The following is a 414,141-nucleotide window of genomic DNA, read 5'->3' on the forward strand; positions in this document are numbered from 1 at the left end:
CAGCAGTCCCCCGCCGAGCATGGCGGGCAGATGGGCGGCGCGCTGTTCGTCCGTGCCGAAGGCGGCGAGGGCGTGGCAGGACAGGCTGTGCACGCTGACCCCGAGGGCCACCGTGAGCCGGGCGGCGGCGAGCTCCTCCAGGACCTGGAGGTAGACGCTGTACGGCTGGTCCCCGCCGCCGTACGCGGAGTCGTACGGGAGGCCGAGCAGGCCGGAGGCGGAGAGCAGCGCGAAGAGCTCGCGCGGGAAGTGCCCGGCCGCCTCCTCGTCGGCGGCGCGGGGCGCGATCTCCCGCTCGGCGATCTCCCGGACCAGGGCGATCAGCTCCCGGGCCTCCTCGGTGGGCAGCCGGCGTTCCACGTGCTGCGGGGCACGGTCGGGCATGGCGGCGCACTCCTCCCTCTCGGGCGCGTTCGTCACTGCCGATGCTGCCCCCGTACGGGGCGGGGCGCGCGGGGAGCGGCCGACGGCCGTGGCGGGAGGAGTATGCCCGCGGCGGGGCGGGTCCACCCGGTCCGGGCGCCGGGCGCGTCGCACGGGCACACCCGGGCCGCCGTATCCGTTGACTCCTGGACCTGCCGTCCCTACGCTCCGCAGCCCGAGCGACACCCGTCGTGCGGCGGAGGGAGAGCGGCGATGGGCGCCACCACCGCACCGCTCCGGGTCGTGCTGCCGCTCGTGGTCTGCGGCGGCGCCCTGGTACTCGTCCAGCTCGGCCCGCCCGCCGCCTTCGCGGCCCTCGGACTCGTCGGGCTGACCGGTGCGGGCGCGGGCCTCGCCCTGCTCGCGGCCGGACTGCTCCTGTGGCGGCTGCCGCCGACGCCCGCCCGGGCGACGCGGCTGTGCGCGGCCCTGGCGGCGCTGTCGGTCACGGCGACCTGGCTGGGCGGCTACCCGGTGGGCGTGGCCCTCGGGGCGCTGGCGGTGGCGGTCGGCCTGGGCCGGTTCACCTCAGGCCGACCCGGGTGACGAACAGGGCGAGGACGACCACCAGGGTCCAGCCGAGCAGGTGCTCCAGGACCTCGGGACCGTCTTCCTCGGGGCCGCCGGCCCCGCCGGGCCCGCTCAGGAGATGCCGACGGCCGCAAGGGCCTTGCGCTGCGCGGGAGTCGGGCGGTCAGGGAAGTAGAGGTAGCAGACCCCTCCTGTGCCGGACACCACTTTCCCGCTCGCGTTGTAGCGCTTGGTGCGGAGCCAGATGTTCTCCCACTCGCGCCGCTTGTAGACCCGGCGGACGGCCTCGTTGCTGGGTGAGGCGGGGTCGTTGGCGATCACGTCGCCGTCGGCGGTGAAGCCGATCACGGTCATGAGGTGGCCCGAGGTGCCGTAGCCGGCGCCGGTGAGCTCCTCCTTGCGGAAGGACTGGGATGTGATGGCCGGGATGCCCGCGCGGATCAGGGTCTCCAGGTCGGTGAGCGAGCGCAGCCGGGTGACGACCGCGTTCATGTCACGGTAGCTCGCGGCGTAGGCGGCGTTGAAGGGCCAGTTGCCGCAGCCCTCGTACTGGTAGTCGTAGGTGAAGCGGGCGGCGTGGCAGACCTGGGGGTCGGCGAAGGCCGGGTTCACCCAGGTCAGGTCCTCGGGCGCGGGGCGGCGCCCCCAGTACTCGACGATCATCTGCGAGGAGGTGGGGCTGCACCAGGCCTCGCCGCCGTTGTCGTACTCGGGGTACTGGCCGACGTGGACGTTCTGCGAGTAGCGCGGCACGGTCAGCTCGTGGTCGAGGCCGGGCGCGGAGGCGGGGACGGTGAAGCGGTCGGGGATGTCCGAGGCCATCGCGCCGAGCCGCCGGACGGTGGGCGTGAGGGCGGTACCGGGCTTGCGGTGCAGGGTGAGCCGCAGGCGGTACGAGACGAGGCGGAGCCCGCTCGCGGGGTCGTCCACGGAGAAGGTGTCGGTCCAGATGGAGGCCTTGCCGTCGCTCTGGCCGTCGACGGAGGTGCGCCGGATGTCGCCGTCGCCGGCCGCCCAGCGGCCCATCACGAACCAGGGCGTCTCGATGCCGTCGCCGTACGTGCCGCGCAGCTCGACCTGGATCCAGGTACCGGCCGGGGTGTCGGCGTTCCAGGAGGCGATGACCTCGGTGGCGGGCACGGTGGAGGTGTGCGTGGGCGAGGTCCAGCTCGCGTACTCCCAGGTGCTCACCTGGCCCGTGTGCGGGTCGGTGTAGTCGGTGCGGCCCGCCGGGGTGTCGACGACCAGGCCCGGGCGGTGGCCCGACACGGCCCTGGTACCGGCGGACGTGCCGCAGCGCCAGTCGGTGTACGTGGTCCAGAAGCGGTTGTCGACGAGTCCGGGCGCCGGGGCGTGGCCCCGGGCGTCGGCGCAGCCGTCGGCGCGTTCCGCGGGCCCGGCGGCCGGGGCGGCGAAGGCGGGAGGCGCGGTGGCCGCGGCCGTGCCGGCGGCGGCCGCGAGGGCCGCGGCGAGGACGGTGCGGCGTGGGGTGGAACGGGGCATGGGCGGGGACCCCCAGTCGAGATCGGTCGAGCGAACGGACGGGGCTGCGCGCCCCACTATCGCGGCTCGCGGAGGGCTTCGGCCAGCGATTCGACGCGTGCCGCCCGAGCAATATTGGTCTCGTCCACTGGCGCCCCTCGCCCCGCTGACCTGCGGGCTCGCCTACCCTGGGGCCCATGACCGACCTCGACCGCGCCGCCGCGGCGCTGCGCCGGCTGCCGCCCTCGTGCGGACCGGTGCGGCTCGTCGCGATCGACGGGCACGCCGGCTCCGGCAAGTCCACCCTCGCCGCCCGCCTCTCCGGGGCGCTGGGCTCGGCGCCCGTGCTGCGCCTCGACGACCTCGCCACCCACGCGGAGCTCTTCGAGTGGACCGGCCGGATGCTCACCGAGGTGGTCGGGCCGCTGTCCCGGGGCGAGACGGCGCGCTACCGCCCGTACGACTGGAACCTCCGCGCCTTCGGCCCGGCCCGCGCACTGGCGCCGGAGCCGGTGGTCCTCGTGGAGGGCGTGGGGGCCGGGCGGCGGGTGCTCAGGCCGCACCTCGCGCGGCTGCTGTGGATGGAGCGCGGCCCCGAGGAGTCCTGGGCGCGCGGGCGGCGTCGCGACGGTCCGGGGCAGGCCTCCTTCTGGGACGGCTGGACCGTGGCGGAGACTCGCCATTTCGCCGAGGACCCTTCCCGGCCGTTCGCCGACACCCTGGTGCGGGAGCGCGAGGAGGGTTACGAGTGGCTTGTCGGGCCCTCTGTGACAGCGAGTCCGCACCAGATCATCACCCACCGTGACGACCCCTTGGGTGCGAACTGAGTGGACGGAAGTCCACTTCCGCAAGTGCCTCAACTCCGCTTGACCCAAGGGGCGTACAGGTCTTACGTTCTGATTGTGCGGCTTTCCCAAGTCGCCGCAGACGCGAAGCCCCCGGTTGTTCCCCCGTGATCGGGGGCTTCGTTCTGCCCCATCCCTCACCCTGGGTCACCACCCGTGAGCGGCCGACGGATCACGTCGGATCGTTGTGGATCGACTCCTTCTCCCTCATCACGCACGCCCTGCGCAGGTACGATGCCCCTCGGTGCGGTCAATTCCCGTCCATGTGAAGACGGTTGTGGGGGACCCGATGGACTTCGGCACACAGGGCGCGCACGCCCCCGCCGAGCTCGCCTGGCTGCGCGGCGTCGACGCCTACACGATGGGCGCCTATCCGCAGGCCGAGGAGGAGTTCCGTACGGCGGTGCGCATCGATCCCGGCATGGCCGACGGCTGGCTCGGCCTGCACGCGCTGCGGGTCGACACCACCACCGCCCTGCTGCGCATGTACCGCAACCGCGAGCGGTTCGGCGAGCAGCGGGCCCGGCACCGCAGGACCCTCAACTCCTGGTACTGGCTGGGCTGGTGGGTGCAGCCGGTCCTGGAGAGCCCGCGCGACCTGCTGCTCGCGCACGCCTCGCACTGGCTGGACGGCCGGCACGTGCCCGAGCTCGACCGGGCGCTCGCCGGACTGCCACCGGTCGACACCGATCCGCAGGTGCGCTTCCTGCACGCCTGCCGCTCCTACCTGGTCAAGGACTGGGAGCAGCTGGTGCGGCACACCGAGACGCTCGTCGACGACCCGCTGCTCGGCATCGAGGCGGGGCTCTTCGGCGGCATGGCGCGGGTGCGGATGGAGATGTTCGGGCAGGCAGAGCCGCTGCTGTCGACGGCGCTCATGCGCTGCCGCAGCGAGCAGCCGCAGCGCAAGGAGCTGCGCTACTGGCTGGCCCGGGCGCACGAGGGCACCGGCCGGACCGCCGCCGCGCTGCCGCTGTACCGGGCGGTGCACCGGATCGACCCGGCCTTCATGGACACCGCCGCGCGGCTCACGGCCATCGCCGAGTACGACGGTTTCGAGGGCCCGGACGACCCGGTGGGGCTCGCGCCGGTCGCGCTCGGCGGCTTCGGCCAGGACACGATGGAGGCCGTGGACTCCGTACAGACGGATCCGGAGGCGCCGGGCGGCGACGGCCTGCTGCTCAAGCCGGGCTCCGTGCCCCCGCCCGCGCCGCCGGAGCCGCCGGACTTCGTCCGGCAGAAGGCGGTCGTCCCGCCGCAGCCGGTGCCGCCGCGGTTCCCCGCCAGCCCCACGGACCCGGCGCTGCTCGCCGAGGCCCTGTCGGAGCTGGAGCGCATGGTCGGGATGGAACCCGTGAAGCGCCAGGTCAAGGCCCTCTCGGCGCAGCTGGAGATGGCTCGGCTGCGCGCCGGGCAGGGTCTCCCGGTGCAGCCCCCGAAACGTCACTTCGTCTTCTCCGGCCCCTCCGGCACCGGGAAGACCACCGTCGCCCGGATCCTCGGCCGGGTCTTCTACGCCCTCGGACTACTCGGCGGCGACCACCTCGTGGAGGCCCAACGGGCCGACCTGGTCGGCGAGTTCCTCGGCCAGACCGCGGTCAAGGCCAATGAGCTGATCGACTCGGCCGTCGGCGGGGTGCTCTTCGTCGACGAGGCGTACTCGCTCTCCAACTCCGGCTACAGCAAGGGCGACGCCTACGGCGACGAGGCCCTCCAGGTCCTCCTCAAGCGCGCCGAGGACAACCGCGACCACCTGGTGGTGATCCTCGCCGGCTACCCGGAGGGCATGGACCGGCTGCTCGCCGCCAACCCCGGTCTGTCCTCGCGGTTCACCACCCGCGTCGACTTCCCCTCGTACCGCCCGCTGGAACTCACCGCCATCGGCGAGGTCCTCGCCGCCTCCAACGGTGACGGCTGGGACGACGAGGCCCTGGACGAGCTGCGCTCGATCAGCGCGCACGTCGTCGACCAGGGCTGGATCGACGAGCTCGGCAACGGGCGCTTCCTGCGCACCCTGTACGAGAAGTCCTGCGCGTACCGGGACCTGCGGCTCTCCGGCTACCCGACTACACCGACCCGCGAGGACCTGGCCACCCTGCGCCTGCCGGACCTGATGCAGGCCTACGGCGAGGTCCTGTCGGGCCGCGGTCCGGTCGACCGCGGCCCGCAGGAGCCGCCGGGGCTTTAGCCGGGGGGGGCTGGCCCGGGTTCCGGCCCGGGTTCCGAACCTGGTTCCGAACCGGGCCCTAGCCCGAGTTCCGGCCCGGACCCTAGCCCGAGCTCCGGCCCGGACCCTACCCCGGGTTCCAGCCCGGCACCGACCCGGCCAGCGCCTCGGCCGGCGCCTCGGCCACCGCCTCGGCCGGCCGTTCCGGCCGGGGCGCCGGGGCCAGCCGGTGGGCGGGGTCGCGGACCTCGCCCACCAGCATCTCCAGGACGTCCTCCAGCGCGACCAGGCCGAGCACCCGGCCGGAGGCGTCCGCCACCTGCGCCAGGTGGGTGGCGGCCCGGCGCATCACGGTGAGCGCGTCGTCCAGCGGGAGCTCGGCCCGTACGACGCCCATCGGACGCCAGATCTGCTGCGGGACGGCCCGCTCCCGGTCCTCCAGGTCGAGGACGTCCTTCACGTGCACGAAGCCCATGAAGACGCCCCGGCCCTCGGAGCACACCGGGAAGCGGGAGTAGCCGGTGCGGACCGTCAGCTCCTCGATCTCGCGCGGGGTGACCGACGGGGGGACGGTCACCAGCGCGGCCGAGGGGATGAGGACGTCCGTCACGGGGCGGGTGCCCAGTTCCAGGGCGTCCTCCAGGCGCTCCTGCTCGGCCGGGTCGAGCAGTCCGGCCTGGCCGGCGTCCTCGACGAGACGGCCGAGCTGCGCCCGGGTGAAGACGGCCTCCACCTCGTCCTTCGGCTCCACGTGGAAGGCCTTCAGGACGAGCCGGGCGCAGGCGCCGAGCGCGCGGGTCACCGGCCGGCAGAGCCGGGCGAAGCCGACCAGGCCGGGGCCGAGCCACAGCGCCGTGCGCTCGGGGTCGGCCATCGCCAGGTTCTTCGGGACCATCTCGCCGATGACGAGGTGGAGGAAGACCACCGCGGCGAGCGCGAACACGTACCCGAGGGGGTGGATCAGGCCCTGCGGCACGCCCACGGCGTGGAAGACCGGTTCGAGCAGCCGGGCCACGGTCGGTTCGGCGACCGCGCCGAGCGTCAGCGAGCAGACGGTGATGCCGAACTGGGCGGCGGCCATCATCTGCGGCAGGTTCTCCAGGCCGTACAGCACCTGGCGGGCGCGGGAGCCGCCGAGCGGCTCGATCTGGCTGCGGCGCACGGAGACGAGGGCGAACTCGGCGCCGACGAAGAAGCCGTTGGCCAGCACGAGCAGCAGGGCGAAGAGCAGCGGGAGCAGGCTCATCGGGCGGCCTCCGCGCCGACGGGCACCGGGGCGGTGCGGGTGATCCGCACCCGCTCGGCGCGGTAGCGGTCCACCTGGCGCACCGAGAGGCGCCAGCCGGGGAGTTCGGCCCGGTCGCCCGGGGCGGGGATGCGCCCGAGGAGATCGGCGACGAGCCCGGCGACCGTCTCGTACGGTCCGTCGGGCACGTCGAGTCCTATCCGGTGCAGGGTGTGCACCCGGCAGGAGCCGTCGGCGTCCCAGGCCGGCTGGCCGTCCTCCGAGGGGACGGCGGCCAGCTCGGGCCGCTCGTCGGCGGCGGTGTCGTGCTCGTCGCGCACCTCGCCGACGAGCTCCTCGACGATGTCCTCCAGGGTGACGACCCCGGCGGTGCCGCCGTACTCGTCGACGACGACCGCGATCGGCTGCTCGCGGCGCAGCCGCTCCAGGAGGGCCTGGGCGGGCAGCGACTCGGGGACGAGCAGCGGCGGGAGGGCGATGCGGCCCACGGGGACGCGGTGCCGCTCGTGCGGGACGACGGCGAGGGCGTCCTTGAGGTGGACCATGCCGACGATCTCGTCGATCCGCTCGCGGTAGACGGGGAAGCGGGACAGGCCGGTGGCCCGGGTGAGGTTGAGGACGTCGGCCGCGGTGGCGTCCGACCGCAGGGCGCTCACCTTCACCCGGGGGGTCATCACCTGCTCGGCGGTGAGCCCGCCGAGCGACAGGGTCCGTACGAAGAGGTCGGCGGTGTCCTGTTCGAGGGCGCCGGCGAGGGCGGAGTGCCGGGCGAGGGAGACCAGCTCCCCGGGGGTGCGGACCGAGTCGAGCTCGTCGGTCGGCTCCACGCCGAACAGCCGGACCAGCCGGTTGGCGACCCGGTTGAGCAGGGCGATCACGGGCCGGAACAGCGTGGAGAAGACGTGCTGCGGTCCGGCGACGAAGCGGGCCACCTGGAGCGGCCGGGAGACCGCCCAGTTCTTGGGGACGAGTTCGCCGACCACCATCTGGACGGCGGAGGCCAGCAGCATGCCGACGACCACCGCGATGCCGGAGACGGCCCCTTCGGGGAGGCCGGTGGCGGTGAGGGGCCCGTGGAGCAGCCCGGCGAGCGCGGGCTCGGCGAGCATGCCGGTGACGAGCGAGGTGATGGTGATGCCGAGCTGGGTGCCGGAGAGCTGGAAGGAGAGCTCGCGCAGCGCCCTGACGACGGTGCGGGCCCGGCGGTCGCCTTCGGCCGCGGCACGTTCGGCCTCGGCGCGTTCCACGGTGACGAGGCCGAACTCGGCCGCCACGAAGAAGCCGTTGGCGAGGATGAGCAGGAAGGCTGCGGCGAGCAGCAGAAGCGAGACGATCATGCCGCCGCCTCGGGTGGGAGGGCGGCGCGGGTACTACCGGACGATCCGTCCATTGCCGGAGGGAGTCACTCCTCGGGTCGAAGGGCTGCCCCGCGGGCCGCCGGCGGGCGGCCCTGCACACGCGAGGCGGTGGTGCCGCTCGGCACCACCGCCTCAAGAGTAGTCACGCCCCGGCCGCCGGGGGCAGGGGGTCGGCCCCGTATGGGGGACGGATCCGGGTGTCAGGCCGCCTCGCTGCCGGTGCCGTGGCTGTCGGCGAGGGCGCGCAGCGCGCGGGCGTCGCGGATGGCCGATTCCTTGGCGATGCCGGGCTGGATGCCGAGCACGGGCAGGCTGGTGCCGTCGCTCAGGTCGAGGAAGACCCAGGGGTCGCCGGGGCGCAGGTTGACCTTGAGGATCTCGGCCCACGCGAGTCGGCGCGTCCGGGTGATGTTGACGACCGTCACCCCCTGGGCGTCGGCGACGACCTTGGGGCGGCTCAGCAGGACGAGGACGCCCAGGAAGAGCGCGGCGGTGAAGACGAAGCTGGCCCGCTCCCCCGGTCCCAGCTTCTCCAGCATCATCCCGACGGCGGTGATGACGACGAACATCGCCACCCCGACGGTCAGCAGCACGACCCGGGTGCGGCCCGGCCGGAAGGTGACCGGGAGGGCGGAGGCGGAGGCGGAGGAGTCGGACATGCGGGTTCCTTGCGCGGGTTCCCGCGGGTGCCGGTCCGGGCACCCGCGGGGAGGTCGGTCAGAGGCGGCAGGCGTGGATGGCCGTGGTGAGGATGGCGCGGGCGCCCAGCTCGTACAGGTCGTCCATGACCTTCTGCGCCTCCCGGGAGGGGACCATGGCGCGGACGGCGACCCAGCCCTCGTTGTGCAGCGGGGAGACGGTGGGCGACTCCAGGCCGGGGGTGAGGGCGACGGCCTGCTCCAGGTGCTCGGCGCGGCAGTCGTAGTCCATCATCACGTACGAGCGGGCGACGAGGACGCCCTGGAGGCGGCGCAGGAACTGCTGGACCTTCGGGTCGTCGGTCGGGGCGCCGGTGCGGCGGACGACGGTGGCCTCGGAGGTGAGGATCGGCTCGCCGATGACCTCCAGGCCCGCGTTGCGCAGGCTGGTGCCGGTCTCGACGACGTCCGCGATGATCTGGGCGACGCCCAGCTGGATCGCGGTCTCGACGGCGCCGTCGAGGTGCACGACGGAGGCGTCGACGCCCTGCTCGGCGAGGTGCTTGGCGACGATGCCCTCGTAGGAGGTGGCGATCGTCATGCCCTGGAAGTCCTGGGGGCCCTCGGCGGTCCCGGGGCGGGTGGCGTAACGGAAGGTCGACCGGCCGAAGTTCAGCGGCAGGATCTCCTCGGCGTTGGCGCCGGAGTCCAGGAGCAGGTCGCGGCCGGTGATGCCGATGTCGAGCCGGCCGGACGCCACGTAGATCGCGATGTCCTTGGGGCGGAGGTAGAAGAACTCCACGTCGTTGTCGGGGTCGACGACGACGAGCTCCTTGGACTCCTTGCGCTGCCGGTAGCCCGCCTCATGGAGCATTGCCATCGCAGGTCCGGAGAGAGAACCCTTGTTGGGGACGGCGATGCGCAGCATGGGACGGGCTTCCTTTGCCTCAGGTGTAAGGGAGTGTTTCGGTGCTCACGTGCTCAGAAGTGCTCGGTGTGCCGAACGGGCTCGGTGTGCTGGGCAGGCCCGGCGTGCTGAGCGTGCTCGGCAGGCTCGGCGTGCCGTGGGTGCCCGGCACGCTCAGAGATGGGAGTAGACGTCGTCGAGCGAGATCCCGCGGGCGACCATCATCACCTGGACGTGGTACAGCAGCTGCGAGATCTCCTCGGCGGCGGCTTCCTTGCCCTCGTACTCGGCGGCCATCCAGACCTCGGCGGCCTCCTCGACGACCTTCTTGCCGATGGCATGGACGCCCTTGCCGACCAGTTCCGCGGTGCGGGAGGTCGCCGGGTCGCCGGTCTCGGCCTTGAGCTTGAGCTCGGCGAAGAGCTCTTCGAAGGTTTTGTTCGCCATGATGTCCTAAGAGTACGGGGTGGGCCGGGGCCACTCAGCGCCAGGGTTCGCTGACCGTGCGCAGCGTGGTCGCGGTGGCGACGGCGGCGGTGACGGCCTCGTGGCCCTTGTCCTCGGTGGATCCCTCGAGGCCGGCCCGGTCCAGGGCCTGCTGCTCGTTGTCGACGGTCAGGACGCCGAATCCGACGGGTACGCCGGTGTCGATCGAGACCTGGGTGAGGCCGTGGGTGACGCCCTGGCACACGTACTCGAAGTGCGGCGTTCCGCCGCGGATGACGACACCGAGCGCCACGATGGCATCGTAACCGCGACCGGCGAGTACCTTCGCCACGACCGGGAGCTCGAAGCTGCCGGGGACGCGGAGCAGGGTGGGCTCCTCGATGCCGAGCTCGCTCAGGGCCCGCAGGGCGCCGTCGACGAGGCCGTCCATGATCTTCTCGTGCCACTGGGCCGCGATGACCGCGACCCGGAGGTCGCCGCAGTTCTTCACGCTGAGGACGGGTGCGCCCTTGCCGCTCATGTTTCTCCTTGCCGGTTTCCGGTCGTACGTACGGGATTACTGGTTGTCGCAGGTGGAGGCGGCGGAGCCGTCCAGCCAGGGCAGGTCGTGGCCCATCCGGTCGCGCTTGGTGCGCAGGTAGCGGAGGTTGTGCTCGCCGGCCTGGACCGGCATGGGCTCGCGGCCCTGGACGGTGAGGCCGTGGCGGGTGAGGGCGTCGATCTTGTCGGGGTTGTTGGTCATCAGGCGCAGGCTGCGGACCCCGAGGTCGACGAGGATCTGCGCGCCGGCCGCGTAGTCGCGGGCGTCGGCGGGCAGCCCGAGTTCCAGGTTGGCGTCGAGGGTGTCGCGGCCGCGCTCCTGGAGCTCGTACGCGCGCAGCTTGGACAGCAGGCCGATGCCGCGGCCCTCGTGGCCGCGCAGGTAGACGACGACGCCGCGGCCGGCCTCGGTGACGCGGTCCATGGAGGCCTGGAGCTGGGGGCCGCAGTCGCAGCGCTGGGAGTGGAAGATGTCGCCGGTCAGGCACTCGGAGTGGACCCGGACCAGGATGTCCTCGCCGTCGCCGATCTCGCCGTGGACGAGGGCGACGTGCTCGACGCCGTCGACGATGGAGCGGTAGCCGTACGCGGTGAACTCGCCGTGCGCGGTGGGCAGCTGGACCTCGGCCTCGCGGCGGACGGTCGGTTCGGCGGAGCGGCGGTAGGCGATCAGGTCCTCGATGGAGATGATCGTCAGGCCGTGCTTGCGGGCGAAGGGGATCAGCTCGGGCAGCCGCAGCATGACGCCGTCCTCGCCGGCGATCTCGACGATCGCGCCGGCCGGGCGGAGGCCGGCGAGCCGGGCGAGGTCGACGGCGGCCTCGGTGTGCCCGTTGCGGACCAGGACGCCGCCGGGCTTGGCGCGCAGCGGGAAGACGTGGCCGGGGCGGACGAAGTCGCCGGGCTGGTGCTCGCCGCTCGCCAGCATGCGCAGGGTGGTGGCGCGGTCGGCGGCGGAGATGCCGGTGGTGACGCCGTGGGCGGCGCTCGCGTCCACGGAGACGGTGAAGGCCGTCTGCATGGACTCGGTGTTGTGGTCGACCATCTGCGGCAGCCGGAGGCGTTCCAGCTCCTCGCCCTCCATGGGGGCGCAGATCAGGCCGCGGCACTCGCTCATCATGAAGGCGACGACCTCGGGGGTGGCCTTCTCGGCGGCGATGACCAGGTCGCCCTCGTTCTCGCGGTCCGCGTCGTCGACGACGACGACGGGGCGGCCGGCGGCGATGTCGCGGACGGCCTGCTCGACGGGGTCCAGGGCGAGATCGGTGGCGTCCCAGAGTTGGGTCTGGGGGGCCGCGCGGAGTGCGTCGGGCAGGGCGGGGGTGGGCGACGGGCGGGCACTCATGCGTGGGCTCCTTCCAGAGCGGGGGCCGTACGGGACCGGAGCCACCAGTCGCGCATGCCCCAGATGACGAGGGCGAAGTAGATGACGTAGACCAGGCCGGAGAAGGCGAGGCCGCTGTTGAAGGCGAGCGGGACGCCGACCAGGTCGACCAGGAGCCAGGCGAACCAGAACTCGACCAGGCCGCGGGCCTGGGCGACCATCGCGGCGAGGGTGCCGACGAAGATGTACGCGTCGGCCCAGGGGCTCCAGGAGAGCGACGGGTAGAGAGTGAAGAGCCCGCCGACGGCGAGGGTGCCGACGGCCGCGCCGCCGAAGAGGACGCCGCGCTCCTTCCAGGTGGCGAAGCGGACGGCGATGGAGCCGTCCTGGGCCTGCTGCCGGCCGCGGCTCCACTGGCGCCAGCCCCAGACGGCCACGCCGATGACCAGGAGCTGCTTGCCGACGCCGCCGCTGAGGTGGGCGGAGGCGTAGGCGCCGACGAGGATGACGCCGGAGAGCAGCTGCGCGGGCCAGGTGAGGACGGAGCGGCGCCAGCCGAGGGCCAGGGCGATGAGGCCGATCGTGTTGCCGATCATGTCGGACCACAGGATGTGCTGGCCGAAGGCGCTGAACGCTTCGGAGTTGAGCCAGTTCACTTGACGTTCTCCTGGGCGTTCGGGCCGAGCAGGCGCTCGACGTACTTGGCGATGACGTCGACCTCGAGGTTGACCGGGTCGCCGGGCTGCTTGATGCCGAGCGTGGTCAGGGCGAGGGTGGTGGGGATGAGGCTGATGGTGAAGTGGTCGGCGGCGGCGTCGACGACGGTGAGGCTGACGCCGTCGACCGTGATCGAGCCCTTCTCGACGACGTAGCGGGAGAGGTGGGCGGGCAGGCCGACCTTCACGAGCTCCCAGTGCTCGGACGGGGTCCGCTCCAGGACGGTGCCGGTGCCGTCCACGTGGCCCTGGACGATGTGGCCGCCGAGGCGGTCGCCGACGGCCATGGGGCGCTCCAGGTTGACCCGGGAGCCGATCTCCAGGGCGCCGAGCGAGGAGCGCTTGAGCGTCTCGGCCATCACGTCGGCGGTGAACTCCCCGTCGCCGTGTTCGACGACCGTGAGACAGACCCCGTTGACGGCGATGGAGTCGCCGTGCTTGGCGTCCTCCGTGACCAGGGGGCCGCGCAGCCGGAAGCGGGAGGCGTCCGGCAGCTGCTCGACGGCTACGACCTCGCCCAGCTCTTCGACGATTCCGGTGAACACGGTCAGGCTCCCTTGATGGTGGGGACGGCGGTGATGCGGAGGTCGGATCCGATGCGCTCGGTCTCGGTGATGTCGAGCCGCAACGCTTCCGTGAGGGTGCTGATTCCGGCGTCGGCGAGGGCCGTCGGGCCCGCGCCGAGGAGGACGGGTGCGAGGTAGCCGACGACCTGGTCGACGGCGTCCGCGGCGACGAAGGAGCCCGCGAGGGTGGGGCCGCCTTCGAGGAGGACGGAGCGGACGCCCCGCGCGTACAGGTGGGTGAGCAGGTCGTGGACGCCGATCCGGCCGTCGCGCAGGGGCAGCCGGAGCAGTTCGACGCCGGGCAGGTGCCGGGTGTCGGCGTCCTCCCCGACGACGAGGAGGGTGGGTGCGGCGGCGTCGAGGACGCGGGCGGTCGGCAGGACGGTGGCGCGGGTGTCGAGGGCGACGCGCAGGGGCTGGGTGACGTCGTCGATGCCGCGGACGGCGAGGTGCGGGTCGTCGGTGCGGAGCGTGCCGCCGCCGACGACGACGGCGTCGGACTCGGCGCGCAGCCGGTGGACGTCGGCGCGGGAGTCGGCGGAGCTGATCCAGCGGGAGGTGCCGTCGGCGGCGGCGGTGCGGCCGTCGAGGGTGGCGGCGTACTTCCAGCGGACGAAGGGGCGGCCGCGGCGGACGGAGGTGAGCCAGGCGAGGTTGCCGGCCTCGGCCTCGTCCTCCAGGAGGCCCTGCGTGACCTCGACGCCGGCCGCGCGCAGGGTGTCGGCGCCGCCGGTGGCCTGCGGGTTCGGGTCGCCGACGGCGTACTCGACCCGGCTGATCCCGGCCTCGACGAGGGCCTGGGCGCAGGGGCCGGTGCGGCCGGTGTGGTTGCAGGGTTCGAGGGTGACGTACGCGGTGCCGCCGCGGGCCAGGACGCCGGCCTCGCGCAGGGCGTGGATCTCGGCGTGCGGGCCGCCGGCACGCTGGTGGTAGCCGGTGCCGACCGGGTGGCCGGAGGCGTCGGTGATGACGCAGCCGACGACGGGGTTGGGGCTGGTGGAGCCGAGTCCGCGGGCGGCGAGCGCGATGGCGCTCCGCATGGCGGTGATGTCGGCGGGCGTGGCCACCGGGTCCTCCTGCCTCTTCGGGCACGGACTCCGGGGCCTGTCGATGACGACAGAGAGCGGGTACGACGTCTCACGCAGGGTGCGCCGAGGCCGGAGGTCCCCTGGGTACGCCGGTATCGATGCCGATACGGCGTCCAGCGGACGTACGGCCGGCACACCCCTGGTAGGGGTCGCCCGCCGCGCACTGCCTCCCATCCGGACTTTCACCGTCGGTCCAGGAATCTCACCTGGTCAACCGGCCGCTGGCTTGCGGACGGGTCGCGGACTATACCGCCGGTTCGGAATTACACCGACCCCGGAGTGCGCTGCTGCTGATACAGGGCCAGTGTGCCACGGCCGGGAACCGGCCGAACGGGTGAGGCCCTGTGGGCTGGCTCACAGCCCGCGCTCACCCTCCCATGAATTCCTTCTTTGGTCCAGACCTATTGACGCACTGGTCTAGTCCTCTTAATCTCCGTGTCACCTCCGAGGAACGGCCCGCCGGTGTGCGCACTCCACGGGCCCAACACGACCCACCCCCTTGTTCGTTGTGTCTCATGAACCTCCCCAGGAGGAACCGATCGTGTTGTCCCCCACGAAGAAGAGGGCCTCGCTGCTCGCTTCCGGCGCCGCCGTCGCCGGGCTGCTGATCAGCTCCCTCGCCTCCGGTGGCGTCTCGTACGCGGCCGACAACGAGTCCTGTCGCCCCGACGGGCTCTACAAGACGCCCGGCGTCGACGTCCCGTACTGCTCGGTCTACGACACCGAGGGCCGCGAGAAGATGGGCGCGGACCACCAGCGCCGGGTCATCGGCTACTTCACCGGCTGGCGCGACGGCAAGAACGGCCAGCCCGCCTACCTGGCCAAGGACATCCCGTGGGACAAGATCACCCACATCAACTACGCCTTCGGTCACATCGGCTCGGACAACAAGCTCTCCGTCGGCGGCGACGGTCCGAACAACGCCGCCACCGGGATGACCTGGCCCGGTGTCGCGGGAGCCGAGATGGACCCGGCGTACGCCTACAAGGGCCACTTCAACCTGCTCAACAAGTTCAAGAAGCAGCACCCGAACGTGAAGACCCTGATCTCGGTCGGCGGCTGGGCCGAGACCGGCGGCTACTTCGCGGACAGCGGTGACCGGGTCAACTCCGGCGGCTTCTACTCGATGGCCACCAACGCCGACGGTTCGGTCAACCAGGCCGGGATCGACACCTTCGCCGCCTCCTCCGTCGACTTCATCCGCAAGTACGGCTTCAACGGCGTCGACATCGACTACGAGTACCCGACGACCATGAAGGACGCCGGGAACCCGCTCGACTGGCAGCTCGCCAACGCGCGCCGCGCCGGCCTCGTGCAGGGCTACGCGGCCCTCATGAAGTCCCTGCGCGAGAAGCTGGACGTGGCGGGCGCCGCCGACGGCAAGCACTACCTGCTGACCGTCGCCGCCCCCTCCTCCGGCTACCTGCTGCGGGGCATGGAGACCTTCCAGATGCAGAAGTATCTGGACTACGTCAACATCATGTCCTACGACCTGCACGGCGCCTGGAACGAGTACGTCGGACCCAACGCCTCCCTCTTCGACGACGGCAAGGACGGCGAGCTCGCCGCCGCCAACGTCTACGGCTCGGCGCAGTACGGCAACATCGGGTACCTCAACACCGACTGGGCCTACCACTACTTCCGCGGCTCGATGCCGGCCGGCCGGATCAACATCGGCCTGCCCTACTACACCCGCGGCCACAAGAACGTGCAGGGCGGCACCGACGGCCTGTGGGGCAAGGCGTCCGCGACCAGCTGCCCGGCCGGCGCCGGTCTGACCAAGTGCGGCGACGGCGCCACCGGCATCGACAACCTCTGGCACGACAAGGACACCAACGGTGTCGAGTCGCCGGCCGGTTCCAACCCGATGTGGCACGCCAAGAACCTGGAGAAGGGGATCGTCGGCGACTACGTCACCCAGTACGGCTTCCCCGCGAACACCACGCTGACCGGCACCTACGCCCGCAAGTACGACTCGACCCTGGTCGCGCCGTGGCTGTGGAACGCGCAGAAGAAGGTCTTCCTCTCCACCGAGGACGAGCAGTCGGTGGCCGCCAAGGCCGACTACGTGGTCAGCAAGGGCATCGGCGGCACGATGGTCTGGGAGATGGCCGGCGACTACGCCTGGAACGCCGCCAAGGGCCAGTACGAGATGGGCTCCACGCTCACCTCGCTGATGTACGACAAGTTCAAGGCCGCCACCCCGTACGGCGCGAAGAAGTCCAACGCGACGCTGCCCAAGCAGGCCGTGAAGGTCGACGCGCAGTTCACCGAGTTCAAGCTGGGTGACTCCAACTACCCGATCACCCCGAAGGTCAAGATCACCAACAACACGCAGACGGCCCTGCCGGGCGGCACCGAGTTCCAGTTCGACTACGGGACCTCGGCCCCGGCCAACGCCTCCGACCAGTCCGGCTTCGGCACCAAGGTGATCAGCAGCGACCACACGGGCAGCAACGTGGGCGGCCTGAAGGGCGACTTCCACCGGGTCTCCCTGAAGCTGCCGGCCTGGCAGTCGCTCGCCCCCGGCGCGACCGTGGACCTGGCATTCAACTACTACCTGCCGGTCTCCACGCCGTCGAACTGGACGGTCACCGTCAACGGCACCGCGTACGCCCTCGCCGGCGACCTGGCACGCGGCACGACCGTGGTGGAGCCGGGCGCGACCACGCCGCCCACCACCCCGCCGACCACGCCGCCCACCACCCCGCCGACGACTCCCCCGACCACCCCGCCCACCACTCCGCCGACGACGCCGCCCACGGGCTGCACCGCCCCGGCGTACGTGGCCGGCACGGTCTACAACGCGGGCAGCCTCGTCTCCCACAAGGGCCACAGCTGGAAGGCCGGGTGGTGGACGCAGAACGAGGAGCCGGGCACGACCGGCGACTGGGGCGTCTGGAAGGACCAGGGCGTCTGCTAGTCCGCGCCTTCCGCACCACCTGAGAAACCCCCGGCGGCGGACTCACGGCCCTTGCCGCCGCCGGGCCTCCCCACCGCGCCGCGCCCCCCTGTCCGGGGCGCGGCGCGGGCGCGTTCCGGGCCTGGGCGGTCACACGGCACCGGCGCGGGTCACGGGAGGAGGGCGTCCCGCGCGGTTCACGAGGAGCCCGCGCGGGTCACGGGAAGAGCGCGTCCTGCGCCGCGTCGCGGGCCGTGAGCAGCGCCCCGCGCAGGATGCCCGCGTCGCCCAGGGTGGTGGCGCGCACCTCGGTGCGCAGCGGCGAGAGGGTGGCGAGCCGGGCCTGGACGCGGGCGGCGAGGGCGGGGCCGCCGCGGTGGCCGGTCTCGCCGCCGAGGACGACGCAGCCGGGGTCGAGGACGGCGGCGACCGAGGCGGCGCCGATGGCGAGCCGGGCGGCGAGGGCGTCGAGGAAGCGCGCGTCGCCGGATTCGAGCGCGGTGGCGGGGTCGAGCCCGTACGAGACGGCGAGGGCGTCGACGGCCGCGGCGCAGGCCAGCTCGTCGAAGCCGCCTTCGCAGCCGTGGGCGGAGGGCAGTCCGGTGGTGCCCGGCACCGGCAGGAAGCCGATCTCGCCGGCTCCGCCGGAGGCCCCGCGGCGCAGCCGGCCGTCCAGGACGACGGCGGCGCCGATGCCCTGGCCGAGCCAGAGCAGCACGAAGGTGTCGTGGGCGGCGCGGGCGGCGCCCTCGCGCAGTTCGGCGACGGCGGCCAGGTTGACCTCGTTCTCGACCAGGACGGCGGCGGGCAGGCGCCGCTGGAGGACGGAGACGAGCCGCCGGTGCCAGACGGGCAGCTTCGCGGTGTCCCGCAGCTCCCGGGTGGCGGGGTCGATGAGCCCGGGGGCGCCGACGGCGACGCTGTGCAGGCGGCTGGCGCCCGCCTCCCGCGCGGTGCGTTCGAGGAGCGCGACCGCCTGGTCGACGGCGGGTTCGGGCGCGGCGCCGTCGCCGATGGGGACGGTGGCCTCGGCGAGCGTGGCGCCGAGGAGGTCGGAGACGACGACGGAGACCGAGCGGGTGCGCACGTCGAGGGCGGCGAGGTGGGCGCGGTCGGCGACGATCCCGTACAGCTTGGCGTTGGGGCCGCGGCGTTCGGCGCCGGCCTCGCCGACGACGTGGACGAGTCCGGAGCCGCTGAGCCGTTCGACGAGGTCGGCGACGGTGGGCCGGGAGAGTCCGGTGAGCGTCTTGAGCTGGGTCGCCGTCAACGGGCCCTCGTCCTGGAGCAGGCGCAGGGCGAGCCGGTCGTTGATGGCCCGGGCGGTGCTCGGGGATGCGGCCATGCGGTGATCCTCTCAGACGTTCCGGCGGCGCTTCGGCCCCCCTCACTATTTATCAGGGAGGGTTCCTGATAGTTTACGCGGCCAGCAGCACACACCGGCTCCGGGGAGGGCATCACATGGCGGACGGAACCGTCTTCACCACCCAGCGGCTACGGCGGGCCCGCTTCGCCGTCGCCGCCGTCTTCTGCGTCCACGGCGCGGTCACGGGCAGCTTCGCGACCCGGATCCCCTGGATCCAGGAGCACGCCGGGCTCAGCGCGGGCCAGCTCGGCCTCGCCCTCGCCTTCCCCGCGATCGGCGCCTCGCTCGCGATGCCGCTGGCCGGGGCCGTCAGCCACCGCTTCGGCGCCCGCACCGCGCTGCGCGGCCTGCTCGCGCTGTGGACGCTCGCGCTGACCCTGCCCTCGCTCGCGCCGAACGTGTACGGGCTGTGCGCGGTGCTCTTCGTCTACGGCGCCACCGCCGGCATGTCCGACGTGGCGATGAACGCCCTCGGCGTCGAGGTCGAGAACCGGCTCGGCCGCTCGATCATGTCCGGCCTGCACGGCATGTGGAGCGTGGGCGCCCTGCTCGGCTCCGCGGCCGGCACCCTCGCCGCCCACCTCGGCGTCGACGCCCGCGTGCACCACCTGACCGCCGCCCTGGTCCTCACCGCCCTCGGCCTGGTCTTCTGCCAGGGCGTCCTCGACCTGCGCAGCGCCGCCGAGGAGGAGCCGCCACCGCGCTTCGCGCTGCCCCCGAAGTCCGCCCTGGTGATCGGCGCGATCGGTTTCTGCGCGGTCTTCGCGGAGGGCGCGAGCCTGGACTGGTCCGCGGTCTACCTCAAGGACGAGCTGGGCACCTCGGCCGGGCTCGCGGCCGCCTCGACCACCGCCTTCGCACTGACCATGGCCGTCGCGCGGCTGGCCGGCGACCGGGTCGTGGACCGCTTCGGCGCGCAGCGCACGGTACGGGTCGGCGGGCTCGCGGCCACGGCCGGCGGGGTGCTCGTGGTGTGCGCCCCGCACGCGGCCCTGGCGATGGCCGGATTCGGACTGATCGGGCTCGGCGTGGCGGTCGTCGTCCCGCTCGCCTTCGCCGCCGCCGGGCGCAGCGGCCCGAACCCGAGCCAGGCCATCGCGGGCGTCGCCACCATCACGTACACCTCGGGGCTCATCGCCCCCTCGGCGATCGGCGGCATCGCGAACGCGACCTCCCTGGTCGTCTCGTTCGGCCTGGTCACACTGCTCTCCTTCGGCCTGGTGCTCGGCGCGGGGGTGCTGCGGAACCGGTCCCGGGCCGCCTCCGGGGCGGCCGGGCCGGGCACGGACGTCCGGGAGGGGGTCCACTGACCGGCGGCGCATTACCATGTGGCTGATCTTTTTCGGCCATGACCCGGCCATCGGAACCCGGAGAACTGGAGCGACCACATGAGCCTCGGCGTGCGCTGGAAACTGCACGGCGACGGGAGGACACCCGCCCCCGGTGCCGTCGTCCGGCCGGACGAGCGCCTCTCCTGGCCCCGTACCGTCGGGCTCGGTGCCCAGCACGTGGTCGCGATGTTCGGCGCCTCGTTCGTCGCCCCGGTGCTCATGGGCCTGGACCCGAACCTCGCGATCATGATGTCCGGTGTCGCGACCGTGATCTTCCTGCTCGCGACCCGGGGCACGGTCCCCTCGTACCTGGGCTGCTCGCTCTCCTTCGTGGGCGTCGCCGCCGCGATCCGGGCCTCCGGCGGCACCAGCGCCACCGTGACCGGCGCGGTGTTCGTGGTCGGCGGGGTGCTGTTCCTGGCCGGCCTCGCGGTGCGGAAGTTCGGCGCGCGGATCATCCACGCGGCGATGCCGCCCGTGGTCACCGGCGCCGTGGTCATGCTGATCGGCTTCAACCTGGCCCCGGTCACGGCGTCCACGTACTGGCCGCAGGACCAGTGGACGGCCCTGCTGGTGATGCTGTTCACCGGGCTCGCCGTGGTCTGCCTGCGCGGCTTCTGGTCGCGGATCGCGATCTTCCTCGGCCTGATCTTCGGCTACGGCATCTCCTGGGTCTTCGACCTGGTCTTCGGCAAGATCCACTCGATGTCCCCGAGCGGCCAGGTCACCGACCACTGGCGGCTCGACCTCTCCGCCGTCTCCCAGGCCGACTGGATCGGCCTGCCCACCTTCCACGGCCCCAGCTTCGAGTGGTCGGCGATCCTGGTGGCGCTGCCGGTGGTCATCGCGCTGATCGCGGAGAACGCCGGACACGTGAAGGCCGTCGGCGAGATGACCGGCGACTCCCTGGACGACAAGCTGGGCACCGCGATCGCCGCGGACGGCGCCGCCTCCATGCTCTCCACCGCCGTGGGCGGCCCGCCGAACACCACGTACTCCGAGAACATCGGCGTCATGGCCGCCACCCGCGTCTACTCCACCGCCGCCTACTGGGCCGCGGCCGGCTTCGCGCTGCTCTTCGGCCTCTGCCCGAAGTTCGGCGCGGTCGTGGCGGCCATCCCCGGCGGCGTGCTCGGCGGCATCACCGTGATCCTGTACGGCATGATCGGCCTGCTCGGCGCCCAGATCTGGATCAACGCCAAGGTCGACCTGCGCAACCCGCTCAACCTGGTGCCCGCCGCGGCCGGCATCATCATCGGCGTCGGCGGGGTGAAGCTCACCTTCACCGACACCTTCGAGCTCGGCGGCATCGCCCTCGGCACGATCGTGGTCATCACCGGCTACCACGTGCTGCGCGCCTTCGCCCCGGCCCATCTCAAGCAGCAGGAGCCGCTGCTGGACTCGGGCACCAGCTCGTACGAGGGCACGCCGGACGAGGAGAAGAGCGCCAAGCCGTAGGCGATTCGCCCGTTCTGGGGAAGCCGGGCGGCGGAACCCCTCCGTCCGGCCGCGGGGCTGCCACGCTGCACCCATGGCGCAGACGCAGCACTTCCCCGTCGGGCCCTTCACCGCCGTCGACCCCGTGGTGGACCGGATGCGGGCCTTCCGTGCGGCCTGGCACCCGGCCGACGGGGTCGCGGTGTTCAACCGGGTCTATCTGACGGTCACCGAGGAGATCGGCCACGCCATCGAGGCGGGCACCTTCGCCGACCGGCGGGCCGCCGCCACCCTGGACGTGCGCTTCGCCCAGCGCTACCTCGCCGTCGTCGAGGCCGTCGGCACCGGCGCCCCGGCCCCCGCCTGCTGGCGCCCGCTCTTCCACTACCGCCGGCATCCCGGCGTACGGCCGCTGCAGTTCGCGCTCGCCGGCATCAACGCGCACATCGGGCACGACCTGGCCCTCGCCGTGGTCGACACCTGCCGGACGCTCGACTGCGCGCCGGCGGAGCTGGAGGACGAGTTCGACCGGGTCGGCGACATCCTCCTCCTCCTGGAGGAGCGCATCCGGGAGGAACTGATGCCGGGCCCGGACCTCCTGGAGGTCGCGGACCCGCTGACGCACCTGCTCGGCTGCTGGAGCCTGGACCGGGCCCGCGACGGGGCCTGGCTCGCCGCCCGCTCGCTGTGGCAGCTGCGGCGGCTGCCCGACCTGGCCGAGGAGTTCACCGAACGCCTCGACCGGTCGGTGGGCCTGGTGGGGCGGATGCTGCTCACCCCGCTGGCCCGCCCGTAGACAGGGCCCGGAGGATCAGTCCTCGGGCAGCTCGACCGGGGCGATCTCGTCGTACAGGTCGCCCGGGCCCGGGTTGGTGGCGTCGGTCGCACCGCCGAAGTGGTGCATCACGCCCCAGACCGCGTTGAGCGCCGTCTGCACCGCGCCCTCGGCCCAGCCGGCCGTCCAGGAGATGTCGTCGCCGGCGAGGAAGATGCCGCGCTTGTCCTCCGGCAGGCGGTCCTGCATGAAGTGGGTGAACAGGCGCCGCTGGTAGCGGTAGTGGCCCGGCAGGTTGGCCTTGAACGCGCCCATGAAGTAGGGCTCGTTCTCCCAGGAGACGGTGACCGGGTTGCCGATGATGTGCTTGCGGATGTCGACGTTCGGGTAGATCTCGCCGAGCGACTTCAGCATGACCTCCATCCGCTCGTTGGCGGAGAGCGGCAGCCACTTGAGGCTGTCGTCGCACCACGTGTACGAGAGGCAGATGGTGGCCGGCTTGTCCGGTCCGTCGTCCAGCAGGTAGGTGCCGCGGGTCATCCGGTCGGTCAGCGTCATCGACATGACGTCACGGCCGGTGACCTCGTCCTTGTCGAGCCAGAACGGCCGGTCCACGGGCACGAAGAGCTTGGAGGACTCCATGTAGTGGGTCCGCTCCATCGCCGTCCAGTGGTCGATCGGGAAGAGCGAGTCATCGCACGCGATCTTGGACAGCAGCATCCAGGACTGGGCGGTGAAGATCGCCGCCTGGTACGTGCGGATGTCGCCGGACGCGTCGGTGACGGTGATCCGGTTGCCGGCCGCGCGGGTCAGCCGGGTCACGGCCGGACGCGGCGTGCCCTCGTGCAGGGAACTCAGCGAGGTGCCCTGGGCCCAGTGGACGATCTTCTCCGGCTCGCGCTCCCACAGGCGCAGCGGCAGCTGCTGGGAGCCGCCGACGATGCCGCGGTGGTGGTCGTCCGCCTCGGTGTAGACGACCCGGAGGATCTCCAGGATGGAGTTCGGGAAGTCGGTGTCCCAGCCGCCGGTGCCGAAGCCGACCTGGCCGAAGATCTCGCGCTTGCGGAAGGACTGGAAGGCCTCGGACTTGCAGAGGAAGCCGTAGAAGGTCTCGTCGTCCAGCTTCTCGACCAGCTTGGCCCAGATCTCGCGGATGCGCGGGACGTCGCGCTCGCGCATCGCCTGGTTCATGTCCGAGAAGTCGGCGCCCTCGTCGAGGCAGGCGTTCCAGGCGGCGGCGACGTCGCGGTAGATCTGCGGCAGGTCGTCGATGGTCTCGGCGTAGTGGGTCTCGCCCTTGAGGTCGACGACGGTCGACGGGGTGGCCTCGGCCAGCGGGTTCGGGAACGGCGTGGTCTCCAGGCCGACCAGGTCGATGTAGTGCTGGAGCGCGGTCGAGGAGGGCGGGAAGCGCATCGCGCCCATCTCGGCCGTCAGACCCTCGGTCTCCGGGCCCTCGAAGCCGACGGTGCGCAGCCGGCCGCCGATCTGGTCGGCCTCGTAGACGACGGGCTTGAGGCCCATCTTCATCAGCTCGTACGCGGCGATGATGCCGGAGAGACCGCCACCGATGACGGCGACCTCGGTGCCGTGCTCGGTCGCGGGTATCTGGCCGAGCCCGGCCGGGTGGGCCAGGAAGTCGTCGTAGGCGTACGGGAAGTCCGGACCGAACATGGTGATCGGCGGCTGCTGCTCGTCGGCGTGCTCGACGGCGTTGGGCACGGTGGACGTCATGGGGTACGGACTCCTTGCGGGAAAGAACGAAGCGGGGGAGGACGGGCGGGAGCGGCTCAGGCCCGGTCGTGGACCAGGGGGCCGTAGAGGCCCGGGCGCCGGTCGCGGAGGTAGGGGTTCTCCGCACGGGAGGCCGCGAGGAAGTCGCTGTCGACGTCACCGATGACGAGGTCCTCGCCCCGTCCGGCGCGGACCCGGGCGGTGCCGTCGGGGGCCGCGAGCGTGGACAGGCCGACGAACTCGAAGTCGCCCTCGGGGCCGGTCCGGTTGGCGTACGCGATGTACATCTGGTTCTCGAAGGCGCGCACGGGGACGACGGACTCGGGGACGACCTCGGCCGGATGCATGAGCGCGGTCGGCACGAGGAGGAGGTCGGTGCCGGCCAGCGCCTGCGCCCGTACGTTCTCGGGGAACTCGACGTCGTAGCAGATCATCAGACCGACGGTGAGGCCGGCGAGCTCCGCCTGGACGACGGCACGGTCGCCGGGCGTGAACCACTTCAGCTCGAAGTCGCCGAAGAGATGGGTCTTCCGGTAGTGCGCGAGCACGGCGCCGTCGGCGCCGAAGAGCTGCGCGGAGTTGTGGAGCACCCCGTGCGCTTCGGCGTCCCGCTCCGGGTAGCCGTAGCCGACGGCCAGGCCGTGGCGGACGGCGATCTCGGCGACGGCCCGCGCGGAGGGGCCGTCGGCGGGCTCGGCGAGGCGGGCGATGTCGGCGCCGATCGCGTAGCCCGTGAGGTACAGCTCGGGGGCGAGGAGCAGCCCGGCCCCGGCCGCCGCGGCGCGGCCCGCGGCCTCGTCGAGGATCTTCAGATTGGCGGCCACGTCACCGAGCTGTCCGGAGCTCTGGAGCAGGGCGGTGCGCAGCGCGGGCATCGGCGATCCTCGGGGGCAGAAGGTGAGGGAGGGATTCAAAGGGAAGACGTCCAAAACGGTACGGTTTCGGGCTCTGCCGGGACAAGGCGAGACCGTTGCGGACCGACCGTCGAACCGTTGCGCGATCGTCGGCCTCGACGGTGATTCGTTGCGTACGGCCGCGACCCGGGTCGTAGGACTCCCCCGCCGCGCGGCGGAGACGCGGACCCTCCCCGGGCCCGACGCCGCGGCGCGGCTGGCGCGGAAGAGTGGTGGTCGTCCGGTTGACCTGCCGAAAGGACCGCAACGACATGAACCGCCGCACGAAGATCGCCGCCGTGGCCGCCGCACTGCTGATCACCGCCGGAGCGGCCGGCTCCGCCACCGCGTCGGGCGACGGGAAGGGGGGCGGTCGGGAGGCCGCCGCGCTGACCGGCACCGCGAAGCTCTACCGGCCCGCCGGGGACGACATCACCTTCAGCTTCGACGCGCATCTGGCGGCGAAGGACCGGAACAACCCGCTGGCCGCCACCGGCACCTTCCACTACAGCCACTACAAGGGGGAGTGGGGCGGCACCGCCGAGGTGAAGGTCGACTGCCTCGCGACGGGCGGCAAGGCGGCCACGGTCACCGGCGTGGTCACCGAGACCGACGTGCCCGGTCTCCTGCACAAGCGGGTCGGCGTGTCGGTGTACGACAACGGCGGGCACGACCGGCTGGGCTACAGCTGGATGGCGTCCGACCCGACGAAGGACGAGGTCCCGCCCTGCAACAGCGCCGCCCCGTTCGAGCGGGTCAAGGCCGGCACCGGCGACTTCACGGTGCTGCCCTGGCAGTTCACGTACCCGACCGAGTAGCCATCGGACCGCCCCACGGGGGTGGGCGGGCGAGGGGCGGTGCGGGAACCACGGCCCGCGCCGCCCGGACCCGCCCGGCCCGTCAGGGCTACGCGGGCGAGCCGGAGGAGAAGCGCCGCAGCAGCGGCGAGAGCACCAGGACGGACTTGGTGCGCTCCACGAAGGGCTCGCCCGCGATGCGCTCCAGGACGCGCTCGAAGTGGCGCATGTCGGAGGCGAAGACCTGGACGACGGCGTCCGCGTCACCGGTGACGGTCGACGCGGACACCACCTCCGGATACCGCTCCAGCCCTCGCCGGATGTCCTCCGGCGAGGTGTTGTGGCGGCAGTAGATCTCGACGAACCCCTCGGTCTCCCAGCCGAGCGCCGCCGGGTCCACCCGTACGGTGAAGCCGGTGATCGCGCCCTCGGCCCGGAGCCGGTCGACCCGCCGCTTGACCGCGGGAGCGGAGAGACCGACCAGCGAGCCGATGTCGGCGTAGCTGCGGCGGGCGTCTTCCGCGAGGGCGTGGACGATGCGTTCGTCGAGGTCGTTGAGTCGCACTACGGGTGGATCACTTCTCTGCTGATGCCAGTCGGGAGCGGCGCATGCCGTACAGGAAGTAGAACACGAGTCCCGCGGCCATCCAGCAACCGAAGACGACCCAGGTGACCGAGTCGAGGCTGAACATGTTGTACGCGCAGAAGCCGAAGCCGAGCACCGGGAAGACCGGGCCGAACGCGACCTTGAACGTGCGCGGCATGTCGGGGCGCGAGTAGCGGAGCACGATGACCGCGATGTTGACCAGGCCGAAGGCGAAGAGGGTGCCGATGCTGGTCGCGTCGACCAGCTTGCCCAGCGGGATGACCGAGGCGAGGGCGGCGCAGAACAGGGAGACGATCACCGTGTTGACGCGCGGGGTGCCGGTCTTGGCACTGACCTTGCCGAAGACCTTCGGGACGAGGCCGTCGCGGGACATCGCGAACAGCACGCGGGTCTGGCCGTAGAGCACGGTCAGGACGACGCTGGCGATGGAGATGACGGCGCCGGCGGCGAGCATCGTGCCCCAGAAGGTCTGGCCCGTGACGTCGTTCATGATCGCGGCGAGGGTGGCCTCGGAGCCCGCGAAGTCCTTCCAGTGCCAGGCGCCGACGGCGACCGCCGCGACCAGCACGTACAGGACGGTCACGATGAGCAGCGAGAGCATGATCGCCCGCGGCAGGTCGCGCTTGGGGTCCTTGGCCTCCTCGCCGGCCGTGGAGGCGGCGTCGAAGCCGATGTACGAGAAGAACAGGCTGGCGCTGGCGGCGCCGACGCCCGTCATGCCGAGCGGCATGAAGTCCTTGTAGTTGCCGGACTTGAAGCCCATGAAGCCGATGGCGCAGAAGAGCACGAGCGCGGCGATCTTCACCACGACCATGATCGTGTTGACGACGGCCGACTCACGGGCGCCGCCGAGCAGGAACACCATCGCCAGCAGGACGACGATCAGGCCGGGCAGGTTGATGACGCCGCCCTCGCCCGGGGCGGAGGACACCACGTCGGGGAGGGTGACGCCGATGGTGCCGTCGAGCAGCTCGTTGAGGTACTCGCCCCAGCCGACCGCCACGGCGGCCACCGAGACGCCGTACTCCAGGACCAGACACCAGCCGCAGACCCAGGCGACGAGTTCACCCATCGTTGCGTACGCGTACGAGTAGGAAGAGCCCGCGACCGGTATGGAGCCGGCCAGCTCGGCGTACGAGAGGGCCGAGAAGAGCGCCGTGAGACCGGCGATCACGAAGGACAGGGTGACCGCGGGGCCGGCCTTGGGGACCGCGGAACCGAGCACGACGAAGATGCCGGTGCCGAGCGTCGCACCGATGCTGATCATCGTCAGCTGCCACATGCCGAGCGTGCGGCGGAGACTGCCGCCTTCTCCCTGTCCACCCTCCGCGACCAGGTTCTCCACCGGCTTGCGGCGGGTCAGGGCGGAGAGCCCGGAGGCCTTGCGGACGGTCGATTCCTCGACCGGGGGGGCTGCGCCATGGTCCAGCACTGCGGGGGCTCCTTATCGCTGCCTGACGACGGGGGCGGGGACCGCGGCGGTACGCGGGCATGACTGCACAGCCCACGGGGGAAGGGGGAACCGCCGAGCAGGCGGTCGCCGCCACTCCTGGTACGGGGCATGAGCCTAAGGGCTGGAGCTTCGCACTCGTAATGCAGGGTTGTTGCGCACTGGCAGATGATCATTGCGCGCTTGCGGCGCAGACGGGGAAACATTGCGCTCCCCTGCATGAATCGACACATCAGGGGCATGGAGCGCTCCGTGCGCGCACCTTGACTCCTCGGGGCGGGTGACCCACGCTGCACCCGCCTGAACGGAGGTCCACGTGAGCTGGCTGGAGCCCGCCCCCTTCCTGCGCGGCACGGCCTGGCTGGACGGCGACCGGCCGGTGCGCGCCGACCCCGACGACCTGGAACGGCTGCCCCGGGACATCGCCGAGCGGGCCGCGCTGCCCATCGGGGTGCGGGTGGAGTTCACGGCGGCGCCGGGCACCCGGGCCGTGGAGCTGCGGTACCGGGCGGCGCTCCCCCGGCCGGGGGACGCGCTGCGCGCGCTGCGGCACGGCTTCGCGCTGTGGCAGGGCCGGCGCTGCCTCGCCGAGGTGTTCGCGGAACCGGCGGAGGAGAACTCCGTACTGCTCGAACTCCCGCCGGACGGCGGCGAGTTCACGATCCACCTCCCGGAGGGCCAGGCGCCGGTGGTACGCGGCCTGCGGCCGATCGGCGGCGCCCTGTCCCCCGCGCCCCGGCGCCCTCGCTGGCTGGTCCACGGCGACTCCATCACCGAGGGCTGGTGGTCGACCCGCCCCGCGCACTCCTGGCCCGCGACGGCGGGCCGGACGCTCGGCCTGGACCCCGTCAACCTCGGCTTCGCGGGCGGCGCGCGCGGCGAACTCCCGCTCGCCGAACACCTCGCCCGGCTCCCCGGCGAGCTGATCACCCTCGCCTTCGGCACCAACTGCTGGGGTGCCGTGCCCTGTTCGGCCCCGCTGCTGCACGAGACCACCCGCGCCTTCGTCACCCTGATCCGCCGCGGGCACCCCGACACCCCGCTGCTGTTCCTCTCCCCCGTGCTGCGCCCGGCGGCCGAGCGGACCGGCAACGCCCTGGGCGCCACCCTGGCGGAGCTGCGGACGGCCATGGAGGAGGCCGTACGGGGCCTCGTGGCGGCCGGCGACACCCGGCTGGCCCTGCTGCCCGGCCGGCCGCTGCTCGGGCCGCAGGACCTCGCCGACGGGCTCCACCCCAACGACCGGGGCCACCGGCGGATCGCGGCGGCGGTGGCCCGGGAGCTGCGGGCGACGGGTTTCGCGGCCCCGGGAACGCCGCGGGCCCCCGGGAGGGATCTCCCGGGGGCCCGCGGTCGGCTCTAGCGCACAGGCTTCGCCACCGGCTCCAGAGGAGCCGGGGAGCGTCAGCTCCAGCTGGCGTGCAGCGGCTTGCCCTCCGCGTAACCGGCGGCGGACTGGATGCCCACGACCGACTTCTCCTCGAACTCGGCGAGGGAGGCGGCACCGGCGTACGTGCAGGAGGAGCGGACACCCGCGATGATCGAGTCGATCAGGTCCTCGACGCCCGGACGCTGCGGGTCGAGGAACATGCGCGAGGTGGAGATGCCCTCCTCGAACAGCGCCTTGCGGGCGCGGTCGTAGGAGGACTCGTCGCTCGTGCGGTTCCGGACGGCGCGGGCCGAGGCCATGCCGAAGGACTCCTTGTACGCACGGCCCTGGGCGTCGTGCTGGAGGTCGCCCGGGGACTCGTAGGTCCCGGCGAACCAGGAGCCGATCATGACGTTGGAGGCACCGGCGGCGAGCGCCATGGCGACGTCGCGCGGGTGCCGGACACCCCCGTCGGCCCAGACGTGCTTGCCGTACTTCTTCGCCTCGGCGGCGCACTCCAGGACGGCGGAGAACTGCGGGCGGCCCACACCGGTCATCATGCGGGTGGTGCACATGGCGCCGGGGCCCACACCGACCTTGATGATGTCCGCGCCGGCCTCGATGAGGTCCTTGACGCCCTCGGCGGCGACGATGTTGCCGGCCACGATCGGGACGTGCGGGTCGAGCCCCCGGACGGTCCTGATCGCGCTGATCATCGACTCCTGGTGGCCGTGCGCGGTGTCGATGACGAGCGTGTCCACGCCCGCGTCGAGCAGCTGCTTGGCCTTGCCCGCCACGTCGCCGTTGATGCCGACGGCGGCGGCGATGCGCAGGCCGCCCTTGGCGTCGACGGCCGGGCTGTACAGGGTCGCGCGGAGCGCGCCCTTGCGGGTGAGGATGCCGACGAGCCGGCCGTCCTTGTCGACGGCCGGGGCGTAGCGGCGGTTGGCGGCGTCGAGGGTGTTGAAGGCCTCGCGCGGCTCGATGTCGGCGTCGAGGAGCAGCAGGTCCTTCGACATGACCTCGGAGAGCTGGGTGAAGCGGTCCACACCGGACAGGTCGGCGTCGGTGACGACACCGATCGGACGCCGGTCCTCGTCCACGACGACACCGGCGTCGTGCGCCCGCTTGGGCAGCAGGGACAGCGCGTCGGCGACGGTCTGGTGGGGCTCCAGGACGATGGGGGTGTCCAGGACGTGGTGGCGGCTCTTGACCCAGCCGATGACGTCGGTGACGACCTCGATCGGGATGTCCTGGGGGATGACGACCAGGCCGCCGCGCCGGGCGACGGTCTCGGCCATGCGGCGGCCGGCGATGGCGGTCATGTTGGCGACGACCAGCGGGATCGTCGTACCGGTCCCGTCGGGCGAGGAGAGGTCCACGGCCTGTCGGGAACCCACGGCCGAGCGGCTCGGCACCATGAACACATCGTCGTACGTGAGGTCGTACGGCGGCTTGACGTCATTGAGGAAACGCACGTGCTGACATCCCAGTCGTTCGGATCGGCCCCTAGGCATTTCAGCCAGGGGAAAAAGCACGTAGTTCATTGTCCCACGCCTGTACGAATACCAGCCCCGGGCGAATCATCCGAGGCTCGCGGGAGGCCTTTCGTCGTTTCCTCCGAAGATCTCCCCGAGGGAGAGGAACACGGCGAGGCGCGCGGGGCGCTCCTCGACGGCCGAGGCGAAGACGTCCTGGGCGAGCCGCCACTCGCGCGGGTGGGTCCCGGCGTACTCCTGCCAGCCGGTGACGACGAGCGCGACGGGCTCGGGCAGGTCGGTCAGACAGTCGGCGAGGGCGTCCCAGTTGCGCCCGAACCAGTCGGGCAGGGCGAGCGCGGTGGCGCAGCGCTCCATGAAGGCGCCCTTGTCGGCGACCCCGTACAGGTCGAGGACGACGGGGTCGCCGAGCTCATCGAGCCTCATCCGCGACCACCTCCCGGAAACTCTCGTAGTGGTCGTCGGTGTAGTACACGTCCCCGTCCCGTCCGGTCACGATCCGCCGGGCCCCGCGGTCGCGCTCGCCGGGGGTCCGGACCGTGTACTCGTGGTAGTAGCCGCGCTTGTGCTGCGGCAGCACGCGCTCGAAGTTCGCGAACACGGTGCCGTCCTTGGCGTACGGGAAGGGGCCGCCGCTCCTGATCAGCGCGAGGGTCCGCCGGGCCTCGGCGGGCAGTGCGGCCTCGTGGACGACGGGGAGCCGCGAGAAGCGGGTCGGGGCGGCGCCCGGACTCCGTGTGCCCGGGGGCGGGGCGGCCGCCGTGGTGCGCGAGGGGCCGGCGGTGTGGGAGGGGCCCGTGGTGGTGGTGCTCGTGGTGGTGCCGGCGCCGGTGCCCGTGGCGCCGCCCGTTCCGCCGGAGCAGCCGGTCAGCAGCAGCGAGAGCCCGGCCAGCAGGGCGAGCCCGAGCCGGGCGCATCGCAGGATCATGCCCCGATGCTGCCACCGACCGCCGCCGCCGACACGAACGCCCCGCCGGGTGAGCGGCGGGGCGTGTCGAAGCGGGGGTGCCGGGTCAGATGCCGTCCGGGTCCGCGCGGTCGAGGGCCGGGCGGGGGCCCGGGCTGGACTCGGTGAGCAGGTAGTCGGCCGCCGAGCGGTCCGTCACGAGGCTGGTGACCAGACCCGAGCGGAGCACCGCGCCGATCGCCGCCGCCTTGCGCTGGCCGCCCGCGATGGCGACGACCTCGGGGATCCGGCGCAGCCGGTCCGCCTCGACGGTGATGCACCGCTCGCCCAGGTCACGACCGACCCGGCGCCCCTCCGTGTCGAAGAGGTGCGCGGACATCTCGGCGGCGACGCCGAGCGACGCGTAGTGGGCGCGCTCCTCGTCGGACAGCATGTCGTGGACGGTGGAGATGCCCGGCTCCCAGGAGCCGATGGAGACGCAGGCGACCGTCACCTTGTCGAAGTACTCGAAGGCCCGCGCGATCCCGGTCTGGCTGCGCAGCGCGGCCGCGGTGGCCGGGTCCGGCAGCAGCATCGGCGCGTAGATCGGGTGCGCCTCGCCGCCGGAGACCTGGGCGGCACGCCGTACCGCCTCGACCGAGCCGCGCTCGGCCGTGCCCGCGTCGTAGACGCCGGTGAGCTGGACGACGGTGCAGGGCGGCAGCCGGTCGAGCGCCGCCGCCATGTGGATGGTGGAACGGCCCCAGGCCAGGCCCAGGACGTCCCCTTCGGTGACCAGCTCGCCGAGCAGGTCGGCCGCGACCTCGCCGAGGTTCTCCGGGTCGGGCGACTCGTCCTCGCCCTCCGCCGGTGACTCGACGACGACGGCGTGGCGGAGCCCGTAGCGGGCGCGGAGCGCGTCCGAGCGCTCGGCGTCCAGCTCCGCCGGTACGCGGATCTCGATGCGCACGAGGTCGCGCTCCAGGGCGGTCTCCAGGACCCGGGCCACCTTGAAGCGGCTCACGCCGAACTCCTCGGCGATCTGGATCTTGGACTTGCCCTCGAGGTAGAAACGGCGGGCCATGGCCGCCGCCTGCACGAGCTCCGCGGGTCCCATCCGCAGGGCTGACCGTCCCGCCGACATACCCGCCACCGCGATCTCCTCACTGCTGTTCACGTACGGCTGCTCACGTGCTGCGTGACACTTGCTGCCACCACGTCACACTGTCGTCACACTTCTCACCGGGGCTGACGTGCCCGGTCCCGTTCACACTCCGGACTCACCGTTCATCCTGTCAGATCCGGTGGGTCCTGTTCGGTTCTGTCGGCGGCCCGACGGGCCGCGTTCATGTACCGGAGGTCCGTTGGCGGCTCAGTGGCCACACGCCCAGGCCGCCGAGGCCGTCGCGGTCTCCGCACGGGCCCGCAGGGAGCGCACGGCGGCGGCCGGGTCGGCGGCGCCGTAGACGGCGGAACCGGCCACGAAGACGTCCGCGCCGGCCTCGGCGCACCGCTCGATCGTGGACTCCGCGACACCGCCGTCGACCTGGAGCCACAGCTCCAGACCGTGCTTCGAGATCAGCTCACGGGTGCGGCGGATCTTCGGCAGCATGATGTCGAGGAAGGACTGCCCACCGAAGCCCGGCTCGACGGTCATGATCAGGAGCATGTCCAGCTCGGGCAGCAGGTCCTCGTACGGCTCGATGGGCGTGGCCGGCTTGAGCGCCATCGACGCCCTGGCCCCCTTGGCCCGGATCTCCCGCGCCAGGCGCACCGGCGCGGCGGCGGCCTCCACGTGGAAGGTGACCGACCCGGCACCGGCCTCCACGTACTGCGGCGCCCAGCGGTCCGGGTCCTCGATCATGAGGTGGCAGTCGAGCGGGGTGTCCGTCGCCCGGCTCAGCGACTCGACCACCGGCACGCCCAGCGTCAGGTTGGGCACGAAGTGGTTGTCCATCACGTCGACGTGCAGCCAGTCGGCCCCGTCGACCGCCTTCGCCTCTTCGGCGAGCCGGGCGAAATCCGCGGACAGGATGCTGGGATTGATCTGCGCCATGTGCCAAGCCTGCCATGTTCTTGAGCACTTCTTTGCCGCGAAGCGGTTCGGGTACGAAGGAGGAGGTCCCGTACTGGTACAGACCAGGTGATTCCGCCGCCCGGGTGTCAGGCGGTACGGCGGATCAGCGCCAGATACATGGCGTCCGTACCGTGCAGATGCGGCCACAGCTGTACGTCGGGCCCGTCGCCGAGCTCGGGGACACCGGGCAGCAGCGGCCGGGCGTCGATCAGTTCGGCGCCGCCCACCTTCTTCAGGACGTCGTCGACGACGACCCGGGTCTCGGCCAGGTGCGGGGAGCAGGTCGCGTACCCCACGACACCGCCGACGCGCACGGCCCGCAGCGCCTCGGTCAGCAGCCCCCGCTGCAGCGGGGCGAAGCCGTCCAGGTCGGAGGGGCGGCGGCGCCAGCGGGCCTCGGGACGGCGGCGCAGGGCGCCGAGCCCGGAGCAGGGCACGTCCATCAGGACCCGGTCGAAGACGCCCTCGCGCCACGGCGGGCGGGTGCCGTCGGCGGCGATGACCTGGTACGGGCCGGGGTTGCCGGCCAGGGCGCGCTCGACCAGCCGGGCGCGGTGCGGCTGCTTCTCCGAGGCGAGCAGGGCGGCGCCGCGCTCGGCCGCCAGGGCACCCAGCAGGGCGGCCTTGCCGCCGGGGCCCGCGCAGCCGTCGAGCCAGCGGGCGTCGGAGCCGTCGAGGGGGGCGTTGGCGAGGGCGATGGCGACGAGCTGGCTGCCCTCGTCCTGGACGCCCGCGCGGCCCTCCGCGACGGCCTGGAGGGCGCCGGGCTCGCCGCCCTCGGCCAGCTTCACCGCGTACGGCGACCAGCTCCCGGGCTCGGTCTCGGCGGCGTCCGCCAGTTCCTCGGTGGTGGAGCGGCCGGGCCGGGCGACGAGGGTGACGGCGGGCCGCTCGTTGTCGGCCTCCAGGAGCGCCTCGATGCCGGCGCGCCCGCCGCCGAGGGAGTCCCACAGCGCGGAGACGACCCAGCGGGGGTGCGAGTGGACGACGGCGAGGTGGTCCTCGGCGTCGGCGTCGTACGGCGGCGCGACCCGCTCCACCCAGGTGTCGAAGTCATCCTGCGCGATCTTGCGGAGCACCGCGTTGACGAACTTGGCCCGTCCGTCGCCCAGCACCACCCGGGCCAGCTCGACGCTGGCGGAGACGGCGGCGTGGCTCGGGATACGGGTCCCGAGCAGCTGGTGCGCGCCGAGCGCGAGCACGTCGAGCACGGGCGGGTCGACCTCGCGCAGCGGCCGGTCGATGCAGGCGGAGATGATCGCGTCGTACGTCCCCTGGCGGCGCAGCGTCCCGTAGACGAGCTCGGTCGCGAGGGCCGCGTCCCGCGCGTCGAACTTCTCGGGTCCCTCCGTCTCCCGGGCCTTCTTGAGGAGCGGCGGCAGGACCAGGTTCGCGTAGGCGTCCCGCTCGTCCACCGCCCGCAGCGCCTCGAAGGCCAGGATCCGGACGGGGTCCTTCTTGGGGCGCCGGTAGGGCTTGGGGGTACGGGGACGTGCCTGCTCGCTCAAAGGTGCTCCGCGTGAGAAATGAACCGGTGTCGGTGGAGAGGGGTGACCGAAGGAAGGGTGAACGGGGGACCGGCACGTGGCCGGGCGGGGGACGGCCGGGAGCGCCGCCCCGGCCCTCCCAGACTACGTCCCCGTGTCCGCCGCGGTGGCGTCAGGCGCCGAGCCGCTCCCCCGCCGCGATGCGGACGCCGCGCGCCCAGTCGGCCGCCTTCATCGGCTTCTTGCCCTGGGGCTGGACCCACAGCAGCTCGACCGCGTGGGAGCCGGTGCCGACGTACACGTTGTTCTTGCCGACGGCGAGCTCGCCCGGGGCGAGGTCGGTGCGGTCGGTGACGAGGGCGGCCTGGATCAGCTTGAGGCGCTCGCCGCGGAAGAGGGTCCAGGCGCCGGGGGCCGGGGTGCAGCCGCGGACGACGCGGTCGACCCGGAGGGCGGGGGCGGCGAAGTCGACGTGGGCGTCCTCGACCTGGATCTTCGGGGCGAGGGTGATGCCGTCGGCGGGCTGCGGGACGGCCTTGAGGGTGCCGTCCTCGATGCCGTCCATCGTCGCGGCGAGCAGCCCGGCGCCCGCGAAGGCGAGCCGGGTGAGCAGGTCGCCGCTGGTGTCGGTGGGGCGGACGTCCTCGGTGACCACGCCGTAGACGGGGCCGGAGTCCAGGCCCTCCTCGATCTGGAAGGTGGAGGCGCCGGTGACCTCGTCGCCGGACATCACCGCGTGCTGCACGGGCGCCGCGCCGCGCCACGCGGGCAGCAGCGAGAAGTGCAGGTTGACCCAGCCGCGCGCGGGGATGTCGAGGGCCACCCGGGGCAGCAGCGCGCCGTACGCGACGACGGGGCAGCAGTCGGGGGCGATCTCCCGCAGCCGGGCGAGGAAGGCCTCGTCGCGGGGCCGCGCCGGCTTGAGGATCTCGATCCCGGCCTCCGCCGCCCGCTCGGCGACGGGGCTCGCGACGAGCCGCCGCCCACGGCCGGCGGGCGCGTCGGGGCGGGTGACGACGGCGGCCACCTCGTGCCGCCCGGAGGCGAGCAGGGCGTCCAGGGCGGGTACGGCGACCTCGGGGGTACCAGCGAAGACGAGCTTCACGCGGGAAAACCTCGCATCTAGGGGCGAACGGGGGTACCTCCCTGCGCGAGCGAAGCCGAGAGCTCGGGGGAGGGCAGCGCACCAGTCTAGGCCGGGTCGCGGGCCGGGGCGCCCCGGTCCTTCCCCCGCCCCGGAGCGGGGGAAGGACCGGGGGCCGCGGGAAGGGGGCGTACGCGGGGACGAGCGCCCTGCGCATATGCGTGTACGCCCCCGCAGCGTGACCCAACCCCGGGTGGCGCGTTGGTCAAGAGAGATTGACCGAATCGGGTCGCCCCTCCCCCAGCGGCCCGCCCCTTTTCACGCCGGTTCGAGAGGCTTATCCATGGCCGACCACGCAACCCACGACGCCCAGGCCCGGGCGAGTCTGCACCTGCTGGTGCGGGACATCGAGCGGGTCCGGCGGCAGGTGGACGCACTGCGCACGCTGACGGCCCAACTGGGCAATGTCTACCGCCCTCGCCGCTCCGCCCCGTCCACGGGCTTCGTCGTCTACGGGCGCGCGCCCGCCCCCACCGTCCGCCTCGCCCAGGAGCTGCGGGACAGCGTCGAGACCCTGGTGACGGCGGCGGTGGACTTCGACCGCTCCCTCGGGTTCTCGTGGGACGCGGTGGGCTCCGCGCTCGGAGTCACCAAGCAGGCGGTGCACCGCCGCTACGGTTCCCGCCGCGCCCCGCAGCCGGGCGCCGCCCTGGAGCCGGAGCGCACGCCCGAGCCGGCCGCGGCCCGCACGCTGCCGGTGGTACCCCCGGCCCGCAGCATGCCGCCGCAGCCCACCTCGGGCAGCCAGACCCTCCGCGAGGAACAGCGCCCGCCGGCCTTCCCGGCCCCGCGCAACGGCTGACCTCCCCGCAGCCCGAAGGCCGCCGGTCGCGTACGGGACGCGAGGGGCGGCCTTCGCCGTGCCCGTGGGTGTCCCGCTCAGCGCTCAGCCGATGTCCGGCGGATCCACCCGCACCCGCACCGGCTCGCCCCCGCCGCGTGCGAGACGGGACGCCTGGGCCTGCTTCAGCGCCAGGGCGAGGGCGGCGCCGCTACCCGGCGGTACGCGGATCAGGGCGCGGTCCCACTGCTCGCCGGGCGGGGTGTCGCCGGGCCGGCGCGGGCCGCCGAGGCGGGTGACGGGGAGCGGGACGGGACCGAGGATCTCGGCGTCCGGGGGCAGCTCGGCACCGGCCAGGAAGGCCGCGAGGGCGTCGGGGGGCCCGGCGACGGCGGCCATCCGGGAGACCGGCGGAAAGCCCAGCTCGGCCCGCTCGGCGAGCTCCCGCTGGGCGTGGCCGACGGGGTCCCAGCGCACGAGGGCCTGCACCGGCCGCAGGGTCGGTTCGGCGACGACGACGACGGTGCCGCCGTCCTCCTGGCCGCGGACGAGTGAGGCCGCGTCGATCCAGCGCCGCAGCGCCTCCTCGCCCGCGCGCAGGTCGGGCCGGCCGAGCATGGCCCAGCCGTCGAGGAGCAGGGCCGCGGCGTAGCCGCCGTCGGCGACGGGCTCGGCGCCGGGGGTGCTCACGACGAGGGCGGGGCGGCCGGGGACCCGGTCGAGGACGTGGTCGCGTCCGGAGGTGCGTACGGGCACGGCGGGGAAGGCCCGGCCGAGCTCCTCGGCGGTGCGCCGGGCGCCGACGACCTGGGCCCGCAGCCGGTTCGAGCCGCACTCGACGCAGTGCCAGTCGTCGGCGCCGCGCCCGCACCAGCCGCAGCGCAGGGCCTGCTGCTCGGGCGCTTCGAGGGGCCCGGCGCAGTGCCGGCAGCGGGCGGGCGTGCGGCACCGCTCGCAGGCGAGGCGGGGCACGTAGCCGCGGCGCGGCACCTGGACGAGGACGGGGCCGGTCTTCAGCCCCTCCCGAACGATCTGCCAGGCGAGGGTGGGCAGCCGGGCGGCACGGGCGGCCTCGTCGCGGGCGAGGTCGGTGTCGCCGACGGTCCGTACGAGGGGGGCGGCGCTCCGTACCTGGTCACGGCCGGCGGCGAGCGGCTGGGCCCAGCCGGTCTCGACGAGCTGGGCGGCCTCGACGGTGCAGCTGGTGGAGCCGAGCAGGAAGGCGCACCGGTCGTGGGCGGCGCGCAGCAGCAGGACGTCACGGGCGTGCGGCTGGGGGGCGTGCGGTTCGCTGTGGCTGCTGTCGCCGTCGTCCCAGATGACGGCGAGCCCGAGTTCGCGGACGGGCGCGAACATCGCGGCCCGGGTGCCGACGACGGCACGGACGGCACCGCGCCGGACGGCGAGCCACTGGGCGTACCGCTTCTCGGGACCGGCCTCGGCCGTCAGGAGGGCGTGCCGCCCGTCGCCGAGGAGCTCGGTGAGCGCCTGGTCCACACGGTCGGCGGCGCGCCCGTCGGGGACGACGACGAGGGCGCCGCGCCCGGAGGCGAGGGTGGCGCCGACGGCACGGGCGATCTCCTCGGCCCAGAGCGGCCCCGGCAGCGCGTTCCAGACGGCCCGGGGCGCCCCGCCGCGCGCCAGGGCGTCCAGGAACGCGGCGCCCCGCTCGTACCGCCGCCAGCTCCCCGCCTCGGGCGCGGGCGGCGGCGGCAGCGGCGCGGGCGAGGGGCGGCCCTCGGCGCGGGCGCTGCGCGGCGGCACGGCGAGCTGGAGCACGTCGGCGAGGCTGCCGGCGTACCGGTCGGCCACCGCGCGGGCGAGCCCCAGCTGCTCGGGGCCGAGCACGGGCTCGGGCGAGACGACGTCGGCGAGCGCGGCGAGCGGGCCGGAGTAGTCCGAGTGGGCGCGCCGCTCCACGAGGAACCCGTCGATGAGCCGCCCGCCCTCCCGCCGCCCGCCCCTGACCTGATGCGCCCCGGCCCCGAACCGCACCCGCACCCGCACCCCCGGCCGCGCGACCTCGTCGAGCTCCTCGGGCACGGCGTAGTCGAAGAACTGGTCGAGGTGGAGCACCCCCTTGTTCACCACGACCCGCGCCACCGGCAGCTCCTTGGCCAGCGCGGCCCCCCGCCACGTCCGGGGCTTGGCCCGCGGCACCTTCGCCGCGCGCACGGTCTCCCGAATGAGCGCGAGCTGCTCGGGCTCCCCGTCCCCCACAGCCGCCTCGGCCTTCTCGTTCTCGCTGCTCACAGCCTCATACCTACCAGACGCCACCGACAGTGCCCCGGTGCAGGGGATCGGCCATGCGCTGGCCGAATCGGCGCTCTGTCCGCCACGCCGGTGCGAATGGAAACGTGAAACAGCTCCGACCGCCTTGTTGCCGCTTCACGAACGGACCCAGGCTGTCACGTGGAACGAGGAGGGGAGCGAAGGTGAACAGCTTGGCGAAGTTCGGCCCCGAGCTGCGCCGGAGGCGGCTGGCGGCCGGTATGACGCTGGACGGCCTCGCGGCCCGCGTGCACTACAGCAAAGGGCAGTTGAGCAAGGTGGAGACGGGCCGGCAGCAGCCGACTCCGGAGCTGGCGCGGTTGTGCGACGGCGCCGTGGGGGCGGGCGGCGAGCTCGCCGCCCTCGTGCCGTACGGGCCGGGGGTGCCGCGGCCGAGCCGGCGTCTGGTGATGGCGGCCGGTGCCGCGTCCGCGCTCGCGCTGGGCGTTCCGCTCGCGGGCGCGGCGGAGGCGGTCCCGCACGCCGGACCGACGGGGGCGGGCGGCCGCACGGACCCGACCGCGATGACGTACGCCGCGGGGACGGTGGACCCGGCCGCGATGGCGGACGCCGTCGGCGGGCCGCTGCTCGACGGCGTGCGCGCCCTCTTCGGGGAGTTCCGCCGGCTCGGCCAGACCGCCCCGGCCACGCTCGTCCTCCCCTCGCTGGCCGCCCAGGCCCGCACGCTGCCCTCCCTGGCCCGTACCTCCGGAAGCCGCACGGCACAGGGCCTGTACGTCCTTGCCTCCCGGTACGCCGAGTTCACCGGCTGGATGGCGCAGGAGAGCGGTGACGACGGGTCGGCGCTCGCGTGGACGGACGCCGCCGTGCGGCTCGCCGCGGCCGCCGGCGACCGGGACCTCGCGGCGTACGCCCTCGTGCGCCGGGGACTGATCACCCTCTACGGCGGTGACGCCAAGGCCACCGTCGAGCTCGTCCAAGGCGCGCAGGCCGGCCGATTACCGGCGCGCATCCGTGGCCTGGCCGCCCAGCGCGAAGCCCAGGGCCACGCGCTCGGCGGCGACCGCGACGCCTGCCTGCGCGCCCTCGACCGGGCCCGGACGCTGCTCGACCGCGCCGCGACCGCCGGACCGGACGGCCTGCCCGTGGTCGGCACCACCCACGTCGGCGATCCCGTCTCCATGACGACCGGCTGGTGTCTGCTCGACCTCGGACTGCCACGGCAGGCGGCGGAGGCCCTCGACCGGGAGGTCGCCCTCATCCCGGAGCACGCCCTGCGCACCCGGGTGCGCTACGGGGCGCGCCGTGCGCTCGCCCACGCCGTGGCGGGTGAGGTGGACCACGCGTGCGCGATCGCGCTGCCCCTGCTGGCCGGGGGTGAGGCGCTCGCCTCCGCGACGATCCGCGTCGATCTGCACCGGCTCTCCCGTGTCCTCGCCCGGCACCACAGGAACGCCGCCGTGCGCGCGCTCTCGCCGCAGCTCACGGCCGCACTGCACGACACCGTCCACCCCGCCGTCGTACGAGAGGCAGTCCCGCATGTCTGAGATCTTCATCAACTACCGGACCGGTGACGGGAACGAGATCGCCGCCCTGCTCGACCAGGGCCTTTCCCAGCGCTTCGGCCGGGATTCCGTGTTCTTCGCCGGGCGGTCCATCCGCCCGAGCCAGAGGTACACCCGCGAGTTGCTGACCCATGTCCGACGGAGCAGCGTCGTGCTCTCCGTCATGGGGCCGGAGTGGCCGACCCACCCGGACCTCCACCAGGAGAACGACTGGGTCCGCAGGGAGCTCCTGGAGGCGTGGCAGTGCGGCATCCCCGTGATCCCCGTCATCCGGGGCCGCCGCACGGACCGGCTGAACGCCGGGACCCTGCCGCCGGAGCTGGCCCATCTGGCGGAGTTGCAGTCGCTGCGCATCGACTCGCCCCACCACGACCGGGACGTGCGGGAGATCGGCGACGCGGTGGCCGAACTCGTGCCCCGCCTGGCCACACGCGACTCCCGGCCCGCCGGGCCCGACCCCGAGACGCCGGACACGACGCACAACTCGATCAACGGCGGCAACAGCGGCGTCAGTCTCCAGGCACGCGATGTCGGCGAACTCGGCACGATCATCACGGGCCCGACCGGCCCGGTCCACACCGGCCCGGGCGCCCAGAACAACCACACCCACCGCCCGACGCTCTCCGGCGACGGGGCCGCGTATGTGGCGGGGGACAACCACGGGGGCATCTCGCACCGCTTCGGCCGCGCGGAGAGGGACGAGGCCGACGGCCGATGAGCGGAGCGTCCTTCACGGGGGTGCAGAGCGACGGCGGGCCGGTGCACACCGGTTCCGGCACTCAGCACAACCACTTCAACTTCCACGAGCCGAGGACACCAGGGGCTCCGCCGCTCCGCCCGCTGGCCGTGGACCACCTCGCCTGGCTGCACCGACGGTTCGTCGATCCCACCGGCATGGGCAAGGCGCGGGAACGCCTGGAAGGCCAAGGCACCCTCCTGCTCGACGCGGCGCCGGGCAGTGGGCGCAGCGCCACGGCCCGGATGCTGCTGCACGGACTGAAGGGGCCGCGGCCTCCCAGGCAGCTCCTGGGGGACGAGGGCATCGCGCCGGATCTGGCGAACGAGCACCTCAGCGACGGCGACCGCCTGCTGCTCGACCTCACCGAGGCCGAGCAGCCGAAGTGGGAGCTGGTGCACGACCGGCTTCCCTCCTTCCACCAGTCGGTACGGGAACGCGGCGCCCATCTGGTGGTGCTCCTCCCCCGCCAGGCCCATCCGCTGAGCAACGAGGTGGCGGCCTGGCTGCACACCATCGTCCGCCCCGAGGGCATGCGGGTACTTCTGCGCGCCCTGCGCTGCGCGGACTCGCCGATCGTCGGAAGCCCCGACGAGCTGCCGTCCACCGTCCACACGTACGTGGCGGGTGACCCGCCACTGCGTGACATCGCCCGCCTCGCCCGGCTTCTGGACGAGGCCCGGCACGCCGAGCCGGCGAAAGGGGTGGAGCGTTGGTGCGCCGTCGCGCTCCAGAGCCTGCACCAGCTCGCCACGACGGTGAAGGGGGCGGTGGACAAACTGGACGCGGGCCCCGACCGTGCCCTGCTGCTCACCGCGGCGATGATCCCCGGCTCCCGACCCCATGTGCTCCACGCCGCCGGTGAGGAACTGCTGCGGGCTGTCCGGCATCCCGCCGACGAGCGTCCGCTCCTTGAGCGCGAGTGGCTGTCGCAGCGTCTGACGGCCATCGACGCCGCAGTGCGCCCCGACGGCTCCGTCTCCTTCAACAAGCCCGACTACGCGCCCGCTGTCCGCGCCCACGTCTGGACCCACATGCCGGCGCTCCGGCAGCCCATGCGGGCCTGGGTCGAACGCACGGTCCGGCTCCCCTCGCTCAGCTCCGACGAACGCGACGCGCTTGTCGCCGGCTACGCCGAGCAGTCCCTTCGGACGGGGGACCCCGGGGATCTCCTCTCCCTGGTGAGGAGATGGTCCCGGTGGGACGAGCCCTGGGCGGTCCAGGCCATGATCCAGGCGCTCGGTCACGGGCTCAGCGACGCGGGGACCGGGCGGACCTTTCGTCAGCAGATCTACGACTGGGCCAAGGAGGAGGACATCCCGCCGGGTCGTGCCCGGGCGCTCGTGGTCGTGTCCGCCGAGGTCATCGCCGTGAGCCACCCCCGGCAGGCGCTGGTGCGCCTCCACCACCTGGCACGCCGGACCGGCCGGGCCCCGAAAGCCGACCAGCGTCTCCTGGAGCTCGTGACCGCGGACCGGCAGCTCCACCGGCACATGCTCCACCGCCTCGCTCGGGATCTCCCCCAGCACCCGTGGCAGGCCGACGTCACCCTCTTCCGCGCCTGCGCCGCCCCACCCCACCTCATCGCACCGCGCGAAGACCGCCCGCCCCTCCTCGACCGCCACGACGTCCGCACGGCTCTCACCACCGCCTGGCGCGCCCTGTGCACCCGGCGCGCCGAGGCCGAATGGCTGCCCCAGGCAGAGGAATGGCTGAGCGCCGCCGACGCGGACCGCCGCTACGGGGACGTGCTGCTCGATGTCCTCGCCTGGGCTGCCCGGCACAGCCCCGGCGCCGTGGCACGGCTGTACGTCCTGTCGCTCCCACACCCGTGCAGCGGGCGGCTGCGCCGGAGGCTCGACGCCGCGCAAGGACTCCGGCCGGCTCGCTGATCCCCCACCCGACACCCGTCTCGGAGGCACCACCATGAGTTCAGGACACAAGACCATGACGGCTTTCCTCACGCTCATCGGCGCCCTGGTGATCGTGATCACCGGGCTCTGCACCCGATGGGCATGGTGGGCGTGGCCCGCCGCCTTCGGTGCGCTCCTGGCCGTGGCGGCGGCCGTGCTCGTCGGTGAGCGCAGACGGCGACCACTGATCCCCCGGGAGTTCGTCCTCGAACCCGACCTGCCCATCCCGCCGATCGAGCGCTGGGAGAAGGTCGTGCGCAACGTCGCGCTCCCCAGCCTCTCCCCCGATTACGACTTCCTCGTCACCGCCCTGGTCCGCTGGGTCCCGGTGGACGTGCCGCACGGCGCGCCGGAGGTCAGCAGTGCGGGGCTCGCGGTGGACGCCGTGCTGTCCCGGGCACGGGTGATCACGGTCGAGCAGCCGCCGCAGCGCGCCAGCCTGGTGCAGCACCAGCTGAGTGGCGAGCTGGCGACGATGCTGCCCGATCCGACCGGCCGGGTCCTCGCGATGGCCGAGAACCTCGTGGTGACGCTGTCCGACGCGGACCGGGAGCGGCTGGAGAAGCTGGCCTCGGTGCGGAAGGACGAGGCGGTCTGGGAGCACGAGCGCAAGTGGGAGCAGAGCAAGCGGGCCTACCTCGGCAAGGACGTGCTCACCTCCACCGGCAGCGCGGTGGTGTGGTGGCTGGCCAGGAACGACGACAAGGTCGACAAGGCCGTGGCGGACATCGGCCTGCTGGCCCAGCTCACGGCGGTCGCCAATGACGAGCCGGTACCCGAGCGGCTGCACGGCTTCCTGGGCGGTGTCGGCGAGGAGGACGGGCCGGGGGCTGATCCCGTCGACGCCGAGGGGCAGGTCGGGGACGCGGCCGGGCAGGACGGGGACGCGGCCGGGACGTTCGCCGCCGGCCTCGCACGGTTCATGGATGATTCCGGTCTCGACGAGGACGACCCCCGGAGGTTGTTCTTCGCGCGGCGGGTCGCCGACGACGCCAGGGCCACGGGAGTGCCCGGGGCCGAGGCCCTGGCGGGGATGGCCGACGAGATGGAGCGCGGCTTCCGGGAACCTCCTTCGGACGGGGAGGCGCCCGGGGGCGCCGAGGCCGGAGGGTCCCAGGAAGGCCCTGGCATGGGCCGGCGCCGGGACCACCCGTCCTCCGACGAGCGCGACCTCGGCGACGACCGCTGGTAGACCCGCCCCCGCACACACCGAAGGCCCGGCACCCCCCAAGGGGTCCCGGGCCTTCGTACGACTGCCGTGAGGCGTGGGGTCAGATGCCCGCGGCCTTCTTCAGGGCGTCCACGCGGTCGGTGCGCTCCCAGGTGAAGTCCGGCAGCTCGCGGCCGAAGTGGCCGTAGGCGGCGGTCTGGGAGTAGATCGGGCGGAGCAGGTCGAGGTCGCGGATGATCGCGGCCGGGCGGAGGTCGAAGACCTCGGCGATGGCGTGCTCGATCTTCTCGGTCTCGATGGTGTTGGTGCCGAAGGTCTCGACGAAGAGGCCGACGGGCTCCGCCTTGCCGATCGCGTACGCGACCTGGACCTCGCAGCGGGAGGCGAGGCCCGCGGCGACGACGTTCTTGGCGACCCAGCGCATGGCGTAGGCGGCCGAGCGGTCGACCTTGGACGGGTCCTTGCCGGAGAAGGCGCCGCCGCCGTGGCGGGCCATGCCGCCGTAGGTGTCGATGATGATCTTGCGACCGGTGAGGCCGGCGTCGCCCATCGGGCCGCCGATCTCGAAGCGGCCGGTCGGGTTGACCAGGAGGCGGTAGCCGTCGGTGTCCAGCTTGATGCCGTCCTCGACGAGCTGCTTCAGCACGTGCTCGACGACGAACTCGCGGATGTCGGGCGCGAGCAGCGACTCGAGGTCGATGTCGGAGGCGTGCTGCGAGGAGACGACGACCGTGTCGAGGCGGACGGCCTTGTCGCCGTCGTACTCGATGGTGACCTGGGTCTTGCCGTCGGGGCGCAGGTACGGGATGGTCCCGTTCTTGCGGACCTCGGTGAGGCGGCGGGAGAGCCGGTGGGCGAGGTGGATCGGGAGCGGCATGAGCTCCGGGGTCTCGTCCGACGCGTAGCCGAACATCAGGCCCTGGTCGCCGGCGCCCTGCTTGTCGAGCTCGTCCTCGTCACCCTCGACGCGCGACTCGTAGGCGGTGTCGACGCCCTGCGCGATGTCCGGGGACTGCGACCCGATGGAGACCGAGACGCCGCAGGAAGCGCCGTCGAAGCCCTTCTTCGAGGAGTCGTACCCGATGTCGAGGATCTTGTTGCGGACGAGGGTGGGGATGTCCGCCCAGGCCTTGGTGGTGACCTCGCCGGCCACGTGCACGAGGCCGGTGGTGATCAGGGTCTCGACGGCGACGCGGGAGGTGGGGTCCTCCTTGAGAAGCGCGTCGAGAATGGTGTCACTGATCTGGTCAGCGATCTTGTCAGGGTGACCCTCGGTGACGGACTCCGAGGTGAACAGACGACGGGACACAACGCTCCCTGGGGTTGCAGCGGCTGCTGGCTACTCGTATGCGGACCGGCAGGGGGCTGCGCCCCGCGACGTTCCGAGAACAGTCTATCGGTCACGATCGGGTATCTGGCCAGGACTCCTGGCACGTGATTCGCCGAGCGGCGTGGAAATCACCCGTCCCGAGCCGGAGATTGTCCGATATTAGTCGTTTTGGGTACGCCCTCGCGACGAAAACCGGACGGTCTGTTCTCTTGACGGAGGCTCCACCACGCCCCATCTGCCACCCACGTCACACCCGACTGTGTCAGGAAGCCGCGGCGAAGGTGCCGAAGATGGCGAAGACACGGGAAGCGAGGAGGCGTCCGGGGAGGTCAGGGCAGGTCAGGACCGCTGTGCGCGCAGCCGCGGGAGCACCAGGTCCCAGACCGTCTCCGCGAGCGCTTCTTTCGGGCCGTACGGGACGGGGGTCTCGGTGCCGTCGGCGGCGAGGACCACGGCCTCGTTCTCCTCGGAGCCGAAGGTCTTGCGCTCCCCCACCTCGTTGACGACGAGCAGGTCGCAGCCCTTGCGGCGCAGTTTGGCGCGCCCGTTGGCGAGCACGTCGTCGGTCTCGGCGGCGAAGCCGACGACGACCTGGCCGGGCAGGGCGCGCTCGGCGGCGAGCTCGGCGAGGATGTCGGGGTTGCGGACCAGCTCGATGGTGGGGGCGCCGCCGTCGTCCGTCTTCTTGATCTTGCCGGTGGCGTAGGCGGCGGGCCGGAAGTCGGCGACCGCGGCCGCCATCACCACCGCGTCGGCGTCGGCGACGGCCTTGAGGACCGCCTCGCGCAGCTGGACGGCGGTGCCGACGTGCACGACGTCGACGCCCGCCGGGTCGGGCAGGCCGGTGTTGGCCTCCACCAGGGTGACCCGGGCGCCCCGCGCGGCGGCGGCCTTGGCGAGGGCGTAGCCCTGCTTGCCGGAGGAGCGGTTGCCCAGGTAGCGGACCGGGTCCAGGGGCTCGCGGGTGCCGCCCGCGCTGACCACGACGTGCCGCCCGGCCAGATCGGGGGCGGTGACCCCGCGGGCCAGCACGCTGCGGCAGACCTCGAAGATCTCGCCGGGGTCGGGGAGGCGGCCCTTGCCCGTGTCGACACCGGTGAGGCGGCCGACGGCGGGCTCGATGACGACGGCGCCGCGGCGGCGCAGCGTCGCCACGTTCTCCTGGGTGGCGGGGTGCTCCCACATCTCGGTGTGCATGGCCGGGGCGAAGACGACCGGGCAGCGCGCGGTGAGCAGGGTGTTGGTGAGCAGGTCGTCGGCGAGGCCGTGGGCGGCCTTGGCCAGCATGTCGGCGGTGGCGGGGGCGACCACGACCAGGTCGGCGCCCTGGCCGATGCGGACGTGCGGGACCTCGTGGACGGACTCCCACACCTCGGTGGAGACCGGGTGGCCGGAGAGCGCGGACCAGGTGGCCGCACCGACGAAGTGCAGCGCGGAGTCGGTGGGCACGACACGGACGTCATGACCGGACTCGGTCAGCCGCCGGAGCAGCTCGCACGCCTTGTACGCGGCGATTCCGCCGCTCACGCCCAGGACGACCTTCGGCTTGGCCACGACTTCCCCTGCTCCCCGCGCTCGGATGCGTACGCGGATGTGTCCATCGGATGCGTACAGCGGCTGCGCACATCGGCTCGGCTGCGTACATCGGCTGCGTACTCGGATACGTACGACTCCATGAGACACCACAGGCCCGGCGGGTGTTCCGCCGGGCCTGTGGTGACAAGGATTACAACGTGGGGTGCTCTACTGCGCCGGGTCCGCGATCTTCTCGGAGGTCAGCAGGCCCGCGTTGATCTCGCGCAGCGCGATCGAGAGCGGCTTCTCGTGGACGTGGGTGTCGACGAGGGGACCGACGTACTCGAGCAGGCCCTCGCCCAGCTGCGAGTAGTACGCGTTGATCTGACGCGCACGCTTGGCCGCATAGATCACGAGGCTGTACTTGGAGTCCGTCGCCTCGAGCAACTCGTCGATCGGCGGGTTGATGATGCCCTCGGGCGCGGTGATGGAAGAGGACACGCTCTACCTTCCGAAGATGGAAAAAAGATCAGACAACGTTCATCAACGTTAGCAGCTCGCGCGCGACGTCCTCGACCGAGGTGTTGACGAGCGTGGTGTCGAACTCCGATTCGGCGGCCAGTTCGATCTTCGCGGCGGCCAGTCGGCGCTCGATCACCTCGGGCGACTCGGTCCCGCGGCCGGTGAGCCGGCGGACCAGCTCGTCCCAGCTCGGCGGGGCGAGGAAGACCAGCTGGGAGTCGTTCATGGACTCCTTGACCTGGCGGGCGCCCTGGAGGTCGATCTCCAGGAGGACCGGCTCGCCGGCCTCCAGGCGGCCGAGGACCGCACCGCGCGGGGTGCCGTAGCGGTTGCCCGCGAACTCGGCCCATTCGAGGAGCTCACCGTTGGCGATCAGCTTGTCGAACTCGTCGTCCGTCACGAAGAAGTAGTGGACGCCGTGCTTCTCGCCGGGGCGGGGCTTTCGTGTCGTGGCCGACACCGAGAGCCAGACCTCGGGGTGGACCTTGCGCATATGAGCGACGACCGTGCTCTTGCCCACCCCTGAGGGGCCGGAGAGCACGGTCAGCCGCGGACGTACCTCTGCTGCCATGCAGCGATTATTCCAGCTTTACCGGGGTGCCCGGGACCCGCGTCCCGGGCACCCCCGGGACGCGTGGCCCCGGATCAGGCGCCGGTGCTGCCGAACTCGCGCTCCAGGGAGGCGATCTGGTTGGAGCCGAGGCCGCGGACCCGGCGGCTCTCGGAGATGCCCAGGCGCTCCATGATCTGCTTGGCGCGGACCTTGCCCACGCCCGGGAGGGACTCGAGCAGGGCGGAGACCTTCATCTTGCCGATGACGTCGTTCTCCTGGCCCGACTTGATGACCTCGTGGAGGGAGGCGCCGGAGTGCTTGAGTCGATTCTTGACCTCGGCCCGCTCCCGGCGAGCCGCGGCGGCCTTCTCGAGCGCGGCTGCGCGCTGTTCAGGGGTAAGGGGCGGAAGAGCCACGCCTACGTCACCTCGGATGTCGAACTGTCGGATACGGACCGGTGGGAAGCTGTACGCCCCACACCAGTGGAGCAGCGACCGACGTGGAGTACGCCGAACGCCGACTCTGCCCCGGAGACTAGCGGCCAGGGCCGCTCCAGTCAGCGAGAACAGACGAAAAGTCCTGGTCAGCATCGACCGACCAGGACATTTCCGGCATAACGACTCGGTTTTGGGCCAACTTTTGTCAAGGAGTGAGACGGCCGGGACACGCCACCCGACCTGCGGGTTGGCGAGAACCGGCCGAAATCGACCCCGCGGGGGCTAGTGGCCTTCGACCGCCTCGCGGATCTCGTTCGCGTAACGTTCCGCCGCGGCACGCAGCGCGCCCGCGTCCGGACCCTCCTTCAGGACGCCCCGGCTGACGTTCGGGACCACGTTGCGGACCGCCGCGCCGAAGACCGCGGGGAGGTCGGCCGCGGTCGCGCCCTGCGCGCCGATGCCCGGGGCGAGCAGCGGACCGTTGATGTCCAGGTCGAACGCGGACAGGTCGCCGAGGGTGGCGCCGACGACCGCGCCGAAGGAGCCCATGGGGGTCTCCCCCGCGTTCTCCGCCGCCAGGTGGGCCAGCATGGTCGCGCCGACGGTCCGGCCGTCCTCGCGGACCGCGCGCTGCACCTCCGCGCCCTCGGGGTTCGAGGTGAGGGCCAGCACGAAGAGCCCGGCGCCGGACTCGCGGGCCAGGTCGACGGCCGGCTTCAGGGAGCCGTAGCCGAGGTACGGGGAGACCGTGAGCGCGTCGGAGAAGAGCGGGGAGTCCTTACGCAGGAAGGCTTCGGCGTAGGCGCCCATCGTGGAGCCGATGTCGCCGCGCTTGGCGTCCATGACCACGAGGCCGCCCGCGGCCCGCAGATCGGCGACGGCGCGCTCCAGGACGGCGATGCCGCGCGAGCCGAAGCGCTCGAAGAAGGCCGCCTGGGGCTTGAAGACGGCCACGGTGCCGGCCAGGGCCTCCACGACGGTGTACGTGAAGCGCTCCAGGCCCGCGATGTCGTCGGCCAGGCCCCAGGAGTCCAGCAGGGCCGCGTGCGGGTCGATGCCGACGCACAGGGGGCCGCGCTCGTCCATGGCGGTGCGCAGACGGGCGCCGAACGGCGCCAGGTTCTCCAGGGTCGCTTCGGTCACTTCTCGGCCTTTCGGTGGGCGGCGCCGACGGCCTCGGCGAGGGTGGCGTACGGGGAGGCGGCCAGGCGCGCGGCGAGGCCCTTGTGGATCGCGCGGGCGTAGAACGGGCCCTCGTAGATGAAGGCGCTGTAGCCCTGGATCAGGGTGGCGCCGGCGAGGATCCGCTGCCAGGCGTCCTCGGCGTTCTCGATGCCTCCGACGCCGATCAGGACGATCCGGTCCCCCACGCGCGCGTAGAGGCGGCTCAGGACCTCCAGGGAGCGCTCCTTGACGGGGGCGCCGGACAGTCCGCCGGTCTCCTTGACCAGCGCGGGGTCGGAGGTCAGGCCGAGGCCCTCGCGGGCGATGGTGGTGTTGGTGGCGATGATGCCGTCGAGGCCGAGCTCCAGGGCCAGGTCGGCGACGGCGTCCACGTCCTCGTCGGCGAGGTCGGGGGCGATCTTGACCAGGAGCGGGACGCGGCGGCCGGTGACGGCGCGGTCGGCGGCCTCGCGGACGGCGGTCAGGAGCGGGCGCAGCGACTCGGTGGCCTGGAGGTTGCGCAGGCCCGGGGTGTTCGGCGAGGAGACGTTGACGACCAGGTAGTCGGCGTGGCGGGCGAGCCGCTCGGTGGACTTCACGTAGTCGGCGGCGGCCTCGGCCTCGGGCACGACCTTGGTCTTGCCGATGTTGACGCCCACGACGGTCTTGAAGACCGCCGAGCGGCCCGCGAGGCGGTCGGCGACGGCGGCCGAGCCCTCGTTGTTGAAGCCCATGCGGTTGATCAGGGCGCGGTCCGGGACCAGCCGGAAGAGGCGCTTCTTGGGGTTGCCGGGCTGGGCCTCGCCGGTGACGGTGCCGATCTCGACGTGGTCGAAGCCGAGCATGGCCATGCCGTCGATGGCGACGGCGTTCTTGTCGAAGCCGGCGGCGAGGCCGAAGGGGCCGTGCATGCGCAGGCCCAGGGCCTCGGTGCGCAGCTCCTTGTACCGGGGGGCGAGGACGGCCGCGACGAAGGTCCGCAGGACCGGGGTGCGAGCGGCGAGCCGGATCCAGCGGAAGGCCAGGTAGTGGGCCTTCTCGGGGTCCATCCGCTTGAAGATCAGGTTGAAGAAGAGTTTGTACATCGTCCGAAATATCCCTCGTGCGCTCATGAAGAGGGGGACACCGCGGGTGTTGCCGGTGTCCCCCTGCTTCGTACGGGCTGCTAGTCGCGGGCCGCGGTCAGGTGTTCCGCGTGCTCCTGGAGCGAGCGGACGCCCACGTCTCCGTGGTTGAGGGCGTCGATGCCCTGGACCGCCGCCGCCAGCGCCTGGACCGTGGTCAGGCACGGGACGGAGCGGGCCACCGCCGCCGTACGGATCTCGTAGCCGTCGAGGCGGCCGCCGGTGCCGTACGGGGTGTTGACGATCAGGTCGACCTGGCCGTCGTGGATGAGCTGGACGATGGTCTTCTCACCGTTCGGCCCCTCGCCCTCGGACTGCTTGCGCACGACGGTGGCGTTGATGCCGTTGCGCTTGAGGACCTCGGCGGTGCCGGAGGTGGCCATCAGCTCGAAGCCGTGGGCGACGAGCTCACGCGCCGGGAAGATCATCGAGCGCTTGTCGCGGTTGGCGACGGAGATGAACGCGCGGCCCTTGGTGGGCAGCGGGCCGTAGGCGCCGGCCTGCGACTTGGCGTACGCCGTGCCGAAGACGTTGTCGATGCCCATGACCTCGCCGGTGGAGCGCATCTCCGGGCCGAGGACGGTGTCCACGCCGCGGCCGTGGATGTCGCGGAAGCGCGACCACGGCATCACGGCCTCCTTGACGGAGATCGGCGCGTCGAGCGGCAGGGTGCCGCCGTCGCCGGTCTTCGGCAGCAGGCCCTCGGCGCGCAGCTCGGCGATGGTGGCGCCGAGCGAGATGCGGGCGGCGGCCTTCGCGAGCGGCACCGCGGTCGCCTTCGAGGTGAAGGGGACCGTGCGGGAGGCGCGCGGGTTGGCCTCCAGGACGTACAGGATGTCGCCGGCCATCGCGAACTGGATGTTGATCAGACCGCGCACGCCGACGCCCTTGGCGATGGCCTCGGTCGAGGCGCGCAGGCGCTTGATGTCGAAGCCGCCGAGGGTGATCGGGGGCAGGGCGCAGGCCGAGTCGCCGGAGTGGATGCCGGCCTCCTCGATGTGCTCCATGACACCGCCGAGGTAGAGCTCCTCGCCGTCGTAGAGCGCGTCGACGTCGATCTCGATGGCGTCGTCGAGGAAGCGGTCGACGAGGACCGGGCGGGTCGGGGAGATCTCGGTGGACTCGGCGATGTACGACTCCAGGCGCGCCTCGTCGTAGACGATCTCCATGCCGCGGCCGCCGAGCACGTACGAGGGGCGTACGAGGACGGGGTAGCCGATCTCGTCGGCGATGGCCTTGGCACCGGCGAAGGTGGTGGCGGTGCCGTGCTTCGGCGCGGGCAGCCCGGCGTCGGCGAGCACCTGGCCGAAGGCGCCGCGGTCCTCGGCGGCGTGGATGGCCTCCGGGGAGGTGCCGACGACCGGCACGCCGTTGTCCTTGAGCGCCTGGGCGAGGCCCAGCGGGGTCTGGCCGCCGAGCTGGACGACGACACCGGCGATCGGGCCCGCGAGGGACTCGGCGTGGACGATCTCCAGCACGTCCTCGAGCGTCAGCGGCTCGAAGTACAGGCGGTCGGAGGTGTCGTAGTCCGTCGAGACGGTCTCGGGGTTGCAGTTGACCATCACGGTCTCGTAGCCGGCGTCGCTGAGCGCGAAGGAGGCGTGGACGCAGGAGTAGTCGAACTCGATGCCCTGGCCGATGCGGTTCGGGCCGGAGCCCAGGATGATCACCGCGGGCTTCTCGCGCGGCGCGACCTCGCTCTCCTCGTCGTACGAGGAGTAGAAGTACGGGGTCTTGGCGGCGAACTCGGCGGCGCAGGTGTCGACCGTCTTGTAGACCGGGCGGACACCGAGGGCGTGCCGGACCTCGCGGACGACGTCCTCGCGCAGGCCGCGGATCTCGGCGATCTGGGCGTCGGAGAAGCCGTGGCGCTTGGCCTCGGCGAGGAGCTCGGGCTCCAGCTTCTCGGCGGCGGCCAGGTCGTCGGCGATCTCCTTGATGAGGAAGAGCTGGTCGACGAACCAGGGGTCGATCTTGGTGGCCTCGAAGACCTCCTCGGGGGTGGCGCCCGCGCGGATGGCCTCCATGACGGTGTTGATCCGGCCGTCGGTGGGGCGGACCGCCTCGCGGAGCAGCTCGGCCTTGTCGCCGGTCTCGCCGGTGAAGGCGAACTGCGAGCCCTTCTTCTCCAGGGAGCGCAGGGCCTTCTGGAGCGCCTCGGTGAAGTTGCGGCCGATCGCCATGGCCTCGCCGACCGACTTCATGGTCGTGGTCAGCGTGGAGTCGGCGGCCGGGAACTTCTCGAAGGCGAAGCGCGGGGCCTTGACGACGACGTAGTCGAGGGTCGGCTCGAAGGAGGCCGGCGTCTTCTCGGTGATGTCGTTGGGGATCTCGTCCAGCGTGTAGCCGACGGCGAGCCGGGCCGCGATCTTGGCGATCGGGAAGCCGGTCGCCTTGGAGGCGAGCGCGGAGGAGCGGGAGACGCGCGGGTTCATCTCGATGACGATGATCCGGCCGTCGACCGGGTCGATCGCGAACTGGATGTTGCAGCCGCCGGTGTCGACGCCGACCTCGCGGATGATCGCGATGCCGATGTCGCGGAGCCGCTGGTACTCGCGGTCGGTGAGCGTCATCGCCGGGGCGACGGTGATCGAGTCACCGGTGTGGACGCCCATCGGGTCGAAGTTCTCGATGGAGCAGACGACCACGACGTTGTCGTTCTTGTCGCGCATCAGCTCCAGCTCGTACTCCTTCCAGCCGAGGATGGACTCCTCCAGGAGCACCTCGGTGGTCGGGGAGAGCGTGAGGCCCTGGCCGGCGATGCGGCGCAGCTCCTCCTCGTCGTGGGCGAAGCCGGAGCCGGCGCCGCCCATGGTGAAGGAGGGGCGCACGACGACGGGGTAGCCGCCGAGGGTGTCGACGCCCTTGAGGACGTCGTCCATGGAGTGGCAGATGACCGAGCGGGCGGACTCGCCGTAGCCGATCTTGGCCTTGACTGCCTCGACGACGCCCTTGAAGAGGTCGCGGTCCTCGCCCTTGTGGATGGCCTCGACGTTGGCGCCGATGAGCTCGACGCCGTACTTCTCCAGGACGCCCTGCTCGTGCATGGAGATCGCGGTGTTGAGCGCGGTCTGGCCGCCGAGGGTGGGCAGGAGGGCGTCGGGGCGCTCCTTGGCGATGATCTTCTCGACGAACTCGGGGGTGATCGGCTCGACGTACGTGGCGTCGGCGATCTCCGGGTCGGTCATGATCGTGGCCGGGTTGGAGTTCACCAGGATCACCCGCAGGCCCTCGGCCTTGAGGATGCGGCACGCCTGGGTGCCGGAGTAGTCGAACTCGGCGGCCTGGCCGATGACGATCGGGCCGGAGCCGATGACCAGGACGGACTGGATATCGGTGCGCTTAGGCACGCTCGGCCTCCAGGGCGGTGTTCATCAAAGAAGTGAAGCGGTCGAAGAGGTACGCGGCGTCGTGCGGGCCCGCGGCCGCCTCGGGGTGGTACTGGACGGAGAAGGCCGGCTGGTCGAGCAGCTGGAGGCCCTCCACGACGTTGTCGTTCAGGCAGACGTGGGAGACCTCGACCCGCCCGAAGGGGGTGTCGGAGACCTTGTCGAGGGGCGCGTCGACGGCGAAGCCGTGGTTGTGCGCGGTGACCTCGACCTTGCCGGTGGTGCGGTCCTGGACGGGCTGGTTGATGCCCCGGTGGCCGTACTTCAGCTTGTACGTGCCGAAGCCGAGCGCGCGGCCCAGGATCTGGTTGCCGAAGCAGATGCCGAAGAGCGGGGTCCTGCGGCGCAGGACCTCCTGCATGACGGCGACGGGGCCGTCGGCGGTCGCCGGGTCGCCCGGGCCGTTGGAGAAGAACACGCCGTCGGGGTTGACGGCGTAGACGTCCTCGGCGGTGGCGGTGGCGGGCAGCACGTGGACCTCGATGCCGCGCTCGGCCATCCGGTGCGGGGTCATGCCCTTGATGCCGAGGTCGACGGCGGCGACGGTGAACTTCTTCTCGCCGATCGCGGGGACGACGTACGTCTCCTTGGTGGCGACCTCGGCGGAGAGGTCCGCGCCCTTCATCTCGGGCTGCTGGCGGACCTCGGCGAGCATGGTGCCCTCGTCGGGGAGCGCGCTGCCGGAGAAGATGCCGACGCGCATGGCGCCGCTCTCGCGCAGGTGGCGGGTGAGGGCGCGGGTGTCGATGCCCTGGATGCCGACGACGCCCTGCTGCCGCAGCTCGTCGTCGAGGGAGCGCCGGGCGCGCCAGTTGGAGGAGACGCGCGCGGGGTCGCGGACGACGTAGCCGGCGACCCAGATGCGGGACGACTCGGGGTCCTCGTCGTTGACGCCGGTGTTGCCGACGTGCGGGGCGGTCATCACGACGACCTGGCGGTGGTACGACGGGTCGGTGAGGGTCTCCTGGTAGCCGGTCATGCCGGTGGAGAACACGGCCTCGCCGAAGGTCTCCCCCACGGCCCCGTAGGCGCGGCCGCGGAAGATGCGGCCGTCCTCCAGGACGAGTACGGCGGGAACCTTGGCGGCTCCCCTTGTGGAGGTCGTCATCGTGCGCCTTCCGTCGTGCTTGCGTGGTTCGTGGAGCTCATGGAGTTGATGGCCTCGACCCAGGCGGCGTGCTCGGCCGCGCGGTCGGAGCGGAAGCCGGAGTCGAGCAGCGTGTCGCCGTGGGTCCAGGTGACGACCAGGAGGCCGCCCTCGGTGAGGACCTTGCCGGCGATGCCCTTGTCCAGCCGGGCCTCGCGCAGGGCGTCGGCCGGGATGAGGAAGTCGTTCGCGCCGGGGCGGACGACCGTGATGCCCTGGTCCGTCAGGGTGAGCTCGGCCCGGCTGCGGACGCCCAGGCCGTGGGCGACGATCCGGTCGAGCCAGTGCCCCGCGGTGGTGGAGCCGTGGTAGCGGCCGGCCAGTGTCAGCTTCGCCGCACCCGGGGCCTGCGGCAGCTCGGGGAGGGCCGGAAGGCCGGACTGGAGGCTGCCGCGCCACTTCCATCCCTGGCGCATCAGCCAGTAGACGAAGGCGACGAAGAGCAGCAGTCCCGCGACCCAGCCGATGCGGCCGGCCCAGTCGGTGACCTCGGCGGACTTCTGCTCGGCCAGTTGAATGAGTGGTGTCACGCCAGCTTCCCGTCGACGAGCGTTGCCCGGCCCCGCAGGAACGTGTGGGTGACGCGCCCCGGCAGCTCGCGGCCCTCGTAGGGGGTGTTGCGGCTGCGGGAGGCGAAGTCGGCGGGGTCCACGACACCACGGTAAGCCGGATCGACCAGGGTCAGGTTGGCGGGCTCACCTGCCGAGACGGGGCGGCCGTGCTCCTTGGCCCGCCCGATCCGGGCCGGCTTGACGGACATCCGGTCGGCGACACCGGCCCAGTCGAGCAGTCCGGTCTCCACCATCGTCTGCTGGACGACGGACAGGGCGGTCTCCAGGCCGACCATGCCCATGGCGGCGGCGGCCCACTCGCAGTCCTTGTCCTCGTGCGGGTGCGGGGCGTGGTCGGTGGCGACGATGTCGATCGTGCCGTCGGCGAGGGCCTCGCGCAGCGCCATGACGTCCCGCTCGGTGCGCAGCGGCGGGTTCACCTTGTAGACCGGGTTGTACGTCCGTACGAGCTCGTCCGTCAGGAGGAGGTGGTGCGGGGTGACCTCGGCGGTCACGTCGATGCCGCGGGACTTGGCCCAGCGGACGATCTCGACGGAGCCGGCGGTGGAGAGGTGGCAGATGTGGACGCGGGAGCCGACGTGCTCGGCGAGCAGGACGTCGCGGGCGATGACCGACTCCTCGGCGACGGCCGGCCAGCCGCCCAGGCCGAGCTCGGCGGAGACGATGCCCTCGTTCATCTGGGCGCCCTCGGTGAGGCGGGGCTCCTGGGCGTGCTGGGCGACGACGCCGCCGAAGGCCTTCACGTACTCCAGGGCGCGGCGCATGATCACGGCGTCGTCGACGCACTTGCCGTCGTCGGAGAAGACGGTGACGCCGGCGGCGGAGTCGTGCATGGCGCCGAGCTCGGCCAGCTTCTTGCCCTCCAGGCCGACGGTGACGGCGCCGATGGGCTGCACGTCGCAGTAGCCGTGCTCGCGGCCGAGGCGGTAGACCTGCTCGACGACACCGGCGGTGTCGGCGACCGGGTGGGTGTTGGCCATGGCGAAGACGGCCGTGTAGCCACCGGAGGCGGCGGCGCGGGTGCCGGTGAGGACGGTCTCGGAGTCCTCACGGCCCGGCTCGCGCAGGTGGGTGTGCAGGTCGACGAGGCCCGGCAGCAGGATGTGGTCCTGGGCCTCGATCACCTGGGCGCCCTCGGCCGACAGGCCCGTTCCGACCTCGGCGATGGTCTCGCCGTCGATCAGGACGTCCTGGGCCTCGCCGCCGAGCACCTTCGCACCACGGATCAGGATCTTGCTCATGGGGTTCAGTTCTCCTCGGTGCGGGGGGTGGCGGGGGCGGCGGGCTCGTAACCGCCGAGCAGCAGGTAGAGCACGGCCATGCGGATGGAGACGCCGTTGGCGACCTGCTCGACGACCGTGCAGCGGTCGGAGTCGGCGACCTCGGCGGTGATCTCCATGCCGCGGACCATGGGCCCGGGGTGCATGACGATGGCGTGCTCGGGCATCTTGGCCATCCGCTCGCCGTTCAGCCCGTACCGGCGCGAGTACTCGCGCTCGGTCGGGAAGAAGGCGGCGTTCATCCGCTCGCGCTGCACACGCAGCATCATCACCGCGTCGGACTTCGGCAGCACGCTGTCGAGGTCGTACGAGATCTCGCAGGGCCAGGTCTCCACGCCGACGGGGACCAGGGTGGGCGGGGCCACCAGGGTGACCTCGGCGCCGAGGGTGTGCAGCAGGTCGACGTTGGAGCGGGCGACCCGGCTGTGCAGGACGTCGCCGACGAGCGTGATGCGCTTGCCGTCCAGGTCCTTGCCGAGGCCGGTGTCGCGGCCGATCAGGCGGCGGCGCATGGTGAAGGCGTCCAGCAGGGCCTGGGTGGGGTGCTGGTGGGTGCCGTCGCCCGCGTTGATGACGGGGGCGTCGATCCACCCCGAGGTGGCCAGGCGGTACGGGGCGCCGGAGGCGCTGTGCCGGATGACGACGGCGTCGACGCCCATCGCCTCCAGGGTCTGCGCGGTGTCCTTGAGGGACTCGCCCTTGGAGACGCTGGAGCCCTTGGCCGCGAAGTTGATCACATCGGCGGAGAGGCGCTTCTCGGCGGCCTCGAAGGAGATCCGGGTGCGGGTGGAGTCCTCGAAGAAGAGGTTGCAGATCGTGCGGCCGCGCAGGGTCGGCAGCTTCTTGATGGGCCGGTCGGCCACCCGGGCCATCTCCTCGGCGGTGTCGAGGATGAGGACGGCGTCGTCGCGGGTGAGGTCGGCGGCCGAGATGAGGTGACGCATCATCGGGTTTCTCTCCGGGGTGGGGAGGGTGAGGGCATGCGGGTGCGCAGGGCTGTGCCCCGGACCCGTCGGGGGCCGGTCTCGGCTAGGAGGCGGGCTTGCTGCCGAGCAGCACGGTGTCGCGACCGTCCTCCTCGGCGAGCTGGACCTTGACCGTCTCCCGCAGTGACGTGGGGAGGTTCTTGCCGACGTAGTCGGCGCGGATCGGGAGCTCGCGGTGGCCGCGGTCGACGAGGACGGCGAGCTGGACCGCGCGGGGGCGGCCGATGTCGCCGAGGGCGTCGAGGGCGGCGCGGATGGTGCGCCCGGAGAAGAGCACGTCGTCGACGAGGACGACCAGGCGGCCGTCGATGCCGTCACCCGGGATGTCGGTGCGGCCGAGGGCGCGCGCCGGCTTCATCCGCAGGTCGTCGCGGTACATCGTGATGTCGAGGGAACCGACCGGGACCTTGGCGCCGGTGATCGATTCCAGCTTCTCGGCGAGCCTGCGGGCGAGGTAGACACCGCGGGTCGGGATGCCGAGGAGGACCACGTCGTCGGCGCCCTTGGCGCGCTCGACGATCTCGTGGGCGATGCGGGTCAGGACCCGCGCGATGTCCGGGGCCTCGAGAACGGGCCGGGCATCGGTCTGCTGCTGTGCGTCCATTATGAAACGGACCTCCTTCTCCGCCTCACGGGACGGACCTTAAAGGACGTCGGAATTGCGCCATCCACCTTACCAGCGGCGGACGGGTGCCCTGCTCACCACCCTGGCGCCACTCCGGGCGCCGTCCCCCGGGAGGAGGCGGTATGGACCATTCGGCTTGACGGAAGAGCGTCACGCTGCGTAACCTCACAGTGAGTTACCAGCCGCGCGGCGCCGCCGCAATCGTCACAGCGTCCGGGAGCGTTATGTCCAGCGAATACGCAAAGCAGCTCGGGGCCAAACTCCGCGCGATCCGCACCCAGCAGGGCCTTTCCCTCCACGGTGTGGAGGAGAAGTCCCAGGGCCGCTGGAAGGCGGTCGTGGTCGGTTCTTACGAGCGTGGTGACCGCGCCGTGACCGTACAGCGTCTGGCCGAGCTGGCGGACTTCTACGGGGTCCCGGTGCAGGAGCTGCTGCCGGGCACCACGCCGGGCGGGGCCGCCGAGCCGCCGCCGAAGCTGGTCCTGGACCTGGAGCGCCTCGCCCACGTCCCCGCCGAGAAGGCCGGCCCGCTCCAGCGCTACGCCGCGACCATCCAGTCGCAGCGCGGCGACTACAACGGCAAGGTGCTGTCGATCCGCCAGGACGACCTGCGCACCCTCGCCGTCATCTACGACCAGTCCCCCTCGGTCCTCACCGAGCAGCTGATCAGCTGGGGCGTCCTGGACGCGGACGCGCGCCGCGCCGTCGCCCACGAGGAGAACTGACCCTTCGCGGGCCAGAAAGCCTCATACCAGCGCAGAAACGTGCCGCCGGGCCCCTGGGAGTCATTCCGACTCCCAGGGGCCCGGCGCTTTCGTTCCAGGCCCGTGGCGGCGCTCCTGGCGACCCGGCGGGGGCGCTGCCGGCCTGACGCTCGGCCGCCGACACGGCTGAGGCACGGCCCGCGACACGACTGACGACATGGCTGACGACATGGCGAAGGGGCCCGCAGCACCGGAGTGCTGCGGGCCCCTTCGACTGCCGTACGGACGGCTGCGGCCTGGGCCGGACGGTGCGGACTAGGCGTCCGCGTCCCGGCGCAGGCGCGGCTTCAGGTCCTTGAAGCGACCCAGCAGACCGTTGACGAAGTTCGGCGACTCGTCCGTGGAGAACTCCTTGGCGAGCTGCACCGCCTCGTCGATCGCCACCGCGTCGGGCGTGCCGTCCTCCCAGATCAGCTCGTACGCGCCGAGGCGCACGATGTTCCGGTCGGCGACGGGCATCCGGTCGAGGTCCCAGTCCACCGCGTAGGTCGCGATGAGCTCGTCGATGCGCGCCACGTGGGACGCGTACCCCTCGACCAGCTGCATGGTGAACTCGTTGACCGGCGGCTGGTGGTCGTCCGACCGGGCGAACCGGACCTGGTCGGCGAGGACTGCCTGGACCGAGGTGCCGCGCTGGTCGGCCTCGAACAGGATCTGGAAGGCCCGCCTGCGGGCCTTGCTCCGGGCAGCCACGGTTAGCTGTTCACCCGGCCGAGGTAGGCGCTGGAGCGGGTGTCGACCTTGACCTTCTCACCGGTGGTGATGAAGAGCGGGACCTGGATCTGGTGGCCGGTCTCCAGGGTGGCGGGCTTGGTGCCACCGGTGGAGCGGTCGCCCTGGACACCCGGCTCGGTCTCCTGGATGACGAGCTCGACGGCGGCCGGCAGCTCCACGTAGAGCACCTCGCCCTCGTGCTGCGCGACCGAGGCGGTGAAGCCCTCGATGAGGAAGTTGGCGGTGTCGCCGACGTTCTTCCGGTCGATGTGGAGCTGGTCGTAGGTCTCCATGTCCATGAAGACGAAGTACTCGCCGTCCATGTAGGAGAACTGCATGTCACGGCGGTCGATGGTGGCGGTGTCGACCTTCGTACCAGCGTTGAAGGTCTTGTCGACGACCTTGCCGGAAAGCACGTGCTTGAGCTTGGTGCGCACGAAGGCGGGGCCCTTGCCGGGCTTGACGTGCTGGAACTCGACGACGGACCAGAGCTGGCCCCCGTCGAGCTTGAGCACCATGCCGTTCTTGAGGTCGTTCGTGGAAGCCACGGTTGCGGAATCTCCTGGACTGACGTGGACCTGGGAGGCGTACGCGCCTTACAGCGCGAGCAGCTCCTTGGTCGTGATGGTGAGTAGCTCGGGTCCGCCGTCCGCCTCCTGGCGTACGACGAGCGTGTCATCGATCCGGACCCCGCCCCGGCCCGGGAGGTGGACCCCCGGTTCGACGGTGACCGGCACACAAGCGTCCAGTTTACCCATGGCCGCGGGTGCGAGCTGCGGGTCCTCGTCGATTTCCAGGCCCACACCGTGCCCGGTGAGGGGCGCGCTGGCGTCGCCGTGGCCCGCCGCGACGAGAATCTGCCGGGCCACGCGGTCGACGTCGCGGTACTCCGCACCGGGTGCCAGGGCCTCCCGGCCGGCCCGCTGAGCGGCGAAGACGAGGTCGTACAGCTCGATCTGCCAGTCGGCGGGAGTGGTCCCGATCACGAAGGTACGACCGATCTCACAGCGGTAGCCGCGGTAATTGGCGCCGAGGCAGACGGAAAGGAAGTCGCCCTCCTCGACCCGCCGGTCGGTGGGCCGGTGCCCGGCCCGCCCGGAGTGCGGCCCGGTGGCCACGGAGGTGCGGAAGGCGGGGCCGTCGGCGCCGTGGTCGACCAACCGCCGCTCCAGCTCCAGGGCGAGATGCCGCTCGGTCCTGCCGACCAGGATCGACTCCAGGAGTTCGCCGAGGGCCTGGTCGGCGATCTCGGCGGCGATCCGCAGACAGGCGATCTCGTCCTCGTCCTTGACGATCCGCAGCTGTTCGACACCGCTCGACAGGTCGGCGAGACGCAGCCCGGGGGCGACGGAGCCCATGGCCCGGTGCCGGGAGACGGTCAGGTGGTGCTCCTCGACGGCGAGGGCGTCCGCCCCGGCCTTGCGGGCGAAGTCGACGGCCGCGACCGCCGGATCGCCGCCGCCGGTGGGCAGCAGCACCTGGCGCAGCAGCTCGTCGAGCCGCCCGTCGGCGGGATCGGCGCCCGGGGCGGTCGGGCAGAGCAGCACGTCCTCCTCGGGACCGAGCAGCAGCACGGCCCCGGCGGGTGAACCGCCGGTGAGATAGCGGACGTTGGCGGGACGGGAGACCAGGGCCGCCGAGCTGCCCGCGGCCGCACACCGGTCGCGCAGCCGCACCCGGCGGTCCGCATACACCTCTGACATGCTCCGAGCCTACGAGGGGCCACGCGCCCTGGCCTGTTCAGCGGGTCCGACCGGGGCGGGGGCGGGGCTGCCGGAGCCGTCGGCCGACGCGCGCGCCCAGGCGGAGCCGTCGACCGGCATCCCGCCCCCTCGACCGGGCGTCAGCCGGTCTGCGGGCTCGTGATCGCGCGGGCCAGGACGTCGTCGAGGACGCGGGCGGTGGTCTCCACGTCGTACGTGGAGTTGTCGATGATCGGCAGGCCGGAGCCGTACCAGCCGGCCATCCGGCCGTGGATGGCGGCGACCTCCTCGTCCGAGAGGCGCCGGTTGCCGCTGCGCTCGGCGTTGCGCTCCAGGACGATGTCGAGGCCGGGCAGCAGGACGACGGGGAGCAGTCCGGGGCCGACGTGGCGCTTCCAGCCGCCGAGGCCGACGACGGGCCAGTCGGGGAAGACGGCGTCGTCGAGGATGCAGGAGATGCCGTTGGCGAGGTAGTTGCGGGCGGCGAAGCCGCAGGTGCGGCGGGCGAGGCGGTACTGGGCCTCGGAGTGCTCGTTCCACCCGGCCTGCGGGTCGGCGAAGCCGGAGCAGACCCATTCGCGCACGTCGTCGAGGCTGATGTGGGCGGTCGGGACGCGCCGGCGCCGCGCCCAGTGGCGGGCGACGGTGGTCTTCCCGGCGCCGGCCGGGCCGATGAGCAGCACGGCGAGGGTGGCGGTCCCGGTGCCGGTCACCGCCGGCGGCATCGCCATGTGGGCGGTGACGGGGGCGCTCGTCCAGCCGGGCGCGGGCGGCGGGCCCTGCGGCGGTCCGGGCGGCGGCGCGGCCTGCGCGGAGGGGTAGGGGTAGTGCTGCGGCGGGGCCGGCGGAACGGGAGGAGGCGCGCCCTGGGCGGCTCCGGGCGTGTGGGCCCGCGGGCCGTGCGCCCAGGCTGAGGGGTCGGCGGGCTGGTGCGGTGGCGACGGAGCCCCCATTCCGTGCTGCATCCCGGTGCCCACTCCGTCCGTACGCCTTTTGCTTCCACTGTTGCCGGAACGTTACCGCCCCCGGCTTCCCGAGGGGAAACGGCCGGGGGCGGTAGGAGGTGCCCGAAGGGGCCTCCCGGGCTGTGCTCAGGCGGTCAGTTCCTCCGCGAGCGCACGCAGGGCGAGCCGGTAGGAGCCGATCCCGAAGCCCGCGATCGTGCCGGTCGCGACGGCCGCGACGACCGAGGTGTGCCGGAACTCCTCGCGCGTGTACGGGTTGGAGATGTGCACCTCGATGAGCGGCGCGGTGCGCTGGGCGGCCGCGTCGCGCATCCCGTACGAGTAGTGCGTGAACGCGCCGGGGTTGAGCACGACCGGCAGCGAGCCGTCCGCGGCCTCGTGCAGCCAGCGGATCATCTCGCCCTCGTCGTTGGTCTCGCGGACCTCGACGTCGAAGCCCAGCTCCTCGCCGAGGGTCCGGCAGGAGTCGACGAGCCCCTTGTAGGAGGTGGCGCCGTAGATGTCGGGCTCACGGGAGCCGAGCCGCCCCAGGTTCGGGCCGTTGAGGACGAGGACCCGGCGCGGCTCGCTCACGCGGACACCTCGCCGTAGGCCGCGATCAGGACGGCCGGGTCGGGGCCCTCCAGGACGGTCGGCTTGCCGATGCCGTCGAGGACGATGAAGCGCAGCAGGTCGCCACGGGACTTCTTGTCGACCTTCATGGTCTCCAGCAGCTTGGGCCACTGGTCGCCGCGGTAGGTGAGCGGCAGTCCGACCGACTCCAGGACGGCGCGGTGCCGGTCGGCGGTCGCGTCGTCGAGGCGTCCGGCGAGCCGGCCGAGCTCGGCGGCGAAGACCATGCCGACGGAGACGGCGGCGCCGTGGCGCCACTTGTACCGCTCGTTCTTCTCGATGGCGTGGGCGAGGGTGTGCCCGTAGTTGAGGATCTCGCGGCGGCCGGCCTCCTTGAGGTCGCCGGAGACGACCTCGGCCTTGACCTGGATCGACCGCACGATGAGCTCGGCGGTGTGCGGTCCGGCGGGGGTACGGGCGCCCTCCGGGTCCCCCTCGATGAGGTCGAGGATGACCGGGTCGGCGATGAAGCCGGCCTTGATGATCTCGGCGAGGCCGCTGACGTAGTCGTGCACGGGCAGCGAGTCCAGCGCGGCGAGGTCGCAGAGCACCCCGGCGGGCGGGTGGAAGGCGCCGACGAGGTTCTTGCCCTCGGCGGTGTTGATGCCGGTCTTGCCGCCGACGGCCGCGTCGACCATGGCGAGCACGGTGGTCGGCACGGCGATCCAGCGCACGCCCCGCAGCCAGGTCGCGGCGACGAAGCCGGCCAGGTCGGTGGTGGCGCCGCCGCCGACGCCCACGATGATGTCGCTGCGGGTGAAGCCGGTCTGACCGAGCGCCTTCCAGCAGTAGGCGGCGACCTCGGCGGTCTTCGCCTCCTCGGCGTTGGGCACCTGGATGGCGACGGCCTCGTAGCCCTGGTCCGCGAGGTCGGCGCGCAGCGCCTCGCCGGTCCCGGCGAGCGCCTCGGGGTGGATCACGGCCACCCGCTTGGCGCCGGGGCCGATGAGGGCGGGGAGCTCGCCGAGGAGCTGCCGGCCGACCAGCACCTCGTACGGGTCCGTGCCCGCCGAGCCGCCGACCTGGATACGGGTCACTTCCTGGTGCGTCATGTCTCCTTCTTCAGGTCCAGAGCGTCGAGGACCGCGTCCGCGACCTCTTCGGGTGTGCGGTCGTCGGTGGCGACGACGACACGGGCGACTTCGGTGTAGAGGTGGCGGCGGGCGTCCATCAGCTCGCGCCACTGGCGGCGCGGATTGACGGCGAGCAGCGGCCGCGCGGCGCCGAGCCCGACGCGGCGGACCGCTTCCTCGACGTCCATGGAGAGGTACGCGACGGGCAGCCCGGCCAGCAGGGCGCGGGTGCCCTCGTCGAGCACGGCGCCGCCGCCGAGCGCGAGGATGCCCTCGTGTTCGGTGACGGCCGTGCGCACGGCCGCGCGCTCCAGGGCGCGGAAGTGGTCCTCGCCGTCCTCGACGAAGATGTCGGAGATCTCGCGTCCCTCGGTGGCGACGATGTCGGCGTCGGTGTCGCGGTAGGCGGCGCCGAGCCGTTCGGCGAGGAGCGCGCCCACGGTGGACTTGCCGGAGCCCATCGGGCCGACGAGGACGACCAGGGGGCCGCCGGTCACCGGATCTGGAGGTTGTCGAGGTAGGACTGCACGTTGCGGCGGGTCTCGGGGACGCTGTCGCCGCCGAACTTCTCCACGACCGCGTCGGCCAGGACCAGCGCGACCATCGCCTCGGCCACGATCCCCGCCGCCGGCACCGCGCAGACGTCGGACCGCTGGTGGTGGGCCGCGGCGACCTCGCCGGTGGCGACGTCGATGGTGGCGAGCGCGCGGGGCACGGTCGCGATGGGCTTCATCGCGGCGCGCACGCGCAGCAGTTCACCGGTGCTCAGGCCGCCCTCGGTGCCGCCGGCGCGACCGGTGGCACGGGTGATGCCGTCGGGGCCCTGGACGATCTCGTCGTGGGCCTGGGAGCCGGGCACGCGGGCGAGGTCGAAGCCGTCGCCGACCTCGACGCCCTTGATGGCCTGGATCCCCATGAGCGCGGCCGCGAGCCGGGCGTCGAGGCGCCGGTCCCAGTGCACGTGCGAACCGAGACCGACGGGCACGCCGTAGGCCAGGACCTCGACGACGCCACCGAGGGTGTCACCGTCCTTGTGGGCCTGGTCGATCTCGGCGACCATCGCCTTCGACGCGTCGGCGTCGAGGCAGCGCACCGGGTCGGCGTCCAGCTTCTCGACGTCGGCGGGGGTCGGGTAGACGCCGTACGGGGCCTTGGCGGCGGCGAGCTCGACGACGTGGGAGACGATCTCGATGCCGGCCGCCTCCTTCAGGAAGGAGCGGGCGACGGCGCCGAGGGCGACGCGGGCGGCGGTCTCACGGGCGCTGGCGCGCTCCAGGATCGGCCGGGCCTCGTCGAAGCCGTACTTCTGCATGCCGGCGAGGTCGGCGTGGCCGGGGCGGGGCCGGGTCAGGGGCGCGTTGCGGCCCGTCTCCTTGAGCTCCGCAGGGTCGACGGGGTCCGCCGACATGACGGTCTCCCACTTCGGCCACTCGGTGTTGCCGACCATGACGGCGACGGGCGAGCCGAGCGAGAGGCCGTGGCGGACACCACCGAGGAAGGTGACCTCGTCCTGCTCGAACTTCATCCGGGCACCACGCCCGTAGCCGAGACGCCGCCGCGCGAGGTGGTCGGCCACCAGCGCCGTGGTGACCGGCACGCCTGCGGGAAGTCCTTCGAGGGTTGCAACCAGCGCGGGTCCGTGGGACTCCCCCGCCGTCAGCCAACGCAGCCTGCTCAACGATGCTCCTCATGCTCGCGCCTGGGCTCTGCTCCGGCGCGACCTGGGTGCGCGGCCCTGATCCGCCTCCCCTGATCCTCCCACGTCCCGACGCCTGATCGATCGCCGGTCCACAGGTCGGAACGCATCTGTCAGGTGTCGAGTCGGGTTTCGGCCAGCCCGTCGGCGGGACTCCGCCGGGCCCGCCACCAGTCACGGCAGCGGATGCCGACGCAGTACAGGAAGAAGGCGCCGCCGAGCGCGGCGACCGGATACCTGATCCACTCCGGCAGGGATCCGAACCCGATCCGGACCACTCCGATCAGCAGGTGCACGAGATCCCAGCCCGCGTCCCACTTGGACGCGAGCAGCACGTCTCCCCCCACCGTCTCCCCCGCTCCCCCGTCGTCCCCGTATCAGCGCTCGGCGAGCGCCTTCTCGCCCGCCGCCCGCATCGCGGCCAGCGGCCCCGGGACCCGCCCGGTCATCTGCTCGACCTGGAGCACCGCCTGGTGGACCAGCAGGTCGAGGCCGCCGACCACTTTGCCGCCGCGCGCCGACCAGGCGGCCGCGATCCGGGTGGGCCACGGGTCGTACAGCACGTCGAAGAGGGTGCCGGGGGCGTCGGGCACGGCCGCCGCGAGGGCGTCGGTCGTCCCGGCCGGCGTGGTGGCGACGACCAGCGGGGCCGCGAAGGCCTCGGCGGCGTCGTCCCAGGCGGCGGTCCGCACGTCGACCCCGAGCCGCTCGCCCCAGCCGCGCATCTCCTCCGCGCGCGCCTCACTGCGTACGTACGCGGTGACGGGCCCCGAGCAGATTCTGGCCAGGGCGGCCAGCGCCGAGGAGGCGGTGGCACCCGCGCCGAGGATCGCGGCCGAGTCGACCTTCTCGACGGCCCGCTCCCGCAGGGCGGCGACGATGCCGGGGATGTCGGTGTTGTCGCCGACCCGCCGCCCGTCCTCGGTGAAGACGACCGTGTTGACCGCCTCGACGGAGGCCGCCACGTCGGTGACCTCGTCGAGCAGCGGCATGATCGCCCGCTTGAGCGGCATGGTCAGCGAGAGCCCCGCCCACGCCGCGTCGAGCTCCGCCACGAACCCGGGGAGCGCTGCCTCGTCCACCTCGAAACGGTCGTACGACCAGTCGTCGAGGCCGAGCTCCCGGTACGCGGCCCGGTGCAGCACCGGGGAGAGCGAGTGGGCGATGGGCGAGCCGAGCACGGCCGCCCGCCGTCGGAAGGTCATCTCAGTTCCCCGCGTTGAACTTCTGGACGAGCCGGTCGTGCTCGGCGAGCGTCTTGGCGAATTCGGTCTTGTTCTTGCCGTCCGTGGCGACGAAGTACATCCAGCCGTCCTTCGTCGGGTTGAGGGCGGCGGTCACCGCCTCGATGCCCGGGTTGCCGATCGGTCCGGGCGTGAGGCCCCGGTGCTTGTACGTGTTGTACGGGTCCGGGTTGGTGAGGACTTCCTTCCGGGAGATCTTGATCTCGCTCTGACCCATCAGGTAGTTGTACGACGAGTCGAACTGGAGCAGCTGGAAGGTCTCCTTGTTGTCCGGCTGGAGACGGTTGTAGATGACCTCGGCCATCTTCGTGAAGTCGTCGTGCGTCTTGCCCTCGGCCTGGACCAGGCTCGCGACCGTGAGCAGCTCCCACGGGCCCTTCAGCCCGAGCTCGCGCGACTTCGCCTCCAGGTCCAGCTTCATGTACTCCGCGTTGGACCGCGAGACCATCTTCCGCAGCACGTCCTCGGGTTTGTTGCCCTTGGCGACCGGGTAGCTGGCCGGGAAGAGGAAGCCCTCCAGCGGGTCCTTGACGTCGGCGTGGTTCTTGGCCCAGTCGGGCAGGCCGAGCGAGCCCGCCTGCTTGAAGGCGGTCTCCTTCGTGGTGCCGGGCTTGAGTTCGAGACGCTTGTCGATCTCGGCGTAGACCCAGGAGTTGCGCCGGCCCTCGGGGATGACGAAGTTGGCCTTGCTGAGCGGGCTCAGCATCAGCGAGACCGCGCTCTCGGCGGACATGCCCTTCTTCAGGGTGTAGGCGCCGGCCTGGATGGAGATGCCCTTGGGGTTCTTCTGCTGGGCCGAGACGAAGGCGTCGACGCTCGCGACGACTCCGGCCTTCTTGAGGATGTTGCCGATCTCGTAGCCGCCGGCCTCGTCCGGGATCACGATCTGGACGTCGCCGCTGCCCTCGCCGACGAAGTCGGGCGCCGCGCCGAACTGCCCCTGCCAGAACTGGTAGCCGAAGTAGCCGATGCCGCCGACGCCGCCGCCGATGACGAGCGCCACGACCAGGCAGGCCATGCCGTTCTTGGCCTTGCGGCCCTTCTTCTTGCCCTTGCCGCCGCGCCGGTCTCCCCGGCGCCCGGCGGGCTCCTCGTCGTACTCGTCGTCGTACGGCTCGTCGTCGTACGCGTCCGCCCGCGTCGCCGTGTCGCCGTCGTCCGCACGGCCACGGTCGCGACGCCCGCGGCGCCCGGTCCGCTCCTCGGTCCGCTCGTCCGGCCGGGGGTCCGGCCGGTCGTCCTCGCCGGTGAAGAACGGGTGGTCCTCCTCGGGCTCCTGCTGCGCCTCCGCCTCCCAGTCCGTCACCGGCTGGGGTGGCACCTGGCGCCGGCCCGGGGGCTGCGGCGGCGGGTAGGCCTCGGGGGTTCCGTAGAGGTCGGGCTGCTGGCCGCCGTACGGATCGGTGGGAGGGGCGTTGTACGGCATCGCCGCCTGGCCCGTCTCCCAGGTGCCGTCGTACTGCTGTGCGGGATACCCGGGCGTGTCGTACCCGCCCGGGTTCCCGTACTGCTGTTCGCCGTAAGCCTGCGGGTAGTACGGCTGCTGGGGCTGTTGCGGCTGCTGGTAGGCGCCGCCTCCGTAGGTCTGGCCGTACGGATCCTGCTGTACCTGCTGCCCCTGGTACGCCTGCTGCCCCTGGTGACCGGGATGCGCCTGGTGACCGGGATGGCCCTGCTGCTGTTCGTACTGCTGGGCCTGCTGCTCGTACTGCTGCTGCGCCTGCTGCGGGTACTGCTGCTGGCCTTCCCACCCCTGGTCCCCGTACAGGGGATCCGTGGGGTGCCACGGTTCGGAGCCCGGGCTCCGGCCATACTCAGTCATCGATCCCCAAACAGCCGCGAGGCTTCCGGACGATCCGCCTCTACGTAGTGCGGCAGCTGTTCGAACACCGCCGCATCGCGCGGAACGTTACCGTATCGCGATCAGATGACCACTTCGACGCCCTCACCGGGCGGATTACCTGATACCCGTTCGGACTCAAGAGCGGTCTGAAGGATGATCACAGCGGCGGCCTGGTCGATGACGGACCGCCCCTTCTTGGACTTCACCCCGGAGGCGCGCAGCCCCTGGGTCGCCGTCACCGTCGTCATCCGCTCGTCGACCAGCCGGACCGGCACCGGGGCGATGCCCTTGGCCATCTCGCCGGCGAAGGCCCGGACCTTGGTCGCGGCCGGACCCTCCCGCCCGCTGAGCGAGCGGGGCAGGCCCACGACGACCTCGATCGGCTCGTACTCCTCGACGATCTGGCGCAGCCGCCGGTGGGCGGCCGGGACGTCACGTCCCGGCACGGTCTCCACCGGCGTGGCGAGGACCCCGTCGGGGTCGCACGAGGCGACCCCGATCCGGGCGTCCCCGACGTCGACCGCGATCCGGCGTCCGCGACGCATCGTCACGCGGTCTCCGCCACGAGACGCTCGACGGCCTCGATGGCCTCGCCGACGGCCTGCGGGTTCTGACCGCCGCCCTGGGCGACGTCGGGCTTGCCGCCACCGCCGCCACCGAGGGTCTTGGCCGCGGTGCGGACCAGCTCGCCGGCCTTGAGGCCGCGCTCACGGGCGGTCTCGTTGGTGGCGATGACCGTCAGCGGCTTGCCGTTGACGGTGGTGAACAGGGCCACGACCACCGGACGGTCCGAGGGGATGCGGCCGCGCACGTCGAGGACCAGCCTGCGCAGGTCGTCGGCGCCGGTGCCGTCCGGGACCTGGCCGGTGACCAGGGCGACGCCACGGACGTCCTTGGCGGAGTCGACGAGACCGGCGGCGGCCTGCAGGACCTTCTCCGCGCGGAACTTCTCGATCTCCTTCTCGGCGTCCTTCAGCTTGCCGAGCATCGCGGAGACCTTCTCCGGCAGCTCCTCGGGGCGGCCCTTGACCAGCTCCTGGAGCTGGGCGACGACCGTGTGCTCACGGGCGAGGAAGTTGTACGCGTCGACGCCGACCAGGGCCTCGACACGGCGCACGCCGGAACCGATGGACGACTCGCCGAGCAGCTTCACCAGACCCAGCTGGGCGGTGTTGTGCACGTGCGTACCGCCGCACAGCTCCTTGGAGAAGTCGCCGATGGTCACGACGCGGACCTTCTCGCCGTACTTCTCGCCGAACTCGGCGATGGCGCCCTGGCGCTTCGCCTCGTCGATCGGCATGACCTCGGCGTGCACCTCCAGCTCGCGCGAGAGGACCTCGTTGATCTTCTGCTCGACGTCGGTCAGGACCGCGCCGGGCACGGCGTTCGGCGAGCCGAAGTCGAAGCGGAAGCGGCCCGGCGAGTTCTCCGAACCGGCCTGGGCGGCCGTCGGGCCGAGCGCGTCGCGCAGCGCCTGGTGGGTGAGGTGGGTGGCCGAGTGGGCGCGGGCGATGGCCCGGCGGCGGCGGACGTCGATGGCGGCGTAGGCGGTGGCGCCCACGGTCACCTCGCCGACCTGCACGGAACCCTTGTGCACGGAGACGCCGGGGACCGGCTGCTGCACGTCGCGGATCTCGATGACCGCGCCGGAGTGCAGCTTGATGCGGCCCTGGTCGGCGAGCTGGCCGCCGCCCTCGGCGTAGAAGGGGGTGCGGTCCAGGACGACCTCGACCTCGTCGCCCTCCGAGGCGGCCGGCGAGGGTACGCCGTTGACCAGCAGGCCGACGACGGTGGTCTCGCCCTCGGTGTTGGTGTAGCCGGTGAACTCGGTGGCGCCGTTGCCGTCGGCGATCTCGCGGTACGCGGTGACGTCGGCGTGGCCGGTCTTCTTGGCCAGGGCGTCGGCCTTGGCGCGGTCCCGCTGCTCCTTCATGAGGCGGCGGAAGCCCTCCTCGTCCACGGACAGCCCCTGCTCGGCGGCCATCTCGAGGGTGAGGTCGATCGGGAAGCCCCAGGTGTCGTGGAGCAAGAACGCCTTGTCGCCCGACAGCACCGTGCCGCCGGCGGACTTGGTCTCGGTGACCGCGGTGTCGAGGATGTTCGTGCCGCCCTTGAGGGCCTTGAGGAACGCGGCCTCCTCGGCGAGCGCGACGGTCTCGATGCGCTTGCGGTCGGTGATCAGCTCCGGGTACTGCTCGCCCATCGTGTCGATCACGGTGTCGACGAGCTCCTGCACGACCAGGCCGGTGGCGCCGAGCAGACGCATGTTGCGCACGGCGCGGCGCATGATGCGGCGCAGCACATAGCCACGGCCCTCGTTGCCCGGGGTGACACCGTCGCCGATGAGCATGACGGAGGTGCGCATGTGGTCGGCGACCACACGCAGCGACACGTCGCTGTCGTGGGCCTTGCCGTAGGCGACGCCGGTCAGCTGGGTGGCCTTGTCGATGACGACCTGGAGGGTGTCGGTCTCGTACATGTTCTGCACGCCCTGCAGGATCATCGCGAGGCGCTCGAGGCCGAGACCGGTGTCGATGTTCTTCGACGGCAGCTCGCCGAGGATCGGGAAGTCGTCCTTCCCGGTGCCCTCGCCGCGCTCGTACTGCATGAAGACCAGGTTCCAGATCTCCACGTACCGCTCGTCGTTGACGGCCGGGCCGCCCTCGACGCCGAACTCGGGACCGCGGTCGTAGTTGATCTCGGAGCAGGGGCCGCAGGGGCCGGGGACGCCCATGGACCAGTAGTTGTCCTTCTTGCCGAGGCGCTGGATGCGCTCGGCCGGGACGCCGACGACGTCGCGCCAGATCTGCTCGGCCTCGTCGTCCTCCTGGTAGACGGTGATCCAGAGCTTCTCCGCCTCGAGCCCGTAGCCGCCGTGCTCGACCGGGGTGGTCAGCAGCTCCCAGGCCAGCTTGATGGCGCCTTCCTTGAAGTAGTCGCCGAAGGAGAAGTTGCCGCACATCTGGAAGAACGTGCCGTGCCGGGTGGTCTTGCCGACCTCCTCGATGTCCGGCGTGCGGACACACTTCTGCACGCTGGAGGCGCGCGAGAAGGGCGGCTTGACCTCGCCCAGGAAGTAGGGCTTGAACGGCACCATGCCGGCGGGGACGAGCAGCAGAGTCGGGTCGTCCGCGATGAGCGACGCCGAAGGGACGACGGTGTGCCCGCGCTCCTCGAAGAAGCTCAGCCAGCGGCGGCGGATTTCAGCCGACTCCATCAGTGGTCCTCATTCCGGTTGTACGAAAACGAATACGGGGTGGTCGTGCCGGGGTCCGTGAGCGGCCCGAGCGCGGGCCTGCGGCGCGGCGCGGGGAGTTCACGGCCGGGGTCCTGGTCCGCCGGGGCGTCCAGGCCGAGGGCCGAGCCGAGCTCGGCCTCGCGCTGCTGCATGCCCGCCCTCACGTCGAGGGCGAAGTCCTTGAGCCGGTGGCCGGTCTCGATCGCCTTGTCCGCCGCCTGGGCGGCGAGGCTCTCGGGGGTCAGCTGCTTGAGCTTGCGGTTGACCTTGGTGGTGGCCCAGACGCCGGCGGCCGCGCCGGCGGTGAACCAGAACGTTCGGCGGAACATCGTGCTCAGCCCTTCTGCTTCCGGCGCCTCGCGGACGGCACGGTACGACCGACGATCACGGTACGCGGGTCGGGCGCGGGCGGCGCTTCCTGTCGGCCGCGGCCCAGTGCCCTGCGTACCCCGTAGCCGAAGGCCGCGACCTTGACCAGGGGGCCGCCGAAGGTGGAGGCGACGGTGGTGGACAGCGCGGAGGCGTTGGAGGTGACTTCCTGGACGTCCGAGGCGATGGCGTCGACCCGGTCGAGCTGGGTCTGCGCGGAGCGCACGGTCGCGGAGGCGTCGGCGAGCAGCGGGACGGCCTGTTCGGTCACGTCCGCCACCAGCTTGGTGGTCGCCTTGAGCGTCTGCGCCAGCCTCACCAGCACCACGGCGAGGAAGGAGACCAGGATCGCCCAGAACACGGCCACCAGGATGCCGGCCACCTCTCCACCGGTCACTCCGCACCGCTCTCTGCTGTCGCTCTTGTCTTCGGGCCTCCGACGGACGTCGGACCCTTGTTTACCAGTCCTCCGACCCTATCGCGCCGGAGCTCTTCAGCCGTACCGCATTCGCGCTCGTGGGAGGGGAGTTGCGCCGGTCCGATTGTACGGAGCGCGCGCGGATGAGTACGCTCCGTGTCCCATGCGACGGAGCAATCTCCCTGCGGAGCTCAACCGGTTCGTGGGCCGGGCCGCGGAACAGGACGAACTGGCCCGCCTCATCGAGGAGTTCCGCCTGGTCACGGTCGTCGGCGTGGGCGGGGTCGGCAAGACGCGGCTGGTCCTGCGCACCGCGGCGGACGTGCAGAAACGCTACGCCGACGGCGTCCGGCTCGCGGAGCTGTCCGCCCTGCGCGACCCGGAGCTGGTGGCCCACGCCCTGGTCGAGTCCCTCGGTCTGACCGACCACACCCTGCGCGGCCCGCGGGAGGTGCTGACCGAGCACCTGGCGGAGCGGCGGCTGCTGCTCGTGGTGGACGGCTTCGAGCACCTGGTGGAGGAGTGCGCGGAGCTGCTGCGGGAGCTGCTGCGCGGCTGCCCCCGGCTCACGGTCCTGGCGGTGGGCCGGCGGCCGCTGCGGGTGGACGGCGAGGCCGTGCTGACGCTGGCGCCGATGGACGAGGCCGACGCGGTGGCGCTGTTCACCGAGCGGGCGGCGGAGTCGGCGGGGCGGCACGCGCCGGCCGCGCCCGGGCCGGTGCGGGAGCTGTGCCGGCGTCTGGACGGGATCCCGCTCGCGCTGGAACTGGCGGCCGGACGCCTGCCGCTGCTCTCGGTGGAGCAGGTGCTGCAACGGCTCGACGACCGGTTCCGGCTGCTCGACGGCGGCCGGCGCGGGGCGCTGCCCCGGCACCGGACGCTGCGCACAGCGATCGGCTGGAGCCATGAGCTGTGCACCCCGGAGGAGCGGCTGCTCTGGGCGCGTCTGTCGGTGTTCGCGGGCCCGTTCGACCTGGAGGCCGTGGAGTACGTGTGCTCGGGGCCCGAGCTGCCGGCGGAGCGGGTGCTCGACGTCCTCGGTGAGCTGCTGGCGCAGTCGCTCGTGGCGCGGGAGGAGTCGGCGGCGGGGCCGCGCTACCGGATGCTGGACACGGTCGGGGCGTACGGGGCGGAGTGGCTGGCGGCGCTCGACGAGACGGAGCGGATGCGCCGCCGGCACCGTGACTGGTACATGGGGCTGGCGACCTGGTGCGAGCTGGAGTGGTTCAGTCCGCGGCAGGCGGAGGTGGCGGCGGCCACGGACGTGGCGCTGCCGAATCTGCGGGCGGCGCTGGAGCTGTGCCTGGAGTCGGCCGAGGACATCCCGTTCGCGCAGCATCTGGCGGGCACGCTCTGGTTCTCCTGGGCGGGGTGCGGGCGTCTGTCGGAGGGGCGGCACTGGCTCGACCGGGCGCTGGGCGCCGTCCCGGCGGGGGCGGAGCACGAGGACGCGCGGCTGAAGGCGCTGTGGGTGCTCGGGTACGTGGCGATCCTGCAGGGGGATCCGACGGCGGCGGTGGCGGCGCTGCACGAGTGCGGGGAGCGGGCCCGGGCGACGGGCAACGCGCTGGCGGAGGCGTACGCGACGCACCGGATGGGGTGTCTGGCGCTGTTGTCGGACGACATGCCGCGGGCCGAGGAGCTGATCGGGCGGGCCCTGGAGGCGTACCGGGAGCAGGGCGAGCTGAACAGCAACGTGCTGATGGGCCAGGTCGAGCTGGCGATGGCGCGGGCGTTCCAGGGCGATCTGGAGGGCGCGGTCGCGCTGTGCGCGGAGGTGCGGGAGATCTGCGAGGAGCGGGGCGAGCGGTGGACGCGGGCGTACGCGCTCTATGTGCTGGGGTACGCGGCGCTGACCGAGGGGGAGCCCGCGCGGGCGCGGGAGCTGCTGGCCGAGTGCGTCACCATCGACCACGCCTTCCACGACCTGGTGGGTCTGGTGCTGGCGATCGAGCTGCTCGCGCTGGTGCGGGCGGCCGAGGGGGACGCGCGGGAGGCGGCGGTGCTCCAGGGCGCCGCGGCGCCGATGTGGGACTCGGTGGGGCTGCCGCTGTTCGGCTCGGGCCATTTCAACGGTCCGCGGGCGCTGTGCGAGCGGCAGGCGGGTGAGGCGCTGGGCGGTGAGGGCTACGCGGCGGCGTTCCGGGAGGGGCAGGCGCTGTCGCTGGACGAGGCGGTGGACCGGGCGCTCGCCGAGCGTCGGGATCCGGCCATGCGCGGTTTCCCGGGCGGGGCGACGGCGCCGCGGCCGTTCCGTACGGCGCGGACACCGGCCCCCGGACACGCGGAAGCCCGCCGGCTCCCCCTCCGGTGAGGGCGGGGAAGCGGCGGGCTGAACACCGCGGGGGTGGTACTACGCAGGTGCTGAAATCAGCGGGCGTAGTACTCGACGACCAGCTGCTCGTCGCAGATGACCGGGATTTCCTTGCGGTTCGGGTCGCGGTCGAGGCGGAAGGCCAGGGCCTTCAGGTTGACCTGCAGGTAGCGCGGGGTCTCACCGTCGGCGGCGAAGCCACCCTCACGGGCGACCTCGAACAGCGGCTTGGTGCGGCTGCGCTCGCGGACCATCACGACGTCGTCGGGACGGACACGGAACGACGGCTTGTCGACCTTGGTGCCGTTGACCTGGATGTGGCCGTGGACGACCATCTGGCGGGCCTGGTAGATGGTGCGGGCGATGCCCGAACGCAGGACCAGGGCGTCGAGGCGACGCTCGAGCTCGACGACCAGCGCCTCGCCCGTCTTGCCCTCGGCCTTCTTCGCGCGGTCGTACGCGCGGGCCATCTGACGCTCGCTGATGTCGTACTGGGCGCGCAGACGCTGCTTCTCGAGCAGACGGACCTTGTAGTCCGAGTTCTGCTTGCGGCCACGGCCGTGCTCGCCCGGCGGGTAGGGGCGGGCCTCGAAGTACTTGACGGCCTTCGGCGTCAGCGCAATGCCGAGCGCACGGGACTTCTTGACCTTGGGACGCGACTGGTTAGGCACGTTCTCCAGACCTCCGTTGTAGGTTAGGTTAGGCTCACCTTACTCAAGGAGATCGCATGTCTCGCCCGGGGAACACCACACGCATCACGGACGGCAGCACAAAGACCGATGCACTTTCCTCCACGGAAGCCGTGGAAGGCATCGATACGACGGAGGTCCGATCAGCTCATGGTCAGCCGCGTCCAAACGGGCTTGATCTCGCACGGATGCCGTCAGCAGCCGAGCGCACACGAACTCTCGTACAGAGTACATGCTCCGCGGTGCTGCTCATTCCGGGGGCCTCCGCGCACCTCCCGGAGCAGCTCTCCCCCGAGGCCCGCGCGATCGGACCCGACGGCGAGATCTTCCTGCTCTACCCCGCGGACGCGGCGCCGGTACGGGCCGCCACCCACGCCCAGGCCGACGAGCTGCCGGTCGTGCTCGAACTCACGGACGTCGCCCCCGTCTCCGCCCCCCACCGCATCCGGGGCCGGGCCTGGATCTCCGGCTCGCTGACCTGCGTGCCCGGCATCGCCGAGCCCGGCCGGATGATGCTCCGCCTGGAGGTCGGCGCGGCGAACGTGGACGACCTGTGGGGCTGCGGCGAGGTCGACCCCGAGGAGTTCGCGGCGGCCGGGCCCGATCCGCTGCGGAGCCACGAGACCGAACTCCTCCAGCACCTGCACAGCGCCCACGGCGACCGGCTGCGCGAGCTGACCTCGCTGCTCGGCACGCACGCGGCGGGCCTGGTCCCCACCCGGGACGTGGCCCCGCTCGCCCTCGACCGCTTCGGACTGAGGGTCCGCTTCAGCGCAGGCCCCGACGCCTGCTTCGACGCGCGCTTCGACTTCCCCCAGCCGGTACGGGACGTCTCCGGGCTGCGCCGCGAGATGCACCGGCTCTTCGAGGCCGCCCGCTCCTGACACCCCACCCCGGGTCACGGGCGGGTGGCCGGCCGCGCCTCAGCCGCCCTCGCCCTTCAGGCGCTCCCGCACCTTCTCCACCACGTCCGCGTAGCGCGCCTCCGCCCCGTAGCGGGTCGGTTCGTAGTAGCGCTTGCCGTGGACCGGGTCCGGGGCGTACTGCTGCGAGGCGATGGCGCCCGGGACGTCGTGCGGGTAGACGTACCCCTGGGCGTGGCCCAGCTTGGCGGCGCCCTTGTAGTGCCCGTCGCGCAGGTGCGGCGGGACCGGGCCCGCGAGGCCGTTGCGGACGTCGGCCTGGGCCGCGAAGATCGCGTTCGTCGCCGCGTTCGACTTCGGGGCGAGGGCCAGGGCGATGGTGGCGTGGCTCAAGGTCAGCGCCGCCTCCGGGAAGCCGATCATCGCGACGGCCTGGGCGGCGGCCACGGCGAGCGGCAGCGCGTTCGGATCGGCGAGGCCGATGTCCTCGCTCGCCGAGATCATCAGCCGCCGGGCGATGAACCGCGGGTCCTCCCCCGCCTCGATCATCCGCGCCAGGTAGTGCAGGGCCGCGTCCACGTCCGAGCCGCGGATCGACTTGATGAGGGCGCTGGCCACGTCGTAGTGCTGGTCGCCGTCCCGGTCGTACTTCACGGCGGCCCGGTCGACGGTCTCCTCGACCGTCTCCAGGGTGATCTCCGCCTCCTGCTTGGCGAGGGCGGCGCCCGCCGCCGCCTCCAGGGCGGTCAGGGCGCGCCGCGCGTCGCCGCCGGCGATCCGCAGCAGGTGGGCCTCGGCGTCCTCGGCCAGGGTGACGGCCCCGCCGAGTCCGCGCTCCTCCTCCAGGGCGCGGCGCATCAGTCCGCTCAGGTCCTCGTCGGTGAGCGGCTCCAGGGTGAGCAGCAGCGAGCGGGAGAGCAGCGGGGAGATCACCGAGAAGTACGGGTTCTCGGTGGTGGCGGCGATCAGGGTCACCCAGCGGTTCTCGACGGCCGGCAGGAGGGAGTCCTGCTGGGCCTTGGAGAAGCGGTGGATCTCGTCGAGGAAGAGGACGGTCTCCTTGCCGTAGCCCCCGACGGCGCGGCGGGCGCCGTCGATGACCGCGCGGACCTCCTTGACGCCGGCGGTGATCGCGGAGAGCTCCACGAACCGCTTGTTCGTGGCCTTCGAGACCACGTACGCCAGGGTGGTCTTGCCGATGCCGGGCGGGCCCCACAGGATCACCGAGGAGGCGCCGGCGGGACCGCCGCCGTCGCCGACCAGGCGGCGCAGGGGTGAGCCCTGCTTGAGCAGGTGCCGCTGGCCCACGACCTCGTCGAGGGTGCGCGGGCGCATCCGGACGGCCAGCGGACTGCTGGCCGGGTCCTTCTCCTGGCGTTCTTCGGCGGCTGCGGTAAACAGGTCGGGCTCCACGGTCATGAAGCCTAGGTCACCGCACTGACAGCGCGGGTCGCCGTCAGCTGGTCCAGAAGTCCCACCAGCGGGTCAGGATCAGCATGCCGATGATCCCGATGTGCAGCACCGGCAGCACCCAGGTGAACTCGTCGAAGAAGGTGCGCACGCCGCCGGGGGCGCGGATCACGCCCTGGCGCACGTTGTGCGAGGTGGTGTACCAGAACATGACGATGGTGGCGACCCAGGCCAGGCAGCACCACAGGCAGAGCGAGTTGATCTCGTACAGCGACTGGTACATGAGCCAGGTGCAGAAGCCGACGCCGAAGAGCGCGCCCGCGTTCAGACCGAGCCAGTACCAGCGCCGGTAGCGGGCGCCGGCCAGCAGGCCCACGCCGATCGCGACGACCATGCCGTACGTGACGAGGCCGAGCATCGGGTTGGGGAAGCCGAAGACCGAGGCCTGCTCGCTCTTCATGATGTTGCCGCAGGAGACGATCGGGTTGAGGCTGCACCCCGGGGTGAAGTTCGGGTCCTCGAGGAGCTTGAACTTGTCGATCGTGATGATCCACGCGGCGAGCAGCCCGGCGGCGCCGGTGATCACCAGGAGCCAGGCGAAGGCGCGGCTGGCGCCGATGGTGCGGGGTTCGTCCCGCACGGCGGTCTCGTTCGCGGCCGCTGCTTTCGTCATGTCGCTCTACTCGCTCTTCTCGCGCGCTGGGCTCGTTCGGCTGACCGGGGGCACGGTCATTGTGCCGCACAGGGTGTCACGGGCCGCGTTCGCGCCCGGTAAGGGGGCCGGAAGCGCGGGAGGGCCCGGTCCGCGTGACGCGGACCGGGCCCTCTCCTGCGTACGGTGTGCGGTCAGGCCAGCTTGGCCTTCACCGCGTCGAGCAGACCGTCGAGGGCGACCGGCTGCTGCTCGCCGGACTCCATGTCCTTGAGCTGGACGACGCCCTCGGCGAGGTCCCGCTCGCCGGCGACGACCGCGAAGCGGGCGCCGGAGCGGTTGGCGTCCTTCATGGCGCCCTTGAGGCCCTTGCCGCCGAAGGAGAAGTCGGCCGCGATCCCGGCCTTGCGCAGCTCGGTGATCTTGCCGAAGAGCACCCGCCGGGCCTCCTCGCCGAGGGCCACCGCGAAGACGGTGGTGGCGGCCGGGAGGTCGAGCTCCACGCCCTCCGCCTCCAGCGCGAGGACGGTGCGGTCCACGCCGAGCGCCCAGCCCACGGAGGGCAGCGCCGGGCCGCCGATCATCTCGGAGAGCCCGTCGTAGCGCCCGCCGCCGCCGACCGCCGACTGCGAGCCGAGACCGTCGTGCACGAACTCGAAGGTGGTGCGGGTGTAGTAGTCCAGGCCGCGCACCAGCTTGGCGTCGTCCTCGAAGACCACGCCCGCCGCGGTGATCAGCGCGCGCACCTCCTCGTGGTACGCCTTGCACGCGTCGCACAGGTAGTCGCGCAGCAGCGGGGCGTCGGCCAGCTGCTTCTGCACGGCCTCCCGCTTGTCGTCGAGGACGCGCAGCGGATTGATCTCGGCGCGGCGCAGGGTCTCCTCGTCCAGGTCGAGGCCGCGCAGGAAGCCCTGCAGCGCCTCACGGTAGACGGGGCGGCACTCCTGGTCGCCGAGCGAGTTCAGCAGGATGCGGAAGTCGCGCAGGCCGAGCGAGCGGTAGGCCTGGTCGGCCAGGATGATCAGCTCGGCGTCGAGCGCCGGGTCCTCGGCACCGATGGCCTCGGCGCCGACCTGGGAGAAGTGGCGGTAGCGGCCCTTCTGCGGGCGCTCGTAGCGGTAGTACGAGCCCGAGTACCAGAGCTTGACCGGCAGGTTGCCCTGCTTGTGCAGGCTGGCCTCCAGGGCCGCGCGCAGCACGGAGGCGGTGCCTTCGGGACGCAGGGCCAGCTTGTCGCCGCCCTTGGTCTCGAAGGCGTACATCTCCTTGGTGACGATGTCGGTGGACTCGCCGACGCCGCGGGCGAAGAGGTTGACGTCCTCGAAGCCGGGGGTCTCGACGTAGCCGTAGCCGGCCGTGCGCAGGGGGCCGGAGATGGCCTCGCGGACCGCGAGGTACTTCGCCGAGTACGGCGGGATCAGGTCGTACGTGCCCTTGGGGGCCTTGAAGGTGCTCACGTGGATCTCGTCACATTCCTCGTCGGGGAGCGTCCTGGCTCCCGAAGCCGGCGGCCACCTGCCGCAGATAGGGATTGGTGGCGCGCTCCTGGCCGATGGTCGTCTGAGGACCGTGTCCCGACAGGACCACGGTCGAGTTGTCGAGCGGCAGGCACACACGGGCCAGCGATCCGAGCATCTCGTCCATGTCACCGCCGGGCAGGTCGGTGCGTCCGACGGAGCCGGCGAACAGCAGGTCCCCGGAGAAGAACACGGAGGGGATCTCCGTGGTCTCGGGGGTCCGGAAGGTCACCGACCCCTTGGTATGACCGGGCGCGTGCGCGACGGAGAGCTCCAGTCCGGCGAGCTGGAGCCGGGCGCCGTCGGTGAGCTCGCGCACGTCGTCGGGCTCGCCCACGGTCAGCTCGCCCATGAGGGGCATCCCGATGGAGCGGCCGAGGGCCTTCTCCGGGTCGCTCATCATGTACCGGTCGGAGGGGTGGATCCACGCGGGTACGTCATGGGCGCCGCAGACCGGGACGACGGAGGCGACGTGGTCGATGTGGCCATGGGTGAGGACCACGGCGACGGGCTTGAGCCGATGCTTCTTGAGCGTCTCCTCGACTCCCTGGGCGGCCTGGTGGCCCGGGTCGATGATGACGCACTCCTCGCCTGCGGCGGGGGCGACCACGTAACAGTTGGTGCCCCAGGCCCCGGCGGGGAACCCGGCAATCAGCACGATCGTCCTTATTTGTCGTCCGGCAGATGGCTGCGGCGAAACGGAATGCAGCGGGTCAGAGCCTACCGGCGCTGCGTATTCCACAGCCAACCCGTATACGGTACGGGCACATCCGGCCAGGACTGAACAGACGATCGACAAGGAGCGGACCCGGTGGTCACCAGCGATCAGCGGCGGCGGCAGCTCGCCAGGGACAAGTACCAGCGTCAGCAGCAGCGACGCTCCGACGCGCGGCGCAGGTCGCGCCGGAACAGCGTCATCGCCGCCTCTCTCGCGGTCGTGATCGCCGCGGGCGGCGCGGTGTACCTCTCGGTGGCGATGACCGGCGACGACAAGAAGTCGGACAACGCGGCGACCGAGCCGACGAACACGCCGAGCCCGGATCAGAGCACGTCCTCGCAGCCCGAGCCGGCGATGTCCATCGACAAGAAGGCCTCGTACACGATGGCCCTGAAGACCAACCAGGGCGACATCACGCTCACGATGGACGCGGCCAAGGCCCCGCACACCGTGAACTCCTTCAAGCACCTCGCGGACAAGAAGTACTTCGACGGCACCAAGTGCCACCGCCTCACCACCTCGGGCATCTTCGTGCTCCAGTGCGGCGACCCGAAGGGCGACGGCACGGGCGGCCCGGGCTACGTCATCCCGGACGAGAACCTGACCGGGCTCGGCAAGGCCGGCGCGGACGGCTCCGTCACGTACCCCAAGGGCACGGTGGCCATGGCCAACGCCGGTGCGAACACCGGCGGCAGCCAGTTCTTCCTCGTCTACAAGGACACCAAGCTGCCCCCGAACTACACCCCGTTCGGCACCTTCGACGCGGCCGGCCTCAAGGTCGTCGAGGACGTGGCGAAGGCCGGCGTCCAGGGCGGCGCGGGCGACGGTGCGCCGCAGAAGGGCGTCACCATCGAGAAGGCCGTCGTCGACAAGAAGTGACGCGACGGCGGCCCGGCGGCCGCACCGGCGCGTGACCGTTGAATTTCGGTCGTGCTGAGTGCGGACAGCCGGGCCGCCGTTCGCCTAGATTGGCGTTGTGCAGCGCCGGCCGTCGGCCGCGCTGTGGAGGGCGGGCGAGACCCGCCGGGAATCCGTGGACGATGCCAGGGGGCGGGGCCCCCATGACGGCATCATGGTGAGGAGGCGCTGTGAGCAGCGACCCGTGGGGCCGCGTCGACGAGACGGGCACCGTGTACGTGCGTACGGCCGAGGGCGAGCAGGTCGTCGGATCGTGGCAGGCCGGCACCCCTGAGGAGGCGCTGGCCTACTTCGAGCGCAAGTACGAGGGCCTGGTGGTCGAGATCGGCCTCCTCGAGAAGCGGGTGAGGACCACCGACCTCTCCGCCAAGGACGCCATGACGGCGATCGAGCACATCCGCGAGCAGGTCCGGGAGCACCACGCGGTGGGCGACCTGGCCGCGCTGTCGGCCCGGCTCGACAAGCTGACCGAGTCGGTCGAGTCCCGCCGCGAGGAGCGCAAGGTCCAGAAGGCCAAGCAGGCCGACGAGGCGCGCTCCGCCAAGGAGGCCCTGGTCACCGAGGCCGAGGAGCTGGCGCAGAGCGAGCAGTGGCGTGCCGCGGGCGAGCGGCTGCGCGCACTCGTGGACACCTGGAAGGGCCTGCCGCGTCTGGACCGCAAGTCGGACGACGAGCTGTGGCACCGCTTCTCGCACGCCCGCTCCGCCTTCTCCAAGCGCCGCAAGGCCCACTTCGCGGCGCTCGACGCGCAGCGCGAGGACGCCCGCAAGGCCAAGGAGAAGCTGGTCGCCGAGGCCGAGGCGCTCTCGAACTCCACCGACTGGGGCACCACGGCCGCCCGCTACCGCGAGCTGATGGCGGACTGGAAGGCGGCGGGCCGCGCCCAGCGCGAGCACGAGGACGAGCTGTGGAACCGCTTCCGCGGCGCCCAGGACGTCTTCTTCGCGGCCCGTGGCGGTGTCTTCGCCGAGCGTGACGCGGAGCAGACCGAGAACCTCGCGCTGAAGGAGGAGCTCGCGGCCGAGGCCGAGAAGCTGGTGCCGGTGTCGGATCTGAAGGCGGCCCGCGCGGCCTTCCGCTCCCTCAACGAGCGCTGGGAGGCCATCGGCCACGTGCCGCGCGACGCCCGCCCGAAGGTCGAGGGCCGGATGCACGCCGTGGAGCGCGCGATCCAGGAGGCCGAGGAGACCGAGTGGCGCCGCACCAACCCGGAGGCGCGCGCCCGCGCCGCGGGTCTGACCGGCCAGCTCCAGGACGCGGTCGACAAGCTGCAGAAGCAGATCGACACCGCCCGCGCCGCCGGCAACGACGCCAAGGCCGACAAGCTGGCCCGCGAGCTGGAGGGCCGCCAGGCGCTGCTCGACCAGGCCCTGAAGGGTCTGCAGGAGTTCGGCGGCTGACACCCGTCCCAGCGGTACGAGGAAGGGCCCCCGGCACCAGCCGGGGGCCCTTCCTCGTACACGTGGTCCGTGCGCGGCGCCTGGCGCCCCGTTCTCAGGGGCGCCGGGCGCTGGTGACGCGGTAGACGTCGTAGACGCCCTCGACGCCGCGGACGGCCTTCAGGACGTGGCCCAGGTGCTTCGGGTCGCCCATCTCGAAGGTGAACCGCGAGGTGGCCACCCGGTCGCGGGAGGTCTGCACGGCCGCCGACAGGATGTTGACGTGCTGGTCCGACAGGACGCGGGTGACGTCCGACAGCAGCCGGGAGCGGTCCAGCGCCTCGACCTGGATGGCGACGAGGAAGACCGAGGACTGGGTGGGGGCCCACTCGACCTCCAGGATCCGCTCGGGCTCCCGGGACAGCGAGTCGACGTTCACGCAGTCGCTGCGGTGCACCGAGACGCCGCTGCCCCGGGTGACGAAGCCGATGATCGGGTCTCCGGGCACCGGCGTACAGCACCGCGCCAGCTTGACCCAGACGTCCTCGACGCCCTTGACGACCACGCCCGGGTCGGCGTTCGACCGGCGCTTGGAGCGGCCGCGGGCCGGCGGGGCGGCCTCCTCGATGTCCTCGGTGGCGGCCTCCTCGCCGCCGAGGGCCTGGACCAGCTTCTGCACGATCGACTGGGCCGTGACATGGCCCTCGCCGATCGCCGCGTACAGCGAGGAGATGTCGCTGTAGCGCATCTCGTGCGCGAGGGTGACGAGCGAGTCGCCGGTGAGGATCCGCTGGATCGGCAGGTTCTGCTTGCGCATGGCCCGCGCGATGGCGTCCTTGCCCTGCTCGATGGCCTCGTCGCGGCGCTCCTTGGAGAACCAGGCGCGGATCTTGTTCCGGGCGCGCGGGGACTTGACGAAGCCGAGCCAGTCCCGGGAGGGTCCGGCGCCCGCGGCCTTGGAGGTGAAGACCTCGACGAGGTCGCCGTTGTCGAGGGTGGACTCCAGCGGCACGAGCCGGCCGTTGACCCGGGCCCCTATGGTGCGGTGCCCGACCTCGGTGTGGACGGCGTAGGAGAAGTCGACCGGGGTGGCGCCCGCGGGCAGCGCTATGACGTCGCCCTTGGGGGTGAAGACGAAGACCTCGTTGCGGGAGAGGTCGAAGCGCAGCGACTCCAGGAACTCCGAGGGGTCCTCGGTCTCCTTCTGCCAGTCGAGCAGCTGGCGCAGCCAGGCCATGTCGTTGAGGTGGTCGTCCTTGCCGGCCTTCTTGGGCACGTCGGCGCGGACCTTGGAGGCACCGGCGACGGCCTCCTGCTTGTACTTCCAGTGCGCGGCGATGCCGTACTCGGCGCGCCGGTGCATGTCGAAGGTGCGGATCTGGAGCTCGACGGGCTTGCCGTTGGGTCCGATGACCGTCGTGTGCAGCGACTGGTACATGTTGAACTTGGGCATCGCGATGTAGTCCTTGAACCGGCCGGGGACCGGGTTCCATCGCGCGTGGACGGTGCCGAGGGCCGCGTAGCAGTCGCGGACGGTGTCCACGAGGACGCGGATGCCGACCAGGTCGTAGATCTCCGCGAAGTCACGGCCGCGGACGATCATCTTCTGGTAGACGCTGTAGTAGTGCTTGGGCCGGCCGGTGACGGTGGCCTTGATGCGGGCGGAGCGCAGGTCGGCCTGGACCTCGTCGGTCACTATGGCCAGGTACTCGTCGCGCTTGGGGGCGCGCTCGGCGACCAGCCGGACGATCTCGTCGTACATCTTGGGGTAGAGGATCGCGAAGGCGAGGTCCTCCAACTCCCACTTGATGGTGTTCATGCCCAGCCGGTGCGCCAGCGGGGCGTAGATCTCCAGGGTCTCGCGGGCCTTCTTCTCCTGCTTCTCCCGCTTGAGGTAGCGCATCGTGCGCATGTTGTGCAGGCGGTCGGCCAGCTTGATGACCAGGACACGCGGGTCCTTGGCCATGGCGACGACCATCTTGCGGACCGTCTCGGCCTGGGCGGCCTCGCCGAACTTGACCTTGTCCAGCTTGGTGACGCCGTCGACGAGCAGGGCGACCTGGTCGCCGAAGTCGCGGCGCAGGGTGTCCAGGCCGTACTCGGTGTCCTCGACGGTGTCGTGCAGCAGGCCGGCCATCAGTGTCGCCGGGTCCATGCCCAGCTCGGCGAGGATCGTGGTGACCGCGAGCGGGTGGGTGATGTACGGGTCGCCGCTCTTGCGCTTCTGGCCCCGGTGCCAGCGCTCGGCGACCTGGTAGGCCTGCTCGATCTGGCGCAATGTCGCTGTTTCGATCTTCGGATCGTTGGAGCGCACGATCCGCAGCAGCGGTTCGAGGACCGGGTTGTACGGGGAGGAGCGCTGGACGCCGAGGCGGGCCAGCCGGGCGCGGACACGGCTGGAGGAGCCGCCGGAGCGGCTGGGCTGCGCGGCGGCGGGCCGTACGGAAGGGGCCGGGGCGGCGGGCCGGGGCCGGATCTCCGCGGGCTTGTTCTGAGGCGCGTCGGGTCCCTGCGCGGCCTGGTCGGCCTGCTGCTCGGGCTGCGCGGCGGAGAGTGGCTGGGCCTCGTCTGGCAAGAGCGCTCCTCTGGGGGTACCCCCGGACGGAGTCTGGGGGAGTCCGGGTCCCCCGGTCAGGCCCGGAAAGGCCATCGTATCGACCTGGCAGCGCCTGCGCTCACGTGGCTGCGGGCTGAGACGTCCACGCCGGCCCACGGGGGCCCGTTCCGGTGTGTGTCCGGAAAACGACGGGGGCGGCCCGGGGAATTCCCCGGGCCGCCCCTGTCCGTCGGACCTCGCGGGTCAGACGGTGATGAGCGCGGTGAGCGGAGCGCCGGCCAGGGCCGGCTCCAGGCGGGCCCGGCCGGGCAGGAAGCCCAGCTCCATCAGGACGGCCACGCCGGCGACCTCGGCCCCGGCACGCCGGATGAGCTCGAGGGAGGCCTCGGCGGTGCCGCCGGTGGCGAGGACGTCGTCGATGACCATGACCCGGTCGCCCGGGGCCAGGTCCTCGGCGTGCACCTCGATCTCGGCGGTGCCGTACTCCAGCTCGTACGCCTGCCGCAGGGTGGCTCCGGGCAGCTTCCCGGCCTTGCGGACCGGGATGAAGCCGAGGCCGGCGCGGACGGCGACCGGGGCGGCCAGGATGAAGCCGCGGGCCTCCAGGCCGGCGATCTTCGTGGCGCCCTGTGCCGCGCACAGCGCGGCGAGGGTGTCGGTCAGAGCGGTGAACGCCTCCGGGTCCGCGAGCAGCGGGGTGATGTCCTTGAACAGCACCCCGGGCTTCGGGTAGTCGGGGACGTCACGGATGCGGCTGAGCAGCAGCTCCGTGGTGCTCCGGGTCCCGGCGGTCATCCGCGGTTCTCCGAGCGGCCACGGCGGCCCTGGCCGACGACGGCGGCCTCACCCGCGAGGGCGCCCTCCGCGAGGTCGGTGTCCTCGTCGAGGGACTCGCCCTTGGCGGCCGCGGCGGCCCGCTTGGCGAGGATCCGCTTCTTCAGGGCCTTCATCGCCGGCTCGCGCTCCTTGAAGTCGGCGACGAGCGGGGTGGCGATAAAGATCGAGGAGTACGCACCGGCGGCGAGACCCACGAACAGCGACAGCGAGATGTCGTTCAGCATGCCGGCGCCGAGGACGCCGCCACCGATGAAGAGCAGGCCGGCGACCGGCAGCAGCGCGACGACGGTGGTGTTGATCGAACGGACCAGGGTGCCGTTGATCGAGCGGTTGGCGATCTCGCTGTAGGTCCAGCGGGTCTGCTTGGTGATGCCCTTCGTCTGCTCCTTGAGCGAGTCGAAGACGACGACCGTGTCGTAGAGCGAGTAACCGAGGATCGTCAGCAGACCGATGACCGTACCGACCGTGACCTCGAAGCCCACCAGCGAGTAGATGCCGACGGTGATGGTGAGGTCGTGGATGAGCGCGATGAGGGCCGCGACGGCCATCCGCCACTCGAAGGCGATGGCGAGGTAGATCACCACCAGGATCATGAAGACCGCGAGACCGGTCCAGGCCTTCGTGGCGATCTGCTCACCCCAGCTGGGGCCGACGAGCTCCGCCGCGATCTTGGACTCGGGGACGTTCAGGTCCTTGGCGAGCTCCGTGCGGACCTGGTCGGACTTCGCGGTGTCGAGACCGCCGACCTGGATGCGCAGGGAGCCGCTGCCGAGCTCCTGGACGATCGCGTCGTGGCCGGAGGCCTCTTCCGCGTACTCCTGGGCCTGGGTGACCGAGACGGCCGTCTTCGGGGTGGTGAAGACGGCGCCGCCCTGGAACTCGATGCCCATGTTGAGCCCGCGCACCGCGAGGGCGACGATCGCCGTGATCGTGATCAGGATCGAGATGCCGTACCAGATCCTGCGGTTGCCGATGAAGTCGTAGCCGACCTCACCGCGGTGGAGCCGGGCGCCGAGATCTCCGAGCTTCGACATCTCACGCCTCCTTCGGGTCTACGGGGGCGGACTGACGGCGGGAGCGCCGCAGCGGCGGCTTGGCGCCGAGGCGCTTCGGGTCGAGGCCGGACCACTTGTGGCCGTTGCCGAAGAACTTCGTACGGGCGAGGAGCGTCATCACCGGCTTGGTGAAGAGGAACACCACGACGATGTCGAGCAGGGTGGTCAGGCCGAGCGTGAACGCGAAGCCCTGGACCTTGCCGACGGTGACGATGAAGAGCACCGCGGCGGCGAGGAACGACACGAAGTCGGAGACCATGATGGTGCGCCGGGCCCGCGGCCAGGCGCGCTCGACGGCCGGGCGCATCGTGCGGCCCTCGCGGATCTCGTCACGGATGCGCTCGAAGTACACGATGAACGAGTCCGCCGTGATGCCGATGGCCACGATGGCGCCGCAGACGGCCGGCAGGTTCAGCGCGAAGCCGATGGCCGGGCCGAGCAGGGCCATGATCACGTAGGTGAGCAGGGCCGAGACGCCGAGGCTGAGGATCGCGATCAGCGACAGGCCGCGGTAGTAGACCACCAGGTAGATGATGACCAGCGCGAGACCGATGGCGCCGGCGATCAGACCGGCCTGGAGCTGCTCGCCGCCGAGGGCGGCGGTCACGGTGTCGACGCTCTGCGTGTCGAACGTGAGGGGCAGGGCGCCGTAGGACAGGATGTTGCCGAGGTCCTGGGCGGACTGCTGGTTGAAGCTGCCCGAGATCTCCGCGTTGGCGCTCAGCGTGGTGCGCACGGACGGGGCCGAGACGACCTCGCCGTCGAGCACGATCGCGAACTGGTTCTGCGGCTCCTGCTGCTGCGAGAGCTTGCTGGTGATCTTCTGGAACTTCTTGGCGCCGCCGCCCGTGAACTCCATGTTCACGATCCACATGCCGCGCTGCTGGTCGAAGACGCCCTTGGCGTCGTCGACGTCCTTGCCGTCCACCTCGGCGGGGCCGAGGATGTACTTCTCCCACTGGCCGATGGCGTTCTTGCCACAGGCGATCGCGGTGTCGGTCGCCTTGACGCCGTTACCGACGGCCGTGCGCTGCTTGGGGTCCAGGCAGTTCAGCGTGGCGAACTTCTGCTGCAGGGCGGCGGTGGCCGGGTCGGCCGGGGTGTCGGTCTTCGGCGTGCCGGTCGACTTCGGCGTCGCGGTCGACGTCGGCGTCGGGCTCGGGGCCTTCAGCGCCTCGGTGACGGCGCGGCCCTGGCTGGACGCGGTGGCCGTCGGGCTGGCGGACTTGTCCGTCTTGCCCTTGTCCGCGGTGGCGCCGGACGCCGAGGGCTTCGGCGAGGGCGAGGAGCTGGCGTTCGGCGCCGGCTGCTCGGCGGCGGCCACGGCCAGGACCGGGCGGAAGTACAGCTGAGCGGTGGTACCGACCTGCTCGCGGGCCTGCTTCTCGTTCGATCCCTTGGGGATGTTCACGATGATGTTCTCGCGGCCCTGCGTCTGGACCTCGGCCTCCGAGACACCCAGACCGTTGACACGGCGCTCGATGATGCCGACCGCGGTGTTCATGTTGGTCTCGTTGACGGCGGACTCCTGTCCGGGCTCCGCCTTCGCCTTGAGCGTGATCGACGTACCGCCGGCGAGGTCGATGCCCAGGCGCGGGGTGGTGTGCCCCGACCAGAACATGCCGCCGGTGAGCGCGACCATGGCGATCACAATGAGTGCCAGGGCGCGGCCCGGCCGGCTCTGTCCCCCCGCCGGCCTTCGGCCCTTCTTCGGTGCTGCCACCTGTCGTTTCTCCCTGTCCAAACCGCCCCGCGCCGGTTGGGCGCGCAGCGGCCACGAAGTGTGTGGTGGGGTCCTGCCCCCGCAGACGTGAAACCGTTGGCGGAGCCGCGCGCGCCGGATGGGCGGACGCGCGGCTCCGGCCGCGAACTACTTCGCTTCGGTCCCGCCGTCGGCCTTGCCGTCCTTGTCGCCCTCGGCGGCGTCCGTCTTCTTGGTGAGATCGGCCTTGACGTCCTCGGTGGACTCCTCGGCGGCCTCGGTCAGCGAGGAGGCGTCGTCGGGGACGACCTCGCCGGGCTCGTCGCCGTGGACGATCCGGTTGTACTCGGAGTCCTCCAGGACGGCGCCGATGGAGTTCTTCGCGTAGACCGCGTGGACGCCGGGCGCGACCTCGAGAAGGACGGTCTCGTCGCCGATCTCCTTGACGGTGGCGTACATCCCCCCGATCGTGCGGACGCCGGTACCGGGTGCCAGCTGGTTGCGCATCTCCGCCGCCTGCGCCTGCTTCTTCTTGGCAGAGCGGGTCATGAGGAACATGGCCCCGATGAGCACGATGAACGGGAGGAGCATGCCGATGTTATTCACGGGACGGAATTTCCTTCGCAAGGCCGCCGAGATGTCGCAGCCTGATTCGGGGGTGGGTGCGCCGACCATAAGGAGCGGCACCGGCGGAGTCTAGGCGAGTCCGCATCGATGGAACAACGCCCAGCATCGCACCCCGGTTCCCAGAGGGGCGAGTCTCCGCGCCGTCACGCCCCGAAGAGCCCCTGTTGTCCGCTTCCTGCGCCCCCCGGCCCCGCGGCCTGCGGCGGAACCATTCCGAGGTGGCTCCATGCGGCGGGAGTGGCGACCCGGCCACGGGGTGTGCGCGCGAGGAGACCCTCCCGCACGAGGAAGGGCTCGGCGACCTCCTCGACGGTCTCCCGCTCCTCCCCCACGGCGACCGCGAGGGTGGACAGGCCGACCGGGCCGCCGCCGAACAGCTTGAGCAGCGCCTGCAGCACCGCGCGGTCGAGGCGGTCGAGGCCGCGGCTGTCGACCTCGTACACGCCGAGGGCGGCGGCGGCGATCTCCCGGGTGATCACGCCGTCGGCCCTGACCTGCGCGTAGTCCCGCACCCGGCGCAGCAGCCGGTTGGCGATCCGGGGGGTGCCGCGGGAGCGGCCGGCGATCTCGGCGGCGCCGGCGGTGTCGATCTCGACGTCGAGGAGCCCGGCGGAGCGGTGCACGACCCGCTCCAGCTCGTGCGGCTCGTAGAACTCCATGTGCCCGGTGAAGCCGAAGCGGTCGCGCAGCGGCGGCGGCAGCAGGCCGGCCCGGGTGGTGGCGCCGACCAGGGTGAAGGGCGGCAGCTCCAGGGGGATGGCGGTGGCACCGGGGCCCTTGCCGACGATGACGTCGACGCGGAAGTCCTCCATCGCCATGTAGAGCATCTCCTCGGCGGGCCGGGACATCCGGTGGATCTCGTCGAGGAAGAGGATCTCGCCCTCCTGGAGGGAGGACAGGATGGCCGCGAGGTCGCCGGCGTGCTGGATGGCGGGGCCGCTGGTGATCCTGATCGGCGCGTTCATCTCCGCCGCGATGATCATCGACAGGGTGGTCTTGCCGAGGCCGGGGGCGCCGGAGAGCAGCACGTGGTCGGCGGTGGCGCCGCGCTGACGGGCGGCCCTGAGGACCAGGTCGAGCTGCTGGCGGACCTTCTCCTGGCCGACGAACTCGCTCAGGTCCTTCGGCCGCAGCGCCGCCTCGACGGCCTGGTCGTCGCCCTCGGCGGAGGCATCGACGATGCGCTCCTCGGCGGCCGGTGCCGTCTCGTCGTCCCAGTTCACGGTGGTGGGTTGCCTTCTCTTGGTACGGGAGGTCAGCGGGCGCGGTTGAGCGTCTGCAGGGCGGCGCGCAGCAGCTGCGGCACGGGCGCGGAGCCGGTCTCGGCGAGCGCGGCCTCGGCCTGCGGGGTGACCGCGGCGACGGCCTCCTCGGCCTCGCGGCTCGCGTAGCCGAGGCCGACGAGGGCGGCGGCGAGCTGCTCGGTCCAGGGGGCGGGTCCGGCCGCGACGGCGCGCTGGGCGCCGACGAGGCCGCTGCTGCCGAGCGGGCGGCCCAGCTTGTCCTTCAGTTCGAGGAGGAGCTTCTGGGCGCCCTTCTTGCCGATGCCGGGGACGGCGGTCAGCGCCTTCTCGTCGCCGGTGGAGACGGCCAGGCGCAGCGCGTCGGGCGAGTGGACGCCGAGCATCGCCTGGGCGAGCCGGGGCCCGACCCCGCTGGCGGTCTGGAGCAGCTCGAAGACCTGCCGCTCGTCGTCGTCGGCGAAGCCGTACAGGGTCAGCGAGTCCTCGCGGACGACCAGGGAGGTGGCGAGGCGGGCGTGCTCACCGACGCGGAGTCCGGCGAGGGTGTCGGGGGTGCACTGGACGGCCATGCCGATGCCTCCGACCTCGACGACGGCGGTCGTGGGGGCGAGGGCGGCCACCGGGCCGCTGACGAAGGCGATCATCGGATACGGCCTTTCGAGGCGTGCAGGGCGACGGCCTGCTGGAGTCGGTTCTGGGCGGGGGCGCGCCAGATGTGGCAGATGGCGAGGGCGAGGGCGTCGGCGGCGTCGGCCGGCTTGGGCGGGGCTGAGAGCCGGAGCAGCCGGGTGACCATGGCGCCGACCTGGGCCTTGTCGGCGCGGCCGCTGCCGGTGACGGCGGCCTTGACCTCGCTGGGCGTGTGCAGGGCGACGGGCAGGCCGCGCCGGGCGGCGCAGAGCATGGCGACGGCGCTCGCCTGGGCGGTGCCCATCACGGTGCTCACGTTGTGCTGGCTGAACACCCGCTCCACAGCGACGAGTTCGGGCTGGAAGCGCTCGATCCACTCCTCGATGCCCTGCTCGATGCCGACCAGCCGGATGCCGATGTCGGCGTCGGCGGGAGTGCGCACCACGCCGACCCCGAGCATGGTCAGCGGCCGCCCGGCGACCCCCTCGACCACCCCGACACCACATCGGGTCAGTCCGGGATCCACCCCCAGAACACGCACCGTGCCCTCCCTGTTCGCTCACCTGTTTGTGCAGGCTATCTGCTGCCACCGACAACACAGCGGGCCGACGGGGGGTGTGTCCCCGTCGGCCCGCTGCGGTGAAGGGTCGCGCTCAGGCGTCGACCTTCTCCATGACCTCGTCGCTGACGTCGAAGTTGGCGAAGACGTTCTGCACGTCGTCGCTGTCCTCCAGGGCGTCGATCAGCTTGAACATCTTGCGCGCGCCGTCCTCGTCGAGCTCGACCTGCATGGTCGGGACGAAGCTGGACTCGGCCGAGTCGTAGTCGATGCCGGCCTCCTGGAGCGCGGTACGGACCGCGACCAGGTCGGTGGACTCACTGATGACCTCGAAGCTCTCGCCGAGGTCGTTGACCTCCTCGGCGCCCGCCTCCAGGACCGCGCCGAGGACGTCGTCCTCGCTCAGCTCGCCCTTGGGGAGCACGACGACGCCCTTGCGGTTGAACAGGTACGAGACGGAGCCCGGGTCGGCCATCGAGCCGCCGTTGCGGGTCATGGCGACGCGCACGTCGGAGGCGGCACGGTTGCGGTTGTCGGTGAGGCACTCGATGAGCACCGCGACACCGTTCGGGCCGTAACCCTCGTACATGATCGTCTCGTAGTCGGCACCGCCCGCCTCGAGGCCGGCGGCGCGCTTGATCGCCGAGTCGATGTTCTTGTTCGGGACGGAAGCCTTCTTGGCCTTCTGGATGGCGTCGTAGAGCGTCGGGTTGCCCTCGGGATCGGCGCCACCGGTGCGCCCCGCGACCTCGATGTTCTTGATCAGCTTCGCGAAGAGCTTGCCGCGCTTGGCATCGATCACGGCCTTCTTGTGCTTCGTCGTAGCCCATTTAGAGTGGCCGGACATCTGCCTGTCTCCTTCGCGTAACCCATTACTGAACGAACCCCAGAGATCCTACAAGGATCGTCTCACCGCTCGGCGCGCACCATGGCCACGAACAGCTCGTGGATCCGGTGGTCGCCGGTCAGCTCGGGGTGGAACGAGGTCGCGAGGGCCCGTCCCTGCCGCACGGCGACGATGTGGCCCTCGTGCTCGGCGAGCACCTCGACCTCCGCGCCGACCGACTCGACCCAGGGGGCGCGGATGAAGACGCCCTCGACGGGAGTGTCGATCCCCGTCACGGTCACGCCCGCCTCGAAGGACTCGTTCTGCCGCCCGAAGGCGTTGCGGCGCACGATCATGTCGATGCCGCCGAAGGTCTCCTGACCCGAGCGCGGGTCGAGGATCTTGTCGGCGAGCATGATCAGACCGGCGCAGGTGCCGTACACGGGCATGCCGCCCGCGATCCGCTCACGCAGCGGCTCCATCAGGCCGAACAGCACGGCCAGCTTGGAGATGGTGGTGGACTCTCCGCCGGGAATGACGAGGCCGTCGATCTCGGCGAGCTCCTCGGGGCGCCTGACGGGCCTGGCCACGGCGTCAGCCGCGGCCAGGGCGATCAGGTGCTCCCGTACGTCGCCCTGGAGAGCCAGGACCCCGATGACAGGGCTGACGGGAGTGCTCATGGGTGCTTACCAGCCCCGGTTCGCGTAGCGCTCGGCCTCGGGCAGGGTGTCGCAGTTGATGCCGACCATGGCCTCGCCCAGGTTGCGGGAGGCGTCCGCGATGACCTTCGGGTCGTCGTAGAAGGTGGTGGCCTTCACGATGGCGGCGGCGCGCTTGGCCGGGTCGCCCGACTTGAAGATGCCGGAGCCGACGAAGACGCCCTCGGCACCGAGCTGGCGCATCAGCGCGGCGTCGGCCGGGGTGGCCACGCCACCGGCGGAGAACAGCACGACCGGGAGCTTGCCGAGCTCGGCGACCTCCTTGACGAGCTCGTACGGGGCGCGCAGCTCCTTGGCGGCGGCGTACAGCTCGTTGTTGTCGAAGCCGCGCAGCTTGGCGATCTCGTTCTTGATCTGGCGCAGGTGGCGGACGGCCTCGACGACGTTGCCGGTGCCGGCCTCGCCCTTGGAGCGGATCATGGCCGCGCCCTCGGCGATGCGGCGGAGGGCCTCGCCCAGGTTGGTGGCGCCACAGACGAAGGGGGTCGTGAAGGCCCACTTGTCGGAGTGGTTGACCTCGTCGGCCGGGGTCAGGACCTCGGACTCGTCGATGTAGTCCACGCCCAGCGACTGCAGGATCTGGGCCTCGACGAAGTGGCCGATGCGGGACTTGGCCATGACCGGGATGGAGACGGCGCCGATGATCTCTTCGATCATGTTCGGGTCGGACATGCGGGCCACGCCGCCGTCCTTGCGGATGTCCGCGGGGACCCGCTCCAGGGCCATGACGGCCACGGCGCCGGCATCCTCGGCGATCTTCGCCTGCTCGGCGTTGACCACGTCCATGATCACGCCGCCCTTGAGCTGCTCGGCCATGCCGCGCTTGACTCGGGAGGTGCCGATCGCGTCGGCGGACTGCGGGGTGGTGGAAGGCGTGGTGGACACGGGTACCTCACTCAGTGACAACGGGGGTTGTTGACGATGACGAGGAAACCGGCCAGGAGGGGGCCACAGCAAGGGCCAATGCAGAGCCGGTGGATCGTTTTCGCAGGTTACGAAGGCCACACCCGGTCAGGCGGGGCGATCCGCAAGGGCCACAGGCGGCTCGTCATCCATTTCGAAGGCGAGCGGGAACGGGGCGTGACCGGCCAGCCGGAACCAGCGCACCTTGCGGTGCCGACGCAGCGCCCGCGCGGCCCGTACGGCGTCGTTGTGGAAGCGCCGCGCCATCGGCACCCGCCGCACCGCCGCCGCCAGCTCCCCCGCGGCCTCCTCGCCACCGGGCGCCGCGCGCACCACCTCGACCTGCTCCGGCTCCCCGAACACCGCCCGCAGCGCCTGGCTGAGCTCGCTCTCGGCGACCTCCCGGTGGTCCTCCTCGGCCTGACGCGCCGCGTGCGCCGCCTCGTAGAGCACGATCGAGGCGGCGGGATCGAGCACCCCCGACGTGGCGAGCTCCTGAGCGACCGAGGCCCGCCGCAACAACTGCGCGTCGAGCGCGGCCCGCGCCGCGTCGATACGGGTGTGCAGCCGGTCGAGCCTTCCGGCGGTCCAGCTGAGGTAGACGCCGATGAGGATGAGCGCGGCGACGGTCCAGATCAGGGTTTCGGTCACGGGCGAACAGGCTACCGGGGCGGGGCAGCACGCCTTCCCAAGGACCAGCCTCCAGCCGACAACGGCGGGAGGCGACCGCCCCCGCGGAGGTACCGGTCGCCGGTGGTCCCACTCAGGGTGGTCTTGGGCGAGGTACGAGCGAGGGGGCGGAGGCGCCCGCAGGGCGTCGTCCCGTTGTGCCCACCCGTTCCGCCCCAGCGGAACGAATGCCCACAACGGGGGGCGGAGCGGGCGGCCCCGCAACCGCGGGGCGGGGGGTACCCCCTGGCAGGCCCTACAGGCCCAAGCGGGCCCGCAAGCCGCCCCCCGCTCGCTCGTCCGTGGCCACCGACGCCGCGCCGTCCGTCACCGTCTCGTAGACGGCCAGGATGTCCGCCCCCACCGTCGACCAGTCGAACCGCCGCACATGCGCGGAGCCGCGTTCGCGGAGTTGGTCGCGGCGGGCCTCGTCGCCGAGGAGGCTGATGGCCCGGTCGGCGAGGTCGTCGGCGTCCTCGTTGGTGAAGAGCTGGCCGGCCGCGCCCTGGTCGAGGACCTGGGCGAAGGCGTCGAGGTCGGCGGCGAGGACGGGCGCGCCGGCGGAGAGCGCCTCGACGAGGATGATGCCGAAGCTCTCGCCCCCGGTGTTGGGCGCGACGTACACGTCGACGCTGCGCAGCAGCCGCGCCTTGTCCTCGTCGCTGACCATGCCGAGGAACTCGACCCGGGACCGCATCTCGCGCGGCAGCGAGGCGACGGCCTCCTCCTCGTCGCCGCGCCCGGCGACGAGGAGCCGGGTGTCGGGCCGTTCGGCGAGGATCTTGGGCAGGGCCCGCATGAGCACGGGCAGGCCCTTGCGGGGTTCGTCGATGCGCCCGATGAAGCCGAGGGTGCCGCCCTGCCACTCCTTCTTGGGCTCGGCGCGGGCGAAGAAGTCGACGTCGACGCCGTTGGGGATGACGACGGCGTCGCCGCCGAGGTGCTCGACGAGGGTGCGTCGGGCGTACTCGCTGACCGCGATGCGGGCGCTGATCTTCTCCAGGGCCGGCTGGAGGATCGGGTACGCGGCGATCATGGCGCGGGAGCGCGGGTTGGAGGTGTGGAAGGTGGCCACGATGGGCCCTTGGGCGGCCCAGCAGGTGAGGAGCCCGAGCGAGGGCGAGGTGGGTTCGTGGATGTGGACGACGTCGAAGGTGCCGTCGTGCAGCCAGCGCCGCACCCGCGCCGCGGAGAGGAAGCCGAAGTTGAGCCGGGCGACGGAGCCGTTGTACGGCACGGGCACCGCGCGGCCGGCGGAGACGACGTACGGCGGCAGCGGGGTCTCGTCGTCGGCGGGGGCGAGGACGGAGACCTGGTGGCCGAGCCGGATGAGGTGCTCGGCGAGGTCGCGGATGTGGAACTGGACGCCGCCGGGCACGTCCCAGGAGTACGGGCAGACGATGCCGATCCTCACGCCGTCCGGTCCTCCTGTCGTTCTTCCAGGTCAGCGAGCCACAGTCGCTGGAGCATGTGCCAGTCCTCCGGGTGGTCCGCGATGCCCGCGGCGAAGATGTCGGCGAGGGCCTGTGTCATGGAGGACGTCTTTTCGGCCCGGGTGCCTGACTCGGGCACGTCGAGGGGCGCGTGGAGCTGTCCGCGCATGACGTCGGTGTCGTCGTACCAGAGGGTCACGGGGATCAGCAGCGCCCCGGTCTGCTGGGCGAGGATCGCGGGCCCGGCGGGCATGCGGGTCGGTTCGCCGAAGAAGGAGACCTCGACGCCCGAGGAGGACAGGTCGCGGTCGGCCACGAGGCAGACGAGCCCGCCGGCCCGCAGCCTGCGCGCGAGCGTCCCGAAGGCGGAGCCGCCGGTGTGGGGCAGCACCTCCATGCCGAGGGATTCGCGGTAGGCGACGAACCGGTCGTAGAGCGACTCGGGCTTGAGCCGTTCGGCGACGGTGGTGAAGGGCACGCCGAGGGCGCGGGTGACCCACACGCCGGCGAGGTCCCAGTTGCCCATGTGGGGCAGGGCGAGGACGACACCGCGGTCGGAGGCGAGGGCGTCCTTGAGGTAGTGGACGTCCTTGGGGGCGAAGCTGCCGGCGGCGCGCTCCTTGCTCCAGGTGGGTAGCCGGAAGGATTCCATCCAGTAGCGCATGTACGAGCGCATGCCGGCCTTGGAGAGCTCCCGGAGGCGTTCCGGGGAGGCGCCGGGGACGACGCGCGCGAGGTTGGACTCGAGGCGCAGGACGCTCTTGCCGCGCCGCTTCCAGGCGGTGTCGGCGATGCGGCGGCCGAGGGCCTTGGCGACCGGCTCGGGCAGCTTCTTCACGGTGGCCCAGCCGAGCCCGTACAGCCCGTCGGTGACGCTGTCCTTGAGCCCGGTCTTCCCGGCCTTCCCGGCCTTCCCGCCAGACGCGCTCGTCGCGCTCGCCGCGCCCTTCGCGTTGTTCCCGCTCATCCCGCCGCCTCGCTGCCCCGCGCGGCGGCGTCCGCCTCGGCGGACTCCCGGCGTACGGTCACGACGCGCTGTCCCAGGGTGACCGCCGAGCCGACGGCCACGATCCACAGGGCGATCGGCAGCAGGATCTGGATGCCGGGCACGCCGAAGTTGTGCAGTCCGGCGAGGCCCGCCGCGACCAGGGAGATCACCAGGCGTTCGGCGCGTTCGACGAGGCCGTTGACGGCAACGGGCAGGCCGATCGATTCGCCGCGGGCCTTGGTGTACGAGACGACCTGGCCGCTGGCGAGGCAGAAGATCGCGACGGCGCACAGGACGTTGTCGTCACCCTTGCCGGCGTAGTAGAGCGCGAAGCCGCCGAAGATCGCGCCGTCGGCCACCCGGTCGAGGGTGGAGTCGAGGAAGGCGCCCCAGCGGCTGGAGATGCCCGCCTGGCGGGCCATGTTGCCGTCGACGAGGTCCGAGAAGACGAACAACGTGATGACGATCGTGCCCCAGAAGAACTCCCCCCGGGGGAAGAAGACCAGCGCGCCGGCCACCACCCCGGCGGTGCCGATGAGCGTCACGGCGTCGGGGCTGACGCCCCGGCGGAGCAGAAACGCGGCGAACGGTGTGAGGACACGCGTAAAAAAGGCACGCGCGTACTTGTTCAGCATGGCCTTCCCGAGGTTCGGTGGGCCGCGCGGCCCCTACGACCACCGGCTCACCCATCGTAGCCACGCGCGCCCCCGCGGGAGCGTCGGCACCCGCCCACCGCGCCCGTGCCGTCGCATCCGGAGCGAATCCGGACCGCGCCCGGAGCGAATCCGGGGCGCATCCTGACCAGGTCCCAGCCACATCCGGACCACATTCGGACCACATTCGGACCACGTCCGAGCCACACCCGGACCACATCCGAGCCGCACCCGGACCGCGTCCCCGCCGCACCCGAGCCCGTCCCCCACCCCACCAGCCCCCGCGCGCGTAGGACGTATGGACGCACCGTGACGTCGGTGCAAAGCTCGAAGGACGACCGCGGGCACCGCCGGAGCCGCACGCGGCAGCGACACGCCGCACCACTCCCCCGCGCCCGCGTCCCCACCTCACCGTACGAGCAGTCGGGAGGAAGACATCATGGGCGACAAGGCGAACGCGCACTCCGGGGCCGCCGGCAGGGCTCCAACGGCCGACCGGCCCTCGGCCGTGCGGAACGTGGTGCTGGTCGGCCACAGCGGATCGGGCAAGACGACCCTCGTCGAGGCCCTGGCCCAGACCGCCGGGGCGGTCAACCGGGCCGGGCGCGTCGAGGACGGCGGGACGGTCTCCGACTACGACGAGATCGAACACCGCCAGCAGCGCTCCGTACAGCTCTCCCTCGTCCCCGTCGAATGGGGCGGGTGCAAGGTCAACCTCCTGGACACCCCCGGATACGCCGACTTCGTCGGGGAGCTGAGGGCCGGTCTGCGCGCGGCGGACGCGGCCCTCTTCGTCGTCTCGGCGGCGCAGGAGGCCGACGCGGTGATGGGCTCCACGCACGCGGTGTGGGAGGAGTGCGCCGCCGTCGGCATGCCGCGGGCGATCGTGGTGACCCATCTCGACACGGCGCGCACGGACTTCACCCGGCTCACCGAGATCTGCGCCGGCCTGTTCGGGGGCGACGACCCCGACGCCGTACTCCCCCTGTACCTGCCCGTGCGCGGCGAGGAGAGCGCCGACGGGCACGCTCCGGCCACCGGTCTGGTGGGGCTGCTCACGGAGCGGATCTTCGACTACTCGACGGGGGTACGGCGGGAGGACCCGCCCGACGAGACGCAGCGGCCGCTGATCGCGGAGGCCCGCGGCCGGCTGATCGAGGGGATCATCGCCGAGAGCGAGGACGAGACCCTGATGGACCGCTATCTCGGCGGCGAGGAGATCGATCTCAAGACCCTCGTCGACGACCTGGAGAAGGCGGTCGCGCGCGGCACGTTCCACCCGGTGCTCGCCGCCGCCCCCGCGGCGGACGGCGGCAAGCAGGGGCTCGGCACGGTGGAGCTCCTGGAGCTGATCACCGGCGGCTTCCCCACGCCGCTGGAGCGCGCCGCCCCGGTGGTCACGAGCCCGGAGGGCGCGCCGCGGCCGGTCCTGACCTGCGATCCGGACGGGCCGCTGGTCGCGGAGGTCGTGAAGACCTCCTCGGACCCGTACGTGGGCCGGATGTCGCTGGTCCGGGTCTTCTCGGGCACCCTGCGTCCGGACGCGACCGTGCACGTGTCGGGGCACGGGCTGACCGACCGGGACCACGAGGAGCGGGACCGGCATGACGCCGACGAGCGGGTGGGGGCGCTGACCTCGCCGTTCGGCAAGCAGCAGCGGGCCCTGGCGCAGTGCGTCGCGGGCGATCTGGCCTGTGTGGGCAAGCTGGCCCGCGCGGAGACGGGCGACACGCTGTCCGCGAAGGACGACCCGCTCCTGATGGAGCCGTGGGCGATGCCCGAGCCGCTGCTGCCGCTGGCGATCGAGGCGCACAGCAAGGCGGACGAGGACCGGCTGTCGCAGGGGCTGGCGCGGCTGGTGGCCGAGGACCCCACGATGCGGCTCGAACAGAACCAGGACACGCATCAGGTCGTCCTGTGGTGTCTGGGCGAGGCGCACGCGGAGGTGGCCCTGGAGCGGCTGCGCGGTCGCTTCGGCGTGCAGGTCGACACCGTCCCGCACCGGGTGTCGCTGCGGGAGACCTTCGGCGGGGCGGCCGCGGGGCGCGGCCGGCATGTGAAGCAGTCGGGCGGGCACGGCCAGTACGCGATCTGCGAGATCGACGTGGAGCCGCTGCCGGCGGGCAGCGGCATCGAGTTCGTCGACAAGGTGGTCGGCGGTGCCGTGCCGCGCCAGTTCATCCCCTCCGTGGAGAAGGGCATCCGGGCGCAGGCGGCCCGCGGGGTCGTGGCCGGTCATCCGCTGGTCGACATCCGGGTCACCCTGCGGGACGGCAAGGCGCACTCGGTGGACTCCTCCGACGCGGCCTTCCAGACGGCGGGCGCCCTGGCCCTGCGGGAGGCTGCGGCGGAGGTGCCGATCCGTCTCCTGGAGCCGGTGGCGGAGGTGTCGGTGCTGGTGCCGGACGGCTATGTGGGTCCGGTGATGAGCGATCTGTCGGGGCGGCGCGGCCGGGTGGTGGGCACCGAGCAGGCGGGGCCGGGGCGGACGGTGGTGCGGGCGGAGGTGCCGGAGATCGAGATCGGGCGGTACGCGGTCGAGCTGCGGTCGGTCTCGCACGGCACGGGCAGCTTCCACCGTGCGTACGCGCGGCACGAGGCGATGCCTCCGCACCTGGCGGACAAGCTGCGCGAACAGGAGGAAAAGGGATAGCGGCTGACGGATCGTCGACCGGATGCCCTCGCGTGCCGCCCGCCCAACTCCCTTTCGGCGGGCGGCATTCGGACGCCTTCGTCCGGTCCCGTGACGCATCCGGCGTCGCCCGGTTACGCTGTGGTGCCCAGCTCAGAAGGTGTGCGGGGCGCGGCAGTTGGGAACAGCCCGCACAGGGACCGTGGTGATGGGGGCGGCAGTGACGATCGGCAGTTTCGGCATCGGGGCGCAGGTTCCCCTGCAGGGCTCGGACGCGCAGACGGCGGCGACCCATGCCCTCGCCTCCGCCGCGTACCGCGACAGCCCGGTCGGGGTGATCCTGGAGGCCAACAGCGAGTGGCACAAGTCCACGGTCAAGGAGGGCAAGTGGCACAAGCTGTTCCGCCCGGACCTCGGTGAGGCCTTCTCCCGGGCCGTGCAGGTGCGGATGCTGGGCGGCGCCCGCAAGCCGCTGATCCAGTCGTTCGGCGCCGAGCCGCAGCCGGTCGTCGAGCACTGCCTGGCCGCCACCCGCATCCGCAAGCAGCGCGACGTGAAGCTGACCCTGGTGACGCTGGTCTTCGGCCTGCTGTTCCTGCCGGGTCTGCTGCTGTGGCTGGGCGTGATCCAGCTGCGCCGGATCGCCGCCGGCTCCGACAACAAGCGGACCAGCGCCATCGGCACCCTCGTGCTGGTCGCCGCCGGTATCTTCGCCTTCCTCGTGCTGCTGAAGCTGCCCTTCGACGGTGTGCTGCCCAACTATCTGCGCGCCATGGTGGTGGCCCCGGTGGCCGGCTGGTACCTGGCCCGCCGGATCTGCGAGGGCACCGCCCAGGACCTGCGCGAGCGCTGGACCGCCCTGCTCAGCGGCGGCGGCATCGGCGCCAAGATCCCCGAGGCGGTGCCGCAGGACCCGGGCGAGAAGACCGCCGAGGAGCTGCGGCAGAACCTGGAGAAGCTCTCCGCCGAGCAGCAGTCCAACGTCATCTTCTACGCGGGCCCCAAGGGAATACTGGGCATGGGCACCCGCTGGGGCAGCTGGACCCTCGCCGAGGAGCTGATCCCGAAGAACGGCAAGGAGATCCACGACTTCCGCGCCTGGGACGTGGTCCGCGAGATCCACACCCAGCTGACGCTCCTGGAGCGCGGCTCACTGAAGACCGGCTTCCCCAAGCCGACCGTCAAGCACTGGATCGTCTCGCCGGTCGGCGAGGGCGCCGACGAGGTGGGCCGCCCCTCGGGCGAGAACATCGTCGCCTTCCAGGTGAAGCCGCACGAGATACAGCGCATCTGCAACGACCAGCAGTTCGGCAGTGGGAACCGGCACTATCTGGGCGTCCAGTTCACGCTCTGGGACGGGCAGCTGGTCCTCACGATGATGGTGACGGTCACCTCGCTGCACCACACGCTGCGCGTCGAGGTCACGGGTCACGCCCTCGGCCCGGTCCACTCGCTGTTCACCAGCAAGCCGAAGGCGAAGACCAAGGAGGTCTCCAAGACCGTCAGGTTCTGGGAGACCCGCGAGATCAAGCTTCCGCTGACCGGCACCGACGACGTGGTCCGGCAGGCCGTCCGCGCGCCGCTGACCTGGTTCCCGCCGGTCCTGGACTTCCTCGGCGGCAAACTGGTCCTGCCGGAGCCCTTCGGCCTGCGCCACCCCTGGGCGAGCCCGCCCTGGAAGAACCGCTTCATGGCCGACGACGCCATCCGCACCGCGACCCCCGTCCTGCGGGCGGTGCACGCGGCGACCATCAAGGTCCTCGACGACCACGGCGTGGACACGGAGCGCTTCACCAACCGCTCGCTGGTCCTCAGCGGCGGCATCCAGGACCCGGGCCCGAAGAAGGCCGACATCTACGACGCGTAGGGCCGGGGCGGCCCTACGCGTCGGATCGGGCTCCAGGGATCGGACGGATCAAGCGGATCAGACGGCTCAGATGCCGGCCGGCCAGGCGTCGGCCAGCATCTTCCGGGTGTCGGCGAGGAGCTGCGGCAGCACCTTGGTGTGGCCGACCACCGGCATGAAGTTGGTGTCGCCGCCCCAGCGGGGCACGACGTGCTGGTGCAGATGGGCGGCGATCCCGGCCCCGGCGACCGTGCCCTGGTTCATGCCGATGTTGAAGCCGTGCGCGCCGGAGGCGGCCCGCAGCGCGACCATGGCCCGCTTGGTGAACTCGCCGAGTTCGGCGGTCTCGGCCGTGTCGAGGTCGGTGTAGTCGGCGACGTGACGGTACGGCACGCACATCAGGTGGCCGCCGTTGTACGGGTACAGGTTGAGGACCGCGTACACGCTCCGGCCCCGGGCGATCACCAGTCCGTCCTCGTCCGACATCGAGGGGATCGTGCAGAAGGGACAGCCGTCGTCGGCGCCCGGCCCGGTGGGCTTGTTCTCGCCCTGGATGTAGGCCATCCGGTGAGGCGTCCACAGGCGCTGGAACGCGTCCTGCGTCCCCACTCCGATCTGCTGCTCCGGCTCAGTCGTCATGCTGTGCAGCATATTGCTTCGCCCGTTCGGATCGTGTCGCCGGGGCGGAAGATCGGTGCAGGGGCCATGCTGAACCGATGAGAGACAGGCCCTCGGTCCCGTCCGCGCAGGAGCGCTGGGACACCGCGATGGAGACCCCGCTGACAGTGATGGCCCTGGTCTTTCTCGCCTCCTACGCGGTACGGGTCCTCGGTCACCACCTGCCGGGAGCCGTGCAGGACCTCTGCCTCGCCCTGACGTACGCCGCGTGGGCGGTCTTCCTCATGGACTATGTCGTACGGGTCCGGCTGAGCGGCATCGGCGTGCTGCGCTTCGTGCGCCACCACCTCCTCGACACGGTGGTGCTGATCCTGCCGCTGCTGCGCCCACTGCGGGTCGTGAGCGTCTACGACCGGGTCCAGCGCCGCCGCGACAAGCCCCGGCTGACCCTGTACGCCCGGGTCATGGCGTATGGGGGGATGACGGCGGGGCTGCTCGGCTTCGCGGGGGCGCTGGCCGTCTACCACTTCGAGTACGGCGCCCCCGGCGCGACGATCCGCACCTTCGGCGACTCGGTGTGGTGGGCGTGCGCGACGCTGGCGACGGTGGGCTACGGGGACGTGACCCCGGTGACCCCGATGGGGCGGCTCACGGCGGTCGGGATGATGGGGGTCGGTCTGGCGCTGCTCGGCGCGGTGACGGGTTCCTTCTCGTCCTGGCTGATCCAGGCGTTCACCCGGGAGGACGAGAAGGGGCCCCCGGGGAACTCCCCGGGGGCCTCCTGACCGTGCCTCAGGACCGTCAGACCTGGACGCGGTCCTCGACGGCCTTGGCGATCTTGGCGATGGCCTCGTCGACCGGGATGCCGTTCTCCTGCGAACCGTCGCGGTAGCGGAAGGAGACGGCACCGTTGGCCATGTCCTCGTCACCGGCGATGATCATGAACGGGACCTTCTGCTTCTGCGCGTTGCGGATCTTCTTCTGCATCCGGTCCGAGGAGGCGTCGACCTCCACCCGCAGGCCCTGCTTCTTCGCCTTGGCGGCGAACTCCTGCAGGTACGGGATGTGCGCGTCGCCGATCGGGATGCCCGTCGCCTGCACCGGGGCCAGCCACGCCGGGAAGGCGCCCGCGTAGTGCTCCAGGAGCACCGCGAAGAACCGCTCGATCGAACCGAACAGCGCACGGTGGATCATGACCGGGCGCTGCTTGGTGCCGTCCGGGGAGGTGTACTCCAGGTCGAACCGCTCCGGCAGGTTGAAGTCGAGCTGCACGGTCGACATCTGCCAGGTGCGGCCGATGGCGTCCCGCGCCTGCACCGAGATCTTCGGGCCGTAGAACGCGGCGCCGCCCGGGTCGGGGGTCAGCGGCAGGCCCTGCTTCTCGGCGACCTGCTGGAGGACCGCGGTGGCCTCCTCCCAGGCCTCGTCCGAGCCGACGTACTTCTCCGGGTCCTTGGTGGACAGCTCCAGGTAGAAGTCGGTCAGGCCGTAGTCGCGCAGCAGGTTCAGGACGAAGGTGAGCGTCTTGTCGAGCTCGTCCGCCATCTGCTCGCGGGTGCAGTAGATGTGCGCGTCGTCCTGGGTGAAGCCCCGGGCCCGGGTCAGACCGTGCACGACGCCGGACTTCTCGTACCGGTACACGGTGCCGAACTCGAACAGGCGCAGCGGCAGCTCACGGTAGGAGCGCCCGCGCGCGTCGAAGATCAGGTTGTGCATCGGGCAGTTCATGGGCTTGAGGTAGTAGTCCACGCCCTCGTCGAGCTGCATGGGGGGGTACATGCCCTCGGCGTACCAGTCGAGGTGACCGGACTTCTCGAACAGCTTGCCCTTGGTGGCGTGCGGCGAGTAGACGAACTCGTAGCCCTCCTCCTCGTGCCGCTTGCGCGAGTAGTCCTCCATGACCCGGCGGATGATGCCGCCCTTGGGGTGGAAGACGGCGAGGCCGGAGCCGATCTCGTCCGGGATGGAGAACAGGTCCAGCTCGTTGCCCAGCTTGCGGTGGTCGCGCTTCTCGGCCTCGGCGAGGAACTCGAGGTGCGCCTTCAGCTCCTCCTTCGACGGCCACGCGGTGCCGTAGATGCGCTGGAGCATCGGGTTCTTCTCGCTGCCGCGCCAGTAGGCGGCGGCGTTGCGCATCAGCTTGAACGCCGGGATGTTCCGGGTGGTGGGCAGGTGCGGACCGCGGCAGAGGTCCTTCCAGCACAGCTCGCCGGTCTTGGCGTCCAGGTTGTCGTAGATCGACAGCTCGCCGCCGCCGACCTCGACGTTGGCACCGTCGTCGGTCGAGGCCGCGCCCTTGATGCCGATGAGCTCCAGCTTGTACGGCTCGGCCGCGAGCTCCTCGCGGGCCTCCTCGTCCGTGACGACACGGCGGGAGAAGCGCTGGCCACGCTTCTGGATCTCCTGCATCTTCTTCTCGATGACCTTGAGGTCCTCGGGAGTGAAGGGCTTCTCGACGTCGAAGTCGTAGTAGAAGCCGTCCCGGACCGGCGGGCCGATGCCCAGCTTGGCCTCGGGGAACAGCTCCTGCACGGCCTGGGCCATGACGTGCGCGGTGGAGTGGCGGAGGATGTCGAGACCGTCCGGCGAGGAGATCTCCACCCCCTCGACGACATCGCCCTCGACGAGCTCGTACGCGAGGTCCTTCAGCTCGCCCGCGACCCGGGCGGCGATCACGGTGCGGTCGTCGGCGAACAGGGCGCCGGCCGTGGTGCCCGCGCTCACCGTCCTCTCCTCTGATCCCGAGGCGGACTGGACGGTCACACGGACTTCAGACACGGATACTCCATACATAGGGGCGCCGGCAGACACGAGGTGCCGGCTCCTGCGGTGCGCGGCAGAGACGAGGTGCCGCGCAGGCCTCGATCCTACCGGGGTCCGTGTCCCGCCTCTCAGTCGTTTTCGCCGCACGCCTCCTCGAAGAAGTCCGCGTTCTCGATCGTCTCCTGCATCGACTTCAGCAGACGGTCCCGGACCGCCTCGTCGACCTGCACCGGCACGACCCCGCTGGCGTCGGTGAGCCGCCGGAAGCCGCCGCGGCTCTCCAGCCTGCCGACCACCCGGATCGGCAGCCCGACCAGATGGGCGTGCCCGGCCGTCCGGTACGCGTCCTCGTCGAGGGTCACCCGGACGTGCCGCACGTCCGCCCCGGCCAGCACGCGCAGCCGTACGGTGCCCTCGCCGCGCGGGCCCGAGCGGCGCATCCGGACGACGCTGCCGGTGATCCGTACCGGTACGGAGGGCTCGTCGGCCAGGTAGCGGGCGGTCGCCTCGCGCAGCGCGGGCAGGTCGCCGGGCGAGAACTCGACGGGCTCGGGGCGGGCGGCGCAGCCCGCGGGGGTGCCGGCCGCCGGGGACCACTCCAGGGCGACGCCGGCGCCCTCGGTGCCGCGCACCAGCGCGACCAGGGCCTCGGTGAGCTCCCGGCTCACCCCGGCCTCGACGGCGGTGTCGAAGGCCTCCATGCCGCCGGTCGCCCGCTGGTAGTCGACGGCCTCGCGGGCCGCGTAGAGCGCGTGGTAGAGGCGTACGGAGACGGCCCGGCCCGGGTCGACGGGCAGGAAGGCGGTGAGCCCGCCGCCCGGCGCGCCGTCGACGACGACGTTCTCCAGGGAGGCCTGGGCCTGCCTGCGGTGCCGGGCCCCGTGGTACCCGGCGCGCCCGCGCACGGCGAGGGCGCCGGCCAGCAGCATGCCGCGGGCGGCGGACCTCAGCTGCTCCTGCACGGGCCAGGGCACGCCCCCGGACGGGCCCGGCGGCACATCGCGCCACCAGCGGATCTCGTCGCTGGGGACGGCGAGCCCGGTGAGCACCTCGCGGGCCGAGGGCGTGCCGCTGCGGGCGAGCGCGGTCAGGGCCTCGCCGATCAGGTCCTCGCAGTCCGGGAAGGCCCGGCTGTCCGGCACCAGGAGGCTGGTGCCGCGGCCGCCCGGTTCGGGCCCGGGCGGGGCCCAGCGGCTGTAGCGGCCCGCGGCGCCGCCGTGCCGCCGCCAGCCGTGCCGGGCGAGCAGCGCGCCGAGCACGCGGGGGTCGACCCCGCCGGGGTCGGGTTCGTCGATCGGCCGCATCAGGGTCTCCCTCCCACGCCGACCCGGGCCATGATCTCGCAGAGCGCCCGGTCGTCGAAGATCCGTGCCGTCGAGACGCGCACGGTGGTCCTGCGCCGTCCCGTGACCGGGTGGCCGGCCAGGTTGATCCAGTAGCAGCAGTGCCGCAGGTCGAGCCGGTCGTGGTCGGCCCGCAGCCAGTCCTCCCGGTCCCGTGGTACGAGCATCACGACCAGGATCTTGTGTACGGCCACGGGCGTCCGGGCCAGCTTCACCAGGTGCTCGTTGTCCAGGGTGAACGAGAACGCGGGGGCGGCGCCGGGGGTGCGTGGCGGCAGTTGGTAGGTGCACTTGAGCTGCACCTTGATGGTCACCTCGTCGTCGACCGTGTGCCCGGGGGCGCTGTGGCTCACGTGCCAGTCGATGCCGTTGTCCGGGAACGGCTGCGACAGCGAGCAGCCCGCCGCCGCCGCGACCGCGTGGAGGTATCCCACCTGGAGGGTCTCCATGCAGGCGGTGGTGGCGAGCGAGCCGCGCAGCGGTGCCGCCCGCTGGGGCGGCGGCCCTCCCCATTCGGGCTGGGCGATCGCCATGTCAATTCCCTTCCCCGTCAGCTCTGTTGTGACCGGTTTGCGTACGGTGCAAACAGCCCGGGTATCACCGTTTCGGGCAGGGGGATGGCCATCTGCCGCGCACGTGCGAGGAGTTCGGGGATGACGACGCACTGGTTCGATGGGCCGCTGGCCGCATTCGACACGGAGACCACGGGAGTCGACGTCGAGGAGGACCGGATCGTGTCCGCCGCCCTCGTCGTCCAGGACGCCGCGGGCATGCGCCCGCGGGTGACGCGCTGGCTGGTGAACCCCGGCATCCCGGTGCCGGCGGGAGCCACCGCCGTGCACGGCCTGACGGACGATCACCTCCAGCGCAACGGGCGCTGGCCCTCGCCGGTGGTGGAGGAGCTGGCCCGGGCGATAGCCGAACAGAGCGCGGCGGGGCGGCCCCTGGTGGTGATGAACGCGCCCTTCGACCTGACGATCCTGGACCGCGAGCTGCGCCGCCACCGCGCCTCCTCGCTCGGCACGTACATGGACGGCGTCCCGCTGTGCGTGCTCGACCCGCGGGTCCTGGACAAGCACCTGGACCGGTACCGCAAGGGCCGCCGGACGCTGACGGACCTGTGCGAGCAGTACGGCGTGGTGCTGGACGGCGCCCACGACGCGGCGGCGGACGCCTCGGCCGCGCTCGAGGTCGTACGGTCGGTGGGGCGGCGGTTCGCCTCGCGCCTGGAGCGCCTGTCACCGCCGGAACTGCACACGCTGCAGGCGGTGTGGCACGCGGCGCAGGCGCGTGGCCTGCAGGCCTGGTTCGCCCGGCAGGGCACCCCGGAGGCGGTGGACCCGGCGTGGCCGCTGCGTCCGGAGCTGCGGACGGCGGCGTAGGGGCGGCGCCCGGGCGGTGCGGAAGGCCGCGGGAAGGTGCCGGAAACGGCTGAGGCCGGTCCGTCGTCTGACGGACCGGCCTCTCCCGGTGGGCGATACTGGGATCGAACCAGTGACCCCTTCGGTGTGAACGAAGTGCTCTCCCGCTGAGCTAATCGCCCGGGAACGGGTTGAACCATACAGGGCTTCCGGGGTCTCGTTCAAACCGCCCGCGGCCGGGCCGCGAGTCCGCGCCGCCCGGAGCGCGTCATCAGGGCGTGGTCGGCGGGCTACTCAGGCACGGATCTGAGTAGCCGCACCCATCCCCTCCCCCCGTGTCCGGCGCCACACTCCGCGTATGGATTCCTCCCTGCCCCCCGCGGAAGAGCTGGTGCTCGTCGACCGCGAACTGGCCCGACTCGACGTCCACCGGGCCCAGTTGCTGGCCCGCCGGGACTGGCTGCTGCGGGTGCTGCACGCGCCGGTGGCGGCTCCCGTGCCGGTGCCGGTGCGGCCCGAGGCGACGCCGCGCAGCGCGCAGAACGTGCTGCTCAGCCTGGGCGGCGGGCTGCTGGCCGTCGCGGCCGTCGCCTTCACCCTGGTGAGCTGGGGTTCGATGGGCATCGGCGGCCGGGCGGCCGTCCTCGGCGCCGTGACCTCGGCGGCGCTCCTGGCACCGGTGGCGCTGCTGCGCAAGGGGCTGCGGTCCACGGCGGAGTCGGTGGCGGCGCTGGGCCTGATCCTCACGCTCCTCGACGCGTACGCACTGCACCGGGTGGCGCTGGCGGACACCGGCGCCCTGTCGTACACGGCGACGGCGGCCGGTGTCCTGGCCGCCGTCTGGGGCGGGTACGGCGCGGCCCTCACGCGGCTGCGGATCCCGCTGCCGGCGGCCGTGGTCGCGGCTCAACTCCCCCTTCCTCTCGGGACGCTGGCCGCCGGGGGCGGGGTGTTGTCCTTCGCGTGGGCGGCGCTGGCCACGGCCGTCCTCGACCTCGTGGTCGCCCGGCGGACCACGCCGACCCCGGTGCGGATCACGGCCTTCGTCACGGCGGGCGTCCTCGGCGGCTGGGCGCTGCTCACCGGCCTCGCCCTGTCGGCCGGGACACCCCTGCGGGCGACCCCGCTGCTGCTGGCCTGCGCGGCGGTCCTGCTGTACGGGGCGGTGCGCGTCGCTCCGACGGCGCTGCCGGCGGCGGCGCTCGCCGGTCTCGCCCTGATCGCGTCGGCCGGCGGGCTGCTGCGCTCGGCGCTCCCCGAGGTCTGGACGGTGCCCGGGTACGCGGTGTGCGCGGTGGTCCTGGCGGGTGTGGCCCTGGGGGGCCGGGAGGTCTTCGCCGTCGTGCGCCCGACGGCGGGGTCGACGGAGGGGTCGACGGCGCCGTCGGCGGCGGGGGCCGTGCGGCGCGGACTGGGGCTCGCCGGTGGCGGCGTGCTCGGGCTGGCGCTGGTGTGGGCGCTGCCGCCGGTGGCTGCGGGGCTGCTGGGGCCGCTGGCCCGCTCGGGGGCGCCGTGGTCGGGCGCGCACGCGGAGCCGCTCCTGGAGGGCTATCCCGCGACGGCGCCGCTGGTCCTGCTGCTCGCGGCCGCCACTCTGGCGACGGTCCCCCGCCTGTGGGCCCGCTGCGGCACCCTGGCCCTGACCTGGGCGCTGCTCACCGCGCTGCCGGTGTCGCTGGGGTTCCCCTACGCGGCGACGTCGACGCTGCTGCTCCTGACGGCCGCGGGGGCCCTGGGCGTGGCCGTGCGGCCCGCGCTCCTGACCCGCGGACTGCCGGACCCGGAGCCGCTCGCCGCGCCCGCGACGGGGCCCGCTCCGACGCGGGGCGCCGCGCCCGCCGAGGTGGTGGCGTGGCTCGCGTTCGCCGGGGGGCTCGCCTCCGCGCTGGGTGCGGTGGCGCTGGGGCTCGATGTGCGGGCGGCGACGTTCGCGGTGCTCGGGGTGGTGCTCGTGCTGTGTGCGGGGGTCGCGGCGCTCGGGACGGGGGCGCGGCGGCTCGTCGCGGCCTGCGGTGCGGTGCTCGCGGCGGCCGGTCTGGTCGGCGCGGGGGCCGTGGCCGCGCACGCGGGTCCCGCGGTGACCGGGCTGGCTCTCCTCGCCGTGCCGGCCGGGACCGCCGGGGTCGGGGCGTGGCTGCGGCGCCGCCCGGTGGCGGTGGCCGTGGAGGGCGCGGGTGCCGCGGTGGCGCTGTGCGCGCTCGGGCTCACCGTGGGGCGGCCGGCGATGCTCGCGCTCGCGCTGGCCCTGGCCGGGGTGCTCGCGGCGGCGACGGCGGTACGGCCGGAGCGCCGCCCGGTCGCCTCGTGGGCCGCGGCCGCGCTGTTCCTGCTGGCCACCTGGGTGCGGCTCGCGGTGTGGGAGGTGGCGACGCCGGAGGCGTACACGCTGCCGGTGACCGTCCCGGCCCTGGCGGTGGGCGTGCTGCGGCGCCGTCGGGACCCGGAGGCGTCGTCCTGGACGGCGTACGGGCCGGGTCTCGCCGTGACGCTGCTGCCGAGTCTCCTCGCGGCCTGGACGGACCCGGAGTGGGCGCGCCCGCTGCTGCTGGGGCTCGGGGCGCTCGTGGTGACGCTGCTGGGTGCCCGGTTCCGGCTGCAGGCGCTGCTGGTGCTGGGCGGCGTGGTGCTGGCCCTGGACGGGCTGCACGAGCTGGCGCCGTATGTCGTGCAGGTGGTGGGCGCGCTGCCGCGCTGGCTGCCGCCGGCCCTGGCCGGTCTGCTGCTGCTCGCGGTGGGGGCGACGTACGAGCAGCGGTTGCGTGACGCGCGCCGGCTGCGGGAGCGGCTGGGGCGGATGCGCTGAGCGGCCCCCGCGCGGGGGCCGCGTCGGGGGAACGCCGAAGGCCCGGAGACGGTGTCGTCTCCGGGCCTTCGGGCCGGGTGGTGGGCGATACTGGGTTCGAACCAGTGACCCCTTCGGTGTGAACGAAGTGCTCTCCCACTGAGCTAATCGCCCGGCGCACCGCAAACATTACCCCATGTCAGCGGGGCTGCTTGACCATGCGCGGGTCACTGGTCGATCTTCCACGGCATGACGAAGCCGAACTTCCAGAGGTAGACGGCGCAGAGCGCGGCGATGATCACCAGACCGACCGTGGTGAGGATGATGTTCCGGCGCCGGACCTTGGGATCGAGGGCCCGCTGGGCCGCCTCGGTGACCTTGCGCTTGGTCCAGCGGAGCACCAGCTGCGCCCAGACGAACTCTGTCGCCCAGATCGCCATGCCGGCGAAGATCACCAGCCAGCCGGGGCCGGGCAGCGGCAGCATCACGATGCCGGCGCCGACGACGGCGAGGCCGACGACGAAGACGCCGACCTGCCAGCTCAGGTGCAGGGTCCGGCGGGCCTTGATGAACTCGGGCGCCCGGGACCCCAGCGGCGCCTCTTCCCCGCCGCTCCCGGACTTCTCCGGGCCGTGCTCCCCGCTCACCGCGGACTCCCCCGTGCGCTCGTCACTCTCCGCATGCATGGCCCCAACCTACCGGACGGGTCGACCTTGCCAGAATGGGCGTATTACCCAAAGTTACACGCGTCCATACGAGCTACCTGAACGATCACAAAACAGACAGAGGGGTTTACAACGGCACCGTAGGTGGCATGTCGATTTCGCCGACGTGCGAATCCCCGAGCGCACACTGAGCGAAAGGCCCTGGCGCTTATGAACACCACGGTCAGCTGCGAGCTGCACCTGCGCCTCGTTGTGTCGAGCGAGTCCTCACTGCCTGTACCCGCGGGCCTGCGGTATGACACGGCCGATCCGTATGCCGTGCACGCCACCTTCCACACCGGAGCCGAGGAGACGGTCGAGTGGGTCTTCGCCCGCGACCTTCTCGCCGAGGGGCTGCACCGGCCCACCGGCACGGGCGACGTCCGGGTCTGGCCGTCCCGTAGCCATGGCCAGGGAGTCGTCTGCATCGCGCTGAGCTCTCCCGAGGGCGAAGCCCTGCTCGAGGCCCCCGCGAGGGCCCTGGAGTCGTTCCTGAAGCGGACCGACGCGGCCGTGCCACCGGGCACCGAGCACCGGCACTTCGACCTCGACACGGAGCTCTCCCACATCCTGGCCGACAGCTGAGCCAGGCCGAGAGCCGCACGGCGCCGTCCGACTCGGGGCGACGGCGCCGCGCGGGCAGTCACATACGGAGGACATCGGCGCTCCCCACCGCGCAGCCGGCGCGGTGCGGGGCGCCGATGCCCGTTTCCGGGTCGCGCTAGAGTCAGCGCAATTCGCGGGCGCCCGCCCGCAGCCGGCCAGGGAGCGAAGCGTGCTCATCCCCCACGACACCCGGATCGCCCTCGACACCGTCGTCGATCTGATGAACACCGCCCCCCAGGGCGATCGCGCCGACGAACTCGACGACCTCCCGGCGCTGAAGGCCTTCGTACGCGCCCACAAGATCAGCGACGTGGGCGAGCTCGGAGCCGGGGATCTGCGGGCCGTGCGCGAGGTGCGCGACCGGTTCACCGCCGCCTTCTCCGCCCCGGACGCCCGGATCGCGGCCACCCTGATCAACCAGCTGGTCGCCTCCGCCGGCACGACCCCGCAGCTCACCGACCACGACGGCTACGACTGGCACGTGCACTACTTCGCGCCGGGCGCCTCGGTCTCCGACCACCTGGCAGCCGACTGCGGCATGGCGCTCGCGTTCATCGTCGTGGCGGGCGAGCAGGAGCGGCTGCGGCGCTGCGAGGCACCGGACTGCGGCCGCGCCTTCGTCGACCTCTCCCGCAACCGCTCCCGTCGCTACTGCTCCAGCCGGACCTGCGGGAACCGCCTGCACGTCGCCGCCTACCGGGCGCGCCGCAAGGAAGCCGCGGGCTGAGCCCGCCCGGGTCCGGCGGCACCGCCGGTCTCACAGCAGGAACAGATCGTGGAGGGCGGCCATCAGCAGCAGGGCGCCGATCACCGCGAGGAAGATCATCAGCGGCGGCTGGGAGAGCGCGAACAGACAGCCGCGCGGCTCCTCCGGGGCGCTCGCCGTGGGCGTCGGGGCGGGGGCGGGGTCGCGCGAGGTATCCAGCATCTCGGGGGGATGATGGCGCACGGCCACCCCTGAAGATCGCGCAACACACCCCTCGACAGGGCGTGTTCACCCCATCCCGTGGACGCCGGGAACGAGAACCGCCAGAAGCGGTCAGATCACCGTCGGATCCCGGTCAAATTCCGTGCTTCTTCAGAATCGCCTCGATGTCGCTGAAGTCCTCGTCGGCCGTCTTGGCCTGCGGCTTGGGAGCGGCCCCGCGCTGTCCGGACCCGCGCTGTCCGGACCCGCGCTGTCCGGCGCCGAGCGACGGCGCGGACGCCTGGGGCGCCACCGCCTCCCGGGCCTCGCCCCGGCCGGTCTCCCCGCGCCCGGACCGGCGCCGTTCGACGGCCCGTGTGGTCGAGAGGAGCAGCCAGGCCGCGCCGAGCACGCCGAAGCCGGCCCAGGCGGTCGGACTGAAGGCGGTGTCCGCGAGCCACGCCACGGCACCGGTCATCACCAGTCCCAGCGGCACCAGCGCGTAGGCGGCCGTCCGGGCCGCCGCAAGGAACCGCTTGCGGTACGCCGTGACCGCGGCGATGCCCAGGCCCGCCACGGACACCGCGGAGCAGATGGTCTCGGCGAGCATGCGATCCTCCAGGTCCCGGGTGATACGTCCCTTCCATCCTGCACCGTCCCGGCCCCTCCCGGCCATGGCCGGGGCCCCGGATCAGGGAGATCTCCGGGTCGTCCCCCAGGGAGGACCGGATGGGAGACTCTTCCCATGAGTGAGTCCACCACCCCCGCCTCCCCCGTCGTCCTGGAGGCCTGGTTCGACCTGCAGTGCCCCGACTGCTTCCAGGCCCTCGACGACGTGCGCGCGCTGCGCGAGAAGTACGGCGAGCGCATCGACGTCCAGCTGCGCCACTTCCCGCTGGCCAAGCACAAGCACGCGTACGCCGCCGCCCAGGCCGCCGAGGAGGCCACCGACCAGGGCAGGGGCTGGGAGTACACCGAGGCGCTGCTCGCCAGGACCGAGGAGCTCGGCGAGCGCGGCGAGGCCGTCCTCCTGGAGGTGGCGGGCGAACTGGGCCTGGACGCCGAGGAGTTCGACACGGCCCTGATCGACGGCCGGCACCTGCTGACGGTCGACGCCGACGAGGCCGAGGGCAAGGCGATCAAGGTCACCGGCACCCCGACCTATGTGATCGGCGGCGAGCGGCTCGACGGCGGCCAGAGCCAGGACGGCCTGCGCGAGCGCATCGAGGAGATCACCGACCGCCTCCTGAAGGGCTGAGGCCCCAGGAACTCCCCCGCGTCGGCCTACCCCAGCGTCTTGGCGCTGTTGAGGTGGGTCGTGCGGTAGCCCAGCGACTCGTAGAGCCGGATCGCCGGGGTGTTGCCCGCGAAGACGTGCAGTCCGAGCAGGCTCTCCCCGGCCGCCAGCGACAGGCGCTCGGCCAGCAGCATCAGGCCGCGGCCGTACCCCTTGCCGCGCTGTTCCTCGGCGACCTCCACCTCGAAGACGAAGCCGCTGCGCTCCCCCGGCTCCAGTTCGAGCCCGCCGGTCCAGAGGTAGCCCACCACGTCCGTGTCCCGCAGCGCGACGACCACCGAGATGCCCGGCGTCGCGAGGCCCTGCGGAAGGAATCTGCGGCGGCTGTCCTCGGCCTTGGCGCGGGCCAGCTCCTCCGGCATCCCCCGGTCGATCCAGCTCTGCGCGAAGGCGTCCAGGGAGCGTGCCGACCACTCCGCGAACTCCGCCTCGGTGACCGGCCGGAACCCGAAGCCCTCCGGCAGCTCCGGCGCCGTGACGAGCTCCTTGACCATGTTGCGGCTGCGTTCGGTGTACCCGAGGGCCTCCGCCAGCCGCAGCCCGGGCGACGACTCGGTGGGCACCGAGATCCGCACCTCGCCGCAGCCCCAGCCGCGCAGCACCTCCTCGGAGGCGAGCGCCGCCACTGTGCCCCGCCCCCTGCCCCGGTCCGGCTCGTCGACCACCAGGTCCTCGATCACGCCCACCGCCCCGCCGAAGGCGGCGTCGGTGGTCAGGTGGACGGAACCGACCCGGCGGCTGTTCACGCAGATGTCGAAGCTGCGGGAACGGCCGCCGTCGGCGGAGTGCTGGAGCGGCTCGGACGGCCGCAGGGTGGTGGTCATCACGGGAGTTGTACCCATCGGACGGCCCCCCGTCATCCTGTTTTTCGCGCGCGGGGCGTCAGCCGAGCCGCGGATCCCGGTCCTGCGCGGCCCGCTCGTCGAAGACCCGCATGGCCTTGGCGGTGACCGGCCCCGGCGCCCCGGCGAGCTCCCGGTCGTCGACCCGGTGCACGGCCTGGACGTCCCGCAGGGTCGAGGTCAGGAAGATCTCGTCGGCGCTGCCCAGGACCTCCAGCGGGAGATCCGTCTCCACGGCCCCGGTCCACTCCACGGCCAGCGCGCGCGTGATGCCCGCGAGGCAGCCGGAGGAGACCGGCGGGGTGTGGATCCGCCCGTCGATCACCACGAAGACATTGGATCCGGTGCCCTCGCAGAGCTGCCCGACGGTGTTGCCGAAGAGCGCCTCGGACGCCCCCTGCTCGCGCGCCCTGGCCAGGGCCACGACGTTCTCCGCGTACGAGGTGGTCTTCAGGCCCGTGAGCGCGCCGCGCTCGTTGCGGGTCCACGGGACGGTGATCACCGCCGTGGAGTCGGGGCGCCGGGCCGTCGCGCCGAGGGCCACGACGAGGCTGGCGCCGGCGTCGCCGCGCTCGGAGCCCAGCGGGGAGAGACCGCCGGTGTAGGTGATCCGGAGCCGGCCGAGCTCCATCGGGTTCGCCTCCAGGACGGCGGCGCAGGCCCGGCGGACCTCGTCGAGGTCCGGGTCGGGCAGCCCGAGGCCGCGCGCGGAGCGGGTGAGCCGCTCCAGGTGGAGGGTGAGAGCAAACGTTTCACCGCGCTCGGCCCTGACCGTCTCGAAGATGCCGTCGCCCACGGTCAGACCGTGGTCCAGGACGGACACCTGCGCGGTCTCGGCATCGTGCAGTGCGCCGTTGACCCAGAGTTTCATCGAGATATGGCCTTTCCGCTCGCCTCGTACGCGCCCGACGCTATCGCGACCAGGCGCGAGGCCTTCAGCTCGGTCTCCGCCCACTCGCCCTCGGGGTCCGACCCCCAGGTGATGCCGGCGCCGGTGCCGAAGCGGAGGACGCCCTCGGCCCGGTCGACCCAGAAGGTGCGTATGCCGACGGCGAGCTCGGCGGTGCCCGCGTCCGCGTCGACCCAGCCGATGCCACCGCAGTAGGGGCCGCGCGGCACGGTCTCCAGCGCCTCGATGATCCGCAGCGCACTCGACTTGGGCGCGCCCGTGACGGACCCGGGCGGGAACGCGGCGGCCAGGAGCCCGGGCCAGCCCGCGTCCTCGCGCAGCAGACCGCTGACGGTGGAGACCAGGTGGACCAGGCCCGGGTGCTCCTCGACCGCGCACAGGGCGGGCACGGTGACGCTGCCGGTCTCGCAGACCCGTCCCAGGTCGTTGCGGACCAGGTCGACGATCATCACGTTCTCCGCGTAGTCCTTCGGGAGCAGATCGTCGGCGGTGCGGCCGGTGCCCTTGATCGGCCCGGAGGTCACCAGGGCGCCCTCGCGGCGCAGGAAGAGCTCGGGGGACGCGGTGGCGATCTCCACCCCGTGCGCCGGCAGCCGGATCGTCCCCGCGTAGGGGGCCGGGTTGCCGCGGGCGAGGAGCGCGGTGAGCGCGTCCACGTCGGCCAGCGCCGGATCGGGCAGCGGTGCGGACATCACCCGGCAGAGGTTCGCCTGGTACACCTCCCCGCGCGCGATGTGCTCGCGCACGCGGCGCACGCCCGCCGTATAGGCGGCGCGGTCGAGGGAGGACGTCCAGTCGTCGGCCGCGGGCCCGCGCCAGGCGCCCGGGACGGGCGCGGGGACCGGGTCCGGTCGTACGTCGCCGAAGCGGGCGCAGGTGAGACGGCCCTCGAAGTCCGCACAGACGGCCCAGAAACCCGAGGAGTCCAGGGCGGCGGGGTCACGGGTGACGTCCCGCAGATCGGTGGCGAGGAGGCCGCCGAAGCGGGCCATGGGAGCGAGGGGGTACACGCTTGCGAGTCTAGGCGCGCGGGGAGCGGCCCGGCGGGGGCGAGCGCGGGGCGCACGCGGGGCGGCTCCGTGCCACCTCGGGGACACGTGGAGTGAACGCCGTACGAACGCTCCCGGACGCCCCGGCGGGGGCGCAGGTCAGCACGCTGCGGAAACGCGTTTTTGTGCTGGCCCAGGAATCCGCTAGAGTTCAACACGTCGCCGGGACGCGCAAGCGAAACGGAAACGACAAGCGGACGTGGCTCAGTTGGTAGAGCATCACCTTGCCAAGGTGAGGGTCGCGAGTTCGAATCTCGTCGTCCGCTCGATGTGGGGGATCTTCCCGAACCCCTGTATTCACTCCTGGTGGAGTGGCCGAGAGGCGAGGCAACGGCCTGCAAAGCCGTCTACACGGGTTCAAATCCCGTCTCCACCTCCAAGGACGATTAGCTCAGCGGGAGAGCACTTCCCTGACACGGAAGGGGTCACTGGTTCAATCCCAGTATCGTCCACTGGATCTTCGGATCCCCCGCGCGATTAGCTCAGCGGGAGAGCACTTCCCTGACACGGAAGGGGTCACTGGTTCAATCCCAGTATCGCGCACGCAGTATCATTGGTCCTGGTTCGTCCTGTACGGTCCTGACCGTCCCGCGCGATTAGCTCAGCGGGAGAGCACTTCCCTGACACGGAAGGGGTCACTGGTTCAATCCCAGTATCGCGCACCATAGAAGAAGCCCTCGGCCGCATCTCGCGGACGGGGGCTTCTTCGTGTCGGAGCGTCGGAGCGTCCGGACGTCGGACGTCCCGGCGTCGGGGCGGGCTCCGAGCTCGGGCTCAGGGCCCGAGCTCAGGAGACCCGGCAGGATCAGGAGGAGAAGAGCATCCGGCCGAACCCGCGGTGGTGCTTGCCGTGGTGTCCGCCGTGGCCGCCGTGCTGCGGAGCGCCCCACGCCGGAGCCGCGGGCTGCGCCGGGTAGGCGGGCGGAGCGGGCGGCGCCTGCTGCGTCCACTGCGACTCCAGGCGGGTCAGGGCCTCCAGCTCGCCGTAGTCCAGGAATATGCCCCGGCAGCCGCTGCACTGCTCGATCTGGACACCGTTGCGGTTGTACGTGTGCATGGGCGCATGGCACTTGGGACACTGCATGCTCGGCTCAACTCCCTGCCGTTCGGATGGTGCTCTCACCCTACGGGGACGCCGGCGGAGCCAACTCGGTTCGGAGCGAGGCGATTCGGGCGCAGGTGTCGATCATCACGTCCTCCACCTCGTCCAGCGGACGCCCCTCGGCGGTCGACTTGGCCAGCGCGAGCGCCGCGGTCTGCACCGTCAGCGCGCGGGCCGGGACGTCGAGGCGGGCCCACGGGCCCCCGGCCCGCTCCCCCGCACCCCCGCTGCCGGTGGCCGGGCCGCCGGCCCCCTCGTACGCCCCCAGGAAACGCGACCAGACCTCCGGCGGCAGCAGCCCCGCCGCGAACCAGGCCGCGGGGCGGGCCAGGTCCCACGCCGGGTCGCCGACCCCCAGGTCGTCCACGTCGATCAGACGCCAGTGGGGGGCGCGGACCAGCTGGCCCAGGTGGAAGTCGCCGTGGCAGAGAGCGAGCGGGGCGGGGGCGGGCGAGGCCGGCGGGGTTCCCGCGTCGGGGGTGAGGGTGCGCCAGGCGCTCAGGACCGTCGCGGTCGCCGGGTGGTCCGGGGCCGCGCGGCGCATCCGGTCCACGGCCAGGGCGGCCTTCAGCGGCGCGCGCATCGGCGGCAGGCCGGGCGAGGCCGGCGTCCGGTGCAGCAGCGCCAGGAGACGGCCCGCCTCCTCCCACGGAGCCGCGCCCGGATCCTCCGGGTCGACGGGGGCACCGTACGGCCACGCGGTCACCAGGCGTCCGTCGAGCGCCGCGCGAGGGCTCGGCAGCGGCGGCAGGAGCACCCCCGCCAGCTCCGGCAGGGCCGCCACCCCCACCCGCGACCGGAGCGCCACCGGCTCGCCGCCCGGCGCGTGCGACTTCAGGACCAGACGCCCGTGCCGTACGACCGTGCCGTCGTCCCGGTCCGCCAGCACCCCGACCGCGCACGGGCACGCCGACGGCGCCCCCGGATGCGCGGCGGCGCGGGCGAGGGCGTGCAGCTGAACGAGAACGGGCTCCTCCACGAGGAGGAGCCTAGACAACCGCCCGGACGACCGGAAAAGGCCCCAGGAAAGCGCGAGGGCCGGTCAGCTCCCCAGCTGACCGGCCACACGCTGCCGTCCGCCGCACCCCCGTCCCCACGGGGTTTCCGGCCGGATGTCCCCGACCCGGGCCGCTCTCCCGGGTCCGGAGCGCCGCTCAGCGCCCCAGCATCACGCCCACGGACGACGCCTGAGTGACCACCGCGTCCCAGCCGCCGAAGACGACTACGAGCAGGGCCGCGAGAGGGAGGACCATGACGGTCGCCACCAGCGGGTGACGGCGGCTGGAAGGGCGCGGGTTCATCCGCGGTGCCGAATACGCCATGGGTCCTCTCCTGTCGAGTCTGACGCGGCGGGTGCGGTGACCTCGGGGGACGAGTGCTGCACCCGCCGCTTGACCTCAACACTAGGCAGCGGCACAGCCCCGGACGTCATGCCCGCGTACCGACTTCCGGGCCTCCGAGAGGATGACGCCCGTCCGCTCGGCGTACTCCCCAGGGTGGAGACGCCTCCCCCCGGCTCGGGGTCTTCCCGGAGGGGGTGCGTGACCTCCCTCACGTCCCCGCACCCGCTCCGGAGCGGCGAACCGGCCCCCACCCAACTGATGTGGTAGGAGCGGGTGTTGAGCAGTGGTGTGGCTGACCGGCCCTCAAGTGTCGCCCGCAGCACTGACAATCGATGCCGGCCCGAGGGCGCGGCCTGTGAGCGCACCGGGGCGGGGGTACGTAAGCTGTGCCACGGCGAACGGACGAGGGGACGGACATGGCGATGATGCGGCTCCGGCGCGAGGACCCGCGGATCGTCGGGTCGTTCCGGCTCCACCGCAGGCTCGGAGCCGGCGGAATGGGAGTCGTGTATCTCGGCTCCGACCGGCGCGGACAGCGCGTCGCGCTCAAGGTCATCCGGCCCGACCTCGCCGAGGACCAGGAATTCCGCTCCCGCTTCGCCCGCGAGGTGTCCGCCGCCCGGCGGATCCGCGGCGGCTGCACCGCCCGGCTCGTCGCCGCCGACCTGGAGGCCGAGCGCCCCTGGTTCGCCACCCAGTACGTCCCCGGCCCCTCCCTGCACGACCGGGTCGCCGAAGAGGGCTCCCTGCGAGCCGCCGACGTCGCCGCGATCGGCGCCGCCCTCTCCGAAGGGCTCGTCGCCGTCCACGAGGCCGGAGTCGTCCACCGCGACCTGAAGCCCTCCAACATCCTGCTGTCCCCCAAGGGCCCCCGCATCATCGACTTCGGCATCGCCTGGGCCACCGGAGCCAGCACCCTCACCCACGTCGGCACCGCCGTCGGCTCCCCCGGCTTCCTCGCGCCCGAACAGGTCCGGGGCGCCGCCGTCACCCCCGCCACCGACGTCTTCTCGCTCGGCGCCACACTCGCGTACGCCGCCATGGGCGACTCCCCCTTCGGGCACGGCAGCTCCGAAGTCATGCTCTACCGGGTCGTCCACGAAGAGCCCCAGCTGCACGGCGTTCCCGACGCCCTCGCCCCCCTCGTCCGCGCCTGCCTCGCCAAGGACCCGGAGGAACGTCCCAGCACCCTCCAGCTGTCCATGCGGCTCAAGGAGATCGCCGCCCGCGAGGCACAGGGGCTTCCCGCCGCCCCCCGGACACCGGGGCCGCGCGACCGGGAGCGCGATCGGGACTGGGACCGGGATCGGGCCGAGGAGCGGCATGCCGTACGGCCGGCCGCGCGGCCCACGGAGCGGTACACCGAGCGGACCACCGAGCGGCATGGTGAGCGGCACGGGGAACGGATCGTCGAGCGGCACGGCGAGCGCGCCGCCGAGCGGCACGTGGAGCGGCAGGCCGACCGGGCCACCGAGCGATCCACCGGGACGCAGGGGCGGGCCGGGAAGAACCGGCCGTCCACCTCACGTGCCGGTGCCCCGCACTCCCGGCCCGGCACACGGCCCGGGGCCCGCAGCACCTCCACCGGGCGGCGGCCCGCCAACCCCCGGCTGCTGCGTCAGCGGCTCTTCGTCTTCGTCGTGGTCACGCTGATCGTCGCCCTGGGGATCGCCGCCGCGCAGGCGCTCCAGGGCTGAGCCCTGGCCGGGTCGCGCCGGTCGGCCGGCTCGGCCCCGTGGGCCGAGCCCGGACGTCAGGACTGCGGGCGGCCGCTCGTCACCGCGTAGAAGGCGACCGCCGCCGCCGCGCCCACGTTCAGCGAGTCCACGCCGTGCGCCATCGGGATGCGGACCCACTCGTCCGCCGCGCGCAGCGCCTGCGTCGACAGGCCCTCGCCCTCCGCGCCCAGCATCAGCGCCACCCGGTCCAGCCGGTGCGGGGCCGCCTCGTCGATCGACGTCGCCCGGTCCGCCGGCGTGAGCGCGAGCAGCTTGAAGCCCGCCTCCCTGACCGCCTCCAGGCCACGCGGCCAGGTCTCCAGGCGGGCGTACGGGACCGAGAACACCGCGCCCATCGACACCTTCACCGAACGGCGGTACAGCGGGTCCGCGCAGTCCGGGGAGAGCAGCACCGCGTCCATCCCGAGGGCCGCCGCGCTGCGGAAGATCGCGCCGATGTTGGTGTGGTCGTTGACCGACTCCATCACCGCGACCCGGCGGGCCGTGCTCAGCAGCTCCGTCGCGCCCGGCAGCGGCTTGCGCTGCATCGACGCGAGCGCCCCCCGGTGCACGTGGTAGCCCGTCACGCGCTCGGCCAGGTCCGGCTGCACCGCGTACACGGGCGCCGGGACCTCGTCGATCACGTCCCGCATGACGTCGACCCACTTCGCGGAGAGCAGCATCGACCGCATCTCGTACCCCGCCTGCCTGGCGCGGCGGATGACCTTCTCGCCCTCGGCGATGAACAGGCCCTCGGCGGGCTCGCGCCTGCGGCGGAGCTCCACGTCGGTCAGTCCGGTGTAATCGCTCAGGCGGGGGTCGTCGGGGTCGTCGATCGTGATGAGTTCGGCCACGGGGTGATACTGCCTTGTCCGGGGTGCGGTGCCAATGTGCGGGGTGCACGTCGTGCGGGTGTACGCCGTGCGCGTGCGGTTGTACGTCGTGCGGGCACGTCGTGCGGGTGCGGGTGTACGTCGTGCGGGTGCTACTTCGTCAGCTTGTCCGGGGACTCCGCGACCACGTCGCCGATGACGATCACCGCGGGCGGGCGCACCTCCTGCGTCCGGACCGTCTCCGCCACCGTCCCCAGCGTGGCGTCCACGCGGCGCTGGGTCGCGGTCGTGCCCTCCTGGACGAGGGCCAGCGGCGTGTCCGGGGACTTGCCGTGCGCGATCAGCGCCTCGGCGATCTTGCCGATCTTGTCGACGCCCATCAGGATCACCAGGGTCCCGGTGAGCTTCGCCAGCGACGCCCAGTCCACGAGGGAACGCTCGTCGTCCGGGGCCACGTGACCGCTGACCACCGTGAACTCGTGCGCCACGCCCCGGTGCGTCACCGGGATGCCGGCGGCCCCCGGCACCGAGATCGAGCTGGAGATGCCCGGCACGACCGTGCACGTGATGCCCTCGGCGGCGAGCGCCTGGGCCTCCTCCATACCGCGGCCGAAGACGAACGGGTCGCCGCCCTTCAGGCGCACGACCGACTTCCCGGCCTTCGCGTGCTCGATCAGGGCATTGTTGATGGCCTCCTGGGCCATGAAACGGCCGTACGGGATCTTCGCCGCGTCGATCACCTCGACGTGCGGCGGCAGCTCGTTCAGGAGGTCACGCGGGCCGAGACGGTCCGCGATCACGACGTCGGCCTCCGCGAGCAGGCGACGGCCGCGCACCGTGATGAGGTCCGGGTCGCCGGGGCCGCCGCCGACCAGGGCCACGAAGGGGGTGCGGGCGCGGTGCGTCGGCGCCGCGATCGAGCCGTCGCGCAGGCCCTCCACGATCGCGTCCCGCACGGCCGCCGAACGGCGCGGGTCGTGGCCCGTCAGCACCGCCACGGTCACGCCCTCGCTGCGGCCGGTGGCCGGGGTCCAGGCGGTGGCGGCCTCCGCGTCGTCCGAGCGGACGCACCAGGTCCTGGTGCGCTCGGCCTCCGCCGACGCCGCCGCGTTGGCAACCGGGTCCGTGGTGGCGACCAGCACGTACCAGGTGTCCGCGAGGTCGCCCTCCTCGTAGCGGCGCCTGGTCCAGGTGATCTCGCCGGTCTCGGCCATCGCCTCGACCGAGGGGGTCGCGGAGGGGGAGATCAGCGTGACGTCCGCGCCCGCCGCGATCAGCGCCGGAAGCCTGCGCTGGGCTACCTGGCCGCCGCCCAGCACGACGACGCGGCGGCCCTTGAGGCGCAGTCCGACGGGGTAGGCGGGGTGCTCTGCGGTGGCTGCGTGGGCGGCGTTCGCGGCGTGGTCGGCCATGGGCGGGCGGCTCCTCGGAGGGGGCGGTGCGTTTGGGCACCAACGATATCGGTGACCAGGGCTTGTCACGCTGTGACGGATGTCCCGGTGGTGGGCGGCCGGCGTGGGGGACGCTCCGGGGACCGCGTTCGGGACTGCATGATGTACGGCGCGGGGCTGGTGCGGGTGAGCGACGCGTACTGGTTCCGCGCCACACATCACGCTTTACGTCCCGAACGCGGTCCCCTGCGCGTCCCCCACTCCCCTGAGTGGGCAACCGAGGCCGTCCCCCCGCTTCCTTGAGGGGGGACGGGCTGCTTCTCTTCTACTTCTCCGTTACGCCTGCGGAGTCGAACGTCGCCACCTCGTGCATCGCTCGCGCGGCGCTCTGGACCAGCGGGAGGGCCAGCAGGGCGCCCGTGCCCTCGCCGAGGCGCAGGTCCAGGTCGACCAGCGGGCGCAGGCCCAGCTTGTTCAGGGCCGCCACATGGCCCGGCTCGGCGCTGCGGTGGCCCGCGATGCACGCCGCCAGCGACTCGGGCGCGATGGCCCGCGCCACCAGGGCCGCCGCTCCGGTCGAGACGCCGTCCAGGATCACCGGGGTACGCAGCGAGGCCGCGCCGAGGATCAGGCCGACCAGCGCCGCGTGCTCCAGGCCGCCGACCGCCGCCAGGACACCGATCGGGTCCGCCGGGTCCGGCTTGTGGAGGTCGAGGGCGCGGCGGACCACATCCACCTTGCGGGCGTGCATCTCGTCGTTGATGCCCGTGCCGCGGCCGGTGACCTCGGTCGGGTCCACGCCCGTGTACACCGAGATGAGGGCCGCGGACGCCGTGGTGTTCGCGATGCCCATCTCGCCGGTCAGCAGGGCCTTGTTGCCCGCGGCCACGAGGTCGCGGGCCGTCTCGATGCCCACCTCGATCGCGGCGATGACCTCGTCGTGGGTCATCGCCTGGCCGATGGTGAAGTCGGCCGTGCCCGCGCGGACCTTACGGGGAAGGAGGCCCGGCGTGGACGGGAGTTCGCTCGCCACGCCCACGTCGATCACGCAGACCTCGGCGCCCACCTGGTTCGCGAACGCGTTGCAGACCGCGCCGCCCCCGAGGAAGTTCGCGACCATCTGGCCGGTCACCTCCTGGGGCCACGCCGTGACCCCCTGCGCGTGCACCCCGTGGTCACCGGCGAAGATCGCCACGGCGGCCGGCTCCGGGATGGGCGGCGGGCAGGTGCGGGAGAGGCCGGAGAGCTGCGCGGCGATGATCTCCAGCATGCCCAGGGCCCCGGCGGGCTTGGTCATGCGCTTCTGGCGCTCCCACGCCTCGCCGAGCGCCTTGGCGTCCAGCGGGCGGATGTTGGCCACGGTCTCCTGGAGCAGGTCGTGCGGCTCCTCGCCGGGCAGCGCGCGGCGGCCGTACGTCTCCTCGTGGACGACCCAGGACAGCGGGCGACGCTTGGACCAGCCCGCCTGCATCAGCTCCGGCTCCTCCGGGAACTCGTCGACGTAGCCGACGCAGAGGTACGCGACCACTTCGAGGTGCTCGGGCAGGCCGAGGGCGCGGACCATCTCGCGCTCGTCGAAGAAGCTGACCCAGCCGACGCCGAGGCCCTCGGCGCGGGCGGCGAGCCAGAGGTTCTCGACGGCGAGGGCCGAGGAGTACGGGGCCATCTGCGGCTGCGTGTACCGGCCGAGGGTGTGGCGGCCGCCCCGCGTCGGGTCGGCGGTCACCACGATGTTGACCGGGGTGTCGAGGATGGCCTCGATCTTCAGTTCCTTGAACTGCTTCGCCCGGCCCTTGGGGAGCGACTTCGCGTACGCCTCGCGCTGGTGCGCCGCGAGCTCGTGCATCGTGCGGCGCGTCTCGGCGCTGCGGATGACGACGAAGTCCCAGGGCTGCGAGTGGCCGACGCTGGGCGCCGTGTGGGCCGCCTCCAGGACGCGGAGCAGCACCTCGTGCGGGATCGGGTCCGAGCGGAAGCCGTTGCGGATGTCGCGGCGCTCGCGCATGACCCGGAGGACCGCCTCGCGCTCCGCCTCCTCATAGCCGGGGGCGGGAGCGGATGCGGGAGTGGGAGTGGGGACGGTTGCGTCCTCCGGGGCGTCCGAGGTCTCCTGGGCCTCCTCGGGCGCCGGAAGCTCCTCGACCTCCTGAGCCGGCTCCGTCGCGTCGGGCGTCCGCGGTTCGGCCTGCGGCTCCTGCTCGGCGGTCGGGTGCGCCCCGGGCTCCTGGGCCTGCGGCTCCTCCGGCGCGGGCGCCATGACCGGCTCGGGCTGCGGGGCCGCCTCGGGCTCCTCCGCCGGGATCTCCTCGGCCACGACCGGGATCTCCTCGGCCGTCACCTCCACGGGGCTCGCCTCCACCGGCGCCGCTTCCGCCGGCTGCTCGGCGACGGGCTCCGCCACGGGTGCCTCGGGCTCGGGCTCCGCGGCCTCCACGGGCTGCGGCTCCGGCTCGCGCGGGGCGGGGACCACGGCCACCGCCGGGGTCTCCACGGGCTCCTCGGCCACGGGCTGTACGGGAACGGGCTGCTCGGCCACCGGCTGCTCCGCGACGTGCTGCTCCGTCACGGGCGCCTGGGCGAGCGGCTGCTCGACGACGGGCTCCTGGGCGATCGGCTGCTCGGCCACGGGGGCTTCGACGACCGGCACCTCGGCAATCGGTGCCTCGGGGGCCTGCGCCTCGACGACCGGCGCCTCGACGACCGGCGCCTCGGCCACCGGCTCTTCAGCCACCGGCTCCACGACGGCGGGCGCCTCGGCAACCGGCGCCTCAGCGGGCACCGGCACCTCGGCAGCCACCGGCTGCTCCGGGGCAGGCTGCTCCACCGGGGCCTCGGCCGCCGGGGCCTCCGCGAGCGGGGGCTCCTCGGGGGTCGGCTGGGGCTCGGCCGGGGGGGTCGGGGCCAGGTGCGGGGCCGTCGGGACGGAGCCCTCGACCGGGACGAACCGGGCGACCGGAGGGACGACCGTTTCTGCGGGGGCGGCCTCGGGCTGCACGGTCCACGGCACGGCGCCCTGCGGGGCCGTCTGCTGGTCCTGCGCCACGTCCAGGTACTCCAGGCCGGCCGTCGGCGGGCCCGGGGTGCGGACCGGCGTCGGGGCGGGGGCCGTGGCGGCGACCGGGACGGGCGCGGGCTGCGGGGCGGCGGGGCCGCGGTCGGCGAGGGAGCGGACCGCGGGGCCGGTGCCCTCGGGGAGCGGCGGGCCCATGTGCAGGGGGCGGCGGGCCGGCGGCGGGGTCATCCCGGTGGCCGGCTGGGGCACCCGGACGCCGCCGAGGTCGACGGAGCCGGTGTCGCGGCCGGCGGCCTCGTGGGCGCCGGTGTCGAGGACGCCCGGCTCGTACCCGTACTCGGGCTCCAGCGGGACGCCGTGCGCCGGGGTGTGCGGGGGCAGCGGCACGCCCTGCGGCGGGGTGGCGGTCACCTGGTCCAGCGGGGCCGTCAGCGGGTCGACGGGCGGGGCGGGTACGGCGACGGGCGGTGCGGGCTGGACGCCCGGCTGATGCTCGCTCCAGGCGCCCTGGGCGCCCGGCATCAGAAGCAGTTCGTCGTCCTCGGCTGCGTGCTCGGAGGGGTCCAGGAAGGTGTAGGCGCCCGGGGCGGGGATGCCCGGCTGCTCGACCATGCCTGCGTTCTCCGGCAGCCCCTCGCCCGGGATCTGGCCGGTGTCCGTCATGCTGCGTACCCCTCGCCCATCGGTTGTGCTCCTTCAGACCTTCGCCCGCCAAGACAAGAACGAGCGTGCGCGCCGTGCGGCACGAAGGACGCGCGGACACCCATGCATTGTCCCGGCCCTCGGCCATCCTGGCAGGCGGATCCGACACGGTTCGCTGTGGACTGCGCCACGTCGCGCGGCCGTCACGGCTCCCGTACCACATCAGAGGCCCAAAGTGACCCCCGGTTCAGGGCATTGGCGAACAAAACGCCGAACATCCCGGTGCGGTACAACAATCGGCCAGCCTACCTCCCTCGCCGGTCCCCGCGATCACGGGGAGCGCTGGGTGCGGACCCCGCAGAGCAGGAACGCGACGGTCCGTTCGCGTTCGCTCCAGTCGGCCGGGTCGAGGCCCACGGTCTGCAGCAGACGGCACTCCACGGTGTAGCCGCCGTCGGCCAGGGCGGCGCCGATGGCCTCGGCCTCGTCACGGGTCGTGGCGTGCGCGACGATCCGTTCCGGCCTGCGGTCGGTGCAGGCGGTGACGACGGGGACTCCCCCGCCCCCGATGCGTACGACGTCGGGTTCGGGCAGGCGTTCCAGTACGTGCGGGGCGCGGCCGGGTACGGCCTGGAGCAGGACGCCCGCGCGGCGGGCGGCGGCCTCGGTGCGGGCGCAGGCCTCGGGGTCGGCGTCGACGGCGATGACGGCGGCGCCGAAGCGGGCGGCGTCGACGGCGAAGGCGCCGTCGGCGCAGCCGATGTCCCAGACGAGGTCGCCGACGCGGGGGCCGAGGCGGGCGAGGTGCGCGGCGCGCAGGTCGGGGTCCTGGCCGGTGCGGCCGCCGGTCTCGGCGGTGGGCAGCGCCCAGCCCCGTACGGCGGGGGTGTCGTCGCCCATGAGCCAGCCGCCGGTGCGGCCGGCGGCGGGGGTGCCGCCGATGACGATGACGACGTTGGGGTCGCGCCAGACGTGGTCGGCGGCCTTGTCGGAGGTGAGGACGCTGACCTGTTCGCGGGAGGTGCCGAGCTCCTCGCAGATGACGAAGGTGCGGTGGACACCGTCGAGGAGGAGGGCGAGCTCGGCGGGGCCCGCGCCGGGCGAGGTGAGGACGGCGACCTTGGGGTGGGCGCGGCAGACGTTGACGGCGCGGCGCAGGGTGCGCTGGTGGGCGACGACGATCCTGGCGTCGTCCCAGGGCATCCCGGAGCGGGCGAAGGCGGCGGCGACGGAGGAGACGGCGGGGACGACCTCGACCTCCAGGCCGTGCTCGGGGGCGCGCAGGGTGCGGACGACGCCGAAGAAGCCGGGGTCGCCGTCGGCGAGCACGACGGCGGTGCCGCGGTGGCCGGCGATCCTGCGGGCGGCGAGGTCGACGCTGCCGAGGCGGACGCGTTCGGCGGTGGGCGGCACTTCGGGGAGGGCGAGGTGGTGCGCGGCGCCGGCGACGAGGGTGGCGGCGGCCAGCGCGGACCGGGCGGCCGCGGTGAGGGGCGAGCCGTCCCAGCCGATCACCGTGACCCGGTCGGCCATCTGTCTCTGTCTCCCTGGAGGTATGTGCAGGTCGGAGCGGAACGAGCCTACCCGGGCACGTTCCCGGTCAGCTCCAGTCGGCGTAGCCGGAGTAGCCGGCCTCGGCGAGCTGGTCGGCACTGTCCAGGTCCTCGGGGAGGAGGCTGTACACGATGTAGTCGGTGCGCAGGTCCTCCCATTCGCCGCCTTCGGTGCGGGTGCGCGCTATGCAGGCGTTGCGCAGGACGCCCTCGCTGATGCAGCCGATCTTCTGGGCGACCTGCTGGGAGGCGGTGTTGTCGGCGGCGGTGCGCAGCTCGATGCGCTCGAAGCGCTGGTCGCCGAAGAGCCACTGGGCGGTGGCGAGCGCCGCCTCGGAGGCGTATCCCTCGCCGCGTGCCCAGGGGGCGACGATGTAGGACATCTCGGTGGAGCGGACCCGCCAGTTGGTCTTGGCGAGCTGGACGACGCCGACCAGGCGCTGGGTGAGGAACTCGGTGACGGCCAGGTCGAGTCCGCGGCCCGCGGTGCGCTCGGTGGGGGCGTACTCGTCGATCCAGCGCCGGGCGGCGTCCTCCGTGAAGGGCTGCGGGACCGAGGTCCAGGCGGCGACCATCTCGTCGTTCATCATCTCGGTGAGCGCGGGCACGTCGGCGGGTTCGAGGGTGCGCAGCACCAGGCGGTCCGTGCTGATGGAGATGGGCGGGAAGGTCGTAGTCATGCTCAGCTCCATACGTGAAGACCGTGAAGGCACAGCATGCAGCATGGGGCTGCCGCCGCGCATGCGCGGGTGAGCCGAAGGCCCCGCTCGCCGGACGGGGCGTGCGGGGCCTTCTGGTGGAGGACCGTACTACGGGGGCCTTCTGACGGGCCCTCGGGTGACGGGGTGTTACTTCGCCGCGCCGAAGGCGGGGATGACCGAGCCCTTGTAGGTGTCCTCGATGTACTTCTTCACCTCGGGCGAGTTGAGCAGCTTGGCCAGCTTCTCCACGCGGGCGTCCTTCTCGTTGCCCTGCTTGACGGCGAGGAAGTTGGCGTACGGGTTGCCCTCCGCCTTCTCCAGGGCGAGGGAGTCCTTGGCGGGCTGCAGCTTGGCCTCGATGGCGTAGTTGCCGTTGATGACGGCGGCGTCGACGTCGTTCAGGGCGCGGGGCACGGTGGCGGCCTCCAGCTCCTTGAACTCCAGGCCCTTCTTGTCGCTGATGTCGGACAGCTTGGCGTCGGTGCCGACGCCCGCCTTGAGGGTGATGAGCCCGTTGTCGGCGAGCAGGTGGAGGGCGCGGCCCTCGTTGGTGGTGTCGTTGGGGACGGCGATCGTCTGGCCGGCCTTGATGTCCTTCAGCGACTTGACGCTCTTGGAGTAGAGGCCGAGCGGCTCCAGGTGGACGTTCACCACCGGGACGATGTGGGTGTTGTTCTTCTTGTTGAAGTCGTCGAGGTACGGCTTGTGCTGGAAGAAGTTGGCGTCGACCTGGCCGGTCTCGGTGGCGGTGTTCGGCAGGACGTAGTCCGTGAACTCCTTCACCTCCAGCTTCAGGCCGGCCTTCGCGGCCAGGTTGTCCTTGACGAACTTGAGGATGTCGGCGTGCGGCGTCGGGGACGCGGCGACGACGAGCGGCTTGTCCGCGGATCCGGCGGCGTCCTTGGTGGAGGACGGGTCGGAGGAGGTGCCGCAGGCGGTGAGGCCCAGGGTGAGGGCGGCGGCGGTGGCGATGCCCGCGGTGAGCTTGAGGGTGGTACGCACGAAGAGTGCCTCTTTCCGGTGGAGCGGTGGACGCCTGGACAACAAGTCCTGGCTTTTCTTCGGGTGACGAAGTCTGGGTGGGCCCGGCCGGGTTACGCGGTGCGGCCGCGGCGGGCGAGGAGGCGGACGGCGCCGTCGCCGATGAGCTGGACGACGGTGACGATCGCGACCAGGACGACGACGGTGACCAGCATGAAGGTGGTGTCGAAGCGCTGGTATCCGTACGTGATGGCCTTGGAGCCGAGGCCCTCGCCGCCGACCGCGCCGGCCATCGCGGAGTAGCCGATGAGCACGATCACGGTGGTGGTGACGGCGGAGACCAGCGAGGGCAGGGCCTGCGGGAGCAGGACCTTGCGGACGATGGTGGGGATGCCGCCACCCATGGCCTGGACGGCCTCGACGAGTCCGTGGTCGACCTCGCGGACGGCGGTCTCGACGAGCCGGGCGAAGAAGGGGATGGCGCCGATGGCGAGCGGCACGATCATCGCGGTGGGGCCGATGAAGGTGCCGACGACGAAGGTGGTGAAGGGGATCAGGGCGATCAGCAGGATGATGAACGGCAGCGAGCGGCCCACGTTCACGATCGCGCCGACGACCTTGTTCACCGGCCGGTTCTGCAGCAGTCCGCCCTTGTCGGTGAGGACGAGGAGGATGCCGAGGGGGAGGCCGCCGAGGATGGTGACGACGGTGGCCCACAGGACCATGTAGAGGGTGTCGACGGTGCCCTGCTCCAGGAGCGGCTGCATTTCGGACCAGGTCACTTGGCACCTTCCTTCACCAGCGCGGGCGCCTGGGCGGGCACGGGCCGGTCCTGCGGTTCTGCGGTGTGCGGGGGCTCGACGGGCTCGACGGGCTCGACCTGGAGGCCCTGCTCGCGCAGGAAGCCGACCGGGACGACGTTGTCCTCGTAGCGTCCGGGCAGTTCGATCCGCATGCGGCCGATCTGCCGGCCGCCGACGGTGTCCATCGCCGCGCCGAGGATCGAGATGTCGATGTTGTACGTACGGGAGAGCTGCGAGATGACCGGCTGGGTGGCGGTCTCGCCGTGGAAGGTGACGTCCACGACGGTGCGGTCGGGGGCCGTGGCGGCGCCGCTGACCGGGAAGAGCTCGGCGGCCAGCTGGGAGCCGGGGGTCGCGAGCAGTTCGCCGACGGTGCCGGACTCGACGATCCGGCCCCTCTGCATCAGCGCGGCCGAGTCGCAGATCGTCTTGACGACGTCCATCTCGTGCGTGATGAGCAGGACGGTGAGGCCGAGCTGCCGGTTGAGGTCGCGCAGCAGCTGGAGGATGGAGCGGGTGGTCTCCGGGTCGAGGGCGCTGGTGGCCTCGTCGGAGAGGAGGACCTTGGGCTCGCCGGCCAGGGCGCGGGCGATGCCGACGCGCTGCTTCTGTCCGCCGGAGAGCTGGCCCGGGTAGGACTTCGCCTTGTCGGCGAGGCCGACGAGGTCGAGGAGTTCGAGGGCGCGGCGGGAGCGTTCGGCGCCGGAGACGCCGAGGATCTCCAGCGGGAGCTCGATGTTGTCCTTGACGGTGCGCGAGGACAGCAGGTTGAAGTGCTGGAAGACCATGCCGATGCTGCTGCGGGCGCGGCGCAGGTCCTTGCCGGCGCGGCGGCCCTTGCCGGCGAGGGCGGTGAGGTCGACGCCGTCCACGGTCACGGTGCCCGAGGTGGGGCGCTCCAGGAGGTTGACGCAGCGGATGAGGGAGGACTTGCCGGCGCCGCTCTGGCCGATCACGCCGAAGACCTCGCCCTCGCGGACGTGGAGGTCGACGCCGTCCAGGGCGGTGACCTGGCGGCCTCTCGACTCGTAGACCTTGGTCAGGCCCGAAGTGGTGATCACAGGGTTTCCGTCACTGTCGAGTGCGCGGCGCGGGGTCCGCCGTGCACGGGGCATACGTCGTTCGGACAGTCGGGCGCAGGCGGTCGCTGTCGCGGCTGGTGGCCGGGAGGCAGCGCGTGCGCGGGGCGGGCACGGTCCGGCGCCTGGTGGCGTGGCGGAACGGCTGGCCGTCGGGGCTCGCTTCGGGGCGCGAGTCTCGGTCGGGGGCCCTCAGATGGCGCACATTCGACACATACAACGAGCACCGGGCGTCGTGATCGCCTCGGTCGCAAGGGTGCGGCTGCTCGTCGTGGTCATGGCTGCAAGTAAAGCATGCAAACGTGCGAACGAAAGGGGGCTGTCCGCATACCGGACAGGCCTGAGACGGCATGCGGACAGCCCGGTGCCGGTCCCGCGGCCCGCGAGGGGCTCCGTTCCGCCCTCCGTGGCCTGCGCCGATGCAGAGGACGGGCCGGTCGCCACGAGCCCCGCGCCGAGCCCTTCCCGGGCGCGGGCTGTGGCCAAGGCCACGATTCGCGGCTGCGAGCGGGAACGGCCCCGGTACGGAGCGGCGCGGGCGGGGGGCGTCGGCGGGGGGCGCGCGCATCCGGCCATTCGGCCCGTAATACCCTCGGGCGCATGCTTGACGCCCTGACGGTCGCGGTCTCGGTGACCGCGCTCGCGCTCGCCGCCTGGTGCGGCTTCGCCTTCACCCGGAACCAGTCCACCAAGGACTGGCACTTCATCGGCATGGCCGTGGTCACCGTGCTGGCCCTGGTGCAGCTGGTGGTCGGGATCGTGCAGCTGGCCCGCGGCGAGAAGGCCGAGGAGGGCACCACGATCTTCATCGCCTACCTGCTGGGCGCGCTGTGCGCGGTACCCGCGGCGGGGCTGATGTCCCTGACCGAGCGCAGCAAGTGGGGCTCGGCGACGGTGGCGGCCGGTGCGGTCGTGCTCGCCGTGCTCGAAGTGCGTCTCTACGACATCTGGACGGTGGGCTGACCATGACCGCGACCGAGACCGAGAAGCAGGGGACCGGCCGGCTGGTCACGGGCCCCGGGATGCTGCTCGTCTGGCTGTACGGCGTGATGTCGGTGGGCGCGGTCTCCCGCTCGATCTACCAGATCGCCACCGAGTTCGACCGGGCCCCGCTGGCGTACTCCCTCTCGGCAGTCGCCGCGGTGGTCTACGCGTTCATCACGTACACGCTGGTGCGGGGCGGGGAGACGGCCCGCAGGGCGGCGCTGGTGTGCTGCGCCGCCGAGCTCGTGGGCGTGCTGACCGTGGGGACCTGGACGCTGGTCGAGCCGTCGGCCTTCCCGGACGCGACGGTCTGGTCGGACTACGGCTACGGCTACGTCTTCATCCCGGTGCTGCTGCCGCTGACCGGCATCTGGTGGCTGCGGCGGTCCCGTACGGCCGTCTGACCGCCGGGACCCCCGTCGGCGCCGTGGCGGTCCGTCAGGCCGCCTTCTCCAGGGTGACGAGCGTCAGGCTCGGGCCCACTTCGCGCGTGGACACCTGGGCGTAGCCCTTGCTGCGGTAGAGGCGCAGGTTGCCCTCGCTGCGGTGGCCGGTGAAGAGCTGGAAGCGCTTGGCGGCGGGCGCGGGCTCCTCCGCGTAGTGGCTCTCGATGGCGTCCAGGAGGCGCCCGCCGAGACCGTGGCGCTGCAGGCGCGGGTGGACGATCAGCTTGGCGATCCGCACGGTGCCGTCCTCGTCGAGCCGGCCGCGCACGGAGGCGACGACCTCGTCGCCGAGGCGGGCCACGAAGGCCTGGCCCTCGGCGAGTTCCGCACGCAGGGCGTCGAGCGACTGGGTCAGCGGCTCGATCGACCAGTCCTGGTAGATCTCGGCCTCACGCTGATAGCAGAGGTACTGCAGCTTGAGGATGTGCTCCGCGTCCTGCGCGTCTGCCGCTGAGATGGTCACGCTCATGCCCATGTGCGCATGCCTCCCGCTCACCTGGTCCGCCGATGGTCTACGGCACCCTTCCCCGTACGCCGGGGAGGGGAACCTCCGCAGCCAGCATTCTGCGCAGGCATCCCAGGCAACGGGAACGCATCGGGCCCAGACTCCCCTGTGAGATACCCAACGCTCCTGCGATTTCGCGGTAGGTGGGGTCCGCGGGGTGGAGCATCGCGGTCAGCAGCCGGGGGCACTGGCCCGGGGTGCGGCGGACCGCGGCGCGCACGGTGCGGCCGCGTTCGGAGACCAGCACGGTGCTCTCCGGGCTCTCCGGCGCCCTGTGCGACGCCTGCGCCGGCTCCTGACGGTAGGGCCGCTCCCGCGCGGAGGCCCGGCGGGCGCGGCGGGCCTCGGCGCGCACCGCGCGGCGCAGCCAGTCGGCCGGGTGCTCGGGTGGGCCGTCCTGCCGGAGCCGTTCCAGGAGGCGCAGCCAGACGGCCTGTTCGAGGTCCCCGGCCTCGACGCCGGCGGCGGGGGCCTCCGCGCGGGACTCGGCGGCGAGCAGGGGCGCGAGGGTGGCGAGCAGCGCTTCGGGGGAGGTCATGCCCGCCACGATGCGGGGCGGGCACGACCTGGTTGCGGATCCGGGCGGAATCCACCCGGTCGGGGGTACGGGGCCCTTCGGGTTCCCGTACCGGGCTCAGCGCCCCGCCGTGAACTCCGCGGCCGCGAGCAGTGCGGTGTCGGCGTTGTCGGAGAAGAGGCCGTCGATGCCGGTGCCGAAGAACCGCTTCAGCGCGCCGAACGCGTCGCCGTACGCCGTCGGGTCGGTGCCGCGCCGGTACTCGGCCGGCAGGAAGGTGTTCTCGTTGCGCTGGGTGTACGGGTGGAGGATCAGGCCCGCCGCGTGGGCGTCGCGGACCAGGGTGGTCTCGGCGCCGAGACGGCCGCTCGCGTCGCGGGGCAGGATCAGGTCGAGCGTCGGCCCGATGCCCTGCGCGTACGAGGCGATCCAGCGCAGGCCCTCGGGCTTGACCAGGTCGGCGACGGTGCGCGGGTCGCCGGACTCGACGAAGTCCCAGGGGCGGGTGCCGGCCGCGGAGAGCAGGACGACGCGCGGGCAGTCCACGAGCCGGGCGAGGCGCTGGATGCTGCCGGGCTCGAAGGACTGGAGGAAGACGGGCGCGTTCGCGCGGTGGCGGCCGTAGCGGCGCAGCAGCTTGGCGAGGCGCTCCTCCAGGCCGAGGCCGAGCGAGCGGAAGTAGGTGGGGTGCTTGGTCTCGACGTGCAGCCACACCTCGCGGCCCCGGCGGCGGCCCTCGCGCTCGGCCCAGCGCAGCACCTCCTCGAAGGTGGGTACGGCCCAGCGCCCGTCGTAGAGGGTGTTCTCCTGGCGGGTGGCGGGAATCCGCTCCTTGGCCCGCAGGGTCTTGAGCTCGGCGAGGGTGAAGTCCTCGGTGAACCAGCCGGTGATCGACACGCCGTCGACGCTCTTGGTGGTCTTCAGGGAGGCGAACTCGGGGTGGTCGGCGACGTCGGTGGTGCCGGTGATGTCGTTCTCGTGGCGGCACACCAGGTGCCCGTCCTTGGTGGGGACGAGGTCCTGCTCGATGACGTGGGCGCCCAGGTCGAGGGCGAGCTGGTAGGAGCCGAGGGTGTGCTCGGGGCGGTAGCCGCTGGCGCCGCGGTGCCCGATGACGGTGGGGACGGGCAGGGAGCGGTAGCCGCGGCCGTCGCCCCCGTGCCCGTGGCCGCGGTCCGCCCCGGCGTCCGCGGCGACGGCCGACTGGACCGCCTGCGCGGTGCCGGCGCCGAGGACGGCCGAGCCGCCCAGGACGGCCGCGCCCGCCGCGCCGAGGACGGCTCGCCGCGCCGGGGTCCTGTTCTCGCCCTGTGTCATGAACGCTCCTTCGGTGTGATGTCCCGCACCTGTCAACTGATGTCCTGACGCTAGGCAGTGCCGCCCTACGGGCGGCAGACCTCGGCGGAACATGGCGGAAACACACGTCAACACCACGTATCCACTCCGTGAACCCGATGTGCGACAGGGGGTGACCCGCGAGTATCGTCCACACCTGCACGTGCCGCTCCACCGAGCCGCGCACGCCCGCCCCGCCCGACACCGGAGGAACCGTTGTCCCGTCTCGCGCTCATGAAGGCAGCTCTTGGGCCGGTCCTGCGCCTCATGTTCCGCCCCCGCGTCGAGGGCGCGGAGAACATCCCGGGTACGGGTCCGGTCATCCTCGCGGGCAACCACCTCACCTTCATCGACTCGATGATCATGCCGATCTGCCTGGACCGTCAGGTCTTCTTCATCGGCAAGGACGAGTACGTGACGGGCAAGGGCGTCAAGGGCCGCCTGATGGCCTGGTTCTTCACCAGCGTCGGCATGATCCCGGTGGACCGCGACGGTGGCCGCGGCGGTGTCGCGGCGCTGATGACGGGCCGCCGGGTGCTGGAGGAGGGCAAGATCTTCTCCATCTACCCCGAGGGCACCCGCTCCCCCGACGGGCGCCTCTACCGCGGCCGTACCGGCATCGCGCGGCTGACCCTGATGACCGGCGCCCCGGTGGTCCCGTTCGCGATGATCGGCACCGACAAGCTGCAGCCGGGTGGCGCGGGCTTCCCGCGGCCGGGCAAGGTGACGGTCCGCTTCGGCGAGCCGATGGAGTTCTCCCGCTACGACGGCATGGACCGCGACCGGTACGTCCTGCGGGCGGTGACGGACTCGGTGATGGCGGAGGTCATGCGGCTCTCCGGCCAGGAGTACGTGGACATGTACGCCACCAAGGCGAAGGCCGCGTAAGCGCGCGTCACCAGCGCCCGATACGGCGAAGGGCGCCCCCGCTATGGGGGCGCCCTTCGTTGTGCGTGGCGTGCGTGGCGTACGTGGCGATACGTGATGCACGTGCCGGACGTGGCGTACGCGGCCTACGTGGCATGCGTGGCCTGTGGCCTACGTGGCGTGCGCGTCGTGCTGACGGGTCAGCCCGTCAGTGCTCGACGCCGTCCGCCAGCTTCTGGCCCTTCAGCAGGAACCAGGCCGCGACCGCGGTCGCGAGGAGGACCGCCGCGCCGACGCCGGACGCGATCCGCAGGCCGTCGACGAAGGCGTCCTGCGCGGCCGAGACCAGCGCGCCGGCCTGGTCCGGGGCGAGGCCCGCGGAGGCCTCGACGGCGCCGCCGAGCGAGTCGTGGGCCGCGGCGGCCGTGTCCGCAGGGATGCCGGCCGGGGCGGTGAAACCCCGGTAGACGCCGGTCACGATGGAGCCGAGGACCGCGATGCCGAGCGCCGCGCCCAGCTCGTACGCCGTCTCGGACACGGCGGACGCGGAACCGGCCTGGTCCTTCGGGACGCTGGACAGGATGACGTCGGCGGTGACGGTGAACGCGAGGCCCGCGCCGACGCCGACGACGAGCAGGCTCACGCCGAGCAGCGGGTAGTCGGTGGACCGGCTGATCGCGGTCAGGGCCGCGAGGGCCAGGCCGATGGCGGCGAGACCGCCGGCGACCACCGACCGTACGGAGAACCGGCGGGCGGCGCGGCCCGCGAGCAGACCGGCCGTCACGGCGCCGACGGCGGCGGGCAGTTCGGCGAGTCCGGCCTCCAGCGGCTGGCGGCCCTGGACCAGTTGGAAGAACTGGGACAGGAAGAACACCAGGCCGGACAGGCCCAGGATGGTCAGCAGGTCGGCGAGGACGGCACCGGAGAAACCGCGGTTGCGGAACAGGCGCATGTCCAGGAGCGGGGCCGGCAGGGTCAGCTGACGGCGCACGAACCAGGTCAGGGCGCCGATGCCGGCGACGGCGGCGACGGCCACCTCCAGGGTGACGCCGTTGGCGGCGAGCTCCTTGACGGCGTAGACGACGCCGATCATGCCGATGAGGGAGAGGCCGACGCTGGGCAGGTCCCAGGGGCCCGGGTTCGGGTTCTTCGACTCGGGGATCATCTTGACGCCGACGAGGACCAGGACGGCCATGACGGGCAGGTTGATGAGGAAGACCGAGCCCCACCAGAAGTGTTCGAGCAGGAAGCCGCCGACGACCGGGCCGACCGCGGCACCGGCCGAGGCCATGGCGCCCCAGATGCCGATGGCGAGGCTGCGCTCGCGCGGGTCGTGGAACAGGTTGCGGATCAGGGCGAGTGTGGACGGCATCAGGGTGGCACCGGCGACACCGAGCAGGGCGCGGGCCAGGATCATCATCTCGGGGCTGGTCGCGTAGGCGTTCAGCACGGAGACGGCGCCGAAGGCCACGGCGCCGGTGAGCAGCAGCTTCTTGCGGCCGATGCGGTCACCGAGGCTGCCCATGGAGACCAGCAGACCGGCGATGACGAAGGAGTAGACGTCACCGATCCACAGCAGCTGGGTGCCGGAGGGCTTCAGGTCCTCGGAGAGGAAGGGGGTGGCCAGGCCCAGCACCGTGGCGTCGACCGCCACGAGCAGGACGGCCAGGACGAGCACGGCGAGGGCGAGCCACCGGCCGGGGCGGCGGACGCCCTCGATATGGCTCTCGTGCTTGACGGTGTCGGTGATCACTTCTCCACGCTCCTGCGTGCTCCGCCGAGCAGCAGCTCGGCGATCATGTACTGAAAGTCCTTGGCGGCGACCCGCCCGTCGGCGACGGCCCAGGCACCCGAGCCGATGAGCCCGTAGAAGGCCTCGCAGAGCCAGGCGGGGGTCAGGTCGATCCGGAACACGCCCTGTTCCTGGCCGCGCCGGAAGAGTGCGGAGAGCCGGTCGTCGAGGCGGGTCCAGCCGTCGTTCTGCTGCCCGCCCTCGAAGAGCTGGTTCTCGGTGTAGAGGAAGGCGAGCAGCGGGGCGACGGCCTCCGACGCCCCGATCAGCCTGCGGACGGCCTCGTCGGCCGGCCCCTCGTCGAGGCGGGCCCCGTCGAGGGCGGCCTCGGTCTCCTCGATGCACAGCTGCTCCAGCGCCCGGACGAGCGCGTCCCGCCCGGCGAAGTGCCGGTGCAGGGTCGCCCGGCCGATGCCCGCTGCCCGCGCGACCTCGTCCATGGTGGCGGTCGCCTTGCGGGAGAGCAGGGCTGCGGCGGAGCGGAGCACCTCGGTGCGGTCGACTGACATGAGACGACGATACACCAACTGAGACATCATTGTCTCATTCAGGAGGGCAGTGACTCATTCTCGGCTGCGGAGACACGAAAGCGCCGCCGCCCTCCGGGATACGGAGGACGGCGGCGCTGCCGCGTCGACGCCTGATGACGTACGCGCTACTTCTTGGCGTCGGCCCAGGCGTGCTGGATGACCAGGTCGGCCTTGACCTCGACCAGCTGGGCGGCGACCGCCGAGGGGGCCGTGCCGCCCCGGCCGTCGCGGGAGGCGAGGGCGCCGGGGACGTTGAGGACCGTGCGGACCTCGGGGGTGAGGTGCTCGGAGATCTTGGCGAACTGCTCGTCGGTCAGCTCGTCGAGCTCCTTGCCCTCCGACTCGGCGACCTTCACGCACTCGCCGGCGACCTCGTGCGCCACCCGGAACGGCACGCCCTGCTTGACCAGCCACTCGGCGATGTCGGTGGCGAGCGAGAAGCCGGCCGGGGCCAGCTCCTCCATGCGCTCCCGGTTGACGGTGAGCGTGGCCATCATGCCGGTGAAGGCGGGCAGCAGGACCTCCAGCTGGTCACAGGAGTCGAAGACCGGCTCCTTGTCCTCCTGGAGGTCGCGGTTGTAGGCGAGCGGGAGGGCCTTGAGGGTGGCCATCAGGCCGGTCAGGTTGCCGATGAGGCGGCCGGACTTGCCCCGGGCCAGCTCGGCGATGTCCGGGTTCTTCTTCTGCGGCATGATCGACGAGCCGGTGGAGAAGGCGTCGTGGAGGGTCACGAAGGAGAACTCCTTCGTGTTCCAGATGATGATCTCCTCCGCGATGCGGGAGAGGTTCACCCCGATCATCGCCGTGATGAAGGCGAACTCCGCGACGAAGTCCCGCGAGGCCGTGCCGTCGATGGAGTTGCCCACCGAGCCCCGCTCGAAGCCGAGGTCCTTGGCGACCGCCTCCGGGTCGAGCCCGAGCGAGGAGCCTGCCAGGGCGCCGGAGCCGTACGGGGAGACGGCCGTACGGGTGTCCCACTGCCGCAGCCGCTCCGCGTCCCGGGAGAGGGACTGGACGTGGGCGAGGACGTGGTGGGCGAAGAGCACCGGCTGGGCGTGCTGGAGGTGCGTACGGCCCGGCATGGCGACGTCCGCGTGGGCCTCGGCGAGTCCGACCAGGGCGTCCTGGAGCTCGGCGATCAGGCCGCCGATGATCCGGGCGTGGTCCCGCAGGTACATCCGGAAGAGGGTCGCGACCTGGTCGTTGCGGGACCGGCCGGCGCGCAGCTTGCCGCCCAGGTCGGCGCCGAGGCGCTCCAGGAGGCCGCGCTCCAGGGCGGTGTGCACGTCCTCGTCGGCGATCGTGCCGACGAAGGAGCCGTCGGCGACGTCCGCTTCGAGCCGGTCGAGACCGTCGAGCATGCGGGTCAGCTCGTCCTCGGTCAGCAGCCCGGCCTTGTGCAGCACCCGGGCGTGGGCGCGGGAGCCGGCGATGTCGTACGGCGCGAGACGCCAGTCGAAGTGGACCGACGCGGACAGCTTCGCCAGGGCCTCGGCGGGACCGTCGGCGAACCGTCCGCCCCAGAGCCGGACGTCACCGTTGTTGCTGCTCACTGCTGATTGCTCCTCTGGCGGGTGGTTTCGAGGCCTGAACGAGTCGGGATCCGGTGAGGTCACGCTCTCCTCTGCCCCACTCATCGATACTCACTCAGCGATGGGTATAACTATGCAGACCTCCGTATGATTTTGTCAATGCGGGTTCGATGGCTGGAACACCGCTGATGGAAAACCGCAGGCGGGAGCTCGGGCGAGCGACCTAGGCTCCGCGCATGTCGACCTACCTCGCACGCCTGGAGACCTGGCGCCCGGAGACCTGGACGGACCTGGACGAGGGCGTGCGCACGGCGATCCGCCAGGGCACGCTCCGGCCGCCGGCCGACCCGCGGGACCGGGCCGCACCCGGGCGCCCCGCGGGTCTGCGCTCCCTGTTCCCCGGCGCCCTCCCGGAGCGGGAGCTCGTCCACGCGCTGTGCAGCCCGGACGGCAGGATCCGCGAGGCCGCGCTCACCCACGCGGCCGACCGGCCCGCCCTGCTCCCCCTCGTCGCGATCCGAGCCGCCGACTGGGTCGCACCGGTACGGGAGCGGGCCCGGGCCGTCCTGGCCGCCGCCCTGCCCTCCGCGGACGCGGCCACCCTCACCGCCACCGCTCCCGTGATCCTGCGGATCCGGGGGCGCCTGCGCGCCGCCGAGGGCGCGGCCCTCCTGGAGGAGTGGCTGCGCACCGCCACCAGGGACGTCCTCGCCACCCTGTTCACGCACCGGGACCGGACCACCCGGCGGCTCGCCCTGAGGATCGGTGTCGAGCGGTGCCTGTTCACACCGCGCGAGCTGGCCCAGATGGCCTCCGTCGACCCCGACCCTGCCGTCCAGGACACGGCGGCCGACGCCGCCGCGGCGGCGGACGCCCCGGAGGAGACGCTCGGCCCGCTGCTCGCCGCCCGCACCGGCCGGGTGCGCGCCGCGGGGGTCACCGCGCTGCGCCGGGCCGGGCGGCACGCCGAGGGGGAGCCGTACCTGTACGACCGGTCGGGGACCGTCCGGGCCTGCGCCCGCTGGGTGCTCCGCCAGGACGGCGTCGACCCGCTCGCGCTGTACCGCGCCGCCTGCGCGGACCCGGCGACCATGCCCGACCGCGCGCCCCTGGGGATCGCGGAGTGCGGTGAGCGGGCCGTCGACCTCCCCGTGCTGTGGGCGCTGACCGGGCATCCGCGTCCGCTGGCACGCAGTTCGGCTGTCGCGGGCCTGCGCGCGTTCGAGGTCACGGACTTCCCGCGGCTGCTGGCCCTGCTCGACGACCCCGCGCCGGGTGTCGTACGGGAGGCCGCGCGCACCCTGGCCCCATGGGCGGACCGGCTGCCGGAGCACGAACTCCTCGGTCGCACCGAGCCGGGCCGGCTCCCGCACGTCCGGATCCGCGCCCTGCGGCTGCTGCGGGACCACGGCTCGTGGGCGTACGAGGAGACGGTCCGGCGGCTCTCCGGGGACGCCGATCCCGTCGTCCGGTACCAGGCGCGCCGCGCCCTCGGCCCGCGAGGGTGACGGTGCCGGGGACGGGCCGAACTCCCCCGCCCCACCTGCGCCGATGGGGCTTCGGGGAGGATGGGCGCCATGGGGAAAACATATGAACGTATCGAGGGGCGCCTGCGCACCTTCATCGAGGCCCAGCCGGTCTTCTTCGCGGCCACCGCGCCGCTCTCCGGCGACGGACACGTCAATCTCTCGCCCAAGGGGCGGCGGGGGACCCTCGTCGTCCTCGACGAACTGACCCTCGCCTACGTGGACTTCGGCGGCAGCACCGCCGAGACCCTGGCGCACCTGCGCGAGCCGGGGAACGGGCGGATCACCCTGATGTGGACGGCGTTCTCCGGGCCGCCTACCGTCGTGCGGGTGCACGGGGACGGGGAGGTCGTGTTCCGGGACGACCCGCGCTGGAGCGAGCTGTTCGCGCGCTTCCCGGCCGAGGCGGTCGAGGGGCAGGGCAGCGCGCGGGCCATCGTCGTGGTGCACGCGCGGCGGGTCAGCGACTCCTGCGGGTTCGCGGTCCCGCGGATGGAGTACCAGGAGGACCGGCAGCTGCACGCGGAGTACTTCAACCGCAAGACCGACGAGGAGTTCAACACGTACTGCGAGGGCAAGGAGTACATCGCGACGAGCCTCGACGGGCTGCCCGCGCTGGAGCTCCCGCTGCCGCCGCTCCCCCGGTCGGCCCGCTAGCCCGGCGGGGCCGCCGGCCGCACATCGCCGTCGGCACGCGGGGCGGGCCGACGGCGATCACGCGGTACTGATCACACGGCAGTGATCACACGGCAGTGATCACACGGTGCTGATCACGCCGTACGAAGGGGTGTTCAGCTTTCCTTCTGGGCGAGGCGCAGCAGGTGGTCGGCGAGGGCCTGTCCGCCGGCCGGGTCGCGGGAGATGAGCAACAGGGTGTCGTCGCCCGCGATGGTGCCGAGGATCGCGTGGAGCTCGGCCTGGTCGATGGCCGACGCGAGGAACTGGGCGGCGCCCGGCGGGGTGCGGAGCACCACCAGGTTGGCCGAGGCCTCCGCGGAGATCAGCAGCTCGCCGGAGAGGCGGCGCATCCGCTCCTCCTTGGCGGACTCGCCGAGCGGGGCCTGCGGGGTGCGGAAACCGCCCTCGCTGGGCACGGCGTAGATCAGTTCGCCGCCGGTGTTGCGGATCTTCACGGCGCCGAGCTCGTCGAGGTCGCGGGAGAGCGTCGCCTGGGTGACGCTCAGTCCGTCGTCCGCGAGGAGCTTGGCGAGTTGGCTCTGCGACCGCACCGGCTGCCGGTTGAGGATGTCGACGATCCTGCGGTGGCGTGCGGTGCGGGTCTGCGGAACGGACGGCCCGCCGTGCTCGTTCTCCTGCGCGTCGGTCATCGTCGTCTCATTCTCCGGTTCGTCCTTCCCCGTTCACCACGTCCAGGACACCGGGCAGGGCCCGGAGGAACACGTCCACCTCGGCATCGCCGATGACGAGCGACGGCATGAGCCGTACGACATCGGGGGCGGGCGCGTTCACCAGGAGACCGGCGTCCTGAGCCGCCTGCTGCACCTGCGGCGCGACGGGCTCGGTGAGCACGATACCCAGCAGGAGGCCCGCACCACGGACGTGGGAGACCAACGGGTGGCCCAGGGCCTCGATTCCGTCGCGCAGCTTCTCGCCGAGCCGCTTGACCTCGTCGAGCGCCGCGTCGGCGGCGAGGGTGTCGATGACGGCGAGGCCGGCGGCGCAGGCGACCGGGTTCCCGCCGAAGGTGGTGCCGTGGTGGCCGGGCGTGAACAGGTCCGCGGCCGGGCCGAAGGCGACGGTCGCGCCGATGGGGAGGCCGCCGCCGAGGCCCTTGGCCAGGGTGACGATGTCGGGGTCGACGCCGTCGTGGGCCTGGTGCTCGAACCAGTTCCCGGTGCGGCCGATGCCGGTCTGCACCTCGTCGAGGACGAGCAGGGTGCCGGTGGCGCGGGTGATCTCGCGGGCGGCCCTGAGGTAGCCGGCGGGCGGGACGACGACGCCGTTCTCGCCCTGGATGGGCTCGATGATCACGAAGGCCGTCTCCTCGGTGACGGCCTCGCGCAGCGCCTCGACGTCCCCGTACGGCACGTGCGTGACGTCGCCGGGCAGCGGCAGGAACGGGGTCTGCTTGCCGGGCTGGCCGGTGAGGGCGAGGGAGCCCATGGTGCGCCCGTGGAAGGCGCCGCTGGTGGCGACCATGTGCGGGCGGCCGGTGAGCCGGCCCAGCTTGAAGGCGCCCTCGTTGGCCTCGGCCCCCGAGTTGCAGAAGAAGACCCGGCCGGGGCGGCCGAAGAGCTGGAGCAGCCGCTCGGCGAGGGCGACGGGGGGCTCGGCGACGAAGAGGTTGGAGACGTGCCCGAGGGAGGCGATCTGCCGTGACACGGCCTCGACGACCGCCGGGTGGGCGTGGCCGAGGGCGTTGACGGCGATGCCGCCGACGAAGTCGAGGTATGCGGTGCCGTCGGCGTCCCAGACGCGGGCGCCCTCGCCGCGGACGAGCGGCAGCCGGGGCGTGCCGTAGTTGTCCATCAGCGCGTCCTGCCACCGCTGGGTCAGTCCGGCGTTGCTCGCCTGCGTCATGATGTCTCCCCCGTGGTCGCGTCGGGCACGACCATCGTGCCGATTCCCTCGTCCGTGAAGATCTCCAGCAGGATCGAGTGCTGGACCCGGCCGTCGATCACGCGGGCCGTGGTGACCCCGTTGCGCACGGCGTGCAGACAGCCCTCCATCTTGGGGACCATCCCGCTGGAGAGCTCGGGCAGCAGCTTCTCCAGCTGGGTCGCGGTGAGCCGGCTGATGACCTCGTCGCTGTGGGGCCAGTCCTCGTACAGCCCCTCGACGTCGGTCAGGACCATCAGCGTCTCGGCGCCCAGCGCCGCAGCGAGTGCCGCAGCCGCCGTATCAGCATTGACGTTGTAGACATGGTGGTCGTCCTGGGAGCGGGCGATGGAGGAGACGACCGGGATGCGGCCGTCGTCCAGAAGGGCCTGGATGGCGCCGGTGTCGATGGCGGTGATCTCGCCGACCCGGCCGATGTCGATCCGCTCGCCCTCGATCACGGGCCGGTGCTGGGTGGCGGTGATCGTGTGGGCGTCCTCGCCGGTGAGGCCGACGGCGAGCGGGCCGTGCTGGTTGAGCAGCCCGACGAGCTCGCGCTGGACCTGGCCGGCGAGCACCATCCGTACGACGTCCATCGCCTCGGGGGTGGTGACCCGCAGACCGGCCTTGAACTCGCTGACGAGTCCGGCCCGGTCGAGGGCGGCGCTGATCTGCGGGCCGCCGCCGTGCACGACGACCGGCTTGAGGCCGGCGTGGCGCAGGAAGACGACGTCCTGGGCGAAGGCGGCCTTGAGCTCGTCGTCGATCATGGCGTTGCCGCCGAACTTGATGACGACGGTCTTGCCGTGGTGGCGGGTGAGCCAGGGCAGCGCCTCGATGAGGGTCTGCGCCTTGGGCAGCGCGGTGTGCTTGCGGGCCGAGTTCTTGGACTCGCTCGTGGAGTCGCTCATGAGGAGTACGCGCTGTTCTCGTGGACGTAGTCAGCGGTGAGGTCGTTGGCCCAGATGACGGCGGACTCGGACCCGGCGGCGAGGTCGGCGGTGATGACGACCTCCCGGTAGCGCATGTCGACGAGCTCGCGGTCCTCGCCGACGGAGCCGTTGCGGCAGACCCAGACGCCGTTGATGGCGACGTTCAGCTCGTCGGGCTCGAAGGCGGCGGAGGTGGTGCCGATCGCTGAGAGCACCCGGCCCCAGTTGGGGTCCTCGCCGTGGATGGCGCACTTGAGGAGGTTGTTACGGGCGATGGAGCGGCCGACCTCGACGGCGTCGTCCTCGGTGGCCGCGTTGATCACCTCGATACGGATGTCCTTGCTGGCGCCCTCGGCGTCGCCGATGAGCTGGCGGGCCAGGTCGTCGCAGACCTCCCGTACGGCCTCGGCGAACGCGTCCTGCGCGGGGGTGACCCCGGCGGCGCCGGAGGCGAGCAGGAGGACGGTGTCGTTGGTGGACATGCAGCCGTCGGAGTCGACCCGGTCGAAGGTGAGCCGGGTGGCCTGCCGCAGGGCGGCGTCCAGGCCCTTGGCGTCGACGTCGGCGTCGGTGGTGAGGACGACGAGCATGGTGGCGAGGCCGGGGGCGAGCATGCCCGCGCCCTTGGCCATGCCGCCGACGGTCCAGCCGTCCTTCGCCGCGACGGCCGTCTTGTGGACGGTGTCGGTGGTCTTGATGGCGATGGCGGCCTTCTCGCCGCCGTGCGCGGAGAGCTCGCCCGCGGCCTTCTCGACGCCCGGCAGCAGCTTGTCCATGGGGAGCAGGACGCCGATGAGTCCGGTGGAGGCGACGGCGACCTCGCCGGCGCCGATGCCGAGGACGTCGGCGGCCTTCTCGGCGGTGGCGTGGGTGTCCTGGAAGCCCTGGGGGCCGGTGCAGGCGTTGGCTCCGCCGGAGTTGAGGACGACGGCGGTCAGCTCGCCGTCGGCGAGGACCTGCTGGGACCAGAGGACGGGGGCGGCCTTGACGCGGTTGGAGGTGAAGACTCCCGCGGCGGCGCGGCGGGGCCCGGTGTTGACCACGAGGGCCAGGTCCGGGTTGCCGTTCTGCTTGATCCCGGCCGCGATGCCCGCGGCCGTGAATCCCTTCGCTGCGGTGACGCTCACGGAGCGACTCCAATCGTGGAAAGTCCGGTCTCCTCGGGGAGGCCGAGGGCGATGTTCATGCTCTGCACCGCGCCGCCGGCGGTGCCCTTGGTGAGGTTGTCGATGGCGCTGATGGCGATGATCCGGTGCGCGGCCGGGTCGTGGGCGACCTGGATCTGAACGGCGTTGGAACCGTAGACGGAGGCCGTGGCCGGCCACTGCCCCTCGGGGAGCAGGTGGACGAACGGCTCGTCCGCGAAGGCCTTCTCGTACGCGGCGCGCAGGGTCTCGCCGGTGACGCCGGGCCGGGCGGCGGCCGAGCAGGTGGCGAGGATGCCGCGGGGCATCGGCGCGAGGGTGGGCGTGAAGGAGACGGTGACCCGCTCCCCCGCCGGTCCGCTGAGGTTCTGGATCATCTCGGGGGTGTGCCGGTGGCCGCCGCCGACGCCGTACGGGGACATGTTGCCCATGACCTCGGAGCCGAGGAGGTGCGGCTTGGCGGCCTTGCCGGCGCCGGAGGTGCCGGAGGCGGCGACGACGACTGCCTCGGGCTCGGCGAGCCCGTTCGCGTAGGCGGGGAAGAGCGCGAGCGAGACGGCGGTCGGGTAGCAACCGGGGACCGCGATGCGCTTGGACCCCTCCAGCGCGGCACGGGCACCCGGCAGTTCGGGGAGGCCGTAGGGCCAGGTCCCGGCGTGCGGGGAGCCGTAGAAGGTCTCCCAGTCGGCCGGGTCCCGGAGCCGGAAGTCGGCGCCCATGTCGACCACCAGGGTGTCCGGCCCGAGCTGCTCGGCGACGGCGGCGGACTGCCCGTGCGGCAGGGCGAGGAACACCACGTCGTGCCCGGCGAGGACCTCGGCGGTCGTCTCGGCGAGCACCCGGTCGGCGAGCGGCAGCAGGTGCGGCTGGAGTCCGCCGAGGCGCTGGCCCGCGTTGGAGTGGCCGGTCAGGGCCCCGATCTCGACCTCGGGGTGCGCGAGAAGAAGGCGCAGGAGCTCACCGCCCGCATATCCGCTCGCACCGGCGACCGCTGCTCGTACCGTCATCGAAACCCTCCTCCTGGATGGCATGACTATACGCACGGCTGCAGTTTTATGCAAAACCTGCGTGGGGGTGATGTCAGCGCCCCGGCGTACGGTCTGCTCCGCCTGCTGGGTCCCGGCCCCGCGGTGGAACCCGGCATCGGCACCCCGCACCCGGGGGCGCTCATCCTGGTCGACGGCGCTCTCCCCGAGCCCTGGCGCCGTCTCCGTGAACCGGCTCCCGGTGCGGTTCCGGCCCCTTCGGCGGACCTGGAGTTGCTGGCCCCGTCGCCGAACTGCCCCACTTGCGCACCCTCACCGCGTACCCCGGCACGCTGACCGACCCCCTGCAGATCCGCGAGCCAGACAGTCCTCGAAGGGGACCTCGGCCCCCTGGCGTAGCGGGCAGGGCAAGCGATGCGTTGCGGGTGCCCGTCAGTTGCGGTGCGGCAGCGATGGTGGTGGTACGTGGGGAGCACGGCCTGACCGAGCGCGTCATTCCGAGCGGGGTTCCGCGCCTCCCGGGCCGGGTGTGGTGAAGTCGGGCGTGGTGAAGTCGGGCGTGGAATAGGTGGGTCTGGGCCCGCCTGCCGGGCCGGGGAAGCCCGGGCTGGTGTAGCCGAGATTCGGGATGCGGTTGGGTGAGCGGTGCGGAATGTGCTGGGCGGGACCGGCGCTGGGATCGGCGAGCTCGTCACGCAGGAACGGCAGGATGCCACGTTCCACCAAGGCCTGCCGCCAGGCCTCCTTGGCGCGAGACACGTCATCTTGCAGATCCTCGACCTGCTCCTCGGCCGCCAGTGACGTCGAGCCATCGCGCAGGGCGGTGATGACAAGACCGGTGACGGCGACGAGGACGGCTGCCGCAGTGATCGCCGCGAACCACCAGCCCACAGCCACCATGGTGCTCGCGAACGAGGGCGGCGGGTTGAACATGGTCAGGACATAGCCGACCAGCAGGGAGATCACCGCGACGGTGCCCGCGACCAACGGCGCCAGGACAGCGGCCACGGCGAGTGCACCGGCTCCGGTCGCTTCCTCGGCCAGTGGCTCATGCCTGGCCGGCCGCTGCTCGGACGTACGCGGTGTACGAGTCCCCGCCGCCTTCGGTACCTCTGGGCGTACGCGTAGCCCGAGCAGCCCTGCCAGCAGACGACGGCTGAAGGACATCCCGGCCCACCGCCGCGGAGCGACTCCGTCGCTGATCCGGCGGCCTCCGGGTGGTCCGCCACCCAGCAAGGCGGCCCCGAACCGATGGCCCAGACCTGCCGAGTCACGGCGGACTGTGGCCCGGTTCCCGGAGCCGGGGTGGCCGGACGCCGAGCGCGAGGACGAGGACACCGCGCCTGAGGACTCGGACGGGGTTGCCGAGTCACGGTGTTGCTTCCGGACTCGCACGTAGTACTCGTACTCGGTCGCCGCAGCCGGCACGATCCGGTTGGTGGCACCCAGCAGCATGGTGCGCAGCTGCTCGGTGTTGAGCCTCTCTCCGACCGCCTGCAACCCCGGTCGTTCGGGAGCGGTACGCAGCACCTGGTCGAGGAGCCGCTCGTACTCGCCGCGGTCTTCGCTCAGCAGGTACGGACTGCTGTTCACAGCCCCTCCTCCCCGAGCGCGGGCCCCTGCCCCCATCGTCGCGTGCCTAGACCATCGAAGCCAGGCCCCGATCCGTCGGACGGGTCCGCGGGGAGGGGACGTGGGATCCGGGCGTTGTGTTCGTTCCGCGGGGAGCTCGCCGGATGCGGGTTCCGGCGTACGGGCGTCCGCCACTGGGGCGGGCTGCCCTGGCGAACGCGTGTGACGCGCAGGGGGCTGCGGTCCTTCCGCAGGGGCGGAGGGCCGGACCGCGTGATCCGCGGAGGGCACGGACGGCGGCGCCGCTCGGGGCGGGGAGAAAACGGCGCCGGAGCCATCCGCACCGCCCATCCCCATGGCACTGCCAACCGCAGTAGCGGGCGCCTCGGCTTCCGTGGCCGCCCCGGCCGGCTGCCGTTCGCCCGTCACCGCCTCGTTCACCGTCTGGATGCGGCCCAGTTGAGTGAGCAGCATGGGCGCCGACACTCCGACGACGAGGGCGGCGTACCCACCGCTGATCTGTCCCGTGGTCCCGAACAGCACTGCGGCCCCGGCGCCCATCACGCTGTGCACGATGGCCGCGGCGGTATCGACGGCGGGGTCGAAGTAGGCCTTGAACTGGGGGGCTGCTCCCTGTGTCGTCGTTTCCGCTGCGGCTGACTGTCGGTGGGTGCGGCGGTCGGCCTGCCAGGAGACGAATCGGGTGTACAGGTCCAGTGCCCCACGCAGCAGACCACCCGCCGCCCCTAACAGAATCAACGTCGGGACGTCCACGGTCTCCCCTGGGTAACGGTGCTGACGCCTGGTTGCGAGCTTCCGGCCACGGGATGAGCGTAGAGCCGCCCGCCGGCCCTGGGGAAGGAAACGGATAGTCAGCCGGCAGGACCGTCAGGCGCCGACGTACGCCGCCAGGTGTTCGCCGGTGACGGTGGAGCGGGAGGCGACGAGGGTGGCGGGGGTGCCCTCGAAGACGATCGTGCCGCCGTCGTGGCCGGCGCCCGGGCCGAGGTCGATGATCCAGTCGGCGTGGGCCATGACCGCCTGGTGGTGTTCCACGACGATGACGGACTTGCCGGAGTCGACCAGGCGGTCGAGCAGGCCGAGGAGTTGCTCGACGTCGGCCAGGTGGAGGCCGGCGGTCGGCTCGTCGAGGACGTACACGCCGCCCTTCTCCGCCATGTGGGTCGCCAGCTTGAGCCGCTGGCGCTCGCCGCCGGAGAGCGTCGTCAGCGGCTGCCCGAGGGTCAGGTAGCCGAGGCCGACGTCGGCGAGGCGTTCGAGGATCTTGTGCGCGGCCGGGGTCCGCGCCTCGCCCGCGCCGAAGAACCGCTCCGCCTCGTTGACCGGCATCGCCAGCACCTCGCTGATGTCCCGGCCGCCGAGGCGGTATTCGAGCACCGAGGCGTCGAACCGCTTGCCCTCGCAGTCCTCGCAGGTCGTGGCGACGCCCGCCATCATCCCCAGGTCGGTGTAGATGACGCCGGCGCCGTTGCAGGTCGGACAGGCGCCCTCGGAGTTGGCGCTGAACAGCGCCGGCTTGACGTCGTTGGCCTTGGCGAAGGCCTTGCGGATCGGGTCGAGCAGCCCCGTGTACGTCGCCGGGTTGGAGCGCCGGGAGCCGCGGATGGCGCCCTGGTCGACCGAGACCACCCCGTCGGAGGCGGGGATCGACCCGTGCACGAGCGAGCTCTTGCCGGAACCCGCCACGCCCGTCACGACGGTCAGCACCCCGAGCGGGACGTCGACGTCGACGCCCTTCAGGTTGTGCGTCCGCGCGCCGCGGATCTTCAGGGCGCCGGTGGGCTCCCGTACCGCGTCCTTCAGGGAGGCCCGGTCGCCGAGGTGGCGGCCGGTGACCGTGCCGCTCTTCCGCAGCCCCGCGACCGTCCCCTCGAAGCAGACCGCGCCGCCCGCCGTACCCGCGCCGGGACCGAGGTCGACGACGTGGTCGGCGATCTCGATGACCTCGGGCTTGTGCTCGACGACCAGCACCGTGTTGCCCTTGTCGCGCAGCCGCAGCAGCAGGTCGTTCATGCGCTGGATGTCGTGCGGGTGCAGCCCCGTGGTCGGCTCGTCGAAGACGTACGTGACGTCGGTGAGCGAGGAGCCGAGGTGCCGGATCATCTTGACCCGCTGCGCCTCGCCGCCCGACAGGGTGCCCGAGGGCCGGTCGAGCGCGAGGTAGCCGAGGCCGATCTCGACGAAGGAGTCCAGCGTCTGCTGGAGCGCGGTGAGCAGCGGCGCCACCGAGGGCTCCTCGATGCCCCGTACCCACTCCGCCAGGTCGCTGATCTGCATCGCGCAGGCGTCGGCGATGCTGACCCGCTTGATCTTCGACGACCGGGCCGCCTCGCTGAGCCGCGTCCCCTCGCACTCCGGGCAGGGCGTGAACGTGACCGCCCGGTCCACGAACTCGCGGATGTGCGGCTGCATGCCCTCCTTGTCCTTGGCGAGCATCGACTTCTGGATGCGCGGGACCAGACCCTCGTAGGTCATGTTGATGCCCGCGATCTTCATCCGGACCGGCTCGTGGTGGAGGAAGTCGTGCAGCTCCTTCTTCGTGAACCTGCCGATCGGCTTGTCGGCGGGGAAGAAGCCGGACTCGCTGTACAGGCGGTAGTTCCAGCCGCCCGCCTTGTAGCCGGGGATGGTGAGCGCGCCCTCGTCGAGGGACTTGGCACCGTCGTAGAGCTGGGTGAGGTCGAGGTCGGTGACGCTGCCGCGGCCCTCGCAGCGCGTGCACATGCCGCCGGTGCGGTGGAAGGTCGCCTTCACCGTCTTCTTGTCGCCGCGCTCGACCGTGATCGCGCCGCTCGCCTTGACCGAGGGGACGTTGAAGGCGTACGCGCCGGGCGGGCCGATGTGCGGCTTGCCGAGGCGGCTGAAGAGGATGCGCAGCATCGCGTTGGCGTCGGTGGCGGTGCCGACCGTGGAGCGCGGGTCGGCGCCCATCCGCTGCTGGTCGACGGTGATCGCGGTGGTCAGCCCGTCGAGGACGTCGACCTCCGGGCGGGCGAGGGTCGGCATGAAGCCCTGCACGAAGGCGCTGTACGTCTCGTTGATCAGCCGCTGCGACTCGGCGGCGATCGTGTCGAAGACCAGCGAGCTCTTGCCCGAACCCGAGACGCCGGTGAAGACGGTGAGGCGGCGCTTCGGGATCTCGATGCTGACGTCCTTGAGGTTGTTCTCGCGCGCGCCGAGCACGCGGATCACCTCGTGGCTGTCGGCGGCGTGCGGCGCGCTGGCCTTGCTCATCGTCTCGTCTCTCCTCTGTGGGGCGGGCGGCTCTGCCGGAACGGCTCGGGTGGACCGGCTCGGGTGACCGGCTCCGGTGACCGGCTCTGTCGGGCGGGTCGCCGCCCGCGCCCCGGGTCTGGAGGCCCGGGGCGCGGGCGGTGACGGCGCCGCGTGCGGTGGAGCGGTTGCCGCTACTGCTTGCGCGGCTGGTTGAAGCGGAGCATGTTGCCGGCCGGGTCGCGGAAGGCGCAGTCCCGCACACCGTACGGCTGATCGACCGGCTCCTGAAGGACTTCGCCGCCGGCCGCCCGGATCCGCTCGAAGGTCGCGTCCACGTCGTCGGTGGAGAAGATCACGCCGCGCAGCATGCCCTTGGCGAGCAGCTCGGACACGGCCTGCCGGTCGGCCGCCGAGGCGGTGGGGTCGGCGAGCGGAGGTTCGAGGACGATCTCCACGTCCGGCTGGTCGGGCGACCCGACGGTCACCCACCGCATGCCCTCGAAACCGACGTCGTTGCGGACCTCCAGGCCGAGCACGTCACGGTAGAAGGCGAGCGCCTTGTCGTGGTCGTCGACGGCGATGAAGCACTGGGAGAGGTTGATGCTGTTCATGCCTCCGAAGCTACGAGGCCGCGGCGGATTCCGCTTCTCCGATCCTGACCGCTTGCCCGGCCGGTGCGCCGGGGGCGGCCTCGAAGGGGGCGCCGGCCCGCGTCTCGGGGTCCGTCTCCGGACTCCTGTTCCGCTGCGGCCGGGTGACCACCTTGGCGACGCACGCCGGGATCGGGGCGCCCGACTCGTGGCTGCGGGCCCGGTAGGCGCTGGGGCTCTCGCCGACGAGCTCGGTGAAACGGGAGCTGAACGACCCCAGCGACGTACAGCCGACCTCGAAGCAGACCTCGGTCACGCTCAGGTCGCCCCGGCGCAGCAGCGCCTTGGCCCGCTCGACGCGGCGGGTCATGAGGTAGGAGTACGGGGTCTCCCCGTACGCGGCGCGGAAACTGCGGGAGAAGTGCCCGGCGGACATGAGCGCGACCCTCGCGAGCGCCGGGACGTCCAGCGGCTGCGCGTAGTCGCGGTCCATGGCGTCCTTGGCGCGGCGCAGGCGGACGAGATCCTCCAGGTTCATGCCGCCCAGGATCCCACGCGGGCCCCGCGCGCGGGGGTTTCTGTCACATCCTCGCGGGCCGGGGCGTCAACGCGGTGACGGGCCGGGCCCGGCCCGTCCGGCCCCGACGAGGAGAGATGCCCCATGCACGACGAGAGCGGCTACCTGACCGCGCAGTTCGACGCCCACCACGAGCAGCTGCGGGCCGTGGCCCGGCGGATGCTCGGGACCTCCCGCGAGGCCGAGGAGGTGCTCGCGCAGGCCCGCGCGGAGCTCGACGGCGGGGCGGGGATCCGGGAGTGGCTGGTGTCCTCGGTGGGGCGGACGTGCGTACGGCGGCTCCAGGGGCGGGCCGGGGCCGAGCCGGTCGCGCCGGACGCCCCCGACGGCCTCGACCCGGTGTGGCTCGCGCTCCTCGTCGTCCTGGAGGCCCTGGGGCCGGGCGAACGGCTCGCGTACGTCCTGCACGACCTGTTCGGGCTGCCCCTCGACGACACCGCCCGGATCACGGGAGACACCCCCGAGGAGGCCGGCCGGCTCGCGAGGGCGGCGCGGCGGCGGGTGCGGGGTGCCCGGGCGGGCGGCGATCCGGCGCGGCAGCGGGCCGTGGTGGAGCGCTTCCTGACCGCTGCCCGCGCCCGCGACCCGCGCGCCCTGGCGGCCGTGCTCGACCCGGAGGTGGTCGCCTTCTCGGAGCGGGGCCCGGTGCACGGCGCCCCCGCCGTCGCCGAGGGCGCGGTCGCCTTCGCCCGCCGGGACCGGGTGACGAGACCCGCGCTGGTCGACGGGGCGATCGGCGTGGTGGCCTTCGCCGACGGCCGCCCGGTCTCGGCGGTGGCTTTCACGCTGCGCGGCGACCGCATCGTGGCGCTGGACATCACGACCGGGGAGGAGCGCGTACGGGGGCTGGATCTCACCTTTCCGGATGAGTGAGCGGGGGGGGTGTGAGGCGCCTGGCAGGCGGCTCCGGGGAAAACCGGATGCCGAGCCCCGCGCCCTCCCCCTACCCTGGGCCCATGTCCACGCCCCGAATTTCCTAGCTCCAGGACCCGCTTCCACGCCACCCGTGTGTCCTTCAGCTTGTTCGGAGCGTTCTCTCATGATCACCCTTCGTGGTGCCGACGTGCGCGTCGGCGCCCGTCTCCTCCTGTCCGGCATCTCCTTCCACATCGCGCCCGGCGACCGGATCGGCCTGGTCGGCCGTAACGGCGCGGGGAAGACGACCCTTCTCGACACCCTCGCGGGGCTGCGTGCCCCGGCCGCCGGCAGCGTGCTGCGGACCGGCGACGTGGGGTATCTGGCGCAGGACTCGCGCGCCGCCGATCCGTCCGTCTCCGTCACCGACCGGATCCTGTCCGCGCGCGGCATGGACGTTGCCGTCCGCCGGCTGCGGGCCGCCGCCGACCGGCTCGGTGAGCGTGCCGACGAGCGGGCGATGGACGCGTACGTCCGGGCCGAGGCCGCGTTCGAGGCCCGCGGCGGATACGCGGCGGAGGCCGAGGCCGCGCGGGTCGCCGCCGGGGTCGGGCTGCCCGCCGAGCTGATGGGGCGGCCGGTCGGCACGCTGTCCGGCGGGCAGAAGCGCCGGGTGGAGCTGGCCAGGATCCTCTTCGCCGGACACGGCCGCGAGGGCACCCTGCTGCTCGACGAGCCGACCAACCACCTCGACGCCGACTCGGTCGGCTGGCTGCGCGGTTTCCTCGCCGCGCACCAGGGCGGGCTCGTCGTCGTCAGCCACGACCTCGAACTGATCGCCGCCACCGTCAACCGGGTCTTCCACCTGGACCCGCGGCGGGCGACGGTCGACGTCCACAACACCGGCTGGGCCGCCTACCTGGCCCAGCGGGACGCCGACGAGCGGCGCCGGACGCGCGAGCGCGCCGGCACCGAGCGGAAGGCGGCCGCGCTGCACGCCCAGGCGGACCGGATGAAGGCCCGCTCGGCGACGGCGGTCACCGCCCGCAGCATGGCGCGGCGCGCCGACCGGATGCTCGACGGCCTGGAGGAGGTCCGGCGTACGGAGCGGGTGGCACGGATCCGGCTGCCCGAGCCCGCGCCGTGCGGGCGTATGCCGCTGGGGGCGGTCTCGCTGACCAAGGGGTACGGGGGCGGGCGCCCGGTCCTCGACGGTGTGGACCTCGCGGTGGACCGGGGTGCCCGGCTCGTGGTGCTCGGGCTGAACGGCGCGGGGAAGACGACGCTGCTGCGGCTGCTCGCGGGCGTCGAACTCCCGGACGCGGGGCGGGTCGTGCACGGGCACGGGCTGCGGCTCGGCTACTTCGCGCAGGAGCACGAGACGCTCGATCCGGCGCGTACCGTCCGCGGGAACCTGGCGGCGGCCGCCCCGCACCTCACGGACGGCGAGGTCCGGCGGGTGCTGGGCGCGTTCCTGTTCCGGGGCGACGACGCCGACAAGCCCGCCGGGGTCCTCTCGGGCGGCGAGAAGACCCGCCTGGCGCTGGCCGGTCTCGTCCACTCGGGCGCGAACGTCCTGCTGCTCGACGAGCCGACCAACAACCTCGACCCGGCCTCGCGCGACGAGGTGCTGGCCGCCGTCGGCACGTATCCGGGCGCGATCGTGATGGTCACGCACGACGAGGGCGCGATCGACGCGCTGCGTCCGGAGCGGGTGCTGCTGCTGCCGGACGCGCAGGAGGACCTGTGGAACGAGGAGCACCGGGAGCTGGTGTCCCTGGCGTAGCCGCCGTTCCCGCCGTCGGCGCGACGGCTACCGCTTCACGGCCCTCAGCACCACGAACTTGGGGTCGCCGGCGACCAGTTCGCTGTTGCCGAAGATGCGGCGCAGGGTGACGTGGTAGCCGAGGTGCCGGTTGCCGACCACCCAGAGTTCTCCGCCGGGCCGCAGCGCCCGGCGGGACTCGGCGAACATGCGGCGGGCGGTCCGGTCCGTCGTGGCCTGGTGGCTGTGGAACGGCGGGTTGTTGAGCACGAGGTCCACCGAGCCGTCGGCGACGTCCGCCAGGCCGTCGCCGACGGTGAACTCGGCCGTGCGGGCGGTCCCGGCGTGCGTGCGGAAGTTCTCCTCGGCGGAGGCGACGGCCTGGTACGACTCGTCGGTGAAGACCAGTTCGGCCTCGGGCTCGGCGAGCGCGACGGCCAGTCCGACGACGCCGTTGCCGCAGCCGAGGTCGGCCACGCGGGAGCGCCCGACGTCCTGCGGGAGGTGCCGGAGGAGGAAGCGGGTGCCGATGTCGAGGCGGTCGGCGCAGAACACCCCGGCCTGGTTGACGACCGTGCGCCCGGCGAGCCCGGCCGGGGCGTCGGCGGGCAGCGCGTACCGGAGCGGCCAGGGGTTGGCGGGCCGTCCCTGCCCGGCGGCGGGGGTGGTGTGGATGAGCCGGGCCTTCTTGACCGCGAGGGAGGTGCGGGTCGGCCCGAGGATCCGCTCGAAGAGCTTCAGCGTGGAGGTGTGGATCTCCTTCACCATGCCGGTGCCGACCACGACGGTCCCCGCGTGCACGGCGGGGGCGAGCCGGTGGAGCTGGTCCTCCAGGAGAGCGAGGCTCTTGGGCACGCGGACGAGCAGCACGTCGACCCGCTCGGGCGGCGGGTCCTGCGTGGTGAGCAGCCGGACCGCGCCGGGTGCGGCGCCGGACCGGGCGAGGTTGTCGCCGGTGGCCCGGCGGCCGAGGTACGAGTCGGAGATCTGTACGAGCTCCCCGGCCCCGGCGGCGGCGAGCGCGGTGACGAGGGCGCCCCAGCGGTCCCCGACGACGGCGACGGTGCCGGACAGGTCGGTGCCGCTCTCCGCGAGGTGCGCGAGCAGGTACTCGTCGGCGGCGTCCCAGGCGCGGAGGGGGTCGCGCGGGTCGGCAGGGAAGCGGGTGAGGGGGAGGTCGCCCCAGGACGTGTTCAGACGGTTCATCGTGCTCCCAGGCTAGCCGCCGGGAGGGGTGGAGGTGCGCGGGCCCTTGGCGGCAGGGGACGGGGAGCGGGGGTGCCGCGTCACCCCACGGCCGCCGCCAGCTGGAGGTGCCACAGTCCGGGGCGGCCCGTGAGGGTGACCGTGGAGAGCGGCCGGACGTCGACGTTCCAGTACGTGGCGGGCGGGGCCTTCAGGGCGTAGACGAGGGCCGCCCGTACGACGGCGGGCTCGGCGACGGCGACGATGGCGCCGTCGTCGGCGGGGCGGGTGTCGAGCCAGCCGCCGACCCGGGTGATGAAGGAGAGAAGCGTTTCTCCTCCGTGTGGCGCCGCCCGCGGGTCGCGGAGCCAGGCGTCGACGGCTCCCGGTTCGAGCGCGGCGACCTCGGCCAGGGTGAGCCCGCGCCAACGCCCCATGTCGCAGTCGCGCAGGGCCGGCTGGACCAGCGGCGCGTAGCCGAGGGCCGTGCCGGTGGCGCGGCTGCGGGGCGTCGGGGAGCAGTAGCGCAGCTCCGCCGCGCCGAGCGGGATCAGCCGTGGCGCGGCGAGCTGCACCTCGTACCAGCCGGCCTCGTCGAGCGGCCGGTCGTCGTCGAAGCGTTCGGCGAGCAGGGAGGAGCTGCGTGCCGCCGCGACGAGCGTGACCCGAAGACCCATGGCGGCGATCGTGAGGCCGGGGGCCCCGCAGGTCAAGGGGTCATTGAGGGAAGCGGAGAAGGGGCGCGCTCAGTGCTGTCCGAGTGCCATCCACTTGTCCGGATTCTGTAGTGGCGTGAAACCGACCTTCTCGTACACGCCGTGCGCGTCGGCCGTGGCGAGCATGATCCGGCGCAGCCCGTACCCCTCCAGGTCGTCACGGACGTGGGTGACGAGGGCGGTGCCGAGCCCGGTGCCGCGTGCCGGGCGGTCGACGTAGACGTCGCAGAGCCAGGCGAAGGTGGCGTAGTCGGTGACGACACGGGCGTAGGCGCCCATCTCGCCCGTCTCGCGGTGGTAGGCGCCGTAGTTGACCGAGGCGGCGATGGCGCGGTCCTGCTTCTCCCGAGGTCGGCCGAGGGCCCAGTACGCGTCGGTGGAGAGCCAGTGATGGACGCGCGCCGCGTCGATCCGGGCGGGGTCGGCTGAGATCTCGTACGCCCCGTGCATGACGGGGCCGGTCGTGGTCGTGGTGTCGGTCATGGGCGCAGGCTGGCATTCCCGCCGTCCCTTGTCAGGTGAATTTGCCGGGGGCGAGGGCCGGGGGCGGCGGTGTGCGCCCCGGCCCGGCCCCGGTCAGCCGAGGAGGCCGTCCACGGCGGTCCGCAGCCTCCGCACCCCCTCGGCGATCTCCGCGGGGCCCGCGACACCCGCGAAACTCAGCCGGATGTGGCCGGCGGGCGGCTCGGCGCAGAAGTACGGCCGGCCGGGCGCCACCGCGACGCCGTTGCGCAGGGCGGCGGAGACGAGCGCGGCCTCGGGAAGGGCGTCGGGGAGGCGGAGCCAGAGCTGGTAGCCGCCGGAGGGGACGTACGGCAGGGCGAGTTCGGGCAGATGGTGGGCGACGGCGCCGGCCATCGTGTCGCGGCGGCTCTTCAGCTCGGCGGCGAGGGAGCGCAGATGACGGCTCCAGGCCGGGGAGCCGACGAGTTCGAGGGCGGCCTCCTGGAGGGGGCGGGGGACGAAGAAGCTGTCGACGACCTGGATGGCGCGCAGCCGTTCCAGGACGGGGCCGCGGGCGGCCAGGGCGCCCACCCGCAGGCTCGGGGAGGTCGGCTTGGTCAGCGAGCAGACGTGCACGACGACGCCGTCGGGGTCGTCGGCGGCGAGCGTGGCGGGCAGCGGCCCGGCGTCCTCGTGGACGAGCCGGCGGGCGAAGTCGTCCTCGACGACGAAGGCGCCGGCCGCGCGGGCGATCCGGACGACGGCGGCGCTCCGCGCGGCGCCGAGGGCGGCGCCGGTGGGGTTCTGGAAGAGCGGCTGGCAGACGAAGACGCGGGCGCCGGTGGCGCGGAAGGCGGCTTCGAGGAGCTCGGGCCGTACGCCGTCGGCGTCCGTGGGGACGGGGACGGGGCGCAGTCCGGCGGCGCGGGCGATGGCGAGCATGCCCGGGTAGGTGGGCGATTCGACGAGGACGGGGGTGCCGGGCGGGGCGAGGGCGCGCAGGGCGGTGGTGAGGGCGGGCTGGCCGCCCGCGGTGATGAGGACCTCGGCGGCGGTGACGCCGCCGCCGATCTCGCGGGCGAACCACGCGCGCAGTTCGGGCAGCCCGTCGGTGGGCGGCCTGCCCCAGGCGCCGGGGCGGCGGCCGGCCCGGGCGAGGGCGCCGGAGAGGGCGCGCTCGGGCTGGAGGGAGGGGTGGAGGTAGCCGCCGTTGAACTCGATGACGCCGGGCTGGGGCGCGGAGAGGGTGACGAGCACACCGGAGGCGTCGACGGCCCGGGGGACGAGTTCGGTGGCGGTGTCGGCACTGAGGGCGAGCTGCTGCCAGGAGGTGTCCCCGGCGGCGGGGGCGGCGGCGCGCGGCTCGGCCCGGTAGGCGCCGGCGCCGGGCCGGGTGACGACCAGGCCTTCGGCGGCGAGCTGGGCGAGGGCCCGGGTGACGGTGACCGGAGAGACGCGGTAGCGCTCGACGAGGGCCCGGCTCGACGGCAGCTTCTCACCGACTGAGTAGCGGTTGAGCTCCGACTTCAGGGATTTCGCCAGTTCGGCGACACTGCTACTCTCATGCATGAGAGCAAAGAATAGCGCTACCCAGTCGATGACGATAGCGGTCACGAGCCCCCGGGCCGAGGCCGAGGCCGTACCCGCCGCCGCCCGCCGCGGGACGCTGCTCGCCGCGCTCGGCGTGGTCTCCTTCTCGCTGACCTTCCCCTCCACCGTCTGGGGCCTGGAGAGCTTCGGCCCCTGGTCGCTGGTGGCGGTGCGCTCGGTGCTGGCCGCGGTGATCGCCGGGGCCTTCCTGCTGGTGGGCCGGGTACCGCTGCCCGAGCGGCGCCACTGGGCCGGGCTCGCGGTCGTCGCGGGCGGCGTGGTGATCGGCTTCCCGCTGCTGACCACGCTGGCGCTGCGGACCTCCACCACCTCGCACGCCGCCGTGGTCGTCGGACTGCTCCCGCTCACCACCGCGACCTTCGCCGCGATCCGCACCGGCCGGCGCCCGTCCCGTACGTTCTGGGGCGCGGCCGTCGCCGGGGCCGTGGTGGTGCTGGGCTTCACGCTCCAGCAGAGCGGCGGGGCGCTCTCGCAGGGCGACCTCTATCTCTTCGGGGCGCTGCTGGTGTGCGCCGCCGGGTACACCGAGGGCGGCCGGCTCGCCCGGCTGATGCCGGGCTGGCACGTCATCGGCTGGGCGCTGGTGCTCTGCCTGCCGCTGACGGCGGTGGGCTCGGCCGTGGCACTGTCGTACGAGCCCGTGCACCTGACCGCCCACGGGATCGCGGGGCTCGTCTGGGTGGCCGCCGGGTCCACGTTCTTCGGCCTGTACGTCTGGTACCGGGGCATGGCCGCCATCGGCATCCCGCGCGCGAGCCAGCTCCAGCTCGCCCAGCCGCTGCTCACGCTGTTCTGGTCGGTGACCGTGCTCGGCGAGCGGCTGTCGCCGGCCGCCCCGGTCGCGGCCGGCGCGGTGCTGGTCTGCATCGCGGTGACCCAGCGGGCGAAGAGCTGACCCCGGCCCCCGCTGTCCGCGGCCCGCGCGGCCCCGGCCCGCACGCACCCCGCCCCTCGTGATCCCGGCCCGCACGCACCCCGCCCCTCGTGATCCCGGCCCGCGTGACGGCTGGGGTGACCGGGGTCACAATGGCAGACAGAGGCAGACAGGCAGCCATGGCCGGCCGAAGACTCTGCGGAGGGCGAGCCCGGCCGCGAGGAGGTCACCCCGATGCGTGCGAACGTGGGCGACGAGTTGCTGGTGCACGGCCGGACCGTCGGTCATCACGACCGTAAGGCCAAGGTCGTCCAGGTACTGGGGGAGAACGGCACTCCCCCGTACCGCGTCAAGTACGAGGACGACGGTCACGAGACCCTGATGTCACCGGGCCCCGACACCGTCGTACGCCATCACCCGGAGACGGGCTACACCGACCGCTGAGCCACCCGGAGTCACACCCCGCGCGGGGTGTCGTCGGCGAGGACCGCGCTGAACGCCCCGAGCGGGTCCTTGGCGACCTCCCGCGCCGCGAAGTAGCAGTGCCCGCCGACGCCGGGATGCTCCCTGGCCAGCCGCACATGACGGACGAGTTCCTGCGGGTCCTGCCAGGCGGCGGGCTGCGCGGGGTCGCCGACCTTGTAGAGCGCCTCGCCGACGTAGAGCCGCACGCCGGCGTCCCGGACCACGGCCTCCCACCAGGGCACCAGCTTGGCGTAGTCGGCGCGGTCGTAGCCGATGTGCCAGTACAGCTGCGGGATCACGTAGTCGATCCAGCGCTCCCGGACCCACTTGCGGCTGTCCGCGTGCTGGTCGTCGTAGCTGGCGCCGGCCCGGGTGTCGGAGCCGAGCGGGTCGGCGGAGGCGTTGCGCCAGACGCCGAAGGGGCTGATCCCGAAGGCGACGTGCGGCTTGAGCTGCTTGATCCGGGCGGAGGTCTCGGAGACGAGCAGGTCGACGTTGTTCCGCCGCCAGGCCGCCCGGTCCGCGAACCCGGCCCCGTACCGGCGGAAGCTCTCGTCGTCGGGGAAGCCCGCCCCGGCCACGGGGTACGGGTAGAAGTAGTCGTCCCAGTGCAGCGCGTCGACGTCGTAGCGGCGTACGGCGTCGAGCATGGCGTCCTGCACATGGCGCCGGACCTCGGGCAGGCCCGGGTCGTAGCAGAGCCCTCCCCCGTACTCGACCGCCCACTCGGGGTGGAGCCGCGCCGGGTGGTTCGGCGCCAGCTGGGTCCGGTCGGTCTGCGTGGCGACCCGGTACGGGTTGCACCAGGCGTGCAGCTCCAGACCGCGCGCGTGCGCCTCCTCCACGGCCGTGCCGAGCGGGTCCCAGCCGGGGTCGCCGCCCTGGACGCCGGTGAGGCAGCGCGCCCACGGCTCGTACGGGGAGGGCCACAGGGCGTCGGCGGTGGGCCGGACCTGGAGCAGTACGGCGGTCATCCCGCGCCGCACCGCGAGGTCGAGCCGGGCGATCAGCTCGGCGCGCTGCTCGGCGGCGGTCAGGCCGGCCCGGGAGGGGAAGTCGCGGTTGAAGACCGTCGCGATCCACATGCCCCGGAAGCCGGTGGTCGCGTGCCGTCCGCGCCGGCCTCCTCCGGCCGACGGCGCCTCGCGCGGCGCCCCGGACGCCCCGGACGCCCCTGCGGATCCGGCGGCCCCGGCTGGTCCGCCGCCCCCGGTCCCGAGGACACCCAGAGCCGCCCCCGCCACGAACCCTCTTCTGCCGATCAGCGGCATTTGTCATCCCTCGCTATCGGATACGTCACAGCCTCTCGGAGAGCATGCCCGGCCCAGAACGATCGATCATCCGCTCCGGCGGGAGTAACGTCGTGGGGTCGAGGCGGACGCTCCGGAATCACACGGGCCCGCCGCCAGTAAAGAGCGAAAGGCACGAGGTGACGGACTCCATGGCCGACATTGAGCGCGTCGGAGTGGTGGGCTGCGGCCAGATGGGCGCGGGCATCGCTGAGGTGTGTGCCCGCAGCGGTCTCGAGGTGAAGGTCGCCGAGACCACCGGCGAGGCGCTGGAGATCGGCCGCACACGGCTCTACAACTCGCTGTCCAAGGCCGCCGAACGCGGCAAGATCAGCGAGGAGGAGCGGGACGCCACCCTGGCGCGGCTCAGCTTCACCACCGACCTGGGCGAGTTCGCCGACCGCGACCTCGTGATCGAGGCGGTCGTCGAGAACGAGCAGGTCAAGACCGAGATCTTCAAGGTGCTCGACCAGGTGGTGACCCGGCCGGACGCCATCCTGGCCTCCAACACCTCCTCCATCCCGCTGGTGAAGCTGGCCGTGGCGACCTCCCGCCCCGACTCGGTCATCGGCATCCACTTCTTCAACCCGGCCCCGGTGCAGAAGCTGGTCGAGCTGATCCCCGCCCTCACCACCTCCGAGGGCACGATCAGCCGGGCGCAGCTGTTCGCCGAGAAGACCCTGGGCAAGCACGCGATCCGCGCGCAGGACCGCTCGGGCTTCGTGGTGAACGCCCTGCTCGTGCCGTACCTGCTCTCCGCGATCCGGATGTTCGAGTCGGGCATCGCGAGCCGCGAGGACATCGACAACGGCATGGAGTTCGGCTGCGCCCACCCGATGGGCCCGCTGAAGCTGTCGGACCTGATCGGCCTGGACACGATCGCCTCGATCGCCGACTCGATGTACACCGAGTACAAGGAGCCGCTGTACGCGGCGCCGCCGCTGCTCCAGCGGATGGTGGACGCGGGCCGTCTCGGCCGCAAGACGGGCTCGGGCTTCTACCCGTACTCCTGACCCTCGCTCGGCGCGCACCCCGGACGGCCCGTACACCGCACAGGTACGGGCCGTCCGGCGTCTTCCCGTACGCGGGGGCTCAGCCGAGCCGCAGATGGCGCAGCATCAGCAGCCCGGCGGCCATGTTGGCGGCCGGGACCTCGCCCCGGGCGATCAGGTCGGGGACGCGTGTGAGCGGGACCCAGGCGACCCGCGAGGACTCGAAGGCGTCCTGCGGCGGCCCGGTGCAGGTGGCCTCGTCCGCCCAGTAGAGGTGGTGGCGGGCGTCGGTGAGGCCGTTGGACGGCTCCACGGTGAGGAGCGGGCGCAGGGGCCCGGGGCGCCAGCCGGTCTCCTCCTCCATCTCGCGGGCGGCGGCGGTCTCGGTGTCCTCGCCGTCCTCGACGACGCCGGCGGCCAGCTCCCAGCCCCAGCTGTCGGTGATGAAGCGGTGGCGCCAGATCAGCAGGACCTCGTCGGCGTCGTTGACGACGGTCGCGGCGGCGACGGGGCGGAGCCGGATGAGGTAGTGGTCGAGGCGGCGGCCGTCGGGGAGTTCGACGTCCGCGAGGTTCACCCGGAACCAGCGGTTCTCATAGACGGGCTGTTCACTTAACTTCGTCCATTGCACGTTTTTGCCACCTTCCGACTGGTCGGTGATTACTTGGTGGCAATATCGCAGCAGGGTCCGGGCCACATGGCAAAGCACGCCCACCGAGACGGACCCCGGGTCGCTCACAGGGGGACGCGCAGCGCCCCGTCGATCAGCTCGGCCGCCTCCCTCGCGTCCCCACCCCCACGCGCCAGCAGATGCTCGCGCACCTCACGGAGCCGGTCCCGCAGCCGCTGCGACTCCATCCCGCGGGCCCGCTCGGTCATCTCCACCGCCGTGCGCGCCGCCCGCTCGGTCTCCCCCTGCCGCAGCTCGATCTGGCACAGCATGGCGAGCCGGTGCACCCGCCCCCGGTCGTGCGCGGGGGTCCCGACGGCCGCCGCCGCGTGCTCGTGGGCCGCCGTCAGATCACCCAGACTGAGCAAGGCCTCCGCGACCTGTACGTTGACGAGGCCCGGCTGGACGTACCCGGTCTCGGCCGGTTCGGCGGCCGGGCTGATCCGCGCCGCCTCCGTCTCCGCCCGCCGGATGCAGGCGAGCGCCGCCGACCCGTCGCCGAGGTGCGCGTACGCCTTCGCCTGCATCGCCGTCAGATCGGCGGCGAGCGCGGGCGTGATGTCCCGCCCGGCCGCCCGCAGCGCCGCCTCCGCGAAGGCGACCGCCTGCCGGTACTCCGCCATGAACAGCGACTGGTTGACCAGCAGCGCGATCACATAGGCGCCGAGCCCCCGGTCACCGCTCGCCTTCGCGAGGCGCAGCGCCTGGTGGAAGTAGCGCTGGGCGAGCCCCTGGGCGTCGGAGTCGTACGCGCAGATCCCGGCCACCGCCACCAGGCCCCCGATGGCGCGGTGCAGCCGCCGCCCGAGGGAGTCGCTGTAGGCGCCGCGCAGCAGCGGCGCGGTCTCGGCCGTGAGGAAGCCGACGACACGGGCGCGGGTCGCCATGCCGCCGGCCTTGCGGTACATCTGCTCGTAGTGCGCCCGGGCCGCGCTCAGCATCTGCACGTCGGCGGCGGAGACGCGGGTGCGCCCGTCGCGGGAGACGTCCATGTCCTCCGGCGGGTTCTCCCACTCCCAGACCGGCATCACGGCCGGGGTGCCGGTCACCGCCTCGGCGCCCAGGACGTGCGGGCGCTGCTGCTCGTCGCAGCGCCACAGGGCGGTGGCCCGCTCGACGAAGCCGGAGAGCGGACAGCCGGCCGCGGGGAGCCCGGCGCCGGGGACGCCGAGGCCGATGTCGTCGAGGGTGACGGCGCGGTGCAGCCGGTCCGCGAGCACCTCGCAGATCAGGTCCGGGACCTGGCCGCGCGGCCGCTGCCCTTTCAACCAGCGGGCCACGGCGGTGTGTTCGTAGCGCAGGGCGAGGCCGCGGCCTCGGCCTGCCTGGTTGATCCGGGTGGCGAGCCCGGCGTGGGACATCCCCGCCTCGTCCAGCAGGGAGTCCAGCAGGGTGTTGGGCTGAGGGCTCGGCTGGGGGCTCGACCGGGGCTGAGGCTGGGACTGGGACTGGGGCTGAGGCTGGGAGTGCATGGGACCGCTCCGGGGATCGGGGGCGTTTTCACACGGGGTGTGAACGAAGTGCTCGTTCTTCCGGTCCGTGCGCACTGTCACCGATACGTCCGGACCGCTTGACTGAACTCCCTCGCCGCAGGGCGAGGACCGGGCCGCCGGCTCCCCCTCGAACAGTGCGGCCGCCCGGTCCGCGCCGTCCGCGCTGCTGATCTGCCCGACACTCCGTGGCAGCGCGGACGGCGCCGGCCTCCAGGCCCGACCCACTAGTGGGGGGAGGGCGCAGGCCGGGTACGGCGCAGCCCGGGTTCGGCGGGCTGCGCCGGTACCCGCACCCGGTCGTTGCGGACGACGAGCAGGGCGACGTCGTCGGTGAGCCGGCCGCGCGTGTGGCGCAGCAGCGCCGTGTGCACCCGGCGGACGAGCTCGGCCGGCGCCTCGCCCGCCGCTCCCGCGAGGACGGTCTCCAGGGGGAAGAACCGGCCCCGGTGGTCGCGGGCCTCCTCCGCGCCGTCCGTGTGGAGGACCAGCGTCTCGCCGGGCCGCAGCCGGGTCGCGGGGTACGGCACGAGGTCGGCCGGGAGCGGGAAGGCGCCGAGCGGGGGCAGCGGTTCGCCGACGGGCACGGGCTCGACGCGGTGGCCGAGGCGGTAGGGGCCGGGGTGGCCGCAGTCCAGCACGTACACCAGTCCGTCGGCGCGGATCTCCAGGAGCAGCAGCGTCACGAACTCCTCGGCCGCCGGGTGTTCGGGCGCCCGTCCCGCCCTGGCCGGGTGCTCCTCCCGGGCCCGCTCGCACAGATGCCGTCCGAGCGCCCGGTCCAGCCGGCGCAGCACGCCCGCGAGTTCGGGCTCGTCGTGGGCGGCCTCGCGGAAACTGCCGAGGACGGCGACCACCGCCCCGAGCGCGGCGAGCCCGTGGCCCCGCACGTCCCCGATGACGACGCGCACCCCGTACGGCGTGACCACGGCCTCGTACAGGTCGCCGCCGACGACGGCTCCACGGGACGCGGACAGCTGCCCGGCGGCTACCGAGAGCCCGTCGAGGCGGGCGGGCGGTGGGCGCAGCAGCACCTGCTGCGTGGCGTCGGCGACGGCCCGCACCCGCGCCAGCTCCCGCTGGAGACCACGCCGGGCGCCGAGCACGAGGCCGGTACCGACGATGAAGAAGACGACGCCGCTCGCGACCCGCATCGGCACCCCGGGGTGCCGGGCCGGCGGACACCCGACCTTCCAGGCGACGGCGAGGAGCCCCCACACGACCGGAGCCGCCAGCGGAGCCATCCGCCGTATCCGGGAGCCTCCGGCAACCAGTGCCCTGTCACGGAACATCCACGGCCCTTCCCGAGGCCCGCCAGCGCCCGAAGACCCTGCGGCACACAGGCCCGCCCCTGTGGCCGGGTCGATTCTCGCGGGGGAAGGGGACACGCGGGAACATCCGCCGGGGATCTCACCCGAAGGAGTGAGCGCCCCCGTACGGGAGTGCGGCGGCCGGGAGAGACGGCGCCCGCCCGAGGGACACCTCGGGTACGGGGAAGGGGTCCCGCTCCGGGTGATCACCCGGGGCGGGACCCCTTCCCTTGACGGCTCACGTCACCGCGCGCGTCACGCGCCGCGCAGCACCGCTCCCGTGTGCTCCGCCGCCAGGGCGACCGCCGCGTCGCGGGCGGCCGTGGCCTCCTCGACCGTCAGGGTGCGGTCGGGGGCGCGGAACTTCAGGGCGTACGCGAGGGACTTCTTGCCCTCGTCGATCTGGTCGCCGGTGTAGACGTCGAACAGGCGGATGGACTCCAGGAGTTCACCCGCGCCGCCGGCCAGGTAGTACTCCACCATCGCCGAGGGGACGCCCTTGTCGACGACCAGGGCGACGTCCTGGGTCGCGACCGGGAACGAGGAGATGCGCGGGGCCTTCAGGGGCCCCTCGCCCGCCCGCTCCAGGAGGTCGAGGTCCAGCTCCATCGCGCAGGTGCGGGCCGGGAGGCCCAGCGCCTTGACGACGCGCGGGTGGAGCTCGCCGCCGTGGCCGACCAGGGTCTTCTCGCCGTCGATCACGACGTGGAAGGCGGCGCAGCGGCCCGGGTGCCAGGGGGCGTGCTGGTCGGCGTCGATCAGCAGGCCGACACCGGCCTCGGCGGCCACCGCGCGCGCGGCCTGGATCGCGTCCGCCCAGTCGGAGGGACGGCCCTTGCCCCACCAGCCGGCCTGCTCACGGGCGCCGGCGAGGACGACGGCGACGCGACGCGGCTGCGCGGGCAGCGCGGCGTTGACGCGGGCGATCTCCTCGTCGGTGGGACGCCCGTCGACGCCCAGGCGGACGGCGATGCCCGGCTGGCCGTCGGTGGGACGGAAGACCAGGCCGGTCTCGAAGAGGGCCAGGTCGTGGCTGCCGCGCCCGTCGTTGCGGCGCAGCGCGCCGAGCAGGCCCGGCAGCAGCGTCGTACGGAGAGCGGGCTCCTCGTCGGAGAGCGGGTTGACCAGCTTGACGACCCGGCGGCGGGCGTCGTCCGCGTCGAGGCCGAGCTGGTCGAAGACCTGCTCGCCGATGAACGGGTAGTTCAGCGCCTCGACGTAGCCGGCGCCGGCCAGCGCGCGGCCCACCCGGCGGTGGGTGCGCTGGCGCTCGGTGAGGCCGCGGCCGGCGGGCGGCTTCGGCAGCGTGGAGGGCAGGTTCTCGTAGCCCTCCAGGCGGATGACCTCTTCGGCCAGGTCGTTCGGCACGTTCAGGTCGGGGCGCCAGGTCGGGACGGTGACGACGAGCTCGTCCTGCCCGTAGACGTCGCAGCCGATCTCCTGGAGGCGGCGGACGACGGTCTCGCGGCCGTACGCCACGCCCGCCACCCGGTCCGGGTGGTCGGCCGGCATGGCGATGGTGCGGGGCGCCGACGGTGCGATGACCTCGGTGACGCCGGCCTCGGCCGTGCCGCCCGCGAGCAGCACGAGCAGGTCGACCGTGCGCTGCGCGGCCGCGGCGGCGGCCTGCGGGTCGACGCCGCGCTCGAAGCGCTTGGACGCCTCGGAGGACAGCTTGTGGCGGCGGGCCGTGCGGGCGATCGAGATCGCGTCGAAGTGCGCGGCCTCGACGACGACCTCGGTGGTGCCGGTGACGATGCCGGTCTCCGGGTCGGTCACCGGGTCGGCGATCTCCGTGTCGGCGCCGCCCATGACGCCCGCGAGGCCGATCGGCCCGCGGTTGTCGGTGATGACCAGGTCCCCGGAGTCGAGGACGCGCGCGGTGCCGTCGAGGGTGGTGATCTTCTCGCCGGCGGCGGCGCGGCGGACCCCGATGGGGCCGTCGACGCGGGTGCGGTCGTAGGCGTGCAGCGGCTGACCGAGCTCCAGCATCACGTAGTTGGTGATGTCGACGGCCAGCGAGATCGGGCGCATGCCCGCCTTCTGGAGGCGGCGCTGCAGCCAGATCGGGCTGCGGGCCTCGGGGTCGAGACCGACGACCGTACGGGCGGTGAAGCGGTCGCAGCCGATCGGGTCGGAGATCTGGACCGGGTAGCCGTACGAGTTCGGCGCGGGCACGTCGAGCAGCGCCGGGTCGCGCAGCGGCAGGCCGTACGCGATGGCGGTCTCGCGGGCGACACCGCGCATCGAGAGGCAGTAGCCGCGGTCCGGGGTGACGGCGATGTCGAGGACCTCGTCGAACAGCTCCAGGAGGACCGTGGCGTCGAGGCCGATCTCGTGCTCCGGCGGCAGCACGATGATGCCGTGCGAGCCGTCGTCGCCCATGCCGAGCTCGCCGCCCGAGCAGATCATGCCGCGGGAGACCCGGCCGTACGTCTTGCGCTCGGCGATCCGGAAGTCGCCGGGCAGCACGGCGCCGGGCAGGGCCACGACGACCTTGTCGCCCACGGCGAAGTTCCGGGCGCCGCAGATGATCTCCTGGGGCTCGCCGGTGCCGTTGGCCTGGCCGACGTCGACGGTGCAGAAGCGGATCGGCTTCTTGAACTCCGTCAGCTCCTCGATGGTGAGGACCTTGCCGACCACCAGCGGGCCGGTCAGGCCGGCGCCGAGCTGCTCGACGGTCTCGACCTCGAGGCCTGCCGAAATGAGCTTGGCCTGCACGTCACGGCCGGTCTCCGTGACCGGCAGGTCGACGTACTCCCGCAGCCAAGAAAGCGGGACCCGCATCAGATCTCCATCCCGAACGGCCGGGTGAAACGGACGTCACCCTCGACCATGTCTCGCATGTCTTCGACGTTGTGGCGGAACATCAGCATCCGCTCGATGCCGAACCCGAAGGCGAATCCGCTGTACTTCTCGGGGTCCACACCGCAGGCGACGAGCACCTTCGGGTTGACCATGCCGCAGCCGCCGAGCTCGATCCAGCCCTCGCTGCCGCAGGTGCGGCAGGGGCGGTCCGGGTTGCCGACGGACTCGCCGCGGCAGACGTAGCAGAGCATGTCCATCTCGGCGGACGGCTCGGTGAAGGGGAAGAAGTTCGGGCGGAGCCGGGTCTTCATGTCGGCCCCGAAGAGGGCCTGGACCATGTGGTCCAGGGTGCCCTTGAGGTCGGCCATGGTCAGGCCCTCGTCGACGGCCAGCAGCTCGATCTGGTGGAAGACCGGGGTGTGCGTGGCGTCGAGCTCGTCGGTGCGGTAGACGCGGCCGGGGCACACCACGTAGACCGGGGGCTCCCGGTCGATGAGGGTGCGGGCCTGGACCGGCGAGGTGTGCGTACGGAGCACGACACCGGACTCGTCACCCGTGGTGCCCTCAGGGCCCTGGACGAAGAAGGTGTCCTGCATCTGCCGCGCCGGGTGGTCCGGCACGAAGTTCAGGGCGTCGAAGTTGAACCACTCGGCCTCGACCTCGGGGCCCTCGGCGACCTCGTAGCCCATCGACACGAAGACGTCGGCGACGCGCTCCATGAGGGTGGTCAGCGGGTGGCGGGCACCGGCCGGGACACGGTCGTACGGCAGGGTGACGTCGACGGCCTCCTCGACGAGGACGCGCGCGTCGCGGTCGGCCTCCAGCTCGGTCTGGCGGGTGGCCAGCGCCTTGGAGACGACGCCGCGGGCCTGGCCCACGAGCTTGCCGGCGGCGGCCTTGGCCTGCGGGGGCAGGGCGCCGATCTCGCGGTTGGCGAGCGCCAGCGGCGAGGTGCCGCCGGTGTGCGCGGTCTTCGCGTGGGCGAGCGCGTCGAGGTCGCCTGCGGCGGCGAAGGCGGCGAGCGCCTCGTCCCGCATGCGCTCGATCTCATCCGGTTTCAAGGCCTCGACCTCGACCGGGTCGTACGACTTATTCGGTGCCGACATCTCTTCCCGTGCTTCCGTTGGCTGGCTGGGCGGCCCCGCTCGACGTCAAGGGCGCAAACGTGCCAAAGGACGAGTCTAACGGGGCGCGGGGACGCGAATGAGCCCGTGGGCGGCCCGGGCGGCTCCTGATTCCGTGCGATCTCGTCTGGTGAGACCGGACGGCGACCTCAGAGGAGGTGGGCCGGGGTGCCGACGGGCAGGATAAATCGGAACTCGGCCCCGCCCCGGGGGCCCCGTCCGACGGTGATGGTGCCGCCGTGGGCCTCGACGACGCCCTTGACGATGTAGAGGCCGAGTCCGGTGCCGCCGCGCTTGCTGCCCCGCCAGAAGCGGGTGAAGACGCGGCCCATCGACTCCTCGGGGATGCCGGGGCCTTCGTCGCTCACGGTGACCTCCGTCCCCTTCTCTCCGTCGGTGGTGCCGGTGGTGGGTGCCACCTCGATGGTGACGGTTCCCTCGCCGTGGCGCACCGCGTTTTCCAGGAGGTTGCCGAGGATCTGGTCGATCTTGTCGGGGTCGGCCCACAGGTCGGGCAGGTCGGGGCGGACCCGGACGAAGAAACGGTCCGGGGACTGGCCGCCGGTGGTGTGGGCCTGGATGTGGCGGCCGACGGCGGCGGCGATGTCGACGGGCTGGCGGCGCACCTCCAGACGGCCGGAGTCGATCCGGGAGATGTCGAGGAGCTCGGCGATCAGGCGCTTGATGCGGCCGGCGTCGGCGTCGACGGTCTCCAGCATCAGCCGCTTCTGGTCGTCGGTGAACCGCTCCCACTTGTCGAGCAGGGTGGCGGTGAAGCCCTTGACGGAGGTGAGCGGCGAGCGGAGCTCGTGGGCGACGGTCGCGATGAGCTCGGCGTGGCTGCGCTCGCTGCGCCGCCGGGCCTCGGTGCCGCGCAGGGAGACCACCACCCGGCGGACGGGCCCGGTGGGGTGGACGCGGACGTAGCGGGCGGAGACCAGGACCTCGCGGCCGCCCGGCAGCAGCAGGTTGCGCTCGGGCTGGCCTCGGCGGGTGGCGAGCCCGCCGTACGGGTCGGTGAGCGCCCACCAGCGGCGGCCCTTGAGGTCCTCGAGGGGCAGCGCCTGGTCGAGCGGGCGGCCGAGGGCCGCGCGGCCGGGCAGGGCGGTGATGCGGGCGGCGGCGGCGTTGAAGCAGACGATCCGGCCGGTCTCGTCGGCGACGACCAGGCCGTCGGGGAGGTCGTCGGGGTCGATGCCGAGCCCGGCGTCCGTGCCGGGGGCGATGCCGGGGCCCGCGTCTACCACCGGGCCCGCGTCGATGCCGGGGCCCGCGGCGGCGGGATCGGGCGGGGGCGCCTGTTCCGAGGCGTGCGGCACGCTGCTCCGTGTCTGTGCGGGACTGTCCGTGCCGACCGTCATCCCCGTCATCCCACCCCTCCGTGTCACGCAGTGGGCCCCGAGTGCGTCACCCTACTAGGCGCGACGGCTCCGGTGGACCCCTCAGGCGGTGGTTCGGGGGCGTTGGGCGCGCGCGGAGGCGTACAGGCACACCGCGGCGGCGGTCGCGAGGTTGAGGCTCTCGGCCTTGCCGTGGATCGGGACGCGGACGACGGCGTCGGCGAGCGCCCGGGTCTCCTCGGGCAGCCCCCAGGCCTCGTTGCCGAAGACCCAGGCGGTGGGGCCGCCCATGGTGCCGGCGTCCAGCTCGGCGTCGAGGTCGTCCTCGCCCGCCCCGTCGGCGGCGAGGATGCGCACGCCGACGCTCTTGAGGCCGGCGACGGCCTGCTCGACCGGGACGCCGACGGCGACCGGGAGGTGGAAGAGGGAGCCGACGGAGGCGCGGACGGACTTGGGGTTGTACAGGTCCACGGAGGCGTCGGTGAGGATCACCGCGTCGGCGCCGGCGGCGTCGGCGCAGCGGAGCACGGTGCCGGCGTTCCCGGGGTCGCGGACGTGCGCGAGGACGGCGACCAGCTTGGGCCGGGCGGCCAGGATGTCCTCGAAGGGCGAGTCGAGGAAGCGGCAGACGCCGACGATGCCCTGCGGGGTGACGGTCTGGGAGACCTCGGCGAGCACGGCGTCGGGGGCGTGGTGGACGCGGGCTCCGGCGGCGCGGGCGGCGTCGATGATCGGCGCGTAGCGCTCGGCGGCCTCGACGGTGGTGAAGAGCTCCACGAGGGTGGGCTGTCCGGTGGCGCCGCGGTGTTCGACGGCCTCGCGGACGGCCTGCGGGCCCTCGGCGATGAAGAGGCGGTCCTTGCCCCGGAAGTTGCGCTTGGCGAGTCGCCGGGCGGCGACGACGCGCGGGGAACGCGGGGAGATCAGCTCGGGGGTGGACATGTGCCTGCGGCTCTCTGACTCGTCGGGTTCGGCGGCGGAAAGGCCGGAAAGACCGGGGGGAACGGGGGGTCAACGCGCCGGACCCGCAGGCGCGAGGCCTGCGGGTCCGGCGGAAGTACTGCTGCCTGGAAGATCAGGCGGCGGCCTTCGGGGCGTTGACGTCGGCCGGGAGGGCCTTCTGCGCGACCTCGACCAGCGCGGCGAACGCGTTGATGTCGTTGACGGCCAGCTCGGCGAGGATCTTGCGGTCCACCTCGATGTTGGCGGCCTTCAGACCCTGGATGAGGCGGTTGTACGTCATGCCGTTCTGGCGGGCAGCGGCGTTGATGCGCTGGATCCACAGCTGACGGAAGTCGCCCTTGCGCTTCTTGCGGTCGTTGTAGTTGTAGACCAGCGAGTGGGTGACCTGCTCCTTGGCCTTGCGGTACAGGCGCGAACGCTGACCGCGGTAGCCGGAGGCCGCCTCGAGGATCGCCCGGCGCTTCTTGTGGGCGTTGACTGCCCGCTTGACGCGTGCCACTTCTTAACTCCTTGTAGCGGGGCCGTGGTGGTACTCACACGACCCGGAAATCGGATGGGTCCCGGTGTTGACCGGAAGCCCTCGTCGCCGAGGGCGGGAGATCAGATCAGATGCCCAGCATCTTCTTGATCTTGGCGGCGTCACCCGGGGCCATCTCGGCGTTGCCGGTGAGGCGACGCGTCAGCTTGGACGACTTGTGCTCGAGCAGGTGGCGCTTGCCGGCGCGCTCGCGCAGGATCTTGCCGGAGCCGGTGACCTTGAAGCGCTTCTTGGCACCGGAGTGCGTCTTGTTCTTCGGCATAGCGCCGTTATCTCCTCGTCAGTGGCGCTCCCCCGGTGCGGGCACCGGACAACCGGGAGCGTCAATTCTTCGTTTGAGTGGTTCCGGACGGGAACCCCTGGGGCTGCCGGAGCGGCAGCCCCCCGGGATCACGCCTCGGCGTTCTCGGCCGACGTGTCGGCCGGAGCCTGCTCGACCGGGGCCTCCTCGGCGGCGGGCGCCTCGACCTCGGCGGCCTCGACCTCGGCGGCCTCGACCTCGGCGGTCTCGACGTCGGCGGCCTCGGCCGCGTCGGGCGAGATGCCCTGGCGCTCGGCCTTACGCGCGGCCTGGGCCTCGCGGGCCTCGGCCATGGCCTCGGTCTTCTTCTTGTGCGGACCCAGAACCATGATCATGTTCCGGCCGTCCTGCTTCGGGTTGGACTCGATGAAGCCAAGCTCCTGCACGTCCTCGGCAAGGCGCTGCAGCAGTCGGTAACCGAGCTCCGGGCGGGACTGCTCACGACCACGGAACATGATCGTGATCTTGACCTTGTCGCCCTGCTTGAGGAACCGGACGACGTGACCCTTCTTGGTGTCATAGTCGTGCGGGTCGATCTTCGGCCGGAGCTTCATCTCCTTGATGACCGTGTGCGCCTGGTTCTTGCGCGCCTCACGGGCCTTCATGGCCGACTCGTACTTGAACTTCCCGTAGTCCATGAGCTTGCACACGGGCGGACGGGCGTTCGCCGCAACCTCAACCAGGTCGAGGTCGTACTCCTGCGCGAGCTCCAGGGCCTTGGCAAGCGGCACAATGCCGACCTGCTCGCCACTGGGGCCGACAAGACGCACCTCAGGAACGCGAATCCGCTCGTTGATGCGGGGCTCGGCGCTGATGGATCCTCCTCGGTAGCACCACGCGTCCGCCTGGCGGACGGACACGTTCACGGTAGAACTGTTGAGACCAACCGAGCCGGAACGTGAAAAACGCCCCGGACGGGACACAGGCGGGGCTCCATGGAAAACCGGAACACCGCCGCGGTCAACCGCGGGGCGCGCATCGGATGACTTCCATCGTCCGTACGGAACGATGGGCGCCACCTGACCGGTGACCCGCCACCCGTGAGGGTGGTCAGGTGGGAGAACGGAGCCTCCACTTGTGGGCCGGGCACATAGGTGTCCGGCCGGTCGTTACACAAGGTTAGCAGGACCCGCCGGTCGGCGCGAACCGTACGTCCGCTTATCGTGTGGGCATGAGCGAAACGCCCGACACCGAGTCTCCCGAGACCCCAGACTTCGAAGCCATGACCCGCGACATCGCCGAGGTCCCCGCGGTGGAGGTCATCGTGACCGTCGCCGTCAACCTGATGAGCGCCGCCGCGGTGAAGCTGGGGCTCACCGAGGACGGCGACGAGCACAAGGACCTCGACGAGGCCCGCAAGCTGATCCACGCCCTCGCGGGCCTGCTGGACGCCGGCGTGACGGAGATCTCCTCCTTCCACGCGGCCCCGCTGCGGGACGGTCTGAAGTCCCTTCAGCTGGCCTTCCGCGAGGCCTCGTTCGTCCCGGACGAGCCGGGCCAGGGCCCGGGCGAGAAGTACACGGGCCCCGTTTACGGCTAGCAGCCGCCAGACGTCAGTTCTTCAATTCTTTACGTAGAAGGGCTCGCCGGGAGGCGTGGCCGAGGCCGGCAGGAGTGCCAGGTCCAGGCCCCGCACCAGGCGGGCCCTCAGCGTTTCGTCGGCGGCCAGCAGGCGGGCGACGCGCTGGGCGGCCTCCGCGGGGGCCCCGTCCTCGGCGAGGACCAGGGCCAGGGTGCCGTCGGCCGTGCCGGGGCCCAGGTGGGCGCGGAGGACGGCGGGCTCGGCGGCGACGGCCGCGCGGACCGCGTCCCGTACCGCCGGGTCGTCGAGCGGGTCGGCGCTGCTGCGGCCCTCGGCGAGGGCGAGCAGGGCGGAGCCGGTCACCTGGTAGGGCACCGGTCCTGCCATGTCGAGGACGAGGGTGTCGGCCTTCTCGTGGGCGAGGGCCTGGAGCGCCTGGTGGAGGGGGACGGCGACCGGCCGGGCGGCCGGGTCCCACAGCGCCAGCGAGGCGGTCGAGGTGAAGGCGGGCAGGGCCCGCCGGTCTCCCGCGGTCAGCGTCGGGACGGCCATGTCGCTGGTCTTCTCCTGCTTGAGCCCCGTCACCGGGTCCACCTCGACCTCGCCGAGGACGGCGACGACGGGGACGAGCAGCCGGGCGTCCTTGAGGGCCGTCAGGACCGGGCCGTGCGCGGTCCGGTCCTCCGCCCAGGCGGCCAGGGCCGCGCTGAGCCGCGGGTCGGCGGTGCCGTCGTCGTCGGAGAAACCGGGGTCCGGGATGTTCTTGAGCGCCACCCCACGAGCCTAACCGCCGGGCCGTCAGCGGCTGCGGCTGCCCCGCCACAGGGCGACGGCGGCGGCGAGCAGCAGGACGCCGACGCCTCCGGCGATGGGGGCGAGCAGGCCGATGGGGCGGCTCTCCTCGGGCTCGGCCTGGGGCCCCGGGCCGAAATACTGCTTGCCGTATCCGGCGACGGCGGCCTTGGGGTCGGCGCCCTTGAGCGCGCCCCCGGCCTCGATGGCGGCGGCCGGGTCGACCGTCCCGTACCCCTTCTGGTCGGTGCGGCCGCTCTTGGGGCGGTTGCGGGCGGTGTCGACGAGGAGCCGCTTGACCTGGGCGGGGGTGAGGTCGGGGTGGGCGCCGCGGACGAGGGCGACGGCGCCGGAGACGAACGCGGCGGCGGCGCTGGTGCCCCAGCCCTCGTAGTAGCGCCGGTCCGGGTCCGCGATGACGATGTCGACGCCGGGGGCGCTGACGGTGGCGTACCAGCGGCTGGTGGAGAAGGCGGCGTGGGTGCCGTAGCGGTCGACGGCGGTCACGGCGATGACGCCCGGGTAGGCGGCCGGGTACGAGATGTGGTCGCCCTTCTCGCCGCCGTTTCCGGCGGAGGCGACGACGGAGACGCCCTTGGCGAGGGCGTACTGGACGGCGGCGTCCTCGCCCGCGTCGGGGTGGGCGGACTCGGAGTCGTCGCCGAGGGAGAGGTTGATGACGTCGGCGCCGTGGTCGGCTGCCCAGCGGATGCCTTCGGCGAGGGCGGTGCCGCGGGTCTTGCGGGCCTTGTCGCGGGCCTTGTCGGTGCCTTCGAGGATCACCCGTACGGGCAGGATCCGTACCTTCGGCGCGACGCCGAGGACGCCGTCCTGGGCGCCGGCCCCGTGGCCGTGGCCGGCGATGATGCCGGCCATCGCGGTGCCGTGGCGGGCCCAGGCGCGGTCGCCGCGGGCGGCGCCGAAGCCGACGAGGTCGGTGCCGTCGAGGACGGAGCCCGCCAGGTCGGGGTGGGTGGCGTCGACGCCGGTGTCGAGGACGGCGACGGTGACGCCCTCGCCGCGGGTGGTCTCCCAGGCGCGGGAGGTGTGCAGGGCGTCGAGGCCCCACTGGCGGGCGCGGATGGTGTCGGCGTACGCGGGCGTCGTGGCCGCGGGCAGGACGGCGAAGGCGGCGGCGAGAAGGGCGGCGGCCGCGGTACGGGGGCGGCGGGTCACCGGGCGCCTTCCTTGAGGGTGGCGGCGACGGCGGTGCGCAGGGCGCGTTCGACGCCGTCGCCGACGCCCTTCGCCTCGTGGCCGAGGCCCGCCTGGGCGACGGCGGTGGTGCGCTTGGCCGTCATCGCGCGGGTCGCGGGCTCCGCCTCGGTGACGGCGCGGCCGTCGGCGAAGCCGGAGACGGAGGTGACGACGACGGGGAGGTCGGTCAGGACGTGCCGCCACCAGCTGCCCCGCTGACGGTCGCCGAACCCGGCGGCGACGGTCGCGGGGGCGGCGAGGGCGGGCGCCGGGTCGTCCTCGGCGCGGGAGCCGAGGGTGCGCATGGTGGCGGGGTCGGCCTGGGTGAAGACGAGGGCGACGGTCGTGACGTGGGTGGAGGTGGCGTCGGTGTACGTGGCGCGCAGTACGCGTTCGCAGCCGGGCACCTTCAGGGCGGTGAGCAGGCCCTTGGGGAGGACGGCCGCGGTGCAGGGCGTGTCGGGGGCGACGACGATCCGGGTCCAGGTGCGGGCCGCGCCGCCGGGTCCCGCGGTGGGACCGGACAGGGTGCGTGGGAAGAGGGCGTCGACGGGGGCGTCGTGCCAGATGCCCTTGGCCTGGGCGTAGCCGGGCGGTTCGGCGGGCTCGCCCGCCCCGCTCTCGGCGAGGAGCGCGCCCGCGACGGCGCCGCCGACGAGCCCGAGCCCGAGCACGGCGCAGCCGGCGGCGGCCAGGACCCGCCCGGGGCGCCGGTCCTGCACGGGCCGCAGCCGGGTGGTGGTCTCGGCGGGCACCTCGTCGGGCAGGGCCCAGCGGTCGACGCCGTACGGGTGCGGGGCGACGACCGGGCGGGCGGGGGCCGGGACGGGCCCGGCGTCACGGATCGGGCGGAGCCGGGTGGTGGTCTCGACGGCGGGCAGCGGCTGCGCGGGGGCGGCCGGGGGGCGCGTCGGAGCCGGGGGCGCGGGCGGTGCGCCGGGGGCCGGGGGGCGCGGTGCGGGCGCCGACGGGCGCGGAGCCGCGACGGGCGCCGGGGACCGCGGGGCGGCGGCGGGCGGTGTGCCGGGCGCCGACGGGCGCGGTGCGGCTGCGGGCGGTGTCGTGGGCGCCGACGGGCGCGGGGCGGCGGGCGCCGAGGAGCGGGGCCGGGCCGGGGGTGCGGGGGTGGCCGGAGCGGGCGGCGTGGCGGGCCGGTCCGGGGGCAGGAGGGCGTCGGTGATGCGGGACGCGGGACGCTGTGGCTCGGTGCTCATCCCCGTCCCCCTGGTCCCCCTGCTTGTTCCTCACAGCGATGGCGGCCACTCTACGGGCTGTTCCCCCTGGTGCGGGAACTCAGGGGCTACCCACGCGTAAACCCGTCTGGCAAGCTCGGCGCATGACTCCCCGTGCGGCCGACCGCGCCCGGTTCGACCGGGCCACCGCCCTGCTCGACGCGCCCCTCGCCCTCGTCGATCTGGCGGCGTTCGACGCCAACGCCGAGGACCTCGTGCGCCGGGCCGGCGGGAAGCCGGTCCGGGTGGCGAGCAAGTCGGTGCGGTGCCGGGCGCTGCTTGAGCGGGTGCTCGCGCGGGACGGTTTCGCCGGGGTCATGTCGTTCACGCTGGCCGAGTCGCTGTGGCTGGCCAGGGCCGGGGTGGAGGACGTGCTCCTCGCCTATCCGTCGGCGGACCGGGCCGGGTTCGGGGAGCTGGCGGGCGACGCGAAGCTGGCCGCGGCCGTGACGGTGATGGTCGACGACGTGGCGCAGCTCGACCTGATCGACGCGGCGCGGGCCGGCGGCACCGAGGAGGTCCGGGTCTGTCTGGAGCTGGACACCTCGCTGCATCTGCTGGGCGGCCGGATACGGGTCGGGGCGCGCCGCTCGCCGCTGCGGCAGCCGGCCGAACTGGCCGAGCTGGCCCGCTCGGTGGCGCGCCGTCCCGGGTTCCGGCTGGTGGGCCTGATGGCGTACGAGGGGCATGTGGCGGGGGTCGGGGACGCGGTGGCCGGGCGGCCGCTGCGCTCGCGGGCGGTCCGGCTGATGCAGTCGGCGGCCCGCAAGGAGCTGGCGGCCCGCCGGGCGGCGGTGGTCCGGGCGGTGCGGGCGGTGGCGCCGGACCTGGAGTTCGTCAACGGCGGTGGCACGGGCAGTGTGCAGCACACGGCGGCCGAGGACGCGGTGACGGAGATCGCGGCGGGTTCGGGGCTGTTCCAGCCGCGCCTGTTCGACAACTACTCGTCGTTCTCGGGGCGTCCGGCGGCGCTGTTCGCGCTGCCGGTGGTGCGCCGTCCGGGCGTGGGCGCGGTGACGGTGCTCGGCGGCGGCTACCCGGCGTCGGGGGTCGCGGGCGCGGACCGGCTGCCCGTCCCGTATCTGCCGGAGGGGCTGCGGTACGACCCGCAGGAGGGTCCGGGCGAGGTGCAGACGCCGCTGCTCGGCTCGCCGGCCGACGATCTGCGGATCGGCGACAAGGTCTGGTTCCGGCACGCGAAGGCCGGCGAGCTGTGCGAGCGGTTCGACACCCTGCATCTGGTGGAGGGCGACCGGATCACGGCCGCCGTCCCGACGTACCGGGGCGAGGGCCGGACCTTCCTCTGATCAGACGGTCAGTCGGTCAGACAGTCGGTCGGTCGGTCAGTACACGCTGTCCCGTTGGTCGGGCACGACGCTGCCGTCGGTGCGGCGGACCGGTTCGGCGGTGCCGTCGGGGGCGGTGTAGCCGGTGGTGGCGCAGGGGTAGGCGCTGGTCTTGGCCTTCTTCGGTTCGATGAACATCGGGTTGACGAGCCAGCGGCCGTCGCCGTTGTCGTAGGCGCGGCACATCAGTTCGTTCTTGTTGCGGTTGAGGACGAGCCGGAGGCCGGTGGCGTCGCGCAGGAAGGAGATGTCCGTGTCGGAGTCCCCGGCGGCGAGGACCTGGCGGCGGGCGGCGGGCTGGACGCGTTCGGCGGCGGGGCCGCGGACGCCGAAGATCTCCTGGTTGATCCAGCAGCGCTTGCCGTCGATGTAGGTGATCATCCGGTCCTCTCCGTCGCGGACGCTGCCGCAGCCCTTGAGGTGGCTGGTGAGGCGGCCGTGCTCGGTGGTGTTGCGGATGCCGACGGCGTGGTCGGGTGCGATGTCGACGCCCTGGGCCCACACGTCGACGACGGGCTCGGGTGAGGCGGAGACGATCCACACGTCGAAGCCGGAGGCCTTGAGGGCGCGGATCAGGTCGCGCTGCTGGGTGTAGTAGCGGACCCAGCCGGTGACCTTCGCGGTGCCGACCTGCTGGGTGGCGCCCTGCGGGGCGGCGAGGTTCTCGGCGCGGGCGGCGGCGGCGAAGGAGCGGACCTGGCGGCTGGTCCAGCCGTGCAGGAGCTGGGCGAGCCAGGCGTACTGCGGCTCGATGCGGCGGTGGTCGTACCCGTCGAAGGCCTTCTTCCCGGCGGTGGTGGTGCCGCTGCCGTAGACGGAGAGCAGTTCGTCGGCGCAGCCCGTGTCGGTGCTGGTGGGCAGGGTGCGGGCGTCGGCGGGGCAGGCCTCGCCGAGGGCGGCGGCGGCCTCGGGGGTGAGATAGCGGCTGGTGGTGGTCCAGTCGCCGTGGCGCGGGGGCCGTATGCGGTCGTTGCGGAGCAGCCAGTAGAAGGTGGCGTCGCCGACGTCGTTCTTGATGACGGTGTTGTCCCAGTCGAAGACGGCGACCGGCTTGTCGCCCTTCTGCCGGCAGTGGTCGGCCATCAGGCGTTCGAGGCGCGCCTTGTTGTCGCCGTACCAGCCCTCGGAGACGGTGAGGCCGGCGCAGTCGCGGGCCTGGTGGGGCTCGCGGGGCGTGGCCTGGGCGGTGCCCGCGGCGGGCAGCAGGCCGGTCGCGGCGAGGGCGAGGGCGGCCGCGACGGCGGGGGTGCGGAGCTTGTTGGTCATGAACACTCTCCTGGATGTACGCACGACAGCCGGGCGCCTCGCGACGCCCGGCTGTCGGGGGGATGGATGCGGGGTGAACGCTTAGAGCGGGGTCACGTACGCGCCGGAGATGCCGCCGTCGACGAGGAAGTCGGTGGCGTTGACGAAGGAGGAGTCGTCGCTGGCGAGGAAGGCGACCGCGGCGGCGATCTCCTCGGCCTCGGCGAAGCGGCCGACCGGGATGTGCACCAGGCGGCGCGCGGCGCGCTCCGGGTCCTTGGCGAACAGCTCCTGGAGCAGCGGGGTGTTGACGGGCCCCGGGCACAGCGCGTTGACGCGGATGCCCTCGCGGGCGAACTGGACGCCGAGTTCGCGGGACATGGCGAGCACGCCGCCCTTGGAGGCGGTGTACGAGATCTGGCTGGTGGCCGCGCCCATGATGGCGACGAAGGAGGCGGTGTTGATGATGGAGCCCTTGCCCTGGCGCCGCATGTACGGGAGGGCGGCCTTGCAGCAGAGGAAGACCGAGGTCAGGTTGACGTCCTGGACGCGCTTCCAGGCCTCCAGGCCGGTCTCCAGGATGGAGTCGTCGTCGGGGGGCGAGATGCCGGCGTTGTTGAAGGCGATGTCGACGGAGCCGTAGGTGTCGAAGGCGGTCTTGAACAGCGCCTCGACCTCCTCCGGGTCGGTGACGTCGACCTTGACGAAGGTGCCGCCGACCTCCTCGGCGGCGGCCTTGCCGGCCCGCTCGTCGATGTCGCCGCAGACCACGTTCGCGCCTTCGGCGGCGAGGCGGCGGGCGGTGGCGAGGCCGATGCCGCTGCCGGCTCCGGTGATGACGGCGGTACGGCCGACGAGGCGGCGGCAGATGGCGGGGGTCTGGGGGGAACCCCCAGGAGAGGTAACAGTTTCGGTGCTCACAGTGCGGGGCCCTCCGTGCTGATGAAGACGTTCTTGGTTTCGGTGAAGGCGGTCAGGGCGTCGGGTCCCAGTTCACGGCCGAGTCCGGACTGGCGGAAGCCGCCGAACGGGGTCCAGTAGCGGACGCTGGAGTGGGAGTTGACGGAGAGGTTGCCGGCCCGGACGGCGCGGGAGGCGCGCAGGGCGCGGCCGACGTCGCGGGTCCAGATCGAGCCGGACAGGCCGTACTCGGTGGCGTTGGCGAGGCGGATCGCGTCGGCCTCGTCCTCGAAGGGCAGGACGACGGCGACGGGGCCGAAGACCTCCTCGACGGCGCAGGGCGCGTCCTCGGGGAGGCCGGTGAGGACGGTGGGCGGGAACCAGAAGCCCGGGCCCTCGGGGGCCTTGCCGCGGATGACCTCGGCGTGCCCGGCGGCCCCCGCCGCCCCTTCTACGTAGCCGCGCACCCGGTCGAGCTGGGCGCGGGAGATGAGCGGGCCCATCTGGGTGCGCTCGTCGAGGGGGTCGCCGACGACGATCTCCTCGATGGCGGGGGTGAGGAGCTCCAGGAAGCGGTCGTAGACGCCGCGCTGGACGAGGATGCGGGTGCGGGCGCAGCAGTCCTGGCCGCTGTTGTCGAGGAAGGACATCGGGGTGGCCGCCACCGCGGCCTCCAGGTCCGCGTCGGCGAAGACGATGTTGGGGCTCTTGCCGCCGAGTTCGAGGGTGAGGCGCTTCACCTGGTCCGCGCAGCGGGCCATGATGGACTTGCCGACCCGGGTGGAGCCGGTGAAGACGATCTTGGCGATGCCGGGGTGTTCGACGAGCGCGTTCCCGGCGACCGGGCCCTCGCCGGGGAGTACCTGGAAGAGCCCTTCGGGGAGGCCCGCCTCCAGGGCGAGTTCGGCGAGCCGCAGCGCGGTGAGCGGGGTGGTCTCGGCGGGCTTGAGGATGACGGCGTTGCCGGCGGCGAGGGCGGGGGCGGTGGCCCAGGCGGCGATCGGCATGGGGAAGTTCCAGGGCGCGATGACGCCGACGACCCCGAGGGGTTCGAGGATCGTGACGTCGAGGCCGCCGGGGACGGGGATCTGGCGCCCGTTCAGGCGCTCCACTCCCCCGGCCGCGTAGTCGAGCAGGTCGCGGACGTTCCCGGCCTCCCAGCGGGCGTTGCCGAGGGTGTGGCCGGCCTCGCGTACCTCCAGGAGGGCGAGTTCCTCGACGTGGGTGTCGACGGCGGAGGCGAAGCGGCGCAGGATCCGGGCCCGCTCGGCGGGGGCCGCGGCGGCCCAGGAGCGCTGGGCGGCGGTGGCGCGGGTGACGGCGGCGTCCACGTCGGCCGGGGTGGCGGCGGGGACGGTGGCGACGACCTCCTCGGTCGCCGGGTTCAGTACCTGGAGCAAGTCTTTCCTCACATGCGTTCGAAGGAGCGGCGCAGTTCCCAGTCGGTGATGGCGGCGTCGTACGCGTCGAGTTCGACGCGGGCCATGTTGCGGTAGTGGGCGACGACCTCGGGGCCGAAGGCGGCCTTGGCGATCTCGCTGTTCTCCCAGAGCTCGGCGGCCTCCCGCAGGGTGGAGGGGACGTGCGCGTAGTCGCCGGTGTACGCGTTACCCGTACAGGCGTCCGGGAGTTCCAGGCGCTGCTCGATGCCGTGCAGTCCGGCGGCGATGAGTCCGGCGACGGCGAGGTAGGGGTTGACGTCGCCGCCGGGGAGGCGGTTCTCGAAGCGGGTGGAGCGGCCGTGGCCGACGACGCGCAGCGCGCAGGTGCGGTTGTCGTGGCCCCAGGCGACGGCGGTGGGGGCGAAGGAGCCCGGCTGGAACCGCTTGTAGGAGTTGATGTGGGGGGCGTAGAGGAGGGAGAAGTCGCGCAGGGCGGCGAGCTGTCCGGCGAGGAAGTGGCGCATGACGTCGGACATGCCCTCGCCCCCCTCCCCCGCCATGACGTTGTGGCCGGGCTGGTCGACGGCCTGGAGCGAGAGGTGGATGTGGCAGGAGTTGCCCTCGCGCTCGTTGTACTTGGCCATGAAGGTGAGCGAGCAACCCTCCTGGGCGGCGATCTCCTTGGCGCCGGTCTTGTAGACGGCGTGCTGGTCGCAGGTGACCAGGGCCTCGTCGTACTTGAAGGCGATCTCGTGCTGGCCGGGGTTGCACTCGCCCTTGGCTGACTCGACGATGAGCCCGGCGCCGGCCATCTCGTTGCGGATGCGGCGCAGCAGGGGTTCGACGCGCCCGGTGCCGAGGACGGAGTAGTCGATGTTGTACTGGTTGACCGGGGTGAGGCCGCGGTAGTTCGCGTCCCAGGCCTGCTCGTAGGTGTCCTTGAAGACGATGAACTCGAGCTCGGTGCCGACGTGGGCGGTGAAGCCGTGGGCGGCGAGGCGGTCGAGCTGGCGGCGGAGGATCTGCCGGGGGGCGGCGACGACCGGGCTGCGGTCGTTCCAGGCGAGGTCGGCCATGACCATCGCGGTGCCCTCGTTCCAGGGGACGCGGCGCAGGGTGGTGAGGTCGGGGTGCATGGCGAAGTCGCCGTAGCCACGGTCCCAGGACGACATCTCGTAGCCGTCGACGGTGTTCATCTCGGTGTCGACGGCCAGAAGATAGTTGCAGCCCTCGGTGCCGTGGTCGAGGACCTCGTCCAGGAAGAACGGTGCGGCGAACCGCTTGCCCTGGAGGCGTCCCTGCATGTCGGGGAAGGCCAGGACGACGGTGTCGATCTCGCCGCTCGCGACGAGGGCACGGAGCTCGTCGACGGCGAGCGGGGGTTTGCGGTCTGCCACGGGATTACTCCTCCTTGGGCCTGCCGGGAGCCATAAGGTATTGCTCAGGACCATTGCTTGGGAAGGGGAAACGGCGAGGTGGCGCAGATGAATGAATCCGCTGACCGGTTGACGCCGGTGCTGCGGCCGGTACGCGCGGGCAACGGCTTCGAGGAGGCGCTGGAGCAGATCCTGCAGATCGTCCGGCTCGGCCTGGTGCCCGGCGGGCAGCGCCTTCCGGCCGAGCGGGAGCTCGCGGACCGGATGGGGATCAGCCGGGTCACCCTGCGCGAGGTCCTGAAGGTGCTCCAGGAACAGGGCCTGGTGGAGAGCCGGCGCGGGCGGTACGGCGGCACCTTCGTGCTCCAGCGCCCGCAGACCTCGGACGAGGCGGAGCTGCGGCGCCGGATCGCGGCCGTCGACGTGGAGGACACACTGCGCTTCCGGGAGGTCCTGGAGGTCGGCGCGGCCGGCCTCTGCGCGGTCCACGGCCTGGACGACGGGGGTGCCGAGCGGCTGCGCACGGCGCTGGCCGCCACCCACGACGCCCCGCTCGGCGACTACCGGCGGCAGGACACGCTGCTCCACCTCACGCTCGCCGAGCTGTCCGGTTCGCCGACGCTGACCGCGCAGTACGCGGCGGTGCGCGCGACCGTCAACGACCTGCTCGACTGCATCCCGCTGCTCGTGCGCAACCTGGAGCACTCGCAGCACCAGCACACCGCGCTGGTGGAGGCGGTGCTCGACGGGGACGCGGACGCGGCGCGCGAGGTGATGCGGGAGCACTGCGGGGGGACGGCGGCGCTGCTGCGGGGGTTCCTGACCTGACGGCCGGGCCCGCCGCCCCCTTCACGTAACCCGAAAGTAACGCAGAGGGCTTGCGCTGCCCCTCCGGGCGACGCAAAGGTATGGCACCAATCCATTGGGACCCTTGCGGGGAGCTGACCGCCGCCATGACGTTGGACGACACCTCAGGCACGCCAGGCACCACAGGCACTCCAGGCACCACCAGCACGACCGGCACCACAGGAAAGAACACCGCGCCCGACGACTACCTGGAGCGGCGCACCCTGCGCCGCGGCAGCGCCGGCTGGCTGCTGCTCACCGGGCTCGGCGTCGCCTACGTCGTCTCCGGCGACTTCTCCGGCTGGAACATCGGGCTGTCCAAGGGCGGCTTCGGCGGCCTCGCGATCGCGACCGTCCTGATGGGCGCGATGTACGCGTGCCTCGTCTTCTCGCTCGCCGAACTCTCCGCCATCCTGCCCACCGCGGGCGGCGGCTACGGCTTCGCCCGGCGGGCGCTCGGCACCTGGGGCGGCTTCCTCACCGGCACGGCCATCCTCATCGAGTACGTCCTGGCGCCCGCCGCCATCTCGATCTTCATCGGCGACTACGTCGAGTCCCTCGGACTCTTCGGCCTGGAGTCGGGGTGGCCGGTCTACCTCGTCTGCTTCGCGCTCTTCATCGGCATCCACCTGTGGGGCGTGGGCGAGGCGCTGCGCTTCAGCCTGATCGTCACCGCCGTCGCGGTGGCGGCACTGCTGGTCTTCGCGCTCGGCGCGCTCAGCGACTTCCACGTCGACGGCCTGAACGACATCCCCGTCGACAAGGGGGCCGTCGGCTCCTCCTCCTGGCTGCCGTTCGGACTGCTCGGGATCTGGGCCGCGTTCCCCTTCGGCATGTGGTTCTTCCTCGGCGTCGAGGGCGTGCCGCTGGCCGCCGAGGAGGCCAAGGACCCGGTGCGCTCGATGCCGAGGGCGCTCGCCCTGTCCATGGGCATCCTGGTGCTGCTCGCCGTGGTGACCTTCTTCGCGGCCACCGGCGCGCGCGGCTCCGCCGCCCTCCAGGAGGCGGGCAACCCGCTGGTGGTGGCGCTGCAGGGCGACGGGGAGCCGACCGCGCTCAGCCGCTTCGTCAACTACGCGGGACTCGCGGGCCTGGTGGCCTCCTTCTTCTCGCTGATCTACGCGGGCTCCCGCCAGCTCTTCGCCCTGTCCCGGGCCGGCTACCTGCCCCGCTTCCTCTCCCTCACCAGCCGCCGCAAGTCGCCCTACCTGGGGCTGCTCATCCCAGGCGCCCTGGGTTTCGCGCTCGCCGCGGGCACCGGGAACGGGGCCCGGATGCTGAACATCGCGGTGTTCGGCGCCACCATCTCGTACGCCTTGATGGCGCTCTCCCACATCGTGCTGCGCCGCCGCGAACCCGGGCTCGCCCGGCCGTACCGCACCCCGGGCGGGATGGTCACCTCCTCGGTGGCCTTCGTCCTGGCGCTCTCGGCGCTCGTCGCGACCTTCCTGGTCGACAAGGACGCGGCCCTCATCGCCCTCGGGGTCTACGTGATCGCCCTCGCCTACTTCGCGTTCTACAGTCGCCACCACCTGGTGGCGAAGGCGCCGGAGGAGGAGTTCGCCGCGCTCGCGGCGGCCGAGGCGGAACTCGAACGCTGAGGCGGCGGCAGCGGTCCCGGCCGTCGCCGGGGCCGCTTCCGCCGCCACCTGGAATCCGTACCGGAGGAGAAGCCCATGCCCACGCCCAAGCCGCTCATCGGTGTGACGACCTATCTGGACCAGGCCCGTTGGGGGGTGTGGGACCTGCCCGCCGCGCTGCTGCCGGCCGCGTACCCGCGGCTCGTCCAGGCGAGCGGCGGTCTCGCCGTGATGCTGCCGCCCGACGATCCGGCGGTCGCGGCGGAGGCGGTGGCCCGGCTCGACGGCCTGGTGGTCGCGGGCGGCGCCGATGTCGAGCCGGTACGGTACGGGGCCGCGCCCGACCCCCGGACCGGCCCGCCCGCCCGGGCCCGGGACGGCTGGGAACTGGCCCTGATCGAGGCCGCCCTGGCCGCCGGCACCCCGGTGCTCGGCATCTGCCGGGGCATGCAGCTCCTCAACGTGGCCCTCGGCGGCACGCTCGTCCAGCACCTGGACGGGCACACGGAGGCGGTCGGCGTCATGGGCCGCCACCCGGTCGAGCCGGTCCCCGGCACCCTGTACGCCTCCCTCGTCCCCGAGCGGGCCGAGGTGCCGACCTACCACCACCAGTGCGTCGACATCCTCGGCAAGGGCCTGACCGCCTCCGCGCACGCGCTGGACGGCACCGTCGAGGCGGTCGAACTCGCCGGCCCCACCTGGGCGCTCGGGGTGCAGTGGCACCCCGAGATGGGCGAGGACCTGCGGGTGACGCGGGCGCTGGTGGCGGCGGCTAGGGCCCGCCGGACAGGCCCTAGCCGGCGGGGGTGACGCCGACGGAGGTGACGGCCCCGGCGGGCGTCCGGCCGCGCATGAGGACGGTGTAGAGGAGCGCCGACACCACCATGCCGGCGGGCAGGGCCAGGTCCACTCCCCCGAGGGCGTGGGCGACGGGGCCGGTGTACGCGGTGTCGACGCACAGCGCCGCCGCGACGGCGCCGCCGACCACGGCCACGGCGCCCGCCGGGTTGACGCCCGCCGCGTACCAGAACGCGCTGTCCCGGCTCTCGTCCATGAGCGCGCGGCCGTCGTACCGGTTGCGGCGCAGCAGGATGTCGGCCGCGTAGACGGTCATGGCGGGGCCGAGCAGGATGACGGTGAGCTCCAGGACGTTGCTGACCGTGTCCAGGAAGTTGGAGACGAGCAGCGCGTACAGGGTGAGGGCGACCGCGACGGTGCCGTCGGCGAGCACGCTGAGCGAGCGCCGTACGCGGAGCCCGACCGCCTGCAGGGCGAGGCCCGCGCTGTAGGCGGTCATCGCGTTGATGGCGATCGTGCCGAGGACCAGCGAGAGCAGGAAGACCGGGGTGAACCAGCCCGGCAGCATCGCCTCCAGGGCGGTCTGCGGGTCGGTCATGTCGACGACGGTCGCGGCGAGAGCGCCCAGCGAACAGACCACGATGCTGGGCAGGAAGCCGCCGAGCGCGGTCCATCCGATGACCGCCCGCTTCGAGGTGGTGGCCGGCAGATAGCGGGAGAAGTCGGCGCTCGTCGTGTACGAGAGGGGGCCCGAGGCGATGAGGGTGACGCCCCCGATCACGGTGGCCCACAGGTCGACGCCGGTCAGCGGGGCGTCGGGCGTGTAGCCGAAGTCCGCGTGCCGCAGCACCGCGTAGCCGACGACACCGAAGGCGGCGGTCAGCGCGAGGGTGATCGGCAGGTAGAGCCGGATGATGAGGGCGTGCCCGTAGACGCCGATGGTGAGCGTCGCGGCGGCGATGACCAGGACCACGACGATCTTGACGCCGGTGCCCGCGTGGAGACCGGCCTTCTCGACGAGGGCGAAGGCGGCGCCGGCCGCGGCGGCCAGGTTCAGGGCGAAGTAGCAGACCGAGATCATCCAGCCGGTGACGGCGTTGTTCACGCGGTTGCCGCGCACGCCGTACATGGCCCGGGTGATGACCTCGCTGGGCGCTCCGGCGGCCGGCCCCGAGACCGCGAGCACCCCCGTGAGCAGCCAGAACAGATTGCCCACGACGATCACCGCGAGGGCCTGCCAGAGGCTGAGCCCCATGAGGACGAGGGCGCCGCCGACGACCAGGCTGAGGTAGTTCACGTTGGCCGCGGCCCAGACGGAGAAGAGCTCGCGGGGATGCCCGTGGCGCTCGTCCTCGGGGATGTGGTCGATGCCGTGGGACTCGACGCGGGTGGGCCGGTCCGTGGCCGGCCGCGCGGCGGGGGCGCTGGCGGCCGGGTCGGGGAACGTCGAAGCCATGCGGCCCTCCGGGGAACGTGTCGTGCACACCTGGTTGCTTATTGGTCGCACACTCAATAGCATCGTCCGTATGCCGTCAAGCGTTCAGCGCACACGAGTTCGCAAAACCCCCGAGGCCCGGCGGGCCGAGATCGTGGAGACCGCGGCCCGGGTCGCCCTGACCGAGGGCCTCGAATGCGTCACCCTGCGACGCATAGCCGAAGAGCTCTCCGTACGACCCGGGCTGATCAGCCACTACTTCCCCTCCGCGGAGGAACTGGTGGCCGAGGCCTTCGCCGTCGCGGCCCTCGGCGAGCTCGACTCCCTGCTGCCCGCCGACCGCCCCGACGGCACGCCCACGCGGTACCTCGCGCGCTACTTCGCCCTCTCCACGGGCGAGGCCTACGACGACATCAGCCGCCTGTGGATCAACGCCCGCCACCTCAGCCGCTACCGTCCCGTCCTCCGCGACCGGGTCGCCGAGATGGAACTCGCCTCCGACGAGCGCCTGGAGACCCTCATCCGCGAGGGCGTCGAACGCGGCGAGTTCCACACGGACGACCCGCGCGCCACGGCCATCCAGATCCTCGTCGTCCTCGACGGCCTCGGCGCCCACGCGAACACCGACCACACCGACCGCCCGGCGACGGTGACCCGCATGGCCGTCACGACGGCGGAACGGGAACTGGGGCTGGAACGGGGGGCGCTGGACGCCGAGACGAGCTGAGCCACCCGGCCACCCGGCGACCCACCCCTGCTCCCACCTCCCCAGCCGCCCCTCCCTCCTTCCTTCCCTCCTACCGCCCTCCCCCTCCCCCTCCCCCTCCCCCTCCCCCTCCCTCCCTGGAGCCCCTGTGCGCACCCGTCTCGTCCTGTCCTCCGCCCGGCTGCTCGACCCGGGTACCGGCACGTTCCTGCCGCAGACCGCGCTCGCCGTGTCGGAGAACGGACGGATCGCGGCGCTCGGCGACGACCGGGAGATCCGCGGGCTCGCGGACGCGGGGACCGAGGTGGTCGACCTGAAGGGCGCGGTGGTCACGGCCGGGCTCGTGGACGGACATCTGCACCCCGTCAGCGGGTCCGAACTGACCCACGGGCTCGACCTGTCGCACTGCGCGGACGTGGCCGACGTGCGGGAGGCGCTCGCGGCGGCGGTACGGGAACTCGGGCGCGGCGACTGGCTGTTCGGGTGGGGGCTCGACCCGAACGTCTTCGGTGACGTTCCCGCGGGCATCGCCCCGTTCGACGCCGTACTCGACGGGATCCCGGCCTTCCTGCTGCTCTTCGACGCGCATTCGGCGCTGGCGAGCCGCCGGGCGCTGGAGCTCGCGGGGGTGGACGGACCGCGCGTGTTCGACCAGGCTTCCGCGGAGGTCGTCTGCGACGAGCACGGGCGCCCCACCGGGCTGCTCCTGGAGGACGCGGCGTGCGAGCTGGTCGAGCGGGTCGCTCCGCAGCCCACGCGGGAGGAGCGGCGGGACCGGCTCGCCGCGGCGCTGCGCGCGATGGCGGCGGCCGGGCTGACCGGCGGGCACGTGATGGACGCGAACGGCGAGAGCCTCGCGTTGCTGGCCGAGCTCGACGCGGCGGGCGAGCTGCCGCTGCGGCTGCGGGTGGCGCCCTGGTGCCAGCCGGGTACGGACGCGCAGGGCGTGCGGGAGCTGATCGCCCAGCAGGGGACGGGCGGTGCGCTGTGGCGGGTGGACGGCGTGAAGCTGTTCATGGACGGCACGATCGACAACGGCACGGCGTGGCTGGAACGGCCCGACTGTCACGGGGAGTCCACGCACGCGTTCTGGCCTGATCCGGCCGCGTACACGCACATCATCGGCGAGCTGCACCGGGCCGGGGTGCCGACGGCGACGCACGCGATCGGCGACGCGGCGGTACGGCACGCGCTGGACGCGGTGGAGAAGGCGGCGGCTTCGGGCGGGCGTGCGGTACGGCACCGGGTCGAGCACATCGAGACGGTGCCGGACGACACGCTGCACCGCTTCGCGGAGCTGGGCGTGCTGGCCTCGATGCAGCCCACGCACTGCTGCGACTTCACGCGGGCGGACCACACCGACAACTGGTCGCGGCGGCTGGGCGAGGAGCGCGCGTCGCGGGCGTGGCGCTGCCGCGACCTGTGGGAGTCGGGGGCCACGGTGGTCCTGGGCTCGGACTGGCCGATCGCCCCGTTCCCGCCGCTGGGCGTGATGGCCGGCGCCCGCCACCGCCGCCCGAGCCGCGACCTGACCCAGCCGCCGCACGGCCCGGAACAGGCGCTGACGGGCCTGGAGGCGCTGCGCGCGATGACGGTGAACGCGGCCTACGCGTCGAACGAGGAACACGAGGCGGGCCGCGTCACGGTGGGCCACCGCGCCGACCTGACGGTCCTGGCCGCCGACCCCCTGACGACCCCGCCGACCGACCTGCCGGACCTGCCGGTCCTCCTGACGACGGTGAACGGCCGCGTGACGTTCCGGTCGGAGCGGACGGGCTGAGACGGGGCCGCCCTCTCCCCGCCTCCCCCTACCCCCCCGGCCGCGCCCGCGTCAGCGACAGCAGGTCGCGGGCCGGGCCCGTCGGGCGGTGGCCGGTGGGCCAGACGGCTCGGAGGTCTCGGCGGAGGAGGGCGTCGGCTACGGGGATGGCGACCAGGCGGCGGGAGGCGAGTTCTTCGGTGAGGGCCAGTTCGCTCAGGACGGCGGGGCCCGCGCCCGAGACGGCCGCCGCCTTCACCGCGGTCGTGGAGGCGAGTTCGAGGAGGGGCTGGGCCAGGCCGCCGTGGCCGGCGAGGGCCGCGTCGAGGACCTGGCGGGTGCCGGAGCCGCGTTCGCGCAGGACGAGCGGGGTCACGGCGAGCTCCGCCGGGTCGAGGGGCTTGCGGCGCCGGGCCCACGGGTGGGAGGGCGCGGTGACGACGGTGAGCCGGTCGTGGGCGATGACCGCACCGTCCAGGCCCTCCGGTATGGCCAGGCCTTCCACGAAGCCCAGGTCCGCCTCTCCCGAGAGCAGCCGGTCGGCGACGGCCGCGGAGTTGCCGGCCTGGAGGGACACGGCGGTGTCGGGCCGGTCGGCGCGCAGGGCGATGAGCCAGCCGGGCAGCAGGTACTCGGCGATGGTCATGGACGCGGCGACCCGCAGCCGCGAGTCCCGGCGCCCCCGCAGCGCCTGCACGCCCGCGTCGAAGGCCTCCGAGGCCTCGACGATGCGCCGCGCCCAGTCCGTCACGAGCGCCCCCGCGTCGGTGAGCCGCGACCCGCGCGGCGATCGGTCGACGAGGGCGACGCCCAGCTGGCGTTCCATCGAGCGGATGCGGCTGCTGGCGGCGGGCTGGGTGATGCCGACGTCCCGGGCGGCCCGGCCGAGGCTGCCGTGCCGGGCCACCGCGAGGAGCAGTTCGAGCGCGCCGAGGTCGGGGACCCGGTGGGACAGGGGGTGTGGGATGTCGCTCGGCTCGCTGCTCATAAAGCCAGCTTATGGGCTCATAGCCACGATGTCCCTGGTGGGGGGCGTGCGCCGGGGGGAAGGTCGAGACATGGCAACAATCGCTCCCTCCCGGTCGGTCCCCGCCGCCGCCACCCCCGGCGCCCGGTGGACCTCTGTCCGTCACCTCGGCCCCAACTGGTACGCCGCGGTCATGGGCACCTCCATCGTCGGCACCGCGGGAGCGACCCTCCCGGTGGACGTCCCCGGTCTGCGGACCGTCTGCACCGCGGTGTGGGCGCTGTCCCTGGTGATGCTGGTGACGCTGCTCGGCGCCCGGTCGCTGCACTGGCTCCACCACCGCGACCAGGCCCGCGCCCACCTCCTCGACCCGGCGGTGGCCCCGTTCTACGGCTGCCTGTCGATGGCGCTGCTCGCGGTCGGCGGCGGCGCGATGGTCGTGGGCCGGGACTGGATCGGGCTGTCGGCGGCCCTCGCTCTCGACAGCGTGCTGTTCAGCGTCGGCACGGTGATCGGCCTGGCGGCCGCGGCGGGGATCCCGTACCTGATGGTGGCCCGCCACCGCGTCGAGAGCGCGTCGCCCGCCTGGCTGCTGCCCGTCGTCGCCCCCATGGTCTCGGCCGCCGTCGGCCCGCTGCTCGTGCCCCATGTGGCGGCCGGGCAGGCCCAGGAGACGCTGCTGCTGCTCTGTTACGCGATGTTCGGCGTCAGCCTGCTGGCGACCCTGGTCATGCTGCCGCTGGTCTTCGGGCGGCTGGTCACCGGCGCCCCGCTGCCCCTGGCGCTGACTCCCACGCTGTTCCTGGTCCTCGGGCCCCTGGGCCAGTCGACGACCGCCGCCAACAAGTTCGCCGACGCCGCCCAGGGCGTGCTGCCCGCCTCGTACGCCCACGGCTTCACCGCCTTCGCGGTCCTGTACGGCGTGCCCGTCATGGGCTTCGCGCTGCTGTGGCTGGTGTTCGCGGGCGCTCTGGTGGCCCGGGCGCGCCGGCAGGGCATGGGGTTCGCGATGACCTTCTGGGCCTTCACCTTCCCCGTCGGCACCTGCGTGACGGGTGCCGAGGGCCTGGCCCAGCACACGGGGCTCGCCCTGTTCCGCTGGCTGGCGGTCGGGCTGTACGCGCTGCTGATCGCCGCCTGGCTGGTGGCGGCGGTCCACACGGTGCGCGGGCTGTTCAGCGGAGCGCTGCTCGCAGCACCCGGGGCGCCTCGGCCAGTGACGGCCCGTACCAGGTGAGATGACGCCCGTCGACGAGCGCGGCGACGGCCCCGGGGAACGCCTCGGGGCCGTCCTCGTGTGTGAAGCGGTACGGCTCGTCGGGCAGGACGACCAGCTCGGGCGCCAGGGCGTTGAGCTCGTCGACCGGGACGCGCGGGTAGCGCTCGGGATGCCCGGCGCAGAGGTTGACGACGCCGAGCCGGGCGAGGAGGTCGCCGGCGAAGGTGTCGCGGCCGAGCACCATCCAGGGGCGGCGCCAGACGGGTACGACGGCGGTACGGGGCGGCTCGTCCGGGGTCACGGCGGCCCAGGCGGCCTCGGCCGCGTCCAGCCAGCCGGGCCGGGTGCGTACCCCGCAGGCGGTGAGGACCCGGTCGAGCTCGGTGAAGGCCTGGTCGAGGGTGCGGATCCCGGTGACGAGGACGTCGAGCCCGGCGGCGCGCAGGGCGTCGAGGTCCTGGGCCCGGTTCTCCTCCTCGTTGGCGATCACCAGGTCGGGGCGGAGGGCGGCGACGGCGGCCGTGTCGGGGTTCTTGGTGCCGCCGATCCGCACCGCGCCGCCCAGGTCCGCGGGGTGGGTACACCAGTCGGTGACGGCGGCCAGCGTGCCGGGCGGCGTGGAGACGGCGACGGCCTCGGTGAGCGAGGGGACGAGCGAGACCACCCGCGGCCCGCTCATGCCTCCGCGGCCTCGATGTGGTCGGCGACGGAGACGAAGACCAGCCGGGTCCCGGGGAGGGTGGCCCGCCAGCGGTGGCGCACCCCGCCGGAGAGGTAGAGGGTGTCGCCGCGCCCCAGGCGGTAGGCGCGGCCTTCGGCCTCGATCTCGGCGGCGCCGTCGGCCACGTACAGCAACTCGTCGTTGCGGTGCAGGAATTCGCGGCCCGCGTCCTGCTCGCCGGTGAACTCCAGGGCCTGGAGCTGGTGTCGGCCGCGGACCAGCGGCCGGACGCCCGGCGGCATCTCCCACAGCTCCTCGTCGGAGCGGACGACGTCCACGGTGCGGGCGGCCTCGGCGGCGGCGAGGAGCTCGGCCGCGGTGGTCTCCAGGGCCGCGGCGACCAGCTGGAGCGAGCGGTCGCTGGGGCGGGCCCGCTCGTTCTCGACCTGGCTGAGGAAGGGTACGGACAGGCCGCTGCGCTGCGCGACGACGGCCAGCGTGAGCTGGAGCGCCCGGCGGCGCCTTTTGACGGCCACGCCCACGCGCAGCGATTCCTTGTCGTCCATGTCGGCCCCCTCCCTCGTGTCTCGTGCCTTACGCGTACTGGTCGGTTAACTGAACCTTACGCAGCTTTGGGCCGGGGTTTCGCGTCGTGGCGAAAAGGGGTGGTCGCCGAACACGCTCGGCGACCACCCCTTTTCGGACAGGAGTCGTTTCGGTGGGTTACTGCGGCGCGAGCCGCTCCGCGACACCCGGGTTCCGGTCGAGCCAGGTGCGCACGGCGTCCTGCTCCTTGCCCTTGCCGGTCTCCTGGATGACGGCCTCCAGGCCGGTGAGCTCCTTCTCGCTGAGCTTGAACTTCTTCAGCCAGGCGGCGACCTCGGGGTTCTCGGCGCCGAAGCCCTTGCGGGCGAGGGTGTGGACGCCGTCTCCCTTGCCCCAGGCGCCCTGGGGGTCCTTGAGCTTCTTGAGGTCGTAGGTGGAGTAGGCCCAGTGCGGCGACCAGAGGGTGACCGCGATCGGCTCCTTCTTGGCGTACGCGCGCTTGAGTTCGGCCAGCATGCCGGAGGTGGAGCCGTCGACGACCTTGTACTCGCCGTCCAGGCCGTACTGCTTGAGCACCTTGTCGTTGAGGATGCCCATCATTCCGGCGCTCGGCTCGATGCCGACGATCCGGCCCTTGAACTCCCCGCCCCGGCCCTTGAGGTCGGCGAGGGAGTTCACGTCCTTCATGTACGAGGGGACGGTGAGCTCCAGGGAGGTGGGGCCGTACCAGGAGCCGAGGTCCTCCAGCTTGTTCCGGTACTTCTCCCAGTACTGGGCGTGGGTGACGGGCAGCCAGGCGTCGGTCTGGAAGTCGATCTGGCCGCCGGCCAGGCCGGTGTAGAGCGCGCCGGCCTCCAGCTGCTTGGTGTCGACCTCGTAGCCGCGCCGCTCCAGGAGCTCCTTCCAGAGGAAGGTGGAGGCGATGCCCTCGTCCCACGGGATGTAGCCGAGGCTGATCTTCTTGCCGTGGCCGGTGTTCGCGCCGGACGCGGCGGTGGAGGAGGCGCCGCCGCTGCCGAGGAAGCCCATGCCGCCGGCGACGAGCGCGAGGACGACGACGCCGACGAGGGCGGTGACGGGCTGCGGGCGGTGGTCCCAGAGGCGCGCGCCGGCGCGGGCGGCGCTCGCCGCGCGGGCCTTGGCGAGGGCGCGGCGGCCCAGCGGGGAGACCTGGCGGCCGAGCGCGCCGGTCATCCGGTCGAGGTACATGGCCAGGATGACGATGGAGATGCCGGCCTCGAAGCCCAGACCGATGTCGACGTTGCCGATGGCGCGGTAGACGGCGCCGCCGAGCCCGCCGCCGCCGACCATGCCGGCGATGACGACCATGGACAGGCCGAGCATGATCACCTGGTTGACGCCGGCCATGATCGTGGGCAGCGCGAGCGGCAGCTGGACCCGCAGCAGGGTGTTGCGCGGGGTGGTGCCGAAGGCTTCGGCGGCCTCGACGAGCTCGCCGTCGACCTGGCGGATGCCGAGCTCGGTCATGCGGACGCCGGGCGGCAGCGCGAAGACGATGGTGGCGATGATGCCGGGGACCACGCCGACGCCGAAGAAGATGATGCCGGGGATGAGGTAGACCATCGCCGGCATGGTCTGCATGAAGTCCAGGACCGGGCGCAGCACGGCGCTGACGGTCTTGGAGCGGGCGGCCCAGATGCCGAGCGGGACGGCGATGACGAGGGTGACGAGGGTGGCGACGAGCACCAGCGAGAGGGTCGACATGGCGTCGTCCCACAGCTCGATGGAGTCGACGAGGGCGAAGCCCGCGAAGGCGAGGACGCCCGCGGTCAGCCCGCGCAGCCACCAGGCGACGATCGCGAGGATGCCCGCGAAGAGCAGCGGCTGGGGTGCCGAGAGGACGGCGTCGATGCCGTCGTAGAGACCGGTGACGACGGTGGTGATGGCGTCGAAGAGCCAGGACAGCTGGGCCTGGAGCCAGTCGACGGTGCTGTCGACCCACTCGCCGAGGGGGAGCCTAGGCACGGGCGGTCACCTCCTGACCGGTGAGGCTTCCCATGGCCGCCAGGAGACGTTCCTGCGGTACGACTCCGAGGACGGTGCCGTCGGCGTCCTCGACGGCCACGGGGTGCGGGGCCAGCGCGGAGACGGCGCACAGGTCGGCGAGGAGCGTGTCGGGCGTCACGGCGCGGCAGGAGCAGTCGGCCGGGCAGTCGCCGGGGGCGACGGCGCCGTCGGTCATGACGGCGGCGGCGGTGAGCACCCGGGTGCGGTCGACGTCCTGGATGAAGGAGGCGACGTAGTCGTCGGCGGGGCGGACCAGGATGTCCTCGGCGGTGCCGAGCTGGACGATCCGGCCGTCGCGCATGACGGCGATGCGGTCGCCGAGGCGCATGGCCTCGTTGAGGTCGTGGGTGATGAAGACGATGGTCTTCTTCAGCTTCTGCTGGAGCACCAGCAGCTGGTCCTGCATGTCGCGGCGGATCAGCGGGTCGAGCGCGCTGAACGACTCGTCCATGAGCAGCAGGTCGGCGTCGGTCGCGAGGGCGCGGGCCAGGCCGACGCGCTGCTGCATGCCGCCGGAGAGCTCGTCGGGCCAGGAGGTCTCCCAGCCGCCGAGCCCGCACAGTTCGAGGGCCTCGGCGGCGCGCTTCTCGCGCTCGGCGCGCGGGACGCCCTGGACCTCCAGGCCGTAGGCGGCGTTCTCCAGGACGCTGCGGTGCGGGAAGAGCGCGAAGTGCTGGAAGACCATGCTGATCTTCCGGGAGCGGACGGCGCGCAGTTCCCGGGGCGAGAGCGCCGTCAGGTCGGCGCCGTCGTACAGGACGCGGCCCGCGGTGGGTTCCAGCAGGCCGTTGAGCATGCGGAGGAGGGTGGACTTGCCCGAGCCCGAAAGACCCATGACCACGAAGATCTGGCCGGGTTCGACGGTGAAGGAGGCGTCGACGACGGCCGCCGTGGTGCCGGCGGCGCGCAGGGCGTCGCGGTCGGCGGCACCCTCCGCGGCGGCGAGCTTGCGGACGGCTTCATCGGGTCGCCTGCCGAAGACCTTGAACAGGTGGTCGGCTTGGAGCCTGGACACATACACCTCACGGGTAGCAACGAAAAACGGCCCGCCACCCCCGCAGCAGCCGGGCCGTGGAACGGGGCGGGTTCTGTCCGCTCGGCCCGTCGCGTACGGCATCCGACGCCCTGAGGCCTCGCATCCCGCACCGGGTCCGCTCCGGGCTCGCGCCTGCCCCGGCCCTCGGGGGGCAAACGCGAAGGTGACGGGGGTCACGTGGGGGCGGGGGAACCGGCGGCGGCGGTGGGGGTGCCTTGGTCGGTTGCGGGGGACGCCCGGCTGAAGCCGGGGCCGGTGCCGGGGGGATGTCAGCGGGGTGCGGCATGATCGGGGGGTGACGCGACGCCTGATGCTCCTCGACACCGCCAGCCTCTACTTCCGCGCGTACTTCGGCGTGCCGGACTCGGTCCGCGCGCCCGACGGGACGCCGGTCAACGCCGTGCGGGGGCTGCTCGACTTCATCACCCGGCTCGTCCAGGACCACCACCCGGACGATCTGGTGGCCTGCTGGGACGCGGACTGGCGGCCTCAGTGGCGGGTGGACCTCATCCCCTCGTACAAGGCGCACCGGGTGGCCGAGGTGACGGAGTCGGGGCCGGACGAGGAGGAGATCCCGGACACCCTGTCGCCGCAGGTGCCGGTGATCGAGGAGGTGCTCGCGGCGCTGGGCATCGCCCGGGTGGGCGCCGAGGGCTTCGAGGCCGACGACGTGATCGGCACGCTGACCGCGCGGGCCGAGGGCCCGGTGGACATCGTCACGGGCGACCGGGACCTGTTCCAGCTGGTCGACGACGGGCGCGGGGTGCGGGTGCTGTATCCGCGGAAGGGCGTCGGCGACTGCGACCTGGTGGACGACGGGCTGATCCTGACGAAGTACGGGGTGCGGGCCGGCCAGTACGCGGACTTCGCGGCGCTGCGCGGGGACGCGAGCGACGGGCTGCCCGGCGTGAAGGGCATCGGCGAGAAGACGGCGGCCCAGTTGATCACGGAGTACGGCGACCTGGCGGGCGTCCGGGCGGCGGCGGCCGACCGGACCTCGAAGCTGACCCCGGCGAAGCGGCGGGGCATCGTGGAGGCCGCGGAGTACCTGGACGTGGCGCCGACGGTGGTCCGGGTGGCGCAGGACGTCCCGCTGCCGGACTTCTCCCCCGCGCTGCCGTCCGCGCCGCGGGACCCGGCGGCGCTGGCCGCGCTGGTGGAGCGGTGGGGGCTGGGCGGGGCGGTGGGACGCCTGCTGCCCGTCCTGGAGGCGGGGCACTGAGGCAGGTCCCTGGAGCCGGTCGGACAGGGGTGCTAACTTAGGCAAACCTAAGTTTTTTTGACCGGGAACGGGGAGACCGTCGTGGCAGAACAGCCCGCGCGCAAGACACCGAAGGCTTACGAGGCCCAGGTGGTGCGCACCGAGCGGATCACTCCGCACATGGTGCGCCTGGTTCTCGGCGGCCCGGGGCTCGCCGCGTTCGAGCTCGGCGAGTACACCGACCACTACGTGAAGCTGCTCTTCGCGCCGGAGGGCGTGAGCTATCCCGAGCCGTTCGACATGGAGCGGATCCGCGCGGAGTTCCCGCGCGAGCAGTGGCCGACGACGCGGACCTACACGGTACGGGCCTGGGACCCGGTGCACAGCGAGCTGACCGTCGACTTCGTGGTCCACGGCGACGAGGGCCTGGCGGGCCCGTGGGCGGCGCGGGCGCAGGCCGGCGACACGGTGCGCTTCCTCGGCCCGGGCGGCGGCTACGCGCCGGACGAGGCCGCCGACTGGCACCTGTTCGTCGGCGACGAGAGCGCCCTCCCGGCCGTGGCGGTGGCCCTGGAGCGGCTGCCCGAGGGCTCGGTGGTGCACGCCTTCCTGGAGGTCTCGGACGCCTCGGAGGAGCAGAAGTTCACGACCGCGGCGGGCATCGAGGTCACCTGGCTGCACCGCGGCGACCGTCCCACCGGCGAGGCCCTGCTGGCGGCCGTCCGCGGCCTCGACTTCCCGGCCGGCGACGTCCACGCCTTCGTGCACGGCGAGGCCGGGTTCGTGAAGGACCTGCGCCGCCACCTCCGCATGGACCGCGCGGTCCCGCGCGAGCGTCTCTCGATCTCGGGCTACTGGCGCCTGGGCAAGACGGACGAGGCCTGGCGCGCGATCAAGCGGGACTGGAACGACCAGGTGGAGCGCGAACAGGAGAGCTGACGCGCACCGGACGACGACGCCGAAGGGGCGGGAGCCGAGAGCTCCCGCCCCTTCGGCGTACCCGGGCCCGCTCACGTGTCTGAGCCGAAGGCCCGTCCCGAGGCGTCGGTCTGGGCCATCCGGCGCAGGGCGGCGAACATCGCGTCCCCCAGCACCGTGCCGACGACCACGCTCTCGACCAGCTCCTCGCGGACCACGTTGCGCGCGACGTAGTCGATGTCGACGCGGGCCACCTGCTCCGCCGCGTCGGCGTAGGCGTCGAGGACCTCGGCGAAGGCGCCGTGCCCGACGCTCTCCAGGGCGGCGAGGGCGACGGCGAGGGCCTCGGCGGCGGGGCCTCCGGGGTAGGTGCGCCAGCCACGGCGGGCGATCAGGTCCGCGACCGCCTCGCGGGCGGCGTCCAGGTCGTCGCCGCCCTGTTCGCCCTCGTAGTGCGGCACCAGCCGCCCCGCGGCCTCGCCGAGCACCTTGTGCACGGGCCGCTCGGGGTCGTCTATCGCGGCGATGACCTCCCGGATGCCCGCGACCGACAGCCCGCCCACGTCCAGCAGCGCGCGGATCAGGCGGAGGCGCTGGACGTGCGCCTCCTCGTACGAGGCCTGGTTCGGGCTCGTGAGGCGCCCGGCGGGCAGCAGCCCTTCCCGTACGTAGTACTTGATGGTCGGCACGGACACTCCGGCCCTGCGACTCAACTCTCCTATGCGCACCGCGCGTTCACCTTTCCGATCGCACTCCGGCCTTGCACCCGGCACCACCATCATAGATAGTGGGGCTATCGGATAGTGGGAAGCGCCACTATCCATTCCGTCGCAACGGGGGAAATCCGCATGTCATCCACACCGGCACCGATACCCACCCCGACGTCAACACCGGCGTCGCTCTCGACCTCGACCTCGACCTCGACCTCGACACCGCAGCCGCGCACACTCCACCGGCCCCTGGTCTGGTTCGTCGCGTCGATGGGCGCCCTGGCGCTCGTATCCGTCGGCGGGCTCCTGTTCGACGACCGGGTTCTCCTCGGCGCCCCTATCTGGGCCAAGCCGTTCAAGTTCTCGGTCTCGTTCATCGCGTACGGGCTGACGCTCGCCTGGATGCTCTCCCTGCTGCCGGGCGCCCGAGCCCGGCGGGTCGGCTGGTGGGCGGGGACAGTCCTCACCGTCGCGAGCCTCATGGAGATGGTGCTCATCACCACGCAGGTCGTCCGCGGAAAGCAGAGCCACTTCAACAACGCGACGCCCTTCGACACCGCCCTCTTCCAGGCGATGGGCATGACGGTCGTCGTGCTCTGGCTGGCCGCGCTCGTCATCGCCGTCCTGCTGCTGCGCGCCCGGATCCTGGACCGGGCCACCGCCTGGGCGGTGCGGATCTCCTCGTTCGTCGCGCTCGCCGGCGCGGCCATCGGCTTCGTGATGGTCCGGCCGACCGCCGAGCAGCTCGCCGAGGAGAACCCGGCGACGCAGGGCGCGCACAGCGTCGGCGTCCCGGACGGCGGCCCCGGCATGCCGCTGACCGGCTGGTCCACCACCGGCGGGGACCTGCGCATAGCGCACTTCTTCGGCATGCACGCGCTGCAGCTGATCCCGCTGGTCCTGCTGGTGCTGTCCGCGCTCGCCCCGCGCTTCCTCCGGCTCGCCGACGACCGGCTCCGACTGCGCGTGGTGCTGGTGGCCTCGGTCGCGTACACGGCGACCTTCGCCCTGCTGACCTGGCAGGCGCTCCGCGGCCAGCCGCTCCTCTCCCCCGACGGCCCGACCCTCGCCGCGGCCGGCGCCATAGCGGCCTTCGCCCTGGCGGGCACCGCGCTGGCCCTCCGCACCCCGTCGTCGCCCGCCCCGCGCCAGGAGCTCGCGGCATGACCGGCTTCCTCTTCGAGCTGACCTTCGTGCTCACGGCACCGGTCTGGCTGCTCATGATCCTCGCGCCGGGCCGGCGGCTCACCGAGCGGGTGGCGGCCTCACCCCTGACCGTGCTGCCGGTACTCGCGGTCTACCTGGTCCTCGTCGCCCCCGTACTGCCCGAACTCTGGGCGGCGGTCAGCTCACCCGACCTCGACGTCTTCCGCGAGCTGACGGCGTCGGCGAACGGCGCGGGCGCGGTCTGGGCCCAGATCATCGCCTGGGACCTGCTGCTGGGCCAGTGGATGTACCGCGAGGGCCGCCGCCTGCGCCTCTCCCCCTTCCTGATGAGCCCCCTCCTCGTCCTCACGATCCTGCTCTCACCGATCGCCTTGCTCCTGTTCCTGCCGATCCGAGCCACCATGCTTCACAAGCACCCCCAGGAACGGCAGGTCTGACACCCCATGAACCCCATGCACCCCACCGACTCCGAAGGACATCGGCCTGCAGACCGAGGCGGTACTGCTCGGCGGTGACCCCTGGGACACCGCCGCCGCCTTGCACTTCCAGGTGAACGGCCGCGCCGCGGGCAACGGTTCGCTCATGCGGGCCGCCACCCCGGCCGTGCACTTCGCCTCCGCCGGACGCGCCGCCACCATGGCCGCGGCCGGCCCGATTGGCCGCCTGACGTCCTCGGCGGCGGGGCGGCCCCGGTAGGGCAGGCCCCGCAAGCCGCCGGCGCGAAGCCGCCCCGCCCCAGACTCCACCGGCCCCGGCCGGACCCCCTACCGCGCCCGCACCGTCCCCAGCACCTCCCGGTCCGGCTGCAAGGTCAGACCGGGGACGGGGTGTATCTCGCCGGGGTCGAGGTCGACGCGGAAGCGGCGGGCCAGGACGGCGAGGACGAGGACGGCCTCGACCATCGCGAAGCGGGTGCCGAGGCAGACGCGGGGGCCGCCGCCGAAGGGGTACCAGGCGTACTCGGGTATCTCCTCCGCCGCCTCGCCCTCCGCCGGGTCCAGCCAGCGCTCGGGGCGGAACTCCAGCGGGTCCCCGTACCAGCGGGCGTCGCGGTGGGTGGCCCACTGGCTGCTCCACACGCGGGTGCCGGCGGGGACGGGGGCGCCGCCCAGCACGGCGCCCTCCTTGGCGATGCCGGTGAGCAGCCAGATGGTGGGGAAGAGGCGCAACGTCTCCTTGACCACGGCCTGGGCGTAGGCGAGTTCGGCGTAGTCGTCGAAGCCGGGGTCCCGGTCGCCGAGGACGCGGTCGAGCTCGGCGGCGAGCGCCTCGGAGACCCGGGGGTTGCGGGAGAGCAGGTACCAGGCCCAGACGAGGGTGGAGCTGGTGGTCTCGTGGCCGCCGATGTAGAGCGTGACGGTCTCGTCGCGGATCTCCCGGTCGGAGAGGTGGGCGCCGGTCTCGTCCCGGGCGGCGAGCAGGCGGCTGAGGAGGTCGGGCCGCTCGGTGTCGCCGTCGCGGTGGCGGGCGACGACCCGGGAGACCTCGGCGTCGATGACGGCCGTGGCCCGCTTGATCCTGGCCCTGCCCGGGGTCGGCACCCAGTCGGGCAGGAGGGCGCCGATGCCGCTGAACTCGGCGCCGATCTCCTGCTGGGCGATGTCCATGGCGCGGCCGATGGCTTCGGCGTCGGCCGCCGTGTCGACGCCGAAGATGGTGCGGACGGCGATGAGCTGGGTGAGGGCGGCCATCTCCTTCTTGATGTCCACCCGCTGTCCGTCGCTCCACCGCCCGGCGAGGTCGACGGCGCACTCGGCCATGGTGGCGGCGTAGGACTTGACCTGGCGGGGCCGGACGGAGGGCTGTACGAGCGAGCGCTTGCGCCTCCAGTCGGCGCCCTTGGCGACCACGACCCCGTCGCCGAGCAGGGTGCGGAAGGCGATGCCGAGGTCGGGCTGGTCGAAGGTCCGCTCGACCTCGGTGAGGAGTTCGCCGATGGTCTCGGGGTGCGCGATGAACAGGGCGGGGGTGTTCCCGAAGCGCCAGCGGACGAAGTCCCCGCGCTCACGCAGCCGTTCGAAGAAGGCGAGCGGGTCCTTGCCGAACTCCGGCAGGTTCCCCAGCAGGGGCACGCCGCGCGGCCCTGGCACTGTCTTCCGCCCGTCCGCCGTCGTGGCGACGGCGGACGAACCGGCTTGCGTGGTCACGTGCGTGTCCTTCCGCAGGAGTTGGTGATGGTGTGCCCCACGTACTCGTTCTTCCGTACGAGTTCATGGAAGCGGAAGGAACACCCCTTCGCCACCCCTGTGGAAAACCCTTGTCAGTTCACCGTCAGCCCACCGAGCTGTAGGCCACGACTCCCCTCAGCAGCGAATCGACCGCCTTGCGGGCGTTCTTCGCGACCGTGCTGTTCTCCCGCGGCGCGGCGGCCGCGATCTGGCCCAGGACGTCGATGACCTGCTTGCACCAGCGGACGAAGTCGCCCGCCGGCATCTCGGCCTCGCGCAGCACCTCGTCCAGGCCCTTGTCGGAGGCCCACTGGAAGGCCGCCCAGGCGAAGCCGAGGTCCGGCTCGCGCTGGCCGACGCCCTCGGCCTGGTGCAGCTTGAACTCCTCCTCCAGCGAGTCGAGCCGCCCCCAGATCCGCACCATCTCGCCGAGCGCCGCCTTGGCCTTGCCCGCCGGCAGCTTCGGCGCGACGGCGTCGTCGGCCTGCCGGGCCTCGAAGACGAGGGCGGAGACGCACGCGGCGAGTTCGGCCGGGCTGAGGCCCTCCCAGACTCCCTCGCGCAGGCACTCGCTGGCGAGCAGGTCGAGCTCGCCGTACAGCCGGGCGAGCCGCTTCCCGTCGGCGGTGACGTCGTCGTCGCGCAGGTAGTCGAGCTCGGTGAGGAGCGCCACGATCCGGTCGAAGGTGCGGGCGATGGTGTTGGTGCGGCCCTCGATGCGCCGCTCCAGCTGCTGGGTGTCGCGCTGCAGCCGGTGGAAGCGCTCGGCCCAGCGGGCGTGATCCTCGCGCTCGTCGCAGCCGTGGCACGGGTGGGCCCGGATCTCGGTGCGCAGCCGGGCGATCTCGCGGTCGTCCGCGGCGGCCGCGCGCTTCTTCTGGTGCCGCTCCGGGTTGACGTGCCCGGCCTTGGTGCGAAGCGCCGAGGCGAGGTCGCGACGGGACTGCGGGGACCGCGGGTTGAAGGAGCGCGGGATCCGCATCCGGTCCAGCGCCTCCACCGGCACCGGGAAGTCGATCGAGGCGAGCCGCTTGACCTGCCGCTCGGCGGTGAGCACCAGCGGGCGCGGCCCGTCGTGGTTCTCGAAGCCGCGGTGCCCGTTGGTCCGCCCGGCCGGGAGGCCCGGGTCGAGGACGAGGGCGAGTCCGGCGAACTTGCCGGTCGGGACGTGGATCACGTCGCCGGGCTTGAGCCGCTCCAGGGAGGCGGCGGCCTCCGCGCGGCGCTGGTTGGCGCCCTGTCGGGCCAGGTCCGTCTCACGGTCCTTGAGGTCGCGGCGCAGCCGCGCGTACTCCTCGAAGTCGCCGAGGTGGCAGGTCATGCCCTCGCGGTAGCCCTCCAGGCCCTCCTCGTTCTTCTGGACCTGCTTGGAGATCCCGACGACCGAGCGGTCGGCCTGGAACTGCGCGAAGGAGGTCTCCAGGAGCTCGCGGGAGCGGTGCCGGCCGAACTGGTCGACCAGGTTGACCGCCATGTTGTACGAGGGCTTGAAGCTGGAGCGCAGCGGGTACGTGCGGGTGCCGGCGAGTCCGGCCAGGTGGCCCGGGTCGAGGCCGCGCTGCCACAGGACGACGGCGTGGCCCTCGACGTCGATGCCCCGGCGGCCGGCGCGGCCGGTGAGCTGGGTGTACTCGCCGGGGGTGATGTCGGCGTGCTGCTCGCCGTTCCACTTGACCAGCTTCTCCAGGACCACGGAGCGGGCCGGCATGTTGATGCCGAGGGCCAGGGTCTCGGTGGCGAAGACGGCCTTGACGAGGCCGCGGACGAAGAGCTCCTCGACGACCTCCTTGAAGGTGGGGAGCATGCCCGCGTGGTGTGCGGCGATGCCGCGCTCCAGCGCTTCCAGCCACTCGTAGTAGCCGAGGACGTGGAGGTCCTCGTTCGGGATGGAGGCGGTGCGCTCCTCGACGATCTCGCGGACGCGGCGGCGCCCGTCCTCGTCGTTGAGCCGCAGGCCCGCGTAGAGGCACTGCTGGACGGCGGCCTCGCAGCCGGCCCGGCTGAAGATGAAGGTGATGGCGGGCAGCAGGCCCTCGGCGTCGAGCCGCTCGATGACCTCGGGCCGGCCGGGGGTCCAGATCCGGGAGCGCTGGCGCCGCTCGCGCTCGCGGTCGGCCTCGCGGACCATCTTGCCGCGGCGCCGGTCGCGCGGGTTGTACGTGCGCGAGTTCTCGGTGCGGGCGAGGCGCAGCAGGTCGGGGTTGACCTCGCGGCGGGAGGCGCCGCGGCCGCCGTGGTCGGTCTCCTCCTCGAAGAGGTCGTACATCCGCCGGCCGGCCAGGACGTGCTGCCACAGCGGCACCGGGCGGCTCTCGGAGACGATCACCTGGGTGTCGCCGCGGACGGTGTCGAGCCAGTCGCCGAACTCCTCGGCGTTGGAGACGGTCGCGGAGAGCGAGACCAGGGTGACGGACTCGGGGAGGTGGATGATCACTTCCTCCCAGACGGCGCCTCGGAAGCGGTCGGAGAGGTAGTGCACCTCGTCCATGACCACGTAGCCGAGGCCGGAGAGCGCCTGGGACCCCGCGTAGAGCATGTTGCGGAGGACCTCGGTGGTCATGACGACGATCGGGGCGTCGCCGTTGACACTGTTGTCGCCGGTGAGCAGGCCCACCTTGTCGTTGCCGTACCGCTTGACGAGGTCGGCGTACTTCTGGTTCGAGAGCGCCTTGATGGGCGTCGTGTAGAAGCACTTGCGCCCCTGGAGGAGCGCGAGGTGGACGGCGAACTCGCCGACGATGGTCTTGCCCGAGCCCGTGGGAGCGGCGACGAGCACGCCCTTGCCCGCTTCGAGGGCCTTGCACGCCTCGATCTGGAAGGGGTCCAGACCGAACTCGTACATCTCGCGGAAGGGGGCCAGCGCGGTGGCCTGCTCGGCGTTGCGGGCGCGGGCGGCTGCGTACGCTTCGGCTGGTGTGAAGTCCTCTGTCATCTTGTCGTCGAGCCTACCCGCCACCTCCGACAGTGACGCGATCTTTATCGACGGGCTTGGGGCCCAGGGGCTTCGGATCGAAGGCCGTCCGGCCGCGGGGCCAGCACCTTGAGCGCGCCGGGGACGCACCGCGCGGTCAGCGGCAGCGGGCCGAGGGGCTCCCCGTCGGCGTATCCGGTGGTGTCCGGAGCGTCGAGGGTGACGGAGCGGACCCGGTGGACGGTGACCTTGGGGTGGTCGAGGTGGGTGCCCTGGTAGACCCGGGGGAAGACCTTGATCAGCTCGGCCCGGCCGCAGTCCCCGACGACGGTGACGTCGAGCAGTCCGTCGTCCATGACGGCGTCGGCGCAGATCCGCATCCCGCCCCCGTAGGAGGTGCCGTTGCCGACGGCGACCAGGGTGGCCTCGGTCTCCAGCGCCGTGCCGTCGTCGAGGACGAGCCGGTACGGGACGGGCCGGAAGGTGGCGAGTTCGGCGAGGATCGCGAGGTCGTAGGTGAAGCGTCCGGCGGGCAGCCACATCCGGTTGCCCCGGTCGTTGACCCGGGAGTCGAAGCCGGAGGCGAGGACGGTCCCGAACCAGCGCCCGTCGCCCTCCGCGCGGGTGCCGGGCGCCCCTCCGCCGACCCGGCCGAGGTCGAGCGGGCGCCCTCCGGTGGCGGTGAGCGCCTCGGCGGCGACCCGGCCGGCCGCGGCGGGGTCGCGCAGGGGCAGTCCGAGGCTTCGGGCGAAGTCGTTGCCGGTGCCCTCGGCGATCACGCCGAGCGGGGTGCCGGTGCCGGCGACGGCCTGGAGGGCGAGGGAGACCATGCCGTCGCCGCCGACGGCGACGAGGGCCCCGGTGCCGGCCTCGACGGCCTCGCGGGCGCGCCGCAGGGCGTCGTCGGCGTCGTGGCCGAGGACGGTGCGGACGGAGAAGCCGGCGTCCCGGAACGCGCGCGCGGCCGGCCGCGCGGCGTGCGCGCCCCGGCCGCGTCCCGCGGTGGGATTGACGAAGAGCGTGATCTCGCTGGTCATGGAAGGTCCCCCCGGACGGAGTCTGGGGGGACCCTACAAGCTCAGGTGATGTCGTCGTAACCGTTCATCCGCTGCGACCTGGCCCCGTCCGACTCGCCGGTGGCCTGCTCGGGCAGGGTCCGGGCGGAGTGGACGGTCTCGGGCCCGCCGACGGGCTCGGGGGTGAGGTCGAGCTCCGAGGCCTCGTCGTCGTCGAGCGCGGCGTCGGGGTTGTTGCGCACCCGGCGCTTGTCGTTGAGCAGCGAGAAGCCGACGGCCGCCAGGTACAGGATCGTGATCGGTCCGGCGAGGGCCAGCATGCCGACCGGGTCGGTGGTCGGGGTGATGACGGCGCCGAAGATGAAGACACCCATGATCACGCCGCGCCACCAGCGGGCCATCCGGCGGCCGCTGAGGACGCCGGTGAGGTTGAGCATCACCAGGACCAGCGGGAGCTCGAAGGCGAGGCCGAAGACCAGCACCATGCGCAGCGTGAAGTCGAGGACGTCGTTCAGCCCGAGGATGTTGGCGGAGCCCTCCGGCGTGAGGCTGATCAGCACCTTCACGCTCACGGGAAGGATGAGGTACGCGAGGTAGGCGCCGGCCCCGAAGAGCGGGACGGCGGCACCCACGAAGGCGTACGTGTACTTCTTCTCGTTCTTGTGCAGTCCCGGCGCGATGAAGGCCCAGAGCTGGTAGAGCCAGACGGGGCTCGCGACGACGAGACCCGCCGTGAGGGAGAGCTGGATCGTCGTGCTGAACGGCGCCATCAACGTGTTGAAGGAGACGATCGCGCAGTTTCCGCCACTACTGGTGACGCCTGTGGCGCACGTGGGCACCGACTTCGTCAGGAACTGCATCAGGTCCTCGCTGTACACGAGGGCCACGACGGTGACCGCGGCGATGGCCAGGAGGCCCTTCGCGAGGCGGTTGCGAAGTTCACGCAGGTGCTCCACGAGGGGCATCCGGCCCTCGGGATCCTTCTCCTGCTTGCGGGCAGACTTGAGCAACCCACGTCCTCATCTCGTGCGGCAGCCGTCGCTCTAGTGCGACGGCCGCGGCGGACCGGGTCAGCGCTTGGTGGTGTCCGTGGGCTCGGTCACGGGACGCGAGCTGGTCACGTCGCCGGGCGCGGCCTGGATGGTGCGGGGCGCGGGCTGCGGGTCCTGGGCGCCGGCGTGGGGAGGGTCGGCGGGGGCGCTCTGCTGGTCGTCGGACTTCATGGCCTTGGCCTCGCTCTTGAGGATGCGGGCCGACTTGCCCAGCGAACGGGCCATGTCCGGGAGCTTCTTGGCACCGAACAGCAGGATGACGACGACGAGGATGAGAATGATCTCGGTGGGGCCGAGCCTACCCATAGCTGTTTACCTTCTTCACCGAGGCGACATTGGAGTGCGTGCCCGGCGGGTCGGACATGCGTCCGGCCACCGCGCTGCAAGCGATCGTAACCCGCAGGAGTAAACGGGCGGCAATGCCTGTGCATACTCACGATTTCCTCCCGCGGACCCGGTCCGTGGAAGCTCTCCGCAGCGTACGGCACGGATTCAGCGCAGCGTCTCGCCGGTCTTCGCCAGATCGAGGGCGGCCCGTTCGAGCTCCTCGGCGGCCTGGTTGACGCGCTGTGTGGTGTGGGCCACTTGACGGCCGAGGCGCTGGGCCTCCAGGAAGACCTTGATGCCGAGGACACCGAGGACGGCGATGCCGAGGAAGCCGAGGGCGATGGCGAGCATGGGCCAGAACATGTGCCGAGCCTAGACGCCCCGCCGCCCAGGGACGTCAGCCGGTGGTGTGCAGCCGGAGGGTGTTCACGCCGCCGCCGGTGAGGAGTTCGATGATCCGCTCACCGGCCGGCTTGCGGACGGAGCTGCCGCACTCGGGGCAGGTGAAGGAGTAGAAGGTGGTGCGGCGGCTCGCGCCGATGGCGAGCCGCAGGGCGCCCGCGGAGAGTTCGAAGCGGGAACGGCACTCGGGGCAGGCCGCCTTGAAGTGGACGGGGGCGACCGACGCCGCAAGGCCGGACATCGTGGACATCGCAGACATTTCCCTCAACTCTCCCCACTGCGGTACGTGTGTGCGTCTCACTGGGAACAGCGCCCGGTCCCCCCGGAACGTCACGTCCCCCTGCTCTCAGCCCTCGTACGCGGCCAGTGCGGCGGTCGCCGCCTCCCGTGCGCTGTCCGCGAGCTCCTGCGGGGCGACGATCCGCCCGTCGCTGCCGAGCCGCAGCGCCAGCCGGCGCAGCGAGGCCGGGTCCGGCGTCCGCAGGGTGACCCGCAGACCGCCGTCGGGCAGCTCGTCCGCCCGGTCGTGCGGGTAGTACTCGGCGACCCAGCGGCCCCCGGCACCGACCTCGACCACGACCTCGGGATCCTCGGCGGACGGCTGCACGAGCCCCTCCGACAGGTCCCGCAGCTCGATCTCCGGCGGCGCCGCGTGCTCGTCGAGGATCCGGATCTCGGCGACCCGGTCGAGGCGGAAGGTGCGGCGCGCCTCGGAGAGGCGGCACCACGCCTCCATGTACGTGTGGCCGACGGCGAAGAGCCGGATCGGGTCCACCTCGCGCTCGGTGAGTTCGTCACGGGCCGGCGAGTAGTAGCGCAGCCACAGACGGCGGCGCTCGGAGATCGCCCGGTCCACCTCGGCGAAGACCCCGCCCTCGGACTCGAAGGTCACCGAGAGCCGGGAGCTGGCGCCGGCCACCTCGCCGGCGGCCGCCTCCAGCTTGGCCGTGGCGCGCAGCAGCGCCTCACGGTCGCCCTCGCGCAGACCGGGCAGGGTGGCCACGGCCCGCGCGGCGACCAGCAGGGCGGTCGCCTCGTCGGCGGCCAGCCGCAGCGGCGCCGCGACGTCGTCGGGGTTGTGCCACCAGATCCGGTCGCCGTCGGTGTCGATGTCGAGCAGGTCGCCGCCGCGGAAGCTGGTCCCGCACATCGGCAGGACGTCGAGGTCGGAGATCAGCTCGTCCTCGGTGATCCCGAAGGCGCGGGCCACGTCGGCGACGTGCGCGCCGGGCCGCTCGCGGAGATAGGTGACGAGGGAGAGCATCCGCCTCGTCTGGTCGATCGCGTTCGCCGCCATGGTTCCTTCCCCCTCAGCCCTTGGCCACGGCGCGCAGCCGCTCCACCACGTCGGCCCGCAGATCGGCGGGCTCCAGCACGACCACGTCGGGGCCGAACTCCACGAGCCAGGCGTCGAGGCCGTGCCCGTACGGGATCTCCAGCTCGTCCCAGCCGTCCGGTCCCTCCTGCACGGACTGGGCGCGGGACCGCAGCGGGTAGCCCGCCCCGGCCCGCAGCCGGATCCGGGCCGAGCGGGTGGCGGTCTCCCCCGCCCAGCTCTCGACGGTCTCCCGGACGGTGACGACATCGGGCACCGGCGCGGTGAAGGCGCCGGCCCGGGAGCGGACCTTGCCGGTGATACGGGAGAGGCGGAAGACCCGCTCGGCGCCGCGGTCGCGGTCCCAGCCGGCCAGGTACCAGTGGCCGCGCCAGCACTCCAGGGTCCACGGCTCGACGTGCCGGGTCCCGGGGCGGGCGGCGTTGGCCTTGTGATAATCGAAGACGACCGGGCGCCGGTCGCGGCAGGCCAGCATCAGCGGCTCGAAGGCGGCCTCGTGCACCGGGATGCGCGGCTCCAGGGCGCTGGCCTGGGAGTCGTACGAGTCCTCCGCCTCCGGCATGCCGGCGGCGCGCAGCTTCTGCAGGGCGCCGCTCGCGGCCCCGGCGAGGCGGGCCTGCTGCCAGACCTTGGCGGCCAGTCCGAGGGCGGCGGCCTCCTCGGCGTCGAGGGTGATCGCCGGCAGCCGGTTGGAGTCGCGGCGGGCCAGGTAGCCGGTGTCGCCGTCCAGGTTCTCGACGGTCTCGATGACCAGGCCGAGCTCGCGCAGGTCGTCCTTGTCCCGCTCGAACATGCGGTTGAAGGCGTCCTCGGCCGTGGCCTCCATGTACGCCTCGATGGAGCCCCGGAGCTCCCGCTTGCTCAGCGGGCGGCGGGTTCCGAGCAGGCACAGCGCTAGATTCATCAGCCGCTCGGCCTTGGCAATCGCCATCGACGCCCCGCACCTCTTCTGCCGGATCCACTTCTCGGACGTCCGACCGTACCGCCCCGGGGTGTCCGGACAAAAGCCGAGGGCCCCCGCCGTGGAGGCGGGGGCCCTGGGGTCGACCCGGTGTCCGGGTCAGCGCTTCGCCACGCCCACGAGGTCGCACACGAAGATCAGCGTCTCGCCGGGGCCGATCTTGCCGCCGGCGCCGCGCTCGCCGTAGGCGAGGTGCGCGGGGATGACCAGCTGGCGACGGCCGCCGACCTTCATGCCCTGGACGCCCTTGTCCCAGCCCTCGATGACCTGGCGGACACCGAGCTGGAAGTCCAGCGGCGCGCCACGGTTCCAGGAGGCGTCGAACTCCTCGCCGGAGTCGAAGGACACACCCACGTAGTGGACCTTGACGAAGTCGCCGGCCTCGGCGAGCTCACCGTCGCCCTCCCAGATGTCCTTGATCTCCAGGTCGGCCGGCGGCTCGCCGCCCGGGAAGTCGACCTCGGGCTTCTCGATGCTCACTGCAGTGCTCCTCATACAAACCGTGAACCGCGCGGACGACGGTCCGCGCGAACAGGACAGTCTTACATCTTCGCCAGGATGTCGACGGCGAACACCAGGGTGGAGTTCTTCGGGATGCCCTGCTTCTCCTGGTCGCCGAAGGCCTCGGACGGCGGGGCCACGATCAGGACCCGGCTGCCGACCTTCTTGCCCGCGATGCCGTCCTTCAGCCCCTTCAGGGTGAGGTTGGCCAGCGGGAAGTTGGCGGGCTTGCCCGTGGTGTACGTCGAGTCGAAGACCTTGCCGTCCTTCCACAGGGCGGCGACGTAGTTCACGACGACCGTGTCGGTGGCCGCGACGACCTCGCCCTTGGACTCCAGGACGTAGTTGGAGACCAGCTTGGTCGGCGGGGCGACCTTGGGAACGGTCAGCGAGGGCTGCTTGCCGTCGGTGTTGGTACCGACCTGCGGCAGGTTCTTGTCGTCCTGGGCGACCGGGGTGCCCTCGGCGGACTTCGGGATGGTGACGGCCTTCAGGATGTCGACCACGAAGACCAGGGTGGCGTTGGGCTTGATGTCGCCCTGGCCCTGCGGGCCGTAACCGAGCTCCGGCGGGATGCCGATCTCGATGCGGCTGCCGACCTTCTGGCCCTCCAGACCCTGCTCCCAGCCCTTGATGACCTGGCCGGCGCCCAGCGTCACGTCGAAGGGCTGCTTGCGGTCGAAGCTGTTGTCGAAGGGGGTGCTCTCGTCCCACTCCTGGCCCAGGTAGTTCACCTGGAGCGCGTCGCCCTTCTTCGTGACCGCGCCCTTGCCCTCGCTGATGACGTTGACCTTGAGGGCCTTCGGCGGGTCGCCCACGCCCTTGGCGAGGGTCGGCTTCTCCCCGAACTTCTCGCCCGCGGTGATGGCGGGGAGACCGTTCTTCATCGAACCGGAATCGGAGCCCTGGTCGTCACTGCCGCAGGCCGCTGTGGAGAGCAGCAGCAGCGGGACGACGAGCAGGCCGGCAAGTCGGCGCACTAGTTCCTCAGATCTCAGACGGCACAGTAGTTGTCCCGACACTCTAGGGGACCGCCCTGTGATGCCGTCGGCCCCGCACGTGAAACGTGCGGGGCCGACGGACACGTCAGGATCCTTGCTACATACCGGCGATCAGCTTTTCCACCCGGTCGTCGACCGAACGGAACGGGTCCTTGCACAACACGGTGCGCTGGGCCTGGTCGTTGAGCTTCAGGTGCACCCAGTCGACCGTGAAGTCCCGGCGCTGTTCCTGGGCGCGGCGGATGAAGTCGCCGCGCAACCGGGCCCTGGTGGTCTGCGGGGGCACCGACTTGCCCTCGAAGATCTTGACGTCGTTGCAGATCCGGGCCGCCTGGCCGTTCTTCTGGAGCAGGTAGTACAGCCCGCGGCGGCGGTGGATGTCGTGGTACGCGAGGTCTATCTGGGCGACCCGCGGGTGCGACATGGTCATGTTGTGCTTGGCCCGGTAGCGCTCGATGAGCCGGTACTTCATGACCCAGTCGATCTCGGTCTCGATGCGGTCGAGCTGCTCCTGCTCGATCGCGTCGAGCGTCCGGCCCCAGAGCTCCAGGACCTGGGCGACGACGCCGCTGCGGATGCCCCGGCGGTCGACGAAGTCGGCGGCCTTCTCGTAGTACTCCCGCTGGACCTCCAGGGCGGAGGCCTCCCGGCCGCTGGCGAGGCGCACCTTGCGCTGGCCGGTGATGTCGTGGCTGACCTCGCGGATGGCCCGGATCGGGTTCTCCAGGGTCAGGTCGCGCATCACGGTGCCCGCCTCGATCATGCGCAGCACGAGGTCGGTGGCGCCGACCTTGAGGAGCATGGTCGTCTCGGACATGTTGGAGTCGCCGACGATGACGTGGAGCCTGCGGTAGCGCTCGGCGTCCGCGTGCGGTTCGTCGCGGGTGTTGATGATGGGGCGCGAGCGGGTGGTGGCGGAGCTGACGCCCTCCCAGATGTGCTCGGCCCGCTGGGAGACGCAGTAGACGGCGCCGCGCGGAGTCTGCAGCACCTTTCCGGCGCCGCAGATCAGCTGGCGGGTGACGAGGAACGGAATGAGGATGTCCGCGAGCCGGGAGAACTCTCCGTGCCGGGCGACCAGATAGTTCTCATGGCAGCCGTACGAGTTTCCCGCAGAGTCGGTGTTGTTCTTGAAGAGATAGACGTCGCCCGCGATTCCCTCCTCGTGCAGGCGGCGTTCCGCGTCGACGAGGAGTCCTTCGAGAATGCGCTCGCCTGCCTTGTCGTGCGTGACCAGTTCGACCACGTTGTCGCATTCGGGAGTTGCGTATTCCGGATGCGAACCCACGTCCAGGTACAGGCGGGCGCCGTTCCGCAGGAAGACATTGCTGCTGCGGCCCCATGACACGACACGGCGGAAGAGGTAGCGCGCCACTTCGTCAGGAGACAGTCGGCGCTGTCCCCTGAACGTGCACGTGACGCCGTACTCGTTCTCCAGCCCGAAAATGCGGCGGTCCATGTCTGAACATTACGCCTGATGGCCTGTGCTGAAACCGGGTTCGACGACCCCGTTTCGATCATTTTCCGATGAGCGCGTGTTGTTTTCGGCCCGTACGGCGTCGGGGCCGGTGTTCCCGGCGCCCCCGCTGACGGCGTGTCGCACCCGCGGCGCGGGCGGGTCGCCGCCGAGGACGCGGCCGGTGGCGGCGAGGACCAGGAAGGCGACGAAGCCGCCGACGCCGGCCACGGCGAATCCGGCCGGGGTCCCGGCGAGTTCGACGACGGGTCCGGAGACGGCCGAGCCGAGGGCCGCGCCGACGCCGAAGGTGGTGACGAGCCAGGAGAAGGCCTCGGTGACCGTGCCGGCGGGCGCGTGGCGGTCCACCACGAGGAAGGCGCAGGCGAGGGCGGGGGCCAGGAAGACGCCGGAGAGGGCGGCCAGGGCGGTCATGGCGGGCGGGCCGGGCACCAGCATCAGCGGCAGGTAGCCGAGGGCCAGCAGCAGCACCAGGACCCGCAGCCGCCGCTCGGGGGCGCCGGCCCACTGGCGGGCGCCGTAGAACACGCCGCCGATCAGGGCGCCGAGGCCGAGGGCGGCCATGAGCCAGCCGTAGACGGCCTCGTTGCCGCGGTCGTCCGCGTAGGCGACGCCCGCGACCGTGATGGAGCCGAGGGCGAGCCCGACGAAGAAGAACGAGGCGAGGAGCGCGAGCAGCCCCCGCGAGCGCAGCGCGCCGAGCCAGTGCGCCTCGCGGGGGGCGGAGCGCCAGCTGCGGGAGGGCTCGGAGAGGACCACCGACAGGGCGCCGAGCACGCCGAGCAGGTTGATGACGACCAAGGCGGCGGCGGGCGACCAGAGGGAGACCAGGAGGGTCAGCAGCAGCGGCCCGACGGTGAACATGACCTCCTGGGCCACGGCGTCCAGGGCGTACGCCCGGTGGACCCGGTCCTCGCGGCCGAGGACGCTCGGCCACAGGGCCCGCAGGCCGCCCTCCAGGGGCGGTGTGAAGAGTCCGGCGACCAGGACGGCGGCGAAGGCCAGGAGGAGGTTGCCGATGCCGGTGACGGCCAGGGCCGCCATGCCGAGGGCGGATATCAGGGCGGCCGGGAGCTGGACGCGGGGCTGCCCCTTGAGGTCGACGGCGCGGCCGAGCAGCGGCTGGCCGACGGCGGTGGCGAGGCCGTACGCGGCGATGAGGCCGCCGGCCAGGCTGTAGCTGCCGCCCTCGGCGCGCGTGAACACGGTGATGGCGATCGGTCCGGTGCCGTTGGGGAGCCGGCCGACCAGGGTGCCGGCCAGCAGTCGGACCGCGTGCGGTGCCTTCAGGATGTCGAGATAGCCGCCGTTCGCCCCGGCCTCGGTGGCCATGTCGTCTCCCCTCCCTGGGCCGCAGCCCCAGGTTTTACGTATAACGTGTCGGGTCATACGTACCATGACCGCAGCGCGCCGGTCCACCCCGCGTGCCGGACCACCAGCCGCCGCGGAGGCACGAGTGCACAGCCCGGAACCCTTCAGCGGGAGCCGCCCCACCAGCCGCGACGTCGCCAGGGCGGCCGGGGTCTCCCAGGCCACCGTCTCCCTCGTGCTCGGCGACAAATGGCGCGGCCGGGTCTCCGAGCGCACCGCGGGCGCCGTCCGCGAGGCCGCCGCCGCGCTCGGCTACCGCCCCAACCTCGCCGCCCGCAACCTGCGCCTCGGCAGCACCAGGACGGCCCTCCTGGTCGTGCCGGCCCTCACCAACGAGTTCTTCGCCCGGGTCTACACCGGCGCGGCGACCGTCGCGGCCCGGCACGGCTTCGGCGTGGTGCTCTACCCCTCCCCCGACGGCGTCGGCCCCGCGAAGGACCCCTTCGCCTCCGCCAGGGCCGCCCTGGACGGCGTCATCGCGTCCTCCATGGCCACCGACGCCCTCAAGGCCTTCCGGGGCACCGACCTGCCGCTGGTGATGCTCGACAGCGACCCCTCCGACACCGGCGCCACGGCCCACGTGAACCTGGACGTCGCCGACGGCATGCGCCAGGTCACCGGCCACCTGCTGGCCCTCGGCCACCGCAGCTTCCTGCACCTGGCCTCGGCCGTGTCGTCCTGGACCTTCGACGTCCGCGCCGCCGCCCTCGCCGAGGCCCTGAGCGGGGTGACGGTACGGACGGTCCGCGCCCCGCTCGACGTCCAGGGCGCCCGTGAGGCCGCCCAGCGGGCCCTCTCGGGGCCGGGGCCCCGGCCCACCGCCCTCGTGTGCGACGACGACATCCTGGCGGCCGGAGCCTGCAAGGCGGCCCGGCGGCTCGGGCTGCGGGTGCCCGAGGACCTCTCCGTGACCGGTTTCGACGACCTGGCCCTGGCCACCGCCGTCGAACCCGAGCTCACCACCGTGCGGCTGCCCGCCGAGCGCATCGGCGAACGGGGCATGGCCGCGCTGCTGGCCGTCCTGGACGGCCGCGAGCCGGAACACGGCGACCTGCCCGTCAGCCTGGCCACCCGGGCCTCCTCCGGCCCCGCACCGGCCCGCTGAACCGCGCCCCCGGCACGCGGAGGGCCCCGGAACCGTAGACGGTCCCGGGGCCCTCCGCGTGTCCGGCGGAACTACTCCTCGCCGCCCTCGGCGGTGTCGGCGGCTTCGTCGACCTCGTCGGACGGGTCGTCCGTCTTCGCGACCGCCGCGTCGTCCGCGCCGAGCAGACGCACCAGCTGCCGGCCGACGATCCGCTTGAACTTGCGCTGCTGCGGGCGCGTCCGGTCCAGGACGGCGACCTCCAGGCGCTCCGCGGGGATCTCCCGCTCGGTGCCGTTGGTGTCCCGGGAGAGCGCCTGCACAGCCAGCTTGAGCGCCTCGGCGAGGGACATCCCGTCGCGGTGCCGCTGGTCCAGGAAGGAGCTGATCTGCTCCGCGTTGCCGCCGACCGCGACCGAGCCGTGCTCGTCCACGATCGATCCGTCGTGCGGCAGCCGGTAGATCTGGTCGCCCTCGGGCTCCGCGCCGACCTCGGCGACCACCAGCTCCACCTCGTAGGGCTTCTCGCCCGCGCTGGAGAAGATGGTGCCCAGGGTCTGGGCGTAGACGTTGGCCAGACCGCGGGCCGTCACGTCGTCGCGGTCGTAGGTGTAGCCGCGCAGGTCCGCGTAGCGCACACCGCCGATCCGCAGGTTCTCGTACTCGTTGTACTTGCCGGCGGCGGCGAAGCCGATCCGGTCGTAGATCTCGCTGAACTTGTGCAGCGCGCGGGACGGGTTCTCGCCGACGAAGACGATGCCGTCGGCATACTGGAGGACGACCAGGCTGCGGCCCCGGGCGATGCCCTTGCGGGCGTACTCGGCCCGGTCGGCCATGGCCTGCTGGGGTGAGACATAGAACGGCGTGGACACCGGCTATCCGTCCCTTTCTTCTGGGCTTCTACAGGGAGGCGACGCGTGGTCAGAGCAGGGCGGCACGCGGCCCGTCGGGCTGCTGGAGACGCCGCTCGGTGATCGACCGGGCCAGCTCGGAGGACTCCGCCTCGGTGAGCCTGCGGAAGCCCTCGTCGGTGATGACGGTGACGATCGGGAAGATCCTGCGGGCCAGGTCGGGCCCGCCGGTCGCCGAATCGTCGTCCGCCGCGTCGTACAGCGCCTGGACGACGAGCGTGGTGGCCTGCTGCTCGGTCAGGTCCTCCCGGTAGAGCTTCTTCATCGACCCGCGCGCGAAGATCGAGCCCGAGCCGGTGGCGGCGTACCCGTGCTCCTCGGAGCGGCCGCCGGTGACGTCGTAGGAGAAGATCCGGCCCTTCTCCTTGCCCTCGTCCCAGCCGGCGAAGAGCGGGACGACGGCGAGGCCCTGCATGGCCATGCCGAGGTTGCCGCGGATCATCGTGGACAGGCGGTTGGCCTTGCCCTCCAGGGAGAGGGTCGCGCCCTCCACCTTCTCGAAGTGCTCCAGCTCCAGCTGGAACAGCTTCACCATCTCCACCGCGAGACCCGCCGTGCCGGCGATGCCGACCGCGGAGTACTCGTCGGCCGGGAACACCTTCTCGATGTCCCGCTGCGCGATCATGTTCCCCATCGTCGCCCGCCGGTCGCCGGCGAGCACCACGCCGCCGGGGAAGGTGGCGGCGACGATGGTCGTGCCGTGGGGCGCCTCGACGATCCCCTCGGGGAGCCTGCGGTTGCCCGGGAGCAGCTCCGGCGAGTGGTCGGCGAGGAAGTCGAGGAACGAGGACGAGCCCGGCGTCAGGAAGGCCGCCGGCAGACGCCCGATACCACGAGAGTTGGCTTCCACGCGTTTCCTTCCGTGGGGACGACGGCCCGCCGTGGGACGCGCGGGCCGATCTTGCTTGCTGTGCACGGACCTTACCCGTGCCCGTGCCTGTCATCCGTCCCCGGGCCCACGGCTTTTCCGGGGCTCCGGGGACGGAGGCGACAGGCTCGCCGGAGCGGCTACTCGCCGCCCTTCTGCACGAAGGACCGCACGAAGTCCTCGGCGTTCTCCTCCAGCACGTCGTCGATTTCGTCGAGGACGGAATCCACGTCGTCGGAGAGCTTCTCCTGGCGTTCCTTGAGGTCGGAGCTCGCCTCCGTGGTGGTCTCCTCGACCTCCTCGGTGGAACGCGTCGCCTTCTGCTGTCCGCCGCCGGTGTCCTTGGTCGCCATAAACCTCACCCCGCTCGAATCGGCCCGCTCGTTCGGATCCCTACAAGATCAGACCCTACAAGCCGGGACTGACATCGGCCCCGCAGTTTCTACAACGTCCGGGCACTGCTCCCATGATTCCCAGTCCCCGGGCATTTCAGCCGCGCCCGGGGAATCCGGAAATCGCGCCGCGCTTTCTCAGCCGCCGGACAGGACGCGGACCAGTTCCTCCGCCGTGCGGCAGCGGTCCAGGAGGTCCTTCACGTGCTCCCGGGTACCCCGCAGGGGTTCCAGGGTCGGAACCCGCTGGAGCGAGTCGCGCCCGGGCAGGTCGAAGATGACCGAGTCCCAGGAGGCGGCGGCCACGTCGTCCGCGTACTGCTCCAGGCAGCGGCCGCGGAAATAGGCCCTGGTGTCCTCGGGAGGGCTCGTCTCCGCCCGTTCCACCGTGGGCTCGTCCATCAGGCGCTTCATGCGCCCACGGGCCACCAGGCGGTTGTACAGGCCCTTCTCGGGGCGCACGTCGGCGTACTGGAGGTCGACCAGGTGCAGCCGGGCGGCGTCCCAGTCCAGGCCGTCACGGCGCCGGTAGCCCTCCATGAGCTCCCGCTTGGCGATCCAGTCCAGCTCGCCGGCCAGGCTCATCGGATCGTTCTCCAGCCGGTTGAGCGTGTCCTCCCAGCGGGCCAGGACGTCCTTGGTCTGCTCGTCGGCGTCCGCCCCGTACCGCTCGTCCACGTACTTGCGCGCCAGCTCGAAGTACTCCATCTGAAGCTGGACCGCGGTGAGTGTCCGGCCGCTGCGGAGCGTGACGAGGTACTGGAGCGTCGGGTCGTGGGAGACCTGGTGGAGGGTGCGCACGGGCTGGTCGACGGCGAGGTCGACGGTGATGAAGGAGTCCTCGATCATGGAGAGGACCAGGGCCGTCGTGCCCAGCTTCAGATAGGTCGAGATCTCGGAGAGGTTGGCGTCGCCGATGATCACGTGGAGGCGGCGGTACCGCTCCGCGTCGGCGTGCGGCTCGTCGCGGGTGTTGATGATCGGGCGCTTGAGGGTGGTCTCCAGGCCGACCTCGACCTCGAAGTAGTCCGCCCGCTGGCTGATCTGGAAGCCGTGCTCCCGGCCGTCCTGGCCGATGCCGACCCGGCCGGCGCCGGTGACGACCTGGCGGGAGACGAAGAAGGGCGTCAGGTGGCGCACGATGTCCGAGAAGGGGGTCTCCCGCTTCATCAGGTAGTTCTCGTGCGTGCCGTAGGACGCGCCCTTGTTGTCGGTGTTGTTCTTGTAGAGGTGGATGGGCTGGGCACCGGGGAGCTGGGCGGCCCGCACGGCGGCCTCGGCCATGATCCGCTCGCCAGCCTTGTCCCACAGGACCGCGTCGCGGGGGTTGGTGACCTCGGGCGAGCTGTACTCGGGGTGGGCGTGGTCCACGTAGAGCCGCGCCCCGTTGGTCAGGATGACGTTGGCGAGGCCGATGTCCTCGTCGGTGAGCTGGCTGGAGTCGGCGGCCTCGCGGGCGAGGTCGAAGCCGCGGGCGTCCCGCAGCGGGTTCTCCTCCTCGAAGTCCCAGCGGGCGCGGCGCGCCCGGTGCATCGCCGCCGCGTAGGCGTTGACGATCTGGGACGAGGTGAGCATGGCATTGGCGTTGGGGTGCCCGGGGACGGAGATCCCGTACTCCGTCTCGATGCCCATTACTCGCCGTACGGTCATGCGGCCCTCCTTGCCCGGCGCCGCTCCCCGCATCATGCGTGTCGCGGCGGTACCCACGAGCCTAGAGCGGCCTCGCGTGTACGGGGAGATCAGAAGCGGATCGGTGAGTGGAAAACGACGGCTGCGGACGTCCGGTTCCGGACACCCGCAGCCGGTGCGCGTTCCTACAGGTACTGACCGGTGTTCGCCACCGTGTCGATGGATCGACCGGTGTCCGCGCCCTGCTTTCCGGTGACGAGGGTGCGGATGAAGACGATCCGCTCGCCCTTCTTTCCGGAGATCCGGGCCCAGTCGTCCGGGTTGGTGGTGTTGGGCAGGTCCTCGTTCTCCTTGAACTCGTCCACGCAGGCCTGGAGGAGGTGGGAGACGCGAATGCCCTTCTGGTCGTGGTCGAGGAATGCCTTGATGGCCATCTTCTTGGCCCGGTCGACGATGTTCTGGATCATCGCTCCGGAGTTGAAGTCCTTGAAGTACAGGACTTCCTTGTCGCCATTGGCGTACGTGACCTCGAGGAAGCGGTTCTCCTCGCTTTCCGCGTACATCTGCTCGACCACGGACTGGATCATCGCGTGGGCGGCCGCCGCCTTCGAGCCACTGTGCTCGGAGAGGTCGTCCGCGTGCAGCGGGAGGGAGGCGGTCAGGTACTTGGCGAAGATGTCCTTGGCCGCTTCCGCGTCCGGACGCTCGATCTTGATCTTCACGTCGAGCCGGCCGGGCCGCAGGATGGCGGGGTCGATCATGTCCTCGCGGTTGGAGGCGCCGATGACGATGACGTTCTCCAGGCCTTCCACGCCGTCGATCTCGGCGAGCAGCTGGGGGACGATGGTGTTCTCCACGTCCGAGCTGACACCGGATCCGCGGGTGCGGAAGAGGGATTCCATCTCGTCGAAGAAGACGATGACGGGGGTGCCCTCGCTCGCCTTCTCCCGGGCACGCTGGAAGACGAGGCGGATGTGCCGCTCGGTCTCGCCGACGTACTTGTTGAGGAGCTCGGGGCCCTTGATGTTGAGGAAGTAGGACTTCCCCGCGGGCTGGCCGGTCACCTCGGCGACCTTCTTGGCAAGGGAGTTGGCGACGGCCTTGGCGATGAGCGTCTTGCCGCAGCCGGGCGGGCCGTAGAGCAGGATGCCCTTCGGGGGCCGCAGTTCGTGTTCCTTGAAGAGGTCCGGGTAGAGGTACGGGAGCTCGACGGCGTCGCGGATCAGCTCGATCTGGTTGCCCAGGCCGCCGATCTTGTCGTAGTCGACGTCCGGGACCTCTTCGAGGACGAGCTCTTCGACCTCGCTCTTGGGGACCACCTCGTAGACGTAGCCCGACCTGGGTTCCAGGAGCAGGGCGTCGCCGGGACGGATGGTGATGTCGAGGAGCGGCTCGGCGAGCCGGACCACCCGCTCCTCGTCGGTGTGCCCGATGACCAGGGCCCGCTCGCCGTCCTCGAGGATCTCCTTGAGGGTGACGATGTCCCCGGCACGCTCGAATTCCATGGCCTCGACCACGTTGAGCGCCTCGTTGAGCATGACTTCCTGGCCCCGCCTGAGCTCGTCGAGCTCGACGCTGGGGCTGACGTTCACCCGGAGCTTGCGGCCCCCGGTGAAGATGTCGCACGTGCCGTCCTCGTTGGCCTGCAGGAAGACACCGAAGCCGGCCGGCGGCTGGGCGAGCCGGTCGACCTCCTCCTTGAGGGCCACGATCTGGTCGCGGGCCTCACGGAGCGTATGGGCGAGCCGCTCGTTCTGCGCGGACACGCCGGCCAGGTTCGTCTGCAGCTCGACGATCCGCTCCTCGAGAATCCTCGTGTGTCGCGGAGAGTCGGCGAGCTTGCGGCGCAGGACGGCGATTTCCTGCTCGAGATAGGCAACCTGGCCGGCGGGGTCCTCAGACCCCCGCCCCGGCCGGATGCCGCGGTTGATGTCGTCGTCGTGGGCTGCCACGGTCCTCACCTCCTCCAAGGGGAGCTGGACGCTTCCTGACCCTACCTGGGTGGGTGATGATTGAAACCCCTAGATCAAAAAGACTCCGGGGTGTGTCCGATCTTCACCCTTGCGCTTCCCCTCACGCCAGGGGAATACCCACCGCCGGACAATGCAAAAGCGGGCGGTTGTATCGTCGTGGGTGGTCAACACCCGTCAGGCTTGACCGGACTTACTTGCGGCTCGCCCGCGCGACGCAGAAACGGCAGGAGATATGACCGTGCAGCACGAGGCCCCGGCCACGGCCGCCGACGAGGCGCTGGAGGTCTGGATCGACCAGGACCTGTGCACCGGGGACGGGATCTGCGCGCAGTACGCTCCCGAGGTCTTCGAGCTGGACATCGACGGGCTCGCTTATGTGAAGAGCGCGGACGACGAGCTGCTCCAGGCGCCGGGGGCGACGACCCCCGTACCGCTCACTCTGCTGACCGACGTGGTGGACTCCGCGAAGGAGTGCCCGGGAGACTGCATCCACGTGCGCCGGGTCGCGGACGGCGTCGAGGTGTACGGCCCCGACGCCGAGTGACGGCTCCCTGAGGGGCCCCGCGGGCCCCTCGGGTCAGACCCCGCGCGGCTCGCTCTGGGCGGCGCGGACGAAGGCTCCGCCCTTCCAGCGCCAGGTCACCGCCTCGCTCTGGTCGGGGCAGCAGCTGGGGACGTCGGGCGACGAGTAGCCGAGCAGGGTGGCGCGTACCGCTCCGTCCCGTACGGCGAAACCGCTCACGCTCTTCAGCTCCGAGGGCTCCACGAGGGTGGCCACGACGCGCGCGGCGGAGGCGCCGGCGCCCTTGCCGTGGGTGAGTACGTAGATGCCGCTGGGCGGCGTTCCGGAGCCGGCTTCGCAGTGTACGACTGCGACGGTCTCGGGGTTTCCGTCGCCGTCCAGGTCCCCGCCGGCCCACTGGGCGATCTTGCTGGGCCCTCCCCCGCACGTCAGCGGGAAGTGGGCCGTGGCGGCGTCCGGGGCGGGTCTCGGCGCGGGGGCGGCGGTGGCTCCGGCGGCGCCGGGCTGGAGCAGGCCCGCGAGGGCGACGACTCCGGCCATCGCGGTGGCGGTGGCCAGCCAGTGCACCGGACGGGCCCGGGTGTGCGCGAGGTCCGGGACGGCGGAGGTCTGCACGCGAGAAGTCTCCTGTGAGGGTGGCGCGGAAGGAGTTGCGGGCATCGTGCCACACGTCACAGGCGCGCGGAACAGGCGGGGTCGGCCGCGGCCCGAGCACCGGCGGCGCCCGCGCGCGGGAAGCCGAACATGAAGGTGCCGCCGTCGACTTCCGCGCCCGGGGGCGGGAACTCGACGGCGGCACGCGTGCGTTGTCGGGGCGTCAGCCCTTGTTGGGACCCTCGTAGTCCTCGCCGTAGGCGCCCTTGGAGGGCCGGCGGCGGCGCATCGGGGGCTCGACGCCGTCCGCCAGGCGGCGGGCGGTGACGAGGAAGCCGGTGTGGCCGATCATGCGGTGATCGGGGCGCACGGCCAGACCCTCGACATGCCAGTTGCGGATCATGGACTCCCAGGGCTGCGGCTCGGCGTAGCAGCCGAACTCGCGGATGGACTCCACGGTGCGGGCGAGCTGCGTGGTGGTGGCCACGTAGCAGCAGAGGATGCCGCCGGGGACGAGCGCCTTGGAGACGGCCTCCAGGCACTCCCAGGGAGCGAGCATGTCGAGGATGACGCGGTCGACCTCGGTGTCGGACAGGTTGTCCTGGAGGTCGCCGACGGTCAGCTGCCACGCGGGGTGCGGGCCGCCGAAGTAGCGCTCGACGTTGCCCTTGGCGATCTCGGCGAAGTCCTCGCGGCGCTCGTAGGAGTGCAGCATGCCGCTGTCACCGATGGCGCGCAGCAGGAAGGAGCTGAGCGAGCCGGAGCCCACACCGGCCTCGACGACACGGGCGCCGGGGAAGATGTCGGCGAAGGCCAGGATCTGCCCCGCGTCCTTGGGGTAGACCACGGCGGCGCCGCGGGGCATGGACAGGACGTAGTCGGGGAGCAGGGGGCGCAGCGCGAGGTAGGCGACGTTTCCCGTGGTACGGACAACACTGCCCTCGGGAGCACCGATCAGCTCGTCGTGGGGGAAGGCACCCTTGTGGGTGTGGAAGTTCTTCCCGGCCTCGAGCGTGAACGTGTAGTGGCGTCCCTTGGGGTCGGTGAGCTGGACCTGGTCCCCGACCTTGAAGGGCCCGCGACGGCGGGCGGCACCGGTCGGTTCGGACATGCGAACAGAGTACCGGGATTACGAGGAGGGTCGTGCCATGGCCTTGACGAAGGCCCGCTCCACGTCGGCCGTGGAGAGCACGCCGTAGATCTCGCCGCCCTCCTCGACGACCAGGTACTCGGTCGCGGGACTGGCCCTCAAGTAGTCCAGGAGGGGCTGGCCGGTGAGCTCGGCGGGGACCTTCATGCCCTCGGAGAGGTCCTGGGCGAGGGCGCTGACCGCGACCCAGGGGCGGCGGTGCTGGGGGACGCTCGCGATGGCGGTCTCGCGGACGATGCCGGTCGGGCCGCCGTGGCCGTCGACGACGACCAGGGCGCGGGCGCCGGCCTCGTTGGCGCGGCGCAGGGCCTCGGAGAGCGGGGTGGCGGACTCGACGGGGACGGCGCGCCGGGTGAGGGTGCGGGCGCGCAGCTCGGGGAGGTGTTCGCGCAGCCGGGCCATGCGCAGGCTGTTGCCGGCGCCGGTCCAGATGATCGCGGCGAGGATGGCGGCGAGCAGCGCGTCGGTGACGGTGGTGAAGCCGGAGATGTCCTCGGTGGAGTTGCCGAACAAGCCGGTGCGGGTGAGCAGCGGCAGGCCGATGAGGACGGTGACGGCGAGGGCGCGGCCGATCCAGGCGGCGGCGACGGTGCCGGTCATGGCGTTGCCGGTGATCTTCCACACGACGGCGCGGAGCATCCGGCCGCCGTCGAGGGGCAGGCCGGGCAGCAGGTTGAAGACGGCGACGATCAGGTTGGAGATCATCAGGCCGCCGAGGAGGACGCCGGGGACGGTGCCGGGCTCGACGGCGTACAGGCCGAGGTAGAAGATCCCGGCGAGGACGAGGGAGAGCAGCGGGCCGACGAAGGCGAGGAGGAACTCGCGGCCGGGGGTCTCGGTCTCCTTCTCGATCTCGGAGACGCCGCCGAAGAACTGGAGCTGGATGCGCCGCACCGGCAGCTTGAAGCGGAGCGCGGCGAGGGTGTGGGCCAGTTCGTGCACGAGGACGGACGCGTAGAAGGCGATCGCGAAGAACAGCGAGACCAGGTAGCGCGCGGCGCCGAGCTCGGGCAGGACGCGTTCGATCTGGTCGCCGAAGACCCAGGTGATGAGGGCGGCGACCAGGAACCAGCTGGGCGCGACATAGACCGGCACGCCGAAGGGCCGGCCCATGAGGATGCCGCCACCCGGCTCCTCGGTCCGCTGCGGCTTGGACTCGTCCTGGTTCACGGGTTCCTTTCGTCGCCGAGCTGCATGGCCCGCGTCACTCGGTCACGGTTCGATCATGCAGTGCGACGGGGTCCTGAGTCGATGGTATTCCGCTCGCTGTCAGTGGCGGGCCGTAGGGTCTGAGTCATGAGTACGAGCGAGCATCCGCCGGCGGGGCCCCGGACGCCCACGTCGTTGTCGCCGTCGCGGGCGAGCGACTTCATGCAGTGTCCCCTGCTGTACCGGTTCCGGGTGATCGACCGGCTGCCGGAGAAGCCGAGCCCGGCGGCGACGCGCGGGACCCTGGTGCACGCGGTCCTTGAGCGTCTCTTCGACGCGCCGGCCGTGGAGCGGACCGCGCCGCGGGCGAAGGCGCTGATCCCGGGCCAGTGGGACCGGCTGCTCGGCTCGCGGCCCGAGCTGGGCGAGCTGTTCGCGGAGGACCCGGAGGGCGAGCGTCTCGCGCAGTGGCTGACGGAGGCGGAGGCGCTGGTCGAGCGGTGGTTCACGCTGGAGGACCCGACGCGTCTGGAGCCGGCCGAGCGCGAGATGTTCGTGGAGACGGAGCTGGCGTCGGGGCTGCGGCTGCGCGGGGTGATCGACCGGGTCGACGTGGCGCCGACGGGCGAGGTGCGGATCGTCGACTACAAGACCGGCAAGGCGCCGCGCCCGGAGTACAGCGAGGGCGCGCTGTTCCAGATGAAGTTCTACGCGCTGGTGATCTGGCGCCTGAAGGACGTGGTGCCGCGCCGTCTGCAGCTGGTCTACCTGGGCAGCGGGGACGTGCTGACGTACGACCCGGTGGAGGAGGACCTGCTGCGGGTGGAGCGCAAGCTGCTCGCCCTGTGGGAGGCGATCCGGCTGGCGACGGAGTCGGGTGACTGGCGGCCCCGGCCGACGAAGCTGTGCGGCTGGTGCGACCACCAGGCGGTGTGCCCGGAGTTCGGGGGCACTCCCCCGGTGTATCCGCTGCCGGTGGTGCCCGCCCGCCCGGCGGAGTCGGGGGCGTCCGACGAGGGCGGTCGGGCCGAGGAGGACGGTCAGGGCAGAATGGGTGCGGTCCAGCCCGCCCCGTGAAGGAGTTTCCCGTGGCCATCCGCGTTCTACTGGTCGACGACCAGCCCCTGCTGCGCACCGGTTTCCGGATGATCCTGGAGGCCGAGCAGGACATCGCGGTGGTGGGTGAGGCCGGTGACGGTCTCCAGGCGCTGGACCAGGTGCGGGCGCTGCAGCCCGACGTGGTGCTGATGGACATCCGGATGCCCCGGATGGACGGCGTGGAGGCGACCCGGCAGATCACCGGCCCGGGCCGGGACGGTCCGGCGAAGGTGCTGGTGCTGACCACCTTCGACCTCGACGAGTACGTGGTGGAGGCGCTGCGGGCGGGGGCCAGCGGCTTCCTCCTGAAGGACGCCCCGGCGACGGAGCTCGTGCAGGCGATCCGGGTGGTCGCGGCGGGCGAGGCGATGCTGGCCCCGTCGATCACGCGCCGGCTCCTGGACAAGTACTCGGCGCATCTGCCCTCGGGCGAGGAGCAGGTCCCGGACACGCTGAACACGCTGACCGACCGTGAGGTCGAGGTGCTGAAGCTGGTGGCGCGCGGTCTGTCGAACGCGGAGATCGCGGCGGACCTGTTCGTCAGCGAGACGACCGTGAAGACCCATGTGGGTCATGTGCTGACGAAGCTGGGCCTGCGGGACCGGGTGCAGGCGGCGGTGTACGCGTACGAGAGCGGTCTGGTGCGCCCGGGGGCGCAGTAGTCTCCCGCGGAGCACGGCGAGGGGCCCGGTACGCGTCGCGCGTGCCGGGCCCCTCGTCGTACGGGCGGTGGCGTCAGCTCTTCTTGATCTCCCAGAAGCGGAAGACGGTGGACGCGTCCAGGGTCCACTCCAGGCCGGTGACGTTGTCGCGGGCGACGGCGTACTGCTTGCCCTGCCAGAGCGGGAGCAGCGGCAGTTCGTCGGCGACGATGTCCTGCAGCTTGCCGAAGTCCTGGCTGGTGGCGGAGCGGTCCGCGGCGGCGGCGGTCTTCGGGATGAGGCCGCCGGTGATGGTGGCGTTCTGGTAGTTGTTGCCGAGGACGTTGCCCTCACCGAAAAACGGCGCGGTGAAGTTGTCGGCGTCGGGGTAGTCGGGGACCCAGCCCTTGACGTAGACGCCGTACTTGCCGGCGGCGATGTCCTTCTCGTACTGGTCGTACTCGACGGACTTCACGTCGGCGTCGAAGAGGCCGCTCTCGTTGAGCTGCCCGGCTATCGCCTTGAGCTCCTGGTCGGTGGCCGGGCCGAAGCGGCTGGGGGTGGACCAGAGGGTGAGCTTGACCTTGGCGGTGATGCCGGCCGAGCGCAGGGCCTTCTTGGCCTTCGCCGGGTCGGGGCTGCCGTAGGTGTCGAAGAAGGCCGTGTTGTGGCCCGCGATGCCCGCCGGGACGATCGAGTAGAGCGGCGTGGCGGTCGACTTGTAGACGTTCTGGACGAGCGCGTCGCGGTCGACGAGGTGGGCGATGGCCTTGCGGACGCCCAGCTTGCCGACGACCGGGTCCTTGACGTTGAAGACCAGGTGCTGGACCTCGGCGCTGCTGCCCTGGACGATCTCGATGCCCTTGTCGTCCGTGGTCTCGGAGGCTTCGAGGGCGGCGATGTCGTCGGCGGCGAGGCCTCGGTAGGCGACGTCGATCTCGTTGGCGGCGAGGGCCTTGGAGAGGGCCGCGCGGTCGCCGCGGAACAGCTTGAGGGTGACGCCCTCGTTCTTGGCCTTGGCGTTGCCGTGGTAGCCGGAGTTGACCGAGAAGACGGCCTCGGTGTCGCTGATCGAGTCCAGCTTGTACGGGCCGGAGCCGATCGCCTTGCCGTCGGTCCGCAGCGAGCCGTCGGCGTACTCGCGGTGGTCGACGATGGAGCCGGCGCCGGAGGCGATCTTGCTCGGGAAGGTGGCGTCGGGGACCTTCAGCTTGAAGACGACGGTCCGCTCGTCGGGGGTCTCGATCGAGTCGATGGTCGAGAGCAGCGGCGCGGGGCCGGAGGGGTCGTCGATCTTCAGGGAGCGCTCGAAGGAGAACTTGACGTCCTCGGAGGTGAGCGGGTTGCCGTTGGAGAACTTCAGGCCCTCGCGGAGGGTGCAGGTGTAGACCCTGCTGCCGGCCGCGAAGCCGCACTTGTCGGCGGCCTCGGGCTCGGGCTCGGAGCCGCCCTTCGGGAAGGCGAGCAGGGACTGGAAGACGTTGTTGAACAGCAGCCAGGAGCCGGGGTCGTAACCGGCGGCGGGGTCGGTCGCCAGGATCTCGTCCGACATGCCGACGCGGACCGCGTCACCGGAGCCGCCGGAGCCGCCGCCCTGCTCGGTTCCGCAGCCGCTGAGCATCGCGGCCGCGAGACCCGCCGCGAGCGGGGCCGTCAGCCACTTGTTGTGTGCCTTCACAGAACTTGCCTCTTGATCTCTTGCCAGGCCGGCCGCGCAACGGCTGCGCGGCCGGTACAACGAAGGGGTCAGGCGGTGCCGCGGCCGAGCTCCCACAGGAGGAGGTCGGAGGAGGTGTTCAGCGCCCACTCGACGCCGGTGACGTCGTCGCGCGCGGCGACGTACTGCTTGCCCTGCCACAGGGGCAGGACGGGGACGTCCTTGGCGACGATCTTCTGGATCTGCTCGAAGACGGGGGCCGCGGCGGTGCGGTCGGCCTGTCGGCGCGACTGCGGGATCAGCCGGTCACGGACGGACTGGTTGACGTAGGGGGTGTTGAGGAAGTTGTCGCTGTCGAGGAACGGCGCGATGTAGTTGTCCGGGTCCGGGTAGTCCGGGAACCAGCCGAGCCCGTAGACGGCGTAGTCGCCGCGCTTCTGGGCCGGGCGGAACTTGGACCACTCGGTGCCCTGGATCTGGGAGTCGAAGAGGCGGGTGGCGTTGAGCTGGCCGCGCAGGGCCTCGAACTCCTTGGCCGTCTCGGCGCCGTAGTGGTCGGTGGTGTAGTGCAGGGTGACCTTGACCGGCGTCTTGACGCCCGCGTCGCGCAGGATCTTGGCGGCCTTGGCGGTGTCCGGCTCGCCGTAGGTGTCGATGAACGAGGTGGAGTGGCCGGTGATGCTGGAGGGGATCAGCGAGTAGAGCGGCTGCGCGGTGGGGCCGTAGACCTCGTTGACCAGGGCGCCGCGGTCGATGACGGCGGCCATGGCCTGTCGTACGGCCTTGTCCTCGACGGAGGGGGCCTTGGTGTTGAAGGCGAGGTAGCGGATCTCCAGACCGGGGACCTCGGTGAGCTCGATGCCGTCCTTGGGCTTCTCGGTGAGGTCCTTGATCTGCGGCTGCGACATGGTGCGGGCCATCATGTCGATCTCGTCCTTCTCCAGCGCCGTGTCCATGCTGGAGGCGTCGGAGAAGGGGCGGAGTTCGACCCGGTCGTTGCGCAGGGTGATGTCGCCCTTGTAGTGGGCGTTCTTGGTGAAGACGAACTTCGTCACCTTGTCGCCGTCGCGCTCGGTCTTCATCGTGTACGGACCGGAGCCGTCGACGTCGAAGCCGGTGCGCAGCTGCTTGCCGTCGTACTTGTCCTTGCTGAGGATGCCGGCGACGGGGGTGGACAGCTTGTACGGGAAGGTCGCGTCGGGCGTCCTCAGGTGGAAGACCACCTCGCGGTCGCCCTTGGTCTCGACGGTGTCGATGTTGGACAGGAGCGCGGCGGTGCCGTTGTCCGACTTGATGGCGAGCACGCGCTCGATGGAGAACTTGACGTCCTCGGCGGTGATCGCGGTGCCGTCGGCGAAGGTGAGGCCCTCGCGCAGCTTGCAGCGGAAGCTCTCGCTCTGCTTGTCGGAGAAGCCGCAGCTCTCGGCGGCCTCGGGGACCGGCTGGCCGCTGCCGCGCGGGACGTGCATCAGGGTCTGCACGGTCTGGCGCAGGACGTTCCAGGCGCCGGTGTCGTAGGCGAACGCCGGGTCGAGCGGGGCGGGGGCGTCCTCGGTCGCGACGAACTGGTCCGTGGTGCCCACGACGATCGCTCTGCTCTTGTCCCCTCCACCACAGGCGGCGAGCAGGGGGGTGAGCAGTGCGGCCACGACTGGCAGCACCAGGGTCTTGCGGTTCATCTGGGACGTTCTCCTCATCCGGCCCCGGGTGACGGCCGGCACTGGGTACAGCGGCATCGTTCACTCCGCCGGGCCGCCCGGTCGGGGCGGGGGCGATCGGGCCGGGATGGGGTGCGATCGGTCCTGCGTGCGCGGCGACTTGGGTGAGCGCCGGGGCACGCGGAGGGTGCGGCGGAGTACTCGCGAAAGATTAGTGGGCCGAGCCGCCGCCGGAGGACGTCGGGGGGCCACGCGATCACCGCACAGTGATCATGAATGCGAGGGCATCGATAATCATGCGTCGGCATGATTCGTGCGTCATCTATCGAAACGGGACACATGGGTGCGAGGGAATCGACATGTTCCGGACACACCCTGTCCGAGGATCACCCCTGGGTCGGCACTCTGCGTGACCAAGGTCACGCAGAGCCCTTTTCGGACATTGAACCTCAAATAAAGCTCAGATCCTGTCCTCGGAACCGGCCTCCGAGGAGCCTCAGGAAGCGACCGGGGAGGAGATCAGGGTCCGGAGGAACGGCACGTCGACCTCCTCGAGGGAGCGCACCACGACCCGGCCCGCGGAGGGCGCGATCGGGGCGACCGAGGGCACCGCGACGACCCGGCAGCCGGCCGCCTCGGCCGCCGCGACACCGGTCGCCGTGTCCTCGATGACGGCGCACAGCGCCGGATCGGCACCCACGCCCGCGGCGGCGGTCAGATAGGGCTCGGGGTGCGGCTTGGTACGGCTGACCTCGTCGCCGGCGACCGTCAGCGCGAAGTGGTCGCGCCCCAGGGAGTGCAGCACCCGGTCGATGATCCTGCGGTGCGAGGCCGACACCAGAGCGGCCGGAATGTTGTGCCGGACCAGTTCGGCGAGCAGCCGCTCGGCGCCCGGCATCAGCGGCACACCACGGCCGATGCGCTGCTCGAACTTCTCGTTGAGCAGCACGGTGAGCTCTTCCAGGGTGATGTCGGCGCCGGTCGCCTCGATGAGATAGCCCGCGCTGCGGGTCATCGGGCCGCCGACGACGATCTCCTTCCAGGCGACGTCGAGCCGGTGCCCGAGGTCCGCGAAGGCCTCCACCTCCGCGTCCCACCAGAAGCCCTCGGTGTCCACCAGGGTGCCGTCCATGTCGAGGAAGACCGCCTGCAGGGCGGAGCTGCCGTGGGCACGGAACAAGGACGCGGGGACCGTACTGGTCACGGCACACCTCCATCAAGGGACGAGAAGGCCGGCCGCCCACCCCGGTACGGGGGTAGGGCGACCGGCCTCTGCACTGGACCGACCAGTGTACGTCTCACTCACACACGGCGCAGGGATTTACCCGCGTACCGGTTACCGAGCGTTGAAGTACGTCGCCTCCGGGTGGTGGATGACGATCGCGTCCGTGGACTGCTCCGGGTGGAGCTGGAACTCCTCGGACAGGTGCACGCCGATCCGCTCCGGCTCCAGGAGCTCGGCGATCTTCGCGCGGTCCTCCAGGTCCGGGCAGGCGCCGTAGCCCAGCGAGAAGCGCGCGCCGCGGTACTTGAGGGCGAACATGTCCTCGACGGCCGCCGGGTCCTCGCCGGCGAAGCCGAGCTCGGCACGCACCCGGGCGTGCCAGTACTCGGCCAGGGCTTCGGCCAGCTGCACGGAGAGGCCGTGCAGCTCCAGGTAGTCGCGGTAGGAGTCGGACGCGAACAGCTTGGCCGTGGCCTCGCCGATCTTCGAGCCGACGGTGACGACCTGGAGGCCGACGACATCGGTCTCGCCGGACTCCTCCGGGCGGAAGTAGTCCGCGAGGCACAGGCGCCGGCCGCGCCGCTGGCGCGGGAAGGTGAAGCGGGTGCGCTCGTTGCCGGCGTCGTCGAGGATGATCAGGTCCTCGCCCTTGGAGACGCAGGGGAAGTAGCCGTGCACGACGGCCGCCTCCAGCAGGTTCTCCGTGTGCAGACGGTCCAGCCAGCCGCGCAGCCGCGGACGGCCCTCGCTCTCCACCAGCTCCTCGTACGACGGGCCGTCACCGGCCCGGTTCTGCTTGAGGCCCCACTGGCCCTTGAAGAGCGCGCCCTCGTCGAGCCAGCTCGCGTACTCCTTGAGCTGGATGCCCTTGACGACCCGGGTGCCCCAGAACGGCGGGGCCGGCACCGGATTGTCGGTGGCGACGTCCGAGCGGCCGCCCGGCTCCGGCTCGTCGACCTGGAGGGTGGCGGCGCCCTTGGCGACCCGGCGCTGCTTGAGCTCGGGCAGGGTCGCGCCGGGCACACCGCGCTTGACCGCGATGAGGGCGTCCATCAGGCGCAGGCCCTCGAAGGCGTCGCGGGCGTAGCGGACCTCGCCCTGGTAGACCTCGTGCAGGTCCTGCTCGACGTACGCCCGGGTGAGGGCGGCTCCGCCGAGGATCACCGGGTACTTGGCCGCCAGCTCGCGCTGGTTCAGCTCCTGCAGGTTCTCCTTCATGATCACGGTGGACTTGACCAGGAGACCGGACATGCCGATGACGTCGGCGCGGTGTTCTTCGGCGGCTTCCAGGATGGCGGAGACCGGCTGCTTGATGCCGATGTTGACGACGTTGTAGCCGTTGTTGGAGAGGATGATGTCGACGAGGTTCTTGCCGATGTCGTGGACGTCGCCGCGGACGGTGGCGAGGACGATCGTGCCCTTGCCGTCGGCGTCCGTCTTCTCCATGTGGGGTTCGAGATACGCCACCGCGATCTTCATGACCTCGGCGGACTGGAGCACGAACGGCAGCTGCATCTGACCCGAGCCGAACAGCTCGCCGACCGTCTTCATGCCGTCCAGGAGGACGTCGTTGACGATCTCCAGGGCGGGGCGCTCCGCGAGCGCCGCGTCGAGGTCGGCCTCCAGGCCGTTCTTCTCGCCGTCGATGATCCGGCGCTTCAGCCGCTCCTCCAGCGGCAGCGCCAGCAGCTCCTCGGCCTTGCCGGCCTTCAGCGACTTGGTGGTGGCACCCTCGAACAGCGCCATCAGCTTCTGCAGCGGGTCGTAGCCCTCGGCGCGCCGGTCGTAGATCAGGTCGAGCGCGGTGGTGACCTGCTCCTCGTCGAAGCGGGCGATCGGCAGGATCTTCGACGCGTGGACGATGGCCGAGTCCAGGCCGGCCTTGACGCACTCGTCGAGGAAGACCGAGTTCAGCAGGATGCGGGCGGCCGGGTTGAGACCGAAGGAGATGTTGGAGAGGCCGAGCGTGGTCTGGACGTCCGGGTGGCGCCGCTTCAGCTCGCGGATCGCCTCGATGGTGGCGATGCCGTCCTTGCGGGACTCCTCCTGACCGGTGCAGATGGTGAAGGTCAGGGTGTCGATGAGGATGTCGGACTCGAGGATGCCCCAGTTGCCGGTGAGGTCGTCGATCAGGCGCTCGGCGATGGCGACCTTGTGCTCGACGGTGCGGGCCTGGCCCTCCTCGTCGATGGTGAGGGCGATCAGCGCGGCACCGTGCTCCTGGGCCAGCCGGGTGACCTTGGCGAAGCGGGACTCGGGCCCGTCGCCGTCCTCGTAGTTGACCGAGTTGATGACGGCACGGCCGCCCAGCTTCTCCAGGCCGGCCCGGAGGACCTCGACCTCGGTGGAGTCCAGGACGATCGGCAGGGTGGAGGCCGTGGCGAAGCGGCCGGCCAGCTCCGCCATGTCGGCGACGCCGTCGCGGCCCACGTAGTCCACGCAGAGGTCGAGCATGTGCGCGCCCTCGCGGATCTGGTCGCGGGCCATCTCCACGCAGTCGTCCCAGCGGGCCTCCAGCATGGCCTCGCGGAACTTCTTGGAGCCGTTGGCGTTGGTGCGCTCGCCGATCGCCATGTACGCGGTGTCCTGGCGGAACGGGACGGTCTGGTACAGCGAGGCGGCGCCCGGCTCGGGCTGCGGCCGGCGGACCGGCGGGGTGAGGCCGCGGACCCGCTCGACGACCTGGCGCAGGTGCTCGGGGGTGGTGCCGCAGCAGCCGCCGACCAGGCTGAGGCCGTACTCGCCGACGAAGGTCTCGTGGGCGTCGGCCAGCTCCTCGGCCGAGAGCGGGTAGTAGGCGCCGTCCTTGGTCAGGACGGGCAGACCGGCGTTGGGCATGCAGGAGAGGGCGATGCCGGAGTGCCGGGCGAGGTAGCGCAGGTGCTCGCTCATCTCGGCGGGGCCGGTGGCGCAGTTCATGCCGATCATGTCGATGCCGAGCGGCTCCAGCGCGGTGAGCGCGGCGCCGATCTCCGAGCCGAGCAGCATGGTGCCGGTGGTCTCGACGGTGACCGAGGTGATCAGCGGGACCGTGTAGCCGGCGACGTCCATCGCGCGGTGGGCGGCGACGATCGCGGCCTTGGTCTGCAGGAGGTCCTGGGTGGTCTCGACGAGCAGGGCGTCGGCGCCGCCCGCGAGGAGGCCCTCGGCGTTCTGCTGGTAGGCGTCGCGGATGGTCGCGTAGTCCACGTGGCCGAGCGTGGGCAGCTTGGTGCCGGGGCCCATGGAGCCGAGGACCCAGCGCTGCTGTCCGGTGCTCGCGGTGTACGCGTCGGCCGCCTCGCGGGCGATCCGGGCACCGGCCTCGGAGAGCTCCTCGATGCGTTGGGCGATGTCGTACTCGCCGAGCGCGGAGAAGTTGCAGTTGAAGGTGTTGGTGCCGACGCAGTCGGTGCCGACCTCGAGATAGGCGTCGTGGACCGAGCGGACGATGTCCGGGCGGGAGACGTTCAGGATCTCGTTACAGCCCTCGAGCTGCTGGAAGTCCTCGAGGGAGGGGTCCTGGGCCTGGAGCATGGTGCCCATCGCACCGTCGGAGACGACGACCCGGGAGGCGAAGGCCTCGCGGAGGGCGGCGGCCCGCTCGGTGGCGGTCGCGGCGGAAAGGGACGAGGCCATGGATGAAGCTCCCTGGGATGCGACGGCTGTCGGCTTTGCACTCCCGGTGGAGAGCGCACGGGCCCAGACTAACCGCGCGGACGCCGGGGTGGACATCGGGTTTCACAAGGTGGACTGCATCCTGTGTCCGGGGACTCCCGGTCCGGCCCGTCCGTGCACGACACTGTTCATGTGACACGAGGTCGACATCGACCGATAGTGTTCAGCATTGTCGAACAGCATGTGAGGAGAAGGGCCGGGCGATGGCGAAGAACATCCAGTCGCTTGAACGGGCGGCGGCGATGCTGCGACTGCTCGCGGGCGGCGAGCGCCGGCTCGGCCTGTCCGACATCTCCACCTCCCTCGGGCTGGCCAAGGGGACGGCGCACGGCATCCTGCGCACCCTCCAGGCCGAGGGCTTCGTGGAGCAGGACCCGGCCTCCGGCCGCTACCAGCTGGGCGCCGAGCTGCTGCGGCTCGGCAACAGCTATCTGGACGTGCACGAGCTGCGCGCGCGGGCCCTGGTCTGGACGGACGACCTGGCCCGCTCCAGCGGCGAGAGCGTCCACCTGGGCGTGCTGCACCAGCAGGGCGTGCTGATCGTCCACCACGTCTTCCGGCCCGACGACAGCCGCCAGGTCCTGGAGGTGGGGGCCATGCAGCCGCTGCACTCCACGGCCCTGGGCAAGGTGCTGTCGGCGTACGACCCGGTGGCGCACAGCGAGGCGGTGGAGGTCGCCCGGGAGCCGTTCACGCCCCGTACGGTCACCGGCCTGGAGGACTTCGAGTCGCTGCTCGACCTGACCCGGGCGCGCGGCTGGGCGGCGGACGTGGAGGAGACCTGGGAGGGCGTGGCCTCGGTGGCGGCGCCCATCCACGACCGGCGGCGGATGCCGGTGGGCGCGGTGGCCATCACGGGCGCCGTGGAGCGGGTGTGCGCCGAGGGCGAGTTGCGCTCCGAACTGGTCGCGGCGGTACGGGACTGCGCGCGGGCGGTCTCCCGGGACCTCGGGGCGGGCCGCTTCTGAGCCGGGGCCCCAGTACGAACACGACACGCACGAACACACCGTACGAACACGACTGAACCCGTCGGTAACGATCGCGTTATCGGCGGGTTTTTCGCGCCCGCAACCCTTGACGCGCTGTTAACCGTGGCGCAAAACTTCCGTTCATCGGTCGGCATTGTCGAACAGCTACCGGCAATACGCGCTAGGGTGTGACAGTGCCAAGGGCCGGCAACGCCCTCACACGAGGGTGCGGACCTCCGGAGGGACCCGGGGTTCGCCTTCCCCTGGACGAAGGACAAAGGAGTCGCGGGTGTCCAGCTCCGACATCTTCATCGGCGAGACCATCGGTACCGCCGTACTCATTCTGCTCGGCGGCGGTGTCTGCGCCGCCGTCACGCTCAAGAGCTCCAAGGCCCGCGGCGCGGGCTGGCTCGCGATCACCTTCGGGTGGGGCTTCGCCGTCATGACGGCCGTGTACATGACCGCTTCCCTTTCCGGGGCCCATCTGAACCCCGCCGTGACGGTCGGTATCGCGATCAAGGACGGGGACTGGAGCAACGTGCCGGTCTACATCGCCGGCCAGCTGCTGGGCGCGATGATCGGCGCGACGCTCGTCTGGGTGGCCTACTACGGCCAGTTCCGGGCCCACCTCACCGACCCGGAGCTCATCTCCACGCCGCACGAGGAGGGGATGGTCGACCAGAAGGCCGCCCCGGACGCCGGCCCGGTGCTCGGCGTCTTCTCCACCGGCCCCGAGATCCGCAACACCTGGCAGAACCTGGCCACCGAGATCATCGGCACCGTCGTACTGGTCCTCGCCGTGCTCACCCAGGGCCTCAACGACAGCGGCAAGGGCCTCGGCGTCATCGGCGCCCTGATCACCGCCTTCGTCGTCGTCTCCATCGGCCTCTCGCTCGGCGGCCCGACCGGCTACGCGATCAACCCGGCCCGTGACCTCGGCCCGCGCATCGTGCACGCCCTGCTCCCGCTCCCGAACAAGGGCGGCTCCGACTGGAGCTACGCCTGGATTCCCGTCGCCGGTCCGCTGATCGGTGGAGCCATCGCCGCGGGTATCTACAACATCGCGTTCGCCTGAGCCGTCCTTCTTCCAGACCTCCCTTGGAGTACACCGTGACCGACGCCCACACCTCCGGCACCTCCTCCCACGGGCACGGCCCGTTCATCGCCGCGATCGACCAGGGCACCACGTCCTCGCGCTGCATCGTCTTCGACAAGGACGGCCGGATCGTCTCCGTCGACCAGAAGGAGCACGAGCAGATCTTCCCGAAGCCGGGCTGGGTCGAGCACGACGCCACCGAGATCTGGGCCAACGTCCAGGAGGTCGTCGCCGGGGCCATCGCCAAGGCGGGCATCACCTCCGCCGACGTCAAGGCGATCGGCATCACCAACCAGCGCGAGACCACGCTGATGTGGGACAAGACCACCGGCGAGCCCGTGCACAACGCGCTCGTCTGGCAGGACACCCGCACCGACGCCCTGTGCAAGGAGCTCGGCCGCAACGTCGGCCAGGACCGCTTCCGCCGCGAGACCGGCCTGCCCCTCGCCTCGTACTTCTCCGGCCCCAAGGTCCGCTGGCTGCTCGACAACGTCGAGGGGCTGCGCGAGCGCGCCGAGCGCGGCGAGATCCTCTTCGGCACCATGGACTCCTGGGTCATCTGGAACCTGACCGGCGGTGTCGAGGGCGGCGTGCACGTCACCGACGTCACCAACGCCTCGCGCACCCTCCTGATGAACCTGCACGAGATGGCCTGGGACGAGCGCATCCTCGCCTCCATCGACATCCCCGCCGCCGTGCTCCCGGAGATCCGCTCCTCCGCCGAGGTGTACGGCACGGTCAAGGGCGGTGTCCTCGACGGAGTCGCGGTCGCCTCCGCGCTCGGCGACCAGCAGGCCGCCCTGTTCGGCCAGACCTGCTTCGCCGAGGGCGAGGCCAAGTCCACGTACGGCACCGGCACGTTCATGCTGATGAACACCGGCGACAAGATCATCAACTCCTACAGCGGCCTGCTGACCACCGTCGGCTACCAGATCGGCGACGCCAAGCCGGTCTACGCCCTGGAGGGCTCGATCGCCGTCACCGGCTCCCTGGTGCAGTGGATGCGCGACCAGATGGGCCTCATCAAGTCCGCCGCGGAGATCGAGACGCTGGCCTCCTCCGTCGAGGACAACGGCGGCGCCTACTTCGTGCCCGCCTTCTCCGGTCTCTTCGCCCCGTACTGGCGCTCCGACGCCCGCGGTGTGATCGCCGGCCTCACCCGGTACGTCACCAAGGCGCACATCGCCCGCGCCGTCCTGGAGGCCACCGCCTGGCAGACCCGCGAGATCACCGACGCCATGACCAAGGACTCCGGCGTCGAGCTGGCCGCGCTCAAGGTCGACGGCGGCATGACCTCCAACAACCTGCTGATGCAGACCCTCTCCGACTTCCTGGACGCCCCCGTCGTGCGCCCGATGGTCGCCGAGACCACCTGCCTCGGCGCCGCCTACGCCGCCGGCCTGGCCGTCGGCTTCTGGCCCGACACCGACGCGCTGCGCGCCAACTGGCGCCGGGCCGCCGAGTGGACCCCTCGTATGGACGCCGACAAGCGTGACAGCGAGTACAAGAACTGGCTCAAGGCCGTCGAGCGCTCCATGGGCTGGCTCGAAGCAGAAGAGAACTGACGAGGAGTAATTCGCGATGACCACCCTGCAGAGCCTCCCCTCCCTGGGGATGCACCCGGCCGCCGGTTCCCTTCCGACCCGCGCCGAGACCAGAGAGCAGCTGTCCAAGGCGACGTACGACCTCCTGGTGATCGGCGGCGGCATCCTGGGCATCTCCACCGCCTGGCACGCCGCGCAGTCCGGGCTGCGGGTGGCCCTGGTGGACGCCGGCGACTTCGCCGGCGCCACCTCCTCCGCCTCCTCCAAGCTGCTCCACGGCGGCCTGCGCTACCTGCAGACCGGCGCGGTGAAGCTGGTCGCGGAGAACCACTTCGAGCGGCGGGCGGTCTCCCGCCAGGTGGCCCCCCACCTCGCCAACCCGCTCACCTTCTACCTGCCCGTCTACAAGGGCGGCCCGCACGGCGCGGCCAAGCTGGGCGCCGGCGTCTTCGCCTACAGCGCCCTGTCCGCCTTCGGAGACGGCGTCGGGCACCTGCTGAGCCCCGCCAAGGCCGCCCAGGACGTGCCGGAGCTGCGCACGGACAACCTCAAGGCCGTCGCCGTCTACGGCGACGACCAGATGAACGACTCCCGCATGGCCCTGATGACGGTCCGCGCCGCGGTCGACGCCGGCGCGGTCGTCCTCAACCACGCCGAGGTCACCGGACTGCGCTTCACCCGGGGCCGGGTCACCGGCGCCGAGCTGAAGGACCGGCTCGACGGCGAGGAGTTCGGCGTCAGCGCCCGCCTGGTGCTCAACGCCACCGGCCCGTGGGTGGACCGCCTGCGCACGATGGAGGACCCCAACGCGGCCCCCTCCATCCGCCTCTCCAAGGGCGCGCACCTCGTCCTCAAGCGCACCTCCCCGTGGAAGGCCGCGCTCGCCACCCCGATCGACAAGTACCGGATCACCTTCGCCCTCCCCTGGGAGGACATGCTCCTGCTCGGCACCACCGACGAGGAGTACGAGGGCGACCCGGGCGAGGTCGCGGTCAACGACAAGGACATCGCCCAGATCCTGGACGAGGCCGCCTTCTCCATCCGCGACCAGCAGCTCGACCGCTCGCTGATCACCTACGCCTTCGCCGGCCTGCGGGTGCTGCCGGGCGGTCCCGGCGACACCTCCAAGGCCAAGCGCGAGACGGTCGTCACCGAGGGCCGCGGCGGCATGCTGTCGGTGGCCGGCGGCAAGTGGACCACCTTCCGCCACATCGGCCGCACCATCATGAAGAAGCTGGAGGCCCTCCCGGGCCACCCGCTCGGCGACTCCTACGAGCCGGTGTCGACGCTGCCGAAGCGGCTCCCGCTGCCCGGCATAGCCAACCCGAACGCGGTCGCCCACCGGCTGCTCGTGGACGGCCCGGCCCCCGGCCCGCGCATGTCCGCCGACACCGCCAAGCACCTGGCGACCCACTACGGCTCGCTCTCCTTCGACATCGCCCGCATGGCGAACGAGAACCCCGAGCTGGCCGAGCGCATCCACCCGGACGCGCCGGAGATCTGGGCCCAGGTCGCCTACGCCCGCGACCACGAGTGGGCGGAGACCGCCGACGACGTGCTGCGCCGCCGCACCACGCTGACCATCCGCGGCCTGGCCACGGACGAGATCCGCGGCAAGGTCGAGGACATGCTGGGCAAGTAGCCCCCGCCGAACGGATGTCGCAACGCATGTCGTAACGGACGTCGATAACGGGCGTCGACATCGGACACCCCAAGGGGCAGGTGTAAGGGGCGGTCTCCCGGGAGACCGCCCCTTACACCTGCCCCTGCGTCCGCCATACCGCCGCCATACCACCGCAACACTGGGCGCGCAGAGTTGAACCATGAAGTTTCAGGTGCTCTCTCTCATCGGGCATGCCCCGCACCCCCTCACCGGTGAACTCGACCCCGCCGCCTCCCGCTTGGAGCAGGTCCTGACGGTCGGCGAGGCCGCCGAGCGGCTCGGCTTCGACGCGTACGCGATCGGCGAACGGCACGCCGGCCCCTTCCTGTCCTCCAGCCCCTCCGTGCTGCTCGGCGCGCTGGCCGCCCGTACCTCCCGGATCCGGCTCCTTACCGGCGTCACCGTCGTCGCGATCCTCGACCCGGTGCGGGTCGCCGAGGACTACGCCACGCTCGACCTGCTCTCCCGGGGCCGGATCGAACTCGTCGTCGGCAAGGGCGCGGAGGCCGGCCACTTCGACCTCTTCGGCCTGGACGAGGAGCGGCAGTGGGACCTCCAACGGGAGAAGTACGAGCTGCTGCGCCGGCTGTGGACGGAGGAGGGCGTGGACTGGGAGGGCGAGTTCCGTGCCCCGCTGAAGAACGTCACCACCGTCCCCCGGCCGTACGCCGGTGCGCCGCGGATCTGGCACGGCTCGGCGACCAGCCTCAACTCCCCCGAGCTCGCGGCGAAGCACGGCGATCCGCTGTTCACCGCCAACGCCATCCAGCCGCGCGAGGCGTACGCGAAGCTGATCGCCCACTACCGCGAGAAGTTCGAGGAGTACGGCCACGACCCGAAGGACGCGCGGGTGGCGGCGGGCTCCGGCGGCCTGCTCATCGCCGACAGCCACGAACAGGCCGTCACCCGCTACAAGGAGCTCTACGAGGCGCGGACGCGGCAGAACTTCCGGCCGCACCTGGAGGGGAAGACGGGCTACAACACGCCCTTCCGCACCATCGAGGAGGCCATCGCGGGCGGGCCGCAGCTGATCGGCTCCCCGCAGCAGATCATCGACAAGATCCTCGGCTACCACGAGGTGTACCGCCACGACCTGCAGTCGGTCACGGTCGACGCGTTCGGGCAGTCCACGGGCGAGCAGATCGAGACCCTGGAGCGGTTCGCGGAGGAGATCGCCCCGGTGCTGCGGAGGGAGGCCCCGAGCACGCTCTGGGAGGAGTGAGCCGCCACGCGTGCCGACGGGAGTTCCTGGGTAGTCGATCAAGGCCGGGACGGCTTTCGGGCGGGTCCGAGGGCTGCGGGCGGGCCTCCGGAAAGCCGTAAGGTTGGTCCGTACGACAGGAACTTCGACGAAGGAGGCGCTGGGTGATCGAGCTCGAGGGGGTTCCCGAGCTGATCGACCCGGTCATGGTGGCCGCGTTCGAGGGGTGGAACGACGCCGGTGACGCCGCCTCCGCTGCGGTCGCCCATCTGGACCGGGAGTGGAAGGGCGAGGTGTTCGCGGCGCTCGACGCCGAGGACTACTACGACTTCCAGGTCAACCGCCCCACGGTGTGGCTGGATGGCGGTGTCCGGAAGATCACCTGGCCCACGACCCGGCTCTCCGTGGTGCGGATCGGCGGCGACAAGCCCCGGGACCTGGTCCTGGTGCGCGGGATCGAGCCGTCGATGCGCTGGCGTTCGTTCTGCAACGAGCTGCTGGGCTTCGCCCACGAGCTGGGCGTGGAGATGGTGGTGATCCTGGGCGCGCTGCTGGGCGACACCCCGCACACCCGTCCGGTGCCGGTCAGCGGAGTGACCTCCGACCCCGATCTGGCGCGGACGATGGACCTGGAGGAGACCCGGTACGAGGGCCCGACGGGCATCGTGGGCATCCTCCAGGAGGCGTGCACGCACGCCGGGGTGCCGGCGGTGAGCCTGTGGGCGGCGGTGCCGCACTACGTGTCGCAGCCGCCGAACCCGAAGGCGACGCTCGCTCTCCTGAACCGTCTGGAGGACCTGATCGGCCTGCGCATCCCGCTGGGCGAGCTGCCCGAGGACGCGCGGGCCTGGCAGGTGGGCGTGGACCAGTTGGCCGCCGAGGACAGCGAGGTCGCCGAGTACGTCCAGACCCTGGAGGAGGCGCGGGACACGGCCGAACTTCCGGAGGCCTCCGGCGAGGCCATCGCCCGCGAGTTCGAGCGCTATCTGCGGCGCCGGGAGCCGGGTTCCGGTCCGGGCCCGCTCGCGACGGAGGGCGGCGACGCCCCGTACCTGCGCGACGGCTCCAGCGACCGGACCCGGCCGCCGAAGCCGCAGCAGCCGGGCCCGGAGGCGGTGCCGGGCACCGAGCCGGAGCCGCCGGCCGACAGCGGCGGGAGCGGCGACGGCGGCGAGAGCGACGAGAGCCGCGACGAGACCGACGGCAAGGGCGCCCAAGGCCCCGAGGACACCGAAGGCACCCAGGGCCCCGAGGGCACTGAAGGCGCCGAGGACTGAGCGGTCCTGCGGGAGGGGTGGCGTGGCCGCCCCTCCCGCAGGCGTCTCTAGACCTGGTCGACGGCGACCGCGTCGTACTCCGTGGTCGGTGTCGGGTCCACGTCGAAGCGCGCGTTGGGCAGGTAGATCCGGTCGCCCCAGGCCGCCGCGGTGGTCGGGATGCGGAACCGCGGGTCGGTGATCCGGGCGACGGGCGTGCCCCGGGTGCCGCCCGCGTTGAGGCGGACCACGTTCACCTCGTTGGTCGCCTGCTGGACGACGTACAGGGTCCGGCCCACGAGGAGGAGCCCGTCGCCGTTGGGGATCCTCAGTCCGCCGAGGTCGACGGCGCTCGCGCGGCCGGTGGCGGGCTCGACCCGCATCAGGGTGCCGCCGTCGGCGATCGTGTTCACGACGAGGAGGGCGCGGCCGTCGGGGGTGCGCTCGATGCCGTTGGCGGTGAAGTCCGGGCCCTGGACCCAGTCGCCGCCGAGGGGCACGGTCACCGGCGGGCCGACGGGGTCGCCGGAGCGGTCGAGGGCGAGCCGGTAGAGCTGCGGCTGGTAGGAGTCGGTGAACCAGGCGGCGCCGGGGGTGAGGACGAGGTCGTTGACCATGGTGTTCTCGGCGCCGAGTCCGGTGTAGGAGCGCAGCGGGGCGCCCGAGCGGGCGTCCACGACCCGGATGGCGCGGCCCCAGCCGCCGGCGAGGAAGAGGCGCCGTTCGGTGGGGTCGATCTTGAGTCCGACGGTCGGGCTGCCGGCGCCCGGCCCGGTCGAGAGCAGCCGGCCGCGGCCGGTGGCGAGGCTGGCCCGGTAGACGTCGCCGTTGGCGAGGGAGCCGAAGTAGGCGAACGGGCTGTGTCCGATCGCGATGCCCTCGGGCTGGAAACCGGCGGGCAGCGGCAGGGCGGTGGGCCACCGTCCCGGGGCGCCGGCCGCGTGCGCGGTCCCGCCGAGCGGGCCGAGGAGAGCCGCCGCGCCGGTGGCCGCGGCGGCTCCCAGGAGACTTCTTCGTGCGAAGGAACGTTGTGCGAAGGAACGTTGCCTGGAGTGGGGCATGGAGCGTCCTTTCGTACCGGTGTTCGGCAGACGCTCCCACCCCATCACACGGTGGCCGTCAGGCGCAGTCGAACCGCGCGCCCGCCCAGTCGCCGTGGTCGCCGCTCTTGGACCCGTTGGTGTCGGTGACCTTCAGGTGCACATGGCGCGCACCGGTCAGGTCGACGGCCACGGGGACGGTCGCGGAGGCTCCCGTCACCTTGGGCGAGGTCCACAGCACCTTGCCGTCGGCCTCGACGGAGAAGGCGACCTCCCCGTAGCCGTTGATCTCGTCGTCGATGCCGACCTCGGCGGTGAGCGCGGTGCAGCGCCCGCCGAGGTAGAGCTCGATGTCGGAGTCGGCGTGCGCCCCGATGCCCTTCTCGTACGCCTTGCCGGCCAGGGTGAGGGGGCGGCCGTCGGCGGCGCCGGACTCGCCGTTGGAGCGGTCGCGTTCCGGCGGGCCCCAGCCGTTGGCGGAGCTGAGCCAGACCAGGTCGCTCGCCCAGGCGGGTGCGGTCGGCGGCGGGGGCATCACCCCGACGGCGAACCGCTGTTGCGCGGTGCGGTCGACTCCGGCGGCCCGGTGCCGGACGGTCGCGGTGAGCGTGGCCTCACCCGGTACGGCGTCCTTGGCGGGGGTCACCGACAGCTCGACGCGCCGGGTGGTGCCGGCGGGGACGCGGGCGATCGGCGCGGTCGGGGCGACCTGCCAGCCGGCCGGGACGGTGAGGCCGACGGCGACCCCGGTGGCGTCCTTGGCGCCGGCGGTGACGTCGACGGCGACGGTGCCGGGCACGCCCGCGCCCAGTTCCTGCGCGGCCGGGGCGGCGAGCACGGCGGCGGCGCCGGGGGCGGCTCCGCCGACGGCGCTGGTGCCGCTCAGGACGAGGGTGAAGCCGCGGTCGGTGCGCTGGGCGGCGGTCTTGATCCGCACCACGCCGCCGCGGTCGTCCCGGTCGTACCACCAGCCCTGGTCGGCGGCGTCGAACGCGGCCTTGGAGGCGAGCCCCTTCAGCGCGCGCCCGCCCAGGGTGACGCCGCCGGGGGCGTCGCCGGTGTGGACGGTGAAGGCGTACGGGCGGGCGGCGGCCTTGCCCGTGTAGGTGCCCTCGCTGGGGCCGACGCGCACGGTCACGTCGCCGGCGCCGCGGCGGGGTGCCCGGACGTCGGCGCGCTGGGTGGCGTACCGCCCTTCGCGGTGCTGCCGGGTGACGCCGTCGTCCTCGTACAGCGTGAAGGACGAGTCGCCCTGCGGGTAGATGTCCCAGGCCAGCGGGGAGCCCGGGGTGCGCTGGGTGTACGAGCGGATGTCGCCCGGCCACATCGGGACGGTCGCCCCGGCGCGGACGAAGAGCGGCAGGGTGTCGAGCGGGGCGCTGTAGTCGTCGAGGGTCAGCGGGCCCTCGTAGACGCGCCCGTTCCAGTAGTCGATCCAGGTGCCCTTGGGCAGGTAGATGCCGTCGCGCTCGACGGCGTCCTTGTACACGGGGGCGACGAGGAAGTCCTGGCCGCTGAGGAACTCGTACTTCGCGGCGTCCGAGGCGGCGACCGGGTCGTCGGGGTACTCCAGGGCGAGCGGACGGGCGAGGCCGACGCCGGTCCGGGTGGCCTGGTGGGCGTGCGAGTAGATGTAGGGCAGCAGGGCCTCGTGCAGCTTGAGCGAGGCCCGGTTGATCGAGGTGTACGGCTCGCCGTAGCGGAAGGGCTGCTTGTCCTGCGCGGCCCAGCCGTCCATGGTCATGGTGACGGGCAGGAACATCTTCCACTGCAGGTCACGGGTGTACGTCTTGGCGCTGCCGCCGAAGATGCCGTCGACGTCGCCGGTGGTGTAGGCGAGGCCGGACATGGAGGCGCCGGCGTAGGTGGGGATCTGCCAGCGGATGTACTCCCAGCTGCCGGACTGGTCGCCGGACCACTGGACGCCGCAGCGCTGGGCGCCGGACCAGCTCTCGGGGGCCCAGGTGTAGCCGCGGGCGTCGCTGTTGGCCTCGATGCCGGCGTAGGCGCCCTTGCAGCCGTCGAGGGCGAACTTGTAGCCGTCGCCGACCCAGGCGACGTCCAGCTTGGCGACCCGCTGGCCGGCCTTCACCTGCTCGCCCAGCTTGTCGATGCCGTCCTCGGTCCACAGGCCGAGCTGTGTGCCGCGCTGCTGCAGACCCTGGGCGGTCTCGGCGAGGTTCTCGTAGCCGCAGCCGTAGCCGTCGTTGACGAGCATCCAGCCGTTGGGCATGTCGTTCTGTACGTAGCCGTCGGAGACCTTCAGGGCGTCGAGGGTGTGCCGTTCGCCGCGGTTGGCGTTGTGGAGGTAGCAGTCGGCGTCGCCGATCTCCAGGCCGTAGACCGGCGGCAGGAACGGTTTTCCGGTGAGCCGGGTGTACTGGCCGATGACGTCCTTGAGGGCGCCGGGGCCGCTGCCCGCGAAGTAGTAGGCGTCGAAGCGCTGTTCGCGGGCGGTGGTCGTGACGGGCTCGCCGAAGACGTAGGTGTTGGGGGCGTAGGTGTTGCGGTAGACGCCGTAGCCGGCGGAGGAGAGGTAGAACGGGACGGAGTTGGGGTGGCCGCCGTCGTTCCAGTTGTAGTCGACGCCGACCTCGACGGTCTTGCCGCGGTGGGAGGTGTTGCCGCGTCCGTTCTGCATGCCGGCGCCGTAGAACTGCTCGTCGGCGCCGCGGGCCAGGGTCTGGGTGGTGCGGTCCTGGTTCCAGCTGAGGCCCTGGGTCTCGGACCACAGGGGGGTGCCGTCGGCGCGGACGGCGGCGAAGCGCAACGGTGCCTTGTAGGCGCGCAGGGTCACCCGCGCGGTGCTGAGTTCGTAGCGGTCGCCGAGGTCGGACCAGCGGATGGCGGGCGGCGGGCCCTGCGGCAGGACGATGTCCTGGCCGGTGGGGTCGGTGAAGGTGCCGTCGGGTGCCAGTTCGATGCGGAAGGTCTCGTCGGAGACGAAGCTGACCCGGGCCTCCGCGTGCCCGGCGGTCAGCCGGTAGACGGGTCCGTCGGCGGTGAATCCGGTGAGATCCCCGACGGTGGTGTCGGTGGGGCCGGTGCTGTCCGTGGGCGCGGCCGCCGCGCTTCCGCCGGGTGAGGCGAAGACGGCGAGCAGGCCGAGAAGTGCACCGGCGACTGCAGCTCTCATGCGCATTGATGATTGCATGAGGTCTATTTAGCGCAGATTCGAGCATGGCGACAGGACAAAAGGGAACCGCCCCCGGACTTCGCGAAGAAGTCCGAGGGCGGTTGCGTGCAAGGGAGTTGCGGGGCGGTGTCCGCTACAGGGCGACACCGAGGAGCGCGTCGACGGCACGGGAGACGAGCCCGGGAGCGGACTCGTCGGTGCCGCCCTCGTCCTCCTGGCGCGCGGCCCAGCGGTCCACCGCGGCGAGCGCGGCCGGGGCGTCCAGGTCGTCGGAGAGCACCTCGCGGAGCTCCTCGACGAGGGCGTCGGCGGACGGACCGTCGGGGCGCGAGACGGCGGCGCGCCAGCGGCCGAGGCGGTCGACGGCGTCCTGGAGGACCTGGTCGGTCCACTCCCAGTCGGCCCGGTAGTGGTGCGAGAGCAGCGCGAGCCGGATGGCGGCCGGGTCGACGCCCTCCCTGCGCAGCGCGGAGACGAAGACCAGGTTGCCCTTGGACTTGGACATCTTCTCGCCGTGCAGGCCGACCATGCCGGCGTGGACGTACGCCTTGGCCATGGGGAACTCGCCCGTGAGGGACTGGGCGTGCGAGGCGCCCATCTCGTGGTGCGGGAAGATCAGGTCGGAGCCGCCGCCCTGCACGTCGAAGCCCATGCCGAGGTGGTCCAGGGCGATGGCGACGCACTCGATGTGCCAGCCGGGGCGCCCGGCGCCGAGGCTGCCGCCGTCCCAGCTCGGCTCGCCGTCGCGGGCGGCCATCCACAGCATCGGGTCGAGCGGGTTCTTCTTGCCCGGGCGGTCCGGGTCGCCGCCGCGCTCGGCGGACAGGTGGCGCATCAGCTCGGTGTCGTAGTTGGACACCTGACCGAAGTGCGGATCGGCCTCGACCGAGAAGTAGATGTCGCCCTCGAGCTCGTAGGCGGCACCGGAGTCCCGCAGACGCTCGACGAGCGGGACGATGCCGGGTATCGCCTCGACGGCGCCGATGTAGTCCCGCGGGGGCAGCATGCGCAGCGCGGTCATGTCCTCGCGGAACAGGGCGGTCTCGCGCTCGGCGAGCCCGACCCAGTCGATGCCGTCGCGGATGGCCCGCTCCAGGAGCGGGTCGTCCACGTCGGTCACGTTCTGGACATAGTGAACCTGCCGCTTGGTGTCGAGCCACACGCGCTGAACGAGGTCGAACGCGTTGTAGGTCGCCGCGTGACCCATGTGGGTCGCGTCGTACGGCGTGATGCCGCACACGTAGATACGGGCGACGGGGCCGGGGGCGAGGGTGACTCGTCCGCCGGTCGCGGTGTCGTGAATCCGGAGGTCGCGGCCCTTGCCGGGCAGGGCGGGGACCTCAGAAGCGGGCCAGGCATGCATGTCCTGAGCGTAACCGGACAGGTGTTCCGGATACGAACCGCATCCGGGATCTTGACCGATTAGGCGGCCTTGCGGGACGGAGGCGTTCATGCATACCCCCAGGGGGTCTCACCTCACCGGACACCTTGGCCGGAAAGCATCGGTCGGCCGTACGGTCCTCACACCGGTGGCCAGGGGATCGCCGGCCACTGCCCGGACGGCACGGGGTGGCGCCCCGTCCTGCGCAGCACGGCCACCCGCTCCCGCAGGGCGTCCACCTCGGCCCCGGTGAGCAGCGCCGCGAGCCGTTCGGCCAATGGGGTGCCGGGCGCGAGCCGCCCGCCGAGCCGGTCGAGGACGGCGGTGGCCTCCTCGGTCAGCTCCTCCCCCGCCCAGCCCCACAGCAGGGTGCGCAGCTTGTCGTCCACGTGGAAGGAGACGCCGTGGTCGATCCCGTAGAGCCGTCCGTCCGGCACGGGCAGCAGATGCCCGCCCTTGCGGTCGCCGTTGTTGATGACGGCGTCCAGGACGGCCATGCGGCGCAGCTGCGGGGTGTCGGCGTGCACGAGCAGCGCGGTGCGGTCCTCGGCCACCTGGGCGGGGCCCACGGCCTTCCAGCCCTCGCCCGCCTCCTCGTCGTCCACGAGCGCGAGCAGGGCGGCCGAGGGATCGGCCTCGACCCAGAGCTGGACCATGCCCTCGCCGTACGGTCCCTCGCGCAGCACGGTCGGCGGCACCAGGCCCCAGCCGGTGGCCTCGGAGAGCTCGTAGGCGGCGACCTCGCGGCGGGCCAGGTTTCCGTCGGGGAAGTCCCAGAGCGGGCGCTCCCCCCTGACCGGCTTGTAGACGCAGTCCGCCTGCTCGCCCTCGTACGCGACGGAGCAGAACAGGACGGCGTTGGAGGCCTCGCGGACCTGGCCGCGGACGGTCAGCTCCCCCCGGCTGAGCAGGTCCACGACATCGGGGGTCCGGTCACCGCTCATGCGCCGCGCCGGTATCCGTTCTGGCGCGGGCAGACATGGCCCTCGGGGTCCAGCGGCAGGCTGCACAGCGGGCAGGGCGGGCGCCCGGCGTTGACGACGTCGAGGGCCCGCTTGGCGAAGGCCCTGGCCTGGGCGCCGCTGAGGCGGACGCGCAGCATCGGCGGGCCGTTCTCCTCGTCCTGGAGCATCCGCTCCTCGGCCGCGGCGAGGTCCTCCTCGGAGTCCACGTCGAGTTCGACGAGGGCCTGCGCCTCGACGATCATCCGCTGCTCCTCGCCGTCCCAGGCGAGCGCCATGGTGCCGACCCGGAACTCCTCCTCGACGGGGGTGTCCAGGGGCGCGGTGTCGGCGATCTCGGCCGGGGCGACGGCGGGGACGGGCGCGTTGCCCCCGGTGCGGCGGACGACCTCGTCGAGGAGTTCGTCGATGCGCTCGGCGAGGGCGGCCACCTGGGTCTTCTCCAGGGCGACGCTGGTGACGCGGCCGGCCGCGGACGCCTGGAGGAAGAACGTACGGCGGCCAGGCAGCCCGACCGTGCCGGCCACGAAACGCTCCGGTGGGTCGTAGAGGAACACCTGACGGGACACGTTCCTGACTCCCTTGAGTCTCGACTGTGGTGCTGTCGTGGGCTGCTGTGGTGCCGCGCGGTGGTGCTACGGCGGCGCGTCCACCCTACTGCGCGGAAGGATCACGGTGCGCCCGCACCGCCCCCCACCTCCGCCGCCCCGCTGCCGTCGGGCGTCTCGCGCGGGGCGAGGGCGGCGAGATCGCCGGTGTCGCCGAGACGGACCAGGAAGGGGCGCAGCCGGGTGTAGCGGATGACCGTGAGGGAGCAGGGGTCGACGTGGATCCGCTGGAAGAGGTCGAGGTGGAGTCCGAGGGCGTCGGCCACGATCGACTTGATGATGTCGCCGTGCGAGCACATCGCGTAGACGGCGTCCTCGCCGTGCTCCGCCTCGATCCGGGCGTTCCAGTCGCGGACGGCGTCCACGGCCCGCGCCTGCATGCCGCGCATGGACTCGCCGCCGGGGAAGGCGGCGGCCGAGGCGTGCGCCTGGACGACCTCCATCAGTGGCTCGTCGGAGAGTTCGGCCAGTTTGCGGCCCGACCAGTCGCCGTAGTCGCACTCGCTGATCCGCTCCTCGGTGTGCAGGGCGAGTCCGGGGCGGGCGTCGAGGAGCGGCTGCACGGTCTCCCGGCAGCGTTGCAGCGGGCTGGAGACGACCGCGGCGAGCGGCACGCCCGTGAGGCGCCCGGGCAGCGCGGCGGCCTGCTCCGCGCCGCGTTCGTCGAGCGCGATGCCGGGCATCCGCCCGGCGAGCACCCCGGAGGTGTTGGCGGTGGAACGTCCGTGCCGGACAAGGATCAGCGTGGCCATGTCGGCCAGCGTACGGGCGAGCGCGGGGGGACGGGTGCGCGAAGCCGGAGCTCGGGGGAGAATACGGCCCGTGATCGTGGATTCAGCCATCTACCGGGACGGGCGCAGGACGGACGGCCCCGCCGACCTGTCCGACGCGCTGGACGAGGCGCGGGCGACCGGGGACGCGTTCCTGTGGGTGGGGCTGCACGAGCCGACGGAGGCGGAGTTCGACCATGTCTCCCGGGAGTTCGCGCTGCACCCGCTGGCCGTGGAGGACGCCCTGAAGGCGCATCAGCGGCCCAAGCTGGAGGTCTACGACGACTCGCTGTTCGCGGTGCTCAAGCCCGTGGTGTACGAGCCGGAGAGCGACCGGGTCAGCACGGACGAGCTGATGGTCTTCATCGGCGACTCCTTCGTGGTGACCGTGCGGCACGGCGAGGGCGCCCCGCTGGCGGCGGTCCGCAAGCGCCTGGAGGCGGAGCCGGAGGTCCTCCGGCACGGGCCGACCGCGGTGCTGTACGCGATCAGCGACGCGGTCGTGGACCACTACCTCGACGTCGCCGGGGAGCTCCAGGTCGACCTGGAGGAGCTGGAGGCCGACGTCTTCGCGCCCGCGGGCGCGAGCCCCGCGCGGACGGCGGAGCGGATCTACACCGCCAAGCGGCAGGTCCTGGAGTTCCGCCGGGCCTCCGTGCCGCTGTCGGGTCCGATGGCCCGGCTCGCGACGGGCGCCGTGCCCTTCGTCCACGACCACGCGGTGCCGTTCTTCCGGGACGTCAACGACCATCTGCTGCGTGCCAACGAGCTCGTGGAGGGGCTCGACCGGCTGCTCTCGGACGTGCTGTCGGCGCATCTGGCGCAGATGGGCGTGCGGCAGAACGACGACATGCGGAAGATCTCCGCGTGGGCGGCGATGGCCGCGGTGCCCACCATGGTCGCGGGCATCTACGGCATGAACTTCGACCACATGCCGGAGCTGCACTGGGTGGGGTCGTACCCGGCGGTGCTCCTGCTGATGGCGGGGATCGTGGTGGGCCTGTACCGGCTGTTCAAGCGGCGCGGCTGGATGTGATCCCCGGGGGGCGACGGGGTGTGGATCGTCTCCGGCTCAGAAGGCGTGGACCGGGGCGACGGGGCCGCCGAGGGCGTCGCGGCGCTCCGGCATCCTGAGGTCGACCATCTTGTGCCAGCCGGCGGCGCGCTCGTACGCGTAGACGCCGTGGATGCCGGCGGCGAGCGTGGCGGCCTTGGCCTTCGGCCAGCGCAGGATGCGCCCCATGTGCCGCATCACGGCGAGGCTGACGTCCCGGTAGACCTGGATCTCGGCGAGCGCGGACTCGCGCAGGACGCTCTGGATGAGCCGTCCGTACCCCTCGTAGTTGAGGCGGAGCAGCTCCTCGTGGCAGTAGGCGAGGTGGTTGTCCTCGTCGTCGCAGATCATCCTGATCGCCTTGCCGAGGTCGGGGTGGTCCCCGAAGTGGCGGACGAGCAGCCGCATCTGGGCGGCCGCGCGTTCCTCGGTGACCCGGCTGTGCGCGAGGTAGACGACGATGTCCCGCTCCGTGAGGGGTTCGTCGCGGCGCAGCTTGTCGTGGGCCAGGCCGATGCCGCGGCGTTCGAGCAGCATCGTGTAGTCGGTGTCGGGCGGTACGGGGACGGGGTCGAGGCCGCGCTTCCTCATCAACGCGTGGAAGATGCGGCCGTGCTTGTCCTCGTCGGCGCCGTGCCGGGTGATCTTGGGGGCCAGATCCCGCATGCCGGGGGCGACCAGAGCCGCGATCCGCGCGTTCTCCCAGCCTCCCTGGGCCTCGCCGCTGGCGGCGATGGAGCAGAAGAGCTGGAAGGACTCGTCGTCGTCGATGATTTCCTGGAACAGGCTCTTGGCCGTGAGCATGGCTGCCACCTCCCGTGGAGTACGAGTCAAGTGGGCCGCGCGCGGTCGGGCAACAGGAGGCCGCGGACGCTGGGCCGAACGACGTACACGAGAGGTGCCGCCGGGCGCGTAACCCCGGGCGCGCCCGCGCGTTGTGCTGCGTGACGGCCGTGGCGGGGAAGACCCCCGAGCCCCCACCACGGCCGCGGACCTTCCTCCGGGAGCTACGCGAGTCCCGCCCGCTCCAGCGCCTCCACACCCGCCCGCAGGGCCGCCAGCCGCTCGTCCAGGGTGAAGCCGGCCGGGGCGAGGGTCAGGGTGGTGACCCCGGCGGCGGCGTAGGCCTTCATCCGGTCGGCGATCCGGTCGACGGAGCCGAGCAGCGTGGTCTGGTCGATCAGCTGGCGCGGGACCGCCGCGGCGGCTCCGGCCTTGTCGCCGGCCAGGTACTTGTCCTGGATCTCGGCGGCGGCCTTCTCGTAGCCCATGCGCTGGGCGAGCTGGTTGTAGAAGTTCTGCTTGCGGCTGCCCATCCCGCCGACGTACAGCGCGGTGTACGGGCGGAAGATGTCGGCCAGGGCGTCGATGTCGTCGCCGAGGGCCAGCGGCAGGGTGGGGTGGACGTCGAAGCCCTCCATGGTGAGCCCGGCCTTCTCGCGTCCCGCGCGCAGGTGGCGCAGGGCCGTCTCCTCCAGGTGCTCGGCGGCCGGGAAGATCAGCAGGGCGCCGTCGGCGATCTCGCCGGTCTGCTCCAGGTTCTTCGGGCCGATGGCCGCGATGTAGAGCGGGATGTGCGGGCGGGTCGGGTGCACCGTGAGCTTGATCGGCTTGCCCGGGCCGTCGGGCAGCGGCAGGGTCCAGTGCTCGCCCTCGTACGTGAGGCGCTCGCGGGACATGGCGCGGCGGACGATCTCCACGTACTCGCGGGTGCGGGCCAGCGGCTTGTCGAACTTGACGCCGTACCAGCCCTCGGAGACCTGCGGTCCGGAGACGCCGAGGCCGAGCCGGAAGCGGCCGCCGGAGAGCGAGTCGAGGGTGGCCGCGGTCATCGCGGTCATCGCGGGCTGGCGGGCCGGGATCTGCATGATCGCCGAGCCGACGTCGATCCGCTCCGTCTTGGCGGCGACCCAGGACAGCACGGTGGGCGCGTCGGAGCCGTACGCCTCCGCCGCCCAGCACACGTCGTAGCCGAGGCGGTCCGCCTCCTGGGCCACGGCGAGGTTGTCGCCGTCCATGCCCGCGCCCCAGTAGCCGAGGTTGATGCCGAGCCGCATGCCACGTACCCCTTACCCATCGGTAACGTCCCTGTGGTCGGGACTCTAGCGCGCACCCCCGGGATTCGTCAGGAGGCGATCGGGCACCGGTGGCGGAGCGACACGGGACCACCTGTGGACAGGTTGTCCACAGGCTCTCTCCCCGTGGTGCCCTGGCCAGTACTCTCGCGGCCATGGAGCAGAGGCATCTCGGACGTACCGGCCTGCGCGTGTCCCGGCTCGGGCTCGGCACCCTCACCTGGGGCCGCGACACCGACGAGCACGACGCCGCCGAGCAGTTGAAGGCGTTCTGGGACGCGGGCGGCACCCTCGTCGACACCGCGGACGTGTACGGGGGCGGCGAGGCGGAGTATCTGCTCGGGCAGTTCATGGAGAGCCTGGTGCCGCGCCGGGACCTGATCGTGTCGACCAAGGCCGGCAGCGTCCCCGACCCGGACCGGCGCACGGACGGCTCGCGCGGGCATCTGCTCGCCGCCCTCGACGCCTCCCTCGCCCGGCTCGGCACGGACTACGTGGACCTGTGGCAGCTGCACGCCTTCGACCCCCACACCCCCCTGGAGGAGTCGCTGCACGCCCTCGACATCGCCGTCCGCAGCGGCCGGGCCCGCTATGTCGGCGTGTCCGACTTCTGCGGCTGGCAGCTCGCCAAGGCCGGCACCTGGCAGCTGAGCGGGGACCGGACCCGGCTCGCCGGGACGCAGATGGAGTACTCGCTGCTCCAGCGGGGCGTCGAGCGGGAGGTGCTGCCCGCCGCCCTCGACCTCGGCATCGGGCTTCTGCCCTCCTCGCCGCTGGGGCGCGGGGTGCTCACCGGCAAGTACCGGCACGGCACCCCGGCGGACTCGCGCGGCGGCTCGGAGGCGCTGGCCCCGTTCGTGGAGCCGTATCTGGACGAGCCGGCGAGCCGGATCGTGGACGCGGTCACGACGGCGGCCGACGGCCTCGCGGCCACCCCGCTCCAGGTGGCCCTGGCCTGGGTCCGCGACCGCCCCGGCGTGACCGCCCCGATCATCGGCGCGCGCAACGCGCAGCAGCTCACGGCCGCGTTGTCAGTGGAGAGCCTTAGTCTTCCTGACGAGATCTTCCGGGCCCTCGACGATGTGTCGGCGCCCGTGCACCACTATCCGGATCACGACTGGAGCACCTTGTGACCGAGCCCTCCGGGGAGACCCCGCCCGAGGCCGCCACGCCCCCCGCCGACCCGCAGGGAGCGACCTCCGCGTCACCGGACGCCCCGGACACCACGCCGGATGCGGAGGGCTCAGCGGACGCGGAGGACTCGGTCGACGCCTCCGAGGGAAGCGAAGGCGCCACGGCGGAGGCCCCGGCTTCCGGTGACGACGCATCGGTGGAGGCCCCGGCCCCCGATGACGGCACCGCCACGGAGGCCCCGGCTTCCGGTGAAAGCCCCGCCCCTGGGGTCTCCGAGGCGCAGGCCGAGCTCGCCGCGCAGCGGGAGCTGCGGGCGCGGATCGAGCAGCGCAAGGCGGAGCGGGCCGCGCCCGTCGAGGCCGGCGGCAAGCTCAGTGGGACGGCGGCCGATCTGCTCGCGGCGGTACGGGCCGTGGAGAGCGGCGCGAAGCCCGTCGCGCCGCTCCGGCCCGAGGTCCCCGCGCCCGCGCGGCCCGTTCCGGCCGCGGCGCCGGAGACGACGGTGCGCCCGCCGGCGCCCGTGGCCCCGGTCGTGACCGAGGAGACCACGTCCTCGGTGCGGCAGGTGCTCGCCCGTGGCGGGGCGCCCGAGGCGCTCGCCGGGCAGGTCGCCACCGTGCTCGGCGAGGGCGCCGCCCGGGTGCTCGACGACGACCCCTGGCAGCTGCTCGCGGTGCCGGGGGTGCGCCCCGAACAGGCCGACGGCTTCGCGCGTGCCCTGCTCGGCTCCGCGTGCGGCCCCGGCGACGAGCGGCGGGCCGTGGCGCTGACCGCCTGGCTCCTGGAGCAGGCCGCGCTGAAGGGGCACACGGCCCTGGAGATCGGCAGCGTGCGGGACGGGCTCGCGAAGCTGTCGGTGCCCGAGCCCGGGAAGGCGGTCGAGCACGCGATCTCCGAGGCCGCGGTGCTGGTCTTCCAGGAGGAGGACCCCGAGGAGACCGAAGAGGCCGAGGAGGGCGCCGGGCAGGACGACGGGTCCGCCGCCGAGGAGCGGCCTCAGCAGCCCGTGCTGCTCGGCCTGGAGCGGTACGCGCTCGCGGAGGAGAGCCTCGCCGACGGGCTGGCCCGACTGATCCGCACGGTCGAGGCGGCCGACTGGGAGGGCCCCGAGCTGGTCCGCGCGGCCGGCTCGCACGGCCTCGTGCTGCACACCGGCGGCGAAGCCGCCCGCGCCGAGCCCGCCGCCCTCGCGGAGACGGCGCGGGAGCGGGGCCTGCGGGTCGCCCTCGCGGCCCACACGGCACGGGACGGCGCGGTGCCGCTGGCCGCGCTGCTCTCCGGGACGGCGGGCCCTGGCCGTGACGAGGAGGGCCTGCTCGCCCTGGACCTGCTGGTCGTGCTGGACGCGCCGCAGCTCGACGTCGAGACGGCCGCACTGCTCGTGGAGGCGCTGCCGGACGGCTGCCGGCTCGTCCTGGGCGGCGACCCCCTGGTCCTCGGCGCCGCCGGGCCGGGCAGGGTCTTCGCCGATCTGCTGGCCGCCCGCGTCGCCCCGGCGATCGCCTCCCGCGTCCCCGATCCGGGCCCGCTCGGCGAGCTGGTCTCGGGCATCGGCGTCGGCGAGCTCAACCAGGTGGAGGCGCCCGGCAAGGAGGTCGTGATCGTCCCCGTCCGGGACGCGGGCGAGGCGGTGCACCGCACGGTGCAGCTGGTCGCCGACTCCATCCCGCGCGCTCTCGGCCTGCCGGCCGAGCACACCCAGGTGATCACGGTCGGCCACGGCGGCGCCGCGGGCACCCGCGCGCTGAACGCGGCGCTCAAGCAGCGGCTCAACCCGGGCCCCGGCCGCTTCGGGGGCTACGACCCGGGCGACCGGGTCGCCCACTCCCCCGCGCCAGGCCGCACCGTGCGGGGCACGGTCGTCTCGGCCGACGCCGAGGGCCTGCACCTGGACTGCGCGGGCGAGCGGGTCGTCGTACCGAAGGAGCGGGTCGAGAGCGCGCTGCGGCACGGGTGGGCGCTGACCGCGCACCAGGCGGCCGGGGCACGCTGGCCGGCCGCGGTCGTGGTGCTGCCCGGCGACGCGGCGGCGGGCCTCAGCCGGGCCTGGGTGTACACGGCCTTCGGCCGCGCCGAGCGGCACCTCTCGGTCGTCCACGGTGTGGACCAGGCGCTGCCCCGCGCGGTGGCCGAGGGCCTCACCCCGGAGCGGACGACCCGGCTCCGCCCGCTGATCGAGGCACTGCTCCACGAGGAAGAGGCGTAAGAGCGCGCGCACGACGGGACAGGCGGCAACGCGGCCCGGCCGGCACCCCCTGTCCCGCGAACCGCGGGGTGGGGGTGCCGGCCGGCTGCGTTTCCGGGGGCTCGGGCGGGTTCTCAGGCCCCGTGGGCCTGCTCCTCCAGCTCCTCCTCGGCCTCGTCGTCGAAGACGGCGCTGACGTCGAAGCGGCAGACGATCCGCTCCGGGTCGGCGTGGTCGAAGGGGGTGTTCAGCCACTCCCCCGGTTCGGGCAGCTCCTCGGCCGCTTCGACCCAGAGGGTGGAGTCGCCCTCCTCCAGACCGAATTCCTTGTGACGGGACGCGATTTCGTCAGGTTCGTACTCCCCGAAGAGGGTGCCGAGGGCGGCATAGGTGCTGCCGGCGCCGTTCCCCTCCCGGTCGACGTCCACGATGCGCCGGGCCTGGGCGACGAGGCGCTTCGGTTCGACCACCGCGTAGTCACGGCGGATGAGCACGCTGACGGCGTGCGGTTCCTCGGGCCCCGCGTAGGGCGGCAAAGAGTCGTCGGCGCCGGGGATCTCGAAGGGGGTGACCTCGTCGTAACGGTCGTAGAGGACCTCGTCGTACACCTCCGCCGCCGCTGCGAGCGCGTTGAAGGCGTCGTAGACGGCCGGGTCGTCGTCCCCGGTGCGGCTCTCGACCGCCGCGAGGTGACGGTCCAGTGCGGTTTTGACCGCCTCGGCGGCGGCGCGTACCTCGGCAGCGGTGGGCTGCGCAGCATCAGACATAGGACAGACGCTATCCGTACCAGGCCCTTGGCCGCACAATAGATGCGATGCCGGAATACGAATTTGTCGACGTGTACGTGCCGCGCGGCGTCTCCCGCAAGGAGGCTACGCGGCTTCTGACCGACCATGCCGAGTACGGGCACTGGGAGTTGGACCGACTGAGCCTGCATCGGGACGGCAGCCGCAGAGTGCGGCTGCGCCGGCGCATCATCCGTCAGATCCGCGCCACCTGGTGAGACGCAGAAGGGGCCCCGCCCGGCGGGGCCCCTGCCGTTTTCTTGCGCCTCAGGCGGTGCGGCGCGACCGGCGGTAGATCACGGAACCGGCCAGCAGCAGGGCCGCGCCGGCCGGGATGGCCATCCCGACCGCGCCGGCGCCGGTGTGCGCGAGCTCCTCGCTGGGCGGGCTCTGGACACCCGTGTGCGTACCGGGGTTGTTCGGCCCGTGCGGGTACCCGGGCGTACCGGGGTGCCCGCCGCCCTCGGTGCCGGGATTGCCGGGCGTACCGGGCGTCCCCGGATTTCCGGGCGTACCGGGGTTCCCCGGAGTCCCCGGGTTGCCCGGCGTACCAGGGTTGCCCGGCGTACCAGGCGTGCCCGGGTTACCGGGGTTTCCGGGATTCCCCGGGTTGCCAGGGTTCCCCGGCTCCCCAGGGTGGCCGGGATTCCCGGGCTCCCCCGGGTTCCCGGGCTCACCAGGGTGCCCCGGTGTCGTCGGCTCGATGCCGTTGCCGCAGCCGTTGTCCGTGGCGGGGTTGCCGGCCCCGATGACGTCGACGCTGTTGCCGCAGACGTTGATGGGGGCGTCCACCGGCACCTGGACGACGTTGCCGGAGCCGACGCCCGGGGAGTGCGAGGCGCTGCCGTGGGCGGAGGACCCGCCGGAGCCGCCGGAGTCCCCGTAGCCGCCGGGGCTGCTCGCGTTGGCGCACTTGTTGCCCGACGCCGGGTTCATGAGGCCGACGGCGTTGACGGTGTTGCCGCAGAGGTTCACCGGCGCGTGGACCGGGACCTGGACGTTGTTGCCGGACGCGACGCCCGGTGAGTGGGAGGCCGTACCGCTCGCGTTGGCGTCGGCGTGGGCGTAACCGCCGCCGAGGGCGATCATGCCGCCCGCCGCGGCGACGGTGACGATGCTCTTCCGTGTGATGCGTGTGACCTGTCGCATTGCTGTGTTCCCGCTTCCCTGCATGCTCGGCTCGTGCGAAATGCCCACCGGCCCCGGAGTGCATGGCGCGCACTCCGGGGCCGGCCTTGGCTCAAACCCTCAGGGGGTGATGCTCAACGTCAGGCGTTGATGCAGGTGTTGCCGAAGGCGGGGTTCAGCAGACCGATCACGGAGACCGTGTTGCCGCACACGTTCACGGGGATGTGGATCGGCACCTGGACGACGTTGCCCGAGAGCACGCCGGGGGAACCGATGGCGGCACCCTGGGCACCCGCGTCGGCAACGGCCATGCCCGCACCCGCGAGAACGAGACCGCCGGTGGCAGCCGCAGCAGCGACGACCTTCTTGATCATTATTCCTCCTTGTTGGCAATGCGGTCCCAGCCGCGGACCGCACCACCTGTAACGAGGGGGAACCTAGGGGGCTACGAGCCCTTTGAGGCATTCACTCTTTCCGGTCATCCACGCACGCGCGGTCGATTTCGGGGGCGTCCGCGCAGGCGTCCTCAGGAGGCGTCGATGAAGCGGTCCAGGACCCGGACGCCGAACTTCAGGCCGTCCACCGGCACCCGCTCGTCGACGCCGTGGAACATGCCGGCGAAGTCGAGCTCCGGCGGCAGCTGGAGCGGGGCGAAGCCGAAGCAGCGGATGCCGAGGTCGTCGAAGGACTTGGCGTCGGTGCCGCCGGAGAGCATGTACGGCACGGCGCGGGCGATCGGGTCCTCGGCGCGCAGGGCCAGCTGCATGGCGTCGACCAGGGCGCCGTCGAAGCTGGTCTCCAGGGCCTTGTCGCCGTGCACGTCCTCGCGCTTGACCCGGGGGCCGAGGATCCGGTCGAGGTCGGCCAGGAACTCCTCCTCGTAACCGGGCAGGAAGCGTCCGTCGACGTGGGCGGTGGCCTGGCCGGGGATGACGTTCACCTTGTAGCCGGCGCCGAGCATCGTCGGGGCGGCGGAGTTGCGCAGGGTGGCGCCGACCATCTTGGCGATGCCGCCCAGCTTGGCGAGCGTGGCCTCCATGTCCTCGGGGTCGAGCGGGGTGCCGAGGGCGTCCGAGAGCTCGTCGAGGAAGGAGCGGACGGTCTTGGTGACCCTGACCGGCCACTGGTGGCGGCCGAGCCGGCCCACGGCCTCGCAGAGCTCCGTGATGGCGTTGTCGTTGTTGGTCATCGAGCCGTGGCCGGCGGTGCCCTCGACGGTCAGCCGCATCCAGTGCATGCCCTTCTGGGCGGTCTCGATCAGGTAGAGCCGGAGGTTCTCGTTGACGGTGAAGGAGAAGCCGCCGACCTCGCCGATCGCCTCGGTCACGCCGTCGAAGAGCCCGCGGTGCTTGTCGACCAGGTGACGGGCGCCGTAGGTGCCGCCCGCCTCCTCGTCGGCGAGGAAGGCGAGGACGATGTCGCGCGGGGGCTTGCGGCCGCTGCGCATGCGGTCGCGGACGACCGCGAGCGTCATCGCGTCCATGTCCTTCATGTCGACGGCGCCGCGGCCCCAGACACAGCCGTCGGCGACCTCGCCGGAGAAGGGGTGGTGGGTCCAGTCCTCGGCGTTGGCCGGGACGACGTCGGTGTGTCCGTGGATGAGGAGGGCCGGCCTGGACGGGTCCTCGCCCTCGATGCGGGCGACCGTGGAGGCCCGCCCCTTGTGCGACTCGATGATCTTCGGCTCGAGTCCGACCTCGGCCAGCTTCTCGGCGACGTACTCCGCCGCCGCCCGCTCGCCCGGGCCGGAGTGGTCGCCGTAGTTGCTGGTGTCGATGCGGATGAGGTCACGACAGAGGTCGACGACCTCGTCCTCGCCCGTGACGGTCCGGCCGGTGTTCGACTCGCTCACGCTGCTTCCTCCCACTACGTGCCCCATGTGCTGGCTGGTGATCTCCCCATCCTCCCGCGTGCCCCCCTCCGGACCCAAGGGCGGCCACCGGCCGACATGCGCCCGTCACACGCCGGGGGCGTGACGGGGGCGCAAGGGGTGGTGATCGGCCACCCCAGATGTTTGCTATGGTTTTCCTCGTCGGAAGGGCCCAGCGGCCAGGAAGACAAGATCACCTGTCCGGGTGGCGGAATGGCAGACGCGCTAGCTTGAGGTGCTAGTGCCCTTTAACGGGCGTGGGGGTTCAAGTCCCCCCTCGGACACCAGCGAAGGACCCCACGTCATGTGGGGTCCTTCTTGTTTAGGGCGGTAGCACCGGTGCGACGCAGAGCCAAGGCCCCCGCCTCCCCCCTCCCCCAGCGTGACGGGATCGATCCCGTGCGGGTCCGGCTGCCGGAGGATCCGGAGCGGCGCTGGGACACCGTGCGCGCGCACCTGCTCGACCGGTACGCGGCGGCCGTCGGGGCCGCGCGGGTCGAGGCGATGCTGCGTGAGGGCCGGTTCGTCGGGGTGGACGGGGCGGCGGTCGACGGGGACGAGCCGTACGCGGCGGGGCGCCGGCTCTGGTTCCACCGGGACTTCCCCGCCGAGGAGCGGGTGCCGTTCGAGATCGGGGTGGTCCACCGGGACGAGCGGATCCTGGTGGCGGACAAGCCGCACTTCCTGGCGACGATGCCGCGGGGCCGCCATGTCACGGAGACGGCGCTCGCGCGGCTGCGGCGGGAGCTGGGGCTGCCGGCCTTGCAGCCCGCGCACCGGCTGGACCGGCTGACGGCGGGGCTCGTGCTCTTCGTCGTACGGCCGGAGGACCGTGGGGCGTACCAGACGCTGTTCCGGGACCGGCGGGTGCGCAAGGAGTACGAGGCGGTCGCCGCGTACGACCCGGGGGTGCGGCTGCCGGTGACGGTGCGGAGCCGGATCGAGAAGGAGACCGGGGTGATGGCCGCCCGGGAGGTGCCGGGCGAGCCGAACAGCGAGAGCCGGATCGAGCTCGTGGAGCGGGCGGGCGGGTCCGCCCGGTACCGGCTGCTGCCGGTGACCGGGCGGACCCATCAGCTGCGGGTGCACATGAACGCGCTGGGGTTGCCGATCCGCCACGACCCCGTGTACCCGGTGGTCCGGGAGGACGGGCCGGAGGACCTGGGGCGGCCGCTGCAACTGCTGGCGCGGACGCTGGAGTTCACCGACCCGTTCTCGGGTGAGGAGCTGCGGTTCGAGAGCCGGCTGCGGCTCAGTGGCCTCGGTTGATCCACTCCTCCAGGTGCGGGGCCTCCGCGCCGATGGTGGTGCTGTCGCCGTGGCCGGTGCGGACCACCGTCTCGGGCGGCAGGGTGAGCAGCCGCTCCCGGATCGAGTCGACGATCGTCGGGAAGTCCGAGTAGGACCGTCCGGTCGCGCCGGGGCCGCCCTGGAAGAGGGTGTCGCCGGTGAAGACGGTGCCCAGGTCGGGGGCGTGGAGGCAGACCGCGCCGGGGGCGTGGCCGGGGGTGTGCAGGACGTGCAGGTCGGTCCCGGCGATGGTGAGGACCTGACCGTCGGCGAGGTCGCCGTCCGGGGTGTGGTCGGGGTGGGTGAGCTTCCACAGCGGCTGGTCGGCGGGGTGGAGCAGGATCCGGGCGCCGGTGGCGGCGGCGAGGGCCGGGGCCGCGTCGATGTGGTCGTCGTGGGCGTGGGTGCAGATGATCGCGCGCAGGGCGCGGCCGTCGAGGGCGGCGAGGATGGCCTCGGCGTCGTGGGCGGCGTCGATGACGACGGCCTCGGTGTCGTCGCCGACGATCCAGACGTTGTTGTCCACCTCCCAGGTCCCGCCGTCGAGGCTGAAGGTGCCGGAGGTGACCAGGTGGTCGATGCGGGTGGTCATCAGAGGATCACCACCGAGCGCAGGACGTCGCCCTCGTGCATGCGCCCGAAGGCCTTCTCGACGTCGCCGAGGCCGATGGTCTCGGTGACGAAGGCGCCGAGGTCGATGCGGCCCTGCTGGTGCAGGTCGATGAGCATCGGGAAGTCGCGGGAGGGCAGGCAGTCGCCGTACCAGGAGGACTTGAGGGCGCCGCCGCGGCCGAAGACGTCGAGGAGTGGCAGTTCGAGCTTCATCTCGGGGGTGGGGACGCCGACGAGGACGACGGTGCCGGCGAGGTCGCGGGCGTAGAAGGCCTGGCGGTAGGTCTCGGGGTGGCCGACGGCCTCGATGACGACGTCGGCGCCGAAGCCGCCGGTGAGCTCGCGGATCGCCTCGACGGGGTCGCCGGTGCGGGAGTCGACGGTGTGCGTGGCGCCCATCTCGCGGGCCTTGGCCAGCTTGCGGTCGTCGATGTCGACGGCGATGATCCGGGCCGCTCCGGCGAGCCGGGAGCCGACGATCGCCGCGTCGCCGACGCCGCCGCAGCCGATGACGGCGACGGTGTCGCCGCGGCCGACGTCGCCGGTGTTCAGGGCGGCGCCGATGCCGGCCATCACGCCGCAGCCGAGGAGTCCGGCGACCTCGGGGGCGACGGCCGGGTCGACCTTGGTGCACTGGCCCGCGGCGACCAGGGTCTTCTCGGCGAAGGCGCCGATGCCGAGCGCCGGGGAGAGCTCGGTGCCGTCGAGCAGGGTCATCTTCTGCCGGGCATTGTGGGTGTCGAAGCAGTACCAGGGGCGGCCGCGCAGGCAGGCCCGGCACTGGCCGCACACCGCACGCCAGTTGAGGACGACGAAGTCGCCGGGGGCGACGTCGGTGACGCCCTCGCCGACCGACTCGACGACGCCCGCCGCCTCGTGGCCGAGGAGGAAGGGGAACTCGTCGTTGATCGCGCCCTGCTTGTAGTGGAGGTCGGTGTGACAGACGCCGCAGGCCTGGATCTTCACGACGGCCTCACCGGGCCCGGGATCGGGGATCACGATCGTCTCGACCCGGACCGGCTCGTTCCTGCCGGGGGCGACGACCCCCTGGACCTGCTGCGCCATCGTGGACTTCCCTTCCACCGAAACGGTGACCCGCGTTACGGATGTGACGATATCGGCCAGGTTACGCGGAGGCCGCAACCTTCGTCCCGTCGGTCGCCGTCTCCCGGGCCAGCAGGCATGACACAGCCTCAGGGGGAATCGATGACCAGTGAACTCGAACCGTATGTGGACCCGTTGACCGTCCCGCCGGTGCTCCGCCCGGAACCGGGCGACGACACGGCCGAGATCGAGATCGCGCTGCGCCCGACGTGGGTACGGATGCACCGGCAGCTGCCGCCCACGCTGATGTGGGGGTACGAGGGGAGCGTCCCGGGCCCCACCATCGAGGTGCGGCGGGGGCAGCGGCTCCGGGTGGCGTGGAACAACCGGATCCCGCACGGCAGCGAGTACCCGGTGACCGTGGTCGAGGTGCCGCGGACCGAGGGACGGCCGGATCCGCACAACCGGCCGGGCCGGGAGGGCGTGGAGCCGGTCCAGGAGGTGGCGGCGCTGCCCGCCTGGGCGGTGACGCACCTGCACGGGGCGCAGACCGGCGGCGGCAACGACGGGTGGACGGACAACGGGGTCGGCTTCGGCGGCGCGCAGCTGTCGGAGTATCCGAACGAGCACCAGGCGGTGCACTGGTGGTACCACGACCACGCCATGAACATCACCCGGTGGAACGTGTACGCGGGGCTGATGGGCACCTATCTGGTGCGGGACGAGGAGGAGGACGCGCTGGGGCTGCCGTCCGGGGAGCGGGAGCTGCCGCTGGTCCTGGCGGACCGCAATCTGGACGCGGACGCGGACGGGGAGCTGAACGGGCGGCTGCTGCACAAGACGACGCGTCTGGTGGCCAGCCACCCGGAGACGGGGAAGCCCGTCGGGCTGCCGTTCCTCGGCCCGTACACGACGGTGAACGGCACGATCTGGCCGTATCTGGAGGTGCTGGACGGCTGGTACCGCTTCCGGCTGGTGAACGCGTCGAACGCGCGGACCTACGACCTGGTCCTCGTCGACGAGGACGACCGGCCGATACCGGGGGCGGTGCACCAGATCGGCAGTGACGGCGGGCTGCTGCCGCGCCCGGTGTCCTTCGACTTCGAGGAGGGCGACGGGGGCGCGGAGAGCGTGGCGCCGCTGACGATCGCCCCGGCCGAGCGCTTCGACCTGCTGATCGACTTCCGGGGCTGGGCGGGGCAGCGCCTGCGGCTGGTGAACAAGGCCGTGGGGCGTGAGCCGGGGGTGCCGGACGCGACGCTGAGCGTGCCGTATCCGCAGGTGATGGAGTTCCGGGTGGGTGAGGGGGCCGAGGATGGCGGCTGCGACGGTTTCGCGCTGCCGCCGGTGCTCTCGGGGTCCTTCCGGCGCTACGACCACGCGCACATCGAGCACGGGCACCGGCTGGTGGTGCTGACGCCGCCGGGGACGGTCGGCGGCGGCGGGCATCCGGAGATGTGGGAGATGGAGGAGGTCCCGGAGGGCGAGGGGGCCAAGCTGCGGCTGCCGGCGAACGGGGTGATCCAGCTCCAGTCGGCGGACGGCAAGGTGCGCACGTACCGGCGCAAGGCCCGGACGTTCAACGACGGGCTCGGGTTCACGATCGGCGAGGGCTCGTACGAGCAGTGGTCGTTCCTGAACCTGGCTCCGGGGCCGCTGATGCATCCGATGCACATCCACCTGGCGGACTTCCAGGTGATGGGGCGGGAGGCGTACACGACGGACGGCTTCGACGCGACGGTGGGGGGTTCGCGCGGGCCGCTGCGGTTCGATCCGGGGCGGCCGGTGCCGGTGCCGGCGAACGAGGCCGGCTGGAAGGACGTGTTCCGGGTGCCGGGCGGGGAGCTGGTGCGGGTGCTGGGCCGGTTCGACGGGGCGTACGGCCGGTTCATGTACCACTGCCATCTGCTGGAGCACGAGGACATGGGGATGATGCGTCCGTTCGTGGTGGTGCCTCCCGAGGTGCTGCCCTTCGACCACGGTGCGGGGCACGGCCACGGGCACGGCGGCCACTGAGGTGCCGGACCGTCGGTGAGGACGGAGAGGCCCCCGCGAGCGGTGTGCTCGCGGGGGCCTCCTCCCGTGGGGGGTCTCAGTCGCGGGCGTGGCCCGCGGTCGCGCGGACCCGGCCGCGGACCAGGAACCAGCCGCCGACCAGGGCCGCCGCGATGAGCGGCAGACAGGCGACGGTGGTGCGGCCGACGCCGCCGGCCATCCACATGAGGACGAGGACGGTGGCGAGGAAGGCGAGCGTCACGAGCTGGGTGTACGGGGCCCAGGGCAGGTTGTAGCCGGGGCGGGTGACCTTGCCCGCGCGGGCGGCGCGCCAGAAGAGCAGCGAGCAGACCATGATCATCGCCCAGGTGCCGATGATGCCGATCGAGGCGAAGTTGAGGACCAGTTCGAAGGCCTCGCCGGGCATCACGTAGTTGAGGGCGACGCCGAGGACGCCGAAGCCCGCGGTGAGCAGGATGCCGCCGTAGGGCACGCCGCCCTTGTTCATGACGCCGGTGAACTTGGGCGCGGAGCCGGCCAGCGACATGGAGCGCAGGATGCGGCCGGTGGAGTACAGGCCCGAGTTGAGGCTGGAGAGGGCGGCGGTGAGGACGACCAGGTTCATCACGCCGGCGGCGCCGGGGATGCCCAGCTTGTCGAAGACGGTGACGAAGGGGCTCTGGTCGCCGGAGTAGGCGGTGTACGGGAGGATCAGCGCGAGCAGGACGACGGAGCCGACGTAGAAGAGGCCGACGCGCCACATGATCGAGTTGATCGCCTTCGGCATGATCTTCTCGGGGTGCTCGGTCTCGCCCGCCGCGACACCGCACAGCTCGACGGAGGCGTAGGCGAAGACGACGCCCTGGATGAGCAGCAGCATCGGCATCATGCCGTGGGGGAAGACGCCGCCGTTCTCGGTGACGTTGGCCAGGCCCGGGGTGTGGCCGCCGACCTCGTGCTGGGTGACGACGAGGTAGATGCCGACGAGCATGAAGGCGACGAGTGCGGCGACCTTGACGATCGCGAACCAGAACTCCATCTCACCGAAGTACTTCACGGAGATGAGGTTGGCGGTGAGGACGACCGCGAGGGCGATCAGGGCGAGGATCCACTGCGGGACGTCGCTGAACATCGCCCAGAAGTGGGCGTAGGTGGCCGCGGCGGTGATGTCGGCGACGGCGGTGGTCGACCAGTTGAGGAAGTAGAGCCAGCCGGCCGTGTAGGCGCCCTTCTCGCCCATGAACTCCCGCGCGTAGGAGACGAAGGCGCCGGAGGAGGGGCGGTAGAGCACGAGCTCGCCGAGGGCCCGGACGACGAAGAAGGCGAAGAGGCCACAGACCGCGTACGCGATGAAGAGCGAGGGTCCGGCGCTGGCCATGCGGCCGCCGGCACCGAGGAAGAGGCCGGTGCCGATGGCGCCGCCGATGGCGATCATGTTGATGTGCCGGGACTTGAGGTCCTTGCGGTATCCGGCGTCGCCGGCGTCGATGTGGGGGGACGCCGTGGAGGCGGCGGCCGCCGGGGCGGCGGACTGCTGCCCGGCCGCGGTGACGCGGTCACTCATGGAGTTGGTCGCCTTCGTGAGGGGGAGGGTCGTGCGGTACCCGGGCGCGCCTCGTGGGGGTCTCCCCGGAACGGCCCGCGCACATCCTCACGGCAACCGGCCGCCACTGACTGTGACGGGCGTCACTGAACGCCCGGATTTGAGCTAGTTCAGAGCTTGCGGCGCTCAGGGAGCGAGGACGTCCAGCTCCTTGAGCGCGCCGACCGCGATCTCCCGGGTCAGCGCCTCGGCGCGGACCGCGTCCCGCTCCCGTACGGCCTCGGCGACCTGGACGTGGAGGGTGACGGCGGCCGGGTCGGGGTCCTCGAACATCACCTGGTGGCGGGTGCGCCCGCTGAGCACCTCGGCGACCACGTCCCCGAGCCGGGCGAACATCTCGTTGCCGGAGGCGTTGAGGACGACCCGGTGGAAGGCGATGTCGTGCACCAGGTACTCCTCCAGGCGGCGCCCGCGCGAGGTGGCGACCATGCCGAGGGCCTCCTCGGTGAGCTCGCGGCACTGCTCGGGGGTGGCGTGGAGGGCGGCTAGTCCGGCGGCGACCGGCTCGATCGCGGAGCGCAGCACGGTGAGCGAGCGGAGCTGGCGGGGGCGGTCGGTGCCGGCCAGGCGCCAGCGGATGACCTGGGGGTCGTACACGTTCCAGCGCTCGGTCGGCAGCACGATGACGCCGACCCGGCGGCGGGACTCGACGAGGTACATGGACTCCAGGACGCGGACGACCTCGCGCACGACGGTCCGGGAGACCTCGAAGCGCTCGGCGAGCTCGTCGCTGCGCAGCACGGCGCCGGGCGGGTACTCCCCCGCGGTGATCGCGAGGCCCAGGGCGTTCAGGACGTGCGGGTGGAGCCCCTGGGCCGTTGTCGTCATGGTGGCCAGCCTATGCGTGATCACACGTGTGATCACGCCGGGAAGAATAAGTACGACTTATTCGTCACAGAGTCTTGAATACGTCGTACCCAACAGGTTTCATGAGCGCGACGGATCGATGTCGAAGAAGACAGCGAGGCAACCCCCCATGAGCACCACCCCCCAGCCCGGCCCGGCCGGCCCCCCGGTCGTCGTCGTGATGGGCGTCGCCGGGACCGGCAAGACGACCATCGGGCCCCTGGTCGCCGAGGCGCTCGGCCTTCCGTACGCGGAGGGCGACGACTTCCACCCGGCGGCCAACGTGGCCAAGATGTCCGCCGGGACCCCCCTGGACGACACCGACCGGGAGCCCTGGCTCGACGCCATCGGGCGGTGGGCGCACACCCGGGCCGGACTCGGCGGTGTGGTGAGCAGCTCCGCGCTGAAGCGGATCTACCGGGACCGGCTGCGCGCCGCGGCCCCCGGCGTGGTCTTCCTCCATCTGACCGGCGACCGGGAGCTCATCGAGCGGCGGATGGCCGCCCGCAAGGGCCACTTCATGCCGACCGCGCTCCTCGACTCGCAGTTCGCCACCCTCCAGCCGCTCGGGGCGGACGAGGCGGGCGTCGCCGTCGACGTGTCCGGCACCCCCGAAGAGATCGCCCGGCGGGCCGTCGCCGCACTGCGCCGCCTCGCTCCCTGACCCCCATCCCCACTTCCTTTCGGCCTTCCTTCCCCCCTCTTTTCCGCTCCCCGTCCTGCTTCCCCTTCCCCCAAGGACCCCACCGTGACCAGTCTCAGCGTCGAGATCCTGGCAGCGGACGCCGCCGAACCCATCACCTCGGCAGGCAACGCCCAGCTCGGCATCGCCGTCCTCGCCGGCATCGCCGTCATCGTCCTGCTCATCACCAAGTTCAAGATGCACGCGTTCCTGGCGCTGACCATCGGATCGCTGGCGCTCGGCGCGTTCGCCGGCGCCCCGCTCGCCGCCACCATCAAGTCCTTCACGGCCGGACTCGGCAGCACCGTGGCCGGTGTCGGCGTGCTCATCGCGCTCGGCGCGATCCTCGGCAAGCTGCTCGCCGACTCCGGCGGCGCCGACCAGATCGTCGACACGATCCTGGCCAGGACCGGCCGGCGCGGCATGCCGTGGGCGATGGTCCTGATCGCCTCCGTGATCGGCCTGCCGCTCTTCTTCGAGGTCGGCATCGTGCTGCTGATCCCGGTGGTGCTGCTGGTCGCCAAGCGCGGCAACTACTCGCTGATGCGGATCGGCATCCCGGCCCTCGCCGGCCTGTCCGTCATGCACGGGCTCATCCCGCCGCACCCCGGCCCGCTCGTCGCGATCGACGCGGTCGGCGCCAACCTGGGCGTCACCCTCGCCCTGGGCCTGGTCGTCGCGATCCCCACCGTGATCATCGCCGGTCCGGTCTTCTCCCGGTACGCCGCCCGCTGGGTGGACATCCCGGCCCCCGAGAAGATGATCCCCACGCGCCCCTCCGAGGAGCTGGAGAAGCGCCCCGGCTTCGGCGCCACCGTGGCCACCGTGCTGCTGCCGGTCGTCCTCATGCTGGTGAAGGCGCTCGTCGACATCGTCGTCGACGACCCGGAGAACGGCCTGCAGAAGGTCACCGACGTCATCGGCTCCCCGCTGATCGCCCTGCTCGCCGCCGTCATAGTCGGCATGTTCACCCTGGGCCGGGCGGCCGGTTTCACCAAGGAGCGTCTCTCCTCCACCGTCGAGAAGTCGCTCGCCCCGATCGCGGGCGTGCTGCTGATCGTCGGCGCGGGCGGCGGTTTCAAGCAGACCCTCATCGACATCGGCGTCGGCCAGATGATCCTGGACTTCTCCGAGAACTGGTCGATTCCTGCCCTGCTGCTCGCCTGGCTGATCGCGGTCGCGATCCGGCTCGCGACCGGCTCGGCCACGGTGGCGACGATCTCGGCGGCCGGCCTGGTGGCCCCGCTGGCCGAGGGCATGTCGACGGGCGAGGTCTCGCTGCTCGTCCTCGCGATCGGTGCCGGTTCGCTCTTCTTCAGCCACGTCAACGACGCGGGTTTCTGGCTGGTGAAGGAGTACTTCGGGATGAACGTCGGCCAGACGATCAAGACCTGGTCGGTGATGGAGACCATCATCTCGGTGGTCGGCATCGTCTTCGTGCTGCTGCTGTCGCTGGTGATCTAGCGACGGGCCGGTGAGGTGGCGCCGGCCCATCTGTCGAGGCCCTGGAGTGCGGTGATCCGTACTCCAGGGCCTCGGCCGCCCCGTCAGCCGACCTCCTTCAGCCGGCGTCCGTCAGCGGGCGCCCGTCAGCCGACCGCCTGCGCCGCCGCCCGGCCCGCCGCGCGTCCGGAGAAGAGGCAGCCGCCGAGGAAGGTGCCTTCGAGGGAGCGGTATCCGTGCACCCCGCCACCGCCGAAGCCCGCCGCCTCGCCCGCCGCGTACAGGCCGGGCAGCGGCTCGCCGGTCTCGGTGAGGACGCGGGAGGAGAGGTCGGTCCGCAGGCCGCCGAGGGACTTGCGGGTGAGGATGTTCAGGCGGACGGCGATCAGCGGGCCCGCCTTCGGGTCGAGCAGGCGGTGCGGGGTGGCCGTACGGATCAGGCGGTCGCCCAGGTACCTGCGGGCCCCCCGGATCGCCGTGACCTGGAGGTCCTTGGTGAAGGGGTTGGCGATCTCCCGGTCGCGGGCGGTGATCTCGTGGCGCAGCGCCGCCTCGTCGATCAGGTCCTCGCCGGTGATCCGGTTCATGCCGCGGACCAGGGCGGCCAGGTCGCGCTCGACGACGAAGTCGGCGCCCTTGTCCATGAAGGCCTTCACCGGGGCGGGCACGTCCGCGCGGGCGCGGCCGATGACGTCGCGGACCGACTTGCCGGTGAGGTCGGGGTTCTGCTCGGAGCCCGAGAGGGCGAACTCCTTGCCGATGATCTTCTGGTCGAGCACGAACCAGGTGTGGTCGTGGCCGGTCCGCATGATGTGTTCGAGGGTGCCGAGGGTGTCGAAGCCCGGGAAGAGCGGGACGGGCAGCCGCTTGCCGGTCGCGTCGAGCCAGAGCGAGGACGGGCCGGGCAGGATCCGGATGCCGTGCCGGGCCCAGATGGGGTTCCAGTTCTCGATGCCCTCGGTGTAGTGCCACATCCGGTCGCGGTTGACGTGGTGCGCGCCGGCCTTCTCGGCGATGCCGAGCATCAGGCCGTCGACGTGGGCGGGAACCCCGGAGAGCATGCGGGCGGGAGGCGTGCCGAGCCGCTCGGGCCACTGCGCGCGGACCAGGTCGTGGTTGCCGCCGATGCCGCCGGAGGTGACGATCACGGCCTGGGCCCGCAGGGTGAACGCGCCGGTGGCCTCGCGGTCGCTCGCGGTGCCGCGCGGGGCGGCGGAGGGGGCCAGGATCTCGCCGGTGACGGTGTCGAGGCTGCCCGCCGTGCGGGCCAGCCCGGTCACCCGGTGCCGGAAGCGGAAGCGGACCAGGCCACGGGCCACGCCCTCGCGGACCCGGGCCTCGAAGGGGGCGACGAGGCCGGGGCCGGTGCCCCAGGTGATGTGGAAGCGGGGGACGGAGTTGCCGTGGCCGTTGGCGTCGTAGCCGCCGCGCTCGGCCCAGCCGACCACCGGGAAGAAGCGGACGCCGAGGCCGTGCAGCCAGGAGCGCTTCTCGCCGGCCGCGAAGTCGACGTACGCCTCGGCCCAGCGGCGTGGCCACGCGTCCTCGGGGCGGTCGAAGCCGGCGGTGCCGAGCCAGTCCTGGAGGGCCAGGGCGTGGCTGTCGCGGATCCGCATCCGGCGCTGCTCGGGCGAGTCCACGAGGAAGAGGCCGCCGAAGGACCAGTGGGCCTGGCCGCCGATCGACTGCTCGGGTTCCTGGTCGAGCAGGATCACGGACCGGCCGGCGTCGACCAGCTCGGCGGTGGCGACGAGTCCGGCGAGACCGGCTCCGATGACGATGACGTCGGCGTCGTAGGCAGGGGGCATGGACCGCATCTTGGATACACCGATGTATCCAGTCAACGGTTCGAGGCACTTTGCCCTCGACTTTCCAGGGGGCGACCACCCTCCCGTTTTCTAATGCCGGGCATTAATATGGATGTATGGCAAGGACGTCAGGGCCCGAGACCCGGGAGAAACTGATCCGTGCGGCGGAGCAGGTCTTCGCCGCCCAGGGCGTCGACGGCGCCCAGCTGCGGGACATCGTGGCACTCGCCGGACAGGGCAACCCGTCCGCCGTCCAGTACCACTTCGGCTCCCGGGCAGGACTGCTCGACTCCGTGATGGCCGGCCGCCAGCTGCGCACCGAGCAGGTGCTCGCCCCGCTGCTCGCCGCCGCCCCCGACGAGCCGCACGAGCTGGTCGCCGCGCTGGTCAGCGCCGAGTCGAGCGAGCTGCGCACCGACCGGGGCCGGCGCTGCCTGCGGATCTCCGCGCAGCTCAGCCACGAGAGCGGGGTCCGCACCCGCACCCCACACCCCACGCTCGCCGGCACCGCCTACTGGCGCCTGATCGAGCGCCTGGAGACCTGCCTGGCCGGCGCCGGGCTGCCCGAGCCGCTGCGCCTGGAACGCCTCGACCTGGCGCTGACCGTCGTCGGCGCGGCGATGGCCGACCGGGCCCGGCAGTACCTCGACGGCACCGAACCGCTCACCGGAGAGGCGCTCTTCCTCGCCGATCTGGTCGAGACCACCACGGCGCTCCTCCTGGCCGCACAGTCCCGGAGCGGCGCCCACCCCCGAAGGCCCCGAAAGGACCCCTCATGAGCGAGAACACCCCCGCGCGCCAGCCGCACGACCTGACCGGCCGGACCGTCATCGTCACCGGCGGCGCCCGTGGCCTGGGCGCCGAGGCCGCCCGGCAGGCCGTGGCCGCCGGCGCCAACGTCGTGCTCACCGACGTGCTCGACGAGGAGGGCAAGGCGACGGCCGCCGAGCTGGGCGAGCGGGCCCGCTTCCTCCACCACGACGTGACCTCGGAGGAGGAGTGGGCGGCGGCCGTCGCGTACGCCGTCGAGGAGTTCGGCGGGCTGCACGGTCTGGTGAACAACGCCGGCATATCGACCGGCGCGCTCCTGGAGACCGAGTCGGTCGAGCACTTCCGCAAGGTCCTCGACATCAACCTGACCGGCGTCTTCATCGGCATGAAGGCCGCGATCCCCGCGCTGCGGGAGGCCGGTGGCGGCTCGATCGTCAACATCTCCTCGGCCGCCGGCCTCATGGGCCTCGCGCTGACCGCCGGCTACGGCGCCTCCAAGTGGGGCGTGCGCGGGCTCACGAAGATCGGCGCGGTGGAGCTCGGCACCTCGCGGATCCGCGTCAACTCGGTCCACCCGGGCATGACGTACACCCCGATGACGGCCTCCGTCGGCATCGAGAAGGGCGAGGGCAAGTACCCCAACACCCCGATGGGCCGGGTCGGCGAGGCGCACGAGATCGCGGGCGCGGTCGTCTTCCTGCTCTCGGACGCCGCGTCGTACGTGACGGGCGCGGAGCTGGCGGTGGACGGCGGCTGGACGACCGGTCCTACGGTGAAGTACGTGATGGGCCAGTGAGCCCGGCCGCGTGATCCCCCGCACCTGACCGGTGACCGGGACCGGTGACCCGGGACCGGTGGTTTCATGGGGCGCATGAGCGCTGCCGATGAAGTCCTCGACGTCGTCGACGAGAACGACCGGGTGGTCGGACAGGCCCCGCGCGGTGAGGTGTACGCGCGGGGCCTGATCCATCGCTGCACCTTCATCCGGGTGCGGGACGGCGAGGGGCGGGTCTTCGTCCACCGCAGGACCCCGACGAAGCTGGTCTACCCGTCGCTGTACGACATGTTCGTCGGCGGGGTCGTGGGCGCGGGCGAGTCCTACGACGCCGCCGCCCTGCGGGAGGCCGAGGAGGAGCTGGGCGTGTCCGGGCTGCCCCGGCCCGTGCCGCTGTTCCGTTTCCTGTACGACTCCGGGGGCGTCGCCGGCAAGTGGTGGTCGGCCGTGTACGAGGTGCGCTGCGAGCTGCCCGTACGGCCGCAGGTGGAGGAGGTGGCCTGGCACGCCTTCCTGCCGGAGGAGGAGCTGGAGGCGCGGCTCGCCGACTGGGAGTGGGTGCCGGACGGCCTCGCCGCGTACGAGCGGCTGCGGGGGCTCCGGGCGGGGTGAGCCGGACCGGGGCGCGGGGACGCCGTCGGGCGGTGTGATCATCCGACGGATAGGGTGCCCGGGTGAGCGCATTCATACAGAGCCTGCGGCTGTGGTTCGCGCCGCAGCGCCTCCGGGAGGAGGGCGAGACCCCCGACTACCGCTTCTCCCTGGCCAACGAGCGGACCTTCCTCGCCTGGATCCGGACCGCGCTCGCGCTGATCGGCGGCGGCTTCGCCGTGGACCAGTTCCTGCCGGACCTGCGCTGGGGCGTCCGGGTCGGGCTCGCGCTCGCGCTGCTCGCGGCCGGTGTGCTGTGCGCGCTGCGCGCCGTGAACCACTGGGTGCGCTGCGAGCGGGCCATGCGGCGCGGGGAGGACCTGCCGACCTCGCGTTTCCCGGCGGTGCTGAGCCTGGCGGTGGCGGTGGTCGCGGTCGCGATGGTGGTGGTCGTCGTCTTCGGCTGGGCCGGACGGTGACCGGCGCGGGCGACGGGGGCGGGCCGGCCCTCCGGGACCCGGGGCTCCAGCCCGAGCGGACCCGGCTGGCCTGGCGGCGCACCACCCTGTCGTGCACGGTGGCGGCGGTACTCGCGGGCAAGCAGGCGATCCACGAGGGCGTGACGGCGACCGGTGTGCTCGCGGCGGGGCTCTCGGCCCTGGTGTGGATCGGCTTCCTCGCGGTGGCGCACCGCAGGATCCAGTCGCTCGGCGCGGCGCGGCCGCGGCAGCTGTCGCTGCGGAGCGCCTGGCTCGCGGCGCTGTGCACGATCGCGTTCGCCGGGTTCGGGGTGGCGGTCCTGCTGTGAGGCGGGACGCCGCCGAGCACGCGCACCCCTCTGAAGAAACGGACGTAACGGACTAGCCTGAGAGGGTCAGCCGACCCTCGCAGAGGCAAAGTCATGACCGTCACCCATCACGAGCACGCCACCCACGCCCACAGCCACGGTCCGACCTGCGGGCACACCGCCGTCCCCCACCGGGACCACACGGACTACGCGCACGACGGGCACCTGCACCGTGAGCACGCCGGGCACTGGGACGAGTGCGAGTCCTCCCTGCACGTGGCGCACACCCACCCCGACCACACCCACGGGCCGGAGTGCGGGCACACCGCCGTCCCGCACGGCGACCACGTCGACTACGCCCACGACGGGCACCGGCACGCGGAGCACGGCAACCACTGGGACGACCACTGACCCCAGCGCCGCCCGGCGCCGCCCCGGCTTCCCTCGGACCCGGCCCGACTGGCACCCTTCCCCTGTCCAGTCGGGCTCTCATCCGGGGGAACTCCTTTGCCTGCCAACGATCCTTACGTGGTCGCGCTCGCGCCGAACGTCCACGCCTTCGTCCAGCCCGACGGCGGCTGGTGCCTGAACAACGCCGGTTTCCTCGGCGACGGAGGCGAGACGCTGCTCGTCGACACGGCCGCCACCGAGCGGCGGGCCCTGCTGCTGCGCGACGCGGTCCGCGAGGCCGGGCTCGCCGCGCCGCGCACGATCGTCTCCACGCACCACCACGGCGACCACACGTACGGCAACGGGGTGTTCCAGCCGGAGGCGCGGATCATCGGGCACGAGAACTGCCGGGCCGAGCAGCTCGCCGCCGGGCACCAGCTCCATCTGCTGTGGCCGCAGACCGACTTCGGCCGGGTCGAGATCCTGCCGCCGCACCTCACGTACCGGGATTCCCTCACGCTGTACGTCGGCGAGGTGGAGGTACGGGTGATCCACCCGGGCCCGGCGCACACGACGGGCGACTCGATCGTCCATCTCCCCGGGCACGGCGTGGTCTTCACCGGCGACCTGGTCTTCCACGGCGGCACGCCCTTCCTGCCGATGGGCTCGCTCGCCGGTTCGCTGCGCGCGCTCGACCTGCTGCGCTCGCTCGACGCGCCCACGGTGGTGCCCGGGCACGGCCGGGTGACCGACCCCTCCGCGTACGACGCGACCGAGCGGTATCTGCTGTGGGTGCGGGAGCTGGCGCGGGAGGGGCACACGAAGGGGGCGACGCCGCTGGAGACGGCCCGGGGCGCGGAACTCGGCGAGTTCGCCGCGTGGCGGGAGAGCGAGCGGCTGGTCGCCAACCTGCACCGGGCGTACGCGGAGCTGGACGGCCTGCCGGAGGGGCATCCGCTGGACCCGGTGGCGGTCTTCGGGGACATGGCCGCGATGAACGGCGGGGTACCGGTCGCCTGCCACGCGTGACGGCGGCGCGCCGGTCGCCTCCACGCACGCGGCGGCCGGCGGCGGCGCGCCCGTCCCTCAGCCCGCGGCGGCCCGGCGCGGGGCCGGCGCGAGCCCGCCGCGTCCCCCGCTCCCGTAGCGCACCGCCGTCCCCTCTGGACGACATACCGACTGGTCGGTCATCATGAACCCCGACGCCGATCCCGGAGGTATCCCCGTATGAGCTCCACCCCGCCGCCCGGTTCCCCGCCGCCCGGTCTCGACCCCGAGCGGCTGCGCGGCTTCCTCGACCGCGAGCGGCCCGGGCTCGTCGGCGGCCCCCTCACGGCCCGGCTGATCGAGGGCGGCCGGTCGAACCTCACGTACCGGGTGACCGACGGGACCGGCCGATGGGTCGTGCGACGGCCGCCGCTCGGGCACGTGCTCGCCACCGCGCACGACATGAGGCGCGAGCACCGGGTCATCAGCGCCCTGCGGAGCACCGCCGTGCCCGTGCCGGAGACGGTCGTGCTCTGCGAGGACGAGTCGGTGCTCGGAGCGCCGTTCTACGTCATGGAGTTCGTGCCCGGCACGCCGTACCGCTCGGCGGCCGAGCTCGCCCCGCTCGGCGCCGCCCGCACCCGCGAGGCCGTCCTCGGGCTCGTCGACACCCTCGTCGACCTGCACGCCGTGGACCCGGCCGCCGTCGGTCTCGACGACTTCGGGCGTCCCGAGGGCTTCCTCGACCGGCAGCTGCGCCGCTGGGGCAAGCAGCTCGCCGCCTCCCGGGGCCGCGAACTGCCGGGCATCGACGAGCTGCACGCCGCTCTCGGGCGCGGCCTGCCCGCCTCGCCCGCGCCGGCCGTCGTCCACGGCGACTACCGGCTGGACAACGTCCTCATCGGCGAGGACGACCGCATCAAGGCCGTCCTCGACTGGGAGATGTCCACCCTCGGCGACCCGCTCACCGACCTCGGGCTGCTCGTCATGTACAGCGCGCCCCTGGAGCTGCCGGACTCCCCCATCTCGACCACCGCGTCCGCCGCCGGCCACCCCACGCCCGGCGAGCTGATCGAGCGCTATGCCGCCCGCTCCGGCCGGGACACCGGCGCCGTCTCCTGGTACACGGCCTTCGCCTGGTTCAAGCTGGCCGTGATCCTGGAGGGCATCCACTACCGCTACACCCTCGGGCAGACCGTCGGCGCCGGCTTCGACCGCATCGGCGAACTCGTCCCCGTCTTCATCGAGCACGGCCTCACCACCCTCCAGGAAGGCTGACCCGTCATGGACTTCGCGTACGACGCCCGCACCGAGGAACTGCGGGCGAAGCTCCTCGCCTTCATGGACGAGCACGTGTACCCCGCCGAGGCCGTCGCCCACGAGCAGCGCGCCCGGCTCGCCTCCCCGTGGGCCACGCCCGCGGTCGTCGAGGAGCTGAAGGCCGAGGCCAGGCGCCAGGGGCTGTGGAACCTCTTCCTGCCCGACGAGGAGTACGGGGCGGGGCTCAGCAACCTCCAGTACGCGCCGCTCGCCGAGATCACCGGCCGCAGCCCCCAGCTGGCCCCCACCGCCCTCAACTGCGCCGCCCCCGACACCGGGAACATGGAGGTGCTCGCCCAGTTCGGCGACGAGGCGCAGCGCAAGCAGTGGCTGGAGCCGCTGCTCGCGGGCGAGATCCGCTCGGCGTTCGCCATGACCGAGCCCGAGGTGGCCTCCTCCGACGCGACCAACATCGAGACCCGGATCCGGCGGGACGGCGACTCGTACGTCGTCGACGGGCGCAAGTGGTACATCTCCGGGGCGATGAACCCGGACTGCAAGGTCTTCATCGTCATGGGCAAGACCGACCCGGACGGCGCCGACCTCCGCCGCCAGCAGTCGATGATCCTGGTGCCCCGCGACACCCCCGGCGTCGAGGTGCGCCGCGCGATGCAGGTGTACGGCTACGAGGACCACTCCCACGGCGGCCACGCCGAGGTGGTCTTCGACGGCGCCCGGGTCCCGGCCGGGCACCTGATCGGCGAGGAGGGCGGCGGCTTCGCCATCGCCCAGGCCCGGCTCGGCCCCGGCCGGATCCACCACTGCATGCGGCTGATCGGCATGGCCGAGCGGGCGATCGAGCTGATGTGCCGGCGCGCGGTCTCCCGTACCGCGTTCGGCAAGGCCATCGCCCAGCAGGGGGTCGTGCAGAACTGGATCGCGGACGCCCGGGTGACGGTCGAACAGCTGCGGCTGCTCGTCCTCAAGACGGCCTGGCTGATGGACACCGTCGGCAACCGGGGCGCGCACACCGAGATCCAGGCGATCAAGATCGCGACCCCGCGCGCGGTGGTCGACATCATCGACAAGGCCGTCCAGGTGCACGGCGCCGGCGGGGTCTCCCAGGACTTCCCGCTGGCCGAACTGTGGGCCGGGGCGCGCACCCTGAAGCTGGCGGACGGGCCCGACGAGGTGCACCAGCGGTCGCTGGCCCGCCGGGAGCTGAAGAAGTACCTCTGAGTCCGCCGCTCCCGCCCGTCCCGCCGGGGCGGGCTACGGGCGCAGCGCCCGCAGCAGGAGGTCGGCCAGGTGGTCGGCCACCTGCTGCGGGGTGAGCGGGCCGTCGGGGCGGTACCAGGTGGACAGGTGGTGGACCGACCCGAAGTGGTAGTCGACGACCAGGTCGGCAGGGGTCGCCGCGGAGAACACCCCGGCCTGCTGGCCCTCCTCGATCAGGGCACGGAACCGCTCGTGGTAGCGGCGCCGCTCGGCCCGTACCTGCTTGTTCTTCTCCGGGCTGAGGTGGTGCATGGAACGGAAGAAGATCGCGGCGTCGTCGAGGTTCTCGATCGTGGTGACGACGACGTCGGCGGCGGCGTCCCGCAGGCGCCCCTCCACCGGGGCGTCGGCGCCCGCGAAGGCGTCGAGCCGCTCCTGCTGGAGGCGCAGCACCCGGGAGTAGACCTCCTGGAGCAGGTCCTCCTTGGAGCCGAAGTAGTGGTAGAGGGCGCCCTTGGTGACGCCCGCCGCCTCCACGATCTCCTGGACGGAGGTCCGGTCGTAGCCCTGCTCCGCGAAGAGCCGGGTGGCGGCGGCGAGGAGCCTCTGGGGGACGGGGACCCCGTTGCCGTCCGTCGTCCTGGCCATGCTCCGCCTTCTTTCGTCCATGCCGGTGCTCACTTCCGGGACCGCAGGTCCCGCCTGAGGATCTTCCCACTTGTCGTCTTGGGCAGCTCCGCCAGGATCTCGACCTCGCGCGGGTACTTGTACGCGGCGAGCCGCTGCTCACAGTAGGCGGAGAGCTCGTGGGGACCCGCATCGGCGCCGGGCCGCAGGCTCACGTACGCCTTGACCGTCTCGCCGCGGTAGGCGTCGGGCACGCCGACGACGGCGGCCTCGCGGACGGCCGGGTGGGTGTAGAGGACGTCCTCGACCTCGCGCGGCCAGACCTTGAACCCGGAGGCGTTGATCATGTCCTTCTTGCGGTCGACGACGTACAGCCAGCCGTCCGCGTCCATGAAGCCGATGTCGCCGGTGCGCAGCTCCCCGTCGGGGAAGGTCGCCGCGGTGGCCTCGGGCAGGCGCCAGTAGCCGGGGACGACCTGGGGGCCGCGGACGGCGATCTCGCCCTGCTCGCCGAAGGGCACCTCGGCGCCGTTCTCGTCGAGGATCCGCACGACGGTGTCGGGGCCGGGGACGCCCACCGAGAGGGTGCCGGAGGCGGGGTCGACGGGCGCCTCGGACTGCGGCGGCACGGAGGCGCAGGGGGCGGTGCACTCGGTGAGGCCGTAGCCGTTGCGCAGGTACGGGCCGAAGCCGGCGCGGAACTTCTCGACGAGCGCGGGCGGCACGGGCGCGCCGCCCGAGGACATCACGAGGAACGAGGAGAAGTGGCCGGGGGTGGCGTCCGGGTGGGCGGCGAGCGCCATGTAGGCGGTGGAGGGGCCGACGGTGTAGGCGGGCCGGTGCTCCAGGAAGGCGTCCAGGACGACGCCGGCCTCGAAGCGGTAGGCGAGGGCGAGGGTGCCGCCGTTGGCGAAGCAGGCGCCGAGCTCGCAGACGAGTCCGGTGATGTGGAAGAGCGGCGCGAGCGCGAAGTAGACGGCGCCCTCGGGGACGGGGTGGCCGGTGCGCTGGCGTTCGGCGTTGTGGACGATGCCCCGGTGCAGGTTGAGCGCGCCCTTGGGGGTGCCGCTGGTGCCGGAGGTGTAGCTGATCAGGGCGATGTCGTCGGTGGCCGGCTCGCGCCCCTCCGGTGCCGGGTGTCCCGCGCGGGCGACCGTGAGAAGGTCCTCCGCACCCTGGAGGGCGTCGGCCGCGACCTGGTCGAAGCCGAGGACGCGGGGGTCGTCGCGGGTCTGGAACTCGCGCTCGAAGGCGGTGAGGGCGGTCCGGACGCCGGCCTCGGCGGCGGTGTCGCGGAGGAAGGCGTCCCAGGCGCGGTCGGAGCAGACCAGCGCGGTGGCGCCGGAGTCCCGCAGGGCGTGGCCGACCTCGCCCGCCTTGTACATCGGGTTGAGCGGGACGACGGTGGCGCCCGCCTTCCAGGCGCCGAGGAGGGCGAGGACGAAGTGCGGGCTGTTCTGGAGCATCACCGCGACCCGGTCGCCGCGCCCGACGCCCCGGGCGGCCAGGTGTCCGGCGACGGAGTCGGAGAGGGCGTCCGCCTCGCGGTAGGAGACGCGGCCGTCGAAGTAGGCGAGGGCCGGGTGGTCCGGGGTGCGCGCGGCGGCGGCACGGAAGGCGTGCAGGGTGGTGGGCGGCGGGCTGATGGGCGCCCGCTGGGCCGCGCTGAGCCGCCCGAGCCAGGGCTTGGCGGCGTAGATCGATCCCGTACCGCCGACGCCGTACGACTCCGGCGCGTGCCGCTCCTGACCCTGCCCCTCGTCCTGCTCCCGCTCCCGCTCCTGGCCCTGACCCTCACCCTGCCCCTGCCCCTGCTCTCGCTCCTGCCGGCTCACGCGCCCGCCCCTTCCCACTTCCGCTGGATGTGGTTCATGGTGCCCAGCCATCGTTCGGGCTCGGTCGCCCGGGTCCGGTAGTAGTCGGCGACCTCGGGATGCGGCAGGACGAGGAAGCGGTCGGCGGCCATGGCGTCGAAGAGGGCGTCGGCGACGTCCTCGGGCTCGATGGCGGTGGGGGCGAGGACGAGTTCGCCGGCGGTTCCGGAGGCGGTGAGCATGTCCGTACGCACGCCCTGCGGGCAGATGGCGTGGACCTTGAGGCCGCGGTGGCGGTAGGTCAGGGAGAGCCATTCGGCGAAGGCGTACGCGCCGTGCTTGGAGACGCTGTACGGGGCGGCGCCGATCATCGTGAGCAGTCCGGCGGCGGAGACGGTGGAGACGAAGCGGCCGGTGCCGCGCTCCAGCCAGTCGGGCAGCAGCGCGCGGGCGGCCCGGACGTGGGCCATGACGTTGACGTCCCAGGCGGCGGCCCAGACCTCCTCGTCGGCGAAGGCGTCGCCGGGCGAGGCGAGTCCGGCGTTGGCGCACCAGACGTCCACGGTGCCGCCGAGCGCGGCGCGGGCCTCCTCGACGATCCCGGAGGCGTCCCCGGGGACGGCGAGGGCGCCGATCTCGTCGGCGACGGCCTTGGTGCGGCCGGGGTCGAGGTCGTTGACGACGACCCGGGCCCCTTCGGCGGCGAACCTGCGGGCGAGTGCGGCGCCGATGCCGCCGCCCGCGCCCGTGACGACCACTGCGGCGCCCTCGACGCCTTGCACCGTACTCATCGGCGGCCCACCTCTCCGTTGCGGTTGTGCGGGCAGACTAACCGGTCGGTATGGAGCCGGGGAAGACTCCGGCGGTACGCCTCGTTCCGCGCGGCCCGGTGGAGCGCTAGCGTGCGTGGCCATGTCAGGGAAGGCGATCAAGGAGGTTTCCGCATGAGCCTGTCCAGACGTGACCTGCTGGCCGCGGGCGGTGCGCTCGGCGCCGCGGCGGCGGCCGGTACGGGGTCGACCGCGGCGGCCCTTACGGGGTCGGCGACGGCGCACGCGGCCCCGGGCGGCGCCGCCGGGGAGGGCGCCCGGGGCCACCGGGTCCGCACCGGGTTCGAGCGGCTCGCCGCCGACGGGTACGCGCGGCTGGCCGAGCAGCGGGTCGGCGTGGTCACCAACCCGACCGGCATCACCGCCGACGCCCGGCACATCGTGGACGTGATGCACGCCGACGAACGCGTCGACCTGGTCGCCGTCTTCGGCCCCGAGCACGGCTTCCGCGGCACGGCGCAGGCCGGCGGCTCGGAGGGGCGGTACGACGACCCGGCGACCGGGCTTCCGGTCTACGACACGTACCTGAAGAGCGGTCAGCCGCTCGCCGACGTGTTCACCGCCTCGGGCGTGGACACGGTCGTCTTCGACATCCAGGACGTCGGCGCCCGCTTCTACACGTACATCTGGACGCTCTACGACTGCATGGTGGCGGCCTCGCGCGCCGGGAAGCGCTTCGTGGTCCTGGACCGGCCGAACCCGGTGACCGGCCGGGCCGCGCTCGGCCCCGTCCTGGACCGGGCGTACGCGACCTTCGTCGGGCGCGAGCCCATCGCGCAGGCGCACGGGATGACGGTGGCCGAGCTGGCCCGCCTCTTCAACGGCGAGTTCCTGGCGAGGCCGGTGGAGCTGGAGACGGTGACGGCGACCGGCTGGCGGCGCGGGGAGTTCTTCGGCGCCACGGGGCTGCCGTGGGTGCCTCCCAGCCCCAACATGCCGACGCCCGACACGGCGCTCGTCTACGCGGGCACCTGCCTCTTCGAGGGCACCAACCTCTCCGAGGGACGCGGCAGCACCCGCCCGTTCGAACTGCTCGGCGCGGAGGGGATCGACGGCCGGTGGGCGGCGGCGGCGAACGCCCTGGAGCTGCCCGGGGTGCGCTTCCGCGAGGCGTACTTCGCGCCGACCTTCTCCAAGTTCCAGGGGAAGACGGTGGGCGGGCTCCAGCTGATGGTCCACGACCCGGCGGCCTTCGACCCGGTACGCACCGGGATCGCGCTGCTCGTCACCGCGCGCCGGAGCTGGAGCGGATTCGCGTGGCGGCCGGACAACTGGATCGACAAGCTGACCGGTTCGAGCCGGGTGCGCACGCTGATCGACGCCGGCGCGACGGCGGACGAGGTGGCGGCGGCCTGGGAGACGGACCTGGCGGCGTTCCGGACGGTGCGGCGGGAGTACCTGCTCTACCACTGACGGGGGGGTGACCCCCGGACGGTCACGGGGGCGGGCCGGATGTCCCGGCCCGCCCCCGGCGGGTTGGCTGAGGTCATGAGCACTTCCTTACGACGCCGACGCCTCCGCCGACGCCCCCTGACCGTCCTGCTCGCCGCCCTGTGCGTGGGCCTGCTCGCCCCCACGACCCCGGCCCTCGCCGACGGGCCACCCAACCCCGATCCGGCGCGCGAACTCGCGGCCACCGCACGCCCGTTGACCGACACCCGGACCCTGGAACGGATCGTCGGCGACGCGAAGGTCGTCGGCGTCGGCGAGGCCACGCACAGCTCGGGCGAGTTCTTCCGCGCCAAGCACCGGATCTTCGAACAGCTCGTGGAGCGGCAGGGGTTCACCACCTTCGCCCTGGAGGCGAACTGGAGCACCGGCCTGCTCGTCGACGACTACGTGCGCTCCGGCAAGGGCGACATCCGGAAGATCATGCGGGACGAGTTCCAGAACGCGTACGGCTTCTGGAACACCGAGGAGTACCTCGACCTGTTCACCTGGATGCGACGGCACAACCAGCGCCACCCGGACCACCCGGTGCGGTTCATGGGCAACGACCTCGGCTACGCGGGCCCCGGCCTGTTCGACCGGGTCACCGACTACGTGGCCCGGACCCGGCCCGAGCTGCTCCCCCGCTTCCGGGAGCTCTACCGGGGATCCCGGCCGACCGGCACCGTCGACGCCTGGATGAACGCCTACCTGGCAAGGCCGCTGGCCGAGCGCAGGGCGATGGCGGCGGACGCCGACCGGGCCCTCGCCCTCCTGGAGCGGCAGCAGCCGGCCGGGAATGACCGCGCCGCCCGCGCGGCCCGCGAGGCGCACGCGTGGGCGGTGCAGCACGCCCGGGCGATCGCCCAGGTCGGCACGGAGTACGCGTACGACCTGACCGGCGAGAGCGGCAAGGACGAGGTCGCGCAGGCGATGCTCTACCGCGACCGGATCATGGCCGAGAACACGGTGTGGTGGCAGCGCCGCACCGGCGACCGGATGGTGCTGTCCGCGCACGACGGGCACATCGGCTACGAGACCACCCATCCCGACCAGTACCCGCGCGTCCAGGGCGCGTTCCTGCGGGACGCGCTCGGCAAGCGGTACGTGACCATCGGCGCCACCTTCGGGCGGGGCTCGTTCAACGCGCACGACACGGGGACTCCGGGCGAACCCGTACGGGAGTTCACCGTCGGCCCGCTGGGCGCCGACAGCAACGAGCGGGTCCTCGACCGGGTCTCGTCCCGCCCCTTCCTGCTGGACCTGCGGACCGCGACCCCGGCCGCCCGGGAGTGGCTGTCGGCGGCCCGGCCGACGCGGTCGATCGGCACGGCGTTCCCCTGGGAGGGCGACGTGGTACGGGTACGGCTCTCGACCGCGTACGACGCCGTCGTGCACTTCCCCGAGATCTCGGCGGCGCGGTACCTCGGCTGACGACTGCCCGTCCCTCCGCGGGGGAAGAATCCCGGTGCCGACGGCACACCTCGACGCGGAGGGACGGGGCCATGACCGGGATGAGTGTCGGGCCGTACCGCGAGATCACCTTCGACAAGGACGGCGACAGCCCGGGCGGGCCCACCGGACAGGCGGCCGGGCTCGCGGAGCTCGCCCGCCAAGGCTGCACGGATCTGCTGGTGTTCGCCCACGGCTGGAACAACACGCCTGCCGTGGCGACCCGTTTCTACTCGGCGTTCTTCGCCCCCTTCCCCGGCCTCCAAGGGCCCGGGGTGCGGCTCGGCTACGCGGGGGTGGTCTGGCCCTCGATGATGTTCTCCGACGAGCCCGTCCCCGACTTCACCTCCCTCGCGGCCACCGTGCCCGGGAAGACGGCGGTGGTGGCGCGGCTCGCGGAGCTGACCGGCACGGAACCGGCGCGGGAGTCGGCGTTCGCCGAGTTCGCCGCGCTGCTGCGGGAGCTGACGGACACGGACCGGCCGGGGTCGCTGGGCCCGGACGCCGACGTCCCGGCCTTCCTCGTCGCCGACCCGCTGACGACGTACGCGGCGTTCGCCGCCGCGGACGGCTCGGAGAGATCGGACGGGTCGGAGGGGTCAGAGGGGTCAGAGGGGTCAGAGGGGTCAGAGGGGTCGGAGGAGTCAGAGGGTTCGTACGGCGAGGGCGGCGAGGGTGGCTCGGACGGCGAGGCGCTGTTCGGTGGCGACCGGGTGAAGCGGCTGTGGAAGGGCGCGAAGGAGGCGCTGCGCCAGGCCACGTACTACACGATGAAGCGCCGCGCGGGCGTCGTCGGCGCCCGGGGCCTCGGCCCGGTGCTCGGCGAACTCGCCCGTACCGCCCCGGGTCTGCGCGTCCACCTCGCCGGGCACAGCTTCGGCGGCCGGCTGGTCGCGCACGCCCTGCTGGGACTGCCCGACGGCACCCGCACCGTGAAGTCGGTCACCCTCCTCCAGGGCGCCTTCTCGCACTACGCGTTCGCCGCCCGCCTCCCGCACGCCCCCGGCCGCGGCGGCTCCCTGCCGGACCTCCAGCGCCGGGTGGACGGCCCCCTGGTGGCCTGTCACTCCCGCCACGACACCGCGCTGCGGGTGTTCTATCCGCTGGCCTCCCGGCTGTCGCGCGACGACGACGCGCTCCTCGGACAGGACGGGCGCCGGTGGGGCGCGGTCGGCTACGACGGCATTCAGGCCGTTCCCGGGGCGTCCGCCCGCACCCTGGGTGCGGTGCTGCGGGACGGGCTGCCCGGGTCGGGGTGCGTGAGCGTGGACGCGGCGGAGGTGGTGTCGGAGCACAGCGACGTCTGCCACCCGGAGCTGGCCGGGGTGGTGGCGAGGGCGGGGCGTTTCGGCGGCTGAGCGGCGGATCGGCGGGCCCGCGCGGGGGGCCGGTTCCGGCCGTCGGAGGGCCGCCGACGGCCGCCATCCGATTTTCGATGGAACACGAAGCGGCTCCCGTTCGTCCCTCTCATATCGCCGAAGTGCCAGCGACGGAGGTGGGCAGACGATGGCTGGGTTCCGGAGTCTCGCGAGACAGGTCCGTGATCCGGGGAGCGACACGGCCTTGCGGCGGTATTCGCTGCGCAAGTGCCTTGAGCGGTTCGCGCCCTACGGTCACCGGGCGACCTGGGACCATCTGTGCCGGAGCCACGGCTTCGGTCCGGAGGACCGGGAAGCCGATCCGGGGCGACTGGTGGCCGCCCTGGACGAGTTGGAGCAGGCGCGGGCCGTGTGGCTCGCGTACGAGGCGGAGTTCGCCGAGCGCAGGCGGCGGGAGAAACACGGCGGGCTGCGCCGGCCGGGCGCGCTCGACGAGTGGCACCGCCGGATCTGGGGCGGCAACGGGGTGGCCCGCTGCGACGATCCCGCCCGCCATCCGCAGGCGCCGCTGCCCGAGGTGGTGGGGCGGCTGGTGGCCGCGCTGAAGCGGGGGCCGGGCGACGACTGCCCGGTCTGCGCTGGGCCGCGCATCGAGTGGCGGGCGGAGCTGCGGGACGAGCCGTGGTTCGGGCCGGTGTGCGAGGACTGCGGGGTGCTGATACCCCGGGCCGTCCTCACGTCCCGGGCGCTCGCCCGGACCCGTGGGGACGCGCTGCCGCGACTGGCGTCGGTGGCGTGATGCTCCAGGTCTGTCTCAACGGGGGCCACGGGCCCGGGGATTCGGCCGCGGTGCCGATGTCCCCGGTCGCGATGGCCGAGGCGGCGGCCGCCGCCGTCGCCGCGGGTGCCGACGACGTACATGTGCACCCCAAGACCCCCTGCGGCGGCGACACCCTCTCGCCGCGGGTCCTCGCCGAGACGCTGGCCGCGATCCGCGCGGCCGTGGACGTGCCGGTGGGCGTGACGACCGGGGTCCGCTCGGAGCCCGACCCGGTACGCCGGCTCGCCCGGGTCCGCGCCTGGACGGCACTGCCCGACCACGCCTGCGTCAACTGGCACGAGCCCGGGGCCGAGGCGCTCGCCGCCGCCCTGCTCGGCCGGGGCGTCGCCGTCGAGGCCTGTCTGCGTTCCGGCACGGACGGTCCGGCCCGCTTCCTGCGTTCCTCACTGGCCCCGCGGGTGCTGCGCGTCCACGCCGAGGTGACGGACCCCTCCCCCGCGACGGCCGAGTCCACGGCCCGCGCCCTGCTGGCCGCCCTGGCCCGCTCCCCGCACTCCCGCCCGGTCCTGCTGCACGGCTCCGGCGCCACCGCCTGGCCGCTGCTGCGGCTGGCCCGGCAGCTCGGTCTGGGCACCCGTATCGGCCTGGAGGACACGCTGCTGCTGCCCGACGGCAGCCCGGCCCGCTCCAACGCCGAGCTGGTGTCGGCGGCGCTGGCGGCGCCGGTCCCGGCCCGGACGGCGGGGACATAGGCCTGACGCGGTCGTGCTCCGAGCGTGCTCCCGCCGGAAAGGGGCGACGCTAGCAGGCGGGTAAACCGGTCGCCCAGCGGAATTCGCGCCGGGCACAGTGTGCGGCGATGACCACGCCACCGCACCCCACCCAGCGACCGGAGTCCTGACATGTCGACCCTGCGCGTCACCGCGGAGACCCTGACCGTGCACGAGCACCCCAACGCCGACGCGCTGGAGCTCGCGCAGGTCGGCCTGTACCGGGCCATCGTGGCCAAGGGCGGGTACCGGACCGGTGACGTGGCGCTCTACATCCCGGAGCAGGCGGTGCTGCCGCTCGCCCTCGTCGACGAGCTGGGGCTCACCGGGCGGCTGGCCGGCAAGGCGGGCGACCGGGTGAAGGCGGTGCGGCTGCGCGGGGAGCTGTCGCAGGGGATCGTGTGCCGGCCCAAGGCGCTCGACGGGCTGGACCTGGTCCGCGCGGCGGCCGAGGGGACGGACTTCGCCGAGCTGCTCGGGATCGTCAAGTGGGCGCCGCCGGTGCCGCCGACGATGAGCGGGGACGTGGAGTCCGCGCCGGATCTGCTGCCGTGGGTGGAGATAGAGAACCTGCACCGCTTCCCGGAGGTCTTCGCGCCGGGCGAGCCGGTGGTCCTGACGGAGAAGCTGCACGGCACGGCCTGCCTGGTGACCCATCTCGCCGAGGAGGGCCGGACGCTCGTCTCGTCCAAGGGCTTCGGCGCGAAGGGCCTGGCCCTGCGCGAGGACCCGCGCAACCTGTACTGGCGCGCCGTCCTCGGGCACGGCCTCCCGGCCGTCGCGGCCCGGCTCGCCGAGCGGCTCGGGGCGCGTCGCGTCGGACTCTTCGGCGAGGTGTACGGGGCGGGGGTGCAGGACCTGGCGTACGGGGCGAACGCCCGCGTCGAGGACGGGCTCGGGTTCGCGCTCTTCGACCTGTGCGCCGAGATCGACGGCCGGGTCCGGTGGCTGGACCCGGCGGAGGTCCTGGAGCCGGGCGAGCTGCCCCTCGTACCGCGGCTGTACTCCGGCCCGTACGACCTCGACACCGTCCTCGCGCTGGCGAGCGGCCGGGAGACGGTCTCCGGGCGGGAACTGCACCTGCGCGAGGGGGTCGTGATCCGCGCGGCGGCCGAGCGGCACAGCCCGGTCGTCGGCGGGCGGGCGATCGCGAAGGCGGTCAGCCCTGCGTATCTGACCCGCAAGGGCGGCACCGAGTACGAGTGACCCGCCCGCCACAGAGCCGAGCGGGGGCCCGCCCACGGGGGTGGCGGGTCCCCGCTCGTTCCTTTGTGTGGGTCGGGTGCCGTGTGTCGGGCCCCGTGTGTCGGGTCCCGTGTGACACGTGCCGTGTGTCAGGCCCTGCGCTCGGACATCAGGCGCGAGCCGGTCAGCTGCTCGCCGAAGACGTCGTCGGGGTTGGACAGGACGCAGTTCTGCAGCGAGAGGCAGCCGCAGCCGATGCAGTCGCTCAGGTGGTCCCGCAGCCGGCCGAGCTGTTTGATCCGCTCGTCCAGTTCGGTCCGCCAGGTCGCCGAGAGCAGCGCCCAGTCCTCGTGGGTGGGCGTGCGCTCCTCGGGCAGCCGGGCGAGGGCGTCGCGGACGGTCGCGAGCGGGATGCCGACCCGCTGGGCGGCCCGGATGAAGGCCACGCGGCGCAGGGTGTCGCGGCCGTAGCGGCGCTGGTTGCCGCTGGTGCGGCGGCTGCTGATCAGGCCCTTGGACTCGTAGAAGTGGAGGGCCGAGACGGCCGCTCCGCTGCGCGCGGACAGCTGACCGACGGTGAGTTCGTGGATCTTCTCGGGAATCTGCGGCACCCGGTGGAGCCTACGCGAGGGATGTTCCGGTGCGTTGACAGGAGGTCGTCCGCCCCCACATGCTGAGCAAGCGCTTAGACATCACGGGACTTCACCGGGACACCACCGGAACACCACCGGGACGAGAGGGAGCGGGAACATGGCCGAGCCGAGGATCTTCACCTCCGCCGAGGAACTGCGCGCCGGGGTCGGCGAACAGCTGGGCCACAGCGACTGGCTGGAGATCGAGCAGAAGCGGATCGACCAGTTCGCCGACGCGACGGGCGACCACCAGTGGATCCACGTCGACCCGGAGCGCGCCGCCACCGGCCCGTTCGGGCGGACGATCGCGCACGGCTACCTCACGCTGTCGCTGCTGCCGACCCTGGTCCCGCAGATCATGCGCGTCGAGGGCATGCGGATGGGTCTCAACTACGGGACCAACAAGGTGCGTTTCCCCGCCCCGGTGCCGGTGGGCTCGCGGCTGCGCGCCACCGCCGTCCTCACCGAGGTGACGGAGGCCGGCGGCGGGGTGCAGGTGACGGCGACGGTGACCGTGGAGCGCGAGGGCGGCGACAAGCCGGTGTGCGTCGCCGAGTCGGTCTCCCGCTACTACTTCTGAACCCCCGCCATCCGCAGCACGAGGTCGGCGTAGAGCGCGCCGACCTCGTCCGGCGTCCGGCGCCCCTGGGTGTTGAACCAGCGGGAGACGTCGATGCAGAGGGAGAGCACCGCGACGGTGGTGCCGGCCACGTCGGGGACGTCGAACTCCCCGGCCGCCACGCCCTCGTCGAGGATCCGGCGCACGGTGGCGTCCGACTCGCGGCGCAGCGCCACGATCTCGGCGCGGTGCTCGGGGCCGAGGGCGTCGAGCTCGTACTGCACGACCCGGGCGGTGGTGTGCCGCTCGGCGTGCCAGCGGACGAAGGACCGTACGGCGTCGGCGAGTCGCTCGGCGGCCGTGCCCTGCCCGTCGGCGGCGTCCCGCAGGATCTCCAGGGCCTTGTCGTGGCCGATCCGGCTGATCCGATGGAGCAGCTCTTCCTTGGTCTTGTAGTGGATGTAGAGCGCGGCCGGGCTCATGCCGGCCCGGCCCGCGATGTCACGGGTCGTCGTGGCGTGGTAGCCGCGCTCGGCGAACGCCTCGACGGCGGCGACCAGCAGCCGCCGGGCCGCTTCGGGCGTGACCTCGCCCCACGGCATGTCCTCGCCGCCGGGCGTCTCCTCCGTCACGCTCATCGCACTCTCCTCGTCGGGCCTTCGGGACGAACACCATACAACGAAGGTGAGCAAGCGCTTAGAGCGTGGCGGCTCAGCTTTCCTGCCGGTCGCGGACGACCTTGGCGAGGGTGAAGGCGGAGGTGGTGAGGTAGAGGACGGCGACGGCGAGGAAGCCGCGGACCCAGGCGCTGGCGTCGAGCTGGTAGATCCCGACCGTCACGGCCAGGAGCGCGACGCCGAAGGAGAGGATCGCCTGCACGTAGTAGGCGGGGGTGTTCTGCTGCTGCTTGACCGGGTGTTCGCTCATGCCGGACAGCATCGGGCGGATGTGGCCGGCGCCACATCCGCCCGGATACTCAGGGGGCGCCCCGGATACTCAGGGGGTGCCCCGGATACTCCGCCCGGACACTCCCCGGATACTCAGAACGCCGAGACCCCCGTCAGCGCCCGCCCGATGATCAGCTTCTGGATCTGGCTGGTGCCCTCGTACAGGGTCATCACGCGCGCGTCCCGCAGCAGCTTGCCGACCGGGTACTCGTCGATGTAGCCGTAGCCGCCGTAGACCTGGAGGGCGTTGTTGGCCGCGCGGACGGCGGCCTCCGAGGCGAACAGCTTGGCCTTCGAGGCGGCCGTGGCGAACTCCTCGCCCCGGTCGACCAGGTCCGCGACCCGCCAGGTGAGCAGCCGGGCCGCGTCCACGTCGACCGCGATGTCGCTGATCAGCTCCTGCACCAGCTGGTACGAGGCGATGGGCTTGCCGAACTGCTCGCGCTCCCCCGCGTACCGGACCGCCGCGTCGAGCGCCGCCCGCGCGATGCCGACACAGCCCGCGGCGACCGACATGCGGCCCTTGGCGAGCGCGGACATGGCGACGGAGAAGCCCTTGCCCTCGGGGCCGAGCATCGCGCTCGCCGGCACCCGGACACCGTCGAGGACCAGCTCGGCGGTGGCCTGGCCGCGCAGGCCCAGCTTGCCGTGGATGGTGCGGCGGGTGAGGCCGGGGGTGTCGGTGGGCACGAGGAACGCGGAGACGCCCTTGTGGCCGGGGGCGTCCCCGGTGCGGGCGAAGAGCAGCACGACATCGGCCCAGGTGCCGTTGGTGATGAACATCTTGCTGCCGTCGATCACGTACGCGTCGCCGTCGCGGACCGCCCGGGTGGCCAGGTTCCCGGCGTCGGAGCCGGTGCCCGGCTCGGTCAGGCCGAAGCAGCCGATCGCGTCGCCGGACGCGAGCCGCGGCAGCCAGCTCCGCTTCTGCTCCTCGTCGCCCCAGGAGGCGATCGTCTTGGCGACCAGGCCGAGGGAGACCGAGACGATGCCGCGCACCGAGGAGTCGCCCCGGCCCAGTTCCTCCGTCACCAGGCAGTACGCCAGGTGGTCGCCGCCCGAGCCGCCGTACTCCTCCGGGATGGTCAGGCCGAGGAAGCCGACCGCGCCCAGCTTCTTCACGATCGACCGGTCGACGTTCTCGGCCCGGTCCCACTCGACGGCGTACGGGGCGACCTCACGGGCGACGAAGTCCTCGGCGAGCCGTCGTACGGCCGTCTGTTCCTCGCTCAGCTCCAGATTCACCGCGCCACCCCATCCTCATTTAATTACCACTGCTAGTTTTCATGGCCAGGCCTACTATGTGCGCCATGGCCCGACCGCGCAAGCCCCTCCTCAGCCGAGACCGCATCGTCGAGACGGCGGGAGCGCTCGTGGACGCCGAGGGGCTCGCCGCCCTCTCGACCAGGCGGCTCGCGGCCGAACTCGGCGTCAGCGGGCCCTCGCTCTACAACCACTTCCGGACCAAGGACGAGATCCTCGACGCGGTCGCGGACGCGGTCAGCGCCAAGATCGACCTGTCGATGTTCGCGGCCGACGACCCCCGCGACTGGCGCACCGCCCTGCACGACTGGGCGGTCTCCTACCGCGCCGCCCTCGCCGACCACCCGCACATCGTCCCCGTCCTCGCCCAGGGCCCCGGCCGCCGCCCGGCCGGCCTGAAGGTCGCCGACGCGGTCTTCGGCGCGATGGTCCGCGCGGGCTGGCCACCGGCCCAGGCCACCTCCATCGGCGCCCTGATGCGCTACTTCGTCACCGGCTCCGCCCTCGGCTCCTTCGCCCGCGGCTTCGTCGACGACGAAACCGCCTACGACCCCGCCGACTACCCGCACCTCGGCCAGGCCCACCTCCTCGCGGAGCGGCGCGAGAAGGTCGACGAGGGCGCGTTCGACACGGGGCTGCGGGCCCTGCTCGACGGACTCGGGACGCAGTTCGCGCAGTACGCGCGGGGCGACCGGGCGTACTGACCACCATGGTTCGGCCCCGGCCGAACCATGGCTGCGCCATGCTGGTGTCATGGCCTCCAAAGACCTCGCCTCGTTCGCCGCCCTCTTCGCCGACGAGACCCGCGCCGCCTTCCTGCTCGCCCTGCTCGACGGGCGCGCCTGGACCGCCGGGGAGCTGGCCCGCCACGCGCGGGTGGCCCCCTCGACCGCCAGCGAGCACCTGGGGAAGCTGGTCGCGGGCGGAGTGCTCGCCGAGGAGCGGCAGGGGCGGCACCGGTACGTCCGGCTCGCCGACCCCGGGATCGCGCACCTCGTCGAGGAGCTGGCCGCCCGTTCCGAACCGGCCGAGCCCCGGACGCCGCTCGGCCTGCGGGCGGCGAGCGCCGGGCAGGCCATGGCCCGCGGCCGGACCTGCTACGACCACCTCGCCGGGCGGCTCGGCATCACCCTCACCGACGCCCTGACCGCGCGCGGACTGCTGCGCCAGGACACCGGGTTCGCGCTGACCGACCCGGGCATGGCCTGGTTCGAGGAGCTCGGCATCACCCTCGTACCCAAGGGGCGGCGGCCCGTCGCGCGCGGCTGCCTCGACTGGACCGAGCGCCGGCAGCACCTCGCCGGGCTCGCGGGGGCGGCGCTGTGCCGGCACGCGCTGGACGCCGGGTGGTGCGTACGGATCGGGTCGGAGCGGGCGGTGAAGGTGACTCCCGAGGGGGAACGGGCGCTGCGCGAGCGCCTGGGCATCGAGGCGGCGGCGCTGCGGTGAGACGGTCGACGCGGGAGGCGGCACGGCAGCCGTTCCGCCCACGCGGGCTGCGCCCGATATTGCGGTGAGCGCCGAACGGTCCGCGCCGTACGGTCGGTCCATGCCGAACCGAACCTCACGTCTCGCGCTCGCCGCCGCCGGTGTCACCGTCGTCCTGTGGGCCTCCGCCTTCGTCTCGATCCGCAGCGCGGGCGCCGCCTACTCCCCCGGCGCCCTCGCCCTCGGCCGGCTGCTCGCCGGCTCGCTGGTCCTCGGCACGGTCCTGCTGATCCGCCGCGAAGGGCTCCCGCCCCGGGCCGCCTGGCGCGGCATCGGCGTGTCCGGGCTGCTGTGGTTCGGGGTGTACATGGTGGTGCTCAACTGGGGCGAGCAGGAGGTCGACGCGGGCACCGCGGCGATGGTCGTCAACATCGGCCCGATCCTGATCGCCCTGCTCGGCGCGCGCTTCCTCAAGGAGTCGCTGCCGCCCCGGCTGCTCGCCGGCATGGCGGTGTCCTTCGCGGGCGCGGTGGCCGTCGGGCTCTCGATGTCCGGCGAGGGGCACGCGTCGGTGCTCGGCGTCGTGCTGTGCCTGGTGGCGGCGATCGCGTACGCCGGCGGTGTCGTCGCCCAGAAGCCCGCGCTGGCGCACGGCAGCGCGCTCCAGGTGACGACCTTCGGGTGTCTGATCGGCGCGGTGGCCTGTCTGCCGTTCGCCGGGCAGCTGGTCGAGGAGGCGGGCCGGGCGCCGCTGTCGGCGACCCTCAACATGGTCTACCTCGGCGTGTTCCCGACCGCTCTCGCCTTCACGACCTGGGCCTACGCCCTGGCCCGTACGACCGCCGGCCGGATGGGCGCGACGACCTACGCCGTGCCCGCCCTGGTGGTGCTGCTGGCCTGGGTGTTCCTGGGCGAGCTGCCGGGGCTGCTCACGCTGGGCGGCGGCGCGCTGTGCCTGGCGGGCGTGGCGGTGTCCCGGTCGCGGCCGAAGCCCGTTGAGGCGGCTCCGGCCGGGACCGTACGGGGCTAGGACCGGTCCGCGGGAGTGCCGGGAACGGCCCCGCGGGGGGTGCCGGAACCGGCCCCGCGGGAGTGCCGGGACCGGCCCCGCGGGGGGGGTGCCGGGACCGGCCCCGCGGGGGGGGTGCCGGGACCGGTCCGGAGGAGTCCTGGACGCGGACTCCTAGAAGACGACCAGCGCCCGGCCGCCCTTGCCCGCGAGCATGTTCTCGAAGGCGCCCGGGATGCCCTCCAGGGTGATGCGCTCGGTGACCAGGGCGCTCAGGTCGAGGCGGCCCGCGCGGATGTGCTCGGCGAGGACCGGGAGGTCCTCGGCCGGGTGGGAGTTGCCGTAGACGCAGCCGGACAGGGTGCGGCCCCAGTGGAAGAGCTCCAGCGCGTTGAAGGTGACCTGCTGGTCCTTGCCGCCGATGCCGACGACGGTGGTGCGGCCGCCGCGCCGGGTGGCGTCCCAGGCGGTACGGATGGTGGCGGCGCGGCCGACGCACTCGACGGCCACGTCGGCGCCGTGGCCGCCGGTCAGCTTCCGGATCTCCTTGGCGGTGGTGCCGGAGGCGACGACGTACTCGGTGGCCCCGGCGGCCCGGGCCAGCGCCTCCTTCTCGGGCGACACGTCGACCGCGACGATGGTCGAGGCGCCGGCGATCCTGGCGGCCTGGAGGGTGGCGAGGCCGACGCCGCCGACGCCGAACACGGCCACGGTCTCGCCCCGCCGGACGCGCGCGGAGTGGTGGATCGCGCCCCAGCCGGTGAGGACGGCGCAGCCGAGCAGGGCGGCGTCGGTGAGCGGCACGCCGTCCGGGACGGGCAGCACGCAGTTCGCGGCGACGACGGTCTCCTCGGCGAAGGCCGCCACGTTGAGCCCCGGGTGGAGTTCGGTGCCGTCCTCGGTGCGGGCGTACACGTCGGCGGCGCCGGCCAGCGCGTTCGCGCAGAGCCAGACCTCGCCGATCGAGCAGTGGTGGCAGGCGCCGCAGGACGGTGCCCAGTTGAGGACGACGCCGTCGCCGGGGGCGACATGGGTGACGCCCTCGCCGACGGAGACGACCGTCCCGGCGCCCTCGTGACCGAGGACGGCGGGCACGGGCACCCGCATCGTCCCGTTGGACAGCGACAGGTCGGAGTGGCAGACCCCGGCGGCGGCGAGGCGCACCCGGACCTGGCCGGGTCCCGGCTCGGGCAGCTCGATGCCGGTGATCTCCAGGGGAGAGCCGATGGCGGGCAGGACGGCGGCGCGGATCACGGATGGGGCTCCTCGGGTGAGTACGGCGCTCAGAACTGCAGGGACTTGGTCTGGAGGTACTCGGCGAGCCCGTGCGCGCCGAGCTCGCGGCCGACGCCCGACTGCTTCCAGCCGCCGAAGGGGGCCAGCGGGTTGAACCGGCCGCCGTTGATGTCGACCTGGCCGGTCTCCATGCGGCGGGCGAAGGCGACGGCCTCGTCCGGCTCGCCCCAGACGGCGCCGCCGAGCCCGTACACGGTGCCGTTGGCGATGGCGAGCGCGTCGGCCTCGTCCTCGTACCGGATGATCGAGACGACCGGGCCGAAGATCTCCTCCTGGGCGATGGTCATCCCGGGGGTGACGTCGGCGAAGACGGTCGGTGCGACGTAGTAGCCGGTCGGGAGCGGGGCCTCGGGGCCGCCCGCGACGAGCCGGGCGCCCTCCGCGATCCCCTTCTCGATGTAGCCGCGGACGCGGTCCCGCTGCCTGGCGCTGACGAGGGGGCCAAGGCGCTCGCCGGGGACGTACTTGGCGACGGCCTCGGCGGCGAGCGCGACGGCCTCCTCGTACCGCTCGGCGGGGACCAGCATCCGGGTCCAGGCGCTGCACGTCTGGCCGGAGTTGGACATGACGTTGGCGACGCCGACGGCGACGGCCTTGCCGAGGTCGGCGCTGGGCAGGATCACGTTGGCGGACTTGCCGCCGAGTTCGAGGGCGACCCGCTTGACCGCGCCGCCGGCGAGGGCGCCGATCCGCCGGCCGACGGCGGTGGAGCCGGTGAAGGAGACGAGGTCCACGTCGGAGTGCTCGGCGAGGGCCTGCCCGGCGACCGCCCCGAGGCCGGTGACGAGGTTGAAGACACCGGCCGGCACCCCGGCGGCGTGGACGGCCTCGGCGAAGAGCTGAGCGGTGAGCGGGGTGTCCTCGGCGGGCTTGAGGACGACGGTGCAGCCCGCGGCGAGGGCCGGGGCGACCTTGGCGACGATCTGGTGGAGCGGGTAGTTCCACGGGGTGATCGCGGCGACGACGCCGACCGGCTCGGAGTAGACGGTCGAGTTGCCGACCTTCTCCTCGAAGGGGTGGGTGGCGGCGAGCTCGGCGTACGAACCGGCCACGGCGATCGGCAGTCCGGCGTGCACGGCGGCGGCGAGCTGCGGCGGGGCGCCAAGCTCGGCGGTCACCGTGGCGGCGATCTCCTCGGCGCGGGCGGCGAGCGCGTCGCGCAGCGCGCCGATCCGGGCGGCCCGCTCGGCGGGCGGGGTGGCGGCCCAGCCGGGGAAGGCGGCGCGGGCCGCGCGCACGGCGGCGTCGACGTCCTCTGCGGTGCCGGCCGGGACGTGGGCGATGACCCGCTCGTCGGCGGGGTCGACCACGGCGATCGTCTCCGCGGACGCCGCGGGGCGCCACTCCCCGCCGATGTACATCGCGTCGTGGGCCTTCATCCGCTGTCTCCTCACACCTCGGGGCGGCGCGCTTGCTCGCGTGACCGACACCCAAACTAGCGCTGTTAGTTTTCGGACGCCAGGCCTCTCCCCCGCCGGGGACGGCCACCCGAGCGCGCGAGTTTCGGCCGGACCGGCGCCGCGTCGGCCGCCCTGCCGATGGCCGACGCCCGACGGCCGATGCCTGATGCCGACGCCCGACGCCCGACGCCCGACGCCCGATCCTCGCCCTCCGCGTCCCACCCTGTCCACGGGCACCCCGGACAGCCCTGCCGCCCGCGAACTGGGGGGTTCCGCCTTGCCGGGCCCGTCGGCGACGGGGGGCGCGGCAGCGGCGGGGCCTGCGGGTGAGGAGGATGCGGGCCCGCCCGGCCGGTGAGGGGCGGCTGCGAGCGGTGCGGCGGCGCGGGCCTGGGCATGGAGGGGCGCGCGGCCCTCCACGCGTCACCTCGCCGAGGCCCTGGACGGCTGGCCGGCGGACCGGCCGGCCACGGAGTGGTCCGGTGCGGGAGAGGAGTGTCCCGAACCGGCTTCTCCGCTGCCGTCCTTGGGCAGGGTCCGCCCGGCGGCGGAGCGCGGCCCCGAGGAGGAGCGGGACTGGCTGTTCCGGGCGACGGCCGGACCGCTCGGCGAGTCGGCTGCGGAGCGGCCCGTGTTGCTGGTGCCGGACGATCTCCACGCGGCGGACGCGGGCTCTTTCCAGCTCCACGGCCAATGTTGCGCGCCGGGTCAGCGCGTACGGAAGGGGTTGGCGATGACTCGCCACTGGCCGCCCGGCGGGTCGCGGTGGCGGCACGCGCGGGTCCGCGCGGCGATGCTCGCGATGGCGGGCGAGACCGAGAAGCGGCGTGGCCGAGGACGGTTCGCGCGAGCGGGCGGTCCGAGAGGCCGGTGCCGAGGAAGGGCTCGCGCTGCCCGGCGGCGCTCCTCGTTGAGCCGCCGTGTCCGGCGGGCGCGCGCCGGGTGGCGTGGGCCCGCCGGGGCGGGGTGGGGGCGGCGGGCCGCCCCGGTGGGGTCAGATCTCCCGGTCGATGCCCGTGAGGTGGGCGAAGACGACGATGTTCGACTCGTAGCCCGCCTTGCGGTCGAAGGTTCCGCCGCAGGTGAGCAGGCGCAGTTCGGGGCGGCCCGTGCTGCCGTAGACCTCCTTGTCGGGGAAGGCGGACTTGGCGTACGTACGGACCCGGTCGACCGTGAAGACGGCGACGCGGCCGTCGGCGCGGGCGATCCGAACGGTGTTGCCGGGGGCGAGGGAGTTGAGGTTGAGGAAGATCGCCGGTCCGGTGCGGGTGTCGCGGTGGCCGACGACGACGGCGGTGCCGCGCTCGCCGGGGGTCGGGCCCTCGGCGTACCAGCCGACGATCCGGGGGTTCTCGATCGGCGGGGTGGCGAGTACGCCGGAGGCGTCGAGGCCCAGGGGGACGACGGGGGCCTCGATGGTGATGGCGGGGACGGCGAGGGTGGTGGGGCGGGATCGCCTCAGGGGTGCGGGTGGGGGCTGGGGTTTCGCTGTGGCGGGGGCCGCGCGCGGGAGGCTCTTCGGCTTCTGGTCTCCCGGGGTCGCGGCGGGCCGCGCCACACCGTGTGCGGCGGGGCCGGCCGCGAGGGCCGGCCCTTCCGGCTCCCCGTCCTGGGCCCACCAGACGACGCCGGCGACCAGGGTGAGGGTCACGGCGACGGTGCGGGCGAGCCTGAAGAGCCGGCGCTGCCTGCGGGTGGTGGGTCTGCGCGAGGCAGGCCCGCGCGGGTGGGGCCGGCGCGGGCTCCGCTCGTTCGGGGAGGCGGAGGGAGCCCGGCCGGTGGATACCGTCCTGCGCGGGTCGGGGGACCTACGCGGCGCCATCGTTGCGGCGGCGCGCACGACGGATGAGGATCAGGCCGGCGGTGCCCGCGAGACCGGCGGCGAGGGCGGATCCGACGCCGAAGGCGGAGCCGTCGTCCGAGGCGGTGGTGTCAGCGGCTCCGCCGCCGCCCGCGCCGACGGGTCCGTGCGGCGGCTTGTGGTGGCCGTGGCCGCCGTTTCCGCCCCCGTTGTCGCCGCCTCCGTTGCTGCTACCTCCACTGGTGGAAGGAGGCGGCGTGGTCGGCGGGGTGGTGGGGTTGTCGCAGCTGACCCGGAAGACCTTGCTCTTCTTGGCGCCCTGCTGGCCCACCCACGTCACCTCGACCTTGTACATGCCGTCGGGGAGCGTCATGTCGGGGCTGTAGCCGTTGTGGGCGGAGTCGAGGGCGATGTCGCCCGACCGCACGGCCGGCGGGGTGCCCGGGGGCTGGTTGTAGATGTCCCAGTGGATCGTGGTGAGGTCGTTGAAGTTGAAGGCGGCGAAGTGGAACTCGCAGACCTGGGGGTCGTTGCTCTGGTCGGGCTCGACCGTGCCCGCATGGTGGACCTTGATGTCGCCGTCGTCTCCGGGGGCCGCGAAAGCGGCGGGAGCGCCAGCCAGGGTGACGGCACCCAGGGCGAGGCCGACGACGGCGGCGGAGAGCAGGGGACGGGCAGCCTGAGCGGTCATGCGGAGTTCCTCCAGTCGTATACAGACACCGGGTCAATGAACCGATAATCTGACTATTGGTCATCACATGACTACGGAGGGTGGCACCGTGCCGTGCCACCCTCCGACTTCCACCCGTCCGGGCCTAGATGATCCCGAAGAGGATCCCGGCCGCGAGCACCACCAGCGAGGTGAGCGCGGCCCACTTCACGGTGAACCGGGTGTGGTCGCCGAACTCCACCTTCGCCATGCCGACCAGCACGTACACCGCCGGGACCAGCGGGCTCGACATGTGCAGGGCCTGGCCGACCAGGGAGGCGCGGGCGATCTCCAGCGGGGACACGCCGTGCGCGGCGCCGGCCTCGGCGAGCACCGGCAGGACGCCGAAGTAGAAGCCGTCGTTCGACATGAAGTAGGTGAGCGGGAGGCTCAGCACTCCGGTGACCAGGGCCATGTGCGGCCCCATGCCCTCGGGGATGGCGCCGACCAGCCAGTCGGCCATGTGCTTGACCATGCCGGTGCCGGTGAGCACACCGGTGAAGACGGCGGCGGCGAAGACCATGCCGGAGACGTTGAGCACGTTGTCCGCGTGGGCGGCGATGCGGGCCTTCTGCTCGCCCATGTTCGGGAAGTTGACGGTGAGGGCGAGCGCGGCGCCGAGCAGGAACAGCACCGGGATCGGCAGCAGCTCCATGATCATCGCGGCGAGCAGGACGACGGTGAGCCCGGCGTTGAACCAGTACAGCTTGGGACGCAGGGTCGCGCGGTTCGGGTCGAGCCCCTGGAAGCCGCCGCCGGCCTCCTCGTCGGCGCCCTCCTTGGTGCCCGTTCCGGCGTCCTCGGGAAGGTCACCACCGGAACCCGCTCCCTTGGTGCCGTCCGCACCCTTGCCGCCCTTGATGCCGTTCGCACCCTTGCCGACCTTGCCACCCTTGGCGCCCGCGTCGGCACCGCCGCCGCCCGCCCCGACCAGCACGGTCTCGCTCTCGGTCCGCGGGACCAGCGCCTCGTCCAGGCTGAGGTAGCCGATGCGCTTCCGCTCGCGGCGGCCCAGCACGTACGCGAGGGCGAAGACGAAGAGGAGGCCCATGGCGAGCGCCGGGATCATCGGCACGAAGATGTCGGCCGCGTCCAGCTTGAGCGCGGTGGCCGCGCGGGCGGTCGGACCGCCCCAGGGGAGGGTGTTCATGACGCCGTTGGCGGTGGCGGCGACGCCGGTCATGACGACCAGGCTCATGCCGAGCCGCTTGTAGAGCGGGTACATCGCCGAGACGGTGATCATGAAGGTGGTGGAGCCGTCGCCGTCCAGCGAGACGATCGCGGCGAGCACCGCCGTACCGACCACGACCCGCATCGGGTCGGCCTTGCAGAAGCGCAGGATGCCCCGCACGATCGGGTCGAACAGGCCGACGTCGATCATGACGCCGAAGTAGACGATCGCGAACATCAGCATCGCGGCCGTGGGCGCCAGCTTGCCGACGCCTTCGATGACGTAGTCGCCCAGCTGGGCCCCTTGTCCGACGGCGACGCAGAACAGCGCGGGAATCAGCACGAGCGCCGCGATCGGCGACATCTTCTTCGTCATGATCAGGACCAGGAAGGTCGCGATCATGGCGAAGCCGAGGATGGTCAGCATGGGAGGACACCTCACGTTCACCCTTGAACTCCCGCCAGAGCGGCGGTGCGGATGACGGTAGGTGGCCGGTTCCCGCGTTAACAAGATGTTGACGCGTGAGCAATACGAGCAAAACCCCAGGTCACGGCAGGGGTGTTCCGCTCGGGGCGACCTGGACGGGGAAGCCGTTGAGGACGGCGGTGCCCGACAGCGGGTCGAGCAGGGAGCCGTCGAGCAGCTGGTTGACGTTGACGCCGGGGCGGGCGGAGGCGACCCCGAGACGGGTGCCGGGGCGGTCGTGGCCCCAGCCGTGCGGCAGGCTCACCACCCCAGGGCGCACGGTGTCGGTGATCTCCACCTCGGCCTCCAGCTCGCCGCCGGCGCCCTTGACGCGCGCGAGGCCGCCGGCGGCGAGGCCCAGCCGTGTGGCGTCGTCCGGGTGGACCTGGAGGGTGCAGCGGTTGGAACCGCCGGTGAGGGCGGGGATGTTGTGCAGCCAGCTGTTGTTGGAGCGCAGATGACGCCGCCCGACGAGCCGCAGCACGCCCGGGTCGGGTACGTGATCGAGCACCGCGCGCAGGCGGGGCAGGTCGGCCGCGAGGGGTGCGGGCAGCAGCTCGATCCGGCCGCTGCGGGTCTTCAGGAGACCGGGCAGCCGGGGTGCGAGGGGGCCGAGGTCGATGCCGTGCGGCGCCGCGCGGAGGGCGTCGAGGGTGAGTCCGTACGGTCCGAGGCGCAGCATCAGGTCGAGGCGCCGCTCGGGCCCCGTGGCGCCGGTGAGGCTCGCGGCCAGGGCCTTCGGGTCCTGGCCGTGGACGGGTGAGTGCTCCTGGGCGACGGCCTTGGCCAGGGCGGTGTCGACGGCGAGCTCGTCCACGGCCGAGGGCGGGGCGCCGTGGAGCCCGGAGACGGCCAGGATCAGCCGGGCGTGGATCTCGCACTCGTCCATGCGCCCCTCCCCCAGGGGCACGGCGGCGGGCGTGTAGCGGGCCTGGTTGCGCACCGCGAACTGATTGAAGGCGAAGTCGAAGTGCGCGCTCTGCGAGGGCGGCGGCGGGGGCAGCACGACATCGGCGTGCCGGGTGGTCTCGTTGAGGTACGGGTCGACGCTGACCATCAGGTCGAGGGAGCCCAGCGCGGCGTCGAGGCGGCGCCCGTCGGGCGCGGACAGGACGGGGTTGGCGGCCACGGTGATCACCGCCCGGACGCGCCCCTCCCCCGGGGTGTCGATCTCCTCGGCGAGGGCTGCCAGCGGGAGTTCGCCCTTGGCCTCGGGACGGCCGGAGACCCTGCTGGCCCAGCGGCCGAGCGCGAAGCCCTTCCCCGGGCCCGCCGGGCGGGGCGCGGGGGCGGTCGCGGAGAGCGGGAAGAGGGCGCCGCCGGGCCGGTCGAGATTGCCGGTGAGCACGTTGAGGACGTCGACGAGCCAGTTGCCGAGGGTGCCGTACGCGACGGTGGAGGAGCCCATCCGCCCGTAGACGGCGGCGGTGGGGGCGGCGGCCAGCTCGCGGGCGGTGGTGCGGATGACGTCGGCGTCCAGGTCGCACGCGGCGGCGACCGCCTCGGGGGTGAACGCGCTTACGGCCTCCCGGACTTCCGCCACGCCCTCGACGTGGGGCGCGAGCGCGCCGAGGCGGACGAGGTCCTCGGCGAAGAGGGTGTGGACGAGGGCGGCCAGGAAGAGGGCGTCCGCTCCGGGGCGGATGGCGAGGTGGCGGTCGGCGAGGCGGGCGGTGCGGGTGCGGCGGGGGTCGACGACGGTGAGCGTGCCGCCCCGGGCGCGCAGCGCCTTGAGCCGGCCGGGGAAGTCCGGGGCGGTGCACAGGCTGCCGTTGGAGTCGAGCGGGTTGGCGCCGAGCATCAGCAGGTGGTCGGTGCGGTCGAGGTCGGGCACGGGGATGGCGAAGGCGTCGCCGAAGAGCAGTCCGCTGGAGACGTGCTTGGGCATCTGGTCGAGGGTGGACGCGGTGAACAGGTTGCGGGTGCGCAGGGCGCCGAGGAGGAGGGGTGGATAGAGGGCGCCCGCCATGGTGTGGACGTTCGGGTTGCCGAGGACGATGCCCACGGCGTGCGGCCCGTGTTCCTCGATCAGCGGCCGGATGCGGGCGGCTATACGGTCGAAGGCCTCGTCCCAGGTGGCCTGGCGCAGCACCCCGTCGTCGCGGACGAGAGGGCCGGTGAGCCGGTCGGGATCGGCGTCGACCTCGGGGAAGGCGGCGCCCTTCGGGCAGAGGAAGCCCTGGCTGAAGACGTCGTCCCGGTCGCCCCGCGCGCCGGTGACCCGGTCGCCGTCCAGGGTGAGGGTGAGCCCGCAGGTCGCTTCGCACAGGGGGCAGATGCGCAGGGCGGTGGACATGGCGGTCTCCCTGGGGCGGCGGCGGTGGCGCGCGGGCAGTCGCGAGCATACCGACCGGTTGGGAGGTGCGACAGGTCCTGACGCGGGCCTCGCTCCGGCCCCTCAGCCGAGGAAGGGCACGAGGTAGGAGCGGAGGAGGGCGCGGGTCTCGGCGATCAGCGCGGGGTCGCCGGACGGGTCGGCGCGGAAGGCGAGTTGGAGCAGGGCGTCGGTGGCCTCGACACCGACGAGCACCTTGCGGCGCAGCGCCTCGTCGGCGGAGCGGCCGAGGGGGGCGGCCAGCAGGCCGCAGATCCGGTCGGCGACGAGCTGGTTGGGGTGCTCCTCGCCCGCCTCGCCGGGGGCCGGGATGCCGAAGTCGACGCGCGCGAAGCCGGGCACGGTCCGCTTCATCGCGATGTACTCGTCGAGGACGGCGTCGACGAGTCCGACGGCGGTGACGGCGTGATCCCCGTCGGCGGGCAGCACGTCGAGCCGCGCGGCGATGCGTGCGGCGTAGCGGTCGAGGTTGCGGTGGGCGAGGGCTGCGGCCAGGGCCCGCTTGTTCCCGAAGAAGCGGTACACGGAACCGATGGGAACGCCCGCCCGGGCGGCGACGGCCCGGGTGCTCAGCTGCTCGTAGCCGGCCTCGTCGAGGAGTTCGGCGCAGGCGTCGAGGATCCGGGCGAGACGCTCGGCGCTGCGCTGCTGCACGGGGGCGCGGCGGAGGGCCGGAACGGCCTGGACGGCCTGGACGCCCTGAACGGTCTGAACGGACTGAACGGTGTGCTGCGTGGGCGAGGACTGCGGGTCGGACTGGGGCACGGGGACCATCATGCCGTTCCGGTCGAGGTCGGGCGATCAGCGGGCCGTTCCCGATCGGGGGCCGGCGGCCGGCAGGCCGCTCCGGCCGGGACGGAGGCGGAGGCCGGAGACTGGCCGGATCCAGGCTGGTACGGAGGCCGAGGCCGAGGCTGGAGACGGGTCGGGGCCGAGCCGGGGCCGAGCCGGATCCGCACCCGAGGCCGGATCCCGGCTCACGCGATCAGCAGCCCGATCCCCCCGAGCGTGTACGCGATCATCAGCCCGAACAGCGGGAGTTGTCCGGCCACGGCCCGGTCGGGCGGGAAGAGGCGGACGGAGCGGTCGTGGGCGGCGATGACGCCGAGGACGTGGCCGATGACGATCGAGGCGACCTGGAGGGTGGCGAGGCCGCCGGGGCACAGGGGCGGAGCGGGTGAGGGGGCGTTGTCAGTGCCCGCTGCCATGATGACTGTACGTGGCCCTTCGGTCGCGAAGAGTGAGAAGTAGTGGGCGACGAGATAGCCGAGGGCGATGGGCAGGAGCGAGTGGGCGAAGGAGGTGAGCGGAGTGGTGAGTTCGCGGTTCAGCAGACGCAGGGCGCCTGCGCAGAGTCCGTAGAGGAGGGCGACGAGGGCGACGGCGGCGAGCAGTCCGAGGGTGGCGGTGGGGGTGCGCCCGAGGGCGGAGGTCTGGAGGACGTCGATCCAGCGGGGGTTGTCGGAGAGGCCGTCGTAGGCGGTCGAGCCGAGGAGGACGCAGACGGAGGCGACGAGGCCGGGGACGGGCGGGGTGGCGTCGAGGCCGTTGAAGGGGGAGCGCAGGACGAGGCGGCCGTCGGCGCGGCGGCCCAGTGGGGAGAGTCGGGCGAGGAGGGAGGAGTAGGCCTCGAAAGGGTCGGCGTGGGCGAACCAGTCGGGTCCGTACCGGGCGGCGCCGAGGAGGTGGACGGCGGTGTGCGCGCCGAGGGCGGTCAGGAGGACGGCCGCGGTGGTGTTGTCGGGGGCGACGAGTTCGAGCCAGGTGAAGAGGAGGAGTCCGGCGGCGGCGGGCCGGATGCCAAGCCGGGCGGGCAGGGGCCGGGGCGGGCGCCCCGTGGGGAGGAGGCGCCGGAGCAGGGCGTGGAGGGTGCGGAGTGGGTTGAGCAGGCGCCAGACGGGGCCGAGGAGGAGGGAGGCGGGGACGAGTCCGACCCAGAGGAGGACGTAGACGGCGCCGGGCGCGGGGTTGCGGTCGGGGTCGTCGGGGCCGAGGAGGAGGTGGAGGACGAGGAGGAGCGCGGCGGCGGCGCCGAGGGCCCGCAGCGCGGTGCGGGTGGCGGGGGCGTCGGCGAGGCGCTGGACGGCGGCGGGCAGGGGGCGGCCGGCCAGGTCGCCGCGGAAGCGGGAGGAGGACCAGAGCAGGCCGAGCGAGAGGAAGGAGACGAACAGCGCGGCGAAGGCGCCCGCGTAGGCGTAGAAGGGCGAGAGGGGCAGGTCGTGCTGGGCGCCGATGCCGTGGGCGAGCGGCAGGGTGGCCGGGCCGGGGACGGGCAGGCCGGCGGCGCGGAGTCCGGCGGCCGCCAGGCCGGTCGCGGGAGCGCCGGCCTCGGCGAGCCCCGTCATCGGACGACGAGTTGGGTCAGCACGAGTCCGGACTCGTGGGTCTCCACCTCGAAGAGTCCGTTGCGGTCCACGGTGAAGGTGAGGGTCGCCGGTGTTCCGGCGGGGAGGGGGAGTTCGCGGTCGTAGCCGTGCACGTGGAGGGTGTCGGCGCGGTCGCTGGTCACGCGGAGGGTGAGGCGTTCGCCCTTCTTCAGTTCGACCCGGGACGGGGGTGGTTGTACGGAGTCGCCGCTGACGGTGACGGTGAGGGTGCGGCCGGCCGGTGTGGCGGGCGGCGCGGGCGGGGTCGCGGCGGACGCGGTGCCGGTGGCGTCGGCGGCTGCGTCGGCGAGGCGGACGGTGGCCTCGACGGGGCGGCCCGCGACGGCCCAGGCGGTGTGGTCGTCGGCGTACAGCCGGACGGTGAGGGTGCGGGCGCCGGCCGGGACGTGGGCCCAGGGGCCGTAGGCGCGGACGGTCTCGCGCCCGTCGAGGAGGAGCCGGGCGTGCCCCCGGCCGAGGAGGGCTGCGCCGCCGGTGCTCTCGGGGGTGAAGCGGAACCTCTCCACCAGCAGGTGGACGTTCCAGCCGCCCTCGCTGTCGGGCCGGAGCTCCGCGCGGACGCCGGGCGCCCCGGCGGCGGGCACCTCGCGGAGGCGGTGTCCGGTGGAGTCCTTGGCGGCGAGGAGGGTGCCGTTGCCGCCGGTGGCCTCCTGGTGGCTGGTGCCGGGCTTGTGGTGGGTGGTGGCACGCCCGCCGCAGCCGGAGAGCAGCGTGACGCCGACGGCGAGGGCGAGCAGGGCGCGGGCGGCTCGGGCCGTGGGGGCGTTCACGCCGTGCCGCCGGTGGCCGCCGTGCCGCCCGAGGACGCCGTACCGCCGGTGACCGCCGTATCGCCCGTGGCCGCCGTGGTGGCGGGCGCCGCCGGGGTCGTGGGCGGGGCAGGGGCCGGGGCGGGACCGCGGGCGCCGGCGACGATCACGGCCCACAGCACCCAGACCACGGCGAGCAGTCCGCGCACCCAGGCGGGGCTGACAGGGATCCAGGGGATCATCAGGACCGCCTTGTCGAAGGCGTCGAGCAGGGTGAGCACGCCGAGGGCGACGGTGGTCCAGGCGAAGACCGGGCGGGTGCCGCCGGCGCGGAGGGCGAGGCCGATGCCGGTCCACCAGAGGCCGGTGAGGAGCAGGGCCAGGGCGGGGACGGAGGTCGGGGTGAGGGCGAGGGTGGAGCCGGCGACGTCGAGGACGAGGCCGGCCAGGCCCAGGGCGGTCGCGACGGCGGCGAGGCGGCTGCCGCGCAGGCGGCGCCACCAGAGCAGGGTGCCGACCAGGGCGAGGACGGCGGCGACGCCCAGGGTCAGCTGGGTCTCGACGCGCTGGATGCCGCGCGCGCCGTACCAGTCGCAGCCCGCGGGCAGGCGGCGGGCCTGGACGTTGTAGTCGGCGCAGACGAGGAGTTGGGCGAGTTTGACGGGTTCGCCGACGACGCGGCGGGTGTCTCCGGAGACCTCGCCGCGGGCGGTGCCGCAGGCGGGGAGGGAGGTGGGGGTGCTCGCGGCGGAGTCGGACTGCCAGCAGTTGCCGCCGCCCTGGCCGTCCCACCAGACGTCGGTGCGGTTGGGCCGGGAGGCGCCGGAGCGGTCGACGCCCAGGTGGTTGCCGGCGTAGCGGTTGTGGTGGGAGGTGTCGGTCTGCTTGCCCCAGGCGGACTCGCCGCGGATGAAGGCGGGGACGGCACTGAGGAAGAAGGCGGCGCGCTGGTGTCCGTACACCCAGTTGTTCTCGTAGAGGTTCCAGTTGCCGCCGGCGGTGATGATGCCGGTGCCGGGCGGCATGGAGATCTGCGGGCAGACGACGCCCTGTTCGTAGCCGCGCTCGACGGGCGGCTTGGCGCAGGTGCCGTCGGCGACGTACCGGTAGTAGGAGGCGTTGTTGTCGTGGATCAGGTTGCGCTCGAAGCGGGCGTGGTTCTGCGGGAGTCCGGGGTGGCCGGGGAAGGCGGAGTCCATGGAGGCGCCGCCCATGTTGTGGTCGAACTCGTTGTCGTGGACGTAGACCGAGTCTCCGGCGGTGCCGCTGTAGCCGACCATGTTGTGGTGGCTGCGGCAGCCGGTGATCTCGATGGAGTAGCGGGGGACGTCGTAGCCGCGGCCGTCGTTGATGTTCGAGGCCGAGCCGGGGTAGATGCCGGAGTCGCCGTTGCCGTAGGACTCGCAGTTCTTGTAGAGGCCGTGGTCGGAGGCGAAGGTGAGGAAGCCGTACTCGTCGTTCCAGCGGGTGAGGACGTCGTCGATGACGAAGCCGTCGCCCGCGAGGATGTAGAGCGAGTTGAAGGTGGTGCGCTGGGCGGTGAAGTTGCGGAAGTAGACGCCGTCGGAGCCGTCGGCCCGGATCGCGTTGAGCTTGGCGTACTTGGCGTCGACGACGACGTCGAGGCGGGAGGCTCCGGTGCCTTCGATCTGGAGGTTCTTCTTGCCGAGGATGGCGACCAGGTTCTGGTTGTGCGGGCACTGCTTCTGCTGCTCGTAGCTGAGGATCTGGTACCCGAGCGACGAGCGGGGGGCCTTGAGGGTGGCGCAGGCGCCGGTGGGCGCGGGCAGGGAGGGCTCCTCCTCGTAGAGGCCGGGCAGGATCGCGATGGTCATGCCGGGCCGGTGCACGGCGTCGACGGCCTGCTGGAGGTGGCGGAAACCCTGGCGGGTGCCGGGGGCGGTGCAGCGCGCGTACAGGGCGCGGTTGCGGGCCTTGAGCTCGGCCGGGAAGGCGGCGATCCGGCGTTCGAAGTCCGCCCGGTCGGCCTTGCAGACGAGCAGGTCCGGCTCGCCGGTGCGCAGCACGGGCACGCTGCCGGAGCCGTCGGGCAGGGTGACGGGCCGTTCCTCGTGCGCCTGGGCGGCGGGCGCGGCGACGAGGGTGGCGGCGAGGGCCGCGAGTACGGCGGAGAGCGCGAGAACGAACCTTCGGGTCCACGACATGCGCGAGAGAGTAGAGCATTGTTCATCTTTTGGAACCCCTTGTGCACGCACCTCGTCCAAGAGCTCCGCGAAAGAGCTGTTGACGCGAGCGGGAGCGGAATCCTACGGTCATGCATAGGATTGTTGTGAGCGTCAGGACAGGAGCACGCGATGAACGCGGAACAGGCCGGCAAGACGGCCGCAGCGCTGAGCTACAGCACGGGGTTCGGCAACGAGCACGGCTCCGAGGCCGTCCCCGGTGCCCTGCCGGAGGGCCGGAACGCGCCGCAGCGGGCGCCGCTCGGCCTGTACGCGGAGCAGCTCAGCGGCTCGGCGTTCACCGAGCCGCGGGCACACAACCGGCGCTCCTGGCTCTACCGGATCCGGCCCTCGGCCGCGCACCCCCCGTTCACCCGGATCGAGAACGGCGCCGTGCGCACCGCACCCTTCACCGAGACCGTGCCCGACCCCAACCGGCTGCGCTGGAACCCGCTGCCGGAGCCCCCGGCCGGCACGGACTGGCTGGCCGGACTGTGGACCCTCGGCGGCAACGGCGACGCCGGCCAGCGCAGCGGCATGGCCGTGCACCTCTACCACGCGAACGCGCCCATGGAGCGGGTGTTCAGCGACGCCGACGGCGAGCTGCTCATCGTCCCCGAGCACGGCGGGCTGCTGCTGCGCACCGAGCTCGGACTGCTCGCGGTCCGCCCCGGCGAGGTCGCGCTGATCCCGCGCGGGGTCCGGTTCCGGGTCGAGCTCCTGGACGCGGCCGCCCGCGGCTACGTCTGCGAGAACTACGGGGCGCCCTTCCAGCTCCCCGACCTCGGCCCGATCGGCGCCAACGGCCTGGCCAACGCCCGCGACTTCCGCGCCCCCGTCGCCGCCTACGAGGACGTCGAGGGCCCGGTCGAGGTGGTCAACAAGTTCTGCGGCAACCTCTGGTCGGCGACCTACGGGCACTCCCCGCTCGACGTCGTCGCCTGGCACGGCAACCACACGCCGTACGTCTACGACCTGCGCCGTTTCAACGTGATCGGGACGATCTCCTACGACCACCCGGACCCGTCGATCTTCACGGTGCTCACCTCGCCGTCCGACACCCCCGGCCTCGCGGGCGTCGACTTCGTGGTCTTCGCGCCGCGCTGGCTGGTCGGCGAGGACACCTTCCGCCCGCCGTACTTCCACCGCAACGTGATGAGCGAGTACATGGGCCTGATCGAGGGCGCGTACGACGCCAAGGCGGAGGGCTTCGTGCCGGGCGGCGGCTCGCTGCACAACATGATGTCCGCGCACGGCCCCGACCGGGAGACCTTCGACCGGGCCAGCGCCGCCGAGCTCAAGCCGCACAAGGTCGACGACGGCCTCGCCTTCATGTTCGAGACCCGCTGGCCGATCACCGCCACCCCGCAGGCCGCCGGAGCCGACCACCTGCAGCAGGGCTACGACGACGTATGGCAGGGTCTTCAGCGCCACTTCCGGCCGTAAGGTCCTGGCCGGAAGTCTCGTAGTCGTCGTACGGAGAGAGCCGTGACCGCCTTCGCTCCCGACTCGCTGGTCCTGAACCGGAAGCTGCCGCTCTGGTACCAGGTCTCGCAGTCGCTGCGCGCCTCCATACTGGGCCGCACCCCTGACGCCTCGCTGCGGCTGCCCACCGAGGAGCAGCTCGCCGCGCACTACGGCGTGAGCGTGCTGACCATGCGCCAGGCCCTCAAGGAACTGGAGGAGGAGGGCCTGATCAGCAGGCACCGGCGGCGCGGCACCTTCATCGAGCCGGGCGCCCGGCGCTCCACCCCGCGCCGGCTGCTCGGCTCGATCGACGCGATCGTGGCCCAGCAGTCCGGCGAGCGGACCACCGTCCTCGGGCACGGCACCGGGCCGGTCCCCGGTGAGCTCGCCGAGTACTTCCCCGAGGTCGCCGAGGTCGCGGTCTACCGGCGGCTGCGCGCCGACGGCGAGAGCGGCGAGCCCACCAACTGGGCGGAGAACGCGGTGCTCCCGGAGATCGCGGCCGGCATCGATCCGGCCGACCTGGAGCGCTGGCCGATGACGAAGGTGCTGCGGGACCTGGTCGGCGTCCGGATCAGCCGCATCACGGACACCGTCGAGGCCCGGCTCGCCGACCCCGAGACGGCCGCCCTGCTCCAGGTGCCGCTGCTCTCGCCGATCCTGCACTACACCGGGGTCACCTACGACGACGCGGGCCGGGTGGTCGACGTGGCCCGCATCCGGTACCGGGGCGACCGCTTCTCCTTCACCGTCACGGTGGAGGCGCACTGACCGGCGTCGTTAGCATGCGGGGCGTGACGGAGGACCTGCCGCTGCTCGACGCGCCCCTGCTCGACGACCTCATGCCGTGGTCCACGGCCCCGCTGCGGCTCGGCCGCTCCTGGATCGTCGCCCCGGATCCGCGCACCCTCAGGGCCCGCTGGGACCGGCTCGTGGCGGCGCGGGGCGCGGAGCGCGAGGCACTGTTCCGGCCGAGCCGGGCCCGGACGCCGGCGAGTTCGGTGGCCGCGCTGCCCGGGCAGCGGACCGGCACGGTCCGGTTCTCCCGGGAGGCGGGCCGCTGCCCCGAGCCGGTGCGGCTCGCGCACGGGCCGTTCGACGAGCAGTGGCTGCTCCCCGACCACCGGCTGATCGACACCGCCCGCCCCGAGCTGTGGCGGGTCGCCGACGAGCACCAGCTGTTCGTCGTCGAGCAGGGGTACGTGCCGGGCGCGGCCGGGCCCGCGCTGCTCGTGACGGCCGCGCTGCCCGACGGGCGCTCCCCCGCAGGCCGCCCCGGCCGGATCCGCCCGCTCTTCCGCCGCCCCGGGGGCGCGGAACCGAACCTGACGCCGGGTCTGCTGCCGCTGCTGCGCGCGCGGTACGGGCCCGGGGTCGCCGCCCCGGACGTGGCGGCCTGGGCCGTGGCGGCGGGCGTGTCCTCCCCCGCGGGCTGCCGGGTGCCGCTGCCCGCCGACCCGGAGGTGTGGGCGGCGGGCGTGGCCCTGGGCCGGGAGCTCATCGAGGTGCAGCTGCGCGGGGCCAGGGGCGGGGCGCGGCCGCGGCTGCCGGGCGGCCGCAGGCCCTACGTACGGACGGCGGTCCCGGCCCGGCCGACGGAGCTCGGGTACGACCCGGCGGAGGAGGTCCTGAGCCTGGGCGAGGGGCGGATCTCCCCCGTCCCGGCGGGTGCCTGGGAGTTCGAGGTGGGGGGTGTGCGGATGCTGGAGCAGTGGTTCGCGCACCGGACCGCGCCTGCCGAGCCGGGCAGCCTGGAGGCGATCGGGCCGGGTGGCTGGCCGCAGGAGTGGAGCTCGGAACTGCTCGAACTCATCACGGTCCTCGCGCTGCTCGCCGGGCGCGCGCCGGAGCGCGCGGCGCTCACGGCGCGGGCGGTCCCGGACGGAGTGACCCAGGACGCCCTGCGGGCGGCCGGCGTGCTGCCCGTACCGGAGGCGGCGCGCCGCCCGGCGTCCGTGCTCGACCACCAGGAGGAGGGCCCGGAGGGGCAGTTCATGCTCCTGTGACGGGCCCGGGGCGGGAGCCCTCGCGAGCCCGTGACGCGAGACCCGCGCCGCCATGCCCCGCCCTGCCGCGCTCCGCCATAGGCCCCGGCCGTACCCCCGTCAGCCCCCCGGCGGCGCGAAGGAGTCGAGCAGCCGGGCGATGGACAGCTCGAAGACCTCCTCGGCGTCGCCGGGCTCGGGGGACGCGGCGAGCAGCGCGGCGAGGTGCGGGTAGGCCCCGCCGGCCAACTGCCCCATCAGATAGGCGCCGCGCACCGCCTGCTCCTGCTCCTCGGACCAGGGAAGCCCGCGGGCCCGCTCGGCCACGGCCTGCTCGTTGCGGACGGTGGCCATGACGGTGCCGTTGACCATCGCGATGAGCTGCATCTTCAGGCCGGGGTGCACGTCCAGGGGCTCCAGGCAGCCCAGGCACCATTCCAGGTAGCGCAGGGCGTGCGGGCTGAATCCGTAGGCCGTGGTCATCACGCGGGACAGCCACGGGTGCCGGTACATGAGCGCGCGGGTCTGCCGGGCGAGGCCGGTCATGTCGGCCCGCCAGTCGCCGCTGGGCGTGTCGGGGAGTTCGTACTCCGCGCATGCCGCGTCGACCATCAGCTCGTACAGGTCCTCCTTGCGCGGCACGTAGTTGTACAGCGACATGGTGCCGCAGCCGAGTTCGGCGGCGACCCGGCGCATGGAGACCGCGTCGATGCCGTCGGCGTCGGCGATGCGCACGGCCGCGGCCGCGATATCGCTCCGGCTGTAGGCCGGTCTGGGGCCTCGGCCCGTGCGCTCGGGGCGCGCCCAGATCACTTCGGGTTCGGCCGCTCGGCCCGCCATCGCTCACCACCTCGTCGGCCCCATCGTAATGACGCCCTCGACCCACCTTGTTACGTACAGCGTACGTAGTGCGCTATCGTCACCGCATGACAACTACGTACGCTGTACTTAGTGAGGGTCTGCAGAAGCGCTATGGCGAGGTCCACGCGCTGCGCGGGCTCGACCTGGCCGTGCCCGAGGGCACCGTCTGCGGGGTGCTCGGACCCAACGGGGCGGGCAAGACCACCGCGGTGCGGGTGCTCACCACCCTCACCGCCCCCGACGCCGGCAGCGCCCGGGTCGCCGGGCGGGACGTGGTCCGCGACCCCGCCGGGGTGCGCGAGCGGATCGCGGTCACCGGGCAGTACGCCTCCGTCGACGGCGACCTCACCGGCGCCGAGAACCTGCGCCTCTTCGCCCGCCTCCTGCGCGCCCCGCGCTCCCGCGCCGACGAGCTCCTGGAGCGGTTCGGACTCGCCGAGGCCGCCGACCGGCCCGCCCGCACCTACTCGGGCGGCATGCGGCGGCGGCTCGATCTGGCGGCGAGCCTGATCGTCCGGCCGCACGTGCTCTTCCTGGACGAGCCGACCACCGGGCTCGATCCGCGCAGCCGGGGCGAGATCTGGGACGCCGTACGGGGGTTGGCGTCCCAGGGCACGACGGTGCTGCTGACCACGCAGTACCTGGAGGAGGCCGACCAGCTCGCCGACGAGGTCGTCGTGGTCGACGGGGGCCGGGCCGCCCACCGCGGCACCCCGGCCGAACTCAAGGCGCTGATCGGCAGCTACGCCGAGATCGTCGTCGCCGACCCGGCGTCACTGGAGGCCGCCGCCGGGGTGCTCGACCGGCTCACCGGCTCGGCGCCGGCCCTGGACGCCGAGCGGCGCGCCGTCGGCGCGGTCACCACGGACCGCACGCTCACCCTGCCCCGGATCGTGCGCGAGGCCGACGCCGCCGGGATCCACCTGATCGACGCCTCGCTGCGGCCGCCCACCCTCGACGAGGTGTTCCTGCGCCTCACCGGCCGCGCGTCCCGCCCCGAGCCCCAGGAGGCCACGGTATGAGTTCCCTCGTCCACGACGGCGGCGCGCTCCTCGGCCGCCATCTCCAGCGGGTCCGGCACGCCCCGGCGCTCACGGTCATGACCCAGACCATGCCGGTCGTCTTCCTGCTGTTCTTCGGGTACGTCTTCGGCAGCGCGCTCGCCATGCCGGGCGCGGACTACCGGGCCTACCTGGTGCCGGGCCTGCTGGTGGCGACGGCGGCGAACGGCGTGATGACGGGCATGTTCCAGGCCGCCCAGGACACCCACCGGGGCGTGACGGACCGGCTGCGCACCCTGCCGATCAGCCGGGCCGCCGTGCCGCTCGCCCAGGCGCTCGCGGATCTGGTGACGACCGCGGTGGGCATGGTCCCGCTGCTCCTGGTCGGCCTCGCGATGGGCTGGCGGATCGAGGGCACCGCCCTGGAGGCGCTGGGCGCCCTGGGGCTGCTGCTGCTCTTCCGCTTCGCCACGACCTGGGTGGGCATCCTGCTGGGGCTCGCCTCGCGCAGCGAGGAGGCGGCCGGACAGCTGGGCAGCGCCACGTTCATGCTGCCGCTGCTGTCCAACGCGTACATCCCGACGGACGGGATGCCGGGCTGGCTGCGGACGATCGCCGAGTGGAACCCGATCTCGGCCGTGACGACGGCGGTACGGGAGCTGTTCGGGAACGCGTCCGTGCCGGCGGACGCGGCCTGGCCGGTGGCGCACCCGGTGGCCGGGGCGCTGCTGTGGTCACTGGTGCTGATCGCGCTCAGCGCACCAGCTGCGGTCAGGCGCTACGCCCGCGCCTGAGGACCGTGAGGTCCGGACGCGGACGGAGTGAGGCGCCGGACGGGCGGGGACACGTCCGGCGTCCGACGGAACGAGCGGTCGGAAGCGGGCCGAAGGCCGGGCGGAGCGGGCGGGAGCGCCGCGTCGGGGTACGCGGGAGCCCGGTCCGGACGGTCCGTCAGCTGTGGTTGCCGAAGAGGGAGCGGCGCAGTCGGCGCAGCGGAGCGAAGAGCGAGACCCGCGAGCTCCGGCTGCGGTGACCGTGCACCGGGACCTCACGCGCGGTCAGCTCACGCATCAGCAGCGTCGCCTCGGCCGCTTCGCGCTGGGGCACGGCGGGACCGCCGAGCACCGCGAGATGGCGGTCGAGTCGCGAGCTGGTCGCGCTGCTCCCGCAGGTAATGGCAGGCACACGCGGCCTGCTGCGCATTGCTATCTGTTCCATGTCACTCCCCACCCGTACGAGGGCACCCGGCCCGGGCAGGTTAACCCTATCGCCCCGCTACGACACCCGTGTATTCCGGCCGCAGGATTCACCGCATGTGTACGGGGGTTGACGATCACTGTCCGAATCCATCTGATTCCAGGGTGAGTTGGACAGCGGTCGAACGCCTGTCGAACCGTCACGAACCATCCTGCACGCGCGGCCCCCGGCAGTACGCATCCGAGCGGGTGTGATCTCCGCCACCCGTGGGCGCCCGTGCTCGGCTACCGTGGAGGGATGACGGTGGTCGCGGGTCGGTACCGGCTTCTGGACGTGCTCGGCGAGGGTGGGATGGGCACCGTCTGGCGCGCCCGGGACGAAGTCCTGGGCCGCGAGGTGGCGGTGAAGGAGGTACGCGCCCCGGCCGGCCTGCCGGCGGAGGACCGGGAGCGGCTCTACGCCCGTCTGGAGCGCGAGGCCTGGGCCGCCGCGCGGGTCTCGCACCGCAGCGCGGTCACCGTGTACGACGTGGTCACCGAGGACGGCCGCCCCTGGATCGTGATGGAGCTGGTCCGCGGTCTCACCCTCGCCGAGACCCTGGAGGCCGAGGGCCCGCTGCCGCCCCGGCGGGCCGCGCACATCGGCGCCGACGTGCTCGCCGCGCTGCGCGCCGCGCACGAGGCGGGGGTGCTGCACCGGGACGTGAAGCCGGCCAACGTGCTGCTCGCCAACGACGGCCGGGTGGTGCTCACCGACTTCGGCATCGCGGCCGTCGCGGGCACCTCTCCGCTCACCATGACCGGTGAGCTCATCGGCTCCCCCGAATACCTCGCGCCCGAACGCGCGATGGGGCGCACGCCGGGGCTCGCGGCGGACCTCTGGTCGCTCGGAGTGCTTCTGTACGCCGCCGTCGAGGGTGCCTCGCCGTTCCGGCGGGACACCGCGCTCGACACCCTGCGGGCGGTCGTGGACGAGGAGCCCGTCCCGCCGGAGCGCGCGGGACCGCTCGCGCCGGTGATCGAGGGGCTGCTGCGGAAGGACCCGGAGCAGCGGATGTCCGCGGAGGAGGCCGAGGAGCGGCTGCGGGTGGTCGGCGCGGGCGGCACACCGAGCGCCGGACCGACGCGGGCGGAGACGTACGGGCCGTTCCCCGCGCCGCTTCCCGGCGTCGGCGGTCCCGGCGGCGGGACCGGCGCCTCGGGCGGATCCGGCGGGCCGGGCGGACCTCATGGCCCGTCGGGTCCCGGGGCGACCACCCCACTGCCGGGGCCCGGGGGTCCGCCGCCCGGCTCGGAGCCCGGAGAGCGGCGGCGCGGGCGTACGGCGCTCGTCGCGGGGATCGCCGCGCTGCTCCTCGTGGGCGGCGGGCTGACGTACGCGCTGCTGCGGGACGAGAACCCCTCGCCCCCGCCCGCCCCGCCGGAGACGACGAGCGCGCCGGCCACGGAGACGACGACGCCCGCGCCGACGACCGGCGCCGCCACCACTCCCCCGCCGGCCACGGCGAGCACGCCGTCGACCTCGGTGGTGGTGTCGGTACGGGCGGACCGCGCGCGGTACGAGGGGGCCTGCCCGCCGCCGCAGGACCAGGCGCCCGCCTTCACGGCGACGTTCACGGTGGGCGGGACGCCCGCCTCGGTGTCGTACCGCTGGATCACCGAGAGCGGCGAGGGGCAGGACACCGCGTGGCGGACGCTGGAGTTCGCGGCGGGCGGTCCGACCGAGCGGCAGGTGACCCGGATCCAGGCGGTGTTCCGGCCGGACGGGACGCTGGAGGACCGGATCGGGGTGGAGGTGCGCTCGCCGGTCACCGTGCGGTCGGGCCTGGTGGCCTTCTCGGTGACGTGCGAGAAGGTGACCCCGACGGGCGGGGCCACCACTCCCACGAGTCCGCCGGCCACCAGCCCGGCCGGCACCCCCGCGCCGGGTTCTACACCGCGCCGTTGAAGCTGGGCAGGTAGCCGCCGGACTGGCCGGCCGCGGTGGGGTGGTACGACTCCCCGATGTTCAGCCAGTTGACGCTGTGCAGCCACGCCGTGCCGGAGGCGCAGATCTCGTGCCCGGTGAAGGCGGGGACGACGCTCGCGAAGGTGAAGCCGTGGTTGGCGGCTCTCTTGGCGGTGGCCGCGTTGAGGTAGTCCGAGGCGTCGTTGATGGCGCGCCGCTCGTTCTCGCTCAGGCCGGCCACGCAGGATCCGCTGAGCTGGTAGAAGCGCGGGTAGCCGAGCACCACGACATGGGCGTTGGGGGCCTTGTTGTGGATCGCCGTGTACACCGAGTCGAGGTTCCCGGGCAGCGTGGAGTCGACAAAGGCCTTGGCCTGATTCACGCGGTTGATACAGGTCGCCTCGGACTGGAGGACGCAGGTGGTCATGACGTCCGCGAATCCGGCGTCATTGCCGCCGATCGTGACGGAGACCAGGTCGGTGGCGGTGGAGAGCGGTCCCAGCTGATTGGCCGTGACATCACCCGTTCGGGCGCCCGAGCAAGCGGTGAACGCGAAGGACGAGGGGGCGTTCGCGTTCTTCCAGAGGACCGGGTAGGCCTTCGTGGAGCGCTTGCAGTCGCCGCTCGCGCTGTCGTAACTCCCGGAGCCGACGCCCGAGGAGTACGAGTCGCCGAGCGCTACGTAGTCGAGCGCGGCGCTCTCGGCCGCCTGCGCGGTTCCCGCCCCGGTGAGGGCGAGGACGGCACCGAGCAGGAGCGAAGAGGAGAAAGCCGTAAAACGGGACAGTTTCATGGGACCTCCTGTAGCAGGATCTCTGCGTTACCAGGTAGTAGCAGTGGATCCGGCGCGCCGGAAGTGTTCATGTCAAAACTCGTGGCCGATTACCCCTGACTTACTTTCAGAAACCGGCAAGATCAAGCCACCTGAGCACAGGTCACGGCCCCGCGGAACGTCCCGTTCAAAACCCCGTGCACGGAATGCCCGGTTGCCGGATCATGGGCGCCATGTCTGCCAACGAAGGCCAGGGCGCGGCGGGGGAACCGGCCGGGACGCCGTCGAGACCCGAAGGCGCGCTGCCGATCCGGCTGAACGTCGACGACAGCGACTCGCCGTCGGACGTCCTCGACGCGCTGTTCCTCGGACGCTTCACGACCGGGGAACAACCGCACGCCCTGAGCACCACCCTGGACCGGGTGAAGCCGGCCGCCACACTGCTGCCCGGCGGCGCGCGGCTGCTCCGGGCCACCAAGGACGACGACCGCAGCGCGCTGCTCGCCGAGGGCGAGGGCTGGACGCTGCTCGTCTCCCGCTGGAGCCGGGGCGCGGACGTCACCGTCACCGCGACCGACGCCGCGCTCGCCGAACGCGTCCTCAAGGAGGCGACCGACGGGGCCAAGGACGAACCCGAACCCCAGCCCGAGAACGTCTCCATGGGCTTCTGGTACGTGTCGCCCCGGCGCGGCCCGCACCGGACCACCCGGCAGATCGGCGCGGGCACCTGGGAGGAGATCCGGCCCAACTACACGGCGCCGGTCGCCGGGGCGATGGACCGGCTGATGGCCGTCACCCCCGAGGACATCACCGGCCGGCTGCTGCTGCTCCACGGCCCGCCCGGCACCGGCAAGACCTCCGCCCTGCGCACCCTCGCCCGGTCCTGGCGCGACTGGTGCCAGGTCGACTGCGTCCTCGACCCGGAGCGCCTGTTCAGCGACGTCGGCTATCTGATGGACATCGCCATCGGCGAGGACGAGGGCACCGCGAAGGGCCGCTGGCGGCTGCTGCTCCTGGAGGACTGCGACGAGCTGATCCGCGGCGAGGCCAAGCACACCGCGGGCCAGGCCCTCTCCCGGCTGCTCAACCTGACGGACGGCCTGCTCGGCCAGGGCCGCAACGTCCTCGTCGGCGTCACCACCAACGAGGACCTGGAGCGCCTCCACCCCGCCGTCGTCCGCCCCGGCCGCTGCCTCGCCCGCATCGAGGTCGGCCCGCTGACCCGCGCCGAGTCGGTGGACTGGCTGGGACGCGAGGAGGGCGTGGGCCGGGACGGCTCGACCCTGGCGGAGCTGTTCGCGCTCCGGCGCGGAACCTCCGCGGTGGGCATGCCGGAACAGCGCGCCGCGGACGCCGGGCTGTACCTGTAGCGGGCTCAGCGCTCGTACGTCACGTGTGACGGGGGCTCAGGCGGGGTGCAGGCGTCGTACGTCACCTGTGGCGCGGGCTCAGCCGTCGTACGTCGCCCGGATCGCCTCGGCGACCGCCGTCTCCGCCGCCTCCCGGGTCAGCCCCAGCCGGCGCGCCTCCGTCGCGTACGCCGCCGCGGCCGTGGCGGCGAGGCGGGAGGCCGCGTCGGAGGCGGCCGCGATGAAGGTGCCGTTGCGGCCTCGGGTCTCGATCACACCGTCCCCCTCCAGGGCCTTGTACGCCTTGGCGACCGTGTTCGCCGCGAGCCCGAGGTCCTCCGCGAGGCCCCGCACCGTCGGGAGCTTGTAGCCGACGGGCAGCTCCCCCGAGCGGGCGCTCTCCGAGATCTGGGCACGGAGCTGTTCGTACGGGGCGGTGGTGGAGTGCTGGTCCACGCTGATTCGAAGCGTCACGCGCCCGATTGTGCACCCGGCCGACGGGAAAATGGGAGGCGGCCGGACGCGCCCGCCGCATAGCGTGCGGGATCATGACTGTGATCGTCCGTGATGTACGGCCCGGGCTCCCCGAGGACGGCGAGGGCTTCGCCCGGGTCCGGCGGGCCGCCCTGCCCTTCATGCTCGCCACCGGACCGCAGACGGCGTTCGACTGGGCGCACGCCCATCCCGACGCGCGCCAACGGCCGCTGGTCGCCGAGGCCGACGGGGAGGTCGTCGGCACGGCGGAGGCGTCGCTCGCCCACGAGTCGCCCGAGCCGGGCGTCGGCAACGTCAACGTGTTCGTGCACCCCGGGCACCGCGGGCGCGGCGCCGGCGCGCTGCTGCTGCGGGCCGCCGAGGAGCACCTGGCCGAGGCGGGGGCGACCACGCTCTACAGCTGGGTCCTGGACGAGCCGGCGAACCGCGCCTTCGCCGAGCGGCACGGGTACGCGCCCAGCCGCTCCGCCTACTTCCTGCGCCTCGACCTGACCGGCGTCGGACTGCCGCCGCTCCAGGAGCCGCCCGCCGGTGTCGAGCTGCGTCCGGCGACGGCCTTCGCCGCCGATCCGCACCCGCTGTTCGAGCTGGACGCGCTGACCACGGCCGACGAGCCGGGTGACGTGAGCGCCGAACTCACCGACTACGCGCACTGGCTGGAGTCCACCTGGAACCACCCGCTGCTCGACCGCGAGCTGACCACGGTGGCGCTGGTCGACGGGCGCCCGGCGGCGTTCACCGCGGCCCGTACCGACGGCCTCGGCCGCTACGGGTCGGGGATGACGGGCACGGCACCGGAGTTCCGCGGCCGGGGGCTCGCCAAGCTGGCGAAGAACCACTCGCTGCACCGGGCGCGGGCGGCGGGCTGCACGGAGGCCCTCACGGGCAACGACACGGAGAACGGGCCGATGCTGGCCATCAACAAGTGGTTCGGGTACGAGATCGTCGCGAAGGAGTTCCGCCATGTCCGCACGCTCGGTTGAGATCGCTCTGGTGAAGGCGGGGCGGACCAAGATCCGCTACCCGGCTGAGCTGCTGTCCGACGACGGGGTCCGGCTGACCGTCCGGGCGCCCTGGGCCGCCGAGGGCGTACGGGACTTCGGCTTCGTGCGCTTCGAGCCCGGCGACGTCTTCACCGAGCACTACTGGCGGGACCGCTGGTACGCGGTGAAGGAGGTGCGGTCCGGCGACGGCACGCTCAAGGGCTGGTACTGCGACGTGACCCGGCCCGCCGCGGTCGCCGCCGACGGGACCGAGGTGCTGGTCGAGGACCTGGACCTCGACCTGTGGGTGTCGGCGGACGGCTCCGAGGTACTGCGGCTGGACGAGGACGAGTTCGCGGCGAGCGGCCTGTCCGCCACCGAGCCGGACGCGGCCGAGCGGGCCGTACGCGCCCTCGACGAGCTGGACGCGCTGGGCCGCGAGGGGCTGGTGAAGCTGCTCGCCACGGGGGCGTGACGCCCGGGCAGGACAGCAGCCGGGGTCCGGGGGGAGCTGGGATCCGGGGGGAGCCGGGGTCCGGGGGGAGCCGGGGTCCGGGGTCCGGGTCAGGCGGCCGCGACGGACTTCCGGTAGTGCATGCGGTCGTACGGCCCGTCGAGACGTCGTTCGACGAGCTCGTAGCCGTACCGCTCGTACAGCTTCTGGTTCTCCCACATCATCGCGTTGGTGAGCAGCCGCACCTCGGGCAGGCCGAGGGCGCGGGCCCGGTCCTCGACCCAGCCCATCAGGACGCGGCCGAGGCCGGTGCCCTGGGCGTCGGGGTGGACGGCGATGGTGTCGAGGTAGAGGTGGTCCGGCTCCGGGATCACGACGACCAGACCGGCCACGGGCTCGCCCGCGACGAAGACGCGCCCCGCCGCCACGTTCGCCGTGTGGTCCTCCTCCATCGGGGCCGGTACGAGACCGATCCGCTCGATGTAGTGGTGGAAGGCCGCGTCGATCACGGCCTTCACGGCGGGCACGTCGGCGGGGGTGGCGGGGCGGGGCACGTCCCGCGTCCGGGGGTCCTGCGTCACACGGTCATGCGTCATGCCGCCACAGTACGGCGGCGGTTGATCAGCTTCCGCACCAGCGGCCAGGCCAGCAGGAGCAGCACCACCGCGTACACGGTCACCGAGAACGGGGTGTTCACCAGGCCGGTCAGCGAGCCGTCGCTGATCTGCAGGGCGCGGCGCAGCTGCTGTTCGGCGGCCGGGCCGAGGATGACCCCGATCACGGCCGGCAGGACGGGCAGTCCGTAGCGCCGCATGCCGAACCCGATGAGGCCGATGACCAGCAGGATCACCAGGTCGAGGGCCTCGCCGCCGACCGCGTACGCGCCGACGGCGGCGAAGAACAGGATGCCGGCGTAGAGGTACGGGCGGGGGATGCGCAGCAGTTTGGCCCAGACCGGTGCGAGCGGCAGGTTGAGCGCGAGAAGCAGCACCATACCGACGAAGAGCGAGGCGATCAGGCCCCAGACCAGCTCGGGTTCGCGTTCGAAGAGGAGCGGGCCGGGCTGGATGCCGTACTGCTGGAAGGCGGCGAGCATCACGGCGGCGACGGCGGTCGTCGGCAGGCCGAGGGTGAGCATGGAGACGAGGGTGCCGGCGGCGGAGGCGGAGGCGGCGGACTCGGGGCCCGCGACGCCCTCGATGGCGCCCTTGCCGAACTGGTCCTTGTGCTTCGACAGGCGCTTCTCCGTGACGTACGACAGGAAGGTCGGGATCTCGGCGCCGCCGGCCGGGATCGCGCCGAACGGGAAGCCGATGAACGGGCCGCGCAGCCAGGACTTCCAGGTGCGCCGCAGGTCCTCACGGCCGAGCCAGGGGCGTCCGACGGGGATCGCCTCGCCGGTGGTGCGGCGCAGGTGGGCGGCGACCCACAGGGCCTCGCCGATGGCGAAGAGGCCGACCGCGACGATGACGACGTCGATGCCGTCGGCGAGCTGGAGCGAGCCGAAGGTGAGGCGCTGCTGGCCGGTCATCTGGTCGAGGCCGACCAGGCCGAGGGTGAGGCCGATGAGGAGGGAGGCGAGACCGCGGATGCGGGAGGAGCCGAGGACGGAGGTCACCGCGATGAAGGCGAGGACCATGATGGCGAAGTAGTCGGGGGCGCCGATGTCGACGGCGAGCGCGGCGACGGTCGGGGCGAGGAGCACGAGCAGGACCGTGCCGGTCATGCCGCCGGCGAAGTGCCCGATGGCGGCGGCCGCGAGGGCCTGGGCGCCGCGGCCCGACTTGGCCATCGGGTTGCCTTCGATGGCGGCGACGACGGCCGCGCTCTCGCCGGGGGTGTTGAGCAGGATGGAGGTCGTGGAGCCGCCGAACATGGCGCCGTAGTAGATGCCGGCGAACATGATGAACGCGCCGGTCGGCTCCAGGCCGTACGTCACGGGGAGGAGCAGGGCGACGGCCATGGCGGGGCCGATGCCGGGCAGGACGCCGATGGCGGTGCCGAGGAGGACGCCGATGGCGGCCCACAGCAGGTTGACGGGGGTCAGCGCGGTGCCGAAGCCGTCGAGCAGGGAGTTGAGCGAGTCCATGGGTCAGAGCACCCCCATCAGCGGGCCGCCGGGGAGCGGGACGCCGAGCAGCTTGTCGAAGACGACGTAGGTGAACAGGGAGAGGGCGGCGGCGATCAGCGGGTCGCGGTGCAGGTGGCGGCTGCCGAGGGCGTAGGCCGCGCCCCAGAAGAGCAGGGCGCCGGCGACGGGGAAGCCGGCCGGGCCGATGAGGACGGCGAAGCCGAGGAAGACGCCGGCGAGGAGGAGGACGGTGCGCCAGTCGCCCGGTTCGGACAGGTCGACGTCCTCGCCGCCCTCGGCCTCGCCGCGGCCGCCGCGCAGGACGTCGACGGCGAGGAGGACGGCGACGACGAGCAGGCCGGTGCCGACGACGAGGGGGACGGTGCGGGGGCCGACGGGGCCGCGCTGGCCCATGTCGACGGGCATGGTGAGGGCGTCGGTGAGGACGAGGACACCGAGGGCGAGCAGGATGAGGCCGACGCCGAGCTCGGAGTGCTCGCGCAGCCAGGAGGGGCGCTTGGCGGGGGCGCCGGTGTCGGTGCCGGCGGGGGTCGTGGTCGTCACAGTCCGAGCTCCTTCAGTACGGAGGCGACGCGGCGGTCCTGTTCGGTGAGGAAGGTGCCGAACCGGTCGCCGGGCAGGAAGGCGTCGTTCCAGCCGTGGGTCTTCAGGGACGCGCGCCACTGCGGGGACTCGTGCAGCTTGGTGACGAGGACGACCAGCTTGTCGCGTTCGGCGTCGGAGAGGCCGGGCGGGGCGACGATCCCGCGCCAGTTGATGAACTCGGTGTCGAGCCCGGCCTCGCGGAGGGTGGGCGCGTCGAGTCCGGGGACCCGCTCGGCGCCGGTGACGGCGAGCAGGCGCAGCTCGCCGGCCTTGATCTGGTCGAGGTACTCGCCGACGCCGGAGACGCCGAAGGCGACCTTCTCGCCGAGGATGGAGGCGAGGAGCTCGCCGCCGCCGTCGAAGGGGACGTAGTTGACGCTCTTCGGCGGGATGCCGGCGGCCTGCGCCATCAGCATGGGCGCGAGGTGGTCGGGGCCGCCGGGCGAGGAGCCGCCGCCGACGGGCAGCTTGCCGGGGTCCTTCTTCCAGGCGGCGAGCAGGTCCTGGATGGTCCTGTACGGGGAGTCCTTGCCGACCACCACGATGTCCTGCTCCATGGTGAGCCGGGCGATCGGGGTGGTGTCGGCGAGGGTCTTCGGGGTCTTGTTGGTGTGGACGGCGCCGACGACGCCGAGGCCCATGGACATGGCGAGCCGGCCGTTGCCGTGTTCGCCGACGAGCCGGGTGAGGCCGACGGTGCCGCCCGCGCCGGGCAGGTTGAAGACCTCGATGTCGGTGGTGAGTCCGGCCTCCTCGGCGTTCTTGGCGGCGGTGCGGGCGGTGATGTCGTAGCCGCCGCCGGGTGTGTTGGGGACCATGAGCCGCAGGCCGGGTATGCGGGTGCCGGTGTCGGAGCCGCTGCCGGTGCTGAGCAGCGGGGGTCCCACGAGCACGAGCAGCGCCGCCCCGAACAGGGCGAGGGGAGTGCTGAGACGCACGTGAGCCGCCTCTCGGTAGGGAGGAATGGGGGTGTGAGGTGGCCCACATGTTGCCCGCGCGTGAAGAAGCTGTCTCTCTTCCGCAATCAACGGATGTTGTGGTCCTTGTGGTCGCGCCCTACGTTGGCCGCGTGACGAAGGTGCTGGTGGTCGACGACGACTTCATGGTGGCCAAGCTGCACTGCCGCTACGTGTCGGCGGTGCCGGGCTTCTCCGTCGTGGGGGTCGCCCACGGCGGCGCGGAGGCGCTGCGCGCGGCGCACGCGCTCCGCCCCGATCTGCTGCTGCTCGACATCTTCCTGCCGGACATGGACGGGATCGCGGTGCTGCGCGAACTGCGGGCCGCGGGGCTCGCGACGGACGCGCTGTTCATCACGGCCGCGCGGGACGTGGACACGATCCGCGCGGCGCTGCGCGCCGGGGCCCTGCACTACCTCATCAAGCCGTTCAACCAGGCCGCCCTCCAGGAGCAGCTGCGCCACGTGGCCTCGCTCCGCAGCCGCCTCGACGGACTGTCGGCGGCGGAGGCCCGCCAGGAGGACGTCGACCAGATCTTCGGCACCCGCCCCCGCGGCTCCCGCGAACTCCCCAAGGGCCTGGCCGCCCCCACCGCGGAGCTGGTCGACACGATCCTGCGCGCCCACCCGGAGGGCCTCTCCGCCACCGAATGCGCCGAGGCCGGCTCCCTCTCCCGCGTCAGCGCCCGCCGCTACCTGGAGTACTTCGCCCAGACCGGCCGCGCCGAGATCACCCTCCGCTACGGCGGCACGGGCCGCCCCGAACGCCGCTACCGCCGCGTGGGCTGAGGCACAACGGTAAGGATCGCCGTACTCGTGTGCGCGGTCCCGCTCAAAGCTCTATGCCTTCGCTGAAGGCCTGGTGCAGGGCACGAGCCCGCTTGAGCAGTTGCCGGCGCAGTTCCTTCCTGCCGCTCCCTCGCGTCTTCAGGGCATGGCAGTTGGGGCACAGCGCAACCATGGTTTCCGGGCTGTCGCCTCCCCCCTTGCTGATGTCGTTCACATGGTCCACTTCCAGCAGTGGAGCCCCCTTGTCGGTCCGCTCCAGTGGATGCCCCAGACAGTCGAGGTTCTCGCAAAGGCCGCGGCTTCGGAGAATGACGGCATTACGGGCTGCTGCCGATCGTAGGAAGCGCTCCACCGTGGTCAGTTTCGAGCGGGTAATGCGCGTGGCCTCAGTCCGGCGGGCCGCTTCGGTCAGCCTCCGGTATTCGTCCATCGGCGTCCTCGCATCCGGGGATCCGACAACGTCGATCGTGAGCTCCCCTTCGAGGTCAAGGTCTTCGTGAATGGTGAGGTCACCGGCGGCCAGGGCGTCCTGCACCTCCTTGGGCCAGGTCTCCCTCAGCGGTGAGTGGACCGGCGCAAGCACCCACACGAACTCCTGCCGGCGCTCACCGTTCTCCCCTACACCCCATCGCTTCCGGCATTGAACGACGACGACCCAGCTCTCGAAGGTGAAAACCCCACCGTGGGGCTTGTGCCAATAACGCAGAGCCCGCTGTTCAGCCTGATAGCTGGACATGGACTTATTGCCGCCGACCAGCTGCTGATCACCATTCAGGCCGTCGCCGGTGTAAGCGATCCAGTCCATCCCGGGGATACGGCTGTCGTTGTACGGCCCCTTGTCATCGGAGAACACGCTCAGGATGCCGTCTTCGATCGGCGTGATGCCTCCTACCCCGTTCCCGCCGTAGACCTGGGCAATGGACGTCCTATCGGGGTATTCCTCTCCCACCAGGGGGCGAAGGACAAGGTCAATGCCTCCCGCGAGCAGCCGGCTCAGGCCCGCAGCGTGGGTCACAGCCGCCATGTCATCCGGGAAGAAGCGCATCAGGAGACTGCCCGCGATCCGCGCTGCGAGCTCCGTGTCCTGCGCCAAGAGGGCATAGTCCGCCTCGGGGAGACCCGCCAAGGGATTGGCCTCGTTGAGCGTCGCCAGACTGGGGCGCCGGCCCCCACTCGTCAGGACAAGGGCGTCGCTTCCTTCGACTTCCCAAAGCTCGTTCTTCTGAAGAGCCCAGAACGGGTACAGCGCGGACAGAGGGCCATCCGTCGCATCCGCGTACTCCGTGAGAAGGGGCATGAGGGCGTCCCGTATGGCCGCCCACGGCTGCTGTCTCGGCTGCCCTTCGGCGGCCCGGCCCACGGCCCAGAGCAGCAACAGCGGGCGATGAAGTTTCTGGCCGTCTCCACGCTTCGCCGGTGCCAGCTTCCGCACACGACGCACGAGCTCCCGTTCCCTCACCGCTACCTCCTCGACATCACATGCCCCAACCCCATATCAACACATGGCACTGACAGCGACCGAGGACCCGCTTCCTGAGCCGTCACTTAGCGTCGACTTAACACGACCATAAGGATCGTCCCGAGGCCCTTCGGAGGCCCGAATCGGTGTTTCCCGAGGGCTAGTTTGCTGGGCAACCCCCCACATCCCCACCCTCGTGAAGGAGTTGTCCCCCATGACCTCTCTCCGTACGGCCGTCGCCCCGGTCGTCACCGCCTCCGCCGTTCTGGTGCTGGCCGGGATCGGATCCGCGCCCGCTTTCGCGCACGGGTCGATGACCGATCCGGTGAGCCGGGTCGCGGCCTGTTACGCGGAGGGGCCGGAGAGCCCCACGTCGGCGGCGTGCAAGGCGGCGGTGGCGGCCGGGGGAACGCAGCCGTTGTACGACTGGAACGGGGTGAACATCGGGGACGCGGGCGGGCGGAGCCGGGAGATCATTCCGGACGGGAAGCTGTGCAGCGCCGGGAACGACAAGTACCGGGGGCTCGACCTCGCGCGGGCGGACTGGCCGGCGAGCCGGATGTCGGCCGGTGAGCACACGTTCCGGTACAAGGGGACCGCCCCGCACAAGGGGTCGTTCGCGCTGTACGTGACGAAGGACGGGTACGACCCGGCCAAGCCGCTGAAGTGGTCCGACCTGGAGGCGAAGCCGTTCGCCACGGTGACCGATCCCGGGATGAGCAACGGCGACTACGTGTTCAAGGGGACGGTGCCGAAGAAGTCCGGGCGGCACCTCATCTACTCGATCTGGCAGCGGTCCGACTCCCCCGAGGCGTTCTACACCTGCTCGGACGTCGTGTTCGGGGCCGATTCGACCTCGCCGGGGTCGACGGGGTCGCCCGCGCCGACCGCCGAAGCGCCCACCGACGCGCCCCCGACGGCGGGGCACTCCGAGCACGCCGGGCACGGTGGGCACGGTGGGCACGGTGGGCAGACCACCGCGCCCGCCTCTCACGCGCCCGCCTCCGGCGGAGAGGAGCTGGCCGAGACCGGGGGCGACGCCGCCACGTCGTATCTGGCGATGGGCGGCGCCGCCGTCCTGGGGCTCGGGGCGGCCGTGCTGTTCGCCACGGCCCGGCGTCGGTCGGCCCGTTAGCCGAGCACGGAGAGGCAGGTGGTCGGGGTCGCGTGGGACGGGTCGAGGGCGTTGTTCACCTCGTGGAAGACGACCCGGTCCACCGTCCCGATCGCCACGTGCTCCGACAGGTCGAGGGCGCACAGGTTCTGGAGCACGATGTTGTCGACGTCCGGCCCGTCGAGGAAGCCGGAGCGGTACGGGGTGACGACCTCGTCGTACTGGGTGGCGATGACCGTGTACTTCACGCCGGGCACGGTGTCGCCGCCCGCGTTCAGCTTGGTGAGGAGCGCGGAGCCGGCGATCTGGTCGGCGAGTCCCGGGGTCGACGCCGACAGCAGGTCCTCGGCGCCCGGGAAGTACGGCAGGAGTTTGGTGAGGCCGTTGAGCGTCGTGCCGTGGTTGTCGGGGGCGATGCCGACGAGCGCGTTGACCTTCGCCGCGCCGCCGAGGAACTTCAGGTAGTAGCGGGGCATCATGCCGCCCTGCGAGTGCCCGACGAGGTCCGCCTTCTGGGCGCCGGTGGCGGCGAGGACCCGGTCGACGTACGTGCCGAGCTGTGCGGCGGACTTGTCGACGGGGCCGAGGCCGTGGAAGAGCGGCACCCCGGGCAGCTGCCCGTAGTCGAGCGAGAAGACGCAGTAGCCGCGGTCGACCAGGTACGGCGCCAGGCCCAGCCAGTTGTCGACGGCGTTGCCGAAGGTGCCGTGGACGAGGACGACCGGGCGGGGGTGGGCGGCCGAGGGCTTGCAGGAGAAGTCGTTCCAGCCCCGGCTCGGGGCGGTGCCGGCCTGCGCGGCGGCGGTGGGGGCGAGGGTGGCGGCGGCGGTCAGCAGGAGCACGGCCAGCGCTCTGACGGCGTGCTTCCAGGGGGTCCGGGAGGTCCGGGGCAGCATCGGGCGATCTCCTTGCGGCTCAAGGGAAGGGGGATGCGGTACGCCCTGCGGTCCGGACCACAAGTGGGGATGCGCTTCCGTCAAGCTACGCACGGGTAGCGTCGACTGGGAAGTTACGCGTCGGTAAAAACTGGCGTGTCCCCGTCGGCCGCGCGGCGGGTGCCCCGGGGCCCTCAGGCCGCGAGCGAGCCGGGCAGCACCGCCCGTGGGCCGTACTTCGCCCGGGCCCGGTCGGCCACCGCCTCGATCCGGCGCGCCTTGTCGTCCGTCGGGTCGAAGGTCAGCTGGTGCGCGGCCCCTTCGGCCGGTTTCAGGCCCTCGGCGCGCAGGGCGATGCCCCGGACCCGGGCGCGCTGGAGGCCGAAGGAGGTGTGGACCGCATACGCGAGGGCGGTGAGTTCGGCCGAGTGCGCGGTGGGTTCGCGCAGGGTGCGGGTCCGGCCGGAGGTGCTGCGGTCGGCGTACCGCACGGTGACGGTCAGGGAGCGGCACACCTGGCCCTCCGTCCGCATCCGGGCGCCCAGTTCCTCGGTGAGCGAGAGCAGCGCCCTGCGTTGCTCGGCCGGGTCCAGTTCGTCGTGCGGGAAGGAGCGTTCGGCGGCGAGCGACCGGGAGAGCTCGCCGGGGACGACGGGGGTGCGGTCGATGCCCCGGGCCCGTTCCCACAGGTCGCGGCCGGTCTTGGCGCCGACGAGCCGCTGGAGCACGGCGAGCGGCGCGTCCGCGACCCGGCCGACCGAGTCGAGGCCGTAGCCGCAGAGGGTACGGGCGGTGGCGCGGCCGACGCCGTCGAGCGCGACGACCGGGCGGTCCCGCAGGAAGTCCGCCGGGTCGTCCACGACCAGGGTGACGCCGGGCCGGGCCTCGCGGGCGGCCATCCGGGCCAGCATCGGATTGGGTCCGGCGCCGATGACGCAGTCCACCCCGTACAGGGCGAGCGCCCTGACCCGGATCACCGAGGCGAGTTCGGCGGGGCTCCAGCCGAAGTAGCGCGGCGCGCCGCGCACGTCGGCGAGCGCCTCGCCGTGCGGGGCCGCCTCGACCACCGGGGTGAACTCCGCGAGGAGCGCGATGAGTTGAGGAAGCAGCACTTCCCGCATCGGTTCGAGCCGGAACCGTACGCAGAGGATCATCCGGCGCTCCCGGGGCTGCTGTGCCACAGTTTCCGCGCCGGGGTCGCGGCGCCCTCCCCGGCGGGCCGGAGGTCGGCCCAGGGGTTCATCTCGTAGCCGGTGGACAGCGTGATGCGGCGGCCGGTGTCCCCGTCGCCGGAGGGCTGTCGCGGCTGCTCGGACAGGCGTTCCCCGACGGCCGGGAGGCCGCCGCTCGCCCGCAGTTCGGCCAGTTCGGCGAGGTTCCAGGCGGCGGAGCCGACCACGCTGAGGCTGCGCGGGCCGCGTCGCTGCACCACGCCCCGGACGAGCAGCAGCCAGGAGTGGAAGACGGTGTGGGCGCAGCGTTCGTGGGAGTCGTCGAAGAAGGCGAGGTCGACGAGGCCGGTGCCGTCGTCGAGGGTGGTGAAGATGACGCGCTTACCGGAGCGGATCGGCGGGGTCTGGGTGGCGGCCTTGGCGCCGGCGACCAGGACGGTCTGTCCGTGCGGGGCGGAGCGCAGCCGCTGGGCGGAGACGACGCCGAGTTCGCGCAGGAAGGTCCGCTGGTCGTCCATGAGGTGGCGGGAGGTGTCCATGCCGAGGATGCCGAGTTCGGCGCTGAGGCGTTCGGACTCGTCGAGGTCGGGCAGGCCGACGGGGGCGGTCCTGTTGCCCTGGGCGAGCGGGAGTTGGCCGCCGTAGGAGGCGGTTCCGCGGTGGAGGCGGTGGAGTTCGGTGAGGTGGAGGAGCAGGTCGCGGCGGTTGGCGCCGAAGGCGTCGAGCGCGCCGACCTGGGCGAGGCGTTCGGCGACGGGTTTGCGCGGGCGGGCCCGTTCCCAGAAGTCGAGCAGGGAGGTGTAGGGGCGGCCGGTCTCGATGCGGGTGCCCTCGGCCTCGCTGATGCCGTGGACGTCGGTGAGGCCGAGCCGGAGGCCCCACACCGCCGGGCTCTCGGACACCAGTTCGATACGGTGGGCGACCGCGGACCGGTTCACGTCCAGCGGCAGCACGGGCACCCCGCGCCGCCGGGCGTCCGCGAGCAGCAGCCGCTTCGGGTACATGCCGGGGTCGTGGGTGAGCAGCCCGGCGTAGAAGGCGGCCGGGTGGTGGGCCTTGAGCCAGGCCGACTGGTAGGTCGGCACGGCGAAGGCCACCGCGTGCGCCTTGCAGAAGCCGTACGAGCCGAAGGCCTCGACGATCTCCCAGGTGCGGGCGACCACCTCGGGGGCGTACCCCCGGCGCCCGGCCCGCTCGGCGAACCAGATCCTGATCCGCCCCTGCGACTCGGCGTCGGAGAGCCCGCGGCGCACCTGGTCGGCCTCGTCGCGGCCGCAGCCGGTCATGATGCTCACGATCTCGATGATCTGCTCGTGGAAGACGACGACGCCGTAGGTCTCCTTCAGCGTCCCCTCCAGGTCGGGGTGGGGGTAGCGGACGGGCGCGCGGCCGTGCCGGGCCTCGATGAAGGGGCGGACCATGTCGGCGGCGACCGGGCCCGGCCGGAAGAGCGAGATGTCGACGACGAGGTCGTGGAAGGTCTCCGGCTGGAGTCGGCCCACCAGGTCGCGCTGGCCGGGCGATTCGATCTGGAAGCAGCCCAGGGTCTCGGTGGAACGGATGAGCCGGTACGTGTCGGGGTCGCCGGGCGGGACGGCGTCGAGGTCCGGGCGGGTGCCGGTGGCGCGCCCGACCTCGGCGACGGCGTGCGCCATCGCGGACTGCATCCGCACCCCGAGGACGTCGAGTTTGAGCAGGCCGAGGTCCTCCACGTCCTCCTTGTCGAACTGGGCCATGGGCATGGGGGAACCTCCCGTGCCCTCAAGACCGGCGGGGATCTCGCCGCTGGTGGGGACGACGGGGGTACGGGTGAGCAGCGAGGCGTCGGAGAGGAGCACCCCGCAGGGGTGCATGGCGATGCCGCGGGGCAGCGCGTCGAGCGCCTCGACCAGCGCCCAGAACCGTTCGCGGCCCCGGAGTTCGGCCTTGAGCTCGCGCAGTTCGGGCAGTTCGTCCAGGGCGGTGCGGGCGTCCCGGGCACGGATGTGCGGGAAGGCCTTGGCGATCCGGTCGATGTCGGCCGGGTCCATGGACAGGGCGGCGCCCACGTCCCGTACCGCGTGGCGGACCCGGTAGGTCTCGGGCATGGCGACGGCGGCGACCCGTTCGGCGCCGAAGCGGTCGAGGATCGCCCGGTAGACCTCCAGGCGGCGGGCGGACTCCACGTCGATGTCGATGTCGGGCAGTGCGGTGCGGCGTTTGGAGAGGAAGCGTTCCATCAGCAGGCCGTGCTCGACCGGGTCGGCGTGGGCGATGCCGAGGAGGTGGTTGACGAGGGAGCCGGCGCCGGAGCCGCGGGCGGCCACCCGGATGCCCCTCCCCCGGACGTCGTCGACGACCTGGGCGACCGTCAGGAAGTAGCTGGCGAAGCCGTGGTGGGCGATGACGTCGAGCTCCTGGTGCATCCGCTCCCAGTAGCGGGGCCGTTTCTCGTACCCCTTCAGGACCATGCCGGCGGCGGCCCGGGAGGCGAGCACGCGCTGGGCGGTGCGGTGGGCGGCGCCGACGAGCCGCGGCTCGGGGAAGTGGGCGGAACCCATGCCGAGGTCGTCCTCGGGATCGACCAGGCAGGCGGCGGCGACGGCCGCGGTGTGGTCCAGGAGCCGGTGCGCGGCCTCGCGGCGGAAGCCGGCGGCCTCGACGGTCCGCTCGGCGGCGGCCCGCATGGCGTCGGCGTCCTTGAGCCAGGCCTCCCCGCCGTCGAGCCCGGCGCCGCGGGGGTCGACGGGGACGAGCCGGCGGGCGGAGTCGAGAACGTCGGCGACCGGCCCCTGGCCGGGGTCGGCGTAGCGGACCTCGTTGCCGAGCACGGGCCGGACGCCCTGCTCGGCGGCGAAGCCGAGGGTACGGGCGGCGAGCCGCAGCGAGCCGGGTCCGGTGCCGGGGAGCCCGTGCGGGACGACCTCCAGGCGCAGGGCGTCCCCGTACCGCTCGCGCCAGGGCGCGAGCAGCCGGGCGGCCCGGTCGGGGCGGCCGGCGACGAGGGCACGCCCGACGTCGGAGGCGGGCCCGAGCAGCACGAAGAGCCCGTCGCCGGCGCCCGGGGGTCCGGCGGCGGTCCAGGGCAGCACCGGCTGCCCCTCTCCCGGCCGGGCGTGGGCGGCCGTGACGAGGGCGCAGAGTTCGGCCCAGCCGGCGCGGGAGCGGGCGAGGAAGACGGCGCGGGGCGCGGACTCGTCGACGAAGGCTCCGCCCCGTACGGGCACGCGCCGTGCGGAGGTGTGGGCGGGGGCGGTGGTGTCCGGCGGGCCGGGGGCCGGTTCGCAGGCCAGGTCCGCGCCGAACAGGGGGCGTACGCCGGCCTTCGCGCAGGCCTTGGCGAAGCGGACGACGCCGGCGACGGTGTCGCGGTCGGTCAGGGCGAGGGCGTCCATGCCCCGCTCCGCGGCGCGCTCGGCGAGGCGGGCGGGGTGGGAGGCGCCGTAGCGCAGGGAGAAGCCCGAGGCGGTGTGCAGATGCGTGAACCCCGGCATGCGCCACACCTCCGCATCGAATTCGTACGTACGTTCCCACCCCCTCGGTCTCAGCGTAGCTCATTTTCGAACGCCCGTACGATAACCCGTTCGGACCTGTCCCACCTGCGGTGACGCCCCGCTCCGTCGAGCCTGGGGGGCATGAGCCTCGTCGACGAACTGAAGAGCGCCGTCACCCCCCGAGCAGCCCTGCTGGTCGTCGGCGTCTTCGCCCTCCAGCTGCTGTTCATCGCCTCGTACGTCGGGGCCCTGCACGATCCCAAACCGAGGGACGTCCCCTTCGGCGTGGTCGCCCCGCAGCCCGCCACCGCCCCCCTGATGGGACGCCTGGAGCAACTGCCCGGCGATCCGCTCGACCCGCGGGCGGTCGCGAGCGCGGACGCGGCCCGGGACCAGATCCTCAACCGGGACATCGACGGGGCCCTGATCGTCGACCCGAGGGGCCGCACGGACACCCTGCTCGTCGCCTCCGGCGGCGGCACCGTGCTCTCCTCCACCCTGGAGAAGATGTTCACGGCCCTCGAAGCACCCCAGGGCCGCACGATCAGGACCGTCGACGTGGCCCCGGCCTCCCCCAAGGACTTCGACGGGCTCTCCGCCTTCTACCTGGTCGTCGGCTGGTGCGTCGGCGGCTACATCTGCGCCGCGATCCTGGCGATCAGCGCCGGTTCGCGGCCCGCCAACCTGGAGCGGGCGATCATCCGGCTCGGGGTGCTCGCGCTCTACTCGATCCTCGGCGGCCTCGGCGGCGCGGTCATCGTCGGCCCCATCCTGGACGCCCTGCCCGGCAGCGTCGCCGCCCTGTGGGGCCTGGGCGCCCTGGTGGTCTTCGCCGTCGGCGCGACCACGCTGGCCCTGCAGTCGGTCTTCGGGATCGTCGGCATCGGCCTGGCGATCCTGCTCATCGTGGTCGCGGGCAATCCCAGCGCGGGCGGCGCCTTCCCGCTGCCGATGCTGCCGCCGTTCTGGAACGCGATCGGCCCGGCCCTGCCACCGGGCGCGGGCACCTGGGTGGCCCGCTCGATCGCCTACTTCAAGGGCAACGACGTCACCGGCTCCCTGCTGATCCTCTCCTCCTGGGCGCTGGTCGGCTCGGTCGTCACGCTGGTGATGTCCACGCTGAAGCGCAAACCCGGGACGGAGCCGATCGCCGAGGAGGTCGACGGGCACGGGGTACGCCCGTAGGGCGCGTACGGCACGGACATACGGAAGGGTCCCCGGTCGTCACGACCGGGGGCCCTCCTCCCTGCGGGGACCTGGCACTACTTCCCGTAGTACGCCCGGGTCATCAGCGCCTTCATGTCGTCGATCATCGGCATCCGCGGGTTGGCGGGCGCGCACTGGTCGGCGTAGGCGTTCATCGCCTGCTGGGGCAGGGCCTCCAGGAAGGCCGCCTCGTCGACGCCCTCCTCCTGGAAGGAGGCCGGGATGCCGCACTTCGCGCGCAGCTCCTCGACCGCGCGGGCGTAGGACTCCACGCCCTCCTCCGGGGTCGCGGCCGGCAGGCCGAGCATCCGGGCGATCTCCTGGAACCGCTCCGGGGCGCGGTAGACCTCCGCCTTCGGCCACGGCACGGCCTTGTGGGTGACGGTGCCGTTGTACCGGATCACGTGCGGCAGCAGCAGGGCGTTGGTGCGCCCGTGGGCCACGTGGAAGGTGTTGCCGAGGGTGTGGGCCATGGCGTGCACCAGACCGAGGAAGGCGTTGGCGAAGGCCATGCCGGCGATGGTGGACGCGTTGTGCATCTTCTCGCGGGCCTCGGGCGCCTTGCCGCCCTCCGTCACGCAGGTCTCCAGGTTCTCGAAGATCAGCTTGATCGCCTGGAGGCACTGGCCGTCGGTGAAGTCGTTGGCGTAGGCCGAGACGTACGCCTCGGTGGCGTGGGTCAGGGCGTCGAAACCGGAGTCGGCGGTCACCGTCGGCGGGAGGTTCAGCGGCAGCACCGGGTCGACGATGGCCACGTCCGGGGTGAGCGCGTAGTCGGCGAGCGGGTACTTCTGCGCCGCCTCGGGGTCGGAGATGACCGCGAACGGGGTGACCTCGCTGCCCGTGCCCGAGGTGGTCGGGACGGCGACCAGCTTCGCCTTCTCGCCCAGCTTCGGGAAGCGGTAGGCGCGCTTGCGGATGTCGAAGAACTTCTCCTTGGTGTCCGCGAACTCGACCTCGGGCCGCTCGTACATCAGCCACATGATCTTCGCCGCGTCCATCGGCGAGCCGCCGCCGAGGGCCACGATGGTGTCCGGCCCGAAGTCCCGCATGGCGGCGGCGCCGGCCCGGACGGTGGCGAGCTCCGGGTTGGGCTCGACGTTGTCGATGACCTGGATCGTCACCGGCTCGGCGCGCCCGTTGAGGATGTCGGTGACCTTCTGGACGAAGCCGATGGCGCCCATGGTCTTGTCGGTCACGAGGGTGACCCGGCGGACGTCCTCCATCTCGCCGAGGTAGCGGATGGCGTTGCGCTCGAAGTAGATCTTCGGCGGGATCTTGTACCACTGCATGTTGGTGTTGCGCCGTCCGATCCGCTTGACGTTGATCAGGTTGACCGCGGTGACGTTGTTGGAGACCGAGTTGTGTCCGTAGGAGCCGCAGCCGAGGGTGAGCGAGGGGAGGAAGGCGTTGTAGACGTCGCCGATGCCGCCGAAGGTGGAGGGGGCGTTGACGATGACCCGGATCGCCTTGACGCGCTTGCCGAACTCCTCGGCCAGCGCCTCGTCCTCGGTGTGGATGGCGGCGCTGTGCCCGAGGCCGTGGAACTCGACCATGCGGGCGGCCAGGTCGAGGCCGTGCTCGGTGGAGTCGGCCTTGAGGGCGGCCAGGACCGGGGAGAGCTTCTCGCGGGTGAGGGGCTCGCTCTCGCCGACCTCGGCGCACTCGGCGAGGAGGATGGAGGTGCCCTCGGGGACCTCGAAGCCGGCCTGCTCGGCGATCCACCGCGGGGACTTGCCGACGACCGCCGCGTTGAGCTTGGCACCGCCGCAGTTGGTGGCGTAGGCGGTGGTGCCGAAGACGTACTCCTCCAGCTTGGTCTTCTCGGCGGCGGTGACGACGTAGGCGCCGAGCCGCTCGAACTCGGCGATGCCCTGCTCGTACACCTCCCGGTCGAGGACGACGGCCTGCTCGGAGGCGCAGATCATGCCGTTGTCGAAGGCCTTGGAGAGCACGATGTCGTGGATCGCGCGCTGCAGCTTGGCGTCCTTGGCGACGTAGGCGGGCACGTTGCCGGCGCCGACGCCGAGGGCGGGCTTGCCGCACGAGTAGGCGGCCCTGACCATCGCGTTGCCGCCGGTGGCGAGGATGGTGGAGACGCCCTCGTGGTTCATCAGCTCACCGGTGGCCGCCATGGACGGCTCCTCGATCCACTGCACGCAGTCGGCGGGCGCGCCGGCCGCGACGGCGGCGTCGCGGACGATCCGGGCGGCCTCGGCCGAGCAGTTCTGCGCCGAGGGGTGGAAGGCGAAGACGATGGGGTTACGGGTCTTCAGCGCGATCAGCGCCTTGAAGATCGTGGTCGAGGTCGGGTTGGTGACGGGGGTCATCGCGCAGACGACGCCGACGGGTTCGGCGATCTCGGTGATGCCGTTCAGCTCGTCGCGGCGGATGACACCGGCGGTCTTCAGCCCGGCCATCGAGTGGGTGACGTGCTCGCAGGCGAAGAGGTTCTTGACGGCCTTGTCCTCGAAGAGGCCGCGGCCGGTCTCCTCGACGGCGAGCCGGGCGAGTTCGCCGTGCGCGCCGAGGGCGGCGAGCGAAGCCTTCTTCACGATGTGGTCGACCTGCTCCTGGTCGAGGGTCTCGAACCGGTCGAGGGCGGCGAGAGCCGCCTGGACGAGTCCGTCCACCATCTCCTTGGCCTCCATGGCAGGCACTCCTTCTTGGTCCCGTGCTTTTTCTTCACCTCCCATTGGACACCTGTTGACCTGCGAAAAGAGCGGATGAAAGACCCCTGGGACGGGGTCGGAAGTCCTTTTGTGAATGGATTCACAAGATCTTGGAAGGGGGGTGCCCCCGACGCGTCCGCCGAGGGCACCACAAGGACCGCCAGGGCCCGGAAGGACCCAAGGACCCGGGGGCCTAGAAGACGCTGACCCCGTACGCGCTCAGCGCCTCGGTCACCGGCTGGAAGAACGTGGTGCCGCCGGAGGTGCAGTCGCCGCTGCCGCCCGAGGTGAGGCCGATGGCGCGGCTGCCGGAGTAGAGCGGACCTCCGGAGTCGCCGGGCTCGGCGCAGACATTGGTCTGGATCATGCCGTAGACGATGTCGCCGCCGCCGTAGTTCACGGTGGCGTTGAGACCGGTGACGGTGCCGCTGTGGATGCCGGTGGTGGAGCCGCGGCGGGTGACGGACATGCCGACCGTGGCGTTGGCGGCGCTGGTGATGTCGACGCTGCCGACCGTCCCGGACTTGGTCACCGAGGTGTTGGTGTAGCGCACGATCCCGTAGTCGTTGGTCGGGAAGCTGGACCCGGCCGTGCTGCCGAGGACGGTGGTGTGCGCGGAGTTGGACCACCAGGTGCTCGCGCCGTCGGTGCAGTGGCCGGCGGTGAGGAAGTAGTAGTTGCCCGCGCTGTCCTTGACGTTGAAGCCGAGCGAGCAGCGCCAGCTGCTCGCGTAGATGGCGTCGCCGCCGGAGATCAGCTTGTTGAACTTCCCCGCGGTGCGCTCGATGCGCAGCGCGCCCGCGTTGGTGCCGGCCTGGCGCTTGATCTTGGCTATGTCGGCCTGCGAGACGGTGGAGTCGACGGTGACGAGCACCGACTTCGTGGCCGGGTCGACGCGCCAGGCGGTGCCCGCGACGTCGGCCGCGAGGACGGCGTCGCCCGCGGCGGTGAGCTGGGTGGCGCTGAAGGTGCCCGCCGAGGCGGCGGAGTCGGCGTTCGCGGCGGGGACGGCGAACGCCGCGGCGGCGGCGAGGCCGGTCGCGACGGCGAGCATCCGGATGTTTCGCGTGGGGGTGGTGCGCTTGATCCTCACTTTTCGTTCCTCCAGAGGGGAATCGGGGGCCCGCAGTGGGGTGTCGGACCCGTGAGGCGCGGCCCAGGGCCGGCGCTGTGGGGGAGTCTCGGGCCGTACGGCTTCACGCCGCAAGGGCGTCTTTCGGCCGTGAAGCCCTCAACTACCTTGTGCGGTACGGCAGTTGCGAGACTCAGTAGAGGCTCACCTTGTACTTGGCGAGCGCCTCGGGCACCGGCTGGAAGAAGGTGGTCCCGCCCGACCGGCAGTCGCCGCTGCCGCCGGAGGTGATGCCGAGCGCCTTGCCGCCGTCGTAGAGCGGGCCGCCGGAGTCGCCGGGCTCGGCACAGACGTCGGTCTGGATCAGACCGCGCACGGTGCCGCCGCCGGAGTAGCGGACGGTGGCGTTGAGTCCGGTGACGGTGCCGCCGTGGGTGCCGGTGGTGGAGCCGGTGCGCTTGACGGACTCGCCCACATAGGCGTCAGCCGCGCTGTAGCCGCCGGAGTGGCTGAGCGAGGTGTTGTCGTAGCGGACCAGGGCGAAGTCGTCGCCGGGGAAGCTGGACCCGACGGTGGCGCCGATCTGCGTGGACTGCGCCGAGTTGGTGTACCAGGTGTTCGCGACGTTGCCGCAGTGCCCGGCGGTGAGGAAGTAGTACGTGCCGCCGCTGACCACGTTGAACCCGAGCGAGCAGCGGTAGCCGCCGCCGTAGACGGCGTCGCCCGCGCCGAGCAGGGGCTTGAAGACCCCGGGAGCGCGCTCGAAGCGCAGCGCTCCGGCGTCGGCCCCGGCGGCGCCGCGGATCTTCGCGAGGCCGGCCTCGGAGACGGTCGAGTCGGCGGTGACGACGAGCCGGCCCGTGGCCTGGTCGACGTACCAGGCGGTGCCGCCGACATCGGCCTTCAGCACGGCGGCGTCGGCGCGGGCGAGGGCCGCCGCACCGGCCGGACCGGGGGCGGGCGCGGCCTGCGCGCCGGGCAGGGCGAGGGCGGTGACGGCGGCGAGGGCCGCGGTGAGGGTGAACAGTCGGCGGGGGGTGACGCGCGGGGATGTCCTCACTGGTCTCCTTCGGGAGAGCGGGAGGACCCGGGGGTGTCGGGCCCTGAAGCCATGACTGGTGACGTGTCCCTGTCATGTCTCGCCAGTGATGGTGGCCGCACCTGATCCTCCGCACAAGACCGCGCACAAGACCGCGCACAAGTCCGCGCACAGGACCTCGTACGCGGAAGGGCGGCACCCGGCGCGAACGCCCCGGGTGCCGCCCTTCCGGCCCGGCTCGACCTTCGGTCTATCCTCGGTCGGCCCGCGATCAGCCCTCGATCAGCCGCCGCTCCCCCGCCTCGACCGCCGTGTCCAGCGTGTTCCCGGGCGGCGGGAAGGGGCAGATGAAGTGCGCGGCGAACGCGCACGGCGGCAGCAGCGCCCGGTTGAGGTCCACCGTCACCGAGCCGTCCGCCGCCGGGGCCGGCGGCCGCAGGAAGCGGAAGCGGTAGCTGCCCCGCCCGCTGCTGGCGTCCGCGAAGACCGCCCAGAGCGTGCCGTCCTCCTCCACGGCCACCTGGAGGCTGTGCTCGGCTCCGTGCAGGTCGAAGACCAGCTCGCCGGCGAGACCGAGCCCGCGCTCCTTGCCGTCCGCGTTCTCCACCCGTACATGACGGTCCTCGGTGTACGGGCGGAACACGCCCGGCCGTACCCATGCCTCGTCGTACGGGGTGGCCTCGATGCCCCGGAACGCGCGCCGCGCCTCCGACGCGGGGTCGAAGTCCCGTACCGCCCACTCCCCTTCGCGGCGCAGCACGACGAGCCGCCGGCCTGCCGACTCGGCCCGGGACTCGTGGATCGGGCCGTGGTCGGCGGTGAGCCGGACGCTGCCGATCAGCGGCTTGTCGTCCACCGTGACCGCGTCCTCGGCGCCGGCGGTCAGGACCACCTCGTCGCCCTCCACCCGCCACTCACCGGGAACGGCCGGAATTCGCCCCTCCGGGAAGTCCGACAGCCAGTACGTACCCGTCAGCGAGAGCGGCCCGTAGGTCGAGGCGACCGCCGCCTCGCGCCGCTCGTGCCAGTCCTGCCAGTCCTGCGATGCATCCGTGCTCATGGTGGGAAACCTTTCCATACCGGGTCAGTTCTTGGTCCGGGGCAGGCCGGGCGGGTTGATCTCCGAGGCGGACACGGCCTCGCTGCTCAGCCCCCAGCGCTCCAGGACCTGCGCGTAGGTGCCGTTCTGGATGACGTGGTCCAGGGCGGCGGCGTAGGCGGCGACGAGGCCGCTGTCCTTCTTGGTGGTGGCGGCGATCTTGCCCTGGAGGCCTGCGCCGGCACCGGAGAACTTGCCGACGATCTCGGTCTGTCCGGCGGCGGCCACGTGGTACGCGGCGCTCGGGTTGGGCCCGAGGTAGGCGTCGATGCGGCCGGACTGGAGCGCCAGGTAGTAGTCGGAGACGTTCTGGAAGTACTTGATGTCGACCGGCTTGCGGCCCGCCTTCTCGTTCTCCGCGCTCCAGTCGACCAGGATCTTCTCCTGGTTGGTGCCGGAGCCGACCGCGATGGACTTGCCCGCCACGTCGGCCGGGCCCTTCACCTTCCAGCCGCTGCCCTTCTTCGCCTCGAAGGCCAGGTCGTCCAGGCGGTAGGTGGCGAAGTCGTACTTGTCCTTGCGCTCCTCGGTCACGGTGACATTGGAGAAGACGCCGTCGAACTTGCCGCTGTCCAGGCCGACGAAGAGGTTCTCCCAGGAGACGGCGTCGAACTCGGGCTTCACGCCGAGGGTGTCGGCGACCAGGGTGGCGATGTCGAGCTCGACGCCGATGAGCGTTCTGTCGTCGGTGGCGTAGAAGCCGAGCGGCGGCGCGCTGCCGGTGGAGACGCCCAGCGAGAGCGTGCCGCGCTTGCGCACGGCCTCGGGCAGCTTGGCGGCGATGGTGTCGACCTTGGCGGTGTGGACGCGCTTCTGGTCCGGGCCGAGGTTGATCGAGCTGCCCGCACCCTTCTGGCCCTTGGGCGCGACCTGGTCGGTGGCGACGTCACTGGCACCGCAGGCGGTGAGCGAGGCGAGGGCGGTGAGCGAGGCGAGCGCGACGGCGAGCGGACGACGGCATACGGACATGACGGGACTCCTGGTGTCGAAGGAAGAGCAACGGAGGGGAGGGACGGGAAGGAGGAGAAGGAAGGGAAGGGGACAGAGGGGTCAGAGGGGAGAGAGGGGTCAGAGGACCTTGGAGAGGAAGGCGCGGGTGCGTTCGTGCCGGGGGTTCTCCAGCACCTCGGCCGGCGGGCCCTGTTCGACGATGCGGCCCTCGTCCATGAAGACGACCGTGTCGGCGACCTCGCGGGCGAAGCCGATCTCGTGGGTGACGACGATCATGGTGGTGCCGGAGGCGGCCAGGTCCTTGATGACGTCGAGCACCTCGCCGACCAGCTCGGGGTCGAGCGCGGAGGTCGGCTCGTCGAAGAGCAGCAGGCTCGGTTCGAGGGCGAGCGCGCGGGCGATGGCGACCCGCTGCTGCTGTCCGCCGGAGAGCTGCTTGGGGTAGGAGCGGGCCTTGTCGGCGAGCCCGACCCGTTCGAGCAGCGTCAGGGCCGCTGCCTCGGCGTCCTTGCGGGGGCGCTTGAGGGCGGAGACCGGCGCCTCGACGATGTTCTCCAGGACGGTGAGGTGCGGGAAGAGGTGGAAGTTCTGGAAGACGAAGCCGATCCGGGTGCGCTGCCTGAGGATCTCGCGCTCGCGCAGCTCGTACAGCTTGTCGCCGGAGCGGCGGTAGCCGACCAGGGTGCCGTCGACGCTGATGGAGCCGCTGTCGACCTTCTCCAGGTGGTTGATGGTCCGGAGCAGGGTGGACTTGCCGGAGCCCGAGGGGCCGAGGATGACGGTGACCTCGCCGGGGCGCACGTCGAGGTCGATGCCGCGCAGGACCTCCAGGGCTCCGAAGCTCTTTCGGACGGAGCGGATCCGGACCTTGTTCTCGGCGTGCTCGGGTACGGCGGTGTCGGGTGCGGCGGTGCTCATCGGGTGCTCCCCTTCGCGTAGTGACGTTCGACGTAGTGCTGGACGATGGAGAGCGCCGTGGTGAGCAGGATGTACCAGGCGGTGGCCACCATCAGGAGCGGGACGACCCGCCCGTTGCGGCCGTAGACGACCTGGACCTGGTAGAAGAGCTCGCCGATCGCCATCACGGAGACGATCGAGGTGCCCTTGAAGAGCGAGATGATCTCGTTGGCGGCGTTGGGCAGGATCGAGCGCATGGCCTGCGGCAGCACGATCCGGCGCAGTTGCCGCAGCCGCGGGATGCCGAGCGAGGCCGCCGCCTCCAGTTGGCCGCCGTCGACGGCGAGCACGCCGCCGCGGACGATCTCCGCCGCGTACGCCGCCTGGTGCAGCGCCAGGCCGAGGACGGCGGCGCTCATGGCGCCGACCAGGCCCATGGTGTCGAAGGAGAAGAGACTCGGCCCGAACGGGATGCCGAAGCTGAGCTCCTTGTAGAGGTAGGCCAGGTTGAACCAGAAGAGCAGCTGGACGATGAGCGGGATCGACCGGAAGGCCCAGATGTAGCCGAAGGCGACCGCCTTGAGGAAGGGGCTCGCGGACAGGCGCATGAAGGCGAGCACGATCCCGAGGGCGAAGCCGAGGGCGGTGCCGTAGAAGGTGAGCTGGAGGGTGACCCAGACGGCCTTGAGGATGGCGTCGGCGGTGAAGAAGCGGGCGAAGACGTCCCACTCCCAGCCGGGGTTGGTGATCAGGCCGTTGAGGAACTGGGCGAGGACGACGGCGGTGGCGACGACCGCGACCCAGCGCCAGGGGTGCCGTACGGGCACCACCTTGAGGACGGCGGGGTCCGCGGTGTCGGCCGCGGCGGCCGGTCGCGGGGGTACGTCGACCGGTGGATCACTGGTGAGAGACATGGGCGTACCTCGGTACGAGAGGAGGGCGGGAGGTTCCGGAGGGACGGACGGGGTCGGCGGGGCCGGCGGGACAGACAGGACAGACAGGCCTGACGGGGCTGACGGGGCGGACGGGGCGGACGGGGCCCGCGCTCAGCGCGCGGCCACCGCCTCGGGCTCCGGCCTCGGCGCGGGCGCCGCCTCGGCCGCCGTACAGGACAGGTCCCGCAGCAGCGCGAGCGCCGTCCGGGCGGTCCGGTCGTTCTGCCGGAAGGCGAAGCCCCCGGTGCGCGGCCGGGTGAAGGCGCCGCCCGCGCGGGCGGTGGTGTGCGGTCCGAGCGCGAAGTGCCGCGGGTGCGGGAGCCCGTCGCGTCCCAGGACCCGCCCGTCGTCCGGGTCGACGGCGAGCAGCCCGGCGTCGGTGGCGCGGGCGCCGGCCTCGTACAGGGCGCGCAGCAGCGGGCTGCCGGTGCGCTTCAGGGTGGGGTCGGGCAGCCGGGCCTCGACCAGGGCGCGGGCCTCGGTCCACTCCCCCGGCACGGTCGCGGAGGAGGCGCGGAAGACGCCCCGCTCCTCGTCGGTGTCGATGGTCACGTCCGCGCCGAGGAAGCGGACGAGTCCGGCGTCGGAGAGGGCGAGCAGCTGGCGCAGCCGGGGGCCGGGCGGGCCGGAGGCGAGGTAGCTGAAGAAGCCGTGCCACCAGTTGCCCGGGTCGCCGAGGTCGCCGAGGCGCAGCAGCTGCCCGTAGACGGAGAGTACGGCGCCGAAGACGGCCAGGTCGGGGCTGTGGGCGGGGTCGTGGCGGCGGTCGAGGTCGGCGGCTATGTAGCGGCGCAGTCCGTCCTGGAGGGCGTCGCCCGAGCTGTGCCGGACCCCGGCCAGCGGGTGGTCGAGGGCGTCCAGGTCGAGCCGGTCGGCGGGGTCGGGCACGGCGGCGGCGGCCAGCGTGTCGAGTGCGGGTGAGCCGGGGGCGGCGGCGGTGTACCGCTCCTCGAAGTCGGTCCAGGCGATGCCGGTCCGTTCGGGGTGCGCGGCGAACAGGCGGTGGTAGTGGGCCCAGCCGAGTTCCTTCGCGACGAGCGGCCAGACGTCCCGCCGGAAATCGAGGGGGCCGGGCCGGGCGAGCAGCGTGTCGACTTCGGCGGGGCCGAAGAAGCGGGGCAGCGGCGGCTGTTCGCCGTCGAGCTCGTAGCCGATCTTGGAGTGGTACGGGACGCCCCGCCGCGATCCGACGTGGAGCACCGGCTCGCGGCCGGAGGGGCGGTAGACGAGCCGGTCGCCCCGCTGCTCGTACGTTCCGCCGCGGCCCTCGGTGAGCAGCACCATGAGGTCGACGAAGGCGAGGCCGAAGCCGCGGACCAGGACGGGTTCGCCGGCGGGCAGGGCGGACAGGTCGGTGTCGGCGGTGAAGTCGGGCGGCAGGTGGACGAGGCCGTGGCGGGCGGCGAAGTCGCCGAGGGCGCGCTGGTGTTCGTCGGGGTGGGCGTCGAGGTGCCCGAGGGCGAGGACGACGAGGTCGGCGGTGAGCGGCACGGCGTGGCCGTCGAGCCAGACGCGCTGGCGCCCGTCGCGGGGTCCGGTGACGCGCAGCGCGGTGGTGGGGTGCTCGTGGACGGTGACGGAGGGCGGGAGCGCGGCGCGGGCCCGCTCGTAGACCCAGCGCAGGTAGGCGCCCTGCTGGGGGCGGCTGGGGAAGCTGCGGCCGTCGATGCCGGCCCATTCGGCGAGGGTGGGTCCGGGCCGTACGGGGCCGTCGAGGGTGACGGTCTCGTCGGTGAACATGGTGACGTCCTCGGCCTGGGAGTTCATCCAGAGCAGCGGGGACTGGGAGGTGCGCCAGATGCGGCCGCCGCCGGCCGGGTGCGGGTCGACGAGGTGCAGGTCGAGGGGGTGGTCCCCGTACAGCTCGGGCAGGTTGGCGGCGAGGCGTTCGAGGAAGCCGGTGCCGCGGGGCCCGGCGCCGACGACGACGAGCGAGCGGCGTCCGGTGTCCGGCCGGCTCATCGGGCACCCGCCGTCCCGCGGGCGTAGTGCCGCTCGACGTAGTGCTGTCCGACGCTGAGGACGGAGGTGACCAGGACGTACCAGAGGGTGGCGACCAGGAGCATCGGGATGACCTGGTAGGTGGCGTGGTAGACGAGCTGGACGGAGTAGAGCAGGTCCTGCACGGCGATGACGGAGACGATCGAGGTGCCCTTGAGGGTGCCGATGAGCATGTTCCCGGCGGGCGGGACGATGGCGCGCATGGCCTGCGGCAGCACGATCCGGGTGAGCCGGCGGGCGCGTCCGAGGCCGAGGGACTGGGCGGCCTCGATCTGGCCGCGGTCGACGGAGAGGATCCCGCCGCGGACGACCTCGGCGGCGTAGGCGGCCTCGTGGAGGGTGAGGCCGATGACGGCGACGGAGACGGGGCCGAGGAGGTTGACCGTGTGGACGCCGAGGATCGTCGGGTAGAGCACGCCGATGTTGAACCAGAACAGCAGCTGGACCAGGATCGGCGTGGACCGGAAGAACCAGACGTATCCCCAGCTCACCGCGCGGAGCACGGGGTTGTCCGAGAGCCGCATGACGGCGAGCAGGGTGCCGAGGACGAAGCCCAGGGCCATCACGAGGGCGGTGAGCCACAGGGTGAGGCCGAGTCCGCGCAGCACGGACGTGGAGGTGAAGTAGGCGCCGACCACGTCCCATTGGAAGGCGCGGTTGGTGGCGACGGAGACGAGGCCGAGCGCGACGAGGACGAGGACGGCCGCGGCGGCGGTCCACTGGCCGGTGCGGCGGGCGGGGACGATGCGGGGCGCCGGTTCGGTGTCGGGCGGGGCCGTGACGGGGGTTTTGGTGAGGATCGCGGACATGGCGAAGGCTCCGTGGATGCCAGAGACGGATCGAACACGGGAGTGCGCCTTCACGCGCGGTGAGCCACGGATCCAAGCCCCTCAGCAGGGTCCGCGTCCTCAACGTAGTCGGCGGGCACGGAGTGCTGTCAAGTCCGTCCGCACTGTGAGCTGTTCGTCTCATCACGGTTGACGGGGAAACGGATGCCTGTTCCACTTGGGCCATGTATTCGCAGCAGTGGCTGGTCACGCGCTCCCACATCGACTTCGGTCGCGTGTGGTCCTCTTCCTGTTGAGCCGACCCCCTGCTTCCTCCTGTCCGCGTGCTGTTCTCCCGCGGCGCCTTCACTTCCGCACGTCCGTGAGTGCCTGAGCTCGACTCCCCTCGTCCTGCCCCGCCTTTCGCCTTTTTCCCTACTTGTTCCGTAGGAAATCCATGACCTTCGCGCTGTCCGTGCACCGGACCACGACCACCGATCCCTTGGCACGCCCGCTGCTCGACGAGCTGGCGTACGAGTACACGACCCGGTACGGCTCCTCGGAGGACCTGCGCCGCTATCCGGCGGAGGAGTTCGCCCCGCCCCAGGGGGCGTTCCTGCTGCTCCTGGAGCAGGGGCGGCCCGTCGCGGGCGGCGCCTACCGCCGTTACGACGAGCACACCGCCGAGCTGAAGCGGATCTGGACCCACTCGGCGCACCGCAGGCGCGGTCTCGCCCGCCGGGTCCTGACCGTGCTCGAACGGGAGGCCGCCGACCGCGGCTACACCCGGATCTACCTGACCACCGGCCCGCGCCAGCCCGAGGCCAAGGGCCTCTACCTGGCGACCGGATACCGCCCGCTCTTCGACGTCGCCGCCGATCCCGAGTCGATCGGGCCGCTGCCGTTCGAGAAGTACCTGGAGACCCCGAAGCCATGAGCACCACGCGTACCCAGAGCACCACGCGCACGAAGCGCACCACCGCCCTGCTCGCCCTGACCGCCGCGGCGGGCCTGGCCCTCACGGCCTGCGCCGGCGGGGAACCGGTGGCGGCCCCCGCCGGCGCGACGGGGAAGGGGGGCGCGCAGGGCGCGCTCCCGAAGGAGGACGTGGTGACGGGGGTGAAGAAGAACGAGGCCGCGGCGAAGCTGCTGCCGGCCGATGTGAGACAGCGCGGCCGTCTGACCCTCGCCACCTCGGTGGGCACCCCACCCAGCTCGGCCTACCTGCCGGACGGGAAGACCGTCGCCGGCCTGGACGCCGACTTCGCGCAGGCCGTGGCGAAGGCGCTCGGCCTGGAGGTGCGGACCGAGGTCGCCGGCTTCGAGGTCATCCTGCCGGCGCTCGGCAGCGGCAAGTACGACATCGGCATGGGCAACTTCGGCGTGACGGAGGAGCGGCGCAAGACGATCGACTTCGTCACGTACATCAACGACGGGCAGGGCTTCGCGGCCCGCTCCGACTCGAAGCTGACGGACGTCACCGACCTCACGCAGCTCTGCGGCCTGAAGGTGGCCACCGGGGCGGGCACCACCTTCGAGCGGACCCTGGAGAAGAACAAGGAGCGGTGCGCGAAGGCCGGCAAGGAGCCGTACGAGGTGAACGTCTTCGCCGACACCTCCGCCGGCTGGCTGGCGCTCCAGCAGGGCCGCAGCGACGTGCTGATGAGCACCATCAACGGCATCCGGTACGCGGTGACCCAGCAGCCGGGCACGAAGTTCCTCAACGAGTACCGGCGCCTCGACGTCGGCTTCGCCTTCAAGAAGGGCTCGGCGCTCACGCCGGCCTTCCAGGCCGCGGTGAACGGCCTGAAGGCGGACGGGACCTACGACCGGATCCTGAAGAAGTGGGGCGTGTCCGCCTCGGGGATCGCCGAGTCGCGGATCTCCCCGCCGGAGATCCCGGCGCCGACGAAGTGACACCCGCCGCCGGGCCCCACCGCACCGGGGCCCGGCGGCCGGTCGGCCGACGCCCTGTCAGCAGTCGCAGGGGCAGCAGCAGTCGCAGCCGTCACAGCCCCCGCAGTCGCAGGAGCCGCAGTCGCAGCTGTGGCAGCAGCCCTCACGCTTCTTGCGGGACCAGGGGCCCTCGTACTTCTCCGCACAGCAGATCTGGCAGGTGCAGAACAGCCAGGTGAAGGCGGCGCACCCGGCGAGGAAGCCGCGCGGCTCGGGCTTGTGCGGCCCGCCGCCACCGCCACCGCCGCCAGGGAAGGGCGGCATGCCGCCCGGCCCGCCGGGGCCGCCCGGCTTGGCGAGCGGGTCGCCCGGTCCGTACGGGCCGGGCTGCGCGTACGGGTTCCCCGGCACCGGCCCGTACGGCTGCCCAGGCCCGTACGGCTGCCCCGACCCCGGCGCCCCGTGGGAGCAGCTCGTCGTGCCGAAGGCCCGGTCGACGGAGGTGCGCAGCTCGTGGGCGAGGAGGACGTGGGCGAGCCGCCCGTCGGCGAACTCGGCGTCCTTCAGCGCGAGCCGGATGCCGTGCAGCGCGTCGTCGGCGAGCCTGCGGGCCTCCTCGCGGGAGGTCCCGGTCGCGGTGAGCGGGTTCCAGGATCCGGCGGCGGCATCGGCGGCCTGGTCCTCGACGGCGTCGAGGAGGTGGGCGAGGCGCCCGAAGAGGCGCCCGGCCTCGGCGAGCGGCTCGGCGTTGCCGGGGCGGCCGGCGAGGACGGCGGTGTGCGCGAAGGCGGCGGCGGTCGCCGTCTCGGTGGGCTCGGTGACGACGAGCAGCGGGGTGCCGGGTCCGGCGAGCGCCTCGATGCCGGTCTGCCGGTCGACGGCGTCGACCAGGACGGCGGTGTCGAAGCCGAGTTCCCGGCCGGTGCGGGCGCCGGCCCGGTCCCAGGAGCGGGCGATGCGGCGGGCCGCGGCGGCGACCGGCCGGCGGGCCAACAGCCCGTCCCGGTCGGCGACGTGGTCGCGGACCTTGGCGGAGGCCAGTACGAGGGAGACGGCGGCGGCGAGCCGCGCTCCCTCGCCCCGGGCGACGGGCGCGGTCCGCATCGCGCGGAGCGCGCAGGGGCCCGCGGTGCGGCGGCCGGCCTCGGTGGCGCCGGTCTGAGCCTCCGTCAGCACCGAGACGATCAGGCCGTCGTAGTTGGTGACCACCCGGGCGAGCTGTCCGTGGTCGGCGCGAAGTGCCAGGCAGAGGCCGCAGAGATGGGCCATCCACTCGGTCTTGAGTCCCTCGGTGAGGCGATGGGTGCAGGGTCTGACGATTCCGAACAAGACATTCTCCCCCGTGGCTGCCGGGCGTGGCGGTTCACCCGTACGCCCCTGTCGTCACCCTTCCGGCCCGACATTCATATTTTAAGTTGCGCGCCGCCGCCCGCCCCCCAGTCACCCCCCGCATACCGCAAGATCCCTGACGAATCGCCAGTTTTCGAACCTCACGTTCTGCACCAGTACCGTCACGAATCCCCTGCGCGCCGACTATCCACTTGGCGCGCGATCCGCATCATGGACGACGATAGGGATTGCGGAACCACAAGTGACCGCGCTGAAAGGAGGCGTCCATGGGATCGGTGCGCAAGGCGAGTGCCTGGCTGGGACTCGTCGAGGACAACGACGAGCGTTACTACGACGACGAGTACGCCGACGGTGCCGAGAACGGCAGCGACGCCTGGGTGACGGACCCGCGGGTGCGGGTGGCGACCGACACGGCGCAGGACCACGGCCGTCGGATCGCCACCGTCTCCCCCGACGGGTTCCGGGACGCCCGGGGCATCGGCGAGCTGTTCCGGGACGGCGTCCCGGTGATCGTGAACCTGACCGCGATGGAGCCGAACGACGCCAAGCGCGTGGTCGACTTCGCCGCCGGTCTCGCCTTCGGCCTGCGCGGCTCGATCGAGCGGGTGGCCACCCGGGTCTTCCTGCTGACGCCGGCCGACACGCAGATCGTCAGCGGCGAGTCCGCGGGGCGGTCGCAGGACGGTTTCTTCAACCAGAGCTGACCCCCGCCGGGGCTCGGCTCACCTCCGGCCCGGTCCTGACTCAGGACCGGGGCCGGGCCGAGCCGGCCGGTTCGGCGGGCTCACGGGTACCGGGCACCTTCGGGGCGCCGCCCGTCCGCTCCACCGGCTCCACGCCCCCGACCGGCTCCGGGTCCACGAGCGGCTCCGGATCAGTGGCGCACTCCATCACGCGCGGCAGCCGCAGCGCCATCAGCGCCCCGAGCAGCAGCAGCCCGGCGCTCACGAACAGGGTCACGTGCAGGCCGTTCACGAAGGCGTGCCGGGCCGCCTGATGCAGCGCCGTCCCCGCCGGGCCACCGAGCCGCTCGGCCACCTGATACGCCTCGCCGAGCGAGTTCGCGGCAGCCTGCGTGGCCGCCTCCGGCACTCCGGGCAGCCCTCTCAGACCGGGCGCGTAGGCCGCGTTCATGACACTGCCGAGCAGCGCGATGCCCATGCCCGCGCCGAGTTGGTACGAGGTCTCGCCGATCGCCGCGGCCCCGCCGGCGCTCTCCGGGGGCGCCTCGCTGAGCATCGACTCGTACGCCGAGAAGAGCGTCGTCTGCAGCCCGAAGCCGAGCAGGACGAAGCCGGTGGTGAGCAGCAGCGGCCGGTCGTGCTGCCCCATGAGGACGAGCAGGAGCACCGCGGCGGCGGTCAGCACGAAGCCCCAGCCGACCATCCGGCGCGGCCCGATCCTGCGCAGCGTGTACGAGCCGGTGGCGCCGGCGGCCATCGCGGCGAAGGTCAGCGGCAGCAGCCGCAGCCCGGTCTCCAGGGGGCTCAGGCCGAGGATCAGCTGGAGGTACTGGACGGCGATCAGCTCCAGGCCGACCAGGGCCAGCATGCCCAGGACGATGCAGCCGACCGAGGTGGTGAAGGCCGGCCGGGAGAACAGCCGCATGTCGATCAGCGGGTGGGCGCGCCGCTTCTGCCGCCGTACGAAGAGGACCAGCAGGGCGGCGCCGATGAGCAGCGGGCCCGCGGTGGCCAGGGAGAGCGGGGAGTCGCCCGCGCCGAGCCGCTTGACCCCGAGGACGGAGCCGAGCACACCGGCGGTGGCCATCAGGGCGCCGAGCACGTCCCAGGGGCCGTCGGCGGCGCCCTTGGACTCGGGCAGCAGCCAGCGTCCGAGCGGCAGGATCAGCATCATCAGCGGGATGTTGATCAGGAAGACCGAGCCCCACCAGTAGTGCTCGACCAGGAAGCCGCCGAGCACCGGCCCGGTGGCGGCGCCGACGGCGGCGACCGCCGTCCAGACGCCGATGGCGGTGGCCCGCTCGCGCCGGTCCGGGAAGACCGCGCGGAGGAGGGAGAGCGTGGCGGGCATGATCATCGCGCCGCCGACGCCGAGCAGGGCGCGGGCCCCGATCAGGACCCCGGGGGTGGTGGCGAGCGCGGCGACCGCGGAGGCGACGCCGAACAGCGCGTACCCGAGGAGCAGCACCCGTCTGCGGCCGACCCGGTCGCCGAGCGTGCCGAAGAGGATCAGCAGCGAGGCGCAGATCAGCGGATAGGCGTCGACGATCCACAGCAGCGCGGTGGAGCTGGGGCGCAGGTCCTCGGTGAGCGAGGGGACGGCGACGTGCAGCACGGTCGAGTCGAGTGCGACGAGCAGCAGACTCACGCAGAGGACGACGAGGACGACCCAGCGGTTGGCACCGCCGGCAGCGGTTCGGAGTCGCGCTCCGGCCGTGTTCGTCCGCGTCATGTACGTACCTCCCAGTGAAGCCCTCGCGCTCGGCGGGCACCTGCCGGGGGCGGACCCCGGGGCGGCCCGGCATCGACGGGCGAGTGAGCCGTCAGCGTACGCGAGTTCAAGCCCCGAGCGCGTGGTGCAGCTCTCACCCCGGTGGGCCACTCGGTGTGGCGTACGCCACTCCGCCCGCGCCGCGCGGCGGGTGGAATTCCGCGCGGAAGGTGCTCGGGCCAATTGATCCGGCATTACCCAGGCCTTCAAACAGACTTCCGGAAACGCCCGCTCCGCAATAGGGCGGAAGGTCATCGGATTTTCCGACGGACGACGGGAACAAACGCCCGGCTGAGAGCAACTCCACATCACATCGTCATCACGAAGGGACCAGAACGACCAAGGTCGCTACTCACTCCCTGTAACGTCGATTGGGTGCGTACCGACATCTTTGCCCGGCTGGACCGGGAGCCGGAACCGCCGAAGATAGAGGTCCCGCGGATGACCCGCACGCGTCTCGCCCTCTTCGGCGGGACGTCGGCGTTCTATCTGGCCATCGTCGTCGCCGTACTGCTGTCGACCTGGCTGGTGACCCTCGACTGGAAGATCATGCTGTTCCGGCCGTATCAGCAATGGCCGGAGCTGCACGCCTTCCTCGACTACTACGTCGTCCTCGGCCAGCGCGGCCCCACGGCCGTCATGGTGGCGGCCTGGCTGGGCTGGCGCTCCTGGCGTCAGCACACGCTGCGGCCGCTGCTCTCCCTCGGCGCCGCGCTGCTCCTGCTCAACGTGACCGTCGGCGCGGTCAAGCTCGGACTCGGCCGGCTCGGCCCCCACTACGCGACACAGGTCGGCTCCGCCGAGCTCTTCGGCGGCGGCGATATATTCCCGTCCGGGCACACCGCGAACGCGGTCGTGACCTGGGGCATCCTCGCCTACCTGGCGACCACGCCGAGGGCCCGGCGCTGGCTTTCGGCCCTCTCGGCGGTGGTCGCCCTCGGGGTCGGCCTGACCACCGTCTACCTCGGCACCCACTGGCTCAGCGACGTGCTGCTCGGCTGGGCCGCGGGCCTGCTGATCCTGCTCGCGCTGCCCTGGTGCGAGCCGGTGATCGCGACGGTCGAGGCCTGGATCCTGGGGCTGCGGGACCGGCTGCGCGAGCAGCTGCGGGCCCGTCGGCGCCTGGTGCCCTCGCTGCCCGTGGCAGGCGGCGGACCGGTGCCCGGGCTCTTCCCGCCCCGCCCTTCGGGGGCCGAGGAGCCGGTCCGGGAGAAGGTCGGCGCCGGTTCCGGCCGAGCGGCCGCGGGCCGCGCGGCCGGGCTGCCGACCCCGCCGCTCGCCCCGCCCCGCACCCCTCACGCGGTGCGCTCGGAGCGCGCCCCGGTCGGTCCGGCCGGCAGCCGCCGCCCGCCGCACTCGCGGCCGGCCACCGGCGGCTGAGCCGTCGCACGGCACGACGGAGGGGCCCCGGCCGGGATCGGCCGGGGCCCCTCCGCACTGCCCTGGTCGTGCCGTCAGCCGAGCCAGACGCGCCGGACGACCTCGTCCTCGACCTCGAAGTTGATGCGCCCGGCCAGGTACTCCATGGTCACGATCGAGCCCGGCGGCAGGGACCGGACGACGCGCCAGCCCCTGTTCCGGGCGAGGCGCTCGGCTTCGTCGGCGGCGAGCCCCACATACGATTCGGGTGCGTGTTCGGGTGTCATACAGCTCACGTTAGTACCTTGCCGGTCACGCTTGTGTCACAGGTTCTCGACATATGTTTGACAGGGACGCGCTCGTTCGCACGGGCGGTTTCCGGCCGGTTCTCCGATAATTCCCGGCCCCTCCCCGGAATTCGGGTATGGCGTCCGCCCGCCGGGAATTCCCGGGCATCCGCCCACATGCGCGGCTTTCACGATTTCCGCGCACCACGCACACACGGTCCGCCGACCGGACGACCCGACGGTCCGCCTCCCCCGCTTCCCGCGCGGCACGGAGCATCATCCAGGGATGGCTACCGAGACCGCGGCCGGAACCGTCGAATCCGCACGCCAGCGGCACGGGCGGGTGCTGATCGACTGGATCACCACCACCGACCACAAGAAGATCGGCCACCTCTATCTGGTGACCTCGTTCGTCTTCTTCCTGATCGCCGGGGCCCTCGCGATGGTGATGCGGGCCGAGCTGGCCAGACCCGGGCTCCAGCTGGTGACGAACCTGGAGTTCAACCAGGCGTTCACCCTGCACGGCACGATCATGCTGCTGCTCTTCGCGACCCCGACCTTCGCCGGCTTCGCCAACGAGCTGGTGCCGCTGCAGATCGGCGCGCCCGACGTCGCCTTCCCGCGGCTCAACATGTTCTCGTACTGGCTGTTCCTCTTCGGCGGCCTGATGGTGCTCGGCTCCGTCTTCACCCCCGGCGGCCCGGCCGCCTTCGGCTGGACCGCCTACGCCCCGCTGAACAGCCTGCTGCGGTCGCCGGGCGTCGGCGTCGACCTGTGGATCATGGGGCTCGCGCTCTCCGGCTTCGGCACGATCCTCACCTCGGTGAACTTCCTGGCGACCATCGTCGGGATGCGGGCGCCGGGGATGACCATGTTCCGGATGCCGATCTTCACCTGGAACACCCTCTTCACCACGATCCTGGTGCTGATGGCCTTCCCCGTGCTCGCCGCGGCCCTGCTCGTCCTGGAGGCCGACCGGCGGCTCGGCACGGTGGTCTTCCAGCCGCAGAACGGCGGCGCGCTGCTGTGGCAGCACCTGTTCTGGTTCTTCGGGCACCCCGAGGTCTACATCATCGCCCTGCCGTTCTTCGGCATCATCAGCGAGATCATCCCGGTCTTCTCCCGCAAGCCGATCTTCGGCTACACGACCCTCGTGGCCGCCACGATGACCATCACCGGCCTGTCGGTGGTCGTGTGGGCGCACCACATGTTCGCGACCGGGGCGGTGCTGCTGCCCTTCTTCTCACTGCTGTCCTTCCTGATCGCGGTGCCCACCGGGGTGAAGTTCTTCAACTGGACCGGCACCATGCTGGGCGGCTCGCTCTCCTTCGAGACCCCGATGCTGTGGGCCACCGGCTTCCTGGTGTCGTTCCTGTTCGGCGGGCTCACCGGAGTGATCCTCGCCTCGCCGCCGATGGACTTCGCCGTCACCGACACGTACTTCGTGGTCGCCCACTTCCACTACACGGTCTTCGGCACGGTCGCCTTCGCGACCTTCGCGGGCTTCTACTTCTGGTGGCCCAAGTTCACCGGGCGGATGCTCGACGAGCGGCTCGGGAAGATGCACTTCTGGACGCTCTTCGTCGGCTTCCACACGACGTTCCTCGTCCAGCACTGGCTCGGCGCCGAGGGCATGCCCCGGCGGTACGCCGACTACCTGGAGGCCGACGGCTTCACCGCCCTCAACACGGTCTCGACCATCGGCGCCTTCCTGCTGGGCGCCTCCACCCTGCCGTTCCTCTACAACGTGTGGCGGACCTGGCGGTACGGGGAGAAGGTCGACGTCGACGACCCGTGGGGCTACGGCCGCTCGCTGGAGTGGGCGACCTCCTGCCCGCCGCCCCGCCACAACTTCACCGCGGTGCCCCGGATCCGCTCCGAGTCCCCCGCCTTCGACCTGCACCACCCGGAGTTCGCCGCCTACGAGCGGATGCGGCTCACGAGCCCCCCGCCGGAGCGCCGGCCGGCGGGGCGGGACGAGGGGCCGAGCGGCCCCTGAGACGCGGGCCCGCCCCCGGCGCTCCCGGCCGGCCGGGGCGTCAGCGGAAGCGGCGGACCAGGACTCCGACCCTCGCCTTCGCCGCGTATCCGGCGTCGAGGAGCGTGCCGACCGCGCGGTGGACGGACGCGCGGGCCCGCCCGTGGCTCCGGGCACGGGGGCGGGCGGCGGCCTCGGCGGCGAGTTCGGACCAGATGGTCTCGTGGCGGGCGGCGATCGGGACCGGGTCGAAGCGTTCGGAGGCGGCGAGCGCCGCCTTCGCCGCCCGGGCCCGGCCCTCGTCGTCGTTGATGAGGGCGAGCAGGGCCGCGCTGACCGCCGCGGTGTCGTCGACCGGGACCAGCCGCCCGTCGACGCCGTCCTCGATGATCTCGCCGGGCCCGTAAGGGCAGTCGGTGGAGACCACCGGGAGGCCGCAGCGCATCGCCTCGACGATGGTCATGCCGAAGGACTCGCGCCGCGAGGTGACGGCGGCGAGCGAGCCCTTGGCCCACTCGGGCTCCATCGGGTGCGCGGTGCCCATGAGGAAGACGTGCTCGCCGAGGGAGCGGCGCTCGATCTGCCGGGCCAGCGTCTTCCTCAGGTTGTCGGAGGCGTCGCCGGTGCCGTAGATGCGCAGCTTCCAGTCGGGGCGGGCCGCGGCCACGTCGGCGAAGGCGTCGATCAGCAGGTCGTACCGCTTGACCGGGGTGAGCCGGCCGGCCGCGACGACGACCTTCGCGGCCGGGTCGGCCGGCGGCACGCCCGGCGCGGGCACGCTGTTGGGCACGGCGTCGACGCGGACGCCGGGCAGGGCGAGCGCCCGGTAGGCGCGGGCGTCGGCCTCGGTGACGGTGGTGACGGCGTCCAGGAGCGCGTACTCGTGGGCGATGTCGCGGCGCAGCCGGTAGCTGTGCCCGTCGAGGATCAGGTGCTCCTGGCCGACCAGGACCGGTCCGCGCGGGGCCTGCCGGGCCAGCTGCACGTTGAGGCCGGGGCGGGTGGCGACCACCACGTCCGCCTCGACCGAGGCGAGATGGGCGCCGATCCGGGCGTCGGTGAGCGCGCTGTACTGCTTCCAGCGCCCGTCGCCACGCGGGAAGACCCGGGCCGGGCGTCCGAAGTCGGGGTTTCCGCCGTCGTAACCCGGGCTGTTCTTCCGCAGGTCGACGAGGTGGCGCAGGGTCACTCCGGCGGGGACGCCGAGGATCGGCTCGTCGCGGTGCCGGAACACCGAGACGATCTCGACCTCGTGACGTTCCGCCAGCTCGGCGGCGAGGGTGAAGGTCGTCCGGATCGTGCCGCCGATGTGGTAGCCGTTGTGGAGCAGGAAAGAGATGCGCATGACGCTTACCGGTTCCCCCCGGTCAGGTGCCTGGTCGGGGCGACTGTACTGCGCCCGGCGAAGTCGCCGTTCACGGCCGGTAGGGCAGTTGGGGCACGGTGGCGCAGTCGGTGTCCATGTCCCCCTGCGACACCCAGCCGGGCCCGTCCTGCCAACGGGCCACCGACAGACAGGTGTACCGGGTCTCCGGTGGCCGCGCGAGACGCTCGAACCGTACGGGCAGCAGCAGACCGCGCGCGGTGTACGGCTCCGGCCGGCCGACGAACCCCTCGACGCACGCCCGGGTCGGGCGCGCCCCGCAGGACCGCACCGCGTCCGTGAACCACATGGCCGCCGCCCAGCCCTCCACCTGCCACTGGGAGAGCGGCCGGTTCCCCATCGCCGCCCGGAACTCCCGTACCGCGGGCTGCCCGGCGTCCTCGAAGTTGCGGCTGGCGCCGGTCACGTAGAGCGCGGCACGGCAGCCGGGCGCGGCCGCGTAGTCGCGGGGCACGGCGGAGGTCCAGTTCTGCACGTTGGTGACCTTGGCCCTGACGTGGACGCCGAGCTGCTCCATCGCCTCGCACAGCCGGACGTTGCCGTGCGTGTCCAGGGCGTCGAGGACGAGGTCCGCGCGCTGCGCCCGCAGATCGGCGGCGACCGCGCGGAAGTCGGGCAGCACGAAGTCGACCTGCTCGTCGACGACCCGGTAACCCTCGGCGCGCAGCCCCGCGGAGACCAGCCGGGCGTACGAGGCGGAGGCGGCCTGGTTGTAGGAGACGACGGCGGCGGTACGGGCGCCCAGGTGCTGCCGGAACCAGCGGTAGACCTCGGTGCCGCCGTACAGCGTGCCGTTCCAGCCGGGCGCCCGGCCGGTGCGCGGGGCGGAGCTGCCGTAGATCCCGTACAGGTGCGGATAGGTGTCGTAGGCGGGGGTCAGCGGCTGGCCGCCGATGTCGGGGACGCCGGCCCGGGAGACCAGCGGGGCGCCCGCGTAGTCCAGGGCGGTCGTGGCGACCAGGGCGAAGACCTTCCGCTCGTCGATCAGCTCGTGCACGCACGCGTTGTTGCCGACGCCGCTGCCGCCGTCGTCGCAGGTGACGACCTCGACCTTGCGGCCGTCGACGCCGCCGCGCGCGTTGAGGGCGTCGAAATAGGCGCGGGCACCGTCCCGCGGGCCGGTGAACGCGTCGCCGCCGACCGGGCTGGTGGCGCTGGTGATGATGCCGACGCGGAGCGGCTCACCGCCGGAGGGGTTGGCGGTGGGCCGCGTCTCGAAGGCGCGCTCCGGGAGCCGGCTGCCGCAGCCCGCGAGCAGAAGCGCGAGCACGGCGAGCAGGGCCGCCACGGCAGCGCGCAGCGCCGGTACCGCCTCAGCAGCCGGATACCTGCGCACCGCTGAGCTGGACCAGGCCGCAGAGGGTCTTCACGGAGACCTTCCAGGTGTCGTTCTGCAGGACGGAGGTGCCCTTGGCGCCGGGCAGGGCGGGGTTGCCGCCGACGAGCAGGTCGTAGGTGACGTCGGCGCCGGAGGGCGAGGTGAACGTGATCGCCTTGACCCGGGCCGAGGCCGTGCCCGCGGTCTTGTCCGCGGCGAACGCCCCGAGCACGGGCGCCATCTTCTCGCCGTTCTCCAGAAGCTTGATCCTCTCGTTCGTGGGGGTCTTCGGGTCGAAGAAGGCCGTCCAGTTCCTGGCGATCTGCGCCTTGGCGGCGACCGGGTCGGCGGGACCGGCCACGGAGGCGGGGGCGGTCGTACCGCTCTGCCCCGACCCGGAGCCGCCGCCGTCCGAACAGCCCGCGAGGGCGGGGGCCAGCAGCAGCACCGCGGCGGCCGCGAGGGGGGCGGCGCGTCGTCCGAGAACCATCTGGCTCACCACCGGATGTCCGTCCAGGCCGGACGGCCTGATGATTCCAGGGTGTGCCGGACCCGGACATAGCGCAAGAAAAACACCCTTCACGGAGGCGAGGGAGGTTCCCGTGCCGTCGTCGACACCCCGGATCCTGCGGTGGGGCGGGCTCGCGGCGGCCGCCGGGGGCGCGGTCCTGTGCGTACTCGGCTGGTACGGGATCTCGGGCGAACGCTTCGCGGAACGACAGCTGCCGTACCTGGCGTCGTGCACGGTGCCGGGAGCGGCGCTGATCGTGGCCGGTGCGGTCCTGCTGACGGCGGACACCCGGCAGGCCCCGGAAAGCCGGCCCACCCCGGAGCCCGCTCCGAACTCCCAGCCCCCTCCCCTTCCTCCCCCACCCTCCTCTCCCGGCCCCCCGCTCCGTGTCCCCGGCGGGACGCTCGCCCATCGGCCGGACTGCCCGCTGGTGGCGGCGCGGCCGGAGGCGGTGCCGGTGGGGGACGCGGAGCTGGAACCCTGCCCGGTGTGTGAACCGTGGCCTCGCTGACGTACGAGCTGACGCTGGCCGGAATGGCGGTCGGCAGCGCGGCGGCGCTCACCGGCATCGGTCTGATCGTCACCTACCGGGCGACCGGCGTACTGAACCTGGCGCACGGCGCGATCGCGATGATCTGCGCGTACGTGCTGCGCCAGCTGGTGGTGGAGTGGTCCTGGCCGCTCGCGCCGGCGGCTCTCGTCACCCTCCTCCTCTTCGCCCCCGCCCTCGGGCTCCTCCTCGACCGGGCGGTGTTCCGCCCACTCGCGCTGAGCGGTTCGAACCCGGCGCAGACGCTGGTGGCCTCGATCGGCGTGTTCGTCCTGCTCGTCGGGGTGGCGGCGCTGATCTGGGGCACGGGCGCCCGCGCGGACGCGCCGGTCCTGCTGGGCGACGACCCGTGGGTGCAACTGGCGGTGGTGGTGGCGCTGGCCTGCCTGGTCGGGGCGGTGACGCGGTGGACCCGGTTCGGCCGGGAGCTGCGGGCGGTCGTGGACAACCGGCCGCTCGCGACGCTCTCCGGGATCGCCGCGGACCGGGTGTCGGCGGCGGGCTGGGCCTTCGGCTCGTTCACGGCGGGCCTCACCGGGGTGCTCCTCGCGCCGTACGTGCGGCTCGACCCGTACGGGATGCCGCTGCTGGTCGTCGAGGTGATCGCGGTCGCGGTGGTGGCGCGGATGCGGAGCCTGCCGGTGGCGGTGCTGACCGGACTCGCGCTGGGCGTGGCCCAGGCCCAGCTCACCCGGCTGCACCCGGAGGGCTGGGCGGGGCCGCTGGTCCAGGCGGTCGGGGCGAACCTCTTCGTGGTGGCGCTCCTGGTGGCGGCGCTGGTGCTGCCGGGGGTGGGCGGCGGGGACACGCTGCCGCCCACGCCCGCCGGGGGCCGCACCCCGCCGGGCCTGTGGTCGGCGGCGGGCGTCCTGCTGCTCCTGCCCCTTGCCTTCGGCGGCACCGACCTCACGACCGCCGTCCAGGTCCCGGCCCTCGCGGTGATCCTGCTGTCGCTGGTGGTCGTCTCGGGCCGGGCGGGCCAGATCGCGCTGGGGCAGACGGCGTACGCGGGCCTGGGCGCCCTCTTCGCGGCCCTGCTGGCGGCGGCCGGGCTGCCGGAACTGGTGGCGCTGGGGGCGGCGGTGCTGTGCGTGGCCCCGCTGGGGCTGCTGACCGGCTGGCCCGCGATCCGCCGCCACGGCCTGGCGCTGGCCCTGGCCACCCTCGCGGTCGGCGTGGCGGTCAGCCGCTTCGTCCTCACCCAGCCGTACGCCACGGCGGGCCTGACGGTCTCCCGCCCGGCCGCCTTCGCGGACGACCGCGCCTACTACGCCCTGGAGCTCCTCCTTCTGGCCGCCTGCCTCCTCCTGGTGGCGGCCCTGCGCCGGGGCCGCACGGGCCGCGCGCTGGCCGCCCTGCGCGACCACGAGCCCGGCGCGGAGGCGGCGGGCGTCCGCGTGGCCGGCCTCAAACTGCTCGCGTTCGTCCTGGGCGCGGCCCTGGCGGCCCTGGGCGGCGGCCTCCTGACCATGGGCCAACGCGCCTTCGACCCCGACACGTACGACCCGATCCAGGGCCTCCTCTGGTTCGCCACCATCCTGATCCTCGGCCCCGACACCCTCCTCACCCCCCTGGTAGCCGCCGCCCTCCTCACCACCCTCGACACCAGCACCCACGCGGGCGCGGCAGCAGCGACGATCGGCATCCTGGCGACGCTGGTAGGACGATTGCCACCACTGCTGGGGAGGCTGGGGCGGGGGGTGGGGAGGGGGGCGGGGAGGGGGGCGGGGAGGGAGGACGGGGCGCCGATCAGGGCGGGTGGCATGCCGTCCACCACCCCCCACCGCCCCGCGGCCGCCGACGGCGCGTCACCCCCCACGGGAAGACCCGCACCTCTGTCCCCCCGCAGAACGGGTGGTGCGGGTGGGAACCCCAGCCCGGCCGGAGGTCGGGCGCAGCCCCACCGGCCCGCAGCGGCCGGCGAGACCATCCCCGCCGCTCCCACCGAGCGCCCCGCCCTCCACGCCGACCGCCTCACCCTCACCTACCCCGGCGGCCTCACCGCCCTCCGCACCGTCACCCTCACCCTCCGCCCCGCCCAGATCACCGCCCTCGTCGGCCCCAACGGCGCCGGCAAGAGCACCTTGTTCGACTGTCTCGCGGGGACCCTGCGGCCCACCGCGGGGCGGGTCGTCCTCGGGCGGACCGACATCACCGGGCGCTCCGCGCACGCTCGCGCGCGGATGGGGATCGGCCGGACGTTCCAGCAGCTCGCCGTGTTCCCGTCGCTCACCGTCGAGGAGAACGTCCGCGTCGGCGCCGAGCAGGGCCGGCCGGCCTCCCCGGCGGCCGTGGAGCAGGCGCTGCGGCTGGTGGGGCTCGCGGGGCCCGTGCGGCACCGGGCGGCGGCCGGGCTGCCGACCGGGACGCTGCGCCGGGTCGAGCTGGCCCGGGCGCTGGCGGCAGGACCGCACACGCTGCTGCTCGACGAGCCGGCCGCCGGCCTGGACACGGACGAGGCCGCGGAACTCGCCAAGATCCTCGCCGCCCTGGCCGCCGACGGCCTGACCGTGCTGGTCGTCGAGCACGATCCGGACCTCGTCGCCGGCCTCGCCCGTACCGTCCACACCATGGAAGGCGGCCGGATCGTGTCATGAGCGTCGAGATCGCCCTGCGCGCGGCCCGGGTCCGCTACGGCCCCCTGGAGGCCCTGCACGGCCTCGACCTGCCGTTGCCGGCCGCCACGGTCACGGTGCTGCTGGGCCGCAACGGCGCCGGCCGCAGCTCCGCGCTGCGCGCCCTCGCCGGGACGGTGCCGCTCGCGGCGGGGCGGGTGGAGTGGCGAGGCGCCGACGTCACCCGGCTGCCCGCCCATGAGCGGGCCCGCCGTGGCCTGTGCTTCGTCCCGGACCTGCGGGCCGTGTACGCGACCCTCACCGTCGCCGAGAACCTGGACCTCGCGGCACCCGGCCGCCAGGACGCCGCTCTCACCGCGTACCCGGAACTGGCGCCGCTGCTCGCGCACCGCGCCGGAACGCTGTCCGGCGGCGAGCGCCGGATGCTCGCGCTCACCCGCGCCGTGCTGTCGGACGCGCGGGTGGTGCTGGTCGACGAGCCGTCGCTCGGCCTGTCGAAGGAGGTGGCGGCCCGCACGTACGGGCTGCTCGCGGGACTCGCGCGCACCGGCGGCGCGGCCGTCGTCCTGGCCGAGCAGCGGGTGCCGCCCGGCCTGCCGCCGGGCTCGGTGGCGTACGAGCTGCGCCGCGGCTCGCTCGCGTCCGGCGGCGAGATCCTGCCGCCGGGCACGGGCTAAGGGAGCCGCAGCAGCGTCCCCACCATGAGCCGGTTCGGGTCCGGCCCGATCGCCGCGCGGTTCGCCGCGTACAGCGCCTCCCAGCCGCCCCGTACGGAGAAGCGGCGGGCGACCGAGCTGAGGGTGTCGCCGGCCTGGACGGCGTGGGCGCGGCCGCTCAGCCCGTACCGCTTGGAGCAGACCGGCCAGGCGCCCCAGCCCTGGACGCGCAGGACGTCCTCGGCGACGGCGATCTGCTGGGCCCGGGTGGCGAGGTCGGCGCGCCGGGCGTACTTCAGGCCGCCGAACTCGCTCCAGGTCGGCGGCCAGAACTGGAGTCCGCCGTAGAAGCCGTTGCCGGTGTCCGCCGCCCACCGCCCACCGCTCTCGCAGTCGGCGACGCACCCCCACGGCCACTGGTCCTTCACGCAGGCCTCGACGGGCGAGGGAGCCGCGACGGCGTCGGCGACCGCTCCGGGGGCGAGGAGCGCGGCGATGAGGACGGCACCGGCCGTCGCATATCGGATCTTCGACATCGGCGCAGGCTAGGCAGCCTCCGCGGGCGCCCCGCCCGTGCCGCGCGGAACACCGTTCACATGCCACCCGGTCGGCGTCACACAAGTTGTCGGGCGCGCACGCGTGACCCCGGCCGAGCCTTGCCCGTTGAAGTCGGCATGAGATGCCCGGGAACCGCCCGGCCGTCGCACGCACCGAGTCCAGGGAGCCCCCCGTGCCGCGCATGCTCGACGTCAGCGAGGACGTACGCGCCGAGATCGGCGACGAAGAAGCCGACCGGCTGCTCGCCGGCGACAACGCCCCGGGCAGCTACGACTGCACCTCCTGCCGGACGCCGGGCGATTCCGAGCACGAGCGGACCAGCACGGTGCTGTTCGTCGGCGACGAGACCGCCGTCCTCGCCTTCGCCCACGCCAGCTGCATCCCGTCCCAGGTCGTCCGGGTCGAGGAGGCGCAGCTCCAGGGTGCCGTGGCCTCCATCGCGGCGGCGGACGCGGCCGACTCCCTGGCGGTGTCCCACCCGGAGCAGGCGGTGCTCGGCGTGACCAGCGGTCTGGTGCTGATCGACGGCGAGCTGCACCCGGCGCTCGTGGTGGAGCCGACCGCCCCGGTCGCCCGGCCGGGCTCGGAGGGGCTGGTGGACGAGTTCCTGCCGCTCCTCGCGGAGCAGGGCTTCCAGCAGGTGACGGACATGAACCGGAAGCCGGCCCCGCTGCCGGGCTGGTCGGTCCTGGTCGCCATGGGGCAGCTGCACTCGGTGCTCCAGCCGGGCCCGGGCGGCGCGGGCCAGGCCGCGTGGTGGCAGGCGCACCAGCCGCTCCAGGTCACCGAGGGCTGGCGGGCCGCGGCGAACAAGTCGCACACGGTGCTGGTGTTCGCCGCGCCGGTGGGCTCCATCGGCCAGCAGCCGCGCGAGGACCTGCTCCGCGACGCCCTGGAGAAGGCCGCGGCCAACGGGCGCCTGGTCGCCGCCGCGATGCCGCTGGCCGGTACGTGAGGGCGGACGGGCCCGGCATAGGGCCGGCGCGGGTCCCGGGTGTTCCGACGGTGCCGCGCCCCGGGGGTCCTCTTTCCGAGAGCCGCCCGCATCTCGCGGACGGCGGGGTCGTTGGCACCTACGTGCACCCATACGACCCATTCCGTCAGCAGCATCCGAGTCCGATCCCGTCCATGCGCCCGGCGCAGGACGTGTCGGCGGGTCCTTCGGCGACGCCGATCTACGACGCCCTGTACTCCGAGTACCGCCGGTCGTTCCGCACGCTGCCGGGCGATCGCAGCGGCGAGGAGGAGCTGGGCTTCCGGTCCTTCGGGGCGGGGACGTACCGGCAGGCGGCGCACGGGCAGGACCCCGGGCGGCGGCGGGCGGGCTGGTCGGCGTACGCGCTGCCGCCGGGGCCGCGGCCGAGCCCGTGAGGACGTAGGCACGCCGTACGGACGGCGGGGACACGGCGGAGGGCCGGGGCGATCACACCGCCCCGGCCCTCCGCCGTATGCCTGCCGTACGCGTCGGTACACGCACACGTGCCTGTACGCACCCGTACGCGTCCGTCAGCGCGTGACGCGGCCTACTTCTTCTTGCCGCGCTTCTCGCGCACCCGCACCGAGATGTGGATCGGGGTGCCCTCGAAGCCGAACTCCTCGCGCAGGCGGCGCTCGACGAAGCGGCGGTAGCCGTGCTCCAGGAAGCCGGAGGCGAAGAGCACGAAGCGCGGCGGCTTGGTGCCGGCCTGCGTGCCGAAGAGGATGCGGGGCTGCTTGCCGCCGCGGATGGGGTGCGGGTGGGCGGCGACGATCTCGCCCAGGAACGCGTTCAGCCGGCCGGTGGGGACGCGGGTCTCCCAGCCGGCGATGGCGGTCTCGATGGCCGGGACCAGCTTGTCCATGTGGCGGCCGGTCTTGGCGGAGACGTTGACCCGGGGCGCCCAGGCGACCTGCTGCATCTCGGTCTCGATCTCGCGCTCGAGGTAGTAGCGGCGCTCCTCGTCGAGCTCGTCCCACTTGTTGTAGGCGATGACGACGGCGCGGCCCGACTCGACCGCCATCGTGATGATGCGCTGGTCCTGGACGGAGATGTTGTCGGTGGTGTCGATGAGGATGACGGCCACCTCGGCCTTCTCGACGGCGGCGGCCGTGCGCAGGGAGGCGTAGTAGTCCGCGCCCTCCTGGAGGTGCACCTTCTTGCGGATGCCGGCCGTGTCGACGAACTTCCAGGTCTTGCCGCCGAGCACGATCAGCTCGTCGACCGGGTCGCGGGTGGTGCCCGCGAGCTCGTTGACGACGACGCGGTCCTCGCCGGCGACCTTGTTGAGCAGGGAGGACTTGCCGACGTTGGGCCGCCCGATCAGGGCGATGCGGCGCGGGCCGCCGAGGGCGGTGCCGAAGCGCTGCTCGGGCGCCTCGGGCAGGGCCTCCAGGACGGCGTCGAGGAGGTCGCCGGTGCCGCGGCCGTGCAGCGAGGAGACCGGGTACGGCTCGCCGAGGCCGAGCGACCACAGGGCGGTGGCGTCGGCCTCGCCGGACTGGCCGTCGACCTTGTTGGCGGCGAGGACGACCGGCTTCCCGGCACGGCGCAGGAGCTTGACGACGGCCTCGTCGGTGTCGGTGGCGCCGACGGTGGCGTCGACGACGAAGAGGCAGGCGTCGGAGGCCTCGATGGCGTACTCGGCCTGGGCGGCGACGGAGGCGTCGATGCCGAGGACGTCCTGCTCCCAGCCGCCGGTGTCGACGACCTTGAAGCGGCGGCCGGCCCACTCGGCCTCGTAGGTGACGCGGTCGCGGGTGACGCCCGGCTTGTCCTCGACGACGGCCTCGCGACGGCCGATGATCCGGTTCACCAGGGTCGACTTGCCGACATTGGGACGACCGACGACGGCTAGGACGGGGAGCGGGCCGTGCCCGGCCTCCTCGATCGCGCCCTCGACGTCCTCGATGTCGAAGCCCTCTTCCGCGGCGAGCTCCATGAACTCCGCGTACTCGGCGTCGCCAAGTGCCCCGTGGTCGTGCTGGTCGTTCATGAAGTCCGTTCCTTGATCATTCGTGGTCGGTGGGTCCCCGGGCCGCGGGGCCCACTACTGGGAGTGTCGCTCAGCGCCCGGTGAGGCGCCTGGCGTTTTTCAGGTGGTCGGTGAGGCGTTCCTGGATGCGGAAGGTGGCCTCGTCGAGTGCCTTGCGGGTGCGCCGGCCGCTGCCGTCGCCCGCGTCGAAGGCGTCGCCGAAGACGACGTCCACCCGGCTGCGGAGCCGGGGCAGCGCCTTGACCAGCCGTCCGGGCCTGTCGGTGCTGCCGAGGACGGCGACCGGGACGATCGGGGCGCCGCTGCGGACGGCGAAGTAGGCGAGCCCGGAGCGCAGCGACGCGAAGTCGCCCTCGCCGCGGGTGCCCTCGGGGAAGATCCCGAGGACGCCGCCCTGCTCCAGGACGGCGAGCGCGTTGCCGATGGCGGCGCGGTCGGTGCTGTCCCGGTCGACCTTCAGCTGGCCGATGCCTTCGAGGAAGCTGCCCAGCGGTCCGACGAACGCTTCCTTCTTGATGAGGAAGTGCACGGGCCGCGGGGCGGTGCCCATGAGCATGGGGCCGTCGAGGTTGTGCGCGTGGTTGACGGCGAGGATGACGGGGCCGGAGGCCGGTACCCGCCAGGCGCCGAGGACGCGCGGTCTCCAGAAGCCGTACATCAGCCCGATGCCGATGCCCCGGCCGACGGCGGCGCCCTTGCCGGAGGGCTGGGTCACGTGGCGGCCGTCCTCTTCTCGTCCACCAGGGTGACGACACACTCGATGACCTGGTCGAGGGTGAGCTCGGTGGTGTCGACCTCGACGGCGTCGCCGGCCTTGGCGAGCGGGGAGGTCTTGCGGCTGGAGTCGGCCGCGTCCCGCTTGATCAGGGCTTCCTTGGTGGCGTGCACGTCGGCGCCCTTGACCTCGCCGGAGCGGCGGGCGGCGCGGGCCTCGGGGGAGGCGGTGAGGAAGATCTTGAGGTCGGCGTCGGGCAGGACCGTGGTGCCGATGTCCCGGCCCTCGACGACGATGCCGTGCTCGGCGCCCTTGGCGATGGACCGCTGGAGCTCCGTGATCAGGGCGCGCACCTCGGGGACGGCGCTGACGGCGCTGACCTTGGAGGTGACCTCCTCGGTACGGATGGGCCCGGCCGCGTCGACGCCGTCGACGGTGATGGTGGGCCTGGCCGGGTCGGTGCCGGAGACGATGACGGGCTTGGCGGCGGCGTTGGCGACGGCCTCGGCGTCCTGGACGTCGACGCCGTTGCTGATCATCCACCAGGTGATGGCCCGGTACTGGGCGCCGGTGTCGAGGTAGCTCAGCCCCAGCTTGGCGGCCACCGCCTTCGAGGTGCTCGACTTGCCCGTGCCGGAGGGGCCGTCGATGGCGACGATCACGGTTTCCACGGTGGGGAACGCCTTCCTGGGTGAGCGGGAGCCCCCGGCGGACATGCGGGGACCCCCACAAGGTTACCGAGTCCCCCGCACTCGTTCGGCCCAGTGGGCCCCGGACCCGGCGCCGGGGGCCCGGGGACCCCGGCTCAGCCGGTGCGCAGCGACCAGCCCCGCTCCCGCAGGGCCTCGGCCAGGGCGGGGGCCGTCGAGGGCTCGACCATCAGCTGGACCAGGCCGGCCTGCTGGCCGGTCGCGTGCTCGATGCGGACGTCCTCGACGTTGACGCCCGCGCGGCCGGCGTCGGCGAAGATGCGGGCCAGCTCGCCGGGCTGGTCGCTGATGAGGACGACGACCGTCTCGTACGTGGTGGGGGCGGCGCCGTGCTTGCCGGGGACGCGGGCGCGGCCGGCGTTGCCGCGGCGCAGGACGTCCTCGACGCCGGAGGCGCCGGCGCGGCGCTCGGCGTCGTCGCCGGACTCCAGGGAGCGCAGCGCCCGGACCGTCTCGTCGAGGTCGGCGGCCACGCCCGCGAGGACGTCGGCGACGGGTCCCGGGTTGGCGGAAAGGATCTCGACCCACATGCGCGGGTCGGAGGCGGCGATCCGGGTGACGTCGCGGATGCCCTGGCCGCAGAGGCGCACCGCGGTCTCGTCGGCCTGTTCCAGGCGGGCCGCGACCATGGACGACACGAGCTGCGGGGTGTGCGAGACGAGGGCGACCGCGCGGTCGTGGGCGTCGGCGTCCATGACGACGGGGACGGCCCGGCAGAGCGCGACGAGTTCGAGGGCGAGGTTGAGGACCTCGGTGTCGGTGTCGCGGCCGGGGGTCAGGACCCAGGGGCGGCCCTCGAAGAGGTCGGCGGTGGCGGCGAGCGGGCCGGAGCGTTCCTTGCCGGACATCGGGTGGGTGCCGATGTACGTGGTGAGGTCGAGGCCCAGTTCCTGCAGCTCGCGCTTGGGGCCGCCCTTGACGCTGGCCACGTCGATGTAGCCGCGTCCGAGCCCGGCCCGCATGGCTTCGGCGAGGGTACCGGCGACGTGGGCGGGCGGTACGGCGACGACGACGAGGTCCACGGGGCCCTCGGGCGTCTCCTCCGTGCCCGCGCCGAGCGCGGCGGCGGTGCGGGCGCGGGCGGGGTCGTGGTCGCGCAGATGGACGCCGATGCCGCGCGCGGCGAGGGCGAGCGCCGCCGAGGTGCCGATCAGGCCGGTTCCGATGACGAGCGCGGTTCTCACTGGGCGATGTCCTTGCGCAGGGCGGCCGCGGCACCGAGGTAGACGTGCGCGATCCGGGACTTGGGCAGATCCGACTCGATGTGCGCGAGGAGGCGTACGACCCTCGGCATGGCACCCTCGATGTCGAGTTCCTGGGCGCAGATCAGGGGGACGTCCACGATGCCGATGCGGCGGGCCGCGGCGGCGGGGAAGTCGCTGTGCAGGTCGGGCGTGGCCGTGAACCAGATGCTGATGAGGTCGTCGGCGGTCAGCCCGTTGCGTTCGAGCACGGCGGTGAGGAGCTCCTCGACCTGCTCGCGCATGTGTCCGGCCTCGTCCCGCTCCAGCTGGACGGCGCCTCGGACCGCTCGTACCGCCACCTCGTGCTCCTTCCGCGCGTCAGTGCTCCGGCCCAGCCTAGTCAGCCGTCCGGACGCGCCGTCGGGGCGCCCGCCCTCCGAGACGGCGGAGCGGCGGGCGCGGGAGAGCGGCAGGTCGGAGGCTCTGCTGACGGGCTGGTTCCCGCAGCCGCCGACCCAGGACCGGGCCTGGTCGCCGGCACGATCTCGCCCGGACCGGTGCGTTCCGCCACCCGGGGTAGCGGGCCGACGAGGTACAACTGTCGGCATGCTGCTGCACGTCGTACCGCTGGACGAATGGTCCGCCGATCCCGCTCTCCCCTACGCCCCGCCCTCCCTGGCCGCCGAGGGCTTCGTCCACTGCTCCCCGGACGAGACCGCCGCCCTGGCCATCGCCGACGCCCACTACCGGACCGCGGCGGGACCGCTCCTGGTCCTGGTGATCGACGAGTCCCTGCTCTCCGGCGAGGTCCGCTGGGAGGGTTCGGAGGACCTGCTCTTCCCGCACGTGTACGGGCCGATCGAGCGCGCGGCGGTGACGGGTCTGCTGGAGGTGCGGCGGGACGAGGACGGCCGTGCGAGGGAGCTGACGCCCTGGGCGTAGGCGTGTCGCGGAGCCGGTGCCGGGCCCGGGGCCAAGCTGGGCGGCATGACTGCTGACGCCCTCCCCCGCCGTACGGCACTCCTCGCCGGTGGCGCCGCCCTGGTCTCCGGCTGCGGAGGGGGGTCGGGCGCCACCGACGGCACCGGCGGCACGGCCGGCACGCCCTCGCCCACGGTGCTCGCCCGGACCGCCGACATCCCGGTCGGCGGCGGCACGGTCTTCAAGGACGAGAAGGTCGTGGTCACCCAGCCCGTGGCGGGCGAGTTCAAGGCCTTCTCGGCGATCTGCACGCACCAGGGCTGCACGGTGGCCAAGGTCGCGGACGGCACGATCGACTGTCCCTGCCACGGCTCGAAGTACCGCGTCGCCGACGGCACGGTGGCGGCGGGACCGGCGCCCCGCCGGCTCCCGGAGGAGCGGATTAATGTGTCGGCCGGGAACATCACCCTCGCCTAGCCTGGCGCGCATGACTCCCGAAGAGCTGGTGCGCGACCACACGATCTACTCCTGCGTCATGGGGTCGCGCGCGTTCGGTCTGGCGACCGAGGGCAGCGACACCGACCGCCGGGGCGTCTATCTGGCCCCGACCCCGCTGTTCTGGCGCTTCGACAAGCCGCCGGCCCATGTGGACGGCCCGGCGGAGGAGCAGTTCAGCTGGGAGCTGGAGCGTTTCTGCGAGCTGGCGCTGCGCAACAACCCGAACATCCTGGAGTGCCTGCACTCCCCCGTCGTCGAGCACGCCGACGCCATCGGCCGCGAACTGCTCGCGCTGCGCGGGGCGTTCCTGTCCCGCCAGGCGCACACCACCTTCGTCCGCTACGCGGAGGGCCAGCGCCGCAAGCTGGACGCGGACGTCCGGCAGTACGGGGCCCCGCGCTGGAAGCACGCCATGCATCTGCTGCGCCTGCTGACCAGCTGCCGCGACCTGCTGCGCAGCGGCGAGCTCCGCGTCGACGTGGGCGAGGAGCGCGAGCGCCTGCTGGCGGTGAAGCGCGGCGAGGTGTCCTGGCAGGAGGTCGAGCACTGGATGACCCGGCTCCAGGACGAGGCCGACCGGGCCCGCGACACGAGCCCGCTGCCCGCCGCCCCGGACCGGGCGCGCGTCGAGGACTTCCTGGTCAGGGCCCGGAAGGCGGCGCTCTAGACGGCGTCCAGACCCGTCCGCAAGGCCGGGGCGCTCTGGACGGCGTCCACGCCGTCCGCGAGGCCGGGGGCGATCTGGACGGCGTCCCAGGCCGCCCCGAAGGCCAGCAGCTCGTCCCGGTGCTCGATCCGCGCCACCCACTCCGCGGGCCAGGCGTCCGCGCCGAGGTGGGCGCCCGCGAAGGCGCCGGTGAGGCAGGCGATCGAGTCGGAGTCGCCGCGGGTGCAGGCGGCGCGGCGCAGGGCAGTGAGCGGCTCCTCGGGGAAGAGCAGGAAGCAGAGCAGTCCGGTGGCGAGGGCCTCCTCGGCGATCCAGCCGTCGCCGGTGTACGTGCAGGGGTCGAGCTCCGGGTCGGCGGTGCGCTGCACGGCGTCGAGCCGTTCGAGGACGGCCAGGCACTCGTCCCAGCCGCGTTCGGCGAAGTGGCGGGGCGAGGGGTCCTGCGAGCGGGTCCACAGGTCGCCGAGCCAGCGCTCGTCGTAGTGGCCGCGCTTCTCGTACGCGTACGAGCGCAGTCGGCCGACGAGTCCCGCCGGGTCGACGCCCTGGGCGAGGAGGTGCACGGCCCGGGCGGTGAGGTCGGAGGCGGCGAGGGCGGTGGGGTGTCCGTGGGTGAGGGCGGACTGGAGCTGGGCGGCGCCCGCGCGCTGCGCGTCGTCGAGGCCGGGCACGAGTCCGATCGGGGCGACCCGCATGTTGGCGCCGCAGCCCTTGGAGTGGATCTGGCTGGCGTCCTGCCAGAGGCGGTCGGAGCCGAGCAGCCGGCACGCCTTCAGGCAGGTGTTGCCGGGGGCCCGGTTGTTCTCGGGCGAGTGGTACCAGTCGACGAACTCGTCGCGGACCGGCCGGGCGAGCCGGAGCGGGGTGAGGGCGCCCCGGCCGAGGGCGGTGCGCACGCCGCGTGCGAGCGCCAGGGTCATCTGGGTGTCGTCGGTGATGTACGAGAGCCCGCCGCGCACGGGCTGCTCCATCGTGCGCCACGGCCCGGTCTTCGCCAGGATCGCGGGCACGTCGTTGAACTCGGTCGGGAAGCCCAGCGCGTCGCCGAGCGCCAGGCCGAGCAGCGCCCCGGTCGCGGCCCGCTTGACGGGGCCGGCCGTCGCTCCGTTGGTCATTCCGTTCGTCCTTCCGGTCGCAGCAGCGGCGGGTGCAGCGCGGTGGCCTCGCCCGCCCGGTAGAGAGCGGCCGGTTTCCCCCGTCCGCCGGTGCGGCGCGGTGGTGCCTCGACGGGCCGGACGAAGCCGGGGGTGGCGAGGACCTTGCGCCGGAAGTTGGGGCGGTCGAGCGGGACGCCCCAGACCGTCTCGTACACCTGCCGCAGCTCGCCGAGGGTGAACTCGGGCGGGCAGAAGGCGGTGGCGAGGCAGGTGTACTCCAGCTTGGCGCCGACGCGTTCGCGGGCGTCGGCGAGGATGCGGTCGTGGTCGAAGGCGAGCCCGCGGGCCGTCTCGTACGGAAGCCAGCGGGCCTGGGCCGCGTCCCCGCCCCCGCGCGGCTCGGGCGGGTCGGGCACGAGCGCGGCGAACGCGACGGAGACCACCCGCATCCGGGGGTCGCGGTCCGGGTCGCTGTAGGTGCGCAGCTGTTCCAGGTGGAGCCGGGCGGTGGTGGCGCCGGACAGGCCGGTCTCCTCGGCGAGTTCGCGGCGGGCGGCCCGCTCGGCGGACTCGTGGGGCAGCACGAAGCCGCCGGGCAGGGCCCAGCTGCCGGCGTAGGGCTCCTGGCCGCGTTCGACGAGCAGGGCGTGCAGCCGGCCCTCGCGGACGGTGAGGACGGCGAGATCGGCGGTGACGGCGAAGGGCTCGAAGGCACGCGGGTCGTAGCCCGCCGGGGCCGGGTGGGTGGTGGTCATCGGCGCTCCAGGGGCGTGGCGAGCAGGGCGTCCACGGCGGCCACGGCCGCGGCGAGCCGTTCCTCGTGCGGTCCGGTGAGGACGGCGGTGCGGCGCCCGGTGCGGGTGAGCTGGGTGAGCAGCCGGGCGGTGGCCCAGGGCCGCAGCCGGGCGGCGTCCTCGGGGTCGCCGGGGCGTTCGGGTCCTTCGGGGCGGCCGGGGTCCGCTATCCCGCGGTGGTCGGTGAGCAGCCACAGGTGGTGGCGGGCGCGGGCGGCGATCTCGCCGGTGTCGGTGCTGCGGGTGCCCACGTACCGCTCGTGGCGGATGGTGACGGTGAAGGCGTCGGTGTCGCAGACCAGGACCGGCGAGCCGTCCCGCGCGCGCTCCTCCTCGCGCTCGGCCTGCCCCAGGGCGATGAGCGGGAAGTCCCCGGAGCGCAGCGGCGCGCCGTCGCGGGCGGCGCGGTATTCGGGCGCGTACTCGGGGACGTACCGGGTGCGCGCCCAGACGCCGCCGCGGCCTCGGTAGTGGGCGGCGAGGGCACGGGCCAGGGTGGTGGTGCCGGTGTGGCCGGCGCCGAGGACGACGACGCGCCGGGTGAGGGCGGCCTGTACGGGGGCTTCGAGGAGGTGCCAGTGGGCTGCGGGGTCGGCGAGGACGTCCTCGGCCGCCGGTCCGGGGGTGAAGACGGCGTCCACGGGTTCACGGAGGGTGCCGAGGGGGTTGTCGCCGGTGGTGCCCGTGACAAGGGCCTCGGGGTGGATCTCGCGCATCCAGGCGACCCGCTCGGCGAGCGGCAGCGGGTCGTCGGGGCAGCCGCGGACGAGGACGGTGAGCCGCTCGCAGCGCGCGTGGGCGGTGCGGACGAGCCGGTGGTGGGCGGCGTACGGCGGACAGAACGCGCCGAGGACCAGGCCGTGCCCGTAACGCTTCATGCGGTCGCCTCCCCGCCCCGTACCGTTTAAAAGTCACTCTGACTATAAAGCGGGGGACTGTTCGCACACAAGGACGAAAACGCACGGAGGCCCGTGACCGCCGGGCGGTCACGGGCCTCTCGTGGCTGGGGGCAGCGGGTCCTAGAGACCGACTTCCTTCATCAGCATGCCGACCTCGGTGTTGCTCATGCGGCGCAGCCAGCCCGACTTCTGGTCGCCCAGGGTGATCGGGCCGAAGGCGGTGCGGACCAGCTTCTCGACCGGGAAACCGGCCTCGGCGAGCATCCGGCGCACGATGTGCTTGCGGCCCTCGTGGAGCACGACCTCGACCAGGTAGTTCTTGCCGGTCTGCTCGACGACCCGGAAGTGGTCGGCGCGCGCGTAGCCGTCCTCCAGCTGGATGCCGTCCTTCAGCCGCTTGCCGACCTCGCGGGGCAGCGGGCCGGTGATGGCGGCCAGGTACGTCTTCTTCACGCCGTACTTGGGGTGGGTGAGACGGTGGGCCAGCTCGCCGTGGTTGGTGAGCAGGATGATGCCCTCGGTCTCGGTGTCGAGCCGGCCGACGTGGAAGAGCCGCGTCTCGCGGTTGGTGACGTAGTCACCGAGGCACTGGCGCCCGTCGGGGTCCTCCATGGTGGAGACGACACCGGCCGGCTTGTTCAGCGCGAAGAACTGGTACGACTGGGTGGCGACCGTCAGGCCGTCGACCCTGATCTCGTCCTTGTCCGCCACGCGCAGACCCTGCTCCAGCACGATCTCGCCGTTGACCTCGACGCGGGCCTGCTCGATCAGCTCCTCGCAGGCACGGCGCGAACCGTAACCGGCGCGGGCCAGCACCTTCTGCAGCCGCTCGCCCTCCTGCTCGGCGCCCGGGAAGGTCTTGGGCGTCTTGATCTCGGGCTTGTTGGCGTACCGCTCCCGGTTGCGCTCCTCGGCCCGGACGTCGAACTCGCGCGAGCGCGACGGGGCCGTACGGCCGCCGCCCCGGATCGGGGACTGCTTGGGACCGCCCTTCGCACCGCCGCGGGCCGCGTCGCCGCGACCGCGCCTCGGGGCGTCGGAGGGACGGCCGGCGAGGCCGTCCACGTCGTAGCTCCGGTCCTCGGGACGGGGCCGACGCGGGCTGCTCCCGCGCTTCTGGTCGTCACGGCCGCCGCCGCCACCCTGGTAGCCGCCGCCGGAGCCGCTGCCGCCCCGGTAGCCACCGCCGGAGCCGCTGCCGCCACCGCTACCGCCACGGGAGCCGCCGCCACCTCCTCGGTAGCCGCCACCGCCGCCGCTGCCACCACGGCCGCCACCGCTGCTGCCGCCGCGGCCGCCGCTGTTGCCACCACGGCTCCCGCCGTTGTTTCCGCTGCTGTTCCTGCCGCTGCTGCTTCGCATCAATCTTCCGTAGTCTCGTCAGTCTCTGTCTTCATCCGGATCGAACGAAGGCACACCTTCCAGGGAGTCCGGCTCCACCGCTTCCGCCTCGGGCAGGAAGGGCGCGAGTTCCGGAAGCTCGTCCAGGCCGCGCAGGCCCATCCGCTCCAGGAAGTAGTTCGTCGTCCTGTACAGGATCGCACCTGTTTCGGGTTCCGCGCCCGCCTCCTCCACCAGACCGCGCTGGAGCAGGGTGCGCATGACGCCGTCGCAGTTCACCCCGCGGACCGCGGAGACCCGCGAGCGGCTGACCGGCTGGCGGTACGCGACGACCGCCAGGGTCTCCAGGGCGGCCTGGGTGAGCCGGGCCTGCTGCCCGTCCAGGACGAAGGCCTCGACCGCCGGGGCGTACGCGGCGCGGGTGTAGAAACGCCAGCCCCCGGCGACCAGCCGCAGCTCGAAGCCGCGGCCCTGGACCGTGTACTCGTCCGCGAGCTCGCGCAGGGCGTCGGCGACCTCGCGGGGGGTGCGGTCGAGCACCTTGGCGAGGTGCGCCTCGGTGGCGGGCTCGTCGACGACCATGAGGACGGCTTCGAGCGCGGGCTTGAGCGCGGGCTCACTCACGAGACGGCCTCCTGGTCTTCCCGGATTTCCCGGTCTTCCCGGTCTTCCTGATCGAATTCGTCGGTGACCGCCCCCGAGGCGTCCGCCTCCCCACCCGTCCAGGAGACGGTGAGGTCCCCGAGGGCGGTCTCCTGGTCGAGGGCGACGGCCTTCTCCCGGTACAGCTCCAGGAGCGCGAGGAAACGCGCGACGACGGTCAGGGTGTCGCCGGCGCCCTCGACGAGCTCCCGGAAGTTCAGCACCCCCCGCTCGCGCAGCAGGGCCACGACGATCCCCGCCTGCTCGCGGACGCTGACCAGGGGCGCGTGGATGTGGTCCACGTACACCTGCGGCTTCGCCTTCGGCTGCATGGCCTTGACCGCGAGGGCGGCGAAGCCCTCGGCGCCGATGGAGATGACGACCTCGGGCAGCAGCTCCGCGTGGTGCGGCTCCAGACCGACCGTGCGGGGGTACCGGCGCCCCTCGCTCTCCCAGCGGTCCGCGAAGATCTCGGCGATCCGCTTGTACGCGCGGTACTGCAGCAGCCGCGCGAACAGCAGGTCCCGCGCCTCCAGGAGCGCCAGATCGGCCTCGTCCTCCACCTCGGCGACGGGCAGCAGCCGGGCGGCCTTGAGGTCGAGCAGCGTGGCGGCGACGACCAGGAACTCGGTGGTCTGGTCGAGGTCCCAGTCGGACCCCATGGCGCGGATGTGCGCCATGAACTCGTCGGTCACCTTGGAGAGCGCGACCTCGGTCACGTCGAGCCGGTGCTTGGCGATCAGCTGCAACAGCAGATCGAACGGCCCCTCGAAGTTCGCGAGCCGCACGGTGAAACGGCCGTCGGTGGGGACGGGGGTGGGGTCGGCGGGAGGCGCGGCAGCGGCGGCGGGGGCGCCCGAGGGCGCGGCTGCGCCGGCCGGGGCTCCGGTGGGCACCGGAGGCGCGTCTTCGGCGCGGGAAGGCTCGACGGGCGCCGTCTCGGCGCCCTCACGCCCCACGAGCGCCCCTCCCTCGCCCCAGGGCCCCGTGAGCGCCGCCCGGGCGCCGTAGGGCTCCCCGTGCGCCCCCTCGGCGTCGTATGCCGCCTCCGGGCCGCCGGGCGGCCTCCCCGGCCCCGCCGGCGCCTCCTCGGAGCCGTACGGCTCCTCGTCCGCCCCCGAGGGCCGCGGTGCGGCCGACCCCGGGCCGCGGCCCAGGAGGCGGCGGTGGGGCGGGCGGGACGTTTCGTCTGGGGGGTGGGGCATCGGGGTCCTGGTGGAGCGGGGGGGCGGGAGCCCGCAGGGTACCGTCAGCGGCCGCGCAGGCGGCGGACGAGGATGCTCGCGTCGCCGCGGGACTCCAGGTCCGCCAGGACCACGGCGACCGCCTCGCGGACGATCCGCCCGCGGTCGACGGCCAGGCCGTGCTCGCCGCGCAGCACCAGGCGCGCGTGCTCCAGGTCCATCAGCTCCTCGGCGGAGACGTAGACCGTGATCTTCTCGTCGTGGCGCTCACGCCCACTGGGGCGCCGGTTGGCGGCGCGGCTGCGCCGCCGGGCGGCCTGGGAGGAGGCCGAGCCCTTCGGCGGCACGGGGGCCTGGGCCTCCGCCTCGGTCGCGCGGGCGCGCGGCTCGGCGGGCTCGGAGCCGGCGGAGGCGTGCTCCGCCCCGCCCGCCCCGCCCTCTGAGGCCGCCGTGTCGCTCTCGCCCGCCGGTGCCGGGACGGCGCGGCGCGGCGAGGACGCCTGCAGCGCCATCCCTCCGGTCGTACGGAACAGTTCGTCGGCGCCGGGCAGACTCACTCGGCGTGACACCGGGCGAGCACCTCCCTGGCGAGCTGACGGTAGGCGGCGGCGCCCACGGAGTTCGAGGCGTACGTGGTGATGGGCTCTCCGGCGACGGTGGTCTCCGGGAAGCGCACGGTACGGCCGATCACCGTGTGGTACACGTGATCGTCGAAGGCCTCGACGACGCGCGCGAGCACCTCGCGCGAGTGCACCGTCCGCGAGTCGTACATCGTGGCGAGGATGCCGTCGAGCTCCAGGTCGGGGTTGAGCCGCTCCTGGACCTTCTCGATCGTCTCGGTCAGCAGGGCCACACCGCGCAGCGCGAAGAACTCGCATTCCAGCGGCACGATGACCTTGTGAGCGGCCGTCAGCGCGTTCACGGTCAGCAGGCCGAGCGAGGGCTGACAGTCGATCACGATGTAGTCGTAGTCGTTCATCAGCGGCTTGAGCGCACGCTGCAGCGTGGACTCGCGCGCGACCTCGGAGACCAGCTGCACCTCGGCGGCGGAGAGGTCGATGTTGCTCGGGAGCAGGTCCATGTTGGGGACCGCGGTCTTGAGCAGCACCTCGTCCGCCGACATGCCCCGCTCCATGAGCAGGTTGTAGACGGTGAGGTCGAGCTCCATCGGGTTCACGCCGAGGCCGACCGACAGGGCTCCCTGCGGGTCGAAGTCGACGAGCAGCACCCGTCGTCCGTACTCCGCGAGCGCGGCGCCCAGGTTGATGGTCGACGTGGTCTTGCCGACGCCGCCCTTCTGGTTGCACATCGCGATGATCTTCGCGGGACCGTGGTCGGTCAGCGGGCCCGGGATCGGGAAGTACGGCAGGGGCCGTCCGGTGGGGCCGATCCGCTCGCGGCGCTGGCGGGCAGCGTCGGGTGCGAGGGTGGCCGCGTACTCCGGGTCGGGCTCGTACTCGGCGTCGGGGTCGTAGAAGTGCCCCTCGGGCACCTCGTCAAAGGCGGCGAAGTGGGTGGACTCTCGGCCCATCTCGTTGCCGGCCGTGGCGTTCACGTGTAGGCCGTCCGTCATCTTCATCGTATGGGCTGGCGTCATGGTCTGGTGCGTCGCGAAGGTCCGCACCGCGACGGAGCCGATCGGGGCTCCTGGCTCCGCACCCCCGGGAGTAAATGTCGACTCATTCACAAGTCGTCTTACCTCCTTGGATGTGACCAGGAACATTTATCGATAGGTCAGCGTGGCACCATGCCGACGGTTGGCGACTCTATGGCGTGTCACCGGTCCGCAGCAACACAATCCGCCGGACCCGGCCCGATGTGTCGGCAACCGAACACCCCTCTGTCAAGGGTGCGCAGGCACGGAACCGCACGTTTCAGGGGTGCGCGAAACGGTTAAAGAGTTACGTTCGAGGCGAGTTGACCAGGCATCGGAACGTGGCCGGACACACATCGGGCCGGACCTTGCTCGACAAGGTCCGGCCCGATGCGTGAGGTTGACGGAAGGCGTTGACCGACCGTTTCTCCTCTTGTCTGGAGCGAGCTGAGGGTCAGCCCAGGAGGGTGTTCAGCTCAAGGTGCTCGAGGCCGTGCGCCTCGGCGACCTCCTTGTAGACCACCTTGCCGTCGTGGGTGTTGAGACCCTTGGCGAGCGCGGCGTCGCGGCGCAGCGCCTCGACCCAGCCGTTGTTCGCCAGCGACACGATGTAGGGCAGCGTGGCGTTGGTGAGGGCGTAGGTGGAGGTGTTCGGGACGGCGCCCGGCATGTTCGCGACGCAGTAGAAGACCGAGTTGTGGACCTGGAAGGTCGGCTCGGCGTGGGTGGTCGCGTGGGAGTCCTCGAAGCAGCCGCCCTGGTCGATGGCGATGTCGACAAGGACACTTCCGGGCTTCATCTTGGCGACGAGCTCGTTGGTGACCAGCTTCGGGGCCTTGGCACCCGGGATGAGGACGGCGCCGATGACGAGGTCGGCCTCGACGACGGCCTTCTCCAGCTCGTAGGCGTTGGAGACGATCGTCTTCACCTTGGTGCCGAAGATCTTGTCGGCCTCGCGGAGCTTGTTGATGTCGCGGTCGAGCAGGGTCACGTGGAAGCCCATGCCGACGGCGATCTGGGTGGCGTTCCAGCCGGAGACGCCGCCGCCGATGACGACGCACTCGCCGGCGTGGGTGCCGGGGACGCCGCCGGGGAGGACACCGCGGCCGCCGACGGAACGCATCAGGTGGTACGCGCCGACCTGCGGGGCCAGGCGGCCCGCGACCTCGGACATCGGGGCGAGCAGCGGGAGCGCGCGGTTGGCGGTCTCGACCGTCTCGTAGGCGATGGCGGTGGTGCCGGACGCGATCAGCGCGTCCGTGCACTCGCGGGAGGCGGCGAGGTGCAGGTACGTGAAGAGGGTCTGGTCCTTGCGGAGGCGGTGGTACTCCTCCGCGATGGGCTCCTTGACCTTGAGCAGCAGGTCGGCGGTGGCCCAGACCTCGTCGGCGGTGGCGAGGATCTCGGCGCCGGCGCCGACGTACTCCTCGTCCGTGATCGAGGAGCCGACACCGGCGTTCTGCTCGACGAAGACCTGGTGGCCGTTGCGGACGAGCTCGTGGACACCGGCGGGGGTGATGGCCACGCGGAACTCGTTGTTCTTGACCTCGCGGGGGATGCCGACCTTCATCGTCGATCACGGTCCTTGAATCAGTGGAATAAGCGGGGGTGACTGCGGTGTGACCGCACCGGAGAAGCCCGGCAGAGCCATACATACCCGGATGCACTGCGGCGCACCGGCACAGACCGCGACCGAACGCGGCTCACCCAGTCTAATGAAGGAGTTCCCGCTGTCTAGCCTTTCAAAGTACTAATCTTCGACAGAAGCACTACGGATTTCGTAGGCGGAACGCTCGCTTCCCAACAGTCTTTCCGCCGCCGACCTGTGCAGTCGTGCCGCCGCCGGGTCGCCGAGCCGGTCCAGCGTGTCGGCCAGCCGGAGCTGGAGCGCCGCCTGGAGCCGTACGTCCTTCGCGCGCCGGGCCCACTCGATCGCCTCCTCGCAGCTGCGCAGGCACTCCTCGGGGCGCCCCGCGTACTCCTGGACCCGGGCGGCCTCGCTCAACGCCCGTGCGTAGCCCGGGAGATCGGCGAGCCTGCGGTAGCCGGCCGCGGCCGCCCGCCAGCTGCGCAGGGCCTCGCCGTAACGGCCCGCGTAGGTGTGCACCGCGCCGAGCCGGCCGTAGAGCCGGGCCTGGTCGGCCCGCTCGTCGCGGGCCAGCCGCTGGGCCAGCGCCCTGCCGTACCAGTCGCCGGCCCGGTGCCAGTCTCCCAGCTCCTGGTACGCGCCACCTACGGATTCCATTGCACGACCCACCGCGTACGGGTCATTTGCTTCCCTACCGGCCTCCAATGCCGACCGATATCGCAGCAATGCGTCCTGAGTGCGCCCGGTCCTCGCATCCAGGTCGGCCAGGTTCAGCAGCGCCGCGGCCCGCTCCCGGTGCAGCCCGCGCCGCTCGGCGACGTCCAGCACGAGCCTGTGCAGCCCGTAGAGGTCGGGGGCCGCCGCCTCGGCACCCCGGTGCGCGGTCAGCGCCCGGACCAGGGCGGCGATCAGCCGGCGCGCCAGGGTGTCGAGCTCCCCGTCGGCGACGGCGAGCCGGGCCGCGGCGAGCAGCACGGGCCGGCGGCTGTCCAGCCAGGCGGCGGCGGTGGCGGCGTTCGGGAAGCGCAGGGCGCGGGGCAGCCCCGCCAGCTTGCGGCGGGCCGGGGACCCCTCAGGTTCGGTGACCGCGCGGCCGGACTGGAGGAGCCGGACGGTCCGCTCCAGCATCCGGGCCCGGGCGAGCTGCGTCTCGGCGGGCCGGTCGCACTCCTCCAGCTGGGCGCGCAGCAGCGGGACGAGGTGCGCGGCGAGCTCGTACTGTCCGTCGCCGCCCGGGAGCTCCCGTACGAGTCCGAGGGCGGCGAAGTCGGCGAGGGTGGCGGCCGCGGCGGAGACCGAGCAGCCGGCCAGGGCGGAGGCGGTGTGGGCGTCGGCCCGGCCCAGCGGGGCGAGGCAGAGGTGTCGCAGTATCCGGGCGGCCGGCTGCGGCAGCGACGCGTGGACCAGGGTGAAGGCGCGGGTGACCGGGTCGCCGGTGAGGGCGCGCAGCCGCTTGGCGAGGTCGGCGACGGAGGCCTTGGGCCGGGCGGCGAGCCAGCCGCCGGCCAGGACGAGCGCGCCGGGCAATCCGCCGCACTCCTCGGCCAGGGTCTCGGCGGCCTGCGGGTCGACGGTCACGCGGACCGAGCCGGTGAAGGCGGTGAGCAGTTCGATGGCCGACTTGGGGTCGAGGCCGCCGAGGGTGCAGGGCCGGACGTCCGGGATGCCGGTGAGCGGGCCGCGGGAGACGCCGACGACGAGGCTGTCGGGGTTGTCGGGGAGGAGCGGGTCGACCTGTTCGGCGTCGACGGCGTCGTCGAGGATCAGCAGGGCCCGGCGGTCGGCGAAGGCGGCGCGGACCAGGGCTGCGAGCTCGTCGTCGGCGGCGCCGGGGGGCTCGGTCACGCCGAGCGCGGTGAGCAGTTCCTGGGCGGCGCGGCCGGTGGGGACGGGGTCGCCGCCGGGTTCGGTGAGCCGGACCCGGAACACGCCGTCGGGGTAGTCGGCGGTGAGTCCCGCGACCAGTTCCTCGGCGAGGGCGGTGCGTCCGGAGCCGGGCTTGCCGGCGATCAGCAGGACCCGTGCGCGGGGTGCCTTGCGGCCGGTGAGGGTGTCGAGACCGGTGCGTTCGATGTCGGCGCGCAGGGACTTCAACTCCCGCTGGCGACCGTAGAACTGCAAGGCGCCGACCTCCCCCAGGCTTCGTCCGGGGGTAACCCCGACCGCCTGATCCGTCACGGGCCACGCTCCCGTCCACCTGCGCACGAGCCGAGCCCGCGGGGGGTCCGCACGGGCGCTTCCGAGCGTAGTTCAGGGCATGGTGCGGACCCGGCGGAGCGCGGCGGACAAATCCCCCGATCGGATCACTGGATTGTCTGACCGGAGGGGGGTGGGGCTCCCCCGCGCCGAGCCCGTATCCGCGCCGCGTGCCCGGGCGCGCCCCGACCGCGCCCCGACCGCGCCGCCCCGGGAGCGCCGTGCCCCGGGAACGCCGTGCCCGGCGCCCCCGCCCCGGGGTTACGCCTCGAAGGGGCGCGCCGGCCAGGGCGCGTCGGCGGGCCGCAGCGCGTCCGGGCCGTCCCCGTTCAGCGCCGCGTGGAGCGCGAGGAGGCCGACCACCAGGCAGGTGTTGTGCAGCTCGCCGGCGAGGACGCCGCGGACGAGCTCCGCCAGCGGGACCCGGGCCAGCTCCATGTCGGCCTCCTCGTCGGAGACCTCGTACCGCTCGCCCTCCGCCTCGGACAGGCCGCGCGCGAGGAAGATCCGCGCGGCCTCGTCGGAGCCGCCGGGGCTGGGGTACACGTCCGCGAGGAGCCGCCAGTCCTCGGCCTTGACGTGCGCCTCCTCGTACAGCTCGCGCTGCGCCGCGTGCAGCGGGTTCTCGCCGACCACGTCGAGCAGCCCGGCCGGGATCTCCCACAGCTTCCCGCGCACCGGGTGCCGGTACTGCTTGATCAGCAGGATCCGGTCCTGCTCGTCCAGGGCGACGACCGCGACCGAGCCGGGGTGGACCTGGTAGTCACGGCGGGCGACCGAGCCGTCCGGCATGACCACGTCGTCCGTGCGGACACTCGTCTTGGCTCCCTTGAAGGGGGTGGTCGTGGCGACGACCCGCCACTCCTCCGGGGTGTCCTGCACCTGCATCAGCTGTCCTCCCACATGAACGCGCATGACCGCGCATGAACGTGTACGACATACGAAAACCGGGGTACGCGTCCCCCGGAAGGGACCCGTACCCCGGCAACGGTAACGCCGGCGACCTACTGGGCCGTCTTGCCCGTCTTGCGCTCGACGGCCGCCTTCACCAGGCCCGCGAAGAGCGGGTGCGGGCGGGTCGGGCGGGACTTGAGCTCCGGGTGCGCCTGGGTGGCGACCAGGTACGGGTGGATGTCCTTCGGGTACTCGACGAACTCCACCAGCTTGTTGTCCGGGGAGGTGCCGGAGAAGACCAGACCGGCCTTCTTCTCCAGCTCCGCGCGGTACGCGTTGTTCACCTCGTAGCGGTGACGGTGGCGCTCCTCCACGTACGGCTGGTCGTCGTAGGTCTCGCGGACGACGGAGCCCTCGGCCAGCTTGGCCGGGTAGAGGCCCAGGCGCATCGTTCCGCCCAGGTCGCCCGCGCCCTCGACGTACGCCAGCTGCTCCTCCATCGTCGAGACGACGGGGTGCGCGGTGGCCGGGTCGAACTCGGTGGAGTTGGCCTCGGGGATGTCGGCCAGGTTGCGCGCCGCCTCGATGACGATGCACTGCAGGCCGAGGCAGATGCCGAGCAGCGGCACCTTCTTCTCGCGGGCGTACTGGATGGCGCCGACCTTGCCGCTCACGCCGCGGTCGCCGAAGCCGCCGGGGATGAGGATCGCGTCGCAGTCGCCGAGGTGCTTCTCGGCGCCGGCCTGGGTCTTGCAGTCGTCGGAGGTGACCCACTTGACCTTGACCCGGGCCTTGTTGGCGAAGCCGCCGGCGCGCATGGCCTCGGTGACCGACAGGTAGGCGTCGGGCAGGTCGATGTACTTGCCGACGAGCGCGACGGTGACCTCGTGGTCGGGGTTGTGGACGCGGTCCAGGAGGTCCTCCCAGACGGTCCAGTCCACGTCGCGGAAGGGCAGGTCCAGCTTGCGGACGACGTAGGCGTCCAGGCCCTCGGTGTGCAGCACCTTCGGGATGTCGTAGATCGACTTCGCGTCGATCGCGGCGACCACGGCGGCCTCGTCGACGTCGCACATCAGCGAGATCTTGCGCTTGATGGCGGTCGGGACCTCGCGGTCGGCGCGCAGCACGATCGCGTCGGGCTGGATGCCGATGTTGCGCAGGGCGGCGACCGAGTGCTGGGTCGGCTTGGTCTTCAGCTCGCCGGAGGGGCCGATGTAGGGCAGCAGCGAGATGTGCACGACGAAGACGTTGTCGCGGCCGACCTCGTGGCGGACCTGACGGACGGTCTCCAGGAAGGGCAGCGACTCGATGTCGCCGACCGTGCCGCCGACCTCGGTGATCACGACGTCGACCTCGTCCGTCGCCATGCGGCGGATGCGGGACTTGATCTCGTTGGTGATGTGCGGGATGACCTGGACGGTGTCGCCGAGGTACTCGCCGCGCCGCTCCTTGGCGATGACCTGCGAGTAGACCTGGCCGGTGGTGACGTTGGCCGAGCCGTCGAGGTCGACGTCGAGGAAGCGCTCGTAGTGGCCGATGTCCAGGTCGGTCTCGGCGCCGTCGTTGGTGACGAACACCTCGCCGTGCTGGAACGGGTTCATCGTGCCCGGGTCGACGTTGAGGTACGGGTCGAGCTTCTGCATCGTGACCCGCAGGCCCCGGGCCTTGAGGAGCGCACCCAGGCTGGAGGCGGTCAGGCCCTTGCCGAGGGAGGACGCGACACCCCCGGTGACGAAGATGTGCTTGGTCGTCGTGGTGTTGGGCGGCATCGCCAAGAGGGGGCTCCCGTGGTCGCGTTCTGGAGGTGCGTACCGGCGTCCCCTCCGGAAGAATCGGGGGGTGCCGTCGCTGCGGTTGCGGGGTCCTCGGCTGTCGCCGTTTCCCACCGGTCCACGGGGTACCAGGGTATCAGCGACATCGGGAGACCGCTTCCGGCCACACGGGGCAGTCGGGTGCACACGCACCGCGACACGCCGTGGGCCGGGCGGCTCGGCCCGGGAGCTGCGGCGGGGGCACGGCCGGGACCCTGCACGGGGTCAAGAGCCGTTCACCCGATCGGAGCAGCAGTGTTACAAGATCGGCGCCGCCGGTCACTAGGGTGCGTCGTATCCTGCTCGGACGCGCTGCCGAGCCGGACCGGCACGGCACCACCCCCGCCCTCCCCCGGACCAGAGCTCGTCAACGATCCCCTGACCGCTGACCTGTAGGACGTCGCCCCACGGGCGACGTGGCCGTTCGATCTGGAGTGGAGCACGTGGCCGGGCGCATCGAGGATTACGCACTCATCGGAGACATGCAGACCGCCGCCCTGGTCTGCCGGGACGGCAGTGTCGACTGGCTCTGCCTGCCCCGCTTCGACTCGCACGCCGTCTTCGCGGCACTGCTCGGCACCGAGGAGCACGGTTTCTGGCGGGTGGGACCCGCCGGACCCGAGGGCTCGCCGGCGCCACACGCGGACCGCCGCCGCTATGTCGGCGACTCGCTCGTCCTGGAGTCGGAGTGGGACACCCCACGCGGCACGGTCCGGGTGACCGATTTCATGCCCCCGCGCGACGGGGCCCCGCAGCTGATCCGGATCGTCGAGGGCGTCACCGGCCGGGTGCCGATGCGCTCCGCGCTGCGGATGCGGTTCAGCTACGGCCGGGTGGTGCCCTGGGTGCACAAGGTCGGCGAACGCACGGTGGCCGTGGCGGGACCGGACTCCGTGTGGCTGGACACCGACGCCGAGACCCACGGCCAGGACCTCACCACCTACTCCGAGTTCACCGTCACCCCCGGCGACCGGATCACCTTCACCCTCTCCTGGCAGCCCTCCCACAAGGAGCCGCCGTCGCTGCCGGACCCGGAGGGCTCGCTCGCGGCGACCGCCGAGTTCTGGCGCGAGTGGGTCGACCACTGCACGTACCACGGCCCCTACCGGGAGGCCGTGGTCCGCTCCCTGATCACCCTGAAGGCGCTCACCTACGCGCCGACCGGCGGGATCGTCGCCGCGCCGACCACCTCCCTGCCGGAGGAGATCGGCGGCGTACGGAACTGGGACTACCGCTACACCTGGCTCCGGGACGCGGCGATCACCCTCTCCTCGATGCTGCGCACCGGCTACCGCGAGGAGGCCCGCGCCTGGCGGGACTGGCTGCTGCGAGCCGTCGCCGGCGACCCGGAGAACCTGCAGATCATGTACGGCATCGCCGGCGAGCGGGAGCTCGGCGAGGCGGAGCTGGACTGGCTGCCGGGTTACGAGAACTCCGGCCCGGTCCGGGTCGGCAACGGGGCCGCCAACCAGCTCCAGCTGGACGTGTACGGCGAGGTCACCGAGGCGCTGCACCTGGCGCACATGACCGGACTGTCCCGCAACGACTACGCCTCGCTGCTCCAGCTGAAGCTGATCCGCTACCTGGAGACCCACTGGGACCAGCCGGACGAGGGCATCTGGGAGGTGCGCGGCCCGCGCCGGCACTTCGTGCACTCCAAGGTGATGGCCTGGGTGGCGGTGGACCGCACGATCAAGCTGATCGAGTCCGGTGACGCCGACGGCCCGCTGGAGCGCTGGCGCGAGCTGCGCGACGACATCCACCGGGACGTCTGTGAGAAGGGCTACGACAAGGAACGCAACACCTTCACGCAGTCCTACGGCTCCAAGGAGCTGGACGCCTCGCTGCTGCTGATCCCGCAGATGGGCTTCCTGCCGCCGGACGACAAGCGGGTGATCGGCACGATCGAGGCGATCCAGCGGGAGCTGTCCACGGAGGACGGCTTCGTGCTGCGCTACCCGACCGCCGGCGACGAGGCGGGCGTGGACGGTCTGGAGGGCGACGAGGGCGCGTTCCTGGCCTGCTCGTTCTGGCTCGCCGACGACCTGGCGATGATCGGCCGGGTCGACGAGGCCCGCAAGCTGTTCGAGCGGCTGCTCGCGCTCCGCAACGACCTGGGGCTGCTCGCCGAGGAGTGGGACCCCCGGCTCCAGCGGCAGGTGGGCAACTTCCCGCAGGCCTTCAGCCACGTCCCGCTGATCGACACGGCGCTGCGGCTGACGGCCTCGGGCGCGTACGGGGGCTGAACCCACCCACGAGCGCCGACCGGCGCCAACACGCGGGGGACGGGCCGCCGCCCTACGATGAAGGTGTCCTGTCCCCCCACGAAAGGGGGGCATCCCATGGCTCCCCACACCACCGCCGTTCCGGACAGCGCCCTCGCGGGCCTCCGCGAGGACCTCGCGGGCGAGGTGTTCACCCCCGGCGATCCCGGCTACGACGAGGCCAGGGTCGTCTTCAACGCGATGATCGACCGGAGTCCCGCCGTGATCGCCCAGTGCGCGACCCCGGAGGACGTCGCCAACGCGGTGCTGTTCGGCCGCGAGACGGGACTGCCGGTCGCGGTGCGCGGCGGCGGCCACAGTGTCGCCGGTTCGGCGCTCAACGACGGCGGGCTCGTGGTGGACCTGCGGCGGATGCACGCGGTGGTCGCGGATCCCGAGCACATGACGGCCCGGGTGGCGGGCGGCGCCACGATGAGCCATCTCGACCGTGCCTGCCAGCCGTTCCACGTGGCGGTGACCGGCGGGCGGGCGTCCACGACCGGGGTCGGCGGGTTCACGCTGGGCGGCGGGTCGGGCTGGCTGGAGCGGAAGTTCGGCCTCGCCTGCGACAACCTGCTCGCCGCGGAGCTGATCACGGCCGAGGGCAAGCACGTCCACACGGACGCCGAGGAGAACCCGGACCTGTTCTGGGCGCTGCACGGCGGCGGCGGGAACTTCGGCGTGGTGACCTCGCTGACGCTGCGGGTGCACCCGCTGCCGGAGTTCGGCTTCGTGATGCTGCTCTTCCCGAGCGAGGCCGGACCCGAGGTGATCCGCGCGTACCGGGACGTGCTGGCCGACGCGCCGGACGAGGCGGGCGGCGGCGGGATCTATCTGAACGCGCCGCCCGAGCCGTTCATCCCGGACGAGCTCCAGGGCACCCTGCTGGCCGGGGCGCTCATCACCTTCGCCGGGCCCGCGGAACGGGCGCGGGAGCTGGCGGCGCCGCTGTACGCGCTGAAGCCGTCGGTGGAGCTGCTCATGGACATGCCGTACGCGGACTTCCAGTGCATGCTCGACGACCCGCCGGGGATGCGGAACTACTGGTCGGCCGAGTATCTGACCGGCTTCCCCGACGAGGCCGTCGACGCCTTCTGCGCCCGCGCCGACGACATGATCGTGCCGTCCGGCATGCAGCACGTGCTGTTCCCGATGGGCGGGCGGCTGGCCGCGGGGCCGGCGGAGTACCCGATCCCGTGGCGTACCGCGAAGTGGGCGCTGCACCCGTTCGCGGTGTGGGAGGACCCGGCCGACGACGACCGGGCCGTCCGGTGGGTGCGGGACGTGCGGGCCGCCGCGCAGCCGTGGTCGACGGGAGCCGTCTACCTCAACTTCACGGGCGACGAGGGTCGGCAGCGGGTGGTCGAGGGCTTCGGCGCCGACAACTACCGGCGCCTGGCCCGGGTCAAGGCCGCCTACGACCCCGACAACGTCTTCCGCTTCAACCACAACATCGCGCCGGCCGCCTGAGCTCTCACCGCAGGGCCGCGATCACCTCCTTCGCGGCCCGCTCGCCCTCGGTGGCGCCGCCCTCCATGAAGCCCTGGAAGTCGTACGAGCAGTGCTCGCCGCCGATGTGGATCCGGCCCTGGGCGACGCCCTCGTAGCCGGCGTACCGGTGGAGGTAGCCGACCGGCCAGTACGAGTAGGCGCCGAGCGCGAACGGGTTCCGGTGCCAGGCGGAGAGCTGGGCGCGGCCCGTGTACGTCCGGGAGGTGCCGGGGAAGAAGGCGTCGATGCCCGCCAGCCGGCGGGTGACGAGGCCGCGCACGTACGGGTCGGACTCGGTGGCGAAGGGCGTGGCCGGGGTGAGCGAGCGGGCCAGGCTGCCGCCGCCGTACTGGAGGAGGATGCCGCCGGTGCCGCCCTGGACCTTGGTGGTGTCCCAGGTCTGCTGGACCTCGGTGTCGGTGAAGCAGTCCCCCGCCGAGACCCCGGGCCAGGGGCCGGTGCCGCGCCAGGGGCGGGTGGCGAACTGCATGTTGAGCTTGGTGCAGGCGCCCATCCGGGCGTCCCGCAGCAGGTTGGTCATGAGCGGGTCGAAGCCGGCCCGGGTGAGGTCGAGGCGCTGGAGGATGGGCAGCGGCACGCACAGGACGGTGTGGTCGGCGGTGACGGTCCGGGTGGCGCCCGCCTCGGTGAAGGTGAGCGTCTGGCTGCCGTCGGAGTTGGCGCGTACGGCGTCGAGCGACCAGCCCATCCGCAGGGTGCCGGGGCGGAGCGCCCCGGCGACGGCGTTGGGGAGCAGGTCGTTGCCGCCGACGATGTGGTAGCGCTCGTTGGACAGGCCCCACACGTTGAAGTTGCCCGGATTGGTCTGGTAGCCCATCAGCAGGACCAGGGCGAGCGCGGACTGGTCGGTGGTGTCGGCGCCGTACTCGACGTTGTAGGCGACGTCGAGGAAGCGGCCCAGCCGGGAGGTGTGGCCGCCGGGGACGCGGCGCTCGATCCACTCGTACAGCGACATGTCGTCGAGCGCGGTGCCGGTAGGCGTGGTCTGGTTCCAGTAGACCTCGCCCGCGTCGGACAGGTCGCGGTGGAGCGCCTGGTAGACGGCGTTGAAGTCCGCGTCGGCCTGGGCGCGCGGGTAGTACGCGCCGTCGAACCAGAGGACCTCCTCGGCCCCGTTGGGTCCGCCGCCGAGGAAGTCCTCGGTGGCCAGGCCGAAGCGGCGGCAGAGCTCCAGGATCTTCTTGTGGCTGGTGTCGATGAGCTCGCCGCCGATCTCGGAGGTCTGCCCGTACGCCCAGTGCGCGCGCTGGGTCCACATCCGGCCGCCGACGCGGTCGGGGTTGGCCTCGTAGAGGACGGGGCTGAGGCCCGCGTCCTGGAGGGTGAGGGCGGCGGTGAGTCCGGCGATTCCGGCGCCGACGACGGCCACGCGGGCGCCGTCCTTGACCGGCGGGTCCGGTGTGGCGGCCGCGGCGGGCAGGGCCGGTCCGACGGAGACGGCGAGTCCGGCGGCGGCCGCGTACGTGAGGAGGGTGCGTCGGCCGGGCCCGTCGGCCTGCAGGCCGCGCACCTCGTCGACGGGGAGGCCGAGGCGCCGGGCCGCGGCGTGCTCGGCGGCCAGTCTTTTCAGGAGGTGCATCGGGTGGGTGCGTGCCATGGGGCGCTCCTGGGGATCGTCGGTGGGGAGGGGGATCAGCTCTGCGGTACGGCGGCGGGGGCGGGCTCCGTGCGGTCGTCGGCGCGCTCGGCGGCGTCCTCCAGGACGATCCGGCCGATGATCTCGTAGCGCTCGGGGCGCCGGACCTTGAGGTAGAGGCCGAGGCCGAGGCCGCCGAAGAAGACGACGCCGACGATCCAGGGGATGGCCTCGAAGAAGAGGGAGTCGGCGGCGAGCCCGGCCGCCGTCTGCATGTTCATCACGAGCAGGACGACGACGGCGGTCATGCCGATGCCTCCGAGGAGCGGGGCCGTCAGCGTCCTGAACCAGTGCCGGTCCTCGGGGTGGTTCTTGCGGAAGTAGCCGATGACGGCGAAGGAGCAGAGGGTCTGCACGATGAGGATCGCCATCGTGCCGAGGATCGCGAGCAGTGTGTAGAGGTGGATGTACGGGTCCTGGCCGGTGAGCCAGAAGGCTCCGACGAGGACGACGGCGATGACGCTCTGCACGAAGGACGCGATGTACGGCGAGCCGTGCCGGGCGTGGGTGCGGCCCAGCGCCGGGTGGAGGAAGCCCTCGCGGCCGATGGCGTACAGGTAGCGGGAGGCGCACTGGTGGAAGGCCATGCCGCAGGCGAAGGAGCCGGTGAGCAGCAGCCACTGGAAGGCGTCGACGGCCCAGGCGCCGATGAAGGACTGGGTGGGCGCGAAGAACAGGTCGAGGGGGCTGGCGGAGGCGGACAGCTTCACCGAACCGGCCAGGCCGTTGCCGGCGATCGTCATCCAGGAGACGTAGATGTAGAAGAGCCCGACGCCGACGACGGAGATCAGCGTCGCCCTCGGGATCACCCGCTTGGGGTCGCGGGACTCCTCCCCGTACATCGCGGTCGACTCGAAGCCCACCCACGACCAGAAGGCGAAGAAGAGGCCGAGTCCGGCGGAGGCGCCGGTGAAGGCGTTCTTCGGGTTGACCGGCTCCAGCGGGATGCCGTCCGGGCCGCCCCCGGCGATCAGGACGGCCGTGGCGACGGCGAACAGCACCGCGATCTCGGCCACCAGCATCACCCCGAGCGCCTTGGCGGTGAGGTTGATGTCGAAGTACGAGAGGACGGCGGTGATCGCGAGCATCACCGCCGCGTACCCGACCCACGGCAGGTCCACTCCGAGCTGGTCGGCCACGGTCGTCTTGGCGAAGTAGGCGAAGACACCGACGATCGAGGCCTCGAAGACGATGTACGCGAGGACGGCGAGCATGCCGGAGGCCATGCCGGCGATCCGGCCGAGGCCGTGCGAGATGAAGCCGTAGAAGGCGCCGGCGGCGGTGATCCGCTTCGCCATCGCCACATAGCCGACCGAGAAGACGGTCAGGACGACGGTCGCGAAGAGATAGCCGGCCGGTGCGCCGACGCCGTTGCCGAAGCCGACGGCGATGGGGAGGTTGCCGGTCATCGCCGTGATCGGGGCCGCCGTCGCGACCGCCATGAAGACGACTCCGACGAGACCGACCGAGTTCGCCTTGAGCCGGTGGACCTCTGGGGTGGGGTTCTCTGCCATGGCGCGAGAGCATCCTCCGGAGTGACGTAGGCCACAATCGACAGGCGGTCGTGCAATTCCCGCCACGAGGCGACGAGTTGTCGCCCTGGTGTACGAACTGTCGGGTCCGGTAACGCCCCGGTGATGTCCCCGGAACCCGTACGCGGGTAGCGTCCGGCCCCATGGACAATCAGGGCGGGATCACCGTGCAGCGGGCCCTCGAACTACCGGGCCTGCGCAGCGGGCTCCCGGAGGTCGTCGCCGGCGCCGACCGGCTGCACCGCACCGTGCGCTGGGTGCACGCCGGCGAGGTGCCGAACATCGCCTCGCTGCTCAAGGGCGGCGAGCTGCTGCTCACCACGGGGCTCGGGCTCGGCACCCGGCCGGCCGAGCAGCGCGCCTTCGTCCGGCGGCTCGCCGAGCGGGGCATCGCGGCCCTCGTGGTCGAGCTCGGCCCGCGCTTCGCCCGCCTCCCCGCGACGATAGTGGAGACCGCCCGGACCACCGGCCTCCCCCTGGTCCAGCTGCACCGCGAGGTCCCCTTCGTCGCCGTCACGGAGGAGATCCACACCGAGATCGTCAACGGCCACTACGCCCTCGAGCGCCAGGCCGAGGAGGTCCACCGGCAGTGCACCGAGGCGCTGCTCGGCGGCGGCGGGGTGCCGCAGGTGCTCCGCATCCTCGCCGACTTCTCCCTCAACCCGGTCTTCCTGGAGACCGCCGACGGACAGCTCCTGTACGCGGCGGGCACCGAGTCCGGGCCCGCCGACCCGCTCCAGGTCTGGGACGGGCTGCGCGGCCAGCGGGCGGCCCGCGAGTCCGGACCGCCGGTCGGCTCCGTCCTCGTCGACGTGCCCGGCGGAGGCCCCGGCTCGGGCAGCGTACGGGCCCGCCTCGTCCTGCTCGCCGTCTCCACGCCGCTCGCCCCCGTGCACCGGATGGCCGCCGAGCGGGCCGCCGGGCTGCTCGCGGTCGTCCTGATGCAGGCCCGGCAGGAGGAGGAGCTGGCGGCGCGCGGCCGCGGCGACTTCCTGACCGACCTCGCCGAGGGGCGCATCTCGGCCGAGGACGCCCCCGCGCAGGCCCGGGTCCTCGGCTTCAAGCCCGGCGACGGACCGCTGCTGCCGGTGGTCATGCGACTGGCCTCCGAACTGTCCGCCTCCGGCAACTGGGCGCTGCTCGCCCGGGCCGTCCTGGAGGAGCTCTCCTCCGTCGGCGTCCCCGTCCTGCTGGGCGTCCGCCCCGTGGAGGGCCGGGTGCCACTCCTCCTCGGCCTGCGCTCGGAGTCGGAACGCACCGCGGTCGCCGACCGGGTCGCGGCGGCGCTGCGGGCCGGTGTGGAGCGGGCCGGTCTGGAGAGGTCCGGCGTCCACCCGCCGGTCGTCGTGGTGGGCGTCGCGGGCGGCTGGGCCGCCGCGTCGGCGGGCCTGCGGCACGCGGCGGAGACGGCGACGGCGGCGCAGGGCCTGTCGGAGCTGCCCTGGTACGACGCCCGGCGCCTCGACACCGACCTGCTCCTGTGGCGCCTGCGGGACCACCCCGACCTGGCGGCCTTCGTGGACCGCGCGATCGGCCCCCTCCGCGACCACGACCGCACGTCCCGCCCTCCGCTCCTCCCCACCCTGGAGACCTACCTGGCGCACGCGGGCCGCAAGGCGGAAACAGCCCGCGAACTCCACCTCAACCGCCAGACCCTCTACAACCGCCTGGCCCGCATCTCCGAACTCCTGGGCACCGACCTGGACGACCCCCAGACCGTCCTGGCCCTGTCCCTGGCCCTCAGAGCCAGACGCCACACGGCATAGGGCCTGTCTTTCGGATCATGCCGGGCTCGCGGGGGGGGGCACACGGGGGCGGGCGGGGCGGAGCCACGGCCGCAAGCCGGCCCTACCGTCCCGCCAACTCGTCGTACACGCTCAGGACATGCGCGATCGTCTCGTCCTCCGTCGGCCAGGTCCGCGCCTGCACCCGCCCCGCCGCCGCCAGGTCCATCCGCCGCTCGGCATCGTCCAGCAGCTCCCGGACCACCCCGGCCAACGCCTCCGCGTCCCCGTACGGCACGAGCTCGGCCGCGTCGCCGACGAGCTCCGGCACGCCGCCGACGGCCGTCGCCACGAGCGGCACGCCGAGCCGGAGGGCCTCCTGCGCCAGCAGGGAGCGGGCCTCCCAGCGGGACGGCAGGACGGCGACGTCCGCCGCCGCGAGCAGCTCCGCCACGTCCTCCCGGCGCCCGATGAGCCGCACGGGGAGCCGCTCCGCCTCGATCCGCCGCTGCAACGCCGCCCGCTGGGGCCCCTCCCCCGCGATCACGAGCAGCGGCTGCGGGTCCAGGTCCCGCCACACGCGCGCCGCGTCGAGCAGCATCCCGTACCCGCGCCCCGGCTGGAGTGCGCCCACCGCCATGATCAACGGCCGGGCCACGGCGCCGAGTTCGGCCCGCGCCTTGCCGTCGTGGAGGCAGACCGGGGCGTGCGAGGCCGGTACGGTCACCGGCGCGAGCCGCGCATCCCGGGCGCCGCGCCGCCGCGCCCGGTCGACCAGCTCGGAGGAGGTGCCGAGCACGACGGCCGCCGCCCGTACGGTCCTTCGCTCCAGGAGCCGGACGAGCCCGGCCCGCGCGCCGGCCGGCCGGCCGCGGGTGTGCCAGGTCGTCACGAGCGGAAGACGCGGCCCGCCACCCGACAGGGCGAGCGCGGCCCGCACGGACGCGTCGAGGCCGTGCGCGTGGACGACGTCCGCGCCGATGGCGAGGTTGCGGAGCGCGGCGACCGTCGCGGGCCCGCCGTGCCGCGGGGTCGGCACGAAGCGCGCGCCGGCGCCCACGAAGTCGTAGGCGTGGTCGAGTTCGGGCGCGGCGCACACGGTCACCCGCACGCCCCTCTCCACCAGCCCCGAGGCAAGTGATCTGACGTGCGCGCTGCTTCCCGCGCTGCCGCCGCCGAGCACCTGGATGGTACGGAGCTGCGTCACGCGCCCAAGGATGCCAGTCCGTACGCACGTTCCGGCACCGAAGTGACGTCGTTGCCGTGTCGAGCGCCTCAACTCACCGACGGGGTTCACCCACACGAGGGATGCCCGGGGCGTCAGTCGGCGCACTCCCCGTACACCGCCGCCGCGACCAGACCCACCGCGTGGACGGCGAGCCCGAGCCGCCCGTTCCCGGCGGCGACGGCCGCGCCGACGGCCGCGCCCAGCGCGTGCGCGCCGGTGTCGCCGAGCATGGTCTCCTCGGCGAGGTCGTCGCCGAGGACGGCGGCCACGGCCCCCATGGGCGCGGCGGCCCGCGCCCCCCGCAGCAGCCCGGGCGCGCCGAGCGCGAGGACGACGAGCCCGGCGCGGCCCGGCCGTACGTCGGCCAGGTTGACGAGGTGGGCGGTCCCGGCGATGACGGTCGCGGCGAGGACCTTGTCGAGCGGACGCTCCTTGAGCAGCGCCCCGGCCACGAGGGAGGCGGCGCCGATCCCGAACAGCTTGACGGCCCCGCTGGTCACCTCACCGCCCCGCAGCGCCGCCAGATGCGCCCGGAACCCGCGCCGCCCGTCGCCCCGGACGTCGTCGTACGCCCCGCACGCCCCGGCCGCGAGCACGACGAGGGCGACGGGAGCGCCACCGGCCCCCGCCCCGGCGCCCGCGGCGGCCCCGAGGGCGGTCGCGGGCCCCGCGTACAGGGGGACGCCCCGCCCGGCGTGGTTGACGCGCTCCCAGCGGGGGTCACGCCACCGCCGCAGCCCCTCGTACACGCCCCGGGACACCCCGGCCGCCACGGCGAAGCCGCCGAGCCGGCCCATCAGGCGTCGGCCCGCGCCGTCGCGAGGAGTTCCTCGGCGTGCGCCCGCGCGGTCTCGGAGTCCTCCTGGCCCGCGAGCATCCGGGACAGTTCCCGCACCCGGTCCTCGCCCTCCAGGACGGTGACGCCGGAGCGGGTGACGGTGCCGTCGTTGGTCTTCTCCACGAGCAGCTGTCGGTCGGCGAACGCCGCCACCTGGGGCAGGTGGGTGACGACGACGACCTGCGCGGTCTTCGCCAGCTTGGCGAGCCGGCGCCCGATCTCGACGGCCGCCTTGCCGCCGACGCCCGCGTCGACCTCGTCGAAGAGGTACGTCGGCACCGGGTCCGTCCCGGCGAAGACGACCTCGACCGCGAGCATCACCCGGGACAGCTCACCGCCGGACGCGCCCTTCGCGATGGGCCGCGGCGGGGCGCCCGGGTGCGGGGCGAGCAGCAGTTCGACCTCGTCGGCGCCGGACGGCGTGTAGGCGACCCGGCGGCCGCCGACCTCGACGCCGTCGGGGTCCTCGGTCTGCCGGATCGCGAACGACACCCGCGCGTGCGGCATGGCCAGCGAGGCCAGTTCGGCGGTGACGGCGTCGGCGAAGCGGGCCGCCGCCTCCGTACGGGCGTCGGTGAGCCGCTGCGCGAGCACCGACAGCTCGTCGCGCAGCCGGTCCCGTTCCTCGGTCAGTTCGTCGACGCGCTCGTCGTCGCCGTCCAGCTCGGTGAGCCGGGTCGCGCTCTCCTCGGCCCAGCCGAGGACGTCCGCGATGTCGGCCCCGTACTTGCGGGTGAGCTGGGTGAGCGCGGCGCGCCGCTCCTCGACGGCGGCGAGCCGCAGCGGGTCGGCGTCCAGGTCGTCGGCGTATCCGGCGAGCTCGCCCGCGACGTCGGAGAGCAGGATGGAGATCTCGCCCATCCGGTCGGCGAGCGCGGCGAGGGCCGGGTCGTGCGCCCGTACGGCCTCCAGGGCCCGGCCCGCGCCCGCGACGAGCGTCGTCGCGTCGACGGCCTCGGGGTCCTCGGGCTGCCCCGCGAGCGCGCCGTGCGCGAGGGCGGCGGCGGAGGCCAGGGACTCGGCGTGGCCGAGCCGCTCCGCCTCGGCGGCCAGCTCGACGTCCTCGCCGGGCAGCGGTGCGACGGCCTCGATCTCCGTGAGCCCGAAGCGCAGCAGATCGGCCTCCTGGGCCCGCTCCCGGGCCCGGGTGGTGATCTCCTCCAGCTCGGCGGTGACGGCCCGCAGACGCTTGTACGCCTCGCCGTACGCGCCGAGCGGCACGGCGACGGCGTCGCCGGCGTACCGGTCGAGGGCGCCTCGCTGCCGGGCCGGCTTGAGCAGCCCCTGCTGGTCGGTCTGACCGTGCACGGCCACCAGCTCGTCGGCGAGCTCGGCGAGCAGCCCCACGGGGACGGAGCGGCCCCCCAGGTGCGCGCGGGAACGCCCTTCGGCCGAGACGGTACGGCTGACGAGCAGCGCGCCCTCGTCGAGCTCGGCGCCCGCCTCCTCGGCGCGCAGGGCGACCGGCGCGCCCGGGGGCAGCGCGATGCGCCCCTCGACGACGGCGGCCGCCGCCCCGATCCGTACGAGCGCCGGGTCGGCGCGCCCGCCGAGCAGCAGCCCGAGGCTGGTCACCACCATGGTCTTGCCCGCACCGGTCTCACCGGTCACCGCGGTGAACCCTGGCGACAGCTCGACCACAGCGTCGTCGATGACTCCGAGCGACCGTATCCGCATCTCCTCCAACACGGAGAAGACCATACGAGGTCGGAGCACCGCTGTGCGACGGCCCCTGCCGACCGAGGGCGAACCCGCAGGTCGGAGGGGCCTTGTGTCACCCACCGGAGTGGACCTCCGGACCGGCCGCCGTCAGTGCGGCGCGCCGCGCCAGCCCGACACGGGCAGGGCGAACTTCGCCACCAGCCGGTCGGTGAAGGAGGCGTGGTGCAGCCGGGCGAGCCGGACCGGGACGGCGCCGCGCCGGACCTCGACCCGGGCGCCCGCCGGCAGCTCCACCGTCCGCCGCCCGTCGCACCACAGCACCCCGTGCGGGGTGTGCGGCTCGACCTCGACGGCGAGCACCGACTCGGGCGTGGTGACCAGCGGCTTGGCGAACAGGGCGTGCGCCCCGATCGGCACCATGAGCAGCGCCTCGACCTCGGGCCAGATCACCGGCCCGCCGGCCGAGAAGGCGTACGCGGTCGAGCCGGTCGGCGTCGCGCAGATGACGCCGTCGCAGCCGAAGCCGGTCACCGGCCGCCCGTCGATGGCGAGGACGACCTCCAGCATCCGCTCCGGGGACACCTTCTGCACGGCCGCCTCGTTGAGCGCCCAGTCCCGGTGCAGGACGTCGCCGTTCTGGTAGACGGTGACGTCGAGGGTCATCCGCTCCTCGACCTCGTACGCCTTGGTCACGACCCGGTCGACGACCTTGTCGAGGTCGTCGCGCTCGGCCTCGGCGAGGAAGCCGACCCGCCCGAGGTTGACGCCGAGCATCGGCACCCCGGAGGCGCGGGAGAACTCCGAGCCGCGCAGCAAGGTGCCGTCGCCGCCGAGGACGACGAGGAGTTCACAGCCGTCGAGCGCGTCGGAGCAGGCCTCCGGGACCTTCTCGACGGACGGCGGCAGCGGCAGGTCGGCCGCCTCCGCCTCCAGGACGCGGACCCCGATGCCGCTGCGGAGCAGCCCGAGGACGACGAGTTCGGCGCTGCGCACGGCGGCCGGCCGGCCGGTGTGCGCGAGCAGGAAGACGGTACGGGTGCTGTCGGTCGAGGTGCTCGAACCAGTGCTCAACGAGGTCCTTCCGCCACGGCGCGGTCGACGTCCGCCGGATCAAGGGCGGGCGCCCCGGCCCGCAGCCACAGAAAGTACTCGACGTTGCCGGACGGCCCGGGCAGCGGGCTCGCCGTGACGCCGAGGACACCGAGTCCGAGCTCTCCCGCCCGCCGGGCCACGTTCTTCACGGCGTCGGCGCGCAGTTCGGTGCTGCGGACGACCCCGCCGGTGCCGAGCCGCTCCTTGCCCACCTCGAACTGCGGCTTGACCATCAGGACGAGGTCGGCGCCGGGCCCGGTGCAGGCGGCGAGGGCGGGCAGCACGAGGCCGAGCGGGATGAAGGACAGGTCGCCGACGACGAGGTCGACGGGGATCCCGTCGATGGCGTCCAGGGTCAGCTCGCGCACGTTGGTGCGGTCCTTCACGGTGACGCGCTCGTCGCTCTGCAGCGACCAGGCGAGCTGCCCGTAGCCGACGTCGACGGCGACGACGTGGGCGGCGCCGGCGCGCAGCAGGACGTCGGTGAAGCCGCCGGTGGAGGCGCCCGCGTCGAGGGCGCGCCGGCCCTCCACCCGGAGCCCCTGCGGCACGAAGGCGGCGAACGCGCCGGCCAGCTTGTGCCCGCCGCGCGACACGTAGTCGGGGTCGTCGTCGTCCTGGACGACGACGATGGCCGCGGCCGTCTCCACCTGGGTGGCGGGCTTGGTGGCGACGGTCTTGCCGACGCTCACCCGGCCCGCGGCGATCAGCTGGCTGGCGTGCTCGCGCGAGCGCGCCAGCTTGCGCCGTACCAGCTCGGCGTCGAGACGGCGGCGGACCACTCCTGCCACGTTCGGTTCAGCTCCTGTTGTCGTACGGACGGGGGGCGGGGCGCTCGTCGAGCGAGGTCAGCTCGGCGCGCAGCCCACGGTGTACATCCTCGTACACGTCGAGGTGTCCGTCGGCCGTGAGGTGGTCGGCGTCGCCGAGCCGGTCCAGGAGCGCGTCGACGGCGGGCCGCCCGGTGGGGGTCCGCGCGACGCCGAGCGGCGCGGCTCCGGCGGGCTCGTAGGGGTCTGTACGCGGGTCTGTACGCGGGTCTGTACGCGGGTCTGTACGCGGGTCTGTACGCGGGTCTGTACGCGGGTCTGTACGCGGGTCTGTACGCGGGTCCGCATGCCGGTCGGTCCCCGGGTCCGCGTACGGGTCCGCCCGCGGGTCGGGGCCCGGCGGGAGGCGGTCCTCGGCGAGGTCCGCCGGGTCGCCGTCGGCCCGCCCGACACCGGCGGGGTTCGGGTGCGCGTCACTCATGCCCCGACGCTATCGCGAAGCGCTGGGGTACCGTCGACGGCGATGGCGACGATCACGGAGTGCCGCGGCGCACTGAGCAGACTTTCCGACAACCTCGCGCGGGCGGACGGCGGGGTGCGCGGCGCCGCCGCGTTCGACCGCACCCTCAGCTGCCACCTGACCGATCTCGACACGACCTTCACCGGCCGTCTCGTGGACGGCCGGATCGAGGTCGAGGACACCGTCGCGGGCCCGCCGCCCGGCAAGGCCCAGATCCGTCTGCGGATGACCGGGGACGACCTGGTGGCGATGGTGGACGGCGAGCTGAACTTCGCGAAGGCCTGGGCCTCCGGCCGGGTCGGCCTGGAGGCGGGCTTCCGCGACCTGCTGCGGCTGCGGTCGCTGCTGTAGGACCCGCCCGGGGGTGGGCCGTCACCCCCGCAGCGCGGGCTCCGGCACCTTCCGGGAGGCGCGGGCCTTGCGCCCCGCCGGCACGACCAGCGGCGTGCCGGTCTCCGGGTCCTCGATGACCTGGCAGCGCAGCCCGAAGACCCGCTCGACGAGCTCCGCCGTGACCACCTCGGACGGCGGCCCCTCGGCGACGACCTCGCCGTCGCGGCAGGCGATGAGGTGGGTGGCGTAACGGGCGGCGTGGTTGAGGTCGTGCAGGACGGCGACGAGGGTGCGGCCCTGGGTCTCGTGGAGTTCGGCGCACAGGTCGAGGACGTCGATCTGGTGCTGGATGTCGAGGAAGGTGGTCGGCTCGTCGAGGAGCAGCAGCGGGGTCTGCTGGGCGAGGGCCATGGCGATCCAGACCCGCTGCCGCTGCCCGCCGGAGAGCTCGTCGACGTACCGCTCGGCGAGTTCGGCGACCCCGGTCGAGGCCATCGACTCCCGCACGATCCGCTCGTCCTCGGGCGACCACTGGCGCAGCAGCCCCTGGTGGGGGTAGCGGCCGCGGGCGACGAGGTCGGCGACGGTGATGCCGTCGGGGGCGATGGAGGACTGCGGCAGCAGGCCGAGGGTCTTGGCGACCTTCTTGGCGGGCAGCGAGTGGATCGCCTGCCCGTCGAGCAGGACCCGCCCGTGGGTGGGCTTGAGCATCCGGGAGAGGGCGCGCAGCAGGGTGGACTTGCCGCAGGCGTTGGGGCCGACGATGACCGTGAAGGAGTTGTCGGGGATCGCGACGCTGAGGTCGCGGGCGATGACCCGCTGGTCGTAGGCGAGCGTGACCGACTCGGCCATGAGCCGCTGCGTCTCCTGCTGCGCGTTCATACCCGTGCTCCTGCCCTTGCTCCTGTTGGTGTTCCGCTTGGCCGTGTCCGGCCGGGGGGTGTCCGGCTGAAGGCCGCCGGCAGCGCCACCGCCGTCCCGCTGAGGGGATTCCTGCCGAAGGGTCATATCCGTCCCGCCTTGCGCTCGCTGACCAGCAGCCAGAGCAGGTAGCAGCCGCCGAGGACGCCGGTGACGACACCGACCGGCAGCTGCCGCTCGCCGAAGGCGTGCGTGGCGGCCCAGTCGGCGACGAGCAGCAGCGCGGTGCCCATGAGCGCGGAGGCGGCGAGGTTGGGGCCCGGCGAGCGGGTGAGCCGGCGGGCCAGCTGGGGCGCGCTGAGGGAGACGAAGACGATCGGCCCCGCGGCGGCGGTGGCGACGGCGACGAGGAGCACGGCCGAGCCCAGGAGCACGATCCGGGTCCGCTCGACCTTCACCCCGAGGGCGTACGCGGCGTCGTCGCCCATCTCCAGCATGCGCAGCGCCCGCCCGTGGCCGAGGACGACCGGCAGCAGCAGGCAGCTGACGCCGAACAGCGGCCAGAACTGGGCCCAGTCCCGGCCGTCGAGCGAGCCGGTCATCCAGACGATGGCCCGGGTGGCGTCGACGAGCTGCGCCTTGGTGATGAGGTAGTGGATGACGGCGGTGAGCATGGCGGCGGCGCCGATGCCGATGAGCACCAGCCGGTAGCCGTTCACGCCGCGCTTCCAGGCGAGCAGGTAGATCACGACGCCGGTGACGAGTCCGCCGACGATCGCGCCGCCCGCCGCGGCGGCGGCACTGCCCTGGAAGAGCACGATGACGGTGAGCGCGCCGACGCTGGCGCCCTGGCCGAAGCCGATGACGTCGGGGCTGCCGAGCGGGTTGCGGGAGACGGACTGGAAGACCGCGCCGCCGATGCCGAGCGCGGCGCCGACGAAGACGGCGACCAGGATCCGCGGCAGCCGCAGGTCCATGACGGCGAACTCCTGAACGGGCGTGCCGTGTCCGAACAGGGTGGCGACCACGTCGCCGGGTGCGATGGGGAAGTCGCCGCTGCCGATGAGGACGACCCCCGCGGCGACGGACAGCACGAGCAGTCCGAGGACGGAGAGGAGCGCGCGCGGCTCGTAGCGTACGGAGAGACCGCCGCCGGTCCGCAGGGTCTTGGTGCTCACAGCGTGGCCATCCTCTTGCGGCGGACGAGACGGATGAAGACGGGCCCGCCGACGAGCGCGGTGACGATGCCGACCTGGAGTTCGGAGGGCCGGGCGACGACCCGGCCGATGATGTCGGAGCCGAGCAGGAGCACCGGCGACAGGACGGCGGCGTACGGGAGGATCCAGCGCATGTCCGGGCCGGTGATCGACCGCACGATGTACGGGACCATCAGGCCGAGGAAGACGATCGGTCCGCACGCGGCGGTCGCGGCCCCGCACATCAGCGTGACCGACACCATGGCGACGATCCGGGTGCGGTTGAGGTGGGCGCCGAGGGCGCGGGCGGTGTCGTCGCCCATCTCCATGGCGTTCAGGGGCCGGGCGATGAGCAGCGCGAGCACGGCGCCGACCAGGATGAACGGCGCCACCTGCCCGACGGTGTCCATGGTGGCGGAGGCGAGCGAGCCGACCGTCCAGAAGCGCAGCCGGTCCAGGGCGGCGGAGTTCAGCAGCTGTACGGCGTTGACGTACCCGTACAGCGCGGCGGTGGCCGCCGTCCCGGCGAGCGCGAGGCGTACGGGGGTGGCGCTGCGGCTGCCGCCGAGGACGTAGACGACGACGGAGACGACGGCGGCGCCGAGGAACGCGAACCAGACGTAGGTGTCGGCGTCGGTGACCCCGAGGAACGCGATCGCGGAGACGACGGCGGCGGCGGCGCCCGCGTTGACGCCGAGCAGTCCGGGCTCGGCGAGCGGGTTGCGGGTGAGCCCCTGCATGACGGCGCCGGACAGGCCCAGGGCCAGGCCGACGAGCAGCCCGAGGAGGGTGCGGGGCACGCGGACGTCATGGATGACGACGTCGTTGCGGATGCCGCTGTTCTGGAACAGCCCGTGCCACACATCGCCGAGCGGCACCGGCTTGGCACCGATCATGATGCTGAGGACACAGACCAGCAGCAGGACACCGACGGCCACGACCAGTCCGGCGGCACGCAGGGAGGTGCGGCGCGACGGTTTCTGGACAGGGCCCACCGGCTCCGCGCTCGCACGGGAGGGACTCTCGACCAACACGAGGTTAGGTTAGCCTACCCTCCCATCGGTGATCGATCCCCTGTACGCGGGGAGGCGCCTGCTGTACGCGGGGAGGCGCCGGCGGACCCCGCGACCGCCCCGCCCGTCACCCCAGCCCCAGCCGCCCCAGCGCCTTCCCGGCGTCGAGACCGCACGCCCCCGCGCCCGCGTCCGCCCAGGCCGCCGCGCACAGGGCCCGCGCCCCGTCCAGCGGGTCCAGCGTCTCCCCCGCGCCCTCCACCACGAGCGCGCCCCCGCTCACCGAGGCCGTCCACCCGCCGCACAGGAACGCCCCCTCGGCGCCGTCGGTCACCTCCGGGTGCGCCACGAGCAGCCCCCGCAGGTCGGCCGACAGATACGTCGGCCGGTGCTCCGGCACCGCCGCGAGGAGCCGCGCCAGGTCCGTGACACCGGTCAGGACGAGGAGCGAGTCCACACCCCCGTTGAACGCCCCCTCGATGTCCGTGTCGAGCCGGTCCCCGACCACCAGCGGCCGCTCGGCCCCGGTCCGCAGCACCGTCTCGCGGTGCATCGGCGGCAACGGCTTGCCCGCGACCTTCGGCTCGGCCCCGGTCGCGATCCGCACGACCTCCACCGCCGCGCCGTTCCCCGGCCCGATCCCCCGCGCGCCCGGAATCGTCAGGTCCGTGTTCGAGGCGAACCAGGGCAGCCCCCGCGCCACCGCGTAGCTCGCCTCCGCGAACCGCCCCCACGGCAGCTCGGGCCCGCCGTAGCCCTGCACCACCGCCGCCGGGTCGTCGTCCGCCGACTCCACCGGGACCAGGCCCCGCTCGCGCAGCGCCACCCGCAGCCCCTCGCCGCCGATCAGCAGCACCCGCGAACCGGGCGGCAGCTCGTCCGCGATCAGCCGGGCCACCGCCTGCGCCGAGGTGATCACGTCACCGGCCGCCGCCGGCACCCCGAGCTCGGTGAGGTGCTCCGCCACCGCCTGCGGCGTCCGCAGCGCGTTGTTGGTGACGTACGCGAGGTGCATCCCGCCCGCCCGGGCCGTCCCCAGCGCCTCGACGGCGTACGGGATCGCCTGCCCGCCGGCGTAGACGACGCCGTCCAGGTCGAGCAGCGCCGTGTCATACGCCTCGCTCAGCGCGACCGCACTGCCACTCGGCCGAATCCTGCTGTGCCGGCCCTGGCCGATTCCCGTCATGACCACGTACTCCTCACGTCAACGGGTGAAATTCCCTCACTCCCCCGATCATCGCTCATCGCTACCGGCCACATACGATGACGAGATGAACACTTCAGGTCACGCGGCCGATGACGTCCGCGCCCCAGGACTGCGCCTGGCCCCGTTCCGGGGCCTCCGGTACGTGCCCGCACGGGTCGGCAGCCTGGCAGCCGTGACCTCACCTCCGTACGACGTCGTCGTACGACCTGACGGACTCCACCACCTCGAGTCCGCCGACCCGCACAACATCGTGCGGCTGATCCTCCCCCAGGCCATCACCGCCGGCACCCGCCACCGCAAGGCCGCCGTCACCCTCGACCGCTGGCTCGCTGACGGCATCCTCGCCCCGGACCCCGACCCCGCGATCTACGTGTACGAGCAGCGCGGCGACGGCATCCTCCAGCGCGGCCTCATCGGCGCCCTTGAGCTGTCCGCGCCCGGCGAGGGCGTCGTCCTCCCCCACGAGGACGTCATGCCGCACGTCGTCGAGGACCGGGCCGCCCTCATGCGCACGACCGCCGCGAACCTGGATCCGCTGCTCCTGACGTACCGCGGCGACGGCGACGGGGCCGGCACGGTGATCGACCGTACCGTCGAGCGCGAGCCGCTGCTCTCCACCACCACCGAGGACGGCTTCCACCACCGCCTCTGGGCCGTCACCAACCCGGCCGACCTCGCCGCCGTCGCCGCCGAGCTGGGCCGCCACCAGGCCCTGATCGCCGACGGCCACCACCGCTGGGCCACGTATCTGCGCCTGCGCGAGGAGCACACCGTGCCCGGCCCGTGGAACTACGGCCTGGTCCTGCTCATCGACACGGCCCGCTATCCGCTGCGGGTCCGCGCGATCCACCGCCTCCTCAACCGCCTCCCGGTCGCCGACGCTCTGGCGGCCGTCGGCGACGCCTTCCGCGTGACGCGCGTCGACGGACCGCTCGCCGCGGCCCAGGAGGCCCTGGCGGCGGCCGCGGCCGAGGGCAACGCCTTCCTCCTCACCGGCGACGGGAGCTTCCACCTCCTCGACCGGCCCGACCCCGCGCTGCTGGCCCGCACGATCCGCGCGGACCGCCCCGACGCCTGGCGCACCCTGGACGCGACGGTCCTGCACTCCACCCTCCTGGACCACGTCTGGCACATCCCGGACGACCCCGAGGACATCGCCTACATCCACGACACGGAGGCCGCCGTCGCCCAGGCCGAGCGCCGCGGCGGTACGGCGGTCCTGATGCACCCGGTGAAGGAGGAGGTCGTCCGCGACCTCGCCCGCCAGGGCGTCACGATGCCCCGCAAGTCGACCTCCTTCGGCCCCAAGCCGGCGACGGGTCTGGTCCTGCGGAGCCTCGCCCTCGACTGACCCCGGACATGACGAAGGGCGCACCCCGCGTGGGGTGCGCCCTTCGTCATGCACTCAGCCGTCAGACGTCGTCGCGGCCCGCGCGCTCCTCGCGCCCTTCGCGGTCCTCACGGTCCGCGAAGTCGTCCTCGTCGTCCTCGACCTCGTCGGCGATGTCCTCGTCCTCGAAGACGTCGTCCTCGACCTCGGGCGCCTCGCCGACGACGTCCATGTCGTCGGCGTCGTCGATGTCGTCCGCGTCGTCGATGTCGTCCGCGTCGTCGATGTCGTCCGCGTCCTCGAACGCGTCGACGAACTCGACACCGTCCAGCTCGGCGAGCCGGTCGGAGGCGTCCGTGGAGCCGTCCTTGTCGGACTCCAGCGCCTTGGCGAACCACTCGCGCGCCTCACGCTCGCGGCCGGCCGCCAGCAGGGCGTCGGCGTACGCGTAGCGCAGCCGCGCGGTCCACGGGTGGTTGGCGTTGGACGCCAGCTCGGGGCTCTGCAGGGTCACGATGGCGGCGTCGAGCTGCCCCATGTCCCGGCGGGCACCGGCGGCCACGAGCCGCATCTCGACCTGCCCGGCCTTGTCCAGCTTCTGCACCTCGGGCTCGCCGGCCATCGCCAGCGCACGCTCGGGGCGGCCGAGGCCGCGCTCGCAGTCCGCCATGACGGGCCACAGCTCGACGCTGCCGGTCATCCGCCGCGCGGCCCGGAACTCGGCCAGCGCCTCGGAGTACTTCTGCGTCGCGTACGCCGCGAAGCCGGCGGCCTCACGGACGGCCGCGACACGGGACGCGAGCCGCAGCGCGATGCGCGAGTACTCGTACGCCTTCTCCGGCTCCTCGTCGATCAGCTGGGCGACCATGACGAGGTTGCGGGAGACCTCCTCGGCCAGCCCCTTGGGCAGGCTCATCAGCTCCTGGCGCACATCCGGGTCGATCTCGTCACCGGTGACCTCCGGCGGGATCGGCAGGCGCTTGACCGGCGCGCGGTCCGGACGGTCCCGGTCGTCCCGGCGCCCGAACCCACCACGGTCGTCACGGCGCGGGCCACGGTCGTCCCGACGGTCGTCGCGGCCACGGAACCCGCCGCCACCACGCCGGTCGTCCTCACGACGCGGCCCACGGGGCCGCTCGTCACGCCGGTCGTCCCGGCGGAACGAGGAGGGACGGTCATCACGGCGGTCGTCCCGCTGGTACGACGGACGCTCGTCACGACGGAACGAGGGCCGCTCGTCACGCCGCTCGTCGCGGCGGAAGCCGCCACCACGGTTGTCGTCACGGCGGTCGTCGCGCTGGTACGAGGAGGACGGACGCTCGTCACGACGGAAGCCACCGCCGCTGCCACCACGGTTGTCGTCACGCCGGTCGTCCCGACGGAACGAGGGCCGCTCGTCGCGACGGTCGTCACGGCGGAAGGACGGACGCTCGTCGCGGCCACGGTAGCCACCGCCACCGCCGCCACGGTTGTCATCCCGACGGTCATCACGCTGGTACGAGGACGAGGGACGCTCGTCACGACGGAAGCCGCCACCACGGTTGTCGTCACGGCGGTCGTCGCGCTGGTACGAGGAGGACGGACGCTCGTCACGACGGAAGCCGCCGCCACCGCCACCACGGTTGTCGTCACGCCGGTCGTCACGACGGAAGGGCGGACGCTCGTCGCGGCCACGGTAGCCACCGCCACCGCCGCCACGGTTGTCGTCACGGCGGTCGTCACGCTGGTACGAGGAGGAAGGACGGTCGTCGCGGCCGCGGTAGCCACCGCCGGTGCCGCCACCACGGTTGTCATCGCGACGGAAACCGCCGCCACCGCCGGTGCCGCCACGGTTGTCGTCACGGCGGAAGCCACCGCCGCTGCCACCACCACGGTTGTCATCGCGGCGGAAGGACGGGCGGTCGTCGCGGCCACGGTAGCCACCGCCACCGCCGCCACGGTTGTCATCCCGACGGTCGTCACGCTGGTACGAGGAGGAAGGACGGTCGTCGCGGCCACGGTAGCCACCGCCGGTGCCGCCACCACGGTTGTCATCGCGACGGAAACCGCCACCGCCGGCGCTGCCGCCACGGTTGTCGTCACGACGGAAGCCACCGCCGGTGCCGCCACCACGGTTGTCGTCACGACGGAAGCCACCGCCGGTGCCGCCACCACGGTTGTCGTCACGACGGAAACCGCCGCCACCGCCGCTGCCGCCACCACGGTTGTCGTCGCGACGGTCGTCACGGCGGAAGGGCGGGCGGTCGTCGCGGCCACGGTAGCCGCCACCGCCTCCGCCACGGTTGTCGTCACGGCGCGGCCCACGGAAGCCGCCCCGGTCGCCACCCTCACGGCTGCGCGGCTCGCGCTCCGGACGGTCGTCGGGAGAGTTGGGGGACATCGACGTGACTCCTGTCTTCGGGTACTGCAGTCATTCTCGCGCAGCCGGCATCCGGACGCGCTTCAGAAAAATCCAAGGAAAAACAAAAGGACCCCTGGCCCCAGCGTGAACGCTGAGACCAGGGGTCCCTGAAATATTGTTCGGCGGCGTCCTACTCTCCCACAGGGTCCCCCCTGCAGTACCATCGGCGCTGAAAGGCTTAGCTTCCGGGTTCGGAATGTAACCGGGCG

The 414,141-nt window shown here is 72.7% G+C and carries 371 protein-coding genes, 8 tRNA genes, 1 rRNA gene, 4 pseudogenes and 1 riboswitch (1 of these 385 running past the window's edge); of the genes and pseudogenes, 125 read left to right on the forward strand and 259 right to left on the reverse strand.

Annotated features, from left to right (window positions below; genetic code table 11):
* Positions 1-384: the start of an acyl-CoA dehydrogenase family protein gene (locus ACZ3ZE_RS31000; RefSeq protein WP_467261553.1), read on the reverse strand. 789 nt of this gene lie to the left of the window's left edge; only the first 384 of its 1,173 coding nucleotides appear in the window; it begins with the start codon at positions 382-384; the stop codon falls past the left edge of the window.
* Between the two features lie 252 nt (positions 385-636).
* Between ACZ3ZE_RS31000 and ACZ3ZE_RS31005 the strand changes: the two genes are divergently transcribed.
* Positions 637-969, forward strand: coding sequence for a hypothetical protein (locus ACZ3ZE_RS31005; RefSeq protein WP_467261555.1), 333 nt, complete (start codon positions 637-639; stop codon positions 967-969).
* Here ACZ3ZE_RS31005 and ACZ3ZE_RS31010 read toward each other — a convergent pair.
* Positions 947-1,069: an SCO1431 family membrane protein gene (locus tag ACZ3ZE_RS31010; protein WP_467261686.1), complete on the reverse strand. Its 123-nt coding sequence runs from the start codon at positions 1,067-1,069 to the stop codon at positions 947-949. The two genes, ACZ3ZE_RS31005 and ACZ3ZE_RS31010, sit on opposite strands and share 23 nt — an antisense overlap.
* Positions 1,066-2,457, reverse strand: coding sequence for a peptidase C39 family protein (locus ACZ3ZE_RS31015; protein ID WP_467261557.1), 1,392 nt, complete (start codon positions 2,455-2,457; stop codon positions 1,066-1,068). Before ACZ3ZE_RS31015 ends, ACZ3ZE_RS31010 begins: the two co-directional genes overlap by 4 nt.
* A 176-nt stretch (positions 2,458-2,633) precedes the next feature.
* On the opposite strand from ACZ3ZE_RS31015, the gene ACZ3ZE_RS31020 reads away from it, so the two are divergent.
* Together ACZ3ZE_RS31020 and ACZ3ZE_RS31025 are read left to right on the forward strand one after the other, a co-directional pair.
* A complete protein-coding gene (locus tag ACZ3ZE_RS31020) occupies positions 2,634-3,263 on the forward strand; it encodes a uridine kinase family protein (RefSeq protein WP_467261559.1) in 630 nt (209 codons plus the stop codon).
* Positions 3,264-3,570: 307 nt separating this feature from the next.
* Positions 3,571-5,469 (forward strand): AAA family ATPase, encoded by a 1,899-nt coding sequence (locus tag ACZ3ZE_RS31025; protein ID WP_361169243.1) that lies wholly within the window; start codon positions 3,571-3,573, stop codon positions 5,467-5,469.
* A gap of 106 nt (positions 5,470-5,575) precedes the next feature.
* On the opposite strand, the gene ACZ3ZE_RS31030 is transcribed toward ACZ3ZE_RS31025, so the two are convergent.
* The 10 genes from ACZ3ZE_RS31030 to ribD form a co-directional block, all read right to left on the reverse strand.
* Entirely contained in the window at positions 5,576-6,694 is a 1,119-nt protein-coding gene (locus tag ACZ3ZE_RS31030) for a hemolysin family protein (RefSeq protein ID WP_361169246.1), read from the reverse strand.
* Entirely contained in the window at positions 6,691-8,031 is a 1,341-nt protein-coding gene (locus tag ACZ3ZE_RS31035) for a hemolysin family protein (protein WP_361169249.1), read from the reverse strand. The genes ACZ3ZE_RS31030 and ACZ3ZE_RS31035 overlap by 4 nt, the downstream gene beginning before the upstream one ends.
* Positions 8,032-8,252: 221 nt before the next feature.
* Positions 8,253-8,711, reverse strand: a complete 459-nt coding sequence (locus ACZ3ZE_RS31040) for a PH domain-containing protein (RefSeq protein ID WP_361169252.1) — start codon at positions 8,709-8,711, stop codon at positions 8,253-8,255.
* A 58-nt stretch (positions 8,712-8,769) separates the two neighbouring features.
* Complete coding sequence (hisG, locus tag ACZ3ZE_RS31045; protein ID WP_361169254.1) at positions 8,770-9,618, reverse strand: ATP phosphoribosyltransferase; 849 nt, start codon at positions 9,616-9,618, stop codon at positions 8,770-8,772.
* A 153-nt stretch (positions 9,619-9,771) separates the two neighbouring features.
* Positions 9,772-10,044, reverse strand: a complete 273-nt coding sequence (locus ACZ3ZE_RS31050; RefSeq protein WP_046907435.1) for a phosphoribosyl-ATP diphosphatase — start codon at positions 10,042-10,044, stop codon at positions 9,772-9,774.
* 34 nt (positions 10,045-10,078) lie between these two features.
* Positions 10,079-10,564, reverse strand: coding sequence for a 6,7-dimethyl-8-ribityllumazine synthase (gene ribH / locus ACZ3ZE_RS31055; RefSeq protein ID WP_329418908.1), 486 nt, complete (start codon positions 10,562-10,564; stop codon positions 10,079-10,081).
* Positions 10,565-10,600: 36 nt separating this feature from the next.
* On the reverse strand, positions 10,601-11,929 hold the full coding sequence (locus ACZ3ZE_RS31060; protein ID WP_361169259.1) for a bifunctional 3,4-dihydroxy-2-butanone-4-phosphate synthase/GTP cyclohydrolase II: 1,329 nt from the start codon (positions 11,927-11,929) through the stop codon (positions 10,601-10,603).
* Complete coding sequence (locus ACZ3ZE_RS31065; protein WP_361170218.1) at positions 11,926-12,504, reverse strand: nicotinamide mononucleotide transporter family protein; 579 nt, start codon at positions 12,502-12,504, stop codon at positions 11,926-11,928. Before ACZ3ZE_RS31065 ends, ACZ3ZE_RS31060 begins: the two co-directional genes overlap by 4 nt.
* A 56-nt stretch (positions 12,505-12,560) precedes the next feature.
* Positions 12,561-13,169 (reverse strand): riboflavin synthase, encoded by a 609-nt coding sequence (locus ACZ3ZE_RS31070; protein WP_361169262.1) that lies wholly within the window; start codon positions 13,167-13,169, stop codon positions 12,561-12,563.
* A gap of 2 nt (positions 13,170-13,171) precedes the next feature.
* Positions 13,172-14,257, reverse strand: a complete 1,086-nt coding sequence (gene ribD, locus ACZ3ZE_RS31075) for a bifunctional diaminohydroxyphosphoribosylaminopyrimidine deaminase/5-amino-6-(5-phosphoribosylamino)uracil reductase RibD (RefSeq protein ID WP_467261561.1) — start codon at positions 14,255-14,257, stop codon at positions 13,172-13,174.
* Positions 14,258-14,434: 177 nt separating this feature from the next.
* Positions 14,435-14,565: riboswitch (FMN riboswitch) on the reverse strand.
* A gap of 254 nt (positions 14,566-14,819) precedes the next feature.
* Between ribD and ACZ3ZE_RS31080 the strand changes: the two genes are divergently transcribed.
* The gene (locus ACZ3ZE_RS31080; protein ID WP_467261563.1) at positions 14,820-17,201 is read left to right on the forward strand and encodes a chitinase C-terminal domain-containing protein; all 2,382 of its coding nucleotides are present in this window, start codon (positions 14,820-14,822) and stop codon (positions 17,199-17,201) included.
* 196 nt (positions 17,202-17,397) lie between these two features.
* On the opposite strand, the gene ACZ3ZE_RS31085 is transcribed toward ACZ3ZE_RS31080, so the two are convergent.
* On the reverse strand, positions 17,398-18,525 hold the full coding sequence (locus ACZ3ZE_RS31085; RefSeq protein WP_361169271.1) for an ROK family transcriptional regulator: 1,128 nt from the start codon (positions 18,523-18,525) through the stop codon (positions 17,398-17,400).
* A 116-nt stretch (positions 18,526-18,641) separates the two neighbouring features.
* Here ACZ3ZE_RS31085 and ACZ3ZE_RS31090 point away from each other — a divergent pair, with 116 nt between their 5' ends.
* The 3 genes from ACZ3ZE_RS31090 to ACZ3ZE_RS31100 all read left to right on the forward strand — a co-directional run bounded on the left by ACZ3ZE_RS31090 (position 18,642) and on the right by ACZ3ZE_RS31100 (position 22,110).
* Positions 18,642-19,856 carry an MFS transporter gene (locus ACZ3ZE_RS31090; protein WP_467261565.1) on the forward strand — a complete coding sequence of 405 codons (1,215 nt, stop codon included), beginning with the start codon at positions 18,642-18,644 and terminating at the stop codon, positions 19,854-19,856.
* Between the two features lie 78 nt (positions 19,857-19,934).
* Positions 19,935-21,335, forward strand: a complete 1,401-nt coding sequence (locus ACZ3ZE_RS31095) for a uracil-xanthine permease family protein (RefSeq protein WP_361169277.1) — start codon at positions 19,935-19,937, stop codon at positions 21,333-21,335.
* Between the two features lie 73 nt (positions 21,336-21,408).
* Positions 21,409-22,110 carry a DUF5995 family protein gene (locus ACZ3ZE_RS31100; protein ID WP_361169280.1) on the forward strand — a complete coding sequence of 234 codons (702 nt, stop codon included), beginning with the start codon at positions 21,409-21,411 and terminating at the stop codon, positions 22,108-22,110.
* A 15-nt stretch (positions 22,111-22,125) separates the two neighbouring features.
* On the opposite strand, the gene ACZ3ZE_RS31105 is transcribed toward ACZ3ZE_RS31100, so the two are convergent.
* Both ACZ3ZE_RS31105 and ACZ3ZE_RS31110 read right to left on the reverse strand, forming a co-directional pair.
* Complete coding sequence (locus tag ACZ3ZE_RS31105; protein ID WP_361169283.1) at positions 22,126-23,823, reverse strand: flavin monoamine oxidase family protein; 1,698 nt, start codon at positions 23,821-23,823, stop codon at positions 22,126-22,128.
* 56 nt (positions 23,824-23,879) lie between these two features.
* Positions 23,880-24,698, reverse strand: coding sequence for a carbon-nitrogen hydrolase family protein (locus ACZ3ZE_RS31110; protein ID WP_361169286.1), 819 nt, complete (start codon positions 24,696-24,698; stop codon positions 23,880-23,882).
* A 290-nt stretch (positions 24,699-24,988) separates the two neighbouring features.
* Between ACZ3ZE_RS31110 and ACZ3ZE_RS31115 the strand changes: the two genes are divergently transcribed.
* A complete protein-coding gene (locus tag ACZ3ZE_RS31115) occupies positions 24,989-25,534 on the forward strand; it encodes a Repetin (RefSeq protein ID WP_363292647.1) in 546 nt (181 codons plus the stop codon).
* An 88-nt stretch (positions 25,535-25,622) separates the two neighbouring features.
* On the opposite strand, the gene ACZ3ZE_RS31120 is transcribed toward ACZ3ZE_RS31115, so the two are convergent.
* The gene (locus ACZ3ZE_RS31120) at positions 25,623-26,078 is read right to left on the reverse strand and encodes an Lrp/AsnC family transcriptional regulator (protein ID WP_030691274.1); all 456 of its coding nucleotides are present in this window, start codon (positions 26,076-26,078) and stop codon (positions 25,623-25,625) included.
* Positions 26,079-26,088: 10 nt separating this feature from the next.
* Positions 26,089-27,552 (reverse strand): amino acid permease, encoded by a 1,464-nt coding sequence (locus ACZ3ZE_RS31125; protein ID WP_361169292.1) that lies wholly within the window; start codon positions 27,550-27,552, stop codon positions 26,089-26,091.
* Between the two features lie 334 nt (positions 27,553-27,886).
* On the opposite strand from ACZ3ZE_RS31125, the gene ACZ3ZE_RS31130 reads away from it, so the two are divergent.
* Positions 27,887-28,933, forward strand: a complete 1,047-nt coding sequence (locus tag ACZ3ZE_RS31130; protein WP_442305928.1) for a GDSL-type esterase/lipase family protein — start codon at positions 27,887-27,889, stop codon at positions 28,931-28,933.
* A gap of 41 nt (positions 28,934-28,974) precedes the next feature.
* Here the strand turns inward: ACZ3ZE_RS31130 and ACZ3ZE_RS31135 are convergent, their stop codons facing one another.
* From ACZ3ZE_RS31135 to fmt, 7 genes are all read right to left on the reverse strand, one after another.
* Positions 28,975-30,417, reverse strand: a complete 1,443-nt coding sequence (locus ACZ3ZE_RS31135) for a GuaB1 family IMP dehydrogenase-related protein (protein WP_361169298.1) — start codon at positions 30,415-30,417, stop codon at positions 28,975-28,977.
* 105 nt (positions 30,418-30,522) lie between these two features.
* Complete coding sequence (locus ACZ3ZE_RS31140; RefSeq protein WP_363291327.1) at positions 30,523-30,864, reverse strand: barstar family protein; 342 nt, start codon at positions 30,862-30,864, stop codon at positions 30,523-30,525.
* A complete protein-coding gene (locus ACZ3ZE_RS31145; protein WP_363291328.1) occupies positions 30,851-31,366 on the reverse strand; it encodes a guanyl-specific ribonuclease in 516 nt (171 codons plus the stop codon). Before ACZ3ZE_RS31145 ends, ACZ3ZE_RS31140 begins: the two co-directional genes overlap by 14 nt.
* Positions 31,367-31,451: 85 nt before the next feature.
* On the reverse strand, positions 31,452-32,501 hold the full coding sequence (locus tag ACZ3ZE_RS31150; RefSeq protein WP_123954411.1) for a sugar-binding transcriptional regulator: 1,050 nt from the start codon (positions 32,499-32,501) through the stop codon (positions 31,452-31,454).
* Positions 32,502-32,696: 195 nt separating this feature from the next.
* Complete coding sequence (rpe, locus tag ACZ3ZE_RS31155; RefSeq protein WP_361169308.1) at positions 32,697-33,380, reverse strand: ribulose-phosphate 3-epimerase; 684 nt, start codon at positions 33,378-33,380, stop codon at positions 32,697-32,699.
* A gap of 107 nt (positions 33,381-33,487) precedes the next feature.
* The gene (locus ACZ3ZE_RS31160; protein WP_361169312.1) at positions 33,488-34,909 is read right to left on the reverse strand and encodes an RsmB/NOP family class I SAM-dependent RNA methyltransferase; all 1,422 of its coding nucleotides are present in this window, start codon (positions 34,907-34,909) and stop codon (positions 33,488-33,490) included.
* Between the two features lie 151 nt (positions 34,910-35,060).
* A complete protein-coding gene (gene fmt, locus ACZ3ZE_RS31165) occupies positions 35,061-35,993 on the reverse strand; it encodes a methionyl-tRNA formyltransferase (RefSeq protein ID WP_361169315.1) in 933 nt (310 codons plus the stop codon).
* Between the two features lie 322 nt (positions 35,994-36,315).
* Here fmt and ACZ3ZE_RS31170 point away from each other — a divergent pair, with 322 nt between their 5' ends.
* A complete protein-coding gene (locus tag ACZ3ZE_RS31170) occupies positions 36,316-36,834 on the forward strand; it encodes a hypothetical protein (RefSeq protein ID WP_361169318.1) in 519 nt (172 codons plus the stop codon).
* Between the two features lie 84 nt (positions 36,835-36,918).
* On the opposite strand, the gene ACZ3ZE_RS31175 is transcribed toward ACZ3ZE_RS31170, so the two are convergent.
* Positions 36,919-39,066 (reverse strand): primosomal protein N', encoded by a 2,148-nt coding sequence (locus ACZ3ZE_RS31175; protein WP_467261567.1) that lies wholly within the window; start codon positions 39,064-39,066, stop codon positions 36,919-36,921.
* A gap of 182 nt (positions 39,067-39,248) precedes the next feature.
* Between ACZ3ZE_RS31175 and ACZ3ZE_RS31180 the strand changes: the two genes are divergently transcribed.
* Genes ACZ3ZE_RS31180 through ACZ3ZE_RS31195 form a run of 4 tightly spaced genes read left to right on the forward strand, consistent with a single transcriptional unit; the run spans position 39,249 to position 44,451 of the window.
* Entirely contained in the window at positions 39,249-40,592 is a 1,344-nt protein-coding gene (locus ACZ3ZE_RS31180; RefSeq protein ID WP_467261569.1) for a helix-turn-helix domain-containing protein, read from the forward strand.
* Positions 40,585-41,328, forward strand: coding sequence for a toll/interleukin-1 receptor domain-containing protein (locus tag ACZ3ZE_RS31185; RefSeq protein WP_361169327.1), 744 nt, complete (start codon positions 40,585-40,587; stop codon positions 41,326-41,328). Before ACZ3ZE_RS31180 ends, ACZ3ZE_RS31185 begins: the two co-directional genes overlap by 8 nt.
* On the forward strand, positions 41,325-43,238 hold the full coding sequence (locus ACZ3ZE_RS31190) for a hypothetical protein (RefSeq protein WP_467261571.1): 1,914 nt from the start codon (positions 41,325-41,327) through the stop codon (positions 43,236-43,238). The genes ACZ3ZE_RS31185 and ACZ3ZE_RS31190 overlap by 4 nt, the downstream gene beginning before the upstream one ends.
* A 55-nt stretch (positions 43,239-43,293) precedes the next feature.
* Positions 43,294-44,451 (forward strand): hypothetical protein, encoded by a 1,158-nt coding sequence (locus tag ACZ3ZE_RS31195; protein ID WP_467261572.1) that lies wholly within the window; start codon positions 43,294-43,296, stop codon positions 44,449-44,451.
* A 79-nt stretch (positions 44,452-44,530) separates the two neighbouring features.
* On the opposite strand, the gene metK is transcribed toward ACZ3ZE_RS31195, so the two are convergent.
* From metK to pyrR, 13 genes are all read right to left on the reverse strand, one after another.
* The gene (gene metK, locus ACZ3ZE_RS31200; protein ID WP_329418953.1) at positions 44,531-45,739 is read right to left on the reverse strand and encodes a methionine adenosyltransferase; all 1,209 of its coding nucleotides are present in this window, start codon (positions 45,737-45,739) and stop codon (positions 44,531-44,533) included.
* Between the two features lie 360 nt (positions 45,740-46,099).
* Positions 46,100-47,314 (reverse strand): bifunctional phosphopantothenoylcysteine decarboxylase/phosphopantothenate--cysteine ligase CoaBC, encoded by a 1,215-nt coding sequence (gene coaBC / locus ACZ3ZE_RS31205; protein ID WP_363291336.1) that lies wholly within the window; start codon positions 47,312-47,314, stop codon positions 46,100-46,102.
* A gap of 189 nt (positions 47,315-47,503) precedes the next feature.
* Positions 47,504-47,776: a DNA-directed RNA polymerase subunit omega gene (gene rpoZ / locus ACZ3ZE_RS31210; protein ID WP_046907460.1), complete on the reverse strand. Its 273-nt coding sequence runs from the start codon at positions 47,774-47,776 to the stop codon at positions 47,504-47,506.
* A 28-nt stretch (positions 47,777-47,804) separates the two neighbouring features.
* Positions 47,805-48,368 carry a guanylate kinase gene (gmk, locus tag ACZ3ZE_RS31215; protein ID WP_361169340.1) on the reverse strand — a complete coding sequence of 188 codons (564 nt, stop codon included), beginning with the start codon at positions 48,366-48,368 and terminating at the stop codon, positions 47,805-47,807.
* A gap of 74 nt (positions 48,369-48,442) precedes the next feature.
* Positions 48,443-48,766 (reverse strand): integration host factor, encoded by a 324-nt coding sequence (locus tag ACZ3ZE_RS31220; protein ID WP_030693098.1) that lies wholly within the window; start codon positions 48,764-48,766, stop codon positions 48,443-48,445.
* 303 nt (positions 48,767-49,069) lie between these two features.
* On the reverse strand, positions 49,070-49,915 hold the full coding sequence (pyrF, locus tag ACZ3ZE_RS31225; protein WP_467261688.1) for an orotidine-5'-phosphate decarboxylase: 846 nt from the start codon (positions 49,913-49,915) through the stop codon (positions 49,070-49,072).
* Between the two features lie 11 nt (positions 49,916-49,926).
* On the reverse strand, positions 49,927-51,036 hold the full coding sequence (locus tag ACZ3ZE_RS31230; protein ID WP_361169344.1) for a quinone-dependent dihydroorotate dehydrogenase: 1,110 nt from the start codon (positions 51,034-51,036) through the stop codon (positions 49,927-49,929).
* Between the two features lie 80 nt (positions 51,037-51,116).
* On the reverse strand, positions 51,117-54,425 hold the full coding sequence (gene carB, locus ACZ3ZE_RS31235) for a carbamoyl-phosphate synthase large subunit (protein ID WP_361169347.1): 3,309 nt from the start codon (positions 54,423-54,425) through the stop codon (positions 51,117-51,119).
* Complete coding sequence (carA, locus tag ACZ3ZE_RS31240) at positions 54,418-55,572, reverse strand: glutamine-hydrolyzing carbamoyl-phosphate synthase small subunit (RefSeq protein ID WP_361169351.1); 1,155 nt, start codon at positions 55,570-55,572, stop codon at positions 54,418-54,420. Before carA ends, carB begins: the two co-directional genes overlap by 8 nt.
* Complete coding sequence (locus ACZ3ZE_RS31245) at positions 55,569-56,141, reverse strand: PH-like domain-containing protein (RefSeq protein ID WP_361626619.1); 573 nt, start codon at positions 56,139-56,141, stop codon at positions 55,569-55,571. Before ACZ3ZE_RS31245 ends, carA begins: the two co-directional genes overlap by 4 nt.
* Positions 56,138-57,424 carry a dihydroorotase gene (locus tag ACZ3ZE_RS31250; RefSeq protein ID WP_361169357.1) on the reverse strand — a complete coding sequence of 429 codons (1,287 nt, stop codon included), beginning with the start codon at positions 57,422-57,424 and terminating at the stop codon, positions 56,138-56,140. Before ACZ3ZE_RS31250 ends, ACZ3ZE_RS31245 begins: the two co-directional genes overlap by 4 nt.
* 5 nt (positions 57,425-57,429) lie before the next feature.
* The gene (locus tag ACZ3ZE_RS31255) at positions 57,430-58,410 is read right to left on the reverse strand and encodes an aspartate carbamoyltransferase catalytic subunit (protein WP_361626616.1); all 981 of its coding nucleotides are present in this window, start codon (positions 58,408-58,410) and stop codon (positions 57,430-57,432) included.
* A gap of 82 nt (positions 58,411-58,492) precedes the next feature.
* Positions 58,493-59,053, reverse strand: a complete 561-nt coding sequence (gene pyrR, locus ACZ3ZE_RS31260) for a bifunctional pyr operon transcriptional regulator/uracil phosphoribosyltransferase PyrR (RefSeq protein ID WP_361169363.1) — start codon at positions 59,051-59,053, stop codon at positions 58,493-58,495.
* A gap of 245 nt (positions 59,054-59,298) precedes the next feature.
* Between pyrR and bldD the strand changes: the two genes are divergently transcribed.
* On the forward strand, positions 59,299-59,799 hold the full coding sequence (gene bldD, locus ACZ3ZE_RS31265) for a transcriptional regulator BldD (protein ID WP_189976704.1): 501 nt from the start codon (positions 59,299-59,301) through the stop codon (positions 59,797-59,799).
* A 294-nt stretch (positions 59,800-60,093) separates the two neighbouring features.
* Here bldD and nusB read toward each other — a convergent pair whose 3' ends face one another.
* The 15 genes from nusB to ACZ3ZE_RS31340 form a co-directional block, all read right to left on the reverse strand.
* Positions 60,094-60,531, reverse strand: coding sequence for a transcription antitermination factor NusB (nusB, locus tag ACZ3ZE_RS31270; RefSeq protein WP_361169367.1), 438 nt, complete (start codon positions 60,529-60,531; stop codon positions 60,094-60,096).
* A 2-nt stretch (positions 60,532-60,533) separates the two neighbouring features.
* Positions 60,534-61,100, reverse strand: coding sequence for an elongation factor P (gene efp / locus ACZ3ZE_RS31275; RefSeq protein WP_361169370.1), 567 nt, complete (start codon positions 61,098-61,100; stop codon positions 60,534-60,536).
* 48 nt (positions 61,101-61,148) lie between these two features.
* On the reverse strand, positions 61,149-62,255 hold the full coding sequence (locus ACZ3ZE_RS31280) for an aminopeptidase P family protein (RefSeq protein WP_361169373.1): 1,107 nt from the start codon (positions 62,253-62,255) through the stop codon (positions 61,149-61,151).
* A 140-nt stretch (positions 62,256-62,395) separates the two neighbouring features.
* The gene (locus tag ACZ3ZE_RS31285) at positions 62,396-63,220 is read right to left on the reverse strand and encodes an AAA family ATPase (protein ID WP_361169376.1); all 825 of its coding nucleotides are present in this window, start codon (positions 63,218-63,220) and stop codon (positions 62,396-62,398) included.
* Between the two features lie 126 nt (positions 63,221-63,346).
* Entirely contained in the window at positions 63,347-63,793 is a 447-nt protein-coding gene (gene aroQ / locus ACZ3ZE_RS31290; RefSeq protein WP_046907476.1) for a type II 3-dehydroquinate dehydratase, read from the reverse strand.
* Positions 63,790-64,884: a 3-dehydroquinate synthase gene (aroB, locus tag ACZ3ZE_RS31295; RefSeq protein ID WP_361169380.1), complete on the reverse strand. Its 1,095-nt coding sequence runs from the start codon at positions 64,882-64,884 to the stop codon at positions 63,790-63,792. Before aroB ends, aroQ begins: the two co-directional genes overlap by 4 nt.
* Positions 64,881-65,402, reverse strand: coding sequence for a shikimate kinase (locus ACZ3ZE_RS31300; RefSeq protein ID WP_442305395.1), 522 nt, complete (start codon positions 65,400-65,402; stop codon positions 64,881-64,883). The genes aroB and ACZ3ZE_RS31300 overlap by 4 nt, the downstream gene beginning before the upstream one ends.
* Positions 65,399-66,583 carry a chorismate synthase gene (aroC, locus tag ACZ3ZE_RS31305; RefSeq protein ID WP_361169387.1) on the reverse strand — a complete coding sequence of 395 codons (1,185 nt, stop codon included), beginning with the start codon at positions 66,581-66,583 and terminating at the stop codon, positions 65,399-65,401. Before aroC ends, ACZ3ZE_RS31300 begins: the two co-directional genes overlap by 4 nt.
* 131 nt (positions 66,584-66,714) lie before the next feature.
* Positions 66,715-66,936 carry a hypothetical protein gene (locus ACZ3ZE_RS31310; protein ID WP_363291339.1) on the reverse strand — a complete coding sequence of 74 codons (222 nt, stop codon included), beginning with the start codon at positions 66,934-66,936 and terminating at the stop codon, positions 66,715-66,717.
* Between the two features lie 42 nt (positions 66,937-66,978).
* Positions 66,979-67,806 (reverse strand): shikimate dehydrogenase, encoded by an 828-nt coding sequence (locus tag ACZ3ZE_RS31315; RefSeq protein WP_361169393.1) that lies wholly within the window; start codon positions 67,804-67,806, stop codon positions 66,979-66,981.
* A 1-nt stretch (position 67,807) separates the two neighbouring features.
* Positions 67,808-69,667, reverse strand: a complete 1,860-nt coding sequence (gene mltG / locus ACZ3ZE_RS31320; RefSeq protein WP_467261574.1) for an endolytic transglycosylase MltG — start codon at positions 69,665-69,667, stop codon at positions 67,808-67,810.
* 101 nt (positions 69,668-69,768) lie between these two features.
* Positions 69,769-70,233 (reverse strand): Holliday junction resolvase RuvX, encoded by a 465-nt coding sequence (gene ruvX / locus ACZ3ZE_RS31325; protein WP_361170224.1) that lies wholly within the window; start codon positions 70,231-70,233, stop codon positions 69,769-69,771.
* Between the two features lie 2 nt (positions 70,234-70,235).
* Positions 70,236-72,905 carry an alanine--tRNA ligase gene (alaS, locus tag ACZ3ZE_RS31330; RefSeq protein WP_361169399.1) on the reverse strand — a complete coding sequence of 890 codons (2,670 nt, stop codon included), beginning with the start codon at positions 72,903-72,905 and terminating at the stop codon, positions 70,236-70,238.
* Positions 72,905-73,255 (reverse strand): hypothetical protein, encoded by a 351-nt coding sequence (locus ACZ3ZE_RS31335; protein ID WP_361169402.1) that lies wholly within the window; start codon positions 73,253-73,255, stop codon positions 72,905-72,907. The genes alaS and ACZ3ZE_RS31335 overlap by 1 nt, the downstream gene beginning before the upstream one ends.
* 5 nt (positions 73,256-73,260) lie before the next feature.
* A complete protein-coding gene (locus tag ACZ3ZE_RS31340; RefSeq protein WP_361169405.1) occupies positions 73,261-73,692 on the reverse strand; it encodes a DUF948 domain-containing protein in 432 nt (143 codons plus the stop codon).
* Positions 73,693-73,876: 184 nt separating this feature from the next.
* Between ACZ3ZE_RS31340 and ACZ3ZE_RS31345 the strand changes: the two genes are divergently transcribed.
* Complete coding sequence (locus tag ACZ3ZE_RS31345; RefSeq protein ID WP_467261576.1) at positions 73,877-76,027, forward strand: ATP-binding protein; 2,151 nt, start codon at positions 73,877-73,879, stop codon at positions 76,025-76,027.
* A gap of 56 nt (positions 76,028-76,083) precedes the next feature.
* Here ACZ3ZE_RS31345 and rpsD read toward each other — a convergent pair whose 3' ends face one another.
* Positions 76,084-76,698 carry a 30S ribosomal protein S4 gene (gene rpsD, locus ACZ3ZE_RS31350; protein ID WP_046907488.1) on the reverse strand — a complete coding sequence of 205 codons (615 nt, stop codon included), beginning with the start codon at positions 76,696-76,698 and terminating at the stop codon, positions 76,084-76,086.
* A 206-nt stretch (positions 76,699-76,904) separates the two neighbouring features.
* Between rpsD and ACZ3ZE_RS31355 the strand changes: the two genes are divergently transcribed.
* Positions 76,905-77,600, forward strand: a complete 696-nt coding sequence (locus ACZ3ZE_RS31355) for a DUF2470 domain-containing protein (protein WP_467261578.1) — start codon at positions 76,905-76,907, stop codon at positions 77,598-77,600.
* 39 nt (positions 77,601-77,639) lie between these two features.
* On the opposite strand, the gene ACZ3ZE_RS31360 is transcribed toward ACZ3ZE_RS31355, so the two are convergent.
* The 4 genes from ACZ3ZE_RS31360 to ACZ3ZE_RS31375 form a co-directional block, all read right to left on the reverse strand.
* Positions 77,640-78,992 carry a replication-associated recombination protein A gene (locus tag ACZ3ZE_RS31360; protein ID WP_361170227.1) on the reverse strand — a complete coding sequence of 451 codons (1,353 nt, stop codon included), beginning with the start codon at positions 78,990-78,992 and terminating at the stop codon, positions 77,640-77,642.
* A gap of 43 nt (positions 78,993-79,035) precedes the next feature.
* Positions 79,036-79,662 (reverse strand): vitamin K epoxide reductase family protein, encoded by a 627-nt coding sequence (locus ACZ3ZE_RS31365; RefSeq protein WP_361169414.1) that lies wholly within the window; start codon positions 79,660-79,662, stop codon positions 79,036-79,038.
* A gap of 173 nt (positions 79,663-79,835) precedes the next feature.
* Positions 79,836-81,098, reverse strand: a complete 1,263-nt coding sequence (gene hisS / locus ACZ3ZE_RS31370) for a histidine--tRNA ligase (protein WP_361169417.1) — start codon at positions 81,096-81,098, stop codon at positions 79,836-79,838.
* Positions 81,099-81,108: 10 nt separating this feature from the next.
* Positions 81,109-81,816 carry an MBL fold metallo-hydrolase gene (locus tag ACZ3ZE_RS31375; RefSeq protein ID WP_361169420.1) on the reverse strand — a complete coding sequence of 236 codons (708 nt, stop codon included), beginning with the start codon at positions 81,814-81,816 and terminating at the stop codon, positions 81,109-81,111.
* Positions 81,817-81,969: 153 nt separating this feature from the next.
* Here ACZ3ZE_RS31375 and ACZ3ZE_RS31380 point away from each other — a divergent pair, with 153 nt between their 5' ends.
* Both ACZ3ZE_RS31380 and ACZ3ZE_RS31385 read left to right on the forward strand, forming a co-directional pair.
* On the forward strand, positions 81,970-82,755 hold the full coding sequence (locus tag ACZ3ZE_RS31380) for a peptidylprolyl isomerase (RefSeq protein WP_467261580.1): 786 nt from the start codon (positions 81,970-81,972) through the stop codon (positions 82,753-82,755).
* Positions 82,756-82,964: 209 nt separating this feature from the next.
* Positions 82,965-84,194: a DUF349 domain-containing protein gene (locus ACZ3ZE_RS31385; protein ID WP_361169426.1), complete on the forward strand. Its 1,230-nt coding sequence runs from the start codon at positions 82,965-82,967 to the stop codon at positions 84,192-84,194.
* 94 nt (positions 84,195-84,288) lie between these two features.
* On the opposite strand, the gene ACZ3ZE_RS31390 is transcribed toward ACZ3ZE_RS31385, so the two are convergent.
* From ACZ3ZE_RS31390 to pgsA, 15 genes are all read right to left on the reverse strand, one after another.
* Complete coding sequence (locus tag ACZ3ZE_RS31390) at positions 84,289-86,748, reverse strand: RelA/SpoT family protein (RefSeq protein WP_361169429.1); 2,460 nt, start codon at positions 86,746-86,748, stop codon at positions 84,289-84,291.
* A 225-nt stretch (positions 86,749-86,973) separates the two neighbouring features.
* On the reverse strand, positions 86,974-87,525 hold the full coding sequence (locus ACZ3ZE_RS31395; protein ID WP_361169432.1) for an adenine phosphoribosyltransferase: 552 nt from the start codon (positions 87,523-87,525) through the stop codon (positions 86,974-86,976).
* Entirely contained in the window at positions 87,522-88,601 is a 1,080-nt protein-coding gene (gene secF / locus ACZ3ZE_RS31400) for a protein translocase subunit SecF (protein WP_361169436.1), read from the reverse strand. The genes ACZ3ZE_RS31395 and secF overlap by 4 nt, the downstream gene beginning before the upstream one ends.
* Position 88,602: 1 nt before the next feature.
* A complete protein-coding gene (gene secD / locus ACZ3ZE_RS31405; RefSeq protein ID WP_361169438.1) occupies positions 88,603-90,345 on the reverse strand; it encodes a protein translocase subunit SecD in 1,743 nt (580 codons plus the stop codon).
* A 147-nt stretch (positions 90,346-90,492) separates the two neighbouring features.
* Positions 90,493-90,915 (reverse strand): preprotein translocase subunit YajC, encoded by a 423-nt coding sequence (gene yajC, locus ACZ3ZE_RS31410; RefSeq protein WP_361170230.1) that lies wholly within the window; start codon positions 90,913-90,915, stop codon positions 90,493-90,495.
* Between the two features lie 179 nt (positions 90,916-91,094).
* Positions 91,095-92,174: a Holliday junction branch migration DNA helicase RuvB gene (gene ruvB / locus ACZ3ZE_RS31415; RefSeq protein ID WP_361169441.1), complete on the reverse strand. Its 1,080-nt coding sequence runs from the start codon at positions 92,172-92,174 to the stop codon at positions 91,095-91,097.
* Positions 92,175-92,206: 32 nt separating this feature from the next.
* Positions 92,207-92,839, reverse strand: coding sequence for a Holliday junction branch migration protein RuvA (ruvA, locus tag ACZ3ZE_RS31420; RefSeq protein WP_361169444.1), 633 nt, complete (start codon positions 92,837-92,839; stop codon positions 92,207-92,209).
* Complete coding sequence (gene ruvC / locus ACZ3ZE_RS31425; protein ID WP_361169448.1) at positions 92,836-93,366, reverse strand: crossover junction endodeoxyribonuclease RuvC; 531 nt, start codon at positions 93,364-93,366, stop codon at positions 92,836-92,838. Before ruvC ends, ruvA begins: the two co-directional genes overlap by 4 nt.
* Before the next feature lie 112 nt (positions 93,367-93,478).
* Positions 93,479-94,231 carry a YebC/PmpR family DNA-binding transcriptional regulator gene (locus tag ACZ3ZE_RS31430; protein ID WP_361169451.1) on the reverse strand — a complete coding sequence of 251 codons (753 nt, stop codon included), beginning with the start codon at positions 94,229-94,231 and terminating at the stop codon, positions 93,479-93,481.
* A gap of 62 nt (positions 94,232-94,293) precedes the next feature.
* A complete protein-coding gene (pdxT, locus tag ACZ3ZE_RS31435) occupies positions 94,294-94,890 on the reverse strand; it encodes a pyridoxal 5'-phosphate synthase glutaminase subunit PdxT (protein ID WP_361169454.1) in 597 nt (198 codons plus the stop codon).
* 6 nt (positions 94,891-94,896) lie between these two features.
* Positions 94,897-95,814: a pyridoxal 5'-phosphate synthase lyase subunit PdxS gene (gene pdxS / locus ACZ3ZE_RS31440; protein WP_361169457.1), complete on the reverse strand. Its 918-nt coding sequence runs from the start codon at positions 95,812-95,814 to the stop codon at positions 94,897-94,899.
* Between the two features lie 126 nt (positions 95,815-95,940).
* A complete protein-coding gene (locus tag ACZ3ZE_RS31445; protein WP_361169460.1) occupies positions 95,941-96,483 on the reverse strand; it encodes a LemA family protein in 543 nt (180 codons plus the stop codon).
* A gap of 274 nt (positions 96,484-96,757) precedes the next feature.
* Positions 96,758-97,915, reverse strand: coding sequence for a glycosyltransferase family 4 protein (locus ACZ3ZE_RS31450; RefSeq protein WP_361169463.1), 1,158 nt, complete (start codon positions 97,913-97,915; stop codon positions 96,758-96,760).
* The gene (locus tag ACZ3ZE_RS31455) at positions 97,912-98,901 is read right to left on the reverse strand and encodes a phosphatidylinositol mannoside acyltransferase (protein ID WP_467261582.1); all 990 of its coding nucleotides are present in this window, start codon (positions 98,899-98,901) and stop codon (positions 97,912-97,914) included. Before ACZ3ZE_RS31455 ends, ACZ3ZE_RS31450 begins: the two co-directional genes overlap by 4 nt.
* Positions 98,898-99,557, reverse strand: a complete 660-nt coding sequence (gene pgsA, locus ACZ3ZE_RS31460; protein ID WP_361169470.1) for a phosphatidylinositol phosphate synthase — start codon at positions 99,555-99,557, stop codon at positions 98,898-98,900. The genes ACZ3ZE_RS31455 and pgsA overlap by 4 nt, the downstream gene beginning before the upstream one ends.
* Positions 99,558-100,014: 457 nt before the next feature.
* Here pgsA and ACZ3ZE_RS31465 point away from each other — a divergent pair, with 457 nt between their 5' ends.
* Positions 100,015-102,228 carry an elongation factor G-like protein EF-G2 gene (locus ACZ3ZE_RS31465; protein WP_467261584.1) on the forward strand — a complete coding sequence of 738 codons (2,214 nt, stop codon included), beginning with the start codon at positions 100,015-100,017 and terminating at the stop codon, positions 102,226-102,228.
* Between the two features lie 187 nt (positions 102,229-102,415).
* Positions 102,416-104,074 (forward strand): hypothetical protein, encoded by a 1,659-nt coding sequence (locus ACZ3ZE_RS31470; protein ID WP_361169476.1) that lies wholly within the window; start codon positions 102,416-102,418, stop codon positions 104,072-104,074.
* Between the two features lie 66 nt (positions 104,075-104,140).
* Here ACZ3ZE_RS31470 and ACZ3ZE_RS31475 read toward each other — a convergent pair whose 3' ends face one another.
* On the reverse strand, positions 104,141-104,704 hold the full coding sequence (locus ACZ3ZE_RS31475) for an HIT family protein (protein WP_361169479.1): 564 nt from the start codon (positions 104,702-104,704) through the stop codon (positions 104,141-104,143).
* 65 nt (positions 104,705-104,769) lie between these two features.
* Here ACZ3ZE_RS31475 and ACZ3ZE_RS31480 point away from each other — a divergent pair, with 65 nt between their 5' ends.
* A complete protein-coding gene (locus tag ACZ3ZE_RS31480) occupies positions 104,770-105,456 on the forward strand; it encodes a potassium channel family protein (RefSeq protein WP_361169482.1) in 687 nt (228 codons plus the stop codon).
* 16 nt (positions 105,457-105,472) lie between these two features.
* On the opposite strand, the gene thrS is transcribed toward ACZ3ZE_RS31480, so the two are convergent.
* The 3 genes from thrS to ACZ3ZE_RS31495 all read right to left on the reverse strand — a co-directional run bounded on the left by thrS (position 105,473) and on the right by ACZ3ZE_RS31495 (position 109,310).
* A complete protein-coding gene (gene thrS / locus ACZ3ZE_RS31485) occupies positions 105,473-107,449 on the reverse strand; it encodes a threonine--tRNA ligase (RefSeq protein ID WP_361623444.1) in 1,977 nt (658 codons plus the stop codon).
* A 113-nt stretch (positions 107,450-107,562) separates the two neighbouring features.
* The gene (locus ACZ3ZE_RS31490; RefSeq protein ID WP_442305401.1) at positions 107,563-108,738 is read right to left on the reverse strand and encodes a hypothetical protein; all 1,176 of its coding nucleotides are present in this window, start codon (positions 108,736-108,738) and stop codon (positions 107,563-107,565) included.
* Entirely contained in the window at positions 108,738-109,310 is a 573-nt protein-coding gene (locus ACZ3ZE_RS31495) for a DUF4365 domain-containing protein (protein WP_329419035.1), read from the reverse strand. The genes ACZ3ZE_RS31490 and ACZ3ZE_RS31495 overlap by 1 nt, the downstream gene beginning before the upstream one ends.
* A gap of 120 nt (positions 109,311-109,430) precedes the next feature.
* Between ACZ3ZE_RS31495 and ACZ3ZE_RS31500 the strand changes: the two genes are divergently transcribed.
* The gene (locus tag ACZ3ZE_RS31500; RefSeq protein ID WP_361169491.1) at positions 109,431-110,159 is read left to right on the forward strand and encodes a 3'-5' exonuclease; all 729 of its coding nucleotides are present in this window, start codon (positions 109,431-109,433) and stop codon (positions 110,157-110,159) included.
* A gap of 89 nt (positions 110,160-110,248) precedes the next feature.
* Here ACZ3ZE_RS31500 and ACZ3ZE_RS31505 read toward each other — a convergent pair.
* Positions 110,249-110,320, reverse strand: a tRNA-Val gene (locus ACZ3ZE_RS31505).
* Between the two features lie 176 nt (positions 110,321-110,496).
* On the opposite strand from ACZ3ZE_RS31505, the gene ACZ3ZE_RS31510 reads away from it, so the two are divergent.
* Positions 110,497-112,941 (forward strand): SCO7613 C-terminal domain-containing membrane protein, encoded by a 2,445-nt coding sequence (locus ACZ3ZE_RS31510; protein WP_467261586.1) that lies wholly within the window; start codon positions 110,497-110,499, stop codon positions 112,939-112,941.
* A 78-nt stretch (positions 112,942-113,019) separates the two neighbouring features.
* Here ACZ3ZE_RS31510 and ACZ3ZE_RS31515 read toward each other — a convergent pair.
* Both ACZ3ZE_RS31515 and ACZ3ZE_RS31520 read right to left on the reverse strand, forming a co-directional pair.
* Positions 113,020-113,094, reverse strand: a tRNA-Val gene (locus ACZ3ZE_RS31515).
* Between the two features lie 53 nt (positions 113,095-113,147).
* The gene (locus ACZ3ZE_RS31520) at positions 113,148-113,606 is read right to left on the reverse strand and encodes a TIGR02611 family protein (protein ID WP_361169497.1); all 459 of its coding nucleotides are present in this window, start codon (positions 113,604-113,606) and stop codon (positions 113,148-113,150) included.
* A gap of 189 nt (positions 113,607-113,795) precedes the next feature.
* Between ACZ3ZE_RS31520 and ACZ3ZE_RS31525 the strand changes: the two genes are divergently transcribed.
* Both ACZ3ZE_RS31525 and ACZ3ZE_RS31530 read left to right on the forward strand, forming a co-directional pair.
* Positions 113,796-114,209, forward strand: a complete 414-nt coding sequence (locus tag ACZ3ZE_RS31525; RefSeq protein WP_015032345.1) for an SsgA family sporulation/cell division regulator — start codon at positions 113,796-113,798, stop codon at positions 114,207-114,209.
* A 190-nt stretch (positions 114,210-114,399) separates the two neighbouring features.
* The gene (locus ACZ3ZE_RS31530; RefSeq protein ID WP_361169500.1) at positions 114,400-114,957 is read left to right on the forward strand and encodes a CGNR zinc finger domain-containing protein; all 558 of its coding nucleotides are present in this window, start codon (positions 114,400-114,402) and stop codon (positions 114,955-114,957) included.
* 30 nt (positions 114,958-114,987) lie between these two features.
* Here ACZ3ZE_RS31530 and ACZ3ZE_RS31535 read toward each other — a convergent pair whose 3' ends face one another.
* Both ACZ3ZE_RS31535 and ACZ3ZE_RS31540 read right to left on the reverse strand, forming a co-directional pair.
* Positions 114,988-115,158, reverse strand: coding sequence for a hypothetical protein (locus tag ACZ3ZE_RS31535; protein ID WP_361169503.1), 171 nt, complete (start codon positions 115,156-115,158; stop codon positions 114,988-114,990).
* A 133-nt stretch (positions 115,159-115,291) separates the two neighbouring features.
* Positions 115,292-115,747: a hypothetical protein gene (locus tag ACZ3ZE_RS31540; RefSeq protein WP_467261588.1), complete on the reverse strand. Its 456-nt coding sequence runs from the start codon at positions 115,745-115,747 to the stop codon at positions 115,292-115,294.
* A 135-nt stretch (positions 115,748-115,882) separates the two neighbouring features.
* Here ACZ3ZE_RS31540 and ACZ3ZE_RS31545 point away from each other — a divergent pair, with 135 nt between their 5' ends.
* Positions 115,883-116,395, forward strand: coding sequence for a DsbA family protein (locus ACZ3ZE_RS31545; RefSeq protein ID WP_361169509.1), 513 nt, complete (start codon positions 115,883-115,885; stop codon positions 116,393-116,395).
* A gap of 26 nt (positions 116,396-116,421) precedes the next feature.
* Here the strand turns inward: ACZ3ZE_RS31545 and ACZ3ZE_RS31550 are convergent, their stop codons facing one another.
* From ACZ3ZE_RS31550 to ACZ3ZE_RS31560, 3 genes are read right to left on the reverse strand one after another with little or no spacing between them, the layout of a single operon-like run.
* The gene (locus ACZ3ZE_RS31550; protein WP_361169511.1) at positions 116,422-117,258 is read right to left on the reverse strand and encodes a GNAT family N-acetyltransferase; all 837 of its coding nucleotides are present in this window, start codon (positions 117,256-117,258) and stop codon (positions 116,422-116,424) included.
* 58 nt (positions 117,259-117,316) lie between these two features.
* A complete protein-coding gene (locus tag ACZ3ZE_RS31555) occupies positions 117,317-118,147 on the reverse strand; it encodes an aminotransferase class IV (RefSeq protein WP_361169514.1) in 831 nt (276 codons plus the stop codon).
* The gene (locus ACZ3ZE_RS31560) at positions 118,144-119,196 is read right to left on the reverse strand and encodes a chorismate-binding protein (RefSeq protein ID WP_361623429.1); all 1,053 of its coding nucleotides are present in this window, start codon (positions 119,194-119,196) and stop codon (positions 118,144-118,146) included. Before ACZ3ZE_RS31560 ends, ACZ3ZE_RS31555 begins: the two co-directional genes overlap by 4 nt.
* A gap of 232 nt (positions 119,197-119,428) precedes the next feature.
* Here ACZ3ZE_RS31560 and ACZ3ZE_RS31565 point away from each other — a divergent pair.
* The 5 genes from ACZ3ZE_RS31565 to ACZ3ZE_RS31585 all read left to right on the forward strand — a co-directional run bounded on the left by ACZ3ZE_RS31565 (position 119,429) and on the right by ACZ3ZE_RS31585 (position 119,900).
* Positions 119,429-119,501, forward strand: a tRNA-Gly gene (locus ACZ3ZE_RS31565).
* A gap of 39 nt (positions 119,502-119,540) precedes the next feature.
* Positions 119,541-119,614, forward strand: a tRNA-Cys gene (locus ACZ3ZE_RS31570).
* 1 nt (position 119,615) lies between these two features.
* Positions 119,616-119,687 (forward strand) — tRNA-Val (locus tag ACZ3ZE_RS31575).
* Between the two features lie 19 nt (positions 119,688-119,706).
* Positions 119,707-119,778 (forward strand) — tRNA-Val (locus ACZ3ZE_RS31580).
* Between the two features lie 47 nt (positions 119,779-119,825).
* Positions 119,826-119,900, forward strand: a tRNA-Val gene (locus tag ACZ3ZE_RS31585).
* A gap of 140 nt (positions 119,901-120,040) precedes the next feature.
* Here the strand turns inward: ACZ3ZE_RS31585 and ACZ3ZE_RS31590 are convergent.
* From ACZ3ZE_RS31590 to ACZ3ZE_RS31600, 3 genes are all read right to left on the reverse strand, one after another.
* Complete coding sequence (locus ACZ3ZE_RS31590) at positions 120,041-120,319, reverse strand: TFIIB-type zinc ribbon-containing protein (protein WP_361169520.1); 279 nt, start codon at positions 120,317-120,319, stop codon at positions 120,041-120,043.
* A gap of 40 nt (positions 120,320-120,359) precedes the next feature.
* Positions 120,360-121,316 carry a phosphotransferase family protein gene (locus ACZ3ZE_RS31595; protein WP_467261590.1) on the reverse strand — a complete coding sequence of 319 codons (957 nt, stop codon included), beginning with the start codon at positions 121,314-121,316 and terminating at the stop codon, positions 120,360-120,362.
* A 175-nt stretch (positions 121,317-121,491) separates the two neighbouring features.
* Positions 121,492-121,659, reverse strand: coding sequence for a hypothetical protein (locus ACZ3ZE_RS31600; protein WP_467261592.1), 168 nt, complete (start codon positions 121,657-121,659; stop codon positions 121,492-121,494).
* 437 nt (positions 121,660-122,096) lie between these two features.
* On the opposite strand from ACZ3ZE_RS31600, the gene ACZ3ZE_RS31605 reads away from it, so the two are divergent.
* The gene (locus ACZ3ZE_RS31605; protein WP_361169529.1) at positions 122,097-123,377 is read left to right on the forward strand and encodes a serine/threonine-protein kinase; all 1,281 of its coding nucleotides are present in this window, start codon (positions 122,097-122,099) and stop codon (positions 123,375-123,377) included.
* A 56-nt stretch (positions 123,378-123,433) separates the two neighbouring features.
* On the opposite strand, the gene ACZ3ZE_RS31610 is transcribed toward ACZ3ZE_RS31605, so the two are convergent.
* From ACZ3ZE_RS31610 to ACZ3ZE_RS31645, 8 genes are all read right to left on the reverse strand, one after another.
* Positions 123,434-124,252, reverse strand: a complete 819-nt coding sequence (locus ACZ3ZE_RS31610) for a TrmH family RNA methyltransferase (protein ID WP_361169532.1) — start codon at positions 124,250-124,252, stop codon at positions 123,434-123,436.
* A gap of 131 nt (positions 124,253-124,383) precedes the next feature.
* Positions 124,384-125,643 (reverse strand): uroporphyrinogen-III C-methyltransferase, encoded by a 1,260-nt coding sequence (gene cobA, locus ACZ3ZE_RS31615; RefSeq protein WP_361623421.1) that lies wholly within the window; start codon positions 125,641-125,643, stop codon positions 124,384-124,386.
* Positions 125,644-125,947: 304 nt separating this feature from the next.
* The gene (gene cobT / locus ACZ3ZE_RS31620) at positions 125,948-129,298 is read right to left on the reverse strand and encodes a nicotinate-nucleotide--dimethylbenzimidazole phosphoribosyltransferase (RefSeq protein ID WP_361623419.1); all 3,351 of its coding nucleotides are present in this window, start codon (positions 129,296-129,298) and stop codon (positions 125,948-125,950) included.
* Between the two features lie 309 nt (positions 129,299-129,607).
* Complete coding sequence (gene cbiE, locus ACZ3ZE_RS31625) at positions 129,608-130,810, reverse strand: precorrin-6y C5,15-methyltransferase (decarboxylating) subunit CbiE (RefSeq protein WP_361169541.1); 1,203 nt, start codon at positions 130,808-130,810, stop codon at positions 129,608-129,610.
* Positions 130,811-130,877: 67 nt separating this feature from the next.
* Positions 130,878-131,510, reverse strand: a complete 633-nt coding sequence (locus tag ACZ3ZE_RS31630; protein ID WP_361169544.1) for a GNAT family N-acetyltransferase — start codon at positions 131,508-131,510, stop codon at positions 130,878-130,880.
* 168 nt (positions 131,511-131,678) lie between these two features.
* Positions 131,679-132,533 carry a MetQ/NlpA family ABC transporter substrate-binding protein gene (locus ACZ3ZE_RS31635; RefSeq protein WP_361169547.1) on the reverse strand — a complete coding sequence of 285 codons (855 nt, stop codon included), beginning with the start codon at positions 132,531-132,533 and terminating at the stop codon, positions 131,679-131,681.
* Positions 132,534-132,625: 92 nt separating this feature from the next.
* Positions 132,626-133,294: a methionine ABC transporter permease gene (locus ACZ3ZE_RS31640; protein ID WP_361169550.1), complete on the reverse strand. Its 669-nt coding sequence runs from the start codon at positions 133,292-133,294 to the stop codon at positions 132,626-132,628.
* Positions 133,291-134,376 carry a methionine ABC transporter ATP-binding protein gene (locus ACZ3ZE_RS31645; RefSeq protein ID WP_361169553.1) on the reverse strand — a complete coding sequence of 362 codons (1,086 nt, stop codon included), beginning with the start codon at positions 134,374-134,376 and terminating at the stop codon, positions 133,291-133,293. Before ACZ3ZE_RS31645 ends, ACZ3ZE_RS31640 begins: the two co-directional genes overlap by 4 nt.
* Before the next feature lie 618 nt (positions 134,377-134,994).
* On the opposite strand from ACZ3ZE_RS31645, the gene ACZ3ZE_RS31650 reads away from it, so the two are divergent.
* Together ACZ3ZE_RS31650 and ACZ3ZE_RS31655 are read left to right on the forward strand one after the other, a co-directional pair.
* Positions 134,995-135,357 (forward strand): hypothetical protein, encoded by a 363-nt coding sequence (locus ACZ3ZE_RS31650; RefSeq protein WP_329419073.1) that lies wholly within the window; start codon positions 134,995-134,997, stop codon positions 135,355-135,357.
* A gap of 2 nt (positions 135,358-135,359) precedes the next feature.
* Positions 135,360-135,782, forward strand: coding sequence for a hypothetical protein (locus ACZ3ZE_RS31655; RefSeq protein ID WP_361169556.1), 423 nt, complete (start codon positions 135,360-135,362; stop codon positions 135,780-135,782).
* A gap of 34 nt (positions 135,783-135,816) precedes the next feature.
* Here ACZ3ZE_RS31655 and ACZ3ZE_RS31660 read toward each other — a convergent pair whose 3' ends face one another.
* From ACZ3ZE_RS31660 to ACZ3ZE_RS31670, 3 genes are all read right to left on the reverse strand, one after another.
* Positions 135,817-136,299, reverse strand: coding sequence for a GNAT family N-acetyltransferase (locus tag ACZ3ZE_RS31660; protein WP_361169559.1), 483 nt, complete (start codon positions 136,297-136,299; stop codon positions 135,817-135,819).
* 37 nt (positions 136,300-136,336) lie between these two features.
* A complete protein-coding gene (locus tag ACZ3ZE_RS31665; RefSeq protein ID WP_361169562.1) occupies positions 136,337-136,867 on the reverse strand; it encodes a sigma-70 family RNA polymerase sigma factor in 531 nt (176 codons plus the stop codon).
* Positions 136,868-136,963: 96 nt separating this feature from the next.
* Entirely contained in the window at positions 136,964-138,163 is a 1,200-nt protein-coding gene (locus ACZ3ZE_RS31670; RefSeq protein ID WP_361169565.1) for a glycerophosphodiester phosphodiesterase, read from the reverse strand.
* A 234-nt stretch (positions 138,164-138,397) separates the two neighbouring features.
* On the opposite strand from ACZ3ZE_RS31670, the gene ACZ3ZE_RS31675 reads away from it, so the two are divergent.
* Positions 138,398-139,069: a lysophospholipid acyltransferase family protein gene (locus tag ACZ3ZE_RS31675; protein ID WP_361169568.1), complete on the forward strand. Its 672-nt coding sequence runs from the start codon at positions 138,398-138,400 to the stop codon at positions 139,067-139,069.
* A gap of 187 nt (positions 139,070-139,256) precedes the next feature.
* On the opposite strand, the gene ACZ3ZE_RS31680 is transcribed toward ACZ3ZE_RS31675, so the two are convergent.
* The 3 genes from ACZ3ZE_RS31680 to argH form a co-directional block, all read right to left on the reverse strand.
* Positions 139,257-140,798, reverse strand: a complete 1,542-nt coding sequence (locus tag ACZ3ZE_RS31680; RefSeq protein ID WP_442305418.1) for an MFS transporter — start codon at positions 140,796-140,798, stop codon at positions 139,257-139,259.
* The gene (locus ACZ3ZE_RS31685; RefSeq protein ID WP_361169574.1) at positions 140,798-141,349 is read right to left on the reverse strand and encodes a TetR/AcrR family transcriptional regulator; all 552 of its coding nucleotides are present in this window, start codon (positions 141,347-141,349) and stop codon (positions 140,798-140,800) included. The genes ACZ3ZE_RS31680 and ACZ3ZE_RS31685 overlap by 1 nt, the downstream gene beginning before the upstream one ends.
* A 146-nt stretch (positions 141,350-141,495) precedes the next feature.
* The gene (gene argH / locus ACZ3ZE_RS31690; RefSeq protein WP_361623417.1) at positions 141,496-142,923 is read right to left on the reverse strand and encodes an argininosuccinate lyase; all 1,428 of its coding nucleotides are present in this window, start codon (positions 142,921-142,923) and stop codon (positions 141,496-141,498) included.
* Positions 142,924-143,138: 215 nt separating this feature from the next.
* On the opposite strand from argH, the gene ACZ3ZE_RS31695 reads away from it, so the two are divergent.
* Both ACZ3ZE_RS31695 and ACZ3ZE_RS31700 read left to right on the forward strand, forming a co-directional pair.
* Positions 143,139-144,410 carry a hypothetical protein gene (locus ACZ3ZE_RS31695; protein ID WP_467261594.1) on the forward strand — a complete coding sequence of 424 codons (1,272 nt, stop codon included), beginning with the start codon at positions 143,139-143,141 and terminating at the stop codon, positions 144,408-144,410.
* Between the two features lie 69 nt (positions 144,411-144,479).
* A complete protein-coding gene (locus tag ACZ3ZE_RS31700) occupies positions 144,480-145,085 on the forward strand; it encodes a pyridoxamine 5'-phosphate oxidase family protein (protein ID WP_361169583.1) in 606 nt (201 codons plus the stop codon).
* A gap of 134 nt (positions 145,086-145,219) precedes the next feature.
* Here ACZ3ZE_RS31700 and ACZ3ZE_RS31705 read toward each other — a convergent pair whose 3' ends face one another.
* The 5 genes from ACZ3ZE_RS31705 to argC are packed head-to-tail and all read right to left on the reverse strand — an operon-like array spanning position 145,220 to position 150,071.
* Positions 145,220-145,756 (reverse strand): arginine repressor, encoded by a 537-nt coding sequence (locus ACZ3ZE_RS31705; RefSeq protein ID WP_361169586.1) that lies wholly within the window; start codon positions 145,754-145,756, stop codon positions 145,220-145,222.
* A 7-nt stretch (positions 145,757-145,763) separates the two neighbouring features.
* A complete protein-coding gene (locus ACZ3ZE_RS31710; RefSeq protein ID WP_363291359.1) occupies positions 145,764-146,969 on the reverse strand; it encodes an acetylornithine transaminase in 1,206 nt (401 codons plus the stop codon).
* Positions 146,966-147,898, reverse strand: coding sequence for an acetylglutamate kinase (gene argB, locus ACZ3ZE_RS31715; RefSeq protein ID WP_361169592.1), 933 nt, complete (start codon positions 147,896-147,898; stop codon positions 146,966-146,968). The genes ACZ3ZE_RS31710 and argB overlap by 4 nt, the downstream gene beginning before the upstream one ends.
* On the reverse strand, positions 147,895-149,046 hold the full coding sequence (gene argJ / locus ACZ3ZE_RS31720; protein ID WP_361169595.1) for a bifunctional glutamate N-acetyltransferase/amino-acid acetyltransferase ArgJ: 1,152 nt from the start codon (positions 149,044-149,046) through the stop codon (positions 147,895-147,897). Before argJ ends, argB begins: the two co-directional genes overlap by 4 nt.
* Positions 149,043-150,071: an N-acetyl-gamma-glutamyl-phosphate reductase gene (argC, locus tag ACZ3ZE_RS31725; RefSeq protein ID WP_361169598.1), complete on the reverse strand. Its 1,029-nt coding sequence runs from the start codon at positions 150,069-150,071 to the stop codon at positions 149,043-149,045. The genes argJ and argC overlap by 4 nt, the downstream gene beginning before the upstream one ends.
* Before the next feature lie 96 nt (positions 150,072-150,167).
* On the opposite strand from argC, the pseudogene ACZ3ZE_RS31730 reads away from it, so the two are divergent.
* Positions 150,168-150,329 (forward strand): annotated as a pseudogene (locus tag ACZ3ZE_RS31730) (SMI1/KNR4 family protein); the annotation flags it as partial.
* A 213-nt stretch (positions 150,330-150,542) separates the two neighbouring features.
* Here the strand turns inward: ACZ3ZE_RS31730 and ACZ3ZE_RS31735 are convergent.
* From ACZ3ZE_RS31735 to ACZ3ZE_RS31750, 4 genes are all read right to left on the reverse strand, one after another.
* Positions 150,543-151,643, reverse strand: coding sequence for a hypothetical protein (locus ACZ3ZE_RS31735; protein WP_361169601.1), 1,101 nt, complete (start codon positions 151,641-151,643; stop codon positions 150,543-150,545).
* A gap of 867 nt (positions 151,644-152,510) precedes the next feature.
* Entirely contained in the window at positions 152,511-154,877 is a 2,367-nt protein-coding gene (locus tag ACZ3ZE_RS31740; RefSeq protein WP_467261596.1) for an ATP-binding cassette domain-containing protein, read from the reverse strand.
* Between the two features lie 173 nt (positions 154,878-155,050).
* Positions 155,051-155,470 carry a VOC family protein gene (locus ACZ3ZE_RS31745; RefSeq protein WP_361169607.1) on the reverse strand — a complete coding sequence of 140 codons (420 nt, stop codon included), beginning with the start codon at positions 155,468-155,470 and terminating at the stop codon, positions 155,051-155,053.
* Between the two features lie 10 nt (positions 155,471-155,480).
* Complete coding sequence (locus ACZ3ZE_RS31750; protein ID WP_361623411.1) at positions 155,481-155,987, reverse strand: helix-turn-helix transcriptional regulator; 507 nt, start codon at positions 155,985-155,987, stop codon at positions 155,481-155,483.
* Positions 155,988-156,110: 123 nt separating this feature from the next.
* Here ACZ3ZE_RS31750 and ACZ3ZE_RS31755 point away from each other — a divergent pair, with 123 nt between their 5' ends.
* Together ACZ3ZE_RS31755 and ACZ3ZE_RS31760 are read left to right on the forward strand one after the other, a co-directional pair.
* Positions 156,111-156,899: a DUF4440 domain-containing protein gene (locus ACZ3ZE_RS31755; RefSeq protein WP_467261598.1), complete on the forward strand. Its 789-nt coding sequence runs from the start codon at positions 156,111-156,113 to the stop codon at positions 156,897-156,899.
* A 166-nt stretch (positions 156,900-157,065) separates the two neighbouring features.
* On the forward strand, positions 157,066-158,667 hold the full coding sequence (locus ACZ3ZE_RS31760) for an ABC-F family ATP-binding cassette domain-containing protein (RefSeq protein WP_361169616.1): 1,602 nt from the start codon (positions 157,066-157,068) through the stop codon (positions 158,665-158,667).
* Between the two features lie 27 nt (positions 158,668-158,694).
* Here the strand turns inward: ACZ3ZE_RS31760 and ACZ3ZE_RS31765 are convergent, their stop codons facing one another.
* The 4 genes from ACZ3ZE_RS31765 to ACZ3ZE_RS31780 form a co-directional block, all read right to left on the reverse strand.
* The gene (locus ACZ3ZE_RS31765; protein ID WP_467261600.1) at positions 158,695-159,852 is read right to left on the reverse strand and encodes a methyltransferase; all 1,158 of its coding nucleotides are present in this window, start codon (positions 159,850-159,852) and stop codon (positions 158,695-158,697) included.
* 80 nt (positions 159,853-159,932) lie between these two features.
* A complete protein-coding gene (locus tag ACZ3ZE_RS31770) occupies positions 159,933-160,508 on the reverse strand; it encodes a histidine phosphatase family protein (RefSeq protein ID WP_361623399.1) in 576 nt (191 codons plus the stop codon).
* Between the two features lie 69 nt (positions 160,509-160,577).
* On the reverse strand, positions 160,578-161,030 hold the full coding sequence (locus ACZ3ZE_RS31775) for a GNAT family N-acetyltransferase (protein ID WP_361169625.1): 453 nt from the start codon (positions 161,028-161,030) through the stop codon (positions 160,578-160,580).
* A 93-nt stretch (positions 161,031-161,123) separates the two neighbouring features.
* Entirely contained in the window at positions 161,124-162,560 is a 1,437-nt protein-coding gene (locus tag ACZ3ZE_RS31780) for an aminotransferase-like domain-containing protein (RefSeq protein ID WP_361169628.1), read from the reverse strand.
* On the opposite strand from ACZ3ZE_RS31780, the gene ACZ3ZE_RS31785 reads away from it, so the two are divergent.
* Both ACZ3ZE_RS31785 and ACZ3ZE_RS31790 read left to right on the forward strand, forming a co-directional pair.
* Positions 162,559-163,497: a DMT family transporter gene (locus tag ACZ3ZE_RS31785; protein ID WP_361169631.1), complete on the forward strand. Its 939-nt coding sequence runs from the start codon at positions 162,559-162,561 to the stop codon at positions 163,495-163,497. The genes ACZ3ZE_RS31780 and ACZ3ZE_RS31785 overlap by 2 nt on opposite strands.
* A gap of 213 nt (positions 163,498-163,710) precedes the next feature.
* Positions 163,711-163,920, forward strand: a complete 210-nt coding sequence (locus tag ACZ3ZE_RS31790; RefSeq protein ID WP_361169634.1) for a DUF1918 domain-containing protein — start codon at positions 163,711-163,713, stop codon at positions 163,918-163,920.
* Positions 163,921-163,931: 11 nt separating this feature from the next.
* On the opposite strand, the gene ACZ3ZE_RS31795 is transcribed toward ACZ3ZE_RS31790, so the two are convergent.
* Positions 163,932-165,212, reverse strand: a complete 1,281-nt coding sequence (locus ACZ3ZE_RS31795; RefSeq protein ID WP_467261602.1) for a glycoside hydrolase family 10-like protein — start codon at positions 165,210-165,212, stop codon at positions 163,932-163,934.
* A 170-nt stretch (positions 165,213-165,382) separates the two neighbouring features.
* Between ACZ3ZE_RS31795 and ACZ3ZE_RS31800 the strand changes: the two genes are divergently transcribed.
* Positions 165,383-166,243, forward strand: a complete 861-nt coding sequence (locus ACZ3ZE_RS31800) for a 3-hydroxybutyryl-CoA dehydrogenase (RefSeq protein WP_329419113.1) — start codon at positions 165,383-165,385, stop codon at positions 166,241-166,243.
* A gap of 79 nt (positions 166,244-166,322) precedes the next feature.
* On the opposite strand, the gene ACZ3ZE_RS31805 is transcribed toward ACZ3ZE_RS31800, so the two are convergent.
* From ACZ3ZE_RS31805 to infC, 10 genes are all read right to left on the reverse strand, one after another.
* Positions 166,323-166,853, reverse strand: a complete 531-nt coding sequence (locus ACZ3ZE_RS31805) for an NUDIX hydrolase (protein ID WP_361169642.1) — start codon at positions 166,851-166,853, stop codon at positions 166,323-166,325.
* 104 nt (positions 166,854-166,957) lie between these two features.
* On the reverse strand, positions 166,958-168,253 hold the full coding sequence (locus tag ACZ3ZE_RS31810; protein WP_361623477.1) for a transcriptional regulator: 1,296 nt from the start codon (positions 168,251-168,253) through the stop codon (positions 166,958-166,960).
* Between the two features lie 356 nt (positions 168,254-168,609).
* A complete protein-coding gene (locus ACZ3ZE_RS31815) occupies positions 168,610-169,674 on the reverse strand; it encodes a PP2C family protein-serine/threonine phosphatase (protein ID WP_442305414.1) in 1,065 nt (354 codons plus the stop codon).
* 273 nt (positions 169,675-169,947) lie between these two features.
* On the reverse strand, positions 169,948-172,479 hold the full coding sequence (pheT, locus tag ACZ3ZE_RS31820; protein WP_361169650.1) for a phenylalanine--tRNA ligase subunit beta: 2,532 nt from the start codon (positions 172,477-172,479) through the stop codon (positions 169,948-169,950).
* Positions 172,479-173,606, reverse strand: a complete 1,128-nt coding sequence (pheS, locus tag ACZ3ZE_RS31825; RefSeq protein ID WP_361169653.1) for a phenylalanine--tRNA ligase subunit alpha — start codon at positions 173,604-173,606, stop codon at positions 172,479-172,481. Before pheS ends, pheT begins: the two co-directional genes overlap by 1 nt.
* A gap of 167 nt (positions 173,607-173,773) precedes the next feature.
* Complete coding sequence (locus ACZ3ZE_RS31830; protein ID WP_361170233.1) at positions 173,774-174,985, reverse strand: sensor histidine kinase; 1,212 nt, start codon at positions 174,983-174,985, stop codon at positions 173,774-173,776.
* 81 nt (positions 174,986-175,066) lie between these two features.
* Positions 175,067-175,906 carry a TrmH family RNA methyltransferase gene (locus ACZ3ZE_RS31835; protein WP_361169656.1) on the reverse strand — a complete coding sequence of 280 codons (840 nt, stop codon included), beginning with the start codon at positions 175,904-175,906 and terminating at the stop codon, positions 175,067-175,069.
* 133 nt (positions 175,907-176,039) lie between these two features.
* Positions 176,040-176,426, reverse strand: a complete 387-nt coding sequence (rplT, locus tag ACZ3ZE_RS31840) for a 50S ribosomal protein L20 (protein ID WP_017241732.1) — start codon at positions 176,424-176,426, stop codon at positions 176,040-176,042.
* 106 nt (positions 176,427-176,532) lie between these two features.
* Entirely contained in the window at positions 176,533-176,727 is a 195-nt protein-coding gene (rpmI, locus tag ACZ3ZE_RS31845; protein ID WP_015032399.1) for a 50S ribosomal protein L35, read from the reverse strand.
* A 128-nt stretch (positions 176,728-176,855) separates the two neighbouring features.
* On the reverse strand, positions 176,856-177,626 hold the full coding sequence (infC, locus tag ACZ3ZE_RS31850) for a translation initiation factor IF-3 (RefSeq protein WP_467261690.1): 771 nt from the start codon (positions 177,624-177,626) through the stop codon (positions 176,856-176,858).
* A 311-nt stretch (positions 177,627-177,937) separates the two neighbouring features.
* Here infC and ACZ3ZE_RS31855 point away from each other — a divergent pair, with 311 nt between their 5' ends.
* Positions 177,938-178,306, forward strand: a complete 369-nt coding sequence (locus tag ACZ3ZE_RS31855) for a DUF1844 domain-containing protein (protein ID WP_132914599.1) — start codon at positions 177,938-177,940, stop codon at positions 178,304-178,306.
* A gap of 21 nt (positions 178,307-178,327) precedes the next feature.
* On the opposite strand, the gene ACZ3ZE_RS31860 is transcribed toward ACZ3ZE_RS31855, so the two are convergent.
* The 3 genes from ACZ3ZE_RS31860 to ACZ3ZE_RS31870 are packed head-to-tail and all read right to left on the reverse strand — an operon-like array spanning position 178,328 to position 181,491.
* The gene (locus ACZ3ZE_RS31860; RefSeq protein WP_361169661.1) at positions 178,328-179,062 is read right to left on the reverse strand and encodes an SseB family protein; all 735 of its coding nucleotides are present in this window, start codon (positions 179,060-179,062) and stop codon (positions 178,328-178,330) included.
* Between the two features lie 24 nt (positions 179,063-179,086).
* Positions 179,087-180,256 (reverse strand): type VII secretion-associated serine protease mycosin, encoded by a 1,170-nt coding sequence (gene mycP, locus ACZ3ZE_RS31865; protein WP_361169664.1) that lies wholly within the window; start codon positions 180,254-180,256, stop codon positions 179,087-179,089.
* Complete coding sequence (locus ACZ3ZE_RS31870) at positions 180,253-181,491, reverse strand: hypothetical protein (RefSeq protein ID WP_467261604.1); 1,239 nt, start codon at positions 181,489-181,491, stop codon at positions 180,253-180,255. The genes mycP and ACZ3ZE_RS31870 overlap by 4 nt, the downstream gene beginning before the upstream one ends.
* 122 nt (positions 181,492-181,613) lie before the next feature.
* Here ACZ3ZE_RS31870 and ACZ3ZE_RS31875 point away from each other — a divergent pair, with 122 nt between their 5' ends.
* Positions 181,614-182,816, forward strand: a complete 1,203-nt coding sequence (locus tag ACZ3ZE_RS31875; protein ID WP_363291371.1) for an amino acid deaminase/aldolase — start codon at positions 181,614-181,616, stop codon at positions 182,814-182,816.
* Positions 182,817-182,852: 36 nt separating this feature from the next.
* On the opposite strand, the gene ACZ3ZE_RS31880 is transcribed toward ACZ3ZE_RS31875, so the two are convergent.
* From ACZ3ZE_RS31880 to ACZ3ZE_RS31895, 4 genes are all read right to left on the reverse strand, one after another.
* Positions 182,853-184,121 (reverse strand): haloacid dehalogenase-like hydrolase, encoded by a 1,269-nt coding sequence (locus tag ACZ3ZE_RS31880; protein ID WP_363291372.1) that lies wholly within the window; start codon positions 184,119-184,121, stop codon positions 182,853-182,855.
* A gap of 81 nt (positions 184,122-184,202) precedes the next feature.
* Complete coding sequence (locus ACZ3ZE_RS31885; RefSeq protein WP_361169675.1) at positions 184,203-185,021, reverse strand: 3-oxoacyl-ACP reductase; 819 nt, start codon at positions 185,019-185,021, stop codon at positions 184,203-184,205.
* Positions 185,018-186,400 carry an aldehyde dehydrogenase family protein gene (locus tag ACZ3ZE_RS31890; protein ID WP_361623375.1) on the reverse strand — a complete coding sequence of 461 codons (1,383 nt, stop codon included), beginning with the start codon at positions 186,398-186,400 and terminating at the stop codon, positions 185,018-185,020. The genes ACZ3ZE_RS31885 and ACZ3ZE_RS31890 overlap by 4 nt, the downstream gene beginning before the upstream one ends.
* Positions 186,401-186,408: 8 nt before the next feature.
* On the reverse strand, positions 186,409-187,779 hold the full coding sequence (locus tag ACZ3ZE_RS31895) for a glutamine synthetase family protein (protein ID WP_361169681.1): 1,371 nt from the start codon (positions 187,777-187,779) through the stop codon (positions 186,409-186,411).
* An 87-nt stretch (positions 187,780-187,866) separates the two neighbouring features.
* Between ACZ3ZE_RS31895 and ACZ3ZE_RS31900 the strand changes: the two genes are divergently transcribed.
* The 3 genes from ACZ3ZE_RS31900 to ACZ3ZE_RS31910 all read left to right on the forward strand — a co-directional run bounded on the left by ACZ3ZE_RS31900 (position 187,867) and on the right by ACZ3ZE_RS31910 (position 190,994).
* On the forward strand, positions 187,867-188,586 hold the full coding sequence (locus ACZ3ZE_RS31900; protein ID WP_361169684.1) for a FadR/GntR family transcriptional regulator: 720 nt from the start codon (positions 187,867-187,869) through the stop codon (positions 188,584-188,586).
* 125 nt (positions 188,587-188,711) lie between these two features.
* Entirely contained in the window at positions 188,712-190,205 is a 1,494-nt protein-coding gene (eat, locus tag ACZ3ZE_RS31905; protein ID WP_361623372.1) for an ethanolamine permease, read from the forward strand.
* Positions 190,206-190,280: 75 nt separating this feature from the next.
* Positions 190,281-190,994, forward strand: coding sequence for a gamma-glutamyl-gamma-aminobutyrate hydrolase family protein (locus tag ACZ3ZE_RS31910; RefSeq protein WP_361169690.1), 714 nt, complete (start codon positions 190,281-190,283; stop codon positions 190,992-190,994).
* On the opposite strand, the gene ACZ3ZE_RS31915 is transcribed toward ACZ3ZE_RS31910, so the two are convergent.
* Positions 190,978-192,438 carry a purine-cytosine permease family protein gene (locus ACZ3ZE_RS31915; RefSeq protein ID WP_467261606.1) on the reverse strand — a complete coding sequence of 487 codons (1,461 nt, stop codon included), beginning with the start codon at positions 192,436-192,438 and terminating at the stop codon, positions 190,978-190,980. The two genes, ACZ3ZE_RS31910 and ACZ3ZE_RS31915, sit on opposite strands and share 17 nt — an antisense overlap.
* Before the next feature lie 70 nt (positions 192,439-192,508).
* On the opposite strand from ACZ3ZE_RS31915, the gene ACZ3ZE_RS31920 reads away from it, so the two are divergent.
* Positions 192,509-193,144: a TetR/AcrR family transcriptional regulator gene (locus tag ACZ3ZE_RS31920; protein WP_467261608.1), complete on the forward strand. Its 636-nt coding sequence runs from the start codon at positions 192,509-192,511 to the stop codon at positions 193,142-193,144.
* A gap of 127 nt (positions 193,145-193,271) precedes the next feature.
* Positions 193,272-194,903: an amidohydrolase gene (locus ACZ3ZE_RS31925; protein WP_467261610.1), complete on the forward strand. Its 1,632-nt coding sequence runs from the start codon at positions 193,272-193,274 to the stop codon at positions 194,901-194,903.
* Positions 194,904-194,931: 28 nt separating this feature from the next.
* Here ACZ3ZE_RS31925 and ACZ3ZE_RS31930 read toward each other — a convergent pair whose 3' ends face one another.
* On the reverse strand, positions 194,932-195,870 hold the full coding sequence (locus ACZ3ZE_RS31930) for a LysR family transcriptional regulator (protein ID WP_361169702.1): 939 nt from the start codon (positions 195,868-195,870) through the stop codon (positions 194,932-194,934).
* A gap of 70 nt (positions 195,871-195,940) precedes the next feature.
* On the opposite strand from ACZ3ZE_RS31930, the gene ACZ3ZE_RS31935 reads away from it, so the two are divergent.
* The gene (locus ACZ3ZE_RS31935; protein ID WP_467261612.1) at positions 195,941-197,086 is read left to right on the forward strand and encodes a TDT family transporter; all 1,146 of its coding nucleotides are present in this window, start codon (positions 195,941-195,943) and stop codon (positions 197,084-197,086) included.
* Here ACZ3ZE_RS31935 and ACZ3ZE_RS31940 read toward each other — a convergent pair.
* The 4 genes from ACZ3ZE_RS31940 to ACZ3ZE_RS31955 form a co-directional block, all read right to left on the reverse strand.
* The gene (locus tag ACZ3ZE_RS31940; RefSeq protein ID WP_361169707.1) at positions 197,025-197,747 is read right to left on the reverse strand and encodes a helical backbone metal receptor; all 723 of its coding nucleotides are present in this window, start codon (positions 197,745-197,747) and stop codon (positions 197,025-197,027) included. The genes ACZ3ZE_RS31935 and ACZ3ZE_RS31940 overlap by 62 nt on opposite strands.
* Positions 197,744-198,295 (reverse strand): helix-turn-helix domain-containing protein, encoded by a 552-nt coding sequence (locus ACZ3ZE_RS31945; protein WP_361169709.1) that lies wholly within the window; start codon positions 198,293-198,295, stop codon positions 197,744-197,746. The genes ACZ3ZE_RS31940 and ACZ3ZE_RS31945 overlap by 4 nt, the downstream gene beginning before the upstream one ends.
* A 157-nt stretch (positions 198,296-198,452) precedes the next feature.
* On the reverse strand, positions 198,453-200,261 hold the full coding sequence (locus ACZ3ZE_RS31950) for an ABC transporter permease/substrate binding protein (protein ID WP_361169712.1): 1,809 nt from the start codon (positions 200,259-200,261) through the stop codon (positions 198,453-198,455).
* Positions 200,254-201,318, reverse strand: a complete 1,065-nt coding sequence (locus ACZ3ZE_RS31955; RefSeq protein WP_361169715.1) for a quaternary amine ABC transporter ATP-binding protein — start codon at positions 201,316-201,318, stop codon at positions 200,254-200,256. Before ACZ3ZE_RS31955 ends, ACZ3ZE_RS31950 begins: the two co-directional genes overlap by 8 nt.
* Before the next feature lie 331 nt (positions 201,319-201,649).
* Between ACZ3ZE_RS31955 and ACZ3ZE_RS31960 the strand changes: the two genes are divergently transcribed.
* Together ACZ3ZE_RS31960 and ACZ3ZE_RS31965 are read left to right on the forward strand one after the other, a co-directional pair.
* The gene (locus tag ACZ3ZE_RS31960) at positions 201,650-202,561 is read left to right on the forward strand and encodes a 5'-3' exonuclease (protein WP_361170239.1); all 912 of its coding nucleotides are present in this window, start codon (positions 201,650-201,652) and stop codon (positions 202,559-202,561) included.
* A gap of 81 nt (positions 202,562-202,642) precedes the next feature.
* The gene (locus ACZ3ZE_RS31965) at positions 202,643-203,479 is read left to right on the forward strand and encodes a siderophore-interacting protein (protein ID WP_361169718.1); all 837 of its coding nucleotides are present in this window, start codon (positions 202,643-202,645) and stop codon (positions 203,477-203,479) included.
* 71 nt (positions 203,480-203,550) lie between these two features.
* Here the strand turns inward: ACZ3ZE_RS31965 and ACZ3ZE_RS31970 are convergent, their stop codons facing one another.
* The gene (locus ACZ3ZE_RS31970) at positions 203,551-204,186 is read right to left on the reverse strand and encodes a MerR family transcriptional regulator (protein ID WP_363291380.1); all 636 of its coding nucleotides are present in this window, start codon (positions 204,184-204,186) and stop codon (positions 203,551-203,553) included.
* 252 nt (positions 204,187-204,438) lie between these two features.
* Between ACZ3ZE_RS31970 and ACZ3ZE_RS31975 the strand changes: the two genes are divergently transcribed.
* From ACZ3ZE_RS31975 to ACZ3ZE_RS31985, 3 genes and pseudogenes are all read left to right on the forward strand, one after another.
* Complete coding sequence (locus ACZ3ZE_RS31975; RefSeq protein ID WP_467261691.1) at positions 204,439-205,335, forward strand: hypothetical protein; 897 nt, start codon at positions 204,439-204,441, stop codon at positions 205,333-205,335.
* Complete coding sequence (locus ACZ3ZE_RS31980) at positions 205,332-205,772, forward strand: ABA4-like family protein (protein ID WP_361169723.1); 441 nt, start codon at positions 205,332-205,334, stop codon at positions 205,770-205,772. Before ACZ3ZE_RS31975 ends, ACZ3ZE_RS31980 begins: the two co-directional genes overlap by 4 nt.
* A gap of 31 nt (positions 205,773-205,803) precedes the next feature.
* Positions 205,804-206,004: pseudogene (locus ACZ3ZE_RS31985) on the forward strand (ADP-ribosylglycohydrolase family protein); the annotation flags it as partial.
* 95 nt (positions 206,005-206,099) lie between these two features.
* Here the strand turns inward: ACZ3ZE_RS31985 and ACZ3ZE_RS31990 are convergent.
* The 13 genes from ACZ3ZE_RS31990 to ACZ3ZE_RS32050 all read right to left on the reverse strand — a co-directional run bounded on the left by ACZ3ZE_RS31990 (position 206,100) and on the right by ACZ3ZE_RS32050 (position 219,819).
* On the reverse strand, positions 206,100-207,482 hold the full coding sequence (locus ACZ3ZE_RS31990) for a cytochrome P450 (protein ID WP_467261614.1): 1,383 nt from the start codon (positions 207,480-207,482) through the stop codon (positions 206,100-206,102).
* A gap of 124 nt (positions 207,483-207,606) precedes the next feature.
* Positions 207,607-210,435: a DEAD/DEAH box helicase gene (locus tag ACZ3ZE_RS31995; RefSeq protein WP_361169726.1), complete on the reverse strand. Its 2,829-nt coding sequence runs from the start codon at positions 210,433-210,435 to the stop codon at positions 207,607-207,609.
* A 44-nt stretch (positions 210,436-210,479) separates the two neighbouring features.
* Complete coding sequence (locus ACZ3ZE_RS32000; RefSeq protein WP_467261616.1) at positions 210,480-211,451, reverse strand: diacylglycerol kinase; 972 nt, start codon at positions 211,449-211,451, stop codon at positions 210,480-210,482.
* A gap of 41 nt (positions 211,452-211,492) precedes the next feature.
* On the reverse strand, positions 211,493-212,395 hold the full coding sequence (tatC, locus tag ACZ3ZE_RS32005; protein ID WP_442305841.1) for a twin-arginine translocase subunit TatC: 903 nt from the start codon (positions 212,393-212,395) through the stop codon (positions 211,493-211,495).
* Positions 212,396-212,500: 105 nt separating this feature from the next.
* Positions 212,501-212,788: a Sec-independent protein translocase subunit TatA gene (gene tatA / locus ACZ3ZE_RS32010; protein WP_361169735.1), complete on the reverse strand. Its 288-nt coding sequence runs from the start codon at positions 212,786-212,788 to the stop codon at positions 212,501-212,503.
* Between the two features lie 186 nt (positions 212,789-212,974).
* Complete coding sequence (locus ACZ3ZE_RS32015) at positions 212,975-213,172, reverse strand: hypothetical protein (protein WP_361169738.1); 198 nt, start codon at positions 213,170-213,172, stop codon at positions 212,975-212,977.
* A gap of 34 nt (positions 213,173-213,206) precedes the next feature.
* Positions 213,207-213,470 carry a CpXC domain-containing protein gene (locus ACZ3ZE_RS32020; RefSeq protein WP_361169741.1) on the reverse strand — a complete coding sequence of 88 codons (264 nt, stop codon included), beginning with the start codon at positions 213,468-213,470 and terminating at the stop codon, positions 213,207-213,209.
* A gap of 87 nt (positions 213,471-213,557) precedes the next feature.
* Complete coding sequence (locus ACZ3ZE_RS32025; RefSeq protein WP_361169744.1) at positions 213,558-214,508, reverse strand: helix-turn-helix transcriptional regulator; 951 nt, start codon at positions 214,506-214,508, stop codon at positions 213,558-213,560.
* A gap of 13 nt (positions 214,509-214,521) precedes the next feature.
* Positions 214,522-215,478, reverse strand: coding sequence for a helix-turn-helix transcriptional regulator (locus ACZ3ZE_RS32030; RefSeq protein ID WP_361169747.1), 957 nt, complete (start codon positions 215,476-215,478; stop codon positions 214,522-214,524).
* A 129-nt stretch (positions 215,479-215,607) separates the two neighbouring features.
* On the reverse strand, positions 215,608-215,988 hold the full coding sequence (locus ACZ3ZE_RS32035; protein WP_361169750.1) for an FKBP-type peptidyl-prolyl cis-trans isomerase: 381 nt from the start codon (positions 215,986-215,988) through the stop codon (positions 215,608-215,610).
* Positions 215,989-216,050: 62 nt separating this feature from the next.
* A complete protein-coding gene (locus ACZ3ZE_RS32040) occupies positions 216,051-216,989 on the reverse strand; it encodes an FKBP-type peptidyl-prolyl cis-trans isomerase (protein WP_361169753.1) in 939 nt (312 codons plus the stop codon).
* A 118-nt stretch (positions 216,990-217,107) separates the two neighbouring features.
* Positions 217,108-218,469: a Pup--protein ligase gene (pafA, locus tag ACZ3ZE_RS32045; protein WP_361169756.1), complete on the reverse strand. Its 1,362-nt coding sequence runs from the start codon at positions 218,467-218,469 to the stop codon at positions 217,108-217,110.
* Positions 218,470-218,478: 9 nt separating this feature from the next.
* The gene (locus ACZ3ZE_RS32050; RefSeq protein ID WP_361169759.1) at positions 218,479-219,819 is read right to left on the reverse strand and encodes an MFS transporter; all 1,341 of its coding nucleotides are present in this window, start codon (positions 219,817-219,819) and stop codon (positions 218,479-218,481) included.
* Between the two features lie 64 nt (positions 219,820-219,883).
* Between ACZ3ZE_RS32050 and ACZ3ZE_RS32055 the strand changes: the two genes are divergently transcribed.
* Positions 219,884-220,963 (forward strand): LacI family DNA-binding transcriptional regulator, encoded by a 1,080-nt coding sequence (locus tag ACZ3ZE_RS32055; RefSeq protein WP_442305830.1) that lies wholly within the window; start codon positions 219,884-219,886, stop codon positions 220,961-220,963.
* 71 nt (positions 220,964-221,034) lie between these two features.
* Here the strand turns inward: ACZ3ZE_RS32055 and prcA are convergent, their stop codons facing one another.
* The 5 genes from prcA to arc all read right to left on the reverse strand — a co-directional run bounded on the left by prcA (position 221,035) and on the right by arc (position 226,694).
* Positions 221,035-221,814, reverse strand: coding sequence for a proteasome subunit alpha (gene prcA, locus ACZ3ZE_RS32060; protein ID WP_361169765.1), 780 nt, complete (start codon positions 221,812-221,814; stop codon positions 221,035-221,037).
* 49 nt (positions 221,815-221,863) lie between these two features.
* Positions 221,864-222,703 carry a proteasome subunit beta gene (gene prcB, locus ACZ3ZE_RS32065; protein ID WP_361169768.1) on the reverse strand — a complete coding sequence of 280 codons (840 nt, stop codon included), beginning with the start codon at positions 222,701-222,703 and terminating at the stop codon, positions 221,864-221,866.
* A 158-nt stretch (positions 222,704-222,861) separates the two neighbouring features.
* A complete protein-coding gene (locus ACZ3ZE_RS32070) occupies positions 222,862-223,074 on the reverse strand; it encodes a ubiquitin-like protein Pup (RefSeq protein ID WP_015032443.1) in 213 nt (70 codons plus the stop codon).
* Positions 223,075-223,251: 177 nt separating this feature from the next.
* Complete coding sequence (gene dop / locus ACZ3ZE_RS32075) at positions 223,252-224,763, reverse strand: depupylase/deamidase Dop (protein WP_361169774.1); 1,512 nt, start codon at positions 224,761-224,763, stop codon at positions 223,252-223,254.
* A 164-nt stretch (positions 224,764-224,927) separates the two neighbouring features.
* Entirely contained in the window at positions 224,928-226,694 is a 1,767-nt protein-coding gene (arc, locus tag ACZ3ZE_RS32080; RefSeq protein WP_361169777.1) for a proteasome ATPase, read from the reverse strand.
* 253 nt (positions 226,695-226,947) lie between these two features.
* Between arc and ACZ3ZE_RS32085 the strand changes: the two genes are divergently transcribed.
* Positions 226,948-227,259, forward strand: a complete 312-nt coding sequence (locus ACZ3ZE_RS32085) for a ferredoxin (protein ID WP_329419198.1) — start codon at positions 226,948-226,950, stop codon at positions 227,257-227,259.
* 33 nt (positions 227,260-227,292) lie between these two features.
* On the opposite strand, the gene ACZ3ZE_RS32090 is transcribed toward ACZ3ZE_RS32085, so the two are convergent.
* The 3 genes from ACZ3ZE_RS32090 to ACZ3ZE_RS32100 form a co-directional block, all read right to left on the reverse strand.
* Positions 227,293-227,853: a hypothetical protein gene (locus tag ACZ3ZE_RS32090; protein WP_361169780.1), complete on the reverse strand. Its 561-nt coding sequence runs from the start codon at positions 227,851-227,853 to the stop codon at positions 227,293-227,295.
* 202 nt (positions 227,854-228,055) lie between these two features.
* Positions 228,056-228,943 carry a tRNA (adenine-N1)-methyltransferase gene (locus ACZ3ZE_RS32095; RefSeq protein ID WP_132914640.1) on the reverse strand — a complete coding sequence of 296 codons (888 nt, stop codon included), beginning with the start codon at positions 228,941-228,943 and terminating at the stop codon, positions 228,056-228,058.
* Positions 228,944-228,961: 18 nt separating this feature from the next.
* Positions 228,962-230,095: a site-2 protease family protein gene (locus ACZ3ZE_RS32100; RefSeq protein ID WP_361170248.1), complete on the reverse strand. Its 1,134-nt coding sequence runs from the start codon at positions 230,093-230,095 to the stop codon at positions 228,962-228,964.
* 183 nt (positions 230,096-230,278) lie between these two features.
* Here ACZ3ZE_RS32100 and ACZ3ZE_RS32105 point away from each other — a divergent pair, with 183 nt between their 5' ends.
* On the forward strand, positions 230,279-231,208 hold the full coding sequence (locus ACZ3ZE_RS32105; RefSeq protein WP_361169783.1) for a RecB family exonuclease: 930 nt from the start codon (positions 230,279-230,281) through the stop codon (positions 231,206-231,208).
* An 11-nt stretch (positions 231,209-231,219) separates the two neighbouring features.
* Positions 231,220-231,891, forward strand: a complete 672-nt coding sequence (locus ACZ3ZE_RS32110) for a response regulator (protein WP_132914643.1) — start codon at positions 231,220-231,222, stop codon at positions 231,889-231,891.
* A gap of 73 nt (positions 231,892-231,964) precedes the next feature.
* On the opposite strand, the gene ACZ3ZE_RS32115 is transcribed toward ACZ3ZE_RS32110, so the two are convergent.
* The 4 genes from ACZ3ZE_RS32115 to metH form a co-directional block, all read right to left on the reverse strand.
* Positions 231,965-233,548 (reverse strand): ABC transporter substrate-binding protein, encoded by a 1,584-nt coding sequence (locus tag ACZ3ZE_RS32115; protein ID WP_361623333.1) that lies wholly within the window; start codon positions 233,546-233,548, stop codon positions 231,965-231,967.
* Positions 233,549-233,616: 68 nt separating this feature from the next.
* Positions 233,617-235,206, reverse strand: coding sequence for an ABC transporter substrate-binding protein (locus ACZ3ZE_RS32120; protein WP_361169790.1), 1,590 nt, complete (start codon positions 235,204-235,206; stop codon positions 233,617-233,619).
* A 475-nt stretch (positions 235,207-235,681) separates the two neighbouring features.
* Positions 235,682-236,389 carry an HAD family hydrolase gene (locus ACZ3ZE_RS32125; protein ID WP_361169793.1) on the reverse strand — a complete coding sequence of 236 codons (708 nt, stop codon included), beginning with the start codon at positions 236,387-236,389 and terminating at the stop codon, positions 235,682-235,684.
* 132 nt (positions 236,390-236,521) lie between these two features.
* On the reverse strand, positions 236,522-240,028 hold the full coding sequence (metH, locus tag ACZ3ZE_RS32130) for a methionine synthase (RefSeq protein ID WP_467261618.1): 3,507 nt from the start codon (positions 240,026-240,028) through the stop codon (positions 236,522-236,524).
* Positions 240,029-240,270: 242 nt separating this feature from the next.
* On the opposite strand from metH, the gene ACZ3ZE_RS32135 reads away from it, so the two are divergent.
* The 6 genes from ACZ3ZE_RS32135 (at position 240,271) to ACZ3ZE_RS32160 (ending at position 247,816) form a co-directional block, all read left to right on the forward strand.
* Entirely contained in the window at positions 240,271-241,035 is a 765-nt protein-coding gene (locus ACZ3ZE_RS32135; protein WP_361169799.1) for an IclR family transcriptional regulator, read from the forward strand.
* A gap of 289 nt (positions 241,036-241,324) precedes the next feature.
* On the forward strand, positions 241,325-242,110 hold the full coding sequence (locus ACZ3ZE_RS32140; protein ID WP_361169802.1) for an MIP/aquaporin family protein: 786 nt from the start codon (positions 241,325-241,327) through the stop codon (positions 242,108-242,110).
* Positions 242,111-242,145: 35 nt separating this feature from the next.
* Positions 242,146-243,696, forward strand: coding sequence for a glycerol kinase GlpK (glpK, locus tag ACZ3ZE_RS32145; RefSeq protein ID WP_361169805.1), 1,551 nt, complete (start codon positions 242,146-242,148; stop codon positions 243,694-243,696).
* A gap of 16 nt (positions 243,697-243,712) precedes the next feature.
* Positions 243,713-245,317, forward strand: coding sequence for a glycerol-3-phosphate dehydrogenase/oxidase (locus tag ACZ3ZE_RS32150; RefSeq protein WP_361169808.1), 1,605 nt, complete (start codon positions 243,713-243,715; stop codon positions 245,315-245,317).
* A gap of 181 nt (positions 245,318-245,498) precedes the next feature.
* On the forward strand, positions 245,499-246,560 hold the full coding sequence (locus ACZ3ZE_RS32155; protein ID WP_363292131.1) for an LLM class flavin-dependent oxidoreductase: 1,062 nt from the start codon (positions 245,499-245,501) through the stop codon (positions 246,558-246,560).
* 143 nt (positions 246,561-246,703) lie between these two features.
* The gene (locus ACZ3ZE_RS32160) at positions 246,704-247,816 is read left to right on the forward strand and encodes a PAC2 family protein (protein ID WP_467261620.1); all 1,113 of its coding nucleotides are present in this window, start codon (positions 246,704-246,706) and stop codon (positions 247,814-247,816) included.
* A gap of 47 nt (positions 247,817-247,863) precedes the next feature.
* On the opposite strand, the gene ACZ3ZE_RS32165 is transcribed toward ACZ3ZE_RS32160, so the two are convergent.
* The 6 genes from ACZ3ZE_RS32165 to ACZ3ZE_RS32190 form a co-directional block, all read right to left on the reverse strand.
* Entirely contained in the window at positions 247,864-248,856 is a 993-nt protein-coding gene (locus tag ACZ3ZE_RS32165; RefSeq protein WP_467261622.1) for an SMP-30/gluconolactonase/LRE family protein, read from the reverse strand.
* A gap of 58 nt (positions 248,857-248,914) precedes the next feature.
* Entirely contained in the window at positions 248,915-251,989 is a 3,075-nt protein-coding gene (locus tag ACZ3ZE_RS32170) for an NPCBM/NEW2 domain-containing protein (RefSeq protein ID WP_467261624.1), read from the reverse strand.
* Between the two features lie 115 nt (positions 251,990-252,104).
* Positions 252,105-253,334 (reverse strand): cysteine--1-D-myo-inosityl 2-amino-2-deoxy-alpha-D-glucopyranoside ligase, encoded by a 1,230-nt coding sequence (gene mshC, locus ACZ3ZE_RS32175; RefSeq protein ID WP_363292127.1) that lies wholly within the window; start codon positions 253,332-253,334, stop codon positions 252,105-252,107.
* A gap of 158 nt (positions 253,335-253,492) precedes the next feature.
* The gene (locus ACZ3ZE_RS32180) at positions 253,493-254,329 is read right to left on the reverse strand and encodes an SCO1664 family protein (protein WP_442305872.1); all 837 of its coding nucleotides are present in this window, start codon (positions 254,327-254,329) and stop codon (positions 253,493-253,495) included.
* On the reverse strand, positions 254,293-254,883 hold the full coding sequence (locus tag ACZ3ZE_RS32185; protein ID WP_361169830.1) for a DUF3090 domain-containing protein: 591 nt from the start codon (positions 254,881-254,883) through the stop codon (positions 254,293-254,295). Before ACZ3ZE_RS32185 ends, ACZ3ZE_RS32180 begins: the two co-directional genes overlap by 37 nt.
* Before the next feature lie 101 nt (positions 254,884-254,984).
* Positions 254,985-255,674 carry a histidine phosphatase family protein gene (locus tag ACZ3ZE_RS32190; protein WP_361169833.1) on the reverse strand — a complete coding sequence of 230 codons (690 nt, stop codon included), beginning with the start codon at positions 255,672-255,674 and terminating at the stop codon, positions 254,985-254,987.
* A gap of 61 nt (positions 255,675-255,735) precedes the next feature.
* Between ACZ3ZE_RS32190 and ACZ3ZE_RS32195 the strand changes: the two genes are divergently transcribed.
* Complete coding sequence (locus ACZ3ZE_RS32195; RefSeq protein ID WP_361623471.1) at positions 255,736-256,728, forward strand: magnesium and cobalt transport protein CorA; 993 nt, start codon at positions 255,736-255,738, stop codon at positions 256,726-256,728.
* Between the two features lie 36 nt (positions 256,729-256,764).
* Here the strand turns inward: ACZ3ZE_RS32195 and ACZ3ZE_RS32200 are convergent, their stop codons facing one another.
* Both ACZ3ZE_RS32200 and ACZ3ZE_RS32205 read right to left on the reverse strand, forming a co-directional pair.
* A complete protein-coding gene (locus ACZ3ZE_RS32200) occupies positions 256,765-257,550 on the reverse strand; it encodes a ferritin-like domain-containing protein (RefSeq protein WP_467261626.1) in 786 nt (261 codons plus the stop codon).
* 203 nt (positions 257,551-257,753) lie between these two features.
* Complete coding sequence (locus ACZ3ZE_RS32205; protein ID WP_132914659.1) at positions 257,754-258,803, reverse strand: LLM class F420-dependent oxidoreductase; 1,050 nt, start codon at positions 258,801-258,803, stop codon at positions 257,754-257,756.
* A 173-nt stretch (positions 258,804-258,976) separates the two neighbouring features.
* Here ACZ3ZE_RS32205 and ACZ3ZE_RS32210 point away from each other — a divergent pair, with 173 nt between their 5' ends.
* Both ACZ3ZE_RS32210 and ACZ3ZE_RS32215 read left to right on the forward strand, forming a co-directional pair.
* On the forward strand, positions 258,977-259,954 hold the full coding sequence (locus ACZ3ZE_RS32210; protein ID WP_361169839.1) for an aldo/keto reductase: 978 nt from the start codon (positions 258,977-258,979) through the stop codon (positions 259,952-259,954).
* Positions 259,951-262,161, forward strand: coding sequence for a helix-hairpin-helix domain-containing protein (locus ACZ3ZE_RS32215; protein ID WP_467261628.1), 2,211 nt, complete (start codon positions 259,951-259,953; stop codon positions 262,159-262,161). The genes ACZ3ZE_RS32210 and ACZ3ZE_RS32215 overlap by 4 nt, the downstream gene beginning before the upstream one ends.
* 113 nt (positions 262,162-262,274) lie before the next feature.
* On the opposite strand, the gene ACZ3ZE_RS32220 is transcribed toward ACZ3ZE_RS32215, so the two are convergent.
* Positions 262,275-262,907, reverse strand: a complete 633-nt coding sequence (locus ACZ3ZE_RS32220) for a hypothetical protein (protein ID WP_361169845.1) — start codon at positions 262,905-262,907, stop codon at positions 262,275-262,277.
* A 47-nt stretch (positions 262,908-262,954) separates the two neighbouring features.
* Between ACZ3ZE_RS32220 and ACZ3ZE_RS32225 the strand changes: the two genes are divergently transcribed.
* Complete coding sequence (locus ACZ3ZE_RS32225) at positions 262,955-263,143, forward strand: DUF5703 family protein (protein ID WP_125749393.1); 189 nt, start codon at positions 262,955-262,957, stop codon at positions 263,141-263,143.
* Between the two features lie 49 nt (positions 263,144-263,192).
* Here ACZ3ZE_RS32225 and ACZ3ZE_RS32230 read toward each other — a convergent pair whose 3' ends face one another.
* The 3 genes from ACZ3ZE_RS32230 to ACZ3ZE_RS32240 form a co-directional block, all read right to left on the reverse strand.
* Positions 263,193-264,074 carry a chaplin gene (locus tag ACZ3ZE_RS32230; RefSeq protein WP_467261630.1) on the reverse strand — a complete coding sequence of 294 codons (882 nt, stop codon included), beginning with the start codon at positions 264,072-264,074 and terminating at the stop codon, positions 263,193-263,195.
* Between the two features lie 119 nt (positions 264,075-264,193).
* Positions 264,194-264,427 (reverse strand): chaplin ChpH, encoded by a 234-nt coding sequence (gene chpH, locus ACZ3ZE_RS32235; RefSeq protein ID WP_132914664.1) that lies wholly within the window; start codon positions 264,425-264,427, stop codon positions 264,194-264,196.
* 152 nt (positions 264,428-264,579) lie between these two features.
* A complete protein-coding gene (locus ACZ3ZE_RS32240; protein ID WP_361623301.1) occupies positions 264,580-265,905 on the reverse strand; it encodes a M20/M25/M40 family metallo-hydrolase in 1,326 nt (441 codons plus the stop codon).
* A 217-nt stretch (positions 265,906-266,122) separates the two neighbouring features.
* Here ACZ3ZE_RS32240 and ACZ3ZE_RS32245 point away from each other — a divergent pair.
* Together ACZ3ZE_RS32245 and ACZ3ZE_RS32250 are read left to right on the forward strand one after the other, a co-directional pair.
* A tRNA-Leu gene (locus ACZ3ZE_RS32245) sits at positions 266,123-266,210 on the forward strand.
* Positions 266,211-266,262: 52 nt separating this feature from the next.
* A complete protein-coding gene (locus ACZ3ZE_RS32250) occupies positions 266,263-267,192 on the forward strand; it encodes a pseudouridine synthase (RefSeq protein ID WP_363292122.1) in 930 nt (309 codons plus the stop codon).
* On the opposite strand, the gene ACZ3ZE_RS32255 is transcribed toward ACZ3ZE_RS32250, so the two are convergent.
* Together ACZ3ZE_RS32255 and ACZ3ZE_RS32260 are read right to left on the reverse strand one after the other, a co-directional pair.
* On the reverse strand, positions 267,176-267,805 hold the full coding sequence (locus tag ACZ3ZE_RS32255; RefSeq protein ID WP_361169857.1) for an MBL fold metallo-hydrolase: 630 nt from the start codon (positions 267,803-267,805) through the stop codon (positions 267,176-267,178). The genes ACZ3ZE_RS32250 and ACZ3ZE_RS32255 overlap by 17 nt on opposite strands.
* The gene (locus ACZ3ZE_RS32260; RefSeq protein WP_361169860.1) at positions 267,805-268,890 is read right to left on the reverse strand and encodes an S-(hydroxymethyl)mycothiol dehydrogenase; all 1,086 of its coding nucleotides are present in this window, start codon (positions 268,888-268,890) and stop codon (positions 267,805-267,807) included. The genes ACZ3ZE_RS32255 and ACZ3ZE_RS32260 overlap by 1 nt, the downstream gene beginning before the upstream one ends.
* A gap of 141 nt (positions 268,891-269,031) precedes the next feature.
* On the opposite strand from ACZ3ZE_RS32260, the gene phsA reads away from it, so the two are divergent.
* Positions 269,032-270,885 (forward strand): O-aminophenol oxidase PhsA, encoded by a 1,854-nt coding sequence (gene phsA, locus ACZ3ZE_RS32265; RefSeq protein ID WP_467261632.1) that lies wholly within the window; start codon positions 269,032-269,034, stop codon positions 270,883-270,885.
* Positions 270,886-270,961: 76 nt separating this feature from the next.
* Here the strand turns inward: phsA and ACZ3ZE_RS32270 are convergent, their stop codons facing one another.
* Positions 270,962-272,428 (reverse strand): amino acid permease, encoded by a 1,467-nt coding sequence (locus ACZ3ZE_RS32270; RefSeq protein WP_361169866.1) that lies wholly within the window; start codon positions 272,426-272,428, stop codon positions 270,962-270,964.
* A 165-nt stretch (positions 272,429-272,593) separates the two neighbouring features.
* Positions 272,594-273,295 (reverse strand): FadR/GntR family transcriptional regulator, encoded by a 702-nt coding sequence (locus ACZ3ZE_RS32275; RefSeq protein ID WP_361169869.1) that lies wholly within the window; start codon positions 273,293-273,295, stop codon positions 272,594-272,596.
* A gap of 148 nt (positions 273,296-273,443) precedes the next feature.
* Between ACZ3ZE_RS32275 and ACZ3ZE_RS32280 the strand changes: the two genes are divergently transcribed.
* Together ACZ3ZE_RS32280 and ACZ3ZE_RS32285 are read left to right on the forward strand one after the other, a co-directional pair.
* The gene (locus ACZ3ZE_RS32280) at positions 273,444-273,977 is read left to right on the forward strand and encodes a gluconokinase (RefSeq protein ID WP_361169872.1); all 534 of its coding nucleotides are present in this window, start codon (positions 273,444-273,446) and stop codon (positions 273,975-273,977) included.
* Between the two features lie 84 nt (positions 273,978-274,061).
* Positions 274,062-275,459, forward strand: coding sequence for a GntT/GntP/DsdX family permease (locus ACZ3ZE_RS32285; protein ID WP_361623283.1), 1,398 nt, complete (start codon positions 274,062-274,064; stop codon positions 275,457-275,459).
* A gap of 125 nt (positions 275,460-275,584) precedes the next feature.
* On the opposite strand, the gene ACZ3ZE_RS32290 is transcribed toward ACZ3ZE_RS32285, so the two are convergent.
* Complete coding sequence (locus tag ACZ3ZE_RS32290; RefSeq protein WP_361169878.1) at positions 275,585-277,246, reverse strand: FAD-binding dehydrogenase; 1,662 nt, start codon at positions 277,244-277,246, stop codon at positions 275,585-275,587.
* A 116-nt stretch (positions 277,247-277,362) separates the two neighbouring features.
* Between ACZ3ZE_RS32290 and ACZ3ZE_RS32295 the strand changes: the two genes are divergently transcribed.
* The 9 genes from ACZ3ZE_RS32295 (at position 277,363) to ACZ3ZE_RS32335 (ending at position 284,046) form a co-directional block, all read left to right on the forward strand.
* A complete protein-coding gene (locus tag ACZ3ZE_RS32295) occupies positions 277,363-278,025 on the forward strand; it encodes a TetR/AcrR family transcriptional regulator (RefSeq protein ID WP_467261634.1) in 663 nt (220 codons plus the stop codon).
* A complete protein-coding gene (locus tag ACZ3ZE_RS32300) occupies positions 278,022-278,813 on the forward strand; it encodes a glucose 1-dehydrogenase (RefSeq protein WP_361169884.1) in 792 nt (263 codons plus the stop codon). The genes ACZ3ZE_RS32295 and ACZ3ZE_RS32300 overlap by 4 nt, the downstream gene beginning before the upstream one ends.
* A gap of 75 nt (positions 278,814-278,888) precedes the next feature.
* Positions 278,889-279,404, forward strand: coding sequence for an NUDIX hydrolase (locus tag ACZ3ZE_RS32305; RefSeq protein ID WP_361623277.1), 516 nt, complete (start codon positions 278,889-278,891; stop codon positions 279,402-279,404).
* Between the two features lie 62 nt (positions 279,405-279,466).
* On the forward strand, positions 279,467-279,862 hold the full coding sequence (locus ACZ3ZE_RS32310; protein ID WP_361169890.1) for a YidH family protein: 396 nt from the start codon (positions 279,467-279,469) through the stop codon (positions 279,860-279,862).
* A complete protein-coding gene (locus tag ACZ3ZE_RS32315) occupies positions 279,859-280,191 on the forward strand; it encodes a DUF202 domain-containing protein (protein ID WP_361169893.1) in 333 nt (110 codons plus the stop codon). The genes ACZ3ZE_RS32310 and ACZ3ZE_RS32315 overlap by 4 nt, the downstream gene beginning before the upstream one ends.
* Positions 280,192-280,284: 93 nt before the next feature.
* Complete coding sequence (locus ACZ3ZE_RS32320; RefSeq protein ID WP_361169895.1) at positions 280,285-280,581, forward strand: hypothetical protein; 297 nt, start codon at positions 280,285-280,287, stop codon at positions 280,579-280,581.
* A gap of 96 nt (positions 280,582-280,677) precedes the next feature.
* Positions 280,678-281,589, forward strand: a complete 912-nt coding sequence (locus ACZ3ZE_RS32325; protein ID WP_361623271.1) for an MBL fold metallo-hydrolase — start codon at positions 280,678-280,680, stop codon at positions 281,587-281,589.
* A 198-nt stretch (positions 281,590-281,787) separates the two neighbouring features.
* Positions 281,788-282,825, forward strand: coding sequence for a phosphotransferase family protein (locus ACZ3ZE_RS32330; RefSeq protein ID WP_361169901.1), 1,038 nt, complete (start codon positions 281,788-281,790; stop codon positions 282,823-282,825).
* A gap of 6 nt (positions 282,826-282,831) precedes the next feature.
* Positions 282,832-284,046: an acyl-CoA dehydrogenase family protein gene (locus ACZ3ZE_RS32335; RefSeq protein WP_442306139.1), complete on the forward strand. Its 1,215-nt coding sequence runs from the start codon at positions 282,832-282,834 to the stop codon at positions 284,044-284,046.
* A gap of 33 nt (positions 284,047-284,079) precedes the next feature.
* Here the strand turns inward: ACZ3ZE_RS32335 and ACZ3ZE_RS32340 are convergent, their stop codons facing one another.
* The 3 genes from ACZ3ZE_RS32340 to ACZ3ZE_RS32350 form a co-directional block, all read right to left on the reverse strand.
* Positions 284,080-284,673, reverse strand: coding sequence for a TetR/AcrR family transcriptional regulator (locus tag ACZ3ZE_RS32340; protein ID WP_361169907.1), 594 nt, complete (start codon positions 284,671-284,673; stop codon positions 284,080-284,082).
* 29 nt (positions 284,674-284,702) lie between these two features.
* On the reverse strand, positions 284,703-286,352 hold the full coding sequence (locus ACZ3ZE_RS32345; RefSeq protein ID WP_361170254.1) for an AMP-binding protein: 1,650 nt from the start codon (positions 286,350-286,352) through the stop codon (positions 284,703-284,705).
* 131 nt (positions 286,353-286,483) lie between these two features.
* Positions 286,484-287,257, reverse strand: coding sequence for an SDR family oxidoreductase (locus ACZ3ZE_RS32350; protein ID WP_361169910.1), 774 nt, complete (start codon positions 287,255-287,257; stop codon positions 286,484-286,486).
* A gap of 153 nt (positions 287,258-287,410) precedes the next feature.
* Between ACZ3ZE_RS32350 and ACZ3ZE_RS32355 the strand changes: the two genes are divergently transcribed.
* From ACZ3ZE_RS32355 to ACZ3ZE_RS32380, 6 genes are all read left to right on the forward strand, one after another.
* The gene (locus ACZ3ZE_RS32355) at positions 287,411-288,709 is read left to right on the forward strand and encodes an exo-beta-N-acetylmuramidase NamZ family protein (protein ID WP_467261636.1); all 1,299 of its coding nucleotides are present in this window, start codon (positions 287,411-287,413) and stop codon (positions 288,707-288,709) included.
* Between the two features lie 75 nt (positions 288,710-288,784).
* Entirely contained in the window at positions 288,785-290,158 is a 1,374-nt protein-coding gene (locus ACZ3ZE_RS32360; protein WP_467261638.1) for an erythromycin esterase family protein, read from the forward strand.
* Between the two features lie 71 nt (positions 290,159-290,229).
* A complete protein-coding gene (locus ACZ3ZE_RS32365) occupies positions 290,230-291,534 on the forward strand; it encodes an alpha/beta hydrolase family protein (RefSeq protein WP_467261640.1) in 1,305 nt (434 codons plus the stop codon).
* A 148-nt stretch (positions 291,535-291,682) separates the two neighbouring features.
* Positions 291,683-292,294: a hypothetical protein gene (locus tag ACZ3ZE_RS32370; RefSeq protein WP_361169922.1), complete on the forward strand. Its 612-nt coding sequence runs from the start codon at positions 291,683-291,685 to the stop codon at positions 292,292-292,294.
* Positions 292,294-293,028, forward strand: coding sequence for a 3-keto-5-aminohexanoate cleavage protein (locus ACZ3ZE_RS32375; protein WP_363292113.1), 735 nt, complete (start codon positions 292,294-292,296; stop codon positions 293,026-293,028). The genes ACZ3ZE_RS32370 and ACZ3ZE_RS32375 overlap by 1 nt, the downstream gene beginning before the upstream one ends.
* A gap of 150 nt (positions 293,029-293,178) precedes the next feature.
* On the forward strand, positions 293,179-294,252 hold the full coding sequence (locus ACZ3ZE_RS32380) for an RNA ligase (ATP) (protein WP_467261642.1): 1,074 nt from the start codon (positions 293,179-293,181) through the stop codon (positions 294,250-294,252).
* A gap of 128 nt (positions 294,253-294,380) precedes the next feature.
* Here ACZ3ZE_RS32380 and soxR read toward each other — a convergent pair whose 3' ends face one another.
* Positions 294,381-294,842, reverse strand: coding sequence for a redox-sensitive transcriptional activator SoxR (soxR, locus tag ACZ3ZE_RS32385; protein ID WP_361623250.1), 462 nt, complete (start codon positions 294,840-294,842; stop codon positions 294,381-294,383).
* A 139-nt stretch (positions 294,843-294,981) separates the two neighbouring features.
* Between soxR and ACZ3ZE_RS32390 the strand changes: the two genes are divergently transcribed.
* Positions 294,982-295,443 (forward strand): MaoC family dehydratase, encoded by a 462-nt coding sequence (locus tag ACZ3ZE_RS32390; RefSeq protein WP_361169931.1) that lies wholly within the window; start codon positions 294,982-294,984, stop codon positions 295,441-295,443.
* Here the strand turns inward: ACZ3ZE_RS32390 and ACZ3ZE_RS32395 are convergent.
* From ACZ3ZE_RS32395 to ACZ3ZE_RS32405, 3 genes and pseudogenes are all read right to left on the reverse strand, one after another.
* Positions 295,434-296,060: a TetR/AcrR family transcriptional regulator gene (locus ACZ3ZE_RS32395; protein ID WP_361169934.1), complete on the reverse strand. Its 627-nt coding sequence runs from the start codon at positions 296,058-296,060 to the stop codon at positions 295,434-295,436. The genes ACZ3ZE_RS32390 and ACZ3ZE_RS32395 overlap by 10 nt on opposite strands.
* Positions 296,061-296,136: 76 nt before the next feature.
* Positions 296,137-296,349: pseudogene (locus ACZ3ZE_RS32400) on the reverse strand (YiaA/YiaB family inner membrane protein); the annotation flags it as partial.
* A gap of 113 nt (positions 296,350-296,462) precedes the next feature.
* Complete coding sequence (locus tag ACZ3ZE_RS32405; RefSeq protein ID WP_467261644.1) at positions 296,463-297,614, reverse strand: acyl-CoA dehydrogenase family protein; 1,152 nt, start codon at positions 297,612-297,614, stop codon at positions 296,463-296,465.
* A gap of 65 nt (positions 297,615-297,679) precedes the next feature.
* On the opposite strand from ACZ3ZE_RS32405, the gene ACZ3ZE_RS32410 reads away from it, so the two are divergent.
* From ACZ3ZE_RS32410 to ACZ3ZE_RS32420, 3 genes are all read left to right on the forward strand, one after another.
* Positions 297,680-298,336 (forward strand): TetR/AcrR family transcriptional regulator, encoded by a 657-nt coding sequence (locus ACZ3ZE_RS32410; protein ID WP_467261646.1) that lies wholly within the window; start codon positions 297,680-297,682, stop codon positions 298,334-298,336.
* A 49-nt stretch (positions 298,337-298,385) separates the two neighbouring features.
* Entirely contained in the window at positions 298,386-299,081 is a 696-nt protein-coding gene (locus ACZ3ZE_RS32415; protein ID WP_361169943.1) for an ArsR/SmtB family transcription factor, read from the forward strand.
* 100 nt (positions 299,082-299,181) lie between these two features.
* On the forward strand, positions 299,182-300,090 hold the full coding sequence (locus ACZ3ZE_RS32420; protein ID WP_361169946.1) for a DMT family transporter: 909 nt from the start codon (positions 299,182-299,184) through the stop codon (positions 300,088-300,090).
* A gap of 153 nt (positions 300,091-300,243) precedes the next feature.
* On the opposite strand, the gene ACZ3ZE_RS32425 is transcribed toward ACZ3ZE_RS32420, so the two are convergent.
* The 10 genes from ACZ3ZE_RS32425 to ACZ3ZE_RS32470 all read right to left on the reverse strand — a co-directional run bounded on the left by ACZ3ZE_RS32425 (position 300,244) and on the right by ACZ3ZE_RS32470 (position 314,547).
* Positions 300,244-301,323, reverse strand: a complete 1,080-nt coding sequence (locus ACZ3ZE_RS32425; protein WP_361169949.1) for a Zn-dependent alcohol dehydrogenase — start codon at positions 301,321-301,323, stop codon at positions 300,244-300,246.
* 29 nt (positions 301,324-301,352) lie between these two features.
* A complete protein-coding gene (locus ACZ3ZE_RS32430; RefSeq protein ID WP_361169952.1) occupies positions 301,353-302,744 on the reverse strand; it encodes an aldehyde dehydrogenase family protein in 1,392 nt (463 codons plus the stop codon).
* A 1,015-nt stretch (positions 302,745-303,759) separates the two neighbouring features.
* Positions 303,760-304,416, reverse strand: a complete 657-nt coding sequence (locus ACZ3ZE_RS32435; RefSeq protein WP_361169955.1) for a class F sortase — start codon at positions 304,414-304,416, stop codon at positions 303,760-303,762.
* A 157-nt stretch (positions 304,417-304,573) separates the two neighbouring features.
* Positions 304,574-305,257 (reverse strand): hypothetical protein, encoded by a 684-nt coding sequence (locus ACZ3ZE_RS32440; RefSeq protein ID WP_361169958.1) that lies wholly within the window; start codon positions 305,255-305,257, stop codon positions 304,574-304,576.
* 124 nt (positions 305,258-305,381) lie between these two features.
* Positions 305,382-306,872 (reverse strand): CitMHS family transporter, encoded by a 1,491-nt coding sequence (locus tag ACZ3ZE_RS32445; RefSeq protein ID WP_467261648.1) that lies wholly within the window; start codon positions 306,870-306,872, stop codon positions 305,382-305,384.
* A 121-nt stretch (positions 306,873-306,993) separates the two neighbouring features.
* The gene (locus ACZ3ZE_RS32450) at positions 306,994-309,207 is read right to left on the reverse strand and encodes a molybdopterin oxidoreductase family protein (RefSeq protein ID WP_467261650.1); all 2,214 of its coding nucleotides are present in this window, start codon (positions 309,205-309,207) and stop codon (positions 306,994-306,996) included.
* A gap of 102 nt (positions 309,208-309,309) precedes the next feature.
* On the reverse strand, positions 309,310-310,020 hold the full coding sequence (locus ACZ3ZE_RS32455; protein WP_467261692.1) for a TetR/AcrR family transcriptional regulator: 711 nt from the start codon (positions 310,018-310,020) through the stop codon (positions 309,310-309,312).
* Between the two features lie 203 nt (positions 310,021-310,223).
* A complete protein-coding gene (locus ACZ3ZE_RS32460; RefSeq protein WP_467261693.1) occupies positions 310,224-311,498 on the reverse strand; it encodes a hypothetical protein in 1,275 nt (424 codons plus the stop codon).
* A gap of 89 nt (positions 311,499-311,587) precedes the next feature.
* Complete coding sequence (locus ACZ3ZE_RS32465; protein ID WP_467261652.1) at positions 311,588-312,403, reverse strand: hypothetical protein; 816 nt, start codon at positions 312,401-312,403, stop codon at positions 311,588-311,590.
* Positions 312,400-314,547, reverse strand: a complete 2,148-nt coding sequence (locus ACZ3ZE_RS32470) for a right-handed parallel beta-helix repeat-containing protein (protein ID WP_361169970.1) — start codon at positions 314,545-314,547, stop codon at positions 312,400-312,402. The genes ACZ3ZE_RS32465 and ACZ3ZE_RS32470 overlap by 4 nt, the downstream gene beginning before the upstream one ends.
* Before the next feature lie 150 nt (positions 314,548-314,697).
* On the opposite strand from ACZ3ZE_RS32470, the gene hmgA reads away from it, so the two are divergent.
* The 3 genes from hmgA to ACZ3ZE_RS32485 are packed head-to-tail and all read left to right on the forward strand — an operon-like array spanning position 314,698 to position 318,038.
* On the forward strand, positions 314,698-316,011 hold the full coding sequence (gene hmgA / locus ACZ3ZE_RS32475; RefSeq protein ID WP_361169973.1) for a homogentisate 1,2-dioxygenase: 1,314 nt from the start codon (positions 314,698-314,700) through the stop codon (positions 316,009-316,011).
* A 42-nt stretch (positions 316,012-316,053) separates the two neighbouring features.
* The gene (locus ACZ3ZE_RS32480) at positions 316,054-316,803 is read left to right on the forward strand and encodes a GntR family transcriptional regulator (RefSeq protein ID WP_361169976.1); all 750 of its coding nucleotides are present in this window, start codon (positions 316,054-316,056) and stop codon (positions 316,801-316,803) included.
* Positions 316,804-316,817: 14 nt separating this feature from the next.
* Positions 316,818-318,038, forward strand: coding sequence for a type ISP restriction/modification enzyme (locus ACZ3ZE_RS32485; protein WP_467261654.1), 1,221 nt, complete (start codon positions 316,818-316,820; stop codon positions 318,036-318,038).
* A gap of 99 nt (positions 318,039-318,137) precedes the next feature.
* Here the strand turns inward: ACZ3ZE_RS32485 and ACZ3ZE_RS32490 are convergent, their stop codons facing one another.
* Positions 318,138-318,857: a TetR/AcrR family transcriptional regulator C-terminal domain-containing protein gene (locus ACZ3ZE_RS32490; RefSeq protein WP_467261656.1), complete on the reverse strand. Its 720-nt coding sequence runs from the start codon at positions 318,855-318,857 to the stop codon at positions 318,138-318,140.
* A gap of 86 nt (positions 318,858-318,943) precedes the next feature.
* On the opposite strand from ACZ3ZE_RS32490, the gene ACZ3ZE_RS32495 reads away from it, so the two are divergent.
* Entirely contained in the window at positions 318,944-319,900 is a 957-nt protein-coding gene (locus tag ACZ3ZE_RS32495) for an ATP-binding cassette domain-containing protein (RefSeq protein ID WP_363292103.1), read from the forward strand.
* Positions 319,897-320,673 carry an ABC transporter permease gene (locus ACZ3ZE_RS32500; protein ID WP_361169988.1) on the forward strand — a complete coding sequence of 259 codons (777 nt, stop codon included), beginning with the start codon at positions 319,897-319,899 and terminating at the stop codon, positions 320,671-320,673. Before ACZ3ZE_RS32495 ends, ACZ3ZE_RS32500 begins: the two co-directional genes overlap by 4 nt.
* A 157-nt stretch (positions 320,674-320,830) precedes the next feature.
* Here ACZ3ZE_RS32500 and ACZ3ZE_RS32505 read toward each other — a convergent pair whose 3' ends face one another.
* Positions 320,831-321,097, reverse strand: coding sequence for a hypothetical protein (locus tag ACZ3ZE_RS32505; protein ID WP_123955266.1), 267 nt, complete (start codon positions 321,095-321,097; stop codon positions 320,831-320,833).
* 276 nt (positions 321,098-321,373) lie between these two features.
* On the opposite strand from ACZ3ZE_RS32505, the gene ACZ3ZE_RS32510 reads away from it, so the two are divergent.
* Entirely contained in the window at positions 321,374-323,023 is a 1,650-nt protein-coding gene (locus tag ACZ3ZE_RS32510) for a serine/threonine-protein kinase (RefSeq protein ID WP_467261658.1), read from the forward strand.
* Here ACZ3ZE_RS32510 and ACZ3ZE_RS32515 read toward each other — a convergent pair.
* Positions 323,007-323,816, reverse strand: coding sequence for an SGNH/GDSL hydrolase family protein (locus ACZ3ZE_RS32515; RefSeq protein WP_467261660.1), 810 nt, complete (start codon positions 323,814-323,816; stop codon positions 323,007-323,009). The genes ACZ3ZE_RS32510 and ACZ3ZE_RS32515 overlap by 17 nt on opposite strands.
* Before the next feature lie 212 nt (positions 323,817-324,028).
* Between ACZ3ZE_RS32515 and ACZ3ZE_RS32520 the strand changes: the two genes are divergently transcribed.
* Positions 324,029-325,165 carry a DUF5925 domain-containing protein gene (locus ACZ3ZE_RS32520; protein WP_361169998.1) on the forward strand — a complete coding sequence of 379 codons (1,137 nt, stop codon included), beginning with the start codon at positions 324,029-324,031 and terminating at the stop codon, positions 325,163-325,165.
* A 78-nt stretch (positions 325,166-325,243) separates the two neighbouring features.
* Here the strand turns inward: ACZ3ZE_RS32520 and ACZ3ZE_RS32525 are convergent, their stop codons facing one another.
* Positions 325,244-325,618, reverse strand: coding sequence for a GntR family transcriptional regulator (locus ACZ3ZE_RS32525; protein ID WP_361170001.1), 375 nt, complete (start codon positions 325,616-325,618; stop codon positions 325,244-325,246).
* 74 nt (positions 325,619-325,692) lie between these two features.
* Between ACZ3ZE_RS32525 and ACZ3ZE_RS32530 the strand changes: the two genes are divergently transcribed.
* Together ACZ3ZE_RS32530 and ACZ3ZE_RS32535 are read left to right on the forward strand one after the other, a co-directional pair.
* Positions 325,693-326,622, forward strand: coding sequence for a GNAT family N-acetyltransferase (locus ACZ3ZE_RS32530; protein ID WP_442305045.1), 930 nt, complete (start codon positions 325,693-325,695; stop codon positions 326,620-326,622).
* Positions 326,603-327,097, forward strand: a complete 495-nt coding sequence (locus ACZ3ZE_RS32535) for a ribonuclease FAU-1 family protein (protein ID WP_467261662.1) — start codon at positions 326,603-326,605, stop codon at positions 327,095-327,097. Before ACZ3ZE_RS32530 ends, ACZ3ZE_RS32535 begins: the two co-directional genes overlap by 20 nt.
* A gap of 89 nt (positions 327,098-327,186) precedes the next feature.
* Here the strand turns inward: ACZ3ZE_RS32535 and ACZ3ZE_RS32540 are convergent, their stop codons facing one another.
* The 4 genes from ACZ3ZE_RS32540 to ACZ3ZE_RS32555 are packed head-to-tail and all read right to left on the reverse strand — an operon-like array spanning position 327,187 to position 330,691.
* Entirely contained in the window at positions 327,187-327,672 is a 486-nt protein-coding gene (locus ACZ3ZE_RS32540; protein WP_361170010.1) for a GNAT family N-acetyltransferase, read from the reverse strand.
* Entirely contained in the window at positions 327,669-329,165 is a 1,497-nt protein-coding gene (locus ACZ3ZE_RS32545) for a tripartite tricarboxylate transporter permease (protein WP_361170013.1), read from the reverse strand. The genes ACZ3ZE_RS32540 and ACZ3ZE_RS32545 overlap by 4 nt, the downstream gene beginning before the upstream one ends.
* A 3-nt stretch (positions 329,166-329,168) precedes the next feature.
* On the reverse strand, positions 329,169-329,711 hold the full coding sequence (locus ACZ3ZE_RS32550) for a tripartite tricarboxylate transporter TctB family protein (RefSeq protein WP_361170016.1): 543 nt from the start codon (positions 329,709-329,711) through the stop codon (positions 329,169-329,171).
* On the reverse strand, positions 329,708-330,691 hold the full coding sequence (locus ACZ3ZE_RS32555; RefSeq protein ID WP_361170019.1) for a Bug family tripartite tricarboxylate transporter substrate binding protein: 984 nt from the start codon (positions 330,689-330,691) through the stop codon (positions 329,708-329,710). The genes ACZ3ZE_RS32550 and ACZ3ZE_RS32555 overlap by 4 nt, the downstream gene beginning before the upstream one ends.
* A 131-nt stretch (positions 330,692-330,822) precedes the next feature.
* Here ACZ3ZE_RS32555 and ACZ3ZE_RS32560 point away from each other — a divergent pair, with 131 nt between their 5' ends.
* Entirely contained in the window at positions 330,823-331,497 is a 675-nt protein-coding gene (locus ACZ3ZE_RS32560; protein ID WP_361170022.1) for a response regulator, read from the forward strand.
* Between the two features lie 43 nt (positions 331,498-331,540).
* On the opposite strand, the gene ACZ3ZE_RS32565 is transcribed toward ACZ3ZE_RS32560, so the two are convergent.
* The gene (locus ACZ3ZE_RS32565) at positions 331,541-332,956 is read right to left on the reverse strand and encodes an SRA domain-containing endonuclease (protein ID WP_467261664.1); all 1,416 of its coding nucleotides are present in this window, start codon (positions 332,954-332,956) and stop codon (positions 331,541-331,543) included.
* A 214-nt stretch (positions 332,957-333,170) separates the two neighbouring features.
* On the opposite strand from ACZ3ZE_RS32565, the gene ACZ3ZE_RS32570 reads away from it, so the two are divergent.
* Positions 333,171-334,091 carry a lytic polysaccharide monooxygenase auxiliary activity family 9 protein gene (locus ACZ3ZE_RS32570; protein ID WP_467261666.1) on the forward strand — a complete coding sequence of 307 codons (921 nt, stop codon included), beginning with the start codon at positions 333,171-333,173 and terminating at the stop codon, positions 334,089-334,091.
* On the opposite strand, the gene ACZ3ZE_RS32575 is transcribed toward ACZ3ZE_RS32570, so the two are convergent.
* From ACZ3ZE_RS32575 to ACZ3ZE_RS32585, 3 genes are all read right to left on the reverse strand, one after another.
* Entirely contained in the window at positions 334,088-334,966 is an 879-nt protein-coding gene (locus ACZ3ZE_RS32575; protein WP_361170028.1) for an esterase/lipase family protein, read from the reverse strand. The genes ACZ3ZE_RS32570 and ACZ3ZE_RS32575 overlap by 4 nt on opposite strands.
* A 173-nt stretch (positions 334,967-335,139) precedes the next feature.
* Complete coding sequence (locus ACZ3ZE_RS32580; protein ID WP_361170266.1) at positions 335,140-336,099, reverse strand: DNA polymerase Y family protein; 960 nt, start codon at positions 336,097-336,099, stop codon at positions 335,140-335,142.
* Positions 336,096-339,590 (reverse strand): DNA polymerase III subunit alpha, encoded by a 3,495-nt coding sequence (locus ACZ3ZE_RS32585; RefSeq protein WP_467261668.1) that lies wholly within the window; start codon positions 339,588-339,590, stop codon positions 336,096-336,098. The genes ACZ3ZE_RS32580 and ACZ3ZE_RS32585 overlap by 4 nt, the downstream gene beginning before the upstream one ends.
* A 141-nt stretch (positions 339,591-339,731) precedes the next feature.
* Between ACZ3ZE_RS32585 and ACZ3ZE_RS32590 the strand changes: the two genes are divergently transcribed.
* The gene (locus ACZ3ZE_RS32590; RefSeq protein ID WP_361170034.1) at positions 339,732-340,775 is read left to right on the forward strand and encodes a DUF3533 domain-containing protein; all 1,044 of its coding nucleotides are present in this window, start codon (positions 339,732-339,734) and stop codon (positions 340,773-340,775) included.
* Positions 340,776-340,852: 77 nt separating this feature from the next.
* On the opposite strand, the gene adhE is transcribed toward ACZ3ZE_RS32590, so the two are convergent.
* The 9 genes from adhE to ACZ3ZE_RS32635 form a co-directional block, all read right to left on the reverse strand.
* Positions 340,853-343,447 carry a bifunctional acetaldehyde-CoA/alcohol dehydrogenase gene (gene adhE, locus ACZ3ZE_RS32595; protein ID WP_361623205.1) on the reverse strand — a complete coding sequence of 865 codons (2,595 nt, stop codon included), beginning with the start codon at positions 343,445-343,447 and terminating at the stop codon, positions 340,853-340,855.
* 214 nt (positions 343,448-343,661) lie between these two features.
* Positions 343,662-344,561, reverse strand: coding sequence for a S1 family peptidase (locus ACZ3ZE_RS32600; RefSeq protein WP_467261670.1), 900 nt, complete (start codon positions 344,559-344,561; stop codon positions 343,662-343,664).
* Positions 344,562-344,733: 172 nt separating this feature from the next.
* Positions 344,734-345,600: a S1 family peptidase gene (locus ACZ3ZE_RS32605; RefSeq protein ID WP_467261672.1), complete on the reverse strand. Its 867-nt coding sequence runs from the start codon at positions 345,598-345,600 to the stop codon at positions 344,734-344,736.
* A gap of 250 nt (positions 345,601-345,850) precedes the next feature.
* Entirely contained in the window at positions 345,851-346,639 is a 789-nt protein-coding gene (locus tag ACZ3ZE_RS32610) for a DUF1684 domain-containing protein (protein ID WP_361623196.1), read from the reverse strand.
* A 24-nt stretch (positions 346,640-346,663) separates the two neighbouring features.
* On the reverse strand, positions 346,664-347,647 hold the full coding sequence (locus ACZ3ZE_RS32615) for an ABC transporter substrate-binding protein (protein WP_361170049.1): 984 nt from the start codon (positions 347,645-347,647) through the stop codon (positions 346,664-346,666).
* A 99-nt stretch (positions 347,648-347,746) separates the two neighbouring features.
* On the reverse strand, positions 347,747-348,547 hold the full coding sequence (locus tag ACZ3ZE_RS32620) for an amino acid ABC transporter ATP-binding protein (protein ID WP_363292095.1): 801 nt from the start codon (positions 348,545-348,547) through the stop codon (positions 347,747-347,749).
* Positions 348,544-349,440, reverse strand: a complete 897-nt coding sequence (locus ACZ3ZE_RS32625) for an amino acid ABC transporter permease (protein ID WP_361170054.1) — start codon at positions 349,438-349,440, stop codon at positions 348,544-348,546. The genes ACZ3ZE_RS32620 and ACZ3ZE_RS32625 overlap by 4 nt, the downstream gene beginning before the upstream one ends.
* Before the next feature lie 132 nt (positions 349,441-349,572).
* A complete protein-coding gene (locus ACZ3ZE_RS32630; protein ID WP_361170057.1) occupies positions 349,573-351,423 on the reverse strand; it encodes an FAD/NAD(P)-binding protein in 1,851 nt (616 codons plus the stop codon).
* Positions 351,420-352,271: an amino acid ABC transporter permease gene (locus ACZ3ZE_RS32635; RefSeq protein WP_361170060.1), complete on the reverse strand. Its 852-nt coding sequence runs from the start codon at positions 352,269-352,271 to the stop codon at positions 351,420-351,422. Before ACZ3ZE_RS32635 ends, ACZ3ZE_RS32630 begins: the two co-directional genes overlap by 4 nt.
* A 415-nt stretch (positions 352,272-352,686) precedes the next feature.
* Between ACZ3ZE_RS32635 and ACZ3ZE_RS32640 the strand changes: the two genes are divergently transcribed.
* Together ACZ3ZE_RS32640 and ACZ3ZE_RS32645 are read left to right on the forward strand one after the other, a co-directional pair.
* The gene (locus ACZ3ZE_RS32640) at positions 352,687-353,166 is read left to right on the forward strand and encodes a GNAT family N-acetyltransferase (RefSeq protein WP_361170063.1); all 480 of its coding nucleotides are present in this window, start codon (positions 352,687-352,689) and stop codon (positions 353,164-353,166) included.
* Positions 353,163-354,146, forward strand: coding sequence for an ABC transporter substrate-binding protein (locus ACZ3ZE_RS32645; protein WP_361170066.1), 984 nt, complete (start codon positions 353,163-353,165; stop codon positions 354,144-354,146). The genes ACZ3ZE_RS32640 and ACZ3ZE_RS32645 overlap by 4 nt, the downstream gene beginning before the upstream one ends.
* A 57-nt stretch (positions 354,147-354,203) precedes the next feature.
* Here ACZ3ZE_RS32645 and ACZ3ZE_RS32650 read toward each other — a convergent pair whose 3' ends face one another.
* Positions 354,204-355,454, reverse strand: coding sequence for a DUF5685 family protein (locus ACZ3ZE_RS32650; RefSeq protein WP_442305051.1), 1,251 nt, complete (start codon positions 355,452-355,454; stop codon positions 354,204-354,206).
* Between the two features lie 287 nt (positions 355,455-355,741).
* Between ACZ3ZE_RS32650 and ACZ3ZE_RS32655 the strand changes: the two genes are divergently transcribed.
* Positions 355,742-356,179 (forward strand): cell division protein SepF, encoded by a 438-nt coding sequence (locus ACZ3ZE_RS32655; RefSeq protein WP_361170072.1) that lies wholly within the window; start codon positions 355,742-355,744, stop codon positions 356,177-356,179.
* A gap of 40 nt (positions 356,180-356,219) precedes the next feature.
* On the opposite strand, the gene ACZ3ZE_RS32660 is transcribed toward ACZ3ZE_RS32655, so the two are convergent.
* Positions 356,220-357,890: an MFS transporter gene (locus ACZ3ZE_RS32660; protein ID WP_467261674.1), complete on the reverse strand. Its 1,671-nt coding sequence runs from the start codon at positions 357,888-357,890 to the stop codon at positions 356,220-356,222.
* Positions 357,891-358,304: 414 nt separating this feature from the next.
* Here ACZ3ZE_RS32660 and ACZ3ZE_RS32665 point away from each other — a divergent pair, with 414 nt between their 5' ends.
* On the forward strand, positions 358,305-359,309 hold the full coding sequence (locus tag ACZ3ZE_RS32665) for a phosphatase PAP2 family protein (RefSeq protein WP_361170078.1): 1,005 nt from the start codon (positions 358,305-358,307) through the stop codon (positions 359,307-359,309).
* 74 nt (positions 359,310-359,383) lie between these two features.
* Here the strand turns inward: ACZ3ZE_RS32665 and ACZ3ZE_RS32670 are convergent, their stop codons facing one another.
* Positions 359,384-359,575, reverse strand: coding sequence for an I78 family peptidase inhibitor (locus tag ACZ3ZE_RS32670; protein WP_361623180.1), 192 nt, complete (start codon positions 359,573-359,575; stop codon positions 359,384-359,386).
* Between the two features lie 286 nt (positions 359,576-359,861).
* Between ACZ3ZE_RS32670 and ctaD the strand changes: the two genes are divergently transcribed.
* A complete protein-coding gene (gene ctaD, locus ACZ3ZE_RS32675; protein WP_361623177.1) occupies positions 359,862-361,574 on the forward strand; it encodes an aa3-type cytochrome oxidase subunit I in 1,713 nt (570 codons plus the stop codon).
* 40 nt (positions 361,575-361,614) lie between these two features.
* Here the strand turns inward: ctaD and ACZ3ZE_RS32680 are convergent, their stop codons facing one another.
* The 3 genes from ACZ3ZE_RS32680 to ACZ3ZE_RS32690 form a co-directional block, all read right to left on the reverse strand.
* The gene (locus tag ACZ3ZE_RS32680) at positions 361,615-362,898 is read right to left on the reverse strand and encodes a glycosyltransferase (RefSeq protein WP_361623174.1); all 1,284 of its coding nucleotides are present in this window, start codon (positions 362,896-362,898) and stop codon (positions 361,615-361,617) included.
* A 70-nt stretch (positions 362,899-362,968) separates the two neighbouring features.
* The gene (locus tag ACZ3ZE_RS32685) at positions 362,969-364,273 is read right to left on the reverse strand and encodes an ABC transporter substrate-binding protein (protein WP_361623171.1); all 1,305 of its coding nucleotides are present in this window, start codon (positions 364,271-364,273) and stop codon (positions 362,969-362,971) included.
* Positions 364,251-364,745, reverse strand: coding sequence for an MTB12 C-terminal domain-containing protein (locus tag ACZ3ZE_RS32690; RefSeq protein ID WP_361623168.1), 495 nt, complete (start codon positions 364,743-364,745; stop codon positions 364,251-364,253). Before ACZ3ZE_RS32690 ends, ACZ3ZE_RS32685 begins: the two co-directional genes overlap by 23 nt.
* 112 nt (positions 364,746-364,857) lie before the next feature.
* Here ACZ3ZE_RS32690 and ACZ3ZE_RS32695 point away from each other — a divergent pair, with 112 nt between their 5' ends.
* Genes ACZ3ZE_RS32695 through ACZ3ZE_RS32705 form a run of 3 tightly spaced genes read left to right on the forward strand, consistent with a single transcriptional unit; the run spans position 364,858 to position 368,569 of the window.
* Positions 364,858-365,277, forward strand: a complete 420-nt coding sequence (locus ACZ3ZE_RS32695) for a hypothetical protein (RefSeq protein ID WP_361170096.1) — start codon at positions 364,858-364,860, stop codon at positions 365,275-365,277.
* The gene (locus ACZ3ZE_RS32700; RefSeq protein WP_467261676.1) at positions 365,265-367,913 is read left to right on the forward strand and encodes an ABC transporter permease subunit; all 2,649 of its coding nucleotides are present in this window, start codon (positions 365,265-365,267) and stop codon (positions 367,911-367,913) included. The genes ACZ3ZE_RS32695 and ACZ3ZE_RS32700 overlap by 13 nt, the downstream gene beginning before the upstream one ends.
* A complete protein-coding gene (locus ACZ3ZE_RS32705; RefSeq protein WP_361170102.1) occupies positions 367,910-368,569 on the forward strand; it encodes an ATP-binding cassette domain-containing protein in 660 nt (219 codons plus the stop codon). The genes ACZ3ZE_RS32700 and ACZ3ZE_RS32705 overlap by 4 nt, the downstream gene beginning before the upstream one ends.
* On the opposite strand, the gene ACZ3ZE_RS32710 is transcribed toward ACZ3ZE_RS32705, so the two are convergent.
* The gene (locus tag ACZ3ZE_RS32710; RefSeq protein ID WP_363292760.1) at positions 368,566-369,084 is read right to left on the reverse strand and encodes a LysM peptidoglycan-binding domain-containing protein; all 519 of its coding nucleotides are present in this window, start codon (positions 369,082-369,084) and stop codon (positions 368,566-368,568) included. The genes ACZ3ZE_RS32705 and ACZ3ZE_RS32710 overlap by 4 nt on opposite strands.
* A 194-nt stretch (positions 369,085-369,278) precedes the next feature.
* Between ACZ3ZE_RS32710 and ACZ3ZE_RS32715 the strand changes: the two genes are divergently transcribed.
* Both ACZ3ZE_RS32715 and ACZ3ZE_RS32720 read left to right on the forward strand, forming a co-directional pair.
* On the forward strand, positions 369,279-370,061 hold the full coding sequence (locus ACZ3ZE_RS32715; RefSeq protein WP_361170108.1) for a hypothetical protein: 783 nt from the start codon (positions 369,279-369,281) through the stop codon (positions 370,059-370,061).
* 173 nt (positions 370,062-370,234) lie between these two features.
* Entirely contained in the window at positions 370,235-370,477 is a 243-nt protein-coding gene (locus ACZ3ZE_RS32720; protein ID WP_361170111.1) for a hypothetical protein, read from the forward strand.
* Positions 370,478-370,629: 152 nt separating this feature from the next.
* Here the strand turns inward: ACZ3ZE_RS32720 and der are convergent, their stop codons facing one another.
* From der to aroH, 5 genes are all read right to left on the reverse strand, one after another.
* Positions 370,630-372,078: a ribosome biogenesis GTPase Der gene (gene der, locus ACZ3ZE_RS32725; protein ID WP_361170114.1), complete on the reverse strand. Its 1,449-nt coding sequence runs from the start codon at positions 372,076-372,078 to the stop codon at positions 370,630-370,632.
* A gap of 70 nt (positions 372,079-372,148) precedes the next feature.
* The gene (locus tag ACZ3ZE_RS32730) at positions 372,149-372,736 is read right to left on the reverse strand and encodes a lysophospholipid acyltransferase family protein (protein WP_442305061.1); all 588 of its coding nucleotides are present in this window, start codon (positions 372,734-372,736) and stop codon (positions 372,149-372,151) included.
* Positions 372,737-372,789: 53 nt separating this feature from the next.
* Positions 372,790-373,509 (reverse strand): (d)CMP kinase, encoded by a 720-nt coding sequence (gene cmk, locus ACZ3ZE_RS32735; RefSeq protein WP_361170120.1) that lies wholly within the window; start codon positions 373,507-373,509, stop codon positions 372,790-372,792.
* Positions 373,510-373,598: 89 nt separating this feature from the next.
* A complete protein-coding gene (locus ACZ3ZE_RS32740) occupies positions 373,599-374,687 on the reverse strand; it encodes a prephenate dehydrogenase (protein ID WP_361170123.1) in 1,089 nt (362 codons plus the stop codon).
* Positions 374,684-375,046, reverse strand: coding sequence for a chorismate mutase (gene aroH, locus ACZ3ZE_RS32745; RefSeq protein WP_361623159.1), 363 nt, complete (start codon positions 375,044-375,046; stop codon positions 374,684-374,686). The genes ACZ3ZE_RS32740 and aroH overlap by 4 nt, the downstream gene beginning before the upstream one ends.
* Before the next feature lie 247 nt (positions 375,047-375,293).
* Between aroH and ACZ3ZE_RS32750 the strand changes: the two genes are divergently transcribed.
* From ACZ3ZE_RS32750 to ACZ3ZE_RS32760, 3 genes are read left to right on the forward strand one after another with little or no spacing between them, the layout of a single operon-like run.
* Complete coding sequence (locus tag ACZ3ZE_RS32750) at positions 375,294-375,629, forward strand: DUF952 domain-containing protein (RefSeq protein ID WP_361170129.1); 336 nt, start codon at positions 375,294-375,296, stop codon at positions 375,627-375,629.
* A gap of 45 nt (positions 375,630-375,674) precedes the next feature.
* Positions 375,675-376,085: a Rieske (2Fe-2S) protein gene (locus ACZ3ZE_RS32755; RefSeq protein ID WP_361170132.1), complete on the forward strand. Its 411-nt coding sequence runs from the start codon at positions 375,675-375,677 to the stop codon at positions 376,083-376,085.
* Positions 376,086-376,095: 10 nt separating this feature from the next.
* On the forward strand, positions 376,096-376,773 hold the full coding sequence (locus ACZ3ZE_RS32760) for a nucleotidyltransferase domain-containing protein (RefSeq protein WP_361623156.1): 678 nt from the start codon (positions 376,096-376,098) through the stop codon (positions 376,771-376,773).
* Here ACZ3ZE_RS32760 and ACZ3ZE_RS32765 read toward each other — a convergent pair.
* The 12 genes from ACZ3ZE_RS32765 to ACZ3ZE_RS32820 all read right to left on the reverse strand — a co-directional run bounded on the left by ACZ3ZE_RS32765 (position 376,770) and on the right by ACZ3ZE_RS32820 (position 390,771).
* The gene (locus tag ACZ3ZE_RS32765) at positions 376,770-377,888 is read right to left on the reverse strand and encodes an ADP-ribosylglycohydrolase family protein (RefSeq protein ID WP_467261678.1); all 1,119 of its coding nucleotides are present in this window, start codon (positions 377,886-377,888) and stop codon (positions 376,770-376,772) included. The genes ACZ3ZE_RS32760 and ACZ3ZE_RS32765 overlap by 4 nt on opposite strands.
* Positions 377,885-378,625, reverse strand: coding sequence for an NUDIX hydrolase (locus tag ACZ3ZE_RS32770; RefSeq protein ID WP_361170141.1), 741 nt, complete (start codon positions 378,623-378,625; stop codon positions 377,885-377,887). Before ACZ3ZE_RS32770 ends, ACZ3ZE_RS32765 begins: the two co-directional genes overlap by 4 nt.
* Positions 378,622-379,542, reverse strand: a complete 921-nt coding sequence (locus ACZ3ZE_RS32775) for an AAA family ATPase (RefSeq protein ID WP_361623150.1) — start codon at positions 379,540-379,542, stop codon at positions 378,622-378,624. The genes ACZ3ZE_RS32770 and ACZ3ZE_RS32775 overlap by 4 nt, the downstream gene beginning before the upstream one ends.
* A 141-nt stretch (positions 379,543-379,683) precedes the next feature.
* Positions 379,684-380,925, reverse strand: coding sequence for a pseudouridine synthase (locus ACZ3ZE_RS32780; RefSeq protein WP_361170146.1), 1,242 nt, complete (start codon positions 380,923-380,925; stop codon positions 379,684-379,686).
* Between the two features lie 18 nt (positions 380,926-380,943).
* Complete coding sequence (gene scpB / locus ACZ3ZE_RS32785) at positions 380,944-381,528, reverse strand: SMC-Scp complex subunit ScpB (protein WP_361170149.1); 585 nt, start codon at positions 381,526-381,528, stop codon at positions 380,944-380,946.
* The gene (locus ACZ3ZE_RS32790; protein ID WP_467261680.1) at positions 381,525-382,751 is read right to left on the reverse strand and encodes a segregation and condensation protein A; all 1,227 of its coding nucleotides are present in this window, start codon (positions 382,749-382,751) and stop codon (positions 381,525-381,527) included. Before ACZ3ZE_RS32790 ends, scpB begins: the two co-directional genes overlap by 4 nt.
* 44 nt (positions 382,752-382,795) lie before the next feature.
* Positions 382,796-383,287, reverse strand: a complete 492-nt coding sequence (locus ACZ3ZE_RS32795) for a hypothetical protein (protein ID WP_361170269.1) — start codon at positions 383,285-383,287, stop codon at positions 382,796-382,798.
* Positions 383,284-384,309 carry a ParA family protein gene (locus ACZ3ZE_RS32800; protein ID WP_046909525.1) on the reverse strand — a complete coding sequence of 342 codons (1,026 nt, stop codon included), beginning with the start codon at positions 384,307-384,309 and terminating at the stop codon, positions 383,284-383,286. Before ACZ3ZE_RS32800 ends, ACZ3ZE_RS32795 begins: the two co-directional genes overlap by 4 nt.
* 469 nt (positions 384,310-384,778) lie before the next feature.
* On the reverse strand, positions 384,779-385,894 hold the full coding sequence (ald, locus tag ACZ3ZE_RS32805) for an alanine dehydrogenase (RefSeq protein ID WP_361170155.1): 1,116 nt from the start codon (positions 385,892-385,894) through the stop codon (positions 384,779-384,781).
* A 180-nt stretch (positions 385,895-386,074) separates the two neighbouring features.
* Positions 386,075-388,090 carry an AAA family ATPase gene (locus ACZ3ZE_RS32810; protein WP_363292763.1) on the reverse strand — a complete coding sequence of 672 codons (2,016 nt, stop codon included), beginning with the start codon at positions 388,088-388,090 and terminating at the stop codon, positions 386,075-386,077.
* A 279-nt stretch (positions 388,091-388,369) separates the two neighbouring features.
* Positions 388,370-388,996 (reverse strand): NUDIX hydrolase, encoded by a 627-nt coding sequence (locus tag ACZ3ZE_RS32815; protein ID WP_361170161.1) that lies wholly within the window; start codon positions 388,994-388,996, stop codon positions 388,370-388,372.
* 116 nt (positions 388,997-389,112) lie between these two features.
* Complete coding sequence (locus tag ACZ3ZE_RS32820) at positions 389,113-390,771, reverse strand: CTP synthase (RefSeq protein ID WP_361170272.1); 1,659 nt, start codon at positions 390,769-390,771, stop codon at positions 389,113-389,115.
* Positions 390,772-391,256: 485 nt separating this feature from the next.
* Here ACZ3ZE_RS32820 and ACZ3ZE_RS32825 point away from each other — a divergent pair, with 485 nt between their 5' ends.
* A complete protein-coding gene (locus tag ACZ3ZE_RS32825; RefSeq protein ID WP_467261682.1) occupies positions 391,257-393,059 on the forward strand; it encodes a glycoside hydrolase family 15 protein in 1,803 nt (600 codons plus the stop codon).
* Between the two features lie 96 nt (positions 393,060-393,155).
* Positions 393,156-394,547: an FAD-binding oxidoreductase gene (locus ACZ3ZE_RS32830; RefSeq protein ID WP_361170167.1), complete on the forward strand. Its 1,392-nt coding sequence runs from the start codon at positions 393,156-393,158 to the stop codon at positions 394,545-394,547.
* Between the two features lie 4 nt (positions 394,548-394,551).
* Here ACZ3ZE_RS32830 and ACZ3ZE_RS32835 read toward each other — a convergent pair whose 3' ends face one another.
* On the reverse strand, positions 394,552-396,186 hold the full coding sequence (locus ACZ3ZE_RS32835; RefSeq protein ID WP_467261684.1) for a flavin monoamine oxidase family protein: 1,635 nt from the start codon (positions 396,184-396,186) through the stop codon (positions 394,552-394,554).
* A 35-nt stretch (positions 396,187-396,221) separates the two neighbouring features.
* Positions 396,222-397,739: an APC family permease gene (locus ACZ3ZE_RS32840; protein WP_361170173.1), complete on the reverse strand. Its 1,518-nt coding sequence runs from the start codon at positions 397,737-397,739 to the stop codon at positions 396,222-396,224.
* Positions 397,740-397,900: 161 nt separating this feature from the next.
* Here ACZ3ZE_RS32840 and ACZ3ZE_RS32845 point away from each other — a divergent pair, with 161 nt between their 5' ends.
* The gene (locus ACZ3ZE_RS32845; RefSeq protein WP_361170176.1) at positions 397,901-399,523 is read left to right on the forward strand and encodes a PucR family transcriptional regulator; all 1,623 of its coding nucleotides are present in this window, start codon (positions 397,901-397,903) and stop codon (positions 399,521-399,523) included.
* An 82-nt stretch (positions 399,524-399,605) separates the two neighbouring features.
* On the opposite strand, the gene ACZ3ZE_RS32850 is transcribed toward ACZ3ZE_RS32845, so the two are convergent.
* The 6 genes and pseudogenes from ACZ3ZE_RS32850 to ACZ3ZE_RS32875 all read right to left on the reverse strand — a co-directional run.
* Entirely contained in the window at positions 399,606-400,688 is a 1,083-nt protein-coding gene (locus tag ACZ3ZE_RS32850; protein ID WP_363292765.1) for a glycosyltransferase family 4 protein, read from the reverse strand.
* A 113-nt stretch (positions 400,689-400,801) separates the two neighbouring features.
* Positions 400,802-401,506: a hypothetical protein gene (locus ACZ3ZE_RS32855; RefSeq protein ID WP_361170182.1), complete on the reverse strand. Its 705-nt coding sequence runs from the start codon at positions 401,504-401,506 to the stop codon at positions 400,802-400,804.
* The gene (gene recN / locus ACZ3ZE_RS32860) at positions 401,506-403,248 is read right to left on the reverse strand and encodes a DNA repair protein RecN (RefSeq protein ID WP_361170185.1); all 1,743 of its coding nucleotides are present in this window, start codon (positions 403,246-403,248) and stop codon (positions 401,506-401,508) included. Before recN ends, ACZ3ZE_RS32855 begins: the two co-directional genes overlap by 1 nt.
* 108 nt (positions 403,249-403,356) lie before the next feature.
* The gene (locus tag ACZ3ZE_RS32865; RefSeq protein ID WP_361170188.1) at positions 403,357-404,280 is read right to left on the reverse strand and encodes an NAD kinase; all 924 of its coding nucleotides are present in this window, start codon (positions 404,278-404,280) and stop codon (positions 403,357-403,359) included.
* Entirely contained in the window at positions 404,277-405,092 is an 816-nt protein-coding gene (locus ACZ3ZE_RS32870; RefSeq protein WP_361170191.1) for a TlyA family RNA methyltransferase, read from the reverse strand. Before ACZ3ZE_RS32870 ends, ACZ3ZE_RS32865 begins: the two co-directional genes overlap by 4 nt.
* A gap of 7 nt (positions 405,093-405,099) precedes the next feature.
* Positions 405,100-405,312, reverse strand: a pseudogene (locus tag ACZ3ZE_RS32875) (hypothetical protein); the annotation flags it as partial.
* Between the two features lie 282 nt (positions 405,313-405,594).
* Here ACZ3ZE_RS32875 and ACZ3ZE_RS32880 point away from each other — a divergent pair.
* The gene (locus ACZ3ZE_RS32880; protein WP_361623126.1) at positions 405,595-405,942 is read left to right on the forward strand and encodes an SCP2 sterol-binding domain-containing protein; all 348 of its coding nucleotides are present in this window, start codon (positions 405,595-405,597) and stop codon (positions 405,940-405,942) included.
* Positions 405,943-405,963: 21 nt separating this feature from the next.
* Here the strand turns inward: ACZ3ZE_RS32880 and ACZ3ZE_RS32885 are convergent, their stop codons facing one another.
* The 4 genes from ACZ3ZE_RS32885 to ACZ3ZE_RS32900 all read right to left on the reverse strand — a co-directional run bounded on the left by ACZ3ZE_RS32885 (position 405,964) and on the right by ACZ3ZE_RS32900 (position 410,180).
* Entirely contained in the window at positions 405,964-406,806 is an 843-nt protein-coding gene (locus tag ACZ3ZE_RS32885; protein ID WP_361170200.1) for an ABC transporter ATP-binding protein, read from the reverse strand.
* Between the two features lie 122 nt (positions 406,807-406,928).
* Positions 406,929-407,963, reverse strand: a complete 1,035-nt coding sequence (locus tag ACZ3ZE_RS32890; RefSeq protein WP_361170203.1) for a FecCD family ABC transporter permease — start codon at positions 407,961-407,963, stop codon at positions 406,929-406,931.
* The gene (locus ACZ3ZE_RS32895) at positions 407,960-408,919 is read right to left on the reverse strand and encodes a FecCD family ABC transporter permease (RefSeq protein ID WP_467261694.1); all 960 of its coding nucleotides are present in this window, start codon (positions 408,917-408,919) and stop codon (positions 407,960-407,962) included. Before ACZ3ZE_RS32895 ends, ACZ3ZE_RS32890 begins: the two co-directional genes overlap by 4 nt.
* 202 nt (positions 408,920-409,121) lie before the next feature.
* The gene (locus ACZ3ZE_RS32900; RefSeq protein WP_363292768.1) at positions 409,122-410,180 is read right to left on the reverse strand and encodes an HAD-IIA family hydrolase; all 1,059 of its coding nucleotides are present in this window, start codon (positions 410,178-410,180) and stop codon (positions 409,122-409,124) included.
* Positions 410,181-410,265: 85 nt separating this feature from the next.
* Between ACZ3ZE_RS32900 and ACZ3ZE_RS32905 the strand changes: the two genes are divergently transcribed.
* Positions 410,266-411,552, forward strand: a complete 1,287-nt coding sequence (locus tag ACZ3ZE_RS32905) for a DUF1015 domain-containing protein (protein ID WP_361623117.1) — start codon at positions 410,266-410,268, stop codon at positions 411,550-411,552.
* A 61-nt stretch (positions 411,553-411,613) separates the two neighbouring features.
* Here ACZ3ZE_RS32905 and ACZ3ZE_RS32910 read toward each other — a convergent pair whose 3' ends face one another.
* On the reverse strand, positions 411,614-412,507 hold the full coding sequence (locus ACZ3ZE_RS32910) for a tetratricopeptide repeat protein (RefSeq protein WP_467261696.1): 894 nt from the start codon (positions 412,505-412,507) through the stop codon (positions 411,614-411,616).
* Positions 412,508-414,049: 1,542 nt separating this feature from the next.
* Positions 414,050-414,141, reverse strand: a 5S ribosomal RNA gene (gene rrf / locus ACZ3ZE_RS32915); the annotation flags it as partial.

The sequence above is a fragment of the Streptomyces sp. NPDC023157 genome (assembly GCF_055560575.1).

Coding starts and splice junctions, on each gene's coding strand:
- ACZ3ZE_RS31065 (WP_361170218.1), bottom strand. CDS start 12,504: ATGATCGGCAACACGATCGGCCTCATCGCCCTGGCCCTCGGCTGGCGC.
- ACZ3ZE_RS31230 (WP_361169344.1), bottom strand. CDS start 51,036: ATGTACAAACTCTTCTTCAACCTGATCTTCAAGCGGATGGACCCCGAG.
- ACZ3ZE_RS31040 (WP_361169252.1), bottom strand. CDS start 8,711: ATGTCCGACTCCTCCGCCTCCGCCTCCGCCCTCCCGGTCACCTTCCGG.
- ACZ3ZE_RS31475 (WP_361169479.1), bottom strand. CDS start 104,704: ATGCTGCACAGCATGACGACTGAGCCGGAGCAGCAGATCGGAGTGGGG.
- ACZ3ZE_RS32370 (WP_361169922.1), top strand. CDS start 291,683: ATGGCTGGGTTCCGGAGTCTCGCGAGACAGGTCCGTGATCCGGGGAGC.
- ACZ3ZE_RS32645 (WP_361170066.1), top strand. CDS start 353,163: ATGAGCACCACGCGTACCCAGAGCACCACGCGCACGAAGCGCACCACC.
- ACZ3ZE_RS32335 (WP_442306139.1), top strand. CDS start 282,832: ATGGACTTCGCGTACGACGCCCGCACCGAGGAACTGCGGGCGAAGCTC.
- mshC (WP_363292127.1), bottom strand. CDS start 253,334: ATGCATGCCTGGCCCGCTTCTGAGGTCCCCGCCCTGCCCGGCAAGGGC.
- ACZ3ZE_RS31940 (WP_361169707.1), bottom strand. CDS start 197,747: ATGAGCGGGCCGCGGGTGGTCTCGCTCGTCCCCTCGCTCACCGAGGCC.
- ACZ3ZE_RS31115 (WP_363292647.1), top strand. CDS start 24,989: ATGAACCGCCGCACGAAGATCGCCGCCGTGGCCGCCGCACTGCTGATC.
- ACZ3ZE_RS32815 (WP_361170161.1), bottom strand. CDS start 388,996: ATGCAGGTGCAGGACACCCCGGAGGAGTGGCGGGTCGTCGCCACGACC.
- ACZ3ZE_RS31490 (WP_442305401.1), bottom strand. CDS start 108,738: ATGCGGCCGATCGACGAACCCGACCCCGGCGGGGTCGACCCCCGCGTG.
- ACZ3ZE_RS31545 (WP_361169509.1), top strand. CDS start 115,883: ATGAGTGAGTCCACCACCCCCGCCTCCCCCGTCGTCCTGGAGGCCTGG.
- ACZ3ZE_RS31800 (WP_329419113.1), top strand. CDS start 165,383: ATGGCCGACATTGAGCGCGTCGGAGTGGTGGGCTGCGGCCAGATGGGC.
- ACZ3ZE_RS31100 (WP_361169280.1), top strand. CDS start 21,409: ATGGCGCAGACGCAGCACTTCCCCGTCGGGCCCTTCACCGCCGTCGAC.
- ACZ3ZE_RS31740 (WP_467261596.1), bottom strand. CDS start 154,877: ATGAGCAAGGCCAGCGCGCCGCACGCCGCCGACAGCCACGAGGTGATC.
- aroB (WP_361169380.1), bottom strand. CDS start 64,884: ATGACGCACCAGGAAGTGACCCGTATCCAGGTCGGCGGCTCGGCGGGC.
- ACZ3ZE_RS32295 (WP_467261634.1), top strand. CDS start 277,363: ATGGCAAGGACGTCAGGGCCCGAGACCCGGGAGAAACTGATCCGTGCG.
- ACZ3ZE_RS32830 (WP_361170167.1), top strand. CDS start 393,156: ATGGCTCCCCACACCACCGCCGTTCCGGACAGCGCCCTCGCGGGCCTC.
- ACZ3ZE_RS32030 (WP_361169747.1), bottom strand. CDS start 215,478: ATGGCGATTGCCAAGGCCGAGCGGCTGATGAATCTAGCGCTGTGCCTG.
- ACZ3ZE_RS32495 (WP_363292103.1), top strand. CDS start 318,944: ATGACAACTACGTACGCTGTACTTAGTGAGGGTCTGCAGAAGCGCTAT.
- ACZ3ZE_RS31660 (WP_361169559.1), bottom strand. CDS start 136,299: ATGGGCATGAGCGTGACCATCTCAGCGGCAGACGCGCAGGACGCGGAG.
- ACZ3ZE_RS31930 (WP_361169702.1), bottom strand. CDS start 195,870: ATGAGCAGCGAGCCGAGCGACATCCCACACCCCCTGTCCCACCGGGTC.
- rpe (WP_361169308.1), bottom strand. CDS start 33,380: ATGGCGCAGATCAATCCCAGCATCCTGTCCGCGGATTTCGCCCGGCTC.
- ACZ3ZE_RS31105 (WP_361169283.1), bottom strand. CDS start 23,823: ATGACGTCCACCGTGCCCAACGCCGTCGAGCACGCCGACGAGCAGCAG.
- ACZ3ZE_RS32520 (WP_361169998.1), top strand. CDS start 324,029: ATGTCTGCCAACGAAGGCCAGGGCGCGGCGGGGGAACCGGCCGGGACG.
- rpmI (WP_015032399.1), bottom strand. CDS start 176,727: ATGCCGAAGAACAAGACGCACTCCGGTGCCAAGAAGCGCTTCAAGGTC.
- ACZ3ZE_RS31755 (WP_467261598.1), top strand. CDS start 156,111: ATGCACGACGAGAGCGGCTACCTGACCGCGCAGTTCGACGCCCACCAC.
- ACZ3ZE_RS32430 (WP_361169952.1), bottom strand. CDS start 302,744: ATGAAGGCCCACGACGCGATGTACATCGGCGGGGAGTGGCGCCCCGCG.
- ACZ3ZE_RS31710 (WP_363291359.1), bottom strand. CDS start 146,969: ATGACGCAGGCGAGCAACGCCGGACTGACCCAGCGGTGGCAGGACGCG.
- ACZ3ZE_RS32760 (WP_361623156.1), top strand. CDS start 376,096: ATGACTCCCGAAGAGCTGGTGCGCGACCACACGATCTACTCCTGCGTC.
- ACZ3ZE_RS31855 (WP_132914599.1), top strand. CDS start 177,938: ATGAGCGAAACGCCCGACACCGAGTCTCCCGAGACCCCAGACTTCGAA.
- hisG (WP_361169254.1), bottom strand. CDS start 9,618: ATGCTGCGCATCGCCGTCCCCAACAAGGGTTCTCTCTCCGGACCTGCG.
- ACZ3ZE_RS31760 (WP_361169616.1), top strand. CDS start 157,066: ATGATCACCCTTCGTGGTGCCGACGTGCGCGTCGGCGCCCGTCTCCTC.
- ACZ3ZE_RS32210 (WP_361169839.1), top strand. CDS start 258,977: ATGGAGCAGAGGCATCTCGGACGTACCGGCCTGCGCGTGTCCCGGCTC.
- pdxT (WP_361169454.1), bottom strand. CDS start 94,890: ATGAGCACTCCCGTCAGCCCTGTCATCGGGGTCCTGGCTCTCCAGGGC.
- ACZ3ZE_RS32835 (WP_467261684.1), bottom strand. CDS start 396,186: ATGGCACGCACCCACCCGATGCACCTCCTGAAAAGACTGGCCGCCGAG.
- secF (WP_361169436.1), bottom strand. CDS start 88,601: ATGTCGAAGCTCGGAGATCTCGGCGCCCGGCTCCACCGCGGTGAGGTC.
- ACZ3ZE_RS32905 (WP_361623117.1), top strand. CDS start 410,266: ATGAACACTTCAGGTCACGCGGCCGATGACGTCCGCGCCCCAGGACTG.
- ACZ3ZE_RS32880 (WP_361623126.1), top strand. CDS start 405,595: ATGGCGACGATCACGGAGTGCCGCGGCGCACTGAGCAGACTTTCCGAC.
- ACZ3ZE_RS32365 (WP_467261640.1), top strand. CDS start 290,230: ATGACCGGGATGAGTGTCGGGCCGTACCGCGAGATCACCTTCGACAAG.
- ACZ3ZE_RS32730 (WP_442305061.1), bottom strand. CDS start 372,736: ATGTACGGCTTCTGGAGACCGCGCGTCCTCGGCGCCTGGCGGGTACCG.
- yajC (WP_361170230.1), bottom strand. CDS start 90,915: ATGCTCCTCCCGTTCATCGTGCTCATCGGGGCCATGTTCCTCATGACC.
- ACZ3ZE_RS31790 (WP_361169634.1), top strand. CDS start 163,711: ATGCGTGCGAACGTGGGCGACGAGTTGCTGGTGCACGGCCGGACCGTC.
- ACZ3ZE_RS31795 (WP_467261602.1), bottom strand. CDS start 165,212: ATGCCGCTGATCGGCAGAAGAGGGTTCGTGGCGGGGGCGGCTCTGGGT.
- ACZ3ZE_RS32020 (WP_361169741.1), bottom strand. CDS start 213,470: ATGTCTGCGATGTCCACGATGTCCGGCCTTGCGGCGTCGGTCGCCCCC.
- ACZ3ZE_RS32840 (WP_361170173.1), bottom strand. CDS start 397,739: ATGGCAGAGAACCCCACCCCAGAGGTCCACCGGCTCAAGGCGAACTCG.
- ACZ3ZE_RS32000 (WP_467261616.1), bottom strand. CDS start 211,451: ATGACCAGCGAGATCACGCTCTTCGTCAATCCCACCGCGGGACGCGGC.
- ACZ3ZE_RS31670 (WP_361169565.1), bottom strand. CDS start 138,163: ATGACACAGGGCGAGAACAGGACCCCGGCGCGGCGAGCCGTCCTCGGC.
- ACZ3ZE_RS32885 (WP_361170200.1), bottom strand. CDS start 406,806: ATGAACGCGCAGCAGGAGACGCAGCGGCTCATGGCCGAGTCGGTCACG.
- ACZ3ZE_RS31750 (WP_361623411.1), bottom strand. CDS start 155,987: ATGAACCTGGAGGATCTCGTCCGCCTGCGCCGCGCCAAGGACGCCATG.
- ACZ3ZE_RS31015 (WP_467261557.1), bottom strand. CDS start 2,457: ATGCCCCGTTCCACCCCACGCCGCACCGTCCTCGCCGCGGCCCTCGCG.
- ACZ3ZE_RS32355 (WP_467261636.1), top strand. CDS start 287,411: ATGAGCCTGTCCAGACGTGACCTGCTGGCCGCGGGCGGTGCGCTCGGC.
- carA (WP_361169351.1), bottom strand. CDS start 55,572: ATGACGACCTCCACAAGGGGAGCCGCCAAGGTTCCCGCCGTACTCGTC.
- ACZ3ZE_RS31705 (WP_361169586.1), bottom strand. CDS start 145,756: ATGACCGACGCGCAGGAGAACGAGCACGGCGGGCCGTCCGTTCCGCAG.
- ACZ3ZE_RS32750 (WP_361170129.1), top strand. CDS start 375,294: ATGCTGCTGCACGTCGTACCGCTGGACGAATGGTCCGCCGATCCCGCT.
- pafA (WP_361169756.1), bottom strand. CDS start 218,469: ATGGACCGCCGCATTTTCGGGCTGGAGAACGAGTACGGCGTCACGTGC.
- ACZ3ZE_RS32670 (WP_361623180.1), bottom strand. CDS start 359,575: ATGACACCCGAACACGCACCCGAATCGTATGTGGGGCTCGCCGCCGAC.
- ACZ3ZE_RS32220 (WP_361169845.1), bottom strand. CDS start 262,907: ATGTCTGATGCTGCGCAGCCCACCGCTGCCGAGGTACGCGCCGCCGCC.
- ACZ3ZE_RS32640 (WP_361170063.1), top strand. CDS start 352,687: ATGACCTTCGCGCTGTCCGTGCACCGGACCACGACCACCGATCCCTTG.
- ACZ3ZE_RS31195 (WP_467261572.1), top strand. CDS start 43,294: ATGACGGCTTTCCTCACGCTCATCGGCGCCCTGGTGATCGTGATCACC.
- ACZ3ZE_RS31600 (WP_467261592.1), bottom strand. CDS start 121,659: ATGGCGTATTCGGCACCGCGGATGAACCCGCGCCCTTCCAGCCGCCGT.
- ACZ3ZE_RS31250 (WP_361169357.1), bottom strand. CDS start 57,424: ATGAGCAAGATCCTGATCCGTGGTGCGAAGGTGCTCGGCGGCGAGGCC.
- alaS (WP_361169399.1), bottom strand. CDS start 72,905: ATGGAGTCGGCTGAAATCCGCCGCCGCTGGCTGAGCTTCTTCGAGGAG.
- ACZ3ZE_RS32820 (WP_361170272.1), bottom strand. CDS start 390,771: ATGCCGCCCAACACCACGACGACCAAGCACATCTTCGTCACCGGGGGT.
- ACZ3ZE_RS31935 (WP_467261612.1), top strand. CDS start 195,941: ATGGCAACAATCGCTCCCTCCCGGTCGGTCCCCGCCGCCGCCACCCCC.
- ACZ3ZE_RS32380 (WP_467261642.1), top strand. CDS start 293,179: ATGTCGACCCTGCGCGTCACCGCGGAGACCCTGACCGTGCACGAGCAC.
- ald (WP_361170155.1), bottom strand. CDS start 385,894: ATGAAGGTCGGCATCCCCCGCGAGGTCAAGAACAACGAGTTCCGCGTG.
- ACZ3ZE_RS32610 (WP_361623196.1), bottom strand. CDS start 346,639: ATGAGCACGGATGCATCGCAGGACTGGCAGGACTGGCACGAGCGGCGC.
- ACZ3ZE_RS32290 (WP_361169878.1), bottom strand. CDS start 277,246: ATGCCCCCTGCCTACGACGCCGACGTCATCGTCATCGGAGCCGGTCTC.
- ACZ3ZE_RS31395 (WP_361169432.1), bottom strand. CDS start 87,525: ATGACCGCCGGGACCCGGAGCACCACGGAGCTGCTGCTCAGCCGCATC.
- ACZ3ZE_RS31170 (WP_361169318.1), top strand. CDS start 36,316: ATGGCCGACCACGCAACCCACGACGCCCAGGCCCGGGCGAGTCTGCAC.
- ACZ3ZE_RS32015 (WP_361169738.1), bottom strand. CDS start 213,172: ATGTTCTGGCCCATGCTCGCCATCGCCCTCGGCTTCCTCGGCATCGCC.
- ACZ3ZE_RS32680 (WP_361623174.1), bottom strand. CDS start 362,898: ATGCGCATCTCTTTCCTGCTCCACAACGGCTACCACATCGGCGGCACG.
- ACZ3ZE_RS32190 (WP_361169833.1), bottom strand. CDS start 255,674: ATGGCCACGCTGATCCTTGTCCGGCACGGACGTTCCACCGCCAACACC.
- ACZ3ZE_RS31880 (WP_363291372.1), bottom strand. CDS start 184,121: ATGACCAACAAGCTCCGCACCCCCGCCGTCGCGGCCGCCCTCGCCCTC.
- ACZ3ZE_RS31315 (WP_361169393.1), bottom strand. CDS start 67,806: ATGACCTTCCGACGGCGGGCGGCCGTGCTCGGCTCGCCCATCGCCCAC.
- metH (WP_467261618.1), bottom strand. CDS start 240,028: ATGGCCTCGTCCCTTTCCGCCGCGACCGCCACCGAGCGGGCCGCCGCC.
- ACZ3ZE_RS32260 (WP_361169860.1), bottom strand. CDS start 268,890: ATGGCGCAGCAGGTCCAGGGGGTCGTCGCCCCCGGCAGGAACGAGCCG.
- ACZ3ZE_RS32135 (WP_361169799.1), top strand. CDS start 240,271: ATGGCGAAGAACATCCAGTCGCTTGAACGGGCGGCGGCGATGCTGCGA.
- ACZ3ZE_RS32720 (WP_361170111.1), top strand. CDS start 370,235: ATGCGCCCGGCGCAGGACGTGTCGGCGGGTCCTTCGGCGACGCCGATC.
- dop (WP_361169774.1), bottom strand. CDS start 224,763: ATGACCGTACGGCGAGTAATGGGCATCGAGACGGAGTACGGGATCTCC.
- argC (WP_361169598.1), bottom strand. CDS start 150,071: ATGACGGTACGAGCAGCGGTCGCCGGTGCGAGCGGATATGCGGGCGGT.
- ACZ3ZE_RS31430 (WP_361169451.1), bottom strand. CDS start 94,231: ATGTCCGGCCACTCTAAATGGGCTACGACGAAGCACAAGAAGGCCGTG.
- hmgA (WP_361169973.1), top strand. CDS start 314,698: ATGAACGCGGAACAGGCCGGCAAGACGGCCGCAGCGCTGAGCTACAGC.
- ACZ3ZE_RS32445 (WP_467261648.1), bottom strand. CDS start 306,872: ATGCTGACCATCCTCGGCTTCGCCATGATCGCGACCTTCCTGGTCCTG.
- ACZ3ZE_RS32440 (WP_361169958.1), bottom strand. CDS start 305,257: ATGACCGCTCAGGCTGCCCGTCCCCTGCTCTCCGCCGCCGTCGTCGGC.
- ACZ3ZE_RS32500 (WP_361169988.1), top strand. CDS start 319,897: ATGAGTTCCCTCGTCCACGACGGCGGCGCGCTCCTCGGCCGCCATCTC.
- ACZ3ZE_RS32625 (WP_361170054.1), bottom strand. CDS start 349,440: ATGTCTCTCACCAGTGATCCACCGGTCGACGTACCCCCGCGACCGGCC.
- ACZ3ZE_RS32095 (WP_132914640.1), bottom strand. CDS start 228,943: ATGTCCGAACCGACCGGTGCCGCCCGCCGTCGCGGGCCCTTCAAGGTC.
- ACZ3ZE_RS32540 (WP_361170010.1), bottom strand. CDS start 327,672: ATGACGCATGACCGTGTGACGCAGGACCCCCGGACGCGGGACGTGCCC.
- ACZ3ZE_RS32395 (WP_361169934.1), bottom strand. CDS start 296,060: ATGAGCGTGACGGAGGAGACGCCCGGCGGCGAGGACATGCCGTGGGGC.
- ACZ3ZE_RS32800 (WP_046909525.1), bottom strand. CDS start 384,309: ATGAAGATGACGGACGGCCTACACGTGAACGCCACGGCCGGCAACGAG.
- ACZ3ZE_RS32855 (WP_361170182.1), bottom strand. CDS start 401,506: ATGGGCCGGCTCGGCGGCTTCGCCGTGGCGGCCGGGGTGTCCCGGGGC.
- gmk (WP_361169340.1), bottom strand. CDS start 48,368: ATGGCAGCAGAGGTACGTCCGCGGCTGACCGTGCTCTCCGGCCCCTCA.
- ACZ3ZE_RS32790 (WP_467261680.1), bottom strand. CDS start 382,751: ATGCCCCACCCCCCAGACGAAACGTCCCGCCCGCCCCACCGCCGCCTC.
- ACZ3ZE_RS31900 (WP_361169684.1), top strand. CDS start 187,867: ATGAATGAATCCGCTGACCGGTTGACGCCGGTGCTGCGGCCGGTACGC.
- ACZ3ZE_RS32050 (WP_361169759.1), bottom strand. CDS start 219,819: ATGGCCACCGAGGCCGGGGCGAACGGCGGCTATCTCGACATCCTGAAG.
- ACZ3ZE_RS32845 (WP_361170176.1), top strand. CDS start 397,901: ATGGACAATCAGGGCGGGATCACCGTGCAGCGGGCCCTCGAACTACCG.
- ACZ3ZE_RS31110 (WP_361169286.1), bottom strand. CDS start 24,698: ATGCCCGCGCTGCGCACCGCCCTGCTCCAGAGCTCCGGACAGCTCGGT.
- ACZ3ZE_RS32100 (WP_361170248.1), bottom strand. CDS start 230,095: ATGGGCCGGCCCTTCGGCGTGCCGGTCTATGTCGCGCCCAGCTGGTTC.
- ACZ3ZE_RS32420 (WP_361169946.1), top strand. CDS start 299,182: ATGCCGAACCGAACCTCACGTCTCGCGCTCGCCGCCGCCGGTGTCACC.
- ACZ3ZE_RS32590 (WP_361170034.1), top strand. CDS start 339,732: ATGAGCCTCGTCGACGAACTGAAGAGCGCCGTCACCCCCCGAGCAGCC.
- ACZ3ZE_RS31345 (WP_467261576.1), top strand. CDS start 73,877: ATGCGACGGAGCAATCTCCCTGCGGAGCTCAACCGGTTCGTGGGCCGG.
- ACZ3ZE_RS32155 (WP_363292131.1), top strand. CDS start 245,499: ATGAAGTTTCAGGTGCTCTCTCTCATCGGGCATGCCCCGCACCCCCTC.
- ACZ3ZE_RS32775 (WP_361623150.1), bottom strand. CDS start 379,542: ATGAAGCGTTACGGGCACGGCCTGGTCCTCGGCGCGTTCTGTCCGCCG.
- ACZ3ZE_RS31495 (WP_329419035.1), bottom strand. CDS start 109,310: ATGGCGATCGCCCAGCCCGAATGGGGAGGGCCGCCGCCCCAGCGGGCG.
- ACZ3ZE_RS31500 (WP_361169491.1), top strand. CDS start 109,431: ATGACGACGCACTGGTTCGATGGGCCGCTGGCCGCATTCGACACGGAG.
- ACZ3ZE_RS32485 (WP_467261654.1), top strand. CDS start 316,818: ATGCGGGGCGTGACGGAGGACCTGCCGCTGCTCGACGCGCCCCTGCTC.
- ACZ3ZE_RS32390 (WP_361169931.1), top strand. CDS start 294,982: ATGGCCGAGCCGAGGATCTTCACCTCCGCCGAGGAACTGCGCGCCGGG.
- ACZ3ZE_RS31060 (WP_361169259.1), bottom strand. CDS start 11,929: ATGAGTGCCCGCCCGTCGCCCACCCCCGCCCTGCCCGACGCACTCCGC.
- ACZ3ZE_RS32120 (WP_361169790.1), bottom strand. CDS start 235,206: ATGAACCGCAAGACCCTGGTGCTGCCAGTCGTGGCCGCACTGCTCACC.
- ACZ3ZE_RS32320 (WP_361169895.1), top strand. CDS start 280,285: ATGACCGTCACCCATCACGAGCACGCCACCCACGCCCACAGCCACGGT.
- ACZ3ZE_RS31095 (WP_361169277.1), top strand. CDS start 19,935: ATGAGCCTCGGCGTGCGCTGGAAACTGCACGGCGACGGGAGGACACCC.
- ACZ3ZE_RS32105 (WP_361169783.1), top strand. CDS start 230,279: ATGAGTACGAGCGAGCATCCGCCGGCGGGGCCCCGGACGCCCACGTCG.
- ACZ3ZE_RS32410 (WP_467261646.1), top strand. CDS start 297,680: ATGGCCCGACCGCGCAAGCCCCTCCTCAGCCGAGACCGCATCGTCGAG.
- ruvA (WP_361169444.1), bottom strand. CDS start 92,839: ATGATCGCCTTCGTCAGCGGCCCGGTGGCCGCCCTCGCCCCCACGACC.
- ACZ3ZE_RS31700 (WP_361169583.1), top strand. CDS start 144,480: ATGGGGAAAACATATGAACGTATCGAGGGGCGCCTGCGCACCTTCATC.
- ACZ3ZE_RS31960 (WP_361170239.1), top strand. CDS start 201,650: ATGCTCCTCGACACCGCCAGCCTCTACTTCCGCGCGTACTTCGGCGTG.
- ACZ3ZE_RS32755 (WP_361170132.1), top strand. CDS start 375,675: ATGACTGCTGACGCCCTCCCCCGCCGTACGGCACTCCTCGCCGGTGGC.
- ACZ3ZE_RS31140 (WP_363291327.1), bottom strand. CDS start 30,864: ATGAGGCTCGATGAGCTCGGCGACCCCGTCGTCCTCGACCTGTACGGG.
- ACZ3ZE_RS32415 (WP_361169943.1), top strand. CDS start 298,386: ATGGCCTCCAAAGACCTCGCCTCGTTCGCCGCCCTCTTCGCCGACGAG.
- eat (WP_361623372.1), top strand. CDS start 188,712: ATGACGTTGGACGACACCTCAGGCACGCCAGGCACCACAGGCACTCCA.
- ACZ3ZE_RS31785 (WP_361169631.1), top strand. CDS start 162,559: ATGAGAGCAAAGAATAGCGCTACCCAGTCGATGACGATAGCGGTCACG.
- ACZ3ZE_RS31630 (WP_361169544.1), bottom strand. CDS start 131,510: ATGACTACGACCTTCCCGCCCATCTCCATCAGCACGGACCGCCTGGTG.
- ACZ3ZE_RS31975 (WP_467261691.1), top strand. CDS start 204,439: ATGGGCGCCCTGGCGCTCGTATCCGTCGGCGGGCTCCTGTTCGACGAC.
- pgsA (WP_361169470.1), bottom strand. CDS start 99,557: ATGCTGAACAAGTACGCGCGTGCCTTTTTTACGCGTGTCCTCACACCG.
- bldD (WP_189976704.1), top strand. CDS start 59,299: ATGTCCAGCGAATACGCAAAGCAGCTCGGGGCCAAACTCCGCGCGATC.
- ACZ3ZE_RS32570 (WP_467261666.1), top strand. CDS start 333,171: ATGACCTCTCTCCGTACGGCCGTCGCCCCGGTCGTCACCGCCTCCGCC.
- ACZ3ZE_RS32630 (WP_361170057.1), bottom strand. CDS start 351,423: ATGAGCCGGCCGGACACCGGACGCCGCTCGCTCGTCGTCGTCGGCGCC.
- ACZ3ZE_RS32375 (WP_363292113.1), top strand. CDS start 292,294: ATGCTCCAGGTCTGTCTCAACGGGGGCCACGGGCCCGGGGATTCGGCC.
- ACZ3ZE_RS31980 (WP_361169723.1), top strand. CDS start 205,332: ATGACCGGCTTCCTCTTCGAGCTGACCTTCGTGCTCACGGCACCGGTC.
- ACZ3ZE_RS32770 (WP_361170141.1), bottom strand. CDS start 378,625: ATGACCACCACCCACCCGGCCCCGGCGGGCTACGACCCGCGTGCCTTC.
- ACZ3ZE_RS31830 (WP_361170233.1), bottom strand. CDS start 174,985: ATGACGGTCGGCACGGACAGTCCCGCACAGACACGGAGCAGCGTGCCG.
- cobT (WP_361623419.1), bottom strand. CDS start 129,298: ATGACGGACACCGGCCAGATCCCGGGCGAGGGGCTGCCGGAGAACGCA.
- ACZ3ZE_RS32510 (WP_467261658.1), top strand. CDS start 321,374: ATGACGGTGGTCGCGGGTCGGTACCGGCTTCTGGACGTGCTCGGCGAG.
- ACZ3ZE_RS31480 (WP_361169482.1), top strand. CDS start 104,770: ATGAGAGACAGGCCCTCGGTCCCGTCCGCGCAGGAGCGCTGGGACACC.
- ACZ3ZE_RS31665 (WP_361169562.1), bottom strand. CDS start 136,867: ATGACCTCCCCCGAAGCGCTGCTCGCCACCCTCGCGCCCCTGCTCGCC.
- ACZ3ZE_RS32280 (WP_361169872.1), top strand. CDS start 273,444: ATGAGCACCACCCCCCAGCCCGGCCCGGCCGGCCCCCCGGTCGTCGTC.
- ACZ3ZE_RS31185 (WP_361169327.1), top strand. CDS start 40,585: ATGTCTGAGATCTTCATCAACTACCGGACCGGTGACGGGAACGAGATC.
- ACZ3ZE_RS32200 (WP_467261626.1), bottom strand. CDS start 257,550: ATGCTCACGGCCAAGAGCCTGTTCCAGGAAATCATCGACGACGACGAG.
- ACZ3ZE_RS31835 (WP_361169656.1), bottom strand. CDS start 175,906: ATGTCCACCCCCGAGCTGATCTCCCCGCGTTCCCCGCGCGTCGTCGCC.
- ACZ3ZE_RS31335 (WP_361169402.1), bottom strand. CDS start 73,255: ATGTTCCGCCGAACGTTCTGGTTCACCGCCGGCGCGGCCGCCGGCGTC.
- ACZ3ZE_RS32350 (WP_361169910.1), bottom strand. CDS start 287,257: ATGAGTACGGTGCAAGGCGTCGAGGGCGCCGCAGTGGTCGTCACGGGC.
- ACZ3ZE_RS32450 (WP_467261650.1), bottom strand. CDS start 309,207: ATGTCCACCGCCCTGCGCATCTGCCCCCTGTGCGAAGCGACCTGCGGG.
- ACZ3ZE_RS32300 (WP_361169884.1), top strand. CDS start 278,022: ATGAGCGAGAACACCCCCGCGCGCCAGCCGCACGACCTGACCGGCCGG.
- ACZ3ZE_RS31465 (WP_467261584.1), top strand. CDS start 100,015: ATGGGCGACAAGGCGAACGCGCACTCCGGGGCCGCCGGCAGGGCTCCA.
- ACZ3ZE_RS32620 (WP_363292095.1), bottom strand. CDS start 348,547: ATGAGCACCGCCGCACCCGACACCGCCGTACCCGAGCACGCCGAGAAC.
- ACZ3ZE_RS32490 (WP_467261656.1), bottom strand. CDS start 318,857: ATGGCGGGCCGAGCGGCCGAACCCGAAGTGATCTGGGCGCGCCCCGAG.
- phsA (WP_467261632.1), top strand. CDS start 269,032: ATGACCAGTGAACTCGAACCGTATGTGGACCCGTTGACCGTCCCGCCG.
- ACZ3ZE_RS31875 (WP_363291371.1), top strand. CDS start 181,614: ATGACTCCCCGTGCGGCCGACCGCGCCCGGTTCGACCGGGCCACCGCC.
- ACZ3ZE_RS32705 (WP_361170102.1), top strand. CDS start 367,910: ATGAGCGTCGAGATCGCCCTGCGCGCGGCCCGGGTCCGCTACGGCCCC.
- ribH (WP_329418908.1), bottom strand. CDS start 10,564: ATGAGCGGCAAGGGCGCACCCGTCCTCAGCGTGAAGAACTGCGGCGAC.
- ACZ3ZE_RS31915 (WP_467261606.1), bottom strand. CDS start 192,438: ATGGCTTCGACGTTCCCCGACCCGGCCGCCAGCGCCCCCGCCGCGCGG.
- ACZ3ZE_RS31695 (WP_467261594.1), top strand. CDS start 143,139: ATGTCGACCTACCTCGCACGCCTGGAGACCTGGCGCCCGGAGACCTGG.
- ACZ3ZE_RS32165 (WP_467261622.1), bottom strand. CDS start 248,856: ATGCCCCACTCCAGGCAACGTTCCTTCGCACAACGTTCCTTCGCACGA.
- pheS (WP_361169653.1), bottom strand. CDS start 173,606: ATGTCGGCACCGAATAAGTCGTACGACCCGGTCGAGGTCGAGGCCTTG.
- ACZ3ZE_RS32660 (WP_467261674.1), bottom strand. CDS start 357,890: ATGACGCGGACGAACACGGCCGGAGCGCGACTCCGAACCGCTGCCGGC.
- ACZ3ZE_RS32205 (WP_132914659.1), bottom strand. CDS start 258,803: ATGCGGCTCGGCATCAACCTCGGCTACTGGGGCGCGGGCATGGACGGC.
- ACZ3ZE_RS31945 (WP_361169709.1), bottom strand. CDS start 198,295: ATGGACGACAAGGAATCGCTGCGCGTGGGCGTGGCCGTCAAAAGGCGC.
- pheT (WP_361169650.1), bottom strand. CDS start 172,479: ATGCGGGTCCCGCTTTCTTGGCTGCGGGAGTACGTCGACCTGCCGGTC.
- ACZ3ZE_RS32530 (WP_442305045.1), top strand. CDS start 325,693: ATGACTGTGATCGTCCGTGATGTACGGCCCGGGCTCCCCGAGGACGGC.
- chpH (WP_132914664.1), bottom strand. CDS start 264,427: ATGATCAAGAAGGTCGTCGCTGCTGCGGCTGCCACCGGCGGTCTCGTT.
- ACZ3ZE_RS31770 (WP_361623399.1), bottom strand. CDS start 160,508: ATGGGTCTTCGGGTCACGCTCGTCGCGGCGGCACGCAGCTCCTCCCTG.
- argB (WP_361169592.1), bottom strand. CDS start 147,898: ATGAGCGACTCCACGAGCGAGTCCAAGAACTCGGCCCGCAAGCACACC.
- ACZ3ZE_RS32615 (WP_361170049.1), bottom strand. CDS start 347,647: ATGTCCGTATGCCGTCGTCCGCTCGCCGTCGCGCTCGCCTCGCTCACC.
- ACZ3ZE_RS31650 (WP_329419073.1), top strand. CDS start 134,995: ATGCTTGACGCCCTGACGGTCGCGGTCTCGGTGACCGCGCTCGCGCTC.
- ACZ3ZE_RS32255 (WP_361169857.1), bottom strand. CDS start 267,805: ATGACCACCCGCATCGACCACCTGGTCACCTCCGGCACCTTCAGCCTC.
- ACZ3ZE_RS32330 (WP_361169901.1), top strand. CDS start 281,788: ATGAGCTCCACCCCGCCGCCCGGTTCCCCGCCGCCCGGTCTCGACCCC.
- ACZ3ZE_RS32655 (WP_361170072.1), top strand. CDS start 355,742: ATGGGATCGGTGCGCAAGGCGAGTGCCTGGCTGGGACTCGTCGAGGAC.
- ACZ3ZE_RS31655 (WP_361169556.1), top strand. CDS start 135,360: ATGACCGCGACCGAGACCGAGAAGCAGGGGACCGGCCGGCTGGTCACG.
- ACZ3ZE_RS31775 (WP_361169625.1), bottom strand. CDS start 161,030: ATGACCGACACCACGACCACGACCGGCCCCGTCATGCACGGGGCGTAC.
- ACZ3ZE_RS32780 (WP_361170146.1), bottom strand. CDS start 380,925: ATGCGAAGCAGCAGCGGCAGGAACAGCAGCGGAAACAACGGCGGGAGC.
- ACZ3ZE_RS32305 (WP_361623277.1), top strand. CDS start 278,889: ATGAGCGCTGCCGATGAAGTCCTCGACGTCGTCGACGAGAACGACCGG.
- ACZ3ZE_RS31190 (WP_467261571.1), top strand. CDS start 41,325: ATGAGCGGAGCGTCCTTCACGGGGGTGCAGAGCGACGGCGGGCCGGTG.
- ACZ3ZE_RS31035 (WP_361169249.1), bottom strand. CDS start 8,031: ATGATCGTCTCGCTTCTGCTGCTCGCCGCAGCCTTCCTGCTCATCCTC.
- ACZ3ZE_RS31995 (WP_361169726.1), bottom strand. CDS start 210,435: ATGACAGAGGACTTCACACCAGCCGAAGCGTACGCAGCCGCCCGCGCC.
- ACZ3ZE_RS32690 (WP_361623168.1), bottom strand. CDS start 364,745: ATGGTTCTCGGACGACGCGCCGCCCCCCTCGCGGCCGCCGCGGTGCTG.
- ACZ3ZE_RS31355 (WP_467261578.1), top strand. CDS start 76,905: ATGCCGTCAGCAGCCGAGCGCACACGAACTCTCGTACAGAGTACATGC.
- ACZ3ZE_RS32580 (WP_361170266.1), bottom strand. CDS start 336,099: ATGATCCTCTGCGTACGGTTCCGGCTCGAACCGATGCGGGAAGTGCTG.
- ACZ3ZE_RS32230 (WP_467261630.1), bottom strand. CDS start 264,074: ATGCGACAGGTCACACGCATCACACGGAAGAGCATCGTCACCGTCGCC.
- ruvX (WP_361170224.1), bottom strand. CDS start 70,233: ATGCGTCGCGGACGCCGGATCGCGGTCGACGTCGGGGACGCCCGGATC.
- cmk (WP_361170120.1), bottom strand. CDS start 373,509: ATGTCCGCCGGGGGCTCCCGCTCACCCAGGAAGGCGTTCCCCACCGTG.
- tatA (WP_361169735.1), bottom strand. CDS start 212,788: ATGGGTAGGCTCGGCCCCACCGAGATCATTCTCATCCTCGTCGTCGTC.
- cbiE (WP_361169541.1), bottom strand. CDS start 130,810: ATGGCCGACCGGGTCACGGTGATCGGCTGGGACGGCTCGCCCCTCACC.
- ACZ3ZE_RS32545 (WP_361170013.1), bottom strand. CDS start 329,165: ATGGACTCGCTCAACTCCCTGCTCGACGGCTTCGGCACCGCGCTGACC.
- ACZ3ZE_RS31605 (WP_361169529.1), top strand. CDS start 122,097: ATGGCGATGATGCGGCTCCGGCGCGAGGACCCGCGGATCGTCGGGTCG.
- ACZ3ZE_RS32025 (WP_361169744.1), bottom strand. CDS start 214,508: ATGGCGGCGAACGCGATCGACCAGACGAGGCGGATGCTCTCCCTCGTC.
- ACZ3ZE_RS31920 (WP_467261608.1), top strand. CDS start 192,509: ATGCCGTCAAGCGTTCAGCGCACACGAGTTCGCAAAACCCCCGAGGCC.
- ACZ3ZE_RS32900 (WP_363292768.1), bottom strand. CDS start 410,180: ATGACGGGAATCGGCCAGGGCCGGCACAGCAGGATTCGGCCGAGTGGC.
- ACZ3ZE_RS31910 (WP_361169690.1), top strand. CDS start 190,281: ATGCCCACGCCCAAGCCGCTCATCGGTGTGACGACCTATCTGGACCAG.
- recN (WP_361170185.1), bottom strand. CDS start 403,248: ATGGTCTTCTCCGTGTTGGAGGAGATGCGGATACGGTCGCTCGGAGTC.
- ACZ3ZE_RS32710 (WP_363292760.1), bottom strand. CDS start 369,084: ATGTCGAAGATCCGATATGCGACGGCCGGTGCCGTCCTCATCGCCGCG.
- pyrR (WP_361169363.1), bottom strand. CDS start 59,053: ATGGACGCACAGCAGCAGACCGATGCCCGGCCCGTTCTCGAGGCCCCG.
- ACZ3ZE_RS32275 (WP_361169869.1), bottom strand. CDS start 273,295: ATGACGACAACGGCCCAGGGGCTCCACCCGCACGTCCTGAACGCCCTG.
- ACZ3ZE_RS31810 (WP_361623477.1), bottom strand. CDS start 168,253: ATGTCCCACGCCGGGCTCGCCACCCGGATCAACCAGGCAGGCCGAGGC.
- ACZ3ZE_RS32340 (WP_361169907.1), bottom strand. CDS start 284,673: ATGGCCAGGACGACGGACGGCAACGGGGTCCCCGTCCCCCAGAGGCTC.
- ACZ3ZE_RS31285 (WP_361169376.1), bottom strand. CDS start 63,220: ATGCAGCACGGAATGGGGGCTCCGTCGCCACCGCACCAGCCCGCCGAC.
- ACZ3ZE_RS31365 (WP_361169414.1), bottom strand. CDS start 79,662: ATGACGAAAGCAGCGGCCGCGAACGAGACCGCCGTGCGGGACGAACCC.
- ACZ3ZE_RS32515 (WP_467261660.1), bottom strand. CDS start 323,816: ATGAAACTGTCCCGTTTTACGGCTTTCTCCTCTTCGCTCCTGCTCGGT.
- ctaD (WP_361623177.1), top strand. CDS start 359,862: ATGGCTACCGAGACCGCGGCCGGAACCGTCGAATCCGCACGCCAGCGG.
- ACZ3ZE_RS31540 (WP_467261588.1), bottom strand. CDS start 115,747: ATGCTCGCCGAGACCATCTGCTCCGCGGTGTCCGTGGCGGGCCTGGGC.
- tatC (WP_442305841.1), bottom strand. CDS start 212,395: ATGCCCCTCGTGGAGCACCTGCGTGAACTTCGCAACCGCCTCGCGAAG.
- ACZ3ZE_RS31870 (WP_467261604.1), bottom strand. CDS start 181,491: ATGAGCACCGAGCCACAGCGTCCCGCGTCCCGCATCACCGACGCCCTC.
- ACZ3ZE_RS32085 (WP_329419198.1), top strand. CDS start 226,948: ATGACCGTGCAGCACGAGGCCCCGGCCACGGCCGCCGACGAGGCGCTG.
- ACZ3ZE_RS31005 (WP_467261555.1), top strand. CDS start 637: ATGGGCGCCACCACCGCACCGCTCCGGGTCGTGCTGCCGCTCGTGGTC.
- ACZ3ZE_RS31085 (WP_361169271.1), bottom strand. CDS start 18,525: ATGGCCGCATCCCCGAGCACCGCCCGGGCCATCAACGACCGGCTCGCC.
- cobA (WP_361623421.1), bottom strand. CDS start 125,643: ATGGCCGACCACGCCGCGAACGCCGCCCACGCAGCCACCGCAGAGCAC.
- ACZ3ZE_RS31520 (WP_361169497.1), bottom strand. CDS start 113,606: ATGCATGCGGAGAGTGACGAGCGCACGGGGGAGTCCGCGGTGAGCGGG.
- ACZ3ZE_RS32225 (WP_125749393.1), top strand. CDS start 262,955: ATGCCGGAATACGAATTTGTCGACGTGTACGTGCCGCGCGGCGTCTCC.
- ACZ3ZE_RS32360 (WP_467261638.1), top strand. CDS start 288,785: ATGAGCACTTCCTTACGACGCCGACGCCTCCGCCGACGCCCCCTGACC.
- ACZ3ZE_RS31685 (WP_361169574.1), bottom strand. CDS start 141,349: ATGTCAGTCGACCGCACCGAGGTGCTCCGCTCCGCCGCAGCCCTGCTC.
- ACZ3ZE_RS31020 (WP_467261559.1), top strand. CDS start 2,634: ATGACCGACCTCGACCGCGCCGCCGCGGCGCTGCGCCGGCTGCCGCCC.
- ACZ3ZE_RS31780 (WP_361169628.1), bottom strand. CDS start 162,560: ATGCATGAGAGTAGCAGTGTCGCCGAACTGGCGAAATCCCTGAAGTCG.
- ACZ3ZE_RS32070 (WP_015032443.1), bottom strand. CDS start 223,074: ATGGCGACCAAGGACACCGGCGGCGGACAGCAGAAGGCGACGCGTTCC.
- ACZ3ZE_RS31765 (WP_467261600.1), bottom strand. CDS start 159,852: ATGAACCGTCTGAACACGTCCTGGGGCGACCTCCCCCTCACCCGCTTC.
- ACZ3ZE_RS31590 (WP_361169520.1), bottom strand. CDS start 120,319: ATGCAGTGTCCCAAGTGCCATGCGCCCATGCACACGTACAACCGCAAC.
- ACZ3ZE_RS31745 (WP_361169607.1), bottom strand. CDS start 155,470: ATGAACAGCATCAACCTCTCCCAGTGCTTCATCGCCGTCGACGACCAC.
- adhE (WP_361623205.1), bottom strand. CDS start 343,447: ATGGAGGCCAAGGAGATGGTGGACGGACTCGTCCAGGCGGCTCTCGCC.
- ACZ3ZE_RS31145 (WP_363291328.1), bottom strand. CDS start 31,366: ATGATCCTGCGATGCGCCCGGCTCGGGCTCGCCCTGCTGGCCGGGCTC.
- ACZ3ZE_RS31555 (WP_361169514.1), bottom strand. CDS start 118,147: ATGAAACTCTGGGTCAACGGCGCACTGCACGATGCCGAGACCGCGCAG.
- ACZ3ZE_RS32575 (WP_361170028.1), bottom strand. CDS start 334,966: ATGCTGCCCCGGACCTCCCGGACCCCCTGGAAGCACGCCGTCAGAGCG.
- ACZ3ZE_RS31255 (WP_361626616.1), bottom strand. CDS start 58,410: ATGATGCGTCACCTCATCTCGGCCGCCGACCTCACCCGCGACGACGCC.
- ACZ3ZE_RS32150 (WP_361169808.1), top strand. CDS start 243,713: ATGACCACCCTGCAGAGCCTCCCCTCCCTGGGGATGCACCCGGCCGCC.
- ACZ3ZE_RS31815 (WP_442305414.1), bottom strand. CDS start 169,674: ATGTTCCGTGACAGGGCACTGGTTGCCGGAGGCTCCCGGATACGGCGG.
- ACZ3ZE_RS32270 (WP_361169866.1), bottom strand. CDS start 272,428: ATGAGTGACCGCGTCACCGCGGCCGGGCAGCAGTCCGCCGCCCCGGCG.
- ACZ3ZE_RS32055 (WP_442305830.1), top strand. CDS start 219,884: ATGACCGCAGCGCGCCGGTCCACCCCGCGTGCCGGACCACCAGCCGCC.
- ACZ3ZE_RS32170 (WP_467261624.1), bottom strand. CDS start 251,989: ATGCAATCATCAATGCGCATGAGAGCTGCAGTCGCCGGTGCACTTCTC.
- mltG (WP_467261574.1), bottom strand. CDS start 69,667: ATGACTGAGTATGGCCGGAGCCCGGGCTCCGAACCGTGGCACCCCACG.
- ACZ3ZE_RS32505 (WP_123955266.1), bottom strand. CDS start 321,097: ATGGAACAGATAGCAATGCGCAGCAGGCCGCGTGTGCCTGCCATTACC.
- ACZ3ZE_RS31025 (WP_361169243.1), top strand. CDS start 3,571: ATGGACTTCGGCACACAGGGCGCGCACGCCCCCGCCGAGCTCGCCTGG.
- ACZ3ZE_RS32470 (WP_361169970.1), bottom strand. CDS start 314,547: ATGTCGTGGACCCGAAGGTTCGTTCTCGCGCTCTCCGCCGTACTCGCG.
- der (WP_361170114.1), bottom strand. CDS start 372,078: ATGAACGACCAGCACGACCACGGGGCACTTGGCGACGCCGAGTACGCG.
- ACZ3ZE_RS31525 (WP_015032345.1), top strand. CDS start 113,796: ATGAACACCACGGTCAGCTGCGAGCTGCACCTGCGCCTCGTTGTGTCG.
- ACZ3ZE_RS31455 (WP_467261582.1), bottom strand. CDS start 98,901: ATGAGCGGGAACAACGCGAAGGGCGCGGCGAGCGCGACGAGCGCGTCT.
- ACZ3ZE_RS32765 (WP_467261678.1), bottom strand. CDS start 377,888: ATGACCAACGGAGCGACGGCCGGCCCCGTCAAGCGGGCCGCGACCGGG.
- ACZ3ZE_RS31535 (WP_361169503.1), bottom strand. CDS start 115,158: ATGCTGGATACCTCGCGCGACCCCGCCCCCGCCCCGACGCCCACGGCG.
- ACZ3ZE_RS31470 (WP_361169476.1), top strand. CDS start 102,416: ATGGGGGCGGCAGTGACGATCGGCAGTTTCGGCATCGGGGCGCAGGTT.
- ACZ3ZE_RS31030 (WP_361169246.1), bottom strand. CDS start 6,694: ATGAGCCTGCTCCCGCTGCTCTTCGCCCTGCTGCTCGTGCTGGCCAAC.
- ACZ3ZE_RS31050 (WP_046907435.1), bottom strand. CDS start 10,044: ATGGCGAACAAAACCTTCGAAGAGCTCTTCGCCGAGCTCAAGCTCAAG.
- ACZ3ZE_RS32635 (WP_361170060.1), bottom strand. CDS start 352,271: ATGTCCGCGATCCTCACCAAAACCCCCGTCACGGCCCCGCCCGACACC.
- ACZ3ZE_RS31550 (WP_361169511.1), bottom strand. CDS start 117,258: ATGACCACCACCCTGCGGCCGTCCGAGCCGCTCCAGCACTCCGCCGAC.
- ACZ3ZE_RS31090 (WP_467261565.1), top strand. CDS start 18,642: ATGGCGGACGGAACCGTCTTCACCACCCAGCGGCTACGGCGGGCCCGC.
- ACZ3ZE_RS32585 (WP_467261668.1), bottom strand. CDS start 339,590: ATGCCGGGGTTCACGCATCTGCACACCGCCTCGGGCTTCTCCCTGCGC.
- ACZ3ZE_RS32455 (WP_467261692.1), bottom strand. CDS start 310,020: ATGGTCCCCGTGCCCCAGTCCGACCCGCAGTCCTCGCCCACGCAGCAC.
- ACZ3ZE_RS31510 (WP_467261586.1), top strand. CDS start 110,497: ATGGATTCCTCCCTGCCCCCCGCGGAAGAGCTGGTGCTCGTCGACCGC.
- ACZ3ZE_RS32535 (WP_467261662.1), top strand. CDS start 326,603: ATGTCCGCACGCTCGGTTGAGATCGCTCTGGTGAAGGCGGGGCGGACC.
- ACZ3ZE_RS31280 (WP_361169373.1), bottom strand. CDS start 62,255: ATGTCAGAGGTGTATGCGGACCGCCGGGTGCGGCTGCGCGACCGGTGT.